A 461,373-nucleotide genomic window follows, 5' to 3' on the forward strand; every position below is an offset into this window, starting at 1 on the left:
AGTGGCCGGCGTGCGCGCCTTTGTGTTTGCCAGCTCCTGCAGCATCTACGGGGCCGGGGGCGAAGGTGCTAAAACCGAAACCTCCGAAGTGAACCCCCTGACGGCCTACGCCCGCTCCAAGGTGCGCAGCGAGCAGGATTTGCGCCCGCTGGCCGACGACGACTTCTGCGTGACCTGCCTGCGGTTTGCCACGGCCTGCGGCTGGAGCGACCGGCTGCGGCTGGATCTGGTAGTCAACGACTTTGTGGCCGGGGCCGTGTCGGCGGGCACCATCAGCATCCTCAGCGACGGCACGCCCTGGCGCCCCCTGATTCATGTGCAGGACATGGCCCGGGCCATTGAGTGGGCCATCGGCCGCGAGGCCAGCCACGGCGGCGCCTTTCTGGCTATCAACACCGGGGCCGACAGCTGGAACTATCAGGTGCGCGACCTGGCCCAGGCCATTGCCGAGAGCATTCCGGGCACCGAAGTGAGCCTGAACGCTGCCGCCCCGCCCGACAAACGCTCTTACCGCGTCGACTTCAGCCTCTACCGCGACATGGCGCCCGCCTACCAGCCCCAGCGGACGCTGCCCGACACCATCGCCGAGCTCCGCGACGGCCTGCTGGCCATGAATTTCCGCGACGCCTCGTTCCGCACGTCCCAGCTGATGCGCCTGCGGGTGCTCACGGCCCTGCGCGACTCCGGCGAGCTAACCGACGACCTCACCTGGGCGCTGCCAGTGGCGGTGCCTGGCCCCGCCATACTGGTCTGACAAGGCTTGGTCTCATCTGTCCGAAACCCCACCGTTTCTCCACACTCCAATGGACTCCCGTATGATTTTCACTGAAACTGAGTTGCCAGGCGCTTTCATCATCGATGTGGAGCGCATGTCCGATGAGCGCGGTTTTTTTGCGCGCTCCTGGTGCGAAGACGAGTTTGCGGCCCACGGCATTCTGATGCCGCCGCTGCAGGCCAACGTCTCCTCCAACCCCCGGCGCGGCACCCTGCGCGGCATGCACTATCAGCTGCCGCCGCACGAGGAAACCAAGCTGGTGCGCTGCACGCGCGGCGCCATCTACGACGTGATAGTGGACCTGCGCGAAGAGTCGCCAACCTATGGCAAGTGGCTGGGCGTGGAGCTGACCGCCGACTCGTTTCGGATGCTGTTCGTGCCGGGGCGCTTCGCCCACGGCTTTATCACGCTCACCGACAACACCGACGTCTGCTACCAGGTGTCGGCCAAGTATGCGCCGGGTGCCGAGCGGGGCCTGCGCTGGAACGACCCGGCCATCGGGATTCAGTGGCCTTTTCAGCCCGCTCTGGTGTCAGAGAAAGACCAGCGGCATCCGGATTTTCAGCTGCGCGTGCAGGAGGAGGTAAACAGTTAGTAATTAAGAATTGGGAATTGGTAATGGCCGTTTTGGCTCGTCAGGGGCATTGGGGCCATCGATAATTCTTAATTTTTAATTCTCAATTTTTAATTGAAACCGCATGCTCATCATTGATAAAGCCCTGGAAAAGCGGCAGCGCGACGGCAACCCGATTCGGGTGGGCATGGTGGGGGCCGGCTTTATGGCGCGGGGCGTGGCCCGGCAGATCTGCCGCTACGTGCCCGGTATGGAGCTCGTGGCCATTGCCAACCGCACGCCCGACCGGGCCCGCGCCATCTATGCCGAAGCCGGCGTGCCGGATGTGCGCGAAGTAGCCTCGGTGGCGCAGCTGGAAGCCTGCATTGCGTTGGGCCAGCCCGCCATCACCGACGATGCGCTGCTGCTGAGCCGCGCGGCCGGCATCAACGCCATTATTGAGGTGACGGGGGCCGTGGAGCATGGCGCGCAGGTGGTGCTGGAGGCCATCCGGCACGGCAAGCACATCATCCTGCTCAATGCCGAGCTCGACGGCACCGTGGGGCCCATTCTGAAGGTGTACGCCGACCGGGCCGGGGTTATCTACTCCGTGTCGGACGGCGACCAGCCGGGCGTGACGCTCAACCTAGCCCGCTTCGTGAAGGGCCTGGGCGTGACGCCGGTGCTGTGCGGCAACATCAAGGGCCTGCACGACCCCTACCGCAACCCCACCACCCAGGAGGGCTTTGCGCGGCAGTGGGGCCAGAATCCTAGTATGGTCACGAGCTTTGCCGACGGCAGCAAAATCAGCTTCGAGCAGGCCGTTATTGCTAACGCGCTGGACATGCGCGTGGCGCGGCGTGGCATGCTGGGCCCCACTGTGGAACCGGGCACACCCATCAGCAAAGCGGCCGAGTGGTACCCGCAGGAGCTGCTGCTTGGTGGCGGCCCCGGCCTCGTCGATTACGTGGTGGGGGCCGAGCCCGGCCCGGGCGTATTCGTGCTGGGCACTATTGATGACGCCGTGCAGCAGCACTACCTCAAACTCTACAAGCTGGGGCCGGGGCCGCTGTACTGCTTCTACACGCCCTACCACCTGTGCCACTTCGAAACGCCTACCACGGTGGCCCGCGCCGTGCTGTTTCAGGATGCCGCCCTGGCCCCCGCCGGCCCCATGCGGGTGGAAGTGGTGACAGCCGCCAAAGTGGATCTGTTTGCGGGGCAGACGCTCGACGGCATCGGGTACTACCACACCTACGGCCTGGCCGAAAACGCCGACGTCACGGAGCGCGACAACCTGCTGCCCATCGGCGTGGCCGAAGGCTGCGTGCTGCGCCACGACGTCCAGCGCGACCAAGTGCTGACCTACGACGATGTGCTGCTGCCGGAAGGCCGCCTTATCGATCAGCTGCGGGCCGAGCAGGTCACCCATTTTTCCGCCCATGTACCCCAGCCGGCCGGGCTGGCCGCGCCCCCGGTGATGCAGTAAGTCGGCGGCCAATTACCAAGTATTCCGTTCACTCCACACTACTGCTATGATGACGAAGCTACCTGCATATCCGACTACCGCAGCGGCTCCGGCCCCGCTTTATTCGGCAGATGCACTTGCACTTGGCGAACCTGTAACGCAAGCCGCCAGCCCGGTAGAGCCACCGGCCAGCCCCTGCCGCTTCTGCGGGGCGCCCCTCGATGTCACCTTCGTGAACTTGGGCACGTCGCCGCTGTGCCAGCACCACGTGCGCCCCCACGATTTCAACCGGGCCGAGGCCTTCTATCCGCTGCATGCCCGGGTGTGCCGCGAGTGTTTTCTGGTGCAGCTGGATGAGTTTGTGACCTCCGAGCAGATTTTTCAGAACGACTACGCTTACTTCTCGTCCTACTCGGCCTCCTGGCTGCGCCATGCCCGCCGCTATACCGACATGGCCTCCGAGCGGTTCAACCTCACCAAAGACAGCTTGGTGGTGGAAGTGGCCTCCAATGATGGCTACCTGCTGCAGTATTTTGTGGAAAAAGGCGTGCCGGTGCTGGGCGTAGAGCCCGCGCACAACGTAGCCGAAGTGGCCCGCGCCAAGGGCATCAACACGCTTGGCAAGTTCTTCGGCCGCGAAACCGCCGCCTACGTGGCGGCCACCGCCGGCCAGGCCGACCTGCTGCTGGGCAACAACGTGCTGGCCCACGTGCCGGATATCAACGACTTTGTGGCCGGTATGCAGCTGCTGCTCAAGCCCGATGGCGTTATTACGATGGAGTTTCCGCACCTGCTGCGGCTGATGGAAGGCAACCAGTTCGACACCATCTACCACGAGCATTTCAGCTACCTGTCGTTTTACACCGTTGAGCGCATCTTCGCGCATCACGGCCTCACGCTGTTCGACGTGGAAGAGCTGCCCACGCACGGCGGCTCGCTGCGCATCTATGCCCGGCACACCACTTCTGCGGCATGGCCTGTGACGGCGCACGTAGCGGAACTGCGGGAGCAGGAGCTGGCGCTGGGCATCACGGAGCTGGCCTACTACGCCGACTTCGAGGAGAAAGCCAAGGAAACCAAGCGCAAGCTGCTCGAATTCCTGATTGACGCCAAGCGGGCCGGCAAAACGGTGGTCGGCTACGGGGCGCCCGGCAAAGGCAACACGCTGCTGAACTACTGCGGCATCCGCACCGATTTTCTCGATTACACCGTCGATGTGAGCCCGCACAAGCAAGGCAACTTCCTGCCCGGCAGCCGCATTCCCATCTGCCACCCCGACCGCATCTTCAGCACCCGGCCCGACTACGTGCTGCTGCTGCCCTGGAACCTGCGCGAGGAAATCATGGAGCAGATGAGCGGTATCCGGGAGTGGGGCGGCCAGTTTGTAGTGCCCATCCCGGAGGTGCAAGTCTATGAATAAGGCCGTGGCTGGCTGGGCAGGTTCATGCCGCTGGGCATTCTGAGCCAGCAGCGAGCCTGAGTAATACCGCCGGCAATTTTTTTCATTCTCTCAACGCCTCACGCTACACGCCGTGTCTGCTCTTGCCGCACCTGCTTCCTGCATGGCCCCCGTTGCGCTGGCTTTGGGCCTGGATATGCATGCGCTGCTGCGCCGCCTGTTCCCGATCTGCCGGAGCATTACGGGCGACGGCGTGCGCGAAACCCTGGCCATTGTGCGCGAGTATCTGCCGGCGCTGCAGGTGCACGAAGTGCCCAGCGGCACGCCGGTGCTCGACTGGACGGTACCGGCCGAGTGGAACATTCGGGAGGCATGGGTGAAAAACGCGGCCGGGGAGCGGGTTATCGACTTCGCGCAGCACAACCTGCACGTGCTGGGCTATAGCACGCCGGTGCGGGGCTGGTTTTCCAGGCAGGAGCTGGAAGCGCATCTGTACTCATTGCCCGATCAGCCCGACCTCATTCCGTACCGCACCAGCTACTACCAACCCGCCTGGGGCTTCTGCCTGCGCCACCACGACCGGCTGCAGCTCCAGGACGACTACTACGAAGTGTGCATCGATAGCACGCTGGACGCCGCCGGCTCGCTCACCTACGCCGAGCTGCTGCTGCCCGCCACCGCGCCCGAACCCGATGCCGGCGAGGCGCTGCTCTCGTGCCACTGCTGCCATCCGTCGTTGGCCAACGACAACCTCTCGGGGCTGGTGGTGGCCGTGGCGCTGGCCCGGCAGCTGGCCGCGCTGCCCGAGCGGCGCTATGCCTACCGGTTTGTGTTCGGGCCGGGCACCATCGGCAGCATCACGTGGCTGGCGCGCAACCCCGAGGCCGTGGCCCGCATCCGGCACGGGCTGGTGCTCACGCTGCTGGGCGGGCCGGGCCACTTCACCTACAAGCAAAGCCGGCAAGGTGCCGCCGCGGTGGATGCCGCCGCCGCGCTAATGCTGGCCCGCCACGCCCCTGGCGCCGAAATCCGGCCCTGGCTGCCCTACGGCTACGACGAGCGGCAGTACTGCTCGCCGGGCTTCAACCTGCCGGTTGGCTGCCTGTCGCGCACGCCCTTCGGCGAGTTTGCTGAATATCACACCTCGGCCGATAACTTGGAGTTTGTGCAGCCTGCCCAACTGCAGGAGTCGCTGGAGCTAGTGCTGCGCCTGTGCCAGACCCTCGACCAGAACCGCTGCTACCGCAATCTGCTGCCTTACGGCGAGCCTCAGCTGGGCCGCCGCGGCCTCTACAAGGGTGTGGGCGGCGGCACCGAAGGCCACGACTGGCAGATGGCTCTGCTGTGGGTGCTGAGTTTGTCTGATGGCCGCACGCCGCTGCTGGACGTGGCGGCCCGGTCGGGGCTGCCTTTTGAGCTGCTGCACCGCGCCGCACAGGCCCTGGCCGCCACCGATTTGCTGGCTGTGGCTTCACCCGAGCCGGCCGCCTAGCACCTTGCCCGTATGGCTTTGCTTTCTCACTCCGTACCGCTGCCCATGGAAACCGACTTTCTTTCTCCGCCACTTCAGGCCCAGGCTAGCCCCGGCTTTGCGGGCTCCCAGGCGCTGCAGGCCCGCTTTCACGCTGCCATTCCAGGGGGCGCGCACACCTACGCCAAAGGTGACGACCAGTTCCCAGAGCACATGGCCCCGTACATCGCGCGGGGGGAGGGCTGCCGGGTCTGGGACGTGGATGGCAACGAGTTCATCGAGTTTGGGGCCGGGCTGCGCTCCGTTACGCTGGGCCACGCCTACGCCCCGGTGGTGGCTGCCGCCCGCCGGCAGCTTGAGCTGGGCGTGAACTTCGGCCGGCCGGCGGTGCTGGAGCTGGAAACCGCCGAAGACTTCCTGGACTTCACCCAGGCCGGCGACATGGTGAAGTTTGCCAAAAACGGCTCCGATGCCACCAGCGCCGCCGTCAAGCTGGCCCGCGCCGCCACCGGCCGCGACCTGGTCGCCATCTGCCAGGACCACCCGTTCTTTTCCTGCGACGACTGGTTTATGGGCACCACGCCGCTGGCCGCCGGCATTCCGCGGGCGGTGCAGGCCCTCACCGTGGGCTTCCGCTACAACGACCTGGCCAGCGCCGAAGCCCTGTTTGCCGCGCACCCCGGCCAGATTGCCTGCCTGCTGCTGGAAGTGGAGAAAGACGTGCCGCCGGCGCCGGGCTTCCTGGCTGGCCTGCGCCGCCTCTGCGACCAGCACGGCGCGGTGCTCGTGTTCGATGAAATCATCACTGGCTTTCGCTGGCACAACCACGGGGCGCAGGGCTACCACGGCGTCCGGCCCGACCTGAGCACCTGGGGCAAGGCCCTAGCTAACGGCTTTAGCTTGGCTGCCCTCACCGGGCGGCGTGAGCTGATGGAGCTGGGCGGGCTGCACCACGCGCAGGAACGGGTGTTTCTGCTTTCCACCACATACGGGGCCGAAACCCACGCCTTGGCTGCTGCCCGCGCCGTGATGCACGAATACCGCACCCAGCCCGTGGTAGACCACCTGTGGCAGGTGGGCCGGCAGTTGGCTGCCGGCCTGCAGCAGGCCGCCCACGAGCAGGGCGTGGCCGCCCAGGTGCAGGCCGTGGGCCAGCCCTGCGGCCTCATCTACACCACCCGCGACGCCCACGGCCAGCACTCGGCCGCCCTGCGGACCCTGTTTCTGCAGGAAACCATGCGCCGGGGCCTGCTCATGCCGTCCCTGATTGTCAATTACTCGCATACGCCGGCCATCATCAACCAGGTGCTGGAGCGGCTGTATGAGGTGCTGGGCGTATACCGCCGGGCGCTGGAGGATGGCGTGGAGCATTATCTGGCAGGCGAGCCGGTGAAATCAGTGTACCGCTCCCGCAACTAACTGTCATGCTCCCGCCGCCTGTTCGTGCTAGTGAGTTTCCTGCTTTCAACCTGCTTTCTACACAATGCTGCGCATTCTGCTCCTGCACAACTACTACCAGCAGCCCGGCGGCGAAGACGCCGTGTTCCGGGCCGAGCGGGATTTGCTGCGGGCGCACGGTCATCCGGTGGAAACCCTGGAATTTCATAACCAGGAGCTGGGAACCGGCATCTGGGCCAAGCTGAAAGCGGGTCTGTTTGGGTTCTACAACCCTGCCAGCGCACGCCGGCTGCGGCAGGCTATCGAGGATTTTCAGCCCGATATCCTCCACATCCATAACCTGTTTCCGGTGGCTTCGCCGGCAGTGCTATGGGCCGCCCGCCAGGCCGGAGTCCCCGTGGTGATGACGCTGCACAATTACCGCCTCATCTGCCCCGGGGCTCTGCTTTACGCCGATGGGCAGGTGTACGAGAAAAGCGTGCACCAGCTGTTTCCGTGGGATGCCGTGCGGCGGGGCCTCTACCGCAACTCGCGGCTGCAAACCGCGGCGGTGGCTGCCCAGACCGGGCTGCACAAGCTGCTGGGCACCTGGCAAACCGGCGTGGCGCGCTACCTGGTGCTCACGGAATTTGCCCGCCGCCGCATCCTCGACTCGTCGCTGAGGCTGCGGGCGGAGCAGGTGGCTTATAAACCCAACTTCATTGCCGATCCGGGCGCGCCACAACCTGACAGCCAGCGTGCCGGGCACCTGCTGTTTGTAGGCCGGCTCTCACCTGAAAAAGGCCTGCAAACCCTGCTGACTGCCGCCGCCACGCACGCGCTGCCGCTGGTGGTGGTCGGGGATGGGCCTTTGCGGGCGGCGGTAGAGGCGTGCGCGTCTACCACGCCCTCGGTGCGCTATCAGGGACCGGCTGATGGGACTGGGGTGGCAGCGGCCATGCGCCATTGCCGCGCCCTGGTGATGCCATCGGAATGCGTGGAAGGCATGCCGATGGTGGTGCTGGAGGCTTTTGCCAGCGGTACGCCGGTGCTGGCCTCGCGGCGCGGTGGCCCGGGCGAAATGGTTAAACCGGGTGTCAACGGGCTGCTGTTTGAGCCCGGCGACCCGGAAGGCCTGGCGCAGGCCGCGCAGGCGTTGCTCGCGGATGAGGCGCTGGCGGCCCGCCTGGGTACCGCCGGCCGGGCCAGCTACGAAACGCTGTATACCCCCGCCGTCAACTACGCGTGGCTGCTTGCCCTCTACCAGGCTGCCGTAGCTGAAGCGCGTGATAAGCTACCGGCCGTTGCCAAACCCATGCAGTACGAGCACGCGTGAGATGCACGCCGCCGAACAATCGTTACTGAAGACTCAGCGTGCCCGGTGCCGGGCGTGAGGCCGCTGGGGCGCTGCCTTTTCGCTTCAATTATATTCAGGATTTAATATTAAAATATATTTATAAAAAATATAATAATAGTTTGTGTATTTGAAGGTGCTTCTGTTAAATTTAAGTCAAGTGCTGTCGAGGCCGGATACGTCCGGCGTGGGCTGTTGCCGAATTTTCACTGCTTTGCTAACCCTGTCCGCATGGAAACCCTGATGTATCCTTCTGCTCCGGTTCTGTCTGAGTCTGAAGTTCTCGTGCCACCTGCCACCGCCCAGCAACAGCCCACGCACCGCCTGCTGCACATTCTGTGGGAACTGCGCTACTCCGGCGCCGAAGTAATGGTGTATGATGCCAAGGAATACTTTGAGTCGCGCGGGCTGCAGGGCGCTATTCTGGCCCGCGGGCCGGAGTTTGGGCCGTACGCCCCTACGCTTGCCCGGGCCGGATACCCCGTAGAGCATCTGCCGGCCCGTCGCAATCTGGGGTCGTTCATTGAGCTGTATCGGTACCTGCGCCAGCATCCGGCCGATGTGGTGCACCTGCATCTGGAGGGGCTGTTTATCTGGCACTGCTTGGCCATTCGGCTGGCTTTCCCGAAGGCGCGCATTGTGCACACGCACCACGACGTATACTTTCAGTACGGCCCGTATTTGCGCCTGAAGCGCACATTTCACCGTTGGCTGGCCACGCACGTGCTCGATGTCCGCCACGTAGCCATTGGCGAGTCGGTGCAGACGGTGGAGAAGGAGCATTTCCGCAACCCAACCACCATTGTCTACAACTGGATTGATGAAAACGAGTTTCGGCCCCCTACGCCCGAGCAGGCTGCGGCCGCCCGCCAGGAAATTGGCATTGCGCCGGACGCCTTCGTGGTGCTTACGGTGGGCACCTGCAACGACAAAAAGTGCCACAACGAAATTTTCGATGCCGTGGCCCGCGTGAAAGACCGGCTGCCCAACCTGGTGTTTCTGCACCGCGGTACCGGCGAAAACCTGCCGCAGGAGCGCGCTTACGTGCAGAAGCTGGGTATCGAGCAGCACGTCATCTTCCTCAACTACATTGACTATCTGCCCAAGGTGTTCTGGGCTTCTGATGGCTTCATTTTCTCTTCGCACTGGGAAGGGCTCGGCAACGTCATCCTGCAGGCCATTGCGTGCAAGGTGCCCGTCATCCTGTATCAGGGCTGGGGCATGAACGACTTCCGGCCGGAAAACCCCGCCGAGAACTATGGCTTCTGGATCAATCCCGACACGGAGCGCTTTGACGAGGCGCTGCTGGAAATGTACGCCATGAAGCAGGACGGACGATTGGAGGACTGGCGGGATAAGGCTTTTGCCTTCTACCGGAAGAAGTTTTCCGCTAAAAAGTCGCTCACCCGCATGGCCGACCAGTATCTGTTGTAGCCAACACAGTTGCCCCGTTGGTGGCAGCACAAAGAAAACGCCCGACCATCCGGCCGGGCGTTTTCTTTGTGCTGCCACCAATGGGGCAGGTACTACGTTGCTTTTACTGGCCTGCGCCGGTCGAAGTAGTGGTCGTGTTGCTGGCCGTGCGGGCAGCGGGGCGGGTGTGCACTTCGATACCCGACAGGTTAGCGTCGCCGCCCGAAGAGGTTACCGCAATGGTGCCGTTGGTGACGCTGGTTACGAACGGGCCAATCTTAGACCAGCTGCCAGCCGCGCCGCTGTTGCGGTTCGAGGCAACCGTCTGCCCGTTGATGGCCATGTTGTAGGTGGTAGCGAAGTTGTCTTCCCACACATACAGGTACACTTCATAAGTGCCGTTCGGGACGGCCGTCATGCGCACGTCCAGGTTGCGGCTCCACACCGAAGAGCGGATTACGCTGGCGCGGGTAGCATCGGTGGCGGGCGTCAGGGTCACGTTGTTGGCCGTGAATGGGTTACCGGACACCACCGAGAAGTTAGCACTGTTGCCAGCTCCCCAGGCTTTGCCATCGAGGGTAGTGGCCGCGCCACCTACGTTTACGGCGCGGTAGAACGTGGCCGCCACAGGAGCCGGAGCCGTTACCGAAAGCGCTACAGCGGCCGAGGTAGTGCTGGCACCCGCGTTGTCGGTAGCCTTAGCCGTGAGCGAATACGCGCCGGCGGCTACGTTGCTCCAGGTGAAGGTGTACGGGGCGGTGAGGTCTTCGCCCAGCTTCGTGGTGCCCCGGAAGAACTCCACTTTGCTTACGGTACCATCCGTGTCCGAGGCCGTAGCCGTCAGCGTTACGCTGCCGCCGGCCGCCAGGGTAGAGGCCGAGGTGGCCAGCTGGGCGCGGGGAGCTACGTTGGCTGCCGGTGCGGTGCTGGTCGTGCGGATTTCCAGACCCGAGAGATTCAGGTCGCCGCCCGACGAGGTCAGTTGCAGCTGGCCATTGGTGCCTACCGTAGCGGCAAACGGACCAACCCGCTGCCAGCTACCAGCCGAGCCCGTGTTGAAGTTGCTGAGGACACGCTGGCCCTGTACGTTCAGGTTCACGACGCCCGCAAAGTTGTCTTCCCAAACGTATGCATACACGGCGTACTGGCCGGCGGGCACGTTGGCTACCGTCAGTTGCAGCGCATTGCTGTAGATCGAAGAGCGGATCATGCTTGTGCGAGCCGCATCGGTGGCAGGGTTCAGGGCAACATTGTTGTTGCTGAAGCGCTGGCCGTTGTGCGTTACGTTAGGGGCGTTGTCACCTTCCCAGTTGTTGCCATCAATGCTGCTGGCGCTACCGTTGAAGTCAATGGCGCGGTAGAGGGCGCCGGTGCCAGCCACCGGGGTTACCGGAGGAGTGGTTGGAGTCGGAGTGGGGGTTGGCGTCGGCGTTGGGGTAGGAGTGGGAGTCGGCGTGCTGCCACCGTTCAGACGGATACCGGCGCCGGCAGGTGCCGGGTAGCTGGCCGTAATCGACTGGTCGCCCCAGCTGTTGTTGTTCTCCACCAAGCCAGGCGTGTTCAGCGTCCAGAAGGGGTTCTGCTGGCCAGCGCTGTTCACCCAGTTTACCTTGTTGCCGGTTACGGTAGAGTTTTCTACCAGACGTGGACCGCCCCACAGGTAGATGCCCACATTGGTGAAGCTCTGCTGACGGCCAAATACTACGTTGTTGAGGATCTTGTTGCCGGTGCCGCCGGTGTTGGCAATGCCATACTGGCCGGGGTTGATAACCACGTTGTTTTCAATCGTGCAGTACGAGCCACCGGTGTCGCCCACCAGAATACCACCGCCCGAAGCGCTGGGGCCACCGCCGTTGATGTAGTTGTTGCGAATGAGCAGCGGGCTGCTGGACGTGCCGCTGGTCATGAACATGTTGATGGCATCTTCCGGGTTGCTTTGGCCTGCAATGTTCAAGCCGTAGTTGTACTCGATGATGTTGCCGGCACCCGTGCAATTGTTGAACTGGATGAACTGCCCGCGGGCATCGGCCATGTTCATGTTCTTGAAATTGTTGTGGCGCACCACAAGCCCACCCGTGCCGTTCTGGGCATAAATACCACCAATCAGGTTCTCGAAGTACGAATCTTCGATGGTGATATTCGAGCAGTTGTAGAGGTCAACGCCCAGCTTCTGGCCATTCCGGAGCGACACCCGACGAATTGTGATGTTGGAGCAGTTTGTGAGCTTGATGGCTGGTGTGGCAGAGAAATTGGTAATCACCAGATTCTCAATGACACGGTTGCTCTGGCCATCCATAGTAACAGGGCCGCTGGCCGTAAGGCCGGTCAGGCCGCCATCTGATTGAGCGTGGGCGCAAAACGTGGTGAAAAAGAGTAACACAACCAACGACACATAGGTCTGCACATAAGCAGACACTCCAAATTTCTTTTTCTTCAGCATTTGCACTTTTTAAGAGGTGAAAGGACGAAAAGGATGTTTTGACTACGGCAAAGTTAGGAAAGAAAACTTATATCGTCTTGTAAGTAATAGCCTGATAAGACGCGTAAATATGTAGTAATAGCATACATATGAATAGTGTATATAAGTTCACATATTAAAAAAATCATGTATAGATTAAGGAATGGTGCTAGTAATTGCTTTTGCCGTAATTGAACTATTGCGCGATGATAGTTGAAGTATTTTTCTGCCAAATAGGAATTTGGAGGATAAGCTTAATCAACGTTGAATTATTGCTGGGAAAGATTGACGCTACCCGTTCGGGGGTTCAACTTTTGTTTCTCGCGCCACATTCTGCGCGGGCAGGCCAAAATCATGTACAAAAACCGGCCGCCTTGCAGTAGTAAATACCTGAAAATGAAAGTAAAACCTTGCTTCTCTACTAGTAAGAAGCTGTATGATACCAGCGACTGGACTGAAAAAAGGCTGGCCTGCCTGCCGCGCATAAGCGGCGAGCAGGCCAGCCAGCCACAGCCAGCAAGAAGCCTATCTTAGGAAGTAGCCCACCAACCGCCGCGAATACCCGGTCAGCAGGCACAGCGGCAGGTCACGCGGGGGACAGTTGCGGCGGGCAAACTGCGTGAAATCCCGCAGATTGGCTCCGCCTCGGATGCTGAACAGGTGCTGGTAATAGTTGCGCAACGTCCGTTGCTGCCGGTTTTTCTGGTCCCCGCTTTCGTCAGGGTAGGTGCCCAGGCGCGCATCGAAGTTCAGATACACCTCAAACCCGGCCAGCCGGGCCTGGTGGGTGAAATCGTAGTCGGCATAGTAGTGAGGGAGAAGCTCGGCCGCAAACAGCCCGATGCGCTCAAACACAACCCGGGGAATAAGCAACCCGCGGCCGGGCAGGTACTCGGTGGGGCGCTGGCCCCGGCGTTGGTCGGCCGGCACTTCGTCGAGCAGGCGCCGGAAGCTGCCGGTGCGCCAGTTCAGCCAGCCACCGGCGTAGATGGGTTCCTGGGTGCGGGCATCCAGCTCAAAAGCCCCGTACAGGGCAGGTGGCCGGCTATTGGCCGCCTGCATCATCTGGGCCACAAAGTCAGGGTAGGGTACCACGTCGTTGTTCATGGTCATCAGCCAGTCGGCGCCCTGGTCGAGGGCGTGCTGCAACCCCAGGTTCACGCCGGCGGTCCAGAACAGGGAGCCGGTGCCCGGCAACACCGTTACCTCGGGATACTCGGCAGCCAGCACGGCGGCGGTGCCGTCGGTAGAGCCGTCGTCTACGATGATGGTGCGGAAGGACTGGTGTGTCTGCTGCCGCAGGGCATCAAGACAGGCCCGGGTGTAAGCCAGGCGGTTGAAAACCGGAATGACGATGTAAAGCATAGGGCATTACATTAAAACAGCAAAGAGAAAAGCAACTGGCCTTGTCAGGCGGGCAGAGCATTCATCAGGCCCCGGTAGAGCTGGCCGCCCAGTTCGGCGGGCAGGGCATTGAGCAGCATGTAGGGCAGGGAGGCCGGGGTGGTGCGGGCCAGTAGCTTGTGGCGCTGCAGCAACGTATCGAGGCGCCGGCTAAGGCTACGGTTTTGCAACAGCTGCCCGGAAATGAAGCGTAGTTTGGGCACTTCCCGGGAAAGGGTCTGGCGGAAAGCCGCGGCTCCTGCGGGGTCGTAGTGCTGCAAAGGGGCCAGGTAGTACAGGGCATGGCAGTAGCTTTCCATATACATGGCCCACCGCGTGGTGCGGGTGGAAATCTGGTTGCCGGGGTGCAGGTGGTAGTTGCCCATCACGGCGTCCACCACCTGAAAATCACCGCGCATCATCATGCGCAGCCACAGGTCGAAGTCGCCGGTGTAGCGCAGCTGCTCCTTGAAGCTGCCGGCGGCCAGCACCGCCTGGCGGCGCATGAGCGAGTGCGAGATAATAAAAGGGCAGCCCAGCTGTAGGGTCTGGGTAAACAGATGACGCCCATTGAGCCGGGCCGGATACGTGAACTGCAACTGCTGCAAGCGCAGGTCGTGCTGCTGCTGCACCTGGGCGGCATTGGTACCCACGAAGATGCTGCGCCCGGTAACTAGCACCAGGTCCGGATCGGTGAGATAGGGCTGCAGGGCATGCAGGTAGTCGGGCGTGATTTCGTCGTCGTCGTGCAGAATCTGCACCCACTCGCCCCGGGCCCGCCGGATGGCCAAGTTGCAGTTGTTGTACTGGCCCAGATTCTGGGCGTTGCGGTGATAGATCATGCCGGCCGGCTGCTCCCGCGCAAACCATTGCTGCGTGTCGTCCTCGGTGGAATTGTCGCTGACCAGAATTTCCAGGCTCAGGCCGGCTGGGCGCGACATGCGCTGTAACTGCCCCAGTACGCGCTGCAGGTCTGGCAGGCGGTTGTAGGTAGGCACGATGATGGAGAGTTGAAGTGCGGCCATCGTTGAGTGGAATAGAAGGTAGGAGATGGGAAACAGGCTTACAGGGTCACAGAAAAGACGGCAGCTAGCTGGCGCACCCGCGCCACGGCCTTGTCGCGCAGGGTGGAGCGCCACTGCCGGTAGTCGGAAAGCGTATCACGCATCATAAAGGCCGGATGCCGCAGCGGCAGCGGCATAGGCTGGGTAGGCAGGTTGGCCCAGGGGTGCCCTACATTGTGGGTGTGGGTAGCCTGGCTGCCAAAACCAATGTTGCAAATCAGATTGACGCTCGGCGTGATACTCAGGCCCGATTGGCTGAGCAGCGTGAAAGCCCACTGATAGTCCCAGGTATCAAGCTGGCCGTTGTGCGTGGCCCAAAGCGGCTGCAAGGCCATGCGCTGCTCCAACTGGTGGAAAAAGCGCCGCCAGAAATAATTTTTGCGCTCAAGCTCAGGTAGTTGTGGTGTAGCTACATTGTAGAGCTGCCAGGCCCGGCGCCAGGTGGCCCACCCCCAGATGCCTACATACTGGGAGAAGAAGTAGGAATAGTCTGGGTCGCGGTGCCAGCCGCGCAGTAGGTTGCTGCCGCTGATGTGCAGCACGCGGGTATCGTGGGCGTAGCGCTGGAGCAGCTCTTCGCAGTAGGGGAAGAAGCTGGCGTGCGGCAGGCAGTCATCTTCCAGAATAATGCCGCATTCTTCGTGCTCGAAAAACCAGCTGATGGCCTCGCTCACGGCGCGGCGACATCCTAGGTTCTCATCCCGAAATAGGGTGGTTACGGTACAGGGCCAGTCGATAGTGGCCAGCACCTGCTGGCGCAGGGTGGCGCAGCTGGCCGCCTCAGTGGGGCGTTGAGGCCGTGGGCCATCGGCGGCTACGTAGAGGCGGGGCGGCTTTGCTGCCCGGATGGCGGCCAGCACCTGCAGCGTCACGTCGGGCCGGTTGAAGACGATAAACAGCACCGCAGCCCGTGGCGGCGCAGCCACGGCAGGGCGAACAGAAGGGGCAGCGGAAGTCAGCATGGCTCAGACAGGAAAAGGCAGGCGGGCCGGCGTGGCCGGGGCTGGGGTGGCAGGCTGCTGTGGCGTATTCGGGCGCAGGGTAGGCGGCGGCGCTGGCGTCAGTTGCCGGATACGCAGCAGCCCAAACCCGATGAAGCCGTAGAAAAAAGACGGCAGGCAGTAGGAGTAGGCATATACCAGGTTCGTGACGATGAGCACGGCCCAGGTCAGGGCTTCGGGCGCCACGGGCACGCGCCGTAGCAGCTGGCGCATCACGGAGAGGTGAGGCAGCACAAACAACACCAGCCCTACGCCTCCGAAGTAAAAGAGCGTTTCGAGGTAGAAGCTGTGCAGGTTGTGGCCGTGCCCATCCTCAAAGAAAGGCTGATTGCTCTCGGGGTTGTAGAACTGCACCGGCAGCTCAAACCCTGCCAGGCGCATACCCAGTACCGGGTGTTCTTCCACGAATGGCCAGTAGGATTCGAACTGCAGCACCCGCCACGACCCCGTGCCCTGGGTGCTGTGGTTTTCGATGTCGGAGAAGTTGGCGGCCAGCTTATCAAGCACCTCCGGATACGACACCAAAATGAAGGAAGCCGCCAGCGACACCGCCAGCAGTGGAATGCCCAAGAGCAAGGGCCCGGCCGCGCCACCCAGCCGGCGGGGAGCCGCGCGGGTCACCAGCACCACATTCAGAACCAGCGCCAGCGCGGAGGTGACCCATACTGTGCGGTGTTGGAAGAAAAAGATGGCCAGTGCAGCCAGGAAAAACAGCAGCAGATGCCGCATCTGGCGGCCGGCCAGGTACTCGTTGAAATGATACAGCAGCGGCAGCATCAGCAGGTAGGCCGAAGAGGCATACAGCCCCCGGTTGTGGGCCAGGAAGGCCCCCAGGCTTAATACATCGGAGTTGACCAGCACCAGATTCAGTGCCAGGGCCACCCAGATCAGCGGAATAAGGTCGGCGAGTGTAATGCGGCCCACCCGCGCATAGAAGCCATAGAAGGCCGGAATGGCAAACAGAATCAGCAGCTTCTGAAACACATGCGGATACACCATAGGCGTGTCGTAGAACCAGTAGGACTCTGCTGCCAGCAGTGCCGTGGCTACTACCGTGGCCCAGAAAATTCCCCGGGCCATGCCGTGCAGGTACCGGTAATAGAGCACGCTAAGTACCACCGACAGCAGGGCGAATAAGCGGGTGTACACCAGCGTGAAGGTATGGGCCGGATGTGGGCCCAGGTCTTCTTCGGGGGCGTGGCCGGTGAGCAGGTCTGAAAACAGCGGGTCGGAGAGCAGCAGCACCAGCATGCCCACGATGTAGCAATAGCGTAGACTGATTTTCATGGCAGCTCAAGCAAGGGAAGGGAACAGCGTTGGGCTGGCGGCGGCCAGCTTTCGTGGTCAGAGGTAAGTGTACTGGGCGGGTAGCCGAGCACCTGCGCATAGAGTCGCTCGTAGGCTGCCGTCACGGCGGCCTGGGAGAAGTGCTTGGCCACCCGGCTTACTCCCCGGGCGCTCAGCTCCTCGTAGCGGGCCGGTTGCGTAAGTAGCTCCTGTAAGGCTTCCGCAATGGCGGTTGGCGAGTTGATATCGGTGAGCACTCCGCAGTGGCCTTGCTCCAGCACCCAGGGCACAGCGCCCGAGTGGCGGCCTGCCACCACAGGCAAGCCGGCCTGCATGGCTTCCACCAGCGTCAGGCCAAACGATTCTTCCCGGGAAGGATGCAGCAGCAAGTCGAAATCGGGCAGGCATTGTAGCAACTCCTCGTGGAGCAGGCATCCGCCGAAATGCACGCCTTCTGCCAGGCCCTCGGATAGCGCCCACTGCTGGGCGGCTTCATTTTGGCCATAATCGGGCCCGTATAGCCAGTACTCGAGGCCGGGCCCCAGCTGGCGCCGCACCGTCTGGAACGCCCGCAGTGCCGTGGCAACGTTTTTCAGCTCCGACCAGCCCGTAATGATGGATATGATGCGTCGCCGCGGCCCATTCGGGAAGGCGCGCACGCCGCCAGGGGCCGGCAGCACGGCATTGGGCACCAGCGCCGGCTTCCGGGTGCGGCTGCGCAGCGCCTCCACCAGATACGGTGACACAGCCGAAAAATTGCGGCCTCGGTGCAGCATCCAGAGCTTAAGCACCAGCCGCACTACCCGGTACAAGTCGGGCTGGTAGCGCAGCACCTTCCACGGATTGTCGTGGAGGGTGATAAGGTGTGGCCGCCCGCTGGCCAGAGCACCGCGGGTAAACTCGTAAGCCCAGTGTGCGTGCACGATATCAGGCTCATCGAGGTCAATGAACTGATGGACAAGCGCGGCTTCCGCGGCAAACAGGTCGGGGCAGTGCTGCCGGGCGCGAGGCCGAAAATTGCCCACGTACACGGTCAGGTGCGGGCCGCGCAGTATCACTGGCTCTGAAATATTGTGTCCCAGCGTGTATACCGATACCGTATGGCCGGCGGCCAGCAACCCCTGCACCAGAGGCGTAGTCGCGCTGCCGCCCAGGCCCTGCGGCAGCACAGTGCCAGCCGCTAGGTTGAGGTGCGGACTCAGCACTTCAATATCAATGGGAGTAGCCAAACCGATTTTCATGGTGCGAGAAAGCCTGAAGTGAAGCAATAGGTGGCAGCAGGACGGTAGGGTTTCGGTATAAATAGCTGTCAGATAGCGCGGTATTCAGGTTGGGTAGTCAGGCTATTGCTTGCTGCCGAGTACAGCAGCTGAGGGGTTTAAGAGCGCCAGCAGCCAGTCGCGCAACTGGCCGCTGCCGAGGTGGGCGTCCACCTCGTGGTAGAGCGAGAGCCGGACTGTGCGGTTCCAGGGCATAGCCAGCTGGCCCAGTAGCGCGGCTACTCCCAGCGCCATCAGCAGCAGCAGCTGCGGCAGCGCGGCCACGTGCAGCCGGGCTAAGCCAGTTTGCGCGGTGCCTAGCACCAGGGCCAGCACCAGGGCCGTGCAGAGCGCCGGCCAGTAAGCCCCCCACAGGTCGGTCGCTGGAACATGCAGGTAGCGGTGGATGGCAAACTGGTAGGCGCCGTGGCGCAGCAGCTCCGCCAGCAGCACCGTCAGGGCCATGGCCCGCAACCCGTAGGGCGCCGTCAGCAGCAGCCCGGCCCCTAGCACGGCAATAAAGCCCAGCTGCAGCCACACCTTGAACTGGAGCTTGCCCAACGATTCGCAGAGCGAGCCACTATAGATGGTAAGCAGGTGGGCGCCTACCATCAGGGCCAGTGGCCCCAGCAACGGTACCGCGGCGCCCCACTGGGGCCCCAGCACCACCCGCACCAGCGGGTCGGCGGCGGTAGCCATGCCGGCCGCCATCGGCAGCATCACCCACGCCGACAAGCTGAGGGAGGTGAGGTAGAGCGGCCGCAGGCGCGGGAGGTCGTGCTGCAGGCTGCTGTAGGAGGGCAGCATCACCCGCGAAATGCTGTCAGTGAATTGGTACAGCGGCAGCTGTACCAGAAAAAAGGTGCGGTTGTAGAGCCCCAGCGTGTAGGTACCCAGCAGCCGCCCAATGCTGAGCCGGTCCAGGTTGGCACCTACGTATTCCAGCGAACTCACCACCGATACCGCTCCGCCAAAATTGACAAGGGGCTGATAATGGGCCCAGCACAACGGCGGGCGCAGGCTGTGCCGCACACATAGCCAGGCCGCTACGGCCTTTACCAGCAGATTGCAGAGCGTGGCGCCTACCAAACTCCAGATGCCCCAGCCTGCCCACGCCATGCCCAAGCCAACAACACCATACCCCACCAGAAAGGCGCCCAGCTCTATGCGGGCCAGCAGATCGAAGGCCATACGGCGGCGCAACAGGCTTTGCGACGTAGCGCCAAGGCTGTTTACCACAAACGTGAGCGACATGCCGCGCAGCACGCTCACCACTCCCGGCTCCTTGAAAAGCAGTGTCGCCAGCGGCGCCAGCCCCCACATCAGGCTGGTGACCAGGATGCCCAGCCCGATGGCTACGGTAGAGGTGGCCCGGATGTGCACCGGCTCCAGCGTGGCCCGCTGAATGAGCGCTTGCTCCAGCCCCATGTGGGCAAAGTAGCCCCCAAAGCTGATAACCACCATAGCCATTCCCATCAGCCCAAAGTCGGCCGGGGTGAGCAGGCGGGACATAATCCCGGAATACACGAATTGCAGCACGGCAATCAGGCCGGTGGCAATCAGGCTCCAGCGCAGGCCGCGAAGGGTGCTGGCCGGAATGGCAGATGTAGAGACAGCAGGCATAGCAGAAGCAAAAGCAACGGGCTGCGCAGAAGACAACGGGAGGCAGGAGCGGCGGACGACATGAACAGAAACAGCGGGCTGCTATGCGCCTAGCCGGGGCTAAGCGTCAGGCGGGGCGGCGGCGACAGGAGCCGCCGTAGTACCACCAGCAACCGGGGCAGCTTCCGGGCCAGGATCAGCAGGCGCTGCGGGTGCCACAGCGGCCGCGGAACGCCTAGAAAGCGGCCCAGGTACGCGGCCAGTTCGGTAGGCGGCGTTTGCCAGAAAGTACTGTGTGGGTCCAGCACCCGGCGGCACAAAATGGGCAGGCCCTGGTTTTTCTCGTTGGGCAGATGCCAGATAGGCAGCTGTATATCGGTGGCGCGCACGTCGGTTTTGCGGTACGAAGTCCAGATGCGCCGAATGAACGGGCTGGCATCCGTTCCCGGCCGCGCTAGGCGGTTATACACGTAGCTGGTTAGGTACTCGTCGCCGTCGAAGAGGCTGCGGCCGCTGGCAAAACGAGGCGCCGCCGTGGGGTAGTCGCGCAGCACCATCGCCCAGAACGCCTGCAGCTCGGCGGCAACCTCGGCGAGGCGTTGGCGGCTCCCGCCCAGCAACTCGCCGCCGTAGTGGCGCGGCACCGCTACCGGATAGGTCGGGTCGAGTTGCCGGTACAAGTGGCCGATGTCGCGGCGGCTGAGGCCGTGCACTTTGGTGTCGGGGCCGGTGTCGGGTTCGGCATCGAGCAGCAGCAGGGTGTCGGGCTGGCGCAGCAGTTCCAGCAGGGCCGGCACTGGCCGCGTCCAGACGCAGTCGGAATCGAGCAGGAGGCTGCCGGCTTCTGCCTCCGGCCGGGCCAGCTCGCGCAATACTTCCAGCTTGTAGAAGGCGTTGCGAAACTCAGTGCCGAAGGCCGGCGGCGGGCAGAACTCCTCGAACGCCAACGGTCGGATCTGCACCCCCATCGCCAGCAGAAACGCCCGGTAATCGGTGCCCTCCCAGCAAGCGGGCGCCTCATCGTTGGTGTAAAACAGGTGTGTCACGCTGGGGTTGCAGCGTACGGAGGTCGCGAAGAACACCACCGTACACTGCCAGTACACCCGGCGCCGTTCCTGCGCGCCCACATCAAGGAGTTGCGGATACACCGAGGCCGGAGTGCCGGCCGTGTCCACGCAAAGGCTCGTTACGATGGCCATGAGGCTGGAGGGAGAGGGTTGGAAAGGAGGAGGGAGCTGCACCCGGCCCGGGCGTGGTGCCGCCCAAAGCCAAAAGCGTGTCGCCAGCGCACTGCTACACCGAGTAGTAGGCCGCCTGGCTCTTGTAGTGGTACTCGTAGGTATCGTGGAAATTCACGTTGTTGAGCAGCACGTACACCTGGCCGGCCGGCGTGCCGGGGTGGGCACTGTCGGCAAGCTCCTGCAGGTGCTGCAGGCTGGTGCGCTGCGTGTAGCGGTGGCGCACCACAAACACCGACACGTCGATGTACTGCCGCAGGATGTGGTATTCCGAAACCAGCCCCACCGGCGGCGCATCCAGCACCACGTAGTCGTATTCCTTTTTGAGCAGGTCGATCAGGGCGCCGAAGCGCGGGTTTTCCAGCAGGGCCATGGCATCGTCCGGAATGGGACCGGCCGCCAGCACGTCCAGGTTCGGAATGTGGCCGGGGTGCTGCAGGGCCTCAGCCAGCGTGATTTCGCCCCGCAGATAAGACGACAGCCCCGGCCGCTGCGCCGAGAAGTCGAAGTAGCCGCTCATGGTGGGCTTGCGCAGGTCTGTCTCGATCAGCACCACACGCTTACCCGACAAGGCTAGCTCCGCCGTCAGGTTGGCACAGCAGAACGTTTTACCTTCGCCCGAAACTGCGGAAGTAAAGCCAATCACCTTCTGCTGCGTGCCGCCACTCACGTACTGCAGGTTGATGCGCACCGTCCGAAACGACTCTGTGACGGCCGATTTGGGCATTTCATGGCGCACCAGCTTCGTCGACCGGCCGGCATCGGCAATCAACCCCAGAAACGGCACGCTCGTCACGCTCTTGATCTGGTCGACGGTCTGCACGGTCTGGTCGGCCCGGTCGCGGAGCAGGATGAAGCCCGCCGGAATCGCCAGCCCCAGCACCAGCGCAATCAGGTAGAGCTGCGAGGGCAGCGGCGGCAGCGGGTCGCTGCTTTCCATGGCGGCCTGGTCCACCACTTTCTTGTCGCTGGTGTTGGTGGCCAGCGTCACGGCGGCCTCGGTTTTCTTCTGCAGCAGGAAGGTGTAGTTTTTGTCGTTGATGTCGGCTTGGCTGCGCAGCAGCGCCAACTGGCGCTCGTTTTCCGGCAGCTGGCTGATGCTGCTTCGTACGGCGCCCAGCCGCTGATCGTAGCCGCGCAGAGCCGCTTCTGAGGAGCGGACGAGGTTGGTGAGGTTGCGCAGCAGCGCCGCCCGTCGGCCCTGAATCTTGTTGTTGAGGGCCTGCACCACCGGGTTGTCTTCGGAGGCTTCCACGGCCAGCCCGGCCTTCTGGCTGTTGAGCTGGGCCAGCTCCATAATCTGGCTGTTGAGCACCGGGTCTTCCACGCCCAGGCCCGTGGCCGAGCTCACGGCGTCGCCATCGGGAGAGGCCCGCAGGTAGCTGAGCACGTTCAGGTAGGCCAGGCGGGCGTTCAGGACTCTGGACCGTTCGTTTTCCAGCTGGCTGCGCATCTGCAGATCGGAAGTGGCCTGCTGCGTAGCGTCCACCAGGCCGCGCTGCCCCCGGAACGTAGCTACGGCCGATTCGGCGCGCCGCAATGAGTCGCCGACCTTGCCCAGCTGCGAATCGATGAACGACAGCGCCGTGCGTCCGTCCCGGTTTTTGTCGTTGAGGTCGTTGGCAATGTAGGTGTGCATCAGCGCATCCAGAAAGCGCAACTCCTTGGCGGGCACGGCCCCTTTCGTGGTCAGGTTCAGCACCCGTGAGTAGCGCTCAATCGGTTTTACCAGTAGGCCACTGCGGTACGCGCTGGTTAGTTCTGGCAGCGTATGCAGCACGAAGAAGAACTTCTGGCCGCCGAGCGCCGCCGTGCTGCCCTCAATGGTGAAGCGCGAGTAAGGGCCCTGTACTATCTCTCCTGGGTTCACCGTTCGTTCGAAGCTGAACTCTGGCACGGTGTTAAGCATGGCTCCCGTCTGGTACTGCACCACCGGCACCCGCTTGCCTTCGGCCTGCACCCGCAGTCGGCCATCGGGCAGCGTTTCCACGAAATAGCGCACCCCGGTTGCTTGCGGCGAGGCGCTGTCGACCAGCACCCGCAGGGGCACCTCGGCGCCGTACAACTCCTGCGTCTTAAGCGGCCGGAGCGCATTCACCCATACATCGGGCACCACGTGGTAGCTGACGCCGAAGTCCAGCCCCTGCAACGCCTGGCTTACCAGGCCGGCCGAGGTCAGCAGTCCGATTTCGTCCTCTGTTTTCGTCTCGTGCTCCTTGTTATCGGTCGTAAGCAGATCCTGCGCGTGGCGTGAGCCGGTGGCGCGCTCGGATAGCATCAGCGTCGATTTGAACCCGTAGCGTACTGGCAGCAGCTGGGCCAGGAAAAAAGCAGCCCCCAATGCCAGCACCAGCGACGCCGCAAAGTAGTACCAGCGTGCCCGGAGCTTGAACAGCATGTTGCTCAAATTTAGCTCGTCGGCCGTGGAAGGAGTTTGATGAGTAGCCATAGCATCAGAGGAAAAGCAGGAGGTGTGACAGGATAAAGCAGGCGGGAACCCAGCGGCTTCGAGGTAGCGTAGCGGAAAACCTTAATTTACTATAGTTATATTTAAAAATGGTTTTGTGACATGTTTTTGCAGGTCTTATCGGAAGAGGCCGTACAGCAGGGCAGCCGTGCCCAGGCCCGAAAACAGCAGCCCTAGGTTCACGGAGTTGCCGCGCTGCGTCAGGGCCTTCACCGGCTCCACGTACAAGGCATCATTGGGCAGCAAGTAATAGTAGGGCGAGCTGAGCAGCTCCGGGCGCGTGAGGTCGAGCAGCATCACCTGCGACCCGTCCTTGGTTTGCCGGATCAGCTTCACATTGCGGCGGTTGCCTAGAGGCGTCAGGTCGCCGGCCAGCCCCAGAGCCTCCAGCACCGTGGCCCGGTCGTTGAAAATGGTGTAGCGGCCCGGCGTTTTCACCTCGCCCAGCACCGTTACCCGGAAGCTCACCAGCCGCAGCACCACCGTGGCGTTGCGCACGTAAGTGGCTATCGATTTCTGCACCAATTCCTGGGCGGCGCTGATGGTGAGCCCTTTCACCGGCACCTTGCCCACCGTCGGGACCAGAATGTTGCCGGTATTGTCAACCACGTAGCCATTGACGTACAGTGAGCCGGGGTCCGACTGGTTGAATACCAGCTCGTTTTCGTGCAGGTTGAATGCCTTAGTTAGCTCTGGCTGCGCGCTCTGCACCTTAATGTACAGCACATCATTAGGCATAATCAGGTACTCGGCGGGCTGGTTGACCACGCTGGTGGGCTGGGCCGAATAATTACCCTGTAAATAGCTGACGTCGCGCGTGGAAACGCACGAAACCAGCGTAGTACTCAACAGTAACACACCCAACAGCACCAAGCGAACAGCAGACGAAACGGCGGAATACGGCATGGCTGGCAAAACGTAGTGAGAAAGGAGCGGGAAAAGGCCAGTAACACGATATAAAGCAAAAATTACTGACTGGCACTTTTTTATAAAAATGTTGTATTGAAATGGCAAAAGCAAGTATTTATTAAATTTTTTAAATAAAATATTGCACTGATAACAGTGCTGATTGTGCTGTGTATAGGTAAAAATCTATGTTTCAGGCTGCTAGGGTGCCTGGGCAGCACACTGGGCCGGATACGCTGAAGGCTGTACCTTCGGCCTGTCGGATTCCGGCATCACCCTAACCTCCCGCTGCATGAAAATCCTGCTGGTGGAAGACGAGCCCAAAGTGGCCGCCTTTCTGCATAAAGGCCTGACGGAGCAACAACACAACGTAGAAGTGGCCATTGATGGACCCACCGGCCTCCGGCTGGCCCTCTCCGGCCAACACGACCTGATTATCCTCGACAACCTGCTCCCGGGCCTGAGTGGCCTGGAAGTCTGCCGGCAGGTGCGGGCCCACAACCCGGCCGTCCCCATCCTGATGCTCACGGCCCTGGGCGAAACCGACGACAAAATCCGCGGCCTCGATGCCGGCGCCGACGACTACCTGGTGAAGCCCTTTGCTTTCCAGGAGCTGCTGGCCCGGGTGCGCGCCCTGGTTCGGCGGCGCCCCGAGGCTGCTGCCGCCGCCGCCGTGCTGCAGCTCGCCGACCTCACCCTGGACCCGGGCAGCAAGCTGGTGCAGCGCGCCGGGCAGCCCATTCAGCTCACGGCGCGGGAGTTTTCGCTGCTGGAGTACCTGTTGCGCCACAAGGGCCGGGTCATTTCGCGGGTTGATATTCTGGAGCACGTCTGGGAAACCTCGTTCGACACCGGCTCCAACGTCATCGACGTGTACATCAACTTTCTCCGCAAGAAAATCGACAAGGACTTCACCCCCAAGCTCATCCACACGCTGGTAGGCATGGGCTACGTGATGAAGGAAGAGTAGACTTTTTTTGGGATTAGGGATGAAGGATTAGGGACTGTGGCTTAGGAATCGGGCCTGGATTCTTACATCAGATTGGACCTGTATCCTAATCCCCAATCCTTCATCCCTAATCCCTAATCCACAATCCTTCATCCCTAATCCCTAAAACTCCCACATGACGATACGCCTTCGGCTGGCGCTGCAGTTTGCGGCTATTCTGGCGTTTACGCTGCTGCTGTTTTCGCTGGTTATCTACTTCTTCACGGCCCAGGCCCGGCAGGAGTCGTTCACCGAAAACCTGTTTGCGCGCGCCCGCATCGTGGCCCACGTGTACCTTGATGGTACCGGCCGGGCCGATGAGGCCAGCCGGGCTTCGTACCGCCGCTACCTGCGCCAGTTCTACCGCACACTGCCGGAAGAGGAGGTGCGCGTGTACGACGTCCGCAACAAGGTGGTGTTTCGGGAAGGGCAGCTGTCCGACGTGCCGGTGCCCGTGAGCCTGCTGAGCGCCGTGCGGCAGGAGGGGCGGGAAGTGCAGCTGCTATCCAACTACCACCAGACGGTGGGGCTGCTCTACCGCGACGCCCGCCGGGGCGACTTTGTGGTGGTGGCCTCGTCGGTGGATACGGATAGCCGCGACAAGCTGCGCAGCCTGGGCAACATCCTGGCCTTCGGGCTGCTCTCGTCGTTTATTATGGTGAGCATCGGGGGCTGGTTTTTTGCCGGCATGGCGCTCCGGCCCATGCAGAAAGTGGTGCGCGAAGTGGACAGCATCACCGTATCGGACCTGCACCGGCGCCTCTCACAGGCCGACGGCTACGACGAAATTGCCCATCTGGCCCAGCGCTTCAATCAGCTCCTCGACCGGCTTGAAACGGCCTTCGCCGGCCAGCGCACCTTCGTGCGCGACGCCTCCCACGAGCTGCGCACGCCCCTCACGGTGCTGATTGGCGAGCTGGAAGTGGCGCTGCTGCAGCAGGAGCGGAGCCCGCAGGAGTACCGCCGCGTGCTGCAGAGCACCCTCGATGCGGCCCGCCTGCTCAAGGACCTCACCAACGGCCTGCTCCAGATTGCCCGCGCCTCCGACGACCCCTCGCAGGTGCCGCTCACCACCCTACGCCTCGACGAGTTGCTGCTGCAGGCCCACGAAGAAGTGCAGCGCCGCAACCCCACCTGCCGCGTCGACCTGGAGTTCGGCGACGTGCCGGCCATGGTGCGCCAGCCGTTTGCGGTGCGCGGCAACGAGGCCCTGCTGCTATCGGCGTTCCTGAACGTGCTGGAAAATGCCTGCAAGTTCTCCAAGAACACGGCCGCGCCTATCGTGGCCAGCCTCACTACCACGGCCTCGCGCGTGGTGCTGGAAGTGCGCGACCAGGGCGTGGGCATGAGCGAAGCCGACCGGCTGCAGGTGTTCGTGCCCTTCTTCCGGGCCGAGGCTATCCGCATGGTGCCCGGGCACGGCATTGGCCTGCCGCTCACGTCCAAGATTATGGCGCTGCATGGCGGCCTTATCCGGGTAGATAGTGAGCTGGGCCAAGGCACGCAGGTGTGGCTGGAGTGGCCTGCGCTGGGATAATCGGGCAATGGAAATACAGCTTATGTATAGGGCTTCGACGATTTAACTCGCTTTTAATTCTCTTTTAACCGGGTCTTAATTAGGCCGCCTTAGACTTGTGGACTGCTCCTTCTAACCGTGCCGGCTGCACAGCTGGCATAGCCCACTCCACTTTTCTACCCATGCCCGAAATAGCTCCGGCTCCGCCGCAACAGACGGCGTCCGTCCCGGTTCCGATGGCCGCCCCCGGCGGCGTATTCAGCTCTTTGGGCAAAGATGCGCCAGCTGGTCTTGTGGTGTTTCTGGTGGCGCTGCCGCTGTGCCTGGGCATTTCGCTGGCCTCGGGGGCTCCCCTGATGGCGGGCCTGATTACCGGAATTGTGGGCGGCTTGTTGGTGTCGTGGCTTAGCGGCTCGCAACTGAGTGTGAGCGGCCCCGCGGCTGGCCTCACGGCAATTGTGCTGTCGGCGCTCCAGACGCTGGGCTCCTTTGAAGCCATGCTGGCCGCCACGGTGGTAGCCGGCATCCTGCAGGTAGTAATGGGCTTCGTCCGGGCCGGTATCATCGGGCTGTATTTCCCCACGTCCGTTATCCGGGGCATGCTGGCCGCCATCGGCCTCATCCTGATTCTGAAGCAGATTCCGCACCTGCTCGGAGTGGATACCGACTACTTCGAGGACATGACGTTCCTGCAGTTCGACGGCCAGAACACGTTTTCGGCGCTGGCGGGGGCGTTGCGTTCGTTCGGCTGGGGCTCCGCGCTTATCGGCATGGTGTCGTTGGGGGTGCTGGTGTTTTGGGAAAATGTGCTGGCTAAGCGTATTGCCGTATTCCGGCTGATACCGTCGGCGCTGGTGGTGGTGGTGCTGTCGATTGCGCTCAGCTCGCTGCTCGATATTGCCCTGCCCGTGCTGAAAGTGCGGCCCGAGCACCTGGTGCAGCTGCCCAATATCAATTCTTGGTCGGATTTTGTGGGCGTGTTTACGTTTCCGCAGTGGTCGGCCGTGGTCAAGCCGGGTTTCGTGATGGTGGCCTTCACCATTGCCATCGTTGCCTCACTGGAAAGCCTGCTCAGCGTGGAAGCCGTGGACAAGCTGGACCCGCACAAGCGGTCCACGCCCACCAACCGCGAGCTGATGGCCCAGGGCGCCGGCAACATCATCAGCGGCCTGATTGGCGGCCTGCCCATGACGGCCGTTATCGTGCGCAGCTCGGCCAACATCAACGCCGGCGGCCAGACCCGCATGTCGGCCTTCATCCACGGCCTGCTGCTGCTCACGAGCCTGCTGTTTCTGGAAACCATCCTCAACCGGATTCCGCTGTCGGCGCTGGCGGCCGTACTGCTACTGGTGGGCTACAAGCTCACTAAGCCGGCCCTGTACCGCACGCAGTGGAAGCTGGGCTGGCAGCAGTTTCTGCCGTTCATCATTACGGTGATGGCTGTGCTACTCACCGACCTGCTCAAGGGCGTCACGATTGGCCTGGTGGTCGGCATCTTCTATATCCTCAAAACGCACTACGAGTCGGCCTATTTCCTGCGCCAGACCCCCGAGCTGCAGGCGGCCGGCGTCTACCATCTGAAGCTGGGCGAGCATGTGTCCTTCCTCAACAAAGCCAGCGTCATCCGGATGCTGGAGCAGTTCGGCCCCGGCAGCCACGTCATCCTCGACGGCACCGAGTCGGAAATGATTGACTACGACGTGCTGGAGGCCATCGAAAACTTCCGTCAGTCGGCGCCCGAGCGGGGCCTGAAGCTGGAGTTGCGCGGGATTCAGCAGGTGGAGGTAATGGGCCATTAGGCGGCCCGGGTCCGCCGTCTTTCTCTCACGAGCCTGCAGGCCAGGTTGCCGCACTACCACACCTGCCCTCGGGCAGCACCACTCATTCACTTTCTCATGAGCATTGATAAAATATTAGAAAATAACCGCGGCTGGGTGGCCGAAATGAAAGCCACCGACCCGGATTTTTTCAACCGTCTCGCCGACGGCCAAAAGCCCAAGTACCTGTTCATCGGCTGCTCCGACTCGCGGGTGCCGGCTTCGGCCATCACCGGCACCGGCCCGGGCGAGATGTTCGTGCACCGCAACATTGCCAACATGGTGGTGCACACCGACTTCAATATGCTGTCGGTGCTGCAGTACGCCGTGGAAGTGCTGGGCGTCGAGGACATTTTGGTGGTGGGCCACTACGGCTGCGGCGGCGTGGCGGCGGCGGCAGCCAACAAGCAATACGGCCTCATTGACAACTGGCTGACCAACATCCGCGACGTTATCCGGGTGCACGAAATGGAGTTTCTGCGCATCAAGGACGACGGGCAGCGCCTGCGCCGCCTAGTGGAGCTGAACGTAATCGAGCAGGTGCGCAACTTGGCCAAAACCAACATCATCCAGAACGCCCGCAAAACCAGCAAGCCCCCGCGCCTCCACGGCCTCGTCTACGACATCAAGGAAGGCCTGCTGAAAAATCTGGAGGTGGAGGACAACGGCATTGGCGAGCTGCAGCACATCTACGGCACCGAAGCCATGAAGCACGCCGAGGAGGTGCTGGAGAGCCAGCCCGGCTTCAACCCCAAAGCCGACAAAGGCCAGCTGCTGGACGAGCCGCAGAAAACTAAAAAAGACAAGAAGGAGGACAAAGGTCCTCACCTGCAAAAAGCCAGCTAATGGCTCCCAGTCTTGCCCTCGGGCAAGTTACGTAGTTAAGTGTGGTTGGAACCGCCGTAGCCCTTGGCTACGGCGGTTTTTTTGTGGGCTACAGCCTGCTGATTTCAGCCGTTGCGAACCTGCCACCCCCCTTGCTGCGTAGGCGGGCTACACACGCTTACCTCAATCCCTGCCACATGCAAGCTGCCTACTACACCCAATACGGCTCTCCCGACGTGCTCCACTACGGTGAGCAGCCCACGCCTACACCCAAAGCCGACCAGATTCTGGTGCGCGTACGGGCCAGCAGTGTCAACCCCATCGACTGGAAGGTGCGCCAGGGCGAGCTAAAGCTGCTGACGGGCCACTCGTTTCCGAAGATTCCGGGCCGCGACGTGGCCGGCGAAGTAGCCGCTATCGGCGACAATGTCACGCGCTTCCGTATCGGGGATAAAGTCTACGGTATGGCGGCCGATGGGGTAGGCGGGGCCGCCGCCGAGTATGCCGTGCTGGCCGAAAGCAGCGCGGCGTTTATTCCGCAGCAGCTGAGTATGGAGCAGGCCGGGGCGGTGCCACTGGCGGCCCTCACGGCCCTGCAGGGCCTCTTTCACCATGGCCGCCTGCTCTCCGGCGACCGGGTGCTCATCAACGGCGCTTCGGGTGGCGTGGGCTCGTTTGCGGTGCAGATTGCCCGCGCGCTGGGGGCAGGCGAAATCACGGGTGTGTGCGGCCCCGACAACCAGGAACTGGTGCGCACGCTCGGCGCCGACCGGGTACTCAACCACAAAGAGCACGATTTCACCACCGACCACAGCCGCTACGACCTGGTATTTGATGCGGCCGGCAAGAGTAGCTTCAGCGCCAGCAAAAACGCCCTGCGCCGTCTGGGCCGCTACGTTACTACCACCCCCGACCCGGCGGCCCTCGTGACGGGCGCGCTGGCCACCGCCTTTTCCGACAAAAGCCAATCCATGTTCCTGGCCAAAACCAGCGGCCCCGATCTGGCCCTGATTTCGGCCTGGCTGCAGGCGGGCACCATCAAGCCCATCATCTACAAAACCTTCACCCTGCGCGACCTGGCCGAAGCCCACCGCCTTAGCGAGAAAGGCGGTGCGCCCGGCAAAATCGTGCTGACGGTAGAGTAGCCGGGTTGGTGGAGTGGTGGAGTGGTGGGTTGGCGGGTTGATATTTGGACAATCCACCACCCCACCACCCCACCACTTACTCGGCGGGCTTGGTGAAGGCTATCAGGATGGCGCCGCTGGCCATAAGGGCGGCGCCCAGGATGACCTGCCACGTTACTTTTTCCTTCAGGAAAAATACGGCCAGCAGGATGGAAAATACCAGCGAGATTTTGTCGAACGACGAGGTGCGCGAGGCCTGCCCCATCTTCAGGGCCTGAAACGAGAACAGCGACGAAGCGCAGGTGATGATGCCGGCCGCAATCAGAAACAGCCAGGTGCGGCGGTCAATCTGCGCGACCTGGGGCAGGTGGCCCTGCCACGCCACTACACCCCACGCCACACCCACAATCAGCACCGACTGGATGGCAAAGGCCACGCTGGACTCAATGTTTTTGACGCCCACCTTGGAAAGCGTAACTACTACCGCCGCGGACAGCGCCGCCAGCAACGAAAAAACTACCCACATATACCCGGAGAAAAGAGCTGCTACCTGATAGGGTACGCAGCTCAGCCGGTCTTCGGGGGTACAGCGCTGCTAAAAGCCTTGGCTGCCAGTCTATATAGGTAGTTTAGAGTTCTTTGTTATCCTGCCCCCTAACACACGATGGGGCCATCCAAACTATCTGCTTCGATGAATGGTGTATCGGTAAAATCTGCTTTGCTACTTGGCTGCCTGAGCTTGTGGTGCCAGCCGGCACCCGCCCAGTCCGGCCGTGCTGCCCCGCCGGCCCCGGAGCCGCCGGGCACCATCCGGCTGGCCGAAAACCTGTTCATCGACGAATCAGAAGTGGCGAACATTCATTGGCTGGAGTATCTGCAGCGTATTCGGCTGGACTCCTCCACCGCCTTTTACCGCAGCCAGCTGCCTGACTCTACCACCTGGACGATTCTGACAACTACGCCACCAGCGGGGGCGGCCGGCGGCCCCAGCACCGAGTATTACTTCCGGTATCCGGGCTTCCGCTACTATCCGGCTGTGGGCATCAGCTACGAACAGGCGCTGGCGTACTGCAGATGGCGCAGCATGGTCGTCAACGAGTCGGTGCTGCAGTCCTCCGAATTTCAGAAGAAGCACCCTGAGCTGCGCGGCTACGCCGTGACGGTAGAATACCGCCTGCCCACCGAGGCGGAGTGGCAGCAGGCTGCCGCGGGCCCGCTCGGCAGCGGACACACGCCGGCCGCCTTGGTGCCGCCCAGCCCCAAAGCCCGGCCAAAGCCCGTAGCCACGCGCAAAGAGCCCGGCCTCGACTCCTGCTTGGCTGCGCTGCAGATTCCGGCCACCAGCGCCATCTACAAGCTGCCCTACAACCTGCGCGAAAACTATTACACGAGCGAAACCAACCAAGCGTTTGAGTGCTCGGCGAAGCCCAGCCAACTGGGCTTGGAGTATGTGTACGTGAACCCCACCAACTACCTCGGCCTCTACAACATCATCGGCAACGCCGCCGAAATGACGGCCACAAAAGGCATAGCGAAAGGCGGCTCGTTCCAAAGCTCCATGCGGAGCCTGACATTGGAGTCGCAACAGCGCTACCAGGGGCCGCAGAGCTGGCTGGGCTTCCGCTGCGTAGCCACCGTGCGCATGGTGCGGCGGATGGGGGAGTAGGCGTAGGCGGTTAACTTGGAGCACTACTATTTCAGCAGCTTATTCAGTCGCCTCCGCAACCACCGCAGCCGCTGCACCCTGAGTCGCCACCGCAGCCCGAGTCGCCGCCGCACCCGGAGCCACTGGAACCATCACTATCGGCGCTATCGGCGTGGCTATCGAAGTGGTGGCCGCAGTCGTGCCAGGAGTCGATGCCGTCGCTGCTGCCACCCGACCAATCGGCTCCGCTGGTTTGTTCTTGCTCGCGCTGGGCCCGGTATAGTTCCTGGTCGAGCACATGGCCATCAGGTGACTGAAACGTAGGCAGCATAAACAACACTCCCCCAAGTTGGGCAGCCAGCGTCGTGGCGGCAGCGGCATCCTGCAAGTTTAACTGGCCCAAAGTCGTGTCGTAGCCGATAAGCTTGCTTTCCAGCTGATGACGCAGCGTGGTACCGCTTGGCGTTAGGTGCCAGATCCCCAACGCCCAGCGCCACCAGCTGAGCTTGTACAGGCCGACCAAGGGCCGGTGCTGGCGCACCAGCTTCCCAAACTGCCCCGCCGACTGCGCCGCCCGAAAAGCTAGCTTAACGAAATGCTTGAGCAGCATTTCAGGCAATGAATTCTGCGTGAATGGGCGTAGCAGCAGTGCTTCATAAGGGCGGGGCTGGTAATCTGTAAAGGTGGGGCCAGGCCGCAGGTAACTACTATAGCTAATCGGGTCGGAGGGGTGGGGCTGCACGGCGCGGTTTTCCAGCACCAGCACTTGCCGGCGCAGCAGTTCCAAAAACGTGAGTCGTAGCTGTTGCCGCAGTGGCGGAGTGGCGTCAGCCAGCAGCAGCAACAGTTCCGTAGGCCGGGCCTCGATCAGGAAGTTGTCTACTTGTTGCGGTTTCGAAAGCGCCGGAGTGGCCATAAACGGGGAAGCAGCCAGTGAGTAGATAAATTAACGCGCTGGAAGTGAGCTGGCTTGAAACGAACGGTGGACAGTGACCACAGGTCGGGTGGCGCTTGTCCGAACACGGCGGCGTAGTGGGCAAGCGTGCGGGCATACCAGTCGTCGAACTTGGCGTGCTCCTGGCTGCCGCCGCGGGTGGGGCCGTGGTGAATGGGCTGGCCCAGAGTGTGCTGGCAGAAATCAACCCAGTAGGAGCGGGTGTACAGCAAGTGCAGGTGCCACACTTGGTCTACTTCGTCGGAAGGCGTGAGCGGCTGCTGGGTGACGCAGAGCAGGAAAATAAAGCGCTTATACTCCAGTACGGCCCGCAGGCAGAAGGGCAGGCTCCACCCATTTTCGCGGGCTAGCCGGTCGGTAAAGGAAAACGTAGCGGCTGTATCATCCAACTCAAACCGCTGGATTTTGTCCCACAATTCAGGCTGAAGAGCTGGCGTCACGGAAAGCGCGAAGTAGGAAGAAGCAGACAACGGCAATTCACACTGCCAACCACGGAAACGGCGGCGGCAAAAGCAAATCCAAGGCAACAACGTTGAGGCGAAAAGGTGATTTTCAACAGATATGGCTGCTGATTTCTATTGGCTTCAAATCGACCTTTCTGCACTCTATCTTTGTTGATTCCATGCTGACTTCCGTTTCCGTGAAATCAGCGCCAACATCAGCGAGACTCTGTGAAAGTTTGTATTGCCGAAAAGCCCAGCGTGGCCCGTGAAATTGCCAGTGTGCTGGGCGCCGACCGGCGCATGGACGGCTACTACGAGGGCAACGGCTACCAGGTCACCTGGACGTTTGGGCACTTCTGCCAGCTGCGCGAGCCCGAGGACTACCGCCCCGAGTGGAAGCGCTGGAGCATCCACGACCTGCCCATGGTGCCCGAGCAGTTCGGCATCAAGCTCATGCGCCGCGACGACGGCGTGGTGCGCCAGTTCAACGTCATCAAAAACCTGCTGGCCAACGCCGAGGAGGTGATAAACTGCGGCGACGCCGGCCAGGAAGGCGAAGTCATTCAGCGCTGGGTGCTGATGGAAGCCAAGTACCGCAAGCCCTTCAAGCGCCTCTGGATTTCCTCGCTCACCGAGGAAGCCATCCGACAGGGCTTCCAGAACCTGCGCGACGGCTCGGAGTTCGACAACCTATACCAGGCCGGTAAAAGCCGCGCCGCTGGCGACTGGCTGCTGGGCCTCAACGCCACCCGCCTGTTCACGCTCAAGTACGCGCCCGGCCAGCGGCAGGTGCTCAGCATCGGCCGCGTGCAGACGCCCACGCTGGCGCTGCTGGTGGACCGCTACCACGAAATCCAGAACTTCCGGCCCGAGCCGTACTGGGTGCTGCGCACCGAGTACCGCGGCACCATGTTCAGCCACGTGGCCGTGGTGAAGAAGGGCAAGGACGACGACGAGCCCGACGAAAAGGCCCGCCTGAAAGCCCGCGGCTACTTCGTGACCCAGGAAGAAGCCGACGCTGTCCTAACCCAAGTAACCGGCCAGCCGCTGACGGTGACCAACGTGGAAATCAAGAAGGCGCTGGAGAGCCCGCCGGCGCTGTTCGACCTGACGGCGCTGCAGGTGCAGTGCAACAACCAGCTGGGCCTCTCGGCCGAAGACACGCTCAAGACGGTGCAGGGCCTCTACGAGAAGAAAGTGGTGAGCTATCCGCGCGTAGACACCACCTTCCTGCCCGACGACCAGTACCCCAAAATTGCGGGCATTATGCGCGGGCTGGGCGGCGCGCACGCCGCGCTGGCGGCGCCGCTGCTGGCAGCCCCCAAAATCCGCAAGAGCACCAAGGTCTTCAACAACAACAAAGTCACCGACCACCACGCCATCATCCCGACTGGGGCCAGCGCGAACAGCCTGCACGGCACCGAAAGCAGCGTGTACGACATCATCGTGCGCCGCTTTCTGGCCGCGTTTTATCCGGATTGCGAAGTGTCGAACACCACTGTGACGGCCGACGTGGCCGGGCGCACGTTCCGCGTCCGGGGCCGCCAGATCCTGAGCCCCGGCTGGCGCGAGGTGTACGGCGACCCTTCAACGCAGCAGGCACCCTCGGCCCCAAAAGCGGCCGGCGAAGGCGACGACGACGTGGTGAGCACCGTGCTGCCCAGCTTCGTGAAAGATGAAACCGGACCGCACAAACCGCGCCTTGACGCCAAAATGACCCAGCCGCCGCGCGAGTACTCCGAGGCCATGCTGCTGCGCGGTATGGAAACCGCCGGCCGCAACGTCGACGACGAGGAGCTGCGCCAGGCCATGAAGGAAAACGGCATCGGCCGACCTTCCACCCGCGCCGCCATCATCGAAACCCTGTTCAAGCGCGGCTACATCCGCCGCGACCGGAAAAAGATTGTGCCCACGCCCACCGGCGTCGAGTTGATTGGCCTGATCCGCAACCCCACGCTGAAATCGGCGGAGCTGACCGGGCAGTGGGAGCGGAAGCTGCGTCAGATTGAAGGCGGCCAGCTGGAATCGAGGCAGTTTCTGGGCGAGCTGCAGCAGCTGGTGCGCGAGATGGTGCACGAGGTGAAGCAGGACGGCTCGGGCCGCGGCATCAGTATCCACAAGCCCGAGTTGGCCGACCTAACCGGCCAGAAAGCCGGCGCTACCGCCAAAGCCAGTCCGCCGAAAGCCGCCGCCACGCCGGCCGTGCCAGGGGCGCTGGGGCCATGCCCGGCCTGCGGCAGCGGCCACGTGCTGCGCGGCAAGTCGGCGCTGGGCTGCTCGCGCTGGAAGGAAGGCTGCCAGTTCCGGCTGCCCACCGAGTTTGAGGGCAAGAAGCTCACCGACAAGCAGGTGGGCGAGTTGCTGAAAAAGGGCCGCACGCCGGTGATGAAAGGGTTTCTGGACGATGCCGGCCAGAAGTTCGACGCCGCCATCCGCCTCACGCCGGCCCACACGCTGGAGCTGGTGCGCGCCGCCGAAAGCAAGCCCACCACGCCCCAGGACCCCGGCCAGATTCCGTGTCCGGTGTGCCGGCTGGGCCAGATGCTGCGCGGCAAAAGCGCCTGGGGATGCTCCCGTTTCCGCGAGGACTGCCAGTTCCGCGTGCCCTTCGAGTGGGGCGGCAAAACCCTCACTGACACCCAGATGAACCAGCTGCTGCGCAAAGGCAAAACCGGCGTCATCCGTGGGTTTATGTCGGCCAAAACCGGCAAGAACTACGAAGCCATTCTGCAGATCAACCCGGAAGGCCGGATTGAGCCGGTGTTTGGGCAGGGATAACTCGCACAGTATGCTGAAAGCCTATACCGTATTCATATTCTTGCTGTTATCAAGCTGGTCTGCTACTGCTCAGATGCAAGGGAAGTTAGCTAAGCTGACCTCCGATGCTGCTGTGCAGCAGTTGGTAAGGTCGTTAGATGATTACCACAAGAATTTCGTCGTGGAGTCCCGGCTTCAATTTGAAGATAAGCGAGTACAGAAGCTGTATAAACGAGAGAAAATAAAGGCTTGGGAAAAAGCAGACGTTGATGGAAATGGTCTGACTGACCTGCTGATAACCGGCAGCCATTACGGCAAAAGCAAAGTCATCTGTGTGTTGGATATGGGCGATAGTCTGGTGCTGGAGCGTTTCCGCCGACAGTTTTACCGGTATTGTCCGGTAGCGCGCATCGTCTATCAAGGTACCCAGCCGCTGATTGCTTACTCCGATTATTACAAGCCCTTTCTGATAACGGAACCGCTGGAGAAGGACGGCCGCCAGGAATTCTTACTGACCTACCGTTTTGGCGGTTTGATAGAGTATAATCCTGCTCCCACGAATACACGAGTCGACAGCCTGCTATATGCCTCTCACTTCGTCTATCACGAAGTTGAGGAAATAGCAATACGCATTGGGCCTCAGGACAGCGTTACCTATCACTCCCGCGAATATCCGGTACTGGATAAAGCTAAAAAGAAGTGTGAGGACCTGAGCACTACCCTCACCAGCCGTGCACAACAACAACTAGGCGAGCTGGTGAATTACCTGCAACCAGACAAGCTGAAGCGTGAATATCAGGTTGGTTACAACCACGTGCCATATATTACGCTGCACATAGCGTACGCAGATGGCCGTCATTTGCAGGTGGACGACAAGGGAGGAATAGGCTCATTCGGGCTAACTCGCCTGTATAAGCTGTTGGATTCGTTACACAAGACTCAGACTTGGGCGCCAACGAAGAAATAATCCTGCCATACCTTATAGGTAATACTCTACCTCTGTCTGATTTGAGGCCTGGGGCGCTGGAAGGCTACAAGTGGCTAAGTTGCCGCACCTGCTACTTGCGCGCCTGCAGCCGGTATTGCACTCGTAGCGACACCTGACGGTGCCGCCCAAAATCGGTAGCGCCGTAGGGCTCCAGCCACAGGCCGGTGCGGCCGACCGGGAAACTGGCACTCAGGAAGCCCATCGACAAGCCAGGGGTGTGGTTGGATAGTGCCACTCCAGCCAGTAGCTGCCGGTTCCAGTCGGAGCCCAGGCCCGAGCCAAGTGCCAAACGGCCGGTGCCGTTGCCCAACGCCAACAGACCATTACCATAATCGGCCTGAAAAAACAGCGTGCGGCGCACCCCCAGCCAGATGCTGGCATCGGGCAGGACGTATTCTGTTCTTAGCGAGTCCTCGGCGTTTTCGGGCGCTATGTTGGCCAGATGGCCCATGTGCAGCCCAACTCGCACGCCATAGCCGAAACGGCCAGGCTGGCTACGGTCGCGCGCAATGAATGGGTTTACATCGAACAGCGGAAAGCGCCGGCCGTCGGTGGCATTGCCCGTCAAAAACGGGCTGCCTAGGGGAAGGCTCTGCGCATTCACGTACTCCCTGCCGCCATAGATGCCTAGGCCGTAGGTTACGCGGCCTGGCCGGTGGAGGCTGGGCCGTGTGTAGGCTGCTTCGCCGCCCATCGCCCGATATTGGTGGTAGTAGCCGGCGCGGGTGCTAGGGCCGCCGGAGCCGGAGCAGCCCCCACTCGGACTATAAGTAACGTCTTCATCGTAGCTACCGGCGACGTAGCCGGGCGTAAACGAGAAGTAGGGCGCACTGCTGGAATCGGCGGGCGTCTGGCTGGTGAGCACCAGCACGCCGGCGGCCAGGGTGAGGGGCAGTGCCATGCGGGCAGGCCGGATGGTGCCGGCCGCCCCCAGCAGCAGCGCGCCGCCTTCGAGTACCAGCACTGTGAGCAGCAGCGCTTTCACCACCAGCACCTCGGGCCGGGTGAGAGCCTGCGGCCCCAGCCAGGCCGTGAGCAGCAGCAGCCCGGCCACGGCCAGCAGGTTGCGCACCGGGTTCTGCGTGGGCAGCTGCTCGGGCTGCGGTGCGGTGTGCCGGTTGCGGTACAGTAGCCATGCCCAGGCGCCCAGCACCAGCGGCACGAGCAACAGCAATGCCCACTGCACCTGTTTCAGGGCCAGGCCGGCGTGGGTATGGAAGGCGGCGCCGACCTGCTCGCCGGCCGGGTCGCGCCAGAACTCAATCAGGAAGCGGCCAGCCAGCAGCAGCCCCAGGTGCAGCAGGCGGCGGCTGCCGCCCGGCCACGCCCGGTGCCGCGTGAGCACCAGTACGCCGCCCACCACCACACACAGCCCCAGCTAATACAGCTGCGTGGGGTGCACCGGCAACGACTGCGCGGCCCCGGGCGCCAGCAGCCCGCGCGCCTCCTGCCACAGGTAGGGCAAGGTGCCGGGCGCGTACTTCAGGCCCCAGTTGCCGGCCGTCAGCTCGCCGAAGCAGCAGCCGGTGAACACGCAGCCCACGCACTGCACCGCCAGCGCCGCGCACATCGGCAGCGTGAAGGCATCGAACACGTGCCAGCTGAACCCAAACGGCCGCCGCAGCGCCAGCAGCGTGAGCGTGCCGGCCAGTGCCCCGCCCAGCACCGTGCGCGCCCCCGAGCCTGGCCAGTGCCCGGTGTGCAGCAACTCCCGCCACTCCGGCCCCGACAGGGCCAGCAGCTTGGTGCCCAGAATAAAGCTGAGCGTGGTGCAGGCCAGCACCACCAGCCACGGCCGCATGGCGTAGCCCCGGCGGTGGCCCTCCCACACCAGCAGCGCCAGGTTCAGCCCAAAGGCCAGCAGGTAAAACGTGGTGTAGTAGCTATGCCCGACAGCAGTGGGCAACGGCAGCGTAACAGTACAGAGCATAGGCGTAGCGGAAATACAGACAGCAAAAGCAACGACTATTCTCACCGCCAAAGCAACCGCGGGCACAAAACCCGAATGGCCGTCAATCCAAGAGAATGACGGCCATTTACACCTTGCAGGTCACCTAAATCAGCGCGCCGTTCCGATCCGGACTGGCTTATATAAGAATAGGGTGGTAACGGCAGCTAAGCTAGCAGTCCGGCTTGCTGACTTCCAACCAGAATTAGCGTATGTCAGACTTTTTAAATCAGGCTTCTGCTTTTTTATCTATCTGATAGAATGGTGTTTTGCCTGAGTGTTTCGGGACTTCTGACTATCTGAAGAAATACACCTTTATGCTGATTTTATTGTGCGCAGACCGGATGGTGCATAGTAGCCTGGAGGCTCGCTGCGTCACGGCCGGAGTGCTGCCAGCTTAACCAACAGCAGTAACGGCGAAACGTAAAATGGCGCGTGTTCAGGGCGGGCAGGCTATGGCTCGTAGCTGCCGTTTACGCGGGTTGCTTGGCGGCTACGGCCGGCAGCGGCACCGAGTCGCCGTAGTGCACGATGTTCTCAATCATGCCTTTGAAAATGATGAAGTGAAACGGCACCAGCGAATACCAGTACAGGCGCCCGGCCAGGCCGCGCGGGCGGAACGCGGCCAGCTGCTCCAGCGTGTGCGAGCCGTCGTCATTGGGTAGCACCCGGAACTGCAGCCACGCCTCGCCGGGCAGCTTCATTTCGGCGTAGAGCAGCAGGCGGCCCTGGGCGCGGTCGGCCACGAGTACGCGCCAGAAGTCGAGTGGGTCGCCGGCGCGCAGGTCGGTGGGGGAGCGGCGGCCGCGGCGCAGTCCCACGCCGCCCACCATCTTGTCCATGAGGCCCCGGATACGCCAGAGCCAGTCCACCTTGTACCAGCCCCGCTCCCCGCCGATGCTCCACACGTTCTGTAGCACCTGCTGCGGGTCGCGGGTGAAGCGCAGCGTCTGGCGGTCCTGCAGCAGGCCGTACTGCGGAATCCGGATGTGGTCCATGTAGTTGCGGGGCATTACGCCGCTGCTCAGCGCGTCGCTCCAGCTGCTTACCACTTCGTTCTGCTCGATGCGCTGGAAGGCCAGGTCCACGGCCTGCCGGTAGCTCATGCAGGTATGTGGCACCACGGCCGCAATGCTGCGCTTGGGGTTGGCCACGGTGTCGTTGCGCAGGCTCTCCACGAGGCTCTGGGCCAGCGAAAACGTGGTGCGCGTGACCAGAAACAGCCACCACGACGACAGCCGCGGCGTGAGCACCGGCACCGTGACGATGTAGCGCCGGTAGCCGCGGGCGGCGGCTAGCTCCAGCAGCATCTGCCGGTAGGTCAGCACGTCGGGCCCGCCGATATCGAAGGAGCGGCCGCGGCAGGCGTCGTTGTCGAGCACGGCCATGAGGTAGTGCATCACGTCGCGGATGCCGATGGGCTGGCAGCGCGAATTCAGCCAGCGCGGCGTAATCATCACGGGCAGCTTCTCCACCAGGTCCCGGATAATCTCAAACGACGCCGACCCCGAGCCGATAATGATGCTGGCCCGCAGCACCGTGAGTGGCACGCGGCCCTTGCCCAGAATCTTCTCCACGCCCTTGCGCGAGCGAAGGTGCACGCTCAGCGCCCGGTCGTTGGCGATGCCCGACAGGTACACCACCTGCCGGGCACTCGTGCGGTCAAGGTAAGCACGGAAGTTCAGCGCCGACTGCTGCTCCAGCCGGAAAAAGTCCTTGTCGTGCCCGCTCATGGAGTGCACCAGGTAGTAGGCCGCGTCGATTTCCAGCGGCAGTGCCGCCAGCGTTTCGGGCTTGAGCAGGTCGCCTTCGGCCACCGTCACGCTGGCCCGCAGGCTGTCTGAAAGCTCGAAGCGGCGCGGGTCGCGCACGAGGCACACTACGTGGTGGCCGGCCGCTACCAGCAGCGGCAGTAAACGCTGGCCAATGTAGCCGTTGGCTCCGGTAAGCAGAATGTTCATGGCACGGCGCGGAAGGTGTAAGTATGTAACTCCCAGACCGCGCAGAGGTTGCTGTGTGCTGTGGCATGTGCCAAGCGCAGAAATCAGAACGTCATGCAGAGCGGAGCGAAGCAGCTCGCCAGTGTGGTAGAATTACTACACTGGCGAGCTGCTTCGCTCCGCTCTGCATGACGTTCCTTTCCCCTGCAAACGCCTAACCTTACTCGCCTACGTACACCGCCGCCACCTTCTCGCGCAGGTTGTAGCCCGACGACATCACCTCACCATAGGCCCCGGCCGAGCGGATAGCCACCAGGTCGCCGCGCCGGGTTTCGGGCAGCGCCACAGCTTTGCGGAACGTGTCCGACGACTCGCAGATGGGACCGACCACGTCGTAGAGCAGCTCGGGGGCGGTGCTGCTCAGGTTCTGGATGTGGTGGTAGCTGCCGTAGAGGGCCGGGCGCATCAGCTCAGTCATGCCGGCATCCAGAATGGCGAAGCGCGTGGACTGGCTTTGCTTGACGTAGAGCACCCGGCTCAGCAGCGTGCCGCACTGCGCCACCACGGCGCGGCCCAGCTCTACGTGCACCTGCTGGCCCGGCCGGCGCACCAGGTGCCGGTCGAACATCGAGAAGTAGCCCTCGAAATCCGGAATCGGCTGGCCGTCGGGCTGCTCGTAGCTGATGCCGAGGCCGCCGCCCACGTTGAGGTGCGGCAGCTGGTGGCCCTGGCTTTCCAGCCAGGTTTGCAGCTCGTTGAGGCGCTGGCTGAGCTCGGCAAACACGTTCAGGTCGGTAATCTGGGAGCCGATGTGGGCGTGCAGCCCCACCAGCTCCAGGTGCGGCCAGCTGCTGAACTGCGCCACCACAGCCGGCAGATCGGCGAGGCTGATGCCGAACTTGTTGGCTTCCAGGCCGGTGGTTATATAGGCGTGGGTGTGGGCGTCCACGTTGGGGTTCACGCGCAGGGCCACCCGCGCCGTGCGGCCTTGTGCGCCGGTCAGCTCGTTGAGCACCGCCAGCTCCTCCGCCGACTCGGCATTGAAGCACCAGATATCCGCCGCCAGCGCCAGCCGGATTTCGGCGTCGGACTTGCCCACGCCCGCAAACACCACGTGCTCCGGCGCGAAACCGGCCTCTAGGGCGCGCTGCACCTCGCCGCCGCTCACGCAGTCGGCGCCCAGGCCGTGGTCCTTGATGCGGGCCAGCACGGGCAGGTTGACGTTGGCCTTGAGGGCGTAGTGCACCTGAAAATTGCGCGGCCGGGCCGCCTGCTGCAGCGCCGTGAGCGTGGCATCCAGCAAACCCAGGTCGTAATGGTAGAAAGGGGTGGGCTGCGCGTGCAGCTCGGGGGCAAGAGTAAAAGGCATGTCAACGAAACCTCACCCCCTAACCCCCTCTCCAAAAGAGAGGGGGGACTAGTTTCTAGCCTATTAGAAAGCTAGAAATGGGCTGGGAATGAGGTGTGAAAAGGTGAGTGAAAAATATTATTCTACTGCTAGTCCCCCCTCTCTTTTGGATAGGGGGTTAGGCACGCTGAAACAGGCCGGCGTTCAGGGCTTTCAGGGTGCGTACTTTGTCGGAGGAGTGCACCAGCAGGCTGATGTTGTTGGGCGAGCCGCCGTAGGAAATCATGCGCAGCGGCACGTCGGCCAGCGAGTCGAATACGAGGCGGGCGGCGCCGTTGGTTTCCTGGATCAGGTTGCCGACGAGGCAAATAATGGTCTGGTCGCGGTCCACTTCCACGGTACCGAAACCGCGCAGCTCCTCTAAAATCTGGGGCAGGTGGGTGGCGTCGTCGATGGTGAGCGACACGGCCACTTCCGAGGTCGTAATCATGTCGATGGACGTGCGGTGCCGCTCGAACACCTCGAACACGCTGCGTAGGAAGCCATGCGCCAGCAGCATCCGGCTCGACTTGATATTGATGGCTACCAGTCCGTCTTTGGCCGCCACGGCTTTGATGGGCTCGGAGCCGGTCTGGCTGGAGATGAGCGTGCCGGGTGCCTCGGGCTGCATGGTATTCAGCAGGCGCACCGGAATGCCGTGCTTGGCGGCCGGCAGAATGGAGCTGGGGTGCAGAATCTTGGCCCCGAAATACGCCAGCTCGGCGGCCTCGTCAAACGACAGCTCGCGGATGGGGTAGGTGCCTTCCACCACGCGCGGGTCGTTGTTGTGCAGCCCATCGATGTCGGTCCAGATCTGGATTTCGGTGGCATCGGCGGCGGCCCCGATCAGCGAGGCCGAGTAGTCGGAGCCGCCGCGCTTGAGGTTGTCGGTTTTGCCGTGCGCGTTGCGGCAGATGTAGCCCTGCGTAACGAACAGCGGCCGGCCTTCGTGCTGCGCCAGCTGGGCCTGCAGGTGTTCCCGGATGTAGTCGGCGTCGGGCTCGTCGTTGTGGTCGAGGCGCATGAACTCCAGCGCCGGCAGCAGCACGGCGTCGCGGTGCAGCACGCCGGTCAGGTAGTGATGAAACAGGCAGGTGCTCAGCAGCTCGCCCTGGGCCAGAATCACCCGCTCGCCCGAGGCCGACAGCGGCTGGCGCGTGAGGTCGAACAGGGTGCGGAATACGGTGTCGAGGTCTTTGCTGGCGGCGGCGGCCAGGGTGGCATCGGGCAGCAGCTCGCGCGCCACCATCAGGTAGTCTTGGCGCATGATTTCGATACGGGCCGTGGCGGCGGCCACGTCTTCGGCGCGCAGCAGCTCGGCAATGCCTACCAGCGTGTTGGTGGTGCCGCTCATGGCCGACAGCACCACGATGCGCCGCTCCTGGGGCGCATGAATCAGCTCGGCAACCTCGCGCATCCGCTGCGCCGACCCGACGGACGTACCGCCAAACTTGAGAACTTTCATAGTGCAGGAAACCGAACCGGAAGGTCGGGAAATGCGCCCGCCAGGTTGCGGGCTAGGTGAAACATCAGGCGAAAAAAAAGCGCCGATCCTGGGGAGGACCGGCGCTTGGAAGTTCAGTGGTAGTGAGGTACGACGAACGGTTGCGACGGTCAGGTCGGGTTGCGTTTCTTCGATTTCTTGACCATCATCAGGCCCAGGGTCAGGCCGGCCCGCTTGCTGTTCTTCCGCACTACGCACACCACGCCGGCACAAGCCAGCGAGGCACAGGAAGCAGAAGAAACAGCGGAAAGGCGCATGATGGAAGGGGCAAAGGCTGGCGCGAGAAAAGACCTTCCGCGCCGTTTTGCGGCCGCAAGTACGGCCGCAGTTGTGGTAACTTCCAAATCGGACCCGTAAAAAGTGGCCCTACAGCTGCCAGCAGCACCCCGTTTCTGCGCGGCCAGCAGCCACGCCGACGGACAGCGCCCGGGCCGCTTGCAGCAGCTCGCCCGGCTTACGAAACCGTGGTAGCCGACTGCCCTTGGGCAAAGCCTCGGGCCAGGTTGGTGAACTCCGAGGGAATGAGCACCACGGTGGTCGTGTTGTTGTCGATACCAATTTCCGAGAGCATCTGCATGCGGCGGAGCTCCAGGGCCATGGGGCTGTTTTCCATCTCACGGGCCCCTTGCGTGAGCTTCACGCTGGCTTCCAGCTCGGCTTCGGCCTTGATGATGCGGGCCCGCTTCTCGCGGATGGCCTCGGCCTCGCGGGCCATGGCGCGCTGCATAGACTCGGGAATCTCCACGTCCTTGATTTCCACCAGCTCAATCTTCACCCCCCAGGGCTCGGTGGCGGCGTCTACCAGCTGCAGCAGGGAGGCGTTGATCTGCTGGCGGCCGCGCAGAACCTCGTCGAGTTGGTGCTGCCCGATGATGTTGCGCAGGGCCGTAACGGCCAGCTGGTAAACGGCCTGGTTGAAGTTGGCCACCTTGATGATGGCGCTGGCCGGATCCACCACCTTAAACCAGAGCACGGCGTTTACCTTGATGGTGACGCTGTCTTTGGTGATGGTTTCCTGCTGCTCCAGGTCCACGGTTTTGGTGCGGATGTCGATGGTTTGCCGGCGCTCAATGAAGGGGATAATCCAGTAAAGCCCCGGCCCGCGCTGCCCCACATACCGGCCCAGCCGGAACACAATGGCCCGCTCGTATTCCTGCGCAATGCACAGGCCCATGAAGAGCAATACCAGCCCCAAGGCAAGAAAAATATACAGCGTAAGCATAATCAGGAGTAGCCTAGGGCCGCAAAAGTGAAACTGTTGCGACAGGTGGTACACGCGCCATGCCAGCCGCTGGTTTGCCTGGCTTGAAAGCGGATTACGCTTCAAAAACGAAGTTTTTAGCAGCAGTGGAAGTGGCAGGTAATCAATCTGTCACCCCATTTTGGTAGGGCGCGCCGCCGAAATGGTAAGGGCGCCTCAGGGCAGCGGCGGCAGGTTATGCCAGTCGTGTGAGCAGCCGTGCTGGCATTCTGTGCGGCGGCGGTGCGCGTCGGCGATGCTGAACAGGCTCAGCAATGCCCGGAAGGCATTCGGATACTCAGGTGGCGGCAGTTGCTGGATGCGGCGCAATGCCTCTGGCAGGCCGTGAACCCGCAGCAACACTAGCGGAGTGGCGGTGGGCTTCATGGGGGCTTCCGCCAGGGCCTGCTGCACCAACGCCGGGGTGGGGTGCGCCTGCTGAATGTAGTCTGCCAGCTCCGCCAGACGGGCCTGCTGCGCCACCGCGGGCAACGTAGCAAACCACGCCCAGGCCCATTCCCACGGCAGCTGCCGCTGGGCCAAGCGGTTGAAGACGTTGTCGGGGGTGGGGCGCATGGGGGAGGGCAGGCGCTGAAAACTATGTGGTGACGCCAGCATCCGCCAACAACGCAGGATACCTACTTCTTCACGGTAATGGCTTCGACAATTGCCGTGAGTTCGTTCAGGCCGCCGGGGGAAGTGCTGTGGACGAATACGTGGGCCAGCTGTCCGTTTTTGCCTAGGGCAGCCGGAATAATCTGCTCCCGCCAGTACAGCTGATCCGTAGGCTTGCTGAAGCCCATCCACTGGATTTTTTTACCTAAAAAGTTGCCATCCAGCGGCTGCGCGGCACTGGCGGGCATGCCTTCGTCGCGGTAAACTGGGCTGGGGTGGTTGCCCAGGTACACCGTGATACCGCTGGTGCTTTCCGCTAACAGGGGCGTCATGGGCCGGATGCTGTACACGAAGAAATCGTAGCTCTGCTTGCGGCTCAGGACGTAGTTTTCCGGCAGCTGAAACACCAGCCTGTCCTGGGTTTCGGTGTGGGCTTTGCGGCTGAGCAGGCGTTTGCCGGGGCGCACCGTGCGGAATACGCTGTCTGCCAACGCCTCGTATTTGGCCTTACGCGGAAACCCTTGCGGGTTCACGTATGCATCCACCACCAATACGGTGTTGTCGATGGTGCGCACAAGGAGCCGCTTGAGCAGAATGGCCGACGCTGCCGTATCGTGGCGGGTGGCGGTGCTGACCACTGCCGCCAGGGAATCGGTATTGCCAATGACCTGAGTGGTAGCAGGAAAACGGCCCGCCTCGAAGGCAGCGGCTTGGCTGACGAACTGCTTATCTGCTAGCCGGAACAACTCACGGGCAAAAAACACCACCCGATGCTCCCCAAAGTCCATCACGACCCGGGTTTCCAACTGCTCGTCCGGCTTGGCCGACATGATATCCACCGGCCGGGCCGAGCTGACGGCGCCGGCCGGAAAACGCAGGTAGGCCCGCCCATCCAGAATAGAGACCTGCTTCGGTAACGCGCCCGGCGCTTTCCTCGTCTGTGCCCAGCCTGTTTGGGCAGTCATCAATCCGGCCGTAATCAGCCCGTAAACCGTAGTGCGAAAATGGATAGGCATTGCGAATAGAATGCGTAATAGAGTAATTCTGGGAGCAATATAGGCACTTGGCTAGGTCTGGCAATAGCGCAGCAGCGTTACGCCCTGAAAAATCGGCACACAAAAAAAAGCCCTCCCGCCTTGGCGGAAGGGCTTCAGGAATACCAGAGCCGGGGCCGCGTTAGCGCACCGGCTTGGGCAGCACTGGCAGGCTCTCGTGGCCTTCGGCGTCCACGCTGACCACGCCGAAGATGAAGTTGTCCTTGCTGTGGGGCAGGTCGGCTTTGGTGTCGGTCACGAAGAACTTCTGCTGCCACTCGGGGGCGCTGGTTTCGCGCATGAGCACGTAGTAGCCTGCTGGCTTCTCGCCGACTTTCGGGGCTTCCCACTTCAGCTCGGTGCGGTTGGTGAGGTTGGCCGTGAGCACGCCTACGTTTTCGGGGGCGGCGGGGGCCAGCGCCAGCGCGGCCAGGGTGGCCAGGTTTACGCCGGTGTTCTTGCGCAGGTAGGCGAAGTCCATGAACTTGGCGTAGTCTCCGTATTCCTCACCGTTTTCGGTGCGCAGGTCCTGGTGTTGGTGGCGGAAGTCCTCATTCACTTCCGAGAAGCGCACCGCCGTGAAGCCCTGCTGGTTGAAGGGCGTGTGGTCGCCGCCGCGCAGGAACCGGTCGGGGCGATACTCCAGCACTACCTCGTGGCCGGGCACGTACTGCTTGGTGGCCTCGCGGCTGTAGCGGGCCAGCTGCCGGCTGGGCGAGTCGTTTTCCGATGACAACGTGCGGCGTACTTTGGCCTCGTCGGGCGTTTCGGTGGCGGGCACGCCTTCGCTGAACACGCGCAGCTGGGTGGTATTTTTGATTTCGGGGTCGTGGCCGGTGGAGTTGCCCATGATGTCGTTGTTGAGCATCGCCACCAGGTTCCAGCCTTCCTTTTTGGCCCGTTTGGCCAAGTGGGTGGAGCCGTAGAGGCCCTGCTCTTCGCCCTGCACCGCCACGAAGATGATGGTGGCCGGGAACTGCTGCTTGCTCATCACGCGGGCCAGCTCCATCACGGCCACCGTGCCCGAGCCGTCGTCGTTGGCGCCGGGGGCGTCGGCGGTGGCGTTCATCACGTCCGACACCCGCGAGTCGATGTGGCCGCTCACGATGAACACGCGCTTGTCGGTAGGGTCGGTGCCGGGCAGCGTGGCCATGACGTTGGCCATCAGCACGGGCCGGTTGATGCGGCGGCCGTCGGGCTTGATGGTGAACGTGTCCTGCTCGACTTTGAGCCGCCCACCGCTAGCCTTGCTGTACTTGCGAAACTCACCTTCCACCCAGTTGCGGGCTGCCCCGATACCGCGCTTCTTGCTTTGGGTGTCGCTCAGGGTATGGCGCGTGCCGAAGCTCACGAGCTTGTCGATGTCGTCGCGCAGGTTCTTTTCGGAGATTTCCTCCACCATCTGCCGGATCAGCGGGTTGGGAGTGGTGGCGGGTTTGGTTTGGGCAAAGGCCGTGGCGGTGAAGCCTAGTGAAAGCAGAAATGGAGTGAGGAAGCGCATAGTAGAAAAAGGTAGAATCACAGGGACGCAGCCCGCCCGCACAACGTTGCGGCCGGCTGCAAGGTAAGGCCAACTTTCAACTGCCCGCCCGCTTATTTCGCGGGCCTCGCCCAGCCTCACCCGGCTGCCGTGTCCGGTGCCGTGGCCTGTGGCAGCCGCGCCGCGTGCATGAAAGAAAACTGCCTGCCGATTCTGCTTCCTTTCCTTGAAGCGTGCCCACTTAAAGCGGCTATGCTCCAGCATCTGGAGTGGCATTCCAAACCATGGAGCGTGGTCGAGTAATCGGGGTTGTTATAAGGCTGAACATAAAAGAGTTGTCGGGAGGCGTGCGGTTTGGCATTGGCTTAGCTGACACGCGGGCACTGCTCCGGAAACCGGCGCCGGGGCCCGCGTGCTTCTGCCCGCTGCGGCTGGCTGGTGGCCGGGCCGGCGCCACGTATGCGCCGGCAAAGCAGCAGTGCCATTTCTTGCTTACTACCTCTCTATGAACCACGCCCTACCGCTGCCGCCCGCCCTGCTGCCTGCCGCCACCTGCACCCTGGTGGCCTGCGTCCCGAACACCGAAAAACGGCCCACTCCCGGCCCGACTGCCCCACTCTACGATTTTTCGGGCATGGGCAAGATTGCGCAGGATGCCGAGTTTGTGCGCGAAATCAAGCAGCTGTTTGTGGTCCGGGTGCCCGAGCAACTGGCGCAGCTGCACACCACCATCGAGCAGGAAGACTGGGCGGAGGTGGCACAGCTGGCGCACAGCCTGCGGGCCACACTCGGCAACCTGCGCATAGAGCCCAGCGCCCGCCTGCTCCAGCAGCTCGACGGTCTGGCGCGCCACGCCCCCGATAAGCCGCGCATGCTGGCGGTGCAGCAATTGGTGACGCACATGGCCGCGGCCGTGGTGCGCCAGTTTCAGCAGGAGCTGGCGCAAAGCCAGTAGGCCGGTAGCTGCGCCTGAAACCCGCGCCAGAAACAGCGCCCCGTTGCTGCCAGCATATCGGCAGCAACGGGGCGCTGTTTCTGGTTTGGCAGGCTGTTGCTGCCCGCTGCGGCATCAGCGGCGGACCATGCTCAGGAGCTTGGCGTACAGCTGGGCCTCCTCGAATGGCTTGGCGAGGCAGTCGTCCATGCCGGAGGCCAGGTAGTGCTCGTGGTCGGCCCGGAAGGCGTTGGCGGTGAGGGCCAGAATCGGGATGCTGGCCCGTGCCGGGTCGGGGTGCTGGCGGATGAGGGCGGTGGCTTCCAGGCCGTTCATGCCCGGCATCTGAATGTCCATGAGCACTACTTCAAACGGCTGCTGCTCAAACAGGGCCACACCCTTGGCCCCGCTGATGGCTTCGCTCACCACCATGCCCCATTCCTGCATGGTGCGGCGGGCTACGTAGCGGTTGATGTCGTTGTCTTCCACCAGCAGCACGCGCACTCCTTTCAGCACGCCGGTATCGAAGTTTTCGGGCGGGGCGGCCAGCACGGCGGCCGTGGCCTTGGGCAGCGTCAGTGAAAACGCAAAGCAGCTGCCCGTGCCGGGCTGGCTCTGTACCGTGAGGGTGCCGCCCATTTCCTGCACCAGTGCCCGGCTGATGCTCAGGCCCAGCCCCGTGCCCCCAAAGCGCCGCGAGGTATCGGCGTAGGCCTGGGTGAAGCTCTCGAAGATGCGGGCCTGCACTTCGGGCAGCATGCCCACGCCGGTATCAGTCACGCGGTATTCAATGGTGAGCGAGTCGGCGGTTTCGGCGCGGCACTCGCCGGCCACCAGCACGCTGCCGCCCGCCGGCGTGAACTTGATGGCGTTGCTGACCAGGTTGAGCATAATCTGGCTCAGGCGGTGCGCATCTGCCTGCACCCACACGCTGGGGCAGGTGTCGCGCAGGGGCTGGCTGATGAACTGGATGCCTTTGGCCATGGCCTGCAGGGCCAGCGGCTGCACGGCCTGGGTCATGGCTTCGCACAGGTTAAACGACTCGATGTTGAACTCCAGCTTGCCACTGGTGATTTTTGCCATGTCGAGCACGTCGTTGAGCACGGCCAGCAGGTGCTGACCCGAGGTGCGGATGGTGTGCAAATACTCCTGCTGCTGCGGCGTAAGCGGCGTTTTGGCCAGCAGGTTGGCCACCCCCAGCACGCCGTTCATGGGCGTGCGGATTTCGTGGCTCATGTTGGCCAGAAAGTTTTCGCGGGCCCGCACGGCGGCCTCGGCGGCCAGCTTGGCCCGCTGCATCTCCTGCTCGGTCCGGATGCGCTCCGTAATGTCGTGGGAGTGCGAAATTACGTAGGGCTGCTGGCTGGGCTCGCGCACCACAAAGTTGTGGTAGAGCAGGTGGCGCACTTCCTGGCTGCCGTGGGGCAGCACGCCCATCACGCCTTTGGCCTCGCCCGAGGCCGCAATCTGGTCGAGGTAATCGGCAAACACCGACTGGTCGTCGGGGCGGAGGCGGTTGCGCATGGGCTGGCCCAGTAGCTCCGTGGCGGGCAGGCCCAGCAGGCTTTCCAGGGCGGGGTTCACCGAGAGCATGATGCCATTGAGGTCGTAGGTGCAGATGAGGGCCTGGGCGTAGTGCATCAGGTCGCGGTACTGCTTTTCGCTGCGCTCCAGCGTCTGCTGGGCCTGCTTGTGGGCGGTGATGTCGGTGCTTACGCCCAGCACGTGCACGGTGCCATCGGGGCGGTAGAGGGGGCGCTTGATGGTGTAGAACCAGTGCACGTTGCCATCGGCCAGCGTGAAGGCCTCCTCGCGGGCTATTTCGCGGCCGGTGCTCATCACCTGGGCATCAATGGCGGCGTATTCGGCCAGCTCGCGGGCCAGCTGGCTGTCCGTTTTCACCTGGCTCAGGTCGTCGGGTACCGGCGACGCTTTCACGAGGTTGGCCATGGCCTGGTTTTGAAACAGGATTTTCTGCTCGGCGTCGCGCACAAACACGATGGTCGGAATCGTGTCGAGCACCTGCTCCATGAAGTGCTGATGCTCGCGGAGCTGGTTGCGCACGGCCTTCTGCTCCGTAACGTCCACGAGATACAAGTTCACGTAGCCTTCGGGCGCAAACGGCAGCACCTTCACTTCAAACGTGCGGCGGCCGGCCAGCAGCTCCAGCTCGTGGGCGGTGGCCTGGGCCAGGGCGGCCGCGGCGGCGTGCTGCAGCTGTCGCAGCAGCCGCACGCGTTCCGGACGCGGCAGCTGCTGGCTGAGCTGGCGGGCGGCCGTGTTGGCATAGCGCTGCTGCTGCGGCCCCAGCCGTACAATAGGGTTGGGGTTTTCGTCGGAGATGCGCGAGGCCAACTGGCTGTCGGCCTGAAGCTGGTGCTGCTCGGTTATGTCGCGCAGGCTGAGCAGCCAGGTGTGCTGGGTGCCATGGTGGGGCTCATCGGCGGTGGGGCCGGCCTGGCAGCATAGGGCGGTGCCATCGGCCAGCAGCAGCAGGTCGTGGCGAAGCTGGCGGGGCGGGGCCGCGGCCAGGCTGCGCAGCAGCTTGGCCAAAGGTGGCTGCTGCCGCACATGCGCGGTCAGGTCCTGGATGGATCGGCCCCGCCAGTCGGCCGGGGCATCGGGCAGGCCAAACAGGCTGAAAAAGCGTGGGTTGGCCTGCAAAATGCAGCCTGCGCAGTCCAGCACCAGCAGGCCTTCGCGCAGGTAGTTGGGCAGGCGCTCGGCCAGCTGGCGCGCCTGCTGCATCTGCTGTAGCTCCGCGCTGAGCTGCCGGATGTGCTGCTCCGCCAACGCCAGGGCCGGGGAACAATCGGGAACGGGGAGAGTGGCTGGCAGGGCAGAGGCAGGCATACGCAATCAGACAGGCAAAAAGGCAGGAATACAGGTAGCGCCGCAACCTTCACGGTAAGGCGTGAGGCCGCGCCCTACTGCGCCTGCCAACCCGGTGCCATATAGTAGTTGGGTTGATAAACGGCTGATTCTTAATCCTGAAAATCATGAAGCAATGAGGCCCAGGCTCCAGAAATCAGACGCCGCGTCTATGGCCTGGAGAAGCGCCGGCCAGCCGCCCACACGCAACACCGCCCGCCTGCGGGGGCAGGCGGGCGGTGTTAAGGCCTCAGAAAGCGTGCAACCACTACGCTGGTTCCTCACTGCCCTGCGCCTGCAGATTGGCCAGAATCTGGGCCGTCACCTGGCGCAGCAGCTTGTCGGCTTTGCCGATCAGGGCGGCCAGCACCGGCTCGTCGAAGGGGCCGTCCCAGTTTTCCAGCTGCTCCATCAGAGCCAGCACCTGCTTGATCTGCAGGTGCCGCAGGCTGGGCTTTATTTTGTGCGCGGCCCCGCGTAGCGCCGGCAGGTCGTGGGCGGCCAGGCCGGCGTGCAGCGCCTGCAGCACGTCGGTGCTGCTACTCACGAAGGTGCGCAGCATAAACGTCACGAAGTTGGCGTCGTTGTGGGCCGCCTGCCGGAGCAGGTCGGTGCGGTAGAGGCTGTTGGCCGCATCGGTGTTGGGCGGCGAGAGCAGCCACTCGTGCACCATTTTCAGCAGCTCGTCTTCGTGAAACGGCTTCGACAGGTAGTCGTCCATGCCCGCCGTTAGGCAGGCTTGGTTGTCGCCCCGAATGGCGTTGGCCGTGAGGGCAATGATGGGAATGGTCAGGCCCAGCTCTTTGCGCAGCTGCGACGTAGCCTCGTAGCCGTTCATAATGGGCATCTGCACATCCATCAGCACCAGATCAAACTGCTGCCTGCGGGCCAGATCCACGGCCACGGCGCCGTTTTCGGCCTCAATGACCTCAATGTGGGCCTGGCGCAGAAACGACTTGGCCAGCACGCGGTTGTACTCGTTGTCTTCCACCAGCAGCACCCGCTTGCCGCGCATACCCTCCCGGATAAACATCGAGCCCAGCGTAAGCTCCTGGCGCGGCAAATCGGAGACGGAGCCCGTGGGCAGCACCAGCGTGAAGTTGCTGACCGTGCCCTGGAATTTTTCGCTTTGAATCTGGATTTCACCGCCCATCAGGTGCACCAGGCTGCGCGAAATGCTCAGGCCCAGGCCCGTGCCGCCAAACTTGCGCGACACCGACGAGTCTTCCTGGCTGAAGTTCTCAAACAGCCGCTTGAGGTAGGCCGGGTCGATGCCAATGCCGGTATCGCGCACGCAGAACTCGACGATGGTGGCGTGGTCGACGGTGCCGGCCAGCTCGCACGATACCACTACGTGGCCCTTTTCGGTGAATTTGATGGAGTTGCCGGCCAGGTTGAGCAGCACCTGCGTAATGCGGTACGGGTCGCCGATGAGCACGTCCGGCACGTCGGGGCTGACTTCGATGAGCAGGCTCAGGCCTTTGTCCTCTGCCTTATAGCGCAGCGTTTTTTCCACCTGCTCACACACGCGGCGCAAGCTGAACCCAATCCGCTCGATGGCCATCTTGCCGGCATCAATCTTCGACAAGTCCAGGATGTCGTTGATGATGACCAGCAGGTTTTCGGCCGAGGTGGAAATGGCGTGCAGGTAGTTGTGCTGCTGCCCCGAGAGCGAGGTTTTGTTGAGCAGCTGGCTCATGCCCAGAATGGCGTTCATGGGCGTACGGATTTCGTGGCTCATGTTGGCCAGGAAAATCTCTTTGGCCCGCGTCGATTCCTCGGCGTGCTTTTTGGCCTCGCGCAGCTTGGCCTCCATCTGCTTCTGGTGCGTGATGTCGAGGTGTACGCCAATCGAGCCGATCATCTGCTTGTCCTTATCGAACAGCGGCGAGCGGCCTACCAGCAGCCATTTCAGCTCGCCCAGCTTGGTTTTGATGGGCAGCTCGTAGGTGTCGGTGAGGCCGGCGGTGTGGGGGCGGTGGTTTTCCTGCATCAGGCGCTTGGAGGCATCTTTCACCAGCAGGTGGTCGAGGCGGCGGTTGAGGGTTTCCTCCTTGGTGTAGCCGCTGATCTGGCAGTAGCTCTCGTTGGCGAACATGACTTTGCCATCGAGGTCTATTTCCAGCAGCCCCAGGTTCAGGTTCTCCAGAATGCTGCGGTATTTTTCCTCGCGCCGCCGCAGCAGTGCCTCATCCTTTTTGCGCTTCGTGATGTCCTCGTATTTCCACAGGAACCCGATGTAGTTGCCGTTGGCATAAATGGGCGTAGCGTGCCGCTCGAGGGTGCGCCCGTCTTCGAGCTTCACCACTGCGTTGTCAGAAAGCAGCTCCCGGCGGGTGTGCCGGATGGCCCCGATAAAGACCTCCTGATTCAGAAACTTGGGCCCGATCTGCTCTACCAGCCAGCTGCAGTCGGAGCCCACCAGCTGCTCGGGCGTGTACGCCAGGGCAAACATGTCGCAGAAGGCCTGGTTCACCAGAATCACCCGCTCGTTTTCGTCTTCCAGCAGCACGGCGCGCTGCATGCTGGCAATGGTGCTGCTGAGCCGCAACGACGAGGCTTCCAGCTCCAGCTTGGCCTTCGTGATTTCCGTGACGTCGGTGTGGGTGCCCGAAACCAGCAGGGGGTTGCCCTGCGCGTCGCGCTGCGTGATCATGCCGCGCGACAGAATCCAGCGGGCCTCGCCGTAGGAGTCCAGCACCCGGTACGTGGCCGAGTAGATAGCCACTTCGCCGTTCAGGTAAGCCATAACGGCCTTGTGGGCTTCCTGCTGCTGTTCGGGCAGCACATTGTCGTAGCAGAGCCACGAAGCTGGCGGTTGATCCAGGTGTATCGGCCGGCGGTTGTAGCCCAGCAGCGCCTGGTAGCGCGGCGACAGCGAATGCTCGTGCGTCTGCCAATTGTATTGCCAGGTGTCGTTGCCCACACCGTCGCGGGCAGCCTGCCAGCGCTTTTCGCTTTCCACCAGCCCCTTCTGGTTTTCCACGATGCCGGTTACGTCCTGCAGAATGGCGCGGAAACGCACTCCCAGCGCACTGGCTTCGGTTACTTCGGCCGTGCCGCGCCACCAGCGCATGGACTGGCCGGCCAGCAGCACGCGGCCCTCAAACTGCCAGCTGGTGCGGTGGCGGGTGGCCGTTTCCAGTGAGTGCATCAGGCGCAGCCGGTCTTTGGGGTGCACAAAGCCGGTCAATGAGCATACATCGGTGCAGGGCACGCCAAACAGGTAACTCAGCACCGGGCTCAGGTATACTGTCTGGCAGGTGCCGTCGAGGTGCTGCACCCACTCACAGAGCGCGCCGGGCACGCCTTCCACCAGCGCCTGCAGGTCGGAGGGCCGGGCCGGGGCCGCAGCCAGCCGGGCCTGCAGCGCCAGAATCTGCTGCTGCTGCTGCTGCACCGTGGCGCGCAGCCGCTGCTGCCGCAGTACCCGCGACGCAGGTTTTTTCGGGGCCGGGGAGGCAAAAATGTTGAGTATGGGTGTTATCATATTTCGCCTTCCTGAACCATCTTATAAATCGTGGAGCGGCCGATATCCAGCTTCTGCGCTACCAGCGGTACATTGTTCTGGTACTTGTTGAGGTGGTGCCGGATGATGGTGCGCGTGTATTCACGCAGCGTCTTCTCTTCCGCCAGCAGCTCGTTGCTTCTGGCAGAAGGCGTAAATACGACGTCGGAAGGCTTGATTTCGGTGCCGTTGCTGAGCACGGCCGCCAGCTCCATCGTGGTTTTCAGTTCGCGCACGTTGCCGGGGTAGTCGTAGGCCAGCAGCTTGTCGCAGACGCCGGGGCCTAGCAGCAGGGGCGGCTTGCGGTACTCGCGGCAGAAGTCGTCCACGAAGTGTTTGGCCAGAAACACAATGTCGCTGCTTCGGTCCCGCAGCGGCGGCAGGTTGATGGGTAGCCCGATGATGCGGTAGTACAGGTCTTCGCGGAAGCTGCCGGCCCGCACCTCGTCGGCCAGGTTTTTATGGGTGGCCGTAATCAGGCGCACGTTCAGCTTGATGGTTTCGCTGCCGCCTACCCGCTGCAGCTCCCGCTCCTGCAGCACCCGCAGCAGCTTCGACTGGATGGCGGCCGGCAGCTCCCCGATTTCGTCCAGAAACAGCGTGCCGCCGTTGGCCTCCTCGAAGCGCCCGATTTTGCGGCCCTGCGCCCCCGTGAACGAGCCTTTCTCGTGGCCGAACAGCTCACTTTCCACCAGTTCCGACGGAATAGCGGCCATGTTCATGGCCACAAACGGACCTTTCTGCCGGTCGGAGTTCATATGAATGGCTTTGGCTACCAGCTCTTTGCCGGTGCCCGTTTCCCCGGTGATGGACACGTTCACGGGCGTCTGGGCCGCCTTTTCCATCAGCCCAAACGTGGCCTGCAGCGCGGGGCTGTTGCCTTTCAACAGGTTGTTGAACGTGTACTTCTCGTGCAGCTGCTGCTCCAGGCGCTTCACTTCCTGCTTGAGGCTGACGTTTTCCCGGACCCGCAGAATGGCGTTCCAGAGCAGTTCCTTGGTGTTTTCGTCCTTGATGAGGTAGTCGGTGGCGCCTTGCTTAAGCAACTCCACTGCCGTCACGATTTTGCTTTGCGAGCTGATAACGATGACCGGCAGCCCCGGGTATTTGCTTACCAGCTTCTTGAGCAGTTTGTCGCCGCTGATGTCGGGCAGCGAAAAATCGATGGTAATAACGTCAGGCCGCGCGGTAACCTTTTCAAAAAACTCCTGCCCCGAAGTGTATAGGCTGACGCAGTAGTCGGGATTGAGGGAGAGCTGGTATTGTAGCAGCTGCCCATACCAAGGGTCGTCCTCGATGATGCAGATGGTAAACTTTGAACAAAGGTCGGATTTCATACTCGGTCAGGAAGGAGCCGCTGAGGCGGCAGAGCAGGTAACAGAATCAAAGCGGGCAGTCGCCAACCCGAAATGGCAAATGGCACAGCTGTGGCGACAGAGGAGCAGGGTGCTGTACCGGGCCCGTATCACGGCCCGGCGGTCAGCGCTTCCGGCAGCCCTGGGCTGCCACTAGAGAGATGGTGAAAGAGGAGAGCGGGCTGCAGGCAGGTCGCCGGAATATTATTTTTCTAAAAATGATGTCTACCCCAAATCCACAGAAACTTGAAACTTCGTAATTGAAAATATACAAGTGCCAGGGGCGTTACAGCATGAGCAGAAGCTGTTAAACTAGCGGCTGACAGTAACTAATAGGCAAAATTACGCAATCGAATTCGTGGACAATACATTGAATTAATATTCACGACTATTTGCTGTTCTGCTTTCCCAGCGCTAGAATGGCAGTAAAAGGGTAGGGCTTCGCTAATTCATTCTGTTCCTGCTGGTAGTGATATGTATTAAATATTTGATATAAAATTTATATATCGAGTAAATAGTCTCTATTCCCAAAATGAAATTAAGCCGTACTTATTTAGGATAGCGTTTATGTTATAGAATCACGATCTATTTATTGTATTATTTTACTTCGCTATATAGCTGAGTACTGTGCAGCTTGCCATTCGGCCTGGCAGGAAGGGGAGGCATTGGGCAGGCTTCAGCCTTCATTTTCGTAAAACATGTTCAGGGCCTGGTAGTGGCCGAGCTGGTTTTGGAGCAGTACTTCCTGGCTGAACTGGCTCAGGCGAGGGTGCAGGCCGCCTTTTTCGGTGGCGGTGCACACACTATGAATGAGGTAGTTGTATTTGCGGGCTACCACGTCCCAGGTGTAGCGGCGGCGGGCAATGGCCTGCATTGCGGCGCCCTGCTGCTGCCACTGCGCAAACGTGGTGTTTTTGATGGTCGTTTTGATGTCGTCCTGGGTGCTGAAAAACAGGGCCTTGTGCTCGGCAGTGGCTTTGTTGAACGACACCCCGAAGGCCAGCACCGGCAGCCCCAGCGACATAGCCTCCACCAACGACGGATTGGTGCCGCCCGCGCTGTGGCCGTGCACATACACAAAGCAGTTGCCGCGCAGCACATTCAACTCATTCTGGTCGTAAATCGGGTCGAGCAGGTGCAGGTTGGGGCAGGAGCCGTAGCGGGCTTTCATAGTGCGGCCAAACTCGCTGTTGTTCCAGTTGCCCACCAGCACCAACGGATACTCTGGCAGCTCGGCAAACGCGGCCAGAATCATCGGCACGTTGTTTTCGGGCTCGATGCGGCACACCTTGAAGGCGTAGGGGTGGCACAGAAACGGGTAGCGGATTTTATGTTCCTGGGTGATGGGCTGGCGGGTGGCATGGTCGCCGCCGTATTCCACCACGCGGCTGCGGGTGCTGTAGGTCTGGGCCGTGTAGTCCTGGATGGCGTCGTTATCGGAAATATCGGCGTGCGAAAACCGGACGGCCAGGGACTCGGCCAGCCGCAGATACCAGCGGGCCAGGAAATTCCATTTCGCCCGCCGCCACTCAATCCCGTCGATGGAAACAATGATTTTCTTCTTGGTAAACAGCTTCACGAAGGGCAGCATGATGCCGCCCGACACGCCCAGCACCAGCAGCACATCGGCGTACAGCAGCGCGTGCAGAATCGACAGGCAGTCGTAGAGGATGCTCTGGATGCCGTTGGCATCGAAGGGCAGAAACACCAGCCGCGCCCCGCCGCAGTGTGACTGGCGCTGGGCTTTGGGGTAGCGCTTGCCGGTGCAGTACACCGTGAAATCGTGTTCCTGGCTGAGGTGCTTTACCAGGTAAGCGGTAAGGGTTTCGAAGCCGCCGTAGCAGGCGGGCAAACCAACGGTACCGATGATGGCTACTTTCTTGCTGGACATAAAATGGAAATGGAAACGAAATAGCGGCGCCGCAACGGGCCGCCGGTTAGCTGAGAGGGAGTAAAGGAGAAAAGCTATGCGCGGGCCGGGCAGTGCTCCGGCGCGTAGGCCGCCGCCGGGCGGCCCGGCAGCACCATTTCGGTCTGGAAGTGCTGCTGCAGCTGCTCGGCGAAGCGGGCCGGCGAGAAGTGGGCGGCGCGGTGGCGGCAGGCAGCGGCCATGCGCAGGTAGGTGGGGCGGTTGGTGGCCAGCAGGTTCAGGGCCAGCTGCAGGGCCGGCAGGTCGTGGCCATCGATGGCGAAGCCGGTTTGGCCTACCTGGTTGACTTCGGATACGCCGCCCACGGTGGGCACCAGCACCGGCCGGCCGTGCTGCAGGGCCTCCAGGATGGTCATGCCGAAGGTTTCGATCCACTCGGTGGGCCGCGACAGGTTGGCCACCACGGCCGCGCGGCGGTAGAAAGGATGCATATCCTGCACCGCCGCAAACAGCGTGAGGTTGGGCGGCAGCGCGTGTTGCTGCCGGTAGTGCTGTACCTGCGCGGCCGGGGCGTTCAGCACCAGCTCGAATCGTAGCTCGGGCATGGCCCGGGCCAGCGCCACAAACTCGGGCACGCCCTTATAGTCTTTCAGTGAGCAGGCCATAAGCACCATGAACGGTTCCTTTGCCGGCTCGGAAACCTGAGCCTCAGCTATGAATTCAGCGGACAGCACGTTGGGCACCACAGCCTGCCGGGGCACGCGCAGCGCCAGCGCCTGCCGCACATACTCCGACACAAACAGCGCCCGGTGGGCTGTGCGGTTGGCCACGGCCCGCAACAGCCGCATCAGCAGAGCAGGCCGGATGGATACCTCGTGCAGATGATAGACCACCCGCGCGCCCCGGCAGCGGGCCGCCAGCGCCGCCGCCGCCGGCAGCAGCGAGTTGACGTAGACCACCGTGCCAGGGCGCGCCAGCTGCAGCACCCGCGCAAACACCACCAGCTGCACCCACGCAAAGCGCAGCAGCGTGCGCCAGCGGCTCGGCGACCATTGGTAGGGCAGCGCGTGCGTGCTGATGCCGGGCAGGTCGCTCAGGAAGCCGGTTTCGCCGGCCGGGGTGCCCGTGAGCAGGTCGATGTGGAAGCCGGCGGCGCGCAGGCTGAGCAGGGCGTTGCGCAGCACCAGCGGGCTGCCGCTACGGTCGTTGAGAAGATGGACGGCTAGGATGCGTTTCATGGCTGCGACAGGGCTTGCTGATAGACGCGGGCCAGCTGCTGGCCGCGCCGCGCCCAAGTGTGGTGGTCGGCTACGTGAGTGCGGCACAGCTGCGCCTCGGTGGCCTGCCGTGCGGGGCTGGCAAACAGGGCTGCTAGCTGGGCCGCGAAATCGTGGATGTTTTGCTGGAAGGTGTCGTAGGGCACCGTTAGCTGCGAAGTGGGCGGCACCAGCTCGCCGGGGCCTTCGTTGCGGTAGCAGAGCACCGGCACGCCGTAGCTCATGGCCTCGGCCACCACCATGCCCGCGCCTTCATGCGACGGGAAAAAGAACACGGCGGCTTCGCGGTAGAGCGTGAGCAGCTTGGTGCGCTCCAGCCAGGGTAGGTGCCGGGCGCAGGCGGCCAGGCCCCGGCGCTGCAGCAGCTGCAGCAAAAACGCCTCCTCGGGCCCGCTCCCAATGAGCAGCAGCTCGGCGCGGGCCTGGTCGGTGGCGGGCAGAGCGTGGTAGAACTCGGCAAAGGCCTCAATCACCATGTCAAAGCCCTTGAGCGGCACCATGCGGGCCGCAATCATCACCACAAACCGGCCAGCCGCATCGGGCGTGAGCGGCGTGGGCGTTTCGGCTGGTAAATCGACAGCTACCGAAGGCATGATCTGGAAGCGGCCGGGGCGCAGGCGCAGGCGCGGAGCCACGGTGGAGTTCATGCATAGCACCTGGCGGGCCGAGCGGCGCGTGACGCGCAGAAAAGGGTCGAGGCGCCAAAAACTGTGCTTCATGAGCGTCAGCAGGCGGTCTTTGCCGTAGGCGGCGGCGCCGTACTGGCGCAGGTGGTCGGCCGGAATGGGCGGGTGGTGCCCGATGGGCCCCCATACCAGCGGGCGGCGCAGCAGCCACAAAAACGAGGGCGTCCAGTCGTTGTGGAAGTTAAGGTTGTGCACCAGGTCCACGGCCGGGCGGCGGTGCCACAGCCACAGGCCCAGCCCCAGCTGCCACATATAAAAATAAAGCACCGACAGCAGCGGCCCTTTCTTCCACCAGCGCATCCAGGCCGGCAGATCGAAGTAGTCGAACTGAATGCGGGCGGCCAGCGGGGCCAGCTCGGGGTGGGCGGCCAGAAACCGCTCGATGGGCGGGCGGTTGTTGCGCCGCGTCACGGCCACCACGCGGTGGGTGGCGGCGGCCTGCAGAATGAAGTTCCAGCCCATGCCGTCTTCGGAGCCTTTATACGGATTCACGGCGTAGGCCGTCAGCAGAATGGTTTTCATAGCACTAGCTCGGCAATGTGGGGCGTGGCCGGCTGGGGCTCACGCGAAGAAAGAAGGCGGGCCGGCACCCCGCCCAGCACACTGCGGGCCGGAAACGAACGGGTAACCACGGCCCCGGCCGCCACCACGCAGCCCTCGCCCAGCACCACGCCATCGAGCACCGTCACCTTGCTGCCAATCCAGCAGTTGGGGCCGATGTGAATGCCGCGGTGCGTGACGCCCTGCTGCCGGATGGGCGTGCTCAGGTCGGCGTAGCGGTGGTTTTCGGGGTGGCAACTGAAGTACTGCCCGATAATACAGTCGTCGTCGATGCGCAGGCCGCCGGCGCCGCCCAGGTAAGCAAACTCGCCGATGCCGACGTGGTGCCCGATGCGGATAAACGCCCCCGGCTGCTGCAACGACGTGGACACAATCACCTGGCTGAAGGCCCCGATGCTGACGCTGTGGCCCAGCGTGAGGCCTTCGGTGGAAAGCCCGCTGAAGCGCACCTGGTCGCCGGCCTTCAGCCAGCGGCCAAACCGGATGCCGCTCAGATACTGAAACGACACGCCCCGGCCCAGCATGGCGCCGTGGCTGGCGCGCCCCCGCAGCCAGAGCTGCGTGCCGCGCAGCATGGCCCCGGCCGTGCGCGCAGCAAAGCCCGCCAGCCAGCCTACCGGCACTGCCTCATGAATAGAAAAATGCGGGTTGCGGCGGCGTACCCAGGTTTCGAGCAGCTGTTTCATTTGATTTCCTGTTGGAGGTAGCCGCCGATGAGGGCGAGGGTGTCGTCGAGGTCGTGGTTTTCGATGGGCACGTACCGCGACTGGCGGTAGCGCCCGGACAGCTGCCCGAACAGGTCCTGGTACTTGGTGGTGAGCTGCACGATGGTCTCGCCCGACAGCTCCTGCTTGCGGCGCAGAATCACCTCGGGCGCGGCGTAGAGGAAGAAGTTCAGGCGCGGCTTATTCACGAAGGCGTAGAGGGCGCGGGTGAGGCGCTCGGGCACCGCAATGTTGCTGCGGCGGCTGTCGTTGATGAAGTCGAAGTAGTACCGGTCGTAGAGCACAATGTGGCCGCGGCAGGTGTATTTCAGCCACACCACGCCCTGGCCTAGCACGTAGTCGAGGTAGTAGTAGGCGAAGCGGGCCAGCGAGGAGCTCAGGCGCTGGTTGGCGCCCTGGCGCGGCAGCGTGGCCACGGCGCGCTGCTCGGCTCCGGCGCGGCCGTACTTCCAGGCGCTCAGAATGGGTAGTACCGAGGGCCGGTGCCGGATGACCACCACCCGCTTGCGCCACTTCTTCTCCAGCCGCTCCTTCACGTGCTCAATCACCGTGGACTTGCCGGCGCCATCTACGCCGCTGAAGGTCACCACGAAGCCATTGGGCCGGAAAAACGATGCCACCGTGCTGAGGCCGTAGCGCATGGTGCGCGCCAGCCGGCGCACCGCCGAGTTGCTGGGCTGGTTGCGTACCATCAGGGCCAGCTGGCGGCCTACCAGCGGCTGGTACTGCGCCGCCGACGCCACGGAGTCGAAATGCAGGTTATACTTGTCTACGAGGTGGTGTAGCAGCTCCTGCTGCTCCTGGGGGCTCTGCTGCTGGAAGTAGTGCAGGTGCCCGGCCGGAATGCTGCTCTGGTTCAGCCAGTAAAACAGCCAGGTGTACTCGAAGTCGTGGTGCGGGGCCAGCACCGGCACGCCAGGCGCGTTGGGGTCTACATGGTCGAGTACGTCGTCGGTATCGAGCAGCTGCAGGCCTTTGCGGTGCAGCTGGTGCAGCAAATCCACCGACAGAAACGAGCCGTCCTGAAAAAAGCAGTCCACGGAAACCATGTGGGCCTGGCGGCGCACCCCTGCCGAGCGCCGCAGCGGAAAGGCGCGCAGCCACCGGGCCAGCTCCTCGGCGCCGGGGCGGGGCAGCAGCAGATCTACATCGGAGGTAGGGGCAGGGTAGTAGGCGTTGGCGGCGCGCTGCTTCAGCACCACACCTTCGTGGGCTGGCAGGGCATCGAGCAGGTCGAACAAACACAGCTGGCGGTGCTCGGTGTGGGTGGCCAGCTCCAGCGTCAGGAGCGCGCTCCAGCCGCCGAGCAGCCACTCCACCTGCGTGTGCCACTCGGGCTGGGCGTGGTAGATGAGGGCGTAGCTGGACACCTGGTGCAGCAGGTAGAGCTGCCAGGCTAGGCGCAGCTGGGCTTCGGGAATCTCTGGAAACTGCGTCCGGGCCTGCTGCCACAGCTGCTCCCGGATCTGGGCCGCGGGCCGGCGGCTCACCAGCAGCCCTTCCTGCACCCCGAAATGGAACAGGTCGTAGAGCTGTGGGGCGGCTTCCTGGGCAAATTCCAGGTCGTAGATGGCCAGCCCATCCGGCCCCAGCCAGCAGTTCCAGGGCGTGAAGTCGCCGTGGGCGAAGGCCAGCGCCACGGTCTGCGTCGGCTCGATGCTGCGGAGCGCCAGCTGCAGCTTGGCGCGCAGCCCGTACGGAATGCGCGTTTCGCGCAGCGCCTCCAGCTCCGTGAGCTGGCGCACCACGGTGTGCCAGAACGGGGTGTCGGCCAGGGTGTGGTGGGTGGTAGTGGTGCGTAGCTGCTCGTGCAGAAACCGGAAGTGGGCTGGCTGCAACTGGCCGGCGCGGCGGGCGCGGGCGGGCTTTACGCTGCGCTGGGCCAGCAGGCCGGGCCGGGCCGCTACCAGGGCCGGCACCCGGTACGAGGTGGCAGGGCGGGCGGCCAGCAGGCGCAACGCCTGCGCTTCGGCCTGTACCTTGGCTTCGGCGGCGGCTGTGAGCGGGAGCTTGGCAAACAGCAGTTGGCCGGCCCCGTCGGGGTAGCAGCATACGGCTTTGCTGAATGGGCCGGGCGTACCCGTGAACAAGGCAAAGCCGGCCGGCGACCAGTGCCGGGTGCCGGTGCGGGCGTAGCGGCCTGGCAGCACCGGAAACAGCCAGCGGTGCAGCCCCAGCGTAAAGGCCAGCCGCACCACGCCGCAAAACAGCCGCGCCTTCGGCGACGACGCGCTGTAGAATTCCAGAAAGAGCGGTTGGCGGAGCGAGGCGGCCCACACCCAGCGCAGGCTGCCATCGGGGTTGCGGATGCCGCGCAGCTGCGTGCCGCCCTGCGCCACCGGGCCGTAGCCCAGCCGGCCCATCAGGTCCGGAAGCAGTTGCTGATCAGTATCGGATAAGGTAGTTGTGCTCATGCCAGCGCCTCTGCGAAGGCTGGGCCAAAAGAGTATCTATATGTAAGTGTCTGTATTGTTGGTTAATAGAATAAAGGTGGGCCGCTGGATAGTCCATAATCTGGAGTGCCTATCCAGATTGTGGGGTCACATAGAATCGTGTAATTGTTCAAAAACGGCCCGGCGCTGCTCTGGGCGCTTCCGCCGGTAAGCCAGCCTGCACAGGCTTCCCGGCGGTGGCCTGCAAGTGGTTGGGTAGCACAAAGTTTTTGCCTCTACATAACCCAGGTTGCGGAGAACAAGGTCTGGAGTTAAAATGCGAGTTTCTCTCCTTGGAAAGGAGGGGTTAGGAGTGGTTGATCTTGCACTGGAATGGTTTCTGGAATTGGCTCTAGTCATCGTTCTTACATCCATCAATCACCCTAGCCCCTCCTTTCCAAGGGGGAGCTAGAGCTAGGATTGAAGGCCGCAATTGGGGTTGAACACCACAACATTCTGTTGCCGATTGCTCACAAAAAAGCCGGCTGCGGTTCAGGCAGCCGGCTATAAAGCGTGGGTACTAGTGGAGTCAGGGTCGAGTCATTTGCGGGAGGGGATAAGGATGGCCATCCAGCGCTTGGTGCCAGCTTTTTTGGCTTGCTCCGAGGAGCTGAACTGGGTGCGCGGCATAGAGTCGCGCTTGCCGGCACCGGCGGCGGGCTTGCGCTTGTGGTGCAGCACAAGGCCCTTGTGGGTGTGCTGCCGGCAGCCGCGCCGCACCCGTATTACGTCCTGAAAAGGGCCGGGGCCGTTGGCAACCAGCATGGCGGGTACTTCCGCCGGGCCGTCCGCCTCCACCAGGTAGTCGCTTTCCGACAGGGCCTGGTCGGTGAGCTGGGGCGAGATAATGCGGGAGATGATCAGAAGGCTCATCAAAGCGGCTAGGCGCGCGAGGAGCATAAGGGAACTGACTGCATGCATGCGGCGAAAGAAAATGGAGTGGAAAATAAACCGGTACCGGGCGGGGCAACGGCAGGAAAGAAGCAGGAAGTCAGCGGCCCGGGGCGGACATACCGGTGGCGGGCCGCTCCGGAAATCGGAGTGGCAGCACGCAGGGCAGAGGCTCGGCGAGGCTTAGCTAATCAGAGAGAAACAGGCGCTCCGGCACCGTCAGGCGCGGGCTCACGCGCAGGCTCACGAGCAGAATCAGGAACTGGTAGAACAGGATGCCGTAGTTGGTCTGGCCGAAGATGCCGAACTCCGTAACCGAGTTGATCAGCAGCGGAATAAACAGGCCGATAAACAGCAGGCGCTGCGTGCGTTCCGGCGTGGTGGCAAAGCCGCGCAGCGTAAACCACAGCTGCGCCAGCACCAGCCCAAAGCCCACCAGCCCCAGGTTCATGAGCACTTGAATGAAGGTGTTGTGGGTCATTTGGGCGGCGTAGGTGTGGGTGCTCTGGAAATAGTCGGTGTAGGCGATGCGCATGAAGCCGAAGCCCAGCAGCGGCTCCTTGGGCAGGCCCTCCGTAAGCAGCGCCTCCCAGAAGGGCAGCCGGCCGGTCAGGCTCATCACCTCACTTACCCCGCCCTGCTTGATGAACACCGTCTGGACCACCACTGGCACGGCCAGCAGCACCGCCGCCATACCGGCCAGCCGCAGCCGGGCGTTGCCGGAGTTCCAGAGGTAGAACAACGCCACCAGCAGCAGCCCGATCAGGGAGGAGCGGGAGCCGGTGAGCACCAGGGCGTACACCACGGGCAGCATTTTGAGCACCGCAAGCACGGGCCGCTGGCGGTTCAGCAGCTCGGGCAGCAGGCAGGCCACGCACACGCCGCACAGCATCCCCAGCTCGTTGGGGTTCATCAGAAAGCCCCCGAGGCGGGCTTCCTCGCCGCCGTGCGTGAGGCGGTAGAACACGTCGGGCGCCACCACCATGCCCACCAGAAAGCCCACAATCAGAATCCAGGAGGTGGTGGCCAGCACGCGGTGCAGGCGCAGGCTGCTGCCCGGGAAGTAGGTGCCGAGCAGCAGAAAGCACTTCACGAAGTAGTAGGCAAACACAAAGCTTTCCACGTCCATGAGCAGCTGCAGCAGCGAGTAGCCCGGGGCCGTCGACCACATGACGGAGGCCGCGCCCAGCAGCAGGTAGGCGCTGTAGAACAGCGGCGCCAGGCTGTTTTGCCATTGGAACGAGGCAACGGCCCCGCGGTGCAGCACCCGCCGGTAGAGGGCGTAGGTGGCCATGGTCATGCCCACGCGGCTGATGGTTTTGAACACCTGCGTGAAAGCCACACTGTCGCTCCAGGTGAAGAAGCCGGCCAGCTTGATGAGCAGCACCAGCGTAAGCAGCACCTGCATGCTGCGCAGGAAGGGGCGGTGGTTGGGGGCCGTGGCGTTATGCATGGCAGGCGCGCTGATACATACTGTGGTACTGGGTCAGGAGCTGCGGCCAGGCAAAAGCCGTGGCTACCATGTGCTGGCTGTGCAGGCCGCGCTGCTGCCGGGTGGTGCTGCGCCACTGCTGGTGCATCTGCTGCAGGCTGGTAGCCAGCTGCGTCGGTTTTGCCTCGGGCAGCACCTGGCCGCACTCATATTGGCGCACATAGCTGCCCAGGTTGGTGGCCTCGGTCACCACGCACGGAATGCCCAGCGCGGCCGCCTCCAGCACGGCCGTGGGCAGGCCCTCGTAGTGCGAGGTGTGGGCAAAAACATCGAGCTGGCTGAGCAGCGCCAGCTTTTCGGGCCCGAAGCGGCTGCCCAGCACGTGCACCGTGCCGGCCGGCACGGCCGAGGCCCAGGTTTCCACCTTGGCGCGGTCGGGCCCGTCGCCGATGATCCAGAGCTCGGCATCGGGGCGGGTGCGGGCAAACTCGCCGAAGCCCGTAATCAGGCAGTGCAGGCCCTTGTGGTTGTCGTCGAGGCGGCCGCAGAAGCCCACCCGGAATATCTCGGCCGAGGCGGTGCGCGGCCAGATGGTTTCACTGGGGTTGACCTCGTAGCCGTAGGGCAGCAGGCAGGGGTTGAGGCCGGGCAGCCGGCGCTGCAGGCCCTGCACCTCGCTTTGGCCCAGGCAGTGCACCTGCGCGGCATTCTGCAGCACAAACTGCTCACACACGCTCAGGTACACACGCTTCACGAGGCCGTTTTTGCGCATGGCCTGGGTGCTGTAGCTGCCGTGGGGCGTCAGCACGTACGGGACGCCCAGCGCTTTCAGCTGCCGGGCCGCCGAGTAGTAGGCCGGCACGAAACCGCCATGCAGGTGCACCACGGCCGGGGCCTGCACCGCCGCCAGCGCCGCCAGCAGCTCCCGCGACAGCTGAAACGGCGTGCGCTGTGCCCGGAACAGCCGCGTCAGGAATTCGTGGCGGGGGTGGCCGGCTTCCACGTCGCGGGTGATGCCCCACACTTCCACGTCCCAGCCGGCGCGGTGCTGCTGCGTGGCCAGGGCGTGTACCACCTTGTTCACGCCGTTCATGCGCTCGGGATTGGCTTTGCCCAAGATCAGGTGAATAACTTTCATTGCGTTTTGAGTTGGGCCGGGCCCGGATTAATTGGAAGAAGTTCGGCCTGCGCCCGCCACACGGCCAGAGCCCAGTACAGGCCCATCGTGAGCTGGGCCGCAATCCAGCCGAGCACCACGCCGCTGGCCTGCCAGTGCGCCACTAGCCCACGGGCCAGCGCAAACGACACCACGATGCTCAAGGCGTAGCCAATGAAATAGGGCCGGGCATTGTGCAGCAGCCGCACCGTAAGCCGAAGCGGATACACCAGCAGAATCACCACGTAGAGCACGCAGCACCAGCGCAGCACGGCGGCATTGGCGGCGCTGCCGGCCTGCAGCCAGCCCACAATAGGCCCGGCCAGCCCAAACAGCAGCCCGATGGGACCAGCCGCCAGCAGCAGCATGGTGCGCCGCAACCGGGCACGCTGCTGCACAAACAGCTGGGGCTGGCTGCGGAAGCTGTGGCTGAGTTTAGGCAGCGCGTAGTTTTCCACGGCCTGCAGGCCCACGTTGAGCACGCCCATAAACGTCTGGGCCAGGCGCAGAATCCCCAGCATGGAGGCGCTGCCCGCGAAGCCGGCAAACACCAGCAGCGCGTTCGACGAGGCCCACTGCAGCAGTACCGTCGGGAGCAGCCACCGTGCCTGCTGCCCGTGGCGGGCGGCAAAGGCCAGCGTGGTGCGCAGCGGCAGCTGCCAGCGCAGCCCCAGTGCCCGGGCCGAAAGTGCCAGCGCCGGCACCGTCGTCAGGCCCACCACCCACAGCACCGCCGCCAACGACGGTGCCCCGGGCTGCAGCGCCCAGTACAGCAGCACCAGCAGCTGCCCGCCCGCCGACACTAGGTCGCTGAGCAGGGCCACTTGCACCCGGCCTTCCGTGAGCAGCAGCTTACGGGCCGTGTCCTGGGCGCCGGCGGCTACCAAACACACCAGAAACGCGGGCAGCGCCGTGGTATCGTAGGGGAGCAGCAGCGTGGCGGCCGCTACGGCTGCCACAGCCAGCAGGCTGAACGTGAACTGCATGCCCAGCAGCGCCTGCCGGTAGGCGGGCTGCTGCGCCGGGCTGGTGTCGCCGTGCACCAGCTGCATGGGCTGGCTGATGAGGGCGCCCTGCACCGCCAGAGCCAGCAGCAGCACCAGCTGCCAGGCGCTGTAGGCCCCAAAAGTGGCCAGCCCGCACAGCTTGGCCAGGAAGATGTTGGTCAGGAATGAGGTGGCGCTGACCACTGCCTGGCCCGCCACCACCCAGTAGCGGGCCGGCAGGGCGGCCACCCTATGCCGTAGCGGGGGCGCCAGCAGGGCGGGGAGCATCAGCGAATTTCCAGCTGGCCTGCCGGACCTGGCGCTTGCGCAGCAGGTGCCACAGGCCCGGCTCGTAGCCTTCCCGGTTCAGGCAGAAGTACACGTTTGGCAGCTTGTACTCGTCTACCAGCAGCTCCAGCTCGTGCAGGCGGTGCAGCGGCGTGGCGCAGCTGTCAATCAGCACCAAGTTCACGTCGGCACCGGCCATCACGGCCAGGCTGTGACTGTCGTCGTCGAGGGGCAGGTTGTGCACCAGCAGCAGCTCCGTGGGCATGGCCGCCGGGTCCGGCGACTGCGGATCGGCGATGCGCAGGCCGCGCACCTTCTTGCCCTGCGACTGCAGCGCCGCGCTCAGGTTCTCAAACACAAATCGCTGGCCTTCTTCTTCGGTGAACGACGTCACGACCAGCTTCTGGCCCAGCGAGAGCAGGCCTTTCAGCTCCAGGCGCGTGGTGAGCTGCCGGAAATAAGCGGCGCGCTGCGCGGCAGCCGGCAGAAACGGAATGCTGGCGGCCAGCGGAATGCGCGACTCCCTCTGCACATGCATCGTGTTGGTAGGCGTGGCGCGGATGGCGGCCAGCAAATACACCAGCCCAATGCCAACCACCATGCCCAGGAAGCCCGACACCAGCACAATCAGCGTGCGGTTCGGCGACACGGGGTCGTTGGCGGGTACGCCCTCCGAGATGATGCGGTGCGACGAAGTAGGGGTGGCCTTGGCAATTTCGGCCTCCGTTTTCTTCTCGTGCAGCATCGTGTAGAGCTTCTCATTGAGCTGGAAGTTGCGCTCCAGAATGGCCATGTTCTTCTCGCGGGTCGGCAACCCCACAAACACCTGCTCCGACTGCCGGATGGTCTGGTCGATTTCGCGGTAGCGGATGGTGAGGGCGTTGCGCGTGTTCTTGATGCTTTCCAGCAGGTAGCTGTTCAGGTCGGCCATTTTCTGGTCGATGGCCACTACTTTCTCGTCTTCGGGCTTGAAGCGCAGCAGCAGGTCGCGGCGGTCGGCCTGCAGATCCTTCATCTTCTTCACGATGTCATTGGAGAGCAGGTCGTTGAAGGCCTCGAAGGTGGGGGCCAGCTCCAGCACGTTTTTCTCGCCCGAGCGCATATAGCGGTACAGGTCGTTGGCGGCGGCCAGGCTCATGTTGAGGTTGGCGCGCTGCAGCTTCATTTCCGCAATCTTGTGCAGCTCGGTGTCGGTTTCCTGCCCGATGTTCACGATGCGCTTCTGGTCGCGGTAGCCCTCAATGGAGTTTTCCGAGCGGGCCAGGTTGGCGCCCACCGACTGCAGCTGCCGGTCGATGAAATCGACGGTGGTGTTGGCCACTTTGTACTTGTTTTCCAGGTAGTCGGCCATGTATGTGGCCGTGAGGGCATTCACCAGGTCGGCGGCCTTTTCCGGCACCGCGCTCCGGAAGCTCACCCGAATCACGGCCACGTCCTTATCTACGCTGGTGATGTCGAGGCGCTCCAGCACGTCCTGCATCAGCTGGGCGCGCGAGTGCTGCACAAACTCGTAGTTGTCCTGCAGCTCCAGGCCGGGCTTGGCGCTGAGCAGCTGCTGGTTTTTGCCAATCACGATGTCGGCGCCGGCGCAGTGCAGGCGCTGGCCGAAGCGGCCGTTGAGCGTTTCGCCGCCCGGCGTCGTCAGCGCGAACCGGTCGGCCGACTGAATTTCCAGCTGGAAGGGCTCGTCCTGCCACAGCGCGTTGTAGAGCTGCAGGTTCACCGAAAACGGGCTTTCGCGGTACATTTCCGTCTTCCGGATTTCGCCTACCCGGTAGGTGCTCACGTCGAAGGCCAGCCGGTCGAGGGCTTTGCTCACCAGCATCCGCGACTTAAGCAGCTCTACCTCGGCGCCGGTCTTGTTGTTGGGCGAGAAGGCGTCGGTGGTTTTCACCAGGTTGCTGTTCACGGCGCTTTCGTTGGCTTCCGCCAGCCGGATTTTGGCCGTGCTTTCGTACACCGGCGTGGTGTAGCGCAGGTATTGCACGGCGGCCAGCATGGCCAGGCCCATGCAAAGCAAAATCAGGGGCAGGCCGCGCCAGAGCGGGCGCAGCACCCGCAGGTTGTTGGTTAGCTCGTTCATAGCGAAAACAGCAGGCGGGTAAAGACGATGATGGCGGTCATGCTGGAGGCAATGGCCAGCGTGGAGCCCGATTTCTTATCGAACTGCTTGCCGGTGCGAGCGGGCACGTATATCACGTCGCCGGGCAGCACCACCACGTTTTTGAGGTCGAAATTCTCGATGCGGGTCAGGTCCACTTCAATCTCATGGGTTTCGGTGCCGCTGGCGCGCAGCACGCGCAGGTGCTCCTTGTCGGCATGGATGCTGAAGTCGCCGGCGCGGCCCAGCACTTCCACCAGCGTGTTGCGCTCTTTCTCCAGCAGCTGCGTGCCGGGCGTATTTACCTCGCCGAGCACCGTAATTTCCTTGTTCAGCACCTTGATGTTCACCTGCGGATTCACAATCCACTGGCTCAGCACCTGCTTGAGGTTGTTTTCGGCGTCCTGAATGGTGAGGCCTTCCACCGGAAACGCGCCCACTTTGGGCAGGGCGATTTTGCCGTTCACGTCAACCAGCAGCCACTTGCCGTAGATTTCGTTGGAGTTGTAGATGCTGTAGATCGAGCCTACGCTCAACTCCTCGTGGTCCCAGACGCTTACGCTCAGCTTATCGTCTTTGCGGATCTGGTACTGGTAGTCGGGGTCCAGCGTCAGGCGCTTATACTCGGTGTGGCTCGACGACTGAAACAGGTTTTGAGTGCAGCCGGTCAGCAGGCTTAGCAGCAGGAGCAGTAGCCCCAGGGGTAGGTGTTTTTGCATGATATTAAATGTTGTTGAGCGTCAGCCCCCCCACCAGCAGGCAGGCGAAGCTCATGAAGTTGAAAAAGGACAAAAGGCGGGAAGGGCGGTTGGGCTGCTTGCGGGCCAGCATGGTGCGCATCAGCTTGATTTTGGCCAGCACGCTGCCAATCTTGGCGGCCAGCTGCTCATCCTTGACGATGTAGTCGAAGGCCCCGAACTTGAGCGACTCCACGGCCACTTCCACCTGCTGCTGCCCGCTCACGAACACCACGTAGATGTCGGGGTTGAAGCGCTTAATGGCCTTGAGTGTGTCCGTGCCCGACACGTTGTCCATCACCTGGTCGAGGAAGATAATGTCGGGTTCCTCGGTCAGGGAGTTCAGGCAGGAGGCTCCGTTTTCAAAGGCGTATACATTGTCGTAGCCATTGGTGCGGAGGGCGTGCTCAAGCAACTGCCGACAGAATGGGTCGTCGTCTACCAGAAAGATTTTTTGTTTGTGCTGTCGCATAGTGGTCGTTTTGGTCGGCAATAGACCAGTTGCGTACCAACTTTGATTTTTGAATTAACTGTATGATTATAAGTGATATATGATTTAATGGATGCCAGTGCCAGGTCTTTTTTGTGGACTATGCTCCAGAAAATGGAGCGTTGCGCGCACCTCTGGCACAGTTCGCGCCAGCCGAAAAAGCAGCCCGCCGGGTTGGGGCCCGGACCAAGGTTGCAGGTGTAGCAAACGTCCTCTGTCACTCCCAATAGGGTAGCTGCCGCACGCGCGGCCGGCTGGCCGGTTGCCCATGCCGTGGCCGGGCGCGTTTTCAGGCATTCTGCTCCACCAGATAGACGCATTATCCAGTGGCTGGACACTGGTAGGTATATAGCTCTTGATGTAAGTTTTTGATGGATAGGTGAATAAGTGAATGGGCAGTCGTTGGCCCTGCTTTCGCTAGCGGGGCCCCGAACATTTCCGGCCGACTGAATTCGGCCTCGTCCTTCACCTCATCCCTTTCCCTTTATGGCTACTTCTACCGTTGCTCGCACCTGCGTGCCTGAGCGCATGACTGCAATGCAAGGTTCCCGGCGGGTTACGCGTCGGCTGGCGGTGCTGGCCGGGCTGGTGGCGGGCAGCTACCTGCCCGCGCAGGCACAGGCTCCACTTGATGCAGCCTGGCGCTGGGTGGCCCACTCCACCGAAAGCGGGGCCGCCGTAGTGCAGAAAGCCACCACCGATGCCATGGGCAACAGCTACATCACCGGCCGCTTCAGCCGCCAGGTGCGGTTCGGGGAATTCCGGCTGCAAAGCGCCGGCAGCAGCGACATTTTTGTGGCTAAAGTGTCGCCGGCCGGCCAGTGGCTGTGGGCCACCGCTGCCGGCGGCCCCGAGTCCGACATGGCCGCGGGCATCGTTCTCGATGCGCAGGGCAACATTGTGGTGGCCGGTTCCTTCTCGGCCACGGCCGCCTTCGGCACGTTGGCCCGCCGCAGTCAGGGCAGCCACGACGTATTTGTGGGCACGCTCACGCCTGATGGCCGCTGGAGTACCGTCAGTAGCGCCGGCGGCCCCGACCAGGACCAGGCCACCGCGCTGGCCATTGATGCCCAAAACCAGGTGCTGGTGGGCGGCCGCTTCCGAAACAGCGCCAGCTTCGGCGACTTTACGCTTCGCGGCTCATCTGACTCTGATGGTTTCGTGGCCAAGCTCGACACGCATGGCCAATGGGCATGGGCCAGCCAGTCGGCCGGCACCGAGCAGGCCGCCGTCAGCAGCCTGACCGTAGATGCGGCCGGCAACACCTACGCCGTGGGCTACTTCGCCGGTACTGCTGCTTTCGGAGCCAGCCGCCTCAGCGCCGCGGGCACCCACGATGCCTTTGTGGCCAAGCTGGCCCCCAACGGCACCTGGCTGTGGGGTATAGCCGGCGGCGGCAGCAGCACCGACTATGCCAAAGGTGTGGCCGTGGCAGCTGACGGCAGCGTATTCGTGACGGGCTCCTTCAGCGGGCACGCCCGGTTTGGCAGCACCGACCTCACCAGCCTGGGTGGCGACGACGCCTACGTGGCGCGGCTCAGCAACCAGGGCGAATGGCAGTGGGTGTACACCATCAAAGGCAACGCGCTGGAAGATGCCACCGACGTTTGCCTGGGCCCCGGCGGCAGCATCTATGTTACCGGCCGCTTCAGCCGGGGCGCGCAGTATGGCACCACGGCCCTGGCCAGCAAAGGCAGCACCGACGTATTTGTGGCCCGCCTAAGCAAAAATGGCCGCTGGCTGGACTTCCTGTCAGCCGGCAGCACCTCGTCCGACGAAGCCAGCACTGTGAAGCCCAGCCCCACCGGCGACGTCTTCGTGGGCGGCACGGTGGGCACGGCCGGCAACTTCGGCAACGTGTCAGTGGGCGAAGCCAATCCATCTGTGTTCATTGGCCGACTGCAATTTCCGGCCCGCTCTACGGTCGAAATGTATTAACCCCCGATCTGGCCGACGTCACAGCACCGGCGGCCGCCAAAAACAAGCCGGCTTCTTCAGCGCAGAAAACTGCTGAGGAAGCCGGCTTGCTTTTGTTGCGGTAGGTGATGCAGAACGGGTAGTAGGCCTTACTGCTGGCTGACCACCACACTGGCCGCGTTGCCACCGAAACCGGCCGCATTCACCAGAATCCGCCGAATGGGCTTATCAACTATTGAAGCCAGGTCAGTGGTGAAGGGGGCGGGCAGCCATTGTTGGGATTCCAGCACGTGGCAGGCGAAATCGAGGCTGAGCGCGGCGGAGGCCCCCAGCGTGTGACCCACCAGCCATTTATTGGACAGCAGCGGCGGTAGCGTCGGGCCGAAGATGGCGCGCAGGGCGGCCCGCTCGGCCGCGTCGCCGGCGGGGGTGCCGGGGCTGTGCAATACTACCGCGTCGATGTCGGCGGAAGTGAGATTGGCCTGGGCCAGCGCCTCGCGTATGGCTTGCTGGAAGTGCTGGCCCTCGGGCGAGAGGCCGGTTTTGCTGCCGATGGCCTCAAACCCAAAGCCGACCCCGGCCAGCACCAGCAGCGGGCTTGTTTCGGCCGCGGCTTGGGCAGCGGAAAGATGCTCCAGCGAAAACACGGCCGCGCCCTCGCCTAGTACAAACGTGGAAGGCCGGCCCGCGCCCGGCCGGCAGGGCCAGTCGGCGGCCGCCAGGGGTGAGTAGATGCCAATGGCGCGCATCTGGGCCAAAGTGAAATCGGTGAGCGGGGCCTCGGTGCCGCCGGCCAGAAACCGGGTGGCCATGCCGGCTTTCAGCCAGGCCCGAGCATTGCCCAACGCCTGAAACGCGCTGCTGCAGGTGCTGGAGTGGCTCAGGGCCGCCCCGCCGTGCTGGCCGGCATCGTAGGCCACCCAGCTGGCCACGTTGCCCAGCGTGGTCAGCGGCGAAGCCGCCACCGGCACGCTGCCTTCGGCCAGAAACCCGGCGTGAAACTCCTCCAGCCGCCCCGTCGCCCCCCGGCTGCTGCCGATGCTCACGGCGAGCGGACTGGATTGGTGGAGTGGCGGGGTGGTGGGGTGGAGTGGTGGGGTAGAGTGGTGGTGACTTGGGCCGGCTCCTTCAACCCGCGAATCCACCATTTCACCATTTCCCCATCCGGCCTGGGCGGTGGCTTGGCGGGCGGCCATCAGGGCCAGCAGTACGGTGCGGTCGAGCTGGCGGTAGCTGGGGTGGCGGCGCAGCTCGGTTACGGCCGCTTCGGCAGGGGCGGGCAGGGCGGCTACGGGTACGCCGGTGGGGTGGGTGGTGAAGGGGGAAGAGGGGGCGACGCCGGAGGGTGGCAGCGCCAGGCCCAGCGCCGATACCCGGCCCCGGCCCCGGATAACGGTAATGGCTTCGGCCTCGGTGCGGGAGTTAGTCATGCAGGATTTCGGGCAGGTTGGGGGCGGGGGTGAAGTCGAGCACTAAGTGGCGCATGCGGCGCAGCACGTCGTAGAGCAGGCCCAACTCCTCGTCGGTGGTGCAATAGGGCGGCAGCAGGTACACCACGTTGCCGAGGGGGCGCAGCACCACGCGGTGGTCGAGGGCGAGCTGGTAGAAGGCGTCGCGCAGGCGGCTGAAGTAGCTGGTGCCCTCCCCGGGGTCGTACTCCACGGCCAGGATGGTGCCCCGGTGCCGCACCGCCCGGATGCCTGGCTGGCCCTCAATTTCCCGCCGGAACGCGGCGTGGGCCGCCTCGATGCGCTGGCGCTGGTGGGTGCACTCGTCGGCCCGCGTGAGTTCCAGGCTCGCCAGGGCGGCGGCGCAGGCCACCGGGTTGGCCGTGTAGGAATGGCCGTGGAACAGCGCCCGCATCTTGTCGTGGCTCAGAAAGGCCTCGTATACCGGCGCGGCGCAGGTGGTGAGGCCCATGGCCATGGTGCCGCCGGTGAGGCCCTTGGAAAAGCACATAATGTCGGGCTGCTCCGTCAGCAACTCGGAGGCAAACAGCGGTCCGGTGCGGCCGAAGCCGGTCATCACCTCATCCGAAATGCACAGCACCCCGGCCTGGTGGCAGCGGCGCAGCATCTCACTCAGCACTTCGGGCTCGTACATCACCATGCCGGCCGTGCCCAGCACCAGCGGCTCGAAGATGAAGCCGGCCACATCGGAGCGGCGCAGCAGCTCGTCGAGCTGGGCCAGGGTTGCGGCCTCGTGGCCCGGCACCGGTACGTCGAGGAATTGCACGTCGAACAGCAGCGGCCAGAAGGGCTCGGTGAAGGCCCCGCGGGCACTCACGGCCATGGCCCCAAAGGTGTCGCCGTGGTAGGAGTTCTGGAAGCAGAGGAAGGTGCGGCGTGCGGGCTGGTCCTGGTTGTGGAAGTACTGCAGCACCATTTTCAGGGCCACTTCCACGGCCGTCGAGCCGTTGTCGGAGTAGAACACGCGGGCCTGGTTGGCGGGCAGGAGCGCCAGCAGCTGCTCGGCCAACTCCACGGCCGTGGGATGGGTGAAGCCGGCAAACAGCACGTGCTCCAGGGTGCGCAGCTGCTCGCTCACGCGCTCCGCAATGGCGGGGTGACTATGGCCATGCAAATTCACCCACCACGAGGAAATGGCGTCGAGGTAGCGGGTGCCGTCTTCGGCAATCAGCCAGCTGCCTTCGCCCCGTACAATGGGGATAGGCAGCGGGGCGGTTTGCATCTGGGTATAGGGGTGCCACAGCACGGCGGCGTCGCGGAGGGCAAGGGAAGTAAGTTGAGGCATTACGGGTGGGGCCGGAGGTACCGGCCGCTGCAAAGCTACAACCGCCCGCGCTGGCGGTGGTTTGATGCGGGATGGACGGGGTGTAGAGACGCAACATCTTGCGTCTCGTCGTTGCTGATGTTGCACTTGTCCAGAAGTTGGTAGGCCATCATGCTGAGCGCTGGTTACTGCGTGAAATCGTCAGCACGCAGGACGTTCAACGACGAGACGCAAGATATTGCGTCTCTACCCCGTCATCATGCTTTTCTACAGCCCGAACCACGCCCGGAACTCGGCGGCGTAGCGGCTGACCACGGCGGACGTTACTTCCGACTCGAACAGCACGCGGGGCATAACGGGCACGCCGGTGTGCGCCGTGATGAACTCCTCGGTGGCGGGGGTGGGCTCCCCGTTGAACACGAGGCCGCGCACGCGCAGGCCGCGGGCCTGCAGGGCTTCCAACGTGAGCAGGGTGTGGTTGATGCTGCCCAGGTAGTTGCGCGACACTACCACCACGTCGAGGGCCAGCTGTTGGGCCAGGTCGGCAATGAGGAAGCCGGGAGCCAGGGGCACCAGCAGGCCGCCCGCGCCTTCTACCAGCAGGTGGTTATCGGTGGCGGGGAGCTGAAAATCCGCGGGGCGCAGGGTGATGCCTTCGGCGGCGGCGGCGGCGTGGGGCGAGGCCGGCAGCTGCAGCCGGTGCCGCTCGGGCCAGAAGCGGCTGACGGGGTTCTGCACGAGGCCGCGCACAGTAGCCGCGTCGGTGGTGGGGGTGAGGCCGGCCTGCACGGGCTTCCAGTAGTCGGCCTGCAGGGCTTCGGTGAGAATGGCCGATACGAAGGTCTTGCCTACGTCGGTGCCAATGCCGGTAATGAAAAGTCGTTCCAAAGGGAGGGGTTAAATGGGTTTAGCGAATTGTCATTCCGAGTGAAGCGAGGAATCTGAGTCGGACCGTTGGAGGGCTAACCCAGATTCCTCGCTGCGCTCGGAATGACAGCCGAAATTTAAAATGCGGGCTTGCGGCAGCGCAGGTGCAGGAAGTACGGCACCACCCGGGCCTTGCGCAGAAACGGGTGCGCGGCCATCTGTTCCGCGGTGGGGCACGGCTCCTGCATTCCTTCCAGCACGAAGCCCGCTGCTACCACAGCCGCCACCCATTGGCTCATCGTCAGGTTAAATACCGGCACCCGGAATGGCGCGTGGCGGGCCTGCTCCTGGGGCGGGGCGGCATGAAACATCCACTCCTCGGGCTGGCCGTGCTGGTAGTCGAAGTAGCCGCCCACCTCCACGGCGTAGGGCCGTCCCTGAGCGTCGCGTAGGTTCTGGCGGTGGGGCGTGGTGAAGCAGGGGTGACTGATGGAAAACTGCAGAAACCCGCCCGGCCGCAGCACCCGGAACGCCTCGCGCAAAGCTAATGCCGGGTCGGGCACGTCCATCAGGTACATGAAGGAAGTGCCGAAGTCAAACGTCTCCGCCGCAAACGGCAACGCGGCGGCGCTGCCCACCAGGTACCGGATGCCCAGCAGCTCGGCCTCCTCAGTCTGCTGCGCCGCCGCCACGAATACCGGCGCAATGTCGAGGGCCGTGACGTGGGCGCCTTGTTGGGCCAGCAGGCGCGTGTTATACCCCTCGCCGCAGCCGATGTCGAGGCCCGCGAGGCCGGCTACCGGGGGCAGCCAGGCGAAGAAGGCGGGCGTGTTCAGGTGGTTGCGGTACACGTCGTAGCCGGCGCGGGCCAGAGTAGTCCAGGCAGGGGCGTTGCGGTTCCAGTATTCACCTACTTCCTGGTCGTTCATAAGCGGTTGGGGGTTGGTGATGAACGGGGCGTTAGCATTTCTCCTGTTTCGCTTGATTCACTAGCCCAGGGTTTAAACCCTGGGCTATGGAGCGGGTGTCGTTGGCACGGCAGTGAATGAAGTTGCGTCTCTACATCGTGCCAGCGGCCAGTACGGTGGCCAGCCCGTCAATTTCAGCTTCCGAATTATACGAATGGATGATGAGCCGCAGCCGCTCGGTTCCGGCGGGCACCGTGGGCGAGACGATGGCGCGCACGTCGAAGCCGACGGCCTGGGTGGCGGCGGCCACGGCGCGGACGTGGGCGGGGCCGGGGTTGCTGGTGAAGAACACGGGGTGAATGACGTGACTGGCTTCCGGGACGTGCAGGCCGGGCACCGCGTTCAGGCGGGCTTTCAGGTAGTCGGAGAGGGCAAACAGCCGGGCGCGCTCCGGGCCGAGGTCGGGCAGCAGGGCGTAGGCAGCCGTGAGGGCGGCTACCGTGAGCGGGGGCAGGGCGGTGGTGTAAATGAAAGGCCGGCTGAAGCTCAGCAGGTAGTCGCGCAGTACGGTAGGGCCGGCCACCGCCGCGCCCTGGCTGCCCAGGGCCTTGCCGAAGGTGAGGGTGCGAGCAAACACCGCGTCTTCCAGTCCCAGCTCGGTCACCAAACCTTCGCCCTGGGGGCCGTAGAGGCCGTTGGTATGGGCCTCATCCACCACCAGATACAAACCCTGCTCCTGACATAATTCCGCCAGCTCAGTCAGCGGGGCCACGTCGCCATCCATGGAATACAACGCTTCCACGGCCACGAATACGCTGCCGGTAGCGCGCGGCAGCTTGCGGCGCAGGTCGGCTACATCATTGTGGCGGAAGCTCCAGGCAGTGGCGAAGGAGCCACGGATACCGTCCTTCACGGAGGCGTGGGAAGCGTCGTCGTAGAGAATCGTGTCGCCACGCTTGGGCACGGCCGCGAAGAAGCCCATGTTGGCCGCGTAGCCGGAGTTGAACAGCAGCGCCGCCTCGGCCCCGTGGAACTGCGCCAGCGTGGTTTCCAGCGCTTCGGCCGCGGCGGAGTTGCCGGTGAGCAGGCGCGAGCCGGTGCTGCCGGCAGGCGCGTGAGCGGCGGCCTGCACCGCTGCTTGTACCTGCGGGTGCCGACTTAGCCCCAGGTAGTCGTTGGAGCTGAAATCGACGAGGCCGGGGGCAGGCGGGGCGGGCAGGCGGCGGCGGGTGCCGACGGCTTCGCGCTTGGCCAATTCTGCCTGCAGGCGTTGGTGGAGAGGAGAGGACATTATTTGTTCGTTTTCTCGCCGGGTAAGGGAAACTGGCGTAGTAAGCCCAGGGAATCGGGCTGCCACCCCAGTTTCTGGCGGGCTTCCCGGCGGACGGCCGTTTCAATCACCTGCTCATTGAGCATACCCAGGCTGGCTACGTGCAGGGCCACATCGGGCAGTGCATCTTCATACAGAATGTACGTGCGCTGCCCCAGCCAGTACCACATGCCGACCACGTTGCCGGGACTAGGTGGCCCGTAGCGGCGGGTGAGTTCCTGCAGCACAAGTCGGGTTTTCTGCTCCTTCCGCAACTGATACGTGACGCCGACAAACTTTCCGCCCCGAAACCAAAACTCCGGGTGTGCCATCTGGCGGGCCAGGGTCACGGTATCAACCTGGGGTAGGAGGCCATATACCCGGCTGGTTTTCCAGCGTTTTCCGGTTCCGGAAAACTGGGGCCGCAGGTAAGAAATTGTGCCTTCGGCTGCTCCAAACGGCACGCCGTGCACAGCATAAGCAGAGTCGAGCGACGTCAGGTACGGTTTCTCCTTAACCCGACCTTGAGCATACCCGAAAACGGGAAGCACAAGTAGCAGCCAAATACCTGATTTACTCACCGCAGAGCATGAATTAGTCCAGAAAAGAAACGCTCCTTCGGCACAGAAGTCGTGGCCGAAGGAGCGTTAACAAATGGGGGAAGCCTGCCTACGCCTCCACTGCCGCCGTGCGGCCGAGTACCGTAGCACCCTCGGGCACGTCTTTGAACGACTTGCGGGGCTTGAGGCCGAGCAGGGCAAACATCTGCTTGTCGGCGTCGAAGTCGGGGTTGGGCGTGGTCAGCAGCTTCTCACCCGAGAAGATGGAGTTGGCACCGGCCAAGAAGCACAGGGCCTGCTCCGTCACGGGCATTTCCTGACGGCCGGCCGAGAGGCGTACCATCGTGTGGGGCATCAGGATGCGGGCCGTGGCAATCATGCGCAGCATTTCCCACACGCTCACGCGGGGCTGGTCGGCCAAGGGCGTGCCTTCCACAGGAACCAGGGCGTTTACCGGTACCGATTCGGGGTGGGCGGGCAGGGTGGCCAGCGTGTGCAGCATGGCAATGCGGTCCTCGTCGGTTTCGCCCAGGCCAATGATGCCGCCCGAGCACACCGAAATACCGGCCTTGCGCACGTGCTCCAGCGTGTTCAGCCGGTCGTCGTAGGTGCGGGTCGTGATGATGTCGTCGTACTTCTCGCGGCTGGTGTCGAGGTTGTGGTTGTAGGCGTACAGTCCGGCCTGCTTGAGGCGCTCGGCTTGGTACTCGTTCAGCATGCCTAGCGTGCAGCACACTTCCAGGCCCAGGCCGTTCACCTGCTCCACCATGCCCAGCACGCGGTCAAAGTCCTTGTTGTCGCGGATTTCGCGCCAGGCGGCACCCATGCAGAAGCGGGTGGAGCCCGAATCTTTGGCGCGCTGAGCTGAGGCTAGCACTTCGGCGTCGGGCAGCAGCTTATGGGCCTGTACGCCGGTGTGGTAGCGGGCGGCCTGGGGGCAGTAGGCGCAGTCTTCGGGGCAGCCGCCGGTTTTCACGCTCAGCAGGGTGCACACCTGCACTTCGCCGGTGGCCTGCGTCTGGGCGTGGATGGCGGCGGCCTGGGTGACCAGTTCCAGCACGGGCTGGTTGTAAATAGCGTGTACTTCGTCGAGGGTCCAGTCGGTACGGAGCGTCATGGGTGGGATGCGTTTCGGTGGTTGATAGTCGTCGGGCAAGGGGGCCAAACGGGGCGGGCCGCCAGCGCCAAAGCTGCCAGCGGCCCGCAAGATACAGGAGAAGCGGATTTGTCGGGTAGTTACAGCGTCCGAATTACCCGGCAGGGGTTGCCCACGGCCACCACACCGGCCGGAATATCGCGCGTAACCACGCTGCCGGCCCCGATGGTCGTGCCTGCGCCAATCGTCACGCCCGGCAGCACCAGCACTCCCGCGCCCAGCCACACGTTGTCGCCGATGGTGATGGGCCAGGCAAACTCCCAGCCGGCCACGCGCGGCTCTACTTCCACCGGGTGGCCGGCCGTGCTCAGCACCACGTTGGGTGCCACAAACACGTTGTCGCCGATGACGACCGGGGCGCAGTCGAGGACTGTGAAGTTGTAGTTGGCGTAGAAATTTCGGCCCAATTGAATGTTGTAGCCGTAGTCGCAGCGGAAGGGAGCTTCGATGTGGGCGTCGGTTTCCCGGCCGAGCAACTCGGCCAGGACCTGCCGGTTGAGGTCCACGGGCTCCTGGTTGTAGCGGTGGCAGAGCTGCTTGGCGTGTCGGCGCTCGGCTACCAGCTCGGGGTCGTTGGCGAGGTACGGCTCGCCGGCTAGCATCTGTTGTTTCGGGGTCAGGCTCATGGTTAAAAGTAGCGCGAACTTTGTAGTTCGCGTCCCCGCGCCGTCAGAACTGTTCTAACGGCGCGGGGACGCGAATCGAGCGGAGCGGAGGCGCGAACTACAAAGTTCGCGCTATTGCTGGCGGCTAGTTATGAAACGTTGATTCCGGCTCCGGGGCGGCAGTGGTTTTGGCGTCGCGGGTGTTTTTCTGTACCGCAATGGCACCGAACAAGCTTAGCAGGAAGGCCATGGCGTAGAAGCCTTTTTCGCTCAGTAGCAGCGTGGCGTTCCACAAACCCACCGTGAGCAGCCCGATGGCCAGAATGGTGGAAAACCAGCTCAGCCCGTAGTAGATGCCCGTCACGGGAATACCCTCTAGCTGGTCGCGCACCGATTTCTGCAGCGAAATCCCCGAAAACAGCCCGTACATCAGTACCGTGAAGTAGTAGCCTTTCTCGTTGAGCGCCATCTGGGCGTTCCAGAGGCCGATGATGAAGGCGGCCATTCCGGCCAGCAGGGCAAACCAGGAAGCGGCAATAAAGGCGTTGGAAGGCTTGGTGGTGCTCATGGCAATCAGGTAGCTGAAAAGTAGAACAGAACCGGGGTAACTCCCCGACGCCTCAAACATAGACGGTTACGCATGGAATACACTACGCATATTTTTCGATGATCAGACTTCACAAAGCACACCCGGAAATAGCGGAAGTCCTCACTGCCTGCACATCATCCGGGGCGTTTAATGGCATTTATAAGCGGATTTGGCACCTAATTGCCAATTTATACTCCACTGGTCAGCATGAAATTCTTCCTTAAAAATCCGATGAAATCAGACTTTTTACTTCTTGATTTCACTTGCCTAGGCCACCAATAGAAACACAAACGGCCTGCTCGTTTCGGAGCAGACCGTTCGGAAAACAGGGGCCGTGCTGGCTCGGGAAGCCAGGCGCTTAGCGGCGCTTGCCGGGGCGGCTGGCACCGCGGGAGCCGCGGCTGGAGGGTTTGCCCGTGGGCGGGCCGCTGGCGGCACTCTTGCCGGGACCGGCCGGGCGGCCTGGCCGGGTGCCGGCCTTGCCCGAGGGGCGGCCTGAGCCGGCGGTCCGGCCGGCCGTGGCCAGGCCCTTGCCGGGGCCGGCTGGCCGAGGCTTGCGGCCCGCGCTGGGTTTCTCCACCCAGGCGCCAGCCGGAGCCGTTTTAGACTTGCGCGGGGCCGCATCGTCGGGGAGGCCGGCAGGGGTGCGGATGACGGTTTTGGGCAGGCCGGTGCCGGGGCGTGAGGTCTTACGCGAAGGCCGGTCGGCCCAGTTGTCGGCGGTGGAAACGGTTTTGCGGCGGCGCGGTACCGAGCCGTCATCAGTGCCGCTGGAGTGCTCAATCATCTCAAACAGCACCTTCAGCTCCTTTTCCGTCAGCTCGCGCCACTCGCCGGGGCCCAGGCCCTTCACGTTGATGTTCATCACCCGGATGCGCTCCAGCTGCACCACTTCGTAGCCGAAATGCTCGCACATGCGCCGGATCTGGCGGTTCATGCCCTGGATGAGGGTGATGCGGAAGATGTAGGGCGTTTCCTTCGTTACCTTGCATTTCTGCGTCATCACGCCCAGAATGGGCACGCCGTGGGCCATGGCGTCGATGAACTGGTCGTTGATGGGCTTGTCGACCATCACAATGTATTCCTTCTCGTGCTGGTTGCCGGCCCGCAGGATTTTGTTGACGATATCGCCGTTGCTGGTGAGCAGAATCAGGCCCTGCGACTCCTTATCGAGGCGGCCGATGGGGAAAATGCGCACCGAGTGCTTGATGTCGCGGATGATGTTGTCGCGCACGCTCGTGTCGGTGGTCGTGACGATGCCCGGCGGCTTGTTGTAGGCAATGTAGACGGCATCTTCCTCGGCCCGCGGCTCAATGGCCACGCCGTTCACCACCACGCGGTCCTTGGTGGTCACCTGGTCGCCGACGTGGGCGCGCTTGCCGTTCACCAGCACGTTGCCCTGCTCGATGTGGCGGTCGGCTTCGCGCCGGGAGCACACGCCGCTTTCACTGATGTATTTATTGAGACGGGTCGCCATGGGGGTAGTGCGTAGGGCCTGGAGCTGGGTGCATAGGCACTTGGGCAGGCGGGTAAAAAAACAGGCTGCCGGCCCCGGGAGGGTCGGCAGCCTGCAAAGATACGGTATAGCGCGGCGGCGGCCTTACTCCGCGGGCCGGGTTTCCCGGAAAAGCGCAAACAAGGCCGCTTCCAGCTCGGCGGGCAGCGTGGGCGGCACTACCGGTTGCAGGGCCAACGCCGGGCCTGCGTCAGCAGGCGTGTAGGTGCCTGTGGTGGTGGTAAACCGCAACCGGCCCTGCGCAAACTCGCGCTGCTGCTCGTCGCCGTCGGCGTGCATAGCCACGAAGGTGAGGTGGCGGAGCTGGCGGCTGGCGCGGTCGAAATACAGCCAGAAGTACACGTCGCCGGGGTTGTCGCTCTGCACATCTAGCCGCTTGATTTCAAAGATGCTGGCCGTATCGGCGTTGAGGAGGAAGAGGAGGCGGTAGGGGATAGGCATCTTGATTTGAGAACGAGTAAGACAAGCAGATATGCCGCAAAATTACTGAAAGCGTATTCGCCGCTCCGTGTAGCTGCGCGGCTTATCCTTCCAGATTGTAGTGCAAGTCATAGAATCTTTGCGTCTTCAAGTCATATAATACCGACCATAAAGCAGGTCCCCCATCATAAAACCATTGCAGTTCCCGGAGCCAGCGCGGAGTTTGTCCTGAAGGTTCCTCTACATCATAGATGAACAGGTTTATAAACAGACAGGGGTGTCCTTCAGCATTGTGAAAACCGTAATACTGCCGGCGATACTTTGCTAACTGATTTTTGATGATGGTGGGATAGTCGGCGTAGTAACTGTTGAGTGGCTGGTTATTGACTCGCCCAAGGTCAACTTTTGCTAGCTGTTCTTCGGCGCTCACCAGCTGTGCTTTGCTAGGGGTGAAACGCTTGGTACCCTTCAGCAATTCCTGGTGATCCAATCGTGGCTTGGCATCTGCCGGAAAGCTGGCGCAGTTGGCTTGCGGCAAAGAATACTGTAGCGCAATTGTATCTCCTCTAACAGGTGCTTCTTGCGCAATAACTGGGTGCTGAACGAAGCAAAGGGATAAGATAAAGGAGAGAAGTAAGCGCATAAGTACAAGCTTACAGCTTCACCGTTTTCTCGCCCCGGTCCATGCCTTTCAGCCACCGGATCAGGCCGCGCATGTAGGTTGGCTGGTCGTCGTAGAAGCTCATGTGCGAGCCGTTGGGGCAGATGAGTGAGGTGCCGTGCTGCACCTTTTGGGCCACCATGCGCATGTGCTCAGGGTCCATGGTGTCGTACTTGCCGCCGATGCTGAGCACCGGCACACGCAGCTTCGGTAGGTCGGGCACACGGTTCCAGTTCAGCAGCTTGCCCGATACGCCAAACTCGCTGGGGCCCTGCATGGTCACGTACAAGGACTGATTCATTTTGGCGAAGGAGCGGTTCACAGGCTCGGGCCACTCGGCCGGCGGGCGGCGCAGGATGTGCTCGGCGTAGAAGTTGGGCAGTAGCAGCTCCATGTAACGCGGGTTCTGGAAGTCCTTGCGCGCCTCAATGGCCCGGATTTCCTTGAGCACCTCGGGCTTGAACTGCGGTGCCAGCACCTGCTCGGCGTACTTGCCATAGTCGGGCACGCTCATCATCATGTTGGAAATCACGAGGCCCTTGAGGTGCTGCTGGTACTTGAGGGCGTACTCGGCGGCCAGAATGCCGCCCCAGCTGTGGCCCAGCAGCACGAAGTTGCTGCTATCTAGTTTCAGGGCCTGGCGCACCTGCTCCACTTCCTCCACGTAGCGCGGCAAACTCCACATGGCGGTGTCCTTGGGGTTGTCGGAGTTGCCGCAGCCGAGCTGGTCGTAGTAGATGATTTCCACGCCCTCGCGGGGCAGGAAGCTTTCCATGCACTCGAAGTACTCGTGCGTGGCGCCCGGCCCGCCATTCAGCAGCAGCAGCTTCAGGCGCGGGTTGCTGCCGATACGCTTGGTCCAGACGTTGAACTTGCCCTTGGGCGTGTTGATGGCCACCATCTGCACGCCGCCGGTCTGCAGCTGCGTGGTATCGGGAGCCGGGAAGTAGCTGCTGAGACTGGGTGTTTCCGAAGCGCCGGTTTCGGTGGGAGTGGGAGCGGAGCAGGCGGCCAGTAGGGCCAGGCTAAGCGTGGCGAGTGAGAGAAGTCGATGGAGCACGTAGAGAGGTGTGAAGGTGGGAAAGCTAAACCTACCCAACTTCCCCACCACCACCAAACGCAAAGCGGGCCGCCCCACCCGGAAAAGCCCGTTACTAATACTCTACTCTATTGGCAGCGTGAGGCCAAATAGTCGTCGTTTGAATTCACTGTTCGGCAATTGCAGGTCTTGGTACTTCTTACCAGCACCACAGTACCGCGAGCCGAGTTGGTATCCAATGTCAGCTCGTAGTAGTATTTCCCTTCCGGCAGCTCAGCTCCTTGGCTGTCATGACCATCAAATTCGCTCTGATAATTCAGCCCTTCAAACACCAGCTTCCGGCCCGTCTTTGTTATACTTTCAGCGTTCTACTGGAAAACGTGGGGGACGGCGGTGCTCCAACCGGAGGCAGATTAGTATAGAAGGCAAAAGGTATAAATCGGTCATTTAGCCCGTCACCGTTTGGGCTGATACCGTTTGGCAGCATCAACTGTACGTTGGGTGTCACGATGCTCTGAGAGAAATCTTCGTCAGCACACGTTGTGTCAGGTTGGGCGTCTTTCTTCTGGCAGCCAATGACCAATAACAAGCCCAGCATTGCACATAAGCGTAGTGAAGGCATAGAAGTAGCGTGTTACGTAAATATGGACGATTCAATTAGACAAGCGGGCCGCCCCAATGGAGCGGCCCGCTTGTCTAATTGAATCGTCTACAAAATCCGTGAAATCCGGACAATCCGTTTAAATCCGTGATTTAGCCGAGCGTGTGGTACACGGCCTGCACGTCGTCGTCGTCCTCGAATTTCTCGATGAGGTTCATCACTTCTTCCAGCTCGTCGCCTTCGAGGTGCACGGTGGTGTTGGGGATGCGCTGCAGCTGCGCCGACACCACGTTCAGACCTTTTTCCTCCAGCGCCTTCTGCATCTGGCCGAAGTCGGTGAAGGCGGTTTCCACCACGATGAAGTGCTTTTCGTTGCCGTGCTCATCTTCGTCCTGGTCGGCGTACACGTCTTCGGCGCCGGCATCAATCAGTTCCAGCTCCAGCTCGTCGAGGTCCAGGCCTTCTGCAGCTAGCTTGAACACGCCCTTGCGGGTGAAGGTGTAGTCACTGGAGCCAGCGGTGCCCAGGGCGCCGTTGCCGCGGTTGAAGTACATGCGCACGTTGGCCACGGTGCGGGTGGGGTTGTCGGTGGCGGTTTCAATCACCACGGCCACGCCGTGGGGCGCGTAGCCCTCGTACACCACCTCCGAATAGTCCTTCTCCTCGCGGGAGCTGGCCCGCTTGATGGCGGCTTCCACCCGGTCTTTGGGCATGTTCACGCCCTTGGCGTTCTGCATGGCCGTGCGCAGGCGCGAGTTGGTATCGGGGTTGGAGCCCGACTCCTTCACGGCCATCACAATTTCGCGGCCGATGCGGGTGAAATCTTTGGACATCCGGTCCCAGCGCTTCATTTTGCGGCCTTTGCGGAATTCAAACGCGCGTCCCATCTATATGCGGTGATTAGGTGATTAGGTAAGTAAGCAAACCGGCCGGCAATGCCGAACGGGCTGCAAGTTAGCAGAAAGCCCGGCCGGGCGCAACGCAGGCCGCCATGAGCCGCCGCCCGGCCGGGCTCAATAGCCAGCCACGGCGCTGCCGCCGGCTATTGCGCCCGCAGCGTGTACACGCTCTGATTGCCGGCCGGATAGCCCAGGATGGTAAGCGTCAGGATGCCGTTGGTGAGCCGGAACGTGCCCTCGTCGGTGCGGGGCTGGCCCTTCTTGTCGGTGTAGGTGAAGGCAATGCGGTCGGCGGTGAAGCGGAACCGGCCCGTTTGGTCGAAGCGCATGGTGCCGCCGTTGCCGGCAATGGTCAGGGCCTTCTGGTAGGTACCGTCGGGGCGCAGCGTGAGCGTGCCGCCCACGCCCTGCGCCGCCATGGGCGCGGCACTGGTGCCTTTGTCGAGAATAGTATAGGTGAGGTAGGCGTAGGTGCTGAAAAACGAGGGCGCCAGTCGGGGAACGGCTGCCCGGCGCTGCGCCTGCGCGGCCGGAGCCGCCAGCAGCAGGCCCGCCAGCAAAAGAAGCTTGTTCATGGCCGGAAGATACGGTGCGGGTCCGGCTTAGCTGCCAGCCTGCAGCCAGTGCCGGGCTTCCTCCAGCTGGTCGAAGTCGAAGATGGTCACGACTGGATGAGGCGTGTGATGCACCGAAGAGGCTACGCAGCTGCGCGCCGGCCAGTCCATGGCATTCACCCAGGCAATTGCCTCAATGCCGGCCTGCTGCAACTGCGGGATAAAGGTGGCCCCAATCCAAGCGGCCAGTTCCTTCCATTCGCCAAACACCTCGCTGCTGTCATTGAGCAGGCGCTTACTGCCCGTCTTGTACACTTCCTGCAGTAGCCGCTGACAGCCCAGCCGGGCCGATTCCGAATCGTGGTGGCCCCGCCACTCCGCCAGCAGATAGTTGTGCTCCGGACTGTGGTAGATCATCAGCGAAGCGGAATCCAGTAGAACGTGTAATTGCGGTAAGCTAAGTACCATCGGCAATATCGGGAAAGTAGTATTGAAATTTAACTTGTTTGTAAACGTGCTTACAACCGGAATCGTTCAGCTTGCTGCGAATATGAAAAGAGTGATTAGGTGTGGCAAAACGGTAATCTTCGGCAAAGATAACCGCCATACGGCTGCAAGGCCTTTAGATAGTACTTTTGGCGAATGGTAACTTTTCTGCATGAGCTCATTCGGCCGGCCGCGGAGCTGCCCGAAGCCGACGTTTGCCTAGTAGGCTTGCCCCTGGATTTTGGGACGGTGCTGGAAGGCGGGCGGGCCGGGGCGGCCGGCGCGCCCGCCGCCATCCGGCGCGAGCTACGCCGCTACCACAAGGCCTACAACCTAGAGCACCACGTGCGCCTCGACCACCTGCGCATTGCCGATGCCGGCGACCTGGCCCTGCGCCACCCCGACCACGCCGCCAACCACGCCCACATCCGCGAGCAGCTGGCGGCGCTGTTGCGGCAGTATCCGCGGGTGGTGGTGCTGGGCGGCTCCCATGATGGCAGCTACAGCACCGCCCGCGGCCTTTCCGATGCCACTGGCGGGCAGGCTATCGGCGGCATCAACCTCGATGCCCACGCCGACGTGAAAGACCGGCCGGTTATCAGCAGCGGTACGCCGTTTGGCCGGCTGCTGCGCGAAGGATTTCTGCACGGCCCGCACTTCACCGAAATTGGCCTGCATTCCAACCTCAATACCTGGCCCGACATTGAGTTTCTGCACCAGCAGCAGGCCACAGTAGTACCGCTGGCCCATGTGCAGGCCGATGGAATGCCGCTGTACATGAGCCGCGCGCTGGCGCGGGCGGCCGGCAGTGCAGCCTGTTTCGTGAGCTTTGATGTGGACAGCTGCGCTGAGGCGTTTGCGCCGGCTGTATCGGCCCCGAGCGCCGACGGCTTCACGCCGCGGCAGGCTACGGAAGCGGCTTTCCTGGCCGGCTGCCAGCCGCAGGTGCGGCTGTTTGAAATCATGGAGCTCAACCCAGTGTTCGACCGGGACAACCAGACGGCCCGCCTGGCCGCTACCGTGCTGGCGGCCTACCTGACCGGCGTAGCAGCCGGGCCCGCGCCGACTGCTGGCTTTCTTCACTCCAACCTGACAGTGCTATGAAATATCCGCTCCTGGCTTTGCTGCTGGCGCTGGCCGGCCCGGTGGCTGCCCAAACGCCAGCCGCACCGGCCTTCCAGCTTCAGTGCGAAGTCAACGCCACCACGCAGCTACGCAAAACCTACTGCGAAACCCGCGACCTGACGTTGCCTGCGCCCCCGGCCGGCACGGCGCTTTCCGTGGATGCGCGCCTGAACGGCAACATTACGGTGCGGGGCTGGGACGCCTCTACTGTGCGGGTACGGGCGCTGGTACGGGCGTCTTCCGGCGAGCTGGCGGCCGCCCAGGCCCTGGCGGCCAGTGTCCGCATCAGCACCGCCAACCACCAGGTGCAGGCCGCCCGCGCCAACGGCAGCCTCGACGACTGGAGTGTGAGCTACGAGGTGCTGGTACCCACCCGCACCAGCCTGGCGCTGCACGCCACCAACGGCGGCCTGCACCTCGAAAACGTGCAGGGCACCATCACCTTCGAAACCACCAACGGCAGCGTGCAGCTGCTGAACCTGGCCGGCGACGTGCGCGGCAAAACCACCAACGGCAGCGTGGCCCTCATGCTCAGTGGCCCCACCTGGGACGGCACCGGCTTCGATGTGCAAACCACCAGCGGCAGCGTGCAGTGCCGGCTGCCCACCACGTATGCCGCCACTCTCACGGCCCGCACCACCAACGGCCGCGTGACAGCCAAGCTGGCCCCGGCCACCCGCAAGCAGCTGCTGCCCCGCAGCCTCACCGCCACCTTCGGCAAAGGCGGTCCGCAGCTGCGTCTGGCCACCGTAAACGGCAGCGTGGATGTGCAGCAGTCGGACGCCAGCTCGTCGTCAGCGCCGGGGAAGGAGTAGCTGAAAAGACCGTGCCCCGACGGCGGGCAGGTGGTTGCCACCCGGTTGGGTGTAGCCGCCTGCCCGCCGTCGGGGCACGGTGAAAATTAGGTTTTACAGCCGCCTAGTGCCGGATTACCTCGCCGGTACGCTCGTGGCGTGGGCCATCGGGCTCGGTAGTAGGGTAGGCGTTCTGTTGATGCGTCTTCTGCTTCTTGATGAAGTAGGCGGCGGCGGCCATGGCACCCAGGGCAGCGCCCAGAATGGCGAGCTTGGTGCGCAGCGGATCGGAAGGGGCGGGGGGCACCGAGGCAACGCCGTTGGCGTCGAGGCGGGCGGGTTCTTGTACGTAGCGTCCTTTGGTGGGCATGGGAAAGTTATCGGCTAAATGTTGAAGTCCTTCGGTGGCCTTGGGGCCGGTAATAACGGGGCCGTGGCCGCAGCCGATGGCCGCGGGGCGCAGGGCCGCCAGCTTCTGCACCGACTCGCGCACTTGCTGCCAGTCGTAGTTGAAGGGCGCGCCGGCCACGCTGATTTCGGGTACCTGCAGCAGCAGCTTCGGCACCGACTCGTGGTTGGCAGTGGCAAAGGCATCGGCGCCCAGCAGCGTGCGGTCCGACTCGCGGAACAGCGCCAGCTGGCCGGGCGCGTGGCCAGGCACGTGCACCCAGCGCCAGCCCGGCAGGTAGGGCACCTCCTCGGTATCTGTAGGGAAGGCCTGCACGTAATTGGAGAGCTGGAACGACTGCGGTGGGAAAAACCGCGCCACAAACGCCAGGGAGCCGCCGTTTTCCACCGTCGGGTCGGCGGCTGGATACACAGCGCGGGCCGTGAGGAAAGGCAGCTCCAGCGGGTGGGCCAGCACCGGCACCTTCCAGTGCTCGGCCAGCGCCTGCACCGAGCCGGAGTGGTCCATGTGGCCATGCGTCAGGATGATGGCTTCGGGATGCGTGCCGGGGTAGAACAGCTTGTCGGCGGCGGCAATGATGTCCTTGTCGGAGCCCGGCAGGCCGGTGTCTACCAGCACCCATTCGCCGGCGCGGCCGGTTTCCACGAAATAAAGATTAACGAAGCGCTGAATCTGAAGCTGGGTTACGCCAGCGGCTACCTGTTTCATAGCAAACAACAGTAAGGTTTGGCCCTGCATACGCAGAAGCCGGCCGCAGGGCTGCGCCAGGGCCGCGAATGCCACGATTCTGCCCCGGCCGGCACCGCAGGCCGCGGGCTACTCAGCCGGCGCAGCCGGCGGCTCGGGCACGTATTCCAGCAGGTCGCCGGGCTGGCACTCCAGCACCCGGCAGATGGCCTCCAGCGTGCTGAAACGCACGGCTTTGGCTTTGTCGCTCTTGAGAATGGACAGGTTGGCCAGCGTGATATCCACGGCGGCGGCCAGGGTGCTGAGCGACATCTTGCGCCGCGCCAGCATCACGTCTAATCGGACTACAATCGGCATCAGAATCAGACGGTTAGTTCCGCTTCCTCGGTCAGCTCTACGCCCCGCTGGTAGCTGCTGGCCAGCAGCACCAGCACCGCCGCCGCCAGCCCACTCGACAGCATCGACGACCCAAAATCCGCGTTGGTCACCAAGTCGGCGGTGCCTGCTGCTGGCAGGCGGCTCAGGTAGTCCTGCATCCACCAGCTGGCCGCCCGCTGATACACTTCGCAACAGAGCAGCAACACGGCCAGCCAGCGCAGCCGCCGCACATTGGCCGCTGTGAAGGGGACGCCGGGCTTGATGTCGCCCAGAATTTTGGCCATGAGGAGGGCAAAAGCTAAACCGGCCACTATCATCGGCAGCGGCCCCCGCTCAGCATTGACGAGGCGCAGCAGCACGCGGCGAACAGCGCTGGGCTCCTGCACTACCAGCGTACCGATCTGGGCGTGCATCAGCAGCCGGGCCGGTTTGCCGCCAGCCACTTGCTGCTCGGCCTGGGAATGCAGTTCCGAATTGTAGTGGGAGATGCGCTGCCGCACGTTCAGCACTACCACGTCGCCGGGGGTGCTGGGATACAGGATATGGTAGGCAACAAAGGGTGCCACAAACAATAGCCCCGCAATACTCATCAGCAGGAAAATGGCACGCAGGAATTTCAGCAGCAATCCGGTTATCTGAGCCATGAGGCGTTACGATTAGCGTGAGACGAATACCTGCTGCAAGTAAGAGTTATTTATTGATAAACAATAAATAATATCCGTTTATAGGTAAATGCTAATGGCAATTGATAGCTCAAATCAGGTTGGCAGTAGGCTGCGGAATCTGTGTTGATTCCTAGCTCTGCTAACCCGTGCGCAGCGGTAGGCCGCAACGATTCCGGTGCCCGCCGAAAAACAATATCTTGCTGCTCCCCACCCAAACTTTCCCTCGTCATGCCCCAATCTGCCCTCGATACCCCCGAACTGAACCTGGAAGCCACCAGCCAATCAGACCCGACTGCCACGCCCGCCACCCGGCCCATGTACTACGAGTACAAGCCCGCGGAAATGGTGCGCGCCCAGCACGGCACCACCCTGCGCTGCAAAACCTGGGAAGCCGAAGCGGCCCTGCGGATGCTGGAAAACAACCTCGACCCAGCCGTGAGCCTCGTGTATGACGAGCTGATTGTGTACGGCGGAGCCGGCCGCGCCGCCCGCAACTGGAAGGAGTACCAGACCATTGTGCGTACCCTCAAAAACCTGGAGCCCGACGAAACCATGCTGGTGCAGAGCGGTAAGGCGGTGGGCGTGCTGCGCACCTGGGCCCACGCCCCGCGCGTGCTGATTGCCAACTCCAACCTCGTGCCTGCCTGGAGCACCCAGGAATACTTCGATGAGCTGGACCGGCTGGGCCTTATGATGTACGGGCAGATGACGGCCGGCTCCTGGATTTATATTGCCACCCAGGGTATCCTGCAAGGCACCTACGAAACCTTCGCGGCTGTGGCCGACAAGCACTTTGCGGGCACGCTGGCTGGCACCGTTACCGTCACGGCCGGGCTGGGCGGCATGAGCGGCGCGCAGCCGCTGGCCGTGACCATGAACGACGGCGTGTGCCTCGTCATCGAGCCGATTGACGAGCGGGTGAAGCAGAAGGTGCGCGAAGGCTACCTCGACGAGCAGGCCCGCGACCTGCCGCACGCCCTGGCCCTGTGCGAGCAGTACAAAGCCGCCCGCATCGGCTGGAGCATCGGCCTCACCGGCAACGCCGCCACCGTTCTGCCCGAGCTGCTGGCCCAGGGCTACAAAGTGGACATCGTAACGGACCAGACCTCTGCCCACGACCTGCTGGACTACTTGCCCGAAGGCGACATCGACGCGGTATTGCAGCTGCGCAAAGATGACCCCGTCGAGTTCCGCCGGCAGGCCCTACAGTCCATCATGAAGCACTGCCAGGCCATTATCGATATGCAGACTGCGGGTGCCGTGGCCCTCGACTATGGCAATAACCTGCGCGGGCAGGCCGAGAAAGGCGGCCTGAAAGTGCGCGACGAGCACGGCCAGTTTCTCTACCCCGGCTTCGTGCCCGGCTACATCCGGCCGCTGTTCTGCGAGGGCAAAGGCCCCTTCCGCTGGGCTGCCCTCAGTGGCGACCCGGCCGATATTCTGCGCATCGACCGGGCGTTGCTGGAAACCTTCCCTGACAATAAGATGCTGGCCCGCTGGATTGAGAAGGCCCAGGCCAAGGTGCCGTTCATCGGCTTGCCGGCGCGGGTGTGCTGGCTGGGCTACGGTGAGCGGGAGAAGTTCGGCCTGGTCATCAACGACCTCGTGGCGCGGGGCGAAGTCTCGGCTCCCATCGTCATCGGCCGCGACCATCTCGACTGCGGCTCCGTGGCCTCGCCTAACCGCGAAAGCGAAGGCATGCTCGACGGCTCAGACGCCGTAGCCGACTGGCCCCTGCTCAACGCCCTGGCCAACTGCGCCAGCGGTGCCGACTGGGTTTCGCTGCACAACGGCGGCGGCGTGGGTATCGGCAACTCCACCCACTCCGGCATGGTGATAGTGGCCACCGGCACCCCCGAAAAAGCCGAGCGACTGCGCCGTGTGCTCACCACCGACCCCGGCATGGGCGTCTTCCGCCACGCCGACGCCGGCTACGAGTTGGCCCGGCAGGTAGCCGAGGAGCGCGGGGTCAAAATTCCGGGGTGGGAGTAGGCGTAGCGTATATCTTGCAGCACCTTACCTGATCATGTACACTGTGATAATTTACGTGAAACCTACATTTCTACTGGTTGGCCTGCTGGGGCTGGCTGCTTGCCAAAGCACCCCTACTATTGACGTAGCCACCGTTGAGCCAACCCAACCAACCCAAACGACTCCGGAGCCGGCCCAGCCCGCCCCCGCCGCCGCCCAACCCGATAACCCAGAGTATATCGAGCTGTCCATGCTGACCATCAACGGCAAGCCGCATGAGCAACTCAGCACCAAGATGCTGATCAGTCAGCTCGGTCGCCCAGACAGTATCGCCAGGGGAGCGGTGGAGTGCGGCGGGGAGTTAGAGCCCGTCGATAACGCCAACGGCGACTTCTGGTACTATGGCAAAACCTTCTACGAGGTAGCCGGCTCCCAGGCAGTGCTGGCCAGCTTCAACGTGACTACCGGCCAGTTTCAGGGCAAGCTGGGGAAGCTCCTGCTCAACCAGCATACTACCCTGGAGGACGTCCGCCGTTTCTATCCGATTTCTGCCAAGCAGGCCGAGGAGCCGGCATCCAGCCGACCGGGAGAAGCAATGTATTTGCCTTTCTTCTATAAAGGCGTTCCTACGGATGCTTCGCTGAATCTGCTGTTCAAGAATGGTCGTCTGCAGGAAGTGGAGTTTTTCAGCCCATGCTGAGTTAGCGCCTGCTCTGCAGGCTCATATATTGCTCCCGACATGAGCATCTTCCGCTCCGTCGATGCGGGGTGCGAACTGGTCTAGCAAGTGGCCGAGGAGCGCGGGGTGAAGATTCCGGGGCGGGAGTAAGTTTTAGAGCGAAGTATATGCAAGTCAGCGTGGCGCAACTAAGTTGGGTAGATGTGAAAAGATACATCTATACTCCTGATGGCTCATTACCTGATACCTATGTGCTGGATACCACCCGCGCCGACTGGCGCCAATGGGTTGAATTTGTAAATGCTACCTATAAAGTTATGTTCCGAGATGCGTACGAGCAGGAACATGAGTCTATAGACTTTACAGCGGTTTTGAAATGCTGGGATGATAACGAAGCAGATGGCTGGCCTTTTGCAAGCATTTCTGTAGGGGAGGTACAGGTCAATTGCTTCTTTCTTGCCGAGGATATCATTGATGGTGATATTGATCCAAGGCAGTTCAAACAGCCCGAAAACCATTTGCAGTTGATGAGTTATCTGGTGAGTTTGTCTACAATGCTTGGTAAGAAAGTGGTCATGTTGAGTGAGGGTACCCGATTGGAGGAGCATAACAGCTTCGACCCTGAACCACTTGTTATTATAGATAAGGGTGAAACATGGGTGAATGCATACTGGCTTGATTAGGTTATTAGAGGTTTCTCTGTTAGTCAGATGCTTTTCATGGTTTCAACGCCGCCCGAGCCCCGCTCCGGCGGCGTTGCTCGTTGTAGTCTACTCGAGAAGAAAAAATCAAAACCTACTCCTCCGCTGTTCAGTAACCTATACCTGCGTCGGCACATCACCGGCGCACCAACCAAAACCACGCAACTATGAACATCGGAATCATTGGCGCCGGCCACATCGGCAGCGCCTTGGCCGTGCGGCTCACCAGCCTCGGCCATTCGGTATACATTGCCAACTCCCGCGGCCCCGAGACACTGAAGGACGTGGCCCAGAAAACTGGCGCTACGCCCGTTACGGCCGAGGAAGCGGCCCGCCACGGCAGCGATATCATCGTGGTAACCATCCCACTGAAAAACATTCCCGACCTGCCCAAGGACCTGTTCGCCAGCGTGCCGGCCGACGTGCCCGTCATCGACACCAGCAACTACTATCCCCACCTGCGCGACGGCAAAATTGCGGAGCTGGAAACCGGCTCGTTGACCGAAAGTGAGTGGGTGCAGCAGCACCTGGGCCGCCCCGTGGTGAAGGTGTTCAACAACATCTACGCCGACCACCTGCAAAACAAGGGGCAAGCTGCCGGCACGCCCGGCCGCATCTCACTGCCCGTAGCCGGCGACGATGCCGCCGCCAAGCAGAAAGTAATGGCCTTGGTAGACGAACTGGGCTTCGACGCCGTGGACGATGGCACCCTGCACGAGTCGTGGCGCCAGCAGCCCGGCACCCCGTCCTACGGCGCCGACCTACCCGCCGACAAGCTGCGTGAGCATTTTGCGAGCCTTGGTACCGAGCGCACCGAGGCCCAGCACGCCGAGTACCTGGCCAACCACGCCAAGACGGAGCAGGCTATGGAAGCCCAGGGCATCAAGCTGAAGTAGCCCACTGCCTGAAGCCTTTCCAAAGCCGCCGCACCGTAGCGCGAACTTTATAGTTCGCGTCTCCGCGCCGATAGCACTATCATAAAAGTGCGAGGCCGTGAAGGCACAGTGGCAAACTGAAAAGTGTCGCCTCAGGAAACTGGGGCGGCACTTTTCGTTTCGGGTGATTACCACGAAAGCACCAGTTTCAACCCCTGCGTGGGTCTCCGCGTATCCGCACGTATGCATCCTATCGTGCCTTGGCTACCGCTACTATTTATCCCCGTTTTTGGAGCCTTCTGGTGTCTGATAGTTTTCATGATATCCCGCATGGGCTGGAGCCGCCTGGCCGAGGAGTATGCCGCAACCGAAGCACCCGCCGTGTACCGGCAGACGCTAGCCTACCTGCGGATTGGGGTGGCGAAATACAACAATGCCGCCCGCATGGGCATCACCCCGCAGGGCCTGTACCTGTCCACCTGGAAAATCTTCTTCGTGGGTCACCCGCCGCTGTTCATTCCCTGGTCGGCTTTTGGGCCGGTGCAGGAAGAGACGTTTCTGTGGGTGAAAACCTACACCACCCACATCAGTTGCCCCGGCGGGGCCGTCCGATTCCAGTTCACCAGCGACCAGCTACGGGCCGCGTTGCCCACACCGTTGAGTGCTCCGCGGTAAGCAGGGGAGTGGGTGCGTGGAATGCCTGTAGAAGGCTTTATTATTTTCAGTCAGTGATACGCTGGTTGGCGGCCGCAACGTTGAAGCTCAGCGCCGTTAGGTGTTGCATAACTAAGGCTTGATCTATGTATAAAATCTTCTTTACAATGCTCGGCTGCCTGGCGGGCACCGCGGCCGTCGCCCAAACCGACTGTTCTGCCCCCGTGCTGCAAGTGCTGCACAACGGGCAGGCCATACCAGCCACCGGTAGCGCACTGCCTGCCAGCGCGCAGATGCGCCTGGTGCCCGCGCCCGGTTGTCCGGCGGCCGGCAGCTACCGCGCCACCGGCGCCGAAGTCACGCTGGTTCGGGCCGGCCGGCCAGTACTGCCCATCATGCTCGTGTCTCAGTCCCGCCTCGACCTGCGGGCGTTGCAACGCGTAGCCCGACCCGGCGACCATCTTTTCGTGTTCATCCCCTATGAAAACCTGCTGGTAGTAGCCGCCGACGGTTCGCAACGCCCCTATGCCAAACCCACACCCAAGCCCGACAGGCCGAGACTATCTCCCAACGACGTAAAAGGCGTCAGCTTCAAGTGGCTGATAGTGCCGCCGGAATTGGGCGCAAAGTAGCGCACGTACGCCCCGCTACAACTTCTCGCCGCAGCGCCAGCAATACTCGGCGTCGGGGCGGTGCTCCTGGGCCTGGCACACGTGGCATATCACCTGTCTGAAAGCGGGCGGGGCGGCGGGGCGGCCGCCGGTCGGCAGCGCCATCTGGGCCGACACAATGCCCGTCGGCACGGCAATGATGGCATAGCCCATAATCATCAGCACCGACGCCAGACTCTGGCCCAGCACCGTGGCCGGCGAAATGTCGCCGTAGCCAACCGTGGTCAGCGTCACGATGGCCCAGTACACGCTTTTCGGGATGCTAGTGAAGCCGTTCTGCCCGCCTTCCACCACGTACATCAGCGTGCCCACCACAATGGTGAGGGTGAAAACGGCCGTCAGAAACACCAGAATCTTGAAGCGGCTGGCCCGCAGCGCCTGCACGATAAACTCGCCTTCGCCCACAAACTGGCCCAGCTTGAAGATGCGGAACACCCGCAGCAGCCGCAGTGTCCGAATCACAAGCAGGTAGCGGCTGCCGGCCAGCACCAGCGCCGCCAACGTGGGCACGATGGCCAGAAAGTCAATGATGCCGAGCAAACTCAGCGCGTAGGCCAGCGGCCGCCGCACCACCAGCAGGCGCAGCCCGTATTCCACCAGAAACAGCCCCGTAAACACCCATTCTACCACCCGCAGCGCGGGCCCATACTGCGCCTCAATGCTGCGGACGCTCTCCAGCATCACGGCCAGCACGCTCAGCACGATGGCCACCAGCAGCACAATATCAAACAGCTGCCCTGCCCGCGTATCCGACTCAAAGATGATGCGGTAGGCGTTTTGCTTCCAAGCGGGCGCGTTTTCGCGGGGGCGGATATCCATAGGCGGCAGGAGGGAGGCAGACCGGCCGAGGCAGCCGGTACAGCTTTGGGCTTACGATAAAACACCCCGGCCCGGCCGAACTGCCTGGCGTGTGGCGCAGCTGCACCGAATTCGGTAGTATTGCGGCTACCTATTTCCTGATGCGTGTCAGCGTGACACCATCATTCATTTCTACCTACACAATGGCAGTATATACCCTAGGCGACACCGTTCGGCTGCAGTCCGGCGGCCCGGTTATGACAATCGTCAAGCTCACCCTCAAGGAAACAACCTGTACCTGGTTTGATGAGCAAAACCGCTTGCAGGGCCCCGTTACGTTCCCGCGCGACGCCGTGCAGCATGTACCAGCCGCTTCCTCAACGGCCAAGGCATAAGCCGGGTGGTGCAGGTTCCGCGCTGAACGAAGCTGGATTGCCGGCGCAGGCCGCCAGGTGCTACTGGCGCCCGGCCAGCACTTCGTGCACCTGCGTCCAACGGATTTCGGGGTAACGGTCGTTGTCGAGCGGTTCGGCTAGCTTGGCCTGCCCGCTGAACATATTGTGCAGGTATTGCATGCCCTGCCACGGCGGAAATACCTCGCTGCTGGCCGGCATCAGCGCTTTCGTCACCTGTATCACCTTGCCGAAAGCGCCCAGCCCGCCTACCCGAAACAGCTTGTAGGGCTGCCCAGTGGCCCGCGTGGCCGCTGCCTGCAGCCCCCGGATGCTGGCCACCTCGCCCGCCACGCGCAGGTAGCGCGGCGTGGTGGCATCGAGGGCGGCGGCGGCCGTGAATTCGGCCGTGTTAGTCATGGTGGTGAAGTCCAGGGGCTGGTCGGCGTCGCCCCAGTAGACCACGCGCTTCGGACCCGGCAGCACTACGGGCGCCTGCCCGGTCAGCAGGTCCATGAACATGCCGTTGAGCACAGACGTGGCCTGAATGGGCACCTGCTCCAGCCGCCGCTGAAACTCCCGCCGCAAATCGAAGTTGCGGTTCGAGCCGTCAGGTAGCCGCGTGAAGTCGGCTGAAAAGTCAGAGGGAATGAAGCGTGGCACGCCTGCCGCCACGGCCGCATCGAGCAGTTGGGTCTGGGCATCCACAATCACCTCCCGCAGCCCCGAAAGCGCCGACACCACGCAACTTGCTCCGGTGCAGGCCTCTATAAGAGCCGTTGGATCGGAGTAGTCGGCGGCTACCACTTCCACGCTCTGCAGCCGCAGCGAAGTCGCCTCGGCCCCGGCCACGGCCCCAGGGCGCACCAGGGCCCGCACCGGGGCTCCGCGCTGGCGCAGGAAGTGGGCAATCAGCAAACCCAGCTGCCCGGTAGCGCCAGCCAGCACGATGAGCGGCTTATCGGGAGTGGAAGGAGTTGCAGCGGCAGGTTGTGAGGCAGTAGCCATTCGGGTATCAGAAAAGGTTGGCGCGAGGCCGTAATACCCGGTTGCCTGCCGCAAGGTTGTATGAATAGGCTTGCGACGAGCGTGCAGACTTGTTCGCTAACTTAGGTTGCGCAAAGAGCCGCCGGACCGGGGCCCTTACCAGAGGCCGCCGTATCTTCCGCAACTTCGGTGCAGCTTGGTCTGCCTTCGATGAGTAGACCGGCCGCTCCGGCGCGTGGTGTGGGCGCGGCCAAAGCCGCCGGGATGCCGGCCGAAAAGCCGTGGTTTCAGGCTTGGGGCCGGGCGTTTGTCTGGGCGCGGCAGCTATTTTGGCGAATATCAGCAGGCAGGAAAAAAACCTGCAAACGCCCCTGGTGCTGCGGTGAGGCGGAAATACCAGCGAAACAAACCGGCAAATCCTGCCCAGACGTTGCCTGCCTTGTCCCTGCAAGTGGGCCCGCGCCCGGCGGAATGAAAATAAGCCCTATATTTACATCGTTAAAGGCAAATAGCCTCGTACCGCTACCATTGATTCGCTATGCTGAATTATTGTAGAGTTTCGTTGCCGGTTGCTTCATTTCCTTTCATTTCCTAAGCATCATGTCAACAGGAACAGTAAAATTCTTCAATGAAACCAAAGGCTTTGGTTTCATCAACGACGCCGCCACCGGCCAGGACGTATTCGTTCACGTAACCGGTCTGATCGACGAAATCCGCGACAACGACAAGGTTGAGTTCGAGGTAGAAGAAGGCCGTAAAGGTCTGAACGCTGTGAAAGTACGCCGCGCGTAGTTTCCCTCACCGCCTATATGAAAAAGGAGCATGCCACCCGGCATGCTCCTTTTTTTGTGTTGCTCGGCAGCGTAAGCTTCTTTGTAGAATCTCTGCGCCCAGGATAAAAGGTTGCTGCAAGGCCCTGAGGGCAGCCAGCGCCCGAAGCAACGCTGGCTGCTCTTGTAGCCTACCGCTCCAGCACCAGCCGCTGCACGGCCACCGCCGCCCCCGACTGCACCCGCACGAAATACGTGCCGGCCTGCAGATGGGCGACGGGCATGGTGTAGGTGCCGCCCGCGAATCGGGCGGTATGCACCAGCCGGCCGGTCAGGTCGAAAACTTGCACCTGGCTGCTGGCGGCCGGGGCGGCGGCCAGGTCCAGGCGCACCGGGCCCGTGGCAGGGTTGGGGTACAGGGCCAGCGCAAAGGCCGGCTTGGCGCTGGCGGTGCTGTTGACGGTGGCCGCGCGCAGCTGCAGCATCCAGGTGCCGTTGGGAGCCAGCGCGGGCAGGGTGGCCGTCCAGTTGCTGAAGCCACCTTGCGCATCTACTACCACGGTGCCGGCTGCCTGGCCGCTATAGAGGTCCGTCACTTGGTAGGTGCCGGCCGCCAGCGTGGAAATGCCCAGCGACAACGCCGGGGTGCTGGCCGCGGTGCCGCTCAGGTTGGTGGCTACCACCGTGGCCTGCTGCTCATACACCCGCGCGTAGACCAGCACCGTCGGAACCGAGGCGGCAGCCGGCAGATAGTAGCCTTTGCGCAGCGTTTCGTGGGTGGTGCGCAGGGCAATCAGCTTCTTATAGTGGTTGAGCAGCGAAGCCGGATCGGCTTGGGCGTTGGCGACGTTGAACTGGCGGTAGTTGGCGTTGAGGGTGCGCCACGGAGTGCCCGTGGTGAAGCCGCCCTGGGTGCCGGCCGTCCACTGCATCGGGCGGCGCTTGTCTTCGTCGGGGCCGGTGCCGGCCATGCCCAGCTCCTCGCCATAGTACAGAAACGGCACGCCCGGCATGGTCAGGTACAGGGCCGCCGCCTGTTTCATGCGGGCCGGGTTGCTGCCCAGCACATCGAAGACGCGGTTTTGGTCGTGGTTGGTGAGGAAGGTGGCGTACTGCAGCTTGGGGTAGAGCGTGTTGACGAGGTTAAGCTGCGTGCGCAGGCCGGAGGCGCTGCCCTGGTTGACGGCGTTGATGATGCTTTCGGCCAGATCAAACTCAAAGCACAGGTCCAGCCGGTCGTTGCTTACGTAGGGCACCACTAGGCGGGTGCTGCTCCAGGCTTCGCCCACCGTCAGGGCGGCCGGGTTTACGGCCCGCACGGAGTCGTGAAATTCTTCCAGCGTCGCCAGGGTTTCGGGCGTGTCGAGCAGGGTGGGGCCGTCTTCCACCAGATACTTCACGGCATCGAGGCGGTAGCCGTCCACGCCTTTGCGCAGCCAAAACCGGCTGACGTCCCACATGGCGGCCCGCACCTGGGGGTTGCGCCAGTTCAGGTCGGGCATTTCGCTCCAGAACAGGGCGTAGTTGTAGCTGCCGCCGCGCGGGTACCACACCGTCTGCCCCCAGGGGCCCAGGTAGCCCGGGTTGGTGGCCGACCACCGGTACCAGTCGCGGGTGGGGCTGTTGGCGTTGCCGACGGCCTGCGTAAACCACGGATGCCGGCTGGAAGAGTGGTTGAGCACCAGGTCGATGATGACTTTGATGCCGCGCTGGTGGGCGGCGGCCAGAAACGCCTCAAACTCGGCCATGCTGCCGTAGTCGGCTTCGGTGGCCTTGTAGTCGCTCACGTCGTAGCCGTGGTAGCTCGGCGACTCCATCATGGGCATCAGCCAGATGCCGGTCACGCCCAAGTCGGTGGTGGTGGCGGGGTTGCCGTCGTTGAGGTAGTCCAGCCGCTGGGTCATGCCCACGAAGTCGCCCTTGCCGTCGCCGTTGCTGTCCTGGAAGCTGCGTACCAGAATCTCGTAGAATACGGCGTCGTTCCACCAGTGCGTGGCGTAGTTGGTGCCGGGCTGCCCGCCACTGCACGGCGCACACGACCCGAAGCAGAAGGCGGGCGTAGTCGTAGCGGCGGTGGTGGCGTCGAGCACGCGGGTGAGGGTGCCGGTGGCGTCGGGGGTGCCGCAGGAGGCGGGCACGGTTTCGACGGCGGCCAGCGTGCTGCCATTCACGAAGCGGTACTGGAAGCGGCCGGGGGCAGGCAGCGAAATCTGCGCTTCAAAGATGCCGTCATTGTTGTCGTCGCGCAGGGGCAGAGCGGTGGGGTCGTCGTTGGCACCGTAGCCGGCCAGAGTCTGGAAGTTGCCCACCACATGCACGCCGCCGGCCGCTACGGTCTGGCCGTTCATGTCCACGGCAAAGCGCACCTGCGTGGCGCAGTCGCCGAAGGCCACGAGGGGCAGACGCACGGCCGTGCCGCCCACCACCACCTGCCGGTTTACGTTGCCGCCGCCATCATCGAGGCCGCAGCCGGCAGGCACCAGCTCGGCGCCGCCCCAGGTGTCGCCGTTCACGAACTTGTAGAGGAACACGCCGGCCGGCACCGTCACGGTTGCCTCCCAGATATGGTCGCCGTCGGGGTCGGTGAGGGCCGTGGTGGCGGGGTTCCAGTTGGCCGGAAACCCGGCCGGGGCCTGGAAGGTGCCTGCTACGTGCACCCCGCCCGCGGGCACTGTGCGGGTCCCCATATCTACTCGAAAGATGAGTTGGCCGGCCTGCGCTCCGGCAAAACCGAAAAGCAGTGAGAAAAGAAGTACAAGGTGTTTCATAGGGGATTTTTGCGAAGGCGAATCATAAAGATACGCTTCCGTACTCCGCGCTGCTTGCCAGCGGGCGTCATCCCCAAAAAATTAACTATAAGTAAGTTTTGTGGCTGATAAACAGACGTTTATTGGCTGGTTGTTTGATTGGGCTCACGGGTAGACAGTATAGTATACACTGCGTCAGCAACGACGAGGCTCCAACCGTTGTGTCTCAACAGCGTGCTATCAGGCAGTCAACTGCGCCCAAGCATATCCTAAGTGTTGCTGGTCAGCCACTGCTGCGCAGCCAACTCGTCTACGAACAGCTGGACGCGGAACGGCAGGTTGTCGTAGTGGGCGGGCAGAGGGGTGTCGTCCTGGCCTTCGATGTCGGCGAGCAGCATCGGCGAAACTAGGTAGGCCAGATACGTCAGCTTGCCGGGCTGGTCGCCGGGCTGCGGAAAAAACGTGGTGAGCATCTCGGGCTGGTAGGTGCTGTGGCGGCGCAGGTCGATGAGCCAGTGCTGGCAGCCGTGCTGGTTGGCAGCGTCCAGCATCAGCGCGTAGGCTTCCTGGGCCTCGGTAGGAGCCAGCGGACGCAGAATCCGGTTGATTATGAAGCAGACGTCGTCCCGATAGGTGAGGTCGAGAAAGTCGCGGGCTGGTAAGGCATGATACATGGTAGCAGGAGCGTGGGGGAACTACGCTCTACGGGGTGGGGGCCGCATAGTTCAGCCGGTTTCAGAGTAGGGCTGCATCTTTACAGCCCTCACCCCTTTTTCTTCCAGATGCAGTCTGCTTCTATTGTGCTGATGGTGCGCCCGGCCAGCTTCGGCTTCAACCTCGAAACCGCGCCTTCCAATTCGTTTCAGCAGTTGATGGCCGGGCACACACCCGCCGAGCTGCAGGCCCGGGCCGTAGCGGAGTTCGACGCGGCCGTGGCGCAACTACGGGCGCATGGCCTACGGGTGCTGGTGTTTGAGGATGTGCCCACGCCCGCCAGGCCCGACGCCGTGTTTCCCAACAACTGGCTCACCCTGCACGCCGACGGCCGGGTGCTGCTCTACCCCATGTGCGCCCCCAACCGCCGCTTGGAGCGCCGCCCCGACTTGGTAGCCGTGCTGGCCCAGCAGTTCGCCGTGACGGAAGTGCTGGATTACTCGGCGCGGGAAGAGCAGGCGGTGTTTCTGGAAGGCACCGGCAGCATCATCTTCGACCACGAGCACCGTGTGGCTTACGCCGGTCTGTCGCCCCGCACCGATGCGGCGCTGCTGGCGGAGGTGTGCGCCGAGCTGGGCTACCGGCCGGTGGCGTTTCGGGCGCAGGACGCGCAGGGGCAGGAAATCTACCACACCAACGTGCTGCTGAGCATCGGGCCGGGGTTTGCGGTGGTGTGCCTGGAAAGCATCCGCGCCGCTGCCGAGCGTGCTGCCGTGGTGGCCTCGCTGCAGGAAACCGGCCACGAAATCGTGGACATTACGCTGGCGCAGGTGGCGCGCTTCGCCGGCAACATGCTGGCGCTGCAGCCCGCCGCCGGGCCGGTGCTGCTGGCCCTTTCCCAAAACGCCCACGACGCCCTCACGCCCGCCCAGCGCCACACGCTGAGTGCCTACGCCACGCTGCTGCCGCTGTCCATCCCCACCATCGAAACGATAGGCGGTGGCAGCGTGCGGTGCATGCTGGCCGAGGTGTTTCTGCCGGAGCGGGTGTAAGTAGATGGGGAGGAGTAGGTTCAGGTAAAGCCTTATAAATCAGAACGCCATCCCGAGCGGAGCGAGGAATCTCGCGTGCTGACGTTGGGATTACTACCGCAACATCAGCACGCGAGATTCCTCGCTCCGCTCGGAATGACGTTCTAAGGTTAAAGGACGTTCTGAGGTTAGCTGCCAGCCTGCTGCGAGGCGGGCTCTACCAACCCCAGCACCTTGCTGGTACGGGCCCGTACCTCGGCTACCAGCTCGGGCTTGGTGGCCAACGACTGCCCGAAGGAGGGCAGCATTTCGTGGAACTTCTGCTGCCACTCCGGCGAGGCGGCCTGCTGCGGAAAGCATTTCTGCACCAGATGCACCATGATGCTGACGGCCGTAGAGGCGCCGGGCGAAGCGCCCAGCAGCGCCGCAATGGAGCCGTCGGCGCTGGTGACTACCTCGGTGCCGAACTCCAGCACGCCGCCCTGCTTTTCGTCTTTCTTGATAACCTGCACGCGCTGGCCGGCCACAGCCAGTTCCCAGTCCTGCGACTGGGCCTCGGGCATATACTCGCGCAGAGCCGCCACCCGGTCCTGCGGCGACTGGCGCACCTGCTGGATGAGGTACTTGGTGAGCGGCAGGTTTTTCAGGCCCGCCATAATCATGGGGCGCAGGTTGCTGAGCTGGATGGAGCCGGGCAAATCGAGGTAGGAGCCGGTTTTCAGGAACTTGGTGCTGAAGCCGGCGTAGGGCCCGAACAGCAGCTCCTTGCGGCCGTCAATCATGCGCGAGTCGAGGTGGGGCACCGACATGGGCGGCGAGCCGACGCTGGCTTTGCCGTAGACTTTGGCGTCGTGGCGGGCAATGACGGCGGGGTTGGTGCACTTCAGCCACTGCCCGCTCACCGGGAAGCCCCCGAAGCCGTCGGCCTCCGGAATGCCCGACTTCTCAAGCAGCGGCAACGAGCCGCCGCCGGCCCCGATGAACACGAACCGGGCCCGCACCTTCATCGTCTGGCCGGTGGTGCGGTCTTCGGCTTTCACGCTCCAGGTGCCGTCGTCTTTGCGGCGCAGCTTCTGCACGTCGTGGTGGAAGTGCATGGTCACGCCGGGCTTTTCCTGCAGCAGATAGAACATACCGCGCGTGAGCGAGCCGAAGTTGACGTCGGTGCCCAGGTCCATGCGGGTGGCGGCCACGGGCTGCTGCGGGTCGCGGCCCTCCATCACCAGCGGCATCCAGGCGCGCAGCTCGGCGGGGTCGGTGCTGAACTCCATGCCCTCAAACAGGGCCGACTGCGTGAGGGCCGCGTGGCGCTTGCGCAGGTACTCCACGTTTTCCTCGCCCCACACAAAGCTGATGTGCGGAATGTGGTTGATGAAGCGCTGGATTTCCTTGACGCTGTACTGCTCGGTGAGGTAGGCCCAGAACTGCTTGCTTTCCTCGAACTGCTCGGCAATCTTGAGGGCCTTGCTGATGTCGATGGTGCCGTCGGGCTTTTCGGGCGTGTAGTTCAGCTCGCAGAAAGCCGAGTGGCCGGTGCCGGCGTTGTTCCAGGCGTCGGAGCTTTCGGCGGCGGCCACGTCGAGGCGCTCCAAGATGGTGATGGTCAGGCTGGGGTCCAGCTCCTTGAGCATCAGCCCCAGCGTGGCGCTCATGATGCCGGCTCCAATCAGGACGACATCGGTAGTAGTAGTGTTGGTAGTAAGGTCGGAGGCAGGTGTGCTCATGAGGATAGAGACGGAAACAGCCGCCCGGCGCAGACGCAACAGCGCGCTGCCGCCCGAACGGCCCGGATACGGTACGTGAGGAGGCCGGAAAAAGGTATTGCTAGGCTGGCATTAGCCCTGCAGAGCGCGCCACTCGTGCTCGAGCATGCTCATTTCAATCAGGCTCCAGTACTCGCCTTCGTAGCGCAGAATGTCGCGCGAGAGGCCTTCCTGCTGCATGCCGGCTTTCTCGTAGCAGCGGATGGCGGCGGTGTTGAAATCGTAGACGCCCAGGTCGATGCGGTGCAACCCCAGGTCTTCGAAGCCGATGCGCAGGATGGCCTGCATCATGCCCTGGCAGATGCCGCGCCGCCGCGCCGTGCTATTGCCGACCAGCACCCGGCTGATGCGGGCGGCGCTGTTTTTGCGGCTGATGCCGCCCAGCGAAATGTGGCCCACCACCTCGCCGGTCTTGGTTTCGATGGCCTTGTACACCAGCGCGTCGGAGGTGGCGGGGTCGTTGGTGTCTTCGAGGTACCAGGCCAGCTTGTCTTCGGTGAGGGGGAAGCTAAACAAAGAGCCCGACCAGTTCATGAGCAGCTTAGCATCGGTAATCCAGTCGATAAGCTGCGGAAAGTCGGCCGGGGTGAAGTATTCGAGTCGGATCATGAAATAAGCAGGAAAAAGCCGCCTGGCGAGGTCGGCCAGCGCAGCGGCCACGCGAAGGTAAGGCGGCAGACGGGCGGATTGTTTGGCTTCTATCTGCTGCGCCGCATTATTCTTTGTGGCGGTAGAATAATAAAAACCGATGCCCTGATAATGCAATAAAGGCGCCGCCCCGCGTTACCTTGTCACTCTGCGCTATACGCCCCTGCTATGTTGCCGAAATACCTGCTGCTCCCGTTGGCACTACTTGCCGCCGCCTGCCATTCTGATGCGCCGGCCGCCACTACCGTAGCCCATACCAGCCCCGATCCGGCGGCGGCGGCCGAATACAGGCCGCGGGTGGCCCGGCTGGCGGCCCGGCGCACGGCGCTGGCGGCGCGCTACCGGCAGGCCCGCACGGCCGCGCAGAAAGCGGCGGTGCTGCAACAGGCCCGGCAGTTGCTCGTGGCCAGCCTCGATACCGTTATCTGGCCGGCGTGGTACGGCACGCCGTGGGCGTTCTACGGCACCACCCAGCAGCCCCAGCAGGATTCCATTGCCTGCGGCTACTTCGTGACGACCATCCTGCGCGACGCCGGCCTGCGCCTCGACCAGGTGGCCCTGGCCAAAACCACCTCTGAAAAGCTGATCCAGAACCTTACCGACGAAGCCCACATCCGGCGCTACCGCCTCGTGCCGCAGGCCCGCTTTGTGCAGCAACTGCAGCAGCTCGGCGACGGCCTCTACATCGTGGGGCTGGACTTTCACGTGGGGTTCCTGCGCGTGCGGCAAGGGCAGGTGCGCTTCATCCATTCCACGTACCTGGGCGAGGGGCAGGTGGTGAATGAGGAGGCCGCCACCTCCGCCGCCCTGCGCTCCAAGTACCGCGTGGTGGGTTGCATTTCGGCCGATGCGCGCCTGCTGGACAGCTGGCTACGGCAGCGGCGGTTTGTATTTGGTGGCTGAACGAATTGGCAGCTAGCCTTCTACGCTGCCAGGCGTGAAAGGCTGGTCGGTGGGCTCGGTGAGGGTGCGGGTTTTGGGCAGGCACTGGGGGTAGTACTGCTGAATGAAGCCAATAAGCTGCTCGCGCACCGCGCACCGCAAATCAAACGCCTGGCTGGAGTTGGCCGCACTCACCAGGCACCGCAGCTCGATGGTGCGCTCCTTGGAATCCGTGACCTGCAGCACGCACACGCGCTGGTCCCAGAGCGGGTGGGCGGCCACCACGCGCTGCAGCTCGGCGCGCACGGCTTCCACCGGCAGAGTGTAGTCGGTGTACAAAAACACGGTGCCCAGCAGCTGCGCGGTGGTGCGGGTCCAGTTCTGGAAGGGCTTCTCGATGAAGTAGTTGAGCGGCAGCACCAGCCGGCGCTCGTCCCAGATGCGCAGCACCACATACGTAAACGTAATTTCCTCGACCCGGCCCCACTCGCCTTCCACCACCAGCACGTCGTCGAGGCGGATGGGCTGGGTGAAGGCAATCTGGAAGCCCGCCAGCAGGTTGCCGATGGAGCGCTGGGCCGCGAAGCCCACAATCACGCTGGCAATACCCGCCGAGGTCAGCAGGCCCGTTCCGATCTTACGCACCGTGGCGAAGCTCATCAGAATGAGGGCAATGGCCACGAAAATGATGAGCGACACCGTGAGTTTTTTCACGAACTGCAGCTGCGTAAAGAGCTTGCGCACCCGCAGGTTGTCCTCGCCGTTGATGTGGTAGTGTCTCTGCACCAGGTCCTGCACCACATCCACGGTTTTCACCAGCCCCCAGGCAAACGTAGTGAGCAGTGCCGTTTCCACGAAGCGCCGCGCCACTTCCAGGGCCCGGTCCTGCAGATCGGTGAGAGGCAGCACGAATGAGAGGACGAGCACCGGAAAAAACCACGCGCTGGGCTGGCGCAAGTGGCGCAGCACCGAGCTGGCCAGCAGCGTGGCCGGCTCGCGCCGCACGTAGGCAGCCAGCACCCCGAATACGGCCACCTTCAGCAGCCACCCGGCCAGCAAGCTGCCGGCCACGATGCCCAGCGTGCGGAGCAGGGTTTCCACTTGGTCGGGCAGCAGGTCAGGGAGTTGGAAGGGCATAGTCAGGAGCTAGTAAGGCCGGCCGCAGCCGGTTGGTAGTGCTGCCATGTACCCGCAGCATCAGGCAAAGGTTGTAGGCTGGGCGGGCCGCGGCGGCCAGCTGCGCGGCAGCCAGGCAGTTGGGTTGCCGCTGAAAAATTTACTTCTTCCAGTATATATTGTACCACCGGCTACGCTACACTGACTTAAAGCCGCTATCATTACCTATATGCATCGGATAGTATATCTCAGCTCGGCCACCGGCGACTTGGACGAGCAGCAGCTGAAGGATTTGCTGCTGCACTCGCGCCGCAAAAACCAGGCGCGCGCCATTACGGGGCTGCTGCTGGTCAGCGAGGGCGACATTCTGCAGGTGCTGGAGGGCGAGCGGCAGGCCGTGGAGCAACTCTACGACCTGATTGCCCGCGACGTTCGACACTCCCACATCTACAAGCTGGCCGACGGCCCCATTCCTGAGCGCGCTTTCCCCGACTGGTCGATGGGCTTTGCCACGGCCACGCCCGAGACGTTTGAGCAGCTGGCCGGCTACCGCAACCTGGATAGCGCCGGCTTCCTGATAACCCAGCCGCAGAACATGGATACCGCTTTCTTCGAGGTGCTGCGCGAATTTGCCACTTTACACACCGCCAACTTCTAGCCGCCCCGGCTCATGCCCGATTATCCCGCCAACTACACCGACATCAACCGCGCCCTTTGGAACACGAAAACCGCGCATCACGTAGCGTCGGAGTTCTACAATGTGCCCGCGTTCTTGGCAGGGGCCTCGTCGCTGAACGCCATTGAGCTGGAGCTGCTGGGCGACGTGGCCGGGCAGCGTGTGTTGCACCTGCAATGCCACTTCGGGCAGGATTCGTTGTCGCTGAGCCGGCTGGGGGCGCAGGTGACGGGCGTGGATCTGTCGGATGCGGCCATTGCCGAGGCCCGCGCGCTGAACACGCAGCTGGGGCTGGATGCGCAGTTTGTCTGCGCCGATGTGTATGCGCTGCCGCAGCATCTGCAGCAGCAGCAGTTCGATGTGGTGTATACCACCTACGGCGTGCTGGGCTGGCTGCCCGACCTGGAGCGCTGGGCGGCCGTGGTAACGCACTTTCTCCGGCCCGGCGGCCGCCTAGTGCTGGTGGAGTTTCACCCGGTGGTCTGGATGTTCGACAACAACTTCACCCGCTTCGACTACTCCTACTTCAACCGCGAAACCATCACGGAACTGGAAACCGGCACCTACGCCGACCGCGCGGCGCCCATCGAAGCCACCTCGGTTTCCTGGAACCACAGCCTGAGCGAAGTGCTGGGCGCCCTGCTCGGCCAGGGCCTGGAAATCCGGCACTTCGACGAGTACGACTACTCGCCCTACAACTGCTTTGCCGGGCTGGAAGACGCGGGCGAGCGGCGCTACCAGTGCCCACACCTGCGCGGCAAGCTGCCGATGGTGTATTCGGTGGTGGCCCAAAAGAAGTAAGCGGCCAGTAGCGCGAACTTTGCAGTTCGCGCCCCCGCGCCGTTGGGGTAGTTGCAATGGCGCGGGGGCTTTATCGTTTGAACGGCGCGAAGGCGCGAACTACAAAGTTCGCGCTACTGCGCTACTGGTGCTATATCTCGGCTGCTGCTACGAACCGGGCGCCGCGCTGCTCAAGTTCGGCGCGGGCCTGCTGGTAGCCTTCTGCATTGATGGCGCGGGTGGCGTCTTCGATGAAAAATACCTCGAAACCTTCCTGCAGGGCGTCTTTGGCAGAGAAGTACACGCAATAGTCGGCGGCGAGGCCGGCTAGGTACACCTGCCGGACGCCACGGCCGCGCAGGTAGTCGGCCAGGCCGGTGCTTTTGCGGTGGCCGTTGTCGAAGAAGCCGCTGTAGGAGTCGAGGTCAGGGTTGGTGCCTTTGCGGAAGATGGCCTCAATGCGGTCCTGGTCGAGGGCGGGGTGGAACTCGGCGCCGGGTGTGCCCTGCACGCAGTGGTCGGGCCAGAGCGTCTGGGGCAGGCCGTGCAGGTCGATTTGCTCGAACGGCTGCCGGCCTGCGTGGCTGCTGGCAAAGCTGCCGTGGCCGGCTGGGTGCCAGTCCTGGGTAGCTACCACCAGTTCGAACCGGGGCTGCAGCGCATTAACCAGCGGAATCACCGCGTCGCCTCCCGGCACCGCCAGCGCGCCGCCGGGCACGAAATCGTTCTGAATATCAATCAGCAGGAGAGCTTTCATTCGGGAAAAGTAGTAGCGCGAAGCTCCTGCTCCGCGGATAGATGAAAAACGGCAGAAATGTAACGCGAAGTTTCACTTCGCGGCTGCTCCGGGCGGCAAAACAGCAAACCCGCAAGACGTATCAGTGCTTCACGGCTGCTACGAAGTCAGCACTCCCGCCGGACGTGCTGGGGATTCGCGGCTGCAACGAAGTCAGCAAGCCCGCTGGACGTACCAACGTGTCGCGAAGTGGAACTTCGCGTTACGGGTTACAAGTGCCGCCAGTATACGGCGCTGCAGCCGTAGCAGAATACAATTGCAGGCAAAGCAGCGGCGGGCAGCAAACAGCACAACGTGAGGCGCCAGGCAGTGTACCCAGCCTGCTCAGGCCTGATACTTCGGGCGTTGGCAACGTTCCCGATAACGATTGCGCAAAAAATACAAGAGCCGGATGCGGCCAGCCCCAACTATTCCAGTAACCTTATCAACCAGTCCGCTGATCTGCCCGGCGGCGGCATCCCGGAAACCTGCTGTTTCATTGGCTGCTGCGCCGTTTCGCCCGCCTACTTTCCCGCCCCGATATGAAACACCTGTGCCTTGCTCTGCTGGCCGTGCTGCTGCTGGCCTTCCGGCCGGCGGACGACCGGAACCCCACCATCTTCCTCGTGGGGGATTCCACCATGTCGGACAAGCCGCTGGATAAGGCCGAGCGGGGCTGGGGCATGTACTTCCGGCAGTATTTCGATGCGAATGTGGCCGTGCAGAACCACGCCATGAACGGGCGCAGCACCCGCAACTTCCGCCACGAAGGCCGCTGGGCCAAGGTGCTGGAGCAGCTCAAGCCCGGCGACTGGGTGTTCATCCAGTTCGGCCACAACGACAGCAAGCAGGAGGACACCGCCCGCTACGCCGCCCCCCAAACGGCATACCGCCAGAACCTGACCCGCTACGTGCAGGAAGCCCGCGCCAAAGGTGCCAACCCGGTGCTGCTCACGCCCGTGGGCCGGCGCTACTTCGACGAGGCCGGCAAGCGCAAGGACGACCACGGCGAATACCCCGGCGTGGTGCGCGAGGTAGCCAAAGCTCAGAAAGTGCCGCTGATTGACGCCCACGAAGCTACCTGGGCCATGTACAGCCAGCTCGGCGACGCAGGCACCAAGCCGTTGTTCTGGAGCTACCAGAACGGGGCCAACAATACCAAGCTCGATAACACCCACTTCTCGGCCTACGGTGCCGAGCGGGTGGCCCAGCTGGTAGCCCAGGAAGTGAAAAAACAGAACCTCGGTATTGCCGCGCACCTTAAGCCGCTGGCCTTCGCCGGTAAGTACGCCTACGAGCTGCCCATCGTGCTGCAGCCCACCTTCCGCAAGGATACTTTCAACATCACCAAGTACGGCGCGGTGGCCGACGGGCAAACGCTCAACACCGAGGCTTTTCGTAAGGCTATTGACGCCTGCAGCCAGCAGGGCGGCGTGGTGCTGGTGCCGCGCGGCCTCTGGCTCACCGGCCCGATTCAGCTGAAAAGCAACGTGAACCTGCACCTGGCCCAGGGCGCGCTGGTGCAGTTCAGCAACCGGCTTTCTGATTATCAGCTCATCAAAACCAACTGGGAAGGGGAGGACGCCGTGCGCAACCAGTCGCCCATTTCCGGCTACGACCTCGAAAACATTGCCATTACCGGCCCGGGCACCTTCGACGGAGCCGGCGACGCCTGGCGCATGGTGAAGAAGGAAAAGCTCAACCCCGGCCAGTGGCAGCGCCTCGTGAAATCGGGCGGGGTGGTAGACGAGAAGGGCACCACCTGGTACCCTTCGGCCGGCTCGCTCAAAGGCTCTACCCTCAACAAGCCCTGGACGCTGACCGCCGGTCAGGAGCCCGACTTCAGCAAGTACGCCGAGTTCAAGGATTTCCTGCGGCCCAACATGCTTAGCCTGCAGCGCTGCAAACAGATTCTGCTCGAAGACTTCACCATCCAGAACTCCCCCGCCTGGACCATTCACCCGCTGCTCTGCGACAACATCACGCTGCGCAACGTGACGGCCCGCAACCCCTGGTACGGCCAGAACACCGACGCCCTGGACCTGGAATCCTGCCGCAACGGCCTGGTGGAAGGCTGCACATTTGACGTGGGCGACGACGGCATCTGTATCAAGAGTGGCCGCGACGCAGAGGGCCGCCGGCGCGGCGTGCCGACTGAGAACTTCATCATTCGCGACACGAAAGTGTACCACGCCCACGGCGGCTTCGTGATTGGCTCGGAAATGTCGGGCGGGGCGCGCAACCTGTACGTGAGCAACTGCACCTTCATGGGCACCGACGTGGGCCTGCGCTTCAAGACGGCCCGGGGCCGGGGCGGCGTGGTGGAAAACATCTTTGTGGACGGCGTGGACATGACCGACATTGCCGGCGAGGCCATCCTGTTCGATATGTACTACGCCGCCAAAGACCCCGTGCAGGTGAACGGCGAGGCCTACGGCATCCCCGAAATCAAGGCCGAGCCGCTGAACGAGGGTACCCCGCAGTTCCGCAACTTCCGCATCACCAACGTGACCTGCAAGGGTGCCAACACCGGCATCCTGGTGCGCGGCCTGCCCGAAATGGCGGTGCAGAACATCGAAATCGAAAACACGGTACTGGAGTGCAACAAAGGCATGGTGTGCCAGGAAGCCGACGGCATCCGCCTCAAAAACGTGACCCTGCTGTCCCAGGAAACCAAGCCCGTGCTGGAAGTCCAGAACAGCCGCAACATCAGCTTCGACAACCTGCGCTACACGCCCGGCGCCGAACTGCTGCTGCGCGTAACCGGCGCCCGCAGCAAAGCCGTAACCCTGCGCAATACCGACACCAAACCCGCCAAAAAAGGCGTGGAAATGGGGGAGAGGGTGGCCAAGAAAACGGTGACGGTAAGCAAGCTGTAGTCGCACCCCACCCCCCGACCCCCTCCCCTCCGGGAGAGGGGGAGCCAGCCGAACGATGTAGAGAAGCGACACTTCGCGTCTCCTGCCAGAACGACCGGAGCCGAACCAACCAAACAACATCAGCAACGACGAGACGCGAAGTGTCGCGTCTCTACAACCCGCCCGCGCCGCCGTGGCTCCCCCTCTCTGAAGGAGAGGGGGCCGGGGGGTGAGGCCCCATCCGCACCATCCATGTCCTTCCGTCCTTTCCTGCTGGCCGGCCTGCTCACGGCCTCGCTTTCCACCCAGGCACATACCACACCCGCGGCGCGCCCAATGTCGCAGCGCATGGCTGATGCGTTTATCAGCTGGCACCCCGATTCCATCCTTATCGGCAGCCGCAAAACCGCCCGCTGGGACTACGAGCAGGGCCTGATGCTGAAGGCGCTGGAAAGGGTGTGGCAGCGCACCGGCGACGCCCGCTACTTCACCTACATTCAGAAGGACCTCGACCAGTTCGTGCGCCCCGACGGCAGCATCCGCACCTACAAGCTGGACGACTACAACCTCGACAACCTGACTACCGGCCACGCTTTGCTCACGCTTAGCCAGATGTCGGTGCCCCAGGCCGAGAAGTACCGGCTGGCTGCCCAGCAGCTGCGTAAGCAGCTGGAGGGGCAGCCGCGCACCAAGGCCGGCGGCTTCTGGCACAAGAAAATCTACACCAACCAGATGTGGCTGGATGGCCTGTACATGGCCGAGCCCTTCTACGCCGAGTACAGCCAGGCCTTCAACCAGCCCGCCGGTTTCGACGATGTGGCTAAGCAGTTTGCGCTGATTGAGAAGAACCTCACGGACCCCAAAACCGGCCTGAAATACCACGGCTACGACGAAAGCCGGGAGCAGCAGTGGGCCAACAAAACCACCGGGCAGTCGGCCAATTTCTGGGACCGGGGCCTGGGCTGGTACGCCATGGCCTTAGTGGACGTGCTGGATTATTTCCCTCAGAACCACCCGCAGCGACAGCAGCTCATCCAGAATGTGCAGCGCCTCGCACCGGTGCTGGTGAAGTACCAGGATGCCACCGCCGGCACCTGGGCGCTGGTGATGGACCAGGCCGCCCGCAAGGGCAATTACCAGGAGGCCTCGGGCAGCAGCATGTTCGTGTATTTCCTGCAAAAGGGTGTGCGCATGGGCTACCTCGACAAGAAATACGCCGCCGCCGCCCGCAAGGGGTATGATGGCCTGCTGAGGCAATTCGTGGCCGAGGAAAACGGCGCGCTGGCCTTCAACGGCACCGTGAGCGTGGGCGGCCTCGGCGGCAAGCCCTACCGCGACGGCAGCTTCGAGTACTACCTCACCGAGCCGCTGCGCCAGAACGACCTGAAAGGGGTGGGCCCTTTCATTCTGGCCAGCGTGGAGATGGAAACGGCTGCCAGCGCCGTGGGAACCGGCAAAACCGTGGCCGTGGACAACTACTTCAACCACGAGCTGCGCAAAAACGCCCTGAGCGGCCAGCCCGAAACCTGGCACTACACCTGGGATGACCGCACCCACGGCGGCTTCTACTTCTGGGGCCAGCAGTTCCGCGACCTGGGCGCGAAAACCGCCACCATCAGCACCGCGCCCACGGCCGCCGCGCTTAAAGGCGTCGACGTGTTCATCATCGTGGACCCCGACACCCGCAAGGAAACTCCGCAGCCCAACTTCGTGCAGCCCGCCGACGTGCAGGTGCTCACCAAATGGGTAAAGGATGGCGGCACGTTGGTGCTGATGGCCAACGACACCAGCAACTGCGAAATCCCGCGCTTCAACACCCTGGCCCGGGCCTTCGGCCTAGAGTTTCTGCCCCTGAACCTGAACATGGTGAAAGGCAGCGAATTTGAGCAGGGCCGGGTGAATATCCCGGCCGGCAACGCCGTCTTCAAAACCGCAAAATCGGCCTACATCAAGGAGCTAGCCCCGCTGAAAGTGCAGGCCCCGGCCACGCCGCTGGTGCAGATGGGCGCGCACACCATCATAGCCACCGCCAAAGTGGGCAAGGGCACCGTACTGGCCGTGGGCGACCCGTGGCTGTACAACGAGTACGTGGACGGCCGCAAGATTCCCGCCTCGTTCGAGAACTACAACGCCGCCCGCGACTTGGCGACCTGGCTGCTGCAACAGTCCGGCCGCAAGTAGCGGCGCGCACCCAGGCCGGCCGTTTGGTGAGTGAGCCGCCAGTCCGGGTGCTGCCGCCCGTCATTCCGACCAACCGATGTCCGCAGAGGCCGCCGGCTGGTCGGAATGACAGTTTTTGGCCTTATCTGCGGCGCAGTGCAAACCCGTCGATTATCCTGAAAAGCAAAAGACCTTATTCCGTTAGCAAGTCGTATCAACGGCTCGTGCCAACGGGGCAAGGTCCTTCGTCCTCGCTTGAAGCGCGAAATACTTGGGCTGACAGCGCCGGTTTACAGCTTCACCGCTTCCAGCCGCGTGGAGCTGCGTACCACCAACTCGGTGGGAATGCGCACGGTTTCGATGGGGAGGGCGCGGTGCTTGCGCTCAATCTGGTCGATGAGGCGCTCGGCGGCCAGCTGGCCGATTTCCTGGGCGGGCTGCACCACGGTGCTTAGGGGCGGGTCCAGCAGGTCGGCCACGTTGAGGTTAGTGAAGCCGATGAGCGACACGTCGTCGGGGATGTGCAGGTTGCGCTGGCGCAGGGCCTGCAGGCAGCCCACGGCCAGACGGTCGGAGGCCGTGAAGAAGGCATCGGGCGGCGAGCCGAGGTGCATGAGCTCGTCCACCATCGGGCCTACCTCGTCAGGGCCGAAGGTGCCGTAACGAATCAGCGCTTCGTCGAATTCTAGGCCGTTTTGCTCTAGGGCGGCACGGTAGCCCGCCAGCCGCTCCTGCGTGATGCTGAGCCAGGGCTGAATGGTGAGGTGGGCAATGCGCCGCCGTCCGCTCCGGATCAGGTGCTCGGTGGCGGCAAAGGCCCCGCCGAAGTTATCGGCCACCACTTTCGTTACGTTCAGCTCGCTGGAAACCCGGTCGAACAGCACCAGCGGTACGTTTTTGTCGAGTACGTCCTGCAGGTGCGTCACGTCGGAGGTTTCGCTCGACAAGGACATCAGCAAACCATCTACCTTGCGCGACATGGCCTGCTGCACGTTGGCCATTTCCCGTTCGTAGCTTTCCTGGCTCTGGAAGATGATGACGTGGTAGCCGCGGTTGTAGGCAATGGCCTCGATGCCGTTGATGGCCTGCGAGAAAAAGTAGTTGGCCACCTGGGGCAGAATCACGCCGATGGCGCGGCTGGCGCTGCCCTTCAGGCTGAGCGCAATGGGGTTGGGGCGGTAGTTGAGCCGCTCGGCGCACTCCATCACCAGCCGCTTGGTTTCGGGGTTGATTTCGTAGCTGCCCCGCAGGGCCCGCGACACCGTGGAAGTGGAAAGTCCCAGCTCCCGGGCAATGTCTTTGATGGTGTAGGTTTCCAACGGATTAAGGAAAAAAGAAGCGGTGGAAATGGCGCGGCTGTCTAAAGTACAACACCGCACCGCAATCAGGCAAGGCCGCTTGAGAAGCTGAAAGTAGTGACCCCTCACTGATTCTCAACAGTAGCGCCGTTGAGTAGGTGCCAAATCGGCAACTGGCAACGTTCCCGACAACGATTGCGCGAATAAACATTCGCATATTTTTCCGTTTGGCGCAAGCAAGCATTAACCTTATTGACGGCTAATCACCTCCCGCAGGTTGCTTGCCGAATGGTCTTCTTCAAATAGTGTACAAACCTCTGCCTGCAGTATGTCATTTGCCACCGCCTTTGATTTAAACGGTAAACTGGCTCTGGTAACCGGCTGCAACCGGGGTATCGGGCAGGCCATGGCGCTGGGCCTGGCCGAAGCCGGGGCCGATATCATCGGCGTATCGGCCACGCTGGCGCTGGAGGGCTCCGACACGGCACGGCAGGTGCAGGCTTTGGGCCGGCAGTTTCACGCGTACCAGGCCGATTTCAGCAGCCGCGCCGCCGTGGATGCCTTTCTGGAAAAGGTGCAGCGTGATTTCCCACGCATCGACATCCTGATCAACAACGCCGGCATCATCCGGCGCGCCCCCGCCGCCGAGCACTCCGACGCCGACTGGGACAACGTCCTGTCCATCAACCTTGATGCCCCATTCCGGCTGGCGCGGGCTATTGGGGGCCGGATGCTGGCGCAGGGCTCGGGCAAGATCATCTTCACGGCCTCGTTGCTCACGTTTCAGGGCGGCATCAACGTGCCGGGCTACGCGGCCAGCAAGGGCGCTATTGGCTCACTGGTGAAGGCGCTGGCCAACGAGTGGGCGGGCCGCGGCGTGAACGTGAATGCCATTGCCCCCGGCTACATCGCCACCGACAACACCGAGGCGCTGCGCCAGGACCCCGAGCGCAGCAGCAGCATCCTGGGCCGCATTCCGGCCGGCCGCTGGGGCCAGCCCGAGGACTTCAAAGGCCCGACCGTCTTTCTCGCTTCCGAAGCCGCCAGCTACGTCCACGGCACCATCCTCACCGTGGATGGCGGCTGGATGGGACGCTGAGAGTAACTGAGTAAGTGAGTAGCTGAGTAACTGTTCGGCTACCGGCTCTTGCTCCGCACTGCTTTCGCTTCATATCACACTGCCCAATTCCCCCACTGAGCGCCCACCTTACTCAGTTATTCAACTACTCAGTTACTCCAGACAGACATGCGTCAGTATTACGCCATCGGCCCGCGCGAAACAGCGGCAATGAACACTGCCGAGCTGCGGGAGAATTTCCTGCTCGAAAACCTGTTCGTGGCCGGTGATATTCAGCTGGTGTACACCCACTACGACCGAATGATGGTGGGCGGCGTGGTGCCCACGGCTGCGCCCATTGCGCTGCCGAATCCCGCCAATCTGAAAGCCGACTTCTTTTTGCAGCGCCGCGAGCTGGGCATCCTCAATATTGGGGCGGCCGGCACCGTGACGGTAGACGGCACCGCCTACGAGCTGGGCCGCCAGGATTGCCTGTACGTAGGCAAGGACGCCCGGGAAGTGGTTTTTGCCAGCTCTGACGCGGCTGCGCCGGCCAAGTTCTACCTGCTTTCCACGCCGGCCCACGCCAGCCACCCCACCACCCGCCTCACGCAGGCCGAGGCCACGCCCGTGACCATGGGTACGCTGGAAACCGCCAATCAGCGCACGATTTACAAGTACATCTACTCCGAAGGCATCCAGAGCTGCCAGCTGGTGATGGGCCTCACGCAGCTGCACGCCGGCAGCGTCTGGAACACCATGCCCGCCCACACCCACGACCGGCGCATGGAAGCCTACCTCTACTTCGACCTGGCCGAGGGCCAACGCGTGCTGCACCTCATGGGCCAGCCCCAGGAAACCCGCCACTTGTGGGTGGGCGAGGGGCAGGCCATTCTTTCCCCGCCATGGTCCATTCACTCGGGCTGCGGCACGGCCGGCTACACCTTCATCTGGGGGATGGGCGGCGAAAACCAGGAATACACCGACATGGACCCCGTGGCCATTCCGGATTTGCGCTAGCCGCTGCGGCGCCTTGGCTCCCACGGCTTGCTTTGCTCTTACTCACCAAATTCCCACACCATGAAAAGAAATTTACTGTTGCTCGCACCGCTCATGGTGTGCGCAGTGGCTCCCGCCTGGGCGCAGCAGCGCCGGGTGCAGGGGGTTGTGAAATCGGACAAGGGCGAAGGCCTGCCCGGCGTGACAGTAGTAGTGAAAGGCACCACCAACGGCGCCTCCACCGACGGTGACGGCCGCTTCACTATCTCGCTGCCGGCCGGCGGCAACCCCACGCTCAGCATCAGCTACATCGGCTACGTGGCGCAGGAAGTGGTGGTGGGCGACCGGACCGATGTGAGCATCACGCTGCGCGAAGACAGCAAGGTGCTGGAAGACGTGGTGGTAATTGGCTACCAGGAAGTGCAGCGCCGCGACGTAACGGGCTCCGTCTCGTCGGTGGGCGCGCAGCAGATCAAGGACGTGCCGGTGAACTCCGCCGCCGAGGCCCTGACTGGCCGCCTGGCCGGCGTGCAGCTCACCTCCGCCGAAGGCACGCCCGGCAACGCCAACGTGCAGATCCGGGTGCGCGGTGGCGGCTCCATCACCCAGGACAACTCGCCGCTGTACGTGGTGGACGGGATTCAGGTGGAAAACGCCCTAAGCGTGATTTCGCCCCAGGACATTGCCTCCGTCGATGTGCTCAAGGATGCTTCGGCGACGGCCATCTACGGGGCCCGCGGCGCCAACGGCGTGGTGATTATCACCACCAAAAAGGGCCGCGAGGGCAAGGTGGTGGTGAGCTACAACGGCTTTGCCGGCTTCCGCCGCCTGGCCAACAAGCTCGACCTGATGAAGCCCGCTGATTATGTGGACTACCAGTTCGAGCGCGCGCAGTCCATCGGCACGGCGGCCGGCGGCATCAACACGTTCAAGACAGCGTTCGGCAGCAAAAACTTCCTGTCGGATACGCTCAACGCTAGCCGCAACGCCCCGTTCCTCGACTGGCAGGACCAGGTGTTCGGGCGCGACGCTTTCCAGCAAACCCACAACCTGTCGGTGGCGGGTGGCGCCAAGGGCACCACGTACTCGCTGAGCCTCACCGACAACCAGGAGGAAGGCATTCAGAAGGGCTCCGACTACGACCGGAAGCTGGTGAATTTCCGCTTCGACACGAAAGCCACCGAAAAGCTCACCATCGGGCTGAACGTGCGCTTCAACAACCAGAAGATCAACGGCTCGGGCACGTCCAGCTCGCTGTCTACCGTCACGTCGCGGCTGCGCAACGCGGTGCAGTTTCAGCCGCTGGCCGTGCCGCTGGCCGGCGCCCTCGACCCCAACCAGTTCGATGAGGATTTCTTCCAGCAGTCGAGCCTGGTGAACCCCATCATTGCCATCGACAACGAGTACCGCCTGGACCGCCGCCGCACCACCAACATCAGCGGCAACGTGGGTTTGACGATTCTGCCCAACCTGATTTTCCGCTCGACGGCGGGCTTCGACATCACCGATTCCAAGCTCGAAACCTTCAACGGCCGCTATTCGCCCACCATCCGGCAGCAAGCCGGCAACTACGCCGCCCTGCCGTTTGCCTCGGTGAGCTCGGGCACGCTCACCACCATCAACAACTCCAACGTGCTGAGCTACTCCTTCTCGAAGGGCGTGCACAGCGTGGACGCGCTGGTGGGCCAGGAGATTTACCAGCAGAACAGCACCACGCAGTACATCCAAACCAACTTCCTGCCGCTGGATATCACCTCGCGCCAAGCGCTGGCCAACATCAACCAGGGCGTGCTGCCAGCCGGCACCGTGGCCCAGCCGATTCTGCCCACCACCAGCGTGCCGATCAACGCGCGTCTGCTCTCGGGCTTCAGCCGCCTCAACTATACCTTCGCCGACAAGTACCTGTTCACGGCCACGTTCCGGGCCGATGGCTCGTCGAAGTACGCCGCCGGCAACCGGGTGGGCTATTTCCCGGCTGCCTCGCTGGCCTGGCGCGTGTCGCAGGAGAACTTCCTGAAGTCGATAACCGCTATTTCCGACCTGAAGCTGCGTTTGAGCTACGGCCTGGCCGGCAACAACCGCATCAACGACTTTGCCTTCCGGCAGCTGTTTTCGGGCGGCGGCGGCGAGTACTGGCTGAACCACATCCGGGTGGGCGGCGCGGCCGTGCCGTTTCTGGCCAACGAAAACCTGAAGTGGGAAACCACGGTGTCGCGCAACCTGGGTATGGACCTGGCGCTGTTCAGCAACCGGGTGCAGTTCACGGCCGACGCCTACTACAACACCACCCGCGACCTGCTCGTGAACGTGCCGATTCCGGTGGTGGTGGGCTACGCCTCGCAGCTGCAGAACATCGGCTCGACCAGCAACCGCGGCCTGGAGCTGCAGCTGAGCGGCACGGTGCTCCAGACGCCCGACTTCACCTGGACCGCCAACGTGAATACGTCCTTCAACCGGGGCAAGATTGAGAGCCTGGGCGGCGCGCCCAACATTCCGGGCGTGTACTCGGGCTGGGCCAGCACGGCCATCTCGCAGGACTTCGTGGCCCGCGTCGGCGACCCTATCGGGCTGATGTATGGCTACGTGACCGATGGTTTCTACACCCCCGACGACTTCGAGAGCTACAATGCCACCACCCGCACCGGCACGCTGAAAGCCGGTATTGCCTCCAATGCCGGGGTGCAGGGCCAGCCGGTGATGCCGGGCATCATCAAGCTGAAAGACCTGAACGGCGACGGGGTGGTGAATGACCTCGACCGCACGGTTATCGGCAATGCCAACCCCAAGTTCACGGGCGGCTTCAACCAGCAGTTTGCTTACAAGGGCTTTGATGCCAGCGTGTTCCTGAACTTCGTGTACGGCAACGACATCTACAACGCCAACAAGATTGAGTTCACCTCGGCCGTGAATCCGCTCAGCAACATGCTGGACATCACCTCCGACCGGTACCGCACCATCGACGCCAACGGCGCCCCCATTACCACCCTCGACGGCTTCCGCCAGGCCAACCCCGATGCCAAGCTCTGGCAGCCCACGCGCCAGCTGTTCACGCACTCCTGGGCTATCGAAGACGGCTCGTTTCTGCGGGTCAATAACGTGACGCTGGGCTACTCGCTGCCGAAAGAGCTCATCAGCCGGGCCAAGCTCACGCAGGTGCGCTTCTACGTGACGGGCAACAACCTCTACACGTTCACGAAATACACCGGCTACGACCCCGAGGCCAACACCCGCCGTGCCACCGGCCTCACACCCGGCGTCGACTACGCCGCCTACCCGCGCAGCCGTGCCCTGCTGTTCGGCATCAACCTGGGACTGTAAATTTTAGTGAGTAGGAAATGGGGCTTAGGGCTTGGGTCGCTGCGGCGGCAAAGCAAGAACATCCTAAGCCTCAGGCCCTGAGTCCTAAGCCCTAACTTCTGACATCATGAAACCTGCCTTTTTTCGTTCTACCCTCAGTGCCGCGGCCCTGACCCTGCTCCTCGGAATAGGAGGCTGCAAAGACTATCTGGAAGCCGATCCGGACGCCTACTACACCACCGAGCAGATCTTCAGCTCGGTGAGCGGCGCCACCACGGCCGTCATCACGGCCTACGACCTGCTGTCCGGCGACCGGACCTACGGCACCCGCCTCAACCTGTACTACCCCTACGACACCGACGAGCTGATTGGGGCGCCCGGCGCCGCCAACGCCGGCAACCGCGGCCTGTCGCGCTACAAAGCCCAGCCCACCAACCCCGAGATTGTAAACCCCTGGGGCGACCTGTACTCGGGCGTGGAGAAGGCCAACATCTGCATCAAGAACATCCCGCAGATGGCGCTCTACCGCAACGGCACCGCCGCCGACACCGCCGCCCTGCACCGCCTGCACGGCGAGGCCCTCACGCTGCGTGCCCAGTATCTGTACGAACTGATCCGCAACTGGGGCGACGTGCCGGCCCCGCTCACGCCCACCGATCCGTCGAAGAGCTTCCAGCTGCCCTCCGTGGACCGCAACGTGACGCTAGATACGCTGATTGCCAACCTGGGCAAGGCCCAGAAGCTGGTGCCTTGGCGCTCCAAGGCCGGGGCAGTGAATGAGCGCATCACCAAAGGCGCCGTGAAAGCTTTGCGCGCCCGCCTAGCCCTGCAACGCGGCGGTTACTCGGCCAATGCCACCACCGGCCAGATTACGCGCCCTGCCGACTACCTGACTTACTACCGCATTGCCCAGGTGGAGTGCGCCGAGCTGATGCGCAACCGCGGCGAGCACACGCTCAACACCAGCTTCTACGACCTGTTCAAGAGCTTCAATGAGCAGCGCCGCGAAAGCGCCAACGAGGTGATATTTGAAGTAGCCATGGGCGGCAGCAGCGCCACCGCCGACAGCAAGCTGGGCTACTACGACGGCCCCCGCCTGAACACGTCGCCGATTTTCGGCTCGTCGCAGGGCTCGATTGTGGCCGTGCCGACCTACTTCTACGCCTTCGACTCCACGGACGTGCGCCGCGACATCACGCTGACGCCCTACACCATCGGGAGCAACAACAACCAGGCGGGCACCTCGCTGGCCGTCATCACCACCGGCAAGTTCCGCCGCGACTGGCGCGTGCCGGCGCTGCCCGGCTCCGGCAACTACCTCGGCTACAACTGGCCCCTCATCCGCTTCGCCGACGTGCTGCTGATGTTTGCCGAGGCCGAAAACGAGCTGAACGGTCCTACTTCGGCGGCCCGCACGGCGCTGCTGGAAGTGCGCACCCGCGGCTTCGGCGGCAACGCCACCCGCGCCGCGGCCGGCCTCGACCTTTCGTCGAAAGACGCTTTCTTCACGGCCCTCAAAAAAGAGCGCCTGCTGGAGTTTGGCGGCGAAGGCATCCGCAAGTACGACCTGCTGCGCTGGGGGCAGCTGGCCAGCCAACTGGCTGCCACCAAGGCTGAGCTGGCCAAGATGCAGTTGGCCCAGGCGCCCTACAACACGGTGCCGCAATACATGTACTTCAGGGTGGTGAACACCCAGGTGCAGTGGGCCCGCTCGTTCTACCGGCCTTCGCCGGCCGCCACGCCCAGCGGCACCACCCGCGTCGACTGGCGGCAGGCCATTACGGCCGCCTACATCACCAACACTCGCCCCGGCGGCACGGGCTTGGCTGCCGACTTCGAGCCCGGCAAAGGCAAAGAGCTGATGCCGATTCCGCAGAGCACGCTCGACACCGACCCCAACGTGAAGCAGAACTTCGGCTACTAACCGCCCCGCCACCATGCTTCCCGCCGCCGACTACTTTCTGGAAGACGATGCCCAACCCTGGGAAACCGTGGGTGAGGGCGTGCGCCGCAAGGTGCTCACCTACGACCCGCAGCTGATGCTGGTGCGGGTGGAGTTTGCGGCGGGAAGCATCGGGGCGCCGCACCGGCACGTGCACACCCAGATGACCCACGTGGTCAGTGGAGTGTTCGAGGCCACCGTGGGCGGCCGGATGCAGGTGCTGCGGGCCGGCGACACGTTTCATGCGCCGTCGGAGGTGGTGCATGGGGTGGTGTGCGTGGAGGCTGGGGTGCTGCTTGATGCCTTCAGCCCCATGCGCGAGGATTTTGTGTAGGCCTGCGGGCGCCAATCCAACTTATGAAACTACTGACAACACTACTGCTTCTGCTGACTGGAATAGGGGGGATGGGGATCTTTACTGCCCAGGCCCAGCAGATTACGGTGGCGGCGGATGGTTCGGGCCAGTTCCGGACCATCCAGGCCGCCATCAACAGCCTGCCCGACCAGGCCAGCCAGCCGCGCACGGTGTACATCAAAAACGGCACCTACAAGGAGAAAGTGCGGCTCGACAACAAGCAGCGCGTCATCCTGAAAGGCCAGAGTGAAAAGGGCGTGGTGCTGACTTACGCCCAGTCGCGCGATGCGTGGCGCTGCGACCCGGTGGGCGGCGCCGACGACTGGGGCGTGGCCACGCTCAACATGCGCAACTCGCCCGACGTTACGCTCGAGAACCTCACCGTCATCAACTCCTATGGCTTCGACCACCGCGGCGAGCCCGACGTGGTGCTGCCCTGCCCCGCTGACCCCAGCGGCCAGAAGAAAATCAGTGCCACCGGCCACCAGATGGCCCTGCGCACCATGCCCGGCACCACCCGCCTCACGGTGAAGCACTGCACGTTCCGCTCGCTGAACGGCGACACCGTGAGCCCCTGGGACGTGGACGCCGGCCTCTACTATTTCAAGGACTGCACCATGGAAGGCGGGGTGGATTTCTACTGCCCCCGCGGCTGGGCCTACGCCGAAAACTGCCGCTTCATCTGCCACAATATGTCGGCCGCCATCTGGCACGACGGTTCGGGCAATCAGGAGTCGAAAACGGTGCTGAAAAACTGCGTGTTCGAGGGCGACGACAACTTCAAGCTCGGGCGCTACCACCGCGAGGCGCAGTTCTACCTGATCAACTGCAAATTCCCGCAGAACATGGCCGACGCCGACATCTACTGGGCCCAGTCGGGGCCCGGGACCAAGCAGTGGGGGCGGCGCGTGTACTACCAGAACTGCCACCGCAAAGGCGGCGACTACGCCTGGCACCAGGACAACCTGAGCACGGCCGCCGGCGCCCCTAAGCCCGCCCAGATTACCGCCGACTGGACCTTTGGCGGGCGTTGGTACCCGGTGTCGGGCAAAGCCGCTACGGTAGCCGTGCCCGTCTACGACCCCACCGCCAAAGACCGGTACTCGGCAGTGCCGACTGCCCCGGCTGCGGTGGCGCCGGCTGCAACCCCGGCCCTCGATTCGGTGGCCGAGCGGATGCTGGTGTATCAGCGCACGGTGGGCGGCTGGCCCAAGGCAGTAGGGGAGGTGAAAGTGAAGTACGACCAGCCTATGAGTGTTACTGCCATTGCTGCCACCCGCGACGACGCCGGCCGCAACGATGCCACCATCGACAACGACGCCACCACCCGCGAAATCCGCTACCTGGCCGGCGCCTACGCTGCCACCCGCAACCCCTCCTACAAAGCCGCCGCTGAAAAAGGTGTGCGCTACCTGCTGCAGATGCAGTACCCCAACGGCGGCTTCCCGCAATTCTACCCCGACCTGAGCAGCTACCGCCACCAGATTACCTACAACGACAACGCCATGGTGAAGGCCCTGCAGGTGCTGCGCGACGTGAGCCGCCGCACCCACGGCCTGGAGGTGCTGGATGCCAGCCTCGCGGAGCCCGCCACCCAGGCCGTGACCCGCGGCATCGACTGCATCCTGAAAACCCAGTACGTGCAGCGCGGCAAGCTTACGGCCTGGTGCGCCCAGTACGACGAAAAGACACTGCAGCCGGCCAAGGCCCGCGCCTTCGAGCTGGCCTCACTCAGCGGGATGGAAACTGTGGGCATCGTGCAGTTTCTGCTGGATACCGACAACCCCACGCCCGCCATCCGGCAGGCGGTGGAAGCGGCAGTAGCGTGGCTGCGGGCCGTGCAGCTGACTGGCTACACGGTGCAGGACCGGCCCGACCCGAAACAGCCCAAGGGCTACGACCGGGTGCTGGTGCCGCAGCCCGGCGCCGTCATCTGGGCCCGCTTCTACGACCTCACCACCAACCAGCCCATCTACGTGGGGCGCGACTCCAAGCCCCGCGCCACGCTGGCCGAAATCGAATACGAGCGCCGCACGGGCTATGCCTACGCCGGTACCTGGCCCGAAAAGCTGCTCAGCCGCGACTATCCGCGCTGGCAGCAAAAATGGAATGCTACTGCCCCGCAGGGCAGCATTAAATAACGGTTTTCATCATGCCGCATCTATCCGCCAATCTTCTTTCCCGGCTGCCTGCCACCCCGGCCGTAGCCCTGCCCGACGCCCGCCTGCTGGCGCTGCCTGAAAAGGTGCTGCAATTCGGGACCGGCGTGCTGCTGCGCGGCCTGCCCGACTACCTCATCGACAAAGCCAACCGCCAAGGTATCTTCAACGGCCGCATTGTGGTGGTGAAATCCACTGACGGCGGCGACATCGACGCCTTCCGCCGCCAGGACGGCCTCTACACGCTCAGCATCCGCGGCATCGACGACGGGCAGGAAATCGAGGAAAATGTGGTGTGCGCCGCTATCAGCCGGGTGCTGTCGGCCAAAAGCCAGTGGGCCGATATCCTGGCCTGTGCCGCCAATCCCGACCTGACCGTGGTGCTGTCCAACACCACCGAAGTCGGCATTCAGCTGGTGTCGGATGATATCCGGCAGAGCCCGCCGGTGTCGTTTCCGGGCAAGCTGCTGGCGTTTCTGCTGGCCCGTTATCAGGCATTTCAAGGCGCCAAAGACAAGGGCCTCGTGATAGTGCCCACCGAGCTGATTCCCGACAACGGCACCAAGCTGGAAGGCATTCTGCTGGAGCAGGCCCACCGCAACAACCTCGACGCGGAATTCATCGACTGGCTGGAAACGGCCAACCAGGTCTGCAACTCCCTCGTGGACCGCATCGTGCCCGGCCGCCCCGACGTTGCCACCCAAACCGCGCTGGCCGCCCAACTCGGCTACCACGACGACCTGCTGACCATGTCGGAGGTGTACACGCTCTGGGCCATTGAGGGCGACGAGCACGTGAAGCAAGTGCTGAGCTTCGAGCAGGCCGACGCCGGCGTGGTGGTGCAGCCCAACATCAACCTGTTCCGGGAGCTGAAGCTGCGTTTGCTCAACGGCACACACACGCTCAGCTGCGGCCTGGCTTTTCTGGCCGGTTTCCCCACGGTGCGCGACGCCATGCAGGACGACTGCGTGGCCGGCTTCATCCACAACCTGATGCTGGGCGACCTGCTGCCCGGCATTCCCTACCATGTCGACGAAAAAATGGGCCAGCGCTTCGGTATGCAGGTACTGGACCGGTTCCGCAACCCCGCCATCGAGCACCGCTGGCTGTCGATTACGATGAACTACACGGCCAAGCTGCAGATGCGCAACGTGCCCACGCTGCTGCACTACTACCACAAGCTGCGGGCTGTGCCGCACTACATGGCGCTGGGCTTCGCGGCCTACCTGTTGTTCATGCGCGGCACCCACCAGCGCGACGAGGTGTGGTACGGCGAGCTGGAAGGCCAGGAATACCCGATTCAGGACGACAAAGCCGGCTACTTTGCCGAGCTCTGGCGCCGCCTGGAGCCCGCCGAACTCACGCACACCGTGCTGCACAACCAAACCCTGTGGGGACACGACCTGGCCGCGTTGCCCGGCTTCCTCGACTGCGTGAGTCGCTACCTGCACCAGCTGCTGGAGCAGGGCGCCCACGCCACCGTGGCCCAGGCCCTCAACCGGAAACCAGTAGCTGTGTAGAGACGCAACACTGCGCGCCGCCTCGTTGAACGGCAACTGATGAATGACCCTGAACGGCGCGGGCGACGAGACGCGAAGTGTCGCGTCTCTACGACGTTCTTATTGACCTCGAATATGAAACACCTGGTAGCCAAGATTCACCCTGCTGATAACGTGCTGGTTGCTCTCCAGGACCTGCCCGTGGGCACGCCCGTCACCTGGGACGGCACCACCGTCACGACCACCGAAAAGATACCGGCCAAGCACAAGCTGGCCCTGCAGTTTCTGGCCCCCGGCGACCCGGTGCATATGTACGGCGTGCTGGTGGGCAAAGCCGCCCAGGCCATCGGCATCGGCGGCCTGCTGACCACGGCCAACATGCGCCACGCCACCGACAGCTACAACGAGCACCAGCAACGCCGCCCCGACTGGACCGCACCCGACGTAAGCCAGTGGGCCGGCCGCACTTTCCAGGGCTTCCACCGCCCCGATGGCCGCGTGGGCACCGCCAACTACTGGCTGGTGATTCCGCTGGTGTTCTGCGAAAACCGCAACATTCAGGTGTTGGAAGAAGCCTTAGTGAACGACCTCGGCTACGCCCGCCGCAAAAGCTACCAGCCCCAGACCCAGGAGCTGATTTCGCTGATGCAGGCCGGCAAAACCGTAGAAGAAATCCTGGCCACCGACCTGCATTCCGCCGAAGACGGCCACCAGAAACCGCGGCTGTTCCCGAACGTGGACGGCATCCGGTTTTTGCAGCACGAAGGTGGCTGCGGCGGCATCCGGCAGGATGCCCAGACGCTGTGCGGCCTGCTGGCTGGCTACATCACGCACCCCAACGTGGCGGGCGCCACCGTGCTCAGCCTAGGCTGCCAGAACGCACAGGTGAGCATGCTGCAGGACGAGATAAACAAGCGCAGCCCCGGCGGTCTGCAAAAGCCGCTCTACATCCTGGAGCAGCAGAAAATCGGAACCGAAGAGGCACTCATCAGCGCGGCGTTACGCCAGACGTTTGCGGGCCTGATGGTGGCCAACCAGCAGACGCGCCAGCCCGCACCCATCAGCCAGCTGTGCATCGGGCTGGAGTGCGGCGGCTCCGACGGCTTCTCCGGCATCTCGGCCAACCCCGCCGTGGGCCACGTCTCCGACCTGCTGGTAGCGGCCGGTGGCTCCGTGATTCTGGCCGAGTTTCCCGAGCTGTGCGGCGTCGAGCAGGAGCTGGTAGACCGCAGCGTAGACACCGCCACGGCCGAGCGGTTCAGTTCCCTGATGAAGGCCTACGGCGACTCCGCCGTGGCCGTCGGCTCGGGCTTCGACATGAACCCCTCGCCGGGCAACATCCGCGACGGGCTGATTACGGACGCCATGAAATCGGCCGGCGCGGCCCGCAAAGGCGGCTCCTCGCCGGTAGTAGCCGTGCTCGACTACCCCGAGCCCGTGACGCTGCCCGGCCTCAACCTGCTGTGCACGCCCGGCAACGACGTGGAAAGCACCACCGCCGAAGTAGGGTCGGGGGCCAATGTGGTCCTCTTTACCACCGGCCTCGGCACGCCCACCGGCAACCCCATTGCGCCGGTCGTGAAAATCAGCTCCAACACCGCCCTGGCCCGCCGCATGCCCGACATCATCGACGTGAACACCGGCACCGTCATCGACGGCGAGGAAACCATCGAACAGGCCGCCGAGCGGATTCTGGACTACGTCATCCGGGTGGCCAGCGGCGAGGAAGTAGCCGCCGTGCGCCACGGCCAAACCGACTTCATTCCGTGGAAACGCGGGGTGAGTTTGTAAGCTAATTTCTATCTGTCATCCTGAGCTTGCGAAGGACCTTATCACGACTGGATTGTGCCTGAGTGAATTGTGCATGAAGGATAAGCTCCTTCGCGCTGCTCAGGATGACAAGAGTATAAAAATCCCACCCATGAAGCCCTTCCTCAACGCCGACTTCCTGCTGCAGACGCCCACGGCCCGCACGCTCTACCACGAGTACGCCGCTGCTATGCCCATCATCGACTACCACAACCACCTGCTGCCCGACCAGATTGCCGAAGACCGGCAGTTCGACAACATCACGCAGGTGTGGCTCTACGGCGACCATTACAAGTGGCGCGCCATGCGCACCAACGGCGTGCCCGAGCGCTACATCACCGGCGACGCTACCGACTGGGAGAAGTTCGAGAAGTGGGCCGAAACCGTGCCCCAGACCGTGCGCAACCCGCTCTACCACTGGACGCACCTGGAGCTGCAGCGCTACTTCGGCATCACGGAGCTGCTCAGCGCCGCCAGCGCCCGCCGCATCTACGACCAGTGCAACGCGCTGCTCCAGACGCCCGAATATTCGGTGCGCAATCTGCTGCGCAAAATGAACGTGGAAACGCTCTGCACCACCGACGACCCCGCCGACTCGCTGGAGCACCACCGCGCCCTGCAAAGCAGCAGCTTCGAGGTGCGCGTGCTGCCCACCTTCCGGCCCGACAAGGCCATGGCCGTGGATGATGCCGCCAGCTACAACCTTTACCTCGACAAGCTGGGCGAAGCCGCCGCCGTGGAAATCCGCACGTTCTTCGACCTGCAAACGGCCCTGCGCCTGCGCCACGACTACTTCGCGGCCCTCGGCTGCCGCCTTTCCGACCACGGCCTGGAGCAGCTGTACGCAGCCGACTACACCGAGGCGCAATGCAACGATATCTTCCTGAAAATCCGCAGCGGCGAGGAGCTGACGGCCGAGGAGGTACTGCGCTTTAAGTCGGCCATGCTAGTGCTGCTGGCCGAAATGGACTGGGAGAAAGGCTGGACTCAGCAGTTCCACCTCGGCGCGCTGCGCAACAACAACGCCCGCATGCTGCGCCAGCTCGGTCCCGACACCGGCTGGGACTCCATCGGCGACTTCTCGCAGGGCCGCGCCCTTTCGAAGTTCCTCAACCGCCTCGACGAGCAGGACAAGCTCACCAAAACCATCCTCTACAACCTCAATCCCGCCGACAACGAGCTGATGGCCACCATGATTGGCAACTTCAACGACGGCTCGGTGGCGGGTAAGGTGCAGTTCGGTTCCGGCTGGTGGTTTCTGGACCAGAAGGACGGCATGGAAAAGCAGATCAACGCTTTGAGTAACATGGGCCTGCTGAGCCGCTTCGTAGGCATGCTCACTGATTCGCGCAGCTTCCTCTCGTACCCGCGCCACGAGTATTTCCGGCGTGTACTCTGCAACCTCTTCGGCCAGGACGTGGAAAACGGCGAGCTGCCCAATGACCTGGAGGGCCTAGGCGCCATCATCAAAAACATCTGCTACGGCAACGCCAAGGCGTATTTCGGCTTTGAAACGGTAGCCAGGCCCACAGAAGCTGCTACGGTGTAGATTACAAAGACCGTCGTGCAGAGACGCAGCCGAAGCGTCTCTAAAACCTCGCCTGAACGTCATTCCGAGCTTGCGAGGAATCTCGCGTGCTGACGCAGGATTACCATAGCAACCCCAGCACGCGAGATTCCTCGCAAGCTCGGAATGACGTTCTAAAACTCCCAAGTCCCCAACATGAAGCAAGTCGTCACCTTTGGTGAAATCATGATGCGGTTGTCGCCGCCGCTAAACTACCGGCTGCCGCAGGCCAGCACGCTGGAAGTAACCTACGGCGGCGGCGACGCCAACGTGGGCGCCGCGCTGGTGCACCTGGGGATGCCGGCCGCGCACGTCGGCTGCTTCCCCGACAACGCCGTGGGCCAGGCCGCTGCGCAGGCGTTCCGCGCCCACGGCGTGGACATGCAGCATTGCGTGTTCCGGGGCGAGCGGCTGGGGCTGTATTTCCTGGAAGTGGGCGCCTCGCTGCGCGGCAGCCGCATTGTGTACGACCGCTACAACTCGGCCTTCGCCAACCTGCAGCCGGAGTGGTTCAATTGGGAAGAAATCTTGAAAAACGCGCAGTGGCTGCACTGGACTGGTATCACGCCGGCCATTTCAGCCGCGGCGGCCCAGGCCACCCGCGACGCCATCCGGGCGGCCCTCCGGCTCGGCATCACCGTATCGGCCGACGTGAACTACCGCCGCAACCTGTGGCAGTATGGCCAGCGGGCGCAGGACGTAATGCCCGAGCTGGTGGCTGGCTGCGACGTGGTGGTGTGCACCGAAGGCGACGCCGACGACCTGTTTGGCATCAAGCCCGAAGCCGGCGCTGAAAACCGCTTTGTTTCGATGAGTGAGCAGCTGATAGCACAGTTTCCGCAGATCAAGCAGGTGATTGCCACGCGCCGCAAAACCCGCAGCGCCTCGCACGAGCGAATCCGGGGCATGGCTTACGTGGACGGCACCTACCACCAAACCAGCTACTTCGACATCAACCCCGTTGTGGACCGCATCGGCGGCGGCGACTCGTTCATTTCCGGCTACATCTACGGCCAGCAGCACTACGCCACCACCGACGAAGCCCTGACGTTTGCCACGGCCGCCTCTGCCCTCAAGCACACCATCCACGGCGACGTCAACCTCGTGACGGCAGCCGAGGTCGAGCACATCATGGCCGGCAACCTTACGGGGCGGCTGCTGCGGTAGTGGGCCGGAAAAGCACGTCATGCTGAGCTTGTCAAAGCATCTCTACCGCTTTGTTGCAATGCCACTGATTAGTCAGAGGTAGAGATGCTTCGACTGCGGCTGCGCCTTCGCTCAGCATGACAAATAATAACAACTGACAACTCCAACAAATGCCCCGTTTCTCCGCTGCTCATATCCTCGAAACCGTGCTGGCTACGCCCATCGTGCCGGTGTTCTACCATGCCGATGCCGCGTACGCCCAGCGTATTGTGCAGGCCTGCTATGACGGTGGACTGCGCGTGTTTGAGTTCACCAACCGCGGGGCGCAGGCCTTCGAGGTGTTCGGGCAGCTGATGGCCTTCGTGCAGCAAAACTGCCCGGCAATGCTGCTTGGCATCGGCACGATTTACACGGCTGCTGACGCCGAACGGTTCATTGCCGCCGGCGCCGATTTTGTGGTGCAGCCCTGCATCACAGCGGAGGTGGCGGAGGTGTGCCGCCGGCACGACACGCCCTGGCTGCCCGGCACCATGACCGTGCGCGAGGTGTACGAGGCCACGCAGCTGGGCGCGGCCATCGTGAAGGTGTTCCCCGGCAACGTGGTCGGGCCGGGCTTCATCAAGAGTCTGCGCGGCCCCATGCCGAGCGTGCCGCTGATGGTAACCGGCGGCGTAGAGCCCACTCGCGAGAGTCTGCGCGAGTGGTTTGGGGCCGGCGTGAACGTGGTGGGCATGGGCTCCCAGCTGTTCAAAAATGACGACCCCGCCGCCCTGAAAACCCTGCTCCGCGACCTGCTGGACTACCTGCCGACGCTGAAGAACTAAGTGCTAGGCCGCCGTTGCTTGCCAACCTTGTACTATCTGCTCATCTCCATTCCCGCCCGCCTCCGATGATACAAACTGTCCCTGCTACTTCGGCCCCCGTCACCGATGTGATTGGCAAATACCGCTGGACCATCTGTGGTCTGGTGTTCTTTGCCACCACCGTCAACTACCTCGACCGGGCCGTTATTTCCCTGCTCAAGCCCTACTTGGAAACCGAGTTCCGGTGGAACTCCGGCGACTACGCCAACATCGAAATTGCCTTCAAGCTGGCCTATTCGCTGGGCATGCTGGGCGTGGGCCGCATCATCGATAAGCTGGGCACCAAGATGGGCTACGCGCTGTCCACGTTTCTGTGGAGTCTGGCCGCCATCGGGCACGCGTTTGTGAGCAGCACGCTGGGCTTTTCGGTGGCGCGGGCGTTTCTGGGCGTCACGGAGGCCGGCAACTTCCCGGCCGCCATCAAAACCACGGCCGAGTGGTTTCCGCAAAAGGAGCGGGCCCTGGCCACCGGCATCTTCAACTCGGGCTCCAACGTGGGGGCCATTATTGCGCCGCTCACGGTGCCGCTCATTGCCGAGTCTATCGGCTGGAAATGGGCCTTCGTGATTACCGGTGCGCTGGGCTTTGTGTGGCTGATTCTGTGGTTCGTCTACTACGAAGTGCCGGCCCGCCACGCCCGGCTCACCAAAGCCGAGTTCGACTACATCCACAGCGACGTGGACGATCTGGCCGCCGCGGCCATCACCAGTCAGCCCAAGGTGTCGTGGTTTAAGCTGCTCACGTTTCGCCAGACCTGGGCCTTCGTGGTGGGCAAGTTCCTGACCGACCCGATCTGGTGGTTTTACCTGTTTTGGTTGCCCGACTTCCTCAACAAGCAATACGGCCTCAAGGGTACCGAGGTAGCCCTGCCGGTTGCGGCCGTGTACGTGCTGTCGAGCATTGGCAGCGTGGGCGGCGGCTGGGTGCCGCTGAACTTCATCCGCAACGGCATGCCCGCCTTCAAGGCCCGCAAGCTCTCGATGCTGTTGATTGCGCTGTGCGTGTTCCCGATTGTGTTTGCCCAGTATTTGGGGCAGCTGAATATGTGGCTGGCGGTGCTTGTGATTGGCATTGCGGCGGCGGCCCACCAGGCGTGGAGCGCCAACATCTTCACCACTGTGTCGGACATGTTCCCGAAGCGGGCCGTGGCCTCCGTGACCGGCATCGGCGGCATGGCTGGCGGGCTGGGCGGCATCCTGCTGTCGGCGCTGGTGCAGAAGCGCATGTTTGTGTACTACGAAAGCATCGGGCAGTTGCAGACGGCCTATTTCATCATGTTCTGGATTTGTGGCGGCGCCTACCTGCTGGCCTGGGGGCTGATGCACCTGCTGGCCCCGAAAATGAAGCAGATCGACCTCGACGCCGAACCCGCCACCCGCTAATCCTGACTCATGAAAAAGCTTCTGTTACTGCTGGCGCTGCTGCTGCCGGTATTCACCTTCGCCCAAAGCAAAAAAGACCAGGCCGCCGCCAAAGAAGTGGAAGCCCTGGAGCGCCAGCGCTTCGAGGCCCAGGTGAAAAAGGACTACGCCGTGCTGGAAAAAGTCTTTGCCGACGACTTGGTGTACACGCACTCCAACGGCAAGCAGAACACCAAAGCTGAGTACATCCAGAGCATCCGCGAGGGGAAAAGCCAGTACGACAAAATCGAGGTGGAGCTGCTGAACGTGCGCGCCTACAACGATGGCAAAGCCGCCGTAGTGAACGGCACCATCACCATCACGCTGCCCAACAAGCCCGACGGCACGCCCAACCTGGCGCACCTCAAGTACGTGGTGGTGCAGGTGAAAGACCCGAAAAAAGGCTGGCAGGTGGTGCTCTGGCAAAGCCAGAAGCAGCCCGATAAAGGCATGTAGCGCGAAGCCTTTGCTTCGCGCATTCCAGAACCAGCTACCCGGCCCGGCCACCCACTTGAACCTGCCGCTGCGCGAAGCAACGGCTTCGCGCTACACACCTGTCGCGGCACGTTCGGCGGGCTTTTCCGGACCTATTCTTTGCATATGAATCTTACGTCTGAAAATGCTATTGCCCAGCCGGTGGGCACCACGCTGGAGCGCTACATCATGCGCAAGCAGGCCGAGTTTCCGTTTGCCACCGGCGAGCTGAGCCAGCTGCTGCGCGACATTGCGTTGGCCGGCAAAATTGTAAACCGCGAAGTGAACCGGGCCGGCCTGACCAGCATCATCGGGGCCATGGGCCAGCAGAACGTGCAGGGCGAAGCGCAGCAAAAGCTGGACGTGGAAGCCAACATCCGCTTCATCCGGGCCCTCACCAACGGGGGCGAGGCCTGCGCTGTGCTCAGCGAGGAAGAAGACGACATCATCCATACCGGCAACTGCCAGGGCAAGTACGTGGTGGCCATCGACCCGCTCGATGGCTCCAGCAACATCGACGTCAACATCAGCATCGGCACCATTTTCAGCATCTACCGGCGCGTGACGCCGGTGGGGCAGGAGGCTACTGCCGAGGACTTTCTGCAGGGCGGCCGCCGGCAGGTGGCGGCCGGCTACATCCTGTACGGCTCCAGCACCATGCTCGTGTACACCACCGGCCACGGCGTGGTGGGCTTCACCTACGAAAACTCGCTGGGCGAATTCTTCCTCTCGCACCCCAGCATCCGGATTCCGGCGGGCGGCACCACCTTCTCCTGCAACGAAGGCCACTGGTTCGACTACCCACAGTACGTGCGCGACTACCTGCTAGCCTGCAAGCAGCAGCGCCTGAGCGGCCGCTACGTGGGCTCGTTGGTGGCCGACTACCACCGCAACCTGTTTACGGGCGGCATCTACCTCTACCCGCCCACGGCCAAAAACCGCCACGGCAAGCTGCGGCTGCTCTACGAGGGCTACCCGCTGGCCTTCGTGATTGAGCAGGCCGGCGGCCGGGCCGAAACCGGCACCGGCCCGGTGCTGGACGTAGTACCCACCGAATTCCACCAGCGCGCCCCGCTGTTTGTGGGCTCCGCCGACATGGTGCGCAGCCTGGTGGCTCTGGCCGCCGTGGAGACTCCGGCTGTGTAGCAAGGCCTTCGGCCTTACGCCGTTGCGGCCGGTGGCTGTGGCAGCCTGGGGCCCTACTGGCCGGCCTCAAAAAACAAATTACCCCGAACCAACTTCTGAGAGCATCGTTCTGTCAGCACACAACCACTTAGCTGCTCTCCCCGACCTATGTCCAAAATCATTTCGCCCCAAGTGGAATTCAGCAGCTTGCTGAGCCAGATGAAAGCCGTGACGCCCGAAGTATTCGCGGCCGACGGCGCTTTCCTCAACCTGCTGGAAGGCCGCTGGCAGGAGCCCGGCAAGCCCCGCCCGTTCACGTCGCCGGTAGATGGCACGGAGCTGGGCAGCCTGCCTATGCTCGACCATGCCACTGCTCTGCGCGCCGTGCAGGCCGCCAAGAAAGAAGCCGCCGACTGGGCCCGCGTTGACCTCGACGAGCGCAAGCGCAAAGTGCAGGATTGCCTCGACCAGTTGCGCCAGCATGTCGAGCTCACCGGCAAGCTCATCATGTGGGAAATCGGCAAAACCTACAAGCTGGGCTTCACCGACATCGACCGCGCCATCGAGGGCGTGCAGTGGTACGTCGATAACATCGAAGGTCTGCTGGGCTCTCGCAAGCCGCTGGGCCTCGTCAGCAATATTGCCTCCTGGAACTACCCCATGTCGGTGCTGCTGCACGCGGTGCTGGTGCAGGTGCTGTGCGGCAACTCCGTCATCGCCAAAACGCCCACCGATGGCGGCTTTATCTCGCTGAGCCTGACCTTCGCCATTGCCCGCCGCTGCGGCCTGCCCGTGACGCTGGTGAGCGGCTCGGGTGGCGAGCTGAGCGATGTGCTGGTGAAAAACGACGCCGTGGACTGCCTTTCCTTCGTGGGTGGCCGCTACAACGGCCGCAACATCGCCGACGCCCTCAGCTCGGAGCACAAGCGCTACATGCTGGAAATGGAAGGCGTGAACACCTACGGCATTTGGAATTTCAGTGACTGGGACGGCCTCGCCGATCAGCTCAAAAAGGGCTACGACTACGGCAAGCAGCGCTGCACCGCCTACGTACGCTTCGTGGTGGAGCGCCGCCTGTTCCCGCAGTTCGTGGAAACCTACTGGAACACTATCAAGGGCCTGAAAGTGGGCAACCCCACGCTGGTAGATTCGGCCGACGACAAGCTGCCTGACCTGGCCTTCGGCCCCGTCATCAACCGTGCCCAGGCCGAAGACCTGGACCGCCTCTACGCCGACGCCCTCAAAACCGGCGCCACGCCTATCTACGAAGGCAAGCTCGACGAAAGCCTGTTCCTGCCCGGCCAGGACATGAGCGCCTACCGCGCCCCCCGCGCCCTCGTGAACCTGCCCCGCCAGAGCGAACTGTACTTCAAAGAGCCCTTCGGCCCCATAGACAGCATTGTGCTGGTTGACCGGGTAGAAGAGCTGGTGGGCGAGATGAACATCAGCAACGGCGCCCTGGTAGGCGCCCTGGCCTCCGACGACGAGAAGTGGGCCCAGCGCACCGCCAAAGAGGTGCGCGCCTTCAAGATGGGCATCAACAAGCTCCGCTCGCGCGGCGACCGGGAGGAAGTATTCGGCGGCCTCGGCGAGAGTTGGAAAGGCGCCTTCGTGGGCGGCGCGCTGCTGGTAGAAGCCGTAACGGAAGGCGACAAGCCGATTCTGGGCAACTTCGAGGAAGCTACGCTGCTGCCGGAGAAAATTTAGGCTGCCGTAACACCGCACGACGCAAAAAGGGCGCGTAGCTTTAAGCTGCGCGCCCTTTTTGTGTCGTGCGGTGTTGTGATTCTAGGCGGTGGCTTTGAAGGCAAACGTCTGCAGCGCTTCCCAGGGGCCGCCGCGGTAGGCCCAGAGCTGCAGCCCGGTGCCGGTGGCCTCAAAAGGCTGGAAATCGGCGGCTAGCTGCTGGTGTAGGCTGCGCGCTACGGCCGGGTCCACCTTGTTCTGCACCGTTACGTGGGGCTTGAGCTTTTGCTGATCCTGCGGCGTAAGGCTGGGCTGCCAGGTGGCCTGGAGCTGCTGATGCAGCGCCTGCAGGCGGTTGTTTTCCAAGGAGTACGCCACGCCCCGGCCCAGAAACCGGAGCCCCGTAACGGCCAGTGTCAGCGGGGCTTCGGCGGCGGCCAGGTCGGCCAGCGTCTGGCAGATAAGGTCGTAGTCGGAGCCGGGCAGGTGGTGGAACAGCGTTAGGTGGGCCTGCAGGAAGTTGCGTTCCGGCGGGAAGTGCTGCTGCCGCAGCGTGTCGAAGAAACGTTGGCTGTCGGCGTCAAGCGCCAGCGTGAGAATGAGCGGGGCAATAAGGTCGGGCATGTATCTCCTAACCCCCGCCCGCGCTTTTAGGTTGGGTTTGGCCGCAAACAAGCTGCGCAAAAACACGCGCTACAGCGCCTTCAGCACCCACTATTGTTGGGCTGAAAGCGCCGTAGCGCAGATTGTCGGGTACAGGACGTAGGGCGGCTCTTACAGTCCTTTGTGCGTGAGGGCCACGGGCACGGTGCTGGTCTGGCTGGCTTGCCGCACGCGCAGGTAGTAGAGGCCGCCGGGCAGCGTGTGCGCATCCAGCCGGATGGTGGTGAGGCCGGCGGTGGGCTGCAACCGGCGTACCACTTGGCCCGTAGCGCTAAGCAGCTCCAGCGAGGTTTCGGAGGTGCTGGGCTCGGTGAGCTGCACGTTCAGCACGCCGTCCGGGGCGGGGTTGGGGTAGGTTTGCAGGGTCAGCTTGCCAGCCATCCGCACGGCCTGCACCGGCGAGTAGGCCAGCGTGCCGTCGGTGTCGCGCATGGCTAGGCGGTAGTAGAGCTGCCCGCTGAGCGGCGCGGTATCCAGGGCGGAGTAGCGCTGGCCCGTGGGCTGGTTGCCGGCCCGTACTGTCTGGATGGTTTGCCAGTCGGCGCCTTCGTGGCGGCGCTGCACCAGAAAGGCGTCGGCGTTCTGCTCGCTGGCGGTGGCCCAGCTCAGGCGCACGGCGCGGCCCGTGGCTTCGGCCCGGAATTCGGTGAGCGTGACGGGCAGCGGCAGGGCCCCAGGCAAGCTCACGGCGTCGCCGCGGGAGCAGCCAAAGGCCGCCCCAAACGACTGCCCCGAGTAGTTGCCGGTCAGCCGGTCGAGCTTGTAGATGGTGCCGCCGTCGGCGTCCACGGCGTACAGGTTGCCGTCGCGGTCTGTAAACATCGAGCCGATATCCTGCTGCGTGGGAATGGGCACAGTAGGCTGCGTGGTGACGCCCACCGGCGCCGAGCCCGGCGTGCTGATGGTGATAAACTTGTCGTCCTGGCCGAGGTAGCTCACCAGATTGCCGGTGCGCACGTCAAACACCCAGTCCTGGATGCCGCCCTGCGGCACGGGCGCGGTGCCGTTGCTATTTAGGTAATTCTGCACTTCGGCCTGGTAGCCGGCAATAACGGCTGCCGTGGCCGGGTCGGAGGTATCGAGGCGGCGCCAGACCGGCCCCGTAGCCGGGAATGTGGGCAGCGCCACCGTGCCCACATACAGCCGCAGGTCTGACACGCGCACTGGCCGTGTGAAAGGAAACGGTAGAGAGAAGTCGATGACGTAAAATACCCGGAACGTAGCCCCCGCTACGTAGTAATTGGAACTGGCGTCGCCATCACCAATGAAGTTGAGGGTCAGCTGAGTATCGATAAAGCCGGATTCGCCGGGTTGCGTCTGTGTGGTGACGTCGGTGGGCCGGGCCGGCGGGGTTACGGCGCCCAGGTTGGTGGCCTGGGCCGTGCTCAGGCTGATGCGGTAGAGGTTTGGCGGCGTGCTGAAGTTGGCGACCGTAACCGGCTGCACCACATTCATGCCGTAGATGACCGTTCGGTCGTTATCGTCGGAGCCTAGGGCATTGACGATGAGGGGTGTACCGTTGCTGGTGACCGTGCCGATGGGCGTGAGCGAGCCGTCGGTGTTCACCTGCTGCAGCACCGACGGATTGCCCGCGTTGGCCGGGCAGGCCGATGTCACGGCGAAGCTGCTGGTAGGCAGCTGGGCCAGCAACTGGCGGCTCCCCATGAGCAGCAGAAAGGCAAGTAGGGTCTTTTTCATATTGGGAAATGCTGAAGAAGCAGGTATACGGCAGAACAGGCAAACAATGCACTGAGTACGAATAACTACGCTTTCGGATATCAGGTTGAATTGCGCTGTCTTTTCCCAAATAGATACAGAGGCTAAGGTGTAAGTCGCTTTTTTATATAGTGATAAGTCAATTTACAAGGAAAATCCGGGACTGTCAAGGCCGATGCCGGGCCGCTGGCTGGTTGGGCAGAACTGTGCATATTTGAGTTTCAGGCCCGCTTACCAGCTTTTTTCCTCCCGGCAATGCCTTACTCACTCCTGATTCGTAACTGCGGCCAGCTACTCACGATGGCCGGCAGCGCGGCCCGAGGCCCCCTTACTGGCGCGCAAATGCGTGACTGGCCCATCCTGGAAAACGCCTTTGTTGCCTGCGAAAACGACTGGGTAGTGGCCCTCGGACCCATGTCGGAGCTGCTGGAAACCCACGTGACGGCGGCCACGCAGGTGCTGGATGCCGGTGGGCGGGTGGTGATGCCGGGCCTGGTGGAGTGCCACACCCACCTCGTATTCGGCGGCAACCGTGCCCACGAGTTCCAGCGCAAGCTGCAGGGCGAAGCTTATCTCGACATCCTGGCCAGCGGCGGCGGCATCCTGAGCACCGTGCGCGCCACCCGCGCCGCCTCCGACGCCGAGCTGCTGGAAAATGCCCTGCACCACCTGGCTGGCTTCCGGTGCTATGGCGTCACGACAGTGGAAGCCAAGAGCGGCTACGGCCTCGATGCCGAAACCGAGCTGCGGCTGCTGCGGGTGGCGCAGGAGGCCGGTCGCCGCCAGCCGGTGCGGGTGGTGCCCACGTTTCTGGGTGCCCACGTGCCCGGCCCCGAATACAAGGGCCGCCCAGCAGAGTACTTAGATATGCTGATGCAGGAGGTGCTGCCGCACTTAAACCCGCAGGAGGTGCCGTTTGTGGATATTTTCTGCGAGGAAGGCGCGTTTTCGTTGGCCGACGCGCGACGGTATCTGGAGCAGGCCCAGGCTATGGGATTCGGGCTGAAAATTCACGCTGAGCAGCTACACGACCTGGGCGGCTGCGAAATGGCCGCCGCGTTGGGCGCCGTCAGCATCGACCACGCCGACTACCTGACGCCGGCTGCCGCCGCCCGCATTGCCACCCAAACCCAGGGCCAAACGGTGGCGGTATTGCTGCCGCTGGTGCCGCTGTTTCTGCGCCAGGACCGGTACGCTCCCGGCCGGGCCTTCATCGAGGCCGGCCTGCCGGTGGCTGTCAGCACTGATTTCAATCCGGGCTCGTGCCCCAGCAAAAACCTGTGGCTGGCCCTGAGTATGGCTTGCCTGAAAATGGGGCTCACGCCGCGCGAAGCCCTGGCAGCCGCCACTATCAATGCCGCCTGGGCCATTGGCCAGCAGCAGCATTGCGGCAGCTTGGAACCCGGCAAGCGCGCCGACCTGCTGGTGCTGGACGTGCGCCATTACGAGGAAATCCCGTACTGGCTCGGCGAAAACCCGGTACGCCACGTGGTGATAGGCGGGAAGTTAGAATAGCCTTTCGTATTCGATGTAACGACGAGGGGCACCGCATATATGCGGCGCCCCTCGGGCATTAGCGAATAGAGGATAATGAGTAGGCTGGATAAGTGGAGTCGGATAAGTGTTGCTGGCAGATAGATGCTATAAAGCCCGGATTTCAGCTGCCATTTCGGCTTCCGTTACGGCGCGCAGGGTGGGGGCGAAGGTTTGGTTGGCCGCTACCGTAGCGCTTTGCTTGCCGAAGTAGAGTTGGTTGCCATCCATGTGCATTACCACGGCCGTCACGGCGTAGCCCTGCGGCACCTGGCCGGCCAAGAAGGAGTCGGCGGCGGAGGTAGCAGGGTAGAGGCGGAGCGCGGAGTTCAGCGTGCTGAAAGCCAGATACACGAGGGTATTGGCGCTGGTGGCGCCGGGGCGGGTGGCGCGTACCTGCACCGTAGTGAGCGGGCTGGCCGTCACGAACCGGTCGCAGTTGATCCAGTTCAGGCGGCTGGCATTCGAGTTATACAGAATAGAGCTCAACGAAACCTGAAACCCGGTAGACGTGCCCGAGGCGGGAAAGGGCGTGATGCCGCCCGCCTGCAATGGAAGCCAGGAGCCAATCAGGGAAGAGTCGGCAGGGCTGCTCAGACCCGAAAACAGACCCATGCCGGTAGTGCTGCTCAGGGCTGGTGGTAACACGGTGGTAACATCGAGGCTGGCGTTGGGGGCCAGCACAACCTGCTGCCCATCCTGCGAAAACCGGATGCTGAACATGCCGGCCGACTCCAGCAGCTGCCCGCCCGAGATGGTAGGGGCGTGCGAGAAAATCATATCGCTGCGTTTGGTAATCTCACGCACCCGCACCTGCACCAGACTGCTGGACATAGGCTGCCCATAGATTCGGCGCAGGCCAGCCGGTATACGGATGCGGTAGGCGCTGGCCGTGCGGATTGTGGTGCCCAGGCCCGGGCGGATATAGAACTGCTGCTCGGGCAGGGCATATCTGGCCAGCTTGCGCTGCATATCAGGTGCAGGCACCGACAGGTCACAATCCGGTATTTCTACCAGATCCGCGTCTTTTTTACAGCTGCCTAGCAGCAACCCCATGGCCATGAGGCCTAATAACCGAAGGTTCATAGATCAGAAAAAATGGATAGTGGAAGAATACGACCTGGCGGCAGCCGGCCCGGTGGCCAGTCGGGCAGTTTTAGCGCAGGTCGAAAGAGAAACCCGTGAGCAAGCCGGCCGCAAAGGGGCGGCGGGCCGGGAGGGAAGGAGTGAGCGAAGGGGTGGTGCTAACCGGGGATACCACGGAAATCAGCGCGTAGCGGCCGGTAGGCTGCACCAGCAGGTGCAGGCGTGGCGTGAGGGCATAGCGCACATCCAGGCCCGCCGTCAGACTCACGCCCAGCCGCCGGTATGGGCTGTTCGTGGCCGACCAGTTTTGCTGCTGGCTGCAGGTGCAGGCGGTGCTGCCACTGGTGCGGCCGCCGGCATACATTTCCAGGGCGGCCCCGGCGGTCAGGCCGTAGCGGAGCCGCGTCTGGCCGCCCAGCTGATACTGCGCCTGCAGCGGCAGCGTGAAGTAGCGGTAGGTGTCGCGCTGTTGCAGGGGCTGCGCGGGCGGGAGGGTGCCGGCCGTGTCGCGCGGGGGCTGGAGCAGCAGGTTCAGGCGGGTGCCGTAAGTGGCATAGCCCAGGCCTGCACTCACACTCAGCCGGGGCGCGAGGGTGTAGCGCACCTGCAGCTGGCCGGTAAAAGTGAGGGCTGGCCGCTCCAATGCGCTGAGACTCGCGGAGTCAGTGGCTCCTAGCTGTCGGTAGCTGATGGTGGGGCCCGCCAGCACTTCCACCGCCCAGCGGCTGGCTGGGCGCGGCACTGGCGGCGCCACCGTCACCGGCTGAACGACCGGCAATTCGGCAGCAAACTGCGGCAGCTGCGCCACCCGCGGGAGCAGGCTGCCAACGGGAAACAGCAGTGCCAGCTGCAACTCAGTAGCCGGCTGCCGACTACTGGTGCCCAACGCTAGTGCGGGTATCGTGGCGTGAAGACTGCCGGAATCAGGCTGCTTCCCTCCGCTGGGTTGCAGGTCGCGGTTTTCAGCGGAATCAGGCTGAAGTCGGTTTATGGCGGCAGCGCCGGGGTGCGGTTTGTTGGCCGCAACGGTCAGCAGCCGGCCCGCTTCTGCCGCCAAAACAGCGGAGTCCGGAAGTATAGCTGCTGCCAGTGAGCGAGCGGGAAGCCTGGGTGAACTGTCAGGCGATGATTGGGCGGTGTGGTGGGTGGTTGGCTGGCCCGGTGCTGTGCTGGCGCTACCAATGGCGAGCTTTGACGGTGGCGTATCGCGCAGCAGTCGCGCAGCAGACCGGCTTGCGGTGCGCGGCGTTGGGGTATTCGTAGCCACGGTACCAGCCAGGGCGGGCCGCGGCTGTCGGCGGCCCGCAGCGTCCCGCGGCGAAGCTACTACAGAAGCCGCAGCGGACCGCGGCGAAGCTGCAGCAGCTTCTGCCGCAGAAGCCACTGCCGTAGCGCGAGGAGCTTGCTGCGTTGCATTCGCTGCTGATTCTGTCTCGGCTGAGCCACCACGACCGTCGGCAGTAGCTACGGGAGAATCCGGGTTTCTGGCAGAAGAAACATGCTCGTCTGGTTGAGCAGCAGCGAGTGGCGCAGAGGGCTCTGCCGCAGTAGCCAGGCGGCCAGGCGCATCCTTTTTGGTAGGAGCAGTTGGCAGATTGGGAGCAGTTGGAACAGCGGCAACTTCAGGACGGGAAGCCGGCCGAATGGCCAGTACGCCCACCACGACCACGCCTATCAGCAGCAGCAACGCCAGTGCCCAGCGTAGCCGCAACGCCGGACGGGGCAGTGGCCGGGCAGGCTCTACCGGCGCTGCCGGAGGCAGCTGCCGCTGGATGGCCGCCCACATGTCGGGCGGGGGCGTGCTGCCGTAGCCCTCCAGCTTGCGCCGTAGTTCTTCGTACAACTCTTCTGATTCGCGCTCCGTCATGACAAAGTGAAGTTGTTGTTAGCCAATAGGCGTTCTTCCAGCAACCGCCGCGCCCGCGACAGTTGCGACTTGCTAGTACCCTCCGAAATACCCAGCAGCTCGCCAATTTCCTGGTGTGAGTAGCCTTCGATGGCGTAGAGGTTGAGCACCGTGCGGTAGCCGATGGGCAGGGTGTTGATGAGGGCCACCACCTCATCGGTGGAAAGCTGGTCGAGGGCCGTGCCGTCGGGGTGGGGCACGTTGGCGGCGGCCTCGTAGTCTACCTGCGGGGCCCCCTGGCGGTGCTGCTGATAGGCATTGAGCGAAGTATTGACGGCAATCCGGCGGGCCCAGGCTTCAAAGGGTCCCTGCTCCCGGTATTGATCCAGGCGGGTGAAAATTTTGATGAACGTGAGTTGCAGCGCATCCTCCGCCTCGGCTTGGCTGGGGCAGTAGCGCAAGCACACACCCATCAACTGGTAGGCCAGCCGCTCATAGAGCGCCCGCTGGGCAGTAGGGCTCCCGCGCCGGCAGTCGGCCAGTAGATCAGTAAGGGGCTGCGGCATGCGCGGGGTAGGCGGAGAAATAGCGAATAAACAATCAGCGTAACCGGTTTCTGCCCCCATGACCGGCCACTGCCAGGAAGGGTTGCGTGGGCTTTGAAAAAAGAACGACAAGCCGTGAGCTGTGAGCCACAAGCAACAGGCTGCAAGCTTTCGGCACATGCGTTTGCCGCTTACAGTTCATGACTTGCAGCTTAAAGCTGACAGCTTGCCGCTTCCTTCACGGCATGTGCTACATTCGCTCCCATGACGCTGCCCATCTATCAGGTTGACGCCTTTTCCAACCGGCCCTTTGCTGGCAACCCCGCCGCCGTGTGCCCGCTTACCGAGTGGCTGCCCGCCGAAACCATGCAGGCCATAGCCGCCGAAAACAACCTCGCCGAAACGGCCTTCTTCGTGTCCCGGCCCGATGGCGAGTTTGACCTGCGCTGGTTTACGCCCGCCGTGGAGGTGGAGCTGTGCGGCCACGCCACCCTGGCCTCGGCCCACGTGCTGTACCGGCATCTGGGGTTTGAGGGCGCTGAAATCGTGTTTCACTCCAAAAGCGGGCCGCTGCGCGTGAGTCAGGCCGAGGCCGGCATGCTCACTCTCGACTTCCCGGCCCGGCCCCCGCACCTCATCCAGCAGCACCCCGACGGCCTGCTCGATGGCCTGCGCGCTACGCCGCTACAGCTGCTGGCTGGCCCCGACTTGGTCTGCGTCTTCGCCACTGAGGCCGAAGTGCGGGCCCTGAAGCCCGACATGGCGCACCTCATCAAAGTGGAATATCGCGCCGTTATTGCCACCGCCCCCGGCTCCGACGGGGTGGATTTCGTGTCGCGCTTTTTCGGCCCCCGGGTGGGTGTGCCCGAGGATCCGGTGACGGGCTCAGCCCACACCACGCTGGTGCCCTACTGGGCCGAGCGGCTAGGCAAGCTGCACCTGCACGCCCGTCAGGTATCGGCCCGCAGCGGCGACCTGTGGTGCGAGCTGCGCGGCGAGCGGGTGCTGATGAGCGGCCACGCCGTCACGTATCTGCGCGGCGAGATTGAGGTATAATAAATCTGTCGACGGCCAACCCTACTACTTTAAATCATCATCACACCGAATACTTTTTCCACTATGTCTAACCGCTATACATGTTTGCTGCTGACCCTGGGGCTCAGCCTTTCTATGCAGTTCGCGTCGGCCCAGACGACTACCAGCCAGGAGCTGGTGCAGCAGGGCGTGGCGCTCCACGACCAGGGCAAATACGACGAAGCCGTGTTGCCCTACAAGGAAGCGCTGAAGCAGGATCCGGCCAATATCACCGCCCGCTACGAGCTGGCCATGACTTACAACACCCAGGACCGTAACGCGGAAGCCGTAGCGCTGTGCAAGGAAATCCTGAAGCAGGAACCCAAACCTGACGCCTCGTTCTATAGCACCTACGGCAACGCTTTAGACGGCCTCAAAAAGCCCAAAGACGCCGCCAAAATATATCAGGAAGGCCTGAAGCGCTACCCCAACGACGGCCCGCTGTACTTCAACCTGGGCATCACGCAGGCCAAGGGGCTTGATCAGCCGGCCGAGGCCATTGCCAGCATGCAGCAGTCGGTGCGGTGCCGGCCGGAGCACGCCAATTCCCATTCTGCTCTGGCGACGCTGACGGCCATGCAAGGCAACCGCATAGCCGCCCTGCTGGAAACCCTGCGGCTGCTGCAGCTGGAGCCCACAGGCCCGCGCGCCGCTGCCAGCCTCGCCCGCCTCGACCGGCTGGTAGGGCAGGGCGTCAAGCAAACCGGCGACAACAGCATCAGTATCAATATGTCGGCGGATGTGCTGAAGCAGGTGAACAGCAAGAAAAGCCAGCCCGACAACTTCAGCCAGGCCGATATGCTGCTCACCATGGCTACGGCGCTGGACTTCGACGAGAAAAACAAGAGCAAGGCGCCAACCGAGCGGCTTGTTGAAAAGCTTAGCTCGCTGTGCCAGGGGTTAGCAGAGGGCAAGCCCGAGCAGCAGGAAGGCTTCGTGTGGCAATACTACGTGCCGTACTTCGTGGCTATGGAAAAGCAGGGCCATCTGCCGGCACTGGCCTACACCGTGCAAGCGTCGCGCGCCGAGGCCACGCCGGACGTGAAAGCCTGGCTTAGCGCCCACCCCACGCAGGTGCAGGCGCTGCAGGAATGGTCGCGCACCTACATCTGGCCGAAGTAGCCGCTACCCGCGCAACTGCTCGCGACCGTAGTCGTTGCGGTCCAGCACCTGCTCTACAAACAGCGCCTTGTTGGGTAGCTGCAGCAGCGCCGCGTGAATGGCGGCCGGCACGCCCGTGTAGCGCACCAGCCCGCCGTGGCGGTATTCAATTTCCAGCGTCTGCGTGGCGGCCTCGTAGCCCACGGCTTTCAGGGAAGTAGAACGGACGGGGCGGCGCTGCATAGGATAGATGGTTTTAAGCTGTTAATTTTTAGCTATATAGTTGTCAACTCTTGGCAACAAACAACCAGCCTCACGCCGCTGGTTTTTTCTGTGCTGCCGATGCTTTCTTGCCGGCTACGGGGGCGGCCAGTTTGCCGGGGTTGTCGGCCAGGAACTTGCCCCAGCTTTTGCCGCCGGCTTTCACGTTGTTGCCCTTCTGGTAGTGGTGGCACATGGCCACGGCCAGCGCGTCGGTGGCGTCCAGGAACTTGGGCGCTTCTTCGATGGGCGGCAGCTTCAGGGTCTGGCGGAGCATGTGGGCCACCTGCTCTTTGCTGGCGTTGCCGGAGCCCGTTACGGCCTGCTTGACCTTGGTGGGCGCGTATTCCACGTACGGAATCTGGCGGGCCAGGCAGGCGGCAATGGCCACGCCCTGGGCCCGGCCCAGCTTGAGCATGCTTTGCACGTTCACCCCAAAAAACGGCGCTTCGATGGCCAGCTCGTCGGGCAAGTGCTCGTCGATGAGCTCGGTCATGCGCTCGAAGATGCGCTTGAGCTTGAGGGCGTGGTTGGTGCCCAGCTTGCGCATGTCAATCACGTCGTACTCCAGCATGCGCACCCGCTGGCCCTGCACCTCAATCACGGCGTAGCCCATCAGGTTGGTGCCGGGGTCGACGCCCATGATAATCTTGGGCAGCAGGTCGGTAGGGGCGAGGGGCAGAATCATGGGCGAGGCAAACGGGGCAGAGAATCCGGGCGAAGCAAGGCGGGCGTTGATTTTCGTCGGTAACTTGCCGCCTTCAACCGAAAGCGCCTCCTCCACTTGCCCCGGCATCTACAAAACTACGTCCAAAAGCCGGAAAAAAAGCCGGCCACTGCCACCCGCCGGGGGCAGGGGCTGGTGGTGGCGGGCAAGCTGCTCATCACGGCCCTCACGCTGGGACTGCTCTATCACTCGGTATTTGCTGATGGCGCCACGGCGGCGGCCTGGCGCGGCCTGCTGGCGGCCACCTTCACCGGGGCCGGCCGTGGGCCGGTGCTGCTGGCGCTGGCGCTGGTGCCCGTGAACTGGGGCGTGGAGGCCTGGAAATGGTGGCGCCTGGCCCGGCACCTGGAGCTGGTATCGTTCCGGCGCAGCTTCCGGGCGGTGCTGGTGGGCCTCACGCTGGGCTTCGTCACGCCCAACCGCGTCGGCGACTACGCCGGCCGCATCATCGAGCTCAAAAGCCGCCGCCTCGATGCGCTGGGGGCCGTGTTTCTGGGCCGCTACGCCCAGCTGGTGGTCACGGTGCTGGCCGGCACGGCGGGCCTGCTGTACTTTCTGCTGCGGTTTTATTTGCGCGGCTACCCGGCCAGCCAGCTGGGCGCCGTGGTGGCGGCCGTGCTGCTGAACGCGGCCGTGCTGCTGCCGCTCTACCGCTCGCGGCTGCTGCTGGCCGTGCTGATGGCGGTGCGGCCGTTGCAGCGGTTCCGGCGGTTTCTGGCCGTAATGCCCACCTACCGGGCGCCGGCCATTCATGCGGTGCTGGCGTTGTCGGGGCTGCGGTACGCGGTGTTCTGTGCCCAGTTTGGGCTGTTGCTAAAGGCCTACGGCACCCAGGCGGCGCTGGGGCCGGGCGCGGCCGCGGTGGCGGGCACGTTTCTGCTCAAGTCGCTGGTGCCCTCGCTCAATGCCCTGGCCGATGTGGGCGTGCGTGAGTTGTCGGCCACGCACCTGTTTGGGCTGCTCGGCGAGCCAGCGCTGCCCGTACTGAGCGCCAGTCTCAGCCTCTGGATTCTCAATATTGCGTTGCCCAGCGCCACCGGGCTGTTGTTTGTGCTGCGCCTGAAAGTGCTGCGCAAGCGGCGCAAAGCTGATTCTTCCGCCCCAACGCCGCCCGCCGCATGAGCATACTCCTCGGGCTGCTATTGCTGGTTGCGCCGCTACTCTACGCGCTCCGCATGCTGCGTTTCCGCCAGGCCTGGCAGCAGCTGCCAGTCAGGAACCTGGATAGGGGAGAGGAGCTGGCGGGGCAGGCTAGTGGTGTCGGAAGCAACCAGCCGGCCGCGCCGCCGCGCTTCTCGGTGCTGATAGCCGCCCGCAACGAAGCCAACAACCTGCCGCACCTGTTGCAGGATCTAGCCAGCCAGACACTGCCGCTCGCCGAGTTTGAGGTGATTATCGTCGACGACCATTCCACCGATGCCACGGCCGCGCTGCTGACGGCGGCGGCCGGCAGCAGCCCGTTGCTGCTGCGTCCCGTCCAGCTGGCCGCCTTGCCCGGAGCCGGAGTCGGGAAAAAAGCCGCCATTCAGGTAGCGCTGGCGCAGGCCCACGCCCCGTGGGTGGTCTGCACCGATGCCGACTGCCGCGTGGGGCCCGACTGGCTCCGCAGCTACGCCGCCCTGCTGGCAGAGGCCGGCCCGGAAGTGCGCTTCGTGAGCGGGCCAGTGCTGCTGACCGGGGCCAGTACGTGGCTGCAGCAGCTGTCGGGGCTGGAGTTTGCTGGGCTGGTGGGCACGGGCGGGGCCGGCATTGCGGCCGACACCCCCACCATGTGCAACGGCGCCAACCTAGCTTACCGCCCCGAAGCCTTCGCGGCCGTGCAGGGCTTCGCCGGCAATGAGCACCTGCCCAGCGGCGACGACGAATTCCTGCTGCACAAGCTCCACGCGGCCTTTCCGGGCAGCATCCGGTTTCTGAAGCACCCGGCCGCCATAGTGCGCACCGCCGGGCCGGCCACGCTGGCGGCGCTGCTGCAGCAGCGGGTGCGCTGGGCTAGCAAGTGGCGGCACTACCGGCACGCGCCCTCGCAGCAGCTGGCGGTGCTGGTGCTGCTGGCCAACGTGGCGCTGGCCGCCGGCCTGGCGGCGCTGTGCTGGCAGCCGGCGCTGGCGCCCTGGGTGGCCGCCGCCTGGGCACTCAAGCTGGGCGCCGACTACTGGTTTCTGGCGCCGGTGCTGCAGTTCCTGGGGCAGCGGCGCTGGCTGTGCTGGGTGCCGGTGCTGCAGCTGCTCTACGCGCCGTATGCGCTGCTGGTGGGGCTGGCCGGCCTGCGCGGCGGCTACGTCTGGAAAGGCCGGCCGGTGAAATAAAGGCCGGAATTAGGTTGGGTTTGTGGCCGCCGGGAGCGTACTTCAACAGGGCGGCCAATAGTGCGCTGCCTGCGTCGCACGTTGTTATTTAGTATGTAGTAGTTAGATATAAGTATTGAGTAGTTGGACTTGTCAACTGATTGTTTTGCAGTGGTTTGATAAAGGTCTGGATACTCAATACTCACGACTCAGTACTATAAAATAGTAGCGGCAAAGCGACGGTTACCTGTCCTATTTCACTATATCGATGAACCGAAACTGGTTGGAGCTGGTGTTTCCGGCGGCTATGGCGCTGCTGGTCGTCACGATTGGGGTGTTTATTCTGAGCATGACCGGGCTGCTGCATGAGGCAACGCCAAGCCTGGCAAACGACGTCTTGGAGCCGACGGAAGCGCCCTTGGCAGTTGACTCCGCTACGGCAAACGCCCCGCTGCCGCCCGGCGCCGACCCGGCCGCCATTGCCGCCGGCGACGCCCTCTTTAAGGGCAACTGCGCCCAGTGCCACGCCATCAACGACGTGGTAGTGGGCCCGGCGCTGGCGGGGCTCGCCAAACGCCGCCCCGAAAGCTGGCTGATTCCCTGGATCAAAAATTCCAGCAAAGTGGTAGCCAGCGGCGACGAGTACGCCGTGAAGATTTTCAACCAGTACCAGAAGCAGCAGATGCCCAGCTTCCAGCTCAGCGACGACGAAATCCGACAGATTCTGCTCTATGTTCGTTCGCAGGATGCCTTCGCCGGAACTGCCGGCCCAGGTTTGGTAGTAGTCGACTGACAAAAACCGCCGAATTGCGGGCGGGCTGCTACCTTTGGCTCCTGTTTCCGCCTTTGCCCTCCTCTCCGTGACTGACCCCGAATTCGATATTCTCGACGAGCTCTATTTCGTCACTCCTTTTGCCGCCCTGCGCCAGAAAACCGGCCTGCCGGCCGCCGAGCTGACCCAGCACCTGCGCAGCCTGCTCGAGCGCGGCCTCATCCGCAGCTACTGGCCCGACCCCGACACCGAGCTGGCCTACGAGGAAAGCTCGTTCGGGGCGCTCAGCCAGGATTGCCTGTTTCTGGCTTCCAAGGAAGGCCTGTTGCAGCACAACACCCGCTAGCCGTGGCCGGCTCCACGCTCACACGCACGCAAGCAACCACGGCCGGCGCCGCGGCCCGGTCGCCGGGCTACTACGTGCGGCAGCGGCTGCTCGGCAACCGCCCGGCCATGGCCGGGCTGGGCTTCATTATGCTGTGCTCCCTGATTGCGGTGCTGGGCTACTGGGTGCTGCCCGACAACTCGCCCAACGCCAACAACAGCTTGGTGCAGTTGCAGAAAGAACCACCCGGCTTCCAGGCCACGGTGCTGCGCCTGCCCATCCGGGACTCCCTGCGCTCGGCATCCGACAACATTTTCCGGAACTGGGCCTCGGGCCGCGCCCCGCGCTACCAGGAAGTGCCCATCGGCGGCTACCGCTTCCAGGGCGACTCCGTGTTCATCGAGCCCTACCAAAACCACTCAGCCTTGGCCGACAAGGCCCGCCGCTATTCACTGGCCGAGGTGGCGGGGCAACCCGGCACCCGCGCCGAGCTGCAGCAGCTGGTTGCGCAGGAGCGCATCGGGCCGCGCACCTACTGGCTGGGCACCGACAAATCGGGCCGCGACGAGCTGAGCCGGCTGCTGCTGGGCACCCGCGTCAGCCTCGGCATTGGGCTGGTGGCGGTGCTGATTTCGGTGGTGCTGGGCATGGCCGTGGGCGCCGTGGCCGGCTACGTGGGCGGCTGGCTCGACTCGCTGCTGCTGGGCGTGATGACCGTGGTGTGGAGCATTCCGGGCATCATGCTAGTTATTGCCATTTCGCTGGCCCTCGACAGCAAGGGCGTCTGGACCTCATTTGTGGCCGTGGGCCTCACCATGTGGGTGGACGTGGCCCGGGTGGTGCGTGGTCAGATGCTGAGCTTGCGCGAAAAAACCTTCGTGGAAGCCGGCCGCGTGCTGGGCCTGCCGCAAAGCCGCCTCATCATCCGGCACCTGCTGCCCAACATGACCGGGCCGCTGATTGTCATTGCAACCAGTAATTTTGCGGCGGCCATTCTGCTCGAAGCCGGCCTGAGCTTTCTGGGTTTGGGCGTGCAGCCGCCGGCCCCGTCGTGGGGGCTGATGGTGAACGAAGGCTTCCAGCTGCTGGGCACCGAAGCCGGCCTCTGGCTGACGCTGCTGCCCGGCCTAGCCATCAGCCTGCTGGTGCTCAGCTTCAACCTGCTCGGCAACGGCCTCCGCGACGCCTACGATCCTAAAACGCCTCTGAATGGTTGAAAGGACAGAGGATAAGGGATAAAGGATTACGGACAACTTCGGTATCGTATCCCTCACCCTTCCATCCCTCATCCTATATCCTTCATCCCTTATCCTTACTCCTCCATGCCCAACTCTACGCTCACCCCTGAAAAGCGCCTTTTCCTGAAAGACCGGGAACTAGGGGCCTTGCTGGAAATCACGCAGGCCATCAACCAGGACCACAGTGAGGGGGCCCTCTACAAAATCTTCCAGTTCACGCTGCTCGGCCAGCTCAACATCCGGCGGCTGGTGCTCTACGTGAAGGAAGAGGGCCAGTGGCAGTGCGTGGTGTCGTTTGGGGCGATGCTACCCGATTTCCGGCGGGTTTCGCTGCCTGAATCGGTGCTGCGCGGCACGGGCGGGCAGCCGGCTGCCCTGGCCGGTATGGGCCTGGGTACGGAGTGGAGCATGCTGGAAGCGGTGATTCCGGTGGTGCGCAACGACGAGGTGGTGGCCTACGTGTTTATCGGCAACGTACACGAGGACTACGCCAGCGGCGAGGCGGCCAAATTCCTGGAAACACTCAGCAACATTCTGCTCGGCGCCATCGATAACCGCCGCCTGGGCCGGCAGCGGGTGGCGGCGGCTGCCATGCGCAAGGAGATTGAAATTGCGCAGGAAGTGCAGACCATGCTGTTTCCACGCAAGCTGCCCAACGACGCCCACGTGGCCGTGGCCGCGTCCTACGTGCCCCACACGGCCGTCGGTGGCGACTACTACGATGTGGTGGACATCGACGCCAACCGCTTCCTGTTCTGCGTGGCCGACGTATCGGGCAAAGGCGTGGCGGCATCGTTGCTGATGTCCAACTTCCAGGCCGGGCTGCGCACGCTGCTCCGCCAGCAGGTTGATCTGGCTACCATCGCGCAGGAGCTCAACAACCTGATTTTCCGCAATGCCGGCGGCGACAAGTTCATCACCGTGTTCTTCGGTGTCTACGACCGCGCCAGCCGCGTGCTGCAATACGTGAATGCCGGCCACAACGACCCCCTGCTAGTGTTCGACTCGGGCCAGGTGGAGCGCCTGCGCGAGGGCACCATCATGCTGGGCGTGATGGACGAGCTGCCGGGTCTGAAAGTGGGGGAGGTGCACATTCCCGGCCGCGCCCTGCTGCTCAACTACACCGATGGCCTGACCGAAGTGTTCGACGCCAACCAGGAAGAGTTCGGCGAAGAAGGCATCCTGGCTCTGCTGGCCCAGAACCGCTACTTGCCCCTCAAGCGCCTGCACGAAGAGCTGCTGGCCTCTATAAAAGCCTACAACGTCAACGGCAGCCAGTTCGCCGACGACGTGACGATTCTGAGCTGCCGGTTTAAGTAGGGCCATAAGGCCGTCATGCAGAGCGGAGCGAAGCAGTTCGCCAGTGTGGTAGAATCAATACACTAGCGAACTGCTTCGCTCCGCTCTGCATGACGGCCTTGCGGCCTTAATCTTATGGGGCCTTACTTTGCCTTCCCCGCCACGAAGTTGAGGCCGAAAAACAGGTTTTCCTTGAGCAACGAGTTGCTGCGCCAGAGGCGGCCTTCGCGGGCCATGAGCTGCTGGGAGTTGCCGTCTTTGAACATGAACGGCGGAAACAGGCGGATGTACTGCACGTCGGCGGGGTAGATGTGCAGGTGCTGCTTGGCTAGTTCGCGGCGCCAGGTGGCCAGGTCGCGGATGTTCTCGTTGCCAAGCAGGATGTTCTTCTGCAGTTGCTCGTCGTAGATTTCGATGATGCGCTTGTTGCCGCGACGCAGGTACAGCTTCAGGTTCTGCACCACGTTGCCGCCGTTTTCCTCCACGATAATCAGGTTGCCGGCCGGCTTCAGGGCCGAGTGGAAGATGCGCAGCGCATCCTGCAGCGGCTCTAGGTGGTGCAGCGTGTCCTGGATGATGACGTGGTCGTAGGAGGCCGGCGCCGGGGGCGAGTCGAACAGGTTTTCGTAGCTGTAGGTGAAGCCCGACACGTCGCCGAACTGCGACCAGTATTTCAAGCGCTCCGGAATGTGCTTGAAGTAGAACTCCAGAGTGGTGCCGTGCACCTTGTAGCCGTTGAGGGCCAGGAAAATAGCGGTGGTGCCGTAGCCGCAGCCGCAGTCCCAGATGGCGGCCTCGGTGCTGGGCAGGTGGTCGAGGATGTAGTGCAGGCGCTGCGTGACGTAGGACTTGCGGAACTCGAAGCTGGCCGGATTCTCTAGAAACTTATAGTAGCTGGTCAGATGCTGATTGCTGCGTAGTTCGTCCAGAAACAGCTCAAAGAATTCGTTAACGGTCATTGTCAGTGGCAAAAGAAGGGAAATAGGTGCGGGCACTGCTGCCTTTGGCGAAGGTACAGGCTAGAGATATTAGTTGTTAGTAGCAGGTTGATAGTTGTTGGTTGTCAGTTACCCGTTGTCAGGTCGTGCGAGTTCTTTTCACTGACAGCTAGCAACGAAAAACTACACTAACCGGGCCTGCTCGTTGTCTTCCACCCATAGCTGCACCCGAATCAGGATGGCCAGGGAGATGTAGTAGAAGGAGCCGATTTTATCGACCTCCACCAGCTCATTCAGCAGCAGGTGAAACACGGTGATGACCAGCGACAAGCCGGCGGCCATCACGAGGCGGCGGTGCTGGGCGGTCTGGGCGCGGTGGTAAAGGCGCTCCACGAGCAGCAGCGCCGTGAACACCAGCGCCACAAACAGCAGAAAGCCCGGCACGCCCTGCTCGGCCAACTGCAGCAGGAAGTAGTTGTGGGTGGTCGACTTTTCTGGGTTGTCGCTCACGTAGGTGCGGAAGCTGCGCACGGTGTAGCGCTTGTACTCGGGGTAGAACGTGGAGGGGCCGCTGCCGGTCAGAGGCTTGTCGGCAATCATGTGGGCCGCCGCCACCCAGCGGTACACTCGCTCCATGCCCGACACGTCCTGCAGTTTGTAGGTGGCCTCCAGGTGCTTCTCGAAGTTGCCGCCGTTGAAGATGGTTTTCTCAAATTCCGGCGCGTACAGCATATAGGTGTTGTCGCGAACGAAATAGGCCGTGGTGAGCAGCGTGCCCACGCTGGCCACAATCAGCACCACCCGCGTCAGGCGTAGCCGGATGATGCCGTAGTACAGCCCGGCCACCACCAACGATAACATGGAGGCGCGGGTATAGGAGAGCAGCACGCCGCCCACCGCCACCAGCACCACCGCGTACCAGAGCCAGCGTGCGCCGCGGGAAGTGGCGTCGCGGGCGGCGTAGAAGGCCAGCGGTACCAGCAGCGCCGCCGTGGCCGCGTACAGCACGTGGTTGTGGTAGAAGGGCTGAATGGCCCAGTTGATGGAATCGAAGCCGAAGCCCTTGGCGGCGTGGCGCAGCATGGTGTACACCACGGTAGCGCACACACCCGCGGCAAACAGCGCTACTATCCGCCAGATATCCTGGGGGCGGCGCACCACGGCTAGCGTCACGAACACGAAGGGCACGATGTACCATGTCTTGGCCAGCAGGTATTTCACCGACTTGAGCGTGTTCACGGAAAACGCCGTGCTCACCACCGACCACAGTAGCGCCAGCCCCATCAGCACCACCAGCGGGTGCGTCCAGACGCGGGCCGGCACCTGGCTCCGGCCCAGCAGCACGCTCACCACAAAGCACACCAGCAGCACCAGCAGCAGCGGCTCTGAGGGCACGTCCATGCTCAGGCCGCCGGGCAGCGCCACTTCCACCGAGAAGGCCAGCGTGGCCAGCAGAATGTAGTACACCCAGCGCCAGTCCACGAGCAGCACCGCCACGCCCAGCGCCGCCACCGGCAGCGCCAGCCAACCCGACGAGCGCAGCATCGCCGCCGCCCCACAGCTCAGCAACAGCCCCACAAACGCCATAAATAGGCGCTGGTCGGTGAAGTGCGGCCGCAGAGAGGACAGGGGTTTCATGTAGGGCTTAGGGCTTATTGCCTGGGGCTTAGGGCTTGGTGATAGGAGGTTAAGCTGATGAATAACCTAAGCCTTAAGCCCTAACAACTAGTTCTTAATCGACAGATTGCCGCGGTAGAGCTCCAGCAGGGTGATGAAGATGACGGCGAAGGCGAAGGTCACGAGCACCGACGACAGCACGATAAACCAGCGTACCGGCGCGGCTTTGCGGGTGGCAGGGTAGGCTTCCTGCACCACGTAGATACTGGAAATCTTGCCGCTGATGCTCAGGCTGGCCGATTCGTAGTCGCCACGGGCCTTGATGAGACGGGTCTGGATGTCGTTGAAGCGGGCGTAGAGCGTGTTCATCCGGTCGTTGCCGGCGGTGTAGCTTTCCAGGTTGAAGATGTTGCCGCCATCGGCGCGGGTGAGGGCACGCAGGGCGCGGCGCAGGCCGGCGGCCTTGCTGCTGTTGCCTTCGCCTTCGGCCCGGCGCAGCGCATTTTCGGTTTCGATGATTTCCTTGGCCAGATACCGGGATTCCAGGGCCAGGCCATACACGCCGTAGCGGCGGCGTCCGGCCAGCAGGCTGTCATAGGTGCTCTGGTATTCGCGCTCCAGGAAGCTGCGGCGCTGGTCGTAGAGGCCCAGCACCTTGCGGCGGTTGGCAAACGTGAGCTGCTGGTTGACGGAGTCGATGCTCTGCACCATGGCATTCACGATGCGGGCAGCCAGCACTTTGTCGGTGTCCAGGAAGGTCAGCTCAATGGCGTCCCGGTCGTTGTGGACGATGTTGAGGTTGCTGCTGAACTCGTTGAGGGCGGCGTTGTCGGCAATGTCGTCGCCGGCCTGGCCCACGCCGTAGTGCTCGTGCAGCTTGAAGCGGCGGATGATGCCCTCGGCCACGGGCTGCGACTGCCCGATGGTGATGACCCGGTCCAGGTCTTCATTACGGCCGCCCAGCTCCAGCTTGCCGCCCTCCGTCACAATCCGGTCGGGGTCGGTAGTATTGGGGTTGGTGGGGTAGAACACCGAGGTGGACTTGTAGACGTTGGGCATCAGCAGGGCTACCACCGCACTGACCACAAAGGCCAGCGCCACCGCGCCGAGCACCAGATACTTCCAACGATTGATAACCGGCCACAGGCCCAGCAGCGAATAGGAGCGGGATGACATAGAGGGGCGAAAAGACAAGCTACTGCGGTATTGCCGGCCTGCCGGCCACACCACAACGCAGCAAAGCTAGTGTAATCGGGCATTACATGTAGCATAGGCTTTAGCCTGTGCTGGCTTCAGCTCCAACTCGCTTTCCAAAAAGGAAGAACTATAGAGTGGACTGTGAAAATCTGTAGGCTGGTGGCATTCCGCCTTTTGCACGGGGCGGGCAGGCGGAAGTCTGGCACCGGCGGAAGCCTATGCTACATTCCTTGTAATTTCGCGGCCCATCCTCTATTCCCGGCCTGTATCAAACGCTTTTTCGGAAATATCAGCTTCGTGGTGCTGCTCAACCTGCTGGTGAAGCCGGGCTGGGTGATGGTGGAAAGCCTGGTGCAGGACCGACTGGGCCACGCGGCGTTCGGCACGTTCACGGCGTTGTTCACGCTGGCCACCATCCTGGCGCAGGTATCCGACCTGGGTACCACCCAGCTCACCACCAAGCGCGTCGCCGCCAACCCCGACTTCCTCACCGAGTACTTCCCGACGCTGCTGCCCCTGAAGGGCTGGCTGTCGGGGCTGTTTCTGTTGGTTACGCTGGGTATCGGGTGGCTGCTGGGCTACCGCGGCCATACGCTCACGCTGCTCGGCCTCACGGCGGGCGGTCTGCTGTTGGCGCAGTACACGCTGTTTCTGCGGGGCGTGCTGCAGGCCCATCAGCGCTTCAACACCGATGCACTACTGTCGGTGCTGGAAAAGCTGCTGCTGCTGGGGCTGGTGCTGCTGCTGGTGCCCATCGGCATTTCCCTGGACCGCTACGTGGGCGCCCGCACGCTGGCCGTGGGCTTCACGTTTGTGGTGCTCTACGGCGTCATTGCGCGGCTCTACGGGCGGGTGCGGTTCCGGCTGCAGGTGGGCCAGGCCCGCACCGTGCTCAAAGCCAGTCTGCCGCTGGCCTTCATTACGCTGGTATATGGGCTGAATGAGCGGATTGACATGCTGATGCTGGAACGGCTGGTGTCGGCGCAGGAGGCCAGCTACTACGCCGCCTCCTACCGCTGGCTGGACACCATGATGATGTACCTCTGGACGGTGCTGCCGCTGTTCTTCGCCAAGTTCGCCCACGCCACCGGCCGGCCCGAGGAGCAGAAGGACCTGCTCTGGTTCGGGCAGCGCGTGGTCACGGTGCCCATGCTGCTGATCTGCGGCTTTGTGCTATTTCGGGGCGAAATCCTGTTCTGGCAGTTCACGCACAGCACGCCGCCGGAAGTGGCCCGCATGGCGCTCTGCCTCAAGATTCTGTTCGTGAGTGTGCTGGTGCACGCCTTCTTCGCCATCTACAGCACTCTGCTCACCAGCACCAACCACGAGCGGCCGGTGAGCTGGCTGGTGGGCCTGAGCATCGTCCTGAACGTGGGCCTGAACCTGGTGCTGCTACCGCGCCTGGGGGCGGTGGCTGGCGCCATCAACACGCTGGTGTGCGCCGTATTTGTGTCGGTGGGCTACCTGTGGCTGGTGCATCGGCGCACGGGCGTGCCGGTGCCGTGGGCGTGGCTGGCGCGGCTGGCGCTGGCCTTCGGGCTGCTGTGCGCCGTGTGGGCGGGCCTGCAAATGGGCCTGCAGCTGCACTGGCTGTTAGAGTCGGTGCTGGCCGGCCTGAGCTTCGTGGCCATCCTGTTCCTGACCCGCATCGTGCGCGTAGCCGAGCTGCGGCAGTTGCTGGGGAGGTGAGGTGGTGGGCTGGTGGATTTGTATACAGTCTGTCATCCTGAGCCTGCGAAGGACCTTCTCACGCCAGCACATAATTGATAAAAGGAGCTTTTTGCTGAGGTTTGCTTGGGTTGAATCGAAGTCCGCTGAGTCGTTCCAGACTGATAAGGTCCTTCGCAAGCTCAGGATGACAGCTACCTTTGTCACCCCACCAACCCACCAAATCATCACCCCACCACCTTGCACATCGCCGTAAACACCCGCTTTCTGTTGCCCGGCGGCCAGCTGGAGGGCATTGGGCGCTTCACGTTCGAGACGTTGAAGCAGCTGGTGGCGGCGCACCCGGAGCACACGTTTCACCTGCTGTTTGACCGCGCCTTTGATGCGCGGTACCTGACGGGCCCCAACGTGGTGCCGCACGTGCTGCTGCCGTCGGCGCGGCACCCGTTTCTGTGGGTGGCGTGGTTTGAGGGGGCCGTGGCGCTGTGGCTGCGGCGGCACCGGCCGGCCGTGTTCCTCAGCCCCGACGGCTACACCACCCTGGCTACCCGCGTACCCCGCGTGACGGTGTTCCATGATCTGGCCTTCGAGCATTTTCCCGAGCACATGAGCGGGCTGGAGCATCGGTACTATCAGTTTTTCGCGCCCCGCTTTGCCCGGGCTTCGGCGCAGCTGGTAGCAGTGTCGGAGGCGACGCGGCAGGATCTGGTGCGCACGTATGGTGTGGCGCCCGGCAAAACCCGGGTGGCCGGCAACGCGGCCGATGCGCACTTCCAGCCCCAGCCACCGGCCGTGCAGACCGCTACGCGGGAGCGGTACGCGGCTGGCAAACCCTACTTCCTGTTTGTGGGCGCCCTGCACCCGCGCAAAAACCTGACGAATCTGCTGCGCGCCTTCGACGCGTTCAAGCAGCGCACCGGCGCCGCCACCAAGCTGCTCATCGTGGGCCGCACGGCCTGGAAAGCGGGCCCCATGTTCGACGTGTACCAGCAGCTGCAGTTTCGCCACGACGTGCACCTGACCGGCCGCGTGACCGAAGAAGAGCTGGTGCAACTCTACGCCGCCGCCCACGCCACCGTCTACGTGCCCCTGCTCGAAGGCTTCGGCATTCCCATCATCGAGGCCCAGGCCTGCGCCTCGCCAGTTCTGACCTCCGACTGCAGCTCCATGCCCGAAGTAGCCGGCGGCGCGGCCCTGCTCGCCGATCCGCACGATGCTGGCGCCATCACCAACGCGCTGGTGCGCCTGCATCAGGAGCCCGCGCTACGTGCCTCGCTAATAGAAAAAGGCCTGCAGAACGTGCAGCGCTACTCCTGGCAGCACAGCGCCGAAGTGCTGTGGGAGGCGGTACTGGCGGCGGTGAAAGAATGAGGATGCAGCATGGTGTAGAGACTTGTATTCGCGTCTCGTCGTTGAACGACCGTAGCCGCGCCGTCCGTTTAAACAACATCACCAACGATAAGACGCGAATACGCGTCTCTACACCGCCCCAAGCCTACAACGTCACCGTTCCCGATTGAAAACCATGCGTGTCCACCGCCTCCCCGAAATCATGCAACGCTGGCTGCCGCACACTGAGTGGCGTGGGCCGGTGCGGGCGGGGGAGAAGCCGCTCTACCTCACTTTCGACGACGGCCCTATTCCGGAGGAAACGCCCTTCGTGCTGGAGCAGCTGGCTCGGCACAACGCCCGCGCCACGTTCTTCTGCGTCGGCGACAACATAGAAAAGCACCCCGACATTGCCCGGCAGGTGCTGGCCGCCGGCCACCGCCTCGCCAACCACACCTTCCACCACGTGAGTGGCTGGCGGACGCCGCTGCCGCAGTATCTGCAGGAGGTGGCCCGTTGCCAGCAGGCGCTGGATGCGCTGCTGCCGCAGCCCGAGGCCCGGCCGCTGCTGCGCCCGCCCTATGGCCGTCTCACCCGCGCCCAGGCCGCCGCGCTGCACTCCAGCCACCGCCTCATCATGTGGGATGTGCTCACCTACGACTACGACGCCGCCTATCCGCCCGAAACCTGCCTGCGTGCCGCCCTGGCCCACACCCGCCCCGGCGCCATCGTCGTGTTCCACGACAGCCGGAAGGCCCGCCACAACCTGCGCGCCGTGCTGCCGCGCTACCTAGCGGCCTGTGCTGAGGAAGGGTATTCGTTTGAGCTGTTGTAGTAGCAGTGGGTTGAAAAAGAACGTCCTGCTGCATATTCGGCGCAGCACGAGCAGTAGCGCGAACTTTGTAGTTCGCGCTACTGTCCGCACAACGCTCTAGCGACCCTCGCTGCAACATCAGCCCGCGAGATGCTTCGCTGCGCTCTGCATGACGTTCTTATTTTGTCACCCCATCACCCCATCACCCCATCACCAACTTTGCTGTTCCTCACGCTTTTTCTTTCCGGGTGGTTTCTGATTCTGGCGGCTTCCACGCTGCTGCTGGCCACGCGGCGCGGGAGCCTGCCGGGGCCGCTGCCGCAGCTGTTGCCGCGCGTGAGTTTGCTGATTGCGGCCCGCAACGAGGCGGCGGCCATCGGGCGCTGCCTGCAGTCCGTCCGGCAACTGGAGTACCCGGCGCATTTGCTGGAAGTACTGCTCGGTGATGATGGCTCCACCGACGGTACCGCCGCCGTAGCCACCCAGGCAATGGAGGGCTTCGGCGGCACGTTTCGGGTGGTGCCCATTCAGGAGACGCTGGGACTGGCCCGCGGCAAGGCCAACGTGCTGGCCCACCTCACCCGCGCCGCCACTACCGACTTTTTCCTCATCACCGATGCCGACATTGCCGTGCCTCGCACTTGGGTTTCGGCGCTGCTGGCCCACGCGCAGCCGGGTATCGGCACCGTGACGGGCCTCACGCTGGTGCAGGGCCCGCGTTTGTTTGATAAGCTACAGGGCCTCGACTGGCTGATTTCGCTGGGGCTGGTGCAGGTGGTGTCGGATCTGGGTCGGCCCGTGACGGCCATGGGCAACAACATGCTGGTGACGCGCGCCGCCTACGAAGCCACCGGCGGCTACGAGGCGCTGCCGTTTTCCGTCACCGAGGACTTTGAGCTGTTTCGGGCCACGCTGCGCCACGGCTTTGGTTACCGGATTCTGTTCCGCCCCGAGGTGCTGGCTGAGAGTTTGCCCATGCCCACGTTTGGCGCGCTGCTGCACCAGCGTCGCCGCTGGAGCCGGGGCGTGGAAAGCCTGCCGTGGTGGCTGAAAGGCGGTTTGCTGTACTATGCGGGCTTCTATCCGGCGCTGCTGGCGCTCTGGTGGCTGGCCGGGCCGCTGGTGGCCGGGCTGGTGCTGCTGGCCAAAATGCTGCTGCAGGGGCTGCTGGCCGCGCTCTGTTTCCGCCGCGCCGGCCGCCGCGCCCCACTGCACCTGCTGCCGCTGTTCGAACTCTACACGCCCGCCCTCACCGCCGCCCTGGCCATCTTCCGCCTGCTGCCGCTGTCGTTTGACTGGAAGGGGAGAAGGTATCGCTAGGTTTTAAGGCATAGCGCTTGGTGCATAGTGAGCTGGGGTGGGGTTCCGGTCCGGCGGCTTTTTCAGCCGTCGAGCCGGTCGTCGTTAAAGCGGTCTAGGAGCGGCATCAGGCTGGTGCGTCAGCACGCCACGACCGGTCCGACGGCTGAAAGAGCCGCCGGACCGGGGCCGTTCGGCCGGCCGGGCTGCCCGCCGTAACTTGCGCCCGCTAAGCCGGCACCGTTCCAACCCAGGTCCTAATCCACAATCCCCAGGCCCTATGCCCCAAGCACTAAGCACAAGGCACCAAGCACCAAACAATGCATTTCACCGATTCCCACGCCCACGTTTATTCCGAGCAGTTCAAGCCCGACCAAGATGACATGCTCAACCGCGCCTTTGAGGCCGGCGTGCAGACCATCCTCATGCCCAACATCGACCACGAAAGCATCGACGCCATGCTGGAAACTGAGGCGCGCTTTCCGCAGCAGTGCCACGCCATGATGGGTTTGCATCCGTGCCACGTCACCAAAAACTTCGAGCGGGAGCTGTACGAGGTGGAAGACTGGCTGGGGAAGCGGCCGTTTGCGGCGGTAGGGGAGTGCGGCATCGACCTGCACTGGGACAAAACCACCCTCGGCATTCAGCAGGAGGCGCTGCGGGTGCAGATCGAGCTGGCCAAAAAGCACCAGCTGCCGCTGGTGCTGCACACCCGCGAGGCCTTCCGCGAAACCACCGACCTTATCGAGGCTGGGCAGGACGGCACGCTGCGCGGCGTGTACCACTGCTTTTCGGGTACCGTAGCCGAGGCCGAAGAGGCTATCCGGTTGGGCTTCCTGCTGGGCATTGGGGGCGTGGTCACGTTCAAGAACGGCGGCCTCGACAAGGTGCTGCCCGGCATAGCGCTGGAGCACCTGCTGCTCGAAACCGACTGCCCCTACCTGGCCCCGATGCCGCACCGCGGCAAGCGCAACGAGCCGGCCTACCTGCCCCTCATTGCCCGGCGCATCGCCACGCTGCTCGGCAAAACCGAAGCCGAAGTAGTGGAAGCCACCACCCACAACGCCCGGCAGCTGTTCAAGCTGTAATGGCGGCTGACAGGGCTAGAAAACTAGTTCCCCTCCTTGGAAAGGAGGGGTTAGGGGTGGTTGATAATCGTTGAACAACAACTAGAATCTAGTTCTAAAAACCGTTCGGCCATCCATCAACCACCCCTAGCCCCTCCTTTCCAAGGAGGGGAACTAGTTTTCTAGCTTTGTAGCCGGCAGCCGCCCTGCCTACCTTGCTCCTCCAACCCAACCCAATCCTGCCCCGCCCTTGCTTTCTTCTGATTCGCGCCCTGAAACGGCTGTTCTCGTTATTTATACCGGCGGCACGGCCGGCATGGCTTACAACAAGCGCGGCGAGCTGGTGCCGATGAACTTCGAGCAGATCCGCAAGAAGATGCCCGAGCTGCGCCAGCTCAACATGCAGGTGGAGGTGCAGAGCCTCGGCGAGCCGATTGACTCCAGCAACGTCAGCATTCAGGACTGGCTGCGCATTGCGGCCCTCATCGAGGAAAACTACGCCCGCTACGACGGCTTCGTGGTGCTGCACGGCACCGATACCATGGCCTACTCGGCGGCGGCTCTAAGCTTTCTGCTGGAAAACCTGGGCAAGGCGGTGGTATTCACCGGGGCGCAGGTGCCCGTGGGCCGTATCCGCACCGATGCGCGCCGCAACCTCATTACGGCCTTGGAGTTTGCCGCCGCCCGCCACCCGCTGGCCGGCACGGTGCGGGTGCCCGAAGTATGTCTGTTTTTCAACGACGTGCTGATCCGGGGCAACCGGGCCAAGAAGGTGGAAAGCCAGCAGTACAACGCCTTTCGCTCCGAGAACTACCCGCCGCTGGCCCGCGCCGGTATCGAGCTGGATTTTGACGACAAGCAGATCCGGCCGCTGCCCGCGGCTCCGCTGCGCGTGCACCAGCGCTTCTCCGACCACGTCACGATTCTGCCGCTGTTTCCGGGCCTTACCGAGCGCATGGTGCGCACTCAGCTGGAAGCCGACGGCCTGCGCGGGGCCATCCTCGAAACCTACGGCTCCGGCAACGCGCCCACCGCGCCCTGGTTCCTGAAGTGCCTGCGCGACGCCACCGACCGGGGCGTGCACCTGCTCAACGTGAGCCAGTGCGAGGAAGGCCGCGTGCTGCAGGGCCGCTACGAAACCAGCGCCTACCTCACCGACCTGGGCGTGCTCGGCGGCGACGACATCACGCTGGAAGCGGCCATCACCAAGCTCATGTTTGTGCTGGGCCTGGAGCAGCCGGCTGCCGACACGCGCCGCCTGCTCACCCACGACCTGCGCGGCGAAATCACGCCGGCCTGAGGCAGATTCTGCGCCCGAATTGCGGCCGGGGCTTGTGTATCCGGAAAAACGGGTGTTATTTTGCGCCACCTTACCGCACCTAGAGAGGTGTCCGAGTGGTTGAAGGAGCACGCCTGGAAAGTGTGTATGGGTCTAAAGCTCATCGTGGGTTCGAATCCCATCCTCTCTACATTTTTACGATAAAACCCCGTTTGCAAGACGCAAACGGGGTTTTGTTTTTTTCAGCAGTGCTGAAGGGGGCGGGGAGTGAGGGCCTATGAAATGCGGCAGCCAAGTCAGTGGGCCGGTATTTCCAGCTTTTGCCGGTCCTAGCCACCCAACGGGCCATTTTTCCGTTGAAGGCCTACTATGAAACGACCCTATGTAATCTGCCACATGATGTCCTCGGTGGACGGAAAGATTCTGACCGCCAACTGGCAGGACAAAGCCCTGACCAAAACCTACTCTGGCTACTTCGAGAAATACCACGATACCTTCACCAGCCAAGCTTGGATGTGCGGCCGCGTAACCATGGAGCGCGACTTCTCGGGCGGCGTGCAGCCCGACCTGCAGCCGGCCCCGCAGCCCATTGCCCGGGAGCCCTTCATCGGCGACGCGCAGGCCACTTCCTTCGCCGTGGCTGTGGACGCGCACGGTAAGCTGGGCTGGGACAGCAACGCCACCGGCGGCGACCATATCGTGGAAATCCTCACCGAGCAGGTCAGCGACGAGTACCTGTACTACCTGCAGCGGCAGCACATTTCGTACCTGTTTGCGGGGAAGAAGGAGTTGGACTTTGCCTCGGCCCTGAAGCAGCTGGCCACGCTGTTTCCCATTGAAACCCTGATGCTGGAAGGCGGCGGCCACCTCAACGGCTCTTTGCTAAACGCCGGCCTGATCGACGAGCTGAGTTTGCTGCTGCTGCCCATTGCCGACGGCACGCTCCAGTCGCCGACCACATTTGAAGTGAGCGACTACCTGAAAAAAGGCCCCGCCACCCGTCTGCACCTCGCCCAAATGCAGCAGCTCGACAACGACGTGGTGTGGCTGAAATACCGCTTCAAAGCGGCGTAAAGCAGGTTTTGCCGCCGATGTGATCCTACAAGCCAGTTCTCCCGCCGTGTTGGGGAGGCTGGCTTGTAATCGTATTATGCCAGTGCAGGTAGTACCAGCTCAGCCTCTTGGCAGACGCTGGAGCGACTTGCTTTCGCTATTTTTAGCCGCCTTACCCGTGCCATATAGTCTACATGAAAATCCTGCTGATTGAAGATCATGCTGAGCTGGCTGCCAGCATTGCGGGCTACCTCACGCAGGAGCACTACATCTGCGAAGTGGCGGCCACCTTCGACGAGGCCCGCGAAAAGCTTGTCCTGTTCACCTACGACGTGGTGCTGCTCGACATCATGTTGCCCGACGGCAACGGCATCAACCTGCTCAAGCTGCTGCGTAAGGAAGGCGTGGATAGCAGCGTCATCATCATCTCGGCCCAGAACGCGCTGGACTTCAAGCTCACCGGCCTCAGCGAAGGCGCCGACGATTACATCACCAAGCCCTTCCCGCTGCCCGAGCTGCACGCCCGCATCAAGGCCATCATGCGCCGCCGCAGCCCCCAGAAAAACAACGTCCTCACGTTCCAGGACCTCACCGCTGACCTCGACTCATTGGAATGCCGCGTGAATGGCAAGCTGCTCAGCCTCACCCGCAAGGAAACCAACCTGCTGCTCTACTTCATCCACAACAAAGGCCGCATGCTGAGCCGCCAGGCCATTGCCGCCCACCTTTGGGGCGACTACACCGACAACCTCGACAGCGTGGACTTTGTATACCAGCACGTGAAAAACCTGCGCAAGAAAATCACCGACGCCGGCGGTCAGGACTACATCAGCACCGTCTACGGCTTCGGCTACAAATTCAACGCCCCGGAATGATGGCGGAGTGGTGGATGAGTGAATTTGTGAGTGGTGAGTTTGACGACGACAAGCGGCACAACTAGTAGCCTGTAACATCCGCTCCGTAGCCCAGGGTTTAAACCCTGGGTTAGTGAGTCATCAGGCGAAGCAGCGGAAATGCTTCGACTTTGTTGCACTCCGCTCAGCATGACGTTCTTTTCCCCAGTTCAACCAGTCCTCCAGTCCAGTCATCTACCTATCCACTATCAAGTGAAACTGAACTACCGCTACACGCTGGCCTACGCCATCATCACGTTTTTCGTGCTGAGCATTGGCTTTGCTATTGTGTACGCGGCCCTGTCGCGGAGCGCCACGCAGGCCACTATTGGCAAGCTGGAGGGGTTGAACGCTGTGGTGACGGGGCAGCTGCGGCGCGGGGGTAGCTACGCGGGGCATCCGTCGCGGGCCAACGTGTGGGTGGCGCGCGGCGTGCCCGCCGATACGGCCCGCCACGCGCCGCTGGTGCGGCTGCGCAACGAGTGGGAGCCGGCGTTGCAGTCGGAAGTGCGGATGGTGCGCGTGACCACCTACCCGGTGGTGCGCGGGCAGGTGTACCGCGTGACCAGCCGGGCGGCCGTGGTGGAGCCCCGCGACGCCTACCTGACCGGCCTGATGCTGGTGTTTGCCTGGACGTTTGTGTTTCTGCTGGCGTTGGTGGTGATTCTGAGCGAGGTGATTTCCTGGCGGATTCTGCGCCCCTTCACCCAGACGCTGCGCGGCATTCAGCAGTTTCAGCTCAGTCAGCAGCAGCGCATTGCTTTGGAGCCCAGCCGCACCACCGAGTTCAACGTGCTCAACGAGTTTCTGCTGCGCATGACCACCCGCGCCCAGAGCGACTACCAGGGCCTCAAGGAATTCTCTGAAAATGCCTCCCACGAGCTGCAAACGCCCATTGCCACCATCAAGGCCAAGCTGGAGCTGCTGCTGGACTCTGAGCTGACGGAGCCGCAGCTGCGCCTGCTCACGGCCATGCACGACGAACTGGAGCGCCTCAGCCGCATCAACCACTCGCTCACGCTGCTGGCCAAGCTGGAGCACTTCGATACCCGCCCCGGCACCTTCACCGACCTGAGCCAGCTGCTGCCCGCCACCGAAGCCGCCTTCGCCGATCTGGCCGAAATGAAGAACCTGCGCACCACCCAGCACATTGCGCCCGGCGTGGTGGTGCCCCTTGACGAGGCCCTGGCCCAGCTGCTTCTCAACAACCTGCTCAGCAACGCCATCCGCCACAACCAGCCCGGCGGCGAAATCAAGCTGCAGCTCACCCCGGAATTTCTGCTGCTGGAAAACACCGGCCACGCGCCCACTGCGCCGGTGGAAGAGCTGTTCGGCCGCTTCAAGAAAGGCAACGCCGCCCTCGATTCCATCGGCATCGGGCTGGCCATCGTGCGCCGCATCAGTGAGTTGTACGGCCACCGCATCAGCTACACCTACGCCGAGGGCTGGCACCGTATCCGGCTGGATTTCGCGCCGGTTCCGGCTGGGTAGTAGCTAGTGGGGAAAATAGTAAGAACGTCATGCTGAGCTTGCCGAAGTATCTCGCATGCTGATGTTGCTAAATCGTCGAACGACAACCGCTTTACTAGCCCGGGGCTTAAACCCTAGGCTAGCGAAGCAACATCAGCACGCGAGATGCTTCGGCAAGCTCAGCATGACGTCCTTTATGAAGTGGTCAGCGGCGCAAAATTTCATAGAAACCATAACATTCCCTCAAAATTCCTTCAAGATTGAGTTCGTCATTTGCTTACATCAACCAGTAAGTAACTACTCACTAGCCGAAAACTGCCTCGCTCATGCCTACCGCCGTTTCTCCTGCCGACCTGACTACTACCGCGCCGCCGGCCGGGGTGGGGCGTGGGGAGCGGGTATCGCCCCGGCGGCTGCGGGCTATTTTGAGCGGCTCGGTGGGCAACCTAGTGGAGTGGTACGACTGGTACGTTTTCTCCTCGTTTTCCCTGTATTTCTCGGCCTCGTTTTTCCCGGCCGGCGACACCACGGCCCAGCTGCTCCAGACGGCTGGCATCTTCGCGCTAGGCTTTCTGATGCGGCCTATCGGGGGCTGGATGTTCGGGCGCATTGCCGATAAAGTGGGCCGCAAGCAGTCCATGACGCTGTCGGTGCTGCTCATGTCGCTGGGCTCGTTGCTGATTGCCCTCACGCCCACTTACCAGACCGTGGGCATTGTGGCGCCGGTGATGCTGCTCACGGCGCGGCTGCTGCAGGGCCTGAGCGTGGGCGGCGAGTACGGCGTGTCGGCCACTTACCTGGCTGAAATGGCGACTTCGCGCCGCCGCGGCTTCTACTCCAGCTTTCTGTACCTCACCCTTATTGGGGCCCAACTGCTGGCCCTCGGTATTCAGTTGGTGCTGCAGCGGGTGCTGGAACCAACCCAGCTGCTAGCCTGGGGCTGGCGTATTCCCTTCGTGATTGGGGCGTTGCTGTCGGTTGTGGCCCTGTACTTGCGCCACAACCTCGACGAAACCGCCGCCTTCACGGCCCAGCCCGAAACCACCGAAGACCAGCGGGGCAGCCTGCGCGTGCTGGCCCGCCATCCGCGTGCCGTCTTCACGGTGGTCGGCCTCACGATGGGCGGCACGCTGGCGTTCTACACGTTCACCACCTACATGCTCAAGTTTCTGGTAAACACCGCCCACATGACCCCCGAGGCCGCCACCAACGTGTGCTTTCTGTCGCTGCTGGTGTTTGCCGCCTTGCAACCCGTGTTCGGGGCGCTGTCGGACCGCATCGGGCGGCGGCCCTTGCTGATCTTCTTCGGGGTGGGCGGGGCGCTGGGTACGGTGCCGCTGCTCACGGCCCTCAGCCAGACCACCTCGCCGCTGGCCGCTTTCGGGCTGCTGCTGCTGGCTTTGGTGATTGTGAGCGGCTACAGCGGCATCAACGTGATAGTGAAAGCCGAGCTGTTTCCGACGGATATCCGGGCTTTGGGCATCGGGCTGCCGCACGCCCTGACGGTGGCCGTATTCGGCGGCACGGCCGAGTACCTGGCCCTCTGGAGCAAGGGCGTCGGGCACGAGGCCTACTTCTACTGGTACATTGCCGGCTGCATCGGCGTTTCGCTGCTGGTGTTCCTGGGCATGGCCGAAACCACCAGAACGTCCCATCTCAACACTGATCCGGCAGCTGACCAGCTGGCTTAGCTGTCATTCTGAGCTTGCGAAGGACCTTAGCATGTCCGTCTCACACCTGTGTTTTTCATGGTGAGAAGCGCCTGAGTAAGCTCTGGACGACAGGTACAGCTCACCAACTCCCTCTAAACTGACTTCCCATCCCATCCATCCCACCTCATGAAAAAGCTGTTTTCCAACCTTACCGTGCAGGTGCTCACGGCCATTGCGCTGGGCGTGGCGGTAGGGGCTCTGTTCCCGGCCTTCGGGGCGGCCCTCAAGCCCATTGCCGACACGTTCATCAGCCTCATCAAAATGCTGATTGCGCCCATCATTTTCCTGACGGTGGTGCTGGGCATTGCGGGCATGGGCAGCCTGAAAAAGGTGGGCCGCGTGGGCGGCAAGGCGCTGCTGTACTTCGAGGTGGTGACCACGCTGGCCCTGGGCATCGGGGTGGTGGTGGCCAACCTGACCCAGCCCGGCGCGGGCGTGCAGGAAACCGCCCGGGCCGTGATGCAGGATGGCAAAAAGGCCGAGGAAGCTGCCAAATTCACTTCCCAGGCCGGCGACATGAACTGGGTGGAGTTCTTCACCCACATCGTGCCCGACAACGTGGTGGGCGCTTTCGCCAAGGGCGATATTCTGCAGGTGCTGCTGTTTTCGGTGCTGTTTGGGCTGGCTATCAATCACATGGGCGAGCAGGGGCAGCCGCTGATGCGCACCTTCGACCGCCTTTCGCACGCCATGTTTCAGGTGCTGGCCATGGTGATGAAACTGGCCCCGCTGGGCGCCTTCGGGGGCATGGCCTTCACCATCGGCAAGTACGGCATTGCCACGCTGCTGCCGCTGGGCAAGCTGATGCTGGTGGTGTACGCCACCATGTTCCTGTTCATTTTCGGGGTCCTAAACCTGATTATGCGTTATTACGGTCTGCGGCTGTGGCCCTACTTGAAGTTCATCAAGGAAGAAATTCTGCTGGTACTGGGTACCTCGTCGTCGGAGTCGGCCTTGCCGCGCATGATTGACAAGATGGAGCGCTACGGCTGCTCCCGCTCGGTGGCCGGCCTCGTGATTCCCACGGGCTATTCCTTCAACCTCGACGGCACGTCCATCTACCTGTCCATTGCCGTGATTTTCCTGGCCCAGGCCTTCAATATCCCGCTTTCCATCACCCAGCAGCTCACGCTCATCGGCATTCTGGTGGTGACGAGCAAGGGCGCGGCGGGCGTGACGGGTTCGGGCTTTATCGTGCTGGCTTCCACGCTGGCCGCCACCAAAGTTATTCCGGTGGAAAGCGTGGCCCTGCTGCTAGGCGTCGACCGGTTCATGAGCGAGGCCCGGGCCATCACCAACGTCATCGGCAACGGCATTGCCACGCTGGTGGTCGCCAAAAGTGAGGGCGAGTTCGACGAAAACCGCCACCAGCTGGCCCTGCAGGGCCGCTCGGTGCCCGAAGAACAACAGCCCGAGCCGGCTGCTATGCTGCCCCGCGTGGAAATCCACGCTTAGGCCGTGAGGCGGTAGTAGCGCGAACTTTGTAGTGCGCGTCCCCGCGCCGCTCAAACCAACTCTACGCCGCCAGAACCGTCTCCGCGCCGCCACCATTACCCGAACGACGCGGGGAGGCGAACTGCAAAGTTCGCGCTACATCTCCCTTTCCTGTTTTTTTCTGCTCTGACAGGGCGGACGGGCCGCGTCTTGCCTGTTTTGCCCCAGCCTAAATTTCCACATGACAACTTTTCTACGCCTGAAGCTGGCGGCGACGTTGCTGCTGCTGGCCCCGCTGACCCACGCCCAGATTATCGTGCCACCCACCACCGGCAAGGCCCCGAATCCGGCTTCGGCAGCGGCCCCGGCACCCGTGCCGGCCCCCGCCAAATCGGCCCCGTACGCGGGCGGCATGAAAATCAGCATCTCGCCCGACGGCTCCAAATACGTGCGCATCATGACGGCCCACCAGCTGTGGGTGCGCTACAACGAAAACAACTCGGGCACGCTCTCGGCCGAGGAAGAGCCGCAAAGTGACCAGATTGACTTTGGTATCCGCCGCTCGCGGGTGCTGCTGGTGGCGCAGTTGAACCCGCGCTTTCTGGTGGTCACGCAGTTGGGCATCAACGGGCAGAGCACCATTGCGGGCGGTGCGCCCGGTGAACCGACCGGCCCCGGCAAAAAGCCGCAGTTCTACATCCACGACGCGCTGGTGGAGTACAAGGTGAGCCAGTATATGAGCGCCGGCGGCGGCCTGCATTACTACAACGGCATCTCGCGCCAGACCAGCTTCGCCGCCTTTTCGCTGATAACCCTCGACGTGCCCGGCGTGCAGTCGCCCTCCCTCGACGCCATCGACCAGACCGGCCGGGGCATTGGGGTGTACGTGCGCGGGCGGGTGAAGAAGTTCGACTACCGGCTGTCGGTGAATGACGCGTTTCGCACGAATACCGGCAGCACGCCGGCTACGCTGGCTACCAACGTGGCGCAGTTCAACCCGCGCAGCCGGGGCAAAATCTGGCAGGGCTATTTCGATGTGGAGCTGCTGGATAAGGAGCTGAACCTGGTGCCGTTTGCGGTGGGCAATTACCTTGGGGCCAAGCGCGTGTTCAACATCGGGGCGGGCTTCCTCTACCACGCCGGCGGCCTCTACTCGCGCCCCCTGGACAACCCCACGCCGCAGCCCGCCCGCGCCTGGGACATTCCCTACAACCGCCACAATATGCGCGTGCTCTCAGCCGACATCTTCTTCGATACGCCCGTAGACACCACCGCCCGCAACCAGACCGCCTTCACCGTGTACGCCGCCGCCTACGACTACCGCATGGGCCCCAACTACGTGCGCTACGGTGGCACCCTAAACCCCGGCACCGGCTCGGCGGCATTGCGTGGCAATTCGGTGCCCATGCTCGGCACCGGCACCGCCCAAACCGTCCAGACCGGCTTTCTGCTGCCCAAAAAACTACTCGGCCCCAAAATACGCCTGCAGCCCTACGCGGGCTACATCCACGGCCGCTACGAGGGCCTGCGCCGCACCGACGGCCGCCTGCAGGACGTGCACATTCTGGACGGCGGCGTGAACGTGCTGCTCGACGGCCACCAGGCCAAAATCACGCTCAACTACCGCGCCCGCCCTGATTTCACCAACATCGACAACCTCAACTACCGCCCCGAGGCCACCATGCAGCTCCAGGTGATATTGTAGGGTGCCTAGCTGCAACATCTCTGTAGGTACATGCGTAGCCCCAATACCCAACGCTTTTTGTGGGAAGCGAGTGAACCCTATTGTTGGACAATTTGTATAAAGAACACCCATTTCGCCGGGGTGGGCTTTGTCTGACTCCGGTTACACTCTGTTCTCTACCACCGATTCATTCATGCACCACATCATTTATATGAGCAGCGCTACGCAGTCCATGAGCGACGACGACCTGGCGTTGCTTCTGGAACAGTGCCGCCGCAACAACGAGCAGCTACGCATAACCGGTGCCCTGGTATATGGTGGCGGACAGTTCATGCAGATCATGGAAGGCGACAAGGCCATTGTGCAGGCGCTCTACGAGAAAGTAGAAACTGACGCCCGCCACACCGGCGTGATGAAACTGGCCGACAAGGACATTCCGCACCGCAGCTTCGGCAGCTGGTCGATGGCCTTCGATACGGTAGCACCCGAGGCGTTGCCGGCCCTGGCCGGCTATTCCACACCCACCGAACTGTTACGCAACCTGCCCGTCAGCCTCAGCGGCGCCGACGACCTGCTGTACTCCATGCTACGCGCCACCGTGGGAGAAACCACCCAAGCATAGATACTTCATCTGCAAAACAAAAGCCCGCGCCTTCTCCGGAAGGCGCGGGCTTTTTTATAGGCTGCCGAAACTAAAACTCCACGATGAAGCCAATGGTGGGCAGCACCGTGCCGCTGTTGTTGTCGAGCAGGAAGGGTATGGCGTTGGAGCCATCCGGGCGCAGGGGCTGGCCGTCGGTGCTCACGAAGTCGGCGTTGTCGGGGGTGCGCTGGAAGGTGTAGCTGGGGGCCGCCGGCGACTTCAGGGCCAGCACGTTCTGCACGTCCACGTAGAGGTCGAAGGTGAGGCGGCGCAGGTTGATTTTCTTGTCGAGGCGCAGATCCAGCTGCTGGAAGGTACCCAGGCGCAGCGTGTTCAGGCGGCCGTAGTCGAGCACGCCCTGCCCGATGGTGAGGTAGTTCTGCTGCGAGGCCGCGTCGTCGAAGGGCGTGTAGGGGGCGCCGCCGGCCAGCCGGTACTTGGCGCCCAGCTCCCAGCCCCGCCCGAACTTGCGGCCCAGCAGCACCGAGGCCAGATGGCGCGTGTCCCAGGCCGAGGGCTTGTAGCGGCCATCAAGGCCCGTAAACTCGCTGCGGAACAGCGTGTAGGACGTCACGGCAAACAGGTTGCGGGTCAGCTTCTGCTGAAAGAAAAACTCGCCCCCGAAGGCCCGGCCGCGGCCGGTGCTGGTCACGGCCTCGTTGCCGAGGGCCACGAAGTCGCCGCCCAGGTTGGCTAGGCTGATACCGTCGCGGGTGTTGACGGGGTAGTGGTCGTACTGCTTCCAGAAGGCTTCCACCGTGAAGCGGCGGCTGGCCGAGGGCAGAAACTCCAGCCCCGCCACGTAGTGCGTGCTGCCGATGTAGCGGTTGGGCTTGTTCACGAACTGGCCGGCGTTGTCGCGGAAGCCGAGCAGGGTGGAGGGCGGAATCTTGTAGTAGCGCCCGATGCTGGCATTGAGGTTCCAGCGCGAGGCCAGCGCATACGACGCCGACATCCGCGGCGAGAGGGTGCGCAGCAGGTTGGCGCCGCCCTCCGTAAACGAGTTGCCATCGGCCCGCAGCCCCGCCGACACCGTCAGCCGGTCGTCGGTGAGGAACGGCCGCGTCACCTGGGCAAACGCCCCGAAGCGCGCAAACTGCAGGTCGGATTGAAACCGCACGTTCACGGCCGGCTGCTGCACCGAGCCGTCGGGGTTGAGCACGGCCTGGCGCAGGCGGTTGAAGTAGCGGTTGTCGTAGCTGATGAGCTGGCCCACGGCCCCGTAGGCGTACTGCCACTTGCCCAGGCTGCGGTTGATGTCGAGGCGCAGCTTGTTTTCCACCTCGCCGGAGCGGGTCTGGAACACCCGCCGGCTTTCGTCGCCCTGAAACGCGGTGCCGCCCTCGAAGAAATCGGCCTGGTTGCTGAGCTGGGTGCGGCTGAGGGCTAGGTTGAGGTAGCCGCGCTCCAGCAGCTGCCGCAAGCTCACGCCCACAGTGTAGTTCCATTGGTCGATGGTGGGCGTGTTGCGGATGGTGTAGGTGTTTTCGGGCGTGGACTTGCGCGGCACGGCCACCTCGAAGTGGTCCAGCGCACCCAGCCCCAGCGCCGTGAGCGTGGTTTTGGGGCCCAGCTTGGTGGTGATTTTGAACTGCGAGTCCCAATAGTCGGGCCGGATGGGCAGGTCAATCAGCTTGAACAGTACCTGTAGGTAGGAGCGGCGTACCGAAGCCAGAAACGTGGTATTCTTAGCCAGCGGCCCCTCTAGCGTGCCGGCCACTTCGGTGCCGCTCAGGCGCACGTTGCCCTGGATTCGGTCGGGGTTGCCGTCGCGCTGCCGGAATTGCAGCACCGAGCTAAGCGTGTTGTCATAGCGCGCCTCGAAGGCCGAGGTACTCAGCGTCACGTCCTCGATGAAGCTCACGTTGAGCATGCCCGCCGGCCCGCCGGCGCTGCCCTGGGTTTGGAAGTGGTTGATGACGGGCACCTCGATGCCGTCGAGGTAATACACGTTTTCATTGGGCGCGCCGCCCCGGATGATGATGTCGTTGCGGAAGCCGGCGGTGCCGCCCGTGCCGCCGCCGCCCACGCCGGGCAGCACCTGCACCACCTTAGAGATGTCGAAGTTGCCGCCTGGGTTGCTCTTGATTTCCTCCACGTTGAGGCGCTGCACGCTCAGCGGCGTTTCGGCCGTAGCCACCCGGATGGCGCGGCTGGCCGTCACCTGCACCTCGCCCAGCGCCTGCGCCGCCGGTGCCAGCTGCAAACTCACGATGTTGGCGTTGCCGCTGGTGATGACCACGTTGGCGCGCAGCAGCGGCTCGTAGCCCACAAACGACACCCGCACGTTGTAGCTGCCCGTCGGAATATCAGCTAGCCGGAACCGGCCCTGCTCGTCGGAGGCCGTGCCCAGGCTGGTGCCTTCCAGCGCCACCGTCACGCCCGGCAGCAGTTGCTGCGTGGCCCGGTCGCGGATGGTGCCGCTGAGCACGCCGGTGCTTTGGGCCAGCCCCGGCAGCTGCAGCAGAAGCAGAAAGACTATCGACAGAAAGTAGCGGAGCGGCATAGCAGGAAGGCAGGTTTGGCCCTACGAACCAGGGCCGGATGGATATGTTTACGGCGCAAAACTACTCCCGCAGCCCTAAAGCAGCGGCCCGCCACTAACCTGCCGGCGGCGCAGCAAGTATACGCAGATGCGGCCGCGCAATCCCGGCACCTTTCTTTCCGTACATGGCAGTTACCCCATCTTCCTCTTCTTCCCCCGACCCCAAAGCCGGCTACGTGCGCGTGCGCGGCGCCCGGGAGCACAACCTCAAAAACGTCAGCGTAGATATTCCGCGCGATGCGCTGGTGGTGTTTACCGGCGTGTCGGGCTCCGGCAAATCTAGTCTGGCCTTTGGCACGCTCTACGCCGAAGCCCAGCGCCGCTATCTGGAGTCGGTGTCGCCGTATGCGCGGCGGCTGTTCCACCAGATGGCCGTGCCCGAGGTGGATGCCATTGAAGGTTTGCCGCCGGCCGTGGCCCTGCAGCAGCAGCGCGGCACGCCCACCACCCGCTCGTCGGTAGGTTCCGTGACGACGCTGTCCAACCTGGTGCGCATGCTCTACTCGCGGGCCGGCGACTATCCGGCCGGACAGGGTATTGTATATGCCGAAGGCTTTTCGGCCAACACGCCCGAGGGTGCCTGTCCCACCTGCCACGGCCTGGGCCGCGTGTACGAAGTGACCGAGCAAAGCATGGTGCCCGACCCCACGCTCACCATCCGGGAGCGGGCCATTGCGGCCTGGCCCCAGGCCTGGGGCGGCCAGAACCAGCGCGACATCCTCGTGACGCTGGGTTACGACGTGGACATCCCGTGGCAGGAGTTGCCCCAAAAGCAACGCGACTGGATTCTGTTCACCGAGGAGCAGCCCGTCGTGCCCGTGTACCCCGGCTACTCGCCCCAGGAAACCCAGCGGGCCGTGAAACGCCGCGAGCCGCCGAACTACATGGGCACATTCACGAGTGTCCGGCGCCACGTGCTGCATACGTTTGCCACCACCCAGAGTCCGCTCATGAAGAAGCGCGCTCTGCAGTACATGCTCAGCCAGGAGTGCCCTACCTGCCACGGCAAGCGGCTGCGGCGCGAAGCCCTGGCCGTCACGTTTGCCGGCCTCGACATTGCCGACTTCTCCAGCCTGCCGCTCAAGCGCGTGGCGGCGCTGCTGCAGCCTTATGCCCGTGGCACCGCCGCCCGTCAAACCCACGATGCCGCCCATCCAGAGCAGGCCGAAGTAGCCCACCGCATCGCGCAGGATCTGTGCGCCCGCCTGGAAGTGCTGCTCGATCTGGGCCTCGGCTATCTGTCGCTGGAGCGCAGCACGCCCACGTTGTCGCCGGGCGAGCTGCAGCGGCTGCGGCTGGCCACGCAGCTGTATTCCAACCTGTTTGGGGTGGTGTATGTGCTCGATGAGCCCTCCGCCGGCCTGCATCCTTCCGACACCGAAGCCCTGCTTTCGGCGCTGGCCAGTCTGCGTCAGGCCGGCAACTCGCTGTTCGTGGTGGAGCACAACCTCGACGTGGTGCGCCAGGCCGACTGGCTGGTAGACGTAGGCCCCGCCGCCGGCGAGTTGGGCGGCGAAATCCTCTACAGCGGCCCGCCAGCAGGCCTAGCCGATGTGGAAGCTTCCCAGACGCGCCACTTCCTGTACCCCACGCCCACCACGGCCCCGGCCGCCGCGCCCCGCGAGCCGCAAGGCTGGCTGCAGCTGGCCGGCATCCGGCGCAACAACCTCGACGGCCTCGACGTGCAGTTTCCGCTGGGCGTGCTCACCACCGTTACAGGCGTGTCGGGCTCCGGCAAGTCCAGCCTCGTGAGCCAGGTGCTGGTGGAACTGGTGGCCGCGCACTTGGGCCACGAATTGGTATCGGAAGAAGACGAAGCGTCCGACCCGCTGGAACGCGCCGCCACTCCCGCAACTGGCGGCCGCATCGTAGCTGGGCTGGAGAATATCAAGCGGCTGGTGCGCGTGGATCAGAAGCCGATTGGGCGTACGCCGCGCTCCAACATGGCTACCTACACCGGCCTATTCGACCACGTGCGCAAGCTGTTCGCCGCCACGCCCGCCGCCCGCAAGCGCCGCTACGACGCCGGCCGCTTTAGCTTCAACGTGGCCAAAGGCCGCTGCGAGAAGTGCCAGGGCGAAGGGTTCGTGATGGTGGAGCTGCTGTTTCTGCCCAGCGTGTACGCGCCGTGCCCTGTCTGCCACGGCGCCCGCTACAACGCCCAAACCCTGGAAATCACCTACCGCGACAAGAACATTGCCGAGGTGCTGGGCTTGACAGTAGACGCCGCCTGGGAGTTCTTTGAGGACGAGCCTACCGTGCAGCGCGCCCTCACGGTGCTGCGCGAAGTGGGCCTCGGCTATCTGCGCCTGGGCCAGCCCGCCACCGAGCTCAGCGGCGGCGAAGCCCAGCGCATCAAGCTGGCCACCGAGCTGCAGAAGGCCCAGCGCGGCCAGTCGCTCTACGTGCTCGACGAGCCCACCACCGGCCTGCACCCCGCCGACGTGGTGCGCCTGCTTACCCAACTCAACCGCCTCGTAGAAGCCGGCAACACCGTCATCGTAGTGGAGCACGACATGCGCGTGGTAGCCGCCTCCGACTGGGTGCTCGACATGGGCCCCGGCGCCGGCGACGAAGGCGGCCAAGTGGTAGTAGCCGGCCAGCCCGCCGAAGTAGCCAAATCCAAAAAAAGCCGTACGGCACCCTACTTAGCGCGGTTCCGGCCGTAGGGGAGGAGCTATGAGTCCACAAAAAAACGGCCGCTTCCTGACTATCAGGAAGCGGCCGTTTTTGTGCGTCTGGGGAGCGGCTATTGGTGTAGATCGGCCAGGCCGGGGTGCGTGTAGATGCGCTTGATGTAGGTGTTGAGGCGGTTCAGCATCTCTGCGTCTTCTTCGTGCAGCAGCTGGCGCCACAGTGCCTGCACCAGCAGCGTGAGGTGGTAGGTGGCTAGGTCCGGCTGCGCGTAGCCCAAGTCGATGAAGGCCTTGTTGAGCAGCGAATACACGGGCAGCATGAACTTCTGGAAGTGCTTCTGCACCACTTCCTTGTCGAAGGCCTTGTCCTGCAGCGTCCAGAAAGCCCGCTCTTCGCGCACCAGCTTGTAGGGCAGGTCGATGACCTTCTGCACCAGCGCCGAGGCGTCGTCCTCGGTCAGCATGCCGCGGTTGGCTTCCACGATGCGCTTGTAGCCATCCTTGATGATGCTCTCAAATAGCTTGTCTTTGCTCTGGAAATACTTGAAAATCAACGGCTCCGACACGCCAGCTTCCTTGGCGATGAGGGCAGTGGAAGTATGGTCGTAGCCCCGGTCGGCAAACAGCTGTAAGGCAGTTTGCTCAATTCGCTGGTAGCTTTTCATAGTGCAGTGAGGTGAGGTAGGCGAGGGGCGCGGCTGGGGCCGACTGGAAGAAACCAGCCGGATGCAAACGGCCCGGCAGTGGCCGGTAAAGCCAAAAATAGAGAGTAGGGCGCAATACCCGGCATTCCGGCCGCAACTATCAGCCCTTGAAATATAGTTTTCTATCAGTAACGGCCCGGGCGGGTTTTTTGTTGATGCATTCACTCCCGTCCCGTTCGGGAGGCCGCCTGATCATCGGTGCAAAAACGCGCTGGCCCAGTGGGTGGCTGCCACGCGTGACAATCTATTTCTATTCCAATGTAGCCCGGTTTGACCTTTGTCCAAAGAGGCTGAGGTAGTTCAAATGAGGCAATGTGGCTGATTAACGGGTTGATGCAAAAATTATGTTTTATGTATATGTACTTTGTTGATATGAAAGCGCACTATAAGAGTTTACAGAGAAGGTGATATTGTCTTTTAAATTGTGTTAACAATTTGTTAATATTGGACAGCTGCCCAGGCAAAAGTAGCTGTGAGCTACGTGAAACTGCCGGCTTGCTCTGCTGGTGGATGTGGGTGATAAATTGTATTATGCAGGTAAAGCCCCGGGGTGATAAAAGCAAATGCTGTAAACTGCCGCCTCAACAAACTTCAAAAGTTATGATGAAGCGCATGATTTCGGCCGCTTTGCTTTCAGTGCTGAGCACGGGTATGCTGATGGCCCAGGGTACGCCTGCTCCCGTGCAGGGCACGCCTGCCACCGTTCAGCCCACCGACACCACCAAAGTGAAGGTAACCGACGACCAGACCAAAGTGAAAACCGAGGAAGGCAAAGTAAAGGCCGATAAAAAGGCCCGTAAAGTGAAAGTAAAAAAGGAAGCTACGGCTCCTGCTTCGCAGAAGTAAGCCTTTCCGAAAAGTTGTTGAAAAACCGTCTCTGCGACTGCAGGGGCGGTTTTTTTGTGTGCAGTATCCGGGCCTGAAGCCTGTCGGCCGTTGGCTTGGCCCGCAGACAGCACCCAAGCCCACCGCAAAGGCGCTGAATATTCGTGTAGCGACATAACACCACCGCTCGGGTGTGCGTAGAGACCCAAGACCAGGGCCGGACCATTGTTGCGCGCAGACCAGAGCATAGCGTTGATCTGAACCAGTTGGCGGGGCGGTGGTTTGTACTACGCCGCTCCTGCTGACGTCAAACGTCCGGCCACCCTTTTATCACCTTTGCTTTTCCTCATGCCTGATTTTCCTGCTTCCGATTTCCCGGCCGGCGGTGTGCCACCCCAGCCGCAGCCCAATGATGGCTCGCGCCGGTCGTTTATGAAACAAGCCGGCGGCATTCTGGGCCTGGCGCTGGCCCCGCCGCTGGTGGCGCAGGCCGAGCGCCTGACGGCCTACTCCAAAACGGTGGAGGGTGTCACGGCGCTGCAGTTGAAAATCAACGGCACAGTGCGCACAATCCAGGCCGAGCCCCGCGTGACGCTGCTGGATGCTTTGCGCGAGTACATGGACCTGACCGGCACCAAGAAGGGCTGCGACCATGGCCAGTGCGGCGCCTGCACCGTGCACGTTGATGGCCGTCGCATCAATAGCTGCCTCACCTTGGCCGTGATGCAGCAGGGTAAGGAAATCACCACCATCGAAGGCCTGGCCAAGGGCGACGAGCTGCACCCGATGCAGGAGGCGTTCCTCAAGCACGATGGTTTCCAGTGCGGCTACTGCACGCCGGGCCAGATTATGTCGGGCGTAGCCTGCGTGAAAGAAGGCCACGCCGGCTCCGACGATCAGACCCGCGAGTGGATGAGTGGCAACCTCTGCCGCTGCGGCGCCTACCCCAACATCGTGGCCGCCGTGCGGGAAGTGGCTGGCAAAGCGTGATGAAGTGATGAGGCAAAAAGTGATGAGGAATTCTCGTCATCTGCTTGCTGCCTGTCACCTCATCTCTTCATCACCTCATCACTAATTCCATGAATAACTTTAGCTATACCCAGGCTGGTTCGGCCAAGGAGGCCACGGGCCTGCTGAAAGACAAACCCCAGGCGGCCTACATTGCCGGCGGCACCACGCTGCTGGACCTGATGAAAGCCAATCTGGAGGAGCACCCGCAGCTGGTCGACATCAATACCCTGCCCTTCAAAGGCATCGAGCAGACCAAGGACGGACTGCGCATCGGGGCCATGGAGCGCATGAGCGACGTGGGCGAGAACAAACTGGTGCTAGAGCAGTTCCCGGCTATTTCCGAGTCGTTGCTGCTGGCGGCCTCGCCGCAGCTGCGCAACATGGCCAGCATCGGGGGCAACATTCTGCAGCGCACCCGCTGCGGCTACTTCCGCGACGCGGCGTTTCCGTGCAACAAGCGCGTGCCCGGCTCGGGCTGCCCGGCCTTGGAAGGCGACAACCACAACCTGGCCGTGCTGGGCACCTCCGAAAGCTGCATTGCCACCGCTTACCCCGGCGACCTGAGCGTGGCCCTGGCTGCCTTTGATGCCGTGCTTACCCTGGAAAACCAGAAAGGCAAGCAGCGCCAGGTGCCGGTGAAGGACTTCTACCTGCTGCCGGGCAAAACGCCCCAGAAAGAAACCATGCTGGAACCCGGCGAGCTGATTGTGGCCGTGACCATCCCGATGACCGCACAGGCCCGCCGCTCCACCTACCTGAAAGTGCGCGAGCGGAGCAGCTACGCCTACGCCTTGGCCTCGGCCGCCGTCGGCCTCGACGTGCAGGGCGGCACCATCCGGGCGGCGCGCGTGGCGCTGGGCGGCGTGGGTACTAAGCCCTGGCGCAGTCCCGAAGCCGAAAAGGTCTTGGTAGGCCAGCCGGCTACCGAAGCCACGTTCCGGGCCGCGGCGGCAGCCGCAATGCGTGGCGCCCAGCCCCGCAAGGAAAACGCGTTCAAAGTAGAGTTGGCCCAGAACACGCTGGTGCAGGCTTTGATGAAAGTAGCGGGCTAAGAACCGCCGGAACGTTATGTAGAGCGCAGCGAAGCATCTCGCGTGCTGACGTCAGGTCACCAGTACAACATCAGCACGCGAGATGCTTCGCTGCGCTCTGCATGACGTTCTATTCGAACAAGGCCTAGCACCAAACACCAACATGGATACCGCAGAACCAACTTTCTTTGAAACCAACCCCAAAGCCGGCGCGGTGGGCCAGCCCCTGAACCGCGTCGATGGGCGGGATAAAGTCACGGGCAAGGCCAAGTACTCGGCCGAGTTCAACCAGCTGCCGGGCCTCGTGCACGCCGTGCTCAAAACCAGCGACGTAGCCAAAGGTCGCATCACTGGTTTCGATACCTCGGCGGCCATGAAACAGCCGGGCGTACTGGCCATCCTCACGCACCAGAACCTGCCCAAGCTGGCCAAGACTCCCAATGATGCGGAGGGCAAGAAGGCCATCGGCGCGCCCATGGGCTTTCTGCCGCTGACCACCGACCAGATTCATTACGCCGGCCAGCCCGTAGCCATTGTGGTGGCCGATACGCTGGAGCGCGCCCAGTACGCCGCCGCGCTGCTGCGCGTACAGGTGGCCGCCGAAAAGCCGATTGCCTCCTACGAAGACCCGCAGGCCAAGCTGTTCGACCCCACGAAAGTACAGGACGGCAAAGCGCCGGCCCACACCGTGCGCGGCAACGCGCAGGCGGCGTTTGCGGCGGCTCCGGTGCAGCTTACCCACAAGTACACCCACGCCATCAACCACCACAACCCCATGGAGCCCGGCGCCACCACGGCCCACTGGGAAGCCCCCGACCGCCTCACCATCTACGACGCCACGCAGGGCGTGACGCGCACCCAGAAGGCCGTCAGCACCATGCTGGGGCTTTCGGCAGAACAGGTGCGCGTCGTGACCAAGTACCTGGGTGGCGGTTTCGGGTGCAAGGGCTCCAGCTGGCCCCATACCATCCTGACGGTGCAGGCCGCCAAAGCGGTGGGCCGCCCCGTGAAACTCTCGCTCACCCGGCCCCAGATGTTTACGGGCATGGGTCACCGCGAAGACCAGGAGCAGACCCTGAAAATGGGCGCTACCCGCGACGGCAAGCTCACGGCCCTCATCCACGAGAAAACCTCGACTACCTCGCCCTGGGATAACTACGCCGAGTCGAACAGCAAGATCATCAACATGCTGTATGCGTGCGAGAACTTCGAGTCTTCGTACCAATTAGCCCGCGCCAACGTCATGACCTCCACCTTCACGCGGGCTCCCGGTGAAGCGCCGGGCTCGTTTGCGCTGGAGAGTTCTCTTGATGATCTGGCCTACCAGCTGGGCATTGATCCGCTGGAAATCCGGCTGCGCAACTACGCCGAAAAGGACCACAGCACCGGCCAGGCCTGGAGCAGCAAGAGCCTGAAGGAGTGCTACTCCCGCGGGGCCGAGCTATTCGGCTGGAGCAAGCGCAACCCCAAAGCCGGCGCCACCCGCGACGGCCGCCTGCTGGTGGGCTGGGGCATGGCCACGGCCAGCTACCCCGTCCACAACTCCCAGGGCACGGCCCGCGCCCGCCTCTACGCCGACGGCCACGCCGTGGTGCAGTCGGGCGCTACCGACCTGGGCACCGGCACCTACACCGTGATGACGCAGGTAGCGGCCGACGCGCTGTTTCTGCCCGTGGATAAGGTGCGCTTCGAGCTAGGCGACACCAAGCTGCCTACCGCGCCCAACTCGGGCGGCTCGGTGGCGGCCGGCACGGTGTCGTCGTCGGTGTACATGGCCGCGCAGGACGTGTGGCAGAAGCTGATTAAGGTGGCGGTGATGGATAAGAAGTCGCCGTTGTACCGCGCCAAAGCGGCCGATGTGGAGGTGAAGCAGGGCCGTTTGCAGCTCAAGAACAACCCACAGAAAGGGGAGGACTTCGCCGCCATCATGAAGCGCGCCGAAATGGCCGACATCGAGGGCAACGGCCAGGGCCGCTACGGCAGCGGCTACGAAGATGCCCAGGCTGCCGCCAACGCCGACCCCGCCAAAAAGGACCAGGCCGCCGACCATTCCATGCACTCCTTCGGGGCGCACTTCTGTGAGGTGAAGGTTGACCCCGACCTGGGCACTGTGCGCGTCACGCGCTGGGTGAGTGTGCACGGAGCCGGCCGCATCCTCAACGCCAAAACCGCCCGCTCCCAGATCATCGGGGGCAGCATCTTCGGCATCGGGGCGGCGCTGATGGAAGGCACCGTGCGCGACCAGAACTACTCGCGCTACACCAACGCTTCCCTGGCCGACTACCACATTCCCGTCAACGCTGACATTCCGGAAATGACGGTGGAATTCATCGACGAAAAAGACCCCTACATCAACGCCATGGGCGTGAAAGGTATCGGCGAAATTTCGATGGTGGGCGTCTCCGCCGCCGTAGCCAACGCCGTGTTCCACGCTACCGGCAAGCGGGTCCGCAGCCTGCCGATTACGCCCGATAAAGTGCTGGCCACGAAACCAGTACAGGCGTAGGTAGAGCTGATGATCTAAAGCACGTCATGCTGAGCTTGTCGAAGCATCTCGCGTGCTGATGTTGAAATAGTAACTCAATGTCAGCACGCGAGATGCTTCGCTCCGCTCAGCATGACGTGCTTTTGTCTGTCTTCAGGCCAACGCCGCCGTTTCTCTATCCGTACTGCTGTGTATCATGACTGAACTCCAACGCCTGCTTATCGCCTACGACGCGCACCGCGCTGAGGGGCGCGCCTGCGCCCTGGCCTCGGTGGTGGACGTGGCCGGCTCGGCCTACCGTCGTCCCGGGGCCCGCATGCTGGTCACCGACGAAGGCCGCCTGACCGGGGCCATCAGCGGCGGCTGCCTCGAAGGCGACGCCCGCCAGCGCGCCCGCCGCGTGATTCAGCAGGGCCGCCCCACCGTCGTCACCTACGATTCCACCGACCCCGACGACGACCTGCAATTCGGGGCCGCACTGGGCTGCCAGGGAATTGTGCAGATTTTGCTCGAACCCCTCGACTTCCAAAATCCCGACAACCCCGTGGAGCTGCTGCGTCGCTGGGCTGAAGGGGTAGAGGCCAACGCCGTGGTAGCCACAGTATTCAGCACAGCTGGTTCGGGGGCTGAGGTAGCCGTGGGCCAGCGCCTGCTGTTGACTTCGGATAACACGGCCCAAGGCACGCTGCCGGAAGCCGCTGACCTGTACGCCGCCATTCTGGCCGATGCCCGCACTGCCTTGGCGGCTGGGCAGCCTGCTACCCGGCACTACCCGGCCGGTGCCGGTACCGTACGCGTCAGCCTGGAAATCCTGCGCCCACCCGTGCGCCTCACCGTTTACGGTGCCGGCAACGACGTGCAACCGCTGGTGCGCCTGGCTGCCGGCCTCGGCTGGCGCGTGCTGGTGGTAGACGGCCGCCCCGCTCAAGCCCAGCCCGCCCGCTTCCCCGAAGCTGATGAAGTGCGGGTGCTGCCGCTGGCGCAAGTGAGCGAACAGCCCCACGACGGTAGCTTCGCGCTGCTGATGACGCATAATTACTACTACGACCTCGCGGTGCTCCAGCACCTGTTGCCGGCTGCCACGGCCCGCTACATCGGGCTGCTGGGGCCGCGCAAGAAATACGAGCGGCTGCTGGAAGACCTCACTAAGGACACTCCTGATGCCGCCGAGCAGTTGCGAGGCCGCATCCACAGTCCCATCGGCCTGAACCTGGGGGCCGAAACACCCGAGGAAATTGCCCTGTCCATCGTGGCCGAAATCCAGGCGGTGCTCACGGGCCGCCCCGCCGGCTTCCTGCGCGACTCGCCGCATCCGATTCATCCGCCCCTGCACGCCAACGCCCCCCTGGTACCCGAGGGCCGGGTAGACGCCATGTGCGCCATCGGCGAGTAAACGCACAGTAGCGCGAACTTTGCAGTTCGCGTCCCCACGCCGTCAGATTCGTTCAACGGCCTGGGGACGCGAACTACAAAGTTCGCGCTATTGCTTTTTCAGACCTCCGACTTTATAGCCGGATAGCCATTCATCCGGCTACCTACCACCCCCATGTCCAACGCCATTCTTCTGCTGGCTGCCGGCTCCTCTTCCCGCCTCGGCCAACCCAAACAGCTGCTCCAGTTTCAGGGCCGGACGTTGCTGCGCCGCGCCGCCGAAACGGCCGTAGCTGCCGCAGCTGGCGCGCCGGTGGTCGTCGTCACCGGCGCCCTGCATCCGGAGCTGCTGCCGGAGCTGGTGGGCCTGCCGGTGCAGGTGGTGCGCAACCCCGACTGGGCCGCCGGCATGGGCGCTTCCATCCAGGCCGGCCTCACCTTCCTCGAAATCCTGCTGCCAGCCCCGGCTGGCGTCACAGTTATGCTCTGCGACCAGCCCTTCGTGACGCCCACCTTGCTGGCGGAGCTGCACGCGGCGCACACCCGCACCGGTCGGCCCATCGTGGCCTCGGCCTACGCCGAAACCCAGGGCGTGCCGGTGTATTTCGCGGCCGAAGCGTTGCCGCTGCTGCGGGCGTTGCCGGCCGGGGCGGGAGCGGGGCAGCTGCTGCGCCAGCACGCGGCCCTGGTGGCGGCAGTGCCCTTCGCGCTGGGTGCCGTGGACGTGGACACGCCTGAGCAGTACGCGGCGCTGCTGGCAGGTGAGCAGTGGGCCGTCTAACTTAGAACATGGACACTGGCAACGGCCCCGCCGGATTTCCGTTATCTTGCCCGAACCCTACCTCAACCATTTGCCCCTATGCGCGACGCTACCGCCGCCCCGGCTGCTCCGGCCACCGACCTTTACCATATTCCCAAGGACGATAAGCGCATCACCCGCGGCTGGACGTTCTACGACTGGGCCAACTCGGTGTACCCGCTGGTGATTACCAGCTCCATCTTCCCCATCTACTGGGGAGCCATGGTGAAGGCCGTCACGAAAACCGACAGCGGCAAAAGCCCGGTGGATTTCCTGGGTTTTCAGGTGCCCGGCTCCTCGCTGCTGACCTACGCCATTTCGGCCGCCTTCCTGTTCATTGCCATCATCAGCCCGTTTCTGACGTCGCTGGCTGACTTTTCGGGGCGTAAGAAGCTGTTCATGCAGATTTTCTGCTACCTCGGGGCCTTTTCCTGCGCCGCGCTGTTCTTCTTCACCCCCGATACGCTCACGCTCAGCACCTTCGTGTTCGTGCTGGCTACCATTGGGTTTTCGGGGTCCATTGTGTTCTACAACTCCTACCTGCCCCTGATTTCCAGCGAGGAAAAGTACGATTCGCTGTCGGCCCGCGGGTTTTCGATGGGCTATATCGGCTCGGTGCTGCTGCTGCTGGTTTGCCTGGGGCTGATTATGGGTCACGAGGCCATTGGGCTGGAAGAAGGGTTTGCTACCCGCTTGGCTTTCCTGCTCACGGGGCTGTGGTGGGCCGGTTTCGCTCAGATTGCCTTCTTCGCCCTGCCCGCCGACCCCGGCCGTCCCGCCGGGGCCGCCGACGAGTCGGGCTGGCTGCTCAACGGCTTCCGGGAGCTGGGCAAAGTATGGGACCAGCTCAAGCAGCTGCCCAACCTCAAGCGCTTCCTGCTGGCCTACTTCACCTACAACATGGGTGTGCAGACGGTGATGTACGTGGCCACCATCTTCGGCGACGAAGAGCTGAAACTTGAAAGCACGGCCTTGATTCTGACTATTCTGCTGCTCCAGATTGTGGGTATTCTGGGTGCGTACCTGTTCTCGAAACTCTCGGAGCGCATCGGCAACACCAGGGCCCTGAGCTGGGCCGTGTTCATCTGGATGCTGATCTGCATCGGCGGCTACTTCGTGCAGGCGGGCTGGTCGTTCTACGCGCTGGCCGCCGTCATCGGCCTCACGATGGGCGCGGTGCAGAGCCTTTCGCGCTCCACTTACTCCAAGATTATCCCCGAAAATACGCCCAACACGGCGGCTTTCTTCAGTTTCTTCGACGTGACCGAGAAGCTCAGTATTGTGATTGGTACGGCCGTTTTCGGCGTTATCGCCCAGCTCACGGGCTCCATGCGCAACAGCATTCTGTCGCTCATCGTGTTCTTCGTGCTGGGTCTGATTTTCCTGCTCCGTTTGCGCGGCAAGAAGCTGCGCGACGATGTGAGCGGTGCTGATCCGAAGCTGGCGGAAGGCCTCAGCGGCAACTAACGGCCGGGGTTCCTCTGGCTGCCGCCGAATCCCGGCAAATTTCAGTACTTGCCAACGAGCACCGGCCGCCCCGGTGCTCGTTGCTGTTTTCACGCCACCCAACCGCAGTTCCTTATGCACACGTCCTCTCTCCAACAGAACATCCTGGCCGAACTCGACCACGAACTGGCCACCACCCGCAAGCTGCTGGAGCGCGTGCCCTACGAGCAGGCCGACTTCACGCCCCACCCCAAAAGCATGAAGCTGTGGCAGCTGGCCTCCCACATCGTGAACCTGCTGGCGTTCAACCAGCTCTTCGTGCAGCACTCCTCCCGCGACTTCCTCGACCCGAACGGCCCCAAGCCCGGCCCCACGCCCACCAGCTCCGAGGAGCTGCTACAGCGCTTCGACCATTACAGCGCCAGCCTGCGCCAGGCCCTGCAGGAATCCGACGATGAGCAACTGACTGGTAGCTTCCGCCTGCACCGCGGCGAGCAGACCCTAATGGAGCGGCCCAAAGGCGCGGCCATCCGCATCATGGGCCTCAACCACAGCATCCACCACCGCGGCCAGCTCAGCGTCTACCTGCGCCTGCTCGACATCCCGCTGCCCGCCATGTACGGCCCCTCCGCCGACGAGCAGGGCTGGTAATAGAGGAAGTAGAAGAAACCAGAACGTCATTCAGAGCGAAGCGAAGAATCTCGCGTGCTGACGTTGTGATAGTAGCCCTGTCGTAGGATTACCATTGCAACATCAGCACGCGAGATTCTTCGCTTCGCTCTGAATGACGTTCTGCTTTATAACGGTCTGGTTTCTATTTCACCGAAAACACCCGCTCCCCGGCAATCCAGGTTTGCTGGACCTGGGCGGTGCGGAGCTGCTCTTTGGGGGCTTCCAGCAGGTCGGTTTTCAGGATCACGAAGTCGGCGGCCATGCCGGGGCGGATGCTGCCTTTCTGCTTGTCCTCGAAGGCGGCGTGGGCGGCCCAGGTGGTCATGCCGCGCAAAGCGTCGGGGCGGCTGAGGGCGTTTTCCATCTGGAAGCCGCCGGCCGGGTAGTTCTTGGCATCCTGCCGGGCCACGGCCGAGTGGAAGCCGTAGAGCGGGTTGATGTCTTCCACCGGGAAGTCGGAGCCCAGGGCCACCTGGCCGTATTGCTTTCGCAGGTCGTTGAAGGCGTAGGCGGTTTTGAGGCGGTTGGCGCCCAACCGCTCGCCGGCCCAGTACATATCGGAGGTGGCGTGGGTGGGCTGCACCGAGGGCACGATGCCATACTGCCCGAACTTGGCTATATCGGCCCCACTCACCACCTGGGCGTGCTCAATGCGCCAGCGCCGGTCCTTCTGGCCCTTCAGCGCCTCGCCGTAGATGTCGAGCAGCAGGCGGTTGCTAGAGTCGCCGATGGCGTGGGTATTCATCTGGAATTTGCTGGCGGCCAGCTCCTTCGCCAGGCTGCGGAAATCCGCCACCGACGACAGCAAGAAGCCGGTTTCCTTCGGGCGGTCGGCGTAAGGGTGGATCAGGCAGGCACCGCGGGAGCCCAGGGCGCCGTCGGCGTATACCTTGAACGAGCAGACCGTGAGGCGGTCCTTGAATACCGGGCCGTTTTTGAGGTAGAACTCTTTGTTTTCTTTGGTGGGGGCCAGCATGGCGTAGAGGCGCACCTTCAGCTTGCCCTGCTGCTGCAAGGCGTCGAGCCGGTCTACGTTGGCTTTTTCCAGGCCAGCATCGGCCATGCTGGTGAGGCCCACGGCTACGCACCGCTTTTGGGCTTCCAGCAGCGCCGTTTCGGCCTCGGCGGCGGTGGGCTCCGGGATTTTGGCGGCCACCAGCTTCACGGCGTTATCCACCAGCAGCCCGGTGAGCTGTCCGGCGGCGTTTTTGGTAATGGTGCCGCCGCTGATGGGCGTGCGGGCCGTGACGCCCGCTAAGTCCAGCGCCTTTTGGTTTACGAGGGCTGCGTGCCCATCCACCCGAATGATGAACACGGGCGTATTCGGGAACAGCGCGTCGAGGGTGTCTTTGGTAGGAAACTGCTTGTTGGCCCAGTCGTTCTGGTCCCAGCCGCGGCCCGTGAGCCAGGCCGCCTGCGGGTACTGCTGGCGCTGCTGCTGGAGCTTCTGTATCACTTCCTTCCAGGAGCCGGTGCCCACCAGATCCGCGTCGCGCAAGCCCAGGGCGTAGCGGTAGAAGTGGCAGTGCGCGTCGTAGAAGCCAGGGTAAATGAACTGGCCCTGGGCGTCCACTTCCTGCTTGCCCTGGTACTTGGCCCGGATTTCCTCAGCCGTGCCCACGCCCACAAACTTGCCATCCTGCACGGCAAAGGCCTGCGCTTTGCTGAACGCGGAGTCGACGGTATACACCGTGGCATTGTAGACGATGAGGTCGGCGGGCTGGCGGGTGCTGGAGTTGCAGCCGAAAAAGCCCAGCAGCGGCAGTAGCAGCCAGGACGAACGTAGAGTTGAGGTCATGCAGCGAAGGTACGGGCGGCCACGGAATTGGACTTGTTCTGTGAAAAGCTTGCTAACCCAAATTGCGGAGTAGCCGCGTAGCGGCGAGAGGTCTGTATTCTTGACCTAATGAAGACATACAAGCCGCGTAGCGGCGGCAGATTTGCCGGCAAACCTGTCGCCGCTACGCGGCTTTTGTCAGGGGGCAACTGCTGTGCTACACACCTGTCGCCGCTACGCGGCTATTCCGCAACTTGCGTTTGCTGGAATTATTGAGGCGCGGTTTTGCGGCGGCGCGCCCGGGCATCCTGCTGCCGGCAGTGCTGCAGCCATTCCAGCGCGGCCATTTCCGTTGTGAATCGCTCCAAGCGGTAAGGGCGGCCGTCGAAGTAGGTGAGGGCCGGAATGCCCGGGTCTGCTAGCACCCCGGCCAGCTGGTGCGGTGCCATCAGGTAGGCCAGGTAAGTGGGGCGTTTCAGGCGGATGGGCAGCTGCGGAAAAAAGTCACTCAGCATCCACTGCACGTCGGCGGCGTCCACGCCGCCGGCGCGGTTGCTCAGGTCTACCAGCCAGAAGCGGCAGCGGCGCGACACGGCCGCATCCAGCAGGGCCGCGTAGCCCCGGTGCAGCTCGAAGGGCATCACCCCGCGCCACCAGCGGCCCGTCAGCACACGGGGCTCCGCCAAGTAGTCGATGGTGAGGTAAGAAGAGGAGAAGTGTTGCATAGACAAGTGGTTGTGGTGGGAAGGAGGGCGGGAGAAACGGCAAGCGCCGCAACAAAAAATCCCCAGAACTGCAGCAGCCCTGGGGATTACTCGCTACACGCAGCGGCGCAAGCTAAAAAAAATAAGCAGAGCCGCCGATTCTACTCGAAGCGCATGTGCTTTACCGACTCGCCGGAATTTTTCAGCTCCAGCAGCGAGTCAATCCCGATTTGCAGGTGGGAGGTCACGAAATCGGCCGTAACTTTTTTGTCGCTCTCCGACGTCTTCACGCCCTCCGGCGTCATCGGGTTGTCGCTCACGAGCAGCAGCGCGCCGTGCGGAATCTCGTTCACGAAGCCCACCGTGAAAATGGTGGCCGTTTCCATATCCACGGCCATGGCCCGGATCTGGCGCAGGTACTCCTTGAAGTTTTCGTCGTGCTCCCACACGCGGCGGTTGGTGGTATACACCGTGCCGGTCCAGTAGTCCTTCTCGTGCTTCTTGATCATGCTGCTCACGGCGCGCTGCAACCGGAACGAGGGCAGGGCCGGAATCTCGGCGGGCAGGTAGTCGTCGGAAGTACCCTCGCCTCGGATAGCAGCGATGGGCAGAATCAGGTCGCCGAGCTTGGTTTTGTTTTTCAGGCCGCCGCACTTGCCCAGAAACAGAGCTGCTTTGGGCTGAACGGCCGAAATCAGGTCCATCACGGTAGCGGCCATCGGAGAGCCCATGCCAAAGTTAATGATGGTGATGCCGTTGGCCGTGGCCGTCTGCATGGGCTTGTCGAGGCCGCGGACTTCCACGCCAAACTGCTCGGCAAACATGTGCACATAGTTGATAAAATTGGTCAGCAGAATGTACTGGCCAAAGTCGCCGAGCGGCACGCCGGTATAGCGGGGCAGCCAGTTCTCTACGATGTCGGATTTGGTTTTCATATGGACTTGGTTGGTTGGGAAATACGTGTTTTGGAGGAGAGAAACGGAACAACGTCTGCTGGCCGACTGGGCGCTGGCGCGCCCAGTCGGCCGCTCAGAGCCGGGGCCGCACTCCGGGCCGCCACCCTACGAAAAAACCGTCAGACCCTTGGCAAGAGGATGTGACGGTACGGAGGCGAGAAAGCGGAACCAGAGCTCAGGGCCGTACCTTTGGAGGTGATGCAAGAGTTAGACCTGCCGCCTTTCGACTACAAACTTACACAATCCGGCTCAACTATGTTGATCTGGGACATGCTGCGCCGCAAGCAAGTGGTGCTGACGCCCGAAGAGTGGGTGCGCCAGCACGTGGTGCACTACCTGATCAGCCACCGCGGCTACCCCAAGGGCCTGCTGAGCCTGGAGCGGGGCCTGCGCTACAACCAGCGCCAGAAGCGCACCGACCTGGTGGCCCTGGATGCCACCGGCCAGCCGCTGCTGCTGGTGGAGTGCAAAGCGCCTTCGGTACCTATTACGGCTGCCGTGGCCCAGCAGGCGGCCACCTACAACCAAACGGTGGGTGCGCCGCTGCTGCTGCTCACCAACGGCCTGCAGCATTTCTGCTGGCGCGTAGATTTTGCGGCCCGCACCAACGAGCGGCTGGCCGAGGTGCCCCGCTACGAGTAAGGAGCCGCGCAACTTAGTGCGCTGTTTTCGCGCGTACTGCCGTATAACTCCCTGTAATGCCGGTTGATGGCATATAGTGTGTGGTATCCTGTAGCAGCTGGGCCGATGATAGACACGTACACGGAGGAAGTGGCCGAGGCCGGTTCCGGGACGGTAGAAGAAGCCTGCGTCACGTTTGCCGCACAGGGGATTTTTCAGTCGGCCAATGCCAGGCTTCTGCAGCTGTTGGGCTGCTCCGCCGAGGTGTTGCAGGGGCGCCCGGTTTCCGACCTGCTCGATCGGGCGGCGGCGGCGCAGGTGCTGGCGCTGCTGCAGGAGCCTTCGGAGCCGGCCCGCATCCTGTCTTTAGTGGCCACGCTGCAGCGCCCGGATGGAGACGCGCAGCCGGTGCAGCTTACGCTCCTGCCGCTTAACCCCGCCGGCCTGCTCACCTGCATTGTGCGGCCTCTGCTTCCGAAGCTGGCCGCCGAAAAAGCCCTGCGCGAGCAGGAAAAGCAGCTGTCAGTGATATTTGCCAGCATTGCCGACGTGATTTTCGTGCTCGACGTGCTGCCGGACTTTCACTACCGCTTCCTGTTTGTGAACCAGGCTTTCGAGGACGTCACGGGTATCTCGCGGCAAGCTATACTGGGCCGGCTGGTGCAGGACGTGATTCCGGAGCCTTCCCTGAGTCTGGTGCTGGAAAAGTATCGGGAAGCGGTGGAAACGGGGCAGAGTGTGCAGTGGCAGGAAACCACCGAGTACCCGCGGGGCCAGTTGATCGGGCAGGTCCGCGTGACGCCCGTGCTCAACGAGGCCGGCGTCTGCTACCAACTGGTGGGCATCGTGCACGACCTGACCACCCAATACCACGCCGAGGAACGGCTGCGGGCCAGCAACGAGCGGTTCATCTACGCCCTCAAAGCTACCACCGACGCCATCTACGACTGGGACATCCGGGCCGATACGCTGTATTGGGGCGAAGGATTTGAGGAGCTGTTTGGCTATCAGCTGGCCCGCAACCCCACCGGCTTCGGACAGTGGGCAGACTATGTGCATCTGGAAGATGCCGCCCGCACCGTCGACGACCTGCGGCATACGGCGTACGAAACCAGCGGCAGCCACTGGCAGCAGGAGTACCGGTTTCAGCGGGCCGATGGCTCGTGGGCCATCGTCTTCGACCGGGGCTACATCATCCGCGACGCCCGCGGGCAGGCCATCCGCATGATCGGGGCCATGCAGGACATCACCGAGCGGAAGCAGGCCGAGGAGCAGCAGCAGCGCATGGCCCAGGACGTGTACAAGCAGAATGCCGACCTGCAGCAGTTCACCTACATTCTGTCGCACAACCTGCGGGCGCCGCTGGCCAACGCCGAAGGCTTCGCCAGCCTGTTGGCCCGCACCCCGCGCCGGTCGGCGGCGTTTGATACGGCCCTGCGCCACCTGAGCACCAGCCTGCAGCAGGTCGGCGACGTGCTGGAAGACGTCAATACCATCCTGTCGGCCCGCGACAAGCCGGTGGTGGCCGAGCCCGAGCCCGTACCGGTGGGGGCCGTGTGCCGGCAGGTGATGCAAACGCTGGCCGCTGACCTGGCCCGCTGCCACGGGCAGGTTACGTGTTCCATTCCCGACACGCTGCTGCTGCCGGGCAAGCGGGCCTATTTCTACAGCATTTTCCTTAACCTGCTCAGCAATGCCATCAAGTACCGGGCGGCGCACCGGCCGCTGCGCGTCACCATCGAGGCCTGCCTGCACCCGCCCGGCCACACCGTCATCAGCATCGCCGACAATGGCTCCGGCTTTGAGGTGCCGGCCAGCAGCCAGGACGTGTTTCAGCTCTACAAACGCTTCCACCGCAGCGTCAGCGGCCGCGGTATTGGCTTATTTCTGGTGAAAGCGCACGTAGATTCGATGGGAGGAAGCATTTTTGTGCACAGCATCGTCCGGCAGGGCACTACCTTTACGCTGCATTTCAGCCCACATTCCGCATGACTACCTTCCTCATCGACGATGATAGCCTGAGCAACTACCTCACGGAAACGCTGCTGAAGATGGAGGATTTCTCTTCTGATATCCGCACGTTTGAGGCCGCCGACGAGGCGCTGGCGGAGCTGGTGCAGCAGCCGGAACAAGCCCGGGTGGTGTTCTTGGACCTGAATATGCCCCTGATGAACGGCTGGGAATTTCTGGATGCGCTGGCGCCGTACCGCAGCCGCCTGCTGGGGCACTGCCGCATCTACATCCTCACCTCGTCGTTGGCCCTCTCGGATCTGAACCGCTCCCACGACTACGAGCTGGTGGCCGGCCTGATCCACAAGCCCATCGATAGCGGCGAAATCCGGGCCATCCAGGCTTCATTGGCCCAGACCAGCGCCGAGTAGCGGCTCGTGAAGCAGGGCCCCCGCTACTGGCGGTAGAGCGTGTTGTCGAGCAGGCCGGTGGTGAATACCTGCACGCAGGCTTTCAGCTCGTTGCCGTACTGGCGCAGCTTTTCGGGGTTGGGGTGGGCGAGGGGCGCGGCGGGCAGCGCGTGCGTCTGGTAGGGGTAGAGCCGCACCTGGTTGTCGGCGGTGAGCTCCGTCACGAAGTCGGAGTGCACCAGAAAGTAGCTGCCGCCGCTCAGAAACAAGGCCCGCCCGGTGGAAGTGCTATCGAATGCCGAAGACCCAAAGGGCAGCAGCTGGCGCGCTGGCACCGGCACCTGCAGCAAGTCCAGCACAGTGGCCGGCACGTCGGCCTGCTGGGTGATGCGGTGCGCGTTGGCGGCAGGCAGCGCGCGGCCCGGATGGAACAGTAGCAGCGGCGTCTTGTAGGCACCCAGCGTGTTCTGGTACGCCGGGTCGTCGGACTGCGAGGTATGGTCGGCGAGGAGCACGAACAGCGTGCGGCGGTACCACGGCTGCCGGGCCGCCGCCGCGAAGAACTGTCGTAGCGCTAAATCGGAATACGCTACCGTGGCGTGAATGGGCAGCGTGCCCGGCGCAAACCGCTTGGTGTAAGGCGCCGGCACCAGAAACGGCTCGTGGGCGCTCAGCGTGAAAACAGTGCTGAAAAACGGCTCGGGCTGCCGGCCCAACTCCCGGGCAAAGTACTGCAGATACGGCACATCGGGAATGCCCCAGTGCCCGTCGAAATCGGGGCTGCCAGCGCCGCCGGGGTACTCATCTAGCCCGAAATACTGCTGCATCCCGGCAATGCCGGCGAAGGTGTTGAAGCCCATGGTGCCGTTCTGGGCGCCGTGGAACAGTGAGGTGCGGTAGCCGCGCCGGCCCAGCAACTCGCCCAGGCCGTGCAGCTCGTTGGTTTGGAAGCTGGAGGTGATAAACGAGTTGTCCATGAGGCCCGGCAGGCCGGCCAGCGTGGCGGGCAGCGCCTCAATGGAGCGGCGGCCGTTGGCGTAATGCTCCCGAAACAGCAGCCCGCCGTGCGTGGCCAGCGAGTCGAAGAACGGCGTGTAGCCGCGCTTGCCGGGGTTTTCGACGCCTGTATACTCGGAGGCGAAGCTCTCCAGCAGCAGCAGCACCACATTGTCGGGGCGTGGGGCGGTGGTGGCGGGCGGTAGCGGGCGGGCCGCCAGCGCCTGCCGCAACTCAGCCGCCGACTGGAAGTATTGCTTCCGCTCGATGGTCTGGGCGTCGAGGCTTTTCAGGAACGTGAACGTGCTGTTGAGGGCCAGGTGCCCCAGCACGGCCGGCTGCTGCCCGAAGGCGTGGCCGGTGCGCAATGGCTTAAGCTGCAGCCCGCCCCGGATGCCCAGCACCACCAGTGCCGCCAGCGCCAGCACCTGCCCGGCGTAGAGCAGGCCTGTTTTAGGGCTTGGGGCTTGTGGCCTAGGGCTTAGGACGGTGGTGTTATTGGCCGGAGCAGGTTTCGGCAGTGGGTACAGCCGCCACAGCGCGGCCAGCAACAGCCCAAACGGAATCAGCAGGTACCAGTAGGTAAGCACCAGCTGGCCCGCCTGCCGCCGCACGTCGTCGCCGATGGTGGCCAACTCGTTGCTGGTGCGCCGCCCGATAAACTTGAAATACTCGGTGTCAATCAGGTTCAGGGCCACGCCTAGGGCGTTCAGCAGCAGCCATACCGCCCGCACCAGCCGTTGCCAGCCCTGCGCCCGGCTGGGCACCAACGACAGCAGCAGAAACGGAATATTGAGCAGCAGCAGCCCCGCCACATCAAACCGGAACCCGTGCCAGAACGCCAGTAAAATCTGCCCGGTTTCAGCCTCCTGAAACGTAACGCGGTTGGCCGCATAGAACCCCAGGCGCAGCAGCAGATACGCGCCCAGCAGCAGCAGAAAACGACGAGCCAACAGGCGCAGAAACTCAGCGGGCATAGCAGTGCAAAAGGGGGCTGTAGCGCGAAGTCTTTGCTCCGCGTTTTGCAAAATTTTGTTGGTGAACAGCCGGAGGGAGTCACAAACCGCGAAGCAAAGGCTTCGTGCTACTTCCTCGGGTATGCGCAAAACGGCACAGGCTGAAGCCTATGCTACAAGGGCTTCAGGCTGATCGACTGGCCGTCGGGCAGGTCTTTGATCTGGCGGTGGAAGTCGGCCAGCCACGCCAGGCGCTCCGGTGCGCCAATGGCTTTCAGGCTGGGGGCTTGCTGGGTAGTGGCCATGCAGGAAGGCGGGTAGATGCTCAGCAGCTGGCCCGGCCGCAGCACGCCGCCGCTTTGCTGGAAGGCCCGCAGCGGCTCCATGCCCAGGGCATCGAGCGGAAACTTCTCGGCCCCGAACAGAAAGTGCTTGAAATCCACTTCCAGGTCGGCCAGCTCGCCGGTTTCGGTGTCCAGCCACAGCACGGCGTCGCCGCGCAGCAGAAACTGGTTGCCGGCGCAGTCCTGCCCGAACGGAATGTCGGTTTCGAGCACTTGGGCGTAGGTGCGCCAGAAGGCCGCGGGGCCCTGCCAGGCCTCAGCCAGGGAGTGCCAGCTGGGCTCGGCCACGCACCCGCGCAAGTGCAGCCCACCGAAGTAGGCCACCACACCGTTCTGCTCGCGCAGAAACGCCTGCAGGTAGGAGGGAAGGCGGGCGAAGCTCACCAAATCGGTCAGCTCGCCGCCGGTATACAGAATGCCTTTCATGGCAATGAGGAAATGAAATAAAAAAATCGGCCCTGCTGCAGCGCAAACCGCGGTAGGCCGCTGCCCGGCCAAAAAGAGGTAACGCGAAGTTTCACTTCGCGCAACGCCGGAACGGCCTACACCACTGGGCCGCCTACTGGCAGTGCGTGCGCTCCGCAAAGTGGAACTTCGCGTTACAGCTGGCTGCCTCAAAAATCAAAAATTGAGCGTCCCAACGTCCAAAGGCCGCCAGAACGCTCAATTTCTAACACGTAACTGCTATCTAAACAGCGGCTTCTTCCATTACCGACTCCACCGACTCCAGGGGCAGGCCCCAGGCGTCAGCTACGCCTTTGTACACCACTTTGCCGTGCACCACGTTCAGGCCGAGGCGCAGGGCCTCGTCGCGGCGGCAGGCTTCCTGCCAGCCCAGGTTAGCCAGCTTCACGGCGTAAGGCAGCGTAGCGTTGGTCAGGGCCAGGGTAGAGGTATAAGGCACCGCGCCTGGCATGTTGGCCACGCAGTAGTGCACGATGTCGTCGATGATGAAGGTCGGGTTTTCGTGGGTGGTCGGCTTGCAGGTTTCGATGCAGCCGCCCTGGTCCACGGCCACGTCCACGAGCACGGTGCCGGGGCGCATGGTCTTGAGCATGTCGCGGGTGATGAGGTGCGGGGCTTTGGCACCCGGAATCAGCACGGCGCCGATGATGAGGTCGGCGGTTTTGATGGCTTCGCGGATGTTGTACTCGTTGGAGTACTGCGTCACCACGTTTTTCGGCATGAAGTCGTCCAGCTCGCGCAGACGGTTTAGGCTGATGTCCATCACGGTTACTTTGGCGCCCAGACCGGCGGCAATTTTGGCGGCTTGCGTGCCCACGATGCCGGCACCCAGTACCAGCACCTCGGCGGGCTTCACGCCGGGTACGCCACCCAGCAGAATGCCGCGGCCTTTCAGCGGCTTCTCCAGGTACTTGGCGCCTTCCTGCGGGGCCATGCGGCCGGCCACTTCGCTCATCGGGATGAGCAGGGGTAGGGCGCGGGTGGGCAGCTCTACGGTTTCGTAGGCCAGGCACACGGCTTTGCGCTCAATCATGGCGTGGGTCAGCTCCTCGCCCGAAGCAAAGTGGAAGTACGTAAACAGCAGTTGGTTTTCCTTGATGAGGGGATACTCGGAGGCAATCGGCTCCTTCACCTTCACAATCATCTCGGCCTTGGCGTACACGTCCTCGATGGTAGGCAGCACAGTAGCGCCGGCCTGCTCGTATTCGGCGTCGGAGAAGCCGCTACCGTTGCCGGCCGTGGCCTGCACGTATACGTCGTGGCCGTGCTTGCGGAATTCAGCTACACCGGCAGGCGTCAGGCCTACGCGGTTCTCGTTGTTCTTGATTTCTTTCGGTACGCCGATGATCATGGCAGAACGTGAAGGTGGGTGGGTGAAAATTGAAGCTGCAAAGATAGGGGATGAAGTGATGGGGTGAGGAAGTGAAAAAAACAGGATTTCGGTAATCCGGCTTTTTCACTTCCTCACCCCATCACCTCATCACTCAAATTATTTAAACGGTACGACGGCGCCGCTTTCTTTCACCATGCTGCCCGCGTTCAGGTCGCGCACTACGGTGGCTTTCAGCGTGATTTTAACGTCGCCGTTCAGGTCGTTGGAGGTCAGGGTGGCCATGTCGCTCATCTGGCCGGTCTGGCGCTGGGCGTACAGGATTTCCACCACGGCGCTCTGGCCCGGCTGGATGGTGGGCGGCACGGCCTTGTAGCCGATGCAGTTGCACTGCGACGTAATCATGCCCAGCTCCAGCGGCTGCTTGCCGGGGTTTTTCACCGTGAACTTGGCCACGGCCTGCTGGCCGCTTTCCATTTTGCCGAAATTATGCACGTTGCGGTCCAGCACCAGCCGCGGCGACTGGGCCAGCTGGGCCGGCGTCATCATCGTTTTCATCTCCGATTTGGTTACCACGTCGCCCTTGATGGTAAGCACCGCGCTGGGCGTGCTGGCGTTGCTGGTCACGGTCACGGTTTTGTTGAAGATGCCGGGGCGGCCGGCGCTGCTGTACATGGCCTTGATGATGCCCGATTTGCCGGGCAGCACCGGCGTCTTGGTCCAGTCGGGGGTGGTGCAGCCGCAGCTGGCTTGCACGTTGGCAATGATAATGGGCTGGTTGCCGGTATTCTTGAACTTGAACTCGTAGGTGGCCATAGTGCCTTCGGGCACTTTGCCGAAGTCGTGGGTGTCTTTCTCAAACTTCATGACGCCCTGGGCCCGGACACCCAGCGCCAGCAGGCAGAAAATCAGGAGGGAGGCAATGTGTTTCATAGAGGGTAGCGCGAGGCATGTGCCCGGCGTATGTAGTGAACAATGGAGCCGAAAAGAATACAGCTGAGGCGTAAAGCAGATGCCGCGCACCACAGCCAATTCAAAGATATACAAAAACGTGCCGGCCGCGTATCAACCCCGCCCCGTGAATGCTCCCGGCCAAATCCGTACTTTTGGGCGCCTGTTTGCCGCAGGTACTCTTTCCGCCCGCTATTTTCCCGGCCCCAACACCCTTCCCCACCCGCCCTATGCCCACCGATGTATCTGCTGACCTGATGGCCACTACCGCAACTCTGAGTAAAGACGACCTGCTGCACGACTACCGCCTGGGCTGGGAAAGCCGGCAGGCCTCCTTGGCCGGGCGCAAAGAAGTGTTCATGGGCAAGGCCAAATTTGGCATCTTCGGCGACGGCAAAGAGCTGCCGCAGCTGGCCATGGCCCGCGCCTTCCGCCCCGGCGACTGGCGCTCGGGCTACTACCGCGACCAGACCTTCATGCTGGCCGCCGGCGAGCTGACCCTGCAGCAGTACTTCGCCCAGCTCTACGCCCACCCCGACGCCGAAGCCGAGCCCGCCACCGCCGGCCGCGCCATGAACGGCCACTTCGCCACCCGCATCCTCGACGAGGACGGCAACTTCAAGAACCTCGCGCAAAGCAAGAATTCGTCGGCCGATATTTCGCCCACCGCCGGCCAGATGCCGCGCCTCGTGGGGCTGGCCTACGCCTCCAAACTCTACCGCCAGAATCCCGAGCTGCACCAGTACGACCAGTTTTCGGTGAACGGCAATGAGGTGGCGTTTGGCACCATCGGCAACGCCAGCACCTCCGAAGGTATGTTCTTCGAGGCCCTGAATGCCGCCGGCGTGCTCCAGATTCCGCTGCTGATGAGCGTCTGGGACGACCACTACGGCATTTCGGTGCCCGCCGAGTACCAGACCACCAAGCAAAGCATTTCCGCCATTTTGGCCGGTCTGCAGCGCGACGGCGAAGGCGAGCAGGGCTTCGAGATTTTCGTGGTGAAAGGCTGGGACTACGCCGCCCTCGTGGATACCTACCAGCGCGCCGCCGAGGTGTGCCGCACCCAGCACGTGCCGGTGCTTATCCACGTCACGGAGGTGACGCAGCCGCAGGGCCACAGCACCAGCGGCTCGCACGAGCGCTACAAGAGCAAGGACCGCCTGACCTGGGAAGAAGAGCACGACTGCCTGCGCAAAATGCGCGAGTGGCTGCTTGCCGAGGGCCACGCCACCGAAGACGAGCTCAACCAGATTGAAGCCGCCGCCAAGGAAACCGTGAAAGTGGCCCGTACGGCCGCCTGGAGCGAGTTCTTCAACCCCATCAAGCAGGAGCGCGACGAAGTGGTGGCCCTGCTTAACAAGCTGGTGGCCGACACCGGCACCGAAAACGGCCTGCATGAGCTGGTAGAGCACCTGGAGCACAACCCCACGCCCATCCGGGCCGACCTCGTGCGCACCGTGCGCCGGGCCCTGCGCCAGGTGCGTGGCACCCGCAGCGCCGGCCGCCGCGACCTGCTCAGCTGGCTCGACCAGGCCTTGGCCGAAAACGCCGACCGCTACAACTCCTACCTGTTCAGCCAGAGCGAGGAAGCCGTTGGCAACATCGAGGAAGTGAAGGCGGAGTTTGCCCACGATGCCCCGCAGGTAGACGGCCGCGAGGTGCTGCAGGCCTGCTTCGACGCCAACTTCCAGCGCGACCCGCGAATTTTCGCCATCGGTGAGGACGTGGGCCGCATCGGCGACGTGAACCAGGCGTTTGCGGGCTTGCAGGACAAGTTTGGTGAGCTGCGCGTGACCGATACCGGCATCCGCGAGTGCACCATCGTGGGGCAGGGCATCGGGGCGGCGCTGCGCGGCCTGCGCCCCATCACCGAGATTCAGTACCTCGACTACCTGCTCTACGCCATCCAGATTCTCTCCGATGATGTGGCCTGCCTGCAGTACCGCACCAAGGGCGGCCAGAAGGCGCCGCTCATCGTGCGCACCCGCGGCCACCGCCTCGAAGGCATCTGGCACAGCGGCTCGCCGATTCAAATGATTCTGGGCGCCATCCGCGGTATGCACCTGTGCGTGCCCCGCGACATGACCCAGGCGGCCGGTTTCTACAACACGCTGCTGCGCTCCGACGAGCCGGCCATCGTCATTGAATGCCTCAACGGCTACCGTTTGAAAGAGCGGATTCCGAGCAACGTGGGCGAGTTCACGCTGCCGCTGGGCGTGCCCGAAGTGCTGCGCGAAGGCACCGACATTACGGTGGTCACCTACGGCTCGATGTGCCGCATTGTGCTGGACGCCGCCAAGCAGCTAGCCGAAGTGGGCATTTCGGTGGAAGTGTTGGACGTGCAGACGCTGCTGCCTTTCGACCTGGAGCACGTCATCACCGACAGCATCCGCAAAACCAACCGCGTACTCTTCGCCGACGAAGACGTGCCCGGCGGCGCTACGGCTTACATGCTCCAGCAGGTGCTTGACGGCCAAGACGCCTACCGCTACCTCGACTCGGCCCCGCGCTGCCTCGCGGCCCAGCCCCACCGCCCGCCCTACGGCTCCGACGGCGACTACTTCAGCAAGCCCAACGCCGAAGACGTGTTTGACGCCGTCTACGAGCTGCTCCAGGAAGCCGCTCCCAAGCAGTTTCCGGCTATTTATTAGGTGAGTGATGAAGTGGAAGGTGATGAGGTGATGGGGTGGCTGGGGAGGAGGTAGGCACAATGCAGTGGCAGCAATCTGGTACCTCGTCACTCCAGCACCCAAAACCATAAATAAAGAAACAGGTGAGGAAGTAGCCGAAATTCAGCCTCTTCCTCACCTGTCACTTTTTGCCTGTCACCTCATCACCCCATCACTTCTCACTTCATCACCAAAAACTACCTCACTACTACAAAGCTGCTGGTTGTGACTGTGTTGCTGGTGTTGAGGGCGCGGTCCTTGATGGTGATTTCGTAGCGCACTTCCTGGCCAGGGAAGAATGGGGAGCCCAGTGAGAGGCGCTGGCCAAAGCGCAGGTCGCCTTCCAGCGGTGCTTTCTTATCAGCGTTGGGCTCCAAGTGCGGAAACTGCCCGTAATATGCCTCAGGCCGGATTTCCAGACCATTGGGCGTGCGGGTATAGGGCACAAACTGGCCAGCGCTGTTCTTCACAAATAGCTTGATAATGTAGTTCCAGTGGTTGGGGTTGAGCGTGCCGTCGGCGTTGAGGCGCTGGTATGGCGGGTTTTCATACTCCTCCTGAGTGAGGCCCAGGTCACCGTCGCCGTCCTTGAAGCCCAGCGTGATAATCACGCTGTCGGCGGGAGTGGTGTCGCCGGGGTTTGGGAGCTGGCGCGCCACGGTCAGCGACTTGAACTCAATGCTGGGCGTCTCCGGAAACTCCGGCGGGCTGATGCATGAACCTACCGCTACGCTGGCCGCTGCCAGCCCCAAACCCAGACGAAGCGTACGAAACATGGTCATAATAACTAGCTGTTGTGAGGCGAAAATAGCCTTGTGGAAGGCAAAAGGTACGATTTCTCAACGAAGCCGCCCGGCAATTGTTATTCTCTCTGCTAACCCCGCCGAGCCCCAATGAGTTTCCGCACCGAATACCTGGCTGAGCTGCCCCACCTGACGCCCGAAACCGCGCCAGCCGCCGCCCTGCGCCTGTTCCGGCATCAGGCCGAGCACTGCCCGCCCTACGCCGCCTACCTCTCCGCCCTCGGCCGCGACATGCGGCAGGTTTCGCGGCTCGAAGACATACCGTTTCTGCCCATCGAGTTCTTCAAAACCCAGGAAGTCCGCACCGAGCCGGCCGGGTGGGAGCCGCAGGAAACGTTTCTAAGCAGCGGCACCACCCTGCAGCAGCGCAGCCGCCACCTCCTGCGCGCCCCGCACCTCTACCGCCAGAACGCTGCGCACATCTTCCGGCAGTTCTACGGCCCCCTCACCGAGTGGACGTTTCTGGCTTTGCTGCCCTCGTACCTGGAGCAGGGGCACTCGTCGCTGGTGGCCATGGTGGAGTATTTTGCCCGGGAGTCGGGGCAGGGGCAGGACGCGTTTTTCCTGCACGACCACGCCGCGCTGCTGCAGGCTCTGGCCGAGGCTAAAGCGGCCGGCCGCCGGGTGCTGCTGTTTGGCGTGAGCTACGCGCTGCTGGATCTGGCCGCCAAATATGGGGCCGCGCCGGAGTTGCAGCACATCACGGTGCTGGAAACCGGCGGCATGAAGGGCCGCCGCCGAGAGATGATTCGGGAAGAGCTGCACGCTGAGCTGCAGCAGGCTTTCGGACCGGCCGGCATCCACTCCGAGTACGGCATGACGGAAATGCTGAGCCAGGCCTATAGCTTCGGCGACGGCCGTTTCCACGCGCCCCCTCAGCTGCACATCCTGCTCCGCGACCCCGCCGACCCGTTCTCCGTCAGCGCCACCCGTCCCGACGGCGCCCTCAACGTCATCGACCTGGCCAACATCGACAGCTGCGCCTTCATCGAAACCAAGGACCTGGCCCGCATGCACCCCGATGGCTCGTTTGAAGTGCTGGGCCGGATGGATAACTCCGACGTGCGCGGCTGCAATCAGATGGCCGGCAGCTAAATTGTCATTCCGAGCAAATCGAGGAATCTGGGTGAGTTGATCTTTGGCCGGCAGCCCGATGTAGAGACGCAATATTTTGCGTCTTGTCGTTGAACGACTGGAACTGTGCCGGTTGAACAACATCAGCAACGGCGAGACGCAAAATATTGCGTCTCGCTCTACTCAGGTTCCTTACTCCATTCGGAATGACAATTCACTTCTTCACAACGGTAATCGTGCCGTCGTGCTCCAGGCGGACCACTTTGGTTGTGGACAGGTCGTCGGTGTTGGCAGTGGCGCGCACGCCGGCCCGGAGCTCCTGCTCGCTCACGCTGGCCCGGGCTAGTTCCTGCTGATGAATGGTGACGCCTTCCGCCAGGATGGAGTCGGAGCCCTTCACCAGCTTGCGCAGCAGCGGCGAAAAATACACCGCATACGCCAGGGCCCGGTGGACTGCCACCAGCGCCGCCGCCGCCGTGAACGTGACGCCCATCGGCGCATCGGCAATAATAACGCGGCTGAGCAACGCCCCAAACATAAACTTCACCACCATATCGAGGGCGCTGTTGCCACCGAAGGTGCGCCGACCTGACAGCCGCAGCAGCACCAGGGCCACCAGAAACACCAGCACGGCCCGCGCGCATGTCTGCCCGATGGTGATGGTATCGGCCGTTGCCTGTATACCCAGTAGGTTATCGAAAAACTCCTGCATGGCTTGAATCGGGCAAAATAGGAAGGCGGACAGCAACGCGGGCCAGCCACCGGAACTGTACCCGGCAACTGGCCCGCGTTGTATATACTTGGAATGAAAACCGCAGCCGCTAGCAAATGGTTAGCGGCCGCTGGTAGCTATTTGCCGGCAAATGCTTTAGCGTCGGCGGCAGATATGGTGTCGTCGCTCATAATCACGAGGCGCTCCACCACGTTGCGCAGCTCCCGGATATTGCCGCGCCAGTCGAGGCCTTTGAGGTAGTCGAGGGCGGCGGCGTCGATTTTCTTGGGCTTGTTGCCGTAGTCGGCGGCAATGTCCTTGAGGAACTTCTCAATCAGCTCCGGGACGTCGTCGCGGCGGTCGTTGAGGGCCGGCACCTGAATCAGGATGACCGAGAGGCGGTGGTAGAGGTCTTCGCGGAAGTTGCGGTCGGCAATTTCCTGCAGCAGGTTTTTGTTGGTGGCGGCCAGCACGCGCACGTTCACGCTGATTTCCTTTTCGCCGCCTACCCGCGTAATCTTGTTTTCCTGCAGCGCCCGCAGCACCTTGGCCTGGGCCGAAAGGCTCATGTCGCCGATTTCGTCCAGAAACAGCGTGCCACCGTCAGCCTGCTCGAACTTGCCGATGCGCTGCTTCACGGCCGACGTGAACGAGCCTTTCTCGTGCCCGAACAGCTCCGACTCAATCAGCTCCGACGGAATGGCGGCGCAGTTCACCTCAATCAGCGGGCCGCCGGCGCGGTTGCTGAGCTCGTGCAACTGGCGTGCTACCATCTCCTTGCCGGCGCCGTTGGGACCCGTAATCAGCACCCGGGCATCGGTAGGGGCTACCTTCTCGATGGCCTTGCGCACGGCCCCTAGCTCCGCCGAGGAGCCAATCATCTCCGAGCTTTTGGCGACTTTCTTTTTGAGCGTCTTGGTTTCGGCCACCAGCTTGGTGCGGTCCAGGGCGTTGCGCACCGTCACGAGCAGGCGGTTCAGGTCTGGTGGCTTCTGCAGGAAATCGTAGGCGCCTTTCTTGGTGGCATCCACGGCCATTTCCACGTTGCCGTGGGCCGATACCATGATAAAAGCTGCGTCGGGCGCCACAATGCGGGCCCGCTCCAGCACCTCAATGCCGTCCATTTTGGGCATTTTGATGTCGCAGAGCACCACGTCGTATTTGTCGCGGATGAGCATGTCGAGGCCGGTGGGGCCGTCCTCGGCCTGGTCGACCTGGTAGCTTTCGTACTCCAGAATTTCCTTGAGCGTGTGGCGGATGGCCTTTTCGTCGTCGATTATAAGAATGCGGGGCATAAGCAAAGGAAGTTGGGCAGCGAAAGTAACGAAAACAAGGGCGCAAACGATGCCTTTTCTATCATGCTGCGCCATCTGTCATCCTGAGCTTGCGAAGGACCTTATCACGTTTGGATTACTTCCGAACGATGTCGTTCAGACGTGACAAGGTCCTTCGCAAGCTCAGGATGACAGATGGCGCAGAATGACAAAACGCCAAAACGGCCGCCGCACCCGAAGCTGCGGCGGCCGAAAGCCGTGGTGATGAGTCTGTAAGCCGGGTTTTGTACGCTGCCCCGAAAGGCCGCGCCTCCACCATTTATCTAGGCCAGTCCTCGCGGAAAGGCTCCATCAACCTACCCGCTGGCCCCGGACGAGCCGCCCGGTACGTCCGCGCAGGACGCGTGCCAGCTTATTTGGTCTTTCAACCCCTGAGGTTTACCCAGCCGGACTGGTCACCCAGCCGCTGGTGCGCTCTTACCGCACCTTTTCACCCTTACCGGCTGCCCGAGGGCAACGTAGGCGGTATTTTCTGTGGCACTGGCTGTCCCGGGTTGCGTTACACTTCCCGGTCCTTCCCGTTAGGAAGCAGGGTGCTCTGTGTTGCCCGGACTTTCCTCGTCGCCTTGCGGCGCCGCGGTGGAGCGACTCATCACTGAGGGCAAAGGTAAGGATTTACCCTGCACGCCGCGCCTCAATCAATTCATAGCCGTCGTCAATGAGCAGGCCGCCGCCGGTGGCGCTGCGCACGGCGAGTTGGTCGCACCGCTCGTTTTCGGGGTGGCCGTTGTGGCCGCGCACCCATTTGAAGTGCACGGTGCGCTGGCGGTACACCTTTACGAAGCGCCGCCAAAGGTCTTCGTTGGCTTTTTTGCCGAAATCGGGCTTGTTGAGCCAGCCGAATACCCATTTCTTTTCCACCGAATCCACCACGTACTTGGAGTCCGTCACGACGGTGATGGGCAGCTCGGGGCGGTTGATGGCCTCCAGGCCCACGATGATGGCCAGCAACTCCATGCGGTTGTTGGTGGTGAGGCGGAAGCCCTGGGTCAGCTCTTTCTCGTGCTGGCCGAAGCGCAGAATGGCGCCGTAGCCGCCCGGCCCCGGGTTGCCGCGCGAGGAGCCGTCGGTAAACAGGTAAATCATGCGTTACTGGTTGAATGGCTGAATTAATAGATGGCTGATTGTTCTGTAGATCTTTCCTGAACGACCAACAATTAGACAATTCAGCCATTTAGCCATCTTTAGAAGTTACTTTTAAACAGCTTGATGGCAATGGCCAGCAGAATCACGCCGAACACGCGGCGCAGGATGTCTTCGCCGGCCTTGCCGAGCTTGCGCTCAATCCAGGCGGAGCTTTTGAGCACGCCGTACACAAACACCAGATTCAATACAATGCCGGCCAGCACGTTGGGCAGCTGGTAGGCAGCCCGCAAGGAAAGAAGCGTGGTCATGGTGCCGGCGCCCACGATAAGCGGAAACGCCAGCGGCACAATGGAGCCCGAGGCCGCCAGCGGATTGTGCCGGAACAGCTCGATGCCCAGAATCATCTCCATGCCAATGAGGAAGATGATGATGGCGCCCGCCAGCGCGAAGCTCTGGAAATCAACCCCGAACAAGCTCAGGATGCTCTGCCCCAGAAACAGGAACACCACCATCAGCACGCCCGCCACCAGGGTGGCTTTCTCGGAGTGAATCTGGCCTTCGCGCTGCCGAATCTGGATGATAATCGGGATGGAACCCAGAATATCAATCACGGCAAACAGCGTGAGCGTGACGGAGAAGATTTCTTTGAGACTGAACATAGAGGATGGGTGAAATGGTGGATTGGCGGATGGGGATAGACGATGCAGACACTCCACTCATCCATCAACCCACCAACCCGCCATTAGGCAAACTCGCGGGCGAAGAACTGCACCAGCTGCTCGAAGGCCGCGTCGGGGATGGCCGGGAAGTTGGCGATGCGCAGGCTGTTGCTTTTCCAAGTGCCGTAGCCGTTGCCGAGCTGCAGGCCCTGGGTGAGGGCGCGCCGCTTCACCTCGTCGATGAGGGCGGGCGGGCCCTGCAGGCCAATGACGGTGGTGGAGCGGGTTTCGGGGTTCGTGACCAGGGGCGTGAGCTGGGTGGCCTGCTCGAAGTAGTCGTAGAGCTTGGTGGCGCGCTCCTGCAGGTGCTGGTGCACGGCTTTCAGCGCCGGCCGGTCGTGCAGGACGCGGCTGAGCAGGTAGATACCCAGTACGTTGGGCGTGTAAGTGGTCTGCCAGTTCAGCATCTTCTCGTACTGCGACGTGAGCGAGTTGTAGTGGGCCCGCTCGTTCTGGTCGCGCAGCCGCGCCACGGCCCGCGGCGACAGAATCATCACCGACAAGCCTGCCGGCAGCCCGAAGCACTTCTGCACCGACGCAAACCAGATATCGGCCTTGATGAACTTGAGCTGCACGCCCGCCATCGACGAGGTGGCATCGACGGCCAGCAGCGCCTGCCCGAGGCGGTTGTAGAGGTTCAGGATGAAGCCGTCGCGCAGCTGGGTGGCGTTGCTGGTTTCGTTTTGGGTGATGCAGACCAAGTCGGTTTCGGAGTCGGGTAGGGGCAGGGCTGCCACGTCGGGCACCTCATCAATACCAAACGGGTAGCCGACGCAGGCCGGGCGCAGGGCCTTGGCGTACTCGTACCATTTCTCGCCGAAGGCCCCGCTGTAGAGGTGAAAGCTTTTGCGCGGCGTGAGACTCTGCGTCAGCACTTCCCAGCACTCCGTGGCCGAGCCCATGAAGAACACGGTGTAGTCCTGAGGCACGTTGAGCTTGTTTTTTAGCTCCTGCACGGTCTGGCGCATGAGGCCCGTGAACCGCTCGCCGCGGTGCGGGGCCGAGAGCCAGCCCTCGTCGAAAGCGTCCTGAAGATACTGGCGTACCTGGGGGTACACCTGCGAAGGGCCGGGATTGAATGTATACATAGGTGTAGTGAGGCTAGAGGAGAAGTGCAAAGGTAGTGATGAGGGGATGGGGTGATGAGGGACAGAAGTGACGAGGTGAAGGGTAACAGGTTAGAACGTCATGCAGAGGCGCAGCCGAAGCATCTCGCGTGCTGATGGTGCAGTGTTGCTCAGACGTCAGCACGCGAGATTCCTCGCGCTGCTCGGAATGACGTTCTAACCTGTCACCATTCACCTCATCACCATTCACCCCATCACCTCATCGGTCAAAAATCACACCTTAAACCCCATGCGCTTGGGGCGCTGGCTTTCGAAATACTGCACGGCCATGCGGTAGCTTTCCAGCTTGAAGCCGCTGATGCTGCCGATGCAGTGCTTGCCCAGCAGACTGCGCTGCCGGAATTCCTCGCGGGCGTGCAGGTTGCTCAGGTGCACTTCCACCACGGGCGTATTGATGGCGGCCACGGCGTCGGCGAGGGCCACGCTGGTGTGGGTGTAGCCGCCGGCATTGAGCACGATGCCGTGGTAGGTGTAGCCCACTTCGTGCAGCTTGTCGAGCAGCTCGCCCTCGTGGTTGCTCTGGAAATACTCCAGCTGTACTTCCGGAAAGGCGGCGCGCAGCTCGGGCAGGTAGTCTTCGAAGGAGCGGGTGCCGTAGATGCCCGGCTCGCGGCGGCCGAGCAGGTTGAGGTTGGGGCCGTTGAGAATGAGAAGCTGCATGTATGGGGCTTAGGGAATGGGGCCTGGGGCTTAGGCTCAGTGAGGCGGGTGCACTGGCTGATTAATTGGCGACGGCAAATTACGCTTCGTTAAACTTGCGACCACAAAACAATATTCGCGGCAATACTGCCCGGCTATGCACGTGGCCTGAGCCCCAGGCCCTATTCCCTAAGCCCTACACAGATGTCCACCTGGTCCATTACTATTCGGCAGTTTGAAGGCTATCTGCAGCTGGAGAAGTCGTTGTCGGGCAATTCAGTGGAAGCCTACGTGCGCGACGTAAGCAAGCTGCACCACTTCCTGCAAATCCGGCACCTGCCCAATTCGCCCAAGGAAGTGACGGCCGAGCTGCTGCGCGAATTTCTGGCCTACCTCGGCGAACTGGGGCTGAGTGCCACCTCGCAGGCGCGCATTCTGTCCGGCATCAAGGCCTTTTTCAGCTTCATGATTATGGAGGACCTGCTCACGCACGACCCCACCGATACGCTGGAAGCGCCCAAAACCGGCCGCAAGCTGCCCGACACGCTCAGCTACGACGAAATCGTGCAGCTGCTGGACGGCATCGACCTGAGCACGCCCGAAGGCACCCGCAACCGCGCTATGCTGGAAGTGCTGTATTCCTCGGGCCTGCGCGTGAGCGAGCTGACTGGCCTGCGCCTGTCCAACGTCTACGCCGATCAAGGCTTCGTGCGCGTGACCGGCAAAGGCAATAAGGAGCGGCTGGTGCCCATCGGGCGCGACGCGCTGAAGCACCTGGGGCTCTACCTGCAAGGCATCCGCTGCCACCTCGACATCAAGCCGGGCCACGAGGACTTCGTGTTTCTTAACAAGCGCGGCAGCAGCTTGTCGCGCGTCACGGTGTTCACGGTCATTAAAGCCGCCGCCGATAAGGCTGGGGTGCGCAAGAGCATCAGCCCGCACACGTTCCGGCATTCCTTCGCCACGCACCTCATAGAAGGCGGCGCCGACCTGCGGGCCGTGCAGGAAATGCTGGGCCATGAAAGCATCACGACCACCGAAATCTACACCCACCTCGACCGCGACTACCTGCGGCAGGTGATTACGGCCTTTCATCCGCGCAGCTGAGTGGCCTCGGTCAGGTAATGCCGCCGGAAAGCAGCCTCATATTCGGTCTGCTTTCCGACGGTTTTTTGGTGCCGATTAGTAAATAAATAATAAATACAATATATAGGGATTAAACCGGGTTACTGGCACATTGTCGAAGTAACCCGGCCCGGCAACTGTCTGCCTCCATTTTTATCCCTCCATGAAAGCTTTACGAACGTCCGCCGCCCTGTTTCTGACGGTGGTACTTTTCCAGCAGTGCGCCAAAGATTCAAGCGAAACCACGCAGCCCACTTACGAAGCCGTGAAAGCCGCTTTCGGCAGCAAGCTCGACCTCAACCAGCTGGCCGACTACGCCAACCAGCCCCGGCCGGCCTACATCACCAAAGATAACACCGGCAGCAACCGCATCAGCAACGAGAAGGCCACGGTGGGCCGGGTGCTGTTCTATGACAAGAGCCTGAGCATCGACAATACAGTATCGTGCGGGAGCTGCCACCGGCAGGAGCTGGCCTTCGGGGATGCCGAGCTGGCCAGCAAAGGCGTGAGTGGCGGCCTGACCGGCCGACACGCCATGCGCCTGGTAAATGCGCGGTTTGGCCGGGAAACCAAGTTTTTCTGGGATGAGCGGGCTAGCTCGCTGGAGGAGCAGGCCACGCAGCCCATTAAGGACCACGCCGAAATGGGCTTTAGCGGCCAGAGCGGCCGGCCCAACATGGCGGCGCTGCTGAGCAAGCTGCAGGGCATGGGCTACTACCAGGAGCTGTTTCAGTTTGCCTACGGCAGCCCCACCATCACCGAGCCGAAGCTGCAAGAGTGCCTGGCGCAGTTTATCCGCAGCATCCAGTCGTTTGATTCGCGCTATGATGCGGGCCGGGCGCTGGCCGCCAACGACCAGCAGAACTTCGCCAACTTCACGGCCCAGGAAAACGCGGGAAAGAACCTGTTTCTGGCGCCGCCCGTCTTCGACGCCACCGGCAACCGCATAGCCGGCGGCCTGGGCTGCAACGGCTGCCACAACGCCCCGGAGTTCGACATCGACCCCAACACCGGCAACAACGGCATCATTGGGGTGCTGAACGGCACAGGCATCGACGTGAACAACACCCGCGTGCCCACGCTGCGCGACATGCTCAATGGCAGCGGCAACCTGCATACTCAGCTCATGCACACCGGGGGCATCACCACGCTGCAGGCGGCCATCGGCCACTACGGCACCATCAACCTGGCGCCCGGCAACAACCGCCTGGACCCACGCCTGCGCCCCAACGGCTTCGGCCAGAAGCTGAACCTGACGGCCGCCGAGGTGAATTCGCTGTCGGCCTTTCTGAAAACGCTGACGGGCACCAACGTATACACCGACCCCAAGTGGAGCACGCCTTTCTAGGCCGTCTGGCCTTCACAAAAAGCCGTTAGCGCAGCTTGTGCTGGCAGGTGTGCAGCCACTCTTCGGCCTCGCACACCGATTCGAACAGCTGCAGGTCGGTGCCGGCGTTGCGTGTCCAGCTGGTGTCCAGGTCGCCGACGTTGGCGCTGGCGCCGGGCTGCATGACGTGGGCCACGCAGGATGGCGGGGGCGTATTGGTGCTTTCCCACACGTAGCGCAGCCACGTCAGCGAGTCAAACCAGGGATTGAGCACCCGGCTGTTGTCGTTGAGAAAGAGGGGTGCTAAAGGACTGCTGAGCAGGTCGAGGTGCGAAACAATGCTCTGGAGAGCTTGCTGTGGATTTACGAAGCCGTACCAGGTGGTGCGCAGCCAATGATTGCGCGCGTCGTATTCAACCTGGCAGAACGATTGTTTCTCGGAGGCAGATGGCGAAATGATAGTCATGGGACAATGCGGGGCAGGAGTGGATACAGTCCTAACTGAGCATTGCAATTGGTGTGGTCGGAAAGGTTCGGGCGCGGCGGGGTACTTTTGCAGCAAACCTGTTTTTCGTGCCTGCTTCAAATCCTTCTGATTCGTTTCGGCTTCCGCCGCTGGTGCTGGCGGTGCTGGGCTTGCTGCTGTTTGTACTTCCATACGGCATTTTGCGGGCTCACAGTTACGTTACCATCGACGATAATCTGGATGCGGAGCTGAATATTCCATATCTGCTTGTGCAGCAAGGGGTTGCGCTGGACTACCGCCCGCAGACTGTGGTGCCGGCCCTGATGGACGGGCTGCCCCGCAACGCCCTGCGCCCGGGCCTGAGCGCCACGGTTGGGCTGTTTGCCCTGCTGCCGCCATGGGCCGCCTATCTGGTGCAGCAGGCCCTAGTGCGGCTGCTGGGGCTGCTGGCCTTATATGCACTACTGCGGCAGGAGCTGCTGCCTGAGCGGCGGCAGCGGCGGGTGGCAGCCGGAGTGGTACTGGCCTGGGCGTTGCTGCCGCTCTACTCGATGTACGGATTGTCGGTGCTGGGGCAACCGGCGCTGCTGCTGGCGTTTCTGGCCGTGCGGCGCGGCGCGGCCCGGTGGTGGCACTGGCTGCTGATTGCCGCCTTTCCGCTCTGGACGATGTTCGTGTTTGTAGGGCCGTTTGTGCTGGCGGCGCTGGGCGCCCTCTGGCTGCATGACTGGTGGCGGCAGGGGCGGCCCCACTGGCCCTTCCTGGGCGCGCTGCTTCTATTGCTGGCTGTGTACCTAGTAGTGGAGTGGCCGCTGTTCTATTCGCTGCTGGTGGCCCGGCAGTTTGTGCCGCACCGCGTGGAGTTCGACTTGGCTCAGCTGACGCCGCTGGGTCTGAAAACGGGGTTGCGCGGCGCCGTTCAGTTTTTTCTGTTCGGGCAGTACCACGCCAGCCGGTTTCTGCGGGTGGCGGTGCTGCTGGCCGTGGCGGCCGCCGTGGCGTTGGCCCCGGCCGGGCAGCGGGCGACGCGGGCGCGGCAACTGGGCGGCTGGCTGCTGGCGCTGGCGGCGCTGGCGGTGTTCAGCGGCTTCTATCCGCAGCTGGTGTCCTGGGGGCAGCATCGGCTGCCGATTCTGGGCGTGTTCAACTTCGGGCGGCTGCATTTTCTGGCGCCGCTGCTGTGGTTCTGGCTGCTGGCGTTGGCGTTGCGCTACCTGAGTGGCCGCTGGCAGGCGGTGGTGGTAGGGCTGCAGCTGCTGATCGGGCTGGGGATGAATCCGGAGTGGCTCAATAATCTGCGCGAGTTGGCCGGCCGCCCCAATCCGCATGAGCCCAACTATATGGCCTACGTGGCTCCGGAGCTGTTTGAGCAGGTGCAGCAGGCCATCCGGCAGCAAACGGGCCTGGAACCGGCGCAGTACCGCGTGGCCAGCCTGGGTTTGCCGCCAGCCGTGGCCCAGCTCAACAACTTCTACACTCTCGACTCTTATCAGAACAACTACCCGCTGCCCTACAAGCACCGCTTCCGCCCAATAATAGCGGGGGAGCTGGCTAAAAATGACACCCTGCGCCGCTACTTCGATGCCTGGGGCAACCGCTGCTACCTGTTTTCCAGTGAGCTAGGCAAGGATTTCCGGGTGGGTGCGTTTCAGCAACGCACAGTGCAGAGTTTCGCCTTCGATGCCGCTGCTTTCCGGCAGCTGGGCGGGCGCTACGTGCTGTCGGCGGCCCGGCTGGCTACGCCTGCCCGCAGCGGATTGCGGCTGGCCGGCGAGTTCGGCCAGCCTAACGCTTATTGGCACATCTGGCTGTATGAGGTGGAGTGATGGATTGGCGGGCTGGTGGAAATAGCACCTCATTCCGAGTGGAGCGAGGAATCTCGCATGCTGATGTTGAACCACGAATACAACGTCAGCTCGCGAGATTCCTCGCTCCGCTCGGAATGACGTTCTGGATTTTCGCCTCCATCACTCCATCAACCCACCAATCCACGAATCCGCTGAATCCACCAACAATTGCCTAGATTTGGCCCTTTGGCGCGTGAGAATGGCAAAAAATACCTACAAGCAAGACGCAACCCATCCCAGCCGGGCTAATGAGCCCCGGCCAACCCGTGCCCCGCAGCCTCGCTCGGCCGCGCCCGAACCGGCCGCGCCCCGCGAAAACCGCCGGGCCTCGGCCGAGCCAAAGGCGGCCCCCAAGCCGCCGCGTAAGCCCCTGAAGCTGCCGTCGTTGAACCTGGGCGCCATGTTTGGCTTCCTGCGCGACCGGCGGTTTCAGCTGTTTCTGGGCTTCTTTTTCCTGCTGGCCTCACTCTACCTGACCTTTGCCTTCTTCTCGTTCCTGTTCACCGGCCACGCCGACCAGAGCGTGGTGGAAGGCCTCGACCATACGCCGGTGAAGGAAGCCGGGCAGCAGTCGGGCAACTGGCTGGGACTGGTGGGGGCTTTTCTGGCTCAACTGCTGATTTACAAGGGCTTCGGCGTGGCGGCCTTCGCCCTGATTCCGATTGTCTTCTTCCTGGGCTACAAGATTGTGTTCCGGCGCGCGGGCGTGTCGGTGAGCTACGTGCTGGCGCTGTGCCTGTTCATTATGGGCTGGCTGAGCGTGCTGCTGGGCTACGTGGTGCTCACTATGCAGGCCCCCGACGCCGACCCCACCCTGGGCTACCGCCTCGACTTCCTGAGCGGCGGCATCGGCTATGAAGCCGCCGTCTGGCTCGATAGCCTCATCGGCTGGGGCACGGTGCTGCTGCTGGCCTTCCTGCTGATTTCCTTCGTGGTGTTCTTCTTCAACGTTACGTCCGTGACGCTGCCGCGCTTTGGGGCAGAAGGGGAGGAGCCGGACCTGGAGCCTGCCGCCGCCGAGCAGTCGGCGCGCCCGGCTATGGCGGCCACGGCACCTTTCGAGGAAGACGAGCCGGAGCCGGATATGGGCTTCGTGGTGCGCGATACGCGCCCCGTGGTCGTGGCCCCCGCTGCTGCTTTCACCGAGGACGAGCCGGAAGATGAACCTTACACCATGCCCGACGCGCCGACCGTAACGACCGGTCCGGTGGCTTCGCCCGCGTTCAGCGTGGCGCCGGCCACCGCTGCTGTTGTTGGCGCCGGTGCCGCCACCCTGGCCACCGCGGCTGGCACGGCCGTGCCCATGAGCGTAGCGGCGGCCGGTGCCACGGTAAGCGCGGCCAGCGCCGCGGCTTCCATGGCTGCCGGAGGTGCTACTGCTGCCGCCCCCAAAGGCCCCAGCTTCTCCATCGAAGCGCCCGCCGACCCGGAGCCGCTGGCCGTGGCTCCGTCGCGGGTGCCCACGCCGCTTTCCCTCTCCGACCTCGTAGACGACGACACGCCGCTGCCCATCACAAACAACGAGCAACGAACAACCAACATCGAAGCACCGGCCCTGCAGATTACTGAGAAGCCCGGCGAGCTGGACCCCGCCGCCGGCGCCGACATGGCCCGCATTGCCGACGATGACGAGGACATGGACACCATGCCCGCCGTCAACTACGACCCCACGCTGGACCTCTCGCGCTACCAGTACCCCACGCTGGAGTTGCTCAACGACTACGGCGTGGCCAAGGCGCAGGTAACCAAGGAAGAGCTGGAGGCCAACAAGGACCGCATTGTGGAGACGCTGGGCCACTACGGCATCAACATCGCCAGCATCAAGGCCACCATCGGCCCCACGGTCACGCTCTACGAAATCGTGCCCGACGCCGGGGTGCGCATCTCCAAAATCAAAAGCCTCGAAGACGATATTGCCCTGAGCCTCGCCGCCCTCGGCATCCGGATTATCGCCCCGATTCCGGGCAAGGGTACCATCGGTATCGAGGTGCCGAATACCAAGAAGGAGATGGTAAGTATTCGGTCGGTTTTCGCCACCGAGAAGTTCGCCCACACCGAAATGGATTTGCCGATTGCCTTCGGCCGCACCATTACCAACGAGGTGTTTGTGGTGGACCTGGCCAAGATGCCCCACTTGTTGATGGCCGGGGCCACCGGCCAGGGTAAATCGGTGGGTCTGAACGTGATTCTGGCCTCGCTGCTTTACAAGCGTCACCCGGCTCAGCTCAAGTTCGTGCTCGTTGACCCCAAAAAGGTGGAACTGAGCATCTTCAACAAGATTGAGCGCCACTTCCTGGCCAAGCTGCCTGACACCGACGAGGCCATCATCACCGACACCAAGAAGGTGGTGAACACGCTCAACTCGCTGTGCATGGAAATGGACCGCCGCTACGACCTGCTCAAGGACGCCGGCTGCCGCAACCTCAAGGAGTACAACCGAAAGTTCATCGAGCGCCGCCTCAACCCCAAGAAGGGCCACCGCTTCATGCCCTTCATCGTGCTGGTGATTGACGAGCTGGCCGACCTGATGATGACCGCCGGCAAGGAGGTGGAAACCCCGATTGCCCGCCTCGCGCAGCTGGCCCGCGCCATCGGTATTCACCTGATTGTGGCCACCCAGCGCCCCAGCGTCAACGTCATTACCGGCATCATCAAGGCCAACTTCCCCTGCCGGATTTCCTTCAAGGTGACCAGCAAAATCGACTCGCGCACCATTCTCGACGCCGGTGGCGCCGACCAGCTGGTGGGCCAGGGCGACATGCTGATTTCTCAAGGCTCCGACATCATCCGGGTGCAGTGCGCGTTCATCGACACGCCCGAAGTGGACCGCCTCTGCGACTACATCGGCGAGCAGCAGGGCTACCCCGACGCCTATCTGCTGCCCGAAGTGGTGGGCGAAAGCGGCGGCGGCAGCGGCGACATGGAAGACATGGACCCCTCGCAGCGCGACGCCATGTTCGAGGAAGCGGCCCGCGTTATCGTCACGCACCAGCAGGGCAGCACCTCGCTGCTGCAGCGCCGCCTGAAGCTCGGCTACAACCGCGCCGGCCGCCTCATCGACCAGCTGGAGCACGCCGGCATCGTGGGGCCGTTTGAGGGCAGCAAGGCCCGCGAAGTATTAATTCCGGACGAGTACAGTTTGGAACAGTTGTTGAATACCCTGCCCAAGTAAGCGCCAGCAGCTGTTTCCAGCCACGCCAGGGAGGTTTTACCACTTCTTTTGGTTTAGAAGTAAACAAACTGGCCTGCTACACGTCTCTGTACTCAACCTACCGAATCACCACCTTTTTGCAATGAAAAAATACCTCGCCCTGCTTGCTCTTTCCGTGTCGCTCTCGTCGGCTGCTTCTGCGCAGCAGGACCCCAAAGCCGGCAAGATTCTCGACCAGATGAGCGCCAAGTATCAGGCCATGAAAGCTTTCCGGGCTAACTTCACCCAGACGCTGGAAAACGACGCCACAAAGGTGAAGGAAAACCTGAGCGGCGACATTCTGGTGAGCGGCCAGAAGTTCCGGCTGAAAATCAGCGGCCAGGAGGTCATCAACAACGGCCAGACAGTCTGGACATACATGAAGTCGGAAAACGAGGTGAACATCTCGGACTTCGAGGCCGACGAACAGGAAATCTCGCCTTCGCAGATCTACACGCTCTATAAGAAAGGCTACAAGTACTCCTACGTGCAGGAAGCCAAGGAAAACGGTGAGGCCGTGGACGTGATTGAGCTGTCGCCGGAAGACCGCAGCAACCCCGTGTTCAAGGTGCGTCTGAAGGTGAGCAAGGTAGACAAGTCGGTGAAGAGCTGGCAGATGTTCAAGAAGAACGGCAACCGCTATACCTTCAAGATCAACAAGTTTACCCCGAACGTGCCCGTGGATGCCACCACGTTCAACTTCGACAAGTCGAAATACAAAGGCGTGAAGGTTATCGACCTGCGCTAATTGCTTCTGCCAAACGAAACCGGCCCGCTTCCCTACAGGAGGCGGGCCGGTTTCGTTTGGGGAGACACGCCGCCGTGCAGCGCAGGCTGCCCAAAGCGTGCGGTTTCCCAGTATCTTGCCCGTCCGTACTTTATGGGTGGCGCTATGCAAGAAGATTTCCTCCACTACGTCTGGCAGCATCAGTATTTCGATAAAACCGATTTGTGCACCACCGATGAGCAGCCGATAACCGTGCTGCGCCCCGGCATGCGCAACCCCGACGCCGGCCCCGACTTCCTGAACGCCCGCTTGCAGCTGGGCGAAGTGGAGTGGAACGGCGCGGTGGAAATCCATCTGCGCGCCTCCGACTGGCACCGCCACCAGCACCAGCACGACCCCAAATACGACCAAGTGGTGCTGCACGTGGTGTACGAAGCTGATCAGGCCGTGCAGCGCCTCGACGGCAGCGAAGTACCCGCGCTGGCGCTGGCCCCGCGCGTGGCGTCCACGCTACTGACCACCTACGAGAAGCTGCTAGCCACGGCCGAGGCTCCCGATGCGCTGCCGTGCGCGCCACTGCTGAGCACGGTGCCGGCCGTAACGCGCATGAGCATGGTGGAACGGGCATTGCTGGAGCGGGTGGAGCAGAAAGCCCAAGTGGTGGAAGAGCTGCATCAGCGGCTGGGGCAGGACTGGGAGGCCACCGCCTACCACACGCTGGCGGCGGCTTTCGGCTTTCAGAAAAACAGTGAGCCGCTGGCCCGCTTGGCCAAGGCCCTGCCGCTAAGTATCGTGCGCCGCCACCGCCACGATGCGCGGCAGCTAGAGGCCCTGCTGTTCGGGCAGGCCGGCTTCCTGGCTGAAACTGACGCCACCCGCCACGATGCCTATCTGGCCGGGCTGCGGCAGGAGTTTGCGTTTCTGCAGCACAAGTACAGCCTGCACGGCACGGCGCTGGAGGCGCATGAGTGGAACTTCCTGCGGCTGCGGCCAGCCAATTTCGCGCCGGTGCGGCTGGCCCAGCTGGCCGCCGTGCTGCACTCCCGCCCCGCGCTGTTCGACGCCCTACTCACGGCCGCCGACGTCCGTACCCTCACCCAGTTCTTCCAGGCCCCGACCACCGACTACTGGCGGCAGCACTTCCGGCCCGGCGTGCCCGGCAAGGTGCCGGCGCTGGGCAAAAGCAGCGTGCAGGTGCTGATAACCAATGTAGTGGTGCCGCTGCGGGTGGCCTATGCCCGGCACGTAGGCCAGCCGGAGCTGGTGGAAAGCGCCGTGGCGCTGCTCAGCGAGCTGCCCGCCGAGCACAACCACATTACCGACGCCTACGCAACCCAGGGCTTCGGCCACCGCAGCGCCGCCGACTCGCAGGGGCTGCTGGCGCTGCACCGCGGCTACTGCACGCCGCGTTGCTGCCTGCACTGCGCCATCGGCAGCCGGATTTTGCAACGAACCCCGGCTGTTTCGTGAAGCTGCTGCTGGCTCTTGTGCTCAATGCGGGTCTGCTGCTGCTGCTGTGGCGCTGGCTGCGGCCCCGGCTCACGGAGGCCGGGCTAGGCCGCTGGCTGCTGCCGCTGCTGGGCCTAAAGCTGCTGGCCTGGGCGGCGGCCAGCTGGCGCCCTAGCGCCGACTCCGGACACATGCAGCTTTTCGGCAACGCCCTTAGCCGGCAGCTCTGGGAAAGCCCGGTGGCTTGGCTGCACACGGCGCTCGGCAACGAGTTTCATTTCCACGACTGGCACGTCGTCTTTCACGGCTTCTCCAACACGTTCTTCATGTATAAGGTCGTGTCGATGCTGAACCTGGGGGCGGTGGGCAGCCTGTGGGTTTCGGGGTTGTATGCCAGTCTGTTCTGCTTTGTGGCGGGCTGGGAGCTGGCCCGCACCGTGCGCCGCCTGTTCCCGGACACGCCCACCGGGGCGGTGCTGGTGGGCTTTCTGCTGTGGCCCAGCGTGCTGTTTTGGACGGCGGGCCTCACCAAGGAAAGCGTGCTGGTAGGCAGCGGTGCCGCCGTGGTGGCGCTGGTGCTGCAGTGGCTGTATGGCTCGGAAAAGCTGCGCCTGTGGCAATGGCTGGCGCTGCTGGCGCTGGCGGCGCTGCACTTCGAGGCCCGGTTCTTTTTTGCGGGGCTGCTGCTGGCGGCGCTGGCCGGGCTGGCCGCCATCCGGACGGGGCAGTGGCTGGGCGGACTGCGCCGCCGCTGGGGGCAGGTACTGCTGCTGGGGCTGCTGCTGGCGGGCGGCGTGTTTGTAGTGGGGCAGGTAAGCCCGGTGTTCACCATGAACCGCTTCACTAGCCGCCTGCTCACCAACTACCGCGAGCTATATGCCAAGTCCGCCGGCCGGCCGCGCATCGAGTACCCAGATCTGCGGCCCACCGGCGAAAATGTGCTGGCGCACACGCCCGCGGCTATCGGGGCGGCGCTGGCGCGGCCCTGGCCCTGGGAAGGTGGCGGCGCGCTCTACGTGGTGGCGGGGCTTGAAAACCTGGCGCTGCTGGCGGTGCTGCTGTGGTCAGTGGTGCAGACCTTGCGGGGGAGGCCGGGCCGGCTGCCATTTGCGTTGGTGCTGGTGCTGCTGCTGTACTGTGTGTTGCTGGCCGCGCTACTGGGGCTCAGCAGCCCCAACCTGGGCACCCTGAGCCGCTACCGGGCGGCGCTGCTGCCCTATCTGGTGTGGCTGGCGCTGCAGCACGAGGGCGCCGCGCGCTGGCTGCGCCGCCTAGTAATGTAGCGGCCCTGCCGGAAAAGCCGGCGGCCTCTGCTTCGTGGCAGCGAACGAATCCGTAAATTTGCGGTTTGGAACTCTGCCGGCCTACCTAGGCCGCATTTCGCTTCGCATGGAAAATCCTGTAATCATACTTGGTGCCCAAACGGTGGGCATCACCGCTCTCGACGCTTTTCTCTCCAATGAGGTGGTGGTCTACTGCCTCCTCGACGACGATACCGCGCTGCAAAACACCGAGCTGCTCGACGTGCCCGTGATGGGCAACACCGACGACAAAGAGCTGCTGAAGCTGCTGGGCAAGAAGTGCGAGGTCTTCGTGGCTACTGAAGACACCGCCAGCCGCCGCAGCCTCACCAGCATGCTCCACGATGAATACCAGGCCGTGCCGGTCAATGCCATTCACCAGCGCGCCAGCGTGTCGCCGCACGCCTGGCTGGGCCACGGCAACCTCGTGGGAGCCAATGCCGTGGTATCCGGCACCGCCAAAGTGGGCAACGGCTGCCTGATCGGGCCCAACGCCGTGCTCGATGCCCGCGCCGACCTCGGCGACTACGCCCAGTTGGGGGCCGGCGCCATCCTCAACGCTGACGTGGTGGTAGGGGAGCAGGCATTCATCGGGGCCGGTGCCATCATCGTGGCCGGCGTCAAGATCGGCAACAAGGCCCGCGTAGGAGCCGGTTCGGTGGTAGTGGCCGACGTGCCCGCCAACCAGACAGTGTTCGGCAACCCTGCTGCCAAGGTTTAATTAGTAGTTAGTAATTGAGAATTGATGATTTGCTGGTTCAACGTGCAACGCATAACCAGTAGACTTTTACAATTCTTAATTGCTAATTCTTAATTACTAATTCGAAAAATGGACTACCACGTTCTGCTCTATTACTGCTACACGCCGATTGCCGATCCGGAACAGTTCCGCGAGGAGCACCACCGGCTGTGTTTGCGCCTGAACCTGCGGGGCCGCATCATTGTGGCGCCTGAGGGCCTTAACGGCACCGTGTCGGGCACCGTAGCTGACTGCGCCGAGTATATGCGGGAGGTGAAGGCCGACCCGCGTTTTGCGGCGCTGGAATTCAAGATCGAAGACGCGCCGGCTCACACGTTCCAGAAGCTGCACGTGCGCGTGAAGCCCGAAATCGTGCACGTCGGGCTGCCTCACATCAAGCCTTACGAGCGCACTGGCATCCACCTGTCGCCCCAAGAGTTCAAGGCTCTGAAAGACCAGGACGACGTGGTGGTGCTGGATGTGCGCTCCGATTATGAGCACGAGCTGGGCCGCTTCAAAAACGCCGTGACGCTCGACATCGAGAACTTCCGCGAGTTCCCGGACAAGGTGGCCGAACTGGAGCAGTATAAGGGCAAGAAGGTGCTGACCTACTGCACCGGCGGCATCAAGTGCGAAAAAGCCTCAGCCTTTCTGCTGGAGCAAGGTTTCGAGGACGTGTATCAGCTGCACGGCGGCATCATCAAGTACGGCCTGGAGGCCGGCGGTGAGGATTTCGACGGCAAATGCTACGTGTTCGATGGCCGCGTGGCCGTAGACGTGAACAGCGTCAACCCTACCGTTATCAGCCAGTGCCACCACTGCCACACGCCCTCCGACCGGATGGTGAACTGCGCTAATCCGACCTGCAACGCCCACGTGCCGCTCTGCGAAGCCTGCGGCCAGCAGCTGGAAGGCGCCTGCTCGGTGGCCTGCCAGGAGCACCCCGCCAAGCGCCCCTACGATGGCACCGGTACCTACCCCAAAATCAGCAACCACTACCGCCCCGAGCAGGGCCTGATTTCGTATCGGGCTCCGGTTAAGTAGCCTAGATCATCATGCCGAGCATGACGGTCTGGATTTTTACAACTTTCTCTCGCTAACTCTCCCACCCATGCCCATTCCTGATTCCGAGCTGATTTTCAATAAAGACGGCAGCATTTACCATCTCAACCTGCAGCCCGACCACATTGCCGACACCATCATTACGGTGGGCGACCCGGAGCGGGTGCCGATGGTCAGCCAGCACTTCGACTCGATTGAGACAATCATCAGCAAGCGCGAGTTTGTAACCCACGTGGGCTACTACAAGGGCAAGCGGCTGGCCGTCATCAGCACCGGCATGGGCACCGACAACATCGACATCCTGCTCAACGAGCTGGATGCGCTGGTGAATATCGACTTCGTGACCCGGGAACCGCGGCCGCTGGAGGAGCGCATTGCGCTGCGCATCGTGCGCGTGGGCACCAGCGGCGCCCTGCAGGCCGACATTCCGATTGGCTCGCACCTGGTTTCGGAGCACGCCGTGGGCCTCGACTCGCTGATGCAGTTCTACCCATTGGTGGAAACCGGGCTGGAAGTGGCCATCGGCGCTGGCGTGCAGCAGGCCCTGGGCCTCGACTACCGCCCGTACTGCGTGCGCGGCAACGACCTGCTACGCGAGCAGCTGGGCGCCGGTATGGTGGTCGGCAACACGCTCACCTGCCCCGGCTTCTACGGCCCGCAAGGCCGTGTGCTGCGCCTCGATCTGCGTATTCCCAACCTGATTGAGCAGTTCCAGAACTTCCGCCACGAAAGCGCCGAAGGCGAGTTCCGCCTCACGAACTTCGAGATGGAAACAGCCGGCTACTACGCTTTGGGCCGCCTGCTGGGCCACGAAGTGGTGTCGCTGAACGCTATTGTGGCCAACCGCGCCACCGGCGAGTTTGCCACCAACTCCGAGCAGGTTATCGGCGATCTGATCCAGAAAACCCTGGACCGACTGTAATCACGGATTTAAGCGGATTAGCCGGATTAATCGGATTTTGTGGACGGTGCTATATGCATGCACTTGGTCCATTAAGCAAAAGAGGCTTGCCAGTTGGCAAGCCTCTTTTGCTTTGAGTGAACTTCAATCGTCCACAAAATCCGACTAATCCACTTAAATCCGTGATTAGTAGAAGTCGAATCCTAGCACGGCGTGGATGGGCAGCGTAATGCCGGATTTGAGGGTCAGGTAGTCTTGGTGAGTGGCCCAGATGGTGGTGTACACGCGTTTCACGGCGCCATCGGCCGTTTGAAAGTAGATATCCAGCTTGCCTTGGTAGTTGTTGCCGAGGCTGGTGGCGCGCTCGGCATCGTGGCGGCGGTGCTTGATGGCGGCCGGATCGGACAGCACATCTTCAGCCGCAAAATGCAGGCTGGGAATCAGGTCTTTGTCGATTACTTCGGCAGTGGCTACGGGGAGGTCGGGCGACATGGTAGTAGGGGCTAAACAGGCAAAGTGAAACCAAAGAGAACCGGAAATTGCTGGTGGCTGCGTGAAGCGACCATGAACTGGCCCCGCCTTGTCGGGCCTGCCTGCCGCTACCGCCATCCTGGTCAACTCAAGTAGCTAATTTTACGCCAATTCTGCCAAAAAGGCCATAGTATCTACACCATCGGCATAGTCCGTGACGGCCGGCGACTGGGCCCGCCCGAACGGAAAGCTGCCCGCCCAATGCCCCCTGGCCGAGACGATGCACTGGGTCTGGGCGGCCACGTCGGTCAGCTGGTCAACCAGGTCTATTTCGTTGGTATAGAAGCTGTAATGCAGCACCGAAATAGGCGAAACCAGCGGCGCATTTTCGGTGAGCAGCAGGAAGCCGGTGTCCAAATGTGGCACCCGATTCACGAGCAGAATGCTTTTATTGTAGTCGTAATTATTTTGGTATTTATGATGGTCCGGCACATGGTGCCAGGGCTGTAACGAGTCCAGAAGCGGGGTGAAATCGTAGCCCTGCGGCACGTAGAGCTTGCTCACGTTGCGGCAGCCCAGGCCGTAGTACCGGAAGATGTCTTCGCCCAGCAGGCCCAGGTCGTGCGGCTCCTCGCGGCCCGTAAGCACAGCCAGGCTGGTGCGGTTGCGCCGGATTATGTGCGGCTTCTTGCCAAAATAGAAATCGAAGTAGCGGGCCGTGTTGTCGGAGCCGGTGGCAATGTAGGCGTCGGCGGCGTTGAGGCGCTCGGCCAGCACAATCTGCGCGGCGAAGCGCGGCTCCAGCCGCTGCAGCTCCGTCAGAATCCAGGTCATGAGCACGGTGTCGTCTTTGCTGAGCTTGGCCAGCAGCGTGTGGCCGCTCAACAGCACGCACAGCGCATCGTGGAAACCCACCAGCGGAATATTGCCGGCCATCACCACGCCCACTCGCCGGGGCGTGGCGGGCTCGGCCGGGTAGCGGGCGGCCCAGTGCCGGAGCGGCTCCTCTGCCAGCATCGCGGCAATGCCCTGGATGGCGGCCGTCACGTTGGGGGCGTCAAACCAAGCATTCTGGTTGCGGGCCCGGGCTGCTAGGTGGGCCAGCTCATCGGCAGAAAGGGTACGCAGGAAGTGGCCCAGGGCCACAAAAGCAGCAAGACGGTCGGGGTGGTGCATAGCGGAAGGAAACAAAGTGGCGCGTTGCGGCCTTGTTAGGCCGCCGGTCGTTGGCTGTTGGGGCTGCAAATTCGGTATTTCGCAGCCGTCAGCCGCAAAAAACTCGCACGGCTTCCAGTTAGTTTCTACTTTTGCGTGCCGCAGAAACTGCCGTTTGGTTTGTTTCTGCGTATTCTAGTTCAGACTGCTCACTTAACTGATTCGAAGGCTATGGCCATCATGATAACCGACGAGTGCATCAACTGTGGTGCCTGCGAACCGGAATGCCCCAATACGGCCATCTACGAAGGCGGTGCCGCCTGGCGCTGGTCGGATGGCACAACGCTGAAGGAAGTAACCGTTGACGGCGGCCAGACCGTGTCGGGCGTGGCCCCGCAAACCCCGATTTCCGACGAGTACTACTACATCGTATCGGACAAATGCACCGAGTGCGTGGGCTTCCACGAGGAGCCCCAGTGCGCCGCCGTGTGCCCCGTTGACTGCTGCGTAGACGACCCCGACTACCGCGAGTCGCAGGAGAAGCTGACCGCCAAAAAAGAGTGGCTGCACAGCTAATCACAGATAGTGCAGATGCCTGGATGTCACAGATTTTATTTGTGTTATGTTCCGGACTCAATCGTTTAAAAAGAAGAGGCTTGCCAGTCGGCAAGCCTCTTCTTTTTGCGAATCAACCATCAAAATATCTGCGAAATCAAAAATATCTGCACCATCTGTTAGGTGCCGCAGTTGAAATACTTGTCGTAGGCGGACTCCGGAATAAGGTTCAGACGGCTGAGTAACTTGATGGGCCAACGCAGCTGCCGGATGAGGGCGTAGTTGTTGGGGTAGTCGTGGAAGGTTTTGGGGGGGGCAGCCACAATCTGCTCAAACTCCTCGCGCGTCAGGCCCAGGCGCTTGATGCACAGGTTGATGACCTTCTCATCCTCGATGCTGTTGACGTGGCTTACCCGTTCCAGGGCCACCTCGCGGGGCATCTGGCCGGAGCGCACCAAGGCCGAGTAGTTGAACAGGCGCCGGTCGATGTTGAACTTGGTGCGGTTGAGGTAGTAGATGACGCTCTGGTAGAGGTCGTCGAAGTAATGGGCGCCGGGGTTCACCCAGTCCAGCTCTTTCTCCAGTAGTTTGTCCACGTCGGCCCGCACGTAATCGACGTGGTAGAGCAGCGTGACGGTTTTGATACGCCGAATGAAGGCGTAGTAGAACATTTCCTTGATGCCCAGATTGAAGCCCGGATCATCTGCCTTCCAGGGCCGCAGCGGCACCGTGCCGAACTGCTTGTGTACGGCTTTCAGGTATTTGCCATCGAGGTAGTTCCAGCTCAGCGGCGCAATGCCCTCCGTCCGGAACGACTGCCCGATGATGATGCGCTTAATGCCTTCCTTGGCCGCCACGCCGTATAGGGCCGTGGCAATGCCCACGTCGGTGCCTTCCTCCATATCAGGCACGGAGGCTTTCAAGAAGGCGATTTTCAGGTCCTTGGATTCGCGCCAGTCGGAGGTGATGGTGCGCATCTCCACGCCCAGCTTGCGGCAGGCCTTGGTCATGTTTTCGCCGGCCACGGGGTTGCCGAAGCCGTCGTTGAAGTGCACCGCCAGCGGCCGCAGCCCCAACTTCACGACGCAGTACCACAAGGTAAACGACGAGTCGCGGCCGCCGCTCACGCCCAGCACGCAGTCGTATTTCTGGTTTTTGCCGAGCGTTTTGATGTCGTTGGCGAGTTCCTGAACCTTCAGCCGGCCGGCTTCGCCCAAGGGAAAGTCCTTGTCCATTTGGTCATGGACAGCACAGAAGTTGCAGGTGCCTTGGCTGTCGAACCGGATACCGGGAACGGTGGTATCCATGATGCAGCGGCGGCACTGTTGGTAGAGTTGGGTCATGCGGTAATGAAACGGGGTCCGGCCGCAAGGTCGGACCCCGGGATTAAGCTGGTATTAAAAAAAGGCTATACTGCGGCTTATGCGGGTAGCGTGTCAAAGCGGAAACCTTTGCGCAGCAGCATCTCGCCGATCTGGGTGCCTTTTTCTGCCCGCACCCGGCGGGGCAGGTCGGCTACTACCAGGTCGCCGGCAAACTCGTTGAACTTGCCCTGCGCCCGGATGCCGCTGGCATCGACGGCCAGCGAGCAGCCCACGCTTTTCTTGCCCTCGTAGGGCCCGCCCACGATGTAGCCTACCGACGTAGTGCCCACCACCGTGATGTTGTAGAGCCGGGCCAAAATGGAGTACGGCTTCACCCACTTTTCGTGGTAGGGGTCGTCTTCCTCCGTAATGGAGTAATCCACCGTCCAGGACGAAGGGGAGAGGATGAACTCGGCGCCCATGCGGGCCAGGGTGTGCCCGATGCTGAGGCCGTCGAGAAAGTTGTCGGCGCAGATGTTGATGCCGATTTTGCCCAGAGGCGTATCTACCACGTTCAGGGTCTGGCCCACGGCGTAGTAGGGCATCTCCACGGTGAGCAGGTTGATTTTGTGGTATTTGCTGATGATTTCGCCCTGGGGGTTGATGAGGAGGGCGGCGTTGTAGATGCGGCCGTCGGCGCCGCGTTCAGTCAGGCCGGCGCACACGTATACCTGGTGGCGCAGCGCTTCCTGGCAGAGCCGGTCGGAGTAGATGCCGGGGATGGGCTGGGCCTCGGTGAGGGCGCTGGGGTGCGTCCAAGCGAAATCGAGGGTTTCAGGCAGAAGCACTACGTCGCAGTTTTGGCGGGCGGCCTCGGCAATCGTCTGGGCGGCCCGTTCGAGGTTGCGGTCGGGCTCACCGCCTTCTACCAGCAGCTGTCCCATTCCGACCCGGAGCGTACCGGCTGAGAAGGCAGCCGCGGCTGCCGGCGGGGCGGCTGGTGCTAAAGATGCTTTTTTGGCGGCGACAGTGCCCTTCAGAAATTTAAGCAGAGCTGCCATATTGAAATGATGCTTGGAAGGTGAAAGTCAGAACCTAATATATAATTCCTGCCTCGATTAAACCTTAACATACTTCATTTGTCGGCCGCAATTTACGCGAAATATGCGGGCTGATGAATGTAGCGGAGGCGTTAGTTTCATAATGGGAACAGCTCTCCGCAAGCCTAACCCTCGCTACGTCCGCCCATGGCCGGCCCGAAATGCCTACTTTTGTCGGTATTCCGAACCGCCATTATTCCCTCTTGACGATGTCCATCGCCAAAACCTATACCCCCGCCGACGTTGAAGCCAAATGGTACCAGCGCTGGCAGGAGCAGGGCTTCTTCAAAGCCAAAGCCAACCCCCGCAAGCAGCCCTACACCGTGGTGATTCCACCGCCCAACGTAACGGGTGTGCTGCACATGGGCCACATGCTCAACAATACCATCCAGGACGTGCTGGTGCGCCGGGCCCGCATGCAGGGCAAGGAAGCCTGCTGGGTGCCCGGCACCGACCACGCCTCCATTGCCACCGAGGCCAAGGTAGTGGCGCTGCTCAAGGAGCAGGGCATCGAGAAGAAGGACCTCACGCGGGAGCAGTTTCTGGAGCACGCCTTTGCGTGGAAGGAGAAGTACGGCGGCATCATCCTAGAGCAGCTCAAGCAACTGGGCGCTTCCTGCGACTGGGACCGGACGCGCTTCACGATGGAGCCCGAGCTGACCGAGGCCGTATTGCGCGTGTTTGTGGACCTGCACCAGAAGGGCCTCGTGTACCGCGGCATCCGGATGGTGAACTGGGACCCCCTGGGCCAAACGGCTCTGTCCGACGAGGAAGTGATTCCCAAGGACGTGATGGCCAAGATGTATCATCTGCGGTATGAAGTGGTAGGGCAGGAGGGCCAGTTCCTGACCGTGGCTACGTCGCGGCCCGAAACCATCATGGCTGACGTGGCGGTGGCGGTGAACCCCAACGACCCTCGCTATACCCACCTGCACGGCGCCAAAGTGCGGATTCCGCTGCTGGGACGCGAGATTCCGGTGATTCTGGACGAGTACGTAAGCATCGACTTCGGCACGGGCGCGCTGAAAGTGACCCCGGCCCACGATTTGAACGACTACGAGCTGGGCGTCAAGCACAACCTGCCCGTTATCGACATCCTCCACAACGACGGCACGCTCAACGAGAAGGCCGTGCTGTACGTGGGCCAGGACCGGTTTGCGGCCCGCCGCAACATCGTGAAGGATCTGGAGGAAGCCGGCCACTTGGTGAAGGTGGAGGAGTACGCCAGCATCGTGCAGACCTCGGAGCGCACCAAGGCCGTTATTGAGCCCCGCCTGAGCATGCAGTGGTTCCTGAAAATGGAGCACTTGGCCAAGCCAGCCCTGGAAGTGGTGGAAAACGACACCGTGAAGCTGCATCCGGCCAAGTTCAAGAACACCTACCGGGTGTGGATGGAGAACGTGCGCGACTGGTGCATCTCGCGGCAGCTGTGGTGGGGCCAGCAGATTCCGGCCTACTACCTGCCCGACGGCACCTACGTGGTGGCCCTCACCGCCGAGGAAGCCCTGATCCAGGCCCGCGCGCAGAGCGGTAACGCCGACCTGCAGCTCACCGACCTGCGCCAGGACGAGGACGTGCTGGATACCTGGTTTTCGTCGTGGCTGTGGCCGATTTCGGTGTTTGATGGGTTCAAGGACCCCGACAACGCCGATGTCAACTATTTCTACCCCACCAACGACCTGGTGACGGGGCCGGACATCCTATTCTTCTGGGTGGCCCGCATGATTATGGCCGGCCTGGAGTACCGCAAGGAAGTGCCCTTCCGTAACGTGTACCTCACCGGCATCGTGCGCGACGCCCAGGGCCGCAAGATGAGCAAGCAGCTCGGCAACTCGCCCGATCCGCTGGACTTGATCAAGCAGTTCGGGGCCGACGGTGTACGGACCGGCATGCTGTTTTCGGCCCCGGCCGGCAACGACTTACTCTACGACGAAAAGCTGGTGGAGCAGGGCCGCAACTTCAGCAACAAGCTCTGGAACGCCTTCCGCCTGATCAAAGGCTGGGAGGTAGACGCCGAGCTGCCCTTCCCCAACGAGAAGGCCGTGGAGTGGTTCGGTGCCAAGTTGAACGCCACCATTGTGGAGCTGGACGAGCATTTCGAGAAGTTCCGGATGAGCGACGCGCTGATGACGGTGTACAAGCTGGTGTGGGACGACTTCTGCTCGGAGTACTTGGAGATGATCAAGCCCGCCTACCAGGCCCCCATTGATCCCGAAACGCTGCGCCTGACCACTGGTTTCCTGGAAACCCTGCTCAAGCTGCTGCACCCGTTCATGCCCTTCATCACCGAGGAAATCTGGCACGAGCTGCAGGAGCGCGGCCCCAAGGAGTACGTGTGCGTGGCCGCCTGGCCCAAGGCCCAGCCCGTAGCGGGTGCCGCCGAGGTGCTGGCCCGCATGGAAAAGGCGCTGGCCATTGTGGGCGGCGTGCGTACCATCCGCAACCAGAAGGGCCTGGGCCCCAACAAGCCCCTGACCCTGGCCGCCAAAACCGACGACGCCCAGCTGCTCACGGACTACGACGGCATCATCCGTAAGCTGGCCGCCCTCACCGACGTATCGGTGGTGACGGAAGCGCCGGCGGCTTCGGTAGGCTTCGTGGCGGGTGGCGCGGAGTTCTTCGTGCCGCTGGAAGGTCAGATTGACCTCGGGGCCGAGAAGGAGCGCCTCAGCAAGGAACTGGAATACGCCCAGGGCTTCCGCGACTCGGTGCTGAAAAAGCTGGCCAACGAGAAGTTCGTGGCCAACGCCAAGCCCGATCTGGTGGAGCGCGAGCGGCAGAAGCTGGCCGACGCTGAAGCCAAAATCACTGCTTTGGAGCAGAGCCTGGCGTCGCTGTAGCCCAGGCTTCAGCCTGTGCTATCAACCATTTGCAGAAAGGCTCCGGCTACATAGCCGGAGCCTTTTTGTTTGCGCCAGCCGCAGCAGGCGCCTGAAACCAAAAAAAATCCGGTGCCCAACCAACCTTGGCGGCAGAAGCGCGTCTGTGGCTGCGTGTGCCGGTGAGGGCGGGCGACGATTTTTTGGATCCGCGCCGCCCGAGTCGGCTGCATACTTGTTGTGAAGGCGTTGCCCGGTTGGGGCGCCCTGTTTTATCTGCCAATACCCTGCGTCTGCCCCACGCCAAAAAGGCCGGGAGCATGGCGCACTGCCTGAATTCATGAAAAAATCTTTCCTCTTCCTGGTTCTCACCAGCGCCGGCCACCTGGCGTGGGCGCAAATGCCGCAGGGCGCACCGGCCGGTGGCCGTCCGCCCGGGGCTGGCCGTTCGGCCGCTGCCGGCCAGCCGGCTGGCCAGCCAGGAACTCCTGCTGCCCAGGGCACCGGCCGCGTGACGGGCACCGTTACGGATGCCGCCACCAAGCAGCCCGTGCCCTACGCCACGGTGGTGCTGCTCAACCCGGCCGGCAAGGCCGTGGACGGCTCTTCGGCCGATGACAACGGCAAGTTCTCGATTCCGCGCGTGGCGGCCGGCACCTACACCGTGCAGGTCAGCTTCATCGGCTACAAGAACGTGGAGCGTACCGGCGTGGTGATTACCGAAGACGGTAATACCGTGGCTTTGGGCGCCATCACGCTGGAATCGGCGGCGCAGAAGCTGGGCGAAGTGGTGGTGGAAGGCCAGCGCAGCCTAGTGGAGGAGAAGGTGGACCGCACCGTGTATAATGCCGAAAAGGACGAAACCACCCGCGGTGGCGACGCCACCGACGTGCTCAAGCGCGTGCCTAGCCTCTCCGTGGACCTTGATGGCAACGTGAGTCTGCGCGGCAGCCAGAACATCCGGGTGCTGATCAACAACCGCCCCAGCACTATCTCGGCCAACAGCATTGCCGACGCGCTGAAGCAGATTCCGGCCGACCAGATCAAGACCGTGGAGGTGATTACCTCGCCCTCGGCCAAATACGATGCCGAGGGTTCGGGCGGCATCATCAACATCGTGACCAAGCAGAACAACCTGCAGGGCTTCACGCTGGATTTGCGCAGCAGCATCGGCTTGCGCAGCTCCGACCTGGGTTTGAACGCCTCGTACCGGGTGGGCAAGATGGGCTTCTCGCTGGGTGGCGGCGGCCGCGGCCAGTACAACACGCCCGGCAGCTTCCGCAACGTGCAGCGCACCTACGCCCTCACCGATGCCCGCCCGCTCACCGGCATCACCACCCAGGAGGCCGACACGCGCCAGGAAAACCTGTTTGGGCGCTACTCGCTGGGCTGGGACTACGACATCAACAAGTACAACTTCCTGTCGGCTTCGGTGCAGCTGGGTGTGCGCAACGGCAACAACTACCAGGACGGCCTGCTGCGCAACACCGTACGGCCCGACCTCAGCCAACCCATCATTGACAGGCGCGACACGCGGGTGCTGGACCGCTCCAACACGCTGGACGCCACCCTCAACTACACCCGCACCTTCGAGACGCCGCAGCGCGAATTCAGCGTGCTGGGCCAATACAGCCGCAACAACCGCACAAACGACTTCAGCAACGATGTGCTGGAAGGCCTGAGCGCCGGCGACAAACTGCTCAACCAAAACGACAGCTACAACCAGGAAGTAACGCTGCAGGCCGACTACCAGACGCCGCTCAGCAAAACCCAACTGCTGGAGTTCGGGGCCAAGGACATCATGCGCAAAGTAAACAGCGACTACGAGTCGCTGCGCAACGGCCAGCGCGACGACCGGGTGGGCAACTCCAACGAGTTCACCTACAACCAGAATGTGGCCGCCGCCTACACCTCCTACACGGTGGGCTTCCTGAAGAACTACACCCTCAAGGCCGGTGCCCGCTACGAATACACCACCATCAACGCCGACTTCCGCACGGCTGAGGCGCCCAACATTCCGTCGTATGGGGTGCTGGTGCCCAGCGTGAACCTGTCGCGCAAGCTGGCCAGCGGCAACACCATTAAGGCGGCCTACAACCGCCGGATTCAGCGGCCGTCGTTGCAGTTCCTGAATCCCAACCGGCAGGCAGCCAACCCGCTCAACGTGACCAAGGGCAACCCGCTGCTGGACCCCGAGAAAACCAACAACTACGAGCTGGGCTATAGCACCTTCATCAAGCAGACTTCGCTCACGTTCTCGGCCTTCGTGCGCAACACCACCGGCTCTATTCAGCCGGTGCGTACGCCCAGCGGAGATACTATCACCACTAACTACGAAAATATCGGGCAGGAAAATGCCTACGGCGGCAGCATCTTCGCCAACGTCAACCTCAACAACAAGCTCACGCTGAACGGCGGCACCGACTTCTACTACGCCGTGCTCGACAACAATCAGAATAACAAATTCTTCGCGGCCAGAAACGAAGGTTTCGTAATCAGCGGCCGCCTGGGTGGCACCTACAACTTCACGAAAGGGTGGGGGCTGCAGGCCTTCAGCTTCTACCGCGGCCGGCAGGTGCAGTTGCAGGGCTTCCAGGGCGGTTTCGGGGTGTATAGCCTCGGGGTGAAGAAGGATTTTGCTGAGAAGAAGGGCAGCATTGGCTTCGGCGCCGACAACTTCTTCAACCCCCGAATCAAGATTCGCAACGAGCTCAGCTCCTACACGCTGGAGCAGAACAGCGTCAACGACCTGCGCCGCCTGGGCTTCCGCATGAACCTGAGCTACCGCATCGGCAAGCTGAGCATGGCCCAGCCCAAGCGCAAGCGCTCCGTCAACAACGACGACCTGAAAGACGGCGGCGACGGTGGCAACGGCGCGGGTGCTACGCCTACGCAAGGCCCCAGCGGCGGCCGGCCTTAGCGCCTTGGCTGCCAGCCAGGACTAGCCCAACGCAAGCAGTTTACACAACTAATCCCCGTTTATTCGCAGTGATGCGCACAAGCGGGGATTGGTCTTTTTACGTAGGACGGTAGCTTTGCCTGCCATCATCTGCCGCCGGCTGTTGTACTTTGGGGCCATGCTTACTGCGTTACATCCCTTCGTATGAAACACCTGTTACTCGCCGTGGCCGGCGCCCTAGCCCTCACTACGGCGGCATACGCCCAAACTTCGCCATCCATGCCCAAACCTCCCGTTGCGGCTCTCAAGCCCAAAGAACTCAAATCACCGTTCGGCACCCGCCTCGACAACTACTACTGGCTCAATGAGCGCGAGAACTCCGAGGTAATCAGCTACCTAAACGCCGAAAACGCCTACACCGAGCAGCAGATGGCCCCGGTGAAGGGGCTAGAGGAAAAGCTGTTCCAGGAAATCAAGGGCCGCATCAAGGAGCAGGACGAATCGGTGCCGTACCGCGACAATGGGTACTACTACTACACCCGCTTCGAGGCCGGGGCCGAGTACCCGATTTACTGCCGCAAAAAGGGCAGCCTGAGCGCCAAGGAGGAAATTCTGCTCAACGCCAACGAGCTGGGCAAGGGCAAAGCCTACTACCAGATTGGCGGCTTCGAGATGAGCGACGACAACCAGGTGCTGGCTTACTCCGAGGACGTGGTGAGCCGCCGCCTCTACACGCTGCGCTTCCGCAACCTGCAAACCGGCCAGCTCTACCCCGAGCAGATTCCGAACACCAGCGGCAACGCCGTGTGGGCCACCGACAATAAAACCGTCTTCTACACCCGCAAAGACCCCACCACGCTGCTGGACTACCAGCTCTACCGCCACACCCTGGGCACCGACCCCGCCAAGGACCAGCTGGTGTACGAGGAAAAGGACAACACCTTCCACATCGGGGTGCACCGTTCCAAGTCGCGGCAGTACGTGTTCCTGACCATCGGCAGCACGATGTCGTCGGAGGTGCGGTACGTGGAGGCCGCGAAGCCCACGGCAGCGCTGCAGGTGTTCCTGCCGCGCGAGGCCGACCACCTGTACGAGGTAGAGCACTTCGGTGACGACTTCTACGTGCTGTCCAACGCTGGAGCGCCCAACTTCCGCCTGCTGAAGACGCCGGTGAAGAACACCGCCAAAACGGCCTGGCAGGAGGTCATTGCCCACCGCCCCGACGTGTTTCTGGAAAACATGGAGCTGTTCAAGGACTACTTGGTGCTGGGCGAGCGGAAGGAAGGCCTGCTGCAGTTGCGCGTGATTCGGTGGAAGGACAAGCAGGAGCACTACCTCAACTTCGGGGAGCCCACCTACACAGCCGCCATCAGCATCAACCCCGAGTTTGATACGCCCGTGCTGCGCTACGGCTACTCCTCGCTCACCACGCCCAACTCTACGTTCGACTACGACATGAACGCCCGCAGCAAGAAGCTGCTGAAAGAGCAAACCGTGCTCGGGAGCTTCAAGAAGGAGGACTACGTGACCGAACGGGTGTACGCCACCGCCACCGACGGCACCAAAATCCCGATGTCCATCGTCTACAAGAAAGGCTTCAAGAAGGACGGCTCGGCCCCATTGCTGCAGTATGCCTACGGCTCCTACGGCTACTCCATGGATGCCACCTTCAGCGCCGCCCGCCTGAGTTTGCTGGATCGGGGCTTCGCCTACGTCATCTGCCACATCAGGGGCGGGCAGGAAATGGGCCGGCAGTGGTACGAGAACGGCAAGAAGCTCAAGAAGAAAAACACCTTCACCGACTTCACCGACTGCTCCAAATTCCTCATCGACCAGAAGTTCACCTCCGCCGATAAGCTGTTTGCCATGGGCGGCTCGGCCGGCGGCCTGCTGATGGGCGCGGTGGTAAACAACCACCCCGAGTACTACAAGGGCGTAGTGGCCGCCGTGCCCTTCGTGGACGTGGTGACCACCATGCTCGACGAAAGCATTCCGCTGACCACCGGCGAGTACGACGAGTGGGGCAATCCCAACCAGAAGGAGTTCTACGACTACATGCTCTCGTACTCGCCCTACGACCAAGTGAAGGCCCAGGTCTACCCGAATATGCTCGTGACCACCGGCCTGCACGACTCGCAGGTGCAGTACTTCGAGCCCGCCAAGTGGGTGGCCAAGCTGCGCACCATGAAAACCGATAACAACCTGCTGCTGCTGCACACCGATATGGCCGCCGGCCACGGCGGCGCCTCCGGCCGCTTCAAATCCATCCACGACACAGCCCGGCAGTTTGCCTTCATGCTGCTGCTGCTCGGCGTGAAGGCGTAAGCCCCAAGTACCGCGAAATTCCATTTCGCGACGAGCGGAGCGAGTATCCGGCCTCGCGCCGGTTACCCCACCGCGTTGGAACTCGCTTCGCTCGTCGCGAAATGGAATTTCGCGGTACAACTGAAAAGCCCCGCTGTGCAGCTGCACAGCGGGGCTTTTCAGTGGAATCCAGAGGGCTTAGCGCACTTTCAGGCTGTCGGGCACGGTGGCGCCGCGGGTGGCGGCCGTGAGCTGGTTCTGGAGCTGGAAGTTCACCTGCTCGCAGTCGGTGAAGCGCTGCTCGGCGCGCTTGAGGGCTTCCTCGGTCTTGCTCAGCGTCTGGTAGAGAAAACCAATGGTAGCCAGCGCAATAACCAGCGCGGCAATGGTCAATACTTTGTTCATGAAAGTAAATGGCTAGATGGCTGCATTGTTAAATGGCTGGTCGTTCCACCCACACGGTAGAACAACCAGCCATTCAGCAATGCAACCATTCAACAAATTAAATAGCCGTGTTCGGGTCGAACTGCTCGAGGTAGTCGGCCACTTTACGCACGAACATGCCGCCGAGCGAGCCGTCTACCACACGGTGGTCGTAGCTGTGGCTCAGGAACATGAAGTGGCGCACGCCAATCAAATCACCCTGCGGCGTTTCGATAACGGCGGGCTTCTTCTTGATGGCGCCCACGGCCATGATGGCCACCTGCGGCTGCATGATGATGGGCGTGCCCATCACGTTGCCGAACGAGCCCACGTTGCTCACGGTGTAAGTGCCGCCTTCCAAATCCTCGGGCTTCAGCTTGTTGGCGCGGGCGCGGTTGGCCAGGTCGTTTACCTTCTTGCTCAGGCCGTTTAGGTTCAGCTGGTCGGCGTTGTGAATCACGGGCACGATGAGGTTGCCGGAGGGCAGGGCCACGGCCACGCCTACGTTGATGTCGCGCTTCTTGATGATGTAGTCGCCGTCGATGGAGACGTTGATCATCGGGAAGTCCTGGATGGCGCGGGCAATGGCCTGGATGAAGATAGGCGTGAAGGTGAGGTTTTCGCCTTCGCGCTTCTTGTACGCATCCTTGTTCTTGTTGCGCCAGTTCACAATGTCGGTCACGTCAGCTTCCACGAAGGAAGTAACGTGGGGCGAAATCCGCTTGGAGTCCACCATGCGCTGGGCAATCATCTTGCGCATGCGGTCCATTTCCAGCAACTCTTGACCGCCGCTGATGGACGGTACGGCCTTGGTGGTAGCGGCGGCGGCTTGAGGAACGGCGGCAGCTGGCTGAGCAGCCGGAGCGGGTGCAGCAACTGGTGCAGGTGCCGGAGCAGCGGCCACTGGCGCGGCAGCCGGAGCCGGAGCAGCAGCAGCCTGGCCGAGTGGCTTCTTGCCGCTGGCTACGTAATCGAGAATGTCTTTTTTGGTAACGCGGCCTTCGCTGCCGGTGCCGGGCAGGTACTCCAGGTCGGCCATCGAAATGCCCTCTTCGCGGGCGATGCTCAGCACCAGCGGCGAGTAGAAGCGGCCGGTCTGGGGCTGGGCGGCGGCTACGGCCTGGGCCGGATTGGCCTGCGGGTCGCCGGCTTCGGGCAGGTACGGTACGGCGGGCTTTTCGGCGGCACCGTTGTCGGATGGGGCAGCGGCGGGCGTGGCAGCTGGGGCAGCAGAAGCGCCGGCGCTGGCGGCATCGGTTTCGACAATAGCAATGGGCGCGCCCACGGCTACCACTTGGCCTTCCTGCACCAGAATTTCCTGCAGCACCCCGGCGTGGATGGCCGGTACTTCGGTATCTACTTTATCGGTGGCCACTTCGAGCACCGATTCGTCCTGCTCAATAGTGTCGCCGACTTGTTTGAGCCACTTCAGGACGGTGCCTTCCATGATGGATTCGCCCATCTTGGGCATCGTCATTTCCACTCGTGCCATGCGCTTGGGGTAGGGGTTGAGGTATTGGGTGGGGAGGTTTAGGCCCCAAAGGTAGCCGAAAACCGGCAAGCCCCGCACGCCGCCGGGCCAGCCATTCTATACTTCCCCCGACTTATTCGGCGGCGGGTAGGTTTTGGCGCAGCAGGTTCAGGGCCATGGTCACGGTATACTCCACATTCAGCTGCCGGCCCCGGTTGAAGGTGAACTTGCGGCTGACCGTGCCGTGCGCATCGGCATACGCAATGCAGATGGTGCCCACCGGCTTGTCGGGCGTGCCGCCGTCTGGGCCGGCAATGCCGCTGGTGGCCAGGGCCACGTCCACGCCGAGCCGGGCGCGGGCGCCTTCGGCCATTTCGCGCACGGTTTCCTCGCTCACGGCCCCGAAGGCCGCCAGCGTGGCGGGCAGCACGCCCAACTCCCGTGTCTTGATGTCGTTGTGGTAGGCCACGATGCTGCCCCGGAAGTAGGCCGAGCTGCCGGGAATGCTCGTGATTTTGTGGGCCAGCAAGCCGCCCGTGCAGCTTTCGGCAGTGCCCAGCGTGAGGCCCCGGGCCAGCAGCAACTGGCCTACGGCTTCTTCCAGCTTAATTTCGCCTTCGGCAAACAGATGCTCGCCGAGGCGGGTGCGCAGCTCGGGCAGCAGGGCCTCCATGCGCTGACGCAGGTGGGGCTGGCCATCGTCGGAGCCGGTGAGGCGCAGGCGCACGCCGCCTAGGTAGGGCAGGTAGGCCAGCTTGAAGTTGGCGGGCAGCGCGGCTTCCCAGTCGGCAATCTGCTCGGCCAGAAACGACTCGCCCAGACCCACGGTCTGCACCACAATGTGCTCGATTGGCTTCACCTGGAAGCGCTCCTGCAGGCGCGGCAGCACGCCTTCAGTCATCAGGTACTTCATTTCGTGAGGCACGCCGGGCATGCTCACAAACACGGTGCCCTGGTCCTCGAACCACATGCCGGGCGCGGTGCCCACGGCATTGAACACCACCTCGCAGTTGGCCGGCACCAGCGCCTGCTGCCGGTTCACGTCCAGCATCGGCCGCTTGAAGCGCCGGAAAATATCTTCCACGTGGGCCAGGGTAGGCTCGTGCAGCACCAGCTCGCTACCGAAGTAGCGGGCCAGCACGTGCTTGGTGAGGTCGTCTTTGGTGGGGCCGAGGCCGCCGGTGATGAGCACCACCTGGGCGCGCTGTCGGGCCTGGTCGAGCGCGGCCACGATTTCGTCGGCGCGGTCGGAGACGCTGGAAATCTGCCGCACCCGCAGCCCAATCTTGGCGAGCTCCTGGCCCATAAAGGCGGAATTGGTGTCGATGACCTGTCCGTAGAGCAGTTCGTCGCCAATGGTCATGATTTCAACGTCTGGAAGCTGGGGCATAGGGGGCGTAGTTAGGATGAACGGGGGATTTCACGCAATTTGGCGTTCCCGACGCGTAAGACCGCCACACCGGCCGTCTGGTTTTCGTCGATTCAGGTATATGACTGTTTTCCGTACGCTCGCCGTGGCTTGCACGTTGGCACTGCTGGCGCCTGCCGCCGCGCAGGCCCAAACCACCAAGACCACCACCGCCAAGAAAACCACGACCACTAAAAAGACCACCCCGGTCAAGAAAACCACCCCCGCCAAAAAAACCACGACCACCACAACCGCCAAAGCGGCCGTGACGAAAGTGGTAGCGCCCGTAGTAGTGCCGCTGACCGCCGACGAGGCTACTGGTGGCCTCCGCGAAGCCCTGACGCAGGCCGTGGGCAAAGCCGTGGCTCAGGCTGGCGAAACCGACGGCTTCAACGCCAACGCCGACATCCGGATTCCGTTTCCGCCCGAAGCCGAGCTGGTGGCTGCCACGCTGCGCAAGCTGCGGGCCGGCGCGCTGGTTGATAACTTTGAGGTAGCCCTGAACCGTGCCGCCGAAACGGCTGCCACCCAGGCCAAGCCCATCTTCCTGAATGCCGTGCAGAACCTGAGTCTGCAGGATGCCCTCTCGCTGGCCACCAGCCGCGAAACCGACGCCGCCACCACGCTGCTCTACGAAAAAACGGCTACTGATCTGCGCACGGCCTTTCAGCCTACGGTGCAGCAGTCGTTGGAGAAAACCGGCGCCATCAAGCTCTACGCCGAAATGGTGGCCCGCTACAACAAAATCCCGCTCGTGACGCCTCTTAACCCGCAGCTGGTGCCCTACGCCACAGAGAAAACCGTGGACGGCCTGTTTGCCCTGATGGCCGCCGAGGAAGGCCGCATCCGGGCCAACCCCGCCGCCCAGGGCAGTGCGCTGCTGAAGCGCGTGTTTGGGAAGTAAGCGGCAACGGTATTTGGTCCGGTTTGTGCAAAAGGCGTAGAACGTATTCGTTTTACGCCTTTTTGCCATGAACTATCGCCGTTTTCTTGTGTTGCCGCTGCTGCTGGCCGGCCTGCAGCTAAGTGCTTCCGCTCAGATATTCACGCTCCCGAAAATCGGGAACATCAAGCTGCCGCTGCCCACCAGAGGCACGGGCACCACTACGCGCACCACTGGTAGCACCGGCGGCCTCACCAACACCGAAGCCGCCAACGGCCTGAAGGAAGCCCTGGTGCAGGGCATCAGCAAAGGCACCGATCAGGCCTCCCAAACCGACGGCTTCTACCTCAATAAGTTAATCCGGATTCCGTTTCCGCCCGACGCCCAGCGCGTGGCCAATACGCTGCGCACCATTGGGCTGGGCAGCCAGGTGGATAAGTTTGAGCTGTCGTTGAACCGCGGGGCCGAGGATGCCGCCAAAAGCGCCAAGCCCATCTTCCTGGCGGCCATCAAAAGCCTCACGTTTTCCGACGTGTGGAATATCCTGACCGGCGAGAAAAACGCGGCCACGCAGTACCTGCAGCGCACCACCAGCGCGCAGCTCAGCAACGCCTTCAAACCCATCATTCAGCAGAGCCTGAGCAAAGTTGGCGCTACCCGCTACTACACCGACCTCACCACCCGCTACAACCAGATTCCGCTGGTGAAGCCCGTCCAAACCGACCTCAACCAGTACGCCACCGACCGCGCCATCGGCGGCCTGTTCACGCTGGTAGCGCAGGAAGAAGCCAACATCCGCGAAAACCCGGTGGCCCGCACCACCGAGCTGCTGCGCCGCGTGTTCGGCCGCAAAAGCTGAGCTGTAGCATAGGCTTCAGCCTGTGCCGGGCCCGATTACGAGTGCAAACAAAAGGAGCCCGTACGTAGCGTACGGGCTCCTTTTGCATGTGGGCACAGGCTGAAGCCTATACTACCTTAATAGTCGTCGTAGTCGGAGTTGCGGCCGCTGTTGCGGGAGCTGCCGGAGCTGCCGTACTCGTCGCCGCCGTCGGAGTAGTCATCCTCGTCGAGGTCGTCTAGGCTGGTGAATTTGGTGTCGTTCTCCGAATCTTCGGAAGTGTCGGCCAGCTCAAACTCGTCTTCGCTCATGTTGGCCAGGTCCAGGGCCTCGTCGTGCGAGGAGCCGGTGTCGCGCCACATCAGGTAGTCGGCGTATTTGGCCGACAGTTGGTCTTCGGAAGTCCCGCGGGTTTTGCTGCCGCCGGTTTTGGCAAAATTATCCAGCTCGTCATCATCGCCGAGCAGGTCGTCATCGTCGAAGTCGTCGTATTGTCTCATGGCCTTGGTCAGGAGAGGGAAGAAAATGGAAAAGTAAACGAGGCTAACACGGTGGTTTCCGGGGCGAAGATACGACGCAGGCAGTTTTTGGGGGCAGTTACATCCGCTTTTTGTGACACTGCCGCGCACAACATGCGCTGGCCCGGCAAGGGTTGCCGGCATTGAGGGTGTGATTTAGCGGGCCGCCTGTGCCCCGAAATCCGTAATGAGCAGCTGCTCGGTGCAGAAGCTGTATTCCTCGGGCACGTTGGACGAAACCAGCACCGTGCGGCCCGCGAGAGTGGCCTGCACGTGCTCCAGATACCAGGCCACGCCGGCGCGGTCGAGGTTGGTGGTGGGCTCGTCGAGCAGGAGCAAGGGCGTGTCGGCGTAGAGGGCCAGGGCCAGCTTGAGGCGCTGCTTCATGCCCGAGGAAAAGTCGCGCACCAGTTTGTGGCTGGACTTTTCGAGGTACATCAGCTCGATGAGCTGCTTTGGGGTGAGGCCCGGGCGTAGCGGCTTGAAGCGGGTATGAAACTGCAGTAGCTCCAGCAGCGTCAGCTCCTCAACCAACTCCAGATACGGCGCGGCGTAGGCCAGCAGCGGCGGCAGCTCTTCTACCGGCACCGGGCGGCCTTGTTGGCTGTAGCTAAGCGTGCCGGCCGTGGGCAGCAGCTGACCCGAAAGCGTGTTAAGCAGTGTGCTTTTGCCCGCGCCGTTGGGCCCCAGCACCGCCGTGGCCGTGCCCGGCCGGAAGGTGTGCGTCAGGTTCCGGAAAATCCATTCGCGGGCGTAGCGCTTGCTGAGTGCGGTTGCTTCAATCTGCACCGTTGCCGCCGCGCGAGTAGCCCTTGATAATGCCGCGGCCCGAGTTGCGCACGAAGTTCACCACCTCGTCGCGCTCCGGTGAAGGGGCCAGCTCCAGCTCGATTTTGTCGAGGGCGTCGTTGTTGTTCATGCCGCCCAAGAACAGGAGGCGGTAGAGCTGCTGAATCTCGGAAATCTTCTGGTCGGAGTAGCCGCGGCGGCGCAGCCCGATGCTGTTGATGCCGGCGTACGTCAGTGGCTCGCGGCCGGCCTTCACGAACGGCGGCACATCCTTGCGCACCAAGGAGCCGCCCGACACCATAGCGTGCTGCCCGATTTTCACGAACTGATGCACGGCCGAGGTGCCGCCCACAATGGCGTGGTCGCCAATTTCGACGTGGCCGGCCAGTTGCACGCCGTTGGCCAGCACGCAGTTGTCGCCGATCAGGCAGTCGTGCGCCACGTGCACGTAGGCCATCAGCAGGCAGTTGCTGCCCACCACCGTCCGGAGCCGGTCCACGGTACCGCGGTTCACGGTCACGCACTCCCGGATAACAGTGTTGTCGCCGATGTGGACCGTGGTTTTCTCGCCCGCAAACTTCAGGTCCTGGGGCATGGCGGCAATCACCGCGCCCGGGAAAATCTTGCAGTTGCGGCCAATGCGGGCCCCCGCCATAATCGTGACGTTGGGCCCAATCCAGGTGCCTTCCCCGATTTCCACGTCCTTGTCAATGGTCGTGAAAGGTTCCACTACCACATTCTGTGCGATTTTGGCCTCCGGGTGGATATAGGCGAGCGGCTGGTTCATTCGTTGGTTAATTAGTAATTAAGAATTAATAATTAAGAATGCCTCAACGCTGCAGAATGCGAATGTCGTATGAGAATTATTCATTCTTAACTACTAATTACTAATTCAAGATTACACTTCCTTACGGACGATGCTGGCCGACATTTCGGCTTCCATCACCACTTTGCCATTCACGAAGGCCTGGCCTTTCATTTTGGCGATGCCCCGCTTGATAGGGGCCAGCAGCTGGCAACGGAAAATGAGGGTGTCGCCGGGCACTACTTTGCGGCGGAACCGGCAGTTTTCGATGCCCATGAAGTATGTCCAGTAGTTTTCCGGGTCGGGCACCGTGTTGAGCACCAGAATACCGCCGGTCTGGGCCATGGCCTCAATCTGGAGCACGCCGGGCATCACCGGGTTGCCGGGGAAGTGGCCCTGGAAAAACGGCTCGTTCATCGTCACGTTCTTCACGCCCGTCACGGTGGTGGCGTCGAGATGAATGATCTTGTCGAGTAGCAGGAAAGGGTAGCGGTGGGGCAGCGTGGCGGCAATCTGCGTCACGTCCATCACCGGCGGGCGGCTGGGGTCGTAGCTGGGAATCGGCGACGAATCGGCCTCCAGCATCTTTTTCTTGATCTTCTTGGCGAATGCCACGTTGGCGGCGTGGCCGGGGCGGGCCGCCAGAATCTGGCCTTTCAGCGGGCGGCCTACCAGCGCCAGGTCGCCGACCATGTCGAGCAGTTTGTGGCGGGCGGGCTCGTTTTTGTGGCGCAGGTCCACGTTGTTGAGGATACCTTCCTTCTTCACGGCGACTTTGGGCTTGCCCAGCATGGTGGCCAACTCGCTGAGCTCGTCTTCGCTCACCACCCGGTCAACCACCACAATGGCGTTGCTCAGGTCGCCGCCCCGAATCAGGTTTTGCTTGTAGAGCGCCTCCAGCTCGTGTAGGAAGCAGAACGTGCGGGAGCTGGCAATATCGGCCTTGAAGTGGCTGATATCGGTGAGGGAGGCGTGCTGCGAGCCCAGCACTGGCGAGTTGTAGTCGACCATCACCGTGAGGCGGTAGTCGTTGAGGGGCAGGGCGGCGATTTCTACGCCGCGGGCGTTGTCGAGGAAGCGGATTTCCTCGGGAATCTCGAAGTAGTTGCGCAGTGCGTTCTGCTCTTCGAGGCCGGCTTGCTCCAGCGCTTCAATAAACTCGTGGCTGCTGCCATCCATGATGGGTGGCTCGGGGCCGTCGAGCTGAATCAGCACGTTGTCGATTTGCAGGCCGACGAGGGCGGCCAGCGTGTGCTCCACGGTATTGACGCGGGCGCCGTTCTGCTCGATGGTGGTGCCGCGCGAGAGGTCTACTACGTTGTCCACGTCGGCATCCACTATGGGCTGGCCGGGCAAATCCACTCGCTGAAACTTGTAGCCGTGGCCTACCGGGGCCGGGCAAAACGTCATGGTGGCCTGTACGCCGGTGTGCAGGCCGATGCCGCTCACCGTGACGGGCGCCTTAATGGTATGTTGCTTGTCGTTCATCAGGTCGTTGTCAGTTGTCAGCGGCTGGCCGTCAGTGGAGCGGGCTGAAAAGACAACCGTCTGACAACTGACAACTGGGAACTGACAACTATTGGGGCTGCAAAGCTAGGACTTTTCCGGCGGGTTTGCGCCGCGTTCCAGCTGGCTGATGCGCCGTTCCAGGTCGGGCAGGTGCCGGAAAACGGCGTTGGCCCGCAGACTGTCGCGCAGCGCGAAGGCCGGCGAGCCTTGCAGCAACACGCCTTCTTCCTTGATGGACTTGCCCACGCCCGACTGCGCCGTCACGGTGGTGCGGTTGGCCAGCGTGAGGTGCCCGGCCAGGCCGGTTTGCCCAGCCAGCACGCAGAAGTCCCCGATTTTGGTGGAGCCCGAAATGCCCGACTGGGCCGCTACCACCGTGTGGCGCCCGATTTCCACGTTGTGGGCAATCTGGACGAGGTTGTCGATTTTGGCGCCTTCCCGGATGAGGGTGGCGCCCATGGTGGCGCAGTCGATGGTGGCGTTGGCGCCGATGCTCACGTTGTCTTCCAGCACCACGTTGCCGATCTGCGGGATGGTGCGGTAGGAGCCGTCGGGCTGCGGGGCAAAGCCAAACCCATCGGAGCCCACCACGGCCCCGGCATGGATGGTGCAGCGCGCCCCGATAACGGTTTCGGCGTAGACTTTGGCCCCGGCGTACAAAATTGTGCCATCCCCGATTTTGCACCGGTCGCCGATGAACACGTGCGGGAAAATCACCACATCGTTGCCGATGGTGCAGTTCTCGCCGATGTAGGAAAACGCGGCCCGGTAGTGGTTGTCGCCGATGGTGGAGGAGGCGGCCATATAGGCGGGTTCCTCCACGCCGCGCTTGCCGGTGCGGGTGGCCTGCTGGTAGAATTCCAGCAGCGTGGTGAAGCTGGTATAGGGGTCGTCGACGCGGATGAGGGCCGTGGAAACGGGGTGCCGCAGCTCCAGCGTGCGGCTCACAATCACGGCCGAGGCGCCCGTGGTGTAGAGGTGGTGCTCGTATTTGAGGTTGGAGAGGAAGGCCAGCGAACCGGCGCGCGCCTCTTCAATCTTGGCCAGGCGGTCTATCCGCTGGCTTGCGTCGCCCTCTACCGCGCCGCGCAACACTTCTGCTATCTGGCCTACCGTGAATTCCATAGGGGGGCAAAAGTAGATAAAAGTTGCGCTTAGTGCTTAGGGAGTAGGGCCTGGGGCCTGGGACTTGAGGCACCTGCTTGTATGCAGCAGAACAGCCTAAGCCCTAAGCCCCAATTCCTAAGCCCTGATTTACAGAATCTCCTTGGGGTAGCAGATGTAGTGCTTTTCCACGCGCTGGCCCAGAGCTTTGATGTTGGGCAGGTCGGAGGCTTCGGCCACGTTCACCACCCGGCCGCGCTTGGTGAGCACGTCGATGGTGTCCTGGCCTTCGGCGTCGTAGGCGTTGTTGCTGATGCGGCCCGCAATCATCAGTTGGGCGGCCTCGTCGGGCAGCAGGTTGAACCGCTCGGCAATCAACTCCACGATGCCCAGCTGGAACTCGGCCTCGAAGGGCGCAGTTTGGAGCGTGATTTTGAACAGCCGCCGGTCGAGTAGGCTTTGGGCTAGGAAGTTGAGCACCTTGTCGGGGTGGTCGGCCCAGAGCTTCACGGCGCTCCACACGTCGGTATCATCAAGACGAGTGAAGCGGCGCAGGATCTGGTCGTCGGCCTGGAACTCGGCCTGCGTGACGTTGCGCGACAGGAAGTAGTGTAGGTTGGGGGTGGCCGGCACGTCTACGCCGCTGCGCACTAGGTCGCGGGCCCGCTGCATGATGCGAATCACCATCTGCTCGGCCGACGTGACGGTTTTGTGCAAGTACACCTGCCAGTACATCAGGCGGCGGCTTACCAGGAAGTTCTCGATGCTGTACACCGCCTTTTCCTCCAGCACCAGCCGCTCGTCCACCACAGTCAGCATCTTGATGAGGCGGTCGGCGCCGGGGCGGCCTTCCTGCACGCCGGTATAGAACGAGTCGCGGTTGAGGTAGTCCAGCCGGTCCATGTCGAGCTGGCTGCTCACGAGCTGGTGAAAAAACGGCCGGTGATAGGTGCCCTGGAAGATGTCGATGGCCAGATCCAGCGCTCCGCCAAACTCGGCATTCAGCTTCTGCATCAGGTGCAAACTGATTTCTTCGTGGTGCACATCGTGGAAAATGCTGCGCTCCAACGCGTGCGACAATGGCCCGTGGCCGATGTCGTGCAGTAGAATGGCGGCCTGCGCGGCCTCGCCCTCGCGGGCCGTGATGGCCACGCCCTTGTCCTTGAGTGTGCGCAGCGCCAGCGACATCAGGTGCATGGCGCCCAGCGCGTGGTGGAAGCGCGTGTGCAGCGCCCCCGGGTACACAAACATCGTGAGGCCCAGCTGCTGGATGCGCCGCAGCCGCTGGAAATAGGAGTGCTCGATCAGGTCGAAAAGTAGCTCGGTAGGGATGGTAACGAAGCCGTAAACCGGGTCGTTGAAGATTTTCTTTTTGTTCATGCAAAGGCACCGGGCCAGCCCGGAGAATCGTGGAACGGTGGTTGCTACGGCAGTTTGTCGGGCTGCGGGCTACTGCCGGCCGGCGGGTCGGCGGCCAGCCACTCGGGAACCTAACTCAACAATTTTCGGCTTCTTTACGACGCCAAAGCCGCAGAATATCTGCCGGGCGCAATTTTTTTAAAACCAAAAAGCAGGGATTGGGAGTAAAGCTACTTACGAAACTTCAGTTGCAACCTACGCCAGGTTTTTTGCTTCCTATGGGAGCAAAAACCAGCGCGGGAAGTCCTCACAGAAGCTCGTGTAACGACGCGCCCGGCCCTTTGCCGGGTGGTACACCCCAAGACCCCCTATGCAACAATACTCCATCCTCTGGGCTGACGACGAAATCGATCTGCTCAAGCCGCACATTCTCTTCCTCAAGGAAAAAGGCTACGACGTAACCGGTGTCAACTCCGGCGCCGACGCCATCGAGCAGGTGCAGGAGCAGAACTACGACATCGTGTTTCTCGACGAGAACATGCCGGGCCTGTCGGGCCTCGAAACCCTCACCGAAATCAAGGCCGTGAAGCCCACGCTTCCTGTCATCATGATTACCAAGAGCGAGGAAGAGCACATCATGGAGGACGCCATCGGCTCCAAGATTGCCGACTACCTGATCAAGCCCGTGAACCCCAGCCAGATTCTGCTGGCCGTGAAAAAGGTGCTCGACAACAAGCGCCTCGTGAGCGAGAAAACCAACTCCGGCTACCAGCGTGACTTCCGCCAGTTGGGCATGCAGCTCGGCGACCGGCTCAGCCCCGCCGAGTGGGCCGACGTGTACAAGAAGCTGGTGTACTGGGAGCTGGAAATCAACGAGACGGAAGGCAAAAGCATGGCCGAAGTCTTCAACATGCAGAAGGACGAGGCCAACACCTACTTCGGCCGCTTCATCACAGAGAACTACGAGGACTGGGTGAACGGCGACGACAAGGACGCCCCGCTCATGTCGCACGAGCTGTTTGCGAAGCGCGTGTTTCCGCTGCTCAAGGAAACCGGCGACACGCCCGTGTACTTCCTGCTCATCGACAACCTGCGCTACGACCAGTGGAAGGTGCTGGAGCCCATCATTGCTGAGATGTTCACCGTTGATTCGGAGGAAACCTACTACAGCATTCTGCCCACCACCACGGCGTATGCGCGCAACGCCATCTTCTCGGGCATGATGCCCGGCGAAATTCAGAAGAAATACCCCAACCTGTGGGTGTGGGACGACGACGACGAGGGCAAGAACATGCATGAGGCCGAGTTCATGGAAATCATGTTCCAGAAGGCCAACCAGAAGCACAAGTTCAGCTACCACAAGGTGACCAACCTGCAGGCCGGCAAAGACCTGCTGGGCAAAATGGCCAACCTGCACAACAACTACAAGCTGAACGCCATCGTCTACAACTTCGTGGACATGCTCTCGCACGCCCGCACCGACATGGCCATGATCCGGGAGCTGGCCGCCGACGAATCGGCGTACCGCAGCATCACTAAGTCGTGGTTTCTGCACTCGCCGCTCTATGAGATGCTGCAGCAGATTGCCGAGCGCAAGGGCAAGCTCATCATCACGACGGACCACGGCACCATCCGGGTGAAGCGCCCCTACAAGATTGTGGGCGACCGGAACACCAACACCAACCTGCGCTACAAGCACGGCAAAAACCTGGGCTTCGACGACACCAAGGACGTGTACACCGTGCGCAAGCCGGAGCGCATCTTCCTGCCCCGCGAAAACGTGAGCACCGCCTACGTCTTCACCGTCGGCGACTACTTCTTCGCCTACCCCAACAACTACAACTACTACGTGAACTACTACAAGGATACGTTCCAGCACGGCGGCATCTCGCTAGAGGAATGCATCATTCCCTACATCACGCTCACGGCGAAAGGGTAGGGATTAGAGATTTTGGATAACTTGGTAACGGCTAGTCTCTTCGGAAGCTAGCCGTTATTTTTTGTATTTGCTTGAATCTTAATTCTCTAATGAAAAGAAATGTGCTGTGCTTGCTTACTGCCCTATTGCTGTTGAGCTGCCAAGAGAACAAGCCTAAGGAAATTGTATCTGACTCAACGATAGGCCAAATAAATGCCAACGAGGTGAAGACACCTGCCCTTTTGGAGCCGAAAGGGCAGAAAAGAGAATATGTAATTCTTCCCTTTAGCGAAAAGCCCGACTATATGCTGAAAGGCGCGGCTTCGACTCAGCTTACTGCGGAGGATATTGACGAAGTGTACAGACTGGTTCAGGGAGCGGTGGACAAGTACAATACAGAGCAAGCGCATCTTGGGCACAAGCACTCGGCAGTCGACCTCAGACGGTATCGGCTTCAGCTAATTCCTGCGCTCAATGCCAAAGGAGAAAAGGCCGTGTGGGTTAACGCTTTTTGCTCGAACGCACCTACAAATTGGGAGAAGAGTTTGGTGGTAGTAAATGATGGCGGAAACTGTTTTTTCCAAGTAAGCGTCAATTTGCTTTGGAAGAAGTGGTCTGATTTCGGTGCCAATGGAGAGGCGTAACGGATTCAATGGGCATTTATATGACATTACAAGCTCTCGAATTGTCATCGTCATAGCAGTTCCTGTACCTACCTACTGCAGCTTGCCAGAGCGGCTGCTTGCAACATAGAGTTAAGACTAAAAAAGGGCGCCCAAACGGGCACCCTTTTTTAGTCACACAGCCACTTGCCGGAATGCTTGTGGTGAAACGGAAGCTGCACGTCTGCCTCTTCCCGGCCCTGCTGAATCTGGTACAAGGCTACAGACGTCTGCATCCGGTGTCGGCTCCATAAATGGCGCAGCAGCCACTTTCCAGGACGAAGGCTGTAGTAAGTTCCTTTGGTGTAGAACTGGATTCGGCCGCGCTGGCGTGCCGTCCAGGCCCAGCGTTTTTTAGGTTGTTTCATCTGACTTGTAGGTTGGTACCTACAAGTCGTGGCAAGTGGAGAGGTAGCGTTTCATGATCTGTGAGAAGCGTGTTTACCGCTTGCCTGTCTTGGTAGTGATGAGCACGGCGCCATTTATGGCCGCTGGGCCGAAGCGTTCCACGGCCTTCTTGTCCTTCAGGATGTCAATCTTCTCTATATCATTGGGATTGATACTCTGAAGTGACTTTTCTCCTTTTAAGGGTTTGCCATTAACTACATAAAGAGGCTGCTGGTGAGGCAACAGGCGGTTGGGGCCACAGTATAATTTGATAACCGTACCAGATTTCGGCTTCGGCTGCTGAATGGTATCGGCCTGCTGGGTGGCCTGCGGTTGCTGCGTTTGTGCGTGAGCCGCTGATGCAAACAGCAAAATAGTGCCCGCTACGAAAGAAAGATGGAAGTTGGCCATAGCTACAGAATACGTGAGTGATAACGCTTGCTGAATGTAACCGCCTTACCAATAAAGCAGTGCAGCGTTGTTCAGCCTAGATGCTGTTCACTGGCAGATTCCATATTACTTCCCCTCCCACACATTATCCGCCTTGTTCTTGTCCGGCACGTAGGTGCTGCCTAGCTCCACGCGCTTCACGGCTTTGGTGGTAGCCACGGGCACAGTGACGCTGGTGTTGCCGGCTTGCCAGGCGGCTACGGTGCGGTGCAGCTTCTCAGTTTTGCCGTCGGTGTAGGTCACCGTCAGATCTACTGGGACGGGCTTGGTGCCTTTGGCTTGTACCACGATGTCGTGGCCGGTGGCGGTTTTCGTAACGCTAGTAATGGCCAGGTCGGGGTAGCCGCCGTCGAAAAACCAGCGCTGCCAGAACCAGTTCAGGTTCTGGCCTGCGCCCGTGTTCATGGAGTTGAAAAAGTCGTAGGGCATGGGGTGCTTGCCGTGCCAGTTGCGAATGTAGGTGTGCAGGGCCTTCGTGAACAGCTCGTCGCCGAGTAAATCCTTCACGTAGAGGTAGCCCAGCGCGGGCTTGGGGTAGGAGTTGAGGAAGAACGCCGTGCCGGTCTGCTGGGTGCTGAGTGTGGTGATGGGCACGTCGAATTCCTGCGCCGAACCCTTGGCGTAGGGCTCGATGCCGTACTCATCCACGAAGCCCGGCTGAATAAGCGGCGAAATCAGCCACTCGCCGATGGTGGCCCAGCCCTCGTCCATCCAGCCGTACTTGGTTTCGTTGGTGCCCATGTAGAACGGAAACATGGTGTGAAACACCTCGTGGTCGGTGAGGGTGATGGCGTCGTCGCGGGTTTCGACGGGGTTGTCGTTCACCATCATCGGGTACTCCATCTGGTCGAGGCCGTCGAACACGGTTTCGTGGGCGTAGGGGAAAGGCCACTTCGGAAACGTGTAGCTCATGGCCTCAACGGTTTTGCGGTTGAACTGCGCCACTTCCTCAAAATCCTTGTGTCTGGGGTTGTACACGGCATCGACGCGGGTGCGGCGCTGGGTGGCCGGGTCTACCACGAGGCTGCTGGCCTGCCACACGTAGTGGTCGGTGGTGGCAAACACGAAGTCGACAACGTCCTTGGCCTCAAAGCGCCAGGTGTTCTGGGCGTTGGGCTGGGTGATATCCTGGCGTTTGAGGTCGGCCTCGCTGATGATGGTGGTGAGGGCGTCTTTGCGCTCGGCGTCGCGCAGGCGCTGGGCGTATTTTTTGGTGAGTGTTTGGTCGGGGTTGAGCAGGTCGCCGGTGGCCCACACCACAAAGTTGCGCGGCACCGTAATGGCCGCCCGGAACGTGCAGAAGTCGTTGTAGAACTCCTGTGAGCCGTTGTATTCGAACTGGTTCCAGCCGTCGATATCATCGTAGACGGCCACCCGCGGGAAGAAGTAGGCCACGAAAGCCGAGTTGGGCTCCACCTCGCCGGTGCGCATGTGCGAGCCTTTGTTGAGCACGTACGAATACGCCACGCGCACCTTCACGGCCCGGCCCGGCCCCAGCGCCTTGGGCAGCCGCACCGGCATGTTGGTGGCCTGCACGCGCAGCTTGCTCACGTCCTGCGCCTGCCCGTCGAAGCTCAGCGCCTCGATTTTCACGCCCTCACTCACATCCTCAGGCGCAATGCGGCCGGCGCGGGGCGCGCCCTGCTGGTAGAGGTTGGGGTAGAGCTTGAACAGCAGCTGCCGCAACGAGTCGGGGCTGGCGTTCTGGTAGGCAATGTCCACAGTGCCCGCCACGCGCCGCGTAGCCGGGTCAAAGCTGACGTTGATGTCGTACTCGGCGGAGTTCTGCCAGTATTTCGGGCCGGGCGCGCCGGTTTCGGAGCGGGTACCTTTGGCGTAGGTGGCCTGCAGATTGACGGGAACGGACAATTGCTGGGCAGCCAGGGAGAACGGCAGGAGGGAGGTAACTAGAAGAAGCGGGAGTTTCATGCGGTAAATGTAGCACCCGGACCTCACCCCAACCCCTCTCCAAAAGAGAGGGGCTCTAGCTGCTAGATCTCTAAAAATAGCAAAGCCCGCCAGATCATCTGGCGGGCTTTGCTATTTCAACGGTTTGCTTGCTCTAAAAAATTAAAAGCTAGTTCCCCCTCTCTTCTGGAGAGGGGGCTAGGAGGTAAGGTCCCATTACTTCAGCCGCACCAGTGTAGCGCCGTAGCCAAACTTCTCCTTTTTCGAGTCCTCGAAGAACTTGATGTCCTTGTTGCGGCTGAGCAGCTTGTGAATTTCCTTGCGGAGCGTGCCGCTGCCCGAGCCGTGGATGAACACGATTTCGTGCATGTTAGTGGCCAGCGCCCGGCTCAGCGTGTCCTCGAACACCTCCAGCTGCAGCTTCAGGATAGCCGTGTTGCTGAGGTCCTCGCCGCCCTCGGGGCGCAGGGCTTCCAGGTGCAGGTCCACCTCGTGCGGCGGGGCTTTGATGGCCTTGGCTGGTTCCGGGGCGGGCGCTACGGCGGCGGGCTTGGCGGGAGCGTTGCCGCTGAGCTGGGCCTGCAGGGTTTCGGCCAGCTTCTCAGGGGCTACGGGCGCGGCCGGCTTCTCGTCCAGCTGAAACAGGTAGGCTTCCCGGCCCAGCACCGGCGCTTCGCGGCGGCTGCTGTAGAAGCTGGTGGCCTTAAACTGAGTGCGCTTGGTGAGCAGCTCGTAGGCCGTATCGGAGTTGATCTGGTGCGGCAGCAGCTGCACCACGGCCGCCGGCCACTGGTCGAAGTCCTTTAGGTGCAGGTGGCCGAGGGCGCCGCTCACAGCCTTGGCGCCGAGCTTGTCGGCGCGCAGGGCGCGGTAGCGGCCCTTGTTTTCCTCGCCGTAAGTGTAGAGCACCTCCCGGTCGGTGTTGTTGATGACGTGCACCGACAGCAGCTCCGGCGACTGGTGGCTGAGGGCCAGGTACAGGCCTTTGGCGGCCGGCTGGGGCACGGTGGCTTTGGGCGGTGCCGGCTGCTCGGCTTGGGCAGGGGCGCTGCCGGCTGCGGGAGTGGTTGCCGAAGCAGCAGCCGAAACCGGGGCCGGTTTGGCGGGCTTGTGCTTGCCCGCTTTGGCCCGGTGGGGCGTCACGGGCGGCGGGCCCTGGCGGCCGAATGCCTTGTCCTCATCGGCAGCCACTACCACTACCTCGCGGCGCAGTACCGGAATCGTGAAGTCGTTGTCGATGGCTACTTCCACCAGCTCGTCGCTGAGGATGCGGGTGACGATGCCTTGCTCGCGGCCTGTGAGCAGGCGCACTCTATCTCCAATGTTCATAAATCGCTGATTTTCGCTGATTGAGGTGATTTCGCTGATATTTCTGCAGCCTCATCCGGCAATGAATACGACAAAGGTCGCCAATCGGACACGGAAACTGCACAAGCCCCCGGTTTTGCCAGCCGGCTTCTACTGCCAGCTGCCTGCAATGCCTGCTTGCGGCACCTCAACATACTCAATACAACAGCTGGCTGCCGCCCACCGTTGCCTGCAACTACAGCCAGCCGTCAAGCCCCAAAGTCAAAAAAACCAGCGGAATCACCTCAATCAGCGAAAATCAGCGATTCGGTTTAGTAATAAAGGCCGCGCATCACGAAGCCGCGGCGCTGGTTCCACTCCAGGGCCGGGGCCGGCAGGTGGAAGATGCTGGCCACGTAGAACACCCGGCGCAGCAGCTTGCTGCGGGTTGGGATGTGGCGCAGGTCAATGTCAAACGACAGGTAGTATTGGCGGTAGGCGTTCAGGCCCGCGGCGGCGTTGGCGTCCGGGTCGTTGAAGACCATCTGCTGGGCGCCGTAGCCCACGGCCGGCTGCAGCCAGCGGGGCCAGCGCGAGGAGGCCGGCAGCCAGGCGCCCACATCGGCGCACAGCCAGTAGGTTTGGCCATTGTAGTCCTTCAGGTGCTGCTCGGCCAGGCTGCGGCCCAATACGTTGGGCCGGCGGGCAGCGTAGGACGTGGTATGAAACGAGTACTTAGGCATCAGGCGTACCTCGCCCCAGGCCAGCTGCTGTCCGATCAGGCCGGCCGAGCCCAGGAAGTTGGCCGCCAGGTCGGTGGCGGAGGCGCCGTAGGCCGGGTCTCGGCCGTCGAGCAGCTCAATGGGGCTTTGCAGCAGAAATCCCACGAAGCCGCCGTACCAGAGGGCGCGGCGCTCGGGCACCCCAGCCCAGCGCAGCATATCCACCGCGCCGCGGCTTTCATGGAAGGCGCCCCAAAAGTGGCCCGCCTTGTCCATCTGCTTCCACTCAGGCAGGTCGTTGAACCAGTGAAACGAGCTTCGCTCGCCGGTGTACCAGCCCTTGCTCAGGCCGTAGAGCAGGCCCGTGTATGTGACGGCCAGCCCGCCAGCCAGCACCGGCAGACGGCGGCTCAGGCGGCTGCTGTCGGGTGGGGCCAGCGGCGGCTCTGCGGCGAGTGGGGGAGTAGCTATTAGTGGTGCTTCCTGCGCCGTAGCTCCCAGCGGCAGGGCCAGCAGCGCGGCGGCTGCCCACCTGCGGAGTTGGCGGCGGGCAGCTGCCGGCAGCACAGCGCAGAACGAGGTAGGTAGGAGCACGGCAGCGGGAGGTTAAAAAGGGCTTAAAGCTACGAGAAAAGGCGTTTACAGTTTGTGTGAGTGCTCACCTGCACACTATCTTTAATGCCACCTTGCACTGAAAAGTAGAAGAACTGCTATGTATTCAGTCAATGTGGCATTAGTTGTCCGCGTCGAGTAATCTAAAAATTCCCAAGTTCTTTGTTCATGAAAACACTTCGACTGTTGCTCAGTCTTGTGGCAATGCTGGCCGGAATGCCGGTTTTGCGGGCCCAGGTGGTTGTCACCGAGCCCGTATTCTTTCAGGATACCACACCCATCACGCTCACCTTCGATGCTACCAAAGGCAATGGAGCATTAGCCGGCTTTACCGGCCCCGTGTATATCTGGACCGGTGTCATCACCAACCGCAGCACCAGCAACACCGACTGGAAGTACGTAAAGAGCCCTTCGTTCGGGCAGGCGGATCCGGCGGCGCAGATGACGCGCAGCACCACCAACCCCAACCTCTACACCATCAGCTTCACCCCGCGCACTTTCTACGGCGTGCCTGCCACCGAGCAGATGCTGAAGCTGGCCATGATCTTCAAGAACGCCGATGGCTCGGTGGTGGGCCGCGGCGATGGCGGCGACATTCTGGTGAATATCTCGCAGAGTGCCCTCGACGCGCGCATCACGTCGCCCACCACGGCGCAGTTCGTGCCGGCTGGCACGCAGGTGCCCGTAACAGGCATCGCCTCAGCCAGCGCCCAGCTCACTTTCCGCCTCAATGGCGTGCAGGTGGCCCAGCAGACGGGCACTTCGCTCAGCACCAACATCACTGTCAGCCAGGTAGGCCGCAACGTGGTCCGCTTCACGGCGACCAACGGTAGCCTTACGGCCTCCGACTCGGTGCTGGTGGTAGTAAGCCCGCAGGTAACGGTGGCAGCCCTGCCCGCCGGCGCCAAGAAAGACGGCATCACTTACATCAACGGCGGCACGTCGGCCATTCTGAGCCTCACGGCGCCCGGCAAGAGCTTCGTGTATGTGCTCGGTGAGTTCAACAACTGGCAGCAGACCACGGCTGGTTTCATGAAGAAGACGCCCGAAACCGACGCGGCCAACGCCCGCTGGTGGGTGCAGATCGACAACCTGACCCCCGGCCAGGAGTACGCCTATCAGTATGAAGTAAACGGCATCCTGCGCGTGGCTGACCCCTACGCCGAAAAAGTGCTGGACCCCAGCAACGACCGGTTCATTCCGGCCGTGACCTACCCGAGCCTGAAGGCTTACCCAACGGGCCAAACTACTGGCATCGTGTCGGTGCTGCAAAGCAACCAGACGCCGTATCAGTGGCAGGTAAACAACTTCCAGCGCCCCAAGCGCACCGACCTAGTGGTGTATGAGCTGCACTTGCGCGACTTCATCGCCCGCCACGACTACGCGACGCTGAAGGACACCCTGACCTACCTCAAACGCCTGGGCGTAAACTGCATCGAGCTGATGCCGGTGAACGAGTTTGAAGGTAACGACTCGTGGGGCTACAATCCCTCGTTCTACTTTGCTCCCGACAAATACTACGGCACCAAGGATGCGCTTAAGGCCTTCATCGACGAAGCCCACCGCCGCGGTTTTGCCGTAGTGCTGGATATGGTGCTCAACCACAGCTGCGGCCAGAGCCCCATGGTGCAGATGTACTTCGATGGCGGCAACCCCTCGGCCGATTCGCCCTGGTTCAACCGCACAGCCACGCACCCCTTCAACGTGTGTTACGACTTCAACCACGAGTCGCCATTCACCAAGTATTTCTCCAAGCAGGTGATGGGCTTCTGGCTGCAGGAGTACCGCATCGACGGCTACCGCTTCGACCTGAGCAAAGGCTTCACCCAGCGCAACTCCGGCAACGATGTGGGGGCCTGGGGTGCGTACGACCAGTCCCGCATCAACATCTGGCAGGACTACTACAGCTACATGACGTCCATCGACCCGACGCACTACACTATCCTGGAGCACTTCGCCGACAACTCGGAGGAACGCGTGCTGGCCGATGCTGGCATGATGCTGTGGGGCAACATGCACGGGGCGTACGCCGAAGCCATCAAAGGCAACGGGGCCAGCTCCAACCTGGTGGGCACCAGCTACCAGAACCGCCAGTTCCAGCAGCCCAACCTAGTGAGCTACATGGAAAGCCACGACGAAGAGCGCCAGATTGTGGAAGCGCTTACGTCGGGCAACACTACCAATCCGGCGCACAACGTGCGCGAGTTGCCTGTGGCTCTGGCCCGCGCCGAAGCCGCCGCCGCTTTCTTCCTCACCATCCCCGGCCCGAAGATGATCTGGCAGTTTGGCGAGCTGGGCTATGATGTCGGCATCAACTTCAACGGCCGCACCGGCCAGAAGCCGATTCGCTGGAACTACCAGACCGAGCCGGCCCGCCGTCGCCTCTACAACGTATATGCCGCCCTCAACGCCCTGCGTGTGAACGAGCCCGCCTTCGAGTCGCGCACCTTCACTATCTCGGGCCGCGTGAACCTGAAAACCATCCGCATCACCGACCCGAGCATGAACGTAGTGGTGCTGGGCAACTTCGGGGTACAGGCCGACAGCATCACGCCCTCGTTCCCGAACACTGGCAAGTGGTACAACTACCTGCGCGGCGACAGTATCACGGTAACCAACGTCGACAAGCGCCTGCCGCTCGGCCCCGGCGAATACGGCGTGTACACCTCGCGCCGCGTGAAGCTGCCGGCAGCCGTAGTCCTGAGCAACAAGCCAAGCCGCCTCACCACCGCCGACCTGCGCCTGACTGCTGCTCCTAACCCGGTGGCTACCACCGCCACGGTGCAGTACACGCTCACTTCGGCGGCGCCCGTTACCGTTACGGTTACTAACCTGCTGGGTGCCAGCGCGCAGAAGCCGGTAGTGCTGGCCCGCCAGAGCAGCGGCCCGCACGAGCTGCAGCTGCCCGTAAGTGGCCTCGCCAACGGGGTGTATCTCGTGCGCCTGCAGGCTGGCGAGCAGCAGCAAACCATTCGGTTGCTGGTGCAGCACTAAGCATCGGAACAGCTAGTATCAACGTACAAAAAATCCCCGCTGGCAGCTGCCAGCGGGGATTTTTTGTTTCCGGATAATGGGTTGCGGCCGTGGCCTACGCTTTGCCTTCGTGGAAAGTCACGAGGTCGTCGATGGGGGAGCGGATGATCTTGCCCACTTCCATGTCGTGGCTTTTGGCTACCTGCACCAGTGCATCGCGGAAGTTGTAGCCCACCGAGCCGATGCAGTTGAAGGTGTAGTCCTGGTAGTTGGGGTAGTGCCGGACGATGTTTTCGAAGAAGGTTTCGAAACCCTGCAGCACAATCTCGCGGCAGTAGCTGATGTTGTTGTGGTCGTAGGTGAACTTGGCGAAGCTGGCCAGAAACCGGTTGGGCAGCGGCTGGTTGTAGAGCCGGTCCAGAATGTCTTCGCGGGTGAGCTTGAACTCCTCCTGAAAAATCTCCTGCAGGCCGTCGGGCAGCAGGCCGCGCAGGTAGTCGCGCAGCAGCCGCTTGCCAATGAACGAACCCGAGCCTTCGTCACCCAGAAAATAGCCGAGCGAGTCGACATTGTGCGTGATGCGGGTACCATCGTAGAGGCAGGAGTTGGTGCCCGTGCCGAGGATGGCCGCGAACCCCGGCTTGTGGCCGAGCAGCGCGCGCGCCGAAGCCAGCAGGTCGTGGTCGACGGTGACTTTGGCCTGCGGAAACACCTGGCGCATGGCCTGGGCCAGCACTTCAGCCTTCTTCGCCGAAGAAACACCGGCTCCATAATAAAAAACTTCCGTAACTTCTTCGCGGTGAAGGGTTTCGGGTAGGTTCTTATTCAGCGAGGCAATTACGCCGGCCGTGTCGATAAAGTCGGGGTTGTATCCTTCGGTGTTGAAGTGTACCCGGTTGCCGGCTTCGTCGAGCTGGCACCAGCTGCTCTTGGTAGAGCCGCCATCGGCAATGAGAATCATAGGCTAAAAAGAGAAACAGAACTGAAAAAAAATGCTGGCTGACGCACGTTTTACCGTGCCACAACAGATACGAATGTACGGCTCCGGTCGCAGAAATTATGCGTTTTCAGAACCACACTTCCCGGCCCGACGTAAAGCCGTTGCAGTACCCTAAAAACAGGTGTTCGGAGCAAGCGAAATTTCGCTTTTCGAAACCTATATTTTTTAGCGTTTTTTTAACAGAAAAGTGCCGCTAAATCTTTTTTTTACCCGTGCATTTGGTATTTTTACTGCATCACGGAAACAGCCGATAAGGGTTTCTCCATCGTTCTAATTCTCACTCTTTTCCCCATTTTTTTTCAACCCCATCTCATGAAAAAAATCTTTACCCTCGCAGCTGCCGGAGCACTGGCTGCCACTGCTCTCAACGCGCAGGCACAAATCACGCTTGACGGCGTAATGAACACCGCTGAAATCGGTGCTGCTAACTCGGGTCGCTACGTTTCGCTGGGTGCTTTCACCACACCTCACCCTGCTGGTTTCGGCGACTGGGGTCTGCTGCGTATGTACGGTGCCAACACCGCCAGCAAACTGTATGTTGCTCTGGCTGGTACGCCCGAAGCCAACGGCAATGGTCTGCAGATTTACATGGACTTCCCGAACAAAACGGGCGTAACGTCCGGCACGGCGCTGCCAGCCGTAACGGGTCCGGTAGCTGGTACGGCTACCACCATGTTTGAAGGTGCCGGTATCACGGGCACCAAAATGGACATGGAAGTGGACGCCGCTCTGGCTCTGAAAGGCGAGTCGCTGACTTCGTTCATTCCTCAGGCCGCCGTTTACACTTCCAACACGGCCGGCACGGCTGCTGTACTGGCTACGACCATGACGGCTACCGGCGCTCCAATCACCATCGCCGGTGCTACCGGTAACTTCGCCATGTTCAACGGTTCGCGTATGGCGTACCGCGGTACTTCGGACGGCAAAATCACCACCAACCCCGGCAACGCCAACGGTGGCGGCGCTGGTTCGTATGGCTGGGAAATCGAGCTGGACCGTACTGCTCTGGGCTTGCCTTCGGGTGCCAGCATCGTGCGCCTGTTCGCTGGCTACGTAAGCAACACCGGCTACTGGTCGTCGGACGTGATTCCTGAAATTGCTGGTAACGCCGCCGCTAACCTGGAAAACTCGCCTGACTTCACGCAGGAAACCGGCACGCAAGCTGCTACCCTGAACGTGGTAGTACTGAGCAACCGCAACGCTGCCGAGGCTGCCGTAGCCATGAGCGTGTTCCCGAACCCATCGTCGAGCAAGGCAACCGTTACCTATCAGGTACTGAACCGCGCTCAAAACGTAAACGTAACCCTGACCGACCTGACCGGCCGTACCGTACGTGTGCTGAAAAGCGGTGTACAAGCTGCCGGCTTCCAGTCGATCAGCCTGAGTACGCAGGACGTAGCTGCCGGCACCTACATGGTGAACGTGAAAGTTGGCGACCTGACGGCTACCCGCAAAGTGGTTCTGCTCTAAGCTTACCGCTTACCTAGCTTACATAAGCCCGCTGCCAAGCAGCGGGCTTTTTTTGTGCGCTCTATTTCGTCTCAGTTCTGCCGGATATAGCTTGGACACAGTGAGTTGTGCGTTAGCCAAGTCTCCGGAGCAACCGGCAGTGGCAGCAGGGCAGGAGCCCGGGCGCCAAGTGCTCCGCTCCCGATAGCAGGTTTGTGCCCAGTGCTGGTTTCGCCACAGCAGTTGTTGGCAGGGGCTCGAACTTTGTAGTTCGAGCCCCTGCGCCGCTAGAACTGGCCGAAAGGTGCGGGGGCGCGACCTACAACGCTCGCGCTACTCTACTGCTTTGGCATAAAAGTAAATACCAGGTAGTAAGACCTAGGCAGTGGGGTAATGCAGATGCTTATCAGATGCTTATCAAGCACGTAGTTGTTTGTTATTTGATATCCTGTAACTGTCTCACTGTTGAGGAATATCAAACGGCTCACAAACAGGCATAAAAAAAGCCTTCCAGTTGGAAGGCTTTTTTAGATTCAGAACGGATAGGTTAGTACCCTGGATTCTGACGCAGTGTTGGGTTTGCGGTCAGGTCGGCTACTGGAATAGGGAACAACGTGCGGAAAGAAGCTACGTCGCCACCAGCCTGAGGACCACCTTTGAAGGGCCAGGTGTAGGCAGTGCCGGTGTATTTGCCGAAACGGATCAGGTCGGTACGACGGTGTGCCTCCCAGTACAGCTCCCGCATACGCTCGGCCAGGATGAAGTCCAGGTCGATGCTGGCTACGTCCGAAGTCGGGTTAGCCGTAGTGATGGGGAAGCCATAGCCGCGACGACGCAGCTGGTTTACGTAGCTGAGAGCCGTAGCCTGGCTGCCGCCGCCGCCGCGCAGAACGGCTTCGGCGTACATCAGGTACACATCGGCCAGACGGAACAGTGGGATGTCGGTGTCAACAAACTCTTTGGTGGCGTCGGAGCCATCAGCACCGGTGGAGGTTTTGTTGGTCCACTTAGTCACGGCCCAGCCTTCGCGGAAAGTGGTGAGGCTGGCCATCTCCAGGTTCTGGCGGGTGGTGAAGAACATGGCACGCTTGTCGGCCGGAGCTGCTGCCTGAGCAGCCGTGGTCAGGCCAAAGGCCAGCGGCAGGTTTTTGCGGGCGCGCAAGCCACCCCAACCCGAGTTGACACCCAGCGTAGCTGGCTGCAGCGAGCCACCCGATGAAGCATGCACCAAGAAGGTGGTGCCGCCATAGCTGCGCGTACGCAGACCGTCGCAGACGATTGGGAAGATGATTTCCGAGTTGGCTACCCGGTCGTTATCAGCGCCGAACAGGTCGCTGTAGCGGCCGGCCAGCGAGTAGCCCGAACCAATTACTTTGTTGCAATACGTGATGACATCAGCATTGCGAGCCGTACCCGTGTATACCTGAGCATTCAGGTAGAGGTGAGCCAGCAGCGTTTGTGCAGCCGCCTGGCTGGCGCGGCCGTACTCAGCCTGAGCGCGGGGCAGCAGATCTGGTTCGATGGCCTTCAGTTCAGACTCCACATACGCGAACAAGTCGGCGCGCGAAATCTGACGGGGCTGAAACTTACCGGGAGCATCGGCCTCCGTTACGAACGGCACGTTGCCGAACATATCGAGGGCGTGGTAGTAGCCGAGGGCACGCAGGAAGCGGGCTTCGTTGCGGTAAAGTTTAGCGTTGGTCAGGTCGTTGCCGGTGATGCCGCGGCCGCTGAGCTTGTCGTCGCTCATTTCCCGGATGAACTCGTTGGCGAGTGCAATCTGGAAATAGATGCGGTTGTACATCCCGAGCACATAGTTGTTGTTCGAGGTCCAGGTGTTGTCGTTCAGGTTCTGGATTGCGCCGTCCGTCCAGGCAATAGCGGCCTCGTCGGTGGTAAGCTCCTGCAACTTGAACAACAGACGCGAGTAGGAGGTAGCCCCTTCGTCGTCGCCTTTGGTATCAGCATCACCGGTAGTCTTCTGGCCCGTGATGACCAGACCGCCGTAGATCTTGGCCAATACCTGCCGCTGAGCAGCAGGGTTGGCATACACGGTTTCCGTATCGAGGCCGTAGAAAGGCTCCCGGTCCAAGTCCTTCATGCAGGACGTAGAACCCAGGGTAAGCATAGCGGCCAACGTCAGCGCTGACAAGCCGCGGGGAGAAAATCTTTTCATGCTACAGGCAGGTTAAAAGTTGACGTTGACACCCAGCGTGAACGTGCGCGGACGTGGGTACACATTGTTGATGACACCAGGAGAACCGCCGTCGAATTTCTCCGGATCGGCCGTGTCAAACTTGGTGACGATGAACGCATTCTGAACAGCAGCCGTCACGCGAATGTTCGACGTTTCGCCTAAATCGTAGCCGAGGGAAATGTTGTCCATTCGCAGGAACGAAGCGTCCTGGATGAAGTAGTCGGACAGCAGGTAGCTGGTGCCTTCGCCGGTGAAGCCGGTTTCGAGGTAGCCAGGCGTGGTGTTACGCAGGAAGGGGTTGGTCGGCAGGAACGCGTTGAGGTTGCCGCGGCTGGATTCGATGTTGTTGTAGGCGTAGTTGCCCAGGTAAGCACGCATGGTGAACGCCAGGGTGGCGCGCTTGAACGTGGCGTTGGAACCCAGGCCCAAGATGGCTTTCGGGTTCGGCGACTTGTAGCGCACCAGGTCCTGCTCGTTGATCTGACCGTCGTTGTTCTGGTCAACAAACGCATTCAGGCCACCGTTGGCGTTGGTTGGTACAATCGGCTTGTCGTTGGCGTACTTCTGCTGATACACATAGTAGGTGTTCACTGGGAAGCCTACCGTGTTGATCGAAATCCGGTTGCCGGTACCACCGTCGATGCCGCTCACGCGCAGGCCGGTTGGGTTCGGTACGTCCGTGATTTTGTTGCGGTTGAAGGTAGCGTTGGCGTTCAAGCTCCAGTTGAAGTCGGTCGTCTGAGCAACTACTCCAATCAGGCCCAGTTCCAGACCACGGTTTTCCAGCGAGCCTACGTTGGTCAGGAAGCGGTTGGAAAGGTTGGTGCCAGCCGAAGCGTCGGTTTCGTTGAGCAGGTCTTTGGTTTTGCGCAGGTACACGTCAACGGTACCAGTCAGGCGGCCATCCACAAAGCCGTAGTCGAGGCCGGCGTTGTATGTAGTGGTTTCTTCCCACTTAATGGAACGGTCGTAAGCAACCGGACGGAGCGTGTTCACGAACACACCACCCACCGGATACTGCACCGTGTTTTCACCGGGGTTGTAGAACGCCAGCGAAGGGTAGTCGTTGCCGAATACTTCCTGCTGACCGGTGATACCGTAACCGGCGCGGAACTTCAGCTCCGACAGGAAGGTAGAGTTGGCCAGGAAGTTCTCGCCTTTCACACGCCAAGCCACAGCAGCAGCCGGGAAGTAACCTGCACGGAAGTCTTTGGCAAAGCGCGACGAGTTATCGTTACGCAGGGTAGCGGTGAACAGGTAACGGTCTTTGAAGTTGTAGTTCAGACGGCCGTAGAACGAGATGAGCGTGTTCTGCGAGCGAACAGGCAGCACAATGTTGGGGCTGGCGGGAGTGCCATCGGCGCGCAGATCGGGCACAGCCGGCGACTCGCGCAGGAAGTCCTGGTAGGAGTAGCCACCGAGCAGTTCCAGACGACCGGCGTTGCCGAGGTCTTTGGAATAGTTCAGGTAGAACTCGAGCAGCTTGTTGTCGCGCTCCTGCGAGTAGAAGTTGCCTACACCACCCCGGTTGAACTCGGAGGCGGCGATACCGGCGGGTACGAACGTGGTGCCGTTGCTGCGGGTCAGGTCGTAGCCCAGGTTCAGGTTGGCGCGCAGGTCGGGCAGGAAGAACAGTTTGTAGTCCAGCTGAATGTTGCCGATGGCACGCTTCACGGTGCTACGGTCGCGGCGCTGCGAGAGGCGAGCCAGCGGGTTGGTAGGTGCGAGGCCCACCAGCGTGATAGCGCCGGTGGTGGGGTCCTGGGTGTAGTACTCGTTGAAGCCGCCGAAAGGCGAGCCATTCAGGGTCACAGGCTGGGTGGGGTCGAACGATACGGCGCTGCCGATGATACCGTCTTCTACAAAGCGGTTATCAATCCACGAGCCCTTCACGTTGGCATCAACTTTCAGGTTGCCGCCCAGCAGTACTGGGTTTACGCCTACCGACAGCGTGTTACGCTTCAGGTTGTTGGTTTTGATGATACCATCTGCATTGAGGTGGCCCAGCGAAACCCGCAGTGGTACGGTGCCCAGGCTGCCCGTTACGGCAGCGTTGTAGTCCTGCGTGTAAGCGTCGCGCAGAATCACATCCTGCCAGTCGGTGTTGGCCGAGCCGAGGCGCGACTTCTGGTCTTCGGTGCCAACGCGGTTGATCAGGGCGCGGAACTCGTCGCCATTCAGTACTTCTACGCGGCGGGGCGAGGTGGAGAGCGAGAACAGCGAGCTAACATTTACGCCGACTTTCTCGCCGGAGATGCCCTTCTTGGTGGTAATCAGGATTACACCGTTGGAAGCGCGCGAACCATAAATGGCGGTAGCCGAAGCATCTTTCAGGACCGTGAAGGTCTCGATGTCGTTGGGGTTGATCAGGCTCAGAGCGTTCGAGGAACCACGCAGCTCGGAGTTGTCGATCGGCACACCATCGATTACGATGAGGGGGTCGTTGGAGGCGTTCAGCGAGGAGCCGCCACGGATGCGGATAACGCTGGCAGCGCCGGGAGCACCGCCGCTGGTCGAAATCTGCACGCCGGCCACCTTGCCGTTGATGAGCTGCTCAGGCGAGTTAACCTGGCCTTTCACGAAGTCGCGGGAGCTAACCGACGTCACGGAGCCCGTCACGTCCTGCTTACGCACGGTGCCGTAGCCTACTACCACAGCTTCGTTGAGCAGGGTGGTGTTTTCGTTGAGCGTGGTGCTCGGTACTGCCGTGTTCTGGCCGGCAGTCACGGTAACCGGAATGCGGCCGGTGGTGTAGCCTACAAACGAAATAACCAGCGTGCGGGGGCCAGCTGGTACGTTCTGAATGGAGTAGGTACCATCCGAGTTGGTGGAGTTGCCGAGCGTGGTGCCCTCAATGATAACCGTCACGCCAGGCAGGCCGGCGCTCTTTTCATCTACGACACGGCCACTCACGGAACCAGTCTGCGCGAAAGCACCAGTAAACCCGGCACAGACGAACAGTAGCAGAAACAAGAGTTTCGCCAGGTAGGGTTGTTTCATGGGAAAAGTATTAGGGGTTGAAATGGGTTTTTCCGGATGCCTCCGGAGTGGGAATTGACAAGGTGGCCGCAACATCTGCCGTGCTGGGTGTGCAGTGAGTAAGTACTGCCTTCCGATGCACTTTCGGAGAGGATTAGCCGCCTCATTACTGTTAAAAAACTTCGCAAGTTAAAGGCGGAAATCCCACATTTACAACGTGCCGGGCAAAGCAAAGAGGTATAATGATAATTGGACTATGGTTGAAAGTGATTGGCGACAAACCAAGCGACAAAAAGACTGTTAAGGCCAGATGTGCATCCTGTGCCTGATACGAGGTGAGTAAGCACATGCTAAAGTGCTGATTTGGCAGCCCAGGCCCACCGCAACGCTATAATAATCGGGCGACGTAGCTAACGCCTGGTTGCTATGTTGTGGTGCTGTATTGACTTTGTATTTATTGGCCCATGCTTGCCATTGGCTGGTGGTATACTAGTAGCTATTAGGTTATTGGCCTACCGTACGTGGGGGTGTCTTCGGATGATAGGGTAGTTTTGCGGTGAATGGGGTTCCATAAACAGGGGATCTGTCAAAATGATGTGCTAAGATGGTCCGATTGGCCGTTTGAGTTGCCGGTTATGTAAGTCAATAAAGAATCAATCTGGCCATCTGTATTTTTGTGTCGACCTGATTGGATTTTTGTATATATCCTAGAGTGCTCTTGAGGTGGATCTCTATGCTCAGGCTGGCCGGTTCGACGGGTTCCATCTTCGAGTATAGGTATGGCAGGCACTCGTCAACTCCCGGCTTTGGCCGAAGAAATCTGTTGGCTGTTTCCCGGAAAAATACAGGTAATAAATGTGCCCGGCCGCCTGCAGGCGGGGTATCCGGCTGGTCAAAACCGCGAAGTCGTATTATTGTCTTTTCTTCGTCGGGCTTGCCTGGTGAGCTAACACTCATTGCCGTTTACCTATATGAAACATGCTTTCCTGGCTGCCTTGCTGTGCCTCTACGGAGGAGCCCAGGCCCAGACTACCCTGCGCCTGACCAGCGTGCCGGCCGCTACGCCCGCCGGGGCCACGCTGTACCTGGCCGGTACCGTCAATAACTGGAGCCCAAGTAGTGCGGCCCATACCTTTACCCGCAACCCCGACGGCACCTACCAGCTGACGCTGCCGGCTACCGTCACGGGTACCGTCGAGTTCAAGTTCACGCGCGGCTCCTGGGCCACGGTGGAGGCCGACGCCCAGTTCAACGACATCGGCAACCGACGCTACACCATTGGCAGCGGCCCGGCTACCGTGGAGCTGCAGGTGGCCGCCTGGAAAGACCAGGGCAGCGGGGGCGGCAGTTGCCAGAGCACGGCCCTGCAGCCGAACGTGCGGGTTATCAGCACCTCGTTCCAGATGCCGCAGTTGGGCCGCACGCGCCGCGTGTGGGTGTATCTGCCCAACGACTACACTATGGCAACTGCCAAGCGCTACCCGGTTCTGTATATGCACGACGGCCAGAACGTGTTCGACGCCTGCACCAGCTTCTCGGGCGAGTGGGGCGTGGATGAAACCCTGAGCCAGCTGCAGCAGCAGGGCCTCGACGCCACCGGCTCCATTGTGGTAGCCGTGGACAACGGCGGCGCCGACCGGCTCAACGAAATGTCGCCGTGGAACAATCCGCAGTACGGCGGCGGCCAGGGCGACCAGTACGTGGATTTCATGGCTCAGACGCTCAAGCCCTACATCGACCAGAACTACCGCACCCTCACGGGTCGCGAGTACACGGGCATTGCGGGCAGCAGCATGGGCGGGCTGATTTCCACGTATGCGGCCCTGAAGTATCCGCAGGTGTACAGCAAGGTGGGCGTGTTTTCGCCGGCCTTCTGGTTTGCGCAGGCTCCGTTGTTTCAGTACCTGCGCCAGCACCCGGCCAATCCGGCCACCCGGTTCTACTTCGTGAGCGGCACCCAGGAAAGCCAGACGATGGTGCCGCTGATGCAGGCCATGCGCGATTCGCTGGCCCGCGGCGGCGTGCCGGCCGCCAACCTCAGCTTCAACCCCAAAGCCGACGGCCAGCACGCCGAGTGGTTCTGGAAGCGCGAGTTTTCGGCGGCGTACCAGTGGCTGAACGCGCCGGCAGCGCCGCTCAGCACGAAAGGCAACGCCAATCATCTGGCCTTCAGCGCCTACCCGATACCCGCCAAAAACCAGCTGCGCGTGGAGCTGCCCACGGATGTGCGGGAAGCGCGGCTGGAGGTGCTCGACGCCACCGGCCGGGTGGTGCTGAAAGACAAAGTGCGCTCCGGCGACTCGGTGAACGTGAGCGGCCTGGCCCGCGGCACGTACTTCCTGCGCGTGTCGGGCGGCCATAAATCGGGCACGCAGACTCTCGTGAAGGAGTAGGCGCGGCTTTGCCTTGCACCCGGCCCAAACGGCTGGCAACGTGTTAACAGGTTGGGGGCAGTTGGCCGCTGCTGGCAGAAAGATTTCAATGGCCTGCCCAATATTTTGCTTGCGCGCTAACGAACCTCAAGTACCTTTGTGGCGTTCAAGCCTCTGATTACTCTCTGAACCATGATTTTTTCGACGACGCAGCAAGCCTGGTGGTGGCCCTACGGAAATTCCGGACGGGACAGCCTGTGCGTGCGTTAGAATCGACTCCTTTTCTTCGCAACGACTCTACAGAAAGCCCGGCCGCCCGCCGGGCTTTTTTTATTGCCCGGCGCTGGCTACTCCTTCTTTACCACCACAACCAGCCCGCTCATGCAAACCTACCAGCTCACCACCCGCCACCTGCGCGTTCTGGCCGACACCGTAACGCCCGTGAGCCTCTATCTGCGCCTGCGCGACCGGTACGACAACTGCCTGCTGCTGGAAAGCTCCGACTACCACGGCCAGCAGAATGCGTTCAGCTACCTGGCCTTCGACCCGCTGGCCCGCTTTGAGCTGCGCGGCCGGGAGCTGACCCTCATGCTGCCCGACGATACCACCGAAACCGAGCTGCTCGACTCGCCCCGCGCAGCTCTGGCCCGCCTGCAGGCCTTTGCAGCCAGCTTCCAGACCGAGGATACCGGCCACGACTTCATCACGGGCGGGCTATTCGGGTACCTGGGCTACGAGGCGGTGCAGGCATTTGAAGACCTCACGCTCAACCCCGACAAGCAGCCCGCCGGCCAGATTCCGGACATCCTGTACGGTACCTACCGCTACGTCATTGCCATCAACCACTTCCGCAACGAGCTGTACGTGTTCGAGCACACGTTGCAGGGGCAGGAGGTGGACGAGGACGGGCTGACGAAGCTGGTGAACCTGATCCGCAACCCCTCGCTGCCCGATTTCAAGTTCCGGACGGAAGGGGAGGAGCAGACCAACCAGACCGATGAGGAGTTCCTCAAGGTGCTGGCCCAGGGCCAGCAGCACTGCCTGCGGGGCGACGTATTTCAGATTGTGTTGTCGCGCCGGTTTCAGCAGGGCTTTTCGGGCGACGAGTTCAACGTGTACCGGGCGCTGCGCTCCATCAACCCCTCGCCTTACCTGTTCTACTTCGATTACGGCTCCTTCAAGATTTTCGGGTCGTCGCCGGAGGCGCAGGTGCGCATTCAGGGCCGCGAGGCCAGCCTGTTCCCGATTGCGGGCACCTTCCGCCGCACCGGCCACGACGCCGAGGACGCCGCTCTGGCCCAGAAGCTGGCCGACGACCCCAAGGAAAACGCCGAGCACGTGATGCTGGTGGACCTGGCGCGCAACGACTTGGCCCGCCACGGCGACAACGTGCGGGTGAAAACATTCCGCGAAATCCAGTTCTACTCGCACGTGATTCACTTAGTAAGCGAGGTGAATGCCACCCTGGCCGCCGGCACCAACTCCCTGCAGGTGGTGGCCGATACCTTCCCGGCCGGCACGCTCTCGGGGGCCCCCAAGCACCGCGCCATGCAGCTCATTGATGGCCTGGAACCGACCGCCCGCGGCTACTACGGCGGCGCCATCGGCCACCTGGGCTTCAACGGCGACTTCAACCACGCCATTATGATCCGCTCCTTCCTGAGCACCGCCGGCCAGCTTTACTTCCAGGCTGGGGCCGGCGTGGTGGCCGCCTCCGACATCAACTCCGAACTCAACGAAGTGCATCACAAGCTGGCCGCCCTGCGCAAAGCACTGCAGGCCGCGGAGCAGGTGTAGCATCGGCGGCAGCCGCCCCAGGGCTGAAGCCCTGGGCTACTCCTTATAGAAGTCACTCACTAGCCCAGGGCTTCAGCCCTGGGACCATCAGGCCAACCGGCCGAATCCAATGAACATTCTCGTTCTCGACAACTACGACTCCTTCACCTACAACCTCGTGCAGGTGCTGCGGGAGCTGGGGCATACCAGCAACGTCACCGTGATTCGCAACGACAAGCTGGCCGTGGACGACGTGGCCGCCTACGACGCGGTGCTGCTGTCGCCCGGCCCCGGCGTGCCCTCGGAAGCGGGCCTGATGCCCGAAATCATCCGTCGCTACGCAAGTTCCAAGCGGATTCTGGGCGTGTGTCTGGGCCACCAGGGCCTGGCCGAGAGCTTCGGCGGGGAGCTGTACAACCTGCCCCAGGTGCTGCACGGCCTAGCCACTGACGCCCACCTCACCACCGCCGATAAGCTGTTTGAGGGCTTGCCCGATACCTTTAAAGTGGGTCGCTACCACAGCTGGAGCGTGCGCCCCGAGAGCGTGCCCGCCGAGCTGGAAGTCACTGCCCTCGACGACGCCGGCCAGGTACTGGCCTTCCGCCACCGGGAGTATGATGTGCGCGGCGTGCAGTTCCACCCCGAGTCCATCCTCACTGAGCACGGCCACCAGATGTTGCGCAACTGGCTAAGTTAGGCTGCCATATCGCTCCATCTGTCATCCTGAGCGGAGCGAAGGACCCTATCATACCAGAACGACCATCGTGGTTACGCTTCGTGCTAACGTGATAAGGTCCTTCGCTCCGCTCAGGATGACAGAAGAACATCCATCAGCGAAATTCTTTTAATCCGCATACTCTGCGATTCAATTGTGAAACAGATTCTCAATAAACTATTCGACCAGCAGCTGCTGACTCACCCCGAGGCGCTGGAAGCCATGCTGCGCATTGGGCAGGGCGAGGCCAACGCGGCGGAAATGGCGGCCTTCATGAGCGTGTACCGGATGCGGCCCATTTCGGTGCCGGAGCTGGCGGGCTTCCGCGAGGCCCTGCTGAGCCTCAGCCGTGACCCGGAGCTGGGCACCCGCGACACGGTGGACATTGTGGGCACCGGCGGCGACGGCAAGGACACGCTCAACATCAGCACGCTGGCTTGTTTTGTAGTGGCCGGGGCCGGCTACAAGGTCACCAAGCACGGCAACATCGGCGTGTCGTCGGTGTGTGGGTCGTCGGATGTGCTGCAGCAGCTGGGCGTGGAGTTTGGGGTGGGCAACGACGTGCTGCAGCGGCAGCTGGAGCGGGCCGGCATCTGCTTTTTGCACGCGCCGGCCTTCCACCCGGCCATGCGCCATGCCGGGCCGGTGCGCCGGGAGCTGGGCGTGCGCACGTTCTTCAACATTTTGGGCCCGCTGGTGAACCCCGCGCGGCCGAAGTTTCAGGTGGCTGGCACCTTCAGCCTGGAGCTGCTGCGCCTCTACCACTACCTGCTCCAGCAAACCGACACCCGCTACGCTGTGGTGCACGCCCTGGATGGCTACGATGAACTCTCGCTGACGGCCGCCGCCAAGCTGGCCACGCCCGAGGGCGAGCGGGTGGTATCGGCCGCCGACCTGGGCCTGACCCTGAACCAACCCGAGGAGCTGGCCGGTGGCCGCACCGCCGCCGAGTCGGCCGCCATCTTTGTGGATGTGCTGGAAGGTCGCGCCACCCGCGCCCAGCGCGACGTGGTAACGGCCAACGCGGCCCTGGCCATCGGCTGCCTGGAACCGGCCTTCAGCTTCGCTGACAGCTTGGCCGCCGCCCGCGAGTCGCTGGATTCCGGCCGCGCCCGCCAGGCGCTGCGGGAGCTGGTGGCAGCCATCTGACCCCAATAAACAGGTCCTGTCATCCTGAGCGGAGCGAAGGACCTTATCAAACTAGAACGACTGTTGTTGTTACGCTTCGTGCGAATGGCACAAGGTCCTTCGTCGCCGCTTGATTCGCGGAATGCTCAGGATGACACACGATTTTCGAAACAGCTATCAGCCAACAGCTAGTAGCTAACAGCTCAAAAAAATGACCATTCTCGATACCATCATTGCCCACAAGCGTCAGGAAGTTGCCACCCGCCAGAGCCTAGTGCCGGTGAAGCTGCTGGAGCAAAGCTTCTACATGCCGGCCCAGCCCCTGAGTTTGCGCCGCTACCTGCTGCGCGACGATTTGAGCGGCATCATTGCCGAGTTCAAGCGCAAATCACCCAGCAAAGGCGTGATTAACGCCCACGCGCCGGTGGAGCGCACCACGCTGGGCTACATGCAGGCCGGCGCCTCGGCGCTGTCGGTGCTGACGGATACGGAGTTTTTCGGGGGCAAGAACGAGGACCTGACTACGGCCCGGCGCTTCAATTTCTGCCCCATCCTGCGCAAGGATTTCGTGGTGGATGAGTACCAGATTATCGAAGCCAAAAGCCTCGGGGCTGATGCCGTGCTGCTGATTGCGGCCGTGCTCAGCGGCGAGGAAGTGCTGCGCTTGGGCCGCCTGGCCAAAAGCCTGGGCCTGGAAGTGCTGCTCGAAATCCACAATGACGAGGAACTCGACAAAACCCTGCACCCCGACGCCGTGAGCCTAGTGGGTGTGAACAACCGCAACCTCCACGACTTCTCCGTGAGCCTCGATACCTCCGGTGAGCTAGCCCAGCGCATTCCTGATGAGTACGTGAAGGTGACAGAAAGCGGCCTAACCACCGCCGCCGATATCGAAGCCTTGCGCGCCGTAGGCTACCGCGGCTTCCTGATGGGTGAAACCTTCATGCGCCACTCCCGACCCGAAAAAGCCTGCGCCGCGCTGGTGCAGCAGCTCCGGGCTACCGAGGCGGTGACGTTGTTATAAGGGCCAGAACGATGTAGAGACGCAATATTTTGCGTCTCGTCGTTGAACGACCAGCACCGCGCATATCAAACAACATCAGCAACGGGGAGACGCAAAATATTGCGTCTCTACACCTTCCACACATGCCAACCAACTCCTACCACATGCCTCACCTCAAAGTCTGCGGGATGGCCGATGCCGACAGCCTGCGGGCGGTGGCGGCACTGCAGCCCGATTTTCTGGGGTTCATCTTCTACCCGAAGTCGAAGCGGTACGTGGGGGGGCGGCTGCCAGCGGCGGCGGTGCGGGAGTTGCCGGCCGCCATCCGCAAGGTGGGCGTGTTCGTGGACGACGACGCGGCTGCGGTGCTGGCGCGGGTGCGGGAGTTTGATTTGCAGCTGGCCCAGCTCCACGGCCACGAAACGCCCGACACCTGCGCCGCGGTGCGGGCCGGCGGCGTGCCGGTAGTGAAGGCGTTTGCGGTGGGCGAGGGGTTCGACTTCGCGCAGCTCCAGCCCTACGTGGGCAGCGTGGACTACTTCCTCTTCGATACGGCCGGCCCCCAGCCCGGCGGCAACGGCACCGCCTTCGACTGGACGCTGCTGCAGGACTACAACCTAACGGTGCCGTACTTTCTGGCCGGCGGCATCGGGCCGGAACACGCGGCGGCGCTGCGCAACCTTCGGCTGCCCAGCCTGTTTGCCCTGGACCTGAACAGCCGCTTCGAAACCGCCCCGGGCACCAAGGATGCCGGCCGGCTGGAGGCTTTTTTTCAGGAGTTGAAAGCATAACAAGCCAGCATCATAACACAGGCAGATTGCGCTAAAGACGGATACACAAAAGCTATGAGCGAAATAAAGATTGCGCTGGACTGGACGGTAAACACCAACCACACGGGCTTCGTGGTGGCCCAGGAGCTGGGCTGGTACGCGCAGCACGGCTTGGAGGTGGAGCTGCTGACCCCGGAGGCTGACAACTACGCTCTGACTCCGGCCAAGAAGGTAGAGCTGGGCCAGGCCGACTTTGCGCTTTGCCCGCTGGAAAGCATCATCAGCTACCGCACCAAGGCCCGGCCGTTCGACGCCATAGCCGTGGCCGCCCTGCTGACGGAAGACCTGAGCAGCATCGTCACGCTCAAGCGCCCAGATATTCAGTCGCCCAAAGATTTGGCCGGCAAAATCTACGCCTCGTACCAAGCCCGCTACGAGGACCAGATAGTGGCGAAGATGCTGGAAAACGACGGTGCTACCGATCCGCTCACCATCACCTACCCCGAGAAGCTGGGCATCTGGAACACGCTGCTGCAGCAGCAGGCCGACGCCACCTGGATTTTCGATAACTGGGAAGGCGTGCAGGCCCGGCAGCAGGGCGTGGCGCTGACCAGTTTCCGTCTGGCCGATTATGGTATTCCGTACGGCTATTCGCCCGTCATCATGGCGTCGGAAAAGCGGGGGCTGGAAAACGGGGAGGCCTACCGGAAGTTTCTGCGGGTGTCCGGGCAGGGCTTCCTGCACGCCAAAGACCACCCGGAAGAGGCGGTAGCACTGCTGCAAAAGCTGGTACCAGCCGCTGACCGCAACCCCGGTTTCCTGCTCGAAAGCCAGCAGTACACGGCCGAATACTACGGCAGCGGCCCCAGCTGGGGCCACATGAGCCCCGCAAGGGTGCAGCGCTACCTGGACTGGCTGGCCGAGTATGGCCTGGAAACCCGGAAGCTACCGCTGTCGGAAGTCATGACCAACGACCTGTTATAAGAAACCTTTTTTGCGTCTGATTTCGCGGGGTAAGCCACTGCGAGACCCTGCGCCACCCACCCCGAGACTCTGCGAAAAACCATCATGAAACCAACCTACCAACAACCCACGGAGCGCGGCTACTACGGCCAGTTCGGGGGCGCGTTCATTCCCGAAATGCTCTACCCCAACGTGGAGGAGCTGCGCCAGCAATACTTGAGCATCATGGCCGAGCCGGAGTTCCAGCAGGAATACCAGCAGCTGTTGCGCGACTACGTGGGTCGGCCCACGCCGCTGTTCGAGGCCAAGCGGCTATCGGCGAAGTACAACACCCGCATCTACCTCAAGCGCGAGGACCTTTGCCACACCGGCGCCCATAAGGTAAACAACACCGTGGGGCAGATTCTGCTGGCCAAGCGCCTGGGCAAAACGCGCATTATTGCCGAAACCGGCGCCGGCCAGCACGGCGTGGCCACCGCCACCGTGTGCGCCCTGATGGGCATGGAGTGCATCGTGTACATGGGCGAAATCGACATGGAGCGGCAGAAGCCCAACGTATACCGTATGCGCCTGCTGGGGGCCGAGGTGCGGGCGGCCATGAGTGGCAGCCGCACCCTCAAGGACGCCACCAACGAGGCCATCCGCGACTGGATCAGCAACCCCGTGGATACGCACTACATCATCGGCTCGGTGGTGGGCCCGCACCCGTACCCCGATCTGGTGGCGCGCCTGCAGGCGGTTATCAGCGAGGAAATGCGCAAGCAGCTGCTGGAGAAAACCGGCTCCGAGCTGCCCCAGTACGTGGTGGCTTGTGTGGGCGGCGGCTCCAACGCGGCCGGCGCGTTCTACCACTTCCTGGAGGAGCCCTCGGTGCAGCTGGTAGCCGTGGAAGCGGCCGGACACGGCGTGCATTCAGGCCACTCGGCAGCCACGTCGGTGCTGGGTACGCCGGGCGTGATTCACGGCAGCCGCACGCTGTTGATGCAGGACGAGGACGGCCAGATTACCGAGCCCTACTCCATTTCCGCCGGCCTCGATTACCCCGGTATTGGCCCGCTGCACGCCTTCCTGGCCGATTCCAAGCGCGCCCGCTTTATCAGCATCGAAGACGAAGCAGCCCTGAAAGCCGTGGCCGAATGCAGCCGCCTCGAAGGCATCATCCCGGCTCTGGAAACCGCCCACGCCCTGGCCGCCCTCGACCAGCTCGGCGCTGGCCCCGACGATGTGGTGGTCATCAACCTCTCCGGCCGCGGCGACAAGGACCTGGAAACCTACATCAAGTACGCTGACGCTATCATGTAAGGCAATGCCATTGTCATGCTGAGCTTGTCGAAGCATCTCTACCTCTGGCTAATTTCTACTTGTAGACGAAGCGGTAGAGATGCTTCGACTGCGGCTCCGCCTTCGCTCAGCATGACAGACAATATCACGTGACATGACCAACCGAATCAAAGACGCCTTCGACAAAAAGCAGAAAAACCTGCTCAACATCTACTTCACGGCCGGCTACCCCAGCCTGCACGACACCGTACCGCTGATCAAAGCCCTGAGCGAAGCCGGGGCCGACCTCATCGAAATCGGGATGCCGTTTTCGGACCCGCTGGCCGATGGGCCGGTGATTCAGGCCAGCAGCACCGTGGCCCTGGCCAACGGCATGAACCTGCGGGTGCTGTTCGAGCAGCTGAAGGGCATCCGGGAGAGCGTGCCCGAAACGCCGATTCTGCTGATGGGCTACCTCAACCCGGTGATGCAGTTCGGGGTGGATAACTTCTGCCGCGAAGCCGCCGCCGCCGGGGCCGACGGCATCATCCTGCCCGACCTGCCCCTCGACGATTACGTGGCCGAATACCAGGACATCTTCCGCCGCCACAACCTGCGGCCGGTGTTCCTCATCACCCCGCAAACCGCCCCGGAGCGCATCCGCCGCATCGACGAGCTGACCGATTCGTTCCTGTACCTCGTGTCGGGTCCCGGCACTACGGGCGGAGCCAACACCCAGGCCGAGGGCGTGCAGGAAGCCTATTTCCAGCGCATCGAGGCCATGAACCTGCGCAACCCCCGCCTCATCGGCTTCGGTATCGGCGACAAAGCCTCGTTCCAGAACGCCTGCCAGTACGCCGAAGGTGCCATCATCGGCTCCGCGCTGATTCGCGCCCTGGAAGGCGTGGACGACGCCCCGGCTGCGGCCAAGCGGTTTGTTTCTTCGGTGCTGGCTTAAGCACTATAAAAAAGAACGTCATGCTGAGCGCAGCGGAGCGGAGTCGAAGCATCTCGCGTGCTAACGTTGTAATAGTAACCCAACGATTCGAGCGAGATGCTTCGACTACGGCTGCGCCTTCGCTCAGCATGACGTACTGATATTTTTCTCCCTCCCCAGAACATGATCATCCAACTCGACCCCCATATCACCGAAGCCGATAAGGCCGCCATTGAAGCCCGCATTCAGGAGCTGAAGTACAAGGCCACGGAGGTGAAAACCCAGCGCGCCCACTACTTGGTAGCCATCGGCAAGGCCGATGTGGACCTGCGTGCCATCGGCCAGCTGCCCGGCATCCTCGACATCCACCGCGTATCGGACGACTACAAGCTGGTGAGCCGCAAGTGGCGCGTGCGCCCCACCGTGCTCGACCTCGGCGACGGGGTGCGCATCGGGGAAGGCTCGCTCACGCTGGCCGCCGGCCCGTGCAGCATCGAGAGCGAAAAGCAGATGGAGCTAATCATGCAGCACCTCGTGGACAACGACGTGCGCATCATGCGCGGGGGCGTGTTCAAGCCCCGCTCGTCGCCGTATGCGTTCCGCGGGCTGGGCATGGAAGGCCTGAAGGATTTCCACCGCATGGCCCGGGAGCGGGGCATCAAAATCGTGACGGAGGTCATGCAGGTGTCGCAGGTAGAGGAGATGCACGACTACGTGGACGTGTTCCAGGTGGGCGCGCGCAACACCCAGAATTTTAACCTGCTCGACGCCCTGGGCGGCGTGGACAAGCCCGTGATGATCAAGCGCGGTATTTCCGGCACCATTGAGGAGCTGCTGTCGTCGGCTGAGTACGTGTTTTCTGGCGGCAACGAGAAGCTGATTCTCTGCGAGCGGGGCATCCGTACCTTTGAAACGGCCTCGCGCAACACGCTGGATTTGAACGCCGTGCCCATCCTGAAAGAGAAAACCCACCTGCCCGTCATCGTGGACCCCTCGCACGGCATCGGCATCCGCGAGTACGTGCCCACCATGGCCCTGGCCGGCGTGATGGCCGGTGCCGACGGCATCATCTACGAAGCCCACGAGAAGCCCGAAGAAGCCGCCTCCGACGGTGCCCAGACCCTGAATTTCCAGGAGTCGGAACGCCTGATTCGCAACCTGCGCAAAGTGTACGCCCTGCGCCAGGAGCTGGAGTAGAAGGTAAACTAAAAGGCTAGTTCCCCTCCTTGGAAAGGAGGGGCTAGGGGTGGTTGATGAACGCTGGAACGATGCTAGAGCTAGTTCTAAAAACTGTTCTAACGCAAGGCCAACCACCTCTAGCCCCTCCTTTCCAAGGAGGGGAACTAGCTTTTTAAACATAGTAGAAGTCCGATCTACTGTTACCTTGCCGGTATGTTCTTCGGCTTCAACCTCTACAGCGGCTTGCTGCTGCCGTTTTTCCTGCAAGGTGTAATCGTGGCGGCGGTGCTGTGGGCGCGGCGGCGGCGTGAGGATACGGCGGCCGACGGCTGGCTGGCCCTGCTGCTGCTGCTGTTTGCTGTGCGGCTGGCCCAGTGGATGCTGGGCTTTGCCGGCTGGTACGACTCGCACGACGCCCGCACGACGTTCATGTTCTATTGGCCGTTCAGCAACTGGCTGGCGGTGGGGCCCGCGCTGTATTTCTACTTCCGCAGCCTCACCAATCAGGAGTTCCGGCTGCAGCGGCAACACTGGTGGCACTTCGCGCCCGCCTTGGTGGTGCTGACGTGGCTGCTGGTGGTATTTGGCTACGATATTGGTTGGTGGCACGGGGTGCAAGGCCAGCCACTGCCGGCCCACTTCGGCACCAAAGGCCCCCTGGCCAGCTGGGCCGACTACCAGCCCATCGGGCTGCTGGCCGATACGCTGGGCTACCTCTGGGTGCTGGCCTACGCGGTGCACACCCTGCGGGCCTACCGCGCCTACGCCCGTTACCTCAACGACAACTTCTCCGACACCGAGCAGCTCCGGTTTCGGTGGCTGCGTAACGTGCTGGTAGCCGTAGTGGTGGGCACCGGCGTCACGCTGGTGTTCGGGGTGGTCAACATCTTCATCACGCCCCTCAACTACGTGCAGAGCTGGTACGACTACCTGTTCACCGGCCTGCTGATCTACTACCTCAGCATCTCGGGCCTGCTGACCGGCTACCGCCTGGCCGCCTTACGCTTCCAGCTGTCGGCTGACATAGCCGCTTCGCCAGTGGCCTCGTTACCAACGGTGGAAGCTGCCGCCGGAGCGTCCAACATTGTTGCACTGGAGACAAGCGAAAAGATAGTTGCCGCTGCGGTACCCGATCTGCCTGAAATACCTGTTTCGGCTGCTACTGCGGCTGCCAGCGTACCGTTGGTAGCTGATGCCACCGTTGAAGAGCCAACTGAAACGGCCGCCGAACCCGACGCGGAGCTGGCCCGCTGGACGGCCCGGCTGCTGGCCCACATGCAGGCGGCCCGTCCCTACCTGGAGCCCGAGCTGACGCTGGGTGATCTGGCCATCCAGCTGCGCACCAACACGTCCTGGCTTTCCCGCGTCATCAACTCCGGCTGCGGCCAGAACTTCAACGACTTCGTGAACGAGTACCGGGTGCGCGAGGCCGAGCGCCGCCTCCGCGACCCGCAGTTTCGGCACTACACCCTGCTGGCCGTGGCGCTGGAGGCAGGCTTCAACTCCAAGTCCACGTTCAACCGCGTCTTCAAAAAGCTCCGCGGCCAGACTCCCAGCGAAGCCGCCCGGCAGCTGTAGAGACGCATACTTGCGCCTCATTGTTGAACGGCCAGCCCTGCGCCAGCAGTCCGATGTAGAGACGCGACACTTCGCGTTTCCCGCCAGAACGACCGGCGTTGCATCAACCAAACAACATCAGCAACGACGAGACGCGAAGTGTCGCGTCTCTACGCCTGCCCAGTGTCAAACTATAAGTTGAGGCGTCCCAGGCTGTAAACTGGGGCGTTTGGGGTCGGCGGGGGCAGTTCCTTTGGGACATCGTTTCACTTCAACCCCCCATTGTCATGCGTACTTTCCTGCCTTCCCGCTCGGCCACTGTTGCCACTTTCGCCGCCCTGTTACTACTCGTTACGGCCTGCTGGGCGGGTATCACTTCTAACCTGCTCATTGAGCCGGGTAAGCAGTTTGTGCTGGGCGGCGGCCAGCTGGGCGGTTTCAAAGTAGAAGCTCACAACGTGGGCAAAGTACCCGTCGAGTTCAAGGAGCGGCCCCGGGGCGGCGGCATCTTCGGCAAGACGACGCTGGCTCCCGGCGAGCGGGGTACGCTGCGGTTCATGGCCGGCTCCACGGCGCTGCTGCTCAACCCCTCGGACCAGCAGGCCAAAGTAGACCTCAAAATCACCGGCGACACCCGGCTGAGCATGACCTACGAGCCCAACGGCAAGCTGTAGGCGGCACCATCACTGCTAAAAGGCTTCGTCATGAAAAAGCAAATTCTCAGGTTCGCGCTGGCCCTGGCCAGCTTGGTTCCGCTGGTGGTGGAGCGCGGGAATGCTCAGGCTGATGCTCCCCGCCTGACCATGCAGGAGCTGCAGCTCCTGACGCATCAGTGGGAGCAAGGCCAGCTCACGTATACCAATGAGGCTTCCACCCGACCCGTTGCCATTCGCAGTGGCTTGAACGGCATGAGCCCCGGCCCCAACGCCTTTGTCCTCGATTATATCTACCAGCAGCCCGAAGGCGGTATGGTAAAGGAGTTCGACAAGCTCTGGCTGGCCCGCGACGGTCGTTCCGTCCGTTGGGACAATGCGCAACTGCAACTCCGGTCCAAAACCCGCCTGCCCGATGGCCGCCTTCGGGCAGTGTTTGAGGGGTCGGGCCGGGAGATGGGCCAGCCGTGCGAGCTGCGCCGCGTACTTACGCTGGGCTCTCAGAAGCTGGAAATCAGCAAAGAAGTGCGTCGGGCCAATACGACCACCTTCGTCGCCCTAGCCCGGTACGAGTTTACACGATGAATAAAATGGCTTATTTGAGAAATATGACCCTTTAATTATAGGGAAGTTAATCATAAATGATATCAAATTTTTGCTGGTAACCCCTTTTATAAGGGTGGTTATGTGAAATAAATGCGCCTATTTGTGTAATATGCCTTGCAAAATAAACTATCCTTAAATCTTGTTTATTCCGGAAGTCTTCTATATTTGCATCATCATGCTGAACCTATCCGCGAAATGCTTTATGACCATTAATCGTCCTGTCCAGGACGAGGTCGGGCGCTTTTGCGGGTACGAAAGGTAGAACACAGCATGCTTCTCCTTCTCTGAAATCCACTTAAGAGCCCGACTCCTCCCCAGGAGCCGGGCTTTTTTTCTGCCCTGTACGCGCTATGATACAGCAACACTACGACCGGTATACCACGCAGGATCAGCTGGTTTGGAAGGTATTGTTCGACCGCCAGACGGCCCTGCTGCACAAGCGTGCCTGCTCGGCGTTTGGCCGGGGGCTGGAGGCCGTGGGCTTCCACCGCAACGCCATTCCCGACTTCCAGGAAGTAAGCCAGCGCCTGCAAAAAGCCACCGGCTGGCAGCTGGAACCGGTGCAGGGCATGCTCAATGATGCCGAGTTCTTCGGGTTGCTGGCCCAGCGCAAGTTCCCGGCTACCGTCTGGATCCGGAGCATGGCGCAGTTCGACTTCATCGAGGAGCCTGACCTGTTCCACGGCGTATTCGGCCACGTGCCCTTGCTCATGGACCAGGCCTTTGCCGACTTCCTGCACTTCCTGGGCCAGGTAGCCGCCCAGCACCTCGACGATGCCGTGGCCCTGGCCCGCCTCGAGCGGCTCTACGGCTTCACGGTGCAGTTCGGGTTGGTGGAAGAACACGGCCAGACGCGCATGTACGGGGCCGGTTTGCTCTCATCGTCGGGTGAAATCCACCACTGCATCGGCGACGTTTCGCGCCGTTTTCCCTTCGATCTGGCCACCGTACTGCACACCCCCTACAGCGAAGCGCACCTGCAGGACCAGTACTTCGTGCTCAACAGCTGGGAGCAGCTCACCGAAAGCGTAGCCGAACTGGCCGCGCTGCTGTCCTCGGGCTGGGAGCTGCAGCCGGTGGAGTAAGAAGCCGCAACGGCATTTAGTGCGGCACTGAAGTAGGATATAAGGAAAAAGCCCCTTGGACTACCTGTCCAAGGGGCTTTTCTATGTAGTTGCCAGCGTGTACGGCTGGTTAGCCGGCATCGTCCGGGTGCTCGTTGGCAGTAGAGCGGCGCAGGCGGCGTAGCGCCAGGGCCCCACCGGCCAGCAGCAGCAGCGAAGCCCCGCCATCAAGCGGAACGGCAGTAGGGGAATTGGGGTCGGGAGTGGGGCCGCCGGTACCGGGTCCCTGCGCCTGGGCAGGCATGCCCAGCAGCAATGCGGCCAGCAGCGGCGCGCTAGTCAGCAGCCGAAAACGGTGAGAAGAGAGCTTCATAGGAGAAAGAAGAAAGACGGAAGGAATAGGAGGCCGAGGGGCGCCGATGATGCCCTCCGGCCGACAGTTACTCTATTACTAGGCGTTTTGTGGCTGGCCCGAGGGTGGTGGTCAGGCGCAGCGTGTAAACGCCCTGCGCCAGCCCGCTCACCGAAAGCTCCTGGGAAGAGCTTGCTGATCCTGGTGTCCAGGAATAGCTGCGGACTGCCTGCCCCAGTGCGTTATACAGCACGGCCGTGCCTTGCTGGCTGCGCAACGCGGCCGGCAGCAGCAGGGTGGCGGTGGTGTGAGCAGGGTTGGGGTAGAGCTGAATCTGCTGGCCCACCAGCGTGGCTGCATTGGCCAATATGCGGTTGGACGTCAGAAGCAGCGAAAAGCGCGGGCCGGTGGCGTCTGCTGCCTGACGGAAGGCATATACCGGCTGCTGGACCAGGTCGAGGCTGGTGCCGGTTTCGGCGTCGCGCAGGTAGGCGTAGAGCCCGGCCGGCAGGTTGAGCAGCTGCGCCGCTTCCAGCTGGTAGAAACCCGAAACCGGCACGCGTACTTGCAGCGGCACCAGCACGTCGGCGCGGCTGAGGGCGGGCAGTCCGCTGATGCTGAGCTGCTCGGAGCCGACGGGCAGCGAGAGGCTGGCTACGTTGCCGGTAGTCAGTTTGTAGGCATCGAAGGCGGCATCGAAGGAAGTAGTTGCTCCTTGCTCAAAGTACACGGTGGCCGCATCGCGCTGGGTGCCATTCACCAAGTCAAGCTGAAGCAGCGGCCGGGTCTCCAGGGCCGAAGGGCGGTTGAAATCGGGGCTTTGGTAGCTGGTGAGGCGGGCGGCGTTGCTGAGCGAAAGGCTGCCCGGCGTGCCGGCCGTGGTGGTCCGCACAAAGAATCCCTGCCCCGCCGCAATGAAGCGGGCATCGCCCACGCCATTCACAAAGCTGCTGTAGCTGCCCGCATACGTCCCCGACGACTTGAACACGTACACCGCGTTGTCGAGCCCTGACAGCCCCGCGGTGGCTAGGGTCCAGTCGATGGGGGCGGGGTAGGGGTTGCCCAGCAGGTGCCAGCCGGAGGTAGGCTGGGTGCCGCGCGTGAGGCCGGTGCGCGCCACGGGGCCGTTCGTGAGCGTACCCACAAAATCGACGGCGGCGCTGGCTGGCAGGTTCACCGTGTAGCCCACGCCCGGCGTCATGGCCGCCGACAGGCTGGCCGGCGAAAACCAGCCTTGGTCGAAGGTGGCGGCCGTGGCATTCACCCGGCTTTCATCGTAGCCAAACACCGTGGGGAAAGGCGTAACGGCGGCCGGCACCGGGGCCGTGTTGTAGCCCGCATTCACCACGGGCGTATAGTTGGCCGTGCTCAGGTCGGCCACTGTGGTATTGCTGACGGGCGCGCTATAGTGGCGGTAACCAGCCCCGGCATTCTGGCTGGGGTTGATGTAGCGCTGCACCGTAACGGACCCACTCACGACAGCGGAACCATTGTTCACGACCATGGCAGTGCCGGAAGCATCCGAAAGCAAGGTCAGGGGCTGCGCGTTGGTAGCCAGGTTGCCATTCAGCGTCAGGAGGCGGCTCACGGCCAGTGGCCCGGTGAGCTGGGCCCCGGCCGGGCCTACCGTGAGGCCGGCCATGCTGATCGGGCTGCTGCCGCCTACGCTTTGCTGAGCGGGGCCGCTGAGCACCAGGGCCCCGGCCCCGGTGCAGCTGCCATTGTTTACCAGCGCACTGTTCAGGGTGAGTGTGCCACCGCTGGCTATTGTCAGGCTGGCGCCGCTGGCTATGGTGAAGCTATTGGCGCTGGCAGCGGCACTCAGCACCGGCATCCGGACGGCCGCCGCCGGAATCGTAACGTCGGTGCTGGCCGTGGGCAGCGTGTTGTTGGCCCAGTTGGCCGGGTCGGTGTAAACGGTGCTCACGCTGCCTGTCCACTGACCGTTGGCCGTGGCGGGCGGATTCACGATGACCGTGATAGTAAACTGCCGGCTCGCTACCGGGGTGCCATTGTCGGTAGCCACTACGCTGATGGTAGAAGCGCCGACGTTGCAGGGGGCGCCAGTCACGCTCAGGTTCAGCACCGGGTTGATGCCTGAACTCACACTGGATGTGACATTGCACAGCCCGTTGGTGTTCACGGCCAGCGTTACGGCCTGGCCGGCTTCCGGTCCCGAAAACTGCGGCGCAATGCTCACCGTTTGTCCTTGGTTGACGGTGATGGTGTTGTTGAGTGGCAGGTTGGTAGCCGACGGGGGCAGGTTGCCGTTGGCGAATACGCGGTACGAGATGCACTGCTCATCCAGCCAGTTTACCCCGCTGGGGTTCACGTTGTCGGGGTGGGAGGCATCGTTGAGGTTGAAGCGGCCCGTCTGGATGAAGTCGTTGTTGGAGCCCCGGTTGGCGCCCACGGTAGCCAACGAGCCGCCAAACCCATTCACGCCGTTGGAAGCGTCGCCAGTGGTCCATTGCATATCGCCATAGGCAAACGTCACATCATCCGTCGTGATGCCGGTCGAATTGGCCCGAATGACAATCTGGAAGGTGTTTTTTTTGTCGGTATTGCCGCTGTAGTAGCCCACCCGGTTCCAGGTAACCACCAGCCGGTCGGGGTAGAGCTTGTACCAGATGCTACCACTGCTGCTGGGGCGCGTATCAACGTCGGCCCAGAAGGCGGCTACCATGGGCGTGGTTATTGGGAAGCCACTGGCGGAAAATTGCGACACTGGAGCTCCAAACGACAGGTTACCGTTGGTATTGATATACACACCTGTATAGGGCGTGCCAAACAGCGTGAATGTGAAGCCCAGCGGAATCAGGCTGGACGAGCCATCGTCGTTGCGCGGCAGGTTGGTGTAGCCTCCTGCCGCCGGCGCCGACACAGAATCCAGCGGCTCGAAACAGGCCGGAAGCTGAGGCACTGCGCCGCTGCTGGCTGGCACTGGCCGGGTTGCGGCCAGCACCCGGCTGCTGGCCGGAATCAGGCGCTGTTTGCGCAGGTCATACTGCGGGTCGAGCTGGGAGGGGTCGATGGAGCGCGGAGCAGCGGTTTGAGCACATACCTGCTGCCCTAGCGTTCCGACCAGACACAAAGCCAGCATCCATCGGGAAAGCAATGCCAGAGAAAAAATGCGCATAAGGGCGTAAGAGTTAAGGGTGAACGATAGGCAAGGGGGCAGGGTAAATGTTGGAAAAAGATTTATTAAACATAGTATTTATTCAATTAATAATTATTGCATAACCGTGTGATAGAAATATGATGTCATGGATAAGTTCAATATTTAGAGCCATAGGCCGCATCCGAAGTAGTGATATGGCTCCCCAAAACAATTGCTGCTTCAGCTCTGCTGAACCTTTCAGTACCTATCACTGTACATACCCCGGCTCCAGCCTTGCCGCTGGTTCACCGGAAGCCTGGGGCTAAACCGCAGATTTGCCGGCTACCCTTTTCCGATTACCTTTGCCACACATGCTGCTGTTCACGTCCCGCTATTATTACGCTGCTACCTATTACGCTCCCCTCCGGAGCGGAGCGGCCGCGGCGTACGCGAGGAACTGAAACTAGCACTTCACCCTCCCCAACGTCATTTCAAGCCTGCTTCCGCTCCCTGCGGAGGTAGGCTTTTTCTTTTTCCACTTTTCTCGTTTTCGTTATGCAGTCTGTTTCTGCCGCCCCCGTTGCTTCCGATGCCCTACCGCTGCTCACCCAGGTCTATGCCGATTACACCGCCGCCGACCAGCACGTGTGGCAGCTACTCTTCGACCGCCAGATGGCTTTGCTGCCCGGCCGCGCCGCCGAGGCGTTTCTGGAAGGCGTACGCCGAGTCGGCTTCACCCGCGACGCCATTCCCGATTTTCGGGAGGTGAACCCCCGCCTGCAGGAGCTGACGGGCTGGGAGCTGGTGGTAGTGCCCGGCATCGTGGATGACGCCGTGTTCTTCCAGCTGCTGGCCGACCGTAAGTTCCCCGCTACTACCTGGCTGCGCACCCTCGAGCAGCTCGATTACCTCGAAGAGCCCGACATGTTCCACGACGTATTCGGCCACGTACCACTGCTGACGGATGCCGGCTTTGCCGATTTCCTGCAGAAGCTGGGCGCGGCGGCCGTGCACCACGGCCAGCGTTGGCCCGGTACCCTGGAGCAGTTCACGCGCCTGTACTGGTTCACGGCCGAGTTCGGCCTGATTCAGCAGCCCGACGGTCTGCGCATCTACGGGGCCGGGCTGCTGTCGTCGCACGGCGAGGTGAAGTTCAGCCTCAGCGAAGCGCCCACCCGCCTGCCCTTCACCCTCGACGGCGTGCTGGATACGCCCTTCGAGAAGGATAAATTCCAGGACCTCTACTTCGTGCTGACCGACATGCAGCAGCTCCCCGAGAGCCTGGCCCAGCTCCAGGCACGGTTGCTGGAGTAGGTTTTTAAGGATGGGGTGATGGACAAGGTTGAACGTCATTCCGAGCCTGCGAGGAATCTCGCGTGCTGACATTGCCTCGCCAGCCCAGGGTGTAAACCCTGGGCTACGGAGCGGTTATCGTCCGACGATTTAACAACATCAGCCCGCGAGATGCTTCGGCTGCGCCTCTGCATGACGTTTTACTTTATCCAATAAACCATCAGTACCGCCAGCCCAGCCGGCGGTAGATGAAATGGAGTAGCCACAGCGGGCCGATGAGCAGAAACTGCAGGTCTTTGAGGAAGCTGGGCTTCTTGCCTTCCACCTTGTGGCCCCAGAACTGCCCAACCCAGGCCAGCACGAAAATAATCAGGCACACTGCCCACAGGGGCAGGGCCGCCCCGGCATCCACCACGCGCAGTCCCAGCGCCATAGCCGCCCACACCAGCACCATCCCCACCGCCAGCCGCCCCGAGAGGCGCACATAGTACCCCACGGCCAGTACCATCACAACGGTAGCCCAGTTCAGCCAAGGGCTCAAGGCACGCACCGCCGCCGGCACCGGAACCGACCACAGCAGGCCGAGAATGGCGAACATAATCAGCGGCACGCACACCCAGTGTACCAGCTTGTTGGTAGGATTCTGGTGGCTTTCGGCGTATTCGTTCAGCAGCCGCTGAACCGGAGAAACAAGGGCGGTGGACATAGCGCAGGACGTTGGTGGGAGCCAATAAGGTAGCAGATTCCCCGCAGTCTGGAAAACCCTACATGACTGTAGAGACGCGACACTTCGCGTCTCGGCGCGTGCTGACGTTGCTCAGGGAGTACGGTGCCGGTAGTCCGGATAATACACGCCGAAACCGTGCTGGCGTTGTGCCGGTGGCGCGGTTCCGGTTGTTCTGGCGGAAGACGCGAAGTGTCGCGTCTCTACAACCGTGCAGGTTGATACAAAAAAAGGCTGCCCAAGCGGGCAACCTTTTTTACGCATTGCGGGAAAACAACCGGCTGCCGGAACGAATCCGTGCAATCGGATGAATCCGGCTAAATCCGTGATTTATTTCAGCTTCAGGTTTTTCTTCAGGTAGGCAACCGAGGCGGCGTGGGCGTCGGCAGCGAAGTCCTTGCTGTACTTGGGGTTGGAGGGGTTGGCGAAGGCGTGGTCGGCGTCGTAGGTTTTCACCGTGAGGCCTTTTTTGGCGGCAGCCATGTCCTTGCGGAACTGGTCTACCACTTCCTGATTGATCCACTTATCCTGCTTGGCGAAGACGAACAGCACATCGGTGTTCAGCGTCTTGAGCTTGGCCACGTCCTTCTCGGGCATGCCGTAGTAAGCCACGCATGCTTTGGCTTTGGGGCCGGCCAGCAGGGCCGTCTGGATGCTCCAGCCGCCACCGAAGCACCAGCCGATGCTGCTGATCTGGGCTTTGGGGCCAGCGTAAGCAAGGGCACCTTTGATGATGGCCTGGGCACGCTCGGTTTTCACACCCTGCATCAGCTTGCCAGCCATGTCGGCGTCGGTGGCTACCTGGCCGTCGTAGAGGTCGAGGGCAATGACGTTGACGCCGGGCAGCTCCTCGGCGAAGCGGCCGGCTTCCTGCTTGATATAATCGTTCAGGCCCCACCACTCGTGAATCACGAACAGGTACTTGTCCGACTTGGTCTTGCTCTTGATTTCGAAGGCTTTGCCGGTCTGGCCGTCGGTGGTTTTGAACTCAATCATGCTGCCTTCGCCGGCGTAGGTGAAGGGCAAGGGAGCATCGTGGCCGCCGGAGAAGTCCTCATTGGAGGCCAGCATGGCGAATACTTCGGTAGCAGCCTGACCAGCGGCGGGCTTGGTGCAGCAGTTCATCGTCGATTGGGCGGAGGCCACCGATACCACGCTCAGCAGCGCGGCGCAAAGGGTCCAGAGTTTTTTCATGGAAAAGGGGAGGTGAAGATGGAGAGAGAAAAAAAGCATCCCGGAGCCATTCGTGTAAGTACACGAGTTGCTCCGGGATGCTTAAACTGTAGTCTGCCGGTTTAGTTTGGAATTGCCCAATTATTCGGCGGAATTGGCACGCGAGATGCTTCGACAAGCTCAGCATGACGTGCCTTTTAGGTTGCTAGTCACTGATTACTAGGTAGTACCGGTGCGGATGGAGGCACGTAGCTCGGTGAGCAGGGCGTAGAGGCCCACGTAGGTGCGGTTGAGGTAGATGAAGTGTTCGGAGCCGCGGGGCTCGCGCTGCTGGCGCAACTCGGGCTGCTGCATTAGGTCGTCGCCGAGGGCGTAGAGGCTTTGCATGTATGCCGGGTCGCCGAAATCGAAGGTGGGCTGGCGGAAGGGGCGGCCCACCAGTTCCAGGGAAGCGCGCATGGTGTCCACGTAGAACGCGCGGCGGCTGGCTGGGTCGTCGGGGCGAAGCACGCCGCCTTCTTCCAGCAGCGTCGCCAGGCGGGCGGGGTCGGCGAGGGTTTCGGGCGTGAGCAGGGCCGTGAACAGGCGGTGCACATCGGCTGGAATTTCCTTTACGCAGCCAAAATCCAGCACGCCCACGGTGCCGCCGTCGGTATCTGTGAGCAGGAAGTTACCGGGGTGCGGGTCGGCATGGACCTGGCGCAGCTCGTTGAGCTGGAACATGTAGAAGTCCCAAAGGGCCTGGCCGAGTTGGTTGCGCACTTCCTGGCTGGGGTTGGTGGCCAGAAACTCCTTCATGTGCTGGCCGGGCAGCCAGTCCATAGTCAGGATGCGGGCGGCCGATAGCTCGGGGTAATACTGGGCAAACTGCAAATGCGCCAGACCGGCCGAGGCGGCGGCAATCTGCTGGCCGCGGCGCAGCTCCAGGGCGTAGTCGGTTTCTTCGAGCAGGCGGGTTTCCACTTCCTGCATATAGGGGCGCACGGTGGCTTCATCGAGGCCCAGCACGCGCAGGGCAATGGGCTTCACCAGCCGGATATCGGAGCGGATGCTGTCGGCCACGCCGGGGTACTGCACCTTCACGGCCAGCGTCCGGCCGTCTTTGCTCGCCGCGTGCACCTGCCCGATGCTGGCCGCCTGCCGCGCCTCGATGTCGAACTCGTCGAACACCTCGAACGGCGACTTGCCGAACGCCTCCCGAAACGTCTTCACCACCAACGGGCCCGAGAGGGGCGGGGTCTGGTACTGGGCCTGGGCAAACTGGTCGGCGTAGGCGGTGGGCAGCAGGTTCTTTTCCATGGCCAGCATCTGGGCCACTTTCAGCACCGAGCCTTTCATTTCACTGAGCGTACCGTACAGCTCGGCCGCGTTGGCCGCGTGCAGGTCCTCGGTGGTGCTATCAGCGCCCACTGCCCGCTTGGCGTAGTGCTTCACGTAGTTGGCCCCCACGTTGAGGCCGGTTTTGGCGAAACGCGCCGCCCGGGCCACTTTGGTGGTGGGCAGGGAAGTAAGCGACTTGGGAATATCGTCCATGAGGATGTATTATAAACCGAAAACGGTCATGCTGAGCTTGCCGAAGCATCTCTACCGCACTGTTGCCTTACTACAACAACGAAGCGGCAGAGATGCTTCGGCAAGCTCAGCATGACCGTTCTGATACAACTGAAAAACCTTACCGGCGCACCAGGAACCGCACAAAATCGGCGGCGGAATCCAGAGTGTTGCGGCCTACCAGATCGAAGCTCAGCGTCACGGCTTTTTCGATGGCGGCATCGGTGCGCTCGAAGTTTACGGTGTCGTCTTTGGCGAAAAAGCCGAGCACGAACAGCTGCTGCTGCCAGAAGAAGCGCGGGTAGCCGTGCTGCACCAGCTGGCGGCTGGCCACTTCCTCGGTGCGACGGCCCTCGCGCAGCAAGTCCTCCACGAAGGCCTCAAAATCCTGCCGGAAGTCGTCGAGCACGCGGGGCGTGATGCCGGGCATTTTGGAGAGCGAGCGGCGCAGGCTTTGCAGGGCATAGCTGCGGTTGTGCTTGAGAATCTCGATCAGCGTGTAGTAGTAGCCCAGCAGCTTTTCGCGGGCACCGTACTGCTCCCACACCGGCTCGCGGGCGGCCGTGGCGCGGGCCTCGCGGCCAAAGTCGGCCCATATTTCCCGGTCGATGGCGTCGAAATTGGCGTAACTGGCGTAGAATTCCTGCTCGGGCAAACCCAGCTTCTGGGTCAGTTTGAACACCGAAATCGGCGGCTTGCCTTTGCGCAGCACGTAGTCGAGGTAGGCTTGCTTGATCCGTTCTTTGGGCGAGAAAGCCGCTTCGGGAGCGGGCGTGGGTTGCTGTTTCATAGTAGCGGTATAACCGCGTCAGCGGCTGAAAGTTGTGAGAAATCCGGCCGGAACCGGCTAGGCGTGCAGGTCGCGGGAGGCGCGATAGGCGGCCAGGGCCCGGTCGCGAGTGGCGGGGTGCTCCACCATGGGTTTGGGGTAGCGCGGCGTGCCGAACTCGGGCACCCACTGCTTCACGTAGGCGTGCTGCTTATCAAACTTGGCCAGCTGCGAATCGGGGCTGAAAATGCGGAACCAGGGCTGCGAATCGGCACCGGTGCCGGCCACCCACTGCCAGTTGCCCACGTTGGAGGCCATTTCGTAGTCGAGCAGCTTCTCGGCGAAGTAGGCCTCACCCCATTTCCAGTCGATGAGCAGGTTTTTGATGAGGAAGCTGGCCGTGGCCATCCGCACGCGGTTGTGCATGAAGCCGGTGGCGTTGAGCTGGCGCATGCCCGCGTCGATGAGCGGGTAGCCGGTGCGACCCTCGCACCACGCCCGGAACTCGTCCTCGTTGTTGCGCCACTTAATGTCGCGCAGCTTGGGGTCGTAGCTTTCGTGGGCAGTGTGCGGGAAGTGCCAGAGCAGCTGCATGAAGAAGTCGCGCCAGATCAGCTCACTCAGCCAGATTTCGGCCTTGGCCTCCAACGCCCGCTGCACCAGGTGGCGGATGCTCACGGTGCCAAAGCGCAGGTGCAGGCCCATCCGGCTGGTGGAGTCGCGGGCGGGCAGGTCGCGGGTATCGGCGTACTGCTCCAGGGTGCGGGTGGCCAGTCGCCGGCCCGGAATGTGCTCGGGGCTGCGCTCAAAGCCCATGTCGGCCAGGGTGGGGCGGGGGCCGGCCGGCACGCGGGCCAGCTTGCTGAGGTGGTCGGCGGAAGGGTGGGGGCGGTAGTCAGCCTCGGTGAGGCGGGCCAGCCAGGCGCGCTTGTAGGGGCCGTAAATCTTGTAGGGCTGGCCGGTTTTGGTCTGGACCTCGTCCTTCTCAAACACCACCTGATCCTTATAGGTATGCAGCAGTACGTCTTGCTTCTTTAAAAGCTCAGTCACGGCTGCGTCGCGGGTGGCGGCGTAGGGCTCGTAGTCGTGGTTGGTGTGCACGGCGGCCACGTCCAGCTCCTTGATCAGGTCGGCAAACACCTTTTCTGGCTTGCCGTAGCGCACCAGCATGGTGCCGCCGGCCTCCTTGGCTTCTTCCGTCAGCCGCTGCACCTCGTCAAAGATGAACATGACGCGGGCATCCTGGCGGTTTTCCAGCTTGTCGAGGATTTCGGGGTCGAAGATGAACAGCGGCACCACCGGCTGCTCGCCCTGCAGCGCGGCGGCCAGCCCGGCGTTATCCTGAAAACGCAAGTCGCGCCGGTGCCAGAATAGGGATACTTTCATAGGTAGGAGGTAGCGCGAAGCCTTTGCTTCGCGTTGTAATGAACAGGGCCAACGCTGTACGGTGGCCAAAGCCGTAGTACGAAGCCTTTGCTTCGCGCACTACCGAACAGCCCGGATGTATATGGGTGTCGTTCAGTTATGCGCGAAGCAAAGGCTTCACGCTACTTCAGCCGGCCCATGCCGCCGTCTACGGGCAGTACCTGGCCGGTGATGAAGGAGCCGTGGTCGGAGAGGAGGAAGGAGGCCATGTAGGCCAGATCCTCGGGTTCGCCGATGCGCTGCAGTGGGTGGCGCTTGGCGCTGGCTTCGGCTTTTTCGGGCGTGTTGAGCAGGGCGGCGGCCAAGGGCGTGTTGGTGAGCGACGGGGCCACGGCGTTTACCCGCACGCCGCTGGCGGCGTACTCGGCGGCCAGCGCGCGGGTGAGGCCCTCCACGGCGGCCTTGGAGGTGGCGATGCTGGCGTGGAACGCCATGCCCGTATCGGCGGCTACGGTGCTGAACAGCACCACTGAGGCTCCGCCGGCTTTCTTCAGCCGCTTCATACTGGCCTGCAGCACCTGCACCGCACCGAGCACGTTCAGCTCAAAATCACCGCGAAAATCCTCCACCGGAATCCGCTCGAAGGGCCGCAGCTTGATGTTGCCGGGGCAGTACACCACGCCGTGCAGCACCTCGGGCAGGCCATCCAGCGCCGTGCCGAAGGGCTGCGTCACGTCGAGGGGCAGGAAGGTGGTGCTGAGTTCGGCCAGCTCGGCCGACTGGTGGCGGGAGGCGGTGTAGAGACTGGCACCCAGGCCGTGCAGCAGCCGGGCCGTAGCCAGCCCGATGCCCGAAGAAGCGCCTACAATAAGGATGTTCTTGTCGGAGAATTGCATGAGAGTAGAGTCAGAGGTAGGGAAGTGGGTTCAGAACTGAACGGTTGCGGGAAAGTTTGCTGCCTGCTTACGCAACACCGCAGAAGACGGGCGGTGCCTTTGCCGCCGTTTGATAGTCCGACGGCAGCAATAGAATGAAAGGCATAAATAATTGACTGTTTTTATATAACTGTTTTTATAATAAGTATTACATTTATACGTCAATTCCGCTGATATTTTACTCTACTCCAATGAAGCCTTTGTTTACGTCCATTCTGCTGCTGTTCTGGTGTTTGCTGGCTTGCGCCGCGCCTGGAGACCCGCAGGCGCCGGTGGGCATTGTGGGAACAGTGCGCTCCGCTGACAACCAGGTGCTGGCCAAAGCATCCGTGCTGGTGATCTACGTGCCAACCGGCAAGCGCCACACCACCAGCACAGACGCGGCCGGCAATTTTGCCGTGACCGAACTGGCCGTGGGTGGCCCCTACACCGTGCAGGTCAGCCAGCCTAACTACCAGCCCGAAGTGGTGAATGACGTGTTTCTGCTGACCGGCAAAACCGCCAACGGAACCTTCGTGCTCCACCCCGCCGACAAAGCTGCGGCACCGGCCCGGCGCAAGGCGGGCAAGGAAAAGCTGGCTACCGGCGCCGACGCCAATCCGGCCCTGCTGGCCTCCGCCGGCCAGCCGGCCGCGGCCGCAGCGCCCACGCGCTACCACCTCACCTACATTCAGCAGTGCCGCATCATTCCGTCGGGGCCGGCTATGGCGTCTGCTCAGCCCATGGCAGCAGGCCCGTCGGCCGCCAACCGGCCTGCTGCAGTTCCAGCCCCGGTAGCAGCCTCCGCCGCCGCAGTTCCAGCTCGGATGGCTGCTCCTTCGCCGGCACTGGTTCCGGCTAAAGCAACAGCCCTTGCGCCTCCAGCGGCTGCTACCACAGCAGCCACCGGTGCGGTGGCCGCACCTGATGCTCCAATTCGGACGACGCGGCCAGCATTTCGGCCGGGCAGCCGCTCGCCAAAAGCCATTGAAGCCCCGGCCATTGGTGGCCACTACGATGCCGGCTCGGGCAACTATATCTACGATACCGGTGCTCCAACCACGCTGCAGCTGGCCGACGGCAAAAAGCTAAGTGGCGTAGGCATCAACTCGATTGAAACCAGGTTGCACCACTTCCTGGCCGATCCGAAGCAGCAGATAGACACCGTAGACCGCACCCACGGCTGGATGAGCTTCGACCGGGTGTACTTTGAAACCGGCAAAGCCACCCTCACCAAAGAGTCGATGCAGCAGCTCAAAAACATTGCGCTCCTGCTGCAGAGCTACCCCCAGACCCGCATCAAGCTGGGCGGCTACACCGACAGCGTAGGCGCGTACCAGATGAACCGGCAACTGAGCGAGGCGCGGGCCCGCACCGCCTGGGCCGCGCTGGTGGAGCTGGGCGTGAGCCCCTCGCGCCTGGAGGCCCGCGGCTACGGCTCCAACTATCCTGTTGCGTCCAATGCTACGCCGGCCGGCCGCGCCATGAACCGGCGCCTGAGCGTGCGGGTAATCAGCAAGTAGCCAACCTGCGGGTTTGTTGAAGGATAAATGAATTGATAGTCAAGGTGTAAAAGGCGAGCGGGAAAGTGTTAGCGAATTTTCGCTGGCGCTTTCCCGCTCTTTCTGTAGCTTGGCATCCGCATTCAGTTCTCTCTCTAAACTCCGTTTTCCAAGATGAACATCCGCAAACTGCTGGTCGCCAACCGGGGCGAAATTGCGATTCGCGTGCTGCGCGCCGCCACCGAGCTGGGCATTCAGACCGTGGCCATCTACACCTACGAAGACCGCTACTCGCTGCACCGCTACAAGGCCGACGAAGCCTACCAGGTGGGCCGCGACGACGAGCCGCTCAAGCCGTATTTGGACATCGAAGGCATCATCCGGACGGCCAAGGAAAACGGGGCCAATGCCATCCATCCCGGCTACGGCTTTCTGAGCGAGAATGCCACGCTGGCCCGGCGCTGCGGCGAGGAAGGCCTCATCTTCGTGGGCCCGCGCCCCGAGGTAATGGAAGCCCTCGGCGACAAGGTAGCGGCCAAAAAAGTGGCCGTAGCCTGCCAAGTGCCCATTATTGAAAGTAGCGAGGCCGATCTAGTAGATGCCGAAACGGCCATTGCTGAGGCTCACCGCATCGGCTACCCTGTGATGCTGAAAGCGGCCAGCGGCGGCGGCGGCCGCGGCATGCGCATCATCCGCGACGACGAGCAGATGGAGCGCGGCTTCTTCGAGGCCCGCAACGAAGCCCTCAAAGCTTTCGGCGACGACACCGTGTTTTTGGAGAAGTTTGTGGAGCAGCCCAAGCACATTGAAGTGCAGCTGGTGGCCGACAACTACGGCGGCCTCACGCACCTGTATGAGCGCGACTGCTCGGTGCAGCGCCGCTACCAGAAGGTGGTGGAGGTGGCGCCCTCGCTGAACCTGCCCGACCACATGCGCCACCTGCTCTACGAGTACGCGCTGCGCCTGGGCCGGGCCGTGAACTACAACAACGTGGGCACCGTGGAATTCCTGGTGAACCCCGAGCACGACCGGATTTACTTCATCGAGGTGAACCCGCGCATTCAGGTGGAGCACACCGTCACGGAGATGATTACGGGCATCGACCTGATTAAAACCCAGCTCCACATTGCCGACGGCCGCCGCCTCACCGACCCCGAAATCAACCTGGGCCCCGACGCGAAGCCGCTGAAAATCGGGGTGGCCATCCAGTGCCGCATCACCACCGAAGACCCCACCAACGACTTCAAGCCCGATTACGGCACCATTACGGCCTACCGCTCGGCGGGCGGCTTCGGCATCCGGCTCGACCAAGGCTCGGTGTACACCGGCGTGAAAGTGTCGCCGTTTTTTGATTCCCTGCTGGTGAAGGTGTCGACGCACGCGCCCAGCCTAGCCGATGCGGCCCAGAAGATGGCCCGCACCCTCGACGAGTTCCGGGTGCGGGGCGTGAGCACCAACATTCAGTTTCTGCAGAACATCATCGCGCACCCGGTCTTCATGGCCGGCGAGGCCAACGTCGACTTCATCAAGGACCACCCCGAGCTGTTCAAGTTCAAGACCCGGCAGGACCGCGCCACCAAGGTGCTCAGCTTCCTCGGCGACGTGATAGTGAACGGCAACCCCGACGTGCGCAACCTGCTGGACCCGCGCCGCGAGCTGCGCAAGCCCCGCCTGCCCGAAGCCGACCTGACCGCCACCCCGCCGCCCGGCACCAAGCAAAAGCTCACGGAGCTGGGTCCCGAAGGCTTCGCCCAGTGGCTACGGGCCGACAAGCAGATCCACTACACCGACACCACCCTGCGCGACGCCCACCAGAGCCTGCTGGCCACCCGTATGCGCACGTACGACATGCTGAAAGTGGCCGGCCGCTACGCTCAGCAGCATCCGCAGACATTTTCGCTAGAGTGCTGGGGCGGCGCCACGTTTGATGTAGCCCTGCGCTTCCTGCACGAAGACCCTTGGGAGCGGCTGGCCAAGCTGCGCGCCGCCGTGCCTAATATCCTGCTCCAGATGCTGATCCGTGGGGCCAACGGCGTGGGCTATAAAGCGTATCCCGACAACCTCACGGAGCGGTTCGTGCAACAGGCCGCCGAAACCGGCATCGACGTGTTCCGCATCTTCGACTCGCTGAACTGGATGCCGGGCATGGAGGCCTGCATCGGGTTTGTGCGCAACAAAACTGACCGCCTCGCCGAAGCCAGCATCTGCTACACCGGCGACATCCTGGACCCCAAGCGCAACCAGAAGTACAACCTCGACTACTATCTGCGCCTGGCCCGCCAGATTGAGGACGCCGGGGCGCACATCCTCTGTATCAAGGATATGGCCGGGCTGCTGAAGCCTTACGCCGCCACCGAGCTGATTACAGCCCTGCGTGACACCATCAGCCTGCCCATCCACCTGCACACCCATGACACCAGCAGCCTGCAGCCCGCCACCTACCTGAAAGCCGTGGAAGCCGGCGTGGATGTGATTGACGTGGCGTTGGGCAGCCTCTCGGGCCTTACCTCGCAGCCCAACTTCAACTCGGTGGTAGAAATGCTGCGCGGGCAAGAGCGGCACCGCGAGTACAATCAGGACTCCCTGAATGAGTTCAGCAACTACTGGGAAACCGTGCGGGAGCATTATTACCCGTTTGAGTCGGGCCTGAAGGCCGGCACCTCGGAGGTGTTCCAGCACGAAATTCCGGGCGGGCAGTATTCCAACCTGCGCCCGCAGGCGGCTTCCCTGGGCTTGCTGGATAAGTTTGAAACCGTGAAAACCACGTTTGCCGACGTCAACCAGCTGTTCGGCGACATCGTGAAGGTGACGCCCAGTTCGAAGGTGGTCGGCGACATGGCCCTGTTTCTGGTCAGCAACAACCTCACTACCCGCGACGTGCTGGAGAAGGGCGCCACGCTCAACTTCCCCGAATCGGTGCGGGAACTGTTCCGCGGCGACATCGGGCAGCCTGAAGGCGGCTGGCCCAAGGATGTGCAGCAGGTGATTCTCAAAGACGAAACGCCCTTCACAGACCGCCCCAACGAGCACCTGGCCCCCATTGATTTCGACGCCGAGTGGCAGAAATTCGAGGAGAAATTCGGGCAGCGCAGCAAGTTCACCGACGTGCTGTCGTGGCTGCTCTACCCGAAGGTGTTCGAGCAGTACTGGGCGCATCAGCAGGAGTTCGGCGACGTGTCGGTGGTGCCGACGCCCGTGTTCTACTACGGCCTGCAGCCCGGCGACGAAACCATCATCGAAATTGCTCGCGGCAAGAGCATCATCGTGGGCCTGCAGAGCATCGGACCCGTAAACGAGGAAGGCAACCGCACCATCTTCTTCAACCTCAACGGCCAGACCCGCAACCTGGAAATCCGGGATACTTCGGTGGAAGTGAAGAAAATCCAGAACCCCAAAGCCGACAAAGGCAACCCCCGCCAGGTGGGGGCTCCGCTCCAAGGCTTACTGTCGCGGGTGCTGGTGGAAAGCGGCCAGCAAGTGAAGCGCAACGCGCCGCTGTTTATCATCGAAGCCATGAAAATGGAAACCACCATCACCGCCCCCGACGACACCACGGTGCAAGCCGTAAACCTCACTGAGGGCAGCTTGGTAAACGCCGACGACCTCGTGCTGACGCTGGGATAGAACAAGTAATCAGGGAAACCGGTAGCTTAGGGCCATAACAAGCCGATAATTTATCTAATATGAAAACCCGAATTCTCTTTCTTATTCCGGCATTGCTGTGGACTGGCGCTGCTTTGGCTCAGAGCGAAACCGAAAAGAACGGCATGGGCGCCAAGGCCAATCTTGATGCCTTAGCCAGTGGCTCAATGGCAGTAGTTCCCAAAGCTGTTGCTGAAGGCACTGTAGGCTCGCCATACGCCGACACTCGGTGGCTTACTGCGCGGCTGTCCATGACCAACAACCGTCCGGTGGCACCAGTACCCCTGAAGTACGATGTGCTCAACAGCCGCCTGCTCATGCGGTCTGTGAACCGTCCGACCGACTCGCTGCAGCTTGATGACAACCTGGTAGCCGGTTTCGTGCTCGAAGAGCCGGCCTTGGCCGGGCAGCCGGTGCGGCAGCGGCAGTTTCGTCGCTTTGCGGAAGCACCTCAACCTGCACTGCGCGGCAAATATGTGGAAGTGCTGCACCAGGGACGCTACACGCTACTCAAGCAATACGACAAAGTGCTGCGTAAAGCGCAGCTGGAAGGTGGGTACAGTTCCACTACTCGCTCAGATGAAATTGCGGACAAGAACACGTACTACCTAGTGAGCCCTGATGGGAAGATTCAGCCAGTTAAGCTCACTATGAAAGGCTTGCAGGCAGTTGCACCGGAGTTAGCCGCTTCTCTTAAAGCAGTACCAGCCGCTCAGTCTGCCCGCACCGATGCTGACTGGGGCCGAGTGCTGGCAGGTGTAGATGTTCGGTAATACTGGTATTTTCCTGCTTTTGATATCCTTGGCCGGCTGGTGGACATGAGTTCACCAGCCGGTTGTTTTTACCGCAGATACACTGCGTGCAGCACAGCAGTTGGCGTAGTGCCGGCTTCTCCAAATAGGCGGAGCGTATCGCCGCTGATACGGTAGGTGCGGGCGTTTTCGAGGGCGCGCATAAAGCCGGTTTCGGTGGTGGTGCCTTCCGGGCTGGCGCAGGCCATGCGGGTGGAAAGCAGGGCGCCGAACCGCAGCTGCCCATCGGCCGGCAGCTCGTAGGTGCCGCGGAAACGGTTGCAGCTGCCGTTGCCTTCGGCATTGGGGGCATCCTGGCGTAGCAGCACGTAAGGCTCGGCGTTGGTGGGCGGCGGTACGGGCTGGCCGTTCAGCTGGCGCAACACCCAGCGCGTGTTGCGCAGGGCCGCATCCGGGGTTGCGGGAGTGGTCTGGCCGACGGCCGGGCTGCTGGCCGGTGGGGTGGTGGCGTCGGTGGCGGGGGATGAGGTTTGGCAGCTGGCAGCCAGCAATATGGTGGTTGCGAAGAGCAAGGTATTCCGCATGGTATTCGGGAAAATAGGGCAAAACAGATGTACAAAAAAAGAGCCACTGCTCAGATGAGTTGTACATAAACCATAACAAAAGGGTTATTTTGCGGTATGCGAAAATTCCCCTTCTTCGTTCTACTCTCCTTTTTGCTTGCTGCCCCCGCTACACTTTATGCCCAGAAAAAAACGGTAACTGTCCCTGCATCAGCTGGTGTGTCGGCCGCTACGGTGGAGCGGGTTGTGAAAGCCCTGGCTGCCGACGACATGCAGGGCCGGGCCACCGGCAAGCCCGGTGGGCAGAAAGCCGCTCAGTTTCTGGCCGCCGAGTTTCAGCGCATCGGGCTGGGTATGCTGCCCGGGCTGACCACCTACGAGCAGGTGTTTCCGGCCTACGAGTCGAAGGTGGCCGCCTTGTTTGTGACCCTCAACAACGCGCCGGTTCCCAAAGAAAAGGCGCTGCTCGTTTCGGCGCAGCCGCACCTCAACTGGACCGATTCCGATGAGCCGGCAACCAAAGTGGTGGTGGTAGGACCCGACGATAAGGTGCAGCCATACATGCGCGACATCATGCGCCCTCGCGAAAACCTAGTAGTGGTGCTGCACCCGGTGCACGACGAGGAGTTTCGCCGTCTGGCCAGCTACATCAGCAACAGAGCGCCGCGCCTCGACAAAGCCGGCAACCCGTATTCCAGCCTGGTAGTGATGCAGGCGCTGCCGGCCGGGGCCACGGTTACTTTCAAAGTGGCGGCCAATACCACCACGCGCACGGTGGAGCTGCGCAACATTGTGGGGGTGCTGCCGGGCAAGGATACGGCGCGGAGCCGGGAGCAGGTGGTGTTTTCGGCCCACTACGACCATATTGGCCTGTTGCCGGCGGTGGCCGGCGACTCCATTGCTAATGGAGCCGACGACGATGCCAGCGGCACGGCAGCTGTGGTGGCGCTGGCCGAGCACTTCAAGAAAAAGAACAACAATGCCCGTACGCTGGTCTTCGTGGCCTTCACGGCCGAGGAAATTGGCGGCTTCGGCTCCACGTATTTTTCCAAGCAGCTGAGCCCCGACAAGGTGGTGGCTATGTTCAACATCGAAATGATTGGCAAGCCGGCGAAGTTTGGCCCCAACACAGCCTTCATCACGGGCTTCGACAAGTCGAACTTTGGCTCTATGCTGCAGGAGAATGTCAAGGGCACGCTATTCCGCTTCGAACCCGACCCTTACCCCGAGCAGAACCTGTTCTACCGTTCCGACAATGCCACGCTGGCGCGCCTGGGCGTGCCAGCGCATAGCATCAGCACCGACCAGATTCCGACCGACAAGCTCTACCATTCCGTGGACGACGAAGTGCAGAGCCTCGATCTGCCTAACATGACGGCGGTTATAACGGGCATAGCTCGTGGGGCGGCCGGCATCATTGCGGGGCAGCAGACGCCTACCCGCATTGCCCCGGAGGCGCCAAAACCGGCCCCGGCGTCTGGGGCCGGCAAGTAATAGCTGACACTCACGCAGGAATTCTCAGGATAAAAAAACACCCCGCAGGCAGTCTGCGGGGTGTTTGCGTTCAGGAACAAGGGGCGGCGGCTGGCGACTAATGTGCAAGGTGTGTAAGCAGCTATACTGCTACCGCTGGCATCAGCAGAAGTCAGTAGCAGATACTCAAATCTAACAACTGACTGTAGACTGTACAATCACATGATGATGTGATATTGATAAGGCTGAGTGGCTGCAGAAGAGGGTTTTAGTGCGGTAGCCGTACGCTCAGGCCTGCGCCTACGTAGGGGCCGGCCGGCGCGTAGGTGCTGGTGCCCGGGCCACCGCCCGCCGTCACGTCGAGGCGCAGGCCGGGGGCAGGGCGCCAGTAGAGGCCGCCGGTGAGTCCGGGTTTCCAGCTGGCGGTTTTTTGCCAGGTGGTGTAGGTTTCAGCAAAGAATCCGAAATGCTCACCCAGCGGGCCGTTGAGCGCCACGGTGCCCAGGTACTGGCCCCGGCTGGTGTCGGCGGCCTTGAAGCCGCGCTGCTTGAAGCCCAGGTTGGCTTCCAGCCCGAACCGTTCGCCCAGTTGCTGCGACACCAGCAAGCGGGCCGCGGGCTCGTAGACCTTGTCGGTGAAGGTGGCGGCTCCGGTGCCGGGTAACGTCAGCTCGGCCAGCACCGACACCTGCGAGCGGGTATCCTGGTTGGAGGAAGCCAGCATTTTGGCCCCTACCGTAAGCGGCGCAAACCCGCCAGGCCGACCCACTATGGCACTGCCACCCTCGGTGGCAGGCGCCGGGGCCGGGCCCTGCGGCAGATATTGCTGCTGCACCCGCAGCTCCATCAGCCCGAAGAACCCCACGCGCAGCAGCCCCTGCGAAAAGGAGCGGGGCGCGCCCGCGGCGGATTGCAGTTGTCCTTGGGTGCCCAGCTCAAGCTGCACCTGCCCGGGGCGGAGCATGCTGGTAGTTACGGTTTGCCCGGGGCGGTCGGGGCGAATATTGCGGATGAAGGGCGTGTCGGCATTGCCGACGCTGGGGTCGATGGTTTGGGCCAGGGTGCAGGCGGGGGCAGCGAGCAAAAGCCCGCCGGCGGTCAGCAGAGTGGTCGTACGCATGCCTCCCGACACCCCGCGGCAGCGGAAAGTTCGTCGGCGAGGTACCAACTGCCTAGCTAACCGACGTTTTCGGCGGATAATGCAAGCCCGCCGTGGCAGGTTGCCATTCGGTTCGTGCCGGCGCTATATAGCCGTGTGGCGAACGAATCAGCTTCTTGAAATCTGCCTTCCCTCAGGACTGCCGTTCCAGCGCCGCCCGGTCCCAGCCGGCCAGGGTGGCGCCGGCGGCGTAGGTGCTGTCGAGGAACCCGCGCAGGGCGGCCGCGGGGTCGGGGGCGGTGCGCACGGCTTCGTAGGGTAGCAGGAATTCGCCCAGCTCCGCACTGTAGAAGGCGGCGGCCGGCTGCACCGGGGCCTCGGCGAAGCCGGCCGGGGCGGGGGCGGTGTAGGCGTAGAAGGCGGCCTCCTGCCCATTGCCGCCGGGCCAGAAACCGTGGCTGATGACCTCGTGGGAGTAGGCCTCGCGGGTAATGCCGTCGGCCCCGGGGCGGGCCGGGGCCAGGCGGCCGGAAAAGCGCGTCACGGCCAAATCAAACGAGCCCCAGAAGAAATGCACCGGGCTGCACTTGCCGATGAACCCGGCCCGGAACTGTTCCAGCACCGGCGTAATGAGGGTGAGAACCCGCCAGAACCGCTGGGCTGCTGCGGGGTCGTAGCTGGCGTGCTGCTCGTCCTCGGCAAACGGAATCGGGTTTTCGATTTCCACCGGCACCGGCCAGATGCGCACCTTGATGCCCAACTCGGCCAGCATCCGTTGGACTTCGTGGTAGAAGGCGGCCACGGAGCGGGGCTGCAAGGTCAAGCGCTGCTCGGCCCCGTCGCTGCACCTGATGATGAGCTGGTGGTCGAGGAAGTCGAAGTCCATCTGGAAGCTGCGGCCTTCGTAGGGCATGGCCGAGGTGGTGAGGCCTCGGGCCGAAACGTAGAGCGGCACGTTCCAGAAGTGGTTGACGAGCGGGGTGGTGGCCAGCCGGATTTTGCCTACCACCTGCGTGTACAGATGCAGCGTAGCAAGAGTATCGGCCCAGGCGGCCACGGGCAGGGCGGGCCAGGAGGTGGCGGAGGCGGTAGGCATAGCAGACGGGGTAGCAGGTGAAACGTGCTGATAAAGACGCAACTTAGGCCCGGCGCGTTGGGAAAAGGCCCTTGGTATTTCGGGGCCGCTTGCTTCGAGCCGGCCAGCCTCCGCAACGGGCCGCCACAAATCCGCGTCTGTACCCCCGTATCCATTCCTCTCCTATGAAAAACGTCCTACGCCTGCTGCTGCTCCTGTTGCTGCTGGGTCCCGCCGCCCACGCCGCTACCGTCGATACCGTGGCTATTGCCAGCGCCGCCATGCAGCGCACCTACAAGGCCGCCGTGGCCGTGCCGACCTCCTACGCCAAAAACAAGAAAGCCCGCTACCCGGTGCTCTACCTGCTGCACGGGGCCTACGGCCACTTCTCGGACTGGAGCAGCAAAACGCCCGACAAAACCCTTATCCACCGCCTCGCCGACCAGTACAACCTCATCATTGTGATGCCCGAGGGCGAAACGTTCAGCTTCTACCTCGATTCGCCGGTGAACCCCGGCAGTCAGTTTGAAACCTACATTACCAAGGACGTCATCGGGGCCATCGACCAACGGTACCGCACCGTGGCGCGCAAGGAAGGCCGGGTTATTTCGGGCCTCTCGATGGGCGGGCACGGGGCGCTGTACCTCTCGGGGCGGCACCCCGAGCTGTTTGCGGCGGCTGGCAGCATGAGCGGGGCCCTGGACATGAGCATCACCAACCGCAAGCTGAACCCCCAGGAAGCCCAGCAGCGCCAGAGCCTGTTCAACCCCATCCTTGGCCCCGAAACACCCGCACCCAGCCCGTACAGCGCCAACTCGGTGGTGAACATGGTGGATAAGCTCTACACCAACGGCCTGCCCCTCATCATCGACTGCGGGGTGGACGATTTCCTCATCGAAATCAACCGCGAAGTGCACCGCCGCCTCGTGTACAACCACACCCCCCACGACTACACCGAGCGGCCCGGCGCCCACACCTGGGAGTACTGGCAGAACGCACTGCCCTACCACGTGCAGTTCTTCCAGCAGGTGCTGGAAAAGGGCGGGGTAGCGGTGAAGTAAACAGACGCAATAGTTCGAGTCTTGCCGCGTGCTGATTTGGTAGGCGCAAGAGCAGTTGCTGAACGGTGTAGAGACGCAATATTTTGCGTCTCGTCGTTGAACGACTTGGGAACTGACGGATTAAACAACATCAGCAACGAAGAGACGCAAAATATTGCGTCTCTACATCGTTCTATACAAGTAAAACGCCCGGTCAATGACCGGGCGTTTTGTGTTTCAACCTAATGCGCCAGTACGGCTTGTTGCCGCTCGGGGTGCCGCTCGGGGTGCAGCTGTGGGTCGTCGCCGTAGTGGGTGTGCTCGGCGCGGTAGGCGCGCTCGAAAATCAGCGGGAAGATGAACAGGGTGAGGATGGTGCCGGTGATGAGGCCGCCGATAACCACAATGGCCAGGGGCTTGCTGGTTTCGGAGCCGATGCCGGTGCTCATGGCGGCGGGCATGAGGCCGATGGTGGCCATCAGGGCCGTCATGACGACGGGGCGGACGCGGCTGGTGACGCCCTCGTGGATGCTGCGGTCCAGGCTGAGTTTGCGCACCATGTTCTGCTTGAACACCGATATCAGAATCACCCCGTTCTGGATGCAGATACCGAACAGGGCAATGAACCCGATACCGGCCGAGATGCTGAAGTTGGTGTGGGTGATGAGCAGGGCCGCAATGCCGCCGATGATGGCAAACGGCACGTTCAGGAGCACCAGCCCGGCATCTTTCAGGTTGCCGAACAGAATGAACAGAATGAAGAAGATGAGGGCCAACGACACCGGCACTACCTGCGTGAGGCGCTGGGTGGCGCGGCGCTGGTTTTCAAAGTCGCCGGTCCATTTCATGCTGTAGCCTTTCGGCAGGCTCACCACGGCGTTTACCTTTTTCTGGGCTTCCTCGATGGTGCTGCCCATGTCGCGGCCCCGGATGCTGAACTTCACGGCGGCGAAGCGCTGGTTATCGTCGCGGTAGATGAGGGAGGGGCCGTTGACGTCGCCGATGGTGGCAATTTCGGAGAGGGGAATGGTGGTGCCGTTCTGGGTGGGCACCATGAGGGCGGCAATTTCCTCGGGCGTTTGGCGGAACTGCTCCTGGTAGCGCACCCGGATGGGGAATTTCCGCTCGCCCTCGTACATCTGCGAGGCCTGTTTGCCGCCCACGGCCATTTCCAGCACCGCGTTGGCGTCGGCTTTGCTTACGCCGTACTGGGCCATGCGCTGTTCATCCAAATCCACGTGCAGCTCGGGCTGACCAATGTTGCGCAGCACGCCCAGGTCGTCGATGCCCTTTACCTTTTTGAGGATACCGTACACCTGGCGGGCTTTTTCCTCCATCAGCTTCAGGTCGGTGCCGTAAATCTTCACCGCAATGGAGCCTTTTACGCCCGAGGCGGCTTCCTCCACGTTGTCGGTGATGGGCTGGGAGAAGTTGAAATCCACGCCGGGGAAGCGGTTGAGCTTTTCCTTCATGTGCTCAATCAGGGCTTCGCGCTTGTCCTTGTGCTTCATTTCGGCCTCCACCGCGGGGGTGTGCTTCAGCTGCACCAGAAACTCGTTGTTGTAGAAGCCGGTGGGGTCGGTGCCGTCGTTGGGGCGGCCGGTCTGGCTCACCACGTCGCCCACCTCCGGGAAACTCAGAAACACCCGGCGCATCTCGTTGCAGAGCTTGTTCGACTCATCTAGGCTGATGCTCAGGGGCAGCTGGGCCCGCACGTAGATGGAGCCTTCGTTCAGTTCGGGCAGGAACTCGGAGCCCAGGAAGTGGAACGCGCCCATGCCCAGCACCACGGCCACGGTGGCTACCAGTAAGCTGGCGGTTTTGCGGGCGTAGGTGAAGCGGAAGAACCGCTCGGCCCCGCGGTTGATGCCCCGCACGAAGAAGTTATCCTTCTCCACCACGTTCTTTTTGAGCAGCAGCGAGGTGAGCACCGGCACCAGCGTGAGCGTGAAAATCAGGGCGCCCAGCAGGGCAAAACCCAGCGTCCAGGCCAGGGGCGAGAACACCTTGCCTTCCACCTTCTCGAAGGAGAAAATGGGCAGCAACGCGGTGATGATGATGGCTTTGGAGAAGAAAATGGCCTTGCCCATGTCGCGGCCGGTTTTCTTGATAAGGCCCAGCTTGGCCAGCTTGTTGAAGCGCTCCATACCCATCTTATGGGCCTTATGGTCGAGGGCCACAAAGAGGCCTTCCACCATCACCACGGCCCCGTCGATGATAATGCCGAAGTCAATGGCGCCCATGCTGAGCAGGTTGGCACTCATGCCCTTCAGCCGCAGACAGATGAACGCAAACAGCAAGGCCAGCGGAATAATCACCGACACGATGATGGTGGTGCGCCAGTCGGCCATGAACACGAACACGATAACCGTCACCAGAATAATGCCCTCCAGCAGGTTGTGAATGACCGTTTCGGTGCTGAAGTCGATGAGCTGCTGCCGGTCGTAGAAGGTTTGAATCTTCACGTCGGAGGGCAGAATTTTCTCGTTCAGGTCGGCTACTTTGTCTTTGAGGCGGGCAATGACTTCGGAGGGATTTTCGCCCTTGCGCATCACCACAATGCCTTCCAGCACGTCGTCGTTCAGGCCCCGGCCCACCTTGCCAAACCGCGGCAGCGCCGACTCGTGCACAATGGCCACGTCCTTCACCAGGATGGGCGCCCCGTTCACGTTCTTGATGACGGTGTTGTTGATATCGTTGATGTTGTTGAGCAGGCCAATGCCGCGCACCACGTAGTTCTGTTGGCCCTCGTTTATCACGTCGCCGCCCACGTTGATGTTGCTGCGTTGGATGGCGTTGTAGAGGTCCAAAGGGGTGAGGCCCAGGTCCTGGAGCTTGCCGGGGTTCACACTGATTTCGTAGTCCTTCACCTCGCCGCCGAAGCTGTTTACGTCGGCCACGCCGGGCACGGCTTTGAGGTTGCGCTCCACCACCCAGTCCTGCAGGGTTTTCAGCTCGCGGGTGGTTTTGTCTTTGCTCCTGAGGGTGTAGCGGAAAATCTCGCCGGTGGGGCCGTAGGGCGGCTGCACGTCGGGGTCGGCCCCCTCGGGCAGGTCGGCCTGGCTGAGCAGGTTGTTCACCTGCACCCGGGCAAAGGCATCGTCCACACCATCATCGAAAATCACCTTCACCACCGACAGCCCGAACAGCGTGGTGCTGCGGATGCTGGTTTTCTTCTGCACCGGGTTCAGCGCAATTTCGATGGGGGCCGTCACGAACTTCTCAATCTCCTCGGCCGAGCGGCCGGGCCACTGCGTGATGATGGTAATTTCGGTGTTGGTAACGTCGGGGAAGGCCTCGATGGGCGTATTCCGGTAGCTCATCACCCCGGCCACAATGACCACAAAGGTCATCAGGAACACGAAGCCCCGGTTTTTGAGCGAAAAGGCAATAATGCCCTGGATGAATTTGTTCATGGCTTTTGGAGAAGCTGGAAGGCGGTAACTAGAGCTAGAAAAATGGCAGTGCTAGCCTAGCTCCCCTCCTCAGATGAGGAGGGGCTGGGGGTGGTTGATAATCGGTTGGATAGTTTTTAGCACTAGCTCTAGATGACGGGCTGACGCTCCGGTCAACCACCCCCAACCCCTCCTTTCCAAGGAGGGGAGCTAGCTTTCTAGCTCTAGTCGTTCAGCTCGTCGTACACCAGCAATTGGTTTTGGGCGATGATGTGCTCCCCATCTTTTAGGCCCGACTGCACGTAGCTCACGTCGCCCACGGTTTTGGCGATTTTCACCTCGCGGGTTTCCACGTGGTGCCGGTCCCGGAACACCATCACGAAGTTGCGGTCCTTGTCGAAGACTACGCACTTGGCGGGCACGGCCAGCATCTGCTGATTTTCGGTGTTGAGGACCTTGATCTGGGCGTACATCTCGGGCTTGAGCTGGTAGCCGGGGTTATTGAGCTTCACGCGCACCTTCATCACCTTGCTCTCGGGGTCGAGCACGTTGAACACCTTGTCGATGCGGCCCTGGAAGTGCTTGTCGGGGTAGGAGAGGGTGGTCACGTCGGCCTGGTAGCCCTCCTGCACCTTGCTGATGTCCGACTCAAACACGTTGGCCATGATCCACACGTCGTCGAGGTTGCTCACCGTGAACAGGTTGCCCACGTTGTCGGCGTTGAACTGCATGTGGTCGGTCACGTTCTTCTCCGTGATGAAGCCCGAAATGGGGGCCCGCAGCGTGTAGGTGCCGTCGGCCGATACGCCGTACACGCCCAGCTGCTTGTTGGTTTTGCCCACGTTGCTCTGGGCCTTGCGCAGCTCCTGGCGGGCCAGCGTCACGTCGCGCTCCGAGGCCAGGCCCGATTTGTACTGGTCTTCCAGCACCGAGAGGTTTTTGCGGGCAATATCCAGGTCGGTGCCGGCGGTGCTGTTCTGGTTCTGCAGGTCGGCAATTTCGCCGCTCTTGATGACGGCCAGCACCTGGCCTTTCGTCACATGGTCGCCCAGCTCCACGCTCAGCTGCTCCACCACGCCGCCCACCAGCGGGTACACCTTCACGGTTTTGTCGCCATCGGTGGCAATCTGGCCCGAGAGGTTCAGCTCGTCGCGCACGGGCTCCCGGCGCACCGTGTCAATCTTCAGCTCCCGCAGCATCTGATCCGACATCGAGAAGCCGGCTTCGGCCTTCTGCGGGGCGTCGGTTTCTTCGGATTTCGAGCAGCCCGCCAATCCCAGGGCGAGCGGGAGGGCCAGGGAAGTGGCCAGAGTGGCAAAGCGGATCATTGGGAAAGGGCGTTTGAGGGGAGAAAGAGAAGGTTGGGAAGTCGGCAGCATGATTATTCGGCGTTGAACACCGGGCGGCCCACGGCGTAGTTGAGTTGTTCAAAGGCGCGCACCCGGTTGGCGCGCAGGTTGTTGAGTTGCACCAGGTTGTTCTTGTAGCTCTCGTAGAAATCCAGGAACTCCACGACGGTGAGGTTACGCTTGGCGTAGCTCTCGTCGATGCCCTTCATCAGGCGGTCGAAGTCGGAGGTTTCCCGGTCGGTGCCCTGGTAGAGCTGGTCGTTTTGGCGGGCCAGGCGCCAGGCTTCCTGCACGTCGTTCTGCACCTGCAGCTGCTGCTGGCCCAGCTGGGCCTTGCTCACCTCAATCTGGTTCTGGGCGGTGCGGATGTTGCCCTGGTTGCGGTTGAACAGGGGCACGGCCACGCCCAGCGTGAGGGCGTTGTAGTTCTGAATGTAGTTGCCGGCCCGGTCGTACACGTAGCCCACGGCCAAGTCGGGGGTGGCCAAAGCGCGCTGCAGGCGCAGGTTCTGGGTTTGCTGCTGCACGGCGGCCTGGCGGGCCTTCAGGTCGGCGCGGTTCACCTGGGCCGAGTCGATGAGCTGTGCCTCGGTGCGGTTGGTCAGGCTCAGGGCTTTCAGGCGGTTCTGGTCGGCCTGGGGCAGGTAGTAGGCCCCGGTGGTGTCGCGCATCAGGGTGCGCAAATCGGCTTGCTGGGAGGCAATGTCGTTGAGCAGGGCCTGCCGCTCGTTGCGGAGCTGAAACAGGAAGGCTTTCAGCCGAATCACCTCTTTCAGGGCAATGTTGCCCTTGTCGTACTGGCCCTGGTACAGGCTCACAGTGCGCTGGAAGCTGGCTACTTCCTTGTCGTACACACCCACGCTCTGCTGTTTGAAATACAGGTCGTAGAAGGTGCTGCGGAGCTGGTAGCGCAGGGTGCGCAGCAAATCCTGGAAGGTGAACTGCTCCACCAAAGCATTCTGCTGGGCCACGCTGGCGGCGGCTTTGCGGCGGCCGGCTATGGCAAACAGCTGCTGCACCTGCACAATGGAGTTGCCGGTTTTGGTCACGTCCAGTACCTTGTGGGTGAACTGGTTGTAGGCGTTCTGCTCGATGGAAACCGTGGGGTTGTCCCAGAGCCGGGCTTGCAGAATCTGGGCCTCGGCCGCCGATACGTTGTAGCGCTGGGCCAGCAGATTCAGGTTGTTCTGCACGAACCGCTGTTCGGCATCGGAGAGGGAGAGCCGCACCGTGTCGCCGGCGAGGGGAGCAGCCGCGGCGGGGCGGGTAAAGCTGCCGAGCAGCAGGGCCGCCATCAGCACGAAAACAGAGCGTTGCATAACCGGATTCGGTGGTTGGTTATGCAAGAGTACGCCCCCCGTATTAGGGCTGAATTAGAGGTAGATTAGAAACGGATTAGAGCTGAAAAATTTTCTCAGAAAGGCCATTTTCGACTGATAAACGCAGGTTTCGGTAGCCGGCGCAACGGAAAAAACCGGCTGCTGCGCCAACTCCCGCTCCGAGGTCCACATGGCCCGGGCTACCCACTGCCGCGCCGCCCCGGTCGTTGGTTCGTCGGGCCTAATCATTGAGTTCCTTATAGATAAGCAGTGGGTTGCCGGTGACCACCTGCTCGCCCGGCGTCAGGCCGCTGCGCACGAAACTCACGCCGCCCACCGTGGGGCCGGTTTCCACCGCCCGGGTTTCCACCTTCCCCGATTCCTGCAGCACCAGCGCGTAGCGGTGGCCGTTGGCGAATACCAAGCTGCCGGCCGGCACGGTGGGTAGCTGCTCGGGCAGTGTGCGGGTGAGCTGCACCTGGGTGTACATGCCGGGCTTCAGCAGGTGGCCGGGGTTGGGAAGCCGCACCCGCACTTGCAGGCTCTTGCTGGTAGCGTGCAGTAGGTTGAATACCTTATCAACCTGGCCGGTAAATACCCTATTGGGGTAAGCTAGCGTCCGGATTTCGGCGGGCACGCCCACCCGCACGCCGGCAATGTCGGCCTGGAACACATCGGCCAGCACCCACACTTCATCCAGGTTGGCCAGGGTGAACAGGGCATCCACCTGCCCCGGCTCAAACTGCATACCGGCGCTGACGTGCTTGGCGGTGATGGTGCCCGCCAGCGGGGCCCGCACCACGTACCGCTCCTGCGAGGCTCCCAGCACCGCCTGTTGCTGCTGCACCCGGCTCACCTCGGCCTGGGCCGTGCGCCACGCCGCCCGGGCTTGGGCCAGCTCCCGCTCCGAGGCCATGCCATCGGCGTGCATCGACTCCGTAGCCGCCAGCTCCCGGCGGGCGGTAGCCAGGTTGACGGCGGCCACCTGGGCCTCTTGAGCCAGCCCCGCCACCCGCGTGCTATGCACCACGGCCAGTATCTGGCCCTTGCTCACCTCGTCGCCCAGTGTAACGGGCACCGACTCCACCACGCCGCCGGCCACCGGGTACACGGGGGCGGTGCGGTCGGCATTGGTAACTACCTGCCCGCTGAGCTTCAGCCGGGTTTGCACCGGGGCCAGACGCACGGTATCGGTGGTGAGGTTGGTGAGCTGGGGCGCGGCGGCGGGCGTTACGGCTTCGGCGGCTTCTTCGGAACAGCTGGCCAGGCCCAGGCCGGAGGGTAATAGCAACAGGCTGGCGAAGTGGAATAATCGGGTCATGGGGTAAGCAACACGAGTGAAGTGCAAGCTTACGCCGCCGGTATTAGGACCCGGTTAGAGCCGCATTAGAAACGGATTAGAGCGTGAGTTTTTGATGAATTTTCTTCCGAAGTCTGAGAATAGAGGCCGGAATAAGGAAGGATAGAACGTCATGCAGAGGCGCAGCCGAAGCATCTCGCGTGCTGATGGTGTTGGTTCGTAGGATGGGCAGAACGGTGTAGAGACGCAACACTTTGCGTCTCGTCGTTGAACGGTTGGGACTGCACGCCGCCGCGTAGCTTCAACAACATCGGCAATGGATGAGATGCGCAGTTTAGAAACAACATCAGCAACGACGAGACGCAAAGTGTTGCGTCTCTACATCGTTCAACCAATCAACCTTCTCGCTACAATTCCACCTCCACCACCGTGCCCTGCCCGGTTTGAGAGCTGATGTGTACCTCGCCGCCGTGCAGCTGAATAATTTTGCGGGCCAGTGGCAGCCCCACGCCGTGCCCCACCACATGACGGGCGTTATCGGCCCGGAAAAACGGCTGAAACACCTGCGGCAGGGCTTTTTCGCTGATGCCGATGCCGTAGTCCTGCACCCGGATGTAGCGCCGGCCGGCCCGGTATTCCAGCCGCACTTCCACTGGCTGGTCGGCGGGGGAGTATTTCAGGGCGTTGTCGAACAGGTTGGTGAGGGCCCGGCTCAGCAACTGGCGGTTGCCCAGGATTTCGAGGGCCTCGGCATCCTCCGGCAGCTGCCCGAACGTGAGCTGCACCCGGCGGCGCTGCTCCGGCAGCACTGCTTCCCGGGCTTCGGCCAGCAGCTCATCCAGCCGGATTTCGTCGCGGGCGCCGGTGTTGGTTTGGGTGAGGTCGAGCAGGTTGTTGATGAGTAGCTTCAGCTGCTGCAACTCGTACAGCACCGAGGCCACGCCTTCCCGGTAGGCCGCCGGCTCCCGCTCCCGGTTCAGCAGCACCTGCAGCTCGCCAATAGTGGCCGTGAGGGGCGTGCGCAGCTCGTGCGAGGCATTGCTGACGAAAGTGCGCTGCGTTTCGAATCCGTCTTCGAGCCGCTCCAGCATGCGGTTGAAGGTGCGGGCCAGGCGGGTTATTTCGTCCTGCTCGTGGCTGATACCCTCGCTCACGCGCAGGTGCAGGTCCTGGGTGGTGATGCGGTCCACCTGGTCGTTGACGGCGGCAATGGGGGCCAGGGCCTTGCCCGAAAACACCCGCCCGGCCACGTAAATCACCACCAGGCTCACCACAAAAATGCAGGCCAGAATCATGATCAGGTGTTCCAGCCGTGCCGTGCCGGAGTGGTTCTGAGCGGCGGCCACAATGATGAACTGGCCCTGGTTATCGGTGTAGAACAGCCCGATGGCCTGCCGGTTGCCGAGCGTAAAATACACCTCCTTTTCAGTCAGGATGCGCGTCAGGATGTGGTCGGGAATGGCCACGCGGGTATCCTGCTCGATGAAGCGGGGCTGCAGCTGGTCGTTGTAAATCTGCAGCACCTCGCCGGTGAGGGTGCGCAAATAGCGGCGCTGAAACTCCCGAAACGCCTCGGCCCGCAGCTCGTCCTGCTCTAGAAATACGTAGCCCGTCACCTCGGCCCGGTCGCGCAGGCGCTGGTGAAATTCCTCGTGGGTGTAATCGGCCTGCAGCAGATAAATCGTCGTCATCACCCCCAGCAGAATCACCGCCACCACCCCCACAAACAGCCACGTCAATCGGTTCCGGATGGTCATGGGGGAGTGGTGAGGTGGTGAAGTTGTGAAGTTGTGAAGGGGAGGCAAAGGCCCTAAAAGAACGTCATTCTGAGCGAAGTCGAAGAATCTCTACCGCTTCGTTGCTTCACGACTAAGATTACTATTGCGGTAGAGATTCTTCGACTTCGCCTCCGGCTTCGCTCAGAATGACGTTCCTTTTCTCACTTCTCACTCCTGGGCGCGCAGCACGTAGCCCATGCCCACCACCGTGTGGATGAGCTTGCGAGGGAAGGGCTTGTCGACTTTGTTGCGCAGGTAGTTCACGTACACGTCCACCACGTTGGAGCCGGCGTCGAAGGAGTCTTCCCACACGTCGGCGGCCAGTTCGGCGCGACTGAGCACGCGGCCAGGGTGGCGCAGCAGCAGCTCCAGCAGCCCGAATTCGCGGGCCGTGAGCTTGAGCGGCTGCCCGGCCCGCGTCACGGTTTTGGCCCCCGAGTCCAGCGTCAGGTCCTCGAACTGCAGCACGGCGCTTTTAGCCTGCTGGCCACGGCGGCGGGTGAGGGCCCGCACCCGGGCCACCAATTCCGGAAAATCGAAAGGCTTCACCAGGTAGTCATCGGCCCCGCCGCCGAAGCCGTGCAGCTTGTCCTGGGTGGTGCCCAGGGCCGTGAGCATGAGTACCGGCGTCTGCTGGTCCTGCGCCCGGATGGCTTCCAGCACTTCCAGTCCGCTGAAGTAGGGCAGAATCACATCCAGAATAATCAGCTCGTAGGAGTGGGAGAGGGACAACTGCCGCCCAAACCGCCCATCGTAGGCCACTTCCACCTCAAACCCTTCCTCCTCCAGCCCCCGCTTAATAAACGCCGACACCTTAGGCTCATCTTCAACCAGCAGAATTTTCATGGGAAATGGGGATGGTTGAACAGATAGGTGGGTAAAACTAAGATGCAACAGAACGTCATTCCGAGCTTGCCGAGGAATCTCGCGTGCTGACGTTGAGTTACTATTACAACATCAGCACGCGAGATTCCTCGGCAAGCTCGGAATGACGTTCTAAGTAACTTGTGCCACCTTAGTCCTCGTCCTCGTAATCCAAGCCCAGCAACTGGTTCATGGCTTGCTGGATTTCGCTGGCGGCGTGCAGCTGGCCGGCCTTGCGGGCCACGGTGAGGCCTTTGCGGTAAACTTTTTCCGCTTCTTCCGGCTTTTCCAGCTGTTGCAGCATCTTGCCGGCGTGGTAGTACGTACCCACGTAGTCCGGATGCTCGTCGAGTAGTTTCTGGTAGTACGTCATGGCCTTTTCCGGCTCCGTAACGCGGTATTCGGTGGCCAGCGCGTAGATGGTAAACGCGTCGGTAGGATCATCCTGGTAAAAGGCCAGGAGTTGTTGCAGGCGGCTCGGCGCGGTTTCCATGGGGCGGTAGTTTTGAGTATCTTCGCCCCAAATTTGGCACTTTCTCCTAGTATCTTCCATATAAGCAGCCGTAGATGAAGTTTCTCGTTTGCATCAGCAACGTGCCCGACACGACCACCAAAATCACGTTCACTCCTGATAACAAGGAGTTTAACAAAGCCGGTGTGCAGTTCGTGATTAATCCTTGGGATGAGTATGCACTCACTCGCGCCATTGAGCTGAAAGAAGCTCAGGGTGCTGGCACCGTTACCGTCCTCAACGTAGGCGAAGCCGACACCGAGCCCAACATCCGCAAGGCCTTGGCCATCGGCGCCGACGACGCCATCCGCGTAAACGCCCACCCGAAGGATGCCTTCTTCGTGGCCCAGCAAATCGCCAGCATCGCCAAAGACGGCGGCTACGACGTGATTCTGATGGGTAAGGAAAGCATCGACTACAACGGCTTCCAGGTGCACGGCATGGTGGGCGAGCTGCTCGGCATCCCGACGGTGGCCCCGGCCATGAAGCTGGATATGAGCGGCAACACCGCCACGCTGGAGCGCGAAATCGAAGGCGGCAAGGAAATCGTGGAGGTGAATACGCCTTTCGTGGCTTCCTGCCAGCAGCCGATGTGCGAGCCCCGCATCCCCAACATGCGCGGTATCATGACGGCCCGCACCAAGCCCCTGAAAGTGGTGGAGCCCACCGGCGACGCCGCCCGCACCGAGGTAGCCGCCTTCGCGCTGCCCCCCCAGAAGCAAGGCGTGAAGCTCATCCCCGCCGAAAGCGCCGGCGAGCTGATCAAACTGCTCCGCAACGAAGCCAAGGTTATCTAAAAAGTAGAATGATGAGTGTTGAATTATGTAATGATGAATTGGTCTGGCATTGCTCACGTAGTCTGGCTGCATCATTCGCAAATTCATAATTCAACATTCAGCACTCATAACTCTCTGAAAAATGTCTGTACTAGTAGTTGTTGAATGTGACGGCGGCGAGGTAAAGAAATCCTCGCTGGAAGTAGCTTCCTACGGCAGCCAGGTAGCCCAGATGCTGGGTACCACGGCCACGGCCGTCGCCGTGGGTGAAGCCACCGAAGCCAACCTGGCCAAGCTGGGCGAGCAGGGCATCACCAAGGTGCTGCACGACGCCGAGCCTCGCCTCAAGGATTTCGTGAACGGTGCCTACACCAAGCTGATTGCGGCCGCCGCCCAGAAGGAAGACGCCAAAATCATCGTGTTGGCTAACTCCAACATCGGTGCTTCGGTTGGTTCGCGTCTGTCGATTCGGCTGCAGGCCAGCATTGCCACCAACGTGGTAGAGCTGCCCAAAACCGACGGTGGTTCGTTCACGGTGAAGCGCGGTGCCTTCTCGGGCAAAGCCTTTGCTGATGTGAAGCTGGACGGCGACCGGAAAATCATTGCCGTTAAAAAGAACTCCATCGAAGCGCTGCACCAGGCTGGCAAAACCGCTCAAGTAGAGGCCTTCTCGGCCCAGCTGTCGGATGCCGACTTCGCCGATGCGCCTAAGCAGGTGGTGATGCAGGATCAGGCCGGCGGCATTCTGCTGCCCGAGGCTGACCTCGTGGTATCGGGTGGCCGGGGCATGAAAGGCCCCGAGAACTGGAACCTCATCGAGGATCTGGCGAAGGCCCTGGGCGCGGCTACGGCCTGCTCCAAGCCCGTATCGGACGTGGATTGGCGCCCTCACCACGAGCACGTGGGCCAGACCGGCATCACCGTATCGCCGAACCTGTACATTGCCTGCGGTATTTCGGGTGCCATCCAGCACCTGGCCGGCGTGAACTCGAGCAAGGTGATTGTGGTCATCAACAAAGACCCCGAAGCTCCGTTCTTCAAAGCGGCCGACTACGGCATCGTAGGCGACGTATTTGATGTGCTGCCCAAGCTCACGCAAGCGGTAAAAGAGCTGAACTAATGTGACTGAAATGTGCGAAATGCGGGAATTGTGCTGCGGCCGTTCCCGTATTTCGCACATTTTCACATTCTTCGCATTAGCAAATTCACCAAGACCCTACTTGTGAAAAAAATACCGCTCGAAATCCTGGGCCTCTCGTCCAGCCAGTCGCAGTCGGGTTCCTTTGCCCTCATCCTGGGGGAGAAGACCGGCAACCGACGCCTGCCGATCATCATCGGCATGTTTGAGGCGCAGAGCATTGCCATTCAGATAGAGAAAATTAACCCGAACCGGCCCCTCACGCACGACTTGTTCAAGTCGTTTGCCGAGCAAGTGCACGTGGCCGTCCTGGAAGTGCTGATTTCCGACCTGAAGGAAGGCGTGTTCTACTCCAAGATTGTGTGCTCCGACGGGGCCACCACCTTCGAGCTGGACTCGCGCCCTTCCGATGCCATTGCCATCGGCCTGCGCTTCGGCGTGCCCATCTTTACGGTGGAAAGCGTGCTGAGCGAAGCCGGTATCATTCTGTCGGACCTCGACGAAAACGCTGAAGACTCGGACGACGACGAGGATGATGACGACGAGGACGACACCAACGAAGGCCCGGCCAAGCCGGCTCCCACGCCCCGCGAGCCCAGCGGCCAGGTGTCCTTGGACGAGCTGACTAAGATGCTGGCCCAGGCCCTGGAGCGCGAAGACTACGAGAAAGCCGCCAAAATTCGCGACGAACTCAACAAGCGCGACAGCTAAGCCGCGGCTTGTCTGAAATTAATGAAAGGCCTTCCTGCCCGGGAAGGCCTTTTTCGTTCCTGAAATTTGGCCTGCCAAGATGCGGCTGCGCCCGGCTGCCGTACTTTGCGCCCCCAACCCAACTTTACTATGTCTGATTCTGCTTCTTTCGACCTCCGCTACCCCATCGGCCGGCCCGTGCTGCCTGAGGCGGCGCTGGACCATGGCCGCCGCACGGCTTACATCGCCCACCTGGCCACCCTGCCCGACCAGGTGCGGGCCGCCGTGGCCGGCCTCACGCCCGCCCAGCTCGACACGCCCTACCGCCCCGACGGCTGGACGGTGCGCCAGCTCATTCATCACCTGCCCGACTCGCACCTGAACGCCTACACCCGCTGCCGGCTGGCCCTCACCGAGGACAACCCCACCATCAAGCCCTACGACGAAGCCGCCTGGGCCGAGCTGGCCGATGTGGAGGCTACGCCGCCGGCCGTGTCGTTGGCGCTGCTGGAGGCGCTGCACATCCGCTGGGTGCGGCTGCTGCGCAACCTCACCGAGGCCCAGTGGCAGCGCACCTTCCACCACCCCGATTCCGGCCGCAACTTCACCTTGGACCAGGCGCTGGCGCTGTATTCCTGGCACAGCCGGCACCATCTGGCCCATATCACGGAGTTCCGCCGCCGCGAGCAATGGTAGCTATCAGGGCGCGGATGAAGGACAGCTCACCCGTTGCTTTCGTCTGAGCCTGACAACGGTAATAGCAGAGCCCTCCGGCGGTAGTTCAGTGAACTACTGCCGGAGGGCTTGCTTGTAAGGGTAATTCGGTTTGGCGCGGGGAAAGATTGTCTGATCTTCCGTCCATCCTCGCAACAACAGAAAGCTACACTTCTGAAAGCGGCTCGTTGGCCAACGCTTCCAGGCCGCCTTCCGATTCTTCGTCGACGCGCTTGGCGGCGCGCACGAGGCTGCTGCTGAAGATGAACTCGCGCAGCTCCGGCACCTTGGCGGTCAGGATTTCGTCCTTGGTGCCGTCCCAGAGCTTGAGGCCCTTGTGCATGAAGATGATATGGTCGCCGATTTCCACCACCGAGTTCATGTCGTGGGTGATGACGACGGTGGTGATGCCGTATTCGTGGGTGATTTCGTGAATCAGCTCGTCGATTTTGATGCTGGTGGCGGGGTCGAGGCCGGAGTTGGGCTCGTCGCAGAACAGGTAGGTGCAGTTGGGGGCAATGGCGCGAGCAATACCCACACGCTTCTTCATACCGCCCGAAATTTCGGAAGGCATTTTATTGCCGGCGTTTTCCAGGCCCACGCGCTTCAGGCAGAACTCCACCCGGTCGCGGCGCTCTTCCTTGCTCATTTCCGGCGTGAGCATCTTCAGCGGAAACTCGGTGTTTTCATACACCGTCATCGAGTCGAACAGGGCCGAGCCCTGAAACAGCATCCCGATTTTGCGGCGGATTTCCTGCCGAATGTCCACCTTGTTGTTGGTAAACACCGTGCCGTCGAAGGTGATGCTGCCTAGGTCGGGCTTCATCAGCCCTACGATGCACTGCAGCAGCACGCTTTTGCCGGTGCCGGAGCCACCCAGCAGCAGGTTGCACTTGCCGGTTTCGAAGGTGCAGGTGATGCCCTTCAGTACGGGGTTGCCGTTGAACGCCTTCTGGATATTATGAACCTCAATCATGGGGTGAATGGCTTAATGGCTGTAGGGTTAAAGGATTGTCAGTCAGGCTTATCAAAACAGCCAGCCATTTAACCATACAGCCATTCAACAATTTAAAGTAGAATGGCGGCCAGCGCGTAGTCGGCCAGCAGAATGGCAATGATGGAGTTGGTAACCGCGCCCGTGCTGGCGGCGCCTACTTCCAAGGCGCCGCCTTCGGTGTAGAAGCCTTTGAAAGAAGAAATAGCCGACACTAGGAAGGCAAACACCACTGACTTGATCAGGGCGAAGAGAATGTTGTAAGGCACAAAATCGGAGCGGATGCCCTCAATATATTCCTGGGCCGACATGGCGCCAGAAAGCGTGCCCGCCAGGTAGCCGCCCATGATGGAGAGGATCATGGCCAGAATCACGAGCAGCGGAAACATGAGCATGGCAGCAATGATGCGCGGCAGCACCAGATAGGAGGCCGAGTTGATGCCCATTACTTCCAGTGCCGATACCTGCTCGGTGATGCGCATGGTGCCCAGGCCGCCGGCAATGCTGCTGCCCACCTTGCCGGCCAGCACGATGCTGGTGATGGTAGGCGCCAGCTCTAGAATAGTCATCTCGCGCACCATGAAGCCGATGGTGCTCTTCGGGATGAGCGGGTTGATGAGGTTGTAGGCAATCTGCACGCACGTTACGGCCCCGATGAAGGCTGACACGATGGACACGATGAACACCGAATCGATACCGATGAGGATGCACTCGTCGATGGTACGCTGCCAGAGCACGGCAAACCGCTCCTTGCGGGAGAGCATACTCTGGATAAACAGCAGGAAAGAGCCGAAGGTCTTAACCATGAGGTAAGGAGAATGAGAGGAAAAGCAGGAACTTGCGCAGCAGCGTGTATGGGGCATTTCGGCTCGCGTACTTACGTGAAAACCGAAATAACAACCAAAGGAATGGAAAAATATGTGGTAGTAACCGGCGGAACCAAAGGAATTGGCCGGGCGGTAGTGATGCGCTTTCTGCGAGCCGGCTGGCCGGTGGTTACGTGTGCCCGCTCTGCCGAGGATCTGGCGGCCCTGCAAACCGATGTGCGGCAGCAGTTTCCGCAGGCCGTGCTGCACACGCTGCCCGCCGACCTGAGTGAAACCAACGAGTGCCGCCGCTTCACGGATTTCGTGCTGGGCCTGGGCGGCGCCGTGGAGGTGTTGGTGAACAACACCGGCTCGTTTCTGCCCGGCCGCCTGCAGGACGAGCCCGCCGACGGCTCACAGCTGCGCCAGATGCTGGCCGTAAACCTGCTCAGCGCCTACGACGTGACCCTGCCGCTGCTGCCCGGCCTGATTGCGCGCCGCCAGGGCCATATCTTCAACATATGCTCAACGGCCAGCATTGCGGCCTACGCCAACGGCGGCTCCTACGGCATCGCCAAGCACGCGCTGTACGGCTTCAGCCGCAACCTGCGCGAAGAGCTGAAGGAGCAGCAGATTCGGGTGACGGCCGTGCTGCCCGGCGCCACCCTCACCGCCAGCTGGGAAGGCGTGGATTTGCCGGCGGAGCGTTTCATCCGGTCGGAGGACGTGGCAGAAGCCATTTTCGGCGCCTATAACCTCTCGCCGCAGGCCGTGATTGAGGAGCTGCTGATCCGCCCGCAGCTGGGGGACTTGTAGGTGCTAGGCCGGCCGGGAGCGACGCACGTACGTGACGTACACGAAGTCCAGCAAAACGCCCCAATAGCTGGCCGCCAGCAGCATTTTTATGGTGGGTAGCGCCGCCCTCACTGGTGTGCCCAGGCTTAATCCGAACAGAGCCAGAGAAGCAATCAGCAGCATCTTCAGGTAATCCAGTCGGGTCTTTTGTGGTTTTTGCACAAACCAGAATCCGTAGCTGAGCAGCAGTAGCACACTACTGCTGCTCAGCACCAAGCGGGCGCCTAGCCAATGCTGAATGTAGAAAAGCAACCCCACGAACAAGCCCAGCCATGACAGCAACACCGGCAGCAAAAAACGGCCAGTACGGATAAGACGGCCGCGCCACAATACAAGCAGAAAAAGACCTGCACAGACGAGGTTTAGGGCAGTTTCCAGCGGGCCGGGCAGTCCAATCATCATGGGGTAGACGTTGCGAGTCCTAATTCAGCTTCACTACTTTGCCTTTGCCCGTCACTTGCACATTGGCGGTGGTGGGGTTGCCGGAGTAGTAGACGGTGGCGGGGCCGGCCAGCGTGCCGAGCACTTCCTCCGAACCGTTGACGTAGATGTCGTTGCCGGCGTAGATGCTCAGGTTGAGGTAGCAGGCGCGGGCCCGCATATCGGTGGCGTAGAAGCGGCCCAGCCCGCCGCCGGAGAGCAGCAGCTGGTCGGTGGTGCCACGCAGGCGGTAGTCGCCCAGCTCGTACTGGTCGAGCCAGAGGTAGCGGCTCTGCAGGTCGAGGTCGTAGTCGCCGGTGCCTTTCATGTGGTAGTAGGCGGTGTCGGCCCGGAACCGGCCCTGGGTGCGCACGGTGCCTTGGCCGGTGTGGTCCATGTTGATGAGGCGGGGCAGGTGCAGCACCACGTCGTGGGCCACGTCGTAGCTGCGGGCCCAGTTGCAGCGGCTTTCGTTGCTGATGAACAGACGCGGGCCCCGCACTTCCAGCTTGAGGTCGGCCTGCAGATGGGAGCCGGTGCGCACCTCGGCGTAGGTGGCCGTGTCCTGCACCAAAGTCACGTTTACGTTGTCGGCCACGGTGAGGTCGTGGAAGGCGGGCAGCTCGCGGCGCTCGGTGGTTTCCTGGCCTGCACTGGTCAGGCAATCGTCGCTGCCGCACGACGCTAACAGCCCCACACTCAGCCCCAAGGCCAGCGCGACACGTAAAACCCCGCGGGGGCCACTAACTTGCACTCCAAACGTACGCCCAACCATCATTCTTCAGCTATGGAACTCAGCGGCAAGGTAGCCATTATCACAGGCGTCAGCAAAGGAATCGGGCGCGCCACCGTCGAGGCGCTGCTGGCCAAAGGGGCCGAGGTAGCCGGCTGGGGCCGCACCGCCCCCGACGACTTCAAGCACCCACGCTTCCACTTCATCAAGTGCGACATCCGCAAGGAAGCCGACGTGCAGAAGGCCTACGCCACCACCACCAAGCTGCTCGGCGACAAGGTGCACGTGCTGGTCAACAACGCTGGTATCGGCAACTTCGGCCCGATTGACGGCTTCGAGGCCGCCGACTGGCACGCCATGTTCGACACCAACGTGCACGGCCTGTTCTACTGCACCAAGGCCGTGCTGCCGCAGATGAAAAAGCAGAAGGAAGGCCACATCATCAACGTGGCGTCGTTGGCGGGCACGGCCGGCACGGCCAACCTGGCCGGCTACTGCGCCACCAAGTACGCCGTGCGCGGCTTCTCCGATGCCCTGTTCAAGGAAGTGCGCCCGCAGGGCGTGCGCGTGACGTGCGTGATGCCGGGCTCGGTGGAAACCAACTTTGGCGGCATAGAGCCGGGCGCTGAGCCCAACCCGCACAAGATGCAGCCCGAGGACATTGCCGCTACCATCGTGCACACGCTGGAAGCCCCGCAGGCCACCATGATTTCCGAAATTCAGATGCGGCCCACGCAGCCGAAATAGCAGCGGCGCGAAGCTTTTGCTTCGCGTATCATGAAACGACGCGGCCGGTCGTTTATATCAGCAACGAAACGCGAAGTAAAGGCTTCGCGCAACAGCGCGCCTACACAGCACATGGTAGAAATTCAACATCTGACCAAACTCTTCGGCACCCAGGCGGCCGTGAATGATATATCCTTCACGGTGAGCAAAGGCGAGATTCTGGGGTTTCTGGGGCCGAATGGCGCGGGCAAGTCCACGACCATGAAGATGGCCACCGGCTACCTGCCACCCTCGGCCGGCACCATCGTCATCGAAGGCTACGACGTGCAGACGGCGCCGCTGGAAGTGCGCCGCCGCGTGGGCTACCTGCCCGAGCACAACCCGCTCTACCTCGATATGTACGTGCACGAGTATCTGGAATTCATTGGGTCGGTGCACGGATTGGGCGGCAGCACGCTGCGCCAGCGGGTGCGCCAGCTGGTGGATAGGGTAGGACTGGGGCGCGAGCAGAACAAGCTGATCGGGGCGCTGAGCAAAGGCTACCGCCAGCGCGTGGGCCTCGCGCAGGCCCTCATCCACGACCCCGGCGTGCTCATCCTCGACGAGCCCACCACCGGCCTCGACCCCAACCAGATCAGCGAAATCCGCACCCTGATCCGGGAGCTGGGTCAGGACAAAACCGTCATTTTCAGCACCCACATCCTGCCCGAAGTAGCCGCGCTCTGCAGCCGGGCCATCGTCATCAACCGCGGCCAGCTCGTGGCCGACTCGCCGGTGGCAGAGCTGGGCGGCAAGGCCCTGCGCGAAACCATCATCCGCGCCGAGTTTGAGCAGGCCATTGACCCCGCGCCGCTGCTGGCCCTGCCCGGCATCCGGAGCGTGGACGTAGAAACCGGCCACACCTACCGCATCCGGGCCGCCGCCGGCTCCGACCAGCGCGGCGCCATTTCGCGCCTGGCCGCTGCCCAGGGCTGGGTGCTGCTGGGGCTGCGTCAGGAAGAGCGGAACCTGGAGCAGGTGTTTCAGGAACTGACCAAGTGACGCTTGACCGTCATGCTTCGCTGCGCTCTGCATGACGTTCTTACAACCAATCATCACCTCATTACCCGCCTAGATGCTCGCCATCCTTCGCAAAGAATTCAACAGCTTCCTCAACTCGCCTATTGCCTACGTGGTGATAGGGGTGTTTCTGGTGGCTACGGGCCTGTTCGTGTGGGTCTTTCCGGATAGCTCGGTGCTCGATTCGGGCTTTGCCGACCTGCAGACGCTGTTCAACATCGCGCCCTGGGTTTTCCTGTTCCTGATTCCGGCCCTCACCATGCGCACCTTCGCCGAAGAGAAGAAGGCCGGCACCATGGAGCTGCTGCTCACCCGCCCGCTCACCGACGGCCAGATAATAGGAGGGAAGTACCTGGCCTGCCTGCTGCTGGCCTTGCTGGCGCTGCTGCCCACGCTGCTCTACTACTACTCGGTGTACCAGCTGGGCGCGCCCGCTGGCAACATCGACTCGGCCGCTACGGTGGGCTCTTACCTGGGTCTGGGGCTGCTGGCGGCGGTGTTTGCGGCCATCGGCGTATTTGCCTCGGCCATCACCCGCGACCAGATCATTGCCTTTCTGGTGGCGGTAGTCGGCTGCTTTCTGGTGTACTCCGGCTTCGATTCGGTAGCGTCGGTGTTCGATGGGGCGCCGGCCTACTACATCGGCCAGCTCGGCATTGCGGCCCACTACCGCGACATCAGCAAGGGCCTGCTCGACTCCCGCGACCTGCTGTACTTTCTCAGCCTCATTGCCGGCCTGCTGCTCGGCACGCGGCTGGTGCTGCAAAGCCGCAACTGGTAGCAGGCCGTTTGCCTCATCCCCTAGCCCCCTCTCCTGCAGAGAGGGGGAACTAGCTCTAGTAAAATATGGTGCTAACAAGCTAAAAAATAGTCCCCCCTCTCTGCAGGAGAGGGGGCTAGGGGGTGAGGCCCCCGACAGAACATGCCCGAAACACAATCCACCGCGCCCATCCAAACCCGCAAACGCCGCGACCTGACCCGCTTTCTGCTGGTCATCGGCCTGCTGCTGCTGTTCAATTTTCTGGGCCAGCAGTTCTTTTTCCGGCTCGATCTGACGGAGGAGAAGCGCTACACCATGGCGGAGGCCACCAAGGAGCTGCTGCAGAAGCTGCCGCAGCCCGTCACCGTGACGGTGTACCTCGACGGCGACTTCCCGCCGTCGTTCCGGCGCCTGCAGCAGGCCGTGCGCGAAACCCTCAACGAAATGCAGGTCTATGGCGGCCAGAACCTGCACTATGTGTTCATCGACCCCTCGGCGGCCGGCACCGAGCAGGCCCGTAACGCCTATTACGCCACGCTGCTCAAGAAAGGACTGCGCCCCACCAACCTCGGGGCCAACGAAAACGGTAAGCGGGTCGAGAAAATCATCTTCCCCTGGGCTACCGTATCGGCCGGGGGCAAGGAGCAGCAGGTGCTGTTGCTGCGCGGCAACCAGGCCGCCCCGGCCGACGTGCGCCTCAACCAGAGCATCGAAGGGCTGGAGTACGAAATGGCCAGCGCCATCCGCCGGGTGGTGCCCGGCCAGCGCAAGCGCATCGGGGTGGTGGAAGGACACGGCGAGCTAAACAACGCCGAAGCCGGCGACCTGATTGGCTCGCTCAGCCAGTTCTACGACGTGTTCCGGGTGAACCTCGCCCAGACTCGCCCCCAGGATTTGCGCACGCTCAGCGCTTTGGTGGTGGCCAAGCCCGCCGGCACGTTCTCGGAGCCCGAGAAGTTCAAGCTCGACCAGTTCGTCACGCACGGCGGCAACGCGCTGTTTTTCGTGGATGCCATGCGCGTGAACCTCGACAGCGCCAGCCGCGGCGGCATGCTCTCGTTCCCGATCCAGACCAACCTCGACGACCTGCTGTTCAAGTACGGCGTGCGCGTCAACCCCGACCTGCTGCTCGACCTCAACTCCGGCGTCATCCCGCTCGTGACCGGCATGATGGGCAACAAGCCCAAAGTGGAGCCCATGCCGTGGCAGTTCTACCCGCTCATCAACAACTTCAGCCAGCACCCCATCACCCGCAACCTCGACGCGGTGTACACCAAGTTTGTGAGCAGCATCGACACGGTGAAGGCCGTCGGGATTCGTAAGACGCCGCTGCTGTTCACCTCGCGCTACACCCGCGTGCTGCCCTCGCCGGTGCCCGTCAACCTCAACGACGCCCGCCTGGAGCCCAACCGCCAGCTCTACACCTCGCAGTTCAAGCCCGTTGGCTACCTGCTCGAAGGCCAGTTTCGCTCGCTCTACGCCAACCGCGCCGAGCCCGGCACGGCCCGCTTCCAGCCTGCCACCAGCCCCCAGGACCGCCCCGCCAAAGTGCTGGTGCTCTCCGACGGCGACTTCGTGCGCAACGACGTGGACCCCAAAACCGGCCGCCCCTTGCGCCTGGGCTTCGACCGCCTCGCCGCCACCGAATTCGCCAACCGCGAGCTAGTGCTCAACGCCGTCGACTACATGCTCGATGAAAGCAACCTGATATCGGTGCGCGGCAAGCAAATCACGCTCCGGCCCCTCGACAAGCTGCGCGTGGCCGAGGAGCGCCGCCAGTGGCAGCTGCTGAATCTGGTGGCCCCGCTGCTGCTGCTAGGCGTGTTTGGCGCCGTGCGGGCTTGGCGCCGGAAGCGGCGGTATGCACGGTTTTAAAGCATTATCTGATAATGAGGCATTGCCGTGGAGGAATTACTCACGCTTTTATTTGAAGGCCTGATCGAGAGTGTATTCAGCGTTATCGTACTCTCCGTCATTGGCTTTCTATACCTGTATCTGCGACATCGGAACCGGATGAAGGTGCGGCGTGCCCTAGTAAAGGAGTACGATAGCAGCTACGCCAATGCCGGTCAGGTAGTGGTATTGAATACAGTAGCAGCCCTCGGAATTCTATTGGTGCTGGGTTTGCTGTGCGCCCTTGTCTTGTAGAGATTTTGCGGACTGGCTAAGGGATTTTTTCCCCTGTCGCAATAGTCGGACATACGATCAGCGAACTACACGCCAACCGGTTTTTGCACTAGAAAACCCCGCCCCGGTTTCCTATCTTTGTCTCCCTTCCAAAAACACTCCCGAACCCCATCCTTTATGAAGTTCATCGTCTCGTCTTCCGCCCTGCTCAAGCAGCTTCAGAGCATCAACGGCGTGGTCACGAACAACCCTGTGGTGCCGATTCTGGAGAACTTCCTCTTTGAAATCGAAGACGGCAAGCTGACGATTACAGCCTCCGATCTGGAAACGAGCATGATGACCGAGCTGCCCGTGGAAGCGCGCGAAAGTGGCCGCATTGCCGCGCCCGCCCGCATCCTGCTCGACACCCTGAAAAACCTGCCCGACCAGCCCGTGACCTTTACCCTGGACGAGGAAACCTACAGCATCGAAATTGCCAGCTCCAACGGCCGCTACAAGCTGGCCGGCGAAAACGCTACGGACTTCCCTCGCGTGCCCGTCGTGAAAGGCTCTACGCCGGTGGAAATCCCGTCGTCGTCGCTGAGCCGCGCCATCAACAAGACCATCTTCGCCGTTAGCACCGACGAGCTGCGCCCAGCCATGACCGGCATTCTGGTGCAGCTGGCCGACAACCAGGTAACCTTCGTGGCCACCGACGGCCACCGCTTGCTGCGCTACCGCCGCTCCGACGTGGGCGCCGGCCAGACCGCCAACCTCATCATCCCGCGCAAAGCCTTCAACCTGCTGAAAGGCGCGCTGCCCTCCGAGGCTACGCCGGTGCGCGTGGAGTTCAACAACTCCAACGCCTTTTTCAGCTTCAACCAGATGCGCCTCGTGTGCCGCCTGATTGATGAGCGCTACCCCGACTACGAAAACGTCATTCCGGTCAGCAACCCCAACAAGCTCATCATCAGCCGCCAGGAGCTGCTGAACTCGGTGAAGCGCATCAGCATCTACTCCAACAAAACCACCCACCAGGTGCGCCTGCGCCTGGCCGGCTCCGAGCTGACCGTATCGGCCGAAGACCTCGACTTCTCGAACGAAGCCAACGAAAAGCTGGCCTGCCAGTACGACGGTGAGGACATGGAAATCGGCTTCAACGCCAAGTTCCTGCAAGAAATGCTCAGCAACATCGACTCCGAGGAAATCACGCTGGAGCTGAGCACGCCCAACCGCGCCGGCCTGCTCATGCCCACCCTCGCCGACGACAACGAAAGCATCCTGATGCTGGTGATGCCAGTGATGCTGAACAACTACGTTTAACTTTTGCACTACTTCAGCACGTCATGCAGAGCGGAGCGAAGCATCTCGCCAGTATAGTAATTCACTAAATGAGTTTACTGCACTGGCGAGATGCTTCGCTCCGCTCTGCATGACGTGCTTTTTCACCTTCTGAACCCATGAAGAAATCCGAAATCCGCTTCAGCATTGCCCTCGACGACCAGAAAGTTCCGGAGGCCATCAGCTGGTCGGCCACTGACGCGGGCCCCGATATTCACTTTGCCAAAGCCATCAACATTGCCATCTGGGACCGGGACCAGGACGGCACCATGAAAATTGACCTCTGGACCAAGGACATGCCCGTGGATGCTATGAAGTATTTCGTGGTCGATAACATCGGCGCCATGGCCGAAACCATCATGACGGCCACCAACGACGTGGTAATGGCCACCAAGATGCGCGACCTGTGCCGCGCCCTCACCGACCACATCGACGAAGAAAACAAAAAGCAGAAGTAAGGCTCCCAGCCCGCAAAAAAGCCCCGCTCAGCAACTGCTAAGCGGGGCTTTTTTGTGAGAATAAACTACTAGCGGGTGGTACTGGCCGGCTTGCGGGCCGGGGCAATCACGGCGCCACTGGAAGCGGGGGACGGGTTTTGCACCGAGTTTACGAAGTCGGAGTTGACATTGCCGGAACGCGAGGCGTAGTCTTTGTCATACTTGTAATACGCCGAACGGGAGCCGTAGTAGTTGCTGTACTGGTCGTTGGAAAGCACAGCCTGTAGCTCCCGGTCGCGCTCCTTGCACACGGCGCCGCACTGCTCGTCAATGAGCTTGGGGTTGCCGGCGTTGCGCTGCTCAATGGCAGCCATCTTGGCAATCTTGTCTTCGTTGATGGCGCGCAGGCGGGTGGCTTGGTAGCCGTTGAGGCGCAGCTCGCGAGCCATCTGGTCGGAGAGGCGGGCGGCGCGCACCTGCACCGGCGTCAGGCGCGGCGACGACTGGGTTTTATCTTTAGGAGCCAGGGCCGGCTTTTGCTGGGCCTGCGAGCCGAGCGTGGCGACCAGCAGCAGGGCAGCAGTAGCAAGTTGGTTTCTCATGGTAGACTTATCGTTGATCGTTCGAAAATCGGGAAAACCAGCGAAGCCAGAGGGAGAATCGGCAGCCAGTTGCTTCCTCCCTAACGAAAAACTGTGCCAAGGAGTTTATACCGAAAGCAAAAAGGCGTTTTGCTAAGCCTATATACAGCCTCAGCAAAACGCCTTACGGCCAGGGTTCTGCTACGCTAGAACCGGTTTTTCCACATCATCGACTCCACTGGCTTCACGGTCCGCTCGTTGTACTTGGCGTTGGGCTTGCGGTTGTAGAACGTCTCTACATCGCCTTGCACGCTGAAGTAAATCAGCTGGCCCACGGGCATCAGGTAGTACACGCGCACCGGCATCGACACGCTGATTTCCAGGGTCCAGGTGTTGCAGAAGCCGATGTCGCCTTTGCCGGCGGTGGCGTGGATGTCGATGCCGAGGCGGCCGACGCTGCTCTTGCCCTCCAGAAACGGCACATGGGCGTGGCTCTCGGTGTATTCCTCCGTAACGCCCAAGTACAGCACGCCGGGCTGCAGCACAAAGCCTTCCTCCGGGATTTCGAATACGTCGATTTCGTTGTGCTTGCGGGCGTCCAGCACCTTGTCGCGGTAGGTGGCTAGGTAGCGGCCCAGGTGCACGTCGTAGGAATTGGTGCCGAGGCAGCTCCGGTCGTAAGGTTCGATGACGATGTTGCCGCGCTCAATCTCGGCGAGAATCTGCTGGTCGGTCAGGATCATGTAGGGGGTGAATTAGCAATTAGGAATTAGCAAGTAAGAATTAGCGATAATGAGTTGGCGTTGACGTGAGGCGAAAAAGCCACCCATTCAGCACACTTACTCATTACTAATTCTCAATTACTAATTATACCTCTTCCTCGTCGTAGCGGTCTTTGGGCAAGGCGTTGGAGCGGGAGCGGGGTTTGGTGGGCTGCTGCTCCAACTCCTCGGCTAGGCCATCGAGGCGGGCGCGCAGGTCGGGCAGCACGCTGGTTACGAGCAGCAGCAGCAGCAGCGTGGAGGTGGCCGCCAGCAGCAGCGTCAGGTAGTCGAGCCAGTCGTGGCGCACGGGCACGTCGAGGGGGCGGGGGCCGGTGCTGACGGAAGTAGTGACCGTGGTGAGCGGCGCTTCGGGCTGCGGCGACGGGTCTTCGGTAGCGGCCGAGGTGGTGGCTGGCGCATCGACATCCGCAGGCGGCACGGCCGCACCATCAGCCGACAGCTCTTCTGGCACAGGGTCTTCGGAGGCGTTGAAACGGGCGGCGCCCTGAGAAATCACGCGCTGCAGCGCCCGGATGAGGGCTACCCGCTCGTCGCGGGGCAAGACCCGAATGAAAAACTCGAAGTTCTTGTCTACCAGTATGCTGCCCAACTGCTTTTCAAACTCGGCCAGATCGGTGCGGCCTTTGCCGAAGCGGCTTTTGTAGCGCTCCGATACGCCATTGTAGTTCTGAAACAGCGTCTGCAGGTCGGTGCGGCCGTTGAAGTCGGTGAAGTCGCGGCGGGCCTTGGCCGTGCGCATGGAAGCCGGGAACTTGCGCCGCGTAAACGACTTGTCGTACACGGTTTCCATGGTGCGGAAGTTGAGCTCGTCTACGGTGCGGTCGAAAAGCTGCTTGTTGGCGGCGGCCGGGGTGCTGTTCTGGGCCGGCAGCGCAACCGGCACGGCTAGCCACAGCAACAGGAAAAGAGGCAGCAACAAACGAAATCGGGACATGGCAGCGCAAATGGTTACCGCAAAGGTAACACGTTGCCCATACGCTTGCGCGGGTTTTTATCCACCACTGCCAGCAAAGGAAAAGCCTCCCCACAGATAGTAGGGAGGCTTTCCGGGTTTCGCATGAATACCTGAGTAGAGAGGCTGGTACTACAGGCCGTGGGCTTCGCGCATGGCTTCGCGGCAGGCCGTGAGGTAGTGGTCCACCAGCTCGTCGGTAATGGCGGTGCTCACGAACAGGGCCTCGTACTGCGCCGGCGCCAGGTAGATGCCGCGGTGCAGCATGCCCTGGAAGTAGCGGCCAAATGCCTCAGTATCGGAGGTTTTGGCGTCTTCGAGGTTGTGCACCAGCTTGTCGGTGAAGAACACGCTGAACATCGAGCCCACCTGGTTTACAGTGTAGTTCAGGCCCAGCTCCTGGCAGATCTGGCGGGTGCCGTCGGCGAGGCGGGTGGTGATGCGGTTCAGCTCGTCGTAGAGTTCGGGGTGCTGTTGCAGGTAGGTGAGCTGGGCAATGCCGGCGGCGGTGGCAATGGGGTTGCCGGAGAGCGTGCCCGCCTGGTATACCTTGCCGGCGGGGGCCACGTTGTCCATGATGTCCTGGCGGCCGCCGTAGGCGCCCACGGGCATACCGCCGCCAATGATTTTGCCCAGCGTCGTCATGTCGGGCGTGATGCCGTAGAGCTCCTGCGCGCCGCCGCGGGCCAGGCGGAAGCCGGTCATCACCTCATCAAAGATGAGCACGATGCCGTGCTGGATGCACAGCGCGCGCAGGCCCTGCAGGTAGCCTTCGGCCGGAGCCACTAGGCCCATGTTGCCTACTACGGGCTCCAGAATCAGGGCTGCAATCTGGCCGTCGTTGGCGGCAATGGCCTGTTCTACGGCGGCCAGGTCGTTGTAGGGCACCGTGAGGGTGTCCTGGGCTACGCCGGGCGTCACGCCGGGCGAGTCGGGGGTACCCAGGGTGAGGGCGCCTGAGCCGGCTGCAATTAGGAACGAGTCGCCGTGGCCGTGGTAGCAGCCTTCAAACTTGAGGATTTTGGTGCGGCCCGTGTAGCCGCGCGCCACCCGGATGGCCGACATGGTGGCCTCGGTGCCGGAGTTCACCAGCCGTACTTTCTCGATGCTGGGCACCATCTGCTTGATGAGTTCGGCCATTTCCACCTCGCGGCGGGTAGGCGCGCCAAACGACAGCGAGTTGCCGATGGCTCCCTGCACGGCATCCAGCACAATCTGCGGCGCGTGGCCCAAAATCATCGGCCCCCAGGAGTTGATGAAGTCCAGGTAGCGGTTGCCGTCCACGTCGGTGAGCCAGGCGCCCTGCGCCGACTGCATGAACACGGGGTGCCCGCCCACGGCGCGGAAGGCCCGTACCGGCGAGTTCACGCCACCTGGAATGTGGTCTTTGGCGCGCGTAAACAGCGCATCAGAAGTGGAAAGGTTGAGGGCAGGGGTGAGGGTAGCTTGCGACATAAGGGGTATGTAGCGCGAAGCTTTTGCTTCGCGTAGCGTTGAGTGACAGTTTTCAAACAGGCCAGAAGCTGGCCAAGAGTTTGTGGTTTCAGGTAACAACCTACCGGATACCTACGGGGTTCAGCACTTCCACTTCCAGCCGCTCCAGCTTGGTGATGGGCACGTACTGGTTGTCGTGGGTGCCGCCAGGGTAGCCGATGCCCTGGAACACGGCGCCGGACACCGGGCCGCTGGCTGCCAGATTCTGCTGAAAGGCCGGGCCGTACTGATGCAGCTGCGAGCCGAAGTAGTAGAGCAGCTCGAAGCCGGTGAAAGCAAACACGGAGGGCGGCAGCTTCTGGCGCTGCAGGTAGAGCTGCCGGAAGCGGCGCACGCCGGGGTTGGTGCGGTCCAGAAACTTGGAATGCACGAAGTACACGTCGCGGGCATCGAGCTGCGACAGGCCCACGCGGCTGTTATCGAGCCAGGATGCGTAAGTAATCAGCGGCACGCGGGCTTCCTGGGTTTTCATGACCCCAAACGTGTAGGGCCCCGCCTTTTTGGCGTCGGAGGCCACCACCAGGTGCCCCACGGACTTCAGGTCCAGCCCGGCAAAGCCGGTGCTGAGCGACTCGTCCACATCGGAGTTGATGCGGCGCAGCTGCAGCACGCGGCCACCGAGGGCCTCGTAAGCCTGCTTGTAGGCCAGGCCGAACGCGGCTTCATCTTTGGTGTCTTCGTAGAGAACCACGGCCGTGCGCGGGCCCCCGAGGCGGGTGAAGGCAAACTGCGCCGCCTGCCGGGCCTGGGTGGCCGTGCTGGGCTCGTAGAGGTAGTGCCACGGGTTGTCCAGCACCAAATCGGCATCCTGCGACAGGGGGTTGACGCACAGAATCTGGCGCTGCTGAGCGTAGCGGGCCAGAATCTTGGAGCCCGACTTATACACTGGCCCGATGAGCATGTCCATGCCGGCCAGCTCGGGCAACGCCAGCACCTGCTTGAGTTGCAGCGTATCGGCGCCGGTATCGTAGGCAAACAGCTGCACCGGCCGGCCCTCGCGCTGCAGCGAATCCTGGGCCAGGCGCAGGCCGGCGTACAGGTCCGTCACGAACTGGTTTTTGCGGCGCGTTTCCCAGCTCGGGTCGTTGAACTCGAAGGGCAGCAGCACCCCGATGTTGTAGGTGCTTTTGCGCTGGGCCCGGGGGCGGGGCGTGTAGCGGGTGCGGTCGAGGGCAAACTGCGTAATCAGCTGGTCGAGCTGGGGCTTGTCGGCGTCGGTGTACCAGCCGCCGTTGGCCAGCTTGCTGGCGTAGGCCTTGCCGAGCGCCGCTTCCTGCGGATAGGTCTGGAGCAGATTCTGGAAGGTGGCCTTGTCCTTAATGCGCGGCAGGTACACGGCCTTCATGTTCTCGCGCTCCGTGGTGAGGCGGTCGGGCGGCAGCTGGGCTAGCACGCGCAGGGCGTTGTCGAAGTCGCCCTGCTCAAACGACACCTGCCCCTGCAGAAAGAAGGCTTCCGGCAGGTTGGGCCACTGCGGATACTCGCTGCGCAGCAGATTCAGCATCTGCTCGGCCTCGGGCCACTTGGCGGCTTTGGCGGCGGCCACGGCGTAGAGGTAGGCCGCTTCCGGAGCCCGGTTGAACTTGTTGCCCGGAGCGGTGAGGGGCTCCAGCTCCTGCAGGGCTAGGTCGTAGCGGGCCTGGCCGATGAGGGTTTTGCCGTTTTTGTAGCGCGTGTTGAAATCCGTGGAGCCTAGGTTGGCGGGCAGGGGCGGGCCCTGCGGCCGGGGTGGGGCCGGCGTAATGGGTTTGGCAGCCGTAGGCGTAGCCGTGGTTTTGGCCGGCGTGGCGGTTTTGGCGGGCGTAGGGGTAGTCGTGGCTGGCTTGGTGGCCGGCGCCGCCGGCTTACCGGCAGCAGGAGCAGCAGGTTTGGTTGCCGCAGGCTTGGCCGGGGCTTTGGCGGGCGTAGTGGCCGGCCGGGCAGCCGCTGGGGTGGTAGTCGGGCGAGCGGGCTGCTGGGCCAGGGCCGGACCAGCCAGGGCCAGACCCGTGCTCAGGCAAGCCAACCGAAGAGCAGAAAGATACCGCATGGCAGAGAAGCCAGAAGTGAGAGGCGGGAGAGAGGAACAACAGGCGGGCCGAAACCCACGCGGCAAAGGTACGCAGGAACGCCGGGGAAGATGTGGCGCGGCCGCTACTACGCTCTCGAATGCCCCAAAACCGGGGCCCCGGCCACCCTCAATCAGCCGCCGCCGAAACACGCGTCCGCCGCTGGCAGTTTAAGGACGGCGGCGCTTACCGCTGCTGCTTCTTTAATGTAAAGTTAAGCTCCATTTAATGCAGGTTTAAGTCCCAGCCTTGCAGCCCGCCGTAATTTTGCGGCGGGTACTGCCTGTGGTCAGCCCCGGCGAAACGCACGTGTAGTGCGCAATCCGGAGCGCGCCGGTCGGGCTGGCTCATCCTGTTCTGCTTTCCACTCTCACACTTACTTCCTGACCTCCTGCTATGGCAGATTCTTCTGCTGCTGCTCTCAGCCCCAGCCAGCGCCTCTGGCGCCTGCTGACCTCTGAGAAGCGCGACATCACCTACCTATATGTGTACGCGGCCCTGGCCGGACTCATCAACCTTTCCTTGCCGCTGGGCGTGCAGTCCGTTATCGGCTTTGTGAGCAGCGGCGACGTCAGCACCTCGCTGGTGGTGCTTATCAGCTTCATCGTGTTAGGCACGCTGCTGGTAGGTGGCCTGCAGGTGATGCAGGTGTACTTAGTCGAATTCATTCAGCAGCGCCTGTTTGCGCGCATCAGCCTCGATTTTGCCGTGCGCCTGCCGCGCGTACGCACCGAAAGCCTCGACGGCGAGTACCTGCCCGAGCTGATGAACCGCCTGCTCGATGCGCCCACCCTGCAGAAGGGCCTGGCCACCATTCTGGTAGAGTTTTCGGCCGCCGCCCTGCAGATTCTGTTCGGCGTGATTCTGCTTTCGTTCTACCATCCCATCTTCATTGCCTTCGGCGTATTGCTGGTGCTGCTGCTGGCCCTGATGCTGCGTGTTACCGGTCCCAAAGGCCTGAGCAGCAGCCTGCAGGAGTCGAAGTATAAATACAAGGTGGTGGCCTGGCTGGAAGACGTGGCCCGTACCGTGCAGACCTTCCGGCACCCACCCCGCCAGGAGCTGGCCCTGGAGCGCACCGACAAGCTGGTGCAGGGCTACCTGAACGCCCGGCAAACCCACTTCAAAGTGCTGCTCACCCAGTACTGGGGCTTCGTGGCCTTTAAAACACTCATTACGGCCGGCCTGCTCATCATCGGCTGCTGGCTGCTGATTGACCGGCAGATCAACATCGGGCAGTTTGTGGCCGCTGAAATCGTCATCATCCTCACGATTTCGGCCGTGGAGAAAGTGCTGCTGAAGCTGGACGTGGTGTACGACGCCCTGACCTCGCTCGACAAGATTGGGCACGTGCTGGACCTGCCGGTGGTGAACCCGCACGCGGGCACCAACCTGCCGCTGCCTGCCGTGCGCAAGGGCCTGCGGGCCGAGCTGCGCCACCTGGGCTACCAGTATCCGCAGGGGCAGAAAGAGCCGTTGCAGGGCATCACCCTCACCATCGAGCCCGGCGAGCACCTGGGGCTGGCCGGCTACGACGGTTCGGGCAAAACCACGCTCCTGCGCATCATGGCTGGCCTGCTCACCGACTACACCGGCGTTATTGCCTACGATGGCCTGGCCCTGCAGGACTTGTCGCCGGAGTCGTTGGGACAGCACGTCGGCGACAATATCTCGCACCAGCACCTGTTCGATGGCAGCATCCTCGACAACATCACGCTGGGGCAGGCCGGCATTGGGTCCGATGATGTGGCCTGGGCGCTGGAGCTAGTGGGTTTGCGCGACAACGTGTACTCTCGGCCGCAGGGCCTCAATACGCCGCTCGGCGCCGGCACGCCGCTGGCCGACAGCACCCGCCAGAAGCTGCTGCTGGCCCGCGCCCTGGTGCGCCGCCCGCGCTTGCTGCTGCTCGACGGCTTCCTGCCCGGCGTAGAGCCGGTGGAACGGCTGAACATTCTGCGCCGCGTACTGGACCCGGACAATCACTGGACTATCGTGCTGGCCTCCAACGACCTGCGCCTGGCCGCGCTGTGCCCGCGCCTGGCCGTGTTGCGCGAAGGCCACCTGGTAGCCAACGGCTCATTTGAAGTTGTGGCAGCCCAGCCCGACGTGCAGGAGCTGATGGCCTGAGGGAAACTGGTGTAGCGGGTGCTGTGTTAAAGGGCTGGCTGTATGGCCACAGAAACTTGCCGGCAGCTGCTCGCCAGAGCACCCATTCAACAATTCAACAATTAAGCAATTCACTAAATGGCTTTTGCCGAAAATCCGCTTGCTGAAACCAACCCGCTGACTGGGCGCTTTCGCTCGTTTGCGCAGGTCCAGACGCCTCAGGCCGGCCGTACGCTGGCCCGCTGGGCGGCCGGCCTGGGGCTGCTGGTGCTGGTAGCCGGCTTTCTGCCCTGGACCCAGAACATCCGTTCCACCGGCTCGCTCACCACGCTACGCCCCCAGGACCGCCCCCAGACCGTGCCCAGCACCATTGCCGGCCGCATTGAGCGCTGGCGCGTGCGCGAAGGCCAGCGCGTGCGCAAAGGCGACACGCTGGTAGACATTGCCGAAGTCAAGGAAAAATACTTCGATCCGCAGCTGGTGCAGCGCACCGGCGAGCAGCTCAACGCCAAAATCGGGGCGCTGGGAGAGAACCGCGCCAAAGACCAGGCCCTGCTCAACCAGCAGGTGGCCCTGCGCCAGTCTCTGCGCGTGAGCCTCGACAAGGCCCGCAACAAAGTAGAGCAGAGTCGCCTGAAGGTGAACTCCGACCAGGCCGACCTGCGCGCCGCCCAGAACGATTTCACGATTGCCGAGCGCCAGCAGGAGCGCCAGGAAGCCCTGTACCGGCAGGGGCTGAAGTCCTTGACCGAGTTGGAGCAGCGCCGCCTGAAATTCCAGGAAAGCACTGCCAAGCTGCAGTCGGCCCAGAACAAGCTCGACGCCAGCCGCCAGGAGCTCATCAACTCGCAGCTGGAGTTGTCCTCGCTGAACGCCGAATACCAGGACAAGCTGGCCAAGTCGGAATCCGACCGGCGCTCCGTGACGGCCTACCAGTTCGATACCGAAGGCCAGATTGCCAAGATGCGCAACGAGCTGGCCAACCTGAGCATCCGCTCCGGCTACTACCAGATTACGGCCCCGCAGGACGGTTATGTGGTGCGGGCCCTTAAGGAAGGCCTGGGCGAAATTGTGAAGGAAGGCGAGCCGATTGTGACGGTGATGCCGATTGCGCCGGCCCTGGCGGCCGAGCTCTACGTGAAGCCCATGGACATTCCGCTGCTGAGCGTGGGCCGCAAGGTGCGGCTGCAGTTTGATGGCTGGCCGGCGCTGGTGTTCAGCGGCTGGCCCGGCACCAGCTTCGGCACATTCGGCGGCGTGGTGGCTGTCATCGACAACATCGACTCGCAGGGCCAGTACCGCGTACTCGTGACGCCCGATCCGGAGCAGGAAGCGTGGCCCCGGCCGCTGCGCGTAGGCTCCGGCGTGTATGGCTGGGCCCTGCTCGACGACGTGCCAATCTGGTATGAACTCTGGCGCCAAGTGAATGGCTTCCCACCGAACTTCGTGGGCAAGCCCGTGAAAGCCAAGGCCACGTACGGCAAACCCGACAAGGGCGGCAAAGCCGAGGCTGCCAGCGAAGAAGAAGAAGAAGCCAAATGAGCCAGCGTCTGCATCTGAATCCGGCCCCGCTGCGCCGGCAGCAGAGGTGGGCCGGTTGGGCACTGCTGCCCGCGCTGCTGCTGGCTTTGCTGAGCGCGCCCACCGTGTGGGGGCAGAGCCGCGCCGTTCGGTCGCCGGTAATCAGCGCCCCGGCGCTGGTGGCCCGCCCCATAGAGCTGCCTGATACCGGCCGCGTGTTCGGCCTTAACGACCTGCTGACCTACGTGGCCCTGCGCCACCCTGTGGCCCGGCAGGCCGGCCTGCTGCCCGAGCGCGCCCTGCAGGAGGTGCGCTACGCCCGCGGTCTCTTCGACCCCACCGCCACCAGCAAATACTACGGCAAGACGTTCAAAGGCAAAGAGTATTTCCACGACTGGGACTCGCAGCTGCGGATTCCGGTCTGGTACGGGCTGGATATAAAGGCCGGCTTCGAGCGGGGCGTGGGCACCTACGTCAACCCCGAAAATTACACTGCCCCGGCGGGCCTGAGCTACGTGGGCCTCTCGGTGCCGTTGGCCCAGGGCCTGATCATCGACGAGCGGCGGGCGGCCGTGCGCCAGGCCCAGGCCCTGCAGGGCTTGGCCGAGGCCGAACGGCGCTCGGCCCTCAACAAGCTGCTGCTGCAGGCCGCTAAAGACTACTGGGACTGGACCCTAAACTTCCGCCGCCGTGAGCTGCTGCGCCAGAACGCCGAGCTGGCCGACATCCGCTTCCGGGCGGTGCGCGAGCGGGTGCGCCTCGGCGACCTAGCCGCCATCGACTCGGTGGAGGCCCTGACGGAGCTGCAGAACCGGCTGGCTACGCTCAGTCAGGCGCAGGTGCAGTGGCAGAACGCCACCCTGCAGCTCAGCAACTACCTCTGGGATGAGCAGCAGCAGCCGCGCGAGTTGCCCGTTGGCGTGCGCCCCCAGGCCCTGCCCGGTCCCACCGACTGGCGCTCATTGCCGCCTGACACCCTGGCGGCTCTCACGGCGTTGGCCCAGCAGATTCATCCGGAGTTGCAGAAAAGCCGCGCCAAGCTGGCCCAGTTGGGCATCGAGCGGCGCCTGCTCAGCAACAAGCTGCTGCCCAAGCTCACCCTCGACTACAACTTGCTGCAGGCCGGCCAGCCGTTCAACCCCGAAAAGGCGGCCAGCCTGAGTGGCACCTACCTGCAGAACAACTACAAGCTGGGCGTGAGCTTCGCGTATCCGCTGCTGCTGCGCCAGGAGCGGGCCAAGCTGCAGCTCAACCGCCTCAAGCTGCGCGAAACCGAGCTGGACTTGCAGCAGGATAGCCGCGAAATCCAGACCGGCGTGCGCGCCGCGGCCAACGACTGGGAGGCGCTGCGGGAGCAGCTGCGTCTGCAGGAGCAGGTGGTGCAGAACGCCGGCCGTCTGCGCAACGGCGAGCAGATCCGCTTCGAAAACGGCGAAAGCTCGGTGTTCCTCATCAACACCCGCGAAGCCAGCCTGGTGAGTGCCCGCGTGAAGCTGGCCGAGCTGCAGGCTAAATACGCCCAGACCCAAGCCACGCTACGCTGGGCCGCCGGTGGTATAGATGGAGCGGATGGAATAGACCAGTAAGCGGCGCTAGCTGTGGCACGGACTTCAGTCCGCAGCCCGTCAGCAGCGACAGTACTGACTAACAAACCCCGGCGGGGTTGGGCTACGGACTGAAGTCCGTGCCACTGGCTGGTAATGAACATCGACGCGGACTGTGGCGTGGACGGAAGTCCGTGTCACAGTCCGCGTCGTTTGGCGGAACAGAGCGGCGGGCGTACGTGTTAAGGCCCCGATACCAATCTTATATCGTCATGGGTCTGCTTCCGGAACTCAAGCGCCGCCCGCGCCTGCACAACGACACCTCACGCGAATCGGCCAAGTGGGGCTGGTACATCATGGTCATCTTCGTGGTGGCGTGGTTCGTTTATTCGCTGTGGTTTGACAAGTAGCCCGGGCAATACCCGGTCGGGTTGGTCGTTTCCAAGCCCGGAAATTCCGTACTTGTAGCTATGTCGATGCCCATAACTATTGCCTTGCCGCAACTGCGGCAGCGCCTGAGCCTGCTGCTGGTGCTGGGCGCGTCGCTCACGCTGAGCGTGGTGCTCATCACGTTTCGCGTCTTCCTGACGCACCAGATAACCTTCGTCTTCCTGCTCTGGAACCTGTTTCTGGCGCTGATTCCGTTTGGGTTGAGCACCATGCTGGGGCTGTCGGCGGGGCGGCTGAAGGCGCGGGTGTTGCTGCCGGTAGGCGCCGTGTGGCTGCTGTTTTTCCCCAACGCGCCCTACATTCTCACCGACCTGTTTCACTTGGAGCCCCGCGCCGGCGTGCCGTATTGGTTCGACCTGGCCCTGCTGCTGAGCGCGGCCTGGAATGGCCTGATGCTGGCCTACGCCTCCCTCACCGATATGCAGGGGCTGGTAGCGCGTCGGCTTGGCTGGGGTGCCGGCTGGGCGTTTGCCACCGTGGCGCTGCTGCTGAGCAGCTTCGGGGTGTACCTGGGCCGCTACCTGCGGTTCAATTCCTGGGACATCGTCACCAATCCGCTCACCCTCTTCTACGACATCGTGCACCGGATTCTGCACCCGATGGCCTTTTCCGGCACCTGGGGCGTGACGTTGCTCTACGGTGTGTTTCTGCTGCTTGGCTATGCCACCGTGCGCCTGCTGGGCCCGGCCGACGAAACCCGGGAACGGGCGTAGCCACTAAAGCCGCCGGCTTAGCCGTCCAACCCGGTGCCGGATGCCGCTAGCGCGCCTGCCGGAAGCAGCGAAGCTTCGCGCCAGCCTATGGCCGCGCGCATTTCTGGCCCCGCTCCGCTACCTTGCCGTTCCATGCTGCACCTCACGCCCGACCCCGCCGATACCGCCACCATGACCTGGGAGCAGCTGCTCAGCCGCCGCCGCTACCCCGAGCAGCCCCAGCTCCACGTCGTGACCGACGCGCCGCCCGTGCGCGGCGCCTTCGTGGCCGACTACGACCGGGTGGTGTTCAGCTCGGCGTTTCGGCGGCTGCAGCGCAAAACCCAGGTGATGCCGCTGCCCGAAACCGACTTCGTGCACACCCGCCTCACGCACTCGCTGGAAACGGCCTGCGTGGGCCGCTCCCTCGGCCGCCTCGGGGGCCGGCTGCTGCTCGAAGAAACAGATGGCCTGGCCGAGTGCCTGCCCCACCTTGATTCCGACTTCGGCGACATTGTGGCGGCCGCCTGCTTGGCCCACGACATCGGCAACCCGCCCTTCGGCCACTCCGGCGAAGACGCCATTTCGGCCTACTTCCGCAGCGCTGCCGCCGAGCCGTTTGTGCGTATGCTCAACCCCGCCCAACGTGCCGATCTGCAGCAGTTTGAAGGCAACGCCGCCGGCTTTCGGGTGCTGACCCACACCTACGCGGCGCACAGCAGCGGCTCGGCTGGTTTGGGCCTTACGTATGCCACGCTGGGCGCTTTCACGAAGTATCCGCGGCCCTCGGTGGTGGAGGAAGCCAGCCGCACGCACGGCAGCAGCGAAAAGAAATACGGTTACTTCCAGACCGAAGCCTCCCGCTTTCAGGACGTAGCCCGCGAGCTGGGCCTGCTGCCCAAGGTCGCCGCCTCCGACCAGGGTGGCTTCTACCACCGCCACCCGCTGGCCTTCTTGGTGGAAGCCGCCGACGACCTCTGCTACCGCATCATCGACTTCGAGGATGGCCTGAAGCTGGGGCTGATTCCGTGCGAAACTGGCTTGGCGCTGCTGCGCGCCATGCTCGGCGACGCGCCCGGCCGCCGTGGCTCGGTGGAGTGGCGCGACTGGCGCGAGGAGCTGGGCTACCTGCGCGCCCGCCTCATCAACCAGCTGGTGCAGCAAACCGCCCGCCTGTTCGCCGACCGCGCCCCCGACCTGCTGCGCGGCCGCGCCGACGAGCCGCTGGTGCAGCAGCTCGACTGCTGGGAGCAGCTGCAGGAAATCCACCGCCTCACCGTGGAGCATCTCTACCAGAGCCGCCCGGTGCTGGAAATCGAGGCCGCCGGCTTCGAGGTGCTGGCCGGCCTGCTCGACGCCTTCCTCTACGCCACCTTCGACCCCCAGGCTGGCCCCCGTTCGCGCAAATTGCTGCAGCTGCTGCCCGACCAGTTTCGGGCGTCGGGCCCGCAGGAAGGAGCCTCGGCCTACGAGCAGATTGTGCTGCTCACCGACCATATCGGGGGACTCACCGACCAAAATGCACTTAGCCTGTTCCGTACCATTCGCGGCATCGATTTGCCGAAGGGTTTCTGAGCAGTCGGCCGCAAGGTGTGCAGGTGGCCGGATAGGCGGCAAGCCGACTACTTCCAGCAAGAATATAGTAGCTTTGCCAGGTTCCGCGCCCCTACATCCAGCCCACCTGTTTGCTTTGAAGTTCTGGCTCTTTCTGTTTCTGCTGCTGCCTTCCAGTCTGGCATTGGGAGCTGAGTCGCCGGCGCTGCTGCAGGCGCTGACCCGGGTGCGCAACCACCCGCAGCTGGATACGGCCCGCGTGAACCGCCTCAACGAGCTGGCCTTTGTGCTGCGCTCCACCGCTCCGCGCGACTCACGGGTGCGCTTCGAGGAGGCGCTGGAGGTGGCCCGGCTGATTGGGTATCGGTCCGGCGAGGCGAAAGCGCAGCTTGGCTTGGGCTTCTACTACCGCAAGCGCAATGAATACGGTCCGGCCCAGGCGTACACCGAGCAGGCCCGCCAGACCTTTGCCCGCCTCCGCGATCAGCGCAACCAACTGGCCTGCACCTACAACCTGGCGTACATCTACTCCGGCCAGGGCAACTATCTGCAGGCGCTGACCTACGCCCAGAAGGCCCTTACGCTGGCTGAAACCCTGAACGATCCGCATTGGCTGGTGCTGATGAACGCGCAGATGGGCATTATCAGCACCGAAGTAGGCGAGTATGCCCAGGCCCGCCGGCATCTGGAAAAATGCCTGCGGATTGCAAAGCAGCACCAAAACCAGCCCGGCGTGTCGCAGGGGCTGCGTGGCCTCGGCGACCTGTACCGCACGCAGCAGCAGTGGGATACCGCCCGCCGCTACTACGAGCAAGATGCCGCCCTCACCCGCCAACTGGGCGACGAGCCCGGCTTTCTGGTGGAGGAGCTCAACGTGGCCGACATGGCCGAGCACCAGGGACGCTTCCCTGAGGCTTTTGCCTACACCTACCGCGTACTGCGCAACATCCAAAAGCTGGATGTAGTGGGCTACCTGCCCTGGGCCCAGCTGGTGTTAGCCCGCACCCACCTGCACACCCGCCGCCCGGACAGCGCATTCTACTATGGCCAGGCTAGCCTGCAGGCCAGCCTGAAAAGCGGCGTGAAGGAAAGCATCCGCGACGCCAGCCAGGTGCTGACGCAGGCCAGCGTGCAGCAGGGCCGCTTTGCCGATGCCTACCGCTACCAGCGCCTCTACAGCCTGTACCAGGACAGCCTCAGCAGCCGCGACCTTATCCGGCGGCTGGCGGCCCAGCAGTACGCTGCTCAGCTCGCCCGCCAGCGGGCCCGCATCAGCCAGCTAACCCGCAACGCGCAGCTCATCCGGCAGCAGAACCGGCAGCAGCAGTGGCTGCTGGGCGTGACGCTGGGCGGGCTGGTGCTGGTGGGCGGGCTGAGTATGGTGCTCTGGCGCAGCAACCAGCTGAAAAAACGCGCTTACGCCCGCCTGGAGCAGCAGCAGCAGGAGCTGCTGGCCACCCAGAAGCAGCTGGTGGCTGCCGAAAAGTGGGCGTTTGTGGGCGAGCTGTCGGCGGGCATTGCGCACGAGCTGCAGAACCCGCTCAGCTTCATGAAAAAGTTTGCTGAGGTGAGTGTGGAGCTGCTCGACCACGACAGCACCCGGGCCCCGGGCGCATCGCCGGGCCTGCAGCAGGAGATTCTGAGCGGCCTCAAGCAGAATCTGCAGGAAATCAGCCAGCACGGGCAGCGGGCCTCGTCCATCATCACCGACATGCTCACGCACGCCCGCACCGGCACCAGCCAGCAGGAAGCCACTGCCCTCAATGACATGGTAGCCAACGCCCTGAGGCTGGCCTACGAGGGCCTGCAGGTGCAGCGCCCCGGCTTCCGGGCCACGCTGCACACTCAGCTGGACGCGGCAGTGGGGGAGGTGCTGCTGGTGCCCACCGAGATTGAGCGGGTGTTTCTGAACCTGTTCACCAATGCTTTCCACGCGCTGGCCGAGCGGGCCCGGCAGCAGCCCGCCAACTACGAGCCCACCCTGCACGTGAGCACCAGCCGCGAGGCCGGGCAGGTGTGCATTCGGGTGCGCGACAACGGCACCGGCATGGAGCCGCATGTGCAGCAGCAGATTTTCCAGCCGTTCTTCACCACCAAGCCGCTGGGCGAAGGCACCGGCCTGGGTTTGTCTTTGGCCCACGACATCGTTACGAAGGCCCACAGCGGCACACTCACGGTGGCCACCCAGCCCGGCAAATACACCGAGTTTGTGGTTTGCCTGCCTGCCTGAGGACTTAGCGGAGCAGCCGCAGTGTTGTGTCGAGCTGTTGGGTGCGGAGCAGCGTCTGGTACTGCTGCTGAATTCGTTGCTGATTCTGGCGCTGCTGCTGCTTGCGAAACGGCTTCACCTGGTAGCGGCGGGCGCCGGCTGGCCGGCTCAGCCCCACATACACCAGGCCGCGACTGGGCTGCCGGGTGGCCTCGCCGCTCCGGATCCGGGCAATCCGCTTTTCGTTGTTACCAAACAGGGTCTGCAGAGGGCTCAGGCCCACGTACAGGTTGGCTTGGCCGTTGAGGTAGTACTCGCCGCTGATGTTGAGGTCGGTGAGGTTGCTGTTGAGGTGCAGGTCTGGAATCAAAAGCCGCCCGCCCGCCAGTACAAAACGGGGGCTTACGGGCTCGAAATACAGATGGCTGGTGCGCTCTTCCCGCATAAAACGTAGGGCCTGCATCAGAGCCTCCACGTTCAGCAGCTCCAGATTCTGCAAATCGGTTTTCAGGAAGGCATAGGTCTGCGCGATGTTGGGCAGGAAGGTGTCATCCAGGTCGGTGCGCAGGTCGGTTTCGCCGTTTAGTGTGCCCCGGATATTGTCGGCGCCCAGCACGTCAAACCCTACCGCGCCGGCCAGCCCGAAGAGCTGGCTGAGCTGAATCTGGTGCAGCCGTAGCTGGGCCCGCAATGGGTGGTGGCCCGCGGCAGCATCGGTCTGCAAAGCGCCCCGCAAGGAAATATCACCCCCAAAAGCCTGCAACGAGCACTGCTGTAGCCGTACCTGGCCAGCTTCCAGGGTGCTGCCCAGTACAAACCGGCCGCCGCGTAACGCACCGTACTTCACCTGATCGGCCGTCACGTTCACGCGGCCCGTCACGGTACCATCCAGGAAGGGCGAGGGGCGCGTGCCGGCCGGGGCCCGCAGGCGCGAGTGGGCCTCTTCGGGCGGCGTGGGCATCGAACTCAGCGCGGCCAGCAGCTGCAGCAGGTGCTGAATATCGAGGGTGGCGTAGTGCAGGTCGAGGTCGGCGCGGGCGCGGGCCAGCCGGCTGCCATCCAGCAGCGCCGTCGCACTGATACGGCCTTTGCCGCCCGTGGAAGAGCGGAAGGTGAAAGCCGGAATCAGGAAGCGGCGCCCGTTTTTGTCGATGCGCAGGCGCAGCTGCTGCAGGGCCGCGGAGCCGGGCAGCACCAGCTGGTCCACGGCCACCGTCGCCTGACCGTTGGCAGCCAGCAGCACCTCGCGCAGCGTCGGGTCTTTGGGCGCGGTGCTGGCCCGGCGGGCGGGGCGCATCACGCGGGCCAAGAGCTGCTGGTAGCTGAGGGTAGGGAAATGCACGGATAGCTGCGCAGCCACGGGCTGCAGGTTGAGCGTATCGGTGGGCCAGCTGACGGTGCCGCGTACCTGGCCACCCCACACCTGCACCCGTAGGTCGCGCAGCTGCACGTAGCGGCCGTTGTGGCGCACGGTGGCCGCCAGGCGCTCCAGCGTATCGGCCGCCACCACCAGCCGGCCGCACCGCAGCTGAATGTTGAGGCGCAAGCCGGGCGGCAGCAGGTTCAGCGCCTGCGCCGCCAGCCGCTGATTGGGCGTGCGGCCGGTATCGGTAGGAGCCATGGGCCGCCGGCGGCGCTGGCCACTGCGCGGGGCCGCCAACAGCCGCCGCATCTCGCTCAGGCGCAGCTCATCCACCTCAAAAGTGCCGGCCACGTTCGTAATGGGGTGCTGGCCGCTGAAGTAGGCCAGCAGGTAGGTGGTGGTGGCGTTGGCGCGCAGGCGCATGCCGTTGATGCGTCCGGTAAGGTTTTCCAGCGTCCAGAGGCTGTCGTGCAGCCGGATGTTTACGTTCAGGCCGTTCATGTCGGCGTGGCGGCGCGGAATGGCGAAGGAGGCGTTTTCGAGGCGCACGGTGCCGCGGGCGGCAATGGGCGGCAGCAGCGTATCGGCCCGCGCCGCCCGCCGCCCGGCCCGGTCGGGGATGGTGGGCAGTACGCCGTTCAGCTCCAGGTTGATGGCAGCTTCGCCCTGGCGGGCCTGCCAGAAATTGGGCACCACCACGGCGGCCAGGGTCTGCAGGTCGGTGCGGCCGCGCACGTGGCCGTTGAAGCGGGGCTTGGTGAAGTCCGTGACCGACAGCACGGCGTCCAGCTCGCCGGCCCGGGAGTAGAGGCGGCACTGCTCAAACGTAAGGCTGGTAGTGCGCGGCGAGTGAGCCGGGCCGTTGTCGAAGGTGCCGCGGGCGTCCCAGCGCCGGATGCGCCGCGCCGAGTCGGCCCACTGCACCTGGGCGTTGCGCATGGCGAAGTGCAGGATGGTGCGCGGCCGCGTGGTGGGCCCGCTCACGCCCCGGATGCTGTAGCGGATGAAGGCGTGGCTGGGGCTGCGGGCGTCATCCAGAAAACGCTCCAGGCCGGTGGGCAGCGCCACCCGCAGCACCTCCAGCAGCGGCTGCCGGCCGGCAAAGCGCAAATCGAGGCGGGTGCCGCGGGTTTCGTTGGGTGCTGCGCCCCGGTGGGTGCCGCGCACCAGCACCGTGTCGTTGTTGAGCGTGACGCGGGTGCTGTGGAAACGGCCTTCGCGCTGCCGGAAGTTGTAGCTGTAGCGCACCTGCGCCACTACCGGCTCGTTGGTGAACAGGTTGCCGCGCCCACTACGCAGGTACACCAGCCGGGCATCAAGCCGCCCCCGTACGTGGGCCACTCCTTCCCGCACCCGCGCCGACAGCCGCCCCTGCCGCACGTACGCCGAAAAGCCACTCTGGTGCAGCTCGTTGCGGTCCGTAACGCGCACGTTGTAAAGCAGCAGCGAGTCCAGGTTGAAATCGGGCGGGCCTTTGGGCGTGGCATTGCGCGGGCCTTTGCCGCGCAGGCCCCAGTCGCGGCCCTGCCGGTCGGTAAGCTGCCGGAACTCGCCGTTGCGCAGCGTCAGGCGGCTCACCCGAAACTCGCCGCGCCAGATGCGCGACAAATCCAGGCGGGCATCCAGCTCACCTACGTGCAGCACGGGTACGGCGCGGCGGTAGGAGGTATCCGTGAGCTGCACGCCCTGCAGGGAGGCCGACAGGTGCGGGAAGTGGCGCAGCGCCGAGATGCTCACCGAAAACGGCGCCAGTACCAGATCGGAGTTGCGCGTAAGCCGTTCCCGGATGAGCTGTTCCAGGCGGCGCTGGCCCCATTCGGTGCCGATCAGCCAGGCGCCGCCCAGCACCGCCACCACCAACCCCAGCACGGCAACGGCCAGAAATTGGCGAAAGGACGGTCGTTTCATAAGGGCAACGTGGGCAGGGAACTTGGGCAGAGAGTTGGGGCCTATTACGTAGAATCTGCCATTGTGATACGCAAGCCGGCCGCGCGGCCACATAAATCTGCGGCAAGTCCGGGAAGTCCGTTACTTGCGGGCCCTATTCTATCGGTATCCATGAAACTTCCTTCCCTGCAGCTGCTGGCGGCCGAAGCGGCCCGCGCCGTGCGGCGCTTCCCCCTGACGCTGCTGTGCAGCCTGCTGCTGGGCGCGGCCGGCATCTACTACCAGCGGCTCAGCTACACTGAGAAAAACCACGCCGATTGGCTGTTTCCGCTGCTGTCGGCGGCCGGGCTGGGCTTGACGCTTACGCTGAACGTGGCGCTGGCCGGTGAGCGGTACCGCTGGCCGGTGCGGCGGAAGGCTATGGCCGCGGCCGGGGCGGTGGGGCTGCTGGGGCTCTGGTACGTGCTGTGCCCCGTCGAGCCGACCATCGTGTGGGGACTGCGGCTGCTGCTGTTGCTGCTGGGCCTGCACCTGCTGGTGGCCGTGGTGCCCTACCTGCCGCAGCTGCGCCACCGCACCGACACGCCCGGCTTCTGGCGCTACAACGAAACCCTGTTTCTGCGGCTGCTTACGGGTGGCCTCTACTCCGGCGTGCTCTACGTGGGTTGCGCGCTGGCTTTGACGGCCATTGAACAACTGTTCGAGCTGAAGCTGGACCGCCACGTCTACGAGCACCTGTTCATGGTGCTGGCCACGGGCTTCAATATCTGGTTTTTTCTGGCTGGCGTGCCCCGCGACTGGGTTGCGCTGGAGCAAGAAGCCCCGTATCCAAAGGGCCTGAAGCTGTTCACGCAGTTTGTGCTGCTGCCGCTGGTGGTGCTCTACCTGCTGATTCTCTACGCCTATCTGGCCCGGATAGTAGTGCGCTGGGAGCTGCCCGAAGGCTGGGTGTCCATCCTGATTCTGGCGTTTTCGGTGGCCGGCATCTTCGCCCTGCTCCTGATTCATCCCATCCGCGACGCCCCCGAAAACACCTGGCTCCGTACGTTCGCGCGCTGGTTTTACCGGGCGCTGTTTCCGCTGCTGGGGCTGCTGTTCGTGGCCATTGGCACCCGCGTGGGCCAGTACGGCATCACCGAGGAGCGCTACTTCGTGCTGCTGCTGGCCGCGTGGCTGGCGGTAGTGGCGGCCTACTTCCTGTGGCGGCAGGGGCAGGGCATCATCCGGATTCCGGCCTCCCTGGCCGTGGTGGCGTTTCTGTCCGCTGGTGGGCCCTGGGGTGCCTTTGCCGTGGCCGAGCGCAGCCAGCTCAACCAGCTGCGCGAAATCAGCAAGCAGTACGCGCTGCTGAAGGATGGCAAGCTGGACGGGGCCGGGCAGCGGGTGCCCGAGATTCCCGAAGAGGCCCGCAAGCGCATCAGCTCCATATTCGACTTTTTCGCGGATCGGGAAGCGGTTAAAGAGCTGCAGCCATTCTTCGCCACAAAGCTTACCATGCCGGATTCAATCCGTAGTATGCCCCGGTGGTCACGCAGTCATCAGCTAACCGAGGAGTTGTATGACATCAGTAACTTATCCGAGTGGAATAAATACGCTGTCGATGCCCAGGAAACCTCAGATATCGTGTCTTTCCACGCCGAAAATTCCGCCGTACAGTCTTTAGGTAACGGTCGTTATTGGGTCCAAAACGTCAATTCGAGTATGGCGGAAGGTGGCGGTAGCATTCCGCTGACCCTGCTGGAAGGTAACTTCCGCCTGCGTGTTCCGGATTCCGGAGCGGCGGTAATTCTGGAGCAGGAACGTGCAACGGGGCCATGGCATCCGCAGCTTACAGCTCCTCTCAACCGGCTGGCCGACTCATTGGTGGTACGAACCAGCGCTGAGCGAAACACATCCCAGGAGCTGCCGGCCCGGTCACTGACGCTGCGCACAACCAAGGGGCGTTACACTCTGCACCTATATCTGCAACGGCTGACCTGCAACATCCAGCACAGCAACAGCTACACCTTCGAGGGTAACGCGTTGCTTGAAATATTGCCTGCTCCTTAAAACCAACCAAACAAAAAGGGCCGCCGGCGTAATGCCGGCGGCCCTTTTCACGAAAAGGCTTCGGGACTTATTCCCACTCAATGGTTGCTGGTGGCTTCGAGCTGATGTCGTACACCACGCGGTTGATGCCGCGTACCTGGTTGATGATTTTGTTGCTGATCTCGGCCAGGAACTCGTAGGGCAGGTGGGCCCAGTCGGCCGTCATGCCGTCCACGCTGGTTACGGCGCGCAGGGCTACTACCCGCTCGTAGGTGCGCTCGTCGCCCATCACGCCCACGCTCTGCACCGGCAGCAGCATCACGCCGGCCTGCCACACTTTCTCGTAGAGGCCATGCTCCTTGAGGCCGTTGATGAAGATGGCGTCGGCGCGCTGCAATAGGTCCACTTTCTCGGGCGTAATGTCGCCGAGGATGCGGATGCCCAGGCCGGGGCCGGGGAAGGGGTGGCGGTGCAGGATGTGCTCGGGCAGCTCCAGCGTGTGGCCTACTTCGCGCACTTCGTCCTTGAACAAAGCCCGCAGCGGTTCCACAATCCGCAGGTTCATCTTCTCGGGCAGGCCGCCCACGTTGTGGTGGCTCTTGATGGTCACGGCCGGGCCCTTCACCGATACCGACTCAATCACGTCGGGGTAGATGGTACCCTGGGCCAGCCAGCGGGCGCCTTCCACTTTCTGGGCTTCGCGGTCGAACACCTCAATAAAAGTGCGGCCGATGGCCTTGCGTTTCAGCTCGGGGTCGGTGAGGCCCGCCAGCGAGTCGTAGAACTCCTGCGAGGCGTCCACGCCGCGCACGTTCAAACCCAGGCCCTGGTAGGAGTGGAGCACCTGCTCGTACTCGTCCTTGCGTAGCAGCCCGTTGTTCACGAAGATGCCGTGCAAACGCGTGCCGATGGCCTTGTGCAGCAGCAAAGCCGCCACCGACGAGTCCACGCCGCCCGAAAGGCCCAGAATCACCTGGTCTTCTTTCCCGATGGTGCGCTGCAGGGTTTCCACCATGCTATCCACGAAATGCTCCGGGGTCCAGCTCTGGTCGAGGCCGCAGATGTTCACTACAAAGTTCTGGAGCAGCGTTTTGCCGTCCGTCGAGTGCGTTACTTCAGGGTGGAACTGAATCCCGTAGGTTTCCTGCCCCTGAATTTTGAAAGCCGCCACGGCCACTTCCGGCGTGCTGGCCACAATATCAAAGCCCTCCGGCAGCGTCTTAATTGTGTCGCCGTGCGACATCCACACCTGCGACTCGGTGGGCACGCCGTGCAGCAGCGGCGAGTCATGGTGCACGTGGCTGAGGCGGGCGCGGCCATACTCGCGGATGGTGGCCGGCAGCACTTCGCCGCCCTGCTGGTGGGCCAGCAGCTGCGCGCCGTAGCACACGCCCAGCACCGGCACCTGGCCCAAGTAGGCGCTCAGGTCGGGGTCAGGCGAGTCGGCGTCGCGCACGGAACACGGGGAGCCCGAAAGCACAACGCCCCGGATATCCTCAGTGAGGGCCGGGGCGTGGTTATACGGATGAATTTCGCAGTAGACATTCAGCTCCCGGATGCGCCGGGCAATGAGCTGGGTGTACTGCGACCCAAAATCGAGAATCAGGATTTGTTGAGGCATACTGCAAAGCTACTCACGGATTTTGCGGAATAGGAAACTTCCGGCACATTAAATCCATTTGCAGGCCATAGGCACCAAGGCCCGTCGGCCGGCTGCCAGTGCGTGTTGGCCGTGCGCAGGCAGCCATTCCCCGTATCTGTGGCGGCCTGAAACGGGTTTGGGTAGTAGGTTTGCGCCAACGAAGGTATTTTTCACCAACCGTGGGCTGTACCATGCCGTAGTAGAGCACAGAGGCCGTTTTTGGGCTGTGCTTTTAGGATTAATCTTTTGTATCTGCCATGTTTTTCAAAGTTTTACTTCTGGGGGTGTTGGGTGGAGGAGTAGGCGCCGGACTGGCACCGGGCGCGGCACCAGTGCACGCCGTGCCGCAGCAGACGGCCCCGCACCAGCTGGTGGGCACCGTGGCCAGCCGCAGCGGCGAACCCCTGGCCGGGGCCACCGTCATGATAGTGGCCAACCGCAACTCCTCGGTCATCACCAACTCGGCCGGCCGCTTCCTGCTGCCCAGCCCGCAGCCCACGCCCGAGCTGCACGTCAGCTTCGCCGGCTACTACGATACCACCGTGGTGATGCCGCCGGCCGGCCAGCCGCTGGTAGTGGAGCTGCGCCCGGTGGCCCGCTACAAGAAGCAGCTCAAGAAACAGCTGAAGTCGGCCGACAAGGCGTGGCGTAAGAACTAGCGCCATCAGGCCCGGCACCGGCCATCTTTCGCCAATCTCCCGAAGGGCGGCCGGTGCCCTGCTCCGCAGTAGCAAGCCGTGTGCTGCGCTGGCTGGATTTTTTTTGGCCACGCAGCATAGGCAGCAGCGCTTTGGATACGAACCACTTACTGCGTGGGTACCGAACCGGAAAGGGCTCTGGATGCAGAAATTCCAGGAAAATAGTTGCCACAGTTGGCGCAATAGCCAAATCTGTGCGTACCTTTGACCCGGCGAGTCAGAACGACCAGCTCCTGTTGAACTCCCCCAGGACCGGAAGGTAGCAAGGGTAGACGGTTGAGCGGTGCGATTTTGGCTCGCTTTTTTTTCACGGATTGCGCCGGCCCAGCCGGATTTCACGGTTGCGTGACCAATTCGCCAGTAAGCAAAGAGCGGCTCCCAGGAGCCGCTCTTTGTGTTTCCGGCCCGTGAGCCGCGGCCGGCCGCTGGCCTGTTGGGTACAAAATCCGTGCAATCCGAGAAATCCGCTTAATCCGTGATTAGCTTTGCAGCCATTGTTGTCCCCAACCTACCCGCATGAAATTCTTCATTGACACCGCCAACCTGAAAGAAATTCAGGAGGCCGTAGAACTTGGCGTCCTCGACGGCGTGACTACCAACCCTTCGCTGATGGCCAAAGAGGGCATCCGCGGCACCGATGCGGTGCTGAGCCACTACAAGCAGATCTGCGAGCTGGTGGATGGCGACGTGTCGGCCGAGGTAATTGCCACCGATTTCGAGGGCATCATCCGGGAAGGCGAGGCCCTGGCCGACCTGCACCCCAACATCGTGGTGAAGGTGCCCATGATCCGGGACGGCGTGAAAGCCATCAAGTATTTCTCGGAGAAAGGCATCAAAACCAACTGCACGCTGATTTTTTCGGCCGGGCAGGCACTGCTGGCCGCCAAAGCCGGGGCCACCTACGTGTCGCCGTTTGTGGGCCGCCTCGATGACATCGGGCACGACGGCCTGCAACTGGTGCAGCAGATCGTGGACATCTTCAGCAACTATGGCTACCCCACGCAGGTGCTGGCCGCCTCCGTGCGCCACGTGCCGCACCTGCTGCAGTGCGCCGAGCTGGGCGCCGACGTGGTAACCTGCCCGCTCAACGTCATCACGGGCCTGCTCAACCACCCGCTCACCGACAAAGGCCTGGCCACCTTCCTGGCCGACCACGCCAAGGTGAATGGCTAAATGGCTTAATTGTTAAATGGTTGGCTGTTCAGGTATCTGCACGGCCAACCGTTTAACCATTTGACAAGTAAGCCATTCAACTATGTACATCATCAAAGTAAAAGGCAAGGCCAAGATTCCGGACTATATCCAGCTGCGCGACGAGGAGTTTGTGCTCATCGCCTACTTCCGCGCCGACCGGCCCCTAAAAGACCTGCACCGCTATGGTCTGGAAGGCAAGGAGGCGCCGCTGGCGGCCGTTATTGAGGGCCTGGAGTTCGGCAAGCTGCAGAAGCTGGAAGTCTGAGCTGCCGCGCCGCGTTGTAGCGTTCCGGATGAAGTGAAGCTGTGGGGCTGACCGGGTTTGCCGGCGGCCGGCAGCGCGCTTCATCCGGAATTCTGTTTTTTCTGGAAGTCCCTCTGCCCCGTATCTTCGCCCCATGCCTACTGCCACCAACCCCGTTATCGAGCTCCACGACGCCTACATCATGCAGGATGTGAACACCGTGCTGCAAAAGGTGACATTCACGCTCGACAAAGGCGAATTTGCGTATCTGGTTGGCCGCACCGGCTCCGGCAAAAGCTCGTTGTTGAAAACCCTGTACGCCGATCTGGCCCTGGGCGGCGGCACGGGCACGGTGGTAGGGTTTCCGTTACCCAAGCTGAGTAGCGGCAGCAAAGTGCCGTTTCTGCGGCGCAAGCTGGGTATCATCTTCCAGGATTTCCAGCTGCTGTTCGACCGCACGGTGGCCGAAAACCTGCTGTTTGTGCTGAACGCCACCGGCTGGAACGGCAAAGCCCGCAAGCAGCAGCGGATTTCGGAGGTGCTCATGCAGGTAGGTTTGGCCAACTCGGCCGCCAAGATGCCGCACCAGCTGTCCGGCGGCGAGCAGCAGCGCGTGGTCATTGCCCGGGCCCTGCTCAACGAGCCGCTGTTGCTGCTCGCCGACGAGCCCACCGGCAACCTCGACCCCGATGTGGCCGACAGCATCATGCGCCTGTTTGTGGAAATCAACAACTCCGGCACGGCCGTGCTCATGGCCACCCACAACTACCAGATCATCCAGCAGTACCCCAAGCGGGTGCTCAAATGTGAAAAAGGGCAGCTGGTAGACTCCGCCACCACGCCGTTTCAGCTCAATTCCTTAAACTAGGCTGCTATCAGGCTCCGTTGCGGGGCCAGTGCTGCCAAGCAGTATTGAACGGACGGACGGTTTCTACATGCGCAAATCTGAGGTGAGCTTTCCGGGCCTTTCGGTGCTGATTCCGGTGTATAACCGTGACGTGACGCCGTTGGTAAGCGCCCTGCTGGCCCAGGCCGCCGACTGGAGCGGGCCGGTGGAAATCCACTGCCTCGACGACGCCTCCGAGCCCCGGTACCGCCGCCTCAACCAGGCGCTGGCCGATTTGCCGGGTGTCTGCTACCAGGAGCTGCCGCACAATGTGGGGCGCGCCGCCATCCGCAACCAGCTGGCCGCCGCCGCCCGCCACGAGTGGCTGCTGCTGCTCGACAACGATAGCCTGCTACCCGACGACCAGTTTCTGGCCCGCTATGCCGCGGCCCGGCTGCTGGCGCCGGTGCTGGTGGGGGGCACCACCTACGAAGCCCAGCCGCCGGCCGAGCCGGCTTTGTACCTACGCTGGCTCTACGGGCGCCGCCGCGAGGCCCGGCCGGCAGCCCTGCGCCAGCGGGCCCCGCACGGCCAACTCACCCTCAACAACATGCTGGTACAGGCCGCCGTGTTCCGCCGCTTCGGCCTCGATGAAACCCTGACCCGCTACGGCCACGAAGACACCAAGTTCGGGTGGCTGCTGCGGCAGGCCGGCACCGCCGTGCACCACCTCGACAACCCCGTGCTACACGACGGCCTGGAGCCCGCCGCCGTGTTCTTGGGCAAAACCCACGATGCCGTGCGCAACTTGGCCCGCCTCTACCACGCCGAAGGCCTGGGAGCCGATACCAAGCTGCTGAAAGCGGCCTTGCAGTTGCGCCGCTGGGGCTTGGGCGAGGCCGTGCGTGTGGCCTTTGCACTCCGGCAGCAGCAGGTGCGCCGCAACTTGCTTTCCGGCCAGCCCAGCCTGCGCCAGCTCGACGCCCTGAAGCTCTACTGGCTGCTGACGGAACTGAAGTAATAGTCAGGTTAGTCAGCTGCTGCCGGTGGAATGTTGCGACGATTTAGTGCATAAAAAAGGCCCCTTCTCACGTGAGAAGAGGCCTTTTGACCCGGGTGGGTGCGCTTAGTCGTTGTCGGTGTTTTTCACTTCCGACTTCGCTTCCTTGAAAGCGCCTTTCACGGCGCTGCCTACTTTCTTGCCGGCATTTTTTACGTCAGTGGCAGTGTTGCTAGCGGCCTGGCCCACTTTGCTGCGCTCGTCGGCGGTTTCTTCCTTCACGTCGTTGGCACCGCGGGCTACGGCATCAGCGCCCTGAGCAGCGCGGGCTTCCGACTTGTCAAACGACTTGAAGGCGGCGTACTTCAGTTTTTCCTTCTGAATCTCGGCCAGGTCTTTGGCTGGAATGTCGCCTTTCACCTTGTCGTATGCTTCGTCGAGGGCGCGCCATTCGGAGTTGATGTAACGCCAGTCTTCGATGTCGTACTTGTCTTCGTTCTGCTTCACGTTGGCCACGAATTTCTCGTACGTTGCGCGGGCATTAGCAGCGGTAATCTGGGCGGCCGGGCTCATGGGCTTATAGTACTTGCCCGGTTTCATGGTGCTCATGTCGGTAGAGGCAGCCGTACCTGCTGCGGCGGTAGCCATGCCAGCGTCGGCGCGGTTTTTCCAAGCCATTTCGCGCTTGTCGTAAGCGGCGGTATAACGGGTGCGGAGGGCCTCAATTTCTTGGCGACGGGCGTCGTCGTAGCCATCGGCGTACTTATCGACGGCCGCTACTTTGGCGTCGAAATCGGCCTTCATTTGTGCGGTTTCGCGGTCGTAGTCGGCTTCAGCCTGGGTAGCTACGGCATCGGCTTTGGCTTCAGCATCCGAAACGAAGGTGGCGAAGTCGTTGTAAGCCTGGTCGCTTTCGGCCGAAATTTCCTTCTGCTGGCTTTGGTTGCAGCTGGTCTGGGTGAAGGCGGCACCGCCCATCAGCAGCATGGCCGACAGAGCGTGGAGGGTGAGTTGTTTCTTGAACATGGCGGGAGAGAGAGTAGTAGAAATGTAGGGCCGCTGGCAGGTGGTGCATCGGCTTTGGCGGATATAACGCAGGCCTAATGCCCGGGGTTACGCTACCAGCCCGGCAGATGGCGCGGGTGGCCGGGTTTCTTTCTTAAGCGCTTATTCGTTTGCTTTGCCCCGTGCCCACTGCCTCCCAGCCCCCGCAACCTATTCAACTTCTCGATCTGCCCGCCCAGCATGCCCCCATCCGGGCCGAGCTGGAAGCCGTGCTACACTATTCGCTGGATGAATCGGCCTTCATTCAGGGGCCGGCCGTGCAGCAGTTTGCCCGGGAGCTGAGCCGCTACCTCGGCGGGCCGCACGTGGTGCCCTGCGCCAACGGCACCGACGCCCTGCAGCTGGCTTTGATGGCGCTGCGTCTGTCGCCCGGCGCCGAGGTCATCGTGCCGGCTTTCACCTACGTAGCCACGCTGGAAGCCGCCGCTGTGCTGGGGCTGGTGCCCGTGCCGGCCGACGTGCTGCCTGGCACCTTCAACCTCGATCCGCAGGCTGCCGCCGCGGCTATCACGCCTCGCACCGGAGCCATTGTGGCCGTGCATCTGTTTGGGCAGTGCGCCGACCTGCAGGCGCTGCGCAGCTTGGCCGACCAGCACGGCGTGGCGCTGATTGAAGACAACGCCCAAGCCATCGGGGCCACGTTCCAAACCAGCCGGGGCGAAACCTGGGTGGCCGGCACGGTGGGGGAGGTGGGCACCACCTCGTTTTTTCCCAGCAAAAACCTGGGCGGCTTCGGTGATGGCGGCGCGTTGTTTACCCGCGACGAAGCCCGCGCCACCTATCTGCGCCAGCTCGCCAACCACGGCCAGGACCGCAAGTACCACCACGCCCACATCGGCCTCAACTCCCGCCTCGATACGCTGCAGGCCGCGCTGCTGCGCGTGAAGCTGCCGCACCTGCCCGCCTGGACCGCCGCCCGCCAGTATGTGGCCGCCCGCTACGATGCCGCCCTGGCCGACGTGCCCGGCGTGGCGGTGCCAAACCGCGACCCACGCAGCACCCACGTCTTTCACCAATACACGCTTACTGTTGCCGAGGACGTGCCCGGCCGCCGTGACGCGCTGCAGCAGCATCTGGCGGCGCACGGCGTGCCCAGCGCCGTGTATTATCCGCTGCCCACGCACCTACAGCCGGCCTATGCCCACCTGGGCTACCGCGCCGGGCAGTTTCCGGTGGCCGAGCGGCTGTGCCGCACGGTGCTGTCGCTGCCGATTCATCCAACGCTTAGCGACGAGCAGGTAGCCTACATAGCGGCCGTGGTGCGGGCCGGCTATCATTCCGACGAAGGAGGAAGCTGAGTGGAAATCGTCTGGGTTCTACCTCAGATACTTCCTTTGTCAGAATGGCAATTGCGTACTGGCACTGTTTTTTCTTTTTGCCGTATAGACACCACTTTCCACGACTCCAGATTCTCTGATTTATGCGCCGTTCCTTCCTGACGCTGCTTCTGCCACTGGCCGGCGTAGCCGCCCTAACTACCGCCGCCATCAACAAACCCGCGCAGTTCAGCCTGTTCTCCATCCAGCAGGACATTGAGCTGGGTGCCCAGGTGGCCCGCCAGACCGACTCCACCTACCGCGCCAAAGGCCAGCTGATGGAGCGCAGCCGCAACGCCCGCGCCTATCAGCTGCTTGATGGCGTGGTGAAGCGCGTGCTCGACAACGGCAACCTGAAATACCGCACCCAATTCCCGTGGGATGTGCAAATCATCAAGGACGACCAGATCCAGAATGCCTTTGCTACCCCTGGCGGCCACATCTACGTGTACTCAGGCCTGATTAAGTTCCTGGATAATGAGAGCGAGCTGGCCGGCATCCTGGGCCACGAAATTGCCCACGCCGACCGTCGCCACAGCACCCAGATGCTGCAGAAGCAATATGGCACCAGCCTGCTGCTGGGCATCGTGCTTGGCAACCGTTCCAACAGCCAGCTGGTGCAGCTGGCGGCAGGCGTGGGCCAGCTCAAGTTCAGCCGCGACTACGAGCTGGACGCCGACAAATACTCCACCATCTACCTCAACGGCACCCGCTACTACGACTGCGACGGGGCCGCCGGCTTCTTCATTAAGGCTGAAAAGCAGGGGGGAGGCGGCACGCCCGAGTTCCTGAGCACCCACCCCAACCCCGGCTCGCGCATCACCAACATCCAGAAAAGCGCCCAGTCGCTGGGCTGCGCCAGCCGCTCGGTCAGCAACACTAATTTCACGGAGCTGAAGCGGCTGCTGTAAGGGCTGCTACCGTTTGCATCGGTATGAAAAGCCGGTTCCAGTGCCTCAGCAGGCCGGAACCGGCTTTTTGGCGTTTCTAAACAGCCCGTGGCAGTAGCGCGAGCTTTGTGGTTTGCGCCCGCGCGCCGGCAGAATTACCTGAATAGGGCAAACGGCGTGGGGGGGCGAACTACAAAGTTCGCGCTACTGGTGGCTGCGTGCCACGTGCCTGAAACGAGCGGCAGGATAGGCGCAGGAGAAACCCGCGTTTTTTCGGAGCTTGCCGAACATTCCCGTGCTCTGAACCCTGCTTGCCTTGGCTGATTCTTCTGCTGCCGTTCGTTTTGCCATTTGCGGCGTGGGCCACATCGGGCGCCGCCATGCCGCGTTGGTGGCGCGCCACCCCGGCGCCCAACTCGTGGCCCTCATCGACACAAACCCCGAAGTGCATTCAGAGCTGGCAGCCGAGTTTCCCGGCGTGCCGTTCTTCGTGTCCCTCGATGACTACCTGACCCATGGCCCCGCCGCCGACGTGCTGACCATTGCCACGCCCAACGGCCTGCACGCCCCGCAGGCGGTGCGCGGCCTGCGCGCCGGCTTGCACGTGGTGGTAGAAAAGCCGCTGGCCCTGAGCAAAGCCGACGCCGAGCAAATTGTGCACACAGCGCTGCAAACCGGCCGTTTTGTGTTTGGGGTGATGCAGAACCGCTACTCGCCGCCGGCCGCCTGGCTGAAGCAGGTGATGGACGAAGGCCGCCTGGGGCAGGTGCATCTGGTGCAGCTCAACTGCTTCTGGAACCGCGACGAGCGGTACTACACGCCCGGCAGCTGGCACGGCACCCGCGCCCTCGACGGCGGCACGCTCTTCACCCAGTTTAGCCATTTCGTGGATTTGCTGTATTGGGTGTTCGGCGACATCACGAACATCTCGGCCCGCTTCCGCGACTTCAACCACGCCGGCCTCACCGAGTTCGAGGACAGCGGCCTCGTCACGTTCGACCTGCTGCGCGGTGGCAGCGGCACCCTGCAATACAGCACCGCCGTCTGGGACCGTAACCTGGAAAGCTCCCTCACGGTGGTGGCCGAGCGCGGCAGCCTGCGCCTCGGCGGCCAGTACATGGACAAAGTAGATTACTGCCACCTGCGCGACTACACCATGCCCGAACTTGCGCCCACCAACCCCGCCAACCAGTACGGCCCCTACCAGGGCTCCGCCGCCAACCACGTCCACGTCATCGACAACGTAGTCGACACCATCCAAAAGCGCGGCGTAGCCACTACCAACGCCCTAGAAGGCCTGAAAGTGGTGGAGATGATTGAGCGGATTTACGCGTTGAAATAAGATAGGAGCAGGTATGGGTTATTTTATTGGGGGGATAAGGTTGTTTTATAAGATTTTATTAGTTGAGTGTATTGTGTTTTGTGTGAATATTTCTCTATTGTTTTCAATAAATGCGTTCGATACGTTGAATAAACTAAGAGGAAGTATTTCTCTTGAACCAACTTTATTTATTGTATTCTATGGGAGTGTTATAGTGCTTGGGCTGTGGGCGCTCAGTGAACTTGTTTTACCCCGTGAAGTGAGCTTAATAAGCGGAGGGATGGTCATAAAGAGAGGATTTATTGTCGTCAACAGAATACCGTACGATTCAATAAGTACTTTAACTTTCGGCAAGGCCAATATTGAAAAGAGTCGCGCCGGGTCGCTCAAGAACGATACTGTGGCCAAGGGTGAGAAGGTACAAATTCAGGTACATAATAAGACGGTGCAGGTATATTCCTTTCAGATAAACGGGTATGCTGTTTTCAGGCAGAAATTAATTAATCTGTCTGTCAAAGCAAAAATCGTAGGCGCCCGTAGATATTCTGACGATGTGGGCTATGGATTTCTAACCGTAGGTGGTTTGTTCCTGCTGGCAATGACTTACATTGTTGTGCTCAAGTAGATACTCATCCTGCTAAATCAATAAACCGCGGTTGAACTCCCCCGACCAACAAGCCCTCCACGACCTGCAGGCCTGGCAGCGCCGGATGCAGCAGCAGCCCACGTGGCTGAACCAGGTGGCGCGGCGCGTGCAGGCGCGGCTCAATGCCCTGCTGCCGGAAAAGGTGCACGTGGCCATCACCGCAGCCATTCAGAAGATGGTGCAGGGCGTGCTGTTTGGCTCCACGCACACCACGCAGAAGCCGGTTTCGGAGGGCACGCTGCAGGAGCGGGAGGCGCGGGTGCGGGCCCGCATCCGGGCGTACCGCAACACGGCAGCCGTGGAAGGCGGCGTGACCGGGGCCGGCGGCTTCCTGCTGGGCCTCGCCGATTTTCCGCTGCTACTCAGCATCAAGCTGAAGCTGCTGTTTGATATTGCGGCCCTCTACGGCCACGATGTGCGCAGCTTCCCGGAGCGGCTCTACCTGCTGCACATCTTCCAGTTGGCGTTCAGCAGCCAGCACACCCGCCGCGAAACCTACCGCCAGCTCGCCGCTTGGCCCGAAACGCAGCAAACCGTTACGGCCGAAACCTTCGACTGGCGCACCTTCCAGCAGGAATACCGCGACTACATCGACCTGGCCAAGCTGGCCCAGCTGGTGCCCGTCATCGGGGCGGCCGTGGGGGCCGTGGCAAACTACCGCCTGCTGGCCCAGCTTGGCGAAACGGCTATCATGTGCTACCGCCTGCGCTGGTTTGCCGAGCACGGCCGCATTACCGGTGAGGCGGATTCCGCACAGTAGGTGTCATTCCGACGAAGGAGCAATCTGGGTAAGCACATGCAGCGTCAGCACCCAGATTCCTCCTTCGTCGGAATGACACAAAAAAAACAGCCCTGACGGAAAAGTCAGGGCTGTTTTTTTAAGCGCTGGGATGCTTAGCCTTTGGCCTGCTTGGGGCCCTGGTGGGCTTTGCGCTTGGCCATGCGGTCCGACTGCATCTGGGTGTACTTGGCGTACTGGTCGGCGCTCAGGATTTGCTTGAGCTGGGCGTCGTACTGGGCTTTTTTGCCTTTCATGGCCTCATGGTGCTGGCGCTTGGTAGCAGGCGTGGTGCCGGCCTGGGCTTTGTAGGCCTGCATTTCCTTGGCGCGGCTCAGGTGCAGCTGGCGCACCTGCTCAGTCTGGGTGGCCGACAGGCCGAGCTGCTTGGTGAGGCTCTTGGCGGCGTGGTCGGCGCGTTGCTCGGGCGTTTTGGCGGCTTTGTCGCCTTTCATGCGGTGCTGGCCGTGAGGCGCTTTGGCGGGCAGCGTCTGGGCCGAAACGGCGGCGGCAGAGAACGAGAAAGCGGCGAGGATGACGAGGAACTTCTTCATGGCTATGATTGGAAAATTTATGACGGGTGAAAAAAGCCCGCTGCCGTCCGGACTGGCGGCCGGGCTTCTGCAGGGTCATTTGCAACTCCGGTGCCAGTTTTCGGTGCCAAGCCTGAAACTGGGCCTCTTGAAAAATTTAAATTTTTCGGTTAAACCTTCGTTTGCGGGCTCGGTCGCGGGCTTTTATCGGGGCTGACGCCTTGGAATCGGCCGGTTCCAGCACTGGCGGGCGAAGGCCGAGGCCCCGGCTTCAGGCTGGCGGGGTCGGGCAGCCAGGGGCGAGGAAAGAACCGCCGGCCGCAACAAAACGGGGCGGTCGGGGCTTTGTACAGTCCGGGTTGCGGGGGCAGCAATCCGGTTTTACCTTTGCCCTATCAATTCTTTCTAGCCCGAAGGATTGTTTTTATACAGAGGCGCTGAGAGACAGGCTCGATGAAGCGTCGGCAACCACCCGGAACCCTCCGGAACGGTGCCAATTCCTGACCATATAAAAACAAGTTGCCGTGGACGCTTCCAACAACCTCCTGCATTCAACCTCCGCTTTTTTGGCTCCGGCTGCCGCGTTGCGGCTGGCGGGCCGGGGCTGTTGTTGCTGTTGTTGTCGGGCGTAGCTAGCCCTTTCTCTGTTTTTGCGGGTATGCGCCCGCCGGCGCTGCACGTCGGCCGGCTGCTGCACTGAGCGGCTTCGCGCCTGCACCTCCTCTTTTTCTCGGATTGTCGCCCGATGGCCGGGCCGGGCGCAGACTTTGCGCTCCGTTTGGCGGCCTGCGGTGGCTGCTGATTCGCTCGTTGCGCGGCTTGTGGGCGGCGTAATCGGTTAGGCCGGACTTCCGTCCCTGCGTTGTTTTTTCCCGGGAGCCGGTGGCGTTGCGCTGCTGCCGGCGCCGTTTCGTTTTTCATTTTCCGTCTTTTTGCTTCTGACTATGTCATCCCTCCAAAAGCCCATTGGTATCTATTTCGAGCACCCCGAGTGGTTTAAGCCGCTGTTTGCGGAGCTGGACCGCCGCGGCCTGCCCTACGAGAAAATCGACGCCGCCCACCACCTGTTCAACCCCTCGGAAAAGGAAAGCCGCTACAGTTTGGTGGTGAACCGCATGAGCTCGTCGGCGTACCTGCGCGGGCACGGGCAGGGCATCTTCCACACGGCCGGCTACGCCACGCATCTGGAGCGTATCGGCACGCGCATCATCAACGGCTCGGCGGCCACGGCCATCGAAACCAACAAGGCCCGGCAGCTGTCGTTGTTTGAGTCGCTGGGGCTGAAATACCCGGCTTCGCGGGTTATCAACCACGCCTCGCGGGCCGTGGACGCCGCGCGTGAATTGCGCTTTCCGGTGGTGGTGAAGGTGAACATTGGCGGCAGCGGCGCCGGCATTATCCGCTTCGATACGCCCGAAGGCCTGCAGGCCGCCGTCGACAACAACCAGATTGACCTGGGCATCGACCAGACGGCGCTGGTGCAGGAGTACGTGACGCCCCGCGGCGGCCATATTCACCGCGTGGAAACGCTCAATGGCAAGTTTCTCTACGCCATGAAAGTGTACACCACCGGCGAGAGCTTCAACCTGTGCCCGGCCGAAATCTGCCAGATTCCGGAAGAGCAGTCGGCCGAGTTCTGCCTGACCGAAGCCCCGAAAAAGGGCATCCAGGTGGAAGCCTTCACGCCACCCGCCGACGTAATTGAAGCCGTGGAGCGCATCGTGGCGGCCGCCAAAATCGACGTGGGCGGCATCGAATACCTCATCGACGACCGCACCGGCGACGTGCTGTTCTACGACATCAACGCTCTGTCCAACTTTGTGGCCGACGCCGTGAACGTGGTCGGCTTCGACCCCTACGCCCGCTTCGTGGACTACCTGGAGTCGCAGTTGCCAGTGGCGGCGGTGGCGCGGGAAGAAGTAGCCACGGTGTAGAGACGCAATATTTTGCGTCTCGTCGATGAACGATCTGCATCGCGCAGATCAAGCAACATCAGCAACGGCGAGACGCAAAATATTGCGTCTCTACATCGCAGACCGTCCCAACGATTCATATTCCACTTTATAGTCGGCCCTGCTGGCGGTAAGAGCCGCAACGAAGCGGTAGAGATGCTTCGGCTTCGCTCAGCATGACGTTCTATCAATCTCAACTCAACGAACCATGAAATTTGGCTATTGGATGCCCATTTTCGGGGGCTGGCTGCGCAACGTCGAGGACGAGCAGATGCCCACCGACTGGAGCTACGTGAAGCAGCTGGCGCAGCGCAGCGAAGCCCTGGGCTACGACCTGACGCTGATTGCGGAGCTGTACCTGAACGATATCAAAGGCACCGAAGCCCCGTCGCTGGAGGCTTGGAGCACGGCCGCCGCGCTGGCCGCCGTGACCGAGCAGCTGGAAATTATGGTGGCCGTGCGCCCCACTTTCCATAACCCCGCGCTGCTGGCTAAGCAGGCCGCCAACATCGATTTGATTGCGCCCGGGCGGTTGTCGCTGAACGTGGTATCGAGCTGGTGGAAGGATGAGGCCACCAAGTATGGCCTGCACTTCGAGCAGCACGACGACCGGTACGCCCGCACCCGCGAGTGGCTGGACGTGGTGACCAACGTGTGGAAGCAGGACCATTTCAGCTACGACGGCAAGTATTACCAGGTGGCCGATAACGTGCTGCAGCCCAAGCCAGCCAAAGTCCCGTTCCTGTACGCCGGCGGCGAATCGGAAGCGGCCAAGGACTTGATTTCGACCCAGTGCGACGGTTACGTGATGCACGGCGACTCGCCGGAGCTCATCGGCGCCCGCATTGCCGACATGCGTCGTCGCCGCGAACAGAAAGGCCTGCCGCCCATGAAGTTTGGCGTGGCCGGCTATACCATCGTGCGCGACTCGGAGCAGGATGTGAAAAAGGAGCTGGACCGCATCACCAACGTGAAGGCCTCGGCCTCGGGCTACGGCAACTACCAGCAGTGGCTGGCCGGCACCCAGCTGGAGCAGCAGGTGTCGCTGCACGACTACTCGGTGTCCAACCGTGGCCTGCGCACCGGCCTGACCGGCACGCCGGCCCAGCTGCAGGACCGGATTGGCGCTTTCGAGGACGTAGGCGTGGATTTCTTCCTGTTGCAGGCTAGCCCGCAGCTGGAGGAAATGGAGCGTTTCTCCGAATCCGTTATCCAGACGCTGGTGTAGCGTCGTTACTTTCAAACGTCAATCTCTCACGTACTGGCGGGCAGCCTGCCCCTAACCAGTTGCCTATCACCCCACTACCAGCAAGGCGCCGCTACACAACGGCTGCGTGCGTCTTCACCCTCTTTCATGCTTAGAAAATCACTGGAACTGCTGCGGCAGGAGGCGGCCGAAACCGGCGCCGGAACGCTCAAACGAAGCCTGAATGGCTTCAACCTCATTACCATCGGCATCGGCGTAATTATCGGGGCGGGCCTGTTCTCGCTCACGGGCATTGCCGCCGCCAACAACGCCGGCCCGGCCGTAACGCTGTCGTTTGTGGTGGCGGCGGTGGGCTGCGCCTTCTCGGCGCTGTGCTACGCCGAGTTTGCCTCCATGGTGCCGGTGTCGGGCTCGGCCTATACTTACGCCTACGCCACCATGGGCGAGCTGTTTGCCTGGATTATCGGCTGGGACTTGGTGCTCGAATACTCGGTAGGCGCGGCCACGGTGGCCATCAGCTGGTCGCAGTACCTGCTCAAGTTCCTGAGCAAGTACGGCATCATTGTGCCGCCGCAGCTGGTGATGTCGCCGTTTGAAACGGCCACGCTGGCCGACGGCAGCACGGTGCACGGCTTTGTCAATATTCCGGCCATGCTGATTGTGCTGGCCATCACCATGATTATCATTCGGGGCACGTCGGGCTCGGCGTGGTTCAATGCGCTGGTCGTGACGCTGAAGGTGTCGGTGGTGCTGGTGTTTATCGCGCTGGGCTGGCAGTATATCGATCCGGCCAACTACCAACCATACATTCCGCAGAATACCGGGGTGTTTGGTGAGTTTGGCTGGAGCGGTATTCTGCGTGGGGCCGGGGTGGTGTTCTTCGTGTTCATCGGGTTTGATATCGTGGCCACCATGGCCCAGGAAACCAAGAATCCGCAGCGCAATATGCCCATCGGCATCATTGGCTCGCTCGTTATCTGCACCATTCTATTCGTGCTGTTCGGGCACGTGATGACCGGCTTGGCCAATTACACCGAGTTCAAGAACAGCGCCGCGCCGGTGGCTATTGCCATTGAGAAAACGCCTTACGCCTGGCTGTCGTCGGCCGTGATTCTGGCCATCATCATCGGCTATACCTCCGTAATTCTGGTGGACTTGCTAGGCCAGAGCCGGGTGTTTTTCAGCATGGCCAAAGACGGCCTGCTGCCCCCGGTTTTCGCCCGGATTCACGAACGGTTCCGCACGCCGCTGCAGTCAAACCTGCTGCTGGGGCTGTTCATTGCGCTGTTCGCTGGCTTCGTGCCGATTTCGGTGGTGGGCGAGATGACGAGCATCGGTACGCTGCTGGCCTTCGTGATGGTGTGCGTAGGCATCCTCATCATGCGCAAGCGCGAGCCCGACGCCCCGCGCGGGTTCCGCACGCCCTGGGTGCCGCTGGTGCCCATTCTCGGCATCCTGACCTGCGTGCTGATGATGGTGTCGCTGCCCTGGGAAACGTGGCTACGGCTGGCCGTATGGCTGGCTATCGGCCTGGCCATCTACTTCGGCTACGGCCGCAAGCACAGTAAGCTGGGAAATGAATTAAAAATCAAGAATTAAAAATTGAGCATTGGGCCGGTATGGCCCGCCGCAACAGCCGGGGCCGGGAGGTTCCGGCTGTTTGCGTTATGGGGTGGCTTGCGGAGAAAAAACCGGTCGGCGCCGGGTTTCTGCGTATAACGAGGCTATGTCTACTCGTCGCACGTTCCTTTCTTCGCTCGCGCTGGCTGCCACGGCGGCCGCGCTGCCTTCTTCGCTTATGGCCATGCCCCTCGCCGCCCGTCCCAAAGTGCTGTTGTTCGATGTCAACGAAACCCTACTCGACCTGCGCAAGCTGCAGAGGGCCATCAACGAGGAGTTTAAATGGGAGTTTGCCTTCAAGCAGTGGTTTTCGCTGCTGCTGCAATACTCGCTCGTAGATACCACCACGGCCGCTTACCACGATTTCGGGCAGATTGGGGCCGCCGCCCTCGATATGCTGGCGCAGTCCTTGGGCCAGTCGGCCCGCCCCGAAGCGCGCAAGAAGGAGCTGCTGGCCCTCATCACCGAGCTGCCACCGCACCCCGACGTAGTGCCCGCCCTCACGCGCCTGCAGAAAGCCGGATTCCGCATGGCCACGCTCACCAACTCATCGGGCCCGGCCGTGAAAAAGCAGATAGCCTACGCCGGCCTCGGCAGCTTCTTCGAGCAACTGCTGAGCGTGGACGTTGTGCAGCGCTACAAGCCCCACCCCGACACCTACCGCATGGCCTGCCAGAAGCTCCAGGTGGCTCCCGCCGACACGTTGCTGATTGCGGCCCACGGCTGGGATACGGCCGGAGCCGTGCGCGCCGGCCTGCAGGCGGCCTTCGTGGCACGCTCTGGCCAAGCGCTGTACCCGCTGGCCGCCGCCCCCGCCTACACCGGCCCTACTGTAGCGGATATTGCCCGGCAGTTGGGCGCGTAGGAGGTGCCGTTAAGCAGTGGAATTGGGGGTTTCTGCGGTTGGGATTAGGCCTGCTGACACGTAGCTTTGAGCCCGTATCCAGCTTATTCTATCTTCTGTGGAAACTATAGTTGCGCTTCCCGTCCCGGCCGTTCAAGCCAAATCAGTCTATCCCACCATCAAAGAAAGCTGGGGTTTTCTGGGGTGGTATTTGTTGTTTTCATTAGTGGTGGGAGTGCCGGTTCTGCTGATAGTGGAGAAGCTGCTTTCCTTGCCCACGGCCGTAGCGCTATTGCTGTTTGCGGTAGCTGGCAACGGTACGCTGCTGTGGTTTCTGCGGCGGCGGTACTCCGGCCGCTGGCCCGGTATCAACATGCACGGGCGGGTGCCCGGCTGGCTGATTGTGGCGCTGCCCGTGCTGGTGCTGGCGGCTGATATGGTGCTTTCGCTGATAGACCTGCTGCACCTGCCGGCCTTCGTGTCAGAATCCACCTACCAGAAATTGCTGCAACTGCCCGTTGCCGCGTTTTTGATTTTGTGCGTGGCGGCTCCGGTGCTGGAGGAGCTGTTGCTGCGGGGCGTGGTGCTGCAGGGGCTGCTGCGCAACTTTCCCGACCGGCCGTGGGTGGCCATCGGGCAGTCGGCTCTGGTTTTTGGGGTGATGCACTTCAATCCGCCGCAAAGCCTGGCCACATTTCTGCTGGGGGTGCTGATGGGCTGGCTGTATTACCGCACCCGCTCGCTGTGGCTGTGCATAGGCGTACATTTTCTCAACAACCTGTTCGCTTCCACGTCCATGCTGGCTAACAAAGGAGTTTCCAGGCATGAAGAGGTTACGGCTGCGTTTGGGGCGCCCTGGATATACACCGCGGTGGTGGCCCTGAGCGTTCTGGTACTGGCTGGGCTGTTGTGGCGCGTGCACCAGACCACTACGCCACCAGCCGAACCCGTTTCGAAGGAAGCGCAACCAATGGTAGAGGCACGCAGCCCAGCTGAGTAGCCTGGCAGCCAGCAGGTAATTTGGGGGAACTCCTACACCGGTCTGTGCCGGCAGGAGACATTTTCAGGTAATGAGCCGCAACTCAGGCTACTTAAGCCGCCCCTCGTTTCAGCAGCTTCTGCATCGTTTCGCGTACCTGGGGCTCGGCGTTAGTGAGCAGCAACAGGCCGCCGTACACGGCCGTCAGCAGGGTGGAGCGCAGCAGCATCGTGACGAACAGGGAGTGCACGAATGGCACCAGCCACGCCGTCAGCCCCGCCACGGCCGCCAGCAGCAGAATCAGCGGTACGCGTTTATCAAACGGCTGCAGCCCGAAGCTGTGCCACACAAACCAGGTGCGCGCAATATTGATGAGCACCATGGCTACGGAAGCTGCCACGGCAGCGCCCGTTAGGCCGAGGCGCGGAATCAGCAGCAGATTCATGAGCACCGTGGCGCCGGCCAGCGAGGCATTGAACACCAAGTCGTAGCGGTAGCGTGGCGACGTGACGACGATGAGGCCGTTGACGCCGGTGATGCCATCAAACAGCCGGCCAGCCAGTAGAATGAGTACCGAGGTGGCGCCGGCGGCGTAGGCCGGCTTCATCTGGGCAAAGATGAAGTCGAGGTTGAGGCCGATGCCCAGCGCCAGATAGCAGCCCAGCAGCGTATTGAGGCGGGTGGTGCGCTGGTAGAAATCGGCCATGCGGGCGTGGTCGTTGTCTTTCCAGTAGTCGGCCAGCAGCGGGAAGGCAATTTTGTACAGCGCCCGAAACGGCAGCACCAGCGCCGTGCTGATGAAAAACGCCACGCTGTAGATACCGGCCCCATCAAAACTGACCTTGGAGCCGACCATCAGCGAGTCGATGGTGGTGATGATGACGCCCGACACGTTGCCGAGCAGCGCGAAGGCCCCAAAGCTGAGCATTTCGCCGAGTGGCCGCACCCGTAGCGCCGCCCGCGTGGGCCGCAGGTGCAGCTCGCCGATGTAGGCCGTGTAGAGCGTGAGCAGCAGCGCAATGCTACTGCTGGCCCCGATGTACCATAGCACGTAGCCGTGGAAGTTGAGGTAGCCGCCGCCAAACAGCAGCGCCCCGGCCGTAATCAGCAGCCGCAGGATGATTTCCTGCGCAAACGACGAGAAGGCCGTGTGGTAGAGCGACTTCAGGTAAGTATCCTGCAGGTTGAGCAGCAGCGTGAACAAGGCCAGCACCAGCCCCCAGATGTAATACTCGCGCAGCAAATCGGCGTCCTTGGCGTACCAGCTCAGCACCAGCGGCTTGCCCGCCAGGTACACCGCCGCCACCAGCCCGAAACCCAGCAGCGGCACGCCTAGCAGAAACGGCAGAAACCCCCGGTGCCCGGTTTCGGGCTGCCGGAAATACGGGAAAAACCGGACGCCCATGTTGCCGAACCCAAACGCCGATACCTGCGCAAACATGGTGGCCAGTGCCACCAGTACGCTGGTCAGGCCAATCTGGCGCGGCTCCAGCACTTTGGGCAGCACCAGCACCGTATTCACAAAGCCCAGCGCCAGGCCCGCGTAAGAAATAACCGTGTTGCGCAGCCCCTGCCGCCGAACGATACCCAAGATGGTGGATTAGTGGATTGGTGAATTAGTGGATTGAGTGGGGAAGAGTGGGCTAGAATGCAGCGTCAAAACGCTCAATCCACCACCCCAGCATCCCACCAATCCACCACATCCGTGCCGTTGACGAAGGCCGTGTTGCGGCTGCGAAGGTAGTGCATCAGCTCGGCGAACTGGCGCGGGCCGGTGGCGGTATTGGCGGGGTCGAAGTGGTCGTTGTGCCAGAGCAGCGTGCAGACGCCGCCGAACCGCCCGATTTCCCGGAACATGGGCGTCAGGGCCGGCAGGATTTCGTCGGGGGCCAGCTGCAGATAGTTGGGGTGGTGCAGCGTAGCATCCATGACGTTGAGCGGGATTTCCAGGAAGTCGAACCGCTTGCCGGTTTGGAAGTCGAATGGCTGGAACGGCAGGCAGTAGGAGTTGCGGAAGCCGTAGTGCTCGGCAAAGCCCAGCGTGGAATCGTACTCAAAAGCCAGATCATCCACCAAAGCCGGCGTAATGCGTGGCTCCCATTGCAGATAGTGGAAGCGCACCCCTGGGACATTGTCGGGAGTGCAGAAGCCAATGGATGCTTCCTGCATCAGCTGGCTGGCATTACTGGAAGTGCCGATGCTGGCGTGTAAGCGAATTTCAGCTCCAGCAGCTTCCAGTGCCCGGATACGGGGCAGCACAGTTATAAGTTTATAATCCGCATTGGGTGTACTGTCGGCTGCTTTCCGGTGCTCAGGCAGAAAGAAAAACGTGCTCTTCGCCCCGAATTCCGCCACTGTGCGCTGCACCAGCTCCAGGTTGTTCCAGGCGTCGGGCTGCGTGAAATGCCGCCACAGCTGCCGCCCGAAATTCAGCAGCCGGCCACTGCGAAGAGCGACTTTAGCCGGCGCCTTCCAAGCGCCGTGCAGGCTGTCGATATCGTGCGTGACGAAGGTGGCAAAGGGCGCGCCACCCGCCCAGCGGCGCGGCGCCAGCGGCTGGTCCGTGGCGTGCTCCACGGCCGTTTTCAGCACCTCAAAGTAATAATTGACGACGGGCACGGCCACGAAGCCGTAGCGGTGCTGCACGCTGGCCGCAAACGGAAAGCGTCCGTGCCGGTCCCGCTCGTCGGAGAAGAACTCCTGCCAGCCGCTGAGCAGGTAAAACGCCACCGACACGATATCAGCATTGATGCGCGCCCGGCCGGCCGGCAACAGCTCCAGTAGCGGCGCTTTGGGGTTCGGGTCAAAGAAAAACGGCAGTTGCTGCCCGTGCCAGTCGCGCCAGTTAGGCGGGGCGGGGTAGGGGCAGGTTTCGGTAAAGAAAGTGCCGGCCGCCTCCGCAATTTCCACCTGCGGCTGCGTGGCGGCATAGCCGATGGCCATCTTTGGTACGCCGTCGTAGGCCTGCCGGAAATGGTGCAGCACGTATGCCAGCCGGCTTTCGGGCGTGGTGGCAACGGTGGGAGGTAGCAGCGGCAACGTGTGTAGCATACGCTTTAGCTTGTGCCGGATTTCTGGTGAAAAATAGAGCGGCGTACTGATTTTGGGGCGTGTTCCGCGCACAAGCTAAAGCTTATGCTACATCTTCCAGCCACTCGTCGAGCAGGCGGGCGGCGCGCTGCTGGCTACGGCCTTCGTCGGGCGTACCCAGCGTGGCGTTGTAATAAGTGGCCCGCTGGTATAAATCCAGCGGTTTGTGCTGCTGGTAGCCACGTAACAGCGCCGCCAGCTCTGGCAGGGTGGCGGCGCGTGGTACCAGGCCGTGGGCCACGTAGCCGTAGTAGTCGTCGGCCACGGCGTGGGTGCCGAAGCGGAAGTACAGGCTGGCCAGGTTCAGCAGCGTAGCTTCGAGGTGGGTACTGGTATCGGCCGCAATCAGCGCATCCTGCTGCTGCAGAAACTCGAACACGTTCTGCTGCCGCGCATCCGAAAACTGCAGCTGCGGGTTTTGCTGGCGCAGAAACGAGAAGTCGCGCGAGTCGCCGGGGTGGGGGCGGAACGTGAAGATGAGGTCCGGAAACTCGCGCAGCAAGTAGGCAATGGTTTCGGTGATGGCCTCGGTGGTATCCAGCGTGTTGCAGGCCACGCCCACGCGCCGCACGGCCGGGTGCTGGTTTTTCTGACCAAGAAACGCGTCGGCTTTGGGCATGCCTACCAGCGCCACCTGGCCGCGTACAGTGCCGCACTGCCGGTACTTGTCCAGCGCATCCTGGCCTTCCAGCAAGCTAAGGTCGAAGCCCAGGGGCGGGAAGTTGGTGCTGACGCTGGCGTGCTGCACATAGGCCGTGGGCACGCCCTCGGCGTGGCAGGCCAGCAGCAGGGCGCGGGCGTCGTCGTTGTGGTCGTTGGCAAACACCACGGACCGTGGCCGGTAGTGGCGCAGGGCCCTCCGGTACACCTCGTAGTAGCCGATGGCGTTGAAAATCAAATCAAAAAACCGCCAGGCCTGCAGGCCTTCCGTGCGGCGCATCGCCCGGTACACACCCGGCAGCTGCCCATAATACAGCAGTTTGCGCCGCAACGACAGCCGGTTCACCTGCCCATTGTAGCGCCCGATTTCCTTGCTCTGCCCGGCCACCAGCACGGCATCAGATCGGGCTTCGCGCAAAAAGTGTAGGGCGTCGTAGTTGTTCTGGCTCACCACGTACAGCCACACTTTGCCGTGTAGCTGCTCTGGATTGTGGATGGGCCGAAACACATTGCCCACCAGCCGTACGGCCGCGTAGCCCGCCACCTTCAGCAGCCGCTTCCAGGGGCTAACTGGGGAAATGGGTTCCAGCATACGGGCCGGCAGCGCTGCAAACAGCGGCGTAAACCGCAGCTGCAACATGTCGCGTAGGCGGGCAGCGGAGGTAGGCGGGACAGCAGAATCAGGCATGGCTAAGGCTACAGCGCGTCCCAGGTAAGGGCGGTGCCGGCCGCTAGTGCGTGAGAGGCCTGTCGACCAAGTACCTGCTCCCAATGACGAGGTTCCAGGCCGTCGCCGGGACGAATAATGCGCAGGTTGTCAGGCGTAAATTCTTCGCCAGCTGCAATAGGCTTTGAAACGTAAATGCTACGCTTATAAATGCGGCTTTTCTCCTCGGTTGCCTGGACGCACAGTTGTACGTGGCCCAGCGCCTGCCAGGCTCGCTCAGTTTCCGTCACAATGCTGGCCATTTCGGCTGGTTCCATAGAAAAGGCCGAGTCTACGCCCCCTTCAGCCCTGCTCAGCGTAAAATGCTTCTCGATAACACATGCCCCCAACGCCACTGCTGCCACCGATGCCCCGATACCCATGGTGTGGTCGGAGAGGCCAACTGGGCAGTTGAAGATGTCTATCAGGGTAGGAATAGTGCGCAGGTTGGTGTTCTCGGGCGAAGCTGGGTAAGTACTTGTGCACTTAAGTAGTACCAACTCCCGGCAGCCCGCCGACCGGAGTACGCGCACAGCCTCGTCTATTTCAGCCAACGTAGCTACCCCGGTGCTCATGATTACAGGCTTACCAGTGGCAGCTACCTTGCGTAGCAGCGGGTGATGCGTATTTTCGAAGGAGGCAATTTTGTAGGCAGGCGCGTCCAGCGTTTCCAGAAAGTCTACCGCTGTTTCGTCGAAAGGGGAACTGAACACGAGCAGGCCCTTCTGCCGGGCATATGCGAAAATCTCGGCGTGCCATTCCCACGGAGTGTAAGCCTCCTGATAGAGCTTGTAAAGGCTGCGCCCCTCCCACAGCGACTGGCCTTCTTCCCGAATCACAAAACCAGTATCCATGGTAATGGTATCGGCAGTGTATGTCTGAAGCTTAATGGCATCTACTCCAGCAGCGGCAGCGGCATCCACGATGCGCAGGGCACGCTCCAGCGACTGGTTGTGGTTGCCGGACATCTCGGCAATGATAAACGGTTTGTGTGCGACGCCAATAGGACGGCCGGCGATGGTAATTTCAGTCATGGAAGCAGCAAGGAAAAAGTCCTGCAAAGGTCGCAAATCTAGTGCAAGCAGCCGCAAAGCACGCCGGGCCATAGCAAGAGCGCGCAATCAGCTTTGAAACAGAGTAGTCAAAAAGTCCTCTGTCAGTTCATCCAGCGAGTCTATTTCGTGTTCGGCGGCGTGGGAGGCCGCGTGAGGCAGGTGCGCATAGTTGCCGCGCCTGATCCGAACAGTACGGAAGCCAAGCGGCCGGATTCCTACAAAGTCCTTGCTAGGGTTGTCGCCTACATATAACACTTGGGCAGGCGGCACCTGCTCGCGTCGGCAAATCTGCTCGAAGCAATAAGGAGAGGGCTTGGCCCGGTGCGCGCCATAGCGGTTGGTGATGTAGGCATGGCGCATCCGCTCAAACAGACCCAATGCTGCTACTTTGCGGGCCTGTACTCCTTTGTGGCCATCTGTAACAAGATAAAGTGGCCAATCGGCGAACCGTGTCAGGCAGCGCTCGGCATCTGGATGAAGGTGTAGTGTGGGTGTATGCTGGCGGTAAGTACGTAAGCACGCATGCACCATGCCCGCCGACAGGCAGCCGTGCGTCCGCAACACTTCGTTGAATACCTTTCCCCGGCCCTGCGTGGCTTCCGTCATCAGCATCTCGCGCACTAGCGTATTTGCATCGGTACCGGTGCGCTCAGCCAGCATGGCAGCCACGGCCTGAAACCCGCTGTGCACATAGGTAAGCTCTGGGTAAAGCGTATCGTCGAGGTCGAAGACAAGTACTGGCACAGGATTAAGTAGTTGAAAGTGGAGCTGGGCGCAATAGGTCAGCGGGGTAGCGCACTTGGCGTAGGCCGCCTACATGGGGCTTAAATGGGAATGCACTGAGGCTGTGACCGGCTGACTCCAGAAAAAACCAAAAAAATGAGTCAAGCCCCTGCGCCACTGCCACCGACGAGGCCCCGCCGAAGCGGCAGTTGCACTCAATAATATGCGGCTGCCGTCGGTCATCCAGAATAGCCTGCATAACCACATGGCCCCGTATGCCGAGCGCCTCAATAGCGGCCTGTAGCTGCGCCGCCAGCACCGCATCCTCAAATGTCGTCGTAACCTGAGACTCGCCCTGCAATACGACGTCACGGGTGCGCAGTACCAAACCATGTACACGGCCTTGCCGGGTCACGTAAGCATCAACACTAATTTCGGTACCAGCTACATAGGGCTGAAAAATGGGCTCCTGCAACGTGCCAGCGTGCGCCGCAGCCTCGGGGGGAGAAAGGCGCAGCCCTAGTGACCGGGAGCCCGCACCACGTCGTTCTTTCACCACCAGCAACTTGGCTCCTATATCCTCAAGGCGCGTAGCTGCCGGAATAACGGGCAGGCCGTGCTGCCGACCAACTTCTGCGAACCGCAGCTTATCGAGACAGGTTTCCACGCCTTGCATCGGGGCAACCAACACGGAAATGCCGTGCTCCGCTAATTGCTCGTGGTGACGGCTCCAAAAAAGCAATTCCCCATCACGGGTGGGAATTAGGTGAGTGACCTGCCGCTCCTGACACCATGCCAGGATTGCGGGTAGGTTTTCCTCACTAATGATAGGCATGTGCCAGAAATCATCCGTGAAATATCGGCCAATACAAGCTGGATCAGAGTCGGCCCCAAGCAACTGGCCCCCATTATGAAATCGGCGGAGCGCATTTCGCACGGCCTGAATAAGCGGTACTTTGCGGGCGATGCTGGTAATGAGCACCACCGGTGCCGGGGTGCCGGCTGGCTGCGTCGGCCGAAAGCAGGAGTGGATAAGCGTATCTACGCGCCGTCCTGCCACCGATACGTGCTCGTGCAATCGGGCTTCCAGCACGAAGCCTTCGGCCTCCAATACCTGGGTTAGGTAAGGCCGGATGTCGTAGGCTTCCGTGTTGAGCTTGCACAGGCTGGTAGCCTCAAAAGCGGCCTCACGCAACAGGCGCAAATACACCGTAAAATCCTGTTGGAACTGCGCTACGTGCTGGTTGCGGGAAGTTTCGAGCAGAAAGGAAATTTCGGCCCGCCCAGCTTGCCAATCTATATGTACCAAGCCCCCGTAGCCAATCAGTCGGCCTCCTTGTAGAAAGGAGAACAGGAGTTGGCTGGGTTCCGGCTGCGCAAACAACGGCCGCACTACCTGTGTGAAATACTGTGCCTGAGCTTGCGCCGTAAGAGGCTCCCGCTGGCGCAGAATGTCAATCTGGTCGTTGCGCCATTGTCGAATGGCTTCCTGATCGGTATCACGAATTGGGAGTAGGGTGTAACCCTGGTGCTCAAATTGCTGCCGGCTTAGGGCCTGGTAGGCTGTCGGCCACTGTGAAGACGTGCCGTTCATCAGAGCACGATGTAAGAAATGAGTGGGTTGAGCGGACTGCGGCGGATGGCGTAGTTACGCAGACCCAGCACCTCATCAAATGCGAGAGTCTCACCCGGAAACTCAGGGGAGTTCAGTTCATCGAAGGCCAGAATGGCGCCTTTGGGCATTCGGGGTAGAATAGCTTCTAGACACGCCTTGGTAGGCGCATTGATATAGAAGTCAAAGTACGCGAATGCTACTACCGTTTCTGGGTGAGCCTGCAGGTAAGCGGGCACAGTTAGGGTAGCATCGCCAGCTACTAGCTCAAACTTGCGCTTGTGCGGGAGCGGGCTTTCTGCTTCGTGTAGGGCCAGTAGCTCGTTCAGATACTGCTGGTAGTTAGCCGGTACGCTGTAGTGACCGGGGTGGGCCTGCCCTCCATCTTGGGTGCTCACTGCCGGAAACCCGTTGAATGTATCGAACCCGATGATGCGGCGGTTATAATTGTAGGGCTCGTACATACCGCGCAGAGCGTGCAGCACTGCCAGGTTCTGGCCCCAGCGGACGCCAAACTCCATCACCACGCCATGTACCGGCACAATCTGCTGGTACAACTCATGCAGGAATAGTAGCCGCGAGAAGGTCTGGCGCGACAGATACAGGCCCAGATTATGTGGCAGTTCAGCATCCGGCAAGGGCGTATTGCGAAGGTGCTGTGCCAACTGCTGCACGCGGTTTTGCTGCTCAGGAGCAGCATTGGAGAGTATACGAGGTGAAGAACCGGCAGACATGAGGAGGGTCAAAGGACGCGTGCTAACCAGCTTTTTGCTCGATGTGGGCATTGAGCGCCATCAACTCTGGTTGGGCCAGTAGCAACCTAATAAGGTCGGCGCAGGGCAGGTCGGCTGCCTGGTGCTGCTCAATGAGGGCTTGAATAACGGCGTAGTCTTCTGGCGTGTCGAGCGTAATTCGGAACTGGCTGAAGTCGCCCTCGGCGTATATTTCGTCGCGGAAGATTACTCTGGGAAGCGCCGCCGGGTTGGTTTTGAGGTACGGGGTGACATGTTCCCGCTCGTAGGGCGAAGTTGCTTGCTCGTACGCCTCCTGTAGCATCTGAAACGAGAAGATTTCGAAGTCAAGGCCACGGGGGAAGCTACGCACTATGGAGTTGGACCGGTAAACTAACGGGTTTTGCTCGGCCATAAACCGTTCGGCCGCTGCTCCCACCAGTTCGCCATCTATCAGCGGGCAGTCGCTGGTGACGCGCACGACTGCATCAAGGCCAACCTGTAGGGCGGCCTCGTAGTAGCGACTCAGCACGTCGGTTTCGCTGCCACGGTAGCAGGGCAGGTTGTGCTCATGCGCATACGCTGCTAGCACGTCGTCAACAGGTTCCGTGGTAGTGGCCAGAATGATGGGCAACCGACTTTGCCGGAGGCGCCGGACATGGTGGGTGAGCAGTGGTATGCCGGCAGCCGGCAGCAGCACTTTGCCAGGCAGGCGGGTACTGCCCATCCGTACCTGCGAGATGATACCTATGTTTTTCAAGAAAGCAGCGATGAAAAGGTAGCTGAAACCAGTCTGTACGGCAACAGGTAAGAAATTGTAGAACCTATTAATCACCGAGTACTACCGCGCCACAAACTCCTGGATGCAGTCGATGACGTACTGCTGCTCGTCGTCGGTGAGGCTCGGGAACAGCGGGATGCTGAGGCAGTGGGCGTAGTAGGCTTCGGCCAGCGGGAAGTTGCCGGGCTGCCAGCCCAAGCCTTGGTAATAGGGCATGGTGTGCACCGGAATGTAGTGCACCTGCGCAAAGATCTCCCGGGTCCGCAACGCGTCGTAGAGCCCTTTGCGGTCGGGCACCTGAATCACGTAGAGGTGGTACGCGTGGCCGGAGGCGCTGGCCAGCGGCCGCACGGCGGGCATTTCCGCAAAAGCGGCATCGTAGCGGGCGGCCAGCTGTCGTCGGCGGGCCAGGCCCTCGTCTGCGCGGGTCAGCTGGCTTATTCCCAGCGCGCAAAGCATGTCGGGCATGCGGTAGTTGTAGCCCAGCTCCTGCATTTCCATGTACCAGCCGCCGTCGTTGCGCTGCATCTGGGCGGGGTCTTTGGTGATGCCGTGGGTGCGCAGCTTCAGCAACTCCCAGTACAGGTCTTCGCGGTTGGTGGTGATCATACCGCCCTCGCCGGTAGCAATGTGCTTGACGGGGTGGAAGCTGAAGATGGCCAGATCGGCAAACTGCCCGTTGCCGCAACGCTGCTCCCGGCCCTGCGAGTCCAGGAAAAAGCCGCCCGGCGCGTGGCAGGAGTCCTCAATCAGCCACAAACCGAACTCGTTGCAGAGCTGGCGGGCGGCTTCCAGGTTCACGGGCAGGCCGGCGAAGTCCACCGGAATCAGGCCGTGGAAGTGGCCCCGGGGGTGGCTTTCCAGCAGTCGGCGTACCTGCTGCAGATCTATCAGGGCCGAGGCCGGGTCAATGTCGGCGAAATGCACCTCGCCGCCGCAGTAGCGCACGCAGTTGGCCGACGCTGCGAAGGTGATGGGCGTGGTAATGACCCGTTGGCCGGGCTGCACGCCCAGCGCCAGCGCGCACAGGTGCAGCGCCGCCGTGCCGTTGCTCACGGCCACCGCGTACCGGGCCCCCACGTAGGCGGCAAACTTCTCCTCGAACTCCGCCACTTTCGGGCCCTGCGTGAGGTAGTCGGAGTGCAAGGTTTCCACCACGGCCCGCACATCGTCGTCGGTGATGTGCTGGCGGCCGTAGGCGATGGGGCGGGTAGGCATTGGGGGAACATCGGGCATAAAGGCAAAAGTACGTACTGTGCGTGGTGCTTTGCATAGTGTGATTCACTAGTTTAGCAACACACTTTAGTAGAGTCCGCTATATGTTGATTATGTGCTTGCTACGTCGTGGTAGTGTATTCATCTTATTCATGCTTCTGGTGGCCCACCCAAGAGCATGGGCGCAGCGCGAGGCCTACAACTGGCGGTTTGGGAGCGGAGCCGGGCTGCGCTTTGGCCCGGTTGGTAGTCCTCGCCCCGTCACCTTGCCAACGCTTACTCCCGCATCCGTTTTTTATGCCAACGAAGGCTGTGCTGTGCTTTCCGACGAAGAAGGCAATCTGCAATGCTACTCCGATGGGGAGCGGGTATATAACCGGCAGGAGCAATTGATGGGGGTTGTACTGCCACGCGGAAGTCGGGCCTCAAGCATGCAGGCGGCACTGCTCCTGCGGGCACCTGGCGATGCCAATCGTTGCTACCTGTTTACCATAGATCAGGCTGAAAACAGCTTGCAGGGTGGACTGCGCTACTCTGTTATTGATCTGCGGCTAAATAATGGGCTGGGTGGGCTAACCTCCACGTTAGATCAGGCGGTACCAACTCCGGCCACCACACAGCTGCTTGCTGAAAAGCTGACAGCAGTGCGCCATGCCAACGGGCGTGATTACTGGGTGCTGGTACACGGCTGGAACGATGATGCTTTCTATGCGTATTTGCTAAGCCCGGCGGGCCTGGCCAGTGCCCCAGTGATGAGCCGTGCCGGCCGGCCACATATAGACCCGAATGGTGCTACCAATTTCCAATCAGCCCTTGGCTATCTGCGGGTCTCCCCCAACGGGCTTCGCATTGCGGCCGCAATCAGTGGCCTGGGAGTCGACTGTGGTGCTTTCAACCCGGCCACCGGCCGCGTCAGCAATGTGGCCGCTCTACCTGTGATTCCCTTTTTAGGATATTCCGGTCTGGAGTTCTCTCCGGATAATTCCAAGCTTTACGTTACGGACGAATTTGGTAGCCTTCGCCAGATAGATTTGGCCACACAAATAGTTACGGAGTTTGCTACTACCAATCCTAAAGCGCTGGCGCTAGGCCCTGACCAGAAAATATATCTGGGCGTTCCACGTGATGCTTTGGGCATTATTCACGAACCCAACCTGCCCGGGCTGGCCTGTCGGTTTCAAAAGCAAGGCTTGGACGTGGCACCGGGCTTTACGCGCCTTGGCCTGCCAAATTTCCCGAACGCCTTCGCGGCATCATTGCGTATCGTGGCGCGTCGGCAGGTTTGTGTCGGTGCCCGGGTTGAGTTCCAGGCGCGGCTGAGTTCAGGCGAGGCGGTGGCGTCTGCCATCTGGACTTTCGGAAACCCGGCTGCTGGGCCTGCCAACAGTGCTGTCGGTCTTGAGGTGCAGCACACCTACCCGCAGCCTGGCACCTACCAGGTGGAGCTGTCAGCCCGCACCGCAGCAGGCATTGAGTACATGGCCACGGAAACCATTGAGGTGCAGGTGCCCCCGTCCGTGCGTATCTCCCCGCCCGACCCCATTCTCTGCACCGACCCACTCAGTGCGCGCCCGTTGGTACTATCGGTGCCGGAAGTGCCGGGGGCTACCTACCGGTGGCAGAACGGCTCTACGGCCTCTTCAATAACCGTCAATGCCGCCGGACGCTACCGCGTACAGGTAACGACTTCGGGGGGGTGTATAAGTCAGGACTCGATACTGGTGCAGGAACGGGCCTGCCAGGTAAAGATTCCTAACATTATCACTCCTAACCAGGATGGGCGGAACGAAACCTTCGTGCTCAAGGGCTTAGTGGCGTCGGAATGGCGCTGCTGCATCTTCAACCGCTGGGGACGGCTTATCTATAAGTCAGAAGCCTACCGAGACGATTGGAGTGCAGCCGGGCAGGCAGACGGCATCTACTATTACTATCTGACCAGCACACGCACCGGCCAGGTAGTAAAGGGCACTGTAGAGGTTATGCGCTGAGACAGACGCGCCGGCTACACCGCAAAATCAGCATCCACGTGCAGGCGAATTTCCTCGCGGATCTGCTCGGCGTCCAGCCAGTCGTCGTTGTTGGCCGAGTCGTAGTGGAAGCCTTCGGGCACGCGCTTGCCGTTGAAGTGCTGGATGAACTGCTCCACGTCCCACTGCGGCGTGAAGGGCAGGATGACGTAATACTTGGGCAGCTCTACTGTGCTCAGGGCATCGGTTTCGGTAATCATTTCCTCGTGCAGCTTCTCGCCGGGCCGGATGCCTACGATTTCCTGCCGGCAGTTTGGGCCGATGGCCTTGGCTACTTCCGTGATGACGTAGCTCGGGATTTTGGGCACGAAGATTTCGCCGCCCCAGCTGTTTTCCAGCGCGTACAGCACTAGGTCCACGCCCTGCTCCAGCGAGATGTGGAAGCGGGTCATGTCGGGGTGGGTGATGGGCAGCACGCCGGTGTCGCGGCGCTGCATGAAGAACGGCACCACTGAGCCGCGCGAGCCGATGACGTTGCCGTAGCGCACCACCGAGAAGCGCAGGTCGCGGGCGCCTTTCATGTTGTTGGCCGCCACAAACAGCTTGTCGGAGCAGAGCTTGGTGGCGCCGTAGAGGTTGATGGGAGCCGCGGCCTTATCGGTGCTCAGGGCCACTACTTCCTTCACACCGCAGTCGAGGGCCGCGTTAATCACGTTTTCGGCCCCGAAGATGTTGGTTTTGATGCACTCCATCGGGTTGTACTCGGCGGCGGGCACCTGCTTGAGGGCGGCGGCGTGCACAATGATGTCGATACCCTCGCAGGCCCGCTTCAGCCGTTCGCCGTCGCGCACATCCCCAATAAAGTAGCGGATGGCGGGGTACTTGGCCTGCGGAAACGTCTGCGACATCTCAAACTGCTTCAGCTCGTCGCGCGAGTACACCACCAGGCGCTTCACCTGCGGAAACTGCTCGAATACAGTTTGCACAAACTGCTTGCCGAAGGAGCCGGTGCCGCCGGTTACCAGGATGGATTTATGGTTGAGGTCGAGGGCCATTCAGGTGATTGGGGGAAGAGGTAAGTGGTGACACGTCACACGTGACAGGTTACCAAGCGGTGGGGAGAAGGGCAAAGGTAGGGGTCTGCGCGCAGCCCGGAAAGGCTCCGGCCAACTACAGCCAGCTTGTTCAGGTATTCCAATAGAACTTACTTGTTGCCTGTCACCTGTTACGGGCCACCTCATCACCACCTCGCACCAGTGCCACTAGCTGCCCGGTGAGGGCGCGGCGCGAGTAGCGGGCGTGGCCGAGCGAGGGTAAATCCAGGTTGGGGTTGATCTGCCACTGCGCCACCAGCTCCTCTAGGTGTGCCAGCATAGCCTCGTAGGCGCCATACGCAAAGGCCTGCCCGGCGCCGCACTCCCGCAGCAGCAGGTCGGCGTCGGAGCCGGCCGGGCCGATGCAGATGACGGGCTTGTTGGCCGCCAGATACTCGAACACCTTGCCCGGCAGAATGCCTAGGTTGTGCGGCACGTCCGGAATGGCCATCAGCAGCACCGTGGCCCGGCGCAGGTAGCCCACCGACTCGTCGTGCGGCACAAACGGTATCAGCTCCGTGACAGGCAGCAGCCCATTGTCGGCCAGCTGGCGCTGCACGCCGTCCGATACCTTGCCCACGAAGCGCAAGCGCAGCGGCACCGCCGGGTGGCGGCGCGCGCACTCGGCCACGGCGCTCAGCCACAGCTCGATGTGGTAGGTTTCGGAGATGGTGCCGGTGTGGGTGATAAGTAGCTGGTCGGGTGGCGGCTCCGACGGGAGCTGAAAGTCGCTTTCGTCGTAGCCGTTGGGCAACACGTGAAACTTGCCGGGCGCCAAGCCCGCCGCCTTGCCCAGGAACAGCTGGCGTGTGTCGGTGCTGGTGGTCAGCACGATGTCGGCCTGCTCCAGCACTTGGCGCTCATAGCGTGCATCGAGCCAGCGGGCCAGGGGCGTCTGGTTGAGTTCCTGGTGGTAGTAGATGTCGGTCCAGGGGTCGCGCAAATCGGCCAGCCAGCGCAAGCCGTAGCGCTGCTTCAGGGCCAGCCCGATAAGCTGGGTGGAGTGGGGTGGCGAGCTGGTGAGTACGGCGTCGAACTGCTCGCCTTGCGCTATCAGCTCGGCCACGGCCTGCAGGGCGTGGCGGTTCCAGCCGCGGCGGGCGTCCGGAATAAACAGGTTGCCGCGCACAAACTTGAAAAACCGCTGGGCCACACTAGTTTTGCTTTCGCCCACGAAGCCGCCGTACGGAATCTGCTGGCGCCCGGTGAGCTTCTTGTAGGAACCAAACGGCTCGGAAGTGCCCGTGCGAATCACGTGCACGCCGGCCGGTACCTCTGCCGCCAGCGAGTGGTCGAGCACCGGATACGCGCCTTTTTCGGGGTCGACGGTGATGACCGTGGGCTCGACGCCCAGCGCCGGCAGGTGCTTCACGAACTTGAGGCTGCGCTGCACGCCCGCCCCGCCCGACGGCGGCCAGTAGTAGGTGATGACAAGCAAACGAAGCGGGCGGGCAGCAGACACAGGCAAAAGGCTAAGCAAAGCGCGAAGGTACACAGATGCGGCCTTTCGGGGTTTTCTGGTTACTTTTGAAGGCTGAAGCCTGTATCGGCTTCGCACACTTCTCTACGGCTGCCGATTACGCCGGCCTGCACCTCCAGGATGGAACGCGCAGGGCGCTAGGCTCCCCGGTTGGAAGTGCTGAATGGCATCATGTTCCCTGAAGCAGTGAAACCCGTTCAGCAGTAGCGAAATCAAGTAAATCAGCGCAAAATCTGCGATTAAATGTTCGATAACCTCAGTACCAAGCTCGATAAAGCCTTTAAAACCCTCAAGGGCCAGGGCAGCATCACCGAAATTAACGTCGCCGCGACCGTTAAGGAAATCCGCCGCGCCCTCGTCGATGCCGACGTAAACTACAAGGTAGCCAAGGAAGTAACCGACAAGATCAAGGACGAGGCCATGGGCCGCGACGTGCTCATCAGCGTGTCGCCGGGCCAGCTCATGACCAAGATCGTCTACGATGAGCTCACCCAGCTCATGGGCGGCGAAAAGCAGGACATCGTCATCAAGGGCGAGCCGGCCGTGGTGCTGCTGTCGGGTCTGCAGGGCTCGGGCAAAACCACGTTTGCTGGTAAGCTGGCCGCTTACCTCAAAAAGCAGAACCGCACAGTGCTGCTCGTGGCTTGCGACGTGTACCGCCCCGCCGCTATCGACCAGCTGAAAGTGTTGGGCACGCAGGTCGACGTGGAGGTGTACTCAGAGCCCGAGAACAAGAACCCGGTGGAGATTTCGCGCAACGCCATTGAGTACGCGCGCAAAAACAACAAGAAGGTCGTCATCATCGACACCGCCGGCCGCCTGGCCGTGGATGAGCAGATGATGAGCGAGATTGAGGCCGTGAAGCGCGCCATCAACCCGTCGGAAACGCTGTTCGTGGTGGATTCCATGACCGGCCAGGACGCCGTGAATACTGCCAAAACCTTCAACGACCGGCTGAACTTCGACGGCGTGGTGCTCACCAAGCTCGACGGCGACTCGCGCGGTGGTGCGGCCCTGAGCATCCGGGCCGTGGTGGAAAAGCCCATCAAGTTCATCTCGACGGGTGAGAAGATGGAGGCCCTGGACATGTTCTATCCCGACCGGATGGCGCAGCGGATCCTGGGCATGGGCGACGTTATCAGCCTGGTAGAGCGTGCGCAGCAGCAGTTCGACGAGGACGAGGCCAAGCGCATCAACCAGAAGATCCGCAAAAACCAGTTCAACTTCGACGACTTCCTCTCCCAGCTGGAGCAAATCAAGAAGATGGGCAACCTGAAGGATCTGGTGGGCATGATTCCGGGCATGAGCAAGGCCATCAAGGACGTAGACATCGACGACGATGCCTTCAAGCCGATTGAGGCCATCATCCAGAGCATGACCCCCATGGAGCGCGCCCAGCCGGAGCTGCTGAACGGCTCGCGCCGCCGCCGCCTCGCCAAAGGCTCCGGCACCGATATCCAGCAGGTCAACAACCTGATGAAGCAGTTCGAGGACATGCGCAAAATGATGCGCACCATGAACAAGATGAGCCAGACCAAAGGCGGCATGCAGCAAATGGCCCGCATGATGGGCATGAAAGGCCCACTGCGCTAAACCGGCTTTGCCGGCTGCCGCGGCAGCTTTAGCCCCAACACAAAGCCCCTGTTGCAGCTGCAGCAGGGGCTTTGTGTTGGTAAACGCTACTGGGGAGCTTACCGGGCAATCAGCACTTTCTCGGTGGGGGCCAGGGGCTGGCCGTGGGCATCAACCAGCCGCAGCTGGTACAGGCCGGGCGGCAGGTGGCTGATGCCCAGGCGGGCTTGCGGCTGGTAGGGCACGCGTACTACCAACTGCCCGAGCTGGTTGAAAAGCAGCACCTGCTGGCCGGCTGCAGTGCCTGCGAACGTGATGGTAAGCTCCTGGCTGGCCGGCACGGGCTGCACCAGCACGCGGGGCTGCCGGGCCAGGGCGGGTACCGTTGCTACCATTGAGTACGTGGTGGTGTTGTCGAGGTCGGTTTGCACCAGGCGGTAGTAGGTCTGCTCGGTGGGGGGCGTGAGGTCGTCGAGGGTGTAGCTGGTGGGGGTAGTGCTGGTGCCGCGGCCGGGCCGGCTGCCCACTGCCTGGAAGGCGGTGGTTTCGGTGCGGCGCTCCACCGTGAAGCTGGCATTGCGCAGCTCGGAGGCCGTCTGCCAGCTGAGGCGCACGGTGCCATCGGGCTGGCGGCGGGCCCCGAAACGCACCAGCTCCACCGGCAGCGGCCGCGCCACCGACGACACAAAGAAGCGGACCGCCTGCGTGAGCGTAACCGTCAGCTGCCGGGCCGCGGCATCGTAGGAGTAGCGCTGCACACCAACCCCCGTGACCGTGCCGGGTACAAAGTCCAGCGCCAGCACCAGTTCGGTGGCGCGGTTGGCGTAGCCTTCGAACTGGGTGCCGCTGAGCTGCTGCCAGCTCAGGGTGGCGCGGCGGCTGGCCTGCAGCATGGGCTGGGTGCCATACTGCAGCACCCGCCCGTCCTGCACAAACAGCTGGGCGAAGTTGCCCAGCGAATCGGTGGAGTAGAAGTTCAGGCGGCCGTCGGCGGCCAGCGGCTTGGGCAGCGCCGAGGCCACCGTGCTCAGCACTGTATCGGCCTGGGCGAAGGCAGCATCGAGGAAGGCGCCGCGACTGCTGAGCGTGGCGGTACCAGCGGTGCTGGCGGCCAGCAGGCGCGGCTCGGCCGACGTGTACGGATACAGAGCCGCCAGAAACTGCGGGCTGGTGCCAGTGGCGTGCGCCAGCAGCGTGGTATGCTGCTCCGGCGTGTTGTAGGTGAGCTCATGGCTACCGGTGGCGGCCGCGTAGGTGGCGCCGCCCGTGGCCACCACCTGGGCCCGCAACTGCACGCCGTTTTTGTGCCAGATGCCGGCGCCCACCGTCAGGCTGTCGGTGAAGGTGCCGGTGGCGGGCGTGCCGCCGGCCAGGCCGTAGCCGTGCAGCTGCCAGGTGTAGGTGTGGGCCACCGGCGCGGCCAACGCATCAGCCAGGATAAAGTAGGTGCCGCGCACAAACAGCGCCTTCCGCGTGATGCCGGCCTGCTGGTAGCTGGTCTGCACCTCGCCGTAGCGCAGCCCGCTGGTCTGGAATGTGTTCTGAATGAAGGCCGCGGCATCGTTGGCGGCGCCCGTGGTGCCGATGGCCGGCCCGGCCCCATCCACCAATACCAGGTTGTGGTTGGTGGCGTTGCCGACTTCGGCACGGCGGCCGTAGCTGAGGTAGCCGGCATCGAGGGCCAGCAGCTGGCCATAGGCGTGCAGCAGGAAGCTACCGGCATCGGCCTGGCTGTGGCCGCCGGAATTGGTCTGGGCCGCGCCGTTTTTGCCGTACAGGTGCAGGTAGGTAGCCAGCGTGTCGGGGCCGCTCCGGAACACCATGTTGCCGCTGGCGGGCAGCACCGTCAGGCCCGAATCGGCGGGGGCGGCCAGCGGCTGCAGGTTGGCGGCCAAGTAGGCGGCGCGCATGTCTACGGTGATGTCGCGCAGCTGGCTGTTGAGTGTGTTGAGTTGCTGCGGCGCCAGGTTGCCAAGCGCTAGGGGGCGCACGTAGCGGCGCTGGCCGGTGAGGGCCAGCTCGGGCATGCCCATGTCCACGTAGGAGTCTTCCAGGGCCGGCAGCCGGCCATCGGGCAGCAGAATGGCCGTAATCCAGTCGTAGAGGCGGGCGTAGCGCGGGTCGTAGTAGGGGTTGGGGATGTCGCGGGTACGGGTGCCCACGGTGTAGGGCAGCGGGCCGGCCGGCAGAAAGTGGCCCATGGCCCGGAAGAAGGGCAGGCAGTTGAGAAAGGCGTACTTGAAGTAATACGGCCCCTCGGCGTAGCCCGCCACCGCCGTCGGGTCCGACTGCCGCTGCGCGTCCTGCCACAGCACGTTGTCGAGGTGGTACATACCCGCGTTGATCCAGTTCCGGGGTTGCTGCTGGGTGCTGAGGCTGGTGGCATCATTGAGCACCACGGCCGCCATGCCCAGCGCCGCCGCCGTCATCAGGGTGTGGTTGTTTTTGACGAAGGCGTAGAAGCTCACCCCGAAAAACGGCTGGTTGCTTTGTTGGTACAGGTTGCCGGCAAACGTCTGCAGGCGCGCTTTGGCCGTGGCCAACGAGGCTTCCGGCACGCCCGCGCCCCGCAGCAGGTCGTAGGCAACCAAGTAGTCAATCAGCTCCTTGGAGCGCCACTGCCACTCCGTGTAGTTGACAACCCCCTCCACCGCCGGGTTCAGCGTTTCCAGGGCCGACTGCGCCCCGCTCAGCAGCGCCGTTTGCTCGGTTTCGGTGAGGGGGGCCAGCGCTGCGCCATCGGGCCGGCGGTTCAGCAGCAGCACGAAGGCGGTGTTTTTGGCGAACGTGGCCCGTGCCCGGCGGCCGCCGGACGAGGTATTGTCGGTGGGTGGGGTGGCGCCGGTGCCCGCATACAGGCCGGCGTAGAGCGTGCGGGCGCTGGAGCTGCCAGCTAAGGTGGCCTGTACGGCCGGAATATCAGCGGCCTGCAGCAGGGTGCGCGGATACGAGGTGTTGGCGCCGGCCGGCAGCCAGGCCCCGGTTTGCGCGTGGCAGGTCAGGCCCAAAAACCAGCATACAGCCGCGAGCAGGAAAGCTAGTTGTTTCAAATGCTTATATGTGTTTAATTATATTTATAATGCAAAGTTAGAGGTCGGAAAAGTTGAACAGGAGGAAAATGAATTTTATATTTTCTGGACTTGATGTGTTAATTATGGACTATTAAATGGGTTTTGTGGCTGATGAAATATGAAAAAAAGCACCGGGTCTGCTGAGTGACAGCAGGCCCGGTGCAATGTGTTGGCGGAAATGTATAATAACAGAGCCTAGTAGTCTGTGCGGCTTTCGTGCTGCTCCCAGGCCCGGAAGCCGGCGGCGGCTTCGTCGCGGAGCAGCTCGGTCATCGGAATCTGCCGGTCGGGGAGGGGCTTCTCGATTTCGTCGTAGATGAACTGGTCGTCGAAGCCGATGGCGGCGGCATCGGCCTTGGTGTTGCCGTAGAACACCCGGCGCGGGCGCGCCCAGTAGATGGCGCCCAGGCACATGGGGCAGGGCTCGCAACTGGTGTACAGGTCGCAGCCGTCGAGCTGAAAGGTGCCCAGCGTGGCGCAGGCTTTGCGGATGGCGTCTACCTCGGCGTGGCAGGTGGGGTCGTGGGTGCTGGTGACCTGGTTGAAGCCGCGGGCAATGATCTGGCCGTCTTTCACGATGACGCAGCCAAACGGCCCGCCGTGGCCGGCCTGCATCTTTTCAACGGACAGGCGAATGGCTTCGCGCATGAACTCGGGGTTGGGAGCTTCCATAAGAGCGTAGAGTAGAGAGCAAAAAATCAGGTATCTGCTGCCGTTGGCCTGGCCAACAGCGGGCAAGCCCGCAAGGACGCAATTTTATACATAACCTGCAGGCAACGAAACGGTAGTTAGGTACGAGTTGGTAGGTTAACCATCTGGCATTCTGTTCATTCTTATTTCCTGGTCCCATGAAACAACTTCTTACCCGTTTGTTGCTGCTGTGCACCTTACTCGGGAGCAGTTCTGCCTTTGCCGACCACCTGCGGGCCCATCTGCTGCTGGGATCTTCGCTCAGTGGGGCGCAAGAAGTGCCTGCCGTGACTACCAACGCGCGCGGGGCCGTCAGCTTCACGCTCAATCCTACCCGCGACACGCTGTTTATATCCGGCTCGTTCAGTGGGCTGAGCGGACCCATCACGGCCGCCCACACCCACAACGGGTTCCGGGGCGTGTCGGGTCCGGTAGTCACCGACCTGTTCCGGTTTATCCGTGGCAACCGCATCCAGGGCTTCCTTACGGGGGCCGACATCGACCGGGGCAAGCTGGACCGCTACCTGCGGGGCGGCTACTACCTCAACGTGCATACCGCGGCCAACTCGGGTGGCGAAATCAGGGGTCAGATTGAAATTGAGAAAGACGAAGAGTTTGTGGCGTCGCTGTCGGGGGCGCAGGAAGTGCCGCCCGTAACCACCAATGGCGTAGGTATCGGCACATTCAATCTGGCGCAGAGCCAGGATAAGCTGAAGTTTCGGGTGGTGGTAGGCGGGCTGAGCGGCCCGATTACGGCCTGCCATTTCCACCAGGGTGCTACGGGCGTGGCCGGGCCGGTGGTACTGGATCTGCAGCCGTTTGTGAACGGCAACGTAATCGAAGGGGAAGTAGCGCCGACACCGGCCATCGTGACGGCCATGCTGGCCGGGCAGATCTACATCAACGTACACACGGCGGCCAACTCCGGCGGCGAAATCCGGGGCCAGCTGGTACGGGAGGCGCGCTACCTCAGCCACGATGCCCGCTTCGACGGCGCCCAGATGGTGCCTGCCGTGACTACTACGGCCCGGGCCGTGTCGTTTCTGCGCCTCAACTCCACGTTTGATACCCTGCGCATCTTTGTGGCACATACCGGCCTGAGTGGGGCGCCCACCAGCCTGGCGGTATTTCAGGCCGATGCCGGCCAGGCCAACACGGCTGCTCCGCTGACTACCGTAACGATTCCGGCGGGTACTGCCAATGCCTTTGCCGTAACGCTGACCGGCCTGAATACCGCGGCGGTCAACCTGTTTCTGACGGGAGGCGCCAACTTGGTATTCAACACGGCTGCCAACCCGAACGGCGAAATCCGGGGGCAGGTGTACCGCCTGGCGCGGGAGGGCTACACATTCTCGCTCAATGGAGCGCAGGAGCGGCCTAACCCGGTGGCCAGTGGCGGCTACGGCTCTGGCTTCGTGAGCATGGACCGCGACCAGAGCAACGTGCATTTCAGCCTGGCCTGGGGCGGGCTGAGCGGTCCGGCCACGTCGGGGCACTTCCATACGGGGCTGCGCACCCAGGCCGGCCCCGTGGTATTCGATCTGCTTAACTTCTTCAATACCACCACGCCGCCCAGTGCCGCCGAAGGCTTCTGGCAGCCTGCCGGCAACGCGGCCCCCAACGCCGCCCGGCCCTTCACGGCCCGCCGCGCCCTGCAGTTCCGCCGCGACAGTATGTATGTGAACCTGCACACGGCGGCCAACCCCGGCGGCGAAATCCGGGGCCAGGTGTTCCGAGGCGCTAAAGACCTGGCCATTGTGCTGGCTACGCAGCCCGCCACGCTGGTAGCTGAGAGCTTCGCCGCGTACCCCAACCCCGTTCGCGACGCCCTGACGGTTGCTTTCGAAGCGCGCCGTGCCAATACCGGCACCCTGCAGGTGCAGGATTTACTGGGCCGTACTGTGGCCACGCAGACCATAGCCGTTCGGGCAGGCGCCAACCGCCAGACGCTACAGTTGCCCGGGGTAGCGCCCGGGGTGTACCTGCTCACGGTAGAGTCGGAGGGGAGCCGAGTGGTAAGCCGGTTCGTGAAAGAGTAACCCGGAATTTTTTGGCTCGATAATTGATAACGGTAAAAGCATCTAAATAATATTTAGGTGTTTTGGTTGTGGGAAAGAGGACGGCTGTTGGTCGTCCTTTTTTTTGTGGGCTATCCTGCTCTTTACGAGGTGGCTATAACGCAAAAGCGCCCGGCAGCCATGTGGCTGCCGGGCGCTGCCCAAGCAAAGAAGGCAACAGGCCTAATGCACTACCCGCAGCTCGTAAGTGCCTGCCGGCTGGCCCGGAACGTCGAAAGCACCGACGCGGCTGGGGCCGTAGCCCAGGTTGACTTTCACCCATTCGTTGCGCACGGGAAGCAGCGCCAGAATCTCGTGGCGTAGTTGCTCCAGGTCTTGCTGTAAGTTCTGAAGCTGGTCGCGCACTTCCTCGGCGTGCTGCGGAAAGCTGCCAGTAGCGGAGCGTTGCTCAAATTCGTCGGCCGCTACGGCCTGCTGCTGTTGCTGCTGCGGCAGGCTGGCGCTGTCAGTGTTGGCTGCCCGCAGCGCCTTTTCGGCCGCCAGGTAAGCGTTCAGCTTGTCTTCCAGCGGCAGCAGGTTGGGGTCGAGATAGTCGAGGTTGGTGGACATGGAGGAGAGGATCAGGGTTGAGTTTTTGCAAACGTAGCCCGCCCGGGAAAGATACAGAGGCCCGCCGCCTAAGGCTGCAGGCTGTCGTAGTAAGTCAGCAGCCGCACCACATCGGCCTCCTTATTCAGATTGAGCTGCTGCTGTGAAATGTAGGCGCTGACCTGTTTCTGATGTTGTGGATCTAGGGCGTCCAGTACGCTCCGGTTGCTCAGCCGCACCGGCACCAGCGTTTGGTCGGGCCGCTTGATGTAATAAGCGGTTTTGCTGATCCACGCCGATTTCTTAACGGTAGTCATGGCACCGCTGGAGGTCTGGGTTTGGATTTGCCGCGTGAGGTGGCGCAGCAGCGCTGTGCGGCCCGCATCGTAGCGCACGTCGAGAAAGGTGGCGCGCAGCACCGGCAGCTCGGTCCTGGCCTCGGGGTAGAGCCGGAACACGTGTGTCAGGTGGGTGGCAGAATCGCGGAGCGTAAACTCGCGTACCATCGTCGTAAACAGCTCCACCGAGTCGCCCTGGGGACGGCGCCACAGCAGGCGGGCAGTGGAAAGGTCGTACTTCAGCCACTGCTGGCGCTGTACATTGCCGGTGCGCATGGCTACTGTACCCAGCGCCCAGCCCGGCAGCAGAAAGGGGCTGCCGGTAACGGGCGCACCGTCGCGCTTACGGCCCAGCTCCCGGTTGATGTAGTCGTAGTCGTTGGGCTTGCCGCCAGTATCGGCGCGTTGGGCCTGGGCCGTGCCGGCAAGCTGTACCAGCAATGCTGGCAGTAAAAAGTAGCGGTAACGCATAACAGAAAGAGTGGGGGATAAGAAATTGATAGCGAACCAGCCGGGTGCGGCCCCGGAAATATGCGAAACTTTATTGAACAGCCCACCCTGTTGTGGCCCCGCCCGATGCCGTACCTTGCAGCGCCGGAGCCTGGCCGGCTCCTTTTCTACTCCTTGTGCCTATGCCCCCCGTTGCCACTTCCGTTTCTGCCGATCCATTGGGCTACGCCCTGCTCGACTATCTGCATGGCCGCCTGGATGCCACGCTTACTGTGTTCAGCGACGTAGCCGAGGAGGAGCCCCTGCCGGCGTCTTACTTTTTCCGGAGCCTCTGGGAGATGCCGGAGCTGGAGCGGCAGGCCCTGGAGCAGTGCCAGGGGCGCGTGCTCGATCTGGGCGCCGGCGCCGGCTGCCACGCGCTGGAGCTGCAGAGCCGGGGCTTCGAGGTGAAGGCCATTGATGCCTCGGCCGGGGCGGTGCAGGTGATGCAGGCCCGCGGCGTGCGCCAGGTAGCGCACCACGACCTGCGCGACGCTGCCCTCACCCACGAAAAATACGATACCATTCTCATGCTCATGAACGGCCTGGGTCTGGTGGGCACGCTCGATGGGCTGGCCGCCTTTCTGCGCCATGCACGCCAGCTGCTGGCGCCCGGCGGCCAGATTCTGGCCACGTCTTCCGACATCAGCTACCTCTACGAGGACGAGGACGGCGCCTTAGTATTCGACCTCAACGGCCCTTACCACGGCGAAGTAACCTACACCATGCAATACGGTGCCGAGCAGGGCGCCGCCTTCCACTGGCTGTTTGCCGGTGCCAGCATTCTGCAGGACTACGCGCAGGAAGCCGGCTACGAGGTCGACTTCTTAGGCGAAGACGAGCAGCAGCAGTATCTGGTGCGCCTCACCGCGGCCAACGGCTAGCCGGCTGGCGCTCAGGCCTGCCACCGGGCCGCCTCAACCTTTCGTTGCTTCATCAAGTACGCTGCTACCATGAGCTATAGCAAAATCTACACCGTGCGTTGGGCCGATATGGACCCCAACGTGCACATGCGCCACTCCGCCTACACCGACTACGCCGCCCAGGTGCGCCTGGAGTTTCTGGCCGACCAGGGCTTCACGATGCAGCACTTCGCCGAGCTGAAAATCGGCCCCATCCTGTTTCGCGAAGACACCCGGTTTCTCAAGGAAATTCACATGAGCGAAACTATCCGCGTATCGGCCGAGCTCGGCGGCCTCAGCGCCGACGGCTCCCGCTGGCGCATCATCCACACCCTCTACAAAGCCGACGGACGCGAAGCCGCCACCGTTACGGTGGACGGCGCCTGGATGGATCTGCGCCTGCGCAAGCTCACGCTGCCTCCGCCCGAGCTGGTCGCCGCCTTCGCCGGCATCACCCGCCACGCCACCTACGCCGATATCGTGCGCGAAAAGAAAACGGAAGAGTAAAGTCGGACGCTGCGTGCAGCTACGCGTGTGGCCGGGAAGGCTTAGAGCGTATTTTAGAATTATGCGAGGCGATTTATGTACACCGTGATGTTGGCCAACAAGAGCCAGCAGCCATGACTGGCGGGGGGTATTCATAGTCCACGGCTAGTCGCCGGAAGCAGGCCAGCCAGGCAAATGTGCGCTCCACCACCCAGCGCTGGGCCACGGGCACAAATCCGCGCTGGGTGGGTGGAAGACTGGCCACCAGGTGCGACAGGCCGAGGTCACGCAGGTGGTCGGTAAAGCAGCCCCAATAGGCCGCATCGGTCAGCACCAAGTGTACCCGGGCCGCCCACTAGGGTCGGTGAGGGAGCATGCCCAGGGCCCCGCGGCTGTCGTGGCTGTGGGCCGCGTGTACGTGCGCGGTCCAGATGCGTCCATCCGAATCGGTGAGGATCTGTCGTTTACGCCCATTGACACGCTTGCCCCATCCAGGCCCCGGTGCTCGAAAAATGCGGGGTTCCAGTTTCATGCTCTGGATATTCGCACAGACCAGCGACGGTAATGCGTCCCGTCAATCGTGGAGCCGATCCAACGCAATGAATACCGTATTCAGGCACGCCATTGTCCGCCCGTGCGGCAAACATAGAGCAGCACATTGACCACCTGGCGCAAACACAACCGGCGGCGCCGTTGCATGGACAGTAGGCAGGCCACAACTCGCCACTGCGAGTCATTCAGGGCTTGATAGCCGTCAACCATAAGTAGACTGGAGGTTAGGAACTCCGCCTGCAACTTGTTGACTCGTTCTGATTTAGGAATAATCTCAACTCCCAAACACACTCTAAGAACAAGGAGTCAAGCTGGCCAGAAGCGCATTTCCAGCGAAACCCTCGTAAGATTAGCTGTCAGATTTACGGCTCCGCCGTGCAGCAGGTAAGGCGAAAACAGTAGCACTTCATCGGGGTTGGGGTTGGGGCGAATAAGCTGTATGTTTGCCGTACTACCTTTAACCCCCGGTACCCTATAAAGCGCGCCCTTATAGATAGCACCTTGCTGGGTGCGCTCCGTTTGATTCTCAGGCCACCAATGGCTGCCTGGAACTAGGCTAAGAGAAGAGTCGATGGTGCTACCGGCTACTGGCAGGTAAATGTTAATGCAGTCAGCGTAGTTGGGCAGCCACACGTCGCGGTGCAGTGGATTATTATCGGAACGGCCCGGGCGAATGATGCGCAGATGAAACAGGCGGGCCGCGTCGTAGGGGTTGCATGCTGCTACAGGGCTGCCACACAGTTGTGCTACTCGTTCTTCCAGCCATTGTACCGGCACCGGCAGACGGCTAACGGGATATTCTCTGGTGAATTGAATAACAGCCAGATGACGCGCTTGGTCGTCTCCAATCATTTCGTGGTAGCGCTCCACTGCAAAATCAGACGCAACCGGCAAGCCTGTGGCACGCAGCGCTTCGCGCACAAGTTCAGCAAGACCTTCCTTAAGCTGCTTCTGTGCTGATGGCGCCAAGAAAGGAGCCACAGTATATCCACTGGCAGCCCAGGAATTGCCGGCTGTGAGGTCGTAGCTGGTAGCGAGCAGAACCCCATTATCGGCGGGACTGCTCTGGCCCTCCACGTCATGCTCCAAAGGATGCTGGTTGATGGTAACGTTCATGTGTGCTGCACAAATGTCATTTTTCTTCACAAGATAAGTGCCTAGGCGCAATCAGAAGCCCACAGTGGCTGTACAGTAAGGGAGGCCGCAGTTCACAGGAAGAGTACGAAGAGTCATTAGATACGGTACAGGAAACAACAGCGGTCAACCTGTGACGGGCTTTTCTAAACCCGTCACAGGTTGCTACGCGCCATGAGCTAGGGCTGTGGCACCCGCCTGAGGGTCTTGGCAATCCGCTCTACTTGATGCTGATGATGAAGGACGTGGTCGAGCATAAAATCCAGGGTCTGGTAGATAGTGAGCATGCCTGAGCGGGGGTGCTTGAATATAGCTCGGTCGAGAGAGCGGCTGGGGTATTCGTTGAGGGTTTGCTCGAGCCGGCGCCGGACAGCCTGCCAGTCGGCCTGAAGCTGCGGCAGGGAGGGAACGTGCTCTGGAGTTTGCTCTGTCAGGCGGGCTGGGGCCTTGAATCGCGTAAAAGGCAGCCGCAGCATCACGCGTAGCAAAGCCGATTTTAGCATATGACTCAGGCCCGCTTTACTCAGATCTTCGGCATTGTGAAGCTTCTTCTCAATGTACTGCTCGATACCAGTTTCGGCAACTACCAAGTGCTGCACCACCTGAGCGGCCGACCACTGCCCTTGCCCCGGCGACTGGTGCGACTGACTGCCGAGGCTTTCAGCCTGTTGTAGCAGGTGGGTGGTAGCACGCTCAAGCTGTTCGAAGCGCAGGTGCAGACGATGATTCATATGGCAGGGTATACAAGGAGGGAAAGAGGTGTAGCTTTGGGCAAAAGATACGTAAAATCACTGCCGACCGGCTGCCGGTCCTGTCCGCATGCATAGCTTCTCTTCCGCACAGTCTGTTTCACGTGCTCAGGCCGCTGCATCTTCGCTGCCAGCTTTGGCCCGGAAAAATGGCCGGCGCCTGTGGCAGGCGCTGGGGCAGCCACTGCCTGTGGGCTGGCGGATGGCTGCGGCTTTACTGCTATATACGGGCTATTTTCTGTTGGGCGGGGGACTGCAGGGCGAGCGGATGCCTTATGATGCCGGCCATTACTGGGAACTGGCAGTTAACTTCCAGCATCGTCATCAGTATTTTTCTTTATTGCGCTTTCAGGACGCTACCCGCGGCTACCTCTCGGCTCTGATTCATTTCCCGGCTCTGGCTGTGCGCTTTCTTACGCAGTGCTCAATGCCCACGGCCGCTAAAGTCATGGGCATTGGGTGGGCAACCCTGCTGTTTGCCGTACTGATTCCGGCTCTCTGGCATAGCACTACGCAACAGCGCGTCAGCGGCGGGAGGTGGCTGCTGCTGCTGCTGCTGAGTTTCGCGTTCTGGCGCGACCATTTCAGCTTCACGACGGTCGATATGCCAGCCTTGGCCATGCTGCTGCTGGGGCTGTGGGCGCTCAGCCGCCGGCAGCCGGCTTGGTGGTGGGTGGCCGGCCTGAGCTTGGCAGCAGCCTCGAACACCCGTCCCATGTATGTAGCTGCAGTACCAGCCGCGCTGGCATTGGCCATGTGGTGGAGCCACCGGCACGCGGGCAGTAGTTATCGGCGCGGGCTGGCGCTGCTAATGGGCGGGTGCGTGGCGCTGGGGCCGCAGCTGCTCATCAATCAGCGGCATTTCCAAAGCAGCAGTCCGTTTGTGCTGGTGCAGGTGTCAGGGCAAGACCGTGTGCCGGTGTATCTGAAGCAACTCACTTGGGGAACCCGCGCCATGCGCTACGACACCAATCTGCAGCAACGCCTCGTGTATGCCGATCCGGCTGGGCTGGCTGTGCTGCGCCAAGAGCAAATCGTTGGCTATAGCTCTTACGCGCAGTTTTTCGGGATTGTGCTGCGCCATCCGCTGAATTTCAGTACCCGCTACCTATGGCATCTTTTCAACGGGCTTGATGTGCAGCAGCCCGCCCCGTACCTGATACGGGAATACGGGTCAGAGCGTCCGTGGGTGCAGCTGCTCAACTATACGGCGCTGGGCGTGGGCGGGCTGGTGTTGCTGACAGGACTGCGGTGCTTTCTGCAGGATCCTACGGTGTGGGCGCTGCTGCTTTCCTGTGTGGCGGGCATCCCAACAGCCATCGAATGCCGTTATCTTCTGCCACTGCATTTGCTGCTGCTTACACTGGCCGCGTTTGGGTTTTCGCCGGCTGCATGGGCTGACCGGCTGTGTGGCCGGCGGGGGCAGGCGCTGGCCGTGGTGCTGGCTACCGTACTGTGGTTGGGGGGCTGCTTCTGGGTTTCGGCGGCCACTTTCCGCAACTTGCAGCCCGACCACGGCAAGTCTCTGGTTGATGACTAAACTACATCTGCTCTTGAGATTACTTTCCCTCCTGCCCGCACGCTGTAGCCGGGTGCCGTCTTACTGGCGCTTGACGATGCTGGTTTTGGTGGTGTACCTAGCGTATCTGCCGTTCTCGGGGTATACCGCCATCTACTTTGATGCGCTGAACTACTGGTTTATCTCCATCTTCTTCCACAAGGACGGCCACCTGTCGTTGCTCAACTTCCACGACAGTTTCCGCGGCTATCTGCTGCCACTGCTGCTGCTGCCTATGCGCATCGTGCAGTTCTACAGCGGGCTGCCGGCCATCCTGTTTGCGCGCCTGTTTGGGGCGGTGCTGGCAGCGGTGGGCTTTGGCTGGCTGGGGCCGCGCCTCTGGCAAACGGTTGCGCAAACCGGGCCGCTAAGCTGGCCGCGCCGGGCGGCATTTGCGGCGCTGGGCTTTGCGCTCTGGCGCGACTATTTCAACTTCCCGCTCACCGACTTTCCGAGCCTGGGGGCGCTGCTGCTGGGTTTGCTGCTGCTCTACCGGCGCGGCCTGTGGTGGACTTTGCTGGCCGGGGCCTGTCTGGCGGCCGCCTGCAACATCCGGCCTTCCTACCTGATTGCTATTCCGTTTTTCGTGGCGCTGGCGCTGGCGCTGCCGAGCCCGGCGTGGAAGTGGGGGCGGCTGGCGCGCGGGCTGGCACTGGTGGTCGGGGTAGCGCTGGTGCTGGGGCCGCAGCTGCTCATCAACCAGCGCCACTTCCACCAGAACACGCCGATGGTGCTGGCCCAGGACGAAAACCTGGAAACCGACAACCTCTACCGCGAAAAGCTGAAGTGGGGCCTGCTGCACCAGAAGTACGAAACCCGCATTGGTACCGACTACCCCGACCGGGTGATGGTTTTCCGGGACTATGCCGGCGAAGCCCTCGTGCGGCAGGAGCGCATCGGCTGGTTCGATTCCTACGGCAGCTACCTGCAACTGGTTCTGCGCCACCCCGTGCTGTTTGCCCGCATGTACGCGTGGCGGCTGTTCAACGGCCTCGATATCCAGTACCCGACGCCGTACATCAAGCAGGTGTACGTGCCCACCTGGGGGCTGGCATGGCTGAACTACACGGTGTGGTTTGGGGCGGGGCTGGTGGTGTTGCGCGCCCGCCTGCGCTACCTCACGCTGCCGCAGGGACTGGCGCTGGCCGTGCTGCTGGTGCCGTGCGTGCCTATGCTGCCCATGAGCATGGAATGCCGCTTTCTGCTGCCGCTGCACCTGCTGCTGTACGCCGTGCTGTGTTTCGGCTGGCCTCGGGCGTGGCACCCGGCCCGGCTGCCACGCCGGCAGCTGGTGGCCGTAGGCGTGTCGTATGTGGCGTTTGTGGCGCTCTGCTTCTGGGCCTCGGCCACGGCGCAAGCCACGCTGGAACTGGGGCCACGGACGCTGTGGTGAAATCAAAGCCCATAAAAAAGCCCCACAACCAACTTGGTTGCGGGGCTTTTTCGTGGAAGCCGGAGCTTCCTTATTTCTTCACGTACATCACCTCACGCACGGCATTCACGGTGCGGGCCACGTTGGGCAGCGAGGCTTCGATGAGGGTAGGGGCGTAGGGCAGGGGCACGTCCATGCAGGTTACGCGCACTACCGGGGCATCGAGGTAGTCGAAGGCGCGGCGCTGCACGGTGTAGGCCAGCTCCGAGCTGATGCTGGCCAGCGGCCAGGCTTCCTCTACCACCACCATGCGGTTGGTTTTCTTCACCGAGTTCACCAGCGTGTCGTAGTCAATCGGACGTACGGAGCGCAGGTCGATTACTTCGGCTTCGATGCCTTCCTTGGCCAGTTCGTCGGCGGCGGCCAGGGCAATCTTCATCATCTTGCCGAAGCTCACCAGCGTCACCGATTTGCCTTCGCGCACCACGTTGGCCTTACCGATTTCAAGGATGTACTCCTCCTCCGGCACCTCGCCTTTGTCGCCGTACATCTGCTCCGACTCCATGAAAATCACTGGATCTGGGTCGCGGATGGCGGCTTTCAGCAGGCCTTTGGCATCGTAAGGGTTGGAAGGAACCACCACTTTCAGGCCGGGCGTGTTAGCGTACCAGTTCTCGAAGTTCTGCGAGTGCTGGCTGCTGAGCATACCGGCGCTGCCCGTAGGCCCGCGGAACACGATGGGGCAGGAGTATTGCCCGCCCGACATCGAATAGATTTTGGCGGCCGAGTTAATCACCTGGTCGATGGCCACCAGCGAGAAGTTGAATGTCATGAACTCGATGACCGGAATCAGGCCGTTGATGGCCGCGCCCACGCCGATGCCGGCAAAGCCCAGCTCGGCAATCGGGGTGTCAATCACGCGCTCCGGGCCAAACTCGTCCAGCATTCCCTGGCTTACTTTGTAGGCGCCGTTGTATTCGGCTACTTCTTCGCCCATCAGGAACACGCGCGGGTCGCGGCGCATTTCTTCGGACAGGGCTTCACGCAGGGCTTCCCGGAATTGGATGGTCCGCATAATCTGTGGCAGTTCGAAAGTCAGAATGAAAATGCCGGCCTCAGCCGGCGCGTAAAGCTACGACGAGTAGCGCGGTTGGGCAAATAACCACTTGTCATTGCGAACGGAGCGAAGCAATCCTTCCTCTTAATGTGCTGAGTAGCCCTTCGCAGAAGGCCTCCATTGGTAAGTCGCCAACCCATTGCTGGGAGAACTTTGCGATGAGGAAAGTGTGTGCTGCGAGAGGAAGGATTGCTTCGCTCCGCTCGCAATGACAGCCTTTACCGCAGCGTCTCCAGAAACACCTTGCCGCTGGCGTAATCCATGAACTCCAGGTCCTCGACGGCGCGGTTGGCGTATTTGCGGTCCAGCTGCACGGCGCGGCGCAGGTTCTCACCCAGCTTGGCTTCGTCCTTTTGGCGAGCGGCTACTACGGCCAGGCAGTAGTAGGCCAGCGGGTCGTTGGGCTGAAGCGTGAGGGCCTCCTGGTAGATGCCGGCGGCGCCGTCGTAGTTGCCCTTGAGCAGGTAGATCAGGGCGCGGTTCATGGTGTTCTGGTAGCTTTTGGCGCTGTAGCTGAGGCTGCCCAGCGCATCATCCAGCTGCCCGATTTCAATTTCCAGCGCGGCTTTGTCGGCAAATACTTTGTCGAGGACCGGGCGGGCGCCGCCGAGCTTGATGGCGTAGTCGTAGTTCTGCAGGGCCTCCAGCTTGTCGCCGGCGCGGTGGTAGGCGGTGGCCACGCGGTAGAACATGGTGGCCGTGGGGTTGCGGTGCGCCGCCAGCGTGAAATTGACGGCCGCGCGGCGCAGGTAGGCCTTGCGCACCTTGTCGCTGACTTCCTTTTCGGAGCGCTGCAGCAGCACCACGGCCAGGTTGTGGTAGGCTTCCCAGCGGCCCGTGGTAGCGGCCGAGGTTTCGTAGATGCGCTGCTTTTCGGCCAGCAGCGGCGTGAGCGTGGCCGAGTAGCGCAGCTCTTCCGGCGTGAGGGCATCCACTTCCAGCTGTTTGTCGACAATCTTCTTGGACAGCAGGTAGATTTCCGAGTCGTAGCGCTTGGGCGCGGTGTACTGCACGGCCACGGTGCCGAAGCGCATCACCGGGTAGATGTACTGCTCTAGGTAGTCAAAAAACGACAGGCCGTGCAGGCTTTTCTCTTTCTGAGCGTAAGTGCCGGGCGTGTCGTTGATGAGCAGCAGCACCGAATCCACCTGCGCCGGCTTCAGCGCCGACTCCTGCACCTTGTTCAGGAACAGGTCCCAGCGGCGGTGGTAGGCCTCAGTTTCAAAGTCGATGTCGCGCACCCGATTGAGGTAGGAGTCGGTGTCGACGCGGTTTTTGTAGTAGCGCTGTAGGGCCTGCACCCGCTTGTCGGCCAGGCGCAGGTCGTGGGCATCGAGCGAGTCGGGCGAGTGCCCGGCGACAATCATCACCTTCTCGGTGCGCTGGTTGGCCTCAATGAAATCTTCCAGTGCTGCCACGTTGGTACCCAGAAAATTGCGTATTTCCGAGCGACCGGCGTCAAAGAAGAACGGCAGCACGCGGGTGCCGCTCATGTTGTTGTCGGCCAATTCGGGCAGCAGGGCAATGGCCGTATCCTGGCGCACTACCAGGCGGCCGGTGCTGGCCACGCCCCGCGCCAGCCGGGTTTCCTGGCCCTTGAGGCGCTTGCCGTTGGGCTTCAGCTCCCGCACTTCGGCCAGGGCCAAGAGCTGGCCAGGGTTTTTATTGGGTGCGTATGGAAAGGATAGCTGCTTTTTGATGACCAGCTGATCTTTCTTTTCCTCGTCGTAGACATACTCGCCCGACTGGAAGCTGAGGCGGCCCAGCGTGTCTTCGCGCAGGCCGTTGTCGTAGACGTAGCGCAGGTTGAGGCCGTAGGCGGCGCCTTTTTTCAGGTGGCTGGCTGGCACGCGGGCCGTTACCTCAAACAGCACGTTTTCGCCGTTGCTTTCCAGCACCGCCGGCTGCACGCTCACTTGCTGGCCGCTTTGCGCAACCTTCAGCATCCGGGGCAGCGTACAAGCAGGGAGCGTGCCGGCCACAGCCAGCAGCAGAATAGAAAGATTACGGGGCAACGGGCTTCTCATACAGGCAGGTTCGGGGCGGAATTTCCAACAACAAACGCAAAACCGCGGAAGGGAGACGTATCTTCGAAGGAAAATACCCTGCTTCGGCTTGCTTCTACTATCGTATCGTGCTACCTTGTACGGGGTTAGCAGTGTGCATCACTTACCACCATCCGTCATGAAACGACTCACCGACTACATCGAAAAGCAGAGCTTCGGTGTCTGCAACGCCCTGGGCAACCGGTTGGGTTTTTCCACGGGAAGCGTCCGGCTGTCCTTCGTCTACGCGTCGTTCTTCACCTTCGGCTCGCCCATCGTGCTGTACTTCGCGCTGGCCTTCTGGATGAACGTGCGCCGCGCCATGCGCCGGCAGCGCAGTACCGTCTGGGACTTGTAGCACCTATTGTTGCCGTACAGTTGATTTCACGGCCTGCCCTGCAAAGGGCAGGCTTTCTTATTCGCAGATTTTGCAGATTGAAGGAGAAAATCCCCGGAATTCTTGGCCGATAGTTCTCGCAAACAGCCTATTCTGTATGCCTGCTGCTCAATTTAGTAAATCTGCATCCAGCTCCGAAAACTTCCGCTTGCCCTGCCCGAAATAGGCCCACACGAGGCTGCCGCGAAATACGCCGGGGCGCTCGGCCAGCGTAAGCCGCGGCGGAAACTGCTGCCGCTGCTGCTGCCAATAAGCGCGGCGGCGGTAGAAGTCGCGCTGGGCGCGCACGATGGCGCGGGCATCGGGCAGGGCGCCTTGCAGCAGGAAGCGCAGAGCCGCCACCCAGTCGAGTAGCACCCGCACGGCCAGCGTGGTGGTCAGCTCGCGGGCGTGGGTGTTTTTGTAGACCAAGGCCAGGCCGTTGCGGAAGTTGAGGTAGGTTTTGCGTGGGTTGGACTTGTGCAGCGTGCCGCCGCCCACATGAAACACCGTGCTGCCGCCGTGGTACCACACCTCGTGGCCGGCATTCCAGAGGCGCCAGCACAAGTCGATTTCCTCCATGTGGGCAAAGAACGTGGACTCCAGCCCGCCCAGCGCGTGCCAGGCGGAAGCCCGCACCAGCATGCAGGCCCCGGTAGCCCAGGCCACCGGGCGCGGGTCGTCGTACTGGCCGTGGTCGGTTTCGAGGGTGTCGAAGAGGCGGCCGCGGCAGAAGGGGTAGCCGAACCGGTCGAGGTAGCCACCGCCGGCGCCGGCGTATTCCAGCAGTTCCCGTTGGACCGGGTCGGGGCTGTACTGCCGGATTTTGGGCTGGCACGCTGCGGCCTGGGGCCGGCTTTCCAGCAGCGCCCGCTGGGGCGAGAGCCAGCCCGCCGTTACTTCCACGTCGGAATTGAGCAGCACGTAGTACCGGAACCCGAAGGTATCGGTCCGGTCTCGGCCGCGCTCAGCCGGCGGCCGGGTCGGGTTGGTGTCGCCGGTCAACGGGCCCAGCCGGCGCACCTCGTCCAGCGCAGCGTTGTAGCCCCGGCAAAAGCCCAGGTTATCGGCCAGCTGTACCACCTGCACGGCTGGAAACTCCTGCCGCACTACCTCCACCGAATCGTCGGTGGAGGCGTTGTCGGCCACGAAAATGGCGGCTCCCTCAGAGTGCGCCAGCACCGATGGCAGAAACCGGCGCAGGAAATCCCGCCCGTTCCAGTTCAGGATTACTACCGCCACATCGGCGCAGGCAGCTGCCGTTTCCGGAGCGCTACTAGAGGCCAAAGCCGCCGAGGTCGAGGCCGGGAATGTTGGGAATCAGGCCGCTGGTTTTGCGCTTCAGCTCTTCCTTGGCCTTGTCACCGGCTTCGTCGAGGGCTTTGTTCACGGCGGCCACTACCAGGTCGGCCAGCATTTCGCGGTCGGAGAGCAGCGAGTCGTCGATTTCGAGCTTAATCACGCGGCGCTGGCCGTTGGCCGTGGCGCGCACCAGACCGCCGCCGGCTTCGCCGGTGGCCGTCACAAACTGCATTTCCTGCTGGGCCTGCTGCATTTTCTCCTGCAGCTCTTTCATTTTGCCCATCATGCCCATCATATCAAACATAGGTTCTGCGTCGTTATTTCCGGCGGGCCGGAAGTAGGTTAGGGAAAAGGCCGGGGCCGGCCTGGCTGCGTCGACGGCCGGTTGGGGGCAGTGCCTGTCAGGCAGCTGTACAAGCCAAGGGCGGCGGAAATCGGGCGCAATTTACAGTACGCATACGCCCGAAAAGCAAGAATAGGCGGGGCAGCCTGCAAGATCCTGCGGTTGCGGCCGCCGCGCCTCCCGCAATGCAACTGGAAAGCAGTTATGCAACAGGTGCTTATGCGCGGCGATGCTGTTAGTGCGGCAGCCGTTCGCGCAGCGCGCTGTATGTCCAGGTGCCGGCCAGCGCCGCCAGAATCATGACGGCGGCGGCGCCGGCCCCGCTGCCGAGCTGGGCAAACAGCGGGCCGGGGCAGGCGCCGGTGATGGCCCAGCCCAGCCCGAACAGGATGCCCCCGATCCAGACGCCGTGGTTGTACTGCTTGTCGGCCAGGTGAATTTCTTCGCCGGTGAGGGTTTTAAGGTGGTAGCGCTTGATGAGCTGAATAGATACTAGCCCCACAAAAAGGGCCGAGCCGATGACGCCGTACATGTGAAAGGCCTGAAACCGGAACATTTCCTGAATCCGGAACCAGCTGATTACTTCGCTTTTGGTAAGGATGATGCCGAACAGTACGCCCAGCACCAGGTATTTGAGGTTTTTCATTTTTTGGGTATTGGGGTCTTAGGGTCAGGGACTTGCATATACCCGTCTTTAGGGCGTGGCAAATGCCGTCAGAACAGCAGCGGGTAAATCACCCAGGTCATCAGGAGGCCGCCGGCGAAGAAGCCTACTACCGCCACCAGTGATACCCACTGCAGGTTGGAAAGTCCCGAAATGGCGTGGCCCGAAGTGCAGCCGCCGGCGTAGCGCGTGCCAAATCCCACCAGAAAGCCCCCCAGCACCATAAATACCCAGCCTTTCCAGGTGGCCAGGTTTTCCAGGGCAAAAAGCTCCCGGGGCAGCAAACCCGAAAAGTCGGTCAGGTGCAGCTGGGTACGGAGGTCGTGCACGGTTTCCGGCGAAATGGCCACCGTGGCCGGGTGGCCCAGCACCTGGTAGCCTAGGAAGCCGCCCAGCCCAATGCCGAGCACGAACCACAGGTTCCAGACTTCCTTGCGCCAGTTGTAAGTCAGAAACGGAATGCCGGCCGGCACGCAAGCAGCGCACACGTGGCGCAGCGAGCTGCTGATGCCCAGCGCTTTGTTGCCGATGAGCAGCAGCGCCGGTACCGTAAGCCCGATCAGGGGACCAGCCACGTACCACGGCCAGGATTGTTGCAGAAAGTCAGTCATCAAAAAAAACGAGCAAGGAAAAAAACAGAAAACGCAGCCTAGTGTGCCGCCGCAGCCCCCTGGAACGACCGGACCGCCTCGCCCAGATCATACACTGGCGTGCCGGGCAGAGCAGGCGCCACGATGCTGCTGCCCGCGGCTGAGCGGTAGCCGCCCGCGCAGTGCACCACCACCGGCTTGCCGGCCGGAATTTCGTGGGCCCGCTCGCGCAGCTCGGGCAGCGGAATGCTCAGCGCCCCCGCAAACAGCGGCTCGGTGCTGGCCTCTGCCGCGCTGCGGATATCCACGATGGTGTAGGCGCCCGGCTGCTGCCGAAACTGCTCGACATCTAGCAAGGGCAGGGTGGCTGTGGCGTCGGGCGTGCCGACAATAGCCCCCGCAATCAGGGGCTCGTAGCCGATTTTGGCGGCTTTTTCGATCAGGTTTTCGCGCTGCGCTTCGTCGGCGGCCACCAGGTAGAAGCGCTCCGCCGGGCCCACGATAGAGCCCAGCCAGTTTTCAAACTTGCCGCCCTGCTGAATGTTGAGCGCGCTGGCTGCGTGGCCCTGCTTGAACTCGGCCTCGGGGCGCGCATCCACCACTAGTACGCCGCTTTCCAGGGGCGCGCCGGTGGGCAGGCGCGGCACCTGCCGCACCCCCGCCGCGTAAGTGGGGGCCCCGGCTTTGTTGAGGGCAACGTCGTAGCCGAAGTATTTCGGGATGAAGGGCTGATCGGACAGCAGCTCGCGCACAAAGTCGGCTTCGCTCATGGGCTGCAGGGCGTAGTTGCCGGCTTTTTCGGCCCCGATGGTGCTGCTGCCGGCGCCGCCCAGGGCCTTGCCACACAGGCTGCCGGCGCCGTGCGCCGGGTATACCAGCACTTCGGGAGCCAGTGGCAGCAGCTTTTCGCGGGTGCTGTGGTACATCTGGCGAGCCAGCTCCTCGCGCTTGGCAGTCAGGTTGCCGGCCTTTTCCCGCAGATCGGGCCGCCCCACATCCCCCACAAACAGCGTGTCGCCGGTGAAAACGGCCACGTCCTGGCCTTCGCGGCTGAGCACGATGCTGATGGAGTCGGGCGAGTGCCCCGGCGTATTCAGCGCCCGAAACGTGAGCTTACCCATCGTGAATTCCTGGCCCTCATCGAAAGCCTCGTGGGCGTAATCAGCCCCCAGCAGCCTGCTTACCCGGATGGTGGCGCCCGTGGTCTGGGCAATTTCCAGGTGGCTGCTCACGAAGTCAGCGTGCGGATGGGTTTCGATGATGCTCACGATGCTGGCGGCGTGCGCGGCGGCAAAATCGTAGTAGGGCTGCGGGTTGCGGGCGGGGTCGATGAGCACGATTTCGCGGGCGCACTCGCTCAGGATGGCGTAGGAAAAGTGGGCCAGGCCCTTGTCTTCAAACTGTTCGATTTTCATGGGGCAAGCAGTAAAGGGGGGAGAAACGTTGCAGCTGCAACGCCCCGTAGGGCGTGTAGCTGGCAGAGCCGGAACTGCCGCGGCAGGTGTCAGTGGATCAGAAAACCAGCTCGCGCAGCAGAATAAAGGTGCCCATGGCCAACGTGAACCAGCCAAAAGCCGGCTTCAGGCGGGCGCCGGGGATGAAACGCGCCAGGTAGGTGCCCAGCACAATGCCGGCCAGCGCAAAAGCCAGAAAGCCGATCAGGAAAGGCCAGTCGATGAGCGTGCCGGCGCTCAGGTCGCCGGTGAAGCCAATCAGCGAGTTGAGGGCAATAATGGCCAGCGAAGTGCCTACGGCCAGCTTCATGGGCAGGCGCGCACCCAGCACCAGGGCCGGAATAATCAGGAAGCCCCCGCCCGCCCCCACAAACCCCGTAAGCAGCCCCACCAGCAGCCCGATGCCCAGAATGAGCGGATAGTTTAGCCGCTGGGGCCGCGGTGGCTCCAGCTCCGGAGTGCCGGCGGCCGGCTGGCTCCGGATCATGGACGCGGCGGCCACCACCATCAGCACCGCAAAGGCCACTAGCACCAGCAGATCCTTGGTAAGCACTAGCCCGCCGCCCAGTGGCAGCAGCTCATGCGGGATGGCCGGCATCAGTACCTTGCGGGTTAAGAACACGGCCGCCACCGAAGGCCCCAGAAACAGCAGGGCCGTGGGCACCGATACCAGGCCCTTGCGGAAATACCCGGCGGCGCCCACCACCGCGGTGCTGCCCACCACAAAAAGCGAGTAGGCCGTGCTCAGCACCGGGCTCACGCCCAGCAGATACACCAGCACCGGCACCGTCAGGATAGAGCCGCCGCCCCCCATGATGCCCAGTGAAAGCCCGATGAATACCGCCGCGAAGTAGCCCAAGAAATGCAGCATGAGGAAAAGGGAATCGTATGAAAATATGAATAAATGTTCATGTGTTTCGGCAAAAAAAAGCCCGACCTCTCATAGGAAGGTACAGGCGGCCAGGCACTGAATAACGTCCACCACTTCCCGCATTTTGAGGCTGTAGAAGACGTTTTTGCCTTCGCGTGAGCTGCTAAGGATGCCTTTGAGCTTCATGCCTGACAGATGGTGCGACGCCAGACTCTGCTCGATAGAAAGCCGCTCACAAATATCGTTCACCGACAGGCTGTCGTGTTGGGCCAGCAGTTGCACGATGGCAATGCGGGTGGGGTGCGCCGTCGTCTTTAGGATAAAGGCCACCTTTTCCATCTTCTCGACGGACATGTTCAGGTCGGCGGCAATATCAGCGGAGGAAGTAGGAGCCATAGGGTGCTGCAAATGTATGATCATTCGTTCATAAGTACAAGCTTCGCCTGTATCTGGTTCCCGTAGGATAGGATCTGGCTGCTGGCTGGGACCGGCTGGTGTGTGTGGCGCGTGAGCCGGACAGCTACAAGATGAGGGATTTAGTGGTAGCAGGCATCTATTCTTCTTTGATATTTAGTGAAAACAGTGGCGGCCCACGTTGCCCCAGAGAAGCCAGTGAAGGCGTTTCCGGGGCAGCGTGGGCCGCCACTGTTAGCAGGATTTTAGCAGACTACATCAGGTAGAAGGTATCGGACGTAAGCGGCGCCGGCACGTTGGGCTCCTCCAGCAGCTGCTTCAGGTTAATTTCGACGTTGCGGGAAATGGCCGTAACGGGCGTGTCGGTGGGGGCATTGTTGAAGGGGTCCTGCAGGTAGCGGGCCGTGCGCTCAATCAGGAAGAACGTGGTGGCAATGAGCAGTAGCACCGGCACCTCCCAGAAGCCCATCGACTCCACCAGGCTCAGCGACAAAGTGCCCAGGAACAGGTAGATCAGGAAGTGAACCAGCAGCCGGTAGTTTGCCGGGAATACCGTGCTCTTGATGCGCTCGGCCTGGCCCATCGTCTCGCACAGGCGCACCAGCGTGGAATCAAGCTGCACCTGCTGAAAAGTGTTAACGGCCTGCTTCAGATGCAGCTCCCGGATCTGGGTGCTGTGTAGGGCCAGCAAAGCCAGCGGGCGGTTTTTCTGGGCCTGGGCGTAGGCCAGGTCGGGTTCAGACAGAAACTTCGCCAGGGAAGGCATCGGGTCCTGGCCGCGCAACGACTCGCCCAGGCTGTAGCACCAGGCAATCTGGCGGTAAGCAACGGCGGTCAGGTGCTCGGACGCTTCGCGTGCCGAAAGGGCCTCAGGCTGCAGAAAGCTGCGCACCTGCAGTACCAGCGTCCGGGAGTCGTTCACGACGGCGCCCCAGATCTTGCGGCCTTCCCACCACCGGTCGTACGACTGGCTGACGTTGAAGGCCAGCAGCAGGGAGATGGAGCTGCCCAGAATGGTGGCCAGCTGCAACGGAATCAGCGGCAGGTAGTGGCCAAAGAAGTATTTCAGCAGCTGGAAGATGATGGAGATGAGCATCACCCGCAGAATGTCGGGCAGGATGCGCTTGAAAATGTAGTAAACAGGAAGCTTGACGTCGAGCAGCATAGGCGGAAAAACAGATACAACAGGATGTTGCCTACGCAAAAACTGCCTGTTGAGCTACATTTTCTGCCGCGCATTGTAGAGGAAGGCCCGGCTGCTTCGCCTACCTGAAAGCCAGGGGCCGAACCCGGCCACCACCGCACAACCGGCGTGTACGGTGGCGTGGGGCTTATTTTACTATCGTGACGGTGCCGTGCTGCACTACGGTTTTGCCGGCGGCATCTACGGCTTCAAACCGCCAGACGTAGGCCCCCAGCACCGGCTGCTGGCCCCGGATGCGGCCGTCCCAGGCCTGGGTGCGGTCGGTGCCGCGGAAAACTTCTTGGCCGTTGCGGTCGACCACCGTGAAGGTATAGGAGCGCAGAAAACGGCCTTTCACTTCCAGCACATCGTTGAGGCCGTCGCCGTTGGGGGTGAAGGCCGTCGGCACGTAGGCTTCGAGGGGGCGCACCGCGCTGGCAATGTTGGAGTAGCTGGCGGTAGGCAGGCCCGCGCCCGTTACCTCCAGGCGGTAGCGCACGGCCTGCAGGTCGGTGGGGGGCAGCTGGTCGAGGTAGGTGCCGCGGGAGCTCACGGCGTAGCTGTTGCGCACCGTGTTGTCGGGGTTGAGCACCAGCAGGCGGTAGCGCACCGAATCGGTGGCGGCGGCGGGGGCGCCCCGCAGCCCCGACCACCGCAGCCGCACCGCCGAGTTGCGGGTGCCGGCCAGCTCGGCCGCCAGCACCGCCGGGCAGAAGGCCGCACTAGCCGCCGAGCGGTTGGCGCAGTCGTCCTCGAACCGCACCTGGTAGCACGGCGCCGAATCGGGGCTGTAGCTGGCCAGCGAATCGCGGAGCGTGCGGGCCGCCGTGGTGCCCAGCACAGTGTTGTTGCGCAGGTAGGTGAGCTGGCCGGTGCTGGGGAAGCGGGCCACACTAGCCGTTAGCACCACCCGGTTACGCTCATCGAAGGTCGCCAGCAGCCGGGGCGTGGCCGGCGCCTGCGTGGCCGTGGCCACCACCGATACAGCCTCCGAAACCGATGAAACCCCGCCCGCATAGCGCGCCGTGAGGCGGTAGGTGTAGCGGATGCCGCAGGCCACGGCCGTATCGGAGTAGGCGCGGGCGGCGGGCGGCGGGGCGGGCAGGGGCGTGCCGTTGCGTGTCAGCTCGTAGGTGGCAGGGTTGGGGCCGAGCTGCCAGGCCAGCTCGTTGCGGCGCTCAGCCGGCTGGACCGTCAGCGTGAGCGTGCTCACCGGCTCGGAAACAGCCTGGGCCTGCTGGCAGATGTCGGTGCGGCGCAGGCGGTAGTAGCCGGGCCGGCCGGCCGGCACCGTGAAGCCGCTCAGACCGTTGGCCACCGCCCCAGGCACCGCCTGGAAGGTGGCTGGCGTAGCGAAATCGGCCTGCTCGACCGTGTAGGAATAGCCGGCTACCAGCGGCGCGGTTTCCAGCACTACTGAACTGTTCTGCACGCTCAGGCGCTGAATAATCAGCGGCCCCGGCGCGGCCAGCTGCGGCAGCGGCTGCGTGGCCGAGCGGGTGCACAGGTCGCTGTCGGAGTAGACGCCGGCCACCGTGACGGACGTGGCGCCGGGCGGCACCGGAAACGTGCGCACCTGCCCGGGCTGGGCCGCAAACGTGCTGCTGCCAATCTGGACGGTGTAGCTGTTATAAGGAGCCCCGGGCAGCGTCACCTGCACAAAGCCCGGCGAGCAGGCCGCCACCGTGAAGGCCGGCATGGGATTGTCGTAGACCTCGAATACCCGGAAATAGATAGTGGAAACCCCGCCACTCGACTGCGCCTGGCCGTTTTCGGTGACCGTGACGGGGCCGGCGGCCGTGGGCGTGTAAACGAAAGGCGACGGGCGCAGGCCGGGGCCGCAGGGGTTGGGGTAGGCGTTGGTGCCGGGCAGAACCTGGTAGAAATACACCAGCGGCGGCCGTCCCGAGCACAAGTCGAAGCGGACGGAGCGGCCCACGCACAGCTTTTCTACAACGCGGTTGGTTTGCACATCCACCGCCACGAAGGTGCAGGCGGGCGGATTCGGCGAGGAGGTGCAGGCCTGGGCCAGGGCAGGTGCGGCAGGGGCCAGCAGCATCCCCAGCAACAACCAGATGTAGAGAAACTTCACGGAACGCATAAAATAGCAGCAGATGAAACGGAGCAAACCCCGGCCGGACGGTAACGCCAAGATACCCACAATCGGCATACGCCGCCGCCGTCGGCCTTCATGTCTAGGACCGGTGGCTGTGGCACAGCGCGCCGCCGCCTACTGCCACTGGTAGCTGCGCACGAAGTCGGCGGCGGCGTGCAGGTCGGAGTAGAGCACCCGGTCGTGGCTCACGAAAGACACTTTCTCGCGGAACGCGGCCACCACCTGCTCCAGCGCCTCCGAGGTGCGGGCGGGCCGCCGGAATTCCAAGGCCTGGGTGGCGTTCAACAGCTCGATGCCCAGCAGCTGCTCCACGTTCTGCACCACGCGCAGGGCCTTGGTGGCGGCGTTGGCGCCCATGCTCACGTGGTCTTCCTGGCCGTTGCTGCTCACTACACTGTCCACCGAGGCCGGGGTGCAGAGCTGCTTGTTCTGGCTCACGATGCCGGCGGCAGTGTACTGCGGAATCATCAGGCCCGAGTTCAGGCCGGGCTCGGCCACCAGAAACGGCGGCAGGCTGCGCTGCCCGCCAATAAGCTGGGTGGTGCGCTGCTGCGAAATGCTACCGATTTCGGCGGTGGCAATGGCCAGCATGTCCAGGGCCAGGGCCAGCGGCTGGCCGTGGAAATTGCCGCCGCTCAGGATGGCGTCGTCGGCCGGGAAGATGTTGGGGTTGTCGGTGACGGCGTTGCACTCGGTTTCCACGGTTTGCTGCACGTAGGCCACGGCGTCGCGGGAGGCGCCGTGCACCTGGGGCATGCACCGGAACGAGTAGGGGTCCTGCACGGCAGTTTTGGGCTGGCTTTGCAGCTCGGAGCCGGCCAGCAGCGCCCGCACGCGGCCCGCCACCGCCACCTGCCCGGCGTGGGGCCGCAGCTGGTGCAGGCGCGCATCAAACGGCTCCGGCAGCCCATCAAACGCCTCCAGCGAAAGCGCCCCGATGATGTCGGCGGCGGCCAGCAGGCGCTGCACCCGCAGCAGCCCGTGCACGGCGTAGGCCAGCATAAACTGGGTGCCGTTGAGCAGCGCCAGGCCTTCCTTGGCTTCCAGCGTGAGCGGCGCCCAGCTGAATAGGCTCATGGCGTCGGCCGCGGCCAGGCGGTAGCCTTCGTAGTTGACTTCGCCCAGCCCCAGCAGCGGCAGACACAGATGTGCCAGCGGGGCCAGGTCGCCGCTGGCTCCCAACGAGCCCTGCTGATACACCACCGGCAGCATGCCGCGGTTGTAGAAATCGAGCAGGCGTTGGGCGGTGGCTACCTGCACCCCGCTGTGGCCGTAGCTCAGGCTCTGCACTTTCAGCAGCAGCATCAGGCGCACCAACTCGGCCGGCACCTCCTCGCCCGTACCGCAGGCGTGCGACATCATCAGGTTCTGCTGTAGCTGCTGGCGCTGTCCGGCCACAATGGTTTGGTTGCAGAGTGCCCCGAAGCCGGTATTGATGCCGTACACCGGTGCGTCGGAGTGTTCCAGCCGGTCGTGCAGGTACTGGTGGCAGATGGCAATGCGCTGGCGAGCGTCGTCGCCTAAAACCACGCGGGCTTTGGTGCGCAGCAGCTGGTCGAGGGTGGCGAGGTCGAGGTGGGTGGCGGGCGAAAGAACGTAGTCGTCGGGCATGATGGGCGGCGAAAAGCAGCGGGTGGGCTGGGGTGGAAAGTAAAAGTGAGGTTTTCCCGCGCAACAAAAAAGCCCGCCATGCCGGGCGGGGCATGACGGGCTCTGGTTTGGACGATGCTCCGGCCGCCCCGGCTACTGCGCCAGCTCGACCAGCACGTCGGCCAGCGAAACGGTGCGCTCCTCGCCGCTGGCCAGGGTTTTGAGCTTGAACAGGCCGGCGGCGCGCTCCTCAGGACCCTGGATGAGCACGTAGGGAATGCCCTTGGCATCAGCAAACTTGAACTGCTTGCCCAGCTTGCCGGCCTCCGGAAACAACTCACTGGCCACGCCGGCCTCGCGCAACTGGCGCAGCACCGGCAGCATAGCCAGCTCGCCTTCGGCGTCGAAGTTGGTGAGCAGGCAGCGGGTAGTGGTAGCCACGGCTTCCGGGAACAGCTTTAGCTCCTCCAAGCAGTCGTAGAGGCGGTCGACGCCGAACGAGAAGCCCACGCCCGACACGCCTGGCAGCCCGAAGGCCCCGGTGAGGTTGTCGTAGCGGCCGCCGCCGCTCACGCTGCCCATGTTCACGTTGTTGATCTTGATTTCGAAGATGCAGCCCGTGTAGTAGCTCAGGCCGCGGGCCAGCGTCACGTCGAACGCCAGGTTATCCCACTTCTCGAAGCCGAAGCCGCGCAGGTAGTCCAGCACGCGCTTCAGGTCCTGCAGGCCTTTGTAGCCGTCGGCGGTGGCGTTATCGGGGGCCACGCCGGCCGTCACGAAGCCGGCCAGCAGGCGCTCCAGTTTCTCCTCGAAGCTGCCTTCCACGCCCAGCAAATCAAACAGCCGCTCAATAGCCGCCGCCGAGAAGCCACGCTCCGCCAGCTCCTTTTCCACGCCTTCGCGCCCGATCTTGTCGAGCTTGTCGATGGCCACGAACAGGTCGGTTTCGGTGCCCTCGCCGCCCAGTGCCTGGTAGAAAGCGCCCAGCACGCGGCGGTGGTTGATTTTGATGGTGTGGTCGGTGAGGCCCAGCGTGGTCAGCACCTCGCTCATCATCAGCACGATTTCGGCTTCGCAGAGCAGCGAGTCGGTGCCCACCACGTCGGCGTCGCACTGATAAAACTCGCGGTAGCGGCCGCGCTGGGGCCGGTCGGCGCGCCACACGGGCTGGATCTGGTAGCGCTTGAACGGGAACGTGAGCGTGCCGCGGTTCATCACCACGTAGCGCGCGAAAGGCACCGTGAGGTCGTAGCGCAGGCCTTTTTCGGCCACTTTGGGCAGCAGACGCTTGCTGCGGTTGTCGGCCCCAAGGTCGTCGGGCGTCACGTCCTTGGCGAAGTCGCCGGAGTTCAGGACTTTAAACAGCAACTGGTCGCCTTCGTCGCCGTACTTGCCGGTCAGCACCGACAGATTCTCCAGGGTCGGGGTTTCGAGCGGGGCGTAGCCGAACTTCTCGAACACGCGGCGAATAACGCCGAAAATATAGTTGCGGCGGGCCACCACGGCCGGGCCAAAGTCGCGGGTGCCGCGCGGGATGCTGGGTTTTTGAACGCTCATCAGGAACTGTGCGGATTGATGGCGCGAAGGTAAGCAAACGCGCGGCCGCTTAGCGCGCCCGCCGCGCCTGCACCAGCACCGGCGCCGCCAGCGGCGACTTCAGCGGCACCCGCAGCCCGGCCCGGCGCAGGGTGCGCACGGTCCAGTCGTTGCAGGTGCGCAGGGCGTGGTAGCGGCCGGTGGCCCGGAAGAAAAAGTCGGTAGGCGTGTAGCCGGCAGCGTTGCGCAGCTGGTAGTGCTGCAGGCTATCGGCCTGAAACGAGGCGGCCACCTGAGCGGCCAGCGCCTGGTATTGTGCCACCGAAATGCGCAGCGGCACCACGTGGGAGCCGGCCACCGGGGCCTGGCGCAGAAACCGCACGTGCATGAGCGTGGGTTCCGGCACCACGGCCCGCAGCACTACGCCGGGGCCCGGCAGCTGGTGGCCGTAAGAAGCCAAATAGAATCCTTCGCTGCCCCAGCCGAACGCGGCGTAGGGGTAGCTGCCGAACCGGGCCCGCAGCGTGGAATCGGGCAGGTGGGGCAGCCAGCTGATGCCGGTGCGCGGCTCCTGCAGCGGCAGCACCACGTCGGTGTGGGTGCCGTTGGATACCACGAACACGGGCACGCCGTCGGGCGTCTGCCGGAACCGGCGGTTGACGGGCAGCAGGGCGCCGGTCATCAGCAACAGGATAAAAGCGGTAAAGGCGGCCGACATAGCCCGCAAGTTCGGCGGTGGCCCGGGATTTACCGCGTCTTCCTGCATGCACCGACCATGAGTCCTGGTCAGCGCCGCATCATACCAATGGCACCACTGCTCCGTAAGCCGTGGTGCCACGTGTCAAAAGGTACTATAGCTATAGCTAATTACCGTGGTTCATCGTCTCCGTGGAGCTAGTATAGCTGTTTTTTGATGGCTAGGAGCCCAAGCGCTGCGCCGGCACGTTGGTTGGCTGGGTACTGCTGCGCTGGGCCACGGCCTGGCGGGTACCCACTACAACCGGCTGCCCCGGCAACGACTGCAGCGTGAGCGTGCCCAGCTGCTGGCGGTTGTGCAGGGGGCGGAACGCTACCGTAGGCTGCAGGGGCTGGTAGCCAAGCGCCGTCGATTGCACGATGTAGCGGCCCAGTGGCAGGTAGTGGAACTTGAAGTTGCCGTTGGCGTCGGTGGTGCCGGCGGCGGCCAGCTGGTGGTTGTCGGCGCGCAGCACTACCACGCTGGTGTACGGAATGGGCTCCTGGGTGTCGCCGTCGCGGAGACTGCCGCTGACGGTGCCGTGGCCCAGCACCTGGGCCGAAAGCTGCAGTACAGCCAGCGAAGAAATGAAGCCAAGAAGGGTGCGATTCAAAAAGGACGTTTTCATGATGCTCAGAAAGATTGGAATGAGAAGGCAAGGCGCTGCCCGTCAGTCGGCCCCAACGGGCCGGCGAAAACCGGGAGCAAGTGAGAAAAGCAGGTGGAACACCCGGCGCGCTATGGGCGCAGGCCAGGACCAGACCCCGCCACCCAAATTGGCGGGACAACAGCGGCAGGAAACGAAAACGGGGTCCGGCCGGGAGTAGGTGTTAGTTGTATGCGAAGCAGCTGATCTTCTGGTTGATAGATGGTAAGTGTTTGGGGAAGGATGCCTGAACGGGGAAGGAAATTTTCAGGCATTTGCCAGAGCAGCGCGCCGACCCAAATCAACGGGGAAGTGAAGGCTAGCCGCCGAAGCCGCCGCCACCGCCTTTGGGCGCGCCATCGATGCGGCCGGCTTTGGCTTTGGAGGCGCCTACGTACCAGGTGAAGCCCAGCCAGCCCACCCGCGTTTCGGGCTTGGTGTAGAGGCTGGCTGTGAGGTCGGGCGAATCGACAATGGAGCGGCGCACCTGTGTGTTCAGCACATCGGACACGCGCAGGGTGAGGGCGGCGCGGTTCTGCCACAGACGCTGGCGCAGGGCCACATCAATGCCCCCGTAGGCCAGGCGGCGGCCCTGGGCCGTGAGGATGGCCGAGTTGTACTGGCCGGTTAGCTGCACATCCAGGGTAGGCGTGGGCGTGAAGTTCTGGTTCAGGCGCACGTTGCCGGCCAACGCGCGGCGGTCCACGGTGTTTTCGGCGTTGGTCTGGAACTGGGTGCGGTACAGCGAGCCGCTGGCCTGCACGCGCCACCAGGCCGTGAGGGGCTGGGCCCAGGTCATCTCCAGGCCCACGTTGGCGGTGGTGCCGGCGTTGCGGTAGGTTTCCACCAGCACCAGTCCGGCGGCAGGGTTGAGGTTGGTAGCCAGCGTATCCACGTTGCGCAGGCGCTGGATGGCGTTGCTGGTGAAGCGGCCGAACAGGGTGGTGGTAATTTCGGCCCCGCCGGGCAGGCTCAGCTGGTGGCCTACTTCCAGGTTCTGGCTGAACTCAGCGCGCAGTGCGGGGTTGCCGAGGCGGTAGAAGCGCGGATCCTGGTACAGCGGCACGGCCAACTGCTGCATGAAATCGGGGCGGTTGAGGCGGCGGGCGTAGCTGAAGGAAAGCTGCTGCGGCTGCGCGCCGCCCTTGGTAGAATCGGCCCGGCCCATGCCCCGGCTGATGCTGGCGGTGGGGAACAGGCCCAGGTAATCGAGCTGAAACTTGCCCTGGCCGCCGTTTACGGCCCCGTTGGTGTTGGTGTACTCGGTGCGCAAACCGGCCTGGGCGTTCCAGCCGTTCCAGCCGCGCTGGAAGTTGGCGTAGGCGGCCGGCACGGTTTCGCGGAAGTCGTAGGCCAGGGAGCGGGCCGGGTCGCGGACGTACTGGCCGGGGGCGTCGGGCTGGAGGGCAAACAGGTCGGCAATGCCGTTGCTGCGCTGCTGCTGCACTTTCAGGCCGGTTTCCAGCTTGCCCTTGTTGCCGGCCAGCGGGTGGGTGTAGTCGATCTGGGCGAAATAGATGCGGGCCTGCACATCCATCTGCTGCCGCCAGCCGCTGAGGGCGCCGGCTTCCAGCGTCTGGGTCACGGGCACCTTGGCGTCTATCAGCACCGCGCCGCCCACGGCCGTCAGCTCGCGGCCTTTGTGGGCTTCCCAGGTGCGGCGGTAGCTGCCCACGTTTTCCAGTATGCGCACATCCACGTTTAGCTCCTGCTGGCCCAGTTGGGTAGTGGTGGGCTGGCCGGCCCGCTCGGTGCTGAGGCGCTGGAAGCCCAGGTCCTGCTCGTGCTGCCAGGTGGGCGCAACGCTCAAACTCAGGCTTTGCTCAGGCGTCAGCTCGTAATCCAAGCCGAGGCGCAGGGAGTGGGAGTCGTTCCGCTCCCGGCCGGTGCCGTCTTGGCGGGTGGTCACGTCGCCGGAGGTCTGGCGGTTGTTGGTGCGGTTGCGGTAGTGCTCATCCTGGCGGTCGTAGCTCGCGCTCAGGTTGCTCTTGCCTTGGTGCCGGTTCAGGCTGAGGCTGGCGTTATACTTGTCGCCGGTGCCGCCCAGCAGGCTGGCCTGGCCGTTTACGCCGTTTTTGGTCTGCTTTTTCAGAATCACGTTCAGCACGGCCGTACCCTGGGCGTCGTACTTGGCCGAGGGGTTGGTAATCACCTCGATACGCGAAATGCGGGAAGCCGGAATCTGGTCGAGGCGCAGGCCGGGGCCGCCGTTGCTACCGCCCGAGGGCTTGCCGTCGATAAGAATCGTCAGGTTGGCCGAGCCGCGCAGGCTCACTGCGCCGTTGGCATCCACGGCCACCGAGGGCACGTTGCGCAGCACGTCGGTAGCCATGCCGCCCACGCTGGCCAGGTCTTTTTCCACGTTGATAACGCGCTTGCCGGGCTCATTTTCAATGGTGGCCCGCTCGCCGGTTACCGTCACGCCCTTGAGCTGGGTGGCGGTCGGAACCAGTTTCAGAGTTCCCAGCCGGACGCTGGGCGCCGTACTGCTCAGCGCCACTTTCCGGCGAAATCCCTGGTAGCCAATGGCCGAAGCCTTCAGCAGATAAGAGCCCAGCCCCAGCGAAGCCAGCTCGAAGGTGCCGTTTTCGCCGGTTTGGGTGCCGCTCACAAACGTGGAATCCTGGGCCCGGAGTACCACCACGTTGGCGAAAGGCAGCGGCTGCCCGCTGGTTTGGTCGAGGAGGGTGCCGGAAACCGCGCCGGTTGGCTGTTGGGCTGCTGCGGTCAGCGGAGCGAGCATAGCGAGGAACCCCAGGCCTTTGAGGGCCTGGCTGAAAGACGTAGAGGAAGTCATGGGGAGTGGTGAGTTGAAAAACAAACCAGGCAAAGGGGTGCCGTTCCAGGCGGCCGCGGTTCCGCTGGGAGGCTGTTTGCCCGTGACAAAGGCACGAAAAAGAGGGGCCACGCTCAGGACATACCTGAGGTGCCAGAGAAGCCAAAACACGCGGACAGCAGCCGGAAACGAGGTTTTCGAGCGAACTGCCTACTGCCGGCCCGATTGGCGCGGAGGTGTCTGGCGGTGGCCGCGGGTGGGCTCCGGTTCAGGAGCAGCACAGGCAGCTGAGAGATTTGCTACTTAATGATCCAAAGGTAAGTAAAGGTACTATGTGACGCAAGGTACTGGTGAAATTAATTTTGTGTTACGCGGTTATCAGGTTGTAGAATAGGGGGCTTAAGAGTGTCCGATGTTTGCTGGAAGGCAGCAAAAAACCTTCTTTAAAGCATGCTAAACAGGTTCCTTCGGCGTTCGGGTAGATAGATGCGCCTCGGCGCCAAAGGGTAGCCTGAGGTGGCAACTTTATTTGTCGACTCTCCTGGCTTTCCCTATTTCCTCGCTGGCTGTCGTCCAAACTGCGCGTATCAGCCCTGGTGCAGCCACGGCTGCCCACGGCCGCCATCTTCGTTGATATTTCAGACGCTACCCAAAAAAGCACGCGGCGCCGGCCGGAGCAGCGCCACCCATCGGGAAGCGTCTCCGGCCAGCGCCGCGTATCGTTTTGGGGGTGCTGGTGAGGCTATTTCTTTTTCACCGGGCCTCTGGTGGCGGGGGCTTTCGGTGCCGGGGCGGCTGTGCCTTCGGGCACTAGCTGGCCGTTGCGGTAGGTGACCTTTTCCTGCACGGTCTTGCCATCTGGGCCGAAGGTGGTCCAGACGCCCGACTGCTTGCCGTTGCGGTAGAAGCCACTTATTTCCGGGGTGCCGTCTTCGCGCAGCTGGCGGAAGGTGCCCGTCTTGAGGCCCTTCACGTAGATGGTTTCCGCCTTCAGCTTGCCCGACTCATAAAACTCCTGGCCGAGGCCGGTGGGCTTGCCGTTCTCATAAACCAGCTTGCTAAGGACGGTGCCGGTGGGCGAGTAGCTCAGCTTCTCGCCGGCCAGGCGCCCATTCACATACGTTTCCTGGGTGGCGGGCTGCTTGCCGCCAGGGTGGAAGGTGCGCCACTGCCCGGCCGGCTGCCCGGCCTTGAACTGCTGCTCGGCCTTCACGGTGCCGTCCTCGAAATAGGCCGTCACTTTACGGTCGCGCCCCTGGTTGGCGTGCTCGATCTTCTGCTCCGGCTTCCCCGACTCATAAAAATCCTCCTGCGTGCCCGTCAGTACGCCCTGGCGGTAGGTCATCTTGCTTTTGAGGGCGCCGCTTTCGTAGTAGGCTTTGGCGGGGCCTTCGAGGTTAGAAGTACCGCCGGCCAGGCTGCGGGCCTGCTTGGTGAGGTCGTCGCCGAGTGGGTTTTTCACGGCGCGGCCCGCGAAGGTGCTGGCCACGTAGCTGCCCTCGGTCTGGAGCTTGCCGGAGCGGTAGTAGCTGCGGTAGCTGCCCTTGCCCGACTTGTCGGCCAGCACTTCGGTTTCGGTCTGGCCGTTGTCGTAGTAGGTTTTGTAGGGGCCGGCCAGCAGGCCGCGGCTGTAGGTGGCTTCACTCTGCAGCTGGCCGTTGGGGTAGTAGGTTTTCACCGGGCCGTTGGCCTGCCCGTTCTGGTAGGTGATTTCCACCTTGGGCTTGCCCGACGGATATAGCTCACGCACAGCCCCGGCGGGCTGGCCGGCGGCCAGCGTGGTTTCCAGCTTCACCTCGCCGTTGGGGTGGTAGTAGCGCAGCGTGCCGGTGGGCTGGTCGTTGTCGTAGGTGCCTTCCTGGGCGGGTTTGCCGGTTTCGTAGTAGGTTTTGAACGGGCCTTGGCGCACGCCCTGCTGATACGTCACCTCCAGGCGGCGCTGCCCGTTCGGATGAAACTCCACGTAGCTGGAGTCGCGCTTGCCGCCGGCATAGCGGGTCTGGGCTTCCAGCTTGCCGGAGCGGTAAAACCGTTTGTAGGGCCCTTCCATCACCGTGTCGCCGGCCACCACGGCCGAGTAGATTTCGCGCTTGCGGGTGTTAGTGGAATCAAAGTAGGTGGTGAAGCGCCGCATCTTCTGGGCCTGGGCCGAGGTAGCGGCCGTGAGCAGGAGCAGGGCAAAAGCAGTTCTTTTCATAGCGGCAAGAACGAAAGTCCGGGTGAGATAGTGCAGCCGCAGGTTTTCTGCGCCGATGCACTAAGGCGGCACCAAGGCACGCAGAGTGGTTGAGGTTTCCAAAAATATCCAGCCAAACATAAGGCCCTGCCGCTTCAGCGCGGCAGGGCCTTATGTTACTTCGGAAATCGACTACAAAATTCGTGAAATCCGAATAATCCGGTTAAATCCGTGATTAGAGTTTCTCCAGCACGATGCTGCTGGCTCCGCCGCCACCGTTGCAGATGCCGGTCACGCCGATTTTGCCGCCTTCGTTCTGCAGCACGTTCAACAGCGTCGTCACGATGCGGGCACCGGAAGCGCCGAGCGGGTGGCCCAGGCTCACGGCCCCGCCGTACACGTTCACGTTTTTACCTTCCAGGTTCAGCAGCTTGTTGTTGGCCAGCGAAACCACCGAGAAAGCCTCGTTGATTTCGTAGAAATCCACTTCCGAAGCCTCCAGACCGGCGTGCTTCAGCGCCTTCGGAATAGCCAGCGACGGCGTGGTCGTGAACCACTCTGGGGCCTGCTCGGCATCGGCAAAGCCGCGCACGATGGCCAGCGGCTTCACGCCCAGGGCCTCGGCTTTCTCGCGGCTCATCAGCAGCACGGCAGCAGCGCCGTCGTTGAGGGTAGACGCGTTGGCGGCCGTCACGGAGCCTTCTTTGCCGAACGCGGGCTTGAGGGCCGCGAACTTGCTGAAATCAGCCTTGGTGTACTCTTCGTCGTCGCTGATAACGGTTTCCTTGCCGCGCACCGTGATGGTCACGGGCACAATTTCGTCTTTCTTCTTGCCAGCCTGGGCGGCGGCAGCGCTCCGCTCGTAGCTCTGCTGGGCAAAGGCGTCCTGGTCTTCGCGCGTGATGCCGTAGTGGGTGGCGGTGCGGTCGGCGGCTACGCCCATGGCGAAGTCGTGGTATGGGTCCCAGAGGCCGTCCTTCATCAGGCCGTCAATCATCTGGCCGTGGCCATACTTGGCGCCGAAACGGGCTTTGTCGAGGTAATACGGTACGTTCGACATGCTTTCCATGCCGCCCGCCAGCACCACATCGGCCTGGCCTAGCATGATGGCCTGCGCGGCGTACATAATGGCTTTCGAGCCCGAAGCACACACTTTATTCACCGTGGTGCACTCCACCGTATCGGGCAAGCCGGCTTTCTTGGCGGCCTGGCGGGCAGGTGCCTGGCCCAGGTTGGCCGAAATAACGTTGCCCATTATCACCTGCTGTACTTCGGAGGCATCAACGCCGGCCTTTTCCAGCGCGCCCTTCAGGGCAATGGCACCCAGCTCCGTAGCCGACAGCGAGGCCAGGCTGCCACCAAACGAGCCGATGGGCGTGCGAACAGCCGATACAATTACTACTTCTTTGATTTGCATAAAACAGGGGGTGGGGAAGTGGTTGGAATCTGTGGGTAAAGGTACGAGTGATTGGGGAATGGGCTGTAGGCGGCCGGCAGCCCGGTTTCGGGTGCTGGCTGCCACTGCCTCACCAGGTGGGCTTGTTGGGGTCGGGTTTGGCGGTGGCCGGGCGGGGCAGTTGCTGCAGGTATTGCTGCTCGGCCGCGCTGAGGGCCTCCAGAATCTGCCGGGCCTGGCCGCTGCTCAGGTTCATTTGCTGCAGGCGGGCCCGCTGGGTTTGTAGCTGAGCCTCGTCGGGGGCGGCGGTTTCGGTGCCGGGCTGGCTGCTGGTGCCGCTGCGGCCTTCCGGGCCATCAGGGGCGCTGCTGAAGCCGCGGGTGTTGCCGGGCTGGCTGCCCTGGGCCACGCGGCGCTGCTCGCCCTGGCCCGGCTGAAAGTTGCCGCTGGCGCTGTTGCCGAGCTGGTTGCTTGGCTGGTTGGGGTCGCGCTGGCCGTTTGGGTTAGCCTGGGGCTGCGCCGGGTTTTGCTTGTCCTGCGGGCTGTTGGGGTCGTCGAGCTGGCCCGGTCGGTCCTGGCCGGCACGGGGCTGCGGCGCCGGGCTCGGGCCATTCGACTGATCCGGCTGGCCATCGGTGCCGGGCGGAGCCTCGGCCGGAGCGGGCGGCGGAATGGTCGGGTCCTGCTGGCGCCGCGTGAGGTAGTCGCTCACTACCTCGTAGTTGTAGCGGGCCAGCGCATTGGCCGGATTGGTTTGCAGGGCCTGCCGAAGCAGCCCCAACGCCTGGGCGTAGTCGCCTTTGCGGGTGGCCAGCACGGCCAGCTGCTGCTGGGCAGTGCTGCGCACCACCGCCGAGCGACTGGTCAGCAGCCGGCCGTAGGCGTTCCGGGCCAGGGCAGTCTGGCCAGCCCGGGTGCTGGCATGGCCCAGGTTGAGCAGGATGGCCTCATCCGTAGCACCGAGCTCCTGCACCGCCTTATTATATAGTTGCGTGGCCCGCGCAAAATCTGCGCTGCGGTAGGCTGCCTGGGCCTGCTGCGCCGCCTCGTTCCGGTCGTGGATGCCACTCAAACTGCCCCAGCCTCCCAGCAGCGTCAGCAATATTATACTTGCGTGCTTCATAGCTTGATTACGCGAACGGTGAGCAAGATGTCCAGCGCCATCAGCGCCAGTGCCAGCGCCAGCGGATACCGGTAGCGGTTGTCGGCCACGGATACAGTGCGCACCTGCTCGGTCTGGCCTTCCAGCCGATTGAGCGCATTCACCAGCAACGGAAACTCGTCGCGCCGGTCAGACAGCTCGAAATACCGGCCCCCAGTCTGCTCAGCCAGCCGCTGCAATGGGGTAGGAGAGAGGCGGCTCACGGCGTCGCGGCCGCGGGCGTCGCGCACGAAGCCGCCTTTTTCGCGCGGCAGGCGGGAGCCATCCAGCGTGCCTACGCCCAGCGCAAACAGGCGGGCACCGGAGCGCGCCAGCAGCCGCAGCGTTGGCTCCAGATTTTCCCCAAAATCCTCCCCATCGCTGACCAGCACCAGCGCCGTCGCGCGCGGTGACGTGGCTGGTAGTTTGTTGAGGCGGGCCAGCACCAGTTCCAGCGGGGGCGTCAGGTCGGTGGTGCCCGCTGGCACTAGGTTGGTTTGCAGGGTGCTCAAAAACAGCTGCAGGGCGCTTTGGTCATAGGTGAGAGGGCATTGCACGTAGGCTTCCGCCGCAAAAACAATCAGCCCAATCCGGTCGGCCTGAAAGCGGGAGGCCAGCTGAGCCAGCTCGGCCTTGGCCTTCTGCAGGCGGGTGGGCGCAATATCCGGGGCATCCATGGAGCGTGAAAGGTCCACCAGCAGCCACACGTCTTTGCCGGTGGTGCGCACCGGCTGCCGGGTGAGGCCATACGCCGGGCCCAGCAGGGCCATGCCCAGCAACCCCATGTACAGGAACCGCAGCGTCAGTTTCCAGCCCAGCCGCCAGCCTTTTTGGTTGAGCGGAGCCGCCAAACGGCGGGTCCTGAAAAAAAATCCGAGGTAGAGCGCAAAAAAAATGCTGAGTGCCGCCACCTCTTTCCACGACACGGAATAGGCCCAGTTCAGCATGGCAAAAGAGCAGGCAACAAAATGAAAATCATGCGAAAAGCAGAGCGGGAAGTAGGGAGCGGCGGGGCAAAGATAGGTGCTGGCGCAGCCCGGGCAGCAGCCCAGGCTACAGCCAAGTTCAAGATATTTTTTTTGAAAAAGGGGTGTTTATCGGTTCTCCTAGTATATTTGCACACCCTTCAGCCGGAAGGGACCACCAACGGAGAGGTGGGTGAGTGGCTTAAACCAGTAGTTTGCTAAACTGCCGTAGCTCTAAAGGTTACCGGGGGTTCGAATCCCCCCCTCTCCACAATTCTTTAAGATGAGGAATTGAGAATCGGCAATGCCAATTGCTCCTGAGCGTAGTAGCTCAGACTCTCAGTTCCTCATTCTTTTTTCGGGGTGTAGCGTAGCCCGGTATCGCGCCTGCTTTGGGAGCAGGAGGCCGCAGGTTCGAATCCTGCCACCCCGACCATCGAATAGCCGTCAGCCCACCTCTGGGGCGGGCGGCTATTTGTTTTTGACCCCGTAGCTCAGCTGGATAGAGCAGCTGCCTTCTAAGCAGCCGGTCATGTGTTCGAATCACATCGGGGCCACCAACGAAAAAGCCGCTCAGCTTATAAGCTGAGCGGCTTTTTCGTTGGTGGTGCAGTGCTGGCTGCCTGACTGCACTCCTGAAACCCAACGTAGCTGTTGCACGCTGAAATAGGGACAGACTGTCCTGGACAAAACAACACAGCTACGCCTTAAGCTGGCGGGCCTTTGGGGGATGCAGGCGTTCGTCAGGCTTATAGATCAGGAGTCTGAACCACAGTTTGTGGTGCGCTCATGTAGGCGCTGCACCTACGGCCCTGCCATTACTCAAGGCATTTGCCATAGGCTTATGAATAGCAGCAAGGCGGGGGTAATTTGGCTGTATTGCTGGAAAAGCATACATTGAACTGCAAAAATTTCAGTTTTTCGCCTGTTTCTCACTCTTCACCACCATTCGCATCATGAAAAAAACCTTACTCGGCATTTCTTTCCTCTTGGGCCTTGGCCTGCAGGGCTACAGCCAGGGTACTCCGGCTATCAGCTCCTTCACCGCCCAGAACTCCAACCTGCCGGCTGACTTCCGCATCGTCGGGATTCAGGCCATTGATGCCAATACTGCCTGGGGACTGGCAGGTACGCTCAATCCGGCCGGCACCAGCATCGATGCCAACACCTATCTGCGCACCACCAACGGCGGCACTGCCTGGCAGGGCGGCCTGATTGCTCCGGCGGGTTTCACCGGCTACACCGCCGGCAACCTCTACGCCGTGAACAGCACCACTGCCTGGGCTGCTATGTTCGATGGCACTAATGGCGGCGGCCTTATTGCCAAAACGTCCGATGGGGGAGCTACCTGGGTTGCTCAGACCAGCCCTGCCGCTGGCCAGTTCGCGGCTCCGGATGGTTTCGGCAACTTCGTTTATTTCTTCGATGCCAACAACGGCGTATGCATGGGCGACCCCAACCGCCAGGGTACCTCGAGCATCAAGTTTTTTGAAATCTATACCACCACCAACGGTGGTACCACCTGGGTGCGCACGCCCCGTGCCAACGGCTTGGCCAGCAACACCAGCGAATACGGTGTAGTGAACCAGTACACCGTGGTGGGCAACACCATCTGGTTTACGTCGCTCTACGACCCAACCTCCATCACGTCGCCCTCGCGCGTGTTCAAGTCCACGGACCGTGGCCTGAACTGGACGTCGGTGAACAGCAACATTTCCAACCGCGTGTCGGGTGTGGCTTTTGCCACCGCCAACAACGGTCTGATCTGGAATAATGAGAACCTGAGTGTGACCACCAACGGTGGTACGTCCTGGACGACCCAAACCTACAGCACGCCCTTCCGTGATTCGGACGTGAAAGCCATTCCCGGCAGCAACACGTATGTGGCGGTTGGTCTTGATGCCCGCGTGGCTACGCCTTCGGCTGCCGATATCGGCACTTCCATCAGCCGCGACAATGGTGCTACCTGGACGACTATCGACAACCGGGCGCAGTATCTGTCGGTTAGCTTTGCTTCGGGCACGGTGGGCTGGGCTGGTGGCTTCACGGCGCCTGCCGGCGGCGGTGGCATCGGCAAGTACACGGGCACCAACATTCTGGCTAACCGCAACGCGGAGCTGCAGAAGGCGCTGGCCGTGTATCCTAACCCAAGCGCAACCGGCGTATTCACGGTGCAACTGGCTTCGGGCCTGAAAACGGGCGCTACGGTGCGCGTGTTCGACGTAGTGGGCCGCCAGGTAGCTGCCCAGACGCTGAACGCCACGGCTGTAGCAGCCAAGTCTACCACTGTAGACCTGAGCAGCGAAAAGGCCGGTATCTACACGCTGGAGCTGCGCACCGACGCTGGGGTAGCCCAGCAGAAGCTGGTGGTTGAATAGTAGCCGTCAGTAGTACATGCATCCTGAAGCCCCCATTCCTCTTGAATGGGGGCTTTTTTGTTATTTGGCCGTTGTCAGCCAACCATTTTTATTTGCTGGTGCTCTTACTGTCAACTTCTCTAAAACATCCTTCCTTTCATCCATCCTTTCCTCATGTACAAACCATTACTATTCGTATCCGCATTTCTTGCCATGGGTGCCACCGCGCAGGCCCAGTGGGCAACCCAGCCGATCAGCTTTGCTAATCCGGTCGCCTCGCCGGCCCTGATTGAAGCCGTCAGTCCTACCGTAGTCTGGACGATTGGTTACGACTTCACAGACGAAGACTCCAACCTTGTAGCAGTGAGCACCAACGGTGGGGTTTCCTGGTCGACCTCGACGGTGACGGGCGTGGATAATACCTCTGAATTCGTGTCGTCGCTGGCCGCTATCAGCAATACCACCGCGTGGGTGACTGTGGTTGGCAACCGGGCCGATGGCCGGGTGATGAAAACCACCGACGGCGGCCAGACCTGGGTGCGCCAGACCACGGCGGCGCAGTTTGGCAGTACCACGAGCTACCCGTCCGTCGTGCACTTCTTCAACGCCAACGACGGCGTAGTGCTGGGCGACCCGGTTACGGACGGCGGCCCGTTTGAGCTCTACACCACTTCCAACGGCGGCGCGACCTGGACGGCCGTGGCGGCCCCACCGGTTTCCAGCCCCCGCGAAGACACGTACGACGACGCGTTTGCCGTGGTAGGCAATACTATCTGGTGCGGAACGTACCAGGGACGCATCCTGCGCAGCACCGACAAGGGCCTGACCTGGGCGGCGCCGGTTGCCAGCGGGTTGACGGCTGTGCGGAGTATTGCGTTCCGGGATGCCCTGAACGGCCTGGCCATTTTCCTGGCTGAGGACACCGGTGAGCGGGAACTGTCGCGTACCACCGACGGCGGCCTTACCTGGACCCGGGTGAACTACACCGGCACCATGCCCGGCTTCGGCATCGACAACGTGCCCGGTACCAACCAGTACGTGAGCACCGGTCTTGACCTAGGCGACGGCATCAAAGGCACGGCCTATACCCGCGACAATGGCCAAACCTGGGTGACAGTCGAAAGCACCAACAACAACCTGTTCGTGGATTTTGCCAGCCCAACCGCAGGCTGGACGGGTGGTATTAACCTCACGACTGGCGCTGGCCAGGGGATGCGCCGCTTCACCAGTTCCGTGCTGGGTACTAAGCAGGCCACTGTAGAGCAGCTGGGCTACAGCGTGTACCCCAACCCAAGCGCCGATGGCCGCTTTGAAGTACGCGCCCAGGAAGCCCGCACCGGCGTGCTGCTGCGCGTATCCGACGCGCTGGGCCGGGAGGTAGTACGCCGCCCCTGGACGGGCAACGGCACGGCTCCTGTCACGCTCGACCTGAGCCAGTATCAGGCCGGGGTGTATACGCTCGAAATCAGCTCGGCCGCCGGCACTGCCCACCAGAAGCTGGTGGTGAAATAAGCTGCTGCTTCATACGCCGACTGGCGGAAAAGCCTCCGTTCGAGAAAAACGGAGGCTTTTTTATGGATTCGTGCCCGCCGTCAGCCAACCATTTGTACTGCTCTGTACTCTAGCTGTCAACTTCCATCCTTTTCCATCTATTATGCGCAAACAATTATGCATGCTGGGCTTTCTGCTGGCGTTTGGTTCGGCCCGAGTTCAGGCCCAATGGGTCAACCAGCCCGTGAACAACCCCACGCCCGACCAGTTCAACCTGCTCATCTCTGCCGTAGATGCCAACGTGGCCTGGACCACCGTGGTAGGCAGTGAGGATTTCTTCACCCAGCTGTTCAGCCGCACCACCAATGGCGGCACCACTTGGACCACGCTGGCCATTCCGGGCCTGACGCCCAACGACCTCGTGACCAGCATCTACGCCCGGAACGCCACCACTGCCTGGGTAACAGTGGCTGCCGATTTTGTAGGGCCCGGCCGCATCCTGCGCACCACCGACGGCGGGGCTAGCTGGGTCACCCAGACCACGGCCAGCCAGTTTGCCGGGGCCAACAGCTTCCCGACCGTGGTACGCTTCTTTGATGCGGTGAACGGCGTGGCGCTGGGCAACCCCAACAACGGACGCTTTGAAATCTACACCACCAGCAACGCCGGCGAAACCTGGACGGCCATTCCGGCTGCCAACGCACCCCAGCCTCAGGGGCTGGAAGACCTGGTGACCGGCGTGCCGGTGGTGGCACAGGCCGGCAACAGCATCTGGGTGGCCACCGACGAGGGCCGAATGCTGCGCTCCACCGACCGGGGCCTGACCTGGGCCGTATCCGCCACCGGCCTGGAGTACCCGGCCAACGTGGCATTCCGCGACGCGCTCAACGGCCTGGCCCTGGACGAAGACGGCAGTTACGTGCGCACCACCGACGGTGGGGCCACCTGGGCGGCCCTCAACCCCACCGGTTCTGTGCGCCGCGTCGGCCTCGACAACGTGCCCGGCACCCGCACCTACGTATCGACGGGGTTTGGCGCCTACGGCCCCGGTTCGTCGTATTCCACCGACGACGGCCAGACCTGGATAACCCTCGAATCAACCATCAACCACGCGTTGGTGGATTTCGTCAGCCCGAGCGTGGGCTGGTCGGGAGGCCTGCTGGTGGATGCCGACGGCGAGGTGGCGGGCGGCAACGGCATGAACAGGTACGTGGGCATCACGCTGGCCAACAACGCGGCCCTGGCTTCGCGTCTGGGCATCAGTGCCTTCCCCAACCCCGCGCCCGATGGCCGCTTTGTGGTGCGGGCCAGCGGCCTGAAGGCCGCCACCCCGGCGCGCGTGCTCGATGGGCTGGGCCGCACCGTGCGCACCGAAACCTGGACCTCGCCCGCGCTGGCCCCGCTTTCGCTGGACCTGAGTCAGCAGCCGGTGGGCGTGTATGTGCTGGAGCTGAGCACCCCCGAAGGGCTCGTGCGCCAGAAGCTGGTGGTGCGCTAAGCGGCCGAAGCGTCAGGAATATCGGATTATTCGAAGGCCTGTTCCCAGCCCGGAGCAGGCCTTTTTTTGCCCATGCTCCGGCGGCCTTTCTCGCCACTGTTAGGCGGGCTTATTCGGGGCTGGCGCTAGCAAAAACGGGATATTTTCGGTACTTTTGTAGGATAGCATCCTAGCTGAACTTACGCCCGAAACATGAGCGAAACACAAGAGATAATCGGTGCCTCGGACTACTCCGCGGATAGCATTCAGGTACTCGAAGGGCTCGAAGCGGTACGCAAGCGTCCTTCCATGTACATCGGCGACACTGGCGCGAAAGGCCTTCACCACCTGGTGTGGGAGGTAGTGGATAACTCCATTGACGAAGCCCTGGCCGGCCAGTGCGACCGAATCGAGGTGAGCATTCACCCCGGCAACTCCATTTCTGTACAAGACAACGGCCGCGGAATTCCCGTCGGCATCAACCAGAAGTTCGGCAAATCGGCCCTCGAAATTGCCCTGACTGTGCTGCACGCCGGCGGTAAGTTCGACAAGAACAGCTACAAGACCTCCGGCGGCCTGCACGGCGTGGGCGTGTCCTGCGTGAATGCCCTCAGCACCCACACCCACGTGAAAGTGCAGCGCGAAGGCCGCATGTACGAGCAGGAATACACCATCGGCGTGCCCCAGTACGACGTGCGCGAGATAGGAGAGGCCAGCGGCCGCGGCACCTACGTGTGGTTCCAGCCCGATGGCACCATATTCGACGAAACGCTGGAGTACTCCTACGAGCGGATTGCCACCCGTCTGCGCGAGCTGGCCTACCTCAACCGCGGCATCCGCATCATCCTCACCGACCTGCGCGAGCAGGCCGCCGATGCCGAAGGCCAGCCCCTGCGCACCGAGTTCTACTCGGAAGGCGGCGTGGCCGAGTACGTGCAGTACCTCGACAGCAGCCGCACCGTGCTCATGACCAAGCCCGTGTACGTGGCTACGGAGCGCGGTATTCCGGTGGAAGTGGCGTTCCAGTACAACGACTCGTACCAGGAGCACATCTTCTCCTACGTCAACAACATCAACACCCATGAAGGCGGCACGCACGTGGCTGGCTTCCGCTCGGCCATTACGCGGGTGCTGAAAGCCTACGCCGAGAAATCCGGCGAGGTGGCCAAAGCCAAAATCGAGATTCAGGGCGACGACTTCCGCGAGGGCCTCACCGCCGTTATTTCGGTGAAGGTGGCCGAGCCCAAGTTTGAGGGCCAGACCAAGGGCAAGCTGGGCAACTCTGAAGTGAGTGGCGCCGTGAACCAGGTGGTGGGCGAAATCCTCAACCAGTACCTGGAGGAAAACCCCAAGGAAGCCCGCGTCATCGTCGAGAAGGTGATTCTGGCCGCCAAAGCCCGCGTAGCCGCCAAGAAGGCCCGCGAAATGGTGCAGCGCAAAACCGTGCTGGGCTCCAACTCGCTGCCCGGCAAGCTGGCCGACTGCTCGGAGTCGGACCCCGCCATCTGCGAGCTGTACCTAGTGGAAGGTGACTCGGCCGGCGGCACCGCCAAGCAGGGCCGCAACCGCGCCTTCCAGGCCATTCTGCCGCTCCGGGGTAAGATCCTGAACGTGGAGAAGGCCCAGGAGCACCGCATCTACGAAAACGAGGAAATCCGGAACATGATTACGGCCCTCGGCGTGAGCTTCGAAAAGAAGACCGACGAGGACGATGGCAGCACCAGCCGCTCGCTGAACCTCGACAAGCTGCGCTACCACAAGATCATCATCATGACCGATGCTGACATCGACGGGTCGCACATCCGGACCCTGATCCTGACGTTCTTCTTCCGCTACATGCCGGAGCTGATCGAGAAAGGCTACATCTACATTGCGCTGCCACCGCTGTATCTGGTGAAGCGCGGCAAGGAAGAGCGCTACTGCTGGACCGAAGAGGAGCGCATGGCCGCCCAGGAAGAAATGGGCCGCGGCAAGCCCGAGACGGTGAATGTGCAGCGCTACAAAGGTCTCGGCGAAATGAACGCCGAGCAGCTCTGGACCACCACCATGCAGCCCGACACCCGCTCCCTGAAGCGTGTAGACGTCGACTCGGGCGTGGAAGCCGACCACCTCTTCTCCATGCTGATGGGCGACGAAGTAGCGCCTCGCCGCGACTTCATCGAGAAAAACGCCAAGTACGCCAAGCTGGACGTGTAACGCGCTGATACTAAAAAAAGCCCGCTCCGTGAGCGGGCTTTTTTATTGATGTCTGCCAACCAACAAACCCCGTAGAAGCAGCTACATTTATTAAAAGCGCAACAGAAGGTCCGGTACCAGCGTGTATCTTGCCGTACTGCCTTCTGGATGCCCTTCCTCCGTTATGAAACTCTTCAAGTCCGCCGACCTTATCCGCAAAAGCAAATACATCAGCCGCGACCTGAGCTGGCTGCGCTTCAACTACCGCGTGCTCGACCAGGCCAAGGACGCCGGCCGGCCGCTGTTCGACCGGTTACGGTTTCTGGCCATCACGTCGTCGAACCTGGATGAGTTCTTCATGATTCGCGTCGGCTCGCTTTACAACTACCTCGACTACGGTAAGGAGCGGGTGGACTACTCGGGGCTGCGCGAGCTGCCCTTCCGGCGCAAGCTGCTCGATTTCGCCCACCGCTTCGTCAACGACCAGTCGATGACATACCTCAACGAGCTGAAGCCGCAGTTTGAGAAGAACGGCTTCAACATCCTGCGGATGGACGAGCTGACGGAGCTGGAGCTGAAAAAGGCCGACGGCTACTTCAAAAACACCATCTTCCCGCTGCTCACGCCGATGGTGTACGACTCGTACCACGGCTTCCCGCTGATGATGAACCAGATGCTGATTCTGGGCGTGGTGACGCGCACCGGCACCGGCGACCTGGAAACCGAGAAAGGGCAGGAGCGCCTCACCTTCGTGCAGATTCCGCAGAACCTGACGCGCTTCTTCGAGCTCACGCGCAAGGAGAAGGTGCTGTTTGTGCCGATTGAGGAAATCGTGCGGGCCAACCTGCCCAAGCTGTTCCGCAACGTGGAAATCGAATCGGCTGACCTGTTCCGTATCACCCGCAACGGTGACTTCACGCTGGAAGAGTCGGAGGACATCGATACCGATTTCATTAAGGAGCTGCAGCAGGGCCTCAAGACGCGCAAGCGCGGCCGCGTGGTGCGCCTGGAGGTGGAGCCCAACGCCTCGGCGCTGCTGATGACCGTGCTCAAGGAGCGCTGGAAAATTGACAACGGCAACGTGTTCGTTATCAACTCGCTGATTGACCTGAAAGGGCTGCTGCAGATTCTGAAGCACCCCAACTTCCGCGGCAAAACCTCGCGCCAGCCCGCCCCGATTGCGCCGCTGAGTTTGCCCGAAGGTGCCGACGAAAACCTGTTCGAGTACCTCAAGCACCACGACGTGCTGTTGCATCACCCTTATAACAGCATTGAGCCGATGGTGCGGCTGCTGGAGCAGGCCGCCGAAGACCCGCAGGTACTGGGCATCAAGCAAACCATCTACCGCCTCGCCGACGACTCGCGCGTGACGGCGGCGCTGCTGAAGGCGGCCGAAAACGGCAAGCACGTGTCGGTACTGTTCGAAATCAAGGCCCGCTTTGATGAGGAGCGCAACATCCGGGAGGGCGCGCGGCTGGAAAAGGCCGGTTGCTTCGTGATTTACGGGGTGAGCAAGTACAAGACGCACACCAAGATGCTGATGGTCATCCGGAAGGAAGGCGAGAAGGTGACGCGCTACGTGCACATCGGCTCGGGCAACTACAACGAGCAAACCAGCAAGCTCTACACCGACGTGAGCCTACTCACGACCAACGACGTGTACGGCCACGACGTGTCGGAATTCTTCAACGTCATCACCGGCCACTCGCAGCCCGACGACTACGAGTACCTGATTACGGCGCCCAAAGACATGCGCCAGCAGCTGGTGCACCTGATTCGGGAAGAAGCCCGCAACGCCAAGAAAGGCCTGCCCAGCGGCATTGTCATCAAAATCAACTCTCTGGAAGACAAGGAGGTGATTGACGAGCTGTACAAGGCCTCGAAAGCCGGCGTGCCCATTCGCCTGATTGTGCGCGGCATCTGCTGCCTGCGGCCGGGCCGCCCCAGCCTGAGCGAAAACATTGAAGTGCGCAGCGTGGTCGGCGATTTGCTGGAGCACTCGCGCCTGTTCTACTTCCACCAGGCCGGGCAGCCGCGCCTCTACGCCGGCTCTGCCGACGTGATGGTCCGCTCCTTCGACCGGCGTATTGAGGCGCTGTTCCTGATTGTGAATCCGCAGCTTAAGCGCGAGGCCATCGGCATCCTGATGCTCAACCTGCTCGACAACCAGAATAGCTACGTGATGCGCGAGGATGGCGCCTACATCCGGCGCCAGCCGCAGCCCGACGAGGTGATTGTGAACGTGCACAAAGACTTCTACCGCCGCGACGAAGAGCGCCTGGCCAACGCCACACCCGACGGCATGCTGTTGCTGCTGACTGCGGCAAAAGCAGCTGAAGAAGCTGCCCTCGCCGCCGCCCAGGAACCAGTAGAAGCCTGCGGAGCCGATGAGGAAACGCCCGCCGAAGAGCCCGAAGCCGTAGTCGTGGAATATATGGTGGCGGCCGAGGCCGAAGAGAAGGCCGAAGCCAACCGCACAAACGCGTAGAAGCAGCGTGTCATTGCGAGGACGAAGGACGAAGCAATCTTTCCTCTCCGTGCGCTAAGCGTGAATTAAGCGGAAAGCCCTCCGGCGTTAGTGTACTACACTACTGCCGGAGGGCTTTCTTTGTTGATGGCGGGCAGTAGCGTGAAGCTTTTCTTTACTTCGCGTTTTCGACGCCTATCACAACCGGTGGCTCAGGCGCGAAGCAAAGGCTTCGCGCTACTGGTTGGCCGTTTACTCTACCTCGGTGGGGCGGCTTTGTACTGTTGGAATAGGCGTGCGGTTGGAATGGTCGTCGCGGGCCCGGATTTCGTCGAAGTGCTCTTCGAACAGGGTCTGAAGCATGCCGTCTTTCAGGCCGATGTCGGGCACAATCATCTGGCTGATGTTGGCCCATTCCATGGCCGAGAGGTAGATGTGGCCGGCTGGCACGATAACGTCAGCGCGGTCGGGGTTGAGCATGGCCACGTTGACGCGCTCGTCCATGCTCAGGCTGGTCAGGTGGTCGAGGATGGTGCCGATGCGGCGGCGCGTGACAGGCTTGTCGAGCTGAGGTTGAGCCAGGCTGTAGAGCTTGTTGATGTTGCCACCCGTGCCAATGGCCCGCGTGACGTGGTAGCGGCGGGCATTTTCCGTCACCCATTCCTCCATGCGCTGCCACAGGCCAGCTTGGGCATCTGTGTTGGCGAGGCCGCTTTCTTCCTGCTGCATGCGCCGGATCGAGCCAATCTCAAACGACTGCGAGGCCACCTTGCGGCGGTCGTGGTAGATGTTGAACTCGGTGCTGCCGCCGCCCACATCGATGTGCAGATAGTGCTTTTTGTCTTCGAGCAGGTGCTCGATTACGCGGTTGATGTAGGCGGCCTCGGCCTGCCCGTCAATCACCTGCACCGACATGCCCAGCTCCTGCTGAATGCGGGCGGCTACTTCGGCGCCGTTGGTGGCCGTGCGCATGGCCGATGTGGCGCAGATCAGGTAGTGGTTGGGGGCCACGTCGTGCACTTCCATCAGCAGCTTCAGCGCGTGCAGAAACTTGATGAACTTCTCCTGCTTCTTCTCCGAAATGGTGCCGGTGGCAAACACGTCTTCGCCGAGGCGTAGCGGATAGCGCACGTACTCCACCCGCTTGAGCCGGTACCGGTCGCCGTAGTGCAGGACTGCTGAAATCTGACAGCGAACAGCGTTGGAACCGATATCAATGGCGGCAAGCTTCAGCAGAGGATATTGCACGGGCAGTGGGGTTGGCGAGAGGAGTGAGGGCAAAGATAGCCGTTTGGGCAAAACAGGCCCTTTTATGAAGGACGGCTTAGGCCGCTGTTCATAGTATTTGCTTACTATATAGTAACTTATAGTAAACCAACGCCCTTCGCCATGCTCTCCGACCTGACTTATCTGGACGCCCCGGCGCCGTTATGGCTGGTGGCGGTGTTCCTGGGCACTGTGCTGATGGCCGTGGCGCTACTGCTGCACCTGTGCTACCGCGCCGATATCTGGCTGCTGCCGCCGGCGCTGCTGCTGGCGTGGTGGCTGCTGCTGCAGGGAATCTTGGTGTACATGGGGTTTTACCGGAATCTGTACGCGGTGCCGCCGCGCCTGCTGGTGCTGGGCGTGGGGCCGCCATTGGTGGCCATGGCCGGGCTGCTGCTCACCCGATCCGGCCGAAGCCTGCTCGCCCGCTTCGACCTAGTGGGCCTTACACGCCTGAGCGTGGTGCGGATTCCGGTGGAACTGTGCCTGTATGGGCTGGCGCTGCACCATCTGGTGCCCGACCTGATAACGTTTGCTGACCGCAACCTCGACCTGGCCGCCGGCCTCACGGCGCCGCTTGCCGCCTACTGGTTTCGGGGCCGGCTGATGGGGCCGCGGCTGCTGCTGCTCTGGCACGCGGGCAGCCTAGTGTTGCTGCTGAATGTGGTGGTGTTGGCGGCCGGGAGCATGCCCACGCCCTGGCAGCAGCTGGGATTTTCGCAGCCCAATGTGGCGGTGCTTCACTGGCCGTTTGTGTGGCTACCCACCTTCATTGTGCCGCTGGTGCTGTTTTCGCACGTGGCGGCATTACGGCAGCTGCTGGCCTCGCCACACAAAACTGCCCCGCTACAGCCAAGTAGCAGGGCAGACGAGTGGCATTTGGAGCCGTGGTTTATTGGTCGATCCGGAAGCCGAGGCCGAACTGGATTAGGCCGCTTTCTTCGGGCGAAATCTGGTAGGAAACCGACAGGGTTAGCTGGTCGGTGACGGGGGCCAGGTAGAAGCCGGCGCCGTAGCCGTCGTGCCAGCCTCCGGGCGAGCTGCCTTTGTAGTACACCCGGCCCCGGTCGAAGAACCCGAACGCGCCGTAGGAGAAAGGCAGGAAGTTATTTTTGACCTGGCCCAGAGCCAGCCGAAGCTCGGTGTTGAGGTAGAGGCTGGCGTCGCCGGTGAAGCGGTTGCGTACGTAGCCGCGCAGGTTTTCGCGCTGGCCCAGGTTGGCGAACTTGTAGAACGGAATTTCGTCGTCGGGGCCGTAGGTTTTGGCGCCGCCGCCTTTCAGTACCAGCGTTACGGGAATGAGCAGGCGCGTGGTGCCATAGTACTCGGCAAAGCCCTGCGAGAGGCCAAAGTTGCTTTTGTCGCGGTTGAGCTGGAAGTAGGTGTCGTGCTGGGCGCGCAGGCGCACGCCGCGGCGTGCGAAGCGCGGCCGGTCGCGCAAATCCAGATCAAACAGCGCGTTCAGCGCGGCCAGCCGCTGGAAGCCGGTGTTGGGGCGGATATCCCCGGCGGTGGGGTCCTGCTCCAGGCGGCCCAGGTAGCTGGTGCCGGCAAAGTTGGTGCTGTACTGCTCGTAGCCGCCACCCAGCCGGACGAGGCTGCGCTGGAAGAAAACCCGCTCCGTGAAGAGGCCGGCCGTGTAGCCTTTGTAGCGCGCCTTGTAGAAGTTGTTGTCGTAAAGGCCATCGTCTTTGGTGGTGTTGTTGCCGAGGCCGAAGAAGTTATAGAACTGGAAGAAGTTGCCGTACTCGGTGCGCACGCCAATATCCCAGAGGCCGATGGCGTGGCGGTGGCGCGAAGCCAGGCTCGCCTGGAAATTGCCGTTGGCGGTGCCCTGGATGTCGAAGCTGTAAAGGTTCTTGTAGCCCGGCTTGCGGAAGCCCTGCCGCAGGAAGTCGATGCCCACGCCGGCCCCAAACCCGTCGGAGCTGTTGTAGATGAGCGTGGCGCTGGGCTTGTAGCCGTTGTACTGGAACGACTCCCGCTCGTACAGATTCACGTCGGGCGCGGTGGAAGTGCGGTTGTCGGACTCGGGGCCCAGCTTGAGGTCGGTGTCGGGCACGTCGTAGACTTTGGTGAGGGCGCGCAGGCCACTCACGCGCGAGTCGTCGGCAATCCGGTCTTTGCCGTCGCCGCCGATGATGCGCAGCAGCACGCTGTTTTTGGCCGTGCCCGTCACCGTAAACACGTCCTTGCCATCGAGGCCGTAGAGGCTTACTTCCTGGGTTTCCTTGGGCGAAAAAGTGCGGTCGAACAGCGGCTCACCGTCGGGCGCGTCGCCGTCCTTGCCTTTGTCGAACATGCGCACGCGCATGTTGCCGTCGGTCTGGCGCTCCACCTGGAATACTTCGGCCTTGTTAGAGCCTACCACGTCCACGCGCTTGGCCAGCATCAGGTAGTAGTCGTCGAGCACCTGGGGCAGCTCCTGGATGCGCTGCTTGAGCTTGCGGTTCAGGTCGTTGCCGGAAAGCGGCATCAGCTTCTTCGGCAGCTGGGCCGTGGCTTCGTCAATAGCTGCCGGCGTGATGCGGGCCTGCATATACTGGCCTACCTGCTGCCACTGCTGGCGCGTGAGGCTCTGCAGCAGGAACCGGTCGAGGTCCCGCGCCGGCCAGTTCAGGCTCCTGAGGTCGTGGAATTCGCCCTGGAAATCCTCGATGCTGCCCACGGCCCATTCGCGGTTGGCCAGGTAGGTCAGCAGGCCGTTCCAGAGCGTAAACGACTGGTCCCGGTCGCGCGGAATGGGCTTGTAGACGGTGGTTTTGCCTTGTTTGAAGCCGGCCCACTTCCAGTTGTCTTCGTGCTTGCCGAAGTCGGCCACCAGCATATCGAAGGCACGGGCCTGGGCAAAAGCCTGGGCGTCGATGCGGTTGTCGTGGTCTTTGTAGAGCTGGCGGAAAAAGCTGAACGAGCGGCGCACGTCGTCGGCGCCACCGAAGCCGGGCAGGTTGGGCTTGGGGTCGCCGGGGCGGTCTTCCAGGGTGCCCAGCAGGCCGGCGTACTCCTGGCGGTAGGGCCCCAACTGGTTGTTGTCGGGCAGCACGAACAGCCGCGGCCGGGCGTGCAGAATGTCGGTTTTATCGAGCAGCGAGGTGATGACCAGCGCCGAGTAGGGGTGGGCCGTGGGCGTGATGCCCCGCAGCACGTCGGCCGCCACCGAGTTGCGCAGCTCCGGCGGCAGAATCTTGGTGACATCTTTATCCACGGACCGGAACACGTATTCCGACGAGTCGGCCGCAATCAGCTTGAGCGAGGTAGTCTGGCGGCCGCCGCCGCGCCCGAACACGCGCAGCCCGCCTTTCTCGGAAGCCAGATCGAGGGTGCGGACCTGCACCGGCTGGGTCCAGGACGTGCGGTAGCCTTCGCCCAGGAAAAACTTCGACGCGCCCGAGCCAGCGTACTGCTTGCCGGCCGCCAGCGTCTGGGTGGCCTGAAACGGCGCGTCCGGCTTCACATCGGCCACACCCTTCGGCGCCGACGGGCACTGCGGAATGAAGCTGTTTACGGGTACGTTGGGCAGGCGCGGCTCCTGGCACGCCGACTGAAACAGCACGGCATTGTAGGTTTCACTGACCGCCGCATCCGCCGAGCCGAAAGCGTAGAAATAGGCCTTCACGGTGCCGTCGGCGAAATACTCCAGCTTGGAAAAGCCCTCCTCGGAGCGGTTGAACTGCGCGTTGCCGTCGGCCCCGACGTGCTCTTTCTCGGCGAAGGAGCCTGAAATCAGGTGGTAGTTGTCTTCGAAGCGGGTGAGCTGCAGGCTGTAGTCGTGGGAGGCCGCGTACACGGCGCCGGGGTGGTCCTTGAGCGTGCCCAGCAGCTCCTTGCGGAAGCCCTGGTACTGCGGATTGGCCAGGTCGCGCGGGGTACCCACGTTCTGGCGGTAGGCCGCGTACACCGAGCCCAGCACGGGCGGCAGCAGGTGGCGGCTCAGCGGCTGCTTGCCGCCGTACACGCCGTTGCTGATGACGGGCTGGTGGCCCACCAGCAGCACGTTTTTGCCTTTGGTATCGTCCAGCAGATCCTGCAGCTGCTCCCGAAATTCCTGCTGGGTGAGGGTTTTGCAGTCGGTATCGGGGGCTTCGGGCCGGTCGAATGGATGCGTAAACCAGGGCGAGTTGATGGCCACCATGCGCACATTGGGCGCCACGTCGATGACCTCGGGGCCGGGGCAGCCGCCGGTTGGCGCAAAGGCGTTCTGGCCGGGCAGGCGCTTCTCAATGTAGTCTTCGAGGCGGCGCACCCGCTTCAGGCCGTCGGGGCCGGAGTTGGCCCAGTCCCGGTCGCCGGGCACGAAGTAGATTTTGCCGTTGGGCAAACCCTGCACCAGCGCAATCAGGGCATCAGCGCGGGCGGTTTCGCCGGCCCGGCTGGAGTCAGTTTTGGTGCCGAGGCCATCGTGACCCACAATATCGCCGAGGTGGACTACGGTGAAGGCGCCGCGTTGCTGCTCCAGCGTGCGGCGCAGGGCCTGCAGACGGGCCGTAGGAAGGTCGGCAGTGGCGGTGTTGCCGAGCAGGTAGACTGTGTGGGCAGGGGAGGAGGCAGTCTGGCCCAGCAGGGGCTGCGCCATAGCCAGACCCAGGGAGGCCAGCAGCAGACGACGGTAGAGTGAGTGCATAGAAAAGGAGCTAGATACCCCCATACGGAAAAACCGGGAAGTCGATTTAACCGAAATTTAATTTACTGGCTTTCCGATATGCTTAGGTGGCAGAGGCTCTTCGCAGCGGGGCTATTGCCCGGCCAACGGCCAGTGCTAGCAGGCAGGGCAGGCCCACCCACAGCAGCTCACTTTTCAGCACCCGCGCCGCCCACTCGCCCACAAACTTCTTCACCCCGATGGGTGAAACCTGCAAAGGCCGCCATGGGAAAAAGTAGCGCTGCTGCTCGAACGGGCTGAAAAACGCCACGCCCTCGCCGCCAGTGGTCAGGGCATCGAGGACGCCATGCGAAGCCGTGGCCAGAAACAGCAACAGCCACAGCCGCCCGGCCGGCGGCGTGCCGGGCGCGCGTCGGGCCCACGCCAGCCCAGTCAGCGCTGAGGCTACCACGGCCGCGGCCAAGATGGAGTGCGTAAGCCCGCGGTGCCCCCAAAGGCTGGCGTAGGGAACATGAAACTTGAAGCCGATAACGTCGGCATCGGGCAGGAAAGCGCAGGCGGCGGCCAGCAGCCAGTAGCGCCAATGCCGCCGCTCCGGCAGCAGCAGCTTGCCCAGCGTGGCGCCCAACGCGCAATGCCCGAAAATGGAAGCCATTGGTGAGAGTGAGAGAAGTGTAAACGGGCGCAGTAGCGCGAACTTTGTAGTTCGCGTCCCCACGCCGCTGAAACGGAATTGTCTGAACGGCGCGGGGGCGCGAACTGCAAAGTTCGCGCTACTACTTGCCCAGCAGCTCGGCGGCCAGCCGGGGTACGCCGGTGCTGGCCGGCTCCATGATGAAATGCAGGTTGCGCCGCGCCGAAACCGGGGGGCGGCTGGGGTCGATGAAGTACACCGGGCAGTTGGCCGGGGCGTAACCGACCAGTCCGGCCGCCGGATATACCTGCAGTGAAGTACCTACTACCAGGAAAATATCGGCCGTGGCGGTTTCCTCCATGGCCTGCTCCATCAGCGGCACGGCCTCGCCAAACCACACAATGTTGGGCCGCAACTGGTGGCCCTTGGCGCACCGCTCGCCCAGCTCAATCCGGTCAGTATCCATCGGGTACACCAAGTGCTCGAAGCGAGAGCTACGCGCCTCCAGCAGCTTGCCGTGCAGATGGATAATGTGGCTGGAGCCGGCCCGCTCGTGCAGGTCGTCGACGTTCTGGGTGACGACCACCACCTCAAACTCCCGCTCCAGCGCAGCCAGCGCCAGGTGGCCCGCATTGGGCTGGGCGGCCCGGGCGGCGGCCCGGCGCTGGTTATAGAACTCCAGCACCAGCTCCGGGTTGGCGGCCCAGCCTTCCGGCGTGGCCACGTCCTCAATGCGGTGGCCTTCCCACAGCCCATCGGAGCCGCGGAAGGTAGCCAGGCCGCTTTCCGCGCTAATGCCCGCGCCGGTCAGGGCAACAATCTTCTTCTTTTTCATAGTATAAATGTAGCACAGGCTTCAGCCTGTGCCGTGACAGAAGCTGCAAGGCTTTGAAGCTGGAAGGGTTCTGAGCTGCAAGCTATAAGCCTCAAGCTGCAAGAGGCAAGCTACAGCTCATAGCACACAGGATATAACCATATCGATACAGCTTGCAGCTCACGGCTAGCTTGCGGCTCAAAGCTTACAGCCCCAAACTTGCCGCTTCAAACTCACTTTAGAACCGCTTCAGCTCCTCGCGCCGAAACGTCCATTCCGGGGTGCTGAACCGGGCCTGGCTGGGGTCGACGGCAAACCAGGCGCCCAGCGCCGGGTCGCCCCAGGCGTTGCGCAGCACGTGAATCTGCTGGGCCGGCATGTAGCTCTGGGCCAGCAGCACGTAGCGGCGGCTGCTACCGGCCTGCTCGGCCACGTCCAGCACCAGCACGGCGTGGCCCGGCGAGCCGCCCCGGATGAGCACGTCGCCGGGCTGCACCGCGGCCAGCGGCACGGGCTTCAGCTCCCGGTCCAGCGAGAGGGTGCCGGCGTAGGTGAAAATCTGGTCGAGGTAGCGGCGGAAGGTGGCGTGGGTGGGCGCTTCCACGGGCCGGGAGGCCGGCAGCACGTCGTTTCCGCTTACCCGGAAGCCCTTGCCGCCGTACCAATCGGCAAACCGGATATCGTGGCCACTGGTGAGGTGGAAGTGCACCTGGGCCGGGTTCTGCGCAAAGAGGTACTCGCCCCGCAGCCGGATAAGGGCATCGGCGCACTGCTGCAAATCCTGCGTGCCCACGTCAATGTTGACCACGGCGGCGTGCACGTCCTGCGGGTCTTTCAGCTGGCCGTTGTAGAGCTTCACGGGCGTGCCGGCGGGCAGAAGCGGCAGGCCACGCAGCCACTGCCCGAACGAGCCCGGCGCCACCGCCACCCGCACGCAGCCACGCGGCGGCGCAAACCGGCTGGCCACGCTCCGGCGGGCATCATAGGCGCCGGCCGGCAGCCACGCATAGGGGCTGGCCGCCGACGGCGCGGCAACGGTAGAAGTCGGTGGGGGAGTGGGTGGGTTGTCAGGATAGAGAGCCGCGCCTATGGAAGCGGCATAGCTGAGCAGCAGAACTGAAAAGGGGAGAGGCAGCATGTCAGGCAACAAATAACACCAGATAGAATAGCCGCATAACGATATAAGCCGAGCGGTATTTCAAGCCCAACAATACAAAAAAAAATCCCCGGCCAGGAAGGGCCGGGGATTTTAATAAACAGCAGCTGATTGGGCTACTTGGCTTTGGCAGCCGGTTTTTTGGCGGTAGTACCAGCAGCCTTTTTCGCGGCGGGCTTTTTGGCTGCCGGCTTCTTGGCGGCGGGTTTTTTCGCGGGCTTGTCGGCGGCGTCGGCCTTGTCGGCGGCGGGGGCCTTCTTGGCGAAGCGGCCACCCTTGGCGGGCTTGTCGGGCGTCAGCTCGCCCAACTCCAGGCAGCGCTCCAGCGTAAGGTCGGCCGGCTCTTCGCCTTTCGGAATCTTCACGTTTTTCTTGCCCACCACGATGTACGGCCCGAAACGACCGTTCAGCACCTGCACGTCGTCGCGGCCCTCGAAGGTCTTGATGAGGCGCTCGGCGTCGGTCTTACGCTTGTTCTCAATCAGCTCAATGGCCTCGGGCGCCGTGATGGTGTGCGGGTCCTGCTCCTTGGTGAGCGAGTAGAACTTGCTGTCGTGGCGGATGTAGGGGCCGAAACGGCCCAGGGCGGCCGTCATGGATTTCTCCTCAAACTCGCCAACCACGCGGGGCAGCTTGAACAGCTCCAGCGCCTCTTCCAGCGTGATATTCTCAATGAACTGCCCTTTGCGCAGGCTGGCGTATACCGCCTTTTCGTCCTCGGGCGCGCCTTCTTTGGGCTCGATCTGCACGTAGGGACCAAAGCGGCCGAGGCGGGCCGTCAGCTTCTGGCCGGTTTCGGGGTGCAGCCCGATTTCGCGGTTGCTGCCCAGCGTGTTGCGCTCGATGTCCTTGCCGCGCTCCACCGTCTCGTGGAACGTGCCGTAGAAGCCGGCCAGCATGTCGGTCCACTGCTCTTCGCCGTCGGCAATGCGGTCAAACTCGCCTTCCACTTTGGCCGTGAACTGGAAGTCCACAATTACCGGGAAGTGCTCCACCAGGAAGTCGTTCACCACCATGGCGGTGTCGGTGGGGAACATCTTGGCCTTGTCAGCCCCGTAGGTTTCGGTTTTGACTTCGGTTTTCACCTCGCTGCCTTCCAGCGTCAGCACGTGGAACTTGCGCTCCTTGCCTTCGCGGGTGTCTTTTTCCACGTAGCCGCGCTTCTGAATGGTGCTGATGGTAGGCGCGTAGGTGGAAGGTCGGCCGATGCCCATTTCCTCCAGCTTTTTCACCAGCGAGGCTTCCGTGTAGCGGGCAGCCGGGGCGGCGTAGCGCTCCACGCCGCGCAGCTGCAGCAGCGGCATCAGCTGGCCCACGGTCAGGGGCGGCAGGCCGCGCGAAAACGACGATTCCGTGGTGGCTTCGTCCTGCTCTTCCTCGTCCTTGCTTTCGCTGTAGGCTTTCAGGAAACCCTCGAAGGTGATGACCTCCCCCGTAGCCGTGAGCGTAACGCCGGGCTGGGTGCTGATGCCGATGGTGGCCACCGTCCGCTCAATCTGAGCGTCGGCCATCTGCGAGGCCATGGCCCGCTTCCGGATCAGGTCGTAAAGGCGCTGCTCCTGCGAGTCGGAGCCGGCTTTCATCAGCGCGAAGTCGGTGGGGCGGATGGCTTCGTGAGCTTCCTGCGCCGAGGCCGACTTTGTTTTGTACAGACGGGTCTGGGCATATTCGGCCCCGTATGCGCGGCTGATTTCCACCTGCGCGGCCGTCAGGGCGTCCTGCGAGAGGTTCACCGAGTCGGTACGCATGTAGGAGATTTTACCGGCTTCGTAGAGCTTCTGAGCCACGCTCATCGTCTGGGCCACCGAGAAGCCGAGCTTGCGCGAAGCTTCCTGCTGCAGCGTAGACGTGGTGAAGGGCGGCGCGGGGCTGCGCTTGCCGGGCTTTTTCTCTAGGTTCTCGATGCGGTACTCGGCGCCGGCGCAGCGGGCCAGGAAAGCTTCGGCCTCTTCGCGGGTTTTGTAGCGCGTGGGCAGGTCGGCTTCCAGCACAGCACCTTTGCCGGCGTCCAGGCGCGCTGTAATCCGGTACGCCGACGACACTTTGAACTGGTTGATTTCCCGCTCGCGCTCCACCACCAGCCGCACGGCCACGCTCTGCACGCGGCCGGCCGAAAGGCCCGTTTTCACTTTCTTCCAGAGCACCGGGCTCAGCTCGAAGCCCACCAGCCGGTCGAGGACGCGGCGGGCCTGCTGGGCATTCACCAGGTTCAGGTCGATTTCCCGGGGGTTGTCGATGGCGTGCAGGATGGCGTTCTTGGTGATTTCACGGAACACGATGCGGCGCGTCTTGGAGCTGCCGGTCAGGTTCAGGGTTTCGGCCAGGTGCCATGAAATAGCCTCGCCCTCCCGGTCATCGTCACTCGCCAGCCAGACGGTTTCGGCCTCCTTGGCCAGCTTCTTGAGCTGGCTGATAATCTCCCGCTTGTCGGCCGACACCACGTAGGTGGGCTTGAAGTTGTTGGCTACGTCAATGGCATTGTTATCCTTCGGCAGGTCACGGACGTGCCCGAAAGACGATTTGACGACGAAATCCTTGCCCAGATAGCCTTCAATGGTTTTGGCTTTCGCGGGGGATTCGACGATGACTAGATTTTTAACCATGGGGGGAAGGTGGAGACGGAAGGAGGCAAGCTAGCGCGCTTTCCTATAGAAAACGGGGCAGCGGGCAAGAAGTTGAATTTTGCCGCAAAGATGCTGGAATAATCCGGCCCGCCGTTGCTGCCCCGCAGAATGAGGCCCAGCCGGGCGGGCCCGAAGTCGTATGTAGGCAACAGTCAGGATAGCTCAACTGGTTCACCAGAAGTAAGTTCTGAAACAGCAGGAATAGGTGCAGAATCCTTCTGGGCGAAACAGGCGTATTCGCTACCTTTGCCGGCATAGGCAAAAGCAGCAAGGTGTGCATTGCGCCCTGCTTCACCGCCTTCCGCAGCCTCCGATACTCCTTGCTATATGGCATCAGGTAAGACTACTTCTCCCGCCCGCCGTTCTGCCGCCTCCGCCCCGGCCGACAGCACTCCGGCTCCGGCCGTTACCACCGTGGTGCCTGCCAAGCCCGCCAACGGCAAGGCGCCCGCCGTCGGCGACGCCGCGCGCCGCAGCGGAAGTGCCAAAGGGTCCAACCTGCGCGGAACGGCGACCCTGGAAAACACCGATTACGTCAACGAGCAGCTCAACCGGGTGCTCTACGCCCTCGACGCCTTCAAGAAAGGCGACGTTTCGGTGCGCCTGACCAAGCAGAACGACGACATTTTCGCCGAAATAGCCGAGGCCTACAACTCCATGGTGGAGATGATTGGCGGGGTAGGGGGCGAGGTGTCTCGCATCTCGAAGGTGGCTGGGGTGGAAGGCAACCTGAAAGCCCGCGCGTCGGCCGAGAATGCCGCCGGTTTCTGGCGCGACATGATCAACAATATCAACGGCCTCGTCGACAGCATTGCGGTGCCGGTGCTGGAGGTGGGCAAGGTGCTCAAGAACATCAGCAAGGGCAACCTCGACGAAACCTTCCAGATTCCGGTTTCCGGCGACTTCAAGGTGATGGCCGAAACCATCAATAAGACCATCGACAACCTCAACCTGTTTGCCGGCGAAGTAACCCGCGTGGCGCAGGAAGTGGGCACGGAAGGCAAGCTCGGCGGCCAGGCGTCGGTACCCAACGTGGGCGGCATCTGGAAAGACCTGACCGACAACGTAAACTACATGGCCTCCAACCTGACGAGTCAGGTGCGGGACATTGCCAACGTAGCCACCGCCGTAGCAAAGGGCGACCTGACCCAGAAAATCACCGTGGACGTGAAGGGCGAGCTGCTGCAGTTGAAGCAGAACCTGAACCAGATGGTGGACTCGCTCAACCTGTTCGCCGGCGAAGTAACCCGCGTGGCGCAGGAAGTGGGCACCGAGGGCAAGCTCGGCGGCCAGGCGCTGGTGCCCAACGTGAGCGGTGTGTGGAAAGACCTGACCGACAATGTAAACAACATGGCTTCCAACCTGACGCTTCAGGTACGGGACATTGCCAACGTGGCCACGGCCGTAGCCAAAGGCGACTTGTCGCAGAAAATCACCGTGGACGTGAAGGGCGAGCTGCTGCAGTTGAAGCAGAACTTGAACCAAATGGTGGACTCGCTCAACCTGTTTGCCGGCGAAGTAACCCGCGTGGCGCTGGAAGTGGGCACCGAAGGTAAGCTTGGCGGTCAGGCCGACGTGCCGAACGTGGCCGGCGTCTGGAAGGAGCTGACCGACAACGTAAACAACATGGCCTCGAACCTGACGCTGCAGGTACGAGACATTGCCAACGTAGCTACGGCCGTAGCCAAAGGTGACCTGTCGCAGAAAATTACCGTGGACGTGAAAGGGGAGCTGCTGCAATTGAAGCAGAACCTGAACCAGATGGTGGACTCGCTCAACCTGTTTGCCGGCGAAGTAACCCGCGTGGCGCTGGAAGTAGGCACTGAAGGAAAGCTCGGCGGCCAGGCGTCGGTACCGAACGTGGCCGGTGTGTGGAAGGACCTCACCGACAACGTGAACTACATGGCCTCCAACCTGACCTCTCAGGTGCGGGACATTGCCAACGTGGCCACGGCCGTAGCCCGCGGCGACCTGAGCCAGAAAATGACGGTAGATGTGAAAGGAGAAATCCTGGAGCTGAAGAACATCCTCAACCAGATGGTGGACTCACTCAACATCTTCGGCGACGAAGTAACCCGCGTGGCCCGCGAAGTAGGCACCGAGGGCAAGCTCGGCGGCCAAGCCAGCGTGCCGCGCGTGTCGGGTACCTGGAAAGACCTCACCGATAACGTGAACTACATGGCCTCCAACCTGACGAGTCAGGTGCGGGACATTGCCAACGTAGCCAGCGCCGTAGCCAAAGGCGACCTGACCCAGAAGATGACGGTGGATGTGAAAGGCGAGATTCTCGACCTGAAAAACATTCTCAATCAGATGGTGGACTCGCTCAACATCTTCGCCGGCGAAGTAACCCGCGTGGCCCGCGAAGTAGGCACCGAGGGTATCCTGGGCGGCCAGGCCTCCGTGCCGAACGTGAGCGGCACCTGGAAAGACCTGACTGACAACGTAAACACGATGGCCTCCAACCTGACGAGTCAGGTGCGGGACATTGCCAACGTGGCCACGGCCGTAGCCAAAGGAGACCTGAGCCAGAAAGTGACGGTAAACGTGCGCGGCGAGCTGTTGCAGCTGAAGGAAAACCTCAACCAGATGGTGGACTCGCTCAACACCTTCGGCGACGAAGTAACCCGCGTAGCCCGCGAAGTAGGCACCGAGGGCAAGCTCGGCGGCCAAGCCGACGTACCAAACGTGCGCGGTACCTGGAAAGACCTCACCGACAACGTAAACTTCATGGCCGCCTCGCTCACCAGCCAGGTGCGCGACATTGCCAACGTAACCACCGCCGTAGCCCGCGGCGACCTCAGTCAGAAGGTATCGGTAGATGTGAAAGGCGAGCTGCTCGACCTCAAGGACAACATCAACCGGATGGTGGACTCACTCAACATCTTCGCCGGCGAAGTAACCCGCGTGGCGCAGGAAGTGGGCACCGAGGGCAAACTGGGCGGCCAGGCCGACGTGCCGAACGTGAGCGGCGTGTGGAAAGACCTTACCGACAACGTAAACACCATGGCTACCAACCTTACCACGCAGGTGCGGGGTATCGGTAAGGTAGTGACCGGCGTATCGCAGGGCGACCTGACTCAGAAGCTGACGCTGGAAGCCAAAGGCGAAGTGGCCGAGCTGGCCGACACCATCAACCGCATGGTGGACGACCTGAACCGCCTGGCGCTGGAAGTAAGCCGCGTGGCGAAAGTGGCCGGGGTGGAAGGCAAGCTCACCGAACGCGCCACAGTAGGCGGCGTGAGTGGCTCGTGGAAGGAAATCGTGGACACGCTCAACGACCTGCTCGAATCCATTGCCTCGCCGGTACTGGAAGTGAGCCGCGTGGTACGGGCCATCAGCGAAGGCGACCTGACCCAGCAAGTGGAAATCCAGACCGCCGGCGACATCAAGTCGATGGCCGACGCCCTGAACCTGGCCGTGGATAACCTCAACGACCTGCTGGCCGAAATCAACGAGTCGTCGCAGGTGGTAGGAACGTCGTCGGAGGAAATGGCAGCGAAAGGGCAGGAGATGAGCCGGGTGACCGTCGACGTGGCTTTGGCCATGCAGCAGATGGCCGAAGGCGCCCAGAACCAGGCCCTCAAGACCGACCAAGCCTTCAAGCTGATCGAGGAAATCATGCAGGCCACCAAGGAAACTGCCGGCAAAGCCGATGTGGGTATTAAGGCGGCTATTCTGGGTGAGCAGACTTCCCAGCTCGGCCTCAAAACGGTGGCCGAAGTGGTGAAGAACATGGAAGAAATTTCGGCGGCAGCGGCCCAGACGGCCAAAACCATCGAAGTGCTTTCGGCCCGCTCGCAGGATATCAGCAAGTCGCTGGGCGTTATCACCGACATTGCCTCGCAAACCAACCTGCTGGCTCTGAACGCCGCCATCGAGGCGGCCCGAGCCGGGGAAGCGGGCCGCGGCTTTGCGGTAGTAGCCGAAGAAATCCGCAAGCTGGCCGAAGGCTCCCGCCGCTCGGCCTCGGAAATCGGCACGCTCGTAGACGATGTGCGCAAGGATACCACCTCGGCCGCCACGGCTATCAGCACCATGGAAGGCCGGGTACTGAAAGGCAAGAATGCCACCTTCGAGGCCAGCTCGGCCTTTAAGAACATTGCTACCAGCTCCGGCGAAACCTTGCGCACCTCCCGCGACATCCTCACGGCCACCGAAATTCAGAAAACGTCTATCGGCGACGTGGTGAAGTACGTGGAAGAAGTGGTAGCCATTGCCGAGCAGACGGCCTCGGGCACGCAGCAGGTAGCCGGCACGGCCAAGCAGCTCTCCTCGAGCATGCACGAGCTGACCGTTTCCAGCCAGCGCCTCACCGACATTGCCGACGACCTGCAGCTGGGCCTCTCCAACTTCCAGCTGCTGGAAGAAATCGAGCCGGAGCCCGAGCCGGAGCCCATCCGGCACCGTGCCCGCCGCGTGGCGCACCAGCCGGCCTCGGCCACGCCGGAGCGCGACCGGGCCACGGCCCGCCGTGCTGACGCCGCCACCGATGCGGCCCACGCCCAGGTGGTAGCCAACCGCCCGCTCACGACCACGCGCCGCGGCGACGCCCGTGCCACAGCAGCAGCTCCGGCTCCGGTCCGCTCGCAAACCAATGCCGAGCAGACCGAGGCCCAGCGCAGCCGCAAAGCCAGCCGCCGCAAAGCCGACGCCACGCCCGCCGAGCCCGCCCCGAATGGCAAGGCCGGCGCCGAGGCTCCGGCCGCCAAGCCCGCCCGTGCCCGCAGCCGCAAAGAAGCCAAATAGCCACTTGAACTGTTAACTCCCGGAGGGGCTGATTTTCCTGTTGAAAGTCAGTCCCAGCCAGGAACATCTTTGCCATATGGCCGAAGCTGAACAATCCAGCGACAAAAAGACGTCGAAGCCCGACACCATCATCCAGCTTATCGTTTTCCGGCTCGGAAGCGAGGAGTATGGCCTGCGCATCGAGCAGGTGAAGGAAGTGACGCTGACACCCGAAATTGCGCGCATGCCCAAAACGCCGCCGTTCGTGAAAGGCATTGCCAACCTGCGCGGCGACATCATTGCCATCATCGACCTGGAGCAGCGCTTCGGCCTGCGGAGCTTCGAGGAGGAATTGCCGGCGCTGTCGTACACGCTGGCCATTGAAGCTAAGGACTACACCATCGGGATTGTAGTCCGTGAAGTGCCCACGCCACTGTCGATTCCGGCCTCCAGCATCGAAAAAGCGCCTGAGTTCATTCAGGACATCAACATCAACGACAAATACATTGAGGGAATCGTGAAGGTGGATGGCCGCATCATCATCGTACTCGATATGATGAAGCTGCTGACCCCCTCAGAGATTATGCAGCTTCAAACGCGCTAACATCTTTGCCGGCGCTTCGCCGTACAAAGCTCGGCTTTCCCCTTTTGGCCCTCATTCTTCCCGTTTTTTGAATTGCTTCTTATGAAAAACCGCATTCTCATCGTCGACGACTCTTTCTACATGCGCACGATGCTCAAGAACATGCTCACCGATGCCGGCTACGAGGTAGTAGGAGAAGCCGCCAACGGCCAGCAGGCGCTTGAAATGGCGGCCGCCACCAAACCCGACCTGATTACCCTGGACGTGATTCTGCCCGACAACACCGGACTGGACGTGCTCAAAGGCATCCGCCTCAACGACCCGGACGTGAAAGTGGTGATGTGTAGCGCCGTAGGGCAGGAGGTTATCGTGACCGAAGCGCTGGAAAGCGGGGCATCGGCCTATATCGTGAAGCCTTTCTCTGAGGAGAAGGTGCTGGAAATCGTCAGCACTGCCCTGCAGCCTGCCGAATAGCCTGAATACCGCATTGCCTTTTCTGGTGGGTAGCCGGTAGCGCCAACCGTTGCCGGCCGCCTGCCTGCTTAGTTTCTTATCCGTGTCCGACCGTTCCCTTTCTTTTACCATTCTGCTGGGTAACCTGCCCACTGCTCTGCGGCTACGGCTGCTGCGCCTGTTTCAGGGCCAGCCAGACTGGCAGGTGGTGGGCGGCGCAGATGCGGGGACGGATCTGCCGGCGGCGGCCCGTCGGCTCCGGCCCAGCCTGATCATCGTGGGGCAAAACCAGCTGCGCGATATCGAGCAGTTGCGCCGGTCGGCCACTATCCCCGTGCTGCTTTTCGCAGAGGCGCCGCCGCTGCCGGGAATGCTGCGCGAGGTAGCAGCCTGGGGCGTTTATGGTTACTTTCAGCCCGACTCTGGGCAGCCGCTCTGGGCGGCCGAACTGCTGCGTCAGGTGCGGCAGGCCATGCCGGCGCCCGTGCGCCCGTTGGCACAGCCTACGGCAGCCACAGCCGTCCCCGGCATTGCTACCGGCTTGGTGATAGTGGGCGGCTCTACGGGCGGCACGCTGGCGGTCGAGCAACTGGTGCGGGCCCTGCCCACCACGCTGTCCTGTGCGGTGCTGGTGGCCGTGCATCTGCCGGCCTCTTTTCTATCGTCGTTCGTCGACCGGTTGCGGCGGGCTACGGCCCTGCCCGTAGTGGCGGGAGGCGCGGGGGTAGTGCTGCAGCCCGGGCAGATTGTGGTGGCGCCCGGTGGCCGCAACTCCCTGGTTACGGCCGCTGCCAACAGCCCGTGGCAGGCCTGGCAGACGGAATTCACCGCCGAGCTCAGCCCATCCGGCGACGAACCGTCTCTGGACGTGCTGATGCGCTCGGCCGCCCGCACGGTGGGCCGCAACGTGCTGGGGGTGGTCTTGACCGGCCTGGGACGCGACGGTACGCTGGGGGCTCAGGCCATCCGGCAGCACGGTGGCACGGTGCTGGTGCAGGATGAAGCTTCCTCGGCCGTGTTTTCCATGCCCAAATCAGTAATTCAGGCGGGGTGGGCTAATGCTGTGCTGCCCCTCCACGAGCTACCCAAGGCCATTGGCCGGCACGTTGCCCTGTTCCAGCAGGCTTCCGCGCAGGCGCGGCTGCCCCATCTTATTCCTGCCCGCGCTTTTTAACCTATGAAATCACGCGAGCAGGAATATCGGGAAATCTACATGGCCGAGGCGCTGGAAGCCTACGACGGCATGAGCCGGCACATCAGTGAGCTGGAGCGCAACCCGCAGGACCAGCAGGCCCTGAACGAGCTGTTCCGGCTCATGCACAACCTCAAGTCTAACTCGCGGGCTATGGGGTTTGTGCAGATCGGGGAGGTGGCCCACAACATGGAAACCATCTTCGGCCTGATTCGCAGCAAGGACCGGGAGTTCAGCGGCAGCCTGGCCAAGGTGCTGTTCATGGGCGTTGACGTGCTGAGCGCCATGATCCGGGCCGTGGAAGACGAGTCGACCATGCCCGACAGCGCGCCGCTGCTGGCCAACCTGGAGCGGCTAGTGAACGGAGAGGAGCCGATTCTGGAAGAAGAAGAGAAGGACGACGAGGACGCCAACCGCAAGCTGGAGCTCTCCGACCTGGTCTACATCCAGATCAAAAAGCTCGACCACCTGCTGAATCTGGTAGGAGAGCTGATAATCGACCGGGACCGAATTCTGACTCTGAGCCAGGAAATCGGGCATCCGGCGCTGCAGGCCACGGCGGCGCACCTGTTCCGCATCACCGACGAGCTGCAGTATTCCGTGATGGATGCCCGCTTGGTGAACGTGGGCTCGCTGCTGAACAAGTTTCCGCGGGTGGTGCGCGACGTAGCCACGGCCGAGAAAAAGCAGGTGGAGCTCACGCTGCTGGGCCAGGACATTCAGATTGACCGCAACATCCTGCAGATCATCACTGATGCCCTGCTGCACCTAGTGCGCAACGCCATTGGCCACGGCCTGGAAACCCCCGCCGACCGGGAGAAGGCCGGCAAGCCCGCCCAAGGCAACCTGGTGCTTTCGGCCCAAACAGAACGCGACGACGTGCTGATTCGGGTGGCCGACGACGGCCGCGGTATCGACGTGGAAAATGTGCGCCGCAAGGCCATAGAGCGCGGCCTAGTGAGCAAAGAAGCAGCCCGCCACCTCGACGATGCCGCCGTGCGGGCCTTCCTGTTCGAGCCGGGCTTTTCGATGGCCAAAGAGGTAACGGAAATTTCCGGCCGGGGCGTGGGCCTCGACGTGGTAAAGCTCGCCATTGACTCGCTGGGCGGGCAGCTGCGCGTGGATTCCGTGCTGGGCAAGGGCACCACGTTTACGCTCGTGCTGCCTACGTCCATTGCCGTGAAAGGCGCGCTGCTCTTCGAGCTGGATGGCCGCAATTACGCCATTCCACTCATGCACACCGATTCCGTGGTGTCGCTGATGCCGGACGTGCTGCACGTGGTGGGCGGCGTGCTGATGGCCGAGGTGCAGGGCGAAAACGTGCCAGTGGTAAGTTTGCGCCGTCTGCTGCATAATGGCGACGGCCCGCTGCCGCCCGCCAACCGCACCGAGCTCGAAGGCCGCCAGGACATCATCATCATTGCCTACAACAACCGCAAGCTGGGCCTGATCGTTGACCGGTTTCTGCGTCAGCAGAACATCGTCATCAAGCCCATGAGCAAACCCTTGGATACCATTGAATTGTTTGGCGGCGTCACCCTGCTTGGAAGCGGGCAGGTGTGTCTGGTGCTGGACGTTCCGGCTTTAACTCGTCTGTTTATAGCCCGACGAGTCTGAAAATACGTAATGCTGACTCCGAAGCAGCCGCTCCGCGGTAAACTTTGGCCAACTGATTGAACCATATGGACTTGCACATGACAGAGATGGAGCGCGACGTCGTCCGTGAGATTCTGAACATAGGACTGGCTCGCGCCGCCGACTCCTTCGCCGTAATTGCGCAGGAGCGGGTGCTGCTGGAAGTTCCCAGCCTCGACCTGATGCCCGGCAAGGGCATGCTGGAGATGGTGCGGGAGATTCAGAAAACCAACGTGCCGATTCTGTCCGACATCCGCGGGGACTTCAACGGCACCACGCTCATGTTTTTCTCGGGGCAGCATGTGCAGCGCCTCTCCAAGGTTTGTCTGCGGATGAATACCTCCGCCTCCATCCAAATCGATGAGATGCAGGAGTCGCTGCTGCTGGAAATCAGCAACATTATCACTGGCGCCCTGGTCACGCAACTGGCCAATATTCTTAAGGCCAACATCTACGGCGCTCCGCCGTCAGCGCCGCGCGGCGACCTGGCCGACAGCCTGCAGAACCTGCTGGAAACCCAGCCGCCGGTGCAGCCCATGATTTTTTCGGTTATCACCCAGTTTTCCGACGCCGAATATTCGGTAGAACTGCCGCTGATGCTGTTTTTCGACCGGGCTACCTTTGTCAAGATCCTGGAAATCATCCGCACCTACGACTTTCTGGGCGGCACGCCGGCTTAGCTGACGACTCTCTTAAGACTTTGTAACCACTCTGTAGGGCGCTGTGCGGCGGCTCTTACGGAGTGGTTATTTATTTTTGCCCATCTTTTTCCTGTTTCCCCGATAGTATGGCCCAGCCGACTCCAACCAGTCTAGAGAAAAAACTTGCCGCCTTCGACCCTAACGCCCTCGGCGACGCGCAGGGCGGGGTGTATGGCCTGCCCTTCACCGTAGATGAAGCCCAGGTGGTGATAGTGCCTGTGCCGTGGGAAGTAACCGTTTCGTACCGGGCCGGCACCGCCGAAGGCCCCGCCGCCATCCGCGACGCTTCGCTGCAGGTGGACCTCTACGACCCGGACCTGCCCGAAGCCTGGCGCATGGGTTTGGCCATGGAAGACGACGACGAGAAAGTGGCAGCCGAAAGCCAGGAGCTGCGCCCCCGCGCCGAAGCATACATCGGCTGGCTGGAAGAAGGCGAGCCCGAGGCCGACCACGCCAAGTATTCGACAGCCCCGGCCCACATCAACCAGCGTGGCGAGGCGCTGCTGCAGTATCTCAAGCAGAAAACCGGCGCCTACCTCGACGCCGGCAAAGGCGTAGTGCTTCTCGGCGGCGACCATAGCACGCCGCTGGGCTATATGCACGCGTTGGCCGAGCGCCACGAGGAGTTTGGCATTCTGCAGATTGACGCGCACTGCGACCTGCGCCCCGCCTACGAGGGGTTTGAGTTTTCGCACGCTTCCATCATGTACAATGCCCTGAAGCTGCCGCAGGTGAAGAAGCTGGTGCAGGTAGGCATTCGCGACCTGTGCCAGCAGGAAGCCGAGATGGTGGAGCAGAGCAAGGGCCGCATCACCATGTTCCACAACCGGTTTCTGAGCGACGAGCGGTTCGCCAAGAAGTCGTGGAAGAAGGTGTGCGGCAAGATTATCGCGCAGCTGCCCCAGAAAGTGTACCTGAGCTTCGACATCGACGGCCTCGACCCCAAGCTGTGCCCCGGCACCGGCACGCCCGTGCCCGGCGGCCTGGAGTTTGAGGAGGCCCTGTACCTGATTCGGGCGGTGGTGCGCTCGGGCCGTACCATCATCGGCTGCGACCTGAACGAAGTGGGCCCCGGCGACACCGAGTGGAACGCCATTGTAGGTGCCCGTCTGCTCTACAGCATGGCCAACTGGATGGGCGTGTCGCAGGGCCGCCTGCAGGACCGGGGCGCCGATAAGTAGCCGCGGCGCCGGCCGGAGCGTGGGATAGAAGGGAAGTATAGCCCTGGTCTTATCCTTTTTGACGAGGGTACGTACACCGACCAGATTTTCTCTCCTTCACTTCCCTAACTCCACACTTTTCCATG

At 62.4% G+C, this 461,373-nt stretch carries 372 protein-coding genes, 4 tRNA genes, 2 other RNA genes, 1 pseudogene and 1 riboswitch (2 of these 380 running past the window's edge); of the genes and pseudogenes, 188 read left to right on the forward strand and 191 right to left on the reverse strand.

Annotated features, from left to right (window positions below):
• The 8 genes from O9Z63_RS03770 to O9Z63_RS03805 form a co-directional block, all read left to right on the forward strand.
• Positions 1-754 carry the 3' portion of an NAD-dependent epimerase/dehydratase family protein gene (locus O9Z63_RS03770; RefSeq protein WP_270127966.1) on the forward strand. Its footprint begins 329 nt before the window's first position, so 754 of the gene's 1,083 nt are visible here — the last part of the coding sequence; the start codon falls outside the window, past its left edge; the stop codon is at positions 752-754.
• Positions 755-815: 61 nt separating this feature from the next.
• Positions 816-1,370, forward strand: a complete 555-nt coding sequence (gene rfbC / locus O9Z63_RS03775) for a dTDP-4-dehydrorhamnose 3,5-epimerase (protein ID WP_270127967.1) — start codon at positions 816-818, stop codon at positions 1,368-1,370.
• 103 nt (positions 1,371-1,473) lie between these two features.
• Positions 1,474-2,817, forward strand: coding sequence for an NAD(P)H-dependent oxidoreductase (locus tag O9Z63_RS03780; protein ID WP_270127968.1), 1,344 nt, complete (start codon positions 1,474-1,476; stop codon positions 2,815-2,817).
• 46 nt (positions 2,818-2,863) lie between these two features.
• On the forward strand, positions 2,864-4,216 hold the full coding sequence (locus tag O9Z63_RS03785; protein WP_270127969.1) for a class I SAM-dependent methyltransferase: 1,353 nt from the start codon (positions 2,864-2,866) through the stop codon (positions 4,214-4,216).
• A gap of 112 nt (positions 4,217-4,328) precedes the next feature.
• Positions 4,329-5,687, forward strand: coding sequence for a DUF4910 domain-containing protein (locus O9Z63_RS03790; RefSeq protein ID WP_270127970.1), 1,359 nt, complete (start codon positions 4,329-4,331; stop codon positions 5,685-5,687).
• 12 nt (positions 5,688-5,699) lie between these two features.
• Positions 5,700-7,085 carry a glutamate-1-semialdehyde 2,1-aminomutase gene (locus O9Z63_RS03795; RefSeq protein WP_270127971.1) on the forward strand — a complete coding sequence of 462 codons (1,386 nt, stop codon included), beginning with the start codon at positions 5,700-5,702 and terminating at the stop codon, positions 7,083-7,085.
• 64 nt (positions 7,086-7,149) lie between these two features.
• Positions 7,150-8,379 carry a glycosyltransferase gene (locus O9Z63_RS03800; RefSeq protein ID WP_270127973.1) on the forward strand — a complete coding sequence of 410 codons (1,230 nt, stop codon included), beginning with the start codon at positions 7,150-7,152 and terminating at the stop codon, positions 8,377-8,379.
• Between the two features lie 249 nt (positions 8,380-8,628).
• Positions 8,629-9,831 (forward strand): glycosyltransferase family 4 protein, encoded by a 1,203-nt coding sequence (locus tag O9Z63_RS03805; RefSeq protein ID WP_270127974.1) that lies wholly within the window; start codon positions 8,629-8,631, stop codon positions 9,829-9,831.
• 103 nt (positions 9,832-9,934) lie between these two features.
• On the opposite strand, the gene O9Z63_RS03810 is transcribed toward O9Z63_RS03805, so the two are convergent.
• From O9Z63_RS03810 to O9Z63_RS03855, 10 genes are all read right to left on the reverse strand, one after another.
• Complete coding sequence (locus tag O9Z63_RS03810; protein ID WP_270127976.1) at positions 9,935-12,190, reverse strand: Ig-like domain-containing protein; 2,256 nt, start codon at positions 12,188-12,190, stop codon at positions 9,935-9,937.
• 603 nt (positions 12,191-12,793) lie between these two features.
• Positions 12,794-13,633 (reverse strand): glycosyltransferase family 2 protein, encoded by an 840-nt coding sequence (locus O9Z63_RS03815; protein WP_270127977.1) that lies wholly within the window; start codon positions 13,631-13,633, stop codon positions 12,794-12,796.
• Positions 13,634-13,677: 44 nt separating this feature from the next.
• Positions 13,678-14,676 carry a glycosyltransferase family 2 protein gene (locus O9Z63_RS03820; protein ID WP_270127978.1) on the reverse strand — a complete coding sequence of 333 codons (999 nt, stop codon included), beginning with the start codon at positions 14,674-14,676 and terminating at the stop codon, positions 13,678-13,680.
• A gap of 38 nt (positions 14,677-14,714) precedes the next feature.
• Positions 14,715-15,677 carry a nucleotide-diphospho-sugar transferase gene (locus tag O9Z63_RS03825; RefSeq protein WP_270127979.1) on the reverse strand — a complete coding sequence of 321 codons (963 nt, stop codon included), beginning with the start codon at positions 15,675-15,677 and terminating at the stop codon, positions 14,715-14,717.
• Positions 15,678-15,680: 3 nt separating this feature from the next.
• Positions 15,681-17,003, reverse strand: coding sequence for an O-antigen ligase family protein (locus tag O9Z63_RS03830; RefSeq protein WP_270127980.1), 1,323 nt, complete (start codon positions 17,001-17,003; stop codon positions 15,681-15,683).
• Positions 17,000-18,244 carry a glycosyltransferase family 4 protein gene (locus O9Z63_RS03835; RefSeq protein ID WP_270127981.1) on the reverse strand — a complete coding sequence of 415 codons (1,245 nt, stop codon included), beginning with the start codon at positions 18,242-18,244 and terminating at the stop codon, positions 17,000-17,002. Before O9Z63_RS03835 ends, O9Z63_RS03830 begins: the two co-directional genes overlap by 4 nt.
• A 102-nt stretch (positions 18,245-18,346) precedes the next feature.
• Positions 18,347-19,885 carry a lipopolysaccharide biosynthesis protein gene (locus tag O9Z63_RS03840; RefSeq protein ID WP_270127983.1) on the reverse strand — a complete coding sequence of 513 codons (1,539 nt, stop codon included), beginning with the start codon at positions 19,883-19,885 and terminating at the stop codon, positions 18,347-18,349.
• Positions 19,886-19,974: 89 nt separating this feature from the next.
• Positions 19,975-21,063 carry a hypothetical protein gene (locus tag O9Z63_RS03845; protein ID WP_270127984.1) on the reverse strand — a complete coding sequence of 363 codons (1,089 nt, stop codon included), beginning with the start codon at positions 21,061-21,063 and terminating at the stop codon, positions 19,975-19,977.
• A 94-nt stretch (positions 21,064-21,157) separates the two neighbouring features.
• Positions 21,158-23,551, reverse strand: a complete 2,394-nt coding sequence (locus tag O9Z63_RS03850) for a GumC family protein (protein ID WP_270127985.1) — start codon at positions 23,549-23,551, stop codon at positions 21,158-21,160.
• Between the two features lie 135 nt (positions 23,552-23,686).
• Positions 23,687-24,418, reverse strand: a complete 732-nt coding sequence (locus O9Z63_RS03855) for a polysaccharide biosynthesis/export family protein (RefSeq protein ID WP_270127986.1) — start codon at positions 24,416-24,418, stop codon at positions 23,687-23,689.
• A gap of 349 nt (positions 24,419-24,767) precedes the next feature.
• Between O9Z63_RS03855 and O9Z63_RS03860 the strand changes: the two genes are divergently transcribed.
• The 5 genes from O9Z63_RS03860 to O9Z63_RS03880 all read left to right on the forward strand — a co-directional run bounded on the left by O9Z63_RS03860 (position 24,768) and on the right by O9Z63_RS03880 (position 30,766).
• Positions 24,768-25,445, forward strand: a complete 678-nt coding sequence (locus O9Z63_RS03860; RefSeq protein WP_044013200.1) for a response regulator transcription factor — start codon at positions 24,768-24,770, stop codon at positions 25,443-25,445.
• A gap of 154 nt (positions 25,446-25,599) precedes the next feature.
• Positions 25,600-27,000, forward strand: coding sequence for a HAMP domain-containing sensor histidine kinase (locus tag O9Z63_RS03865; protein ID WP_270127988.1), 1,401 nt, complete (start codon positions 25,600-25,602; stop codon positions 26,998-27,000).
• Positions 27,001-27,161: 161 nt separating this feature from the next.
• Positions 27,162-28,778, forward strand: coding sequence for a SulP family inorganic anion transporter (locus tag O9Z63_RS03870; protein WP_333490333.1), 1,617 nt, complete (start codon positions 27,162-27,164; stop codon positions 28,776-28,778).
• A gap of 96 nt (positions 28,779-28,874) precedes the next feature.
• Positions 28,875-29,642: a carbonic anhydrase gene (locus O9Z63_RS03875; protein ID WP_270127989.1), complete on the forward strand. Its 768-nt coding sequence runs from the start codon at positions 28,875-28,877 to the stop codon at positions 29,640-29,642.
• Between the two features lie 176 nt (positions 29,643-29,818).
• The gene (locus O9Z63_RS03880) at positions 29,819-30,766 is read left to right on the forward strand and encodes an NAD(P)-dependent alcohol dehydrogenase (RefSeq protein WP_270127990.1); all 948 of its coding nucleotides are present in this window, start codon (positions 29,819-29,821) and stop codon (positions 30,764-30,766) included.
• A gap of 76 nt (positions 30,767-30,842) precedes the next feature.
• Here O9Z63_RS03880 and O9Z63_RS03885 read toward each other — a convergent pair whose 3' ends face one another.
• Positions 30,843-31,271, reverse strand: coding sequence for an EamA family transporter (locus tag O9Z63_RS03885; RefSeq protein WP_270127991.1), 429 nt, complete (start codon positions 31,269-31,271; stop codon positions 30,843-30,845).
• A 138-nt stretch (positions 31,272-31,409) separates the two neighbouring features.
• On the opposite strand from O9Z63_RS03885, the gene O9Z63_RS03890 reads away from it, so the two are divergent.
• A complete protein-coding gene (locus O9Z63_RS03890; RefSeq protein ID WP_270127992.1) occupies positions 31,410-32,411 on the forward strand; it encodes a formylglycine-generating enzyme family protein in 1,002 nt (333 codons plus the stop codon).
• A gap of 43 nt (positions 32,412-32,454) precedes the next feature.
• On the opposite strand, the gene O9Z63_RS03895 is transcribed toward O9Z63_RS03890, so the two are convergent.
• Both O9Z63_RS03895 and O9Z63_RS03900 read right to left on the reverse strand, forming a co-directional pair.
• The gene (locus O9Z63_RS03895) at positions 32,455-33,306 is read right to left on the reverse strand and encodes a hypothetical protein (protein WP_270127994.1); all 852 of its coding nucleotides are present in this window, start codon (positions 33,304-33,306) and stop codon (positions 32,455-32,457) included.
• Positions 33,270-33,785, reverse strand: coding sequence for a glycine-rich domain-containing protein (locus O9Z63_RS03900; RefSeq protein WP_270127995.1), 516 nt, complete (start codon positions 33,783-33,785; stop codon positions 33,270-33,272). Before O9Z63_RS03900 ends, O9Z63_RS03895 begins: the two co-directional genes overlap by 37 nt.
• A 231-nt stretch (positions 33,786-34,016) precedes the next feature.
• Here O9Z63_RS03900 and O9Z63_RS03905 point away from each other — a divergent pair, with 231 nt between their 5' ends.
• Both O9Z63_RS03905 and O9Z63_RS03910 read left to right on the forward strand, forming a co-directional pair.
• The gene (locus O9Z63_RS03905) at positions 34,017-36,566 is read left to right on the forward strand and encodes a type IA DNA topoisomerase (RefSeq protein ID WP_270127996.1); all 2,550 of its coding nucleotides are present in this window, start codon (positions 34,017-34,019) and stop codon (positions 36,564-36,566) included.
• 10 nt (positions 36,567-36,576) lie between these two features.
• Positions 36,577-37,512, forward strand: coding sequence for a hypothetical protein (locus tag O9Z63_RS03910; protein ID WP_270127997.1), 936 nt, complete (start codon positions 36,577-36,579; stop codon positions 37,510-37,512).
• Positions 37,513-37,603: 91 nt separating this feature from the next.
• On the opposite strand, the gene O9Z63_RS03915 is transcribed toward O9Z63_RS03910, so the two are convergent.
• The 10 genes from O9Z63_RS03915 to O9Z63_RS03960 form a co-directional block, all read right to left on the reverse strand.
• Positions 37,604-38,896: a hypothetical protein gene (locus tag O9Z63_RS03915; RefSeq protein ID WP_270127998.1), complete on the reverse strand. Its 1,293-nt coding sequence runs from the start codon at positions 38,894-38,896 to the stop codon at positions 37,604-37,606.
• A gap of 15 nt (positions 38,897-38,911) precedes the next feature.
• Positions 38,912-39,463, reverse strand: a complete 552-nt coding sequence (locus O9Z63_RS03920; protein WP_270127999.1) for a prolipoprotein diacylglyceryl transferase family protein — start codon at positions 39,461-39,463, stop codon at positions 38,912-38,914.
• Between the two features lie 491 nt (positions 39,464-39,954).
• Complete coding sequence (locus O9Z63_RS03925) at positions 39,955-41,442, reverse strand: SDR family oxidoreductase (protein ID WP_270128000.1); 1,488 nt, start codon at positions 41,440-41,442, stop codon at positions 39,955-39,957.
• Between the two features lie 199 nt (positions 41,443-41,641).
• A complete protein-coding gene (lysA, locus tag O9Z63_RS03930; protein WP_270128001.1) occupies positions 41,642-42,790 on the reverse strand; it encodes a diaminopimelate decarboxylase in 1,149 nt (382 codons plus the stop codon).
• Positions 42,791-42,947: 157 nt separating this feature from the next.
• Positions 42,948-44,273: an aspartate kinase gene (locus tag O9Z63_RS03935; protein WP_270128002.1), complete on the reverse strand. Its 1,326-nt coding sequence runs from the start codon at positions 44,271-44,273 to the stop codon at positions 42,948-42,950.
• Positions 44,274-44,422: 149 nt separating this feature from the next.
• Entirely contained in the window at positions 44,423-44,569 is a 147-nt protein-coding gene (locus tag O9Z63_RS03940) for a hypothetical protein (RefSeq protein WP_156108953.1), read from the reverse strand.
• 197 nt (positions 44,570-44,766) lie between these two features.
• Positions 44,767-45,534, reverse strand: coding sequence for a slipin family protein (locus O9Z63_RS03945; protein WP_270128003.1), 768 nt, complete (start codon positions 45,532-45,534; stop codon positions 44,767-44,769).
• Between the two features lie 195 nt (positions 45,535-45,729).
• Entirely contained in the window at positions 45,730-46,128 is a 399-nt protein-coding gene (locus O9Z63_RS03950; protein WP_270128004.1) for a DUF5958 family protein, read from the reverse strand.
• Between the two features lie 62 nt (positions 46,129-46,190).
• Positions 46,191-47,183, reverse strand: a complete 993-nt coding sequence (locus O9Z63_RS03955) for a hypothetical protein (RefSeq protein ID WP_270128005.1) — start codon at positions 47,181-47,183, stop codon at positions 46,191-46,193.
• 160 nt (positions 47,184-47,343) lie between these two features.
• Complete coding sequence (locus O9Z63_RS03960) at positions 47,344-48,702, reverse strand: M20/M25/M40 family metallo-hydrolase (protein WP_270128006.1); 1,359 nt, start codon at positions 48,700-48,702, stop codon at positions 47,344-47,346.
• Positions 48,703-49,186: 484 nt separating this feature from the next.
• On the opposite strand from O9Z63_RS03960, the gene O9Z63_RS03965 reads away from it, so the two are divergent.
• Entirely contained in the window at positions 49,187-49,636 is a 450-nt protein-coding gene (locus O9Z63_RS03965; protein WP_270128007.1) for an Hpt domain-containing protein, read from the forward strand.
• Between the two features lie 114 nt (positions 49,637-49,750).
• On the opposite strand, the gene O9Z63_RS03970 is transcribed toward O9Z63_RS03965, so the two are convergent.
• The 15 genes from O9Z63_RS03970 to O9Z63_RS04040 all read right to left on the reverse strand — a co-directional run bounded on the left by O9Z63_RS03970 (position 49,751) and on the right by O9Z63_RS04040 (position 72,963).
• The gene (locus O9Z63_RS03970; RefSeq protein ID WP_270128008.1) at positions 49,751-52,468 is read right to left on the reverse strand and encodes a PAS domain S-box protein; all 2,718 of its coding nucleotides are present in this window, start codon (positions 52,466-52,468) and stop codon (positions 49,751-49,753) included.
• A gap of 286 nt (positions 52,469-52,754) precedes the next feature.
• On the reverse strand, positions 52,755-55,976 hold the full coding sequence (locus O9Z63_RS03975) for a PAS domain S-box protein (RefSeq protein ID WP_270128009.1): 3,222 nt from the start codon (positions 55,974-55,976) through the stop codon (positions 52,755-52,757).
• On the reverse strand, positions 55,973-57,331 hold the full coding sequence (locus O9Z63_RS03980) for a sigma-54-dependent transcriptional regulator (RefSeq protein ID WP_270128010.1): 1,359 nt from the start codon (positions 57,329-57,331) through the stop codon (positions 55,973-55,975). The genes O9Z63_RS03975 and O9Z63_RS03980 overlap by 4 nt, the downstream gene beginning before the upstream one ends.
• 694 nt (positions 57,332-58,025) lie before the next feature.
• Positions 58,026-59,240, reverse strand: a complete 1,215-nt coding sequence (locus tag O9Z63_RS03985) for a DUF1972 domain-containing protein (RefSeq protein WP_270128011.1) — start codon at positions 59,238-59,240, stop codon at positions 58,026-58,028.
• Positions 59,241-59,314: 74 nt separating this feature from the next.
• Positions 59,315-60,457, reverse strand: a complete 1,143-nt coding sequence (locus O9Z63_RS03990) for a glycosyltransferase family 4 protein (protein ID WP_270128012.1) — start codon at positions 60,455-60,457, stop codon at positions 59,315-59,317.
• On the reverse strand, positions 60,454-61,704 hold the full coding sequence (locus O9Z63_RS03995; protein ID WP_270128013.1) for a glycosyltransferase family 4 protein: 1,251 nt from the start codon (positions 61,702-61,704) through the stop codon (positions 60,454-60,456). The genes O9Z63_RS03990 and O9Z63_RS03995 overlap by 4 nt, the downstream gene beginning before the upstream one ends.
• A complete protein-coding gene (locus O9Z63_RS04000) occupies positions 61,701-62,429 on the reverse strand; it encodes an acyltransferase (protein WP_270128014.1) in 729 nt (242 codons plus the stop codon). Before O9Z63_RS04000 ends, O9Z63_RS03995 begins: the two co-directional genes overlap by 4 nt.
• The gene (locus tag O9Z63_RS04005; protein ID WP_270128015.1) at positions 62,426-64,882 is read right to left on the reverse strand and encodes a nucleoside/nucleotide kinase family protein; all 2,457 of its coding nucleotides are present in this window, start codon (positions 64,880-64,882) and stop codon (positions 62,426-62,428) included. Before O9Z63_RS04005 ends, O9Z63_RS04000 begins: the two co-directional genes overlap by 4 nt.
• A 558-nt stretch (positions 64,883-65,440) precedes the next feature.
• Positions 65,441-65,773 (reverse strand): hypothetical protein, encoded by a 333-nt coding sequence (locus tag O9Z63_RS04010; RefSeq protein WP_270128016.1) that lies wholly within the window; start codon positions 65,771-65,773, stop codon positions 65,441-65,443.
• A gap of 205 nt (positions 65,774-65,978) precedes the next feature.
• Positions 65,979-67,244, reverse strand: a complete 1,266-nt coding sequence (locus O9Z63_RS04015) for an O-antigen ligase family protein (protein ID WP_270128017.1) — start codon at positions 67,242-67,244, stop codon at positions 65,979-65,981.
• Positions 67,237-68,361: a glycosyltransferase family 4 protein gene (locus O9Z63_RS04020; RefSeq protein WP_270128018.1), complete on the reverse strand. Its 1,125-nt coding sequence runs from the start codon at positions 68,359-68,361 to the stop codon at positions 67,237-67,239. Before O9Z63_RS04020 ends, O9Z63_RS04015 begins: the two co-directional genes overlap by 8 nt.
• Complete coding sequence (locus tag O9Z63_RS04025) at positions 68,358-69,653, reverse strand: lipopolysaccharide biosynthesis protein (RefSeq protein WP_270128019.1); 1,296 nt, start codon at positions 69,651-69,653, stop codon at positions 68,358-68,360. The genes O9Z63_RS04020 and O9Z63_RS04025 overlap by 4 nt, the downstream gene beginning before the upstream one ends.
• Complete coding sequence (locus O9Z63_RS04030) at positions 69,616-71,736, reverse strand: GumC family protein (protein ID WP_270128020.1); 2,121 nt, start codon at positions 71,734-71,736, stop codon at positions 69,616-69,618. Before O9Z63_RS04030 ends, O9Z63_RS04025 begins: the two co-directional genes overlap by 38 nt.
• Positions 71,733-72,473 (reverse strand): polysaccharide biosynthesis/export family protein, encoded by a 741-nt coding sequence (locus tag O9Z63_RS04035; protein ID WP_270128021.1) that lies wholly within the window; start codon positions 72,471-72,473, stop codon positions 71,733-71,735. The genes O9Z63_RS04030 and O9Z63_RS04035 overlap by 4 nt, the downstream gene beginning before the upstream one ends.
• A gap of 4 nt (positions 72,474-72,477) precedes the next feature.
• A complete protein-coding gene (locus O9Z63_RS04040) occupies positions 72,478-72,963 on the reverse strand; it encodes a response regulator (protein ID WP_270128022.1) in 486 nt (161 codons plus the stop codon).
• Positions 72,964-73,509: 546 nt separating this feature from the next.
• Here O9Z63_RS04040 and O9Z63_RS04045 point away from each other — a divergent pair.
• Entirely contained in the window at positions 73,510-74,919 is a 1,410-nt protein-coding gene (locus tag O9Z63_RS04045) for an NHL repeat-containing protein (RefSeq protein WP_270128023.1), read from the forward strand.
• 128 nt (positions 74,920-75,047) lie between these two features.
• Here O9Z63_RS04045 and O9Z63_RS04050 read toward each other — a convergent pair whose 3' ends face one another.
• From O9Z63_RS04050 to O9Z63_RS04125, 17 genes are all read right to left on the reverse strand, one after another.
• The gene (locus O9Z63_RS04050; RefSeq protein ID WP_270128024.1) at positions 75,048-76,328 is read right to left on the reverse strand and encodes a beta-ketoacyl synthase N-terminal-like domain-containing protein; all 1,281 of its coding nucleotides are present in this window, start codon (positions 76,326-76,328) and stop codon (positions 75,048-75,050) included.
• Positions 76,321-77,652: an adenosylmethionine--8-amino-7-oxononanoate transaminase gene (gene bioA, locus O9Z63_RS04055; RefSeq protein WP_270128025.1), complete on the reverse strand. Its 1,332-nt coding sequence runs from the start codon at positions 77,650-77,652 to the stop codon at positions 76,321-76,323. The genes O9Z63_RS04050 and bioA overlap by 8 nt, the downstream gene beginning before the upstream one ends.
• 246 nt (positions 77,653-77,898) lie before the next feature.
• Positions 77,899-78,519 carry a dethiobiotin synthase gene (gene bioD, locus O9Z63_RS04060; RefSeq protein WP_270128026.1) on the reverse strand — a complete coding sequence of 207 codons (621 nt, stop codon included), beginning with the start codon at positions 78,517-78,519 and terminating at the stop codon, positions 77,899-77,901.
• Between the two features lie 116 nt (positions 78,520-78,635).
• The gene (locus tag O9Z63_RS04065; protein ID WP_270128027.1) at positions 78,636-79,427 is read right to left on the reverse strand and encodes a class I SAM-dependent methyltransferase; all 792 of its coding nucleotides are present in this window, start codon (positions 79,425-79,427) and stop codon (positions 78,636-78,638) included.
• A gap of 130 nt (positions 79,428-79,557) precedes the next feature.
• Positions 79,558-80,697: an aminotransferase class I/II-fold pyridoxal phosphate-dependent enzyme gene (locus O9Z63_RS04070; protein ID WP_270128028.1), complete on the reverse strand. Its 1,140-nt coding sequence runs from the start codon at positions 80,695-80,697 to the stop codon at positions 79,558-79,560.
• A complete protein-coding gene (locus tag O9Z63_RS04075; protein ID WP_270128029.1) occupies positions 80,697-81,065 on the reverse strand; it encodes a hypothetical protein in 369 nt (122 codons plus the stop codon). The genes O9Z63_RS04070 and O9Z63_RS04075 overlap by 1 nt, the downstream gene beginning before the upstream one ends.
• Before the next feature lie 319 nt (positions 81,066-81,384).
• Positions 81,385-82,392: a biotin synthase BioB gene (bioB, locus tag O9Z63_RS04080; RefSeq protein WP_044013170.1), complete on the reverse strand. Its 1,008-nt coding sequence runs from the start codon at positions 82,390-82,392 to the stop codon at positions 81,385-81,387.
• A gap of 119 nt (positions 82,393-82,511) precedes the next feature.
• On the reverse strand, positions 82,512-83,057 hold the full coding sequence (locus O9Z63_RS04085) for a sugar O-acetyltransferase (RefSeq protein ID WP_270128030.1): 546 nt from the start codon (positions 83,055-83,057) through the stop codon (positions 82,512-82,514).
• Between the two features lie 124 nt (positions 83,058-83,181).
• Positions 83,182-83,604, reverse strand: coding sequence for an inner membrane protein YiaA (gene yiaA / locus O9Z63_RS04090; RefSeq protein ID WP_270128031.1), 423 nt, complete (start codon positions 83,602-83,604; stop codon positions 83,182-83,184).
• 379 nt (positions 83,605-83,983) lie between these two features.
• Entirely contained in the window at positions 83,984-85,102 is a 1,119-nt protein-coding gene (gene rluF, locus O9Z63_RS04095) for a 23S rRNA pseudouridine(2604) synthase RluF (protein ID WP_270128032.1), read from the reverse strand.
• Between the two features lie 123 nt (positions 85,103-85,225).
• The gene (locus O9Z63_RS04100; RefSeq protein ID WP_270128034.1) at positions 85,226-85,582 is read right to left on the reverse strand and encodes a hypothetical protein; all 357 of its coding nucleotides are present in this window, start codon (positions 85,580-85,582) and stop codon (positions 85,226-85,228) included.
• 82 nt (positions 85,583-85,664) lie between these two features.
• Entirely contained in the window at positions 85,665-86,204 is a 540-nt protein-coding gene (locus O9Z63_RS04105; RefSeq protein WP_270128035.1) for a hypothetical protein, read from the reverse strand.
• 10 nt (positions 86,205-86,214) lie between these two features.
• Positions 86,215-87,282, reverse strand: coding sequence for a proline iminopeptidase-family hydrolase (locus tag O9Z63_RS04110; protein ID WP_270128036.1), 1,068 nt, complete (start codon positions 87,280-87,282; stop codon positions 86,215-86,217).
• Positions 87,283-87,389: 107 nt separating this feature from the next.
• A complete protein-coding gene (locus tag O9Z63_RS21165; RefSeq protein WP_408613561.1) occupies positions 87,390-87,593 on the reverse strand; it encodes a hypothetical protein in 204 nt (67 codons plus the stop codon).
• A 421-nt stretch (positions 87,594-88,014) separates the two neighbouring features.
• The gene (locus O9Z63_RS04115; protein WP_270128038.1) at positions 88,015-88,749 is read right to left on the reverse strand and encodes a YebC/PmpR family DNA-binding transcriptional regulator; all 735 of its coding nucleotides are present in this window, start codon (positions 88,747-88,749) and stop codon (positions 88,015-88,017) included.
• 155 nt (positions 88,750-88,904) lie between these two features.
• On the reverse strand, positions 88,905-89,336 hold the full coding sequence (locus O9Z63_RS04120) for a hypothetical protein (RefSeq protein WP_270128039.1): 432 nt from the start codon (positions 89,334-89,336) through the stop codon (positions 88,905-88,907).
• 27 nt (positions 89,337-89,363) lie between these two features.
• Positions 89,364-89,732: a SpoIIAA family protein gene (locus tag O9Z63_RS04125; RefSeq protein ID WP_044013160.1), complete on the reverse strand. Its 369-nt coding sequence runs from the start codon at positions 89,730-89,732 to the stop codon at positions 89,364-89,366.
• 225 nt (positions 89,733-89,957) lie between these two features.
• Between O9Z63_RS04125 and O9Z63_RS04130 the strand changes: the two genes are divergently transcribed.
• Positions 89,958-90,905, forward strand: coding sequence for an arginase family protein (locus tag O9Z63_RS04130; RefSeq protein ID WP_270128040.1), 948 nt, complete (start codon positions 89,958-89,960; stop codon positions 90,903-90,905).
• Positions 90,902-91,741, forward strand: a complete 840-nt coding sequence (locus O9Z63_RS04135; RefSeq protein ID WP_270128041.1) for a DUF4097 family beta strand repeat-containing protein — start codon at positions 90,902-90,904, stop codon at positions 91,739-91,741. The genes O9Z63_RS04130 and O9Z63_RS04135 overlap by 4 nt, the downstream gene beginning before the upstream one ends.
• Before the next feature lie 103 nt (positions 91,742-91,844).
• On the opposite strand, the gene O9Z63_RS04140 is transcribed toward O9Z63_RS04135, so the two are convergent.
• From O9Z63_RS04140 to O9Z63_RS04150, 3 genes are all read right to left on the reverse strand, one after another.
• Positions 91,845-92,837: an MBL fold metallo-hydrolase gene (locus tag O9Z63_RS04140; RefSeq protein WP_270128042.1), complete on the reverse strand. Its 993-nt coding sequence runs from the start codon at positions 92,835-92,837 to the stop codon at positions 91,845-91,847.
• A gap of 108 nt (positions 92,838-92,945) precedes the next feature.
• The gene (locus tag O9Z63_RS04145) at positions 92,946-93,173 is read right to left on the reverse strand and encodes a helix-turn-helix domain-containing protein (protein ID WP_270128043.1); all 228 of its coding nucleotides are present in this window, start codon (positions 93,171-93,173) and stop codon (positions 92,946-92,948) included.
• Positions 93,174-93,178: 5 nt separating this feature from the next.
• Positions 93,179-93,838, reverse strand: coding sequence for a DUF2975 domain-containing protein (locus tag O9Z63_RS04150; protein ID WP_270128044.1), 660 nt, complete (start codon positions 93,836-93,838; stop codon positions 93,179-93,181).
• Positions 93,839-94,087: 249 nt separating this feature from the next.
• On the opposite strand from O9Z63_RS04150, the gene hutU reads away from it, so the two are divergent.
• From hutU to O9Z63_RS04180, 6 genes are all read left to right on the forward strand, one after another.
• Complete coding sequence (hutU, locus tag O9Z63_RS04155) at positions 94,088-95,851, forward strand: urocanate hydratase (protein WP_270128045.1); 1,764 nt, start codon at positions 94,088-94,090, stop codon at positions 95,849-95,851.
• A gap of 55 nt (positions 95,852-95,906) precedes the next feature.
• Positions 95,907-96,530 (forward strand): hypothetical protein, encoded by a 624-nt coding sequence (locus tag O9Z63_RS04160; RefSeq protein WP_270128046.1) that lies wholly within the window; start codon positions 95,907-95,909, stop codon positions 96,528-96,530.
• A 182-nt stretch (positions 96,531-96,712) separates the two neighbouring features.
• Positions 96,713-97,192: a hypothetical protein gene (locus tag O9Z63_RS04165; protein ID WP_270128048.1), complete on the forward strand. Its 480-nt coding sequence runs from the start codon at positions 96,713-96,715 to the stop codon at positions 97,190-97,192.
• Between the two features lie 137 nt (positions 97,193-97,329).
• Positions 97,330-98,106: an NADPH-dependent F420 reductase gene (locus O9Z63_RS04170; protein WP_270129240.1), complete on the forward strand. Its 777-nt coding sequence runs from the start codon at positions 97,330-97,332 to the stop codon at positions 98,104-98,106.
• 297 nt (positions 98,107-98,403) lie between these two features.
• Positions 98,404-98,760, forward strand: a complete 357-nt coding sequence (locus O9Z63_RS04175; RefSeq protein WP_270128049.1) for a hypothetical protein — start codon at positions 98,404-98,406, stop codon at positions 98,758-98,760.
• A gap of 125 nt (positions 98,761-98,885) precedes the next feature.
• Positions 98,886-99,371 carry a hypothetical protein gene (locus O9Z63_RS04180; protein ID WP_270128050.1) on the forward strand — a complete coding sequence of 162 codons (486 nt, stop codon included), beginning with the start codon at positions 98,886-98,888 and terminating at the stop codon, positions 99,369-99,371.
• A 15-nt stretch (positions 99,372-99,386) separates the two neighbouring features.
• Here O9Z63_RS04180 and O9Z63_RS04185 read toward each other — a convergent pair whose 3' ends face one another.
• Positions 99,387-100,229, reverse strand: a complete 843-nt coding sequence (locus O9Z63_RS04185) for an ion transporter (protein ID WP_270128052.1) — start codon at positions 100,227-100,229, stop codon at positions 99,387-99,389.
• A gap of 182 nt (positions 100,230-100,411) precedes the next feature.
• Between O9Z63_RS04185 and O9Z63_RS21170 the strand changes: the two genes are divergently transcribed.
• Positions 100,412-100,603: a DUF2158 domain-containing protein gene (locus tag O9Z63_RS21170; RefSeq protein WP_408613562.1), complete on the forward strand. Its 192-nt coding sequence runs from the start codon at positions 100,412-100,414 to the stop codon at positions 100,601-100,603.
• A 60-nt stretch (positions 100,604-100,663) separates the two neighbouring features.
• On the opposite strand, the gene O9Z63_RS04190 is transcribed toward O9Z63_RS21170, so the two are convergent.
• Positions 100,664-101,608, reverse strand: a complete 945-nt coding sequence (locus tag O9Z63_RS04190; RefSeq protein ID WP_270128053.1) for an NmrA family NAD(P)-binding protein — start codon at positions 101,606-101,608, stop codon at positions 100,664-100,666.
• A gap of 579 nt (positions 101,609-102,187) precedes the next feature.
• On the opposite strand from O9Z63_RS04190, the gene O9Z63_RS04195 reads away from it, so the two are divergent.
• Complete coding sequence (locus O9Z63_RS04195; protein WP_044013145.1) at positions 102,188-102,379, forward strand: cold-shock protein; 192 nt, start codon at positions 102,188-102,190, stop codon at positions 102,377-102,379.
• 169 nt (positions 102,380-102,548) lie between these two features.
• On the opposite strand, the gene O9Z63_RS04200 is transcribed toward O9Z63_RS04195, so the two are convergent.
• Both O9Z63_RS04200 and O9Z63_RS04205 read right to left on the reverse strand, forming a co-directional pair.
• The gene (locus O9Z63_RS04200) at positions 102,549-105,044 is read right to left on the reverse strand and encodes an alpha-amylase family glycosyl hydrolase (protein ID WP_270128054.1); all 2,496 of its coding nucleotides are present in this window, start codon (positions 105,042-105,044) and stop codon (positions 102,549-102,551) included.
• A gap of 329 nt (positions 105,045-105,373) precedes the next feature.
• Positions 105,374-105,778 carry a hypothetical protein gene (locus tag O9Z63_RS04205; RefSeq protein ID WP_270128055.1) on the reverse strand — a complete coding sequence of 135 codons (405 nt, stop codon included), beginning with the start codon at positions 105,776-105,778 and terminating at the stop codon, positions 105,374-105,376.
• A 108-nt stretch (positions 105,779-105,886) separates the two neighbouring features.
• On the opposite strand from O9Z63_RS04205, the gene ctlX reads away from it, so the two are divergent.
• Positions 105,887-106,810 carry a citrulline utilization hydrolase CtlX gene (gene ctlX, locus O9Z63_RS04210; RefSeq protein ID WP_270128056.1) on the forward strand — a complete coding sequence of 308 codons (924 nt, stop codon included), beginning with the start codon at positions 105,887-105,889 and terminating at the stop codon, positions 106,808-106,810.
• 167 nt (positions 106,811-106,977) lie between these two features.
• Here ctlX and O9Z63_RS04215 read toward each other — a convergent pair whose 3' ends face one another.
• Both O9Z63_RS04215 and O9Z63_RS04220 read right to left on the reverse strand, forming a co-directional pair.
• The gene (locus O9Z63_RS04215; RefSeq protein WP_270128057.1) at positions 106,978-108,513 is read right to left on the reverse strand and encodes a malate:quinone oxidoreductase; all 1,536 of its coding nucleotides are present in this window, start codon (positions 108,511-108,513) and stop codon (positions 106,978-106,980) included.
• A 111-nt stretch (positions 108,514-108,624) separates the two neighbouring features.
• Positions 108,625-109,161, reverse strand: coding sequence for a GNAT family N-acetyltransferase (locus tag O9Z63_RS04220; protein ID WP_270128059.1), 537 nt, complete (start codon positions 109,159-109,161; stop codon positions 108,625-108,627).
• A gap of 207 nt (positions 109,162-109,368) precedes the next feature.
• On the opposite strand from O9Z63_RS04220, the gene O9Z63_RS04225 reads away from it, so the two are divergent.
• A complete protein-coding gene (locus O9Z63_RS04225; protein WP_270128060.1) occupies positions 109,369-110,103 on the forward strand; it encodes a hypothetical protein in 735 nt (244 codons plus the stop codon).
• 12 nt (positions 110,104-110,115) lie between these two features.
• Here the strand turns inward: O9Z63_RS04225 and O9Z63_RS04230 are convergent, their stop codons facing one another.
• Complete coding sequence (locus O9Z63_RS04230) at positions 110,116-111,219, reverse strand: mechanosensitive ion channel family protein (protein WP_270128061.1); 1,104 nt, start codon at positions 111,217-111,219, stop codon at positions 110,116-110,118.
• 208 nt (positions 111,220-111,427) lie between these two features.
• Here O9Z63_RS04230 and O9Z63_RS04235 point away from each other — a divergent pair, with 208 nt between their 5' ends.
• Both O9Z63_RS04235 and O9Z63_RS04240 read left to right on the forward strand, forming a co-directional pair.
• Positions 111,428-111,856 (forward strand): BLUF domain-containing protein, encoded by a 429-nt coding sequence (locus O9Z63_RS04235; RefSeq protein WP_270128062.1) that lies wholly within the window; start codon positions 111,428-111,430, stop codon positions 111,854-111,856.
• Positions 111,857-111,868: 12 nt separating this feature from the next.
• Positions 111,869-112,675: a class I SAM-dependent methyltransferase gene (locus tag O9Z63_RS04240; RefSeq protein WP_270128063.1), complete on the forward strand. Its 807-nt coding sequence runs from the start codon at positions 111,869-111,871 to the stop codon at positions 112,673-112,675.
• Positions 112,676-112,805: 130 nt separating this feature from the next.
• Here the strand turns inward: O9Z63_RS04240 and pncA are convergent, their stop codons facing one another.
• The gene (gene pncA / locus O9Z63_RS04245) at positions 112,806-113,411 is read right to left on the reverse strand and encodes a bifunctional nicotinamidase/pyrazinamidase (protein WP_270128064.1); all 606 of its coding nucleotides are present in this window, start codon (positions 113,409-113,411) and stop codon (positions 112,806-112,808) included.
• A 560-nt stretch (positions 113,412-113,971) separates the two neighbouring features.
• Here pncA and O9Z63_RS04250 point away from each other — a divergent pair.
• Together O9Z63_RS04250 and O9Z63_RS04255 are read left to right on the forward strand one after the other, a co-directional pair.
• The gene (locus O9Z63_RS04250) at positions 113,972-116,308 is read left to right on the forward strand and encodes a glycosyl hydrolase family 28 protein (protein ID WP_270128065.1); all 2,337 of its coding nucleotides are present in this window, start codon (positions 113,972-113,974) and stop codon (positions 116,306-116,308) included.
• 231 nt (positions 116,309-116,539) lie between these two features.
• The gene (locus O9Z63_RS04255; protein ID WP_270128067.1) at positions 116,540-118,468 is read left to right on the forward strand and encodes a glycoside hydrolase family 88 protein; all 1,929 of its coding nucleotides are present in this window, start codon (positions 116,540-116,542) and stop codon (positions 118,466-118,468) included.
• 269 nt (positions 118,469-118,737) lie between these two features.
• On the opposite strand, the gene O9Z63_RS04260 is transcribed toward O9Z63_RS04255, so the two are convergent.
• Positions 118,738-119,766 carry a LacI family DNA-binding transcriptional regulator gene (locus O9Z63_RS04260; protein ID WP_270128068.1) on the reverse strand — a complete coding sequence of 343 codons (1,029 nt, stop codon included), beginning with the start codon at positions 119,764-119,766 and terminating at the stop codon, positions 118,738-118,740.
• A 307-nt stretch (positions 119,767-120,073) separates the two neighbouring features.
• On the opposite strand from O9Z63_RS04260, the gene kduD reads away from it, so the two are divergent.
• From kduD to O9Z63_RS04335, 15 genes are all read left to right on the forward strand, one after another.
• On the forward strand, positions 120,074-120,844 hold the full coding sequence (gene kduD / locus O9Z63_RS04265; protein WP_270128069.1) for a 2-dehydro-3-deoxy-D-gluconate 5-dehydrogenase KduD: 771 nt from the start codon (positions 120,074-120,076) through the stop codon (positions 120,842-120,844).
• 147 nt (positions 120,845-120,991) lie between these two features.
• Positions 120,992-121,822, forward strand: coding sequence for a 5-dehydro-4-deoxy-D-glucuronate isomerase (gene kduI / locus O9Z63_RS04270; RefSeq protein ID WP_270128070.1), 831 nt, complete (start codon positions 120,992-120,994; stop codon positions 121,820-121,822).
• Between the two features lie 60 nt (positions 121,823-121,882).
• Positions 121,883-125,119 (forward strand): SusC/RagA family TonB-linked outer membrane protein, encoded by a 3,237-nt coding sequence (locus O9Z63_RS04275; RefSeq protein WP_270128071.1) that lies wholly within the window; start codon positions 121,883-121,885, stop codon positions 125,117-125,119.
• Positions 125,120-125,225: 106 nt separating this feature from the next.
• Entirely contained in the window at positions 125,226-127,022 is a 1,797-nt protein-coding gene (locus O9Z63_RS04280; protein WP_270128072.1) for a RagB/SusD family nutrient uptake outer membrane protein, read from the forward strand.
• Positions 127,023-127,035: 13 nt separating this feature from the next.
• Positions 127,036-127,374 carry a cupin domain-containing protein gene (locus O9Z63_RS04285; RefSeq protein ID WP_270128073.1) on the forward strand — a complete coding sequence of 113 codons (339 nt, stop codon included), beginning with the start codon at positions 127,036-127,038 and terminating at the stop codon, positions 127,372-127,374.
• Positions 127,375-127,445: 71 nt separating this feature from the next.
• Complete coding sequence (gene pelA, locus O9Z63_RS04290) at positions 127,446-129,536, forward strand: pectate lyase (RefSeq protein WP_270128074.1); 2,091 nt, start codon at positions 127,446-127,448, stop codon at positions 129,534-129,536.
• A gap of 11 nt (positions 129,537-129,547) precedes the next feature.
• Entirely contained in the window at positions 129,548-131,074 is a 1,527-nt protein-coding gene (locus tag O9Z63_RS04295; protein WP_270128075.1) for a tagaturonate reductase, read from the forward strand.
• Between the two features lie 114 nt (positions 131,075-131,188).
• Entirely contained in the window at positions 131,189-132,844 is a 1,656-nt protein-coding gene (locus O9Z63_RS04300; protein WP_270128076.1) for a UxaA family hydrolase, read from the forward strand.
• 130 nt (positions 132,845-132,974) lie between these two features.
• The gene (gene uxaC / locus O9Z63_RS04305; RefSeq protein ID WP_270128077.1) at positions 132,975-134,411 is read left to right on the forward strand and encodes a glucuronate isomerase; all 1,437 of its coding nucleotides are present in this window, start codon (positions 132,975-132,977) and stop codon (positions 134,409-134,411) included.
• Positions 134,412-134,585: 174 nt separating this feature from the next.
• Positions 134,586-135,596, forward strand: a complete 1,011-nt coding sequence (locus O9Z63_RS04310) for a sugar kinase (RefSeq protein WP_270128078.1) — start codon at positions 134,586-134,588, stop codon at positions 135,594-135,596.
• 149 nt (positions 135,597-135,745) lie between these two features.
• The gene (locus tag O9Z63_RS04315) at positions 135,746-136,399 is read left to right on the forward strand and encodes a beta/alpha barrel domain-containing protein (RefSeq protein WP_270128080.1); all 654 of its coding nucleotides are present in this window, start codon (positions 135,746-135,748) and stop codon (positions 136,397-136,399) included.
• A gap of 65 nt (positions 136,400-136,464) precedes the next feature.
• A complete protein-coding gene (locus O9Z63_RS04320; protein ID WP_270128081.1) occupies positions 136,465-137,820 on the forward strand; it encodes an MFS transporter in 1,356 nt (451 codons plus the stop codon).
• 9 nt (positions 137,821-137,829) lie between these two features.
• Entirely contained in the window at positions 137,830-138,294 is a 465-nt protein-coding gene (locus tag O9Z63_RS04325) for a nuclear transport factor 2 family protein (protein ID WP_270128082.1), read from the forward strand.
• Positions 138,295-138,438: 144 nt separating this feature from the next.
• Complete coding sequence (gene fbp, locus O9Z63_RS04330; protein ID WP_270128083.1) at positions 138,439-139,458, forward strand: class 1 fructose-bisphosphatase; 1,020 nt, start codon at positions 138,439-138,441, stop codon at positions 139,456-139,458.
• 147 nt (positions 139,459-139,605) lie between these two features.
• A complete protein-coding gene (locus tag O9Z63_RS04335; protein WP_270128084.1) occupies positions 139,606-141,144 on the forward strand; it encodes an aldehyde dehydrogenase family protein in 1,539 nt (512 codons plus the stop codon).
• An 81-nt stretch (positions 141,145-141,225) separates the two neighbouring features.
• On the opposite strand, the gene O9Z63_RS04340 is transcribed toward O9Z63_RS04335, so the two are convergent.
• Both O9Z63_RS04340 and O9Z63_RS04345 read right to left on the reverse strand, forming a co-directional pair.
• Positions 141,226-141,747: a 2'-5' RNA ligase family protein gene (locus O9Z63_RS04340; RefSeq protein ID WP_270128086.1), complete on the reverse strand. Its 522-nt coding sequence runs from the start codon at positions 141,745-141,747 to the stop codon at positions 141,226-141,228.
• Between the two features lie 150 nt (positions 141,748-141,897).
• Positions 141,898-143,484 (reverse strand): T9SS type A sorting domain-containing protein, encoded by a 1,587-nt coding sequence (locus tag O9Z63_RS04345; protein ID WP_270128088.1) that lies wholly within the window; start codon positions 143,482-143,484, stop codon positions 141,898-141,900.
• Positions 143,485-143,757: 273 nt separating this feature from the next.
• On the opposite strand from O9Z63_RS04345, the gene hutI reads away from it, so the two are divergent.
• Positions 143,758-145,017 carry an imidazolonepropionase gene (gene hutI / locus O9Z63_RS04350; protein ID WP_270128090.1) on the forward strand — a complete coding sequence of 420 codons (1,260 nt, stop codon included), beginning with the start codon at positions 143,758-143,760 and terminating at the stop codon, positions 145,015-145,017.
• A gap of 126 nt (positions 145,018-145,143) precedes the next feature.
• Here the strand turns inward: hutI and O9Z63_RS04355 are convergent, their stop codons facing one another.
• Together O9Z63_RS04355 and O9Z63_RS04360 are read right to left on the reverse strand one after the other, a co-directional pair.
• Positions 145,144-146,121: a hypothetical protein gene (locus O9Z63_RS04355; RefSeq protein ID WP_270128092.1), complete on the reverse strand. Its 978-nt coding sequence runs from the start codon at positions 146,119-146,121 to the stop codon at positions 145,144-145,146.
• A gap of 70 nt (positions 146,122-146,191) precedes the next feature.
• Complete coding sequence (locus O9Z63_RS04360; RefSeq protein WP_270128094.1) at positions 146,192-146,974, reverse strand: porin family protein; 783 nt, start codon at positions 146,972-146,974, stop codon at positions 146,192-146,194.
• A gap of 790 nt (positions 146,975-147,764) precedes the next feature.
• Here O9Z63_RS04360 and O9Z63_RS04365 point away from each other — a divergent pair.
• The gene (locus tag O9Z63_RS04365) at positions 147,765-147,932 is read left to right on the forward strand and encodes a hypothetical protein (RefSeq protein WP_270128096.1); all 168 of its coding nucleotides are present in this window, start codon (positions 147,765-147,767) and stop codon (positions 147,930-147,932) included.
• Positions 147,933-147,984: 52 nt separating this feature from the next.
• Here the strand turns inward: O9Z63_RS04365 and O9Z63_RS04370 are convergent, their stop codons facing one another.
• Complete coding sequence (locus tag O9Z63_RS04370) at positions 147,985-148,533, reverse strand: RNA polymerase sigma factor (RefSeq protein ID WP_270128098.1); 549 nt, start codon at positions 148,531-148,533, stop codon at positions 147,985-147,987.
• Between the two features lie 243 nt (positions 148,534-148,776).
• Here O9Z63_RS04370 and O9Z63_RS04375 point away from each other — a divergent pair, with 243 nt between their 5' ends.
• Together O9Z63_RS04375 and O9Z63_RS04380 are read left to right on the forward strand one after the other, a co-directional pair.
• Positions 148,777-149,568: a PhzF family phenazine biosynthesis protein gene (locus tag O9Z63_RS04375; protein WP_270128099.1), complete on the forward strand. Its 792-nt coding sequence runs from the start codon at positions 148,777-148,779 to the stop codon at positions 149,566-149,568.
• 63 nt (positions 149,569-149,631) lie between these two features.
• Positions 149,632-150,708 carry a tetratricopeptide repeat protein gene (locus O9Z63_RS04380; RefSeq protein ID WP_270128101.1) on the forward strand — a complete coding sequence of 359 codons (1,077 nt, stop codon included), beginning with the start codon at positions 149,632-149,634 and terminating at the stop codon, positions 150,706-150,708.
• 3 nt (positions 150,709-150,711) lie between these two features.
• On the opposite strand, the gene O9Z63_RS04385 is transcribed toward O9Z63_RS04380, so the two are convergent.
• On the reverse strand, positions 150,712-150,930 hold the full coding sequence (locus O9Z63_RS04385) for a KTSC domain-containing protein (protein WP_270128102.1): 219 nt from the start codon (positions 150,928-150,930) through the stop codon (positions 150,712-150,714).
• Positions 150,931-151,000: 70 nt separating this feature from the next.
• Complete coding sequence (gene ruvC / locus O9Z63_RS04390; protein ID WP_270128104.1) at positions 151,001-151,636, reverse strand: crossover junction endodeoxyribonuclease RuvC; 636 nt, start codon at positions 151,634-151,636, stop codon at positions 151,001-151,003.
• A gap of 96 nt (positions 151,637-151,732) precedes the next feature.
• Here ruvC and O9Z63_RS04395 point away from each other — a divergent pair, with 96 nt between their 5' ends.
• From O9Z63_RS04395 to O9Z63_RS04420, 6 genes are all read left to right on the forward strand, one after another.
• Positions 151,733-152,797: a lysylphosphatidylglycerol synthase transmembrane domain-containing protein gene (locus tag O9Z63_RS04395; protein WP_270128105.1), complete on the forward strand. Its 1,065-nt coding sequence runs from the start codon at positions 151,733-151,735 to the stop codon at positions 152,795-152,797.
• Entirely contained in the window at positions 152,794-153,984 is a 1,191-nt protein-coding gene (locus O9Z63_RS04400; RefSeq protein WP_270128106.1) for a glycosyltransferase, read from the forward strand. Before O9Z63_RS04395 ends, O9Z63_RS04400 begins: the two co-directional genes overlap by 4 nt.
• A 247-nt stretch (positions 153,985-154,231) precedes the next feature.
• On the forward strand, positions 154,232-154,756 hold the full coding sequence (locus O9Z63_RS04405; RefSeq protein WP_270128107.1) for a c-type cytochrome: 525 nt from the start codon (positions 154,232-154,234) through the stop codon (positions 154,754-154,756).
• Positions 154,757-154,823: 67 nt separating this feature from the next.
• Positions 154,824-155,081 carry a MarR family transcriptional regulator gene (locus tag O9Z63_RS04410; RefSeq protein WP_044013096.1) on the forward strand — a complete coding sequence of 86 codons (258 nt, stop codon included), beginning with the start codon at positions 154,824-154,826 and terminating at the stop codon, positions 155,079-155,081.
• Between the two features lie 2 nt (positions 155,082-155,083).
• Positions 155,084-156,277 carry an ABC transporter permease gene (locus O9Z63_RS04415; RefSeq protein WP_270128108.1) on the forward strand — a complete coding sequence of 398 codons (1,194 nt, stop codon included), beginning with the start codon at positions 155,084-155,086 and terminating at the stop codon, positions 156,275-156,277.
• Positions 156,278-156,382: 105 nt separating this feature from the next.
• Positions 156,383-157,618 (forward strand): PP2C family protein-serine/threonine phosphatase, encoded by a 1,236-nt coding sequence (locus tag O9Z63_RS04420; protein WP_270128109.1) that lies wholly within the window; start codon positions 156,383-156,385, stop codon positions 157,616-157,618.
• Between the two features lie 122 nt (positions 157,619-157,740).
• On the opposite strand, the gene O9Z63_RS04425 is transcribed toward O9Z63_RS04420, so the two are convergent.
• From O9Z63_RS04425 to O9Z63_RS04435, 3 genes are all read right to left on the reverse strand, one after another.
• Positions 157,741-158,556: a class I SAM-dependent methyltransferase gene (locus O9Z63_RS04425; protein WP_270128110.1), complete on the reverse strand. Its 816-nt coding sequence runs from the start codon at positions 158,554-158,556 to the stop codon at positions 157,741-157,743.
• A gap of 162 nt (positions 158,557-158,718) precedes the next feature.
• The gene (locus O9Z63_RS04430) at positions 158,719-160,173 is read right to left on the reverse strand and encodes an O-antigen ligase family protein (RefSeq protein WP_270128111.1); all 1,455 of its coding nucleotides are present in this window, start codon (positions 160,171-160,173) and stop codon (positions 158,719-158,721) included.
• 87 nt (positions 160,174-160,260) lie between these two features.
• Positions 160,261-161,328, reverse strand: coding sequence for a GumC domain-containing protein (locus O9Z63_RS04435; protein WP_044013091.1), 1,068 nt, complete (start codon positions 161,326-161,328; stop codon positions 160,261-160,263).
• A gap of 318 nt (positions 161,329-161,646) precedes the next feature.
• Between O9Z63_RS04435 and O9Z63_RS04440 the strand changes: the two genes are divergently transcribed.
• The 14 genes from O9Z63_RS04440 to O9Z63_RS04505 all read left to right on the forward strand — a co-directional run bounded on the left by O9Z63_RS04440 (position 161,647) and on the right by O9Z63_RS04505 (position 177,673).
• Complete coding sequence (locus tag O9Z63_RS04440; protein ID WP_270128112.1) at positions 161,647-163,038, forward strand: oligosaccharide flippase family protein; 1,392 nt, start codon at positions 161,647-161,649, stop codon at positions 163,036-163,038.
• 219 nt (positions 163,039-163,257) lie between these two features.
• Positions 163,258-164,388: a glycosyltransferase family 4 protein gene (locus O9Z63_RS04445; RefSeq protein WP_270128113.1), complete on the forward strand. Its 1,131-nt coding sequence runs from the start codon at positions 163,258-163,260 to the stop codon at positions 164,386-164,388.
• Positions 164,389-164,542: 154 nt separating this feature from the next.
• A complete protein-coding gene (locus O9Z63_RS04450) occupies positions 164,543-165,181 on the forward strand; it encodes a polysaccharide deacetylase family protein (RefSeq protein ID WP_270128115.1) in 639 nt (212 codons plus the stop codon).
• A gap of 198 nt (positions 165,182-165,379) precedes the next feature.
• Positions 165,380-166,480 carry a glycosyltransferase gene (locus O9Z63_RS04455; RefSeq protein WP_270128117.1) on the forward strand — a complete coding sequence of 367 codons (1,101 nt, stop codon included), beginning with the start codon at positions 165,380-165,382 and terminating at the stop codon, positions 166,478-166,480.
• Positions 166,481-166,779: 299 nt separating this feature from the next.
• Entirely contained in the window at positions 166,780-167,547 is a 768-nt protein-coding gene (locus O9Z63_RS04460) for a TatD family hydrolase (protein ID WP_270128118.1), read from the forward strand.
• Between the two features lie 229 nt (positions 167,548-167,776).
• On the forward strand, positions 167,777-168,826 hold the full coding sequence (locus O9Z63_RS04465; RefSeq protein ID WP_270128120.1) for an asparaginase: 1,050 nt from the start codon (positions 167,777-167,779) through the stop codon (positions 168,824-168,826).
• 81 nt (positions 168,827-168,907) lie between these two features.
• Positions 168,908-168,995 (forward strand) — tRNA-Ser (locus O9Z63_RS04470).
• A 179-nt stretch (positions 168,996-169,174) separates the two neighbouring features.
• A complete protein-coding gene (locus tag O9Z63_RS04475) occupies positions 169,175-169,879 on the forward strand; it encodes a RibD family protein (protein ID WP_270128121.1) in 705 nt (234 codons plus the stop codon).
• A gap of 173 nt (positions 169,880-170,052) precedes the next feature.
• Positions 170,053-170,733: a response regulator transcription factor gene (locus O9Z63_RS04480; protein WP_270128122.1), complete on the forward strand. Its 681-nt coding sequence runs from the start codon at positions 170,053-170,055 to the stop codon at positions 170,731-170,733.
• A gap of 231 nt (positions 170,734-170,964) precedes the next feature.
• The gene (locus O9Z63_RS04485) at positions 170,965-172,242 is read left to right on the forward strand and encodes a sensor histidine kinase (protein WP_270128123.1); all 1,278 of its coding nucleotides are present in this window, start codon (positions 170,965-170,967) and stop codon (positions 172,240-172,242) included.
• A gap of 305 nt (positions 172,243-172,547) precedes the next feature.
• A complete protein-coding gene (locus tag O9Z63_RS04490) occupies positions 172,548-173,912 on the forward strand; it encodes an MFS transporter (protein ID WP_270128125.1) in 1,365 nt (454 codons plus the stop codon).
• Between the two features lie 147 nt (positions 173,913-174,059).
• Complete coding sequence (locus tag O9Z63_RS04495; protein ID WP_270128127.1) at positions 174,060-175,388, forward strand: dicarboxylate/amino acid:cation symporter; 1,329 nt, start codon at positions 174,060-174,062, stop codon at positions 175,386-175,388.
• Between the two features lie 220 nt (positions 175,389-175,608).
• On the forward strand, positions 175,609-177,072 hold the full coding sequence (locus O9Z63_RS04500) for a hypothetical protein (protein ID WP_270128129.1): 1,464 nt from the start codon (positions 175,609-175,611) through the stop codon (positions 177,070-177,072).
• A 172-nt stretch (positions 177,073-177,244) separates the two neighbouring features.
• The gene (locus O9Z63_RS04505) at positions 177,245-177,673 is read left to right on the forward strand and encodes a BLUF domain-containing protein (RefSeq protein WP_270128130.1); all 429 of its coding nucleotides are present in this window, start codon (positions 177,245-177,247) and stop codon (positions 177,671-177,673) included.
• Between the two features lie 70 nt (positions 177,674-177,743).
• Here the strand turns inward: O9Z63_RS04505 and O9Z63_RS04510 are convergent, their stop codons facing one another.
• Positions 177,744-180,200, reverse strand: a complete 2,457-nt coding sequence (locus O9Z63_RS04510; RefSeq protein ID WP_270128131.1) for a TonB-dependent receptor — start codon at positions 180,198-180,200, stop codon at positions 177,744-177,746.
• Positions 180,201-180,364: 164 nt separating this feature from the next.
• Here O9Z63_RS04510 and uvrA point away from each other — a divergent pair, with 164 nt between their 5' ends.
• A complete protein-coding gene (gene uvrA, locus O9Z63_RS04515) occupies positions 180,365-182,908 on the forward strand; it encodes an excinuclease ABC subunit UvrA (protein ID WP_270128132.1) in 2,544 nt (847 codons plus the stop codon).
• An 80-nt stretch (positions 182,909-182,988) separates the two neighbouring features.
• Here uvrA and O9Z63_RS04520 read toward each other — a convergent pair whose 3' ends face one another.
• Positions 182,989-183,540, reverse strand: a complete 552-nt coding sequence (locus O9Z63_RS04520; protein WP_270128134.1) for a TetR/AcrR family transcriptional regulator — start codon at positions 183,538-183,540, stop codon at positions 182,989-182,991.
• A gap of 639 nt (positions 183,541-184,179) precedes the next feature.
• On the opposite strand from O9Z63_RS04520, the gene O9Z63_RS04525 reads away from it, so the two are divergent.
• From O9Z63_RS04525 to O9Z63_RS04560, 8 genes are all read left to right on the forward strand, one after another.
• Complete coding sequence (locus tag O9Z63_RS04525) at positions 184,180-184,425, forward strand: hypothetical protein (protein ID WP_270128136.1); 246 nt, start codon at positions 184,180-184,182, stop codon at positions 184,423-184,425.
• 327 nt (positions 184,426-184,752) lie between these two features.
• On the forward strand, positions 184,753-185,394 hold the full coding sequence (locus O9Z63_RS04530; protein ID WP_408613563.1) for a (2Fe-2S)-binding protein: 642 nt from the start codon (positions 184,753-184,755) through the stop codon (positions 185,392-185,394).
• A gap of 89 nt (positions 185,395-185,483) precedes the next feature.
• Positions 185,484-186,467 carry an FAD binding domain-containing protein gene (locus O9Z63_RS04535; RefSeq protein WP_270128138.1) on the forward strand — a complete coding sequence of 328 codons (984 nt, stop codon included), beginning with the start codon at positions 185,484-185,486 and terminating at the stop codon, positions 186,465-186,467.
• Positions 186,468-186,609: 142 nt separating this feature from the next.
• Positions 186,610-188,952, forward strand: a complete 2,343-nt coding sequence (locus tag O9Z63_RS04540; RefSeq protein WP_270128140.1) for a xanthine dehydrogenase family protein molybdopterin-binding subunit — start codon at positions 186,610-186,612, stop codon at positions 188,950-188,952.
• Positions 188,953-189,127: 175 nt separating this feature from the next.
• Positions 189,128-190,324, forward strand: a complete 1,197-nt coding sequence (locus O9Z63_RS04545; RefSeq protein ID WP_270128141.1) for an XdhC family protein — start codon at positions 189,128-189,130, stop codon at positions 190,322-190,324.
• A 153-nt stretch (positions 190,325-190,477) separates the two neighbouring features.
• Entirely contained in the window at positions 190,478-191,083 is a 606-nt protein-coding gene (locus O9Z63_RS04550; protein WP_270128142.1) for a nucleotidyltransferase family protein, read from the forward strand.
• 78 nt (positions 191,084-191,161) lie between these two features.
• Positions 191,162-192,568, forward strand: coding sequence for an MFS transporter (locus O9Z63_RS04555; RefSeq protein WP_270128143.1), 1,407 nt, complete (start codon positions 191,162-191,164; stop codon positions 192,566-192,568).
• 114 nt (positions 192,569-192,682) lie between these two features.
• Positions 192,683-193,198 (forward strand): DinB family protein, encoded by a 516-nt coding sequence (locus tag O9Z63_RS04560; protein WP_270128144.1) that lies wholly within the window; start codon positions 192,683-192,685, stop codon positions 193,196-193,198.
• A 163-nt stretch (positions 193,199-193,361) separates the two neighbouring features.
• On the opposite strand, the gene O9Z63_RS04565 is transcribed toward O9Z63_RS04560, so the two are convergent.
• The 3 genes from O9Z63_RS04565 to O9Z63_RS04575 form a co-directional block, all read right to left on the reverse strand.
• Entirely contained in the window at positions 193,362-195,017 is a 1,656-nt protein-coding gene (locus tag O9Z63_RS04565) for an amidohydrolase (RefSeq protein WP_270128145.1), read from the reverse strand.
• Between the two features lie 248 nt (positions 195,018-195,265).
• Entirely contained in the window at positions 195,266-195,721 is a 456-nt protein-coding gene (locus O9Z63_RS04570) for a hypothetical protein (protein ID WP_270128146.1), read from the reverse strand.
• Between the two features lie 140 nt (positions 195,722-195,861).
• On the reverse strand, positions 195,862-196,635 hold the full coding sequence (locus tag O9Z63_RS04575; protein WP_044013057.1) for an AMP nucleosidase: 774 nt from the start codon (positions 196,633-196,635) through the stop codon (positions 195,862-195,864).
• 276 nt (positions 196,636-196,911) lie between these two features.
• Here O9Z63_RS04575 and O9Z63_RS04580 point away from each other — a divergent pair, with 276 nt between their 5' ends.
• The 3 genes from O9Z63_RS04580 to O9Z63_RS04590 all read left to right on the forward strand — a co-directional run bounded on the left by O9Z63_RS04580 (position 196,912) and on the right by O9Z63_RS04590 (position 199,658).
• Positions 196,912-197,298: a type I restriction enzyme HsdR N-terminal domain-containing protein gene (locus tag O9Z63_RS04580; RefSeq protein WP_333490334.1), complete on the forward strand. Its 387-nt coding sequence runs from the start codon at positions 196,912-196,914 to the stop codon at positions 197,296-197,298.
• Between the two features lie 105 nt (positions 197,299-197,403).
• Positions 197,404-199,269: a PAS domain-containing sensor histidine kinase gene (locus tag O9Z63_RS04585; protein WP_270128148.1), complete on the forward strand. Its 1,866-nt coding sequence runs from the start codon at positions 197,404-197,406 to the stop codon at positions 199,267-199,269.
• Positions 199,266-199,658, forward strand: a complete 393-nt coding sequence (locus O9Z63_RS04590) for a response regulator (protein WP_270128150.1) — start codon at positions 199,266-199,268, stop codon at positions 199,656-199,658. The genes O9Z63_RS04585 and O9Z63_RS04590 overlap by 4 nt, the downstream gene beginning before the upstream one ends.
• A 23-nt stretch (positions 199,659-199,681) precedes the next feature.
• Here the strand turns inward: O9Z63_RS04590 and O9Z63_RS04595 are convergent, their stop codons facing one another.
• The 4 genes from O9Z63_RS04595 to O9Z63_RS04610 form a co-directional block, all read right to left on the reverse strand.
• Positions 199,682-201,610, reverse strand: a complete 1,929-nt coding sequence (locus O9Z63_RS04595; protein WP_270128151.1) for an LTA synthase family protein — start codon at positions 201,608-201,610, stop codon at positions 199,682-199,684.
• Between the two features lie 152 nt (positions 201,611-201,762).
• Positions 201,763-202,359, reverse strand: coding sequence for an SMI1/KNR4 family protein (locus O9Z63_RS04600; protein WP_270128152.1), 597 nt, complete (start codon positions 202,357-202,359; stop codon positions 201,763-201,765).
• A 262-nt stretch (positions 202,360-202,621) separates the two neighbouring features.
• Complete coding sequence (ald, locus tag O9Z63_RS04605) at positions 202,622-203,749, reverse strand: alanine dehydrogenase (RefSeq protein WP_044013048.1); 1,128 nt, start codon at positions 203,747-203,749, stop codon at positions 202,622-202,624.
• A 138-nt stretch (positions 203,750-203,887) separates the two neighbouring features.
• Positions 203,888-204,661: a DUF1573 domain-containing protein gene (locus tag O9Z63_RS04610; RefSeq protein WP_270128153.1), complete on the reverse strand. Its 774-nt coding sequence runs from the start codon at positions 204,659-204,661 to the stop codon at positions 203,888-203,890.
• A gap of 248 nt (positions 204,662-204,909) precedes the next feature.
• On the opposite strand from O9Z63_RS04610, the gene O9Z63_RS04615 reads away from it, so the two are divergent.
• Positions 204,910-207,330, forward strand: a complete 2,421-nt coding sequence (locus O9Z63_RS04615) for an alpha-ketoacid dehydrogenase subunit alpha/beta (RefSeq protein ID WP_270128154.1) — start codon at positions 204,910-204,912, stop codon at positions 207,328-207,330.
• Positions 207,331-207,545: 215 nt separating this feature from the next.
• On the opposite strand, the gene O9Z63_RS04620 is transcribed toward O9Z63_RS04615, so the two are convergent.
• Positions 207,546-208,124: a hypothetical protein gene (locus O9Z63_RS04620; RefSeq protein WP_270128155.1), complete on the reverse strand. Its 579-nt coding sequence runs from the start codon at positions 208,122-208,124 to the stop codon at positions 207,546-207,548.
• Between the two features lie 117 nt (positions 208,125-208,241).
• Here O9Z63_RS04620 and O9Z63_RS04625 point away from each other — a divergent pair, with 117 nt between their 5' ends.
• Positions 208,242-209,246: an acyl transferase gene (locus O9Z63_RS04625; protein WP_270128156.1), complete on the forward strand. Its 1,005-nt coding sequence runs from the start codon at positions 208,242-208,244 to the stop codon at positions 209,244-209,246.
• A 193-nt stretch (positions 209,247-209,439) separates the two neighbouring features.
• Here the strand turns inward: O9Z63_RS04625 and O9Z63_RS04630 are convergent, their stop codons facing one another.
• From O9Z63_RS04630 to aroQ, 7 genes are all read right to left on the reverse strand, one after another.
• A complete protein-coding gene (locus O9Z63_RS04630) occupies positions 209,440-209,937 on the reverse strand; it encodes a YetF domain-containing protein (RefSeq protein ID WP_270128158.1) in 498 nt (165 codons plus the stop codon).
• Between the two features lie 137 nt (positions 209,938-210,074).
• Positions 210,075-211,232 carry a sigma-54-dependent transcriptional regulator gene (locus O9Z63_RS04635; RefSeq protein WP_270128159.1) on the reverse strand — a complete coding sequence of 386 codons (1,158 nt, stop codon included), beginning with the start codon at positions 211,230-211,232 and terminating at the stop codon, positions 210,075-210,077.
• Between the two features lie 236 nt (positions 211,233-211,468).
• An RNA gene (gene rnpB / locus O9Z63_RS04640) (RNase P RNA component class A) lies at positions 211,469-211,867 on the reverse strand.
• Between the two features lie 19 nt (positions 211,868-211,886).
• Positions 211,887-212,357, reverse strand: a complete 471-nt coding sequence (gene rnhA, locus O9Z63_RS04645; RefSeq protein ID WP_044013038.1) for a ribonuclease HI — start codon at positions 212,355-212,357, stop codon at positions 211,887-211,889.
• Between the two features lie 98 nt (positions 212,358-212,455).
• The gene (locus O9Z63_RS04650) at positions 212,456-213,016 is read right to left on the reverse strand and encodes a MarC family protein (protein ID WP_270128161.1); all 561 of its coding nucleotides are present in this window, start codon (positions 213,014-213,016) and stop codon (positions 212,456-212,458) included.
• 83 nt (positions 213,017-213,099) lie between these two features.
• Positions 213,100-214,164 carry an aminotransferase class V-fold PLP-dependent enzyme gene (locus O9Z63_RS04655; protein ID WP_270128163.1) on the reverse strand — a complete coding sequence of 355 codons (1,065 nt, stop codon included), beginning with the start codon at positions 214,162-214,164 and terminating at the stop codon, positions 213,100-213,102.
• A gap of 252 nt (positions 214,165-214,416) precedes the next feature.
• Positions 214,417-214,863, reverse strand: coding sequence for a type II 3-dehydroquinate dehydratase (aroQ, locus tag O9Z63_RS04660; protein ID WP_270128164.1), 447 nt, complete (start codon positions 214,861-214,863; stop codon positions 214,417-214,419).
• Between the two features lie 183 nt (positions 214,864-215,046).
• Between aroQ and xerD the strand changes: the two genes are divergently transcribed.
• Positions 215,047-215,949 (forward strand): site-specific tyrosine recombinase XerD, encoded by a 903-nt coding sequence (xerD, locus tag O9Z63_RS04665; protein WP_270128165.1) that lies wholly within the window; start codon positions 215,047-215,049, stop codon positions 215,947-215,949.
• Between the two features lie 181 nt (positions 215,950-216,130).
• Positions 216,131-217,315 (forward strand): cytochrome-c peroxidase, encoded by a 1,185-nt coding sequence (locus O9Z63_RS04670; RefSeq protein ID WP_270128167.1) that lies wholly within the window; start codon positions 216,131-216,133, stop codon positions 217,313-217,315.
• Positions 217,316-217,340: 25 nt separating this feature from the next.
• Here the strand turns inward: O9Z63_RS04670 and O9Z63_RS04675 are convergent, their stop codons facing one another.
• A complete protein-coding gene (locus O9Z63_RS04675) occupies positions 217,341-217,760 on the reverse strand; it encodes a hypothetical protein (RefSeq protein WP_270128168.1) in 420 nt (139 codons plus the stop codon).
• Positions 217,761-217,867: 107 nt separating this feature from the next.
• On the opposite strand from O9Z63_RS04675, the gene O9Z63_RS04680 reads away from it, so the two are divergent.
• From O9Z63_RS04680 to O9Z63_RS04715, 8 genes are all read left to right on the forward strand, one after another.
• Positions 217,868-219,586 carry a DUF6044 family protein gene (locus tag O9Z63_RS04680; protein WP_270128169.1) on the forward strand — a complete coding sequence of 573 codons (1,719 nt, stop codon included), beginning with the start codon at positions 217,868-217,870 and terminating at the stop codon, positions 219,584-219,586.
• 220 nt (positions 219,587-219,806) lie between these two features.
• Complete coding sequence (locus O9Z63_RS04685) at positions 219,807-222,779, forward strand: FtsK/SpoIIIE family DNA translocase (RefSeq protein ID WP_270128171.1); 2,973 nt, start codon at positions 219,807-219,809, stop codon at positions 222,777-222,779.
• Between the two features lie 121 nt (positions 222,780-222,900).
• Complete coding sequence (locus O9Z63_RS04690) at positions 222,901-223,545, forward strand: LolA family protein (protein WP_270128172.1); 645 nt, start codon at positions 222,901-222,903, stop codon at positions 223,543-223,545.
• A 144-nt stretch (positions 223,546-223,689) separates the two neighbouring features.
• The gene (locus O9Z63_RS04695) at positions 223,690-224,994 is read left to right on the forward strand and encodes a DUF2851 family protein (protein WP_270128173.1); all 1,305 of its coding nucleotides are present in this window, start codon (positions 223,690-223,692) and stop codon (positions 224,992-224,994) included.
• Positions 224,991-226,256 carry a hypothetical protein gene (locus O9Z63_RS04700; protein WP_270128174.1) on the forward strand — a complete coding sequence of 422 codons (1,266 nt, stop codon included), beginning with the start codon at positions 224,991-224,993 and terminating at the stop codon, positions 226,254-226,256. The genes O9Z63_RS04695 and O9Z63_RS04700 overlap by 4 nt, the downstream gene beginning before the upstream one ends.
• Positions 226,257-226,362: 106 nt before the next feature.
• Positions 226,363-226,995, forward strand: a complete 633-nt coding sequence (locus O9Z63_RS04705) for a NeuD/PglB/VioB family sugar acetyltransferase (RefSeq protein WP_044018134.1) — start codon at positions 226,363-226,365, stop codon at positions 226,993-226,995.
• Positions 226,996-227,103: 108 nt separating this feature from the next.
• Positions 227,104-228,057 (forward strand): oxygen-dependent tRNA uridine(34) hydroxylase TrhO, encoded by a 954-nt coding sequence (gene trhO, locus O9Z63_RS04710; protein ID WP_270128175.1) that lies wholly within the window; start codon positions 227,104-227,106, stop codon positions 228,055-228,057.
• A gap of 67 nt (positions 228,058-228,124) precedes the next feature.
• Positions 228,125-228,997: a nucleoside phosphorylase gene (locus O9Z63_RS04715; RefSeq protein WP_270128176.1), complete on the forward strand. Its 873-nt coding sequence runs from the start codon at positions 228,125-228,127 to the stop codon at positions 228,995-228,997.
• Positions 228,998-229,162: 165 nt separating this feature from the next.
• Here the strand turns inward: O9Z63_RS04715 and O9Z63_RS04720 are convergent, their stop codons facing one another.
• Positions 229,163-229,468: a hypothetical protein gene (locus O9Z63_RS04720; protein ID WP_044013011.1), complete on the reverse strand. Its 306-nt coding sequence runs from the start codon at positions 229,466-229,468 to the stop codon at positions 229,163-229,165.
• Positions 229,469-229,609: 141 nt separating this feature from the next.
• On the reverse strand, positions 229,610-230,623 hold the full coding sequence (locus tag O9Z63_RS04725) for an acyl-CoA reductase (RefSeq protein ID WP_270128177.1): 1,014 nt from the start codon (positions 230,621-230,623) through the stop codon (positions 229,610-229,612).
• Between the two features lie 210 nt (positions 230,624-230,833).
• On the opposite strand from O9Z63_RS04725, the gene O9Z63_RS04730 reads away from it, so the two are divergent.
• Positions 230,834-231,178 carry a 4Fe-4S dicluster domain-containing protein gene (locus O9Z63_RS04730; protein WP_044013009.1) on the forward strand — a complete coding sequence of 115 codons (345 nt, stop codon included), beginning with the start codon at positions 230,834-230,836 and terminating at the stop codon, positions 231,176-231,178.
• A 158-nt stretch (positions 231,179-231,336) separates the two neighbouring features.
• Here the strand turns inward: O9Z63_RS04730 and O9Z63_RS04735 are convergent, their stop codons facing one another.
• Positions 231,337-232,500, reverse strand: coding sequence for an N-acetyl sugar amidotransferase (locus O9Z63_RS04735; RefSeq protein ID WP_270128178.1), 1,164 nt, complete (start codon positions 232,498-232,500; stop codon positions 231,337-231,339).
• Between the two features lie 77 nt (positions 232,501-232,577).
• The gene (locus O9Z63_RS04740) at positions 232,578-233,405 is read right to left on the reverse strand and encodes a carbon-nitrogen hydrolase family protein (RefSeq protein ID WP_270128179.1); all 828 of its coding nucleotides are present in this window, start codon (positions 233,403-233,405) and stop codon (positions 232,578-232,580) included.
• Between the two features lie 365 nt (positions 233,406-233,770).
• On the opposite strand from O9Z63_RS04740, the gene O9Z63_RS04745 reads away from it, so the two are divergent.
• The 3 genes from O9Z63_RS04745 to O9Z63_RS04755 all read left to right on the forward strand — a co-directional run bounded on the left by O9Z63_RS04745 (position 233,771) and on the right by O9Z63_RS04755 (position 241,604).
• On the forward strand, positions 233,771-236,401 hold the full coding sequence (locus tag O9Z63_RS04745; RefSeq protein ID WP_270128180.1) for a valine--tRNA ligase: 2,631 nt from the start codon (positions 233,771-233,773) through the stop codon (positions 236,399-236,401).
• A gap of 319 nt (positions 236,402-236,720) precedes the next feature.
• The gene (locus tag O9Z63_RS04750; RefSeq protein WP_270128181.1) at positions 236,721-239,300 is read left to right on the forward strand and encodes a TonB-dependent receptor domain-containing protein; all 2,580 of its coding nucleotides are present in this window, start codon (positions 236,721-236,723) and stop codon (positions 239,298-239,300) included.
• Between the two features lie 183 nt (positions 239,301-239,483).
• Entirely contained in the window at positions 239,484-241,604 is a 2,121-nt protein-coding gene (locus O9Z63_RS04755) for a S9 family peptidase (RefSeq protein ID WP_408613564.1), read from the forward strand.
• Between the two features lie 177 nt (positions 241,605-241,781).
• Here the strand turns inward: O9Z63_RS04755 and O9Z63_RS04760 are convergent, their stop codons facing one another.
• From O9Z63_RS04760 to O9Z63_RS04770, 3 genes are all read right to left on the reverse strand, one after another.
• Positions 241,782-241,988 (reverse strand): hypothetical protein, encoded by a 207-nt coding sequence (locus O9Z63_RS04760; protein WP_044013000.1) that lies wholly within the window; start codon positions 241,986-241,988, stop codon positions 241,782-241,784.
• A gap of 97 nt (positions 241,989-242,085) precedes the next feature.
• The gene (locus O9Z63_RS04765) at positions 242,086-243,498 is read right to left on the reverse strand and encodes a dihydrolipoamide acetyltransferase family protein (RefSeq protein WP_270128182.1); all 1,413 of its coding nucleotides are present in this window, start codon (positions 243,496-243,498) and stop codon (positions 242,086-242,088) included.
• 112 nt (positions 243,499-243,610) lie between these two features.
• Entirely contained in the window at positions 243,611-244,867 is a 1,257-nt protein-coding gene (locus O9Z63_RS04770; RefSeq protein WP_270128183.1) for a competence/damage-inducible protein A, read from the reverse strand.
• Between the two features lie 100 nt (positions 244,868-244,967).
• Here O9Z63_RS04770 and O9Z63_RS04775 point away from each other — a divergent pair, with 100 nt between their 5' ends.
• Together O9Z63_RS04775 and O9Z63_RS04780 are read left to right on the forward strand one after the other, a co-directional pair.
• On the forward strand, positions 244,968-245,789 hold the full coding sequence (locus tag O9Z63_RS04775; protein WP_270128184.1) for a DUF4197 domain-containing protein: 822 nt from the start codon (positions 244,968-244,970) through the stop codon (positions 245,787-245,789).
• 67 nt (positions 245,790-245,856) lie between these two features.
• Positions 245,857-246,627, forward strand: a complete 771-nt coding sequence (locus tag O9Z63_RS04780) for a DUF4197 domain-containing protein (protein ID WP_270128185.1) — start codon at positions 245,857-245,859, stop codon at positions 246,625-246,627.
• Between the two features lie 116 nt (positions 246,628-246,743).
• Here the strand turns inward: O9Z63_RS04780 and O9Z63_RS04785 are convergent, their stop codons facing one another.
• From O9Z63_RS04785 to O9Z63_RS04810, 6 genes are all read right to left on the reverse strand, one after another.
• Positions 246,744-247,106, reverse strand: coding sequence for a hypothetical protein (locus O9Z63_RS04785; RefSeq protein ID WP_270128186.1), 363 nt, complete (start codon positions 247,104-247,106; stop codon positions 246,744-246,746).
• A gap of 174 nt (positions 247,107-247,280) precedes the next feature.
• Positions 247,281-247,913, reverse strand: coding sequence for an ABC transporter ATP-binding protein (locus tag O9Z63_RS04790; protein ID WP_270128187.1), 633 nt, complete (start codon positions 247,911-247,913; stop codon positions 247,281-247,283).
• Positions 247,903-248,700: an acyl-ACP--UDP-N-acetylglucosamine O-acyltransferase gene (gene lpxA, locus O9Z63_RS04795; protein ID WP_044012987.1), complete on the reverse strand. Its 798-nt coding sequence runs from the start codon at positions 248,698-248,700 to the stop codon at positions 247,903-247,905. The genes O9Z63_RS04790 and lpxA overlap by 11 nt, the downstream gene beginning before the upstream one ends.
• A 111-nt stretch (positions 248,701-248,811) precedes the next feature.
• Positions 248,812-250,206, reverse strand: a complete 1,395-nt coding sequence (locus O9Z63_RS04800; protein ID WP_270128188.1) for a bifunctional UDP-3-O-[3-hydroxymyristoyl] N-acetylglucosamine deacetylase/3-hydroxyacyl-ACP dehydratase — start codon at positions 250,204-250,206, stop codon at positions 248,812-248,814.
• A 105-nt stretch (positions 250,207-250,311) separates the two neighbouring features.
• Positions 250,312-251,352, reverse strand: coding sequence for a UDP-3-O-(3-hydroxymyristoyl)glucosamine N-acyltransferase (gene lpxD / locus O9Z63_RS04805; RefSeq protein ID WP_044012981.1), 1,041 nt, complete (start codon positions 251,350-251,352; stop codon positions 250,312-250,314).
• A 129-nt stretch (positions 251,353-251,481) separates the two neighbouring features.
• A complete protein-coding gene (locus tag O9Z63_RS04810; RefSeq protein ID WP_270128189.1) occupies positions 251,482-252,711 on the reverse strand; it encodes an HD domain-containing protein in 1,230 nt (409 codons plus the stop codon).
• 349 nt (positions 252,712-253,060) lie between these two features.
• Here O9Z63_RS04810 and porX point away from each other — a divergent pair, with 349 nt between their 5' ends.
• Complete coding sequence (gene porX, locus O9Z63_RS04815; protein ID WP_270128190.1) at positions 253,061-254,629, forward strand: T9SS response regulator signal transducer PorX; 1,569 nt, start codon at positions 253,061-253,063, stop codon at positions 254,627-254,629.
• A 71-nt stretch (positions 254,630-254,700) separates the two neighbouring features.
• Positions 254,701-255,252 (forward strand): hypothetical protein, encoded by a 552-nt coding sequence (locus tag O9Z63_RS04820; protein WP_270128191.1) that lies wholly within the window; start codon positions 254,701-254,703, stop codon positions 255,250-255,252.
• A gap of 149 nt (positions 255,253-255,401) precedes the next feature.
• Here the strand turns inward: O9Z63_RS04820 and O9Z63_RS04825 are convergent, their stop codons facing one another.
• From O9Z63_RS04825 to O9Z63_RS04845, 5 genes are all read right to left on the reverse strand, one after another.
• Positions 255,402-255,638 (reverse strand): hypothetical protein, encoded by a 237-nt coding sequence (locus tag O9Z63_RS04825; protein ID WP_270128192.1) that lies wholly within the window; start codon positions 255,636-255,638, stop codon positions 255,402-255,404.
• 73 nt (positions 255,639-255,711) lie between these two features.
• Positions 255,712-256,068, reverse strand: coding sequence for a TonB-dependent receptor plug domain-containing protein (locus O9Z63_RS04830; RefSeq protein WP_270128193.1), 357 nt, complete (start codon positions 256,066-256,068; stop codon positions 255,712-255,714).
• A gap of 105 nt (positions 256,069-256,173) precedes the next feature.
• Positions 256,174-258,036 (reverse strand): M1 family metallopeptidase, encoded by a 1,863-nt coding sequence (locus O9Z63_RS04835; RefSeq protein ID WP_270128194.1) that lies wholly within the window; start codon positions 258,034-258,036, stop codon positions 256,174-256,176.
• A gap of 195 nt (positions 258,037-258,231) precedes the next feature.
• Positions 258,232-259,344 carry a Smr/MutS family protein gene (locus tag O9Z63_RS04840; protein WP_270128196.1) on the reverse strand — a complete coding sequence of 371 codons (1,113 nt, stop codon included), beginning with the start codon at positions 259,342-259,344 and terminating at the stop codon, positions 258,232-258,234.
• 290 nt (positions 259,345-259,634) lie between these two features.
• Positions 259,635-260,618, reverse strand: coding sequence for a DUF2279 domain-containing protein (locus tag O9Z63_RS04845; protein WP_270128197.1), 984 nt, complete (start codon positions 260,616-260,618; stop codon positions 259,635-259,637).
• Positions 260,619-260,804: 186 nt separating this feature from the next.
• On the opposite strand from O9Z63_RS04845, the gene O9Z63_RS04850 reads away from it, so the two are divergent.
• Positions 260,805-263,630 carry a DUF4961 domain-containing protein gene (locus O9Z63_RS04850; RefSeq protein WP_270128198.1) on the forward strand — a complete coding sequence of 942 codons (2,826 nt, stop codon included), beginning with the start codon at positions 260,805-260,807 and terminating at the stop codon, positions 263,628-263,630.
• A 94-nt stretch (positions 263,631-263,724) separates the two neighbouring features.
• Here O9Z63_RS04850 and O9Z63_RS04855 read toward each other — a convergent pair whose 3' ends face one another.
• On the reverse strand, positions 263,725-264,570 hold the full coding sequence (locus O9Z63_RS04855) for an N-acetylglucosamine kinase (protein WP_270128200.1): 846 nt from the start codon (positions 264,568-264,570) through the stop codon (positions 263,725-263,727).
• A 351-nt stretch (positions 264,571-264,921) separates the two neighbouring features.
• Between O9Z63_RS04855 and O9Z63_RS04860 the strand changes: the two genes are divergently transcribed.
• On the forward strand, positions 264,922-266,079 hold the full coding sequence (locus O9Z63_RS04860; protein ID WP_270128201.1) for a T9SS type A sorting domain-containing protein: 1,158 nt from the start codon (positions 264,922-264,924) through the stop codon (positions 266,077-266,079).
• 526 nt (positions 266,080-266,605) lie between these two features.
• Here the strand turns inward: O9Z63_RS04860 and O9Z63_RS04865 are convergent.
• Complete coding sequence (locus tag O9Z63_RS04865) at positions 266,606-268,234, reverse strand: RagB/SusD family nutrient uptake outer membrane protein (protein ID WP_270128202.1); 1,629 nt, start codon at positions 268,232-268,234, stop codon at positions 266,606-266,608.
• A gap of 12 nt (positions 268,235-268,246) precedes the next feature.
• A complete protein-coding gene (locus O9Z63_RS04870; protein ID WP_270128203.1) occupies positions 268,247-271,255 on the reverse strand; it encodes a SusC/RagA family TonB-linked outer membrane protein in 3,009 nt (1,002 codons plus the stop codon).
• Between the two features lie 950 nt (positions 271,256-272,205).
• Between O9Z63_RS04870 and O9Z63_RS04875 the strand changes: the two genes are divergently transcribed.
• The 14 genes from O9Z63_RS04875 to O9Z63_RS04940 all read left to right on the forward strand — a co-directional run bounded on the left by O9Z63_RS04875 (position 272,206) and on the right by O9Z63_RS04940 (position 287,238).
• Complete coding sequence (locus tag O9Z63_RS04875; protein WP_270128204.1) at positions 272,206-273,627, forward strand: alpha/beta hydrolase-fold protein; 1,422 nt, start codon at positions 272,206-272,208, stop codon at positions 273,625-273,627.
• A gap of 360 nt (positions 273,628-273,987) precedes the next feature.
• Positions 273,988-275,403 (forward strand): anthranilate synthase component I family protein, encoded by a 1,416-nt coding sequence (locus O9Z63_RS04880; RefSeq protein WP_270128205.1) that lies wholly within the window; start codon positions 273,988-273,990, stop codon positions 275,401-275,403.
• A 109-nt stretch (positions 275,404-275,512) separates the two neighbouring features.
• Complete coding sequence (locus O9Z63_RS04885) at positions 275,513-276,079, forward strand: anthranilate synthase component II (RefSeq protein ID WP_270128206.1); 567 nt, start codon at positions 275,513-275,515, stop codon at positions 276,077-276,079.
• Positions 276,080-276,253: 174 nt separating this feature from the next.
• Complete coding sequence (gene trpD / locus O9Z63_RS04890) at positions 276,254-277,246, forward strand: anthranilate phosphoribosyltransferase (protein ID WP_168682895.1); 993 nt, start codon at positions 276,254-276,256, stop codon at positions 277,244-277,246.
• Positions 277,247-277,436: 190 nt separating this feature from the next.
• Positions 277,437-278,249, forward strand: a complete 813-nt coding sequence (gene trpC, locus O9Z63_RS04895; RefSeq protein WP_270128207.1) for an indole-3-glycerol phosphate synthase TrpC — start codon at positions 277,437-277,439, stop codon at positions 278,247-278,249.
• Positions 278,250-278,371: 122 nt separating this feature from the next.
• A complete protein-coding gene (locus O9Z63_RS04900) occupies positions 278,372-279,019 on the forward strand; it encodes a phosphoribosylanthranilate isomerase (protein ID WP_270128208.1) in 648 nt (215 codons plus the stop codon).
• A gap of 54 nt (positions 279,020-279,073) precedes the next feature.
• A complete protein-coding gene (locus O9Z63_RS04905) occupies positions 279,074-279,982 on the forward strand; it encodes an ABC transporter substrate-binding protein (RefSeq protein ID WP_270128209.1) in 909 nt (302 codons plus the stop codon).
• An 84-nt stretch (positions 279,983-280,066) separates the two neighbouring features.
• Positions 280,067-281,263 carry a tryptophan synthase subunit beta gene (gene trpB / locus O9Z63_RS04910; RefSeq protein WP_270128210.1) on the forward strand — a complete coding sequence of 399 codons (1,197 nt, stop codon included), beginning with the start codon at positions 280,067-280,069 and terminating at the stop codon, positions 281,261-281,263.
• Between the two features lie 133 nt (positions 281,264-281,396).
• Entirely contained in the window at positions 281,397-282,179 is a 783-nt protein-coding gene (gene trpA, locus O9Z63_RS04915) for a tryptophan synthase subunit alpha (protein ID WP_270128211.1), read from the forward strand.
• Positions 282,180-282,341: 162 nt separating this feature from the next.
• Positions 282,342-283,355 (forward strand): 3-deoxy-7-phosphoheptulonate synthase, encoded by a 1,014-nt coding sequence (gene aroF / locus O9Z63_RS04920; protein WP_270128212.1) that lies wholly within the window; start codon positions 282,342-282,344, stop codon positions 283,353-283,355.
• Between the two features lie 195 nt (positions 283,356-283,550).
• Positions 283,551-284,915 (forward strand): helix-turn-helix domain-containing protein, encoded by a 1,365-nt coding sequence (locus tag O9Z63_RS04925; RefSeq protein ID WP_270128213.1) that lies wholly within the window; start codon positions 283,551-283,553, stop codon positions 284,913-284,915.
• Between the two features lie 266 nt (positions 284,916-285,181).
• The gene (locus O9Z63_RS04930; protein WP_215592966.1) at positions 285,182-285,568 is read left to right on the forward strand and encodes a hypothetical protein; all 387 of its coding nucleotides are present in this window, start codon (positions 285,182-285,184) and stop codon (positions 285,566-285,568) included.
• Positions 285,569-285,598: 30 nt separating this feature from the next.
• Positions 285,599-286,132, forward strand: a complete 534-nt coding sequence (locus tag O9Z63_RS04935; protein WP_270128216.1) for a hypothetical protein — start codon at positions 285,599-285,601, stop codon at positions 286,130-286,132.
• Positions 286,133-286,503: 371 nt separating this feature from the next.
• Positions 286,504-287,238, forward strand: coding sequence for a phenylalanine 4-monooxygenase (locus tag O9Z63_RS04940; protein ID WP_270128218.1), 735 nt, complete (start codon positions 286,504-286,506; stop codon positions 287,236-287,238).
• Between the two features lie 109 nt (positions 287,239-287,347).
• On the opposite strand, the gene O9Z63_RS04945 is transcribed toward O9Z63_RS04940, so the two are convergent.
• Entirely contained in the window at positions 287,348-287,590 is a 243-nt protein-coding gene (locus O9Z63_RS04945; protein ID WP_270128219.1) for a PID-CTERM protein-sorting domain-containing protein, read from the reverse strand.
• Positions 287,591-287,657: 67 nt separating this feature from the next.
• The gene (locus O9Z63_RS04950; RefSeq protein WP_270128220.1) at positions 287,658-290,708 is read right to left on the reverse strand and encodes a nidogen-like domain-containing protein; all 3,051 of its coding nucleotides are present in this window, start codon (positions 290,706-290,708) and stop codon (positions 287,658-287,660) included.
• A gap of 516 nt (positions 290,709-291,224) precedes the next feature.
• Here O9Z63_RS04950 and phhA point away from each other — a divergent pair.
• Positions 291,225-291,983 carry a phenylalanine 4-monooxygenase gene (gene phhA / locus O9Z63_RS04955; protein ID WP_270128221.1) on the forward strand — a complete coding sequence of 253 codons (759 nt, stop codon included), beginning with the start codon at positions 291,225-291,227 and terminating at the stop codon, positions 291,981-291,983.
• 199 nt (positions 291,984-292,182) lie between these two features.
• Here phhA and O9Z63_RS04960 read toward each other — a convergent pair whose 3' ends face one another.
• The 6 genes from O9Z63_RS04960 to O9Z63_RS04985 form a co-directional block, all read right to left on the reverse strand.
• Positions 292,183-292,668 (reverse strand): Mpo1 family 2-hydroxy fatty acid dioxygenase, encoded by a 486-nt coding sequence (locus tag O9Z63_RS04960; protein ID WP_270128222.1) that lies wholly within the window; start codon positions 292,666-292,668, stop codon positions 292,183-292,185.
• A gap of 348 nt (positions 292,669-293,016) precedes the next feature.
• Positions 293,017-293,880, reverse strand: coding sequence for a dienelactone hydrolase family protein (locus O9Z63_RS04965; protein ID WP_270128224.1), 864 nt, complete (start codon positions 293,878-293,880; stop codon positions 293,017-293,019).
• 198 nt (positions 293,881-294,078) lie between these two features.
• Complete coding sequence (locus O9Z63_RS04970; RefSeq protein WP_270128226.1) at positions 294,079-295,392, reverse strand: ABC1 kinase family protein; 1,314 nt, start codon at positions 295,390-295,392, stop codon at positions 294,079-294,081.
• A 139-nt stretch (positions 295,393-295,531) separates the two neighbouring features.
• Positions 295,532-296,200, reverse strand: a complete 669-nt coding sequence (locus O9Z63_RS04975) for a TetR family transcriptional regulator C-terminal domain-containing protein (RefSeq protein WP_125424029.1) — start codon at positions 296,198-296,200, stop codon at positions 295,532-295,534.
• A 57-nt stretch (positions 296,201-296,257) separates the two neighbouring features.
• Positions 296,258-297,565 carry a cryptochrome/photolyase family protein gene (locus tag O9Z63_RS04980; protein WP_270128227.1) on the reverse strand — a complete coding sequence of 436 codons (1,308 nt, stop codon included), beginning with the start codon at positions 297,563-297,565 and terminating at the stop codon, positions 296,258-296,260.
• Between the two features lie 161 nt (positions 297,566-297,726).
• Positions 297,727-298,440 carry an SDR family NAD(P)-dependent oxidoreductase gene (locus tag O9Z63_RS04985; RefSeq protein WP_270128228.1) on the reverse strand — a complete coding sequence of 238 codons (714 nt, stop codon included), beginning with the start codon at positions 298,438-298,440 and terminating at the stop codon, positions 297,727-297,729.
• A gap of 230 nt (positions 298,441-298,670) precedes the next feature.
• On the opposite strand from O9Z63_RS04985, the gene O9Z63_RS04990 reads away from it, so the two are divergent.
• The 3 genes from O9Z63_RS04990 (at position 298,671) to O9Z63_RS05000 (ending at position 304,375) form a co-directional block, all read left to right on the forward strand.
• A complete protein-coding gene (locus O9Z63_RS04990; protein WP_270128230.1) occupies positions 298,671-299,981 on the forward strand; it encodes an OmpA family protein in 1,311 nt (436 codons plus the stop codon).
• 153 nt (positions 299,982-300,134) lie between these two features.
• A complete protein-coding gene (locus O9Z63_RS04995; protein ID WP_270128231.1) occupies positions 300,135-303,584 on the forward strand; it encodes a pyruvate carboxylase in 3,450 nt (1,149 codons plus the stop codon).
• Positions 303,585-303,643: 59 nt separating this feature from the next.
• Positions 303,644-304,375, forward strand: a complete 732-nt coding sequence (locus O9Z63_RS05000; RefSeq protein ID WP_270128232.1) for a hypothetical protein — start codon at positions 303,644-303,646, stop codon at positions 304,373-304,375.
• A gap of 68 nt (positions 304,376-304,443) precedes the next feature.
• On the opposite strand, the gene O9Z63_RS05005 is transcribed toward O9Z63_RS05000, so the two are convergent.
• On the reverse strand, positions 304,444-304,938 hold the full coding sequence (locus O9Z63_RS05005; protein WP_270128233.1) for an META domain-containing protein: 495 nt from the start codon (positions 304,936-304,938) through the stop codon (positions 304,444-304,446).
• 198 nt (positions 304,939-305,136) lie between these two features.
• Between O9Z63_RS05005 and O9Z63_RS05010 the strand changes: the two genes are divergently transcribed.
• Entirely contained in the window at positions 305,137-306,411 is a 1,275-nt protein-coding gene (locus tag O9Z63_RS05010; protein WP_270128234.1) for a M20/M25/M40 family metallo-hydrolase, read from the forward strand.
• Positions 306,412-306,658: 247 nt separating this feature from the next.
• Here the strand turns inward: O9Z63_RS05010 and O9Z63_RS05015 are convergent, their stop codons facing one another.
• Both O9Z63_RS05015 and O9Z63_RS05020 read right to left on the reverse strand, forming a co-directional pair.
• On the reverse strand, positions 306,659-307,510 hold the full coding sequence (locus tag O9Z63_RS05015) for a transporter (protein ID WP_270128235.1): 852 nt from the start codon (positions 307,508-307,510) through the stop codon (positions 306,659-306,661).
• Between the two features lie 172 nt (positions 307,511-307,682).
• Complete coding sequence (locus O9Z63_RS05020) at positions 307,683-308,585, reverse strand: DUF5996 family protein (protein WP_270128236.1); 903 nt, start codon at positions 308,583-308,585, stop codon at positions 307,683-307,685.
• Positions 308,586-308,749: 164 nt separating this feature from the next.
• Between O9Z63_RS05020 and O9Z63_RS05025 the strand changes: the two genes are divergently transcribed.
• Positions 308,750-309,625, forward strand: coding sequence for an alpha/beta hydrolase (locus tag O9Z63_RS05025; protein ID WP_270128237.1), 876 nt, complete (start codon positions 308,750-308,752; stop codon positions 309,623-309,625).
• A gap of 221 nt (positions 309,626-309,846) precedes the next feature.
• On the opposite strand, the gene O9Z63_RS05030 is transcribed toward O9Z63_RS05025, so the two are convergent.
• The 7 genes from O9Z63_RS05030 to O9Z63_RS05060 form a co-directional block, all read right to left on the reverse strand.
• Positions 309,847-313,020: an efflux RND transporter permease subunit gene (locus O9Z63_RS05030; RefSeq protein ID WP_270128238.1), complete on the reverse strand. Its 3,174-nt coding sequence runs from the start codon at positions 313,018-313,020 to the stop codon at positions 309,847-309,849.
• Positions 313,021-313,223: 203 nt separating this feature from the next.
• On the reverse strand, positions 313,224-314,327 hold the full coding sequence (locus O9Z63_RS05035) for an efflux RND transporter periplasmic adaptor subunit (protein WP_270128239.1): 1,104 nt from the start codon (positions 314,325-314,327) through the stop codon (positions 313,224-313,226).
• 53 nt (positions 314,328-314,380) lie between these two features.
• Positions 314,381-315,667 (reverse strand): TolC family protein, encoded by a 1,287-nt coding sequence (locus tag O9Z63_RS05040; RefSeq protein ID WP_270128240.1) that lies wholly within the window; start codon positions 315,665-315,667, stop codon positions 314,381-314,383.
• 241 nt (positions 315,668-315,908) lie between these two features.
• Positions 315,909-316,988, reverse strand: coding sequence for an efflux RND transporter periplasmic adaptor subunit (locus O9Z63_RS05045; RefSeq protein ID WP_270128241.1), 1,080 nt, complete (start codon positions 316,986-316,988; stop codon positions 315,909-315,911).
• A 386-nt stretch (positions 316,989-317,374) separates the two neighbouring features.
• On the reverse strand, positions 317,375-318,724 hold the full coding sequence (locus tag O9Z63_RS05050; protein WP_270128242.1) for an ATP-binding protein: 1,350 nt from the start codon (positions 318,722-318,724) through the stop codon (positions 317,375-317,377).
• 189 nt (positions 318,725-318,913) lie between these two features.
• The gene (locus O9Z63_RS05055; protein ID WP_270128243.1) at positions 318,914-319,591 is read right to left on the reverse strand and encodes a response regulator; all 678 of its coding nucleotides are present in this window, start codon (positions 319,589-319,591) and stop codon (positions 318,914-318,916) included.
• Positions 319,592-319,760: 169 nt separating this feature from the next.
• Positions 319,761-320,102 carry a tetratricopeptide repeat protein gene (locus O9Z63_RS05060; protein WP_125436548.1) on the reverse strand — a complete coding sequence of 114 codons (342 nt, stop codon included), beginning with the start codon at positions 320,100-320,102 and terminating at the stop codon, positions 319,761-319,763.
• 74 nt (positions 320,103-320,176) lie between these two features.
• On the opposite strand from O9Z63_RS05060, the gene O9Z63_RS05065 reads away from it, so the two are divergent.
• The 4 genes from O9Z63_RS05065 (at position 320,177) to O9Z63_RS05080 (ending at position 323,420) form a co-directional block, all read left to right on the forward strand.
• Positions 320,177-320,917 carry an electron transfer flavoprotein subunit beta/FixA family protein gene (locus tag O9Z63_RS05065; RefSeq protein WP_270128244.1) on the forward strand — a complete coding sequence of 247 codons (741 nt, stop codon included), beginning with the start codon at positions 320,177-320,179 and terminating at the stop codon, positions 320,915-320,917.
• Positions 320,918-321,038: 121 nt separating this feature from the next.
• Positions 321,039-322,016, forward strand: coding sequence for an electron transfer flavoprotein subunit alpha/FixB family protein (locus tag O9Z63_RS05070; protein ID WP_270128245.1), 978 nt, complete (start codon positions 321,039-321,041; stop codon positions 322,014-322,016).
• A 102-nt stretch (positions 322,017-322,118) separates the two neighbouring features.
• Positions 322,119-322,745 carry a bifunctional nuclease family protein gene (locus O9Z63_RS05075; protein ID WP_044012883.1) on the forward strand — a complete coding sequence of 209 codons (627 nt, stop codon included), beginning with the start codon at positions 322,119-322,121 and terminating at the stop codon, positions 322,743-322,745.
• 129 nt (positions 322,746-322,874) lie between these two features.
• Positions 322,875-323,420 (forward strand): YfiT family bacillithiol transferase, encoded by a 546-nt coding sequence (locus tag O9Z63_RS05080; RefSeq protein ID WP_270128247.1) that lies wholly within the window; start codon positions 322,875-322,877, stop codon positions 323,418-323,420.
• A gap of 184 nt (positions 323,421-323,604) precedes the next feature.
• Here O9Z63_RS05080 and O9Z63_RS05085 read toward each other — a convergent pair whose 3' ends face one another.
• The gene (locus O9Z63_RS05085) at positions 323,605-324,414 is read right to left on the reverse strand and encodes an ABC transporter ATP-binding protein (protein ID WP_270128248.1); all 810 of its coding nucleotides are present in this window, start codon (positions 324,412-324,414) and stop codon (positions 323,605-323,607) included.
• A gap of 92 nt (positions 324,415-324,506) precedes the next feature.
• Positions 324,507-325,238, reverse strand: a complete 732-nt coding sequence (locus O9Z63_RS05090) for an MlaE family ABC transporter permease (protein ID WP_270128249.1) — start codon at positions 325,236-325,238, stop codon at positions 324,507-324,509.
• A 102-nt stretch (positions 325,239-325,340) separates the two neighbouring features.
• Between O9Z63_RS05090 and O9Z63_RS05095 the strand changes: the two genes are divergently transcribed.
• Positions 325,341-326,054 carry an SDR family oxidoreductase gene (locus O9Z63_RS05095; RefSeq protein ID WP_270128250.1) on the forward strand — a complete coding sequence of 238 codons (714 nt, stop codon included), beginning with the start codon at positions 325,341-325,343 and terminating at the stop codon, positions 326,052-326,054.
• Positions 326,055-326,057: 3 nt separating this feature from the next.
• On the opposite strand, the gene O9Z63_RS05100 is transcribed toward O9Z63_RS05095, so the two are convergent.
• Together O9Z63_RS05100 and O9Z63_RS05105 are read right to left on the reverse strand one after the other, a co-directional pair.
• Positions 326,058-326,495, reverse strand: a complete 438-nt coding sequence (locus O9Z63_RS05100; RefSeq protein WP_270128251.1) for a hypothetical protein — start codon at positions 326,493-326,495, stop codon at positions 326,058-326,060.
• Positions 326,496-326,514: 19 nt separating this feature from the next.
• The gene (locus O9Z63_RS05105) at positions 326,515-327,291 is read right to left on the reverse strand and encodes a GIN domain-containing protein (RefSeq protein WP_270128252.1); all 777 of its coding nucleotides are present in this window, start codon (positions 327,289-327,291) and stop codon (positions 326,515-326,517) included.
• Positions 327,292-327,300: 9 nt separating this feature from the next.
• On the opposite strand from O9Z63_RS05105, the gene O9Z63_RS05110 reads away from it, so the two are divergent.
• The 6 genes from O9Z63_RS05110 (at position 327,301) to gldC (ending at position 333,696) form a co-directional block, all read left to right on the forward strand.
• Complete coding sequence (locus O9Z63_RS05110) at positions 327,301-327,993, forward strand: SDR family oxidoreductase (protein ID WP_270128254.1); 693 nt, start codon at positions 327,301-327,303, stop codon at positions 327,991-327,993.
• Between the two features lie 111 nt (positions 327,994-328,104).
• The gene (gene gldA / locus O9Z63_RS05115; protein WP_270128255.1) at positions 328,105-329,013 is read left to right on the forward strand and encodes a gliding motility-associated ABC transporter ATP-binding subunit GldA; all 909 of its coding nucleotides are present in this window, start codon (positions 328,105-328,107) and stop codon (positions 329,011-329,013) included.
• 73 nt (positions 329,014-329,086) lie between these two features.
• A complete protein-coding gene (gene gldF / locus O9Z63_RS05120) occupies positions 329,087-329,812 on the forward strand; it encodes a gliding motility-associated ABC transporter permease subunit GldF (protein ID WP_044012862.1) in 726 nt (241 codons plus the stop codon).
• Between the two features lie 141 nt (positions 329,813-329,953).
• Positions 329,954-331,666, forward strand: coding sequence for a gliding motility-associated ABC transporter substrate-binding protein GldG (gene gldG, locus O9Z63_RS05125; RefSeq protein ID WP_270128256.1), 1,713 nt, complete (start codon positions 329,954-329,956; stop codon positions 331,664-331,666).
• A gap of 429 nt (positions 331,667-332,095) precedes the next feature.
• Positions 332,096-333,220, forward strand: coding sequence for a DNA polymerase III subunit beta (gene dnaN, locus O9Z63_RS05130; protein ID WP_044012853.1), 1,125 nt, complete (start codon positions 332,096-332,098; stop codon positions 333,218-333,220).
• Positions 333,221-333,357: 137 nt separating this feature from the next.
• The gene (gene gldC, locus O9Z63_RS05135) at positions 333,358-333,696 is read left to right on the forward strand and encodes a gliding motility protein GldC (protein WP_270128257.1); all 339 of its coding nucleotides are present in this window, start codon (positions 333,358-333,360) and stop codon (positions 333,694-333,696) included.
• A gap of 68 nt (positions 333,697-333,764) precedes the next feature.
• Here the strand turns inward: gldC and O9Z63_RS05140 are convergent, their stop codons facing one another.
• The 5 genes from O9Z63_RS05140 to O9Z63_RS05160 all read right to left on the reverse strand — a co-directional run bounded on the left by O9Z63_RS05140 (position 333,765) and on the right by O9Z63_RS05160 (position 339,516).
• On the reverse strand, positions 333,765-334,277 hold the full coding sequence (locus tag O9Z63_RS05140) for a hypothetical protein (protein WP_270128258.1): 513 nt from the start codon (positions 334,275-334,277) through the stop codon (positions 333,765-333,767).
• 185 nt (positions 334,278-334,462) lie between these two features.
• A complete protein-coding gene (gene dcd / locus O9Z63_RS05145; RefSeq protein WP_270128259.1) occupies positions 334,463-334,999 on the reverse strand; it encodes a dCTP deaminase in 537 nt (178 codons plus the stop codon).
• Positions 335,000-335,123: 124 nt separating this feature from the next.
• Positions 335,124-335,975 carry a hypothetical protein gene (locus O9Z63_RS05150; protein WP_270128260.1) on the reverse strand — a complete coding sequence of 284 codons (852 nt, stop codon included), beginning with the start codon at positions 335,973-335,975 and terminating at the stop codon, positions 335,124-335,126.
• A gap of 150 nt (positions 335,976-336,125) precedes the next feature.
• A complete protein-coding gene (gene hemL / locus O9Z63_RS05155; protein WP_270128261.1) occupies positions 336,126-337,448 on the reverse strand; it encodes a glutamate-1-semialdehyde 2,1-aminomutase in 1,323 nt (440 codons plus the stop codon).
• A gap of 100 nt (positions 337,449-337,548) precedes the next feature.
• Positions 337,549-339,516 (reverse strand): ABC transporter substrate-binding protein, encoded by a 1,968-nt coding sequence (locus tag O9Z63_RS05160; protein ID WP_270128262.1) that lies wholly within the window; start codon positions 339,514-339,516, stop codon positions 337,549-337,551.
• 415 nt (positions 339,517-339,931) lie between these two features.
• Between O9Z63_RS05160 and O9Z63_RS05165 the strand changes: the two genes are divergently transcribed.
• From O9Z63_RS05165 to O9Z63_RS05195, 7 genes are all read left to right on the forward strand, one after another.
• A complete protein-coding gene (locus O9Z63_RS05165; protein ID WP_270128263.1) occupies positions 339,932-341,662 on the forward strand; it encodes a peptidase domain-containing ABC transporter in 1,731 nt (576 codons plus the stop codon).
• 117 nt (positions 341,663-341,779) lie between these two features.
• On the forward strand, positions 341,780-343,183 hold the full coding sequence (locus O9Z63_RS05170) for an HlyD family secretion protein (RefSeq protein ID WP_270128264.1): 1,404 nt from the start codon (positions 341,780-341,782) through the stop codon (positions 343,181-343,183).
• The gene (locus O9Z63_RS05175; RefSeq protein WP_270128265.1) at positions 343,180-344,748 is read left to right on the forward strand and encodes a TolC family protein; all 1,569 of its coding nucleotides are present in this window, start codon (positions 343,180-343,182) and stop codon (positions 344,746-344,748) included. Before O9Z63_RS05170 ends, O9Z63_RS05175 begins: the two co-directional genes overlap by 4 nt.
• A 230-nt stretch (positions 344,749-344,978) precedes the next feature.
• Entirely contained in the window at positions 344,979-345,116 is a 138-nt protein-coding gene (locus O9Z63_RS05180; RefSeq protein WP_270128266.1) for a hypothetical protein, read from the forward strand.
• A gap of 60 nt (positions 345,117-345,176) precedes the next feature.
• On the forward strand, positions 345,177-345,869 hold the full coding sequence (locus O9Z63_RS05185) for a DUF1361 domain-containing protein (protein WP_270128267.1): 693 nt from the start codon (positions 345,177-345,179) through the stop codon (positions 345,867-345,869).
• A 132-nt stretch (positions 345,870-346,001) separates the two neighbouring features.
• Positions 346,002-347,423, forward strand: coding sequence for a dGTP triphosphohydrolase (gene dgt / locus O9Z63_RS05190; protein WP_270128268.1), 1,422 nt, complete (start codon positions 346,002-346,004; stop codon positions 347,421-347,423).
• A 115-nt stretch (positions 347,424-347,538) separates the two neighbouring features.
• Entirely contained in the window at positions 347,539-349,632 is a 2,094-nt protein-coding gene (locus O9Z63_RS05195; protein WP_270128269.1) for a tetratricopeptide repeat-containing sensor histidine kinase, read from the forward strand.
• A 4-nt stretch (positions 349,633-349,636) separates the two neighbouring features.
• Here O9Z63_RS05195 and O9Z63_RS05200 read toward each other — a convergent pair whose 3' ends face one another.
• Entirely contained in the window at positions 349,637-352,882 is a 3,246-nt protein-coding gene (locus tag O9Z63_RS05200; protein WP_270128270.1) for an AsmA family protein, read from the reverse strand.
• 150 nt (positions 352,883-353,032) lie between these two features.
• Between O9Z63_RS05200 and O9Z63_RS05205 the strand changes: the two genes are divergently transcribed.
• Positions 353,033-354,910: a DUF4153 domain-containing protein gene (locus O9Z63_RS05205; protein ID WP_270128271.1), complete on the forward strand. Its 1,878-nt coding sequence runs from the start codon at positions 353,033-353,035 to the stop codon at positions 354,908-354,910.
• 67 nt (positions 354,911-354,977) lie between these two features.
• Here O9Z63_RS05205 and guaA read toward each other — a convergent pair whose 3' ends face one another.
• Complete coding sequence (gene guaA, locus O9Z63_RS05210) at positions 354,978-356,510, reverse strand: glutamine-hydrolyzing GMP synthase (RefSeq protein WP_270128272.1); 1,533 nt, start codon at positions 356,508-356,510, stop codon at positions 354,978-354,980.
• Positions 356,511-356,788: 278 nt separating this feature from the next.
• On the opposite strand from guaA, the gene O9Z63_RS05215 reads away from it, so the two are divergent.
• The 6 genes from O9Z63_RS05215 (at position 356,789) to O9Z63_RS05240 (ending at position 360,514) form a co-directional block, all read left to right on the forward strand.
• On the forward strand, positions 356,789-357,190 hold the full coding sequence (locus tag O9Z63_RS05215; protein ID WP_270128273.1) for a carboxypeptidase-like regulatory domain-containing protein: 402 nt from the start codon (positions 356,789-356,791) through the stop codon (positions 357,188-357,190).
• Between the two features lie 248 nt (positions 357,191-357,438).
• Positions 357,439-357,535: signal recognition particle sRNA small type (ffs, locus tag O9Z63_RS05220), an RNA gene on the forward strand.
• A gap of 210 nt (positions 357,536-357,745) precedes the next feature.
• A complete protein-coding gene (gene fsa, locus O9Z63_RS05225; protein WP_044012824.1) occupies positions 357,746-358,402 on the forward strand; it encodes a fructose-6-phosphate aldolase in 657 nt (218 codons plus the stop codon).
• 82 nt (positions 358,403-358,484) lie between these two features.
• On the forward strand, positions 358,485-358,688 hold the full coding sequence (locus tag O9Z63_RS05230; RefSeq protein WP_044012821.1) for a hypothetical protein: 204 nt from the start codon (positions 358,485-358,487) through the stop codon (positions 358,686-358,688).
• A 133-nt stretch (positions 358,689-358,821) separates the two neighbouring features.
• Positions 358,822-359,535 (forward strand): cell division ATP-binding protein FtsE, encoded by a 714-nt coding sequence (locus O9Z63_RS05235; RefSeq protein ID WP_270128274.1) that lies wholly within the window; start codon positions 358,822-358,824, stop codon positions 359,533-359,535.
• A 67-nt stretch (positions 359,536-359,602) separates the two neighbouring features.
• The gene (locus tag O9Z63_RS05240; protein ID WP_270128275.1) at positions 359,603-360,514 is read left to right on the forward strand and encodes a glycosyltransferase; all 912 of its coding nucleotides are present in this window, start codon (positions 359,603-359,605) and stop codon (positions 360,512-360,514) included.
• A gap of 105 nt (positions 360,515-360,619) precedes the next feature.
• Here the strand turns inward: O9Z63_RS05240 and O9Z63_RS05245 are convergent, their stop codons facing one another.
• Entirely contained in the window at positions 360,620-361,519 is a 900-nt protein-coding gene (locus O9Z63_RS05245) for a DUF6565 domain-containing protein (RefSeq protein ID WP_270128277.1), read from the reverse strand.
• 161 nt (positions 361,520-361,680) lie between these two features.
• Here O9Z63_RS05245 and O9Z63_RS05250 point away from each other — a divergent pair, with 161 nt between their 5' ends.
• The 5 genes from O9Z63_RS05250 (at position 361,681) to O9Z63_RS05270 (ending at position 366,491) form a co-directional block, all read left to right on the forward strand.
• Positions 361,681-362,856: a DegT/DnrJ/EryC1/StrS family aminotransferase gene (locus tag O9Z63_RS05250; protein ID WP_270128278.1), complete on the forward strand. Its 1,176-nt coding sequence runs from the start codon at positions 361,681-361,683 to the stop codon at positions 362,854-362,856.
• Positions 362,857-362,978: 122 nt separating this feature from the next.
• Positions 362,979-363,785, forward strand: coding sequence for a M48 family metalloprotease (locus tag O9Z63_RS05255; RefSeq protein ID WP_270128279.1), 807 nt, complete (start codon positions 362,979-362,981; stop codon positions 363,783-363,785).
• A gap of 295 nt (positions 363,786-364,080) precedes the next feature.
• Positions 364,081-365,106, forward strand: a complete 1,026-nt coding sequence (locus tag O9Z63_RS05260) for a Gfo/Idh/MocA family protein (RefSeq protein WP_270128280.1) — start codon at positions 364,081-364,083, stop codon at positions 365,104-365,106.
• An 82-nt stretch (positions 365,107-365,188) separates the two neighbouring features.
• Positions 365,189-365,710, forward strand: coding sequence for a hypothetical protein (locus O9Z63_RS05265; protein WP_270128281.1), 522 nt, complete (start codon positions 365,189-365,191; stop codon positions 365,708-365,710).
• A gap of 31 nt (positions 365,711-365,741) precedes the next feature.
• Positions 365,742-366,491, forward strand: a complete 750-nt coding sequence (locus O9Z63_RS05270; protein ID WP_270128282.1) for an EcsC family protein — start codon at positions 365,742-365,744, stop codon at positions 366,489-366,491.
• A gap of 134 nt (positions 366,492-366,625) precedes the next feature.
• On the opposite strand, the gene O9Z63_RS05275 is transcribed toward O9Z63_RS05270, so the two are convergent.
• Entirely contained in the window at positions 366,626-367,063 is a 438-nt protein-coding gene (locus tag O9Z63_RS05275) for a hypothetical protein (RefSeq protein ID WP_270128283.1), read from the reverse strand.
• 4 nt (positions 367,064-367,067) lie between these two features.
• Here O9Z63_RS05275 and O9Z63_RS05280 point away from each other — a divergent pair, with 4 nt between their 5' ends.
• From O9Z63_RS05280 to O9Z63_RS05305, 6 genes are all read left to right on the forward strand, one after another.
• Positions 367,068-367,259 carry a hypothetical protein gene (locus O9Z63_RS05280; protein WP_270128284.1) on the forward strand — a complete coding sequence of 64 codons (192 nt, stop codon included), beginning with the start codon at positions 367,068-367,070 and terminating at the stop codon, positions 367,257-367,259.
• 204 nt (positions 367,260-367,463) lie between these two features.
• Positions 367,464-367,557, forward strand: a riboswitch (SAM riboswitch).
• 429 nt (positions 367,558-367,986) lie between these two features.
• The gene (locus tag O9Z63_RS05285) at positions 367,987-368,976 is read left to right on the forward strand and encodes an ATP-grasp domain-containing protein (RefSeq protein ID WP_270128285.1); all 990 of its coding nucleotides are present in this window, start codon (positions 367,987-367,989) and stop codon (positions 368,974-368,976) included.
• A gap of 226 nt (positions 368,977-369,202) precedes the next feature.
• Complete coding sequence (locus tag O9Z63_RS05290; RefSeq protein ID WP_270128286.1) at positions 369,203-370,222, forward strand: LLM class flavin-dependent oxidoreductase; 1,020 nt, start codon at positions 369,203-369,205, stop codon at positions 370,220-370,222.
• Positions 370,223-370,348: 126 nt separating this feature from the next.
• A complete protein-coding gene (locus tag O9Z63_RS05295; protein ID WP_270128287.1) occupies positions 370,349-371,800 on the forward strand; it encodes an amino acid permease in 1,452 nt (483 codons plus the stop codon).
• A gap of 127 nt (positions 371,801-371,927) precedes the next feature.
• Positions 371,928-372,686 carry a haloacid dehalogenase type II gene (locus tag O9Z63_RS05300; RefSeq protein ID WP_270128288.1) on the forward strand — a complete coding sequence of 253 codons (759 nt, stop codon included), beginning with the start codon at positions 371,928-371,930 and terminating at the stop codon, positions 372,684-372,686.
• Positions 372,687-372,876: 190 nt separating this feature from the next.
• Positions 372,877-373,665, forward strand: coding sequence for a CPBP family intramembrane glutamic endopeptidase (locus tag O9Z63_RS05305; protein WP_270128289.1), 789 nt, complete (start codon positions 372,877-372,879; stop codon positions 373,663-373,665).
• Between the two features lie 91 nt (positions 373,666-373,756).
• On the opposite strand, the gene O9Z63_RS05310 is transcribed toward O9Z63_RS05305, so the two are convergent.
• The 9 genes from O9Z63_RS05310 to pseC form a co-directional block, all read right to left on the reverse strand.
• Positions 373,757-375,235 carry a lipopolysaccharide biosynthesis protein gene (locus O9Z63_RS05310; RefSeq protein WP_270128290.1) on the reverse strand — a complete coding sequence of 493 codons (1,479 nt, stop codon included), beginning with the start codon at positions 375,233-375,235 and terminating at the stop codon, positions 373,757-373,759.
• A 74-nt stretch (positions 375,236-375,309) separates the two neighbouring features.
• Positions 375,310-376,695: a DUF7033 domain-containing protein gene (locus O9Z63_RS05315; RefSeq protein WP_270128291.1), complete on the reverse strand. Its 1,386-nt coding sequence runs from the start codon at positions 376,693-376,695 to the stop codon at positions 375,310-375,312.
• 82 nt (positions 376,696-376,777) lie between these two features.
• The gene (locus tag O9Z63_RS05320) at positions 376,778-378,082 is read right to left on the reverse strand and encodes a glycosyltransferase family protein (RefSeq protein WP_270128292.1); all 1,305 of its coding nucleotides are present in this window, start codon (positions 378,080-378,082) and stop codon (positions 376,778-376,780) included.
• An 8-nt stretch (positions 378,083-378,090) separates the two neighbouring features.
• Entirely contained in the window at positions 378,091-379,134 is a 1,044-nt protein-coding gene (gene pseI, locus O9Z63_RS05325) for a pseudaminic acid synthase (protein WP_270128293.1), read from the reverse strand.
• Positions 379,135-379,221: 87 nt separating this feature from the next.
• On the reverse strand, positions 379,222-379,899 hold the full coding sequence (locus O9Z63_RS05330; RefSeq protein ID WP_270128294.1) for an HAD family hydrolase: 678 nt from the start codon (positions 379,897-379,899) through the stop codon (positions 379,222-379,224).
• A gap of 4 nt (positions 379,900-379,903) precedes the next feature.
• Positions 379,904-381,472: a GNAT family N-acetyltransferase gene (locus tag O9Z63_RS05335; RefSeq protein WP_270128295.1), complete on the reverse strand. Its 1,569-nt coding sequence runs from the start codon at positions 381,470-381,472 to the stop codon at positions 379,904-379,906.
• Entirely contained in the window at positions 381,472-382,224 is a 753-nt protein-coding gene (locus tag O9Z63_RS05340; RefSeq protein WP_270128296.1) for a hypothetical protein, read from the reverse strand. The genes O9Z63_RS05335 and O9Z63_RS05340 overlap by 1 nt, the downstream gene beginning before the upstream one ends.
• Before the next feature lie 22 nt (positions 382,225-382,246).
• Positions 382,247-382,981, reverse strand: coding sequence for a glycosyltransferase family protein (locus O9Z63_RS05345; protein ID WP_270128297.1), 735 nt, complete (start codon positions 382,979-382,981; stop codon positions 382,247-382,249).
• An 81-nt stretch (positions 382,982-383,062) separates the two neighbouring features.
• Positions 383,063-384,238 carry a UDP-4-amino-4,6-dideoxy-N-acetyl-beta-L-altrosamine transaminase gene (pseC, locus tag O9Z63_RS05350; protein ID WP_270128298.1) on the reverse strand — a complete coding sequence of 392 codons (1,176 nt, stop codon included), beginning with the start codon at positions 384,236-384,238 and terminating at the stop codon, positions 383,063-383,065.
• A gap of 296 nt (positions 384,239-384,534) precedes the next feature.
• Here pseC and O9Z63_RS05355 point away from each other — a divergent pair, with 296 nt between their 5' ends.
• The gene (locus tag O9Z63_RS05355) at positions 384,535-386,205 is read left to right on the forward strand and encodes a T9SS type B sorting domain-containing protein (RefSeq protein WP_270128299.1); all 1,671 of its coding nucleotides are present in this window, start codon (positions 384,535-384,537) and stop codon (positions 386,203-386,205) included.
• 14 nt (positions 386,206-386,219) lie between these two features.
• On the opposite strand, the gene pseB is transcribed toward O9Z63_RS05355, so the two are convergent.
• Positions 386,220-387,239 (reverse strand): UDP-N-acetylglucosamine 4,6-dehydratase (inverting), encoded by a 1,020-nt coding sequence (gene pseB / locus O9Z63_RS05360; protein ID WP_270128300.1) that lies wholly within the window; start codon positions 387,237-387,239, stop codon positions 386,220-386,222.
• Between the two features lie 163 nt (positions 387,240-387,402).
• On the reverse strand, positions 387,403-388,740 hold the full coding sequence (locus O9Z63_RS05365; RefSeq protein ID WP_270128301.1) for a glycosyltransferase family 4 protein: 1,338 nt from the start codon (positions 388,738-388,740) through the stop codon (positions 387,403-387,405).
• A gap of 261 nt (positions 388,741-389,001) precedes the next feature.
• Between O9Z63_RS05365 and ffh the strand changes: the two genes are divergently transcribed.
• Positions 389,002-390,351 carry a signal recognition particle protein gene (gene ffh, locus O9Z63_RS05370; protein WP_044012762.1) on the forward strand — a complete coding sequence of 450 codons (1,350 nt, stop codon included), beginning with the start codon at positions 389,002-389,004 and terminating at the stop codon, positions 390,349-390,351.
• Between the two features lie 98 nt (positions 390,352-390,449).
• Here the strand turns inward: ffh and O9Z63_RS05375 are convergent, their stop codons facing one another.
• Both O9Z63_RS05375 and O9Z63_RS05380 read right to left on the reverse strand, forming a co-directional pair.
• Complete coding sequence (locus O9Z63_RS05375; protein ID WP_270128302.1) at positions 390,450-393,380, reverse strand: heparinase II/III domain-containing protein; 2,931 nt, start codon at positions 393,378-393,380, stop codon at positions 390,450-390,452.
• A gap of 216 nt (positions 393,381-393,596) precedes the next feature.
• A complete protein-coding gene (locus O9Z63_RS05380; protein WP_270128303.1) occupies positions 393,597-394,073 on the reverse strand; it encodes a nucleoside deaminase in 477 nt (158 codons plus the stop codon).
• Between the two features lie 176 nt (positions 394,074-394,249).
• Here O9Z63_RS05380 and O9Z63_RS05385 point away from each other — a divergent pair, with 176 nt between their 5' ends.
• A complete protein-coding gene (locus tag O9Z63_RS05385) occupies positions 394,250-396,130 on the forward strand; it encodes a CHRD domain-containing protein (RefSeq protein ID WP_270128304.1) in 1,881 nt (626 codons plus the stop codon).
• Between the two features lie 201 nt (positions 396,131-396,331).
• On the opposite strand, the gene O9Z63_RS05390 is transcribed toward O9Z63_RS05385, so the two are convergent.
• Together O9Z63_RS05390 and O9Z63_RS05395 are read right to left on the reverse strand one after the other, a co-directional pair.
• The gene (locus tag O9Z63_RS05390) at positions 396,332-396,718 is read right to left on the reverse strand and encodes a hypothetical protein (RefSeq protein ID WP_270128305.1); all 387 of its coding nucleotides are present in this window, start codon (positions 396,716-396,718) and stop codon (positions 396,332-396,334) included.
• A gap of 68 nt (positions 396,719-396,786) precedes the next feature.
• On the reverse strand, positions 396,787-397,506 hold the full coding sequence (locus tag O9Z63_RS05395) for a hypothetical protein (RefSeq protein WP_270128306.1): 720 nt from the start codon (positions 397,504-397,506) through the stop codon (positions 396,787-396,789).
• A 161-nt stretch (positions 397,507-397,667) separates the two neighbouring features.
• Between O9Z63_RS05395 and O9Z63_RS05400 the strand changes: the two genes are divergently transcribed.
• Positions 397,668-398,408 carry a class I SAM-dependent methyltransferase gene (locus tag O9Z63_RS05400; RefSeq protein ID WP_270128307.1) on the forward strand — a complete coding sequence of 247 codons (741 nt, stop codon included), beginning with the start codon at positions 397,668-397,670 and terminating at the stop codon, positions 398,406-398,408.
• Between the two features lie 69 nt (positions 398,409-398,477).
• Positions 398,478-398,933: a thioesterase family protein gene (locus O9Z63_RS05405; protein WP_270128308.1), complete on the forward strand. Its 456-nt coding sequence runs from the start codon at positions 398,478-398,480 to the stop codon at positions 398,931-398,933.
• Positions 398,934-399,063: 130 nt separating this feature from the next.
• Here O9Z63_RS05405 and O9Z63_RS21175 read toward each other — a convergent pair.
• From O9Z63_RS21175 to O9Z63_RS05415, 3 genes and pseudogenes are all read right to left on the reverse strand, one after another.
• Positions 399,064-399,159 (reverse strand): annotated as a pseudogene (locus O9Z63_RS21175) (IS5 family transposase); the annotation flags it as partial.
• Between the two features lie 611 nt (positions 399,160-399,770).
• The gene (locus tag O9Z63_RS05410) at positions 399,771-400,580 is read right to left on the reverse strand and encodes a phytanoyl-CoA dioxygenase family protein (protein WP_270128309.1); all 810 of its coding nucleotides are present in this window, start codon (positions 400,578-400,580) and stop codon (positions 399,771-399,773) included.
• Between the two features lie 197 nt (positions 400,581-400,777).
• Positions 400,778-401,329: a DinB family protein gene (locus O9Z63_RS05415; RefSeq protein ID WP_270128310.1), complete on the reverse strand. Its 552-nt coding sequence runs from the start codon at positions 401,327-401,329 to the stop codon at positions 400,778-400,780.
• 220 nt (positions 401,330-401,549) lie between these two features.
• Between O9Z63_RS05415 and O9Z63_RS05420 the strand changes: the two genes are divergently transcribed.
• Together O9Z63_RS05420 and O9Z63_RS05425 are read left to right on the forward strand one after the other, a co-directional pair.
• Positions 401,550-402,887: a hypothetical protein gene (locus tag O9Z63_RS05420; RefSeq protein WP_270128311.1), complete on the forward strand. Its 1,338-nt coding sequence runs from the start codon at positions 401,550-401,552 to the stop codon at positions 402,885-402,887.
• Between the two features lie 70 nt (positions 402,888-402,957).
• Positions 402,958-404,298 (forward strand): hypothetical protein, encoded by a 1,341-nt coding sequence (locus tag O9Z63_RS05425; RefSeq protein ID WP_270128312.1) that lies wholly within the window; start codon positions 402,958-402,960, stop codon positions 404,296-404,298.
• A gap of 70 nt (positions 404,299-404,368) precedes the next feature.
• Here the strand turns inward: O9Z63_RS05425 and O9Z63_RS05430 are convergent, their stop codons facing one another.
• Positions 404,369-405,352 carry a pyruvate dehydrogenase complex E1 component subunit beta gene (locus O9Z63_RS05430; RefSeq protein WP_270128313.1) on the reverse strand — a complete coding sequence of 328 codons (984 nt, stop codon included), beginning with the start codon at positions 405,350-405,352 and terminating at the stop codon, positions 404,369-404,371.
• 260 nt (positions 405,353-405,612) lie between these two features.
• The gene (locus tag O9Z63_RS05435; RefSeq protein WP_270128314.1) at positions 405,613-407,409 is read right to left on the reverse strand and encodes a tetratricopeptide repeat protein; all 1,797 of its coding nucleotides are present in this window, start codon (positions 407,407-407,409) and stop codon (positions 405,613-405,615) included.
• A gap of 169 nt (positions 407,410-407,578) precedes the next feature.
• Between O9Z63_RS05435 and O9Z63_RS05440 the strand changes: the two genes are divergently transcribed.
• Entirely contained in the window at positions 407,579-407,797 is a 219-nt protein-coding gene (locus O9Z63_RS05440; protein ID WP_044017951.1) for a PspC domain-containing protein, read from the forward strand.
• Between the two features lie 147 nt (positions 407,798-407,944).
• Here the strand turns inward: O9Z63_RS05440 and O9Z63_RS05445 are convergent, their stop codons facing one another.
• The 18 genes from O9Z63_RS05445 to O9Z63_RS05530 form a co-directional block, all read right to left on the reverse strand.
• Positions 407,945-409,057, reverse strand: coding sequence for a glycosyltransferase family 2 protein (locus O9Z63_RS05445; protein WP_270128315.1), 1,113 nt, complete (start codon positions 409,055-409,057; stop codon positions 407,945-407,947).
• A gap of 34 nt (positions 409,058-409,091) precedes the next feature.
• Positions 409,092-409,421, reverse strand: a complete 330-nt coding sequence (locus tag O9Z63_RS05450) for a YbaB/EbfC family nucleoid-associated protein (RefSeq protein ID WP_044017950.1) — start codon at positions 409,419-409,421, stop codon at positions 409,092-409,094.
• Positions 409,422-409,695: 274 nt separating this feature from the next.
• Positions 409,696-410,106 carry a DUF6691 family protein gene (locus tag O9Z63_RS05455; RefSeq protein WP_270128316.1) on the reverse strand — a complete coding sequence of 137 codons (411 nt, stop codon included), beginning with the start codon at positions 410,104-410,106 and terminating at the stop codon, positions 409,696-409,698.
• A gap of 68 nt (positions 410,107-410,174) precedes the next feature.
• Positions 410,175-410,735: a YeeE/YedE family protein gene (locus O9Z63_RS05460; RefSeq protein ID WP_270128317.1), complete on the reverse strand. Its 561-nt coding sequence runs from the start codon at positions 410,733-410,735 to the stop codon at positions 410,175-410,177.
• Between the two features lie 38 nt (positions 410,736-410,773).
• Positions 410,774-412,129 carry an MBL fold metallo-hydrolase gene (locus O9Z63_RS05465; protein WP_270128318.1) on the reverse strand — a complete coding sequence of 452 codons (1,356 nt, stop codon included), beginning with the start codon at positions 412,127-412,129 and terminating at the stop codon, positions 410,774-410,776.
• Between the two features lie 97 nt (positions 412,130-412,226).
• Complete coding sequence (locus tag O9Z63_RS05470; protein WP_270128319.1) at positions 412,227-413,039, reverse strand: sulfite exporter TauE/SafE family protein; 813 nt, start codon at positions 413,037-413,039, stop codon at positions 412,227-412,229.
• Between the two features lie 69 nt (positions 413,040-413,108).
• Positions 413,109-413,435 (reverse strand): ArsR/SmtB family transcription factor, encoded by a 327-nt coding sequence (locus O9Z63_RS05475; protein WP_270128320.1) that lies wholly within the window; start codon positions 413,433-413,435, stop codon positions 413,109-413,111.
• A gap of 271 nt (positions 413,436-413,706) precedes the next feature.
• Positions 413,707-414,618: a bestrophin family protein gene (locus O9Z63_RS05480; protein ID WP_270128321.1), complete on the reverse strand. Its 912-nt coding sequence runs from the start codon at positions 414,616-414,618 to the stop codon at positions 413,707-413,709.
• A 166-nt stretch (positions 414,619-414,784) separates the two neighbouring features.
• Positions 414,785-416,728, reverse strand: coding sequence for a T9SS type B sorting domain-containing protein (locus O9Z63_RS05485; RefSeq protein ID WP_270128322.1), 1,944 nt, complete (start codon positions 416,726-416,728; stop codon positions 414,785-414,787).
• A gap of 138 nt (positions 416,729-416,866) precedes the next feature.
• Positions 416,867-418,363: a histidine ammonia-lyase gene (hutH, locus tag O9Z63_RS05490; protein WP_270128323.1), complete on the reverse strand. Its 1,497-nt coding sequence runs from the start codon at positions 418,361-418,363 to the stop codon at positions 416,867-416,869.
• A gap of 132 nt (positions 418,364-418,495) precedes the next feature.
• Positions 418,496-419,899, reverse strand: coding sequence for a histidine--tRNA ligase (gene hisS / locus O9Z63_RS05495; RefSeq protein ID WP_270128324.1), 1,404 nt, complete (start codon positions 419,897-419,899; stop codon positions 418,496-418,498).
• A gap of 49 nt (positions 419,900-419,948) precedes the next feature.
• Positions 419,949-420,596, reverse strand: coding sequence for a TIGR02117 family protein (locus O9Z63_RS05500; RefSeq protein WP_270128325.1), 648 nt, complete (start codon positions 420,594-420,596; stop codon positions 419,949-419,951).
• Between the two features lie 199 nt (positions 420,597-420,795).
• A complete protein-coding gene (locus O9Z63_RS05505; RefSeq protein ID WP_270128326.1) occupies positions 420,796-421,242 on the reverse strand; it encodes a carboxypeptidase regulatory-like domain-containing protein in 447 nt (148 codons plus the stop codon).
• A 337-nt stretch (positions 421,243-421,579) separates the two neighbouring features.
• The gene (locus O9Z63_RS05510) at positions 421,580-424,057 is read right to left on the reverse strand and encodes an outer membrane beta-barrel protein (RefSeq protein WP_270128327.1); all 2,478 of its coding nucleotides are present in this window, start codon (positions 424,055-424,057) and stop codon (positions 421,580-421,582) included.
• 721 nt (positions 424,058-424,778) lie between these two features.
• Positions 424,779-426,233, reverse strand: a complete 1,455-nt coding sequence (locus O9Z63_RS05515) for a toxin-antitoxin system YwqK family antitoxin (RefSeq protein WP_270128328.1) — start codon at positions 426,231-426,233, stop codon at positions 424,779-424,781.
• A gap of 214 nt (positions 426,234-426,447) precedes the next feature.
• Entirely contained in the window at positions 426,448-427,629 is a 1,182-nt protein-coding gene (locus tag O9Z63_RS05520; protein WP_270128329.1) for an acetyl-CoA C-acyltransferase, read from the reverse strand.
• A gap of 109 nt (positions 427,630-427,738) precedes the next feature.
• Entirely contained in the window at positions 427,739-428,731 is a 993-nt protein-coding gene (locus O9Z63_RS05525) for a tetratricopeptide repeat protein (RefSeq protein WP_270128330.1), read from the reverse strand.
• Positions 428,728-429,600 carry a VWA domain-containing protein gene (locus O9Z63_RS05530; RefSeq protein WP_270128331.1) on the reverse strand — a complete coding sequence of 291 codons (873 nt, stop codon included), beginning with the start codon at positions 429,598-429,600 and terminating at the stop codon, positions 428,728-428,730. Before O9Z63_RS05530 ends, O9Z63_RS05525 begins: the two co-directional genes overlap by 4 nt.
• Before the next feature lie 297 nt (positions 429,601-429,897).
• Here O9Z63_RS05530 and O9Z63_RS05535 point away from each other — a divergent pair.
• The 8 genes from O9Z63_RS05535 (at position 429,898) to ppk1 (ending at position 439,702) form a co-directional block, all read left to right on the forward strand.
• Positions 429,898-429,985, forward strand: a tRNA-Ser gene (locus O9Z63_RS05535).
• Positions 429,986-430,073: 88 nt separating this feature from the next.
• Positions 430,074-430,150, forward strand: a tRNA-Pro gene (locus O9Z63_RS05540).
• A gap of 47 nt (positions 430,151-430,197) precedes the next feature.
• Positions 430,198-430,274 (forward strand) — tRNA-Arg (locus O9Z63_RS05545).
• 396 nt (positions 430,275-430,670) lie between these two features.
• Positions 430,671-432,092 (forward strand): T9SS type A sorting domain-containing protein, encoded by a 1,422-nt coding sequence (locus O9Z63_RS05550; protein WP_270128332.1) that lies wholly within the window; start codon positions 430,671-430,673, stop codon positions 432,090-432,092.
• A 153-nt stretch (positions 432,093-432,245) separates the two neighbouring features.
• Positions 432,246-433,583: a T9SS type A sorting domain-containing protein gene (locus O9Z63_RS05555; RefSeq protein WP_270128333.1), complete on the forward strand. Its 1,338-nt coding sequence runs from the start codon at positions 432,246-432,248 to the stop codon at positions 433,581-433,583.
• Positions 433,584-433,725: 142 nt separating this feature from the next.
• The gene (locus O9Z63_RS05560; protein ID WP_270128334.1) at positions 433,726-435,060 is read left to right on the forward strand and encodes a T9SS type A sorting domain-containing protein; all 1,335 of its coding nucleotides are present in this window, start codon (positions 433,726-433,728) and stop codon (positions 435,058-435,060) included.
• 192 nt (positions 435,061-435,252) lie between these two features.
• Entirely contained in the window at positions 435,253-437,235 is a 1,983-nt protein-coding gene (gyrB, locus tag O9Z63_RS05565; RefSeq protein WP_270128335.1) for a DNA topoisomerase (ATP-hydrolyzing) subunit B, read from the forward strand.
• Positions 437,236-437,398: 163 nt separating this feature from the next.
• Positions 437,399-439,702, forward strand: a complete 2,304-nt coding sequence (ppk1, locus tag O9Z63_RS05570; protein WP_270128336.1) for a polyphosphate kinase 1 — start codon at positions 437,399-437,401, stop codon at positions 439,700-439,702.
• A gap of 231 nt (positions 439,703-439,933) precedes the next feature.
• Here the strand turns inward: ppk1 and O9Z63_RS05575 are convergent, their stop codons facing one another.
• The gene (locus O9Z63_RS05575; protein ID WP_052381768.1) at positions 439,934-440,929 is read right to left on the reverse strand and encodes a Ppx/GppA phosphatase family protein; all 996 of its coding nucleotides are present in this window, start codon (positions 440,927-440,929) and stop codon (positions 439,934-439,936) included.
• A 141-nt stretch (positions 440,930-441,070) separates the two neighbouring features.
• Here O9Z63_RS05575 and O9Z63_RS05580 point away from each other — a divergent pair, with 141 nt between their 5' ends.
• Positions 441,071-441,934 carry a hypothetical protein gene (locus O9Z63_RS05580; RefSeq protein WP_270128337.1) on the forward strand — a complete coding sequence of 288 codons (864 nt, stop codon included), beginning with the start codon at positions 441,071-441,073 and terminating at the stop codon, positions 441,932-441,934.
• Here the strand turns inward: O9Z63_RS05580 and O9Z63_RS05585 are convergent.
• The 5 genes from O9Z63_RS05585 to topA all read right to left on the reverse strand — a co-directional run bounded on the left by O9Z63_RS05585 (position 441,840) and on the right by topA (position 450,754).
• Entirely contained in the window at positions 441,840-445,568 is a 3,729-nt protein-coding gene (locus tag O9Z63_RS05585; RefSeq protein WP_270128338.1) for a BamA/TamA family outer membrane protein, read from the reverse strand. The genes O9Z63_RS05580 and O9Z63_RS05585 overlap by 95 nt on opposite strands.
• An 82-nt stretch (positions 445,569-445,650) precedes the next feature.
• A complete protein-coding gene (locus tag O9Z63_RS05590; RefSeq protein WP_270128339.1) occupies positions 445,651-446,202 on the reverse strand; it encodes a metal-dependent hydrolase in 552 nt (183 codons plus the stop codon).
• Between the two features lie 121 nt (positions 446,203-446,323).
• Positions 446,324-447,016: an SIR2 family NAD-dependent protein deacylase gene (locus O9Z63_RS05595; RefSeq protein ID WP_270128340.1), complete on the reverse strand. Its 693-nt coding sequence runs from the start codon at positions 447,014-447,016 to the stop codon at positions 446,324-446,326.
• Between the two features lie 217 nt (positions 447,017-447,233).
• Positions 447,234-448,133 (reverse strand): DUF4846 domain-containing protein, encoded by a 900-nt coding sequence (locus tag O9Z63_RS05600; protein ID WP_270128341.1) that lies wholly within the window; start codon positions 448,131-448,133, stop codon positions 447,234-447,236.
• Between the two features lie 134 nt (positions 448,134-448,267).
• Complete coding sequence (gene topA, locus O9Z63_RS05605) at positions 448,268-450,754, reverse strand: type I DNA topoisomerase (RefSeq protein ID WP_044017930.1); 2,487 nt, start codon at positions 450,752-450,754, stop codon at positions 448,268-448,270.
• A gap of 348 nt (positions 450,755-451,102) precedes the next feature.
• Here topA and O9Z63_RS05610 point away from each other — a divergent pair, with 348 nt between their 5' ends.
• From O9Z63_RS05610 to O9Z63_RS05645, 8 genes are all read left to right on the forward strand, one after another.
• On the forward strand, positions 451,103-455,524 hold the full coding sequence (locus tag O9Z63_RS05610; RefSeq protein ID WP_270128342.1) for a methyl-accepting chemotaxis protein: 4,422 nt from the start codon (positions 451,103-451,105) through the stop codon (positions 455,522-455,524).
• Between the two features lie 76 nt (positions 455,525-455,600).
• Positions 455,601-456,107: a chemotaxis protein CheW gene (locus tag O9Z63_RS05615; protein ID WP_270128343.1), complete on the forward strand. Its 507-nt coding sequence runs from the start codon at positions 455,601-455,603 to the stop codon at positions 456,105-456,107.
• Positions 456,108-456,188: 81 nt separating this feature from the next.
• Positions 456,189-456,560: a response regulator gene (locus O9Z63_RS05620; RefSeq protein WP_044017929.1), complete on the forward strand. Its 372-nt coding sequence runs from the start codon at positions 456,189-456,191 to the stop codon at positions 456,558-456,560.
• 82 nt (positions 456,561-456,642) lie between these two features.
• Entirely contained in the window at positions 456,643-457,713 is a 1,071-nt protein-coding gene (locus O9Z63_RS05625) for a chemotaxis protein CheB (RefSeq protein ID WP_270128344.1), read from the forward strand.
• Between the two features lie 3 nt (positions 457,714-457,716).
• The gene (locus O9Z63_RS05630; RefSeq protein ID WP_270128345.1) at positions 457,717-459,348 is read left to right on the forward strand and encodes a chemotaxis protein CheA; all 1,632 of its coding nucleotides are present in this window, start codon (positions 457,717-457,719) and stop codon (positions 459,346-459,348) included.
• Positions 459,349-459,413: 65 nt separating this feature from the next.
• A complete protein-coding gene (locus O9Z63_RS05635; protein ID WP_270128346.1) occupies positions 459,414-460,046 on the forward strand; it encodes a chemotaxis protein CheC in 633 nt (210 codons plus the stop codon).
• Positions 460,047-460,153: 107 nt separating this feature from the next.
• A complete protein-coding gene (locus tag O9Z63_RS05640) occupies positions 460,154-461,248 on the forward strand; it encodes an agmatinase family protein (protein ID WP_270128348.1) in 1,095 nt (364 codons plus the stop codon).
• A gap of 122 nt (positions 461,249-461,370) precedes the next feature.
• On the forward strand, positions 461,371-461,373 hold the 5' portion of the coding sequence (locus O9Z63_RS05645; RefSeq protein ID WP_044017925.1) for a phage holin family protein. 336 nt of this gene lie beyond the right edge of the window; the window shows 3 of its 339 coding nt (coding positions 1-3); it begins with the start codon at positions 461,371-461,373; its stop codon lies beyond the right edge, outside the window.

The organism is Hymenobacter yonginensis (assembly GCF_027625995.1).
Lineage (GTDB): Bacteria > Bacteroidota > Bacteroidia > Cytophagales > Hymenobacteraceae > Hymenobacter > Hymenobacter yonginensis.

Excerpts from the sequence above, each read along its gene's own strand:
- rfbC (WP_270127967.1), top strand. The coding sequence starts at position 816 with ATGATTTTCACTGAAACTGAGTTGCCAGGCGCTTTCATCATCGATGTG.
- O9Z63_RS03780 (WP_270127968.1), top strand. The coding sequence starts at position 1,474 with ATGCTCATCATTGATAAAGCCCTGGAAAAGCGGCAGCGCGACGGCAAC.
- O9Z63_RS03785 (WP_270127969.1), top strand. The coding sequence starts at position 2,864 with ATGATGACGAAGCTACCTGCATATCCGACTACCGCAGCGGCTCCGGCC.
- O9Z63_RS03795 (WP_270127971.1), top strand. The coding sequence starts at position 5,700 with ATGGCTTTGCTTTCTCACTCCGTACCGCTGCCCATGGAAACCGACTTT.
- O9Z63_RS03800 (WP_270127973.1), top strand. The coding sequence starts at position 7,150 with ATGCTGCGCATTCTGCTCCTGCACAACTACTACCAGCAGCCCGGCGGC.
- O9Z63_RS03805 (WP_270127974.1), top strand. The coding sequence starts at position 8,629 with ATGGAAACCCTGATGTATCCTTCTGCTCCGGTTCTGTCTGAGTCTGAA.
- O9Z63_RS03815 (WP_270127977.1), bottom strand. The coding sequence starts at position 13,633 with ATGCTTTACATCGTCATTCCGGTTTTCAACCGCCTGGCTTACACCCGG.
- O9Z63_RS03820 (WP_270127978.1), bottom strand. The coding sequence starts at position 14,676 with ATGGCCGCACTTCAACTCTCCATCATCGTGCCTACCTACAACCGCCTG.
- O9Z63_RS03825 (WP_270127979.1), bottom strand. The coding sequence starts at position 15,677 with ATGCTGACTTCCGCTGCCCCTTCTGTTCGCCCTGCCGTGGCTGCGCCG.
- O9Z63_RS03830 (WP_270127980.1), bottom strand. The coding sequence starts at position 17,003 with ATGAAAATCAGTCTACGCTATTGCTACATCGTGGGCATGCTGGTGCTG.
- O9Z63_RS03835 (WP_270127981.1), bottom strand. The coding sequence starts at position 18,244 with ATGAAAATCGGTTTGGCTACTCCCATTGATATTGAAGTGCTGAGTCCG.
- O9Z63_RS03840 (WP_270127983.1), bottom strand. The coding sequence starts at position 19,885 with ATGCCTGCTGTCTCTACATCTGCCATTCCGGCCAGCACCCTTCGCGGC.
- O9Z63_RS03845 (WP_270127984.1), bottom strand. The coding sequence starts at position 21,063 with ATGGCCATCGTAACGAGCCTTTGCGTGGACACGGCCGGCACTCCGGCC.
- O9Z63_RS03850 (WP_270127985.1), bottom strand. The coding sequence starts at position 23,551 with ATGGCTACTCATCAAACTCCTTCCACGGCCGACGAGCTAAATTTGAGC.
- O9Z63_RS03860 (WP_044013200.1), top strand. The coding sequence starts at position 24,768 with ATGAAAATCCTGCTGGTGGAAGACGAGCCCAAAGTGGCCGCCTTTCTG.
- O9Z63_RS03865 (WP_270127988.1), top strand. The coding sequence starts at position 25,600 with ATGACGATACGCCTTCGGCTGGCGCTGCAGTTTGCGGCTATTCTGGCG.
- O9Z63_RS03870 (WP_333490333.1), top strand. The coding sequence starts at position 27,162 with ATGCCCGAAATAGCTCCGGCTCCGCCGCAACAGACGGCGTCCGTCCCG.
- O9Z63_RS03875 (WP_270127989.1), top strand. The coding sequence starts at position 28,875 with ATGAGCATTGATAAAATATTAGAAAATAACCGCGGCTGGGTGGCCGAA.
- O9Z63_RS03880 (WP_270127990.1), top strand. The coding sequence starts at position 29,819 with ATGCAAGCTGCCTACTACACCCAATACGGCTCTCCCGACGTGCTCCAC.
- O9Z63_RS03885 (WP_270127991.1), bottom strand. The coding sequence starts at position 31,271 with ATGTGGGTAGTTTTTTCGTTGCTGGCGGCGCTGTCCGCGGCGGTAGTA.
- O9Z63_RS03890 (WP_270127992.1), top strand. The coding sequence starts at position 31,410 with ATGGGGCCATCCAAACTATCTGCTTCGATGAATGGTGTATCGGTAAAA.
- O9Z63_RS03895 (WP_270127994.1), bottom strand. The coding sequence starts at position 33,306 with ATGGCCACTCCGGCGCTTTCGAAACCGCAACAAGTAGACAACTTCCTG.
- O9Z63_RS03910 (WP_270127997.1), top strand. The coding sequence starts at position 36,577 with ATGCTGAAAGCCTATACCGTATTCATATTCTTGCTGTTATCAAGCTGG.
- O9Z63_RS03920 (WP_270127999.1), bottom strand. The coding sequence starts at position 39,463 with ATGCTCTGTACTGTTACGCTGCCGTTGCCCACTGCTGTCGGGCATAGC.
- O9Z63_RS03925 (WP_270128000.1), bottom strand. The coding sequence starts at position 41,442 with ATGAACATTCTGCTTACCGGAGCCAACGGCTACATTGGCCAGCGTTTA.
- lysA (WP_270128001.1), bottom strand. The coding sequence starts at position 42,790 with ATGCCTTTTACTCTTGCCCCCGAGCTGCACGCGCAGCCCACCCCTTTC.
- O9Z63_RS03935 (WP_270128002.1), bottom strand. The coding sequence starts at position 44,273 with ATGAAAGTTCTCAAGTTTGGCGGTACGTCCGTCGGGTCGGCGCAGCGG.
- O9Z63_RS03940 (WP_156108953.1), bottom strand. The coding sequence starts at position 44,569 with ATGCGCCTTTCCGCTGTTTCTTCTGCTTCCTGTGCCTCGCTGGCTTGT.
- O9Z63_RS03945 (WP_270128003.1), bottom strand. The coding sequence starts at position 45,534 with ATGCTTACGCTGTATATTTTTCTTGCCTTGGGGCTGGTATTGCTCTTC.
- O9Z63_RS03950 (WP_270128004.1), bottom strand. The coding sequence starts at position 46,128 with ATGCGCCCCACCCCCGACAACGTCTTCAACCGCTTGGCCCAGCGGCAG.
- O9Z63_RS03955 (WP_270128005.1), bottom strand. The coding sequence starts at position 47,183 with ATGCCTATCCATTTTCGCACTACGGTTTACGGGCTGATTACGGCCGGA.
- O9Z63_RS03960 (WP_270128006.1), bottom strand. The coding sequence starts at position 48,702 with ATGCGCTTCCTCACTCCATTTCTGCTTTCACTAGGCTTCACCGCCACG.
- O9Z63_RS03965 (WP_270128007.1), top strand. The coding sequence starts at position 49,187 with ATGAACCACGCCCTACCGCTGCCGCCCGCCCTGCTGCCTGCCGCCACC.
- O9Z63_RS03970 (WP_270128008.1), bottom strand. The coding sequence starts at position 52,468 with ATGCCTGCCTCTGCCCTGCCAGCCACTCTCCCCGTTCCCGATTGTTCC.
- O9Z63_RS03975 (WP_270128009.1), bottom strand. The coding sequence starts at position 55,976 with ATGATAACACCCATACTCAACATTTTTGCCTCCCCGGCCCCGAAAAAA.
- O9Z63_RS03980 (WP_270128010.1), bottom strand. The coding sequence starts at position 57,331 with ATGAAATCCGACCTTTGTTCAAAGTTTACCATCTGCATCATCGAGGAC.
- O9Z63_RS03985 (WP_270128011.1), bottom strand. The coding sequence starts at position 59,240 with ATGTCCAGCAAGAAAGTAGCCATCATCGGTACCGTTGGTTTGCCCGCC.
- O9Z63_RS03990 (WP_270128012.1), bottom strand. The coding sequence starts at position 60,457 with ATGAAACGCATCCTAGCCGTCCATCTTCTCAACGACCGTAGCGGCAGC.
- O9Z63_RS03995 (WP_270128013.1), bottom strand. The coding sequence starts at position 61,704 with ATGAAAACCATTCTGCTGACGGCCTACGCCGTGAATCCGTATAAAGGC.
- O9Z63_RS04000 (WP_270128014.1), bottom strand. The coding sequence starts at position 62,429 with ATGAAACAGCTGCTCGAAACCTGGGTACGCCGCCGCAACCCGCATTTT.
- O9Z63_RS04005 (WP_270128015.1), bottom strand. The coding sequence starts at position 64,882 with ATGAGCACAACTACCTTATCCGATACTGATCAGCAACTGCTTCCGGAC.
- O9Z63_RS04010 (WP_270128016.1), bottom strand. The coding sequence starts at position 65,773 with ATGAGCCTTCTGATCATCTCCCGCATTATCTCGCCCCAGCTCACCGAC.
- O9Z63_RS04015 (WP_270128017.1), bottom strand. The coding sequence starts at position 67,244 with ATGCATAACGCCACGGCCCCCAACCACCGCCCCTTCCTGCGCAGCATG.
- O9Z63_RS04020 (WP_270128018.1), bottom strand. The coding sequence starts at position 68,361 with ATGAAAGTTATTCACCTGATCTTGGGCAAAGCCAATCCCGAGCGCATG.
- O9Z63_RS04025 (WP_270128019.1), bottom strand. The coding sequence starts at position 69,653 with ATGCTCCCCGCCCTGCTGGCGCCCCCGCTACGGCATAGGGTGGCCGCC.
- O9Z63_RS04030 (WP_270128020.1), bottom strand. The coding sequence starts at position 71,736 with ATGAACGAGCTAACCAACAACCTGCGGGTGCTGCGCCCGCTCTGGCGC.
- O9Z63_RS04035 (WP_270128021.1), bottom strand. The coding sequence starts at position 72,473 with ATGCAAAAACACCTACCCCTGGGGCTACTGCTCCTGCTGCTAAGCCTG.
- O9Z63_RS04040 (WP_270128022.1), bottom strand. The coding sequence starts at position 72,963 with ATGCGACAGCACAAACAAAAAATCTTTCTGGTAGACGACGACCCATTC.
- O9Z63_RS04045 (WP_270128023.1), top strand. The coding sequence starts at position 73,510 with ATGACTGCAATGCAAGGTTCCCGGCGGGTTACGCGTCGGCTGGCGGTG.
- O9Z63_RS04050 (WP_270128024.1), bottom strand. The coding sequence starts at position 76,328 with ATGACTAACTCCCGCACCGAGGCCGAAGCCATTACCGTTATCCGGGGC.
- bioA (WP_270128025.1), bottom strand. The coding sequence starts at position 77,652 with ATGCCTCAACTTACTTCCCTTGCCCTCCGCGACGCCGCCGTGCTGTGG.
- O9Z63_RS04065 (WP_270128027.1), bottom strand. The coding sequence starts at position 79,427 with ATGAACGACCAGGAAGTAGGTGAATACTGGAACCGCAACGCCCCTGCC.
- O9Z63_RS04070 (WP_270128028.1), bottom strand. The coding sequence starts at position 80,697 with ATGTCCTCTCCTCTCCACCAACGCCTGCAGGCAGAATTGGCCAAGCGC.
- bioB (WP_044013170.1), bottom strand. The coding sequence starts at position 82,392 with ATGACGCTCCGTACCGACTGGACCCTCGACGAAGTACACGCTATTTAC.
- O9Z63_RS04085 (WP_270128030.1), bottom strand. The coding sequence starts at position 83,057 with ATGAGCCTGACCCCGAAACAACAGATGCTAGCCGGCGAGCCGTACCTC.
- yiaA (WP_270128031.1), bottom strand. The coding sequence starts at position 83,604 with ATGAGCACCACCAAGCCTTCCAACGCCTTTATTGCCGCTTCCTGGTTT.
- rluF (WP_270128032.1), bottom strand. The coding sequence starts at position 85,102 with ATGGCGACCCGTCTCAATAAATACATCAGTGAAAGCGGCGTGTGCTCC.
- O9Z63_RS04100 (WP_270128034.1), bottom strand. The coding sequence starts at position 85,582 with ATGCCTATCCCCTACCGCCTCCTCTTCCTCCTCAACGCCGATACGGCC.
- O9Z63_RS04105 (WP_270128035.1), bottom strand. The coding sequence starts at position 86,204 with ATGCGCTTACTTCTCTCCTTTATCTTATCCCTTTGCTTCGTTCAGCAC.
- O9Z63_RS04115 (WP_270128038.1), bottom strand. The coding sequence starts at position 88,749 with ATGGGACGCGCGTTTGAATTCCGCAAAGGCCGCAAAATGAAGCGCTGG.
- O9Z63_RS04120 (WP_270128039.1), bottom strand. The coding sequence starts at position 89,336 with ATGAACAAGCTTCTTTTGCTGGCGGGCCTGCTGCTGGCGGCTCCGGCC.
- O9Z63_RS04125 (WP_044013160.1), bottom strand. The coding sequence starts at position 89,732 with ATGATCTACCACAGTCCGGAGCACAACTATCTGCTGGCGGAGTGGCGG.
- O9Z63_RS04130 (WP_270128040.1), top strand. The coding sequence starts at position 89,958 with ATGGTAACTTTTCTGCATGAGCTCATTCGGCCGGCCGCGGAGCTGCCC.
- O9Z63_RS04135 (WP_270128041.1), top strand. The coding sequence starts at position 90,902 with ATGAAATATCCGCTCCTGGCTTTGCTGCTGGCGCTGGCCGGCCCGGTG.
- O9Z63_RS04140 (WP_270128042.1), bottom strand. The coding sequence starts at position 92,837 with ATGAAACAGGTAGCCGCTGGCGTAACCCAGCTTCAGATTCAGCGCTTC.
- O9Z63_RS04145 (WP_270128043.1), bottom strand. The coding sequence starts at position 93,173 with ATGCCGATTGTAGTCCGATTAGACGTGATGCTGGCGCGGCGCAAGATG.
- O9Z63_RS04150 (WP_270128044.1), bottom strand. The coding sequence starts at position 93,838 with ATGGCTCAGATAACCGGATTGCTGCTGAAATTCCTGCGTGCCATTTTC.
- hutU (WP_270128045.1), top strand. The coding sequence starts at position 94,088 with ATGCCCCAATCTGCCCTCGATACCCCCGAACTGAACCTGGAAGCCACC.
- O9Z63_RS04175 (WP_270128049.1), top strand. The coding sequence starts at position 98,404 with ATGATATCCCGCATGGGCTGGAGCCGCCTGGCCGAGGAGTATGCCGCA.
- O9Z63_RS04180 (WP_270128050.1), top strand. The coding sequence starts at position 98,886 with ATGTATAAAATCTTCTTTACAATGCTCGGCTGCCTGGCGGGCACCGCG.
- O9Z63_RS04185 (WP_270128052.1), bottom strand. The coding sequence starts at position 100,229 with ATGGATATCCGCCCCCGCGAAAACGCGCCCGCTTGGAAGCAAAACGCC.
- O9Z63_RS21170 (WP_408613562.1), top strand. The coding sequence starts at position 100,412 with ATGGCAGTATATACCCTAGGCGACACCGTTCGGCTGCAGTCCGGCGGC.
- O9Z63_RS04190 (WP_270128053.1), bottom strand. The coding sequence starts at position 101,608 with ATGGCTACTGCCTCACAACCTGCCGCTGCAACTCCTTCCACTCCCGAT.
- O9Z63_RS04195 (WP_044013145.1), top strand. The coding sequence starts at position 102,188 with ATGTCAACAGGAACAGTAAAATTCTTCAATGAAACCAAAGGCTTTGGT.
- O9Z63_RS04200 (WP_270128054.1), bottom strand. The coding sequence starts at position 105,044 with ATGGGGACCCGCACAGTGCCCGCGGGCGGGGTGCACGTAGCAGGCACC.
- O9Z63_RS04205 (WP_270128055.1), bottom strand. The coding sequence starts at position 105,778 with ATGTATCATGCCTTACCAGCCCGCGACTTTCTCGACCTCACCTATCGG.
- ctlX (WP_270128056.1), top strand. The coding sequence starts at position 105,887 with ATGCAGTCTGCTTCTATTGTGCTGATGGTGCGCCCGGCCAGCTTCGGC.
- O9Z63_RS04215 (WP_270128057.1), bottom strand. The coding sequence starts at position 108,513 with ATGAGCACACCTGCCTCCGACCTTACTACCAACACTACTACTACCGAT.
- O9Z63_RS04220 (WP_270128059.1), bottom strand. The coding sequence starts at position 109,161 with ATGATCCGACTCGAATACTTCACCCCGGCCGACTTTCCGCAGCTTATC.
- O9Z63_RS04225 (WP_270128060.1), top strand. The coding sequence starts at position 109,369 with ATGTTGCCGAAATACCTGCTGCTCCCGTTGGCACTACTTGCCGCCGCC.
- O9Z63_RS04230 (WP_270128061.1), bottom strand. The coding sequence starts at position 111,219 with ATGCCCTTCCAACTCCCTGACCTGCTGCCCGACCAAGTGGAAACCCTG.
- O9Z63_RS04235 (WP_270128062.1), top strand. The coding sequence starts at position 111,428 with ATGCATCGGATAGTATATCTCAGCTCGGCCACCGGCGACTTGGACGAG.
- O9Z63_RS04240 (WP_270128063.1), top strand. The coding sequence starts at position 111,869 with ATGCCCGATTATCCCGCCAACTACACCGACATCAACCGCGCCCTTTGG.
- pncA (WP_270128064.1), bottom strand. The coding sequence starts at position 113,411 with ATGAAAGCTCTCCTGCTGATTGATATTCAGAACGATTTCGTGCCCGGC.
- O9Z63_RS04250 (WP_270128065.1), top strand. The coding sequence starts at position 113,972 with ATGAAACACCTGTGCCTTGCTCTGCTGGCCGTGCTGCTGCTGGCCTTC.
- O9Z63_RS04255 (WP_270128067.1), top strand. The coding sequence starts at position 116,540 with ATGTCCTTCCGTCCTTTCCTGCTGGCCGGCCTGCTCACGGCCTCGCTT.
- kduD (WP_270128069.1), top strand. The coding sequence starts at position 120,074 with ATGTCATTTGCCACCGCCTTTGATTTAAACGGTAAACTGGCTCTGGTA.
- kduI (WP_270128070.1), top strand. The coding sequence starts at position 120,992 with ATGCGTCAGTATTACGCCATCGGCCCGCGCGAAACAGCGGCAATGAAC.
- O9Z63_RS04275 (WP_270128071.1), top strand. The coding sequence starts at position 121,883 with ATGAAAAGAAATTTACTGTTGCTCGCACCGCTCATGGTGTGCGCAGTG.
- O9Z63_RS04280 (WP_270128072.1), top strand. The coding sequence starts at position 125,226 with ATGAAACCTGCCTTTTTTCGTTCTACCCTCAGTGCCGCGGCCCTGACC.
- O9Z63_RS04285 (WP_270128073.1), top strand. The coding sequence starts at position 127,036 with ATGCTTCCCGCCGCCGACTACTTTCTGGAAGACGATGCCCAACCCTGG.
- pelA (WP_270128074.1), top strand. The coding sequence starts at position 127,446 with ATGGGGATCTTTACTGCCCAGGCCCAGCAGATTACGGTGGCGGCGGAT.
- O9Z63_RS04295 (WP_270128075.1), top strand. The coding sequence starts at position 129,548 with ATGCCGCATCTATCCGCCAATCTTCTTTCCCGGCTGCCTGCCACCCCG.
- O9Z63_RS04300 (WP_270128076.1), top strand. The coding sequence starts at position 131,189 with ATGAAACACCTGGTAGCCAAGATTCACCCTGCTGATAACGTGCTGGTT.
- uxaC (WP_270128077.1), top strand. The coding sequence starts at position 132,975 with ATGAAGCCCTTCCTCAACGCCGACTTCCTGCTGCAGACGCCCACGGCC.
- O9Z63_RS04310 (WP_270128078.1), top strand. The coding sequence starts at position 134,586 with ATGAAGCAAGTCGTCACCTTTGGTGAAATCATGATGCGGTTGTCGCCG.
- O9Z63_RS04315 (WP_270128080.1), top strand. The coding sequence starts at position 135,746 with ATGCCCCGTTTCTCCGCTGCTCATATCCTCGAAACCGTGCTGGCTACG.
- O9Z63_RS04320 (WP_270128081.1), top strand. The coding sequence starts at position 136,465 with ATGATACAAACTGTCCCTGCTACTTCGGCCCCCGTCACCGATGTGATT.
- O9Z63_RS04325 (WP_270128082.1), top strand. The coding sequence starts at position 137,830 with ATGAAAAAGCTTCTGTTACTGCTGGCGCTGCTGCTGCCGGTATTCACC.
- fbp (WP_270128083.1), top strand. The coding sequence starts at position 138,439 with ATGAATCTTACGTCTGAAAATGCTATTGCCCAGCCGGTGGGCACCACG.
- O9Z63_RS04335 (WP_270128084.1), top strand. The coding sequence starts at position 139,606 with ATGTCCAAAATCATTTCGCCCCAAGTGGAATTCAGCAGCTTGCTGAGC.
- O9Z63_RS04340 (WP_270128086.1), bottom strand. The coding sequence starts at position 141,747 with ATGCCCGACCTTATTGCCCCGCTCATTCTCACGCTGGCGCTTGACGCC.
- O9Z63_RS04345 (WP_270128088.1), bottom strand. The coding sequence starts at position 143,484 with ATGAAAAAGACCCTACTTGCCTTTCTGCTGCTCATGGGGAGCCGCCAG.
- hutI (WP_270128090.1), top strand. The coding sequence starts at position 143,758 with ATGCCTTACTCACTCCTGATTCGTAACTGCGGCCAGCTACTCACGATG.
- O9Z63_RS04355 (WP_270128092.1), bottom strand. The coding sequence starts at position 146,121 with ATGAACCTTCGGTTATTAGGCCTCATGGCCATGGGGTTGCTGCTAGGC.
- O9Z63_RS04365 (WP_270128096.1), top strand. The coding sequence starts at position 147,765 with ATGGCCAGTACGCCCACCACGACCACGCCTATCAGCAGCAGCAACGCC.
- O9Z63_RS04370 (WP_270128098.1), bottom strand. The coding sequence starts at position 148,533 with ATGCCGCAGCCCCTTACTGATCTACTGGCCGACTGCCGGCGCGGGAGC.
- O9Z63_RS04375 (WP_270128099.1), top strand. The coding sequence starts at position 148,777 with ATGACGCTGCCCATCTATCAGGTTGACGCCTTTTCCAACCGGCCCTTT.
- O9Z63_RS04380 (WP_270128101.1), top strand. The coding sequence starts at position 149,632 with ATGTCTAACCGCTATACATGTTTGCTGCTGACCCTGGGGCTCAGCCTT.
- O9Z63_RS04385 (WP_270128102.1), bottom strand. The coding sequence starts at position 150,930 with ATGCAGCGCCGCCCCGTCCGTTCTACTTCCCTGAAAGCCGTGGGCTAC.
- ruvC (WP_270128104.1), bottom strand. The coding sequence starts at position 151,636 with ATGATTCTGCCCCTCGCCCCTACCGACCTGCTGCCCAAGATTATCATG.
- O9Z63_RS04400 (WP_270128106.1), top strand. The coding sequence starts at position 152,794 with ATGAGCATACTCCTCGGGCTGCTATTGCTGGTTGCGCCGCTACTCTAC.
- O9Z63_RS04405 (WP_270128107.1), top strand. The coding sequence starts at position 154,232 with ATGAACCGAAACTGGTTGGAGCTGGTGTTTCCGGCGGCTATGGCGCTG.
- O9Z63_RS04420 (WP_270128109.1), top strand. The coding sequence starts at position 156,383 with ATGCCCAACTCTACGCTCACCCCTGAAAAGCGCCTTTTCCTGAAAGAC.
- O9Z63_RS04425 (WP_270128110.1), bottom strand. The coding sequence starts at position 158,556 with ATGACCGTTAACGAATTCTTTGAGCTGTTTCTGGACGAACTACGCAGC.
- O9Z63_RS04430 (WP_270128111.1), bottom strand. The coding sequence starts at position 160,173 with ATGAAACCCCTGTCCTCTCTGCGGCCGCACTTCACCGACCAGCGCCTA.
- O9Z63_RS04435 (WP_044013091.1), bottom strand. The coding sequence starts at position 161,328 with ATGTCATCCCGCTCCTATTCGCTGCTGGGCCTGTGGCCGGTTATCAAT.
- O9Z63_RS04450 (WP_270128115.1), top strand. The coding sequence starts at position 164,543 with ATGCGTGTCCACCGCCTCCCCGAAATCATGCAACGCTGGCTGCCGCAC.
- O9Z63_RS04460 (WP_270128118.1), top strand. The coding sequence starts at position 166,780 with ATGCATTTCACCGATTCCCACGCCCACGTTTATTCCGAGCAGTTCAAG.
- O9Z63_RS04475 (WP_270128121.1), top strand. The coding sequence starts at position 169,175 with ATGAAACGACCCTATGTAATCTGCCACATGATGTCCTCGGTGGACGGA.
- O9Z63_RS04480 (WP_270128122.1), top strand. The coding sequence starts at position 170,053 with ATGAAAATCCTGCTGATTGAAGATCATGCTGAGCTGGCTGCCAGCATT.
- O9Z63_RS04490 (WP_270128125.1), top strand. The coding sequence starts at position 172,548 with ATGCCTACCGCCGTTTCTCCTGCCGACCTGACTACTACCGCGCCGCCG.
- O9Z63_RS04495 (WP_270128127.1), top strand. The coding sequence starts at position 174,060 with ATGAAAAAGCTGTTTTCCAACCTTACCGTGCAGGTGCTCACGGCCATT.
- O9Z63_RS04500 (WP_270128129.1), top strand. The coding sequence starts at position 175,609 with ATGACAACTTTTCTACGCCTGAAGCTGGCGGCGACGTTGCTGCTGCTG.
- O9Z63_RS04505 (WP_270128130.1), top strand. The coding sequence starts at position 177,245 with ATGCACCACATCATTTATATGAGCAGCGCTACGCAGTCCATGAGCGAC.
- O9Z63_RS04510 (WP_270128131.1), bottom strand. The coding sequence starts at position 180,200 with ATGCCGCTCCGCTACTTTCTGTCGATAGTCTTTCTGCTTCTGCTGCAG.
- uvrA (WP_270128132.1), top strand. The coding sequence starts at position 180,365 with ATGGCAGTTACCCCATCTTCCTCTTCTTCCCCCGACCCCAAAGCCGGC.
- O9Z63_RS04520 (WP_270128134.1), bottom strand. The coding sequence starts at position 183,540 with ATGAAAAGCTACCAGCGAATTGAGCAAACTGCCTTACAGCTGTTTGCC.
- O9Z63_RS04525 (WP_270128136.1), top strand. The coding sequence starts at position 184,180 with ATGATGAAGCGCATGATTTCGGCCGCTTTGCTTTCAGTGCTGAGCACG.
- O9Z63_RS04530 (WP_408613563.1), top strand. The coding sequence starts at position 184,753 with ATGCCTGATTTTCCTGCTTCCGATTTCCCGGCCGGCGGTGTGCCACCC.
- O9Z63_RS04535 (WP_270128138.1), top strand. The coding sequence starts at position 185,484 with ATGAATAACTTTAGCTATACCCAGGCTGGTTCGGCCAAGGAGGCCACG.
- O9Z63_RS04540 (WP_270128140.1), top strand. The coding sequence starts at position 186,610 with ATGGATACCGCAGAACCAACTTTCTTTGAAACCAACCCCAAAGCCGGC.
- O9Z63_RS04545 (WP_270128141.1), top strand. The coding sequence starts at position 189,128 with ATGACTGAACTCCAACGCCTGCTTATCGCCTACGACGCGCACCGCGCT.
- O9Z63_RS04550 (WP_270128142.1), top strand. The coding sequence starts at position 190,478 with ATGTCCAACGCCATTCTTCTGCTGGCTGCCGGCTCCTCTTCCCGCCTC.
- O9Z63_RS04555 (WP_270128143.1), top strand. The coding sequence starts at position 191,162 with ATGCGCGACGCTACCGCCGCCCCGGCTGCTCCGGCCACCGACCTTTAC.
- O9Z63_RS04560 (WP_270128144.1), top strand. The coding sequence starts at position 192,683 with ATGCACACGTCCTCTCTCCAACAGAACATCCTGGCCGAACTCGACCAC.
- O9Z63_RS04565 (WP_270128145.1), bottom strand. The coding sequence starts at position 195,017 with ATGACCTCAACTCTACGTTCGTCCTGGCTGCTACTGCCGCTGCTGGGC.
- O9Z63_RS04570 (WP_270128146.1), bottom strand. The coding sequence starts at position 195,721 with ATGCAACACTTCTCCTCTTCTTACCTCACCATCGACTACTTGGCGGAG.
- O9Z63_RS04575 (WP_044013057.1), bottom strand. The coding sequence starts at position 196,635 with ATGAAAACCAAATCCGACATCGTAGAGAACTGGCTGCCCCGCTATACC.
- O9Z63_RS04580 (WP_333490334.1), top strand. The coding sequence starts at position 196,912 with ATGTTGATCTGGGACATGCTGCGCCGCAAGCAAGTGGTGCTGACGCCC.
- O9Z63_RS04585 (WP_270128148.1), top strand. The coding sequence starts at position 197,404 with ATGATAGACACGTACACGGAGGAAGTGGCCGAGGCCGGTTCCGGGACG.
- O9Z63_RS04590 (WP_270128150.1), top strand. The coding sequence starts at position 199,266 with ATGACTACCTTCCTCATCGACGATGATAGCCTGAGCAACTACCTCACG.
- O9Z63_RS04595 (WP_270128151.1), bottom strand. The coding sequence starts at position 201,610 with ATGCCCGCTGAGTTTCTGCGCCTGTTGGCTCGTCGTTTTCTGCTGCTG.
- O9Z63_RS04600 (WP_270128152.1), bottom strand. The coding sequence starts at position 202,359 with ATGAAAGGCATTCTGTATACCGGCGGCGAGCTGACCGATTTGGTGAGC.
- ald (WP_044013048.1), bottom strand. The coding sequence starts at position 203,749 with ATGATCATCGGCGTACCGAAAGAAATCAAGAACAACGAGAACCGCGTA.
- O9Z63_RS04610 (WP_270128153.1), bottom strand. The coding sequence starts at position 204,661 with ATGAAACACATTGCCTCCCTCCTGATTTTCTGCCTGCTGGCGCTGGGT.
- O9Z63_RS04615 (WP_270128154.1), top strand. The coding sequence starts at position 204,910 with ATGCCCACCGATGTATCTGCTGACCTGATGGCCACTACCGCAACTCTG.
- O9Z63_RS04620 (WP_270128155.1), bottom strand. The coding sequence starts at position 208,124 with ATGTTTCGTACGCTTCGTCTGGGTTTGGGGCTGGCAGCGGCCAGCGTA.
- O9Z63_RS04625 (WP_270128156.1), top strand. The coding sequence starts at position 208,242 with ATGAGTTTCCGCACCGAATACCTGGCTGAGCTGCCCCACCTGACGCCC.
- O9Z63_RS04630 (WP_270128158.1), bottom strand. The coding sequence starts at position 209,937 with ATGCAGGAGTTTTTCGATAACCTACTGGGTATACAGGCAACGGCCGAT.
- O9Z63_RS04635 (WP_270128159.1), bottom strand. The coding sequence starts at position 211,232 with ATGCCCCGCATTCTTATAATCGACGACGAAAAGGCCATCCGCCACACG.
- rnhA (WP_044013038.1), bottom strand. The coding sequence starts at position 212,357 with ATGATTTACCTGTTTACCGACGGCTCCTCGCGCGGCAACCCGGGGCCG.
- O9Z63_RS04650 (WP_270128161.1), bottom strand. The coding sequence starts at position 213,016 with ATGTTCAGTCTCAAAGAAATCTTCTCCGTCACGCTCACGCTGTTTGCC.
- O9Z63_RS04655 (WP_270128163.1), bottom strand. The coding sequence starts at position 214,164 with ATGTATACATTCAATCCCGGCCCTTCGCAGGTGTACCCCCAGGTACGC.
- aroQ (WP_270128164.1), bottom strand. The coding sequence starts at position 214,863 with ATGCAGCTTCTCATTCTCAACGGCCCCAACCTCAACCTGCTCGGCCGC.
- xerD (WP_270128165.1), top strand. The coding sequence starts at position 215,047 with ATGTCCACCTGGTCCATTACTATTCGGCAGTTTGAAGGCTATCTGCAG.
- O9Z63_RS04670 (WP_270128167.1), top strand. The coding sequence starts at position 216,131 with ATGAAAGCTTTACGAACGTCCGCCGCCCTGTTTCTGACGGTGGTACTT.
- O9Z63_RS04675 (WP_270128168.1), bottom strand. The coding sequence starts at position 217,760 with ATGACTATCATTTCGCCATCTGCCTCCGAGAAACAATCGTTCTGCCAG.
- O9Z63_RS04685 (WP_270128171.1), top strand. The coding sequence starts at position 219,807 with ATGGCAAAAAATACCTACAAGCAAGACGCAACCCATCCCAGCCGGGCT.
- O9Z63_RS04690 (WP_270128172.1), top strand. The coding sequence starts at position 222,901 with ATGAAAAAATACCTCGCCCTGCTTGCTCTTTCCGTGTCGCTCTCGTCG.
- O9Z63_RS04695 (WP_270128173.1), top strand. The coding sequence starts at position 223,690 with ATGCAAGAAGATTTCCTCCACTACGTCTGGCAGCATCAGTATTTCGAT.
- O9Z63_RS04705 (WP_044018134.1), top strand. The coding sequence starts at position 226,363 with ATGGAAAATCCTGTAATCATACTTGGTGCCCAAACGGTGGGCATCACC.
- trhO (WP_270128175.1), top strand. The coding sequence starts at position 227,104 with ATGGACTACCACGTTCTGCTCTATTACTGCTACACGCCGATTGCCGAT.
- O9Z63_RS04715 (WP_270128176.1), top strand. The coding sequence starts at position 228,125 with ATGCCCATTCCTGATTCCGAGCTGATTTTCAATAAAGACGGCAGCATT.
- O9Z63_RS04720 (WP_044013011.1), bottom strand. The coding sequence starts at position 229,468 with ATGTCGCCCGACCTCCCCGTAGCCACTGCCGAAGTAATCGACAAAGAC.
- O9Z63_RS04725 (WP_270128177.1), bottom strand. The coding sequence starts at position 230,623 with ATGCACCACCCCGACCGTCTTGCTGCTTTTGTGGCCCTGGGCCACTTC.
- O9Z63_RS04730 (WP_044013009.1), top strand. The coding sequence starts at position 230,834 with ATGGCCATCATGATAACCGACGAGTGCATCAACTGTGGTGCCTGCGAA.
- O9Z63_RS04735 (WP_270128178.1), bottom strand. The coding sequence starts at position 232,500 with ATGACCCAACTCTACCAACAGTGCCGCCGCTGCATCATGGATACCACC.
- O9Z63_RS04740 (WP_270128179.1), bottom strand. The coding sequence starts at position 233,405 with ATGGGACAGCTGCTGGTAGAAGGCGGTGAGCCCGACCGCAACCTCGAA.
- O9Z63_RS04745 (WP_270128180.1), top strand. The coding sequence starts at position 233,771 with ATGTCCATCGCCAAAACCTATACCCCCGCCGACGTTGAAGCCAAATGG.
- O9Z63_RS04750 (WP_270128181.1), top strand. The coding sequence starts at position 236,721 with ATGAAAAAATCTTTCCTCTTCCTGGTTCTCACCAGCGCCGGCCACCTG.
- O9Z63_RS04755 (WP_408613564.1), top strand. The coding sequence starts at position 239,484 with ATGAAACACCTGTTACTCGCCGTGGCCGGCGCCCTAGCCCTCACTACG.
- O9Z63_RS04760 (WP_044013000.1), bottom strand. The coding sequence starts at position 241,988 with ATGAACAAAGTATTGACCATTGCCGCGCTGGTTATTGCGCTGGCTACC.
- O9Z63_RS04765 (WP_270128182.1), bottom strand. The coding sequence starts at position 243,498 with ATGGCACGAGTGGAAATGACGATGCCCAAGATGGGCGAATCCATCATG.
- O9Z63_RS04770 (WP_270128183.1), bottom strand. The coding sequence starts at position 244,867 with ATGCCCCAGCTTCCAGACGTTGAAATCATGACCATTGGCGACGAACTG.
- O9Z63_RS04775 (WP_270128184.1), top strand. The coding sequence starts at position 244,968 with ATGACTGTTTTCCGTACGCTCGCCGTGGCTTGCACGTTGGCACTGCTG.
- O9Z63_RS04780 (WP_270128185.1), top strand. The coding sequence starts at position 245,857 with ATGAACTATCGCCGTTTTCTTGTGTTGCCGCTGCTGCTGGCCGGCCTG.
- O9Z63_RS04785 (WP_270128186.1), bottom strand. The coding sequence starts at position 247,106 with ATGAGACAATACGACGACTTCGACGATGACGACCTGCTCGGCGATGAT.
- lpxA (WP_044012987.1), bottom strand. The coding sequence starts at position 248,700 with ATGAACCAGCCGCTCGCCTATATCCACCCGGAGGCCAAAATCGCACAG.
- O9Z63_RS04800 (WP_270128188.1), bottom strand. The coding sequence starts at position 250,206 with ATGAACGACAAGCAACATACCATTAAGGCGCCCGTCACGGTGAGCGGC.
- lpxD (WP_044012981.1), bottom strand. The coding sequence starts at position 251,352 with ATGGAATTCACGGTAGGCCAGATAGCAGAAGTGTTGCGCGGCGCGGTA.
- O9Z63_RS04810 (WP_270128189.1), bottom strand. The coding sequence starts at position 252,711 with ATGAACAAAAAGAAAATCTTCAACGACCCGGTTTACGGCTTCGTTACC.
- porX (WP_270128190.1), top strand. The coding sequence starts at position 253,061 with ATGCAACAATACTCCATCCTCTGGGCTGACGACGAAATCGATCTGCTC.
- O9Z63_RS04825 (WP_270128192.1), bottom strand. The coding sequence starts at position 255,638 with ATGAAACAACCTAAAAAACGCTGGGCCTGGACGGCACGCCAGCGCGGC.
- O9Z63_RS04830 (WP_270128193.1), bottom strand. The coding sequence starts at position 256,068 with ATGGCCAACTTCCATCTTTCTTTCGTAGCGGGCACTATTTTGCTGTTT.
- O9Z63_RS04835 (WP_270128194.1), bottom strand. The coding sequence starts at position 258,036 with ATGAAACTCCCGCTTCTTCTAGTTACCTCCCTCCTGCCGTTCTCCCTG.
- O9Z63_RS04840 (WP_270128196.1), bottom strand. The coding sequence starts at position 259,344 with ATGAACATTGGAGATAGAGTGCGCCTGCTCACAGGCCGCGAGCAAGGC.
- O9Z63_RS04850 (WP_270128198.1), top strand. The coding sequence starts at position 260,805 with ATGAAAACACTTCGACTGTTGCTCAGTCTTGTGGCAATGCTGGCCGGA.
- O9Z63_RS04855 (WP_270128200.1), bottom strand. The coding sequence starts at position 264,570 with ATGATTCTCATTGCCGATGGCGGCTCTACCAAGAGCAGCTGGTGCCAG.
- O9Z63_RS04860 (WP_270128201.1), top strand. The coding sequence starts at position 264,922 with ATGAAAAAAATCTTTACCCTCGCAGCTGCCGGAGCACTGGCTGCCACT.
- O9Z63_RS04865 (WP_270128202.1), bottom strand. The coding sequence starts at position 268,234 with ATGAAAAGATTTTCTCCCCGCGGCTTGTCAGCGCTGACGTTGGCCGCT.
- O9Z63_RS04870 (WP_270128203.1), bottom strand. The coding sequence starts at position 271,255 with ATGAAACAACCCTACCTGGCGAAACTCTTGTTTCTGCTACTGTTCGTC.
- O9Z63_RS04875 (WP_270128204.1), top strand. The coding sequence starts at position 272,206 with ATGAAACATGCTTTCCTGGCTGCCTTGCTGTGCCTCTACGGAGGAGCC.
- O9Z63_RS04880 (WP_270128205.1), top strand. The coding sequence starts at position 273,988 with ATGCAAACCTACCAGCTCACCACCCGCCACCTGCGCGTTCTGGCCGAC.
- O9Z63_RS04885 (WP_270128206.1), top strand. The coding sequence starts at position 275,513 with ATGAACATTCTCGTTCTCGACAACTACGACTCCTTCACCTACAACCTC.
- trpC (WP_270128207.1), top strand. The coding sequence starts at position 277,437 with ATGACCATTCTCGATACCATCATTGCCCACAAGCGTCAGGAAGTTGCC.
- O9Z63_RS04900 (WP_270128208.1), top strand. The coding sequence starts at position 278,372 with ATGCCAACCAACTCCTACCACATGCCTCACCTCAAAGTCTGCGGGATG.
- O9Z63_RS04905 (WP_270128209.1), top strand. The coding sequence starts at position 279,074 with ATGAGCGAAATAAAGATTGCGCTGGACTGGACGGTAAACACCAACCAC.
- trpB (WP_270128210.1), top strand. The coding sequence starts at position 280,067 with ATGAAACCAACCTACCAACAACCCACGGAGCGCGGCTACTACGGCCAG.
- trpA (WP_270128211.1), top strand. The coding sequence starts at position 281,397 with ATGACCAACCGAATCAAAGACGCCTTCGACAAAAAGCAGAAAAACCTG.
- aroF (WP_270128212.1), top strand. The coding sequence starts at position 282,342 with ATGATCATCCAACTCGACCCCCATATCACCGAAGCCGATAAGGCCGCC.
- O9Z63_RS04925 (WP_270128213.1), top strand. The coding sequence starts at position 283,551 with ATGTTCTTCGGCTTCAACCTCTACAGCGGCTTGCTGCTGCCGTTTTTC.
- O9Z63_RS04930 (WP_215592966.1), top strand. The coding sequence starts at position 285,182 with ATGCGTACTTTCCTGCCTTCCCGCTCGGCCACTGTTGCCACTTTCGCC.
- O9Z63_RS04935 (WP_270128216.1), top strand. The coding sequence starts at position 285,599 with ATGAAAAAGCAAATTCTCAGGTTCGCGCTGGCCCTGGCCAGCTTGGTT.
- O9Z63_RS04940 (WP_270128218.1), top strand. The coding sequence starts at position 286,504 with ATGATACAGCAACACTACGACCGGTATACCACGCAGGATCAGCTGGTT.
- O9Z63_RS04945 (WP_270128219.1), bottom strand. The coding sequence starts at position 287,590 with ATGAAGCTCTCTTCTCACCGTTTTCGGCTGCTGACTAGCGCGCCGCTG.
- O9Z63_RS04950 (WP_270128220.1), bottom strand. The coding sequence starts at position 290,708 with ATGCGCATTTTTTCTCTGGCATTGCTTTCCCGATGGATGCTGGCTTTG.
- phhA (WP_270128221.1), top strand. The coding sequence starts at position 291,225 with ATGCAGTCTGTTTCTGCCGCCCCCGTTGCTTCCGATGCCCTACCGCTG.
- O9Z63_RS04960 (WP_270128222.1), bottom strand. The coding sequence starts at position 292,668 with ATGTCCACCGCCCTTGTTTCTCCGGTTCAGCGGCTGCTGAACGAATAC.
- O9Z63_RS04965 (WP_270128224.1), bottom strand. The coding sequence starts at position 293,880 with ATGAAAAAACTCTGGACCCTTTGCGCCGCGCTGCTGAGCGTGGTATCG.
- O9Z63_RS04970 (WP_270128226.1), bottom strand. The coding sequence starts at position 295,392 with ATGGACGATATTCCCAAGTCGCTTACTTCCCTGCCCACCACCAAAGTG.
- O9Z63_RS04975 (WP_125424029.1), bottom strand. The coding sequence starts at position 296,200 with ATGAAACAGCAACCCACGCCCGCTCCCGAAGCGGCTTTCTCGCCCAAA.
- O9Z63_RS04980 (WP_270128227.1), bottom strand. The coding sequence starts at position 297,565 with ATGAAAGTATCCCTATTCTGGCACCGGCGCGACTTGCGTTTTCAGGAT.
- O9Z63_RS04985 (WP_270128228.1), bottom strand. The coding sequence starts at position 298,440 with ATGCAATTCTCCGACAAGAACATCCTTATTGTAGGCGCTTCTTCGGGC.
- O9Z63_RS04990 (WP_270128230.1), top strand. The coding sequence starts at position 298,671 with ATGAAGCCTTTGTTTACGTCCATTCTGCTGCTGTTCTGGTGTTTGCTG.
- O9Z63_RS04995 (WP_270128231.1), top strand. The coding sequence starts at position 300,135 with ATGAACATCCGCAAACTGCTGGTCGCCAACCGGGGCGAAATTGCGATT.
- O9Z63_RS05000 (WP_270128232.1), top strand. The coding sequence starts at position 303,644 with ATGAAAACCCGAATTCTCTTTCTTATTCCGGCATTGCTGTGGACTGGC.
- O9Z63_RS05005 (WP_270128233.1), bottom strand. The coding sequence starts at position 304,938 with ATGCGGAATACCTTGCTCTTCGCAACCACCATATTGCTGGCTGCCAGC.
- O9Z63_RS05015 (WP_270128235.1), bottom strand. The coding sequence starts at position 307,510 with ATGCGTACGACCACTCTGCTGACCGCCGGCGGGCTTTTGCTCGCTGCC.
- O9Z63_RS05020 (WP_270128236.1), bottom strand. The coding sequence starts at position 308,585 with ATGCCTACCGCCTCCGCCACCTCCTGGCCCGCCCTGCCCGTGGCCGCC.
- O9Z63_RS05025 (WP_270128237.1), top strand. The coding sequence starts at position 308,750 with ATGAAAAACGTCCTACGCCTGCTGCTGCTCCTGTTGCTGCTGGGTCCC.
- O9Z63_RS05030 (WP_270128238.1), bottom strand. The coding sequence starts at position 313,020 with ATGAACAAATTCATCCAGGGCATTATTGCCTTTTCGCTCAAAAACCGG.
- O9Z63_RS05035 (WP_270128239.1), bottom strand. The coding sequence starts at position 314,327 with ATGATCCGCTTTGCCACTCTGGCCACTTCCCTGGCCCTCCCGCTCGCC.
- O9Z63_RS05040 (WP_270128240.1), bottom strand. The coding sequence starts at position 315,667 with ATGCAACGCTCTGTTTTCGTGCTGATGGCGGCCCTGCTGCTCGGCAGC.
- O9Z63_RS05045 (WP_270128241.1), bottom strand. The coding sequence starts at position 316,988 with ATGACCCGATTATTCCACTTCGCCAGCCTGTTGCTATTACCCTCCGGC.
- O9Z63_RS05050 (WP_270128242.1), bottom strand. The coding sequence starts at position 318,724 with ATGACCATCCGGAACCGATTGACGTGGCTGTTTGTGGGGGTGGTGGCG.
- O9Z63_RS05055 (WP_270128243.1), bottom strand. The coding sequence starts at position 319,591 with ATGAAAATTCTGCTGGTTGAAGATGAGCCTAAGGTGTCGGCGTTTATT.
- O9Z63_RS05060 (WP_125436548.1), bottom strand. The coding sequence starts at position 320,102 with ATGGAAACCGCGCCGAGCCGCCTGCAACAACTCCTGGCCTTTTACCAG.
- O9Z63_RS05065 (WP_270128244.1), top strand. The coding sequence starts at position 320,177 with ATGAAGTTTCTCGTTTGCATCAGCAACGTGCCCGACACGACCACCAAA.
- O9Z63_RS05070 (WP_270128245.1), top strand. The coding sequence starts at position 321,039 with ATGTCTGTACTAGTAGTTGTTGAATGTGACGGCGGCGAGGTAAAGAAA.
- O9Z63_RS05080 (WP_270128247.1), top strand. The coding sequence starts at position 322,875 with ATGTCTGATTCTGCTTCTTTCGACCTCCGCTACCCCATCGGCCGGCCC.
- O9Z63_RS05085 (WP_270128248.1), bottom strand. The coding sequence starts at position 324,414 with ATGATTGAGGTTCATAATATCCAGAAGGCGTTCAACGGCAACCCCGTA.
- O9Z63_RS05090 (WP_270128249.1), bottom strand. The coding sequence starts at position 325,238 with ATGGTTAAGACCTTCGGCTCTTTCCTGCTGTTTATCCAGAGTATGCTC.
- O9Z63_RS05095 (WP_270128250.1), top strand. The coding sequence starts at position 325,341 with ATGGAAAAATATGTGGTAGTAACCGGCGGAACCAAAGGAATTGGCCGG.
- O9Z63_RS05100 (WP_270128251.1), bottom strand. The coding sequence starts at position 326,495 with ATGATGATTGGACTGCCCGGCCCGCTGGAAACTGCCCTAAACCTCGTC.
- O9Z63_RS05105 (WP_270128252.1), bottom strand. The coding sequence starts at position 327,291 with ATGATGGTTGGGCGTACGTTTGGAGTGCAAGTTAGTGGCCCCCGCGGG.
- O9Z63_RS05110 (WP_270128254.1), top strand. The coding sequence starts at position 327,301 with ATGGAACTCAGCGGCAAGGTAGCCATTATCACAGGCGTCAGCAAAGGA.
- gldA (WP_270128255.1), top strand. The coding sequence starts at position 328,105 with ATGGTAGAAATTCAACATCTGACCAAACTCTTCGGCACCCAGGCGGCC.
- gldF (WP_044012862.1), top strand. The coding sequence starts at position 329,087 with ATGCTCGCCATCCTTCGCAAAGAATTCAACAGCTTCCTCAACTCGCCT.
- gldG (WP_270128256.1), top strand. The coding sequence starts at position 329,954 with ATGCCCGAAACACAATCCACCGCGCCCATCCAAACCCGCAAACGCCGC.
- dnaN (WP_044012853.1), top strand. The coding sequence starts at position 332,096 with ATGAAGTTCATCGTCTCGTCTTCCGCCCTGCTCAAGCAGCTTCAGAGC.
- gldC (WP_270128257.1), top strand. The coding sequence starts at position 333,358 with ATGAAGAAATCCGAAATCCGCTTCAGCATTGCCCTCGACGACCAGAAA.
- O9Z63_RS05140 (WP_270128258.1), bottom strand. The coding sequence starts at position 334,277 with ATGAGAAACCAACTTGCTACTGCTGCCCTGCTGCTGGTCGCCACGCTC.
- dcd (WP_270128259.1), bottom strand. The coding sequence starts at position 334,999 with ATGATCCTGACCGACCAGCAGATTCTCGCCGAGATTGAGCGCGGCAAC.
- O9Z63_RS05150 (WP_270128260.1), bottom strand. The coding sequence starts at position 335,975 with ATGTCCCGATTTCGTTTGTTGCTGCCTCTTTTCCTGTTGCTGTGGCTA.
- hemL (WP_270128261.1), bottom strand. The coding sequence starts at position 337,448 with ATGTCGCAAGCTACCCTCACCCCTGCCCTCAACCTTTCCACTTCTGAT.
- O9Z63_RS05160 (WP_270128262.1), bottom strand. The coding sequence starts at position 339,516 with ATGCGGTATCTTTCTGCTCTTCGGTTGGCTTGCCTGAGCACGGGTCTG.
- O9Z63_RS05165 (WP_270128263.1), top strand. The coding sequence starts at position 339,932 with ATGGCAGATTCTTCTGCTGCTGCTCTCAGCCCCAGCCAGCGCCTCTGG.
- O9Z63_RS05170 (WP_270128264.1), top strand. The coding sequence starts at position 341,780 with ATGGCTTTTGCCGAAAATCCGCTTGCTGAAACCAACCCGCTGACTGGG.
- O9Z63_RS05175 (WP_270128265.1), top strand. The coding sequence starts at position 343,180 with ATGAGCCAGCGTCTGCATCTGAATCCGGCCCCGCTGCGCCGGCAGCAG.
- O9Z63_RS05180 (WP_270128266.1), top strand. The coding sequence starts at position 344,979 with ATGGGTCTGCTTCCGGAACTCAAGCGCCGCCCGCGCCTGCACAACGAC.
- O9Z63_RS05185 (WP_270128267.1), top strand. The coding sequence starts at position 345,177 with ATGTCGATGCCCATAACTATTGCCTTGCCGCAACTGCGGCAGCGCCTG.
- dgt (WP_270128268.1), top strand. The coding sequence starts at position 346,002 with ATGCTGCACCTCACGCCCGACCCCGCCGATACCGCCACCATGACCTGG.
- O9Z63_RS05200 (WP_270128270.1), bottom strand. The coding sequence starts at position 352,882 with ATGAAACGACCGTCCTTTCGCCAATTTCTGGCCGTTGCCGTGCTGGGG.
- O9Z63_RS05205 (WP_270128271.1), top strand. The coding sequence starts at position 353,033 with ATGAAACTTCCTTCCCTGCAGCTGCTGGCGGCCGAAGCGGCCCGCGCC.
- guaA (WP_270128272.1), bottom strand. The coding sequence starts at position 356,510 with ATGCCTCAACAAATCCTGATTCTCGATTTTGGGTCGCAGTACACCCAG.
- O9Z63_RS05215 (WP_270128273.1), top strand. The coding sequence starts at position 356,789 with ATGTTTTTCAAAGTTTTACTTCTGGGGGTGTTGGGTGGAGGAGTAGGC.
- fsa (WP_044012824.1), top strand. The coding sequence starts at position 357,746 with ATGAAATTCTTCATTGACACCGCCAACCTGAAAGAAATTCAGGAGGCC.
- O9Z63_RS05230 (WP_044012821.1), top strand. The coding sequence starts at position 358,485 with ATGTACATCATCAAAGTAAAAGGCAAGGCCAAGATTCCGGACTATATC.
- O9Z63_RS05235 (WP_270128274.1), top strand. The coding sequence starts at position 358,822 with ATGCCTACTGCCACCAACCCCGTTATCGAGCTCCACGACGCCTACATC.
- O9Z63_RS05240 (WP_270128275.1), top strand. The coding sequence starts at position 359,603 with ATGCGCAAATCTGAGGTGAGCTTTCCGGGCCTTTCGGTGCTGATTCCG.
- O9Z63_RS05245 (WP_270128277.1), bottom strand. The coding sequence starts at position 361,519 with ATGTTCAAGAAACAACTCACCCTCCACGCTCTGTCGGCCATGCTGCTG.
- O9Z63_RS05255 (WP_270128279.1), top strand. The coding sequence starts at position 362,979 with ATGCGCCGTTCCTTCCTGACGCTGCTTCTGCCACTGGCCGGCGTAGCC.
- O9Z63_RS05275 (WP_270128283.1), bottom strand. The coding sequence starts at position 367,063 with ATGAAGAAGTTCCTCGTCATCCTCGCCGCTTTCTCGTTCTCTGCCGCC.
- O9Z63_RS05280 (WP_270128284.1), top strand. The coding sequence starts at position 367,068 with ATGATTGGAAAATTTATGACGGGTGAAAAAAGCCCGCTGCCGTCCGGA.
- O9Z63_RS05285 (WP_270128285.1), top strand. The coding sequence starts at position 367,987 with ATGTCATCCCTCCAAAAGCCCATTGGTATCTATTTCGAGCACCCCGAG.
- O9Z63_RS05290 (WP_270128286.1), top strand. The coding sequence starts at position 369,203 with ATGAAATTTGGCTATTGGATGCCCATTTTCGGGGGCTGGCTGCGCAAC.
- O9Z63_RS05295 (WP_270128287.1), top strand. The coding sequence starts at position 370,349 with ATGCTTAGAAAATCACTGGAACTGCTGCGGCAGGAGGCGGCCGAAACC.
- O9Z63_RS05300 (WP_270128288.1), top strand. The coding sequence starts at position 371,928 with ATGTCTACTCGTCGCACGTTCCTTTCTTCGCTCGCGCTGGCTGCCACG.
- O9Z63_RS05315 (WP_270128291.1), bottom strand. The coding sequence starts at position 376,695 with ATGCTACACACGTTGCCGCTGCTACCTCCCACCGTTGCCACCACGCCC.
- O9Z63_RS05320 (WP_270128292.1), bottom strand. The coding sequence starts at position 378,082 with ATGCCTGATTCTGCTGTCCCGCCTACCTCCGCTGCCCGCCTACGCGAC.
- pseI (WP_270128293.1), bottom strand. The coding sequence starts at position 379,134 with ATGACTGAAATTACCATCGCCGGCCGTCCTATTGGCGTCGCACACAAA.
- O9Z63_RS05335 (WP_270128295.1), bottom strand. The coding sequence starts at position 381,472 with ATGAACGGCACGTCTTCACAGTGGCCGACAGCCTACCAGGCCCTAAGC.
- O9Z63_RS05340 (WP_270128296.1), bottom strand. The coding sequence starts at position 382,224 with ATGTCTGCCGGTTCTTCACCTCGTATACTCTCCAATGCTGCTCCTGAG.
- pseC (WP_270128298.1), bottom strand. The coding sequence starts at position 384,238 with ATGCCCGATGTTCCCCCAATGCCTACCCGCCCCATCGCCTACGGCCGC.
- pseB (WP_270128300.1), bottom strand. The coding sequence starts at position 387,239 with ATGGCCCTCGACCTCAACCATAAATCCATCCTGGTAACCGGCGGCACC.
- ffh (WP_044012762.1), top strand. The coding sequence starts at position 389,002 with ATGTTCGATAACCTCAGTACCAAGCTCGATAAAGCCTTTAAAACCCTC.
- O9Z63_RS05380 (WP_270128303.1), bottom strand. The coding sequence starts at position 394,073 with ATGGAAGCTCCCAACCCCGAGTTCATGCGCGAAGCCATTCGCCTGTCC.
- O9Z63_RS05385 (WP_270128304.1), top strand. The coding sequence starts at position 394,250 with ATGAAACAACTTCTTACCCGTTTGTTGCTGCTGTGCACCTTACTCGGG.
- O9Z63_RS05390 (WP_270128305.1), bottom strand. The coding sequence starts at position 396,718 with ATGTCCACCAACCTCGACTATCTCGACCCCAACCTGCTGCCGCTGGAA.
- O9Z63_RS05395 (WP_270128306.1), bottom strand. The coding sequence starts at position 397,506 with ATGCGTTACCGCTACTTTTTACTGCCAGCATTGCTGGTACAGCTTGCC.
- O9Z63_RS05400 (WP_270128307.1), top strand. The coding sequence starts at position 397,668 with ATGCCCCCCGTTGCCACTTCCGTTTCTGCCGATCCATTGGGCTACGCC.
- O9Z63_RS05405 (WP_270128308.1), top strand. The coding sequence starts at position 398,478 with ATGAGCTATAGCAAAATCTACACCGTGCGTTGGGCCGATATGGACCCC.
- O9Z63_RS05410 (WP_270128309.1), bottom strand. The coding sequence starts at position 400,580 with ATGAACGTTACCATCAACCAGCATCCTTTGGAGCATGACGTGGAGGGC.
- O9Z63_RS05415 (WP_270128310.1), bottom strand. The coding sequence starts at position 401,329 with ATGAATCATCGTCTGCACCTGCGCTTCGAACAGCTTGAGCGTGCTACC.
- O9Z63_RS05420 (WP_270128311.1), top strand. The coding sequence starts at position 401,550 with ATGGCTGCGGCTTTACTGCTATATACGGGCTATTTTCTGTTGGGCGGG.
- O9Z63_RS05430 (WP_270128313.1), bottom strand. The coding sequence starts at position 405,352 with ATGCGGACCATCCAATTCCGGGAAGCCCTGCGTGAAGCCCTGTCCGAA.
- O9Z63_RS05440 (WP_044017951.1), top strand. The coding sequence starts at position 407,579 with ATGAAACGACTCACCGACTACATCGAAAAGCAGAGCTTCGGTGTCTGC.
- O9Z63_RS05450 (WP_044017950.1), bottom strand. The coding sequence starts at position 409,421 with ATGTTTGATATGATGGGCATGATGGGCAAAATGAAAGAGCTGCAGGAG.
- O9Z63_RS05455 (WP_270128316.1), bottom strand. The coding sequence starts at position 410,106 with ATGAAAAACCTCAAATACCTGGTGCTGGGCGTACTGTTCGGCATCATC.
- O9Z63_RS05460 (WP_270128317.1), bottom strand. The coding sequence starts at position 410,735 with ATGACTGACTTTCTGCAACAATCCTGGCCGTGGTACGTGGCTGGTCCC.
- O9Z63_RS05465 (WP_270128318.1), bottom strand. The coding sequence starts at position 412,129 with ATGAAAATCGAACAGTTTGAAGACAAGGGCCTGGCCCACTTTTCCTAC.
- O9Z63_RS05470 (WP_270128319.1), bottom strand. The coding sequence starts at position 413,039 with ATGCTGCATTTCTTGGGCTACTTCGCGGCGGTATTCATCGGGCTTTCA.
- O9Z63_RS05475 (WP_270128320.1), bottom strand. The coding sequence starts at position 413,435 with ATGGCTCCTACTTCCTCCGCTGATATTGCCGCCGACCTGAACATGTCC.
- O9Z63_RS05480 (WP_270128321.1), bottom strand. The coding sequence starts at position 414,618 with ATGCTGCTCGACGTCAAGCTTCCTGTTTACTACATTTTCAAGCGCATC.
- hutH (WP_270128323.1), bottom strand. The coding sequence starts at position 418,363 with ATGCCCGACGACTACGTTCTTTCGCCCGCCACCCACCTCGACCTCGCC.
- hisS (WP_270128324.1), bottom strand. The coding sequence starts at position 419,899 with ATGAGCGTTCAAAAACCCAGCATCCCGCGCGGCACCCGCGACTTTGGC.
- O9Z63_RS05500 (WP_270128325.1), bottom strand. The coding sequence starts at position 420,596 with ATGTCGGCCGCCTTTACCGCTTTTATCCTGTTGCTGATGACCGGCGCC.
- O9Z63_RS05505 (WP_270128326.1), bottom strand. The coding sequence starts at position 421,242 with ATGAAAACGTCCTTTTTGAATCGCACCCTTCTTGGCTTCATTTCTTCG.
- O9Z63_RS05510 (WP_270128327.1), bottom strand. The coding sequence starts at position 424,057 with ATGACTTCCTCTACGTCTTTCAGCCAGGCCCTCAAAGGCCTGGGGTTC.
- O9Z63_RS05515 (WP_270128328.1), bottom strand. The coding sequence starts at position 426,233 with ATGAAAAGAACTGCTTTTGCCCTGCTCCTGCTCACGGCCGCTACCTCG.
- O9Z63_RS05520 (WP_270128329.1), bottom strand. The coding sequence starts at position 427,629 with ATGCAAATCAAAGAAGTAGTAATTGTATCGGCTGTTCGCACGCCCATC.
- O9Z63_RS05525 (WP_270128330.1), bottom strand. The coding sequence starts at position 428,731 with ATGAAGCACGCAAGTATAATATTGCTGACGCTGCTGGGAGGCTGGGGC.
- O9Z63_RS05550 (WP_270128332.1), top strand. The coding sequence starts at position 430,671 with ATGAAAAAAACCTTACTCGGCATTTCTTTCCTCTTGGGCCTTGGCCTG.
- O9Z63_RS05555 (WP_270128333.1), top strand. The coding sequence starts at position 432,246 with ATGTACAAACCATTACTATTCGTATCCGCATTTCTTGCCATGGGTGCC.
- O9Z63_RS05560 (WP_270128334.1), top strand. The coding sequence starts at position 433,726 with ATGCGCAAACAATTATGCATGCTGGGCTTTCTGCTGGCGTTTGGTTCG.
- gyrB (WP_270128335.1), top strand. The coding sequence starts at position 435,253 with ATGAGCGAAACACAAGAGATAATCGGTGCCTCGGACTACTCCGCGGAT.
- ppk1 (WP_270128336.1), top strand. The coding sequence starts at position 437,399 with ATGAAACTCTTCAAGTCCGCCGACCTTATCCGCAAAAGCAAATACATC.
- O9Z63_RS05580 (WP_270128337.1), top strand. The coding sequence starts at position 441,071 with ATGCTCTCCGACCTGACTTATCTGGACGCCCCGGCGCCGTTATGGCTG.
- O9Z63_RS05585 (WP_270128338.1), bottom strand. The coding sequence starts at position 445,568 with ATGCACTCACTCTACCGTCGTCTGCTGCTGGCCTCCCTGGGTCTGGCT.
- O9Z63_RS05590 (WP_270128339.1), bottom strand. The coding sequence starts at position 446,202 with ATGGCTTCCATTTTCGGGCATTGCGCGTTGGGCGCCACGCTGGGCAAG.
- O9Z63_RS05595 (WP_270128340.1), bottom strand. The coding sequence starts at position 447,016 with ATGAAAAAGAAGAAGATTGTTGCCCTGACCGGCGCGGGCATTAGCGCG.
- O9Z63_RS05600 (WP_270128341.1), bottom strand. The coding sequence starts at position 448,133 with ATGCTGCCTCTCCCCTTTTCAGTTCTGCTGCTCAGCTATGCCGCTTCC.
- topA (WP_044017930.1), bottom strand. The coding sequence starts at position 450,754 with ATGGTTAAAAATCTAGTCATCGTCGAATCCCCCGCGAAAGCCAAAACC.
- O9Z63_RS05610 (WP_270128342.1), top strand. The coding sequence starts at position 451,103 with ATGGCATCAGGTAAGACTACTTCTCCCGCCCGCCGTTCTGCCGCCTCC.
- O9Z63_RS05615 (WP_270128343.1), top strand. The coding sequence starts at position 455,601 with ATGGCCGAAGCTGAACAATCCAGCGACAAAAAGACGTCGAAGCCCGAC.
- O9Z63_RS05620 (WP_044017929.1), top strand. The coding sequence starts at position 456,189 with ATGAAAAACCGCATTCTCATCGTCGACGACTCTTTCTACATGCGCACG.
- O9Z63_RS05630 (WP_270128345.1), top strand. The coding sequence starts at position 457,717 with ATGAAATCACGCGAGCAGGAATATCGGGAAATCTACATGGCCGAGGCG.
- O9Z63_RS05635 (WP_270128346.1), top strand. The coding sequence starts at position 459,414 with ATGGACTTGCACATGACAGAGATGGAGCGCGACGTCGTCCGTGAGATT.
- O9Z63_RS05640 (WP_270128348.1), top strand. The coding sequence starts at position 460,154 with ATGGCCCAGCCGACTCCAACCAGTCTAGAGAAAAAACTTGCCGCCTTC.